At 62.8% G+C, this 421,490-nt stretch carries 392 protein-coding genes, 2 tRNA genes, 2 pseudogenes and 1 riboswitch; of the genes and pseudogenes, 204 read left to right on the forward strand and 192 right to left on the reverse strand.

The features are described 5' to 3' along the window. The coding region (locus PMM47T1_RS29495; RefSeq protein ID WP_008364576.1) for an IS3 family transposase at positions 1-99 on the reverse strand (99 nt) is incomplete at its 3' end. 415 nt (positions 100-514) lie between these two features. Between PMM47T1_RS29495 and PMM47T1_RS00010 the strand changes: the two genes are divergently transcribed. From PMM47T1_RS00010 to PMM47T1_RS00025, 4 genes are all read left to right on the forward strand, one after another. Next, positions 515-1,180: a tetratricopeptide repeat protein gene (locus PMM47T1_RS00010; protein ID WP_157212929.1), complete on the forward strand. Its 666-nt coding sequence runs from the start codon at positions 515-517 to the stop codon at positions 1,178-1,180. A 7-nt stretch (positions 1,181-1,187) separates the two neighbouring features. Next, positions 1,188-1,739 carry a hypothetical protein gene (locus PMM47T1_RS00015; RefSeq protein ID WP_157212930.1) on the forward strand — a complete coding sequence of 184 codons (552 nt, stop codon included), beginning with the start codon at positions 1,188-1,190 and terminating at the stop codon, positions 1,737-1,739. A gap of 176 nt (positions 1,740-1,915) precedes the next feature. Continuing rightward, the gene (locus PMM47T1_RS00020; RefSeq protein ID WP_008364582.1) at positions 1,916-2,809 is read left to right on the forward strand and encodes a tetratricopeptide repeat protein; all 894 of its coding nucleotides are present in this window, start codon (positions 1,916-1,918) and stop codon (positions 2,807-2,809) included. After that, on the forward strand, positions 2,806-4,398 hold the full coding sequence (locus PMM47T1_RS00025) for a tetratricopeptide repeat protein (RefSeq protein WP_008364585.1): 1,593 nt from the start codon (positions 2,806-2,808) through the stop codon (positions 4,396-4,398). The genes PMM47T1_RS00020 and PMM47T1_RS00025 overlap by 4 nt, the downstream gene beginning before the upstream one ends. 132 nt (positions 4,399-4,530) lie before the next feature. Here the strand turns inward: PMM47T1_RS00025 and PMM47T1_RS00030 are convergent, their stop codons facing one another. Next, positions 4,531-4,956, reverse strand: a complete 426-nt coding sequence (locus PMM47T1_RS00030; protein WP_008364587.1) for a DUF2628 domain-containing protein — start codon at positions 4,954-4,956, stop codon at positions 4,531-4,533. Between the two features lie 289 nt (positions 4,957-5,245). Here PMM47T1_RS00030 and PMM47T1_RS00035 point away from each other — a divergent pair, with 289 nt between their 5' ends. The 7 genes from PMM47T1_RS00035 to PMM47T1_RS00065 all read left to right on the forward strand — a co-directional run bounded on the left by PMM47T1_RS00035 (position 5,246) and on the right by PMM47T1_RS00065 (position 12,832). Continuing rightward, entirely contained in the window at positions 5,246-5,947 is a 702-nt protein-coding gene (locus tag PMM47T1_RS00035) for a DUF3053 domain-containing protein (RefSeq protein ID WP_008364589.1), read from the forward strand. Positions 5,948-5,990: 43 nt separating this feature from the next. Next, positions 5,991-6,521 (forward strand): hypothetical protein, encoded by a 531-nt coding sequence (locus PMM47T1_RS28580; RefSeq protein ID WP_008364590.1) that lies wholly within the window; start codon positions 5,991-5,993, stop codon positions 6,519-6,521. 41 nt (positions 6,522-6,562) lie between these two features. Continuing rightward, a complete protein-coding gene (locus PMM47T1_RS00045; protein WP_008364594.1) occupies positions 6,563-7,156 on the forward strand; it encodes a hypothetical protein in 594 nt (197 codons plus the stop codon). Positions 7,157-7,495: 339 nt separating this feature from the next. Next, complete coding sequence (locus PMM47T1_RS00050) at positions 7,496-7,849, forward strand: hypothetical protein (RefSeq protein WP_008364596.1); 354 nt, start codon at positions 7,496-7,498, stop codon at positions 7,847-7,849. A 166-nt stretch (positions 7,850-8,015) separates the two neighbouring features. Beyond that, the gene (locus tag PMM47T1_RS00055) at positions 8,016-9,053 is read left to right on the forward strand and encodes a hypothetical protein (RefSeq protein ID WP_008364598.1); all 1,038 of its coding nucleotides are present in this window, start codon (positions 8,016-8,018) and stop codon (positions 9,051-9,053) included. A 202-nt stretch (positions 9,054-9,255) separates the two neighbouring features. Then, positions 9,256-10,458, forward strand: coding sequence for a DUF3142 domain-containing protein (locus PMM47T1_RS00060; protein ID WP_008364600.1), 1,203 nt, complete (start codon positions 9,256-9,258; stop codon positions 10,456-10,458). Continuing rightward, positions 10,445-12,832, forward strand: coding sequence for a hypothetical protein (locus PMM47T1_RS00065; protein WP_008364602.1), 2,388 nt, complete (start codon positions 10,445-10,447; stop codon positions 12,830-12,832). Before PMM47T1_RS00060 ends, PMM47T1_RS00065 begins: the two co-directional genes overlap by 14 nt. Positions 12,833-13,257: 425 nt before the next feature. Here PMM47T1_RS00065 and PMM47T1_RS00070 read toward each other — a convergent pair. Further along, positions 13,258-13,334: transfer RNA gene (locus PMM47T1_RS00070), tRNA-Arg, on the reverse strand. A 348-nt stretch (positions 13,335-13,682) separates the two neighbouring features. Here PMM47T1_RS00070 and gabD point away from each other — a divergent pair. The 3 genes from gabD (at position 13,683) to PMM47T1_RS00085 (ending at position 17,907) form a co-directional block, all read left to right on the forward strand. Then, the gene (gabD, locus tag PMM47T1_RS00075) at positions 13,683-15,125 is read left to right on the forward strand and encodes an NADP-dependent succinate-semialdehyde dehydrogenase (protein ID WP_008364604.1); all 1,443 of its coding nucleotides are present in this window, start codon (positions 13,683-13,685) and stop codon (positions 15,123-15,125) included. A 181-nt stretch (positions 15,126-15,306) separates the two neighbouring features. After that, a complete protein-coding gene (gene gabT, locus PMM47T1_RS00080) occupies positions 15,307-16,587 on the forward strand; it encodes a 4-aminobutyrate--2-oxoglutarate transaminase (protein ID WP_008364606.1) in 1,281 nt (426 codons plus the stop codon). Positions 16,588-16,698: 111 nt separating this feature from the next. Beyond that, a complete protein-coding gene (locus PMM47T1_RS00085; protein ID WP_043300585.1) occupies positions 16,699-17,907 on the forward strand; it encodes a response regulator in 1,209 nt (402 codons plus the stop codon). 151 nt (positions 17,908-18,058) lie between these two features. Here PMM47T1_RS00085 and PMM47T1_RS00090 read toward each other — a convergent pair whose 3' ends face one another. Next, a complete protein-coding gene (locus PMM47T1_RS00090; RefSeq protein WP_043300609.1) occupies positions 18,059-19,048 on the reverse strand; it encodes a GGDEF domain-containing protein in 990 nt (329 codons plus the stop codon). 151 nt (positions 19,049-19,199) lie between these two features. Continuing rightward, positions 19,200-20,384 carry a delta-9 fatty acid desaturase DesA gene (gene desA / locus PMM47T1_RS00095; protein WP_008364611.1) on the reverse strand — a complete coding sequence of 395 codons (1,185 nt, stop codon included), beginning with the start codon at positions 20,382-20,384 and terminating at the stop codon, positions 19,200-19,202. 148 nt (positions 20,385-20,532) lie between these two features. Between desA and dibA the strand changes: the two genes are divergently transcribed. The 6 genes from dibA to PMM47T1_RS00125 all read left to right on the forward strand — a co-directional run bounded on the left by dibA (position 20,533) and on the right by PMM47T1_RS00125 (position 26,738). Beyond that, positions 20,533-22,428, forward strand: coding sequence for a phosphodiesterase DibA (dibA, locus tag PMM47T1_RS00100; protein WP_043300586.1), 1,896 nt, complete (start codon positions 20,533-20,535; stop codon positions 22,426-22,428). A gap of 222 nt (positions 22,429-22,650) precedes the next feature. Then, positions 22,651-22,833 (forward strand): sulfur starvation response protein OscA, encoded by a 183-nt coding sequence (gene oscA / locus PMM47T1_RS00105; protein ID WP_007945260.1) that lies wholly within the window; start codon positions 22,651-22,653, stop codon positions 22,831-22,833. Between the two features lie 58 nt (positions 22,834-22,891). Then, a complete protein-coding gene (locus PMM47T1_RS00110; protein WP_008364615.1) occupies positions 22,892-23,905 on the forward strand; it encodes a sulfate ABC transporter substrate-binding protein in 1,014 nt (337 codons plus the stop codon). A 135-nt stretch (positions 23,906-24,040) separates the two neighbouring features. Further along, positions 24,041-24,859 carry a sulfate ABC transporter permease subunit CysT gene (cysT, locus tag PMM47T1_RS00115; RefSeq protein WP_008364618.1) on the forward strand — a complete coding sequence of 273 codons (819 nt, stop codon included), beginning with the start codon at positions 24,041-24,043 and terminating at the stop codon, positions 24,857-24,859. A gap of 13 nt (positions 24,860-24,872) precedes the next feature. Beyond that, positions 24,873-25,745 carry a sulfate ABC transporter permease subunit CysW gene (gene cysW / locus PMM47T1_RS00120; protein ID WP_008364620.1) on the forward strand — a complete coding sequence of 291 codons (873 nt, stop codon included), beginning with the start codon at positions 24,873-24,875 and terminating at the stop codon, positions 25,743-25,745. A gap of 3 nt (positions 25,746-25,748) precedes the next feature. Then, positions 25,749-26,738, forward strand: coding sequence for a sulfate/molybdate ABC transporter ATP-binding protein (locus tag PMM47T1_RS00125; protein WP_008364621.1), 990 nt, complete (start codon positions 25,749-25,751; stop codon positions 26,736-26,738). On the opposite strand, the gene PMM47T1_RS00130 is transcribed toward PMM47T1_RS00125, so the two are convergent. Next, entirely contained in the window at positions 26,735-27,265 is a 531-nt protein-coding gene (locus PMM47T1_RS00130; protein WP_008364622.1) for an Mpo1 family 2-hydroxy fatty acid dioxygenase, read from the reverse strand. The genes PMM47T1_RS00125 and PMM47T1_RS00130 overlap by 4 nt on opposite strands. A 92-nt stretch (positions 27,266-27,357) precedes the next feature. On the opposite strand from PMM47T1_RS00130, the gene PMM47T1_RS00135 reads away from it, so the two are divergent. Beyond that, a complete protein-coding gene (locus PMM47T1_RS00135; RefSeq protein ID WP_008364623.1) occupies positions 27,358-28,047 on the forward strand; it encodes a Crp/Fnr family transcriptional regulator in 690 nt (229 codons plus the stop codon). A 143-nt stretch (positions 28,048-28,190) separates the two neighbouring features. Here the strand turns inward: PMM47T1_RS00135 and uraH are convergent, their stop codons facing one another. Beyond that, positions 28,191-28,601, reverse strand: a complete 411-nt coding sequence (gene uraH / locus PMM47T1_RS00140; RefSeq protein WP_043300587.1) for a hydroxyisourate hydrolase — start codon at positions 28,599-28,601, stop codon at positions 28,191-28,193. Positions 28,602-28,603: 2 nt separating this feature from the next. Next, positions 28,604-29,071, reverse strand: coding sequence for a GlcG/HbpS family heme-binding protein (locus tag PMM47T1_RS00145; RefSeq protein ID WP_008364625.1), 468 nt, complete (start codon positions 29,069-29,071; stop codon positions 28,604-28,606). Positions 29,072-29,206: 135 nt separating this feature from the next. On the opposite strand from PMM47T1_RS00145, the gene PMM47T1_RS00150 reads away from it, so the two are divergent. Then, positions 29,207-29,881, forward strand: a complete 675-nt coding sequence (locus PMM47T1_RS00150; RefSeq protein ID WP_008364626.1) for a heavy metal response regulator transcription factor — start codon at positions 29,207-29,209, stop codon at positions 29,879-29,881. Further along, positions 29,874-31,298 (forward strand): heavy metal sensor histidine kinase, encoded by a 1,425-nt coding sequence (locus PMM47T1_RS00155; protein ID WP_008364627.1) that lies wholly within the window; start codon positions 29,874-29,876, stop codon positions 31,296-31,298. The genes PMM47T1_RS00150 and PMM47T1_RS00155 overlap by 8 nt, the downstream gene beginning before the upstream one ends. Here PMM47T1_RS00155 and PMM47T1_RS00160 read toward each other — a convergent pair. Further along, positions 31,246-32,250 carry an AraC family transcriptional regulator gene (locus PMM47T1_RS00160; protein ID WP_008364628.1) on the reverse strand — a complete coding sequence of 335 codons (1,005 nt, stop codon included), beginning with the start codon at positions 32,248-32,250 and terminating at the stop codon, positions 31,246-31,248. The two genes, PMM47T1_RS00155 and PMM47T1_RS00160, sit on opposite strands and share 53 nt — an antisense overlap. A gap of 100 nt (positions 32,251-32,350) precedes the next feature. Between PMM47T1_RS00160 and PMM47T1_RS00165 the strand changes: the two genes are divergently transcribed. Beyond that, positions 32,351-33,430: a fatty acid desaturase gene (locus PMM47T1_RS00165; protein WP_008364629.1), complete on the forward strand. Its 1,080-nt coding sequence runs from the start codon at positions 32,351-32,353 to the stop codon at positions 33,428-33,430. A gap of 85 nt (positions 33,431-33,515) precedes the next feature. Here PMM47T1_RS00165 and PMM47T1_RS00170 read toward each other — a convergent pair whose 3' ends face one another. The 3 genes from PMM47T1_RS00170 to PMM47T1_RS00180 are packed head-to-tail and all read right to left on the reverse strand — an operon-like array spanning position 33,516 to position 37,562. Further along, the gene (locus PMM47T1_RS00170; protein ID WP_008364630.1) at positions 33,516-35,126 is read right to left on the reverse strand and encodes an arylsulfatase; all 1,611 of its coding nucleotides are present in this window, start codon (positions 35,124-35,126) and stop codon (positions 33,516-33,518) included. Between the two features lie 16 nt (positions 35,127-35,142). Beyond that, positions 35,143-35,967, reverse strand: coding sequence for an ABC transporter ATP-binding protein (locus PMM47T1_RS00175; RefSeq protein WP_008364632.1), 825 nt, complete (start codon positions 35,965-35,967; stop codon positions 35,143-35,145). Then, positions 35,964-37,562: an ABC transporter permease gene (locus PMM47T1_RS00180; protein ID WP_043300588.1), complete on the reverse strand. Its 1,599-nt coding sequence runs from the start codon at positions 37,560-37,562 to the stop codon at positions 35,964-35,966. The genes PMM47T1_RS00175 and PMM47T1_RS00180 overlap by 4 nt, the downstream gene beginning before the upstream one ends. A 295-nt stretch (positions 37,563-37,857) precedes the next feature. Here PMM47T1_RS00180 and PMM47T1_RS00185 point away from each other — a divergent pair, with 295 nt between their 5' ends. Further along, the gene (locus PMM47T1_RS00185) at positions 37,858-38,850 is read left to right on the forward strand and encodes an ABC transporter substrate-binding protein (protein ID WP_008364637.1); all 993 of its coding nucleotides are present in this window, start codon (positions 37,858-37,860) and stop codon (positions 38,848-38,850) included. A 48-nt stretch (positions 38,851-38,898) separates the two neighbouring features. Here the strand turns inward: PMM47T1_RS00185 and PMM47T1_RS00190 are convergent, their stop codons facing one another. Continuing rightward, positions 38,899-39,819 (reverse strand): LysR family transcriptional regulator, encoded by a 921-nt coding sequence (locus PMM47T1_RS00190; protein ID WP_008364639.1) that lies wholly within the window; start codon positions 39,817-39,819, stop codon positions 38,899-38,901. A 149-nt stretch (positions 39,820-39,968) separates the two neighbouring features. Between PMM47T1_RS00190 and PMM47T1_RS00195 the strand changes: the two genes are divergently transcribed. Continuing rightward, complete coding sequence (locus PMM47T1_RS00195) at positions 39,969-40,874, forward strand: TauD/TfdA dioxygenase family protein (RefSeq protein WP_008364641.1); 906 nt, start codon at positions 39,969-39,971, stop codon at positions 40,872-40,874. 80 nt (positions 40,875-40,954) lie between these two features. Here PMM47T1_RS00195 and PMM47T1_RS00200 read toward each other — a convergent pair whose 3' ends face one another. The 3 genes from PMM47T1_RS00200 to PMM47T1_RS00210 form a co-directional block, all read right to left on the reverse strand. Then, positions 40,955-42,559 carry an alkaline phosphatase family protein gene (locus PMM47T1_RS00200; RefSeq protein ID WP_008364643.1) on the reverse strand — a complete coding sequence of 535 codons (1,605 nt, stop codon included), beginning with the start codon at positions 42,557-42,559 and terminating at the stop codon, positions 40,955-40,957. Positions 42,560-42,574: 15 nt separating this feature from the next. Continuing rightward, the gene (locus tag PMM47T1_RS00205; RefSeq protein WP_008364644.1) at positions 42,575-43,624 is read right to left on the reverse strand and encodes an ABC transporter substrate-binding protein; all 1,050 of its coding nucleotides are present in this window, start codon (positions 43,622-43,624) and stop codon (positions 42,575-42,577) included. A 243-nt stretch (positions 43,625-43,867) separates the two neighbouring features. Next, the gene (locus PMM47T1_RS00210; RefSeq protein WP_008364646.1) at positions 43,868-44,818 is read right to left on the reverse strand and encodes a LysR family transcriptional regulator; all 951 of its coding nucleotides are present in this window, start codon (positions 44,816-44,818) and stop codon (positions 43,868-43,870) included. A 178-nt stretch (positions 44,819-44,996) separates the two neighbouring features. On the opposite strand from PMM47T1_RS00210, the gene PMM47T1_RS00215 reads away from it, so the two are divergent. The 15 genes from PMM47T1_RS00215 to PMM47T1_RS00285 all read left to right on the forward strand — a co-directional run bounded on the left by PMM47T1_RS00215 (position 44,997) and on the right by PMM47T1_RS00285 (position 62,564). Continuing rightward, on the forward strand, positions 44,997-47,363 hold the full coding sequence (locus PMM47T1_RS00215; protein WP_008364648.1) for a TonB-dependent receptor: 2,367 nt from the start codon (positions 44,997-44,999) through the stop codon (positions 47,361-47,363). 16 nt (positions 47,364-47,379) lie between these two features. Further along, positions 47,380-48,714, forward strand: coding sequence for an aryl-sulfate sulfotransferase (locus PMM47T1_RS00220; RefSeq protein ID WP_008364650.1), 1,335 nt, complete (start codon positions 47,380-47,382; stop codon positions 48,712-48,714). Between the two features lie 227 nt (positions 48,715-48,941). Then, a complete protein-coding gene (locus tag PMM47T1_RS00225; RefSeq protein ID WP_008364652.1) occupies positions 48,942-49,757 on the forward strand; it encodes an energy transducer TonB in 816 nt (271 codons plus the stop codon). Between the two features lie 27 nt (positions 49,758-49,784). Continuing rightward, positions 49,785-50,510 carry a MotA/TolQ/ExbB proton channel family protein gene (locus PMM47T1_RS00230; protein ID WP_008364653.1) on the forward strand — a complete coding sequence of 242 codons (726 nt, stop codon included), beginning with the start codon at positions 49,785-49,787 and terminating at the stop codon, positions 50,508-50,510. 1 nt (position 50,511) lies between these two features. After that, complete coding sequence (locus tag PMM47T1_RS00235; protein ID WP_008364655.1) at positions 50,512-50,913, forward strand: ExbD/TolR family protein; 402 nt, start codon at positions 50,512-50,514, stop codon at positions 50,911-50,913. Between the two features lie 316 nt (positions 50,914-51,229). Then, positions 51,230-51,811 (forward strand): alpha/beta hydrolase, encoded by a 582-nt coding sequence (locus PMM47T1_RS00240; protein WP_008364656.1) that lies wholly within the window; start codon positions 51,230-51,232, stop codon positions 51,809-51,811. 9 nt (positions 51,812-51,820) lie between these two features. Continuing rightward, on the forward strand, positions 51,821-52,771 hold the full coding sequence (locus PMM47T1_RS00245; RefSeq protein ID WP_008364657.1) for a sigma 54-interacting transcriptional regulator: 951 nt from the start codon (positions 51,821-51,823) through the stop codon (positions 52,769-52,771). Positions 52,772-52,930: 159 nt separating this feature from the next. Further along, the gene (locus PMM47T1_RS00250) at positions 52,931-53,713 is read left to right on the forward strand and encodes a MetQ/NlpA family ABC transporter substrate-binding protein (RefSeq protein ID WP_008364658.1); all 783 of its coding nucleotides are present in this window, start codon (positions 52,931-52,933) and stop codon (positions 53,711-53,713) included. Between the two features lie 465 nt (positions 53,714-54,178). Beyond that, positions 54,179-54,844 carry an amino acid ABC transporter permease gene (locus PMM47T1_RS00255; RefSeq protein ID WP_008364659.1) on the forward strand — a complete coding sequence of 222 codons (666 nt, stop codon included), beginning with the start codon at positions 54,179-54,181 and terminating at the stop codon, positions 54,842-54,844. After that, the gene (locus PMM47T1_RS00260; RefSeq protein ID WP_008364660.1) at positions 54,825-55,484 is read left to right on the forward strand and encodes an amino acid ABC transporter permease; all 660 of its coding nucleotides are present in this window, start codon (positions 54,825-54,827) and stop codon (positions 55,482-55,484) included. The genes PMM47T1_RS00255 and PMM47T1_RS00260 overlap by 20 nt, the downstream gene beginning before the upstream one ends. Beyond that, entirely contained in the window at positions 55,481-56,254 is a 774-nt protein-coding gene (locus PMM47T1_RS00265; protein WP_008364661.1) for an amino acid ABC transporter ATP-binding protein, read from the forward strand. Before PMM47T1_RS00260 ends, PMM47T1_RS00265 begins: the two co-directional genes overlap by 4 nt. After that, positions 56,251-57,132, forward strand: coding sequence for a transporter substrate-binding domain-containing protein (locus tag PMM47T1_RS00270; RefSeq protein ID WP_008364663.1), 882 nt, complete (start codon positions 56,251-56,253; stop codon positions 57,130-57,132). Before PMM47T1_RS00265 ends, PMM47T1_RS00270 begins: the two co-directional genes overlap by 4 nt. A gap of 223 nt (positions 57,133-57,355) precedes the next feature. Next, positions 57,356-58,447, forward strand: coding sequence for an efflux RND transporter periplasmic adaptor subunit (locus tag PMM47T1_RS00275; RefSeq protein ID WP_008364665.1), 1,092 nt, complete (start codon positions 57,356-57,358; stop codon positions 58,445-58,447). Then, complete coding sequence (locus PMM47T1_RS00280; protein ID WP_008364667.1) at positions 58,444-59,514, forward strand: efflux RND transporter periplasmic adaptor subunit; 1,071 nt, start codon at positions 58,444-58,446, stop codon at positions 59,512-59,514. Before PMM47T1_RS00275 ends, PMM47T1_RS00280 begins: the two co-directional genes overlap by 4 nt. Next, positions 59,511-62,564: an efflux RND transporter permease subunit gene (locus PMM47T1_RS00285; RefSeq protein WP_008364670.1), complete on the forward strand. Its 3,054-nt coding sequence runs from the start codon at positions 59,511-59,513 to the stop codon at positions 62,562-62,564. Before PMM47T1_RS00280 ends, PMM47T1_RS00285 begins: the two co-directional genes overlap by 4 nt. 139 nt (positions 62,565-62,703) lie before the next feature. Here PMM47T1_RS00285 and PMM47T1_RS00290 read toward each other — a convergent pair whose 3' ends face one another. From PMM47T1_RS00290 to PMM47T1_RS00345, 12 genes are all read right to left on the reverse strand, one after another. Then, positions 62,704-63,330: a class I SAM-dependent methyltransferase gene (locus PMM47T1_RS00290; protein ID WP_008364671.1), complete on the reverse strand. Its 627-nt coding sequence runs from the start codon at positions 63,328-63,330 to the stop codon at positions 62,704-62,706. Positions 63,331-63,369: 39 nt separating this feature from the next. Continuing rightward, the gene (locus PMM47T1_RS00295) at positions 63,370-64,014 is read right to left on the reverse strand and encodes a methionine ABC transporter permease (RefSeq protein WP_008364673.1); all 645 of its coding nucleotides are present in this window, start codon (positions 64,012-64,014) and stop codon (positions 63,370-63,372) included. Continuing rightward, positions 64,004-65,122, reverse strand: coding sequence for a methionine ABC transporter ATP-binding protein (locus tag PMM47T1_RS00300; protein WP_008364676.1), 1,119 nt, complete (start codon positions 65,120-65,122; stop codon positions 64,004-64,006). Before PMM47T1_RS00300 ends, PMM47T1_RS00295 begins: the two co-directional genes overlap by 11 nt. A 2-nt stretch (positions 65,123-65,124) precedes the next feature. Next, positions 65,125-65,916 carry a MetQ/NlpA family ABC transporter substrate-binding protein gene (locus PMM47T1_RS00305; protein WP_008364678.1) on the reverse strand — a complete coding sequence of 264 codons (792 nt, stop codon included), beginning with the start codon at positions 65,914-65,916 and terminating at the stop codon, positions 65,125-65,127. Between the two features lie 52 nt (positions 65,917-65,968). Further along, entirely contained in the window at positions 65,969-67,330 is a 1,362-nt protein-coding gene (locus tag PMM47T1_RS00310; protein WP_008364681.1) for an LLM class flavin-dependent oxidoreductase, read from the reverse strand. Further along, positions 67,330-68,535, reverse strand: coding sequence for an SfnB family sulfur acquisition oxidoreductase (locus PMM47T1_RS00315; protein WP_008364682.1), 1,206 nt, complete (start codon positions 68,533-68,535; stop codon positions 67,330-67,332). Before PMM47T1_RS00315 ends, PMM47T1_RS00310 begins: the two co-directional genes overlap by 1 nt. Positions 68,536-68,555: 20 nt before the next feature. Next, positions 68,556-69,791: an SfnB family sulfur acquisition oxidoreductase gene (locus PMM47T1_RS00320; protein ID WP_008364684.1), complete on the reverse strand. Its 1,236-nt coding sequence runs from the start codon at positions 69,789-69,791 to the stop codon at positions 68,556-68,558. A 102-nt stretch (positions 69,792-69,893) separates the two neighbouring features. Continuing rightward, positions 69,894-70,601, reverse strand: coding sequence for a hypothetical protein (locus PMM47T1_RS00325; protein WP_008364686.1), 708 nt, complete (start codon positions 70,599-70,601; stop codon positions 69,894-69,896). A gap of 189 nt (positions 70,602-70,790) precedes the next feature. Next, positions 70,791-71,534 (reverse strand): L-cystine ABC transporter ATP-binding protein TcyN, encoded by a 744-nt coding sequence (gene tcyN, locus PMM47T1_RS00330; RefSeq protein WP_008364688.1) that lies wholly within the window; start codon positions 71,532-71,534, stop codon positions 70,791-70,793. Between the two features lie 4 nt (positions 71,535-71,538). After that, positions 71,539-72,207 carry a cystine ABC transporter permease gene (tcyL, locus tag PMM47T1_RS00335; protein ID WP_008364690.1) on the reverse strand — a complete coding sequence of 223 codons (669 nt, stop codon included), beginning with the start codon at positions 72,205-72,207 and terminating at the stop codon, positions 71,539-71,541. Then, positions 72,204-73,001, reverse strand: coding sequence for a cystine ABC transporter substrate-binding protein (tcyJ, locus tag PMM47T1_RS00340; protein WP_008364691.1), 798 nt, complete (start codon positions 72,999-73,001; stop codon positions 72,204-72,206). Before tcyJ ends, tcyL begins: the two co-directional genes overlap by 4 nt. 121 nt (positions 73,002-73,122) lie before the next feature. Continuing rightward, positions 73,123-74,121: a D-cysteine desulfhydrase gene (locus PMM47T1_RS00345; protein ID WP_008364693.1), complete on the reverse strand. Its 999-nt coding sequence runs from the start codon at positions 74,119-74,121 to the stop codon at positions 73,123-73,125. A gap of 311 nt (positions 74,122-74,432) precedes the next feature. On the opposite strand from PMM47T1_RS00345, the gene epsC reads away from it, so the two are divergent. Both epsC and betT read left to right on the forward strand, forming a co-directional pair. Beyond that, positions 74,433-75,368 (forward strand): serine O-acetyltransferase EpsC, encoded by a 936-nt coding sequence (gene epsC, locus PMM47T1_RS00350; protein ID WP_008364695.1) that lies wholly within the window; start codon positions 74,433-74,435, stop codon positions 75,366-75,368. Between the two features lie 347 nt (positions 75,369-75,715). Further along, complete coding sequence (betT, locus tag PMM47T1_RS00355) at positions 75,716-77,680, forward strand: choline transporter BetT (protein ID WP_043300589.1); 1,965 nt, start codon at positions 75,716-75,718, stop codon at positions 77,678-77,680. Between the two features lie 150 nt (positions 77,681-77,830). On the opposite strand, the gene PMM47T1_RS00360 is transcribed toward betT, so the two are convergent. Beyond that, complete coding sequence (locus PMM47T1_RS00360; RefSeq protein WP_008364699.1) at positions 77,831-78,856, reverse strand: LacI family DNA-binding transcriptional regulator; 1,026 nt, start codon at positions 78,854-78,856, stop codon at positions 77,831-77,833. 215 nt (positions 78,857-79,071) lie between these two features. Here PMM47T1_RS00360 and PMM47T1_RS00365 point away from each other — a divergent pair, with 215 nt between their 5' ends. From PMM47T1_RS00365 to PMM47T1_RS00385, 5 genes are all read left to right on the forward strand, one after another. Then, positions 79,072-81,315, forward strand: a complete 2,244-nt coding sequence (locus PMM47T1_RS00365; protein ID WP_008364700.1) for a TonB-dependent receptor — start codon at positions 79,072-79,074, stop codon at positions 81,313-81,315. A gap of 3 nt (positions 81,316-81,318) precedes the next feature. Then, complete coding sequence (locus PMM47T1_RS00370; RefSeq protein ID WP_008364702.1) at positions 81,319-82,650, forward strand: LLM class flavin-dependent oxidoreductase; 1,332 nt, start codon at positions 81,319-81,321, stop codon at positions 82,648-82,650. Between the two features lie 112 nt (positions 82,651-82,762). Continuing rightward, the gene (gene mgrA, locus PMM47T1_RS00375; RefSeq protein WP_008364705.1) at positions 82,763-83,800 is read left to right on the forward strand and encodes an L-glyceraldehyde 3-phosphate reductase; all 1,038 of its coding nucleotides are present in this window, start codon (positions 82,763-82,765) and stop codon (positions 83,798-83,800) included. A 53-nt stretch (positions 83,801-83,853) separates the two neighbouring features. Beyond that, positions 83,854-84,780, forward strand: a complete 927-nt coding sequence (locus PMM47T1_RS00380; RefSeq protein ID WP_008364707.1) for a sulfonate ABC transporter substrate-binding protein — start codon at positions 83,854-83,856, stop codon at positions 84,778-84,780. A 362-nt stretch (positions 84,781-85,142) separates the two neighbouring features. Then, positions 85,143-85,385, forward strand: coding sequence for a hypothetical protein (locus PMM47T1_RS00385; protein ID WP_008364708.1), 243 nt, complete (start codon positions 85,143-85,145; stop codon positions 85,383-85,385). Positions 85,386-85,528: 143 nt separating this feature from the next. Here PMM47T1_RS00385 and tauD read toward each other — a convergent pair whose 3' ends face one another. From tauD to PMM47T1_RS00415, 6 genes are all read right to left on the reverse strand, one after another. Then, positions 85,529-86,362 carry a taurine dioxygenase gene (tauD, locus tag PMM47T1_RS00390; RefSeq protein WP_008364710.1) on the reverse strand — a complete coding sequence of 278 codons (834 nt, stop codon included), beginning with the start codon at positions 86,360-86,362 and terminating at the stop codon, positions 85,529-85,531. Positions 86,363-86,392: 30 nt separating this feature from the next. Next, positions 86,393-87,226 (reverse strand): taurine ABC transporter permease TauC, encoded by an 834-nt coding sequence (gene tauC, locus PMM47T1_RS00395; RefSeq protein WP_008364712.1) that lies wholly within the window; start codon positions 87,224-87,226, stop codon positions 86,393-86,395. Then, positions 87,223-88,014 carry a taurine ABC transporter ATP-binding subunit gene (gene tauB / locus PMM47T1_RS00400; RefSeq protein WP_008364713.1) on the reverse strand — a complete coding sequence of 264 codons (792 nt, stop codon included), beginning with the start codon at positions 88,012-88,014 and terminating at the stop codon, positions 87,223-87,225. Before tauB ends, tauC begins: the two co-directional genes overlap by 4 nt. A gap of 152 nt (positions 88,015-88,166) precedes the next feature. Then, positions 88,167-89,141, reverse strand: coding sequence for a taurine ABC transporter substrate-binding protein (gene tauA / locus PMM47T1_RS00405; protein WP_008364715.1), 975 nt, complete (start codon positions 89,139-89,141; stop codon positions 88,167-88,169). A gap of 156 nt (positions 89,142-89,297) precedes the next feature. Then, complete coding sequence (gene tauA / locus PMM47T1_RS00410; RefSeq protein WP_008364717.1) at positions 89,298-90,278, reverse strand: taurine ABC transporter substrate-binding protein; 981 nt, start codon at positions 90,276-90,278, stop codon at positions 89,298-89,300. 32 nt (positions 90,279-90,310) lie between these two features. Further along, on the reverse strand, positions 90,311-91,207 hold the full coding sequence (locus tag PMM47T1_RS00415; RefSeq protein ID WP_008364719.1) for an aliphatic sulfonate ABC transporter substrate-binding protein: 897 nt from the start codon (positions 91,205-91,207) through the stop codon (positions 90,311-90,313). A gap of 450 nt (positions 91,208-91,657) precedes the next feature. Here PMM47T1_RS00415 and PMM47T1_RS00420 point away from each other — a divergent pair, with 450 nt between their 5' ends. The 15 genes from PMM47T1_RS00420 to PMM47T1_RS00490 all read left to right on the forward strand — a co-directional run bounded on the left by PMM47T1_RS00420 (position 91,658) and on the right by PMM47T1_RS00490 (position 104,174). Next, positions 91,658-93,013 carry an OprD family porin gene (locus tag PMM47T1_RS00420; protein ID WP_008364721.1) on the forward strand — a complete coding sequence of 452 codons (1,356 nt, stop codon included), beginning with the start codon at positions 91,658-91,660 and terminating at the stop codon, positions 93,011-93,013. 166 nt (positions 93,014-93,179) lie between these two features. Continuing rightward, the gene (locus tag PMM47T1_RS00425) at positions 93,180-93,818 is read left to right on the forward strand and encodes a peroxiredoxin (protein WP_008364723.1); all 639 of its coding nucleotides are present in this window, start codon (positions 93,180-93,182) and stop codon (positions 93,816-93,818) included. 303 nt (positions 93,819-94,121) lie between these two features. Then, entirely contained in the window at positions 94,122-94,715 is a 594-nt protein-coding gene (ssuE, locus tag PMM47T1_RS00430; RefSeq protein ID WP_008364725.1) for an NADPH-dependent FMN reductase, read from the forward strand. A gap of 149 nt (positions 94,716-94,864) precedes the next feature. Beyond that, entirely contained in the window at positions 94,865-95,830 is a 966-nt protein-coding gene (locus PMM47T1_RS00435; RefSeq protein WP_008364727.1) for a sulfonate ABC transporter substrate-binding protein, read from the forward strand. A gap of 58 nt (positions 95,831-95,888) precedes the next feature. Continuing rightward, entirely contained in the window at positions 95,889-97,037 is a 1,149-nt protein-coding gene (ssuD, locus tag PMM47T1_RS00440; protein WP_008364728.1) for an FMNH2-dependent alkanesulfonate monooxygenase, read from the forward strand. A gap of 9 nt (positions 97,038-97,046) precedes the next feature. Further along, the gene (ssuC, locus tag PMM47T1_RS00445; RefSeq protein ID WP_008364730.1) at positions 97,047-97,829 is read left to right on the forward strand and encodes an aliphatic sulfonate ABC transporter permease SsuC; all 783 of its coding nucleotides are present in this window, start codon (positions 97,047-97,049) and stop codon (positions 97,827-97,829) included. Then, the gene (ssuB, locus tag PMM47T1_RS00450; protein WP_008364731.1) at positions 97,826-98,641 is read left to right on the forward strand and encodes an aliphatic sulfonates ABC transporter ATP-binding protein; all 816 of its coding nucleotides are present in this window, start codon (positions 97,826-97,828) and stop codon (positions 98,639-98,641) included. Before ssuC ends, ssuB begins: the two co-directional genes overlap by 4 nt. Positions 98,642-98,672: 31 nt before the next feature. Next, complete coding sequence (locus PMM47T1_RS00455) at positions 98,673-98,888, forward strand: TOBE domain-containing protein (RefSeq protein WP_008364732.1); 216 nt, start codon at positions 98,673-98,675, stop codon at positions 98,886-98,888. Between the two features lie 193 nt (positions 98,889-99,081). Beyond that, complete coding sequence (locus tag PMM47T1_RS00460; protein WP_008364733.1) at positions 99,082-99,738, forward strand: YjfI family protein; 657 nt, start codon at positions 99,082-99,084, stop codon at positions 99,736-99,738. A gap of 18 nt (positions 99,739-99,756) precedes the next feature. Next, the gene (locus tag PMM47T1_RS00465; protein WP_008364734.1) at positions 99,757-100,461 is read left to right on the forward strand and encodes a PspA/IM30 family protein; all 705 of its coding nucleotides are present in this window, start codon (positions 99,757-99,759) and stop codon (positions 100,459-100,461) included. A gap of 151 nt (positions 100,462-100,612) precedes the next feature. After that, positions 100,613-101,158 carry a rhomboid family intramembrane serine protease gene (locus PMM47T1_RS00470; RefSeq protein WP_008364735.1) on the forward strand — a complete coding sequence of 182 codons (546 nt, stop codon included), beginning with the start codon at positions 100,613-100,615 and terminating at the stop codon, positions 101,156-101,158. A gap of 2 nt (positions 101,159-101,160) precedes the next feature. Further along, on the forward strand, positions 101,161-101,811 hold the full coding sequence (locus PMM47T1_RS00475; protein ID WP_043300591.1) for a DUF2491 family protein: 651 nt from the start codon (positions 101,161-101,163) through the stop codon (positions 101,809-101,811). 19 nt (positions 101,812-101,830) lie between these two features. Then, positions 101,831-102,259, forward strand: a complete 429-nt coding sequence (locus PMM47T1_RS00480; protein WP_008364737.1) for a DUF350 domain-containing protein — start codon at positions 101,831-101,833, stop codon at positions 102,257-102,259. A 15-nt stretch (positions 102,260-102,274) separates the two neighbouring features. Further along, positions 102,275-103,012, forward strand: coding sequence for a DUF1190 domain-containing protein (locus PMM47T1_RS00485; RefSeq protein ID WP_008364738.1), 738 nt, complete (start codon positions 102,275-102,277; stop codon positions 103,010-103,012). A gap of 7 nt (positions 103,013-103,019) precedes the next feature. Further along, positions 103,020-104,174 (forward strand): glutathionylspermidine synthase family protein, encoded by a 1,155-nt coding sequence (locus PMM47T1_RS00490; RefSeq protein ID WP_008364739.1) that lies wholly within the window; start codon positions 103,020-103,022, stop codon positions 104,172-104,174. Positions 104,175-104,198: 24 nt separating this feature from the next. Here PMM47T1_RS00490 and PMM47T1_RS00495 read toward each other — a convergent pair whose 3' ends face one another. Beyond that, positions 104,199-104,825: a TetR/AcrR family transcriptional regulator gene (locus tag PMM47T1_RS00495; protein ID WP_008364740.1), complete on the reverse strand. Its 627-nt coding sequence runs from the start codon at positions 104,823-104,825 to the stop codon at positions 104,199-104,201. A gap of 211 nt (positions 104,826-105,036) precedes the next feature. Next, positions 105,037-106,413, reverse strand: coding sequence for a glutamine synthetase family protein (locus PMM47T1_RS00500; RefSeq protein WP_008364742.1), 1,377 nt, complete (start codon positions 106,411-106,413; stop codon positions 105,037-105,039). A 277-nt stretch (positions 106,414-106,690) separates the two neighbouring features. On the opposite strand from PMM47T1_RS00500, the gene PMM47T1_RS00505 reads away from it, so the two are divergent. From PMM47T1_RS00505 to PMM47T1_RS00535, 7 genes are all read left to right on the forward strand, one after another. Next, complete coding sequence (locus PMM47T1_RS00505; RefSeq protein WP_043300592.1) at positions 106,691-107,464, forward strand: gamma-glutamyl-gamma-aminobutyrate hydrolase family protein; 774 nt, start codon at positions 106,691-106,693, stop codon at positions 107,462-107,464. 42 nt (positions 107,465-107,506) lie between these two features. Then, positions 107,507-108,865: a glutamine synthetase family protein gene (locus tag PMM47T1_RS00510; protein ID WP_008364746.1), complete on the forward strand. Its 1,359-nt coding sequence runs from the start codon at positions 107,507-107,509 to the stop codon at positions 108,863-108,865. Positions 108,866-108,901: 36 nt separating this feature from the next. Further along, on the forward strand, positions 108,902-110,266 hold the full coding sequence (locus tag PMM47T1_RS00515; protein ID WP_008364748.1) for an aspartate aminotransferase family protein: 1,365 nt from the start codon (positions 108,902-108,904) through the stop codon (positions 110,264-110,266). A gap of 150 nt (positions 110,267-110,416) precedes the next feature. Next, positions 110,417-111,514 carry a polyamine ABC transporter substrate-binding protein gene (locus PMM47T1_RS00520; protein WP_008364750.1) on the forward strand — a complete coding sequence of 366 codons (1,098 nt, stop codon included), beginning with the start codon at positions 110,417-110,419 and terminating at the stop codon, positions 111,512-111,514. 347 nt (positions 111,515-111,861) lie between these two features. Next, on the forward strand, positions 111,862-113,004 hold the full coding sequence (gene potA / locus PMM47T1_RS00525; protein ID WP_008364752.1) for a polyamine ABC transporter ATP-binding protein: 1,143 nt from the start codon (positions 111,862-111,864) through the stop codon (positions 113,002-113,004). A gap of 32 nt (positions 113,005-113,036) precedes the next feature. After that, positions 113,037-113,918, forward strand: a complete 882-nt coding sequence (locus tag PMM47T1_RS00530; protein WP_177323352.1) for an ABC transporter permease subunit — start codon at positions 113,037-113,039, stop codon at positions 113,916-113,918. After that, entirely contained in the window at positions 113,915-114,805 is an 891-nt protein-coding gene (locus PMM47T1_RS00535; protein ID WP_008364755.1) for an ABC transporter permease subunit, read from the forward strand. The genes PMM47T1_RS00530 and PMM47T1_RS00535 overlap by 4 nt, the downstream gene beginning before the upstream one ends. Before the next feature lie 104 nt (positions 114,806-114,909). Here the strand turns inward: PMM47T1_RS00535 and PMM47T1_RS00540 are convergent, their stop codons facing one another. Further along, positions 114,910-117,285, reverse strand: coding sequence for a penicillin acylase family protein (locus tag PMM47T1_RS00540; RefSeq protein WP_008364756.1), 2,376 nt, complete (start codon positions 117,283-117,285; stop codon positions 114,910-114,912). Between the two features lie 102 nt (positions 117,286-117,387). Next, positions 117,388-117,960: a DUF6436 domain-containing protein gene (locus PMM47T1_RS00545; protein WP_008364757.1), complete on the reverse strand. Its 573-nt coding sequence runs from the start codon at positions 117,958-117,960 to the stop codon at positions 117,388-117,390. 96 nt (positions 117,961-118,056) lie between these two features. Here PMM47T1_RS00545 and PMM47T1_RS00550 point away from each other — a divergent pair, with 96 nt between their 5' ends. Continuing rightward, positions 118,057-118,980: an alpha/beta hydrolase gene (locus PMM47T1_RS00550; RefSeq protein ID WP_008364759.1), complete on the forward strand. Its 924-nt coding sequence runs from the start codon at positions 118,057-118,059 to the stop codon at positions 118,978-118,980. A gap of 60 nt (positions 118,981-119,040) precedes the next feature. Here the strand turns inward: PMM47T1_RS00550 and PMM47T1_RS00555 are convergent, their stop codons facing one another. Then, positions 119,041-119,796 carry a DUF2059 domain-containing protein gene (locus PMM47T1_RS00555; RefSeq protein ID WP_008364761.1) on the reverse strand — a complete coding sequence of 252 codons (756 nt, stop codon included), beginning with the start codon at positions 119,794-119,796 and terminating at the stop codon, positions 119,041-119,043. A 142-nt stretch (positions 119,797-119,938) separates the two neighbouring features. Here PMM47T1_RS00555 and PMM47T1_RS00560 point away from each other — a divergent pair, with 142 nt between their 5' ends. From PMM47T1_RS00560 to PMM47T1_RS00570, 3 genes are all read left to right on the forward strand, one after another. After that, positions 119,939-120,571 (forward strand): 2OG-Fe(II) oxygenase, encoded by a 633-nt coding sequence (locus tag PMM47T1_RS00560; protein WP_043300593.1) that lies wholly within the window; start codon positions 119,939-119,941, stop codon positions 120,569-120,571. Position 120,572: 1 nt separating this feature from the next. Then, on the forward strand, positions 120,573-121,055 hold the full coding sequence (locus PMM47T1_RS00565; RefSeq protein WP_008364765.1) for a DUF523 domain-containing protein: 483 nt from the start codon (positions 120,573-120,575) through the stop codon (positions 121,053-121,055). Positions 121,056-121,297: 242 nt separating this feature from the next. Continuing rightward, positions 121,298-121,735: a DUF4399 domain-containing protein gene (locus PMM47T1_RS00570; RefSeq protein WP_008364767.1), complete on the forward strand. Its 438-nt coding sequence runs from the start codon at positions 121,298-121,300 to the stop codon at positions 121,733-121,735. A gap of 62 nt (positions 121,736-121,797) precedes the next feature. On the opposite strand, the gene serA is transcribed toward PMM47T1_RS00570, so the two are convergent. Further along, a complete protein-coding gene (gene serA / locus PMM47T1_RS00575; RefSeq protein ID WP_008364769.1) occupies positions 121,798-123,027 on the reverse strand; it encodes a phosphoglycerate dehydrogenase in 1,230 nt (409 codons plus the stop codon). A gap of 172 nt (positions 123,028-123,199) precedes the next feature. Between serA and PMM47T1_RS00580 the strand changes: the two genes are divergently transcribed. The 3 genes from PMM47T1_RS00580 (at position 123,200) to PMM47T1_RS00590 (ending at position 126,359) form a co-directional block, all read left to right on the forward strand. Then, a complete protein-coding gene (locus PMM47T1_RS00580) occupies positions 123,200-124,594 on the forward strand; it encodes an FAD-binding oxidoreductase (protein ID WP_008364770.1) in 1,395 nt (464 codons plus the stop codon). An 18-nt stretch (positions 124,595-124,612) separates the two neighbouring features. After that, entirely contained in the window at positions 124,613-125,281 is a 669-nt protein-coding gene (locus tag PMM47T1_RS00585; RefSeq protein ID WP_008364774.1) for a fumarylacetoacetate hydrolase family protein, read from the forward strand. A gap of 151 nt (positions 125,282-125,432) precedes the next feature. Continuing rightward, positions 125,433-126,359, forward strand: coding sequence for an SdiA-regulated domain-containing protein (locus PMM47T1_RS00590; RefSeq protein ID WP_008364776.1), 927 nt, complete (start codon positions 125,433-125,435; stop codon positions 126,357-126,359). 129 nt (positions 126,360-126,488) lie between these two features. Here PMM47T1_RS00590 and rpiA read toward each other — a convergent pair whose 3' ends face one another. Continuing rightward, entirely contained in the window at positions 126,489-127,160 is a 672-nt protein-coding gene (gene rpiA / locus PMM47T1_RS00595; RefSeq protein WP_008364778.1) for a ribose-5-phosphate isomerase RpiA, read from the reverse strand. A 125-nt stretch (positions 127,161-127,285) separates the two neighbouring features. On the opposite strand from rpiA, the gene ilvA reads away from it, so the two are divergent. Then, the gene (ilvA, locus tag PMM47T1_RS00600; RefSeq protein ID WP_008364780.1) at positions 127,286-128,800 is read left to right on the forward strand and encodes a threonine ammonia-lyase, biosynthetic; all 1,515 of its coding nucleotides are present in this window, start codon (positions 127,286-127,288) and stop codon (positions 128,798-128,800) included. A gap of 43 nt (positions 128,801-128,843) precedes the next feature. Continuing rightward, complete coding sequence (locus PMM47T1_RS00605) at positions 128,844-129,293, forward strand: DUF2269 domain-containing protein (protein ID WP_008364782.1); 450 nt, start codon at positions 128,844-128,846, stop codon at positions 129,291-129,293. Between the two features lie 58 nt (positions 129,294-129,351). On the opposite strand, the gene PMM47T1_RS00610 is transcribed toward PMM47T1_RS00605, so the two are convergent. Continuing rightward, a complete protein-coding gene (locus PMM47T1_RS00610; RefSeq protein ID WP_008364785.1) occupies positions 129,352-130,008 on the reverse strand; it encodes an HAD family hydrolase in 657 nt (218 codons plus the stop codon). Positions 130,009-130,149: 141 nt separating this feature from the next. On the opposite strand from PMM47T1_RS00610, the gene PMM47T1_RS00615 reads away from it, so the two are divergent. Then, positions 130,150-130,629, forward strand: coding sequence for an RNA pyrophosphohydrolase (locus PMM47T1_RS00615; protein ID WP_008364786.1), 480 nt, complete (start codon positions 130,150-130,152; stop codon positions 130,627-130,629). A 22-nt stretch (positions 130,630-130,651) separates the two neighbouring features. Further along, positions 130,652-132,931 carry a phosphoenolpyruvate--protein phosphotransferase gene (gene ptsP / locus PMM47T1_RS00620; protein WP_008364789.1) on the forward strand — a complete coding sequence of 760 codons (2,280 nt, stop codon included), beginning with the start codon at positions 130,652-130,654 and terminating at the stop codon, positions 132,929-132,931. An 86-nt stretch (positions 132,932-133,017) separates the two neighbouring features. Here the strand turns inward: ptsP and PMM47T1_RS00625 are convergent, their stop codons facing one another. Next, a complete protein-coding gene (locus PMM47T1_RS00625; RefSeq protein ID WP_008364790.1) occupies positions 133,018-133,770 on the reverse strand; it encodes an NRDE family protein in 753 nt (250 codons plus the stop codon). 217 nt (positions 133,771-133,987) lie between these two features. Here PMM47T1_RS00625 and lgt point away from each other — a divergent pair, with 217 nt between their 5' ends. Together lgt and PMM47T1_RS00635 are read left to right on the forward strand one after the other, a co-directional pair. Next, positions 133,988-134,800: a prolipoprotein diacylglyceryl transferase gene (gene lgt, locus PMM47T1_RS00630; RefSeq protein ID WP_008364792.1), complete on the forward strand. Its 813-nt coding sequence runs from the start codon at positions 133,988-133,990 to the stop codon at positions 134,798-134,800. 84 nt (positions 134,801-134,884) lie between these two features. After that, positions 134,885-135,718, forward strand: a complete 834-nt coding sequence (locus tag PMM47T1_RS00635) for a thymidylate synthase (RefSeq protein WP_008364795.1) — start codon at positions 134,885-134,887, stop codon at positions 135,716-135,718. A 93-nt stretch (positions 135,719-135,811) separates the two neighbouring features. Here the strand turns inward: PMM47T1_RS00635 and cadR are convergent, their stop codons facing one another. Beyond that, a complete protein-coding gene (cadR, locus tag PMM47T1_RS00640; protein ID WP_008364797.1) occupies positions 135,812-136,261 on the reverse strand; it encodes a Cd(II)/Pb(II)-responsive transcriptional regulator in 450 nt (149 codons plus the stop codon). A gap of 82 nt (positions 136,262-136,343) precedes the next feature. On the opposite strand from cadR, the gene PMM47T1_RS00645 reads away from it, so the two are divergent. The 7 genes from PMM47T1_RS00645 (at position 136,344) to PMM47T1_RS00675 (ending at position 145,273) form a co-directional block, all read left to right on the forward strand. Continuing rightward, positions 136,344-138,599, forward strand: coding sequence for a heavy metal translocating P-type ATPase (locus PMM47T1_RS00645; protein ID WP_008364799.1), 2,256 nt, complete (start codon positions 136,344-136,346; stop codon positions 138,597-138,599). A 10-nt stretch (positions 138,600-138,609) separates the two neighbouring features. Further along, positions 138,610-139,476 (forward strand): LysR substrate-binding domain-containing protein, encoded by an 867-nt coding sequence (locus PMM47T1_RS00650; protein ID WP_008364800.1) that lies wholly within the window; start codon positions 138,610-138,612, stop codon positions 139,474-139,476. A gap of 176 nt (positions 139,477-139,652) precedes the next feature. Next, positions 139,653-140,714 (forward strand): putative 2-aminoethylphosphonate ABC transporter ATP-binding protein, encoded by a 1,062-nt coding sequence (locus PMM47T1_RS00655; RefSeq protein ID WP_008364803.1) that lies wholly within the window; start codon positions 139,653-139,655, stop codon positions 140,712-140,714. A gap of 1 nt (position 140,715) precedes the next feature. Continuing rightward, positions 140,716-142,437 (forward strand): putative 2-aminoethylphosphonate ABC transporter permease subunit, encoded by a 1,722-nt coding sequence (locus PMM47T1_RS00660; protein ID WP_008364804.1) that lies wholly within the window; start codon positions 140,716-140,718, stop codon positions 142,435-142,437. A 48-nt stretch (positions 142,438-142,485) separates the two neighbouring features. Further along, positions 142,486-143,511, forward strand: a complete 1,026-nt coding sequence (locus PMM47T1_RS00665) for a putative 2-aminoethylphosphonate ABC transporter substrate-binding protein (protein ID WP_008364806.1) — start codon at positions 142,486-142,488, stop codon at positions 143,509-143,511. 53 nt (positions 143,512-143,564) lie between these two features. Then, complete coding sequence (locus PMM47T1_RS00670; protein ID WP_008364807.1) at positions 143,565-144,719, forward strand: TIGR03364 family FAD-dependent oxidoreductase; 1,155 nt, start codon at positions 143,565-143,567, stop codon at positions 144,717-144,719. After that, positions 144,716-145,273: a phosphonate degradation HD-domain oxygenase gene (locus PMM47T1_RS00675; RefSeq protein ID WP_008364809.1), complete on the forward strand. Its 558-nt coding sequence runs from the start codon at positions 144,716-144,718 to the stop codon at positions 145,271-145,273. Before PMM47T1_RS00670 ends, PMM47T1_RS00675 begins: the two co-directional genes overlap by 4 nt. On the opposite strand, the gene PMM47T1_RS00680 is transcribed toward PMM47T1_RS00675, so the two are convergent. Both PMM47T1_RS00680 and PMM47T1_RS00685 read right to left on the reverse strand, forming a co-directional pair. Continuing rightward, positions 145,270-146,634, reverse strand: a complete 1,365-nt coding sequence (locus PMM47T1_RS00680; RefSeq protein ID WP_008364811.1) for a DUF3482 domain-containing protein — start codon at positions 146,632-146,634, stop codon at positions 145,270-145,272. The two genes, PMM47T1_RS00675 and PMM47T1_RS00680, sit on opposite strands and share 4 nt — an antisense overlap. Then, positions 146,618-147,991 (reverse strand): DUF2868 domain-containing protein, encoded by a 1,374-nt coding sequence (locus PMM47T1_RS00685; protein WP_043300614.1) that lies wholly within the window; start codon positions 147,989-147,991, stop codon positions 146,618-146,620. The genes PMM47T1_RS00680 and PMM47T1_RS00685 overlap by 17 nt, the downstream gene beginning before the upstream one ends. A gap of 82 nt (positions 147,992-148,073) precedes the next feature. Here PMM47T1_RS00685 and PMM47T1_RS00690 point away from each other — a divergent pair, with 82 nt between their 5' ends. Then, positions 148,074-148,586: a dihydrofolate reductase gene (locus tag PMM47T1_RS00690; protein WP_008364816.1), complete on the forward strand. Its 513-nt coding sequence runs from the start codon at positions 148,074-148,076 to the stop codon at positions 148,584-148,586. A gap of 126 nt (positions 148,587-148,712) precedes the next feature. Here PMM47T1_RS00690 and PMM47T1_RS00695 read toward each other — a convergent pair whose 3' ends face one another. After that, complete coding sequence (locus PMM47T1_RS00695) at positions 148,713-150,104, reverse strand: L-cystine transporter (protein ID WP_008364818.1); 1,392 nt, start codon at positions 150,102-150,104, stop codon at positions 148,713-148,715. A 247-nt stretch (positions 150,105-150,351) separates the two neighbouring features. Between PMM47T1_RS00695 and PMM47T1_RS00700 the strand changes: the two genes are divergently transcribed. After that, positions 150,352-151,407, forward strand: a complete 1,056-nt coding sequence (locus tag PMM47T1_RS00700; RefSeq protein WP_008364820.1) for a phosphorylcholine phosphatase — start codon at positions 150,352-150,354, stop codon at positions 151,405-151,407. A gap of 71 nt (positions 151,408-151,478) precedes the next feature. Here PMM47T1_RS00700 and ilvD read toward each other — a convergent pair whose 3' ends face one another. Next, positions 151,479-153,320 carry a dihydroxy-acid dehydratase gene (ilvD, locus tag PMM47T1_RS00705; protein ID WP_008364821.1) on the reverse strand — a complete coding sequence of 614 codons (1,842 nt, stop codon included), beginning with the start codon at positions 153,318-153,320 and terminating at the stop codon, positions 151,479-151,481. A gap of 448 nt (positions 153,321-153,768) precedes the next feature. Here ilvD and PMM47T1_RS00710 point away from each other — a divergent pair, with 448 nt between their 5' ends. Next, a complete protein-coding gene (locus PMM47T1_RS00710) occupies positions 153,769-154,494 on the forward strand; it encodes a magnesium transporter (RefSeq protein WP_008364824.1) in 726 nt (241 codons plus the stop codon). A gap of 107 nt (positions 154,495-154,601) precedes the next feature. Here the strand turns inward: PMM47T1_RS00710 and PMM47T1_RS00715 are convergent, their stop codons facing one another. From PMM47T1_RS00715 to PMM47T1_RS00720, 3 genes are all read right to left on the reverse strand, one after another. Further along, on the reverse strand, positions 154,602-155,561 hold the full coding sequence (locus PMM47T1_RS00715; RefSeq protein WP_337999153.1) for an MFS transporter: 960 nt from the start codon (positions 155,559-155,561) through the stop codon (positions 154,602-154,604). Then, the gene (locus PMM47T1_RS30240) at positions 155,562-155,768 is read right to left on the reverse strand and encodes a hypothetical protein (RefSeq protein ID WP_238536588.1); all 207 of its coding nucleotides are present in this window, start codon (positions 155,766-155,768) and stop codon (positions 155,562-155,564) included. Between the two features lie 222 nt (positions 155,769-155,990). After that, on the reverse strand, positions 155,991-157,187 hold the full coding sequence (locus PMM47T1_RS00720) for a class I SAM-dependent rRNA methyltransferase (protein ID WP_008364826.1): 1,197 nt from the start codon (positions 157,185-157,187) through the stop codon (positions 155,991-155,993). Between the two features lie 170 nt (positions 157,188-157,357). Between PMM47T1_RS00720 and PMM47T1_RS00725 the strand changes: the two genes are divergently transcribed. The 3 genes from PMM47T1_RS00725 (at position 157,358) to PMM47T1_RS00735 (ending at position 159,522) form a co-directional block, all read left to right on the forward strand. Continuing rightward, complete coding sequence (locus PMM47T1_RS00725; RefSeq protein WP_008364829.1) at positions 157,358-158,224, forward strand: HDOD domain-containing protein; 867 nt, start codon at positions 157,358-157,360, stop codon at positions 158,222-158,224. Between the two features lie 30 nt (positions 158,225-158,254). Further along, positions 158,255-159,067 carry a bifunctional DNA-formamidopyrimidine glycosylase/DNA-(apurinic or apyrimidinic site) lyase gene (mutM, locus tag PMM47T1_RS00730; RefSeq protein WP_008364831.1) on the forward strand — a complete coding sequence of 271 codons (813 nt, stop codon included), beginning with the start codon at positions 158,255-158,257 and terminating at the stop codon, positions 159,065-159,067. A gap of 104 nt (positions 159,068-159,171) precedes the next feature. Then, positions 159,172-159,522, forward strand: a complete 351-nt coding sequence (locus tag PMM47T1_RS00735) for a hypothetical protein (RefSeq protein WP_008364834.1) — start codon at positions 159,172-159,174, stop codon at positions 159,520-159,522. 4 nt (positions 159,523-159,526) lie between these two features. On the opposite strand, the gene ggt is transcribed toward PMM47T1_RS00735, so the two are convergent. From ggt to PMM47T1_RS00765, 6 genes are all read right to left on the reverse strand, one after another. After that, on the reverse strand, positions 159,527-161,209 hold the full coding sequence (ggt, locus tag PMM47T1_RS00740; protein WP_008364836.1) for a gamma-glutamyltransferase: 1,683 nt from the start codon (positions 161,207-161,209) through the stop codon (positions 159,527-159,529). 26 nt (positions 161,210-161,235) lie between these two features. Further along, positions 161,236-161,487 (reverse strand): YfhL family 4Fe-4S dicluster ferredoxin, encoded by a 252-nt coding sequence (locus PMM47T1_RS00745; protein WP_008364838.1) that lies wholly within the window; start codon positions 161,485-161,487, stop codon positions 161,236-161,238. Between the two features lie 105 nt (positions 161,488-161,592). After that, entirely contained in the window at positions 161,593-162,072 is a 480-nt protein-coding gene (gene coaD, locus PMM47T1_RS00750; RefSeq protein WP_008364840.1) for a pantetheine-phosphate adenylyltransferase, read from the reverse strand. A 235-nt stretch (positions 162,073-162,307) separates the two neighbouring features. Further along, a complete protein-coding gene (locus PMM47T1_RS00755; protein WP_008364842.1) occupies positions 162,308-163,903 on the reverse strand; it encodes a GMC family oxidoreductase in 1,596 nt (531 codons plus the stop codon). 21 nt (positions 163,904-163,924) lie between these two features. Then, positions 163,925-164,449 carry a hypothetical protein gene (locus PMM47T1_RS00760; RefSeq protein ID WP_008364843.1) on the reverse strand — a complete coding sequence of 175 codons (525 nt, stop codon included), beginning with the start codon at positions 164,447-164,449 and terminating at the stop codon, positions 163,925-163,927. Between the two features lie 10 nt (positions 164,450-164,459). Continuing rightward, a complete protein-coding gene (locus PMM47T1_RS00765; protein WP_008364845.1) occupies positions 164,460-165,887 on the reverse strand; it encodes a coniferyl aldehyde dehydrogenase in 1,428 nt (475 codons plus the stop codon). A 208-nt stretch (positions 165,888-166,095) separates the two neighbouring features. Here PMM47T1_RS00765 and PMM47T1_RS00770 point away from each other — a divergent pair, with 208 nt between their 5' ends. Then, complete coding sequence (locus tag PMM47T1_RS00770) at positions 166,096-166,767, forward strand: TetR/AcrR family transcriptional regulator (RefSeq protein WP_008364846.1); 672 nt, start codon at positions 166,096-166,098, stop codon at positions 166,765-166,767. 46 nt (positions 166,768-166,813) lie between these two features. Next, positions 166,814-167,686: a sulfurtransferase gene (locus tag PMM47T1_RS00775; RefSeq protein WP_008364848.1), complete on the forward strand. Its 873-nt coding sequence runs from the start codon at positions 166,814-166,816 to the stop codon at positions 167,684-167,686. Here PMM47T1_RS00775 and PMM47T1_RS00780 read toward each other — a convergent pair. The 5 genes from PMM47T1_RS00780 to PMM47T1_RS00800 all read right to left on the reverse strand — a co-directional run bounded on the left by PMM47T1_RS00780 (position 167,641) and on the right by PMM47T1_RS00800 (position 173,168). Continuing rightward, positions 167,641-168,492 (reverse strand): AraC family transcriptional regulator, encoded by an 852-nt coding sequence (locus PMM47T1_RS00780; protein ID WP_043300616.1) that lies wholly within the window; start codon positions 168,490-168,492, stop codon positions 167,641-167,643. The genes PMM47T1_RS00775 and PMM47T1_RS00780 overlap by 46 nt on opposite strands. After that, a complete protein-coding gene (locus PMM47T1_RS00785; RefSeq protein WP_157212936.1) occupies positions 168,492-169,421 on the reverse strand; it encodes a hydrolase in 930 nt (309 codons plus the stop codon). The genes PMM47T1_RS00780 and PMM47T1_RS00785 overlap by 1 nt, the downstream gene beginning before the upstream one ends. Positions 169,422-169,769: 348 nt before the next feature. Continuing rightward, the gene (gene rsmD, locus PMM47T1_RS00790) at positions 169,770-170,360 is read right to left on the reverse strand and encodes a 16S rRNA (guanine(966)-N(2))-methyltransferase RsmD (protein WP_008364853.1); all 591 of its coding nucleotides are present in this window, start codon (positions 170,358-170,360) and stop codon (positions 169,770-169,772) included. Further along, the gene (locus tag PMM47T1_RS00795) at positions 170,360-171,760 is read right to left on the reverse strand and encodes a M16 family metallopeptidase (protein ID WP_425225887.1); all 1,401 of its coding nucleotides are present in this window, start codon (positions 171,758-171,760) and stop codon (positions 170,360-170,362) included. Before PMM47T1_RS00795 ends, rsmD begins: the two co-directional genes overlap by 1 nt. A gap of 52 nt (positions 171,761-171,812) precedes the next feature. After that, positions 171,813-173,168 carry a M16 family metallopeptidase gene (locus PMM47T1_RS00800; RefSeq protein WP_008364857.1) on the reverse strand — a complete coding sequence of 452 codons (1,356 nt, stop codon included), beginning with the start codon at positions 173,166-173,168 and terminating at the stop codon, positions 171,813-171,815. 231 nt (positions 173,169-173,399) lie between these two features. Between PMM47T1_RS00800 and ftsY the strand changes: the two genes are divergently transcribed. From ftsY to rpoH, 4 genes are all read left to right on the forward strand, one after another. Further along, positions 173,400-174,926 (forward strand): signal recognition particle-docking protein FtsY, encoded by a 1,527-nt coding sequence (ftsY, locus tag PMM47T1_RS00805; protein ID WP_008364859.1) that lies wholly within the window; start codon positions 173,400-173,402, stop codon positions 174,924-174,926. Beyond that, positions 174,923-175,600, forward strand: a complete 678-nt coding sequence (gene ftsE / locus PMM47T1_RS00810) for a cell division ATP-binding protein FtsE (RefSeq protein WP_008364862.1) — start codon at positions 174,923-174,925, stop codon at positions 175,598-175,600. Before ftsY ends, ftsE begins: the two co-directional genes overlap by 4 nt. Then, complete coding sequence (gene ftsX, locus PMM47T1_RS00815) at positions 175,597-176,622, forward strand: permease-like cell division protein FtsX (RefSeq protein WP_008364865.1); 1,026 nt, start codon at positions 175,597-175,599, stop codon at positions 176,620-176,622. The genes ftsE and ftsX overlap by 4 nt, the downstream gene beginning before the upstream one ends. 127 nt (positions 176,623-176,749) lie before the next feature. After that, entirely contained in the window at positions 176,750-177,604 is an 855-nt protein-coding gene (gene rpoH, locus PMM47T1_RS00820) for an RNA polymerase sigma factor RpoH (protein ID WP_008364867.1), read from the forward strand. Between the two features lie 111 nt (positions 177,605-177,715). Here the strand turns inward: rpoH and mtgA are convergent, their stop codons facing one another. Beyond that, entirely contained in the window at positions 177,716-178,441 is a 726-nt protein-coding gene (gene mtgA / locus PMM47T1_RS00825) for a monofunctional biosynthetic peptidoglycan transglycosylase (RefSeq protein ID WP_008364869.1), read from the reverse strand. Between the two features lie 69 nt (positions 178,442-178,510). On the opposite strand from mtgA, the gene PMM47T1_RS00830 reads away from it, so the two are divergent. The 4 genes from PMM47T1_RS00830 to trmB all read left to right on the forward strand — a co-directional run bounded on the left by PMM47T1_RS00830 (position 178,511) and on the right by trmB (position 180,764). Continuing rightward, the gene (locus PMM47T1_RS00830) at positions 178,511-178,888 is read left to right on the forward strand and encodes a DUF423 domain-containing protein (protein ID WP_008364872.1); all 378 of its coding nucleotides are present in this window, start codon (positions 178,511-178,513) and stop codon (positions 178,886-178,888) included. Between the two features lie 83 nt (positions 178,889-178,971). Then, complete coding sequence (thiS, locus tag PMM47T1_RS00835; protein ID WP_008364873.1) at positions 178,972-179,172, forward strand: sulfur carrier protein ThiS; 201 nt, start codon at positions 178,972-178,974, stop codon at positions 179,170-179,172. A gap of 48 nt (positions 179,173-179,220) precedes the next feature. Beyond that, the gene (locus PMM47T1_RS00840; protein ID WP_008364874.1) at positions 179,221-180,015 is read left to right on the forward strand and encodes a thiazole synthase; all 795 of its coding nucleotides are present in this window, start codon (positions 179,221-179,223) and stop codon (positions 180,013-180,015) included. A 101-nt stretch (positions 180,016-180,116) separates the two neighbouring features. Then, entirely contained in the window at positions 180,117-180,764 is a 648-nt protein-coding gene (gene trmB / locus PMM47T1_RS00845; protein ID WP_238536592.1) for a tRNA (guanosine(46)-N7)-methyltransferase TrmB, read from the forward strand. 99 nt (positions 180,765-180,863) lie between these two features. Here trmB and PMM47T1_RS00850 read toward each other — a convergent pair whose 3' ends face one another. The 9 genes from PMM47T1_RS00850 to PMM47T1_RS00890 all read right to left on the reverse strand — a co-directional run bounded on the left by PMM47T1_RS00850 (position 180,864) and on the right by PMM47T1_RS00890 (position 187,527). Further along, positions 180,864-181,187 (reverse strand): DUF3392 domain-containing protein, encoded by a 324-nt coding sequence (locus tag PMM47T1_RS00850; RefSeq protein WP_008364877.1) that lies wholly within the window; start codon positions 181,185-181,187, stop codon positions 180,864-180,866. 9 nt (positions 181,188-181,196) lie between these two features. Continuing rightward, entirely contained in the window at positions 181,197-182,399 is a 1,203-nt protein-coding gene (hemW, locus tag PMM47T1_RS00855) for a radical SAM family heme chaperone HemW (RefSeq protein ID WP_008364879.1), read from the reverse strand. Beyond that, positions 182,396-182,989: an RdgB/HAM1 family non-canonical purine NTP pyrophosphatase gene (gene rdgB, locus PMM47T1_RS00860; RefSeq protein ID WP_008364881.1), complete on the reverse strand. Its 594-nt coding sequence runs from the start codon at positions 182,987-182,989 to the stop codon at positions 182,396-182,398. Before rdgB ends, hemW begins: the two co-directional genes overlap by 4 nt. Beyond that, positions 182,986-183,423 (reverse strand): DUF4426 domain-containing protein, encoded by a 438-nt coding sequence (locus tag PMM47T1_RS00865; RefSeq protein WP_008364884.1) that lies wholly within the window; start codon positions 183,421-183,423, stop codon positions 182,986-182,988. The genes rdgB and PMM47T1_RS00865 overlap by 4 nt, the downstream gene beginning before the upstream one ends. 26 nt (positions 183,424-183,449) lie before the next feature. Next, positions 183,450-184,070, reverse strand: a complete 621-nt coding sequence (gene metW, locus PMM47T1_RS00870; RefSeq protein ID WP_008364885.1) for a methionine biosynthesis protein MetW — start codon at positions 184,068-184,070, stop codon at positions 183,450-183,452. A gap of 7 nt (positions 184,071-184,077) precedes the next feature. After that, a complete protein-coding gene (metX, locus tag PMM47T1_RS00875) occupies positions 184,078-185,217 on the reverse strand; it encodes a homoserine O-succinyltransferase MetX (RefSeq protein ID WP_008364887.1) in 1,140 nt (379 codons plus the stop codon). A gap of 167 nt (positions 185,218-185,384) precedes the next feature. Then, positions 185,385-185,975, reverse strand: coding sequence for a YggT family protein (locus PMM47T1_RS00880; RefSeq protein WP_008364889.1), 591 nt, complete (start codon positions 185,973-185,975; stop codon positions 185,385-185,387). A 10-nt stretch (positions 185,976-185,985) separates the two neighbouring features. Beyond that, on the reverse strand, positions 185,986-186,804 hold the full coding sequence (proC, locus tag PMM47T1_RS00885) for a pyrroline-5-carboxylate reductase (RefSeq protein WP_008364892.1): 819 nt from the start codon (positions 186,802-186,804) through the stop codon (positions 185,986-185,988). A gap of 36 nt (positions 186,805-186,840) precedes the next feature. Continuing rightward, positions 186,841-187,527 (reverse strand): YggS family pyridoxal phosphate-dependent enzyme, encoded by a 687-nt coding sequence (locus PMM47T1_RS00890; RefSeq protein WP_008364894.1) that lies wholly within the window; start codon positions 187,525-187,527, stop codon positions 186,841-186,843. A gap of 66 nt (positions 187,528-187,593) precedes the next feature. Here PMM47T1_RS00890 and PMM47T1_RS00895 point away from each other — a divergent pair, with 66 nt between their 5' ends. Together PMM47T1_RS00895 and PMM47T1_RS00900 are read left to right on the forward strand one after the other, a co-directional pair. Continuing rightward, a complete protein-coding gene (locus PMM47T1_RS00895) occupies positions 187,594-188,628 on the forward strand; it encodes a type IV pilus twitching motility protein PilT (protein ID WP_008364895.1) in 1,035 nt (344 codons plus the stop codon). A gap of 53 nt (positions 188,629-188,681) precedes the next feature. Further along, positions 188,682-189,812: a PilT/PilU family type 4a pilus ATPase gene (locus PMM47T1_RS00900; RefSeq protein ID WP_008364897.1), complete on the forward strand. Its 1,131-nt coding sequence runs from the start codon at positions 188,682-188,684 to the stop codon at positions 189,810-189,812. Position 189,813: 1 nt separating this feature from the next. Here PMM47T1_RS00900 and PMM47T1_RS00905 read toward each other — a convergent pair whose 3' ends face one another. Beyond that, entirely contained in the window at positions 189,814-190,497 is a 684-nt protein-coding gene (locus tag PMM47T1_RS00905; RefSeq protein ID WP_043300594.1) for a C40 family peptidase, read from the reverse strand. A gap of 249 nt (positions 190,498-190,746) precedes the next feature. On the opposite strand from PMM47T1_RS00905, the gene PMM47T1_RS00910 reads away from it, so the two are divergent. Then, positions 190,747-191,166 (forward strand): NINE protein, encoded by a 420-nt coding sequence (locus tag PMM47T1_RS00910; protein WP_008364900.1) that lies wholly within the window; start codon positions 190,747-190,749, stop codon positions 191,164-191,166. Between the two features lie 104 nt (positions 191,167-191,270). On the opposite strand, the gene PMM47T1_RS00915 is transcribed toward PMM47T1_RS00910, so the two are convergent. The 7 genes from PMM47T1_RS00915 to gshB form a co-directional block, all read right to left on the reverse strand. Beyond that, complete coding sequence (locus PMM47T1_RS00915) at positions 191,271-192,542, reverse strand: dihydroorotase (protein WP_008364901.1); 1,272 nt, start codon at positions 192,540-192,542, stop codon at positions 191,271-191,273. Beyond that, complete coding sequence (locus PMM47T1_RS00920) at positions 192,539-193,543, reverse strand: aspartate carbamoyltransferase catalytic subunit (protein WP_008364903.1); 1,005 nt, start codon at positions 193,541-193,543, stop codon at positions 192,539-192,541. Before PMM47T1_RS00920 ends, PMM47T1_RS00915 begins: the two co-directional genes overlap by 4 nt. 12 nt (positions 193,544-193,555) lie before the next feature. Next, on the reverse strand, positions 193,556-194,068 hold the full coding sequence (gene pyrR / locus PMM47T1_RS00925) for a bifunctional pyr operon transcriptional regulator/uracil phosphoribosyltransferase PyrR (RefSeq protein ID WP_008364904.1): 513 nt from the start codon (positions 194,066-194,068) through the stop codon (positions 193,556-193,558). A 50-nt stretch (positions 194,069-194,118) separates the two neighbouring features. Then, positions 194,119-194,559, reverse strand: a complete 441-nt coding sequence (gene ruvX, locus PMM47T1_RS00930) for a Holliday junction resolvase RuvX (RefSeq protein WP_008364905.1) — start codon at positions 194,557-194,559, stop codon at positions 194,119-194,121. Continuing rightward, positions 194,559-195,128 carry a YqgE/AlgH family protein gene (locus PMM47T1_RS00935; protein WP_008364907.1) on the reverse strand — a complete coding sequence of 190 codons (570 nt, stop codon included), beginning with the start codon at positions 195,126-195,128 and terminating at the stop codon, positions 194,559-194,561. Before PMM47T1_RS00935 ends, ruvX begins: the two co-directional genes overlap by 1 nt. 64 nt (positions 195,129-195,192) lie before the next feature. Beyond that, positions 195,193-196,098 carry an energy transducer TonB gene (locus PMM47T1_RS00940; RefSeq protein WP_008364910.1) on the reverse strand — a complete coding sequence of 302 codons (906 nt, stop codon included), beginning with the start codon at positions 196,096-196,098 and terminating at the stop codon, positions 195,193-195,195. Between the two features lie 111 nt (positions 196,099-196,209). Then, a complete protein-coding gene (gene gshB / locus PMM47T1_RS00945) occupies positions 196,210-197,163 on the reverse strand; it encodes a glutathione synthase (RefSeq protein WP_008364913.1) in 954 nt (317 codons plus the stop codon). A 187-nt stretch (positions 197,164-197,350) separates the two neighbouring features. Here gshB and pilG point away from each other — a divergent pair, with 187 nt between their 5' ends. The 15 genes and pseudogenes from pilG to madM all read left to right on the forward strand — a co-directional run bounded on the left by pilG (position 197,351) and on the right by madM (position 214,523). Continuing rightward, positions 197,351-197,749: a twitching motility response regulator PilG gene (pilG, locus tag PMM47T1_RS00950; protein ID WP_008364915.1), complete on the forward strand. Its 399-nt coding sequence runs from the start codon at positions 197,351-197,353 to the stop codon at positions 197,747-197,749. 21 nt (positions 197,750-197,770) lie between these two features. Further along, the gene (pilH, locus tag PMM47T1_RS00955; protein WP_008364917.1) at positions 197,771-198,136 is read left to right on the forward strand and encodes a twitching motility response regulator PilH; all 366 of its coding nucleotides are present in this window, start codon (positions 197,771-197,773) and stop codon (positions 198,134-198,136) included. Positions 198,137-198,145: 9 nt separating this feature from the next. Further along, entirely contained in the window at positions 198,146-198,679 is a 534-nt protein-coding gene (locus PMM47T1_RS00960; RefSeq protein ID WP_008364919.1) for a chemotaxis protein CheW, read from the forward strand. A 56-nt stretch (positions 198,680-198,735) separates the two neighbouring features. Next, positions 198,736-200,784: a methyl-accepting chemotaxis protein gene (locus PMM47T1_RS00965; protein WP_008364920.1), complete on the forward strand. Its 2,049-nt coding sequence runs from the start codon at positions 198,736-198,738 to the stop codon at positions 200,782-200,784. A 26-nt stretch (positions 200,785-200,810) separates the two neighbouring features. Continuing rightward, the gene (locus PMM47T1_RS00970; protein ID WP_008364922.1) at positions 200,811-206,666 is read left to right on the forward strand and encodes an Hpt domain-containing protein; all 5,856 of its coding nucleotides are present in this window, start codon (positions 200,811-200,813) and stop codon (positions 206,664-206,666) included. Next, positions 206,659-207,117: a chemotaxis protein CheW gene (locus tag PMM47T1_RS00975; RefSeq protein ID WP_008364924.1), complete on the forward strand. Its 459-nt coding sequence runs from the start codon at positions 206,659-206,661 to the stop codon at positions 207,115-207,117. The genes PMM47T1_RS00970 and PMM47T1_RS00975 overlap by 8 nt, the downstream gene beginning before the upstream one ends. Positions 207,118-207,240: 123 nt before the next feature. Next, the gene (mdcA, locus tag PMM47T1_RS00980; protein WP_008364926.1) at positions 207,241-208,917 is read left to right on the forward strand and encodes a malonate decarboxylase subunit alpha; all 1,677 of its coding nucleotides are present in this window, start codon (positions 207,241-207,243) and stop codon (positions 208,915-208,917) included. Next, a complete protein-coding gene (locus PMM47T1_RS00985) occupies positions 208,917-209,786 on the forward strand; it encodes a triphosphoribosyl-dephospho-CoA synthase (protein WP_008364927.1) in 870 nt (289 codons plus the stop codon). The genes mdcA and PMM47T1_RS00985 overlap by 1 nt, the downstream gene beginning before the upstream one ends. Further along, on the forward strand, positions 209,786-210,085 hold the full coding sequence (locus PMM47T1_RS00990) for a malonate decarboxylase subunit delta (RefSeq protein ID WP_008364929.1): 300 nt from the start codon (positions 209,786-209,788) through the stop codon (positions 210,083-210,085). The genes PMM47T1_RS00985 and PMM47T1_RS00990 overlap by 1 nt, the downstream gene beginning before the upstream one ends. Beyond that, positions 210,078-210,899: pseudogene (locus PMM47T1_RS30180) on the forward strand (biotin-independent malonate decarboxylase subunit beta); the annotation flags it as partial. The gene PMM47T1_RS00990 and the pseudogene PMM47T1_RS30180, both read left to right, overlap by 8 nt. Before the next feature lie 21 nt (positions 210,900-210,920). Next, positions 210,921-211,691: a biotin-independent malonate decarboxylase subunit gamma gene (mdcE, locus tag PMM47T1_RS30185; RefSeq protein WP_425225097.1), complete on the forward strand. Its 771-nt coding sequence runs from the start codon at positions 210,921-210,923 to the stop codon at positions 211,689-211,691. Continuing rightward, the gene (locus PMM47T1_RS01000) at positions 211,682-212,281 is read left to right on the forward strand and encodes a malonate decarboxylase holo-ACP synthase (protein ID WP_008364933.1); all 600 of its coding nucleotides are present in this window, start codon (positions 211,682-211,684) and stop codon (positions 212,279-212,281) included. Before mdcE ends, PMM47T1_RS01000 begins: the two co-directional genes overlap by 10 nt. Next, positions 212,278-213,204, forward strand: a complete 927-nt coding sequence (mdcH, locus tag PMM47T1_RS01005; RefSeq protein WP_008364935.1) for a malonate decarboxylase subunit epsilon — start codon at positions 212,278-212,280, stop codon at positions 213,202-213,204. The genes PMM47T1_RS01000 and mdcH overlap by 4 nt, the downstream gene beginning before the upstream one ends. A 142-nt stretch (positions 213,205-213,346) precedes the next feature. Beyond that, positions 213,347-213,754, forward strand: a complete 408-nt coding sequence (gene madL / locus PMM47T1_RS01010) for a malonate transporter subunit MadL (RefSeq protein ID WP_008364937.1) — start codon at positions 213,347-213,349, stop codon at positions 213,752-213,754. A gap of 1 nt (position 213,755) precedes the next feature. Then, the gene (gene madM, locus PMM47T1_RS01015; protein ID WP_008364938.1) at positions 213,756-214,523 is read left to right on the forward strand and encodes a malonate transporter subunit MadM; all 768 of its coding nucleotides are present in this window, start codon (positions 213,756-213,758) and stop codon (positions 214,521-214,523) included. 124 nt (positions 214,524-214,647) lie between these two features. Here the strand turns inward: madM and PMM47T1_RS01020 are convergent, their stop codons facing one another. Beyond that, positions 214,648-215,565 (reverse strand): LysR family transcriptional regulator, encoded by a 918-nt coding sequence (locus PMM47T1_RS01020; protein ID WP_008364940.1) that lies wholly within the window; start codon positions 215,563-215,565, stop codon positions 214,648-214,650. An 82-nt stretch (positions 215,566-215,647) separates the two neighbouring features. Here PMM47T1_RS01020 and trhA point away from each other — a divergent pair, with 82 nt between their 5' ends. Further along, positions 215,648-216,265, forward strand: coding sequence for a PAQR family membrane homeostasis protein TrhA (gene trhA / locus PMM47T1_RS01025; RefSeq protein ID WP_008364942.1), 618 nt, complete (start codon positions 215,648-215,650; stop codon positions 216,263-216,265). Here the strand turns inward: trhA and PMM47T1_RS01030 are convergent. Continuing rightward, a complete protein-coding gene (locus PMM47T1_RS01030) occupies positions 216,262-216,981 on the reverse strand; it encodes a 16S rRNA (uracil(1498)-N(3))-methyltransferase (protein ID WP_008364944.1) in 720 nt (239 codons plus the stop codon). The two genes, trhA and PMM47T1_RS01030, sit on opposite strands and share 4 nt — an antisense overlap. A 110-nt stretch (positions 216,982-217,091) precedes the next feature. Continuing rightward, positions 217,092-218,498, reverse strand: a complete 1,407-nt coding sequence (locus PMM47T1_RS01035) for an adenosylmethionine--8-amino-7-oxononanoate transaminase (protein ID WP_008364945.1) — start codon at positions 218,496-218,498, stop codon at positions 217,092-217,094. Between the two features lie 237 nt (positions 218,499-218,735). Between PMM47T1_RS01035 and PMM47T1_RS01040 the strand changes: the two genes are divergently transcribed. After that, positions 218,736-219,287: a cytochrome b gene (locus PMM47T1_RS01040; RefSeq protein ID WP_008364947.1), complete on the forward strand. Its 552-nt coding sequence runs from the start codon at positions 218,736-218,738 to the stop codon at positions 219,285-219,287. 29 nt (positions 219,288-219,316) lie between these two features. Further along, complete coding sequence (locus tag PMM47T1_RS01045) at positions 219,317-219,913, forward strand: YceI family protein (RefSeq protein WP_008364949.1); 597 nt, start codon at positions 219,317-219,319, stop codon at positions 219,911-219,913. Between the two features lie 189 nt (positions 219,914-220,102). Here the strand turns inward: PMM47T1_RS01045 and PMM47T1_RS01050 are convergent, their stop codons facing one another. The 4 genes from PMM47T1_RS01050 to ahcY form a co-directional block, all read right to left on the reverse strand. Beyond that, a complete protein-coding gene (locus PMM47T1_RS01050) occupies positions 220,103-222,052 on the reverse strand; it encodes a DEAD/DEAH box helicase (RefSeq protein WP_008364951.1) in 1,950 nt (649 codons plus the stop codon). Positions 222,053-222,272: 220 nt separating this feature from the next. Further along, the gene (locus PMM47T1_RS01055) at positions 222,273-223,055 is read right to left on the reverse strand and encodes a substrate-binding periplasmic protein (protein ID WP_008364953.1); all 783 of its coding nucleotides are present in this window, start codon (positions 223,053-223,055) and stop codon (positions 222,273-222,275) included. Positions 223,056-223,196: 141 nt separating this feature from the next. After that, positions 223,197-224,042: a methylenetetrahydrofolate reductase [NAD(P)H] gene (gene metF / locus PMM47T1_RS01060; RefSeq protein WP_008364955.1), complete on the reverse strand. Its 846-nt coding sequence runs from the start codon at positions 224,040-224,042 to the stop codon at positions 223,197-223,199. 168 nt (positions 224,043-224,210) lie between these two features. Further along, entirely contained in the window at positions 224,211-225,620 is a 1,410-nt protein-coding gene (gene ahcY, locus PMM47T1_RS01065; protein WP_008364956.1) for an adenosylhomocysteinase, read from the reverse strand. Positions 225,621-225,641: 21 nt separating this feature from the next. Next, positions 225,642-225,746: riboswitch (S-adenosyl-L-homocysteine riboswitch) on the reverse strand. 197 nt (positions 225,747-225,943) lie between these two features. On the opposite strand from ahcY, the gene PMM47T1_RS01070 reads away from it, so the two are divergent. After that, on the forward strand, positions 225,944-226,345 hold the full coding sequence (locus tag PMM47T1_RS01070; protein WP_008364958.1) for an acyl-CoA thioesterase: 402 nt from the start codon (positions 225,944-225,946) through the stop codon (positions 226,343-226,345). Between the two features lie 68 nt (positions 226,346-226,413). On the opposite strand, the gene PMM47T1_RS01075 is transcribed toward PMM47T1_RS01070, so the two are convergent. Continuing rightward, a complete protein-coding gene (locus PMM47T1_RS01075; RefSeq protein WP_008364960.1) occupies positions 226,414-227,670 on the reverse strand; it encodes a cation:proton antiporter in 1,257 nt (418 codons plus the stop codon). A 199-nt stretch (positions 227,671-227,869) separates the two neighbouring features. Between PMM47T1_RS01075 and PMM47T1_RS01080 the strand changes: the two genes are divergently transcribed. Both PMM47T1_RS01080 and PMM47T1_RS01085 read left to right on the forward strand, forming a co-directional pair. Then, positions 227,870-228,256, forward strand: coding sequence for an MAPEG family protein (locus PMM47T1_RS01080; protein ID WP_008364961.1), 387 nt, complete (start codon positions 227,870-227,872; stop codon positions 228,254-228,256). Positions 228,257-228,265: 9 nt separating this feature from the next. Next, a complete protein-coding gene (locus tag PMM47T1_RS01085; protein ID WP_008364962.1) occupies positions 228,266-228,715 on the forward strand; it encodes a c-type cytochrome in 450 nt (149 codons plus the stop codon). A gap of 55 nt (positions 228,716-228,770) precedes the next feature. Here the strand turns inward: PMM47T1_RS01085 and PMM47T1_RS01090 are convergent, their stop codons facing one another. The 5 genes from PMM47T1_RS01090 to PMM47T1_RS01110 all read right to left on the reverse strand — a co-directional run bounded on the left by PMM47T1_RS01090 (position 228,771) and on the right by PMM47T1_RS01110 (position 233,601). Next, complete coding sequence (locus PMM47T1_RS01090; RefSeq protein WP_043300595.1) at positions 228,771-229,169, reverse strand: DUF1090 domain-containing protein; 399 nt, start codon at positions 229,167-229,169, stop codon at positions 228,771-228,773. A gap of 113 nt (positions 229,170-229,282) precedes the next feature. Further along, positions 229,283-230,956, reverse strand: a complete 1,674-nt coding sequence (ligB, locus tag PMM47T1_RS01095; protein WP_008364966.1) for an NAD-dependent DNA ligase LigB — start codon at positions 230,954-230,956, stop codon at positions 229,283-229,285. Positions 230,957-231,046: 90 nt separating this feature from the next. Then, complete coding sequence (locus PMM47T1_RS01100) at positions 231,047-231,289, reverse strand: hypothetical protein (RefSeq protein WP_008364967.1); 243 nt, start codon at positions 231,287-231,289, stop codon at positions 231,047-231,049. A 107-nt stretch (positions 231,290-231,396) separates the two neighbouring features. Then, positions 231,397-232,587 (reverse strand): methionine adenosyltransferase, encoded by a 1,191-nt coding sequence (metK, locus tag PMM47T1_RS01105; RefSeq protein WP_008364969.1) that lies wholly within the window; start codon positions 232,585-232,587, stop codon positions 231,397-231,399. Between the two features lie 18 nt (positions 232,588-232,605). Continuing rightward, positions 232,606-233,601 carry an ArsR/SmtB family transcription factor gene (locus PMM47T1_RS01110; RefSeq protein ID WP_008364970.1) on the reverse strand — a complete coding sequence of 332 codons (996 nt, stop codon included), beginning with the start codon at positions 233,599-233,601 and terminating at the stop codon, positions 232,606-232,608. A gap of 259 nt (positions 233,602-233,860) precedes the next feature. Between PMM47T1_RS01110 and tkt the strand changes: the two genes are divergently transcribed. The 7 genes from tkt to PMM47T1_RS01145 all read left to right on the forward strand — a co-directional run bounded on the left by tkt (position 233,861) and on the right by PMM47T1_RS01145 (position 241,368). Continuing rightward, positions 233,861-235,858, forward strand: coding sequence for a transketolase (gene tkt, locus PMM47T1_RS01115; protein WP_008364971.1), 1,998 nt, complete (start codon positions 233,861-233,863; stop codon positions 235,856-235,858). A 174-nt stretch (positions 235,859-236,032) separates the two neighbouring features. Continuing rightward, positions 236,033-237,091 (forward strand): erythrose-4-phosphate dehydrogenase, encoded by a 1,059-nt coding sequence (gene epd / locus PMM47T1_RS01120; protein ID WP_008364973.1) that lies wholly within the window; start codon positions 236,033-236,035, stop codon positions 237,089-237,091. 12 nt (positions 237,092-237,103) lie between these two features. Continuing rightward, positions 237,104-238,267: a phosphoglycerate kinase gene (locus PMM47T1_RS01125; protein ID WP_008364975.1), complete on the forward strand. Its 1,164-nt coding sequence runs from the start codon at positions 237,104-237,106 to the stop codon at positions 238,265-238,267. A 33-nt stretch (positions 238,268-238,300) separates the two neighbouring features. Further along, on the forward strand, positions 238,301-238,525 hold the full coding sequence (locus PMM47T1_RS01130; RefSeq protein ID WP_008364977.1) for a hypothetical protein: 225 nt from the start codon (positions 238,301-238,303) through the stop codon (positions 238,523-238,525). Between the two features lie 99 nt (positions 238,526-238,624). Further along, positions 238,625-238,948, forward strand: a complete 324-nt coding sequence (locus PMM47T1_RS01135) for an MliC family protein (protein WP_008364979.1) — start codon at positions 238,625-238,627, stop codon at positions 238,946-238,948. A gap of 103 nt (positions 238,949-239,051) precedes the next feature. Then, the gene (gene fba / locus PMM47T1_RS01140) at positions 239,052-240,116 is read left to right on the forward strand and encodes a class II fructose-bisphosphate aldolase (protein ID WP_008364981.1); all 1,065 of its coding nucleotides are present in this window, start codon (positions 239,052-239,054) and stop codon (positions 240,114-240,116) included. Between the two features lie 151 nt (positions 240,117-240,267). Beyond that, positions 240,268-241,368: a hypothetical protein gene (locus PMM47T1_RS01145; RefSeq protein WP_008364983.1), complete on the forward strand. Its 1,101-nt coding sequence runs from the start codon at positions 240,268-240,270 to the stop codon at positions 241,366-241,368. Between the two features lie 109 nt (positions 241,369-241,477). Here PMM47T1_RS01145 and PMM47T1_RS01150 read toward each other — a convergent pair whose 3' ends face one another. After that, positions 241,478-242,149: a polysaccharide lyase family 7 protein gene (locus PMM47T1_RS01150; RefSeq protein WP_008364984.1), complete on the reverse strand. Its 672-nt coding sequence runs from the start codon at positions 242,147-242,149 to the stop codon at positions 241,478-241,480. On the opposite strand from PMM47T1_RS01150, the gene PMM47T1_RS29630 reads away from it, so the two are divergent. The 4 genes from PMM47T1_RS29630 to PMM47T1_RS01165 all read left to right on the forward strand — a co-directional run bounded on the left by PMM47T1_RS29630 (position 242,148) and on the right by PMM47T1_RS01165 (position 245,466). Continuing rightward, the gene (locus tag PMM47T1_RS29630) at positions 242,148-242,321 is read left to right on the forward strand and encodes a hypothetical protein (protein WP_157212931.1); all 174 of its coding nucleotides are present in this window, start codon (positions 242,148-242,150) and stop codon (positions 242,319-242,321) included. The two genes, PMM47T1_RS01150 and PMM47T1_RS29630, sit on opposite strands and share 2 nt — an antisense overlap. A 166-nt stretch (positions 242,322-242,487) precedes the next feature. Next, positions 242,488-244,608 (forward strand): putative bifunctional diguanylate cyclase/phosphodiesterase, encoded by a 2,121-nt coding sequence (locus tag PMM47T1_RS01155; protein WP_008364987.1) that lies wholly within the window; start codon positions 242,488-242,490, stop codon positions 244,606-244,608. A gap of 49 nt (positions 244,609-244,657) precedes the next feature. Next, positions 244,658-245,152, forward strand: coding sequence for a YgjP-like metallopeptidase domain-containing protein (locus PMM47T1_RS01160; protein WP_008364988.1), 495 nt, complete (start codon positions 244,658-244,660; stop codon positions 245,150-245,152). A gap of 17 nt (positions 245,153-245,169) precedes the next feature. After that, positions 245,170-245,466, forward strand: coding sequence for a winged helix-turn-helix domain-containing protein (locus PMM47T1_RS01165; protein ID WP_008364990.1), 297 nt, complete (start codon positions 245,170-245,172; stop codon positions 245,464-245,466). A 21-nt stretch (positions 245,467-245,487) separates the two neighbouring features. Here PMM47T1_RS01165 and PMM47T1_RS01170 read toward each other — a convergent pair whose 3' ends face one another. Beyond that, the gene (locus tag PMM47T1_RS01170; RefSeq protein WP_008364991.1) at positions 245,488-245,943 is read right to left on the reverse strand and encodes a GNAT family N-acetyltransferase; all 456 of its coding nucleotides are present in this window, start codon (positions 245,941-245,943) and stop codon (positions 245,488-245,490) included. Between the two features lie 258 nt (positions 245,944-246,201). On the opposite strand from PMM47T1_RS01170, the gene PMM47T1_RS01175 reads away from it, so the two are divergent. Further along, on the forward strand, positions 246,202-246,942 hold the full coding sequence (locus tag PMM47T1_RS01175) for a substrate-binding periplasmic protein (RefSeq protein WP_043300596.1): 741 nt from the start codon (positions 246,202-246,204) through the stop codon (positions 246,940-246,942). Here PMM47T1_RS01175 and yccS read toward each other — a convergent pair whose 3' ends face one another. The 7 genes from yccS to betI form a co-directional block, all read right to left on the reverse strand. Next, positions 246,943-249,141 carry a YccS family putative transporter gene (gene yccS / locus PMM47T1_RS01180; protein WP_043300597.1) on the reverse strand — a complete coding sequence of 733 codons (2,199 nt, stop codon included), beginning with the start codon at positions 249,139-249,141 and terminating at the stop codon, positions 246,943-246,945. A gap of 118 nt (positions 249,142-249,259) precedes the next feature. Then, positions 249,260-250,438 (reverse strand): NAD(P)/FAD-dependent oxidoreductase, encoded by a 1,179-nt coding sequence (locus PMM47T1_RS01185; protein ID WP_008364996.1) that lies wholly within the window; start codon positions 250,436-250,438, stop codon positions 249,260-249,262. A gap of 97 nt (positions 250,439-250,535) precedes the next feature. Beyond that, on the reverse strand, positions 250,536-251,873 hold the full coding sequence (dbpA, locus tag PMM47T1_RS01190) for an ATP-dependent RNA helicase DbpA (protein WP_238536593.1): 1,338 nt from the start codon (positions 251,871-251,873) through the stop codon (positions 250,536-250,538). Between the two features lie 105 nt (positions 251,874-251,978). Next, positions 251,979-253,400 carry a multidrug transporter subunit MdtD gene (mdtD, locus tag PMM47T1_RS01195; protein ID WP_008364998.1) on the reverse strand — a complete coding sequence of 474 codons (1,422 nt, stop codon included), beginning with the start codon at positions 253,398-253,400 and terminating at the stop codon, positions 251,979-251,981. 180 nt (positions 253,401-253,580) lie between these two features. Then, positions 253,581-255,272 carry a choline dehydrogenase gene (gene betA, locus PMM47T1_RS01200; RefSeq protein WP_008364999.1) on the reverse strand — a complete coding sequence of 564 codons (1,692 nt, stop codon included), beginning with the start codon at positions 255,270-255,272 and terminating at the stop codon, positions 253,581-253,583. 160 nt (positions 255,273-255,432) lie between these two features. Next, positions 255,433-256,905, reverse strand: coding sequence for a betaine-aldehyde dehydrogenase (betB, locus tag PMM47T1_RS01205; RefSeq protein ID WP_008365000.1), 1,473 nt, complete (start codon positions 256,903-256,905; stop codon positions 255,433-255,435). Positions 256,906-256,960: 55 nt separating this feature from the next. After that, on the reverse strand, positions 256,961-257,554 hold the full coding sequence (gene betI, locus PMM47T1_RS01210) for a transcriptional regulator BetI (protein WP_008365001.1): 594 nt from the start codon (positions 257,552-257,554) through the stop codon (positions 256,961-256,963). Between the two features lie 334 nt (positions 257,555-257,888). Between betI and PMM47T1_RS01215 the strand changes: the two genes are divergently transcribed. Beyond that, positions 257,889-259,448 (forward strand): BCCT family transporter, encoded by a 1,560-nt coding sequence (locus tag PMM47T1_RS01215; RefSeq protein ID WP_177323353.1) that lies wholly within the window; start codon positions 257,889-257,891, stop codon positions 259,446-259,448. A 90-nt stretch (positions 259,449-259,538) separates the two neighbouring features. Here the strand turns inward: PMM47T1_RS01215 and choV are convergent, their stop codons facing one another. From choV to PMM47T1_RS01230, 3 genes are all read right to left on the reverse strand, one after another. Next, complete coding sequence (gene choV / locus PMM47T1_RS01220; protein WP_008365003.1) at positions 259,539-260,717, reverse strand: choline ABC transporter ATP-binding protein; 1,179 nt, start codon at positions 260,715-260,717, stop codon at positions 259,539-259,541. Beyond that, a complete protein-coding gene (gene choW, locus PMM47T1_RS01225) occupies positions 260,714-261,559 on the reverse strand; it encodes a choline ABC transporter permease subunit (RefSeq protein WP_008365004.1) in 846 nt (281 codons plus the stop codon). Before choW ends, choV begins: the two co-directional genes overlap by 4 nt. A gap of 69 nt (positions 261,560-261,628) precedes the next feature. Continuing rightward, positions 261,629-262,576, reverse strand: coding sequence for a choline ABC transporter substrate-binding protein (locus PMM47T1_RS01230; RefSeq protein WP_008365005.1), 948 nt, complete (start codon positions 262,574-262,576; stop codon positions 261,629-261,631). Between the two features lie 305 nt (positions 262,577-262,881). Here PMM47T1_RS01230 and PMM47T1_RS29635 point away from each other — a divergent pair, with 305 nt between their 5' ends. From PMM47T1_RS29635 to PMM47T1_RS01240, 3 genes are all read left to right on the forward strand, one after another. After that, positions 262,882-263,043, forward strand: coding sequence for a hypothetical protein (locus PMM47T1_RS29635; RefSeq protein WP_157212932.1), 162 nt, complete (start codon positions 262,882-262,884; stop codon positions 263,041-263,043). Next, entirely contained in the window at positions 263,024-264,400 is a 1,377-nt protein-coding gene (locus tag PMM47T1_RS01235) for an L-serine ammonia-lyase (protein WP_008365006.1), read from the forward strand. The genes PMM47T1_RS29635 and PMM47T1_RS01235 overlap by 20 nt, the downstream gene beginning before the upstream one ends. Positions 264,401-264,768: 368 nt before the next feature. Next, positions 264,769-265,872, forward strand: a complete 1,104-nt coding sequence (locus PMM47T1_RS01240) for a GlxA family transcriptional regulator (protein WP_008365008.1) — start codon at positions 264,769-264,771, stop codon at positions 265,870-265,872. A gap of 99 nt (positions 265,873-265,971) precedes the next feature. On the opposite strand, the gene PMM47T1_RS01245 is transcribed toward PMM47T1_RS01240, so the two are convergent. The 9 genes from PMM47T1_RS01245 to choX all read right to left on the reverse strand — a co-directional run bounded on the left by PMM47T1_RS01245 (position 265,972) and on the right by choX (position 273,836). After that, complete coding sequence (locus tag PMM47T1_RS01245; RefSeq protein WP_008365010.1) at positions 265,972-266,802, reverse strand: amidohydrolase family protein; 831 nt, start codon at positions 266,800-266,802, stop codon at positions 265,972-265,974. 7 nt (positions 266,803-266,809) lie between these two features. Further along, positions 266,810-268,174 carry an MFS transporter gene (locus PMM47T1_RS01250; protein WP_008365012.1) on the reverse strand — a complete coding sequence of 455 codons (1,365 nt, stop codon included), beginning with the start codon at positions 268,172-268,174 and terminating at the stop codon, positions 266,810-266,812. A gap of 169 nt (positions 268,175-268,343) precedes the next feature. Further along, positions 268,344-268,604, reverse strand: a complete 261-nt coding sequence (locus tag PMM47T1_RS01255) for a hypothetical protein (RefSeq protein WP_008365014.1) — start codon at positions 268,602-268,604, stop codon at positions 268,344-268,346. Between the two features lie 262 nt (positions 268,605-268,866). Continuing rightward, the gene (locus PMM47T1_RS01260) at positions 268,867-269,385 is read right to left on the reverse strand and encodes a hypothetical protein (RefSeq protein ID WP_238536589.1); all 519 of its coding nucleotides are present in this window, start codon (positions 269,383-269,385) and stop codon (positions 268,867-268,869) included. Between the two features lie 119 nt (positions 269,386-269,504). Next, complete coding sequence (locus PMM47T1_RS01265) at positions 269,505-270,323, reverse strand: hypothetical protein (protein WP_008365017.1); 819 nt, start codon at positions 270,321-270,323, stop codon at positions 269,505-269,507. A gap of 96 nt (positions 270,324-270,419) precedes the next feature. Beyond that, positions 270,420-270,887, reverse strand: coding sequence for a thioesterase family protein (locus PMM47T1_RS01270; protein WP_008365019.1), 468 nt, complete (start codon positions 270,885-270,887; stop codon positions 270,420-270,422). After that, positions 270,884-271,849 (reverse strand): L-carnitine dehydrogenase, encoded by a 966-nt coding sequence (locus PMM47T1_RS01275; RefSeq protein WP_008365021.1) that lies wholly within the window; start codon positions 271,847-271,849, stop codon positions 270,884-270,886. The genes PMM47T1_RS01270 and PMM47T1_RS01275 overlap by 4 nt, the downstream gene beginning before the upstream one ends. A gap of 9 nt (positions 271,850-271,858) precedes the next feature. Continuing rightward, a complete protein-coding gene (locus PMM47T1_RS01280) occupies positions 271,859-272,746 on the reverse strand; it encodes a 3-keto-5-aminohexanoate cleavage protein (RefSeq protein WP_008365023.1) in 888 nt (295 codons plus the stop codon). 145 nt (positions 272,747-272,891) lie between these two features. Beyond that, positions 272,892-273,836 (reverse strand): choline ABC transporter substrate-binding protein, encoded by a 945-nt coding sequence (choX, locus tag PMM47T1_RS01285; protein ID WP_008365025.1) that lies wholly within the window; start codon positions 273,834-273,836, stop codon positions 272,892-272,894. A 165-nt stretch (positions 273,837-274,001) separates the two neighbouring features. Between choX and PMM47T1_RS01290 the strand changes: the two genes are divergently transcribed. Further along, positions 274,002-274,952 (forward strand): GlxA family transcriptional regulator, encoded by a 951-nt coding sequence (locus PMM47T1_RS01290; RefSeq protein ID WP_008365027.1) that lies wholly within the window; start codon positions 274,002-274,004, stop codon positions 274,950-274,952. A 58-nt stretch (positions 274,953-275,010) separates the two neighbouring features. Here the strand turns inward: PMM47T1_RS01290 and PMM47T1_RS01295 are convergent, their stop codons facing one another. The 3 genes from PMM47T1_RS01295 to PMM47T1_RS01305 form a co-directional block, all read right to left on the reverse strand. After that, entirely contained in the window at positions 275,011-275,433 is a 423-nt protein-coding gene (locus tag PMM47T1_RS01295; protein WP_008365029.1) for a DUF3010 family protein, read from the reverse strand. 24 nt (positions 275,434-275,457) lie between these two features. Next, positions 275,458-275,883 carry a lysozyme inhibitor LprI family protein gene (locus PMM47T1_RS01300; protein ID WP_008365031.1) on the reverse strand — a complete coding sequence of 142 codons (426 nt, stop codon included), beginning with the start codon at positions 275,881-275,883 and terminating at the stop codon, positions 275,458-275,460. 102 nt (positions 275,884-275,985) lie between these two features. Further along, positions 275,986-276,738, reverse strand: a complete 753-nt coding sequence (locus PMM47T1_RS01305; RefSeq protein WP_008365032.1) for a hypothetical protein — start codon at positions 276,736-276,738, stop codon at positions 275,986-275,988. A 234-nt stretch (positions 276,739-276,972) separates the two neighbouring features. On the opposite strand from PMM47T1_RS01305, the gene PMM47T1_RS01310 reads away from it, so the two are divergent. From PMM47T1_RS01310 to etfB, 6 genes are all read left to right on the forward strand, one after another. Next, complete coding sequence (locus PMM47T1_RS01310; protein ID WP_008365035.1) at positions 276,973-277,950, forward strand: dipeptidase; 978 nt, start codon at positions 276,973-276,975, stop codon at positions 277,948-277,950. A gap of 74 nt (positions 277,951-278,024) precedes the next feature. Next, a complete protein-coding gene (locus PMM47T1_RS01315) occupies positions 278,025-278,555 on the forward strand; it encodes a DUF5943 domain-containing protein (protein ID WP_008365037.1) in 531 nt (176 codons plus the stop codon). A 15-nt stretch (positions 278,556-278,570) separates the two neighbouring features. Then, complete coding sequence (dgcA, locus tag PMM47T1_RS01320; protein ID WP_008365039.1) at positions 278,571-280,631, forward strand: dimethylglycine demethylation protein DgcA; 2,061 nt, start codon at positions 278,571-278,573, stop codon at positions 280,629-280,631. A 162-nt stretch (positions 280,632-280,793) separates the two neighbouring features. Then, the gene (gene dgcB, locus PMM47T1_RS01325; protein WP_008365041.1) at positions 280,794-282,740 is read left to right on the forward strand and encodes a dimethylglycine demethylation protein DgcB; all 1,947 of its coding nucleotides are present in this window, start codon (positions 280,794-280,796) and stop codon (positions 282,738-282,740) included. Further along, positions 282,740-283,960 (forward strand): electron transfer flavoprotein subunit alpha, encoded by a 1,221-nt coding sequence (gene etfA / locus PMM47T1_RS01330; RefSeq protein ID WP_008365044.1) that lies wholly within the window; start codon positions 282,740-282,742, stop codon positions 283,958-283,960. The genes dgcB and etfA overlap by 1 nt, the downstream gene beginning before the upstream one ends. Positions 283,961-283,967: 7 nt before the next feature. Then, positions 283,968-284,738: an electron transfer flavoprotein subunit beta gene (etfB, locus tag PMM47T1_RS01335; RefSeq protein ID WP_008365045.1), complete on the forward strand. Its 771-nt coding sequence runs from the start codon at positions 283,968-283,970 to the stop codon at positions 284,736-284,738. A gap of 745 nt (positions 284,739-285,483) precedes the next feature. Here the strand turns inward: etfB and gbcA are convergent. Beyond that, the gene (gene gbcA / locus PMM47T1_RS01340; RefSeq protein ID WP_008365048.1) at positions 285,484-286,779 is read right to left on the reverse strand and encodes a glycine-betaine demethylase subunit GbcA; all 1,296 of its coding nucleotides are present in this window, start codon (positions 286,777-286,779) and stop codon (positions 285,484-285,486) included. Between the two features lie 284 nt (positions 286,780-287,063). Here gbcA and gbcB point away from each other — a divergent pair, with 284 nt between their 5' ends. Beyond that, a complete protein-coding gene (gene gbcB, locus PMM47T1_RS01345) occupies positions 287,064-288,164 on the forward strand; it encodes a glycine-betaine demethylase subunit GbcB (RefSeq protein ID WP_008365049.1) in 1,101 nt (366 codons plus the stop codon). 94 nt (positions 288,165-288,258) lie between these two features. Here the strand turns inward: gbcB and PMM47T1_RS01350 are convergent, their stop codons facing one another. Next, the gene (locus tag PMM47T1_RS01350) at positions 288,259-289,911 is read right to left on the reverse strand and encodes a methyl-accepting chemotaxis protein (protein WP_443216075.1); all 1,653 of its coding nucleotides are present in this window, start codon (positions 289,909-289,911) and stop codon (positions 288,259-288,261) included. A gap of 259 nt (positions 289,912-290,170) precedes the next feature. Between PMM47T1_RS01350 and PMM47T1_RS01355 the strand changes: the two genes are divergently transcribed. The 4 genes and pseudogenes from PMM47T1_RS01355 to PMM47T1_RS30755 all read left to right on the forward strand — a co-directional run bounded on the left by PMM47T1_RS01355 (position 290,171) and on the right by PMM47T1_RS30755 (position 292,815). Then, positions 290,171-290,401 carry a hypothetical protein gene (locus PMM47T1_RS01355; RefSeq protein WP_008365053.1) on the forward strand — a complete coding sequence of 77 codons (231 nt, stop codon included), beginning with the start codon at positions 290,171-290,173 and terminating at the stop codon, positions 290,399-290,401. Further along, the gene (locus PMM47T1_RS01360) at positions 290,398-290,700 is read left to right on the forward strand and encodes a cell division protein ZapA (protein ID WP_008365055.1); all 303 of its coding nucleotides are present in this window, start codon (positions 290,398-290,400) and stop codon (positions 290,698-290,700) included. The genes PMM47T1_RS01355 and PMM47T1_RS01360 overlap by 4 nt, the downstream gene beginning before the upstream one ends. Positions 290,701-290,925: 225 nt before the next feature. Beyond that, a pseudogene (locus PMM47T1_RS30750) lies at positions 290,926-291,951 on the forward strand (HAMP domain-containing protein); the annotation flags it as partial. Between the two features lie 135 nt (positions 291,952-292,086). Further along, complete coding sequence (locus PMM47T1_RS30755) at positions 292,087-292,815, forward strand: methyl-accepting chemotaxis protein (RefSeq protein ID WP_443216076.1); 729 nt, start codon at positions 292,087-292,089, stop codon at positions 292,813-292,815. A gap of 71 nt (positions 292,816-292,886) precedes the next feature. Here PMM47T1_RS30755 and PMM47T1_RS01370 read toward each other — a convergent pair whose 3' ends face one another. Continuing rightward, a complete protein-coding gene (locus PMM47T1_RS01370) occupies positions 292,887-293,924 on the reverse strand; it encodes a threonine aldolase family protein (RefSeq protein ID WP_008365059.1) in 1,038 nt (345 codons plus the stop codon). Positions 293,925-294,275: 351 nt separating this feature from the next. Between PMM47T1_RS01370 and glyA the strand changes: the two genes are divergently transcribed. The 7 genes from glyA (at position 294,276) to fdhA (ending at position 303,143) form a co-directional block, all read left to right on the forward strand. Continuing rightward, entirely contained in the window at positions 294,276-295,529 is a 1,254-nt protein-coding gene (glyA, locus tag PMM47T1_RS01375; protein WP_008365061.1) for a serine hydroxymethyltransferase, read from the forward strand. Between the two features lie 16 nt (positions 295,530-295,545). After that, positions 295,546-296,796: a sarcosine oxidase subunit beta family protein gene (locus tag PMM47T1_RS01380; RefSeq protein WP_008365064.1), complete on the forward strand. Its 1,251-nt coding sequence runs from the start codon at positions 295,546-295,548 to the stop codon at positions 296,794-296,796. Positions 296,797-296,814: 18 nt separating this feature from the next. Further along, positions 296,815-297,111 (forward strand): sarcosine oxidase subunit delta, encoded by a 297-nt coding sequence (locus PMM47T1_RS01385; RefSeq protein WP_008365067.1) that lies wholly within the window; start codon positions 296,815-296,817, stop codon positions 297,109-297,111. After that, positions 297,108-300,125, forward strand: coding sequence for a sarcosine oxidase subunit alpha (locus tag PMM47T1_RS01390; protein WP_008365069.1), 3,018 nt, complete (start codon positions 297,108-297,110; stop codon positions 300,123-300,125). Before PMM47T1_RS01385 ends, PMM47T1_RS01390 begins: the two co-directional genes overlap by 4 nt. Positions 300,126-300,197: 72 nt before the next feature. Further along, on the forward strand, positions 300,198-300,830 hold the full coding sequence (locus tag PMM47T1_RS01395; protein WP_008365070.1) for a sarcosine oxidase subunit gamma: 633 nt from the start codon (positions 300,198-300,200) through the stop codon (positions 300,828-300,830). A gap of 114 nt (positions 300,831-300,944) precedes the next feature. Next, a complete protein-coding gene (gene purU, locus PMM47T1_RS01400) occupies positions 300,945-301,802 on the forward strand; it encodes a formyltetrahydrofolate deformylase (protein ID WP_008365072.1) in 858 nt (285 codons plus the stop codon). A 141-nt stretch (positions 301,803-301,943) separates the two neighbouring features. Next, positions 301,944-303,143: a formaldehyde dehydrogenase, glutathione-independent gene (fdhA, locus tag PMM47T1_RS01405; protein ID WP_008365074.1), complete on the forward strand. Its 1,200-nt coding sequence runs from the start codon at positions 301,944-301,946 to the stop codon at positions 303,141-303,143. Positions 303,144-303,197: 54 nt separating this feature from the next. Here fdhA and PMM47T1_RS01410 read toward each other — a convergent pair whose 3' ends face one another. Genes PMM47T1_RS01410 through PMM47T1_RS01420 form a run of 3 tightly spaced genes read right to left on the reverse strand, consistent with a single transcriptional unit; the run spans position 303,198 to position 305,113 of the window. Beyond that, positions 303,198-303,863 (reverse strand): anti-sigma factor, encoded by a 666-nt coding sequence (locus tag PMM47T1_RS01410; protein ID WP_008365076.1) that lies wholly within the window; start codon positions 303,861-303,863, stop codon positions 303,198-303,200. Continuing rightward, positions 303,860-304,522 (reverse strand): sigma-70 family RNA polymerase sigma factor, encoded by a 663-nt coding sequence (locus PMM47T1_RS01415; RefSeq protein WP_081492603.1) that lies wholly within the window; start codon positions 304,520-304,522, stop codon positions 303,860-303,862. Before PMM47T1_RS01415 ends, PMM47T1_RS01410 begins: the two co-directional genes overlap by 4 nt. A gap of 9 nt (positions 304,523-304,531) precedes the next feature. Beyond that, the gene (locus PMM47T1_RS01420) at positions 304,532-305,113 is read right to left on the reverse strand and encodes a fasciclin domain-containing protein (protein WP_008365081.1); all 582 of its coding nucleotides are present in this window, start codon (positions 305,111-305,113) and stop codon (positions 304,532-304,534) included. 195 nt (positions 305,114-305,308) lie between these two features. Here PMM47T1_RS01420 and PMM47T1_RS01425 point away from each other — a divergent pair, with 195 nt between their 5' ends. Then, positions 305,309-305,857, forward strand: a complete 549-nt coding sequence (locus PMM47T1_RS01425) for a DUF2780 domain-containing protein (protein WP_008365084.1) — start codon at positions 305,309-305,311, stop codon at positions 305,855-305,857. Between the two features lie 140 nt (positions 305,858-305,997). On the opposite strand, the gene PMM47T1_RS01430 is transcribed toward PMM47T1_RS01425, so the two are convergent. Then, positions 305,998-306,885, reverse strand: a complete 888-nt coding sequence (locus tag PMM47T1_RS01430; protein ID WP_008365085.1) for an acyltransferase — start codon at positions 306,883-306,885, stop codon at positions 305,998-306,000. Positions 306,886-307,035: 150 nt separating this feature from the next. Here PMM47T1_RS01430 and rloA2 point away from each other — a divergent pair, with 150 nt between their 5' ends. After that, complete coding sequence (gene rloA2, locus PMM47T1_RS01435; RefSeq protein ID WP_008365088.1) at positions 307,036-307,539, forward strand: retropepsin-like aspartic peptidase RloA2; 504 nt, start codon at positions 307,036-307,038, stop codon at positions 307,537-307,539. Between the two features lie 54 nt (positions 307,540-307,593). On the opposite strand, the gene PMM47T1_RS01440 is transcribed toward rloA2, so the two are convergent. The 7 genes from PMM47T1_RS01440 to PMM47T1_RS01470 all read right to left on the reverse strand — a co-directional run bounded on the left by PMM47T1_RS01440 (position 307,594) and on the right by PMM47T1_RS01470 (position 315,808). After that, on the reverse strand, positions 307,594-307,776 hold the full coding sequence (locus PMM47T1_RS01440; RefSeq protein WP_008365090.1) for a hypothetical protein: 183 nt from the start codon (positions 307,774-307,776) through the stop codon (positions 307,594-307,596). Then, complete coding sequence (locus tag PMM47T1_RS01445) at positions 307,773-308,873, reverse strand: PepSY-associated TM helix domain-containing protein (RefSeq protein WP_008365093.1); 1,101 nt, start codon at positions 308,871-308,873, stop codon at positions 307,773-307,775. Before PMM47T1_RS01445 ends, PMM47T1_RS01440 begins: the two co-directional genes overlap by 4 nt. 62 nt (positions 308,874-308,935) lie before the next feature. Further along, on the reverse strand, positions 308,936-311,377 hold the full coding sequence (locus PMM47T1_RS01450) for a TonB-dependent siderophore receptor (RefSeq protein WP_008365095.1): 2,442 nt from the start codon (positions 311,375-311,377) through the stop codon (positions 308,936-308,938). Between the two features lie 98 nt (positions 311,378-311,475). After that, positions 311,476-312,456: a FecR domain-containing protein gene (locus tag PMM47T1_RS01455; RefSeq protein WP_008365098.1), complete on the reverse strand. Its 981-nt coding sequence runs from the start codon at positions 312,454-312,456 to the stop codon at positions 311,476-311,478. Further along, positions 312,453-312,971, reverse strand: a complete 519-nt coding sequence (locus PMM47T1_RS01460) for an RNA polymerase sigma factor (protein WP_008365100.1) — start codon at positions 312,969-312,971, stop codon at positions 312,453-312,455. Before PMM47T1_RS01460 ends, PMM47T1_RS01455 begins: the two co-directional genes overlap by 4 nt. 195 nt (positions 312,972-313,166) lie before the next feature. Further along, positions 313,167-313,874 carry a 3'-5' exonuclease gene (locus PMM47T1_RS01465; RefSeq protein ID WP_008365102.1) on the reverse strand — a complete coding sequence of 236 codons (708 nt, stop codon included), beginning with the start codon at positions 313,872-313,874 and terminating at the stop codon, positions 313,167-313,169. Further along, the gene (locus tag PMM47T1_RS01470) at positions 313,871-315,808 is read right to left on the reverse strand and encodes a putative nucleotidyltransferase substrate binding domain-containing protein (RefSeq protein WP_008365104.1); all 1,938 of its coding nucleotides are present in this window, start codon (positions 315,806-315,808) and stop codon (positions 313,871-313,873) included. The genes PMM47T1_RS01465 and PMM47T1_RS01470 overlap by 4 nt, the downstream gene beginning before the upstream one ends. A 215-nt stretch (positions 315,809-316,023) precedes the next feature. On the opposite strand from PMM47T1_RS01470, the gene PMM47T1_RS01475 reads away from it, so the two are divergent. After that, positions 316,024-316,467, forward strand: a complete 444-nt coding sequence (locus tag PMM47T1_RS01475) for a response regulator (RefSeq protein WP_008365106.1) — start codon at positions 316,024-316,026, stop codon at positions 316,465-316,467. Between the two features lie 90 nt (positions 316,468-316,557). On the opposite strand, the gene PMM47T1_RS01480 is transcribed toward PMM47T1_RS01475, so the two are convergent. Continuing rightward, positions 316,558-318,735, reverse strand: coding sequence for a malate synthase G (locus tag PMM47T1_RS01480; protein ID WP_008365108.1), 2,178 nt, complete (start codon positions 318,733-318,735; stop codon positions 316,558-316,560). Between the two features lie 408 nt (positions 318,736-319,143). On the opposite strand from PMM47T1_RS01480, the gene PMM47T1_RS01485 reads away from it, so the two are divergent. Then, a complete protein-coding gene (locus tag PMM47T1_RS01485) occupies positions 319,144-319,662 on the forward strand; it encodes a glycine cleavage system protein R (RefSeq protein ID WP_008365110.1) in 519 nt (172 codons plus the stop codon). A gap of 213 nt (positions 319,663-319,875) precedes the next feature. Here PMM47T1_RS01485 and rarD read toward each other — a convergent pair whose 3' ends face one another. From rarD to PMM47T1_RS01505, 4 genes are all read right to left on the reverse strand, one after another. Then, a complete protein-coding gene (gene rarD, locus PMM47T1_RS01490) occupies positions 319,876-320,763 on the reverse strand; it encodes an EamA family transporter RarD (RefSeq protein ID WP_008365111.1) in 888 nt (295 codons plus the stop codon). Between the two features lie 18 nt (positions 320,764-320,781). Beyond that, on the reverse strand, positions 320,782-321,756 hold the full coding sequence (locus PMM47T1_RS01495) for a serine/threonine protein kinase (protein WP_008365113.1): 975 nt from the start codon (positions 321,754-321,756) through the stop codon (positions 320,782-320,784). Positions 321,757-321,964: 208 nt separating this feature from the next. Next, on the reverse strand, positions 321,965-322,729 hold the full coding sequence (locus tag PMM47T1_RS01500; protein ID WP_008365116.1) for a TOBE domain-containing protein: 765 nt from the start codon (positions 322,727-322,729) through the stop codon (positions 321,965-321,967). A gap of 63 nt (positions 322,730-322,792) precedes the next feature. After that, on the reverse strand, positions 322,793-323,530 hold the full coding sequence (locus PMM47T1_RS01505) for a ComF family protein (protein ID WP_008365118.1): 738 nt from the start codon (positions 323,528-323,530) through the stop codon (positions 322,793-322,795). Between the two features lie 94 nt (positions 323,531-323,624). On the opposite strand from PMM47T1_RS01505, the gene bioB reads away from it, so the two are divergent. The 10 genes from bioB to PMM47T1_RS28795 all read left to right on the forward strand — a co-directional run bounded on the left by bioB (position 323,625) and on the right by PMM47T1_RS28795 (position 334,734). Beyond that, entirely contained in the window at positions 323,625-324,683 is a 1,059-nt protein-coding gene (gene bioB, locus PMM47T1_RS01510) for a biotin synthase BioB (protein ID WP_008365119.1), read from the forward strand. 6 nt (positions 324,684-324,689) lie between these two features. Then, positions 324,690-325,862 (forward strand): 8-amino-7-oxononanoate synthase, encoded by a 1,173-nt coding sequence (gene bioF / locus PMM47T1_RS01515; protein WP_008365120.1) that lies wholly within the window; start codon positions 324,690-324,692, stop codon positions 325,860-325,862. After that, positions 325,855-326,589 carry an alpha/beta fold hydrolase gene (locus PMM47T1_RS01520; RefSeq protein WP_008365121.1) on the forward strand — a complete coding sequence of 245 codons (735 nt, stop codon included), beginning with the start codon at positions 325,855-325,857 and terminating at the stop codon, positions 326,587-326,589. The genes bioF and PMM47T1_RS01520 overlap by 8 nt, the downstream gene beginning before the upstream one ends. Next, positions 326,582-327,406 carry a malonyl-ACP O-methyltransferase BioC gene (gene bioC, locus PMM47T1_RS01525; protein WP_008365122.1) on the forward strand — a complete coding sequence of 275 codons (825 nt, stop codon included), beginning with the start codon at positions 326,582-326,584 and terminating at the stop codon, positions 327,404-327,406. Before PMM47T1_RS01520 ends, bioC begins: the two co-directional genes overlap by 8 nt. Position 327,407: 1 nt before the next feature. Beyond that, positions 327,408-328,088: a dethiobiotin synthase gene (bioD, locus tag PMM47T1_RS01530; protein WP_008365123.1), complete on the forward strand. Its 681-nt coding sequence runs from the start codon at positions 327,408-327,410 to the stop codon at positions 328,086-328,088. A gap of 108 nt (positions 328,089-328,196) precedes the next feature. Then, entirely contained in the window at positions 328,197-328,493 is a 297-nt protein-coding gene (locus PMM47T1_RS01535) for a hypothetical protein (RefSeq protein WP_008365124.1), read from the forward strand. A gap of 332 nt (positions 328,494-328,825) precedes the next feature. Continuing rightward, positions 328,826-330,631: a phenylacyl-CoA dehydrogenase gene (locus tag PMM47T1_RS01540; protein WP_008365125.1), complete on the forward strand. Its 1,806-nt coding sequence runs from the start codon at positions 328,826-328,828 to the stop codon at positions 330,629-330,631. A gap of 247 nt (positions 330,632-330,878) precedes the next feature. Beyond that, positions 330,879-332,168: a GGDEF domain-containing protein gene (locus PMM47T1_RS01545; RefSeq protein WP_008365126.1), complete on the forward strand. Its 1,290-nt coding sequence runs from the start codon at positions 330,879-330,881 to the stop codon at positions 332,166-332,168. Positions 332,169-332,373: 205 nt separating this feature from the next. Next, on the forward strand, positions 332,374-334,152 hold the full coding sequence (locus PMM47T1_RS01550) for an acyl-CoA dehydrogenase C-terminal domain-containing protein (RefSeq protein ID WP_008365127.1): 1,779 nt from the start codon (positions 332,374-332,376) through the stop codon (positions 334,150-334,152). A 423-nt stretch (positions 334,153-334,575) separates the two neighbouring features. Continuing rightward, positions 334,576-334,734, forward strand: coding sequence for a YqaE/Pmp3 family membrane protein (locus PMM47T1_RS28795; RefSeq protein WP_008365129.1), 159 nt, complete (start codon positions 334,576-334,578; stop codon positions 334,732-334,734). Here the strand turns inward: PMM47T1_RS28795 and PMM47T1_RS01560 are convergent, their stop codons facing one another. The 22 genes from PMM47T1_RS01560 to PMM47T1_RS01660 form a co-directional block, all read right to left on the reverse strand. Then, positions 334,735-336,570: an alpha/beta hydrolase family protein gene (locus PMM47T1_RS01560; protein WP_008365132.1), complete on the reverse strand. Its 1,836-nt coding sequence runs from the start codon at positions 336,568-336,570 to the stop codon at positions 334,735-334,737. It lies immediately after the preceding gene. Beyond that, a complete protein-coding gene (gene pqqE / locus PMM47T1_RS01565) occupies positions 336,536-337,696 on the reverse strand; it encodes a pyrroloquinoline quinone biosynthesis protein PqqE (RefSeq protein WP_043300599.1) in 1,161 nt (386 codons plus the stop codon). The genes PMM47T1_RS01560 and pqqE overlap by 35 nt, the downstream gene beginning before the upstream one ends. Then, on the reverse strand, positions 337,668-337,943 hold the full coding sequence (gene pqqD / locus PMM47T1_RS01570) for a pyrroloquinoline quinone biosynthesis peptide chaperone PqqD (protein ID WP_008365136.1): 276 nt from the start codon (positions 337,941-337,943) through the stop codon (positions 337,668-337,670). The genes pqqE and pqqD overlap by 29 nt, the downstream gene beginning before the upstream one ends. Continuing rightward, the gene (gene pqqC, locus PMM47T1_RS01575) at positions 337,940-338,695 is read right to left on the reverse strand and encodes a pyrroloquinoline-quinone synthase PqqC (protein ID WP_008365137.1); all 756 of its coding nucleotides are present in this window, start codon (positions 338,693-338,695) and stop codon (positions 337,940-337,942) included. Before pqqC ends, pqqD begins: the two co-directional genes overlap by 4 nt. Positions 338,696-338,704: 9 nt before the next feature. Beyond that, entirely contained in the window at positions 338,705-339,616 is a 912-nt protein-coding gene (gene pqqB / locus PMM47T1_RS01580) for a pyrroloquinoline quinone biosynthesis protein PqqB (protein WP_008365139.1), read from the reverse strand. Between the two features lie 84 nt (positions 339,617-339,700). Further along, entirely contained in the window at positions 339,701-339,772 is a 72-nt protein-coding gene (gene pqqA, locus PMM47T1_RS28800) for a pyrroloquinoline quinone precursor peptide PqqA (protein WP_008365141.1), read from the reverse strand. A gap of 172 nt (positions 339,773-339,944) precedes the next feature. Then, positions 339,945-342,398, reverse strand: a complete 2,454-nt coding sequence (gene pqqF, locus PMM47T1_RS01585) for a pyrroloquinoline quinone biosynthesis protein PqqF (RefSeq protein ID WP_008365142.1) — start codon at positions 342,396-342,398, stop codon at positions 339,945-339,947. 147 nt (positions 342,399-342,545) lie between these two features. Next, a complete protein-coding gene (locus PMM47T1_RS01590) occupies positions 342,546-343,622 on the reverse strand; it encodes a polysaccharide biosynthesis/export family protein (RefSeq protein ID WP_008365143.1) in 1,077 nt (358 codons plus the stop codon). Between the two features lie 54 nt (positions 343,623-343,676). Beyond that, positions 343,677-345,089, reverse strand: coding sequence for an undecaprenyl-phosphate glucose phosphotransferase (locus PMM47T1_RS01595; protein WP_008365144.1), 1,413 nt, complete (start codon positions 345,087-345,089; stop codon positions 343,677-343,679). A gap of 15 nt (positions 345,090-345,104) precedes the next feature. Continuing rightward, entirely contained in the window at positions 345,105-346,307 is a 1,203-nt protein-coding gene (locus PMM47T1_RS01600) for a glycosyltransferase family 4 protein (RefSeq protein ID WP_008365146.1), read from the reverse strand. Between the two features lie 42 nt (positions 346,308-346,349). Then, a complete protein-coding gene (locus PMM47T1_RS01605) occupies positions 346,350-347,456 on the reverse strand; it encodes a glycosyltransferase family 4 protein (RefSeq protein WP_008365148.1) in 1,107 nt (368 codons plus the stop codon). Between the two features lie 31 nt (positions 347,457-347,487). Next, the gene (locus PMM47T1_RS01610) at positions 347,488-348,777 is read right to left on the reverse strand and encodes a hypothetical protein (protein ID WP_008365149.1); all 1,290 of its coding nucleotides are present in this window, start codon (positions 348,775-348,777) and stop codon (positions 347,488-347,490) included. Between the two features lie 2 nt (positions 348,778-348,779). Further along, the gene (locus tag PMM47T1_RS01615; protein ID WP_008365151.1) at positions 348,780-350,105 is read right to left on the reverse strand and encodes an O-antigen ligase family protein; all 1,326 of its coding nucleotides are present in this window, start codon (positions 350,103-350,105) and stop codon (positions 348,780-348,782) included. Beyond that, positions 350,074-351,318 carry a glycosyltransferase family 4 protein gene (locus PMM47T1_RS01620; protein WP_008365154.1) on the reverse strand — a complete coding sequence of 415 codons (1,245 nt, stop codon included), beginning with the start codon at positions 351,316-351,318 and terminating at the stop codon, positions 350,074-350,076. The genes PMM47T1_RS01615 and PMM47T1_RS01620 overlap by 32 nt, the downstream gene beginning before the upstream one ends. Beyond that, entirely contained in the window at positions 351,315-352,316 is a 1,002-nt protein-coding gene (locus PMM47T1_RS01625; RefSeq protein WP_008365156.1) for a glycosyltransferase, read from the reverse strand. The genes PMM47T1_RS01620 and PMM47T1_RS01625 overlap by 4 nt, the downstream gene beginning before the upstream one ends. 37 nt (positions 352,317-352,353) lie before the next feature. Then, the gene (gene rfaH, locus PMM47T1_RS01630; protein WP_008365158.1) at positions 352,354-352,866 is read right to left on the reverse strand and encodes a transcription/translation regulatory transformer protein RfaH; all 513 of its coding nucleotides are present in this window, start codon (positions 352,864-352,866) and stop codon (positions 352,354-352,356) included. 66 nt (positions 352,867-352,932) lie between these two features. Then, a complete protein-coding gene (locus tag PMM47T1_RS01635; protein ID WP_008365159.1) occupies positions 352,933-355,143 on the reverse strand; it encodes a polysaccharide biosynthesis tyrosine autokinase in 2,211 nt (736 codons plus the stop codon). Between the two features lie 2 nt (positions 355,144-355,145). After that, complete coding sequence (locus tag PMM47T1_RS01640; protein WP_008365161.1) at positions 355,146-355,592, reverse strand: low molecular weight protein-tyrosine-phosphatase; 447 nt, start codon at positions 355,590-355,592, stop codon at positions 355,146-355,148. 8 nt (positions 355,593-355,600) lie between these two features. Beyond that, on the reverse strand, positions 355,601-356,530 hold the full coding sequence (locus tag PMM47T1_RS01645) for a glycosyltransferase family 2 protein (protein WP_008365163.1): 930 nt from the start codon (positions 356,528-356,530) through the stop codon (positions 355,601-355,603). Next, on the reverse strand, positions 356,527-358,044 hold the full coding sequence (locus PMM47T1_RS01650) for an oligosaccharide flippase family protein (RefSeq protein ID WP_043300600.1): 1,518 nt from the start codon (positions 358,042-358,044) through the stop codon (positions 356,527-356,529). Before PMM47T1_RS01650 ends, PMM47T1_RS01645 begins: the two co-directional genes overlap by 4 nt. 5 nt (positions 358,045-358,049) lie before the next feature. Beyond that, entirely contained in the window at positions 358,050-359,165 is a 1,116-nt protein-coding gene (locus PMM47T1_RS01655) for a DegT/DnrJ/EryC1/StrS family aminotransferase (protein WP_008365166.1), read from the reverse strand. Between the two features lie 43 nt (positions 359,166-359,208). Then, the gene (locus PMM47T1_RS01660; RefSeq protein ID WP_008365168.1) at positions 359,209-359,979 is read right to left on the reverse strand and encodes a hypothetical protein; all 771 of its coding nucleotides are present in this window, start codon (positions 359,977-359,979) and stop codon (positions 359,209-359,211) included. Between the two features lie 273 nt (positions 359,980-360,252). On the opposite strand from PMM47T1_RS01660, the gene PMM47T1_RS29640 reads away from it, so the two are divergent. Next, positions 360,253-360,402: a hypothetical protein gene (locus tag PMM47T1_RS29640; RefSeq protein ID WP_157212933.1), complete on the forward strand. Its 150-nt coding sequence runs from the start codon at positions 360,253-360,255 to the stop codon at positions 360,400-360,402. 231 nt (positions 360,403-360,633) lie between these two features. Here the strand turns inward: PMM47T1_RS29640 and PMM47T1_RS01665 are convergent, their stop codons facing one another. The 10 genes from PMM47T1_RS01665 to rpsU form a co-directional block, all read right to left on the reverse strand. Continuing rightward, a complete protein-coding gene (locus PMM47T1_RS01665; RefSeq protein ID WP_008365169.1) occupies positions 360,634-361,434 on the reverse strand; it encodes a carbon-nitrogen hydrolase family protein in 801 nt (266 codons plus the stop codon). An 11-nt stretch (positions 361,435-361,445) separates the two neighbouring features. Next, positions 361,446-363,128 carry a flavin monoamine oxidase family protein gene (locus PMM47T1_RS01670; protein WP_008365171.1) on the reverse strand — a complete coding sequence of 561 codons (1,683 nt, stop codon included), beginning with the start codon at positions 363,126-363,128 and terminating at the stop codon, positions 361,446-361,448. Between the two features lie 142 nt (positions 363,129-363,270). After that, complete coding sequence (locus PMM47T1_RS01675; protein ID WP_008365174.1) at positions 363,271-363,729, reverse strand: Lrp/AsnC family transcriptional regulator; 459 nt, start codon at positions 363,727-363,729, stop codon at positions 363,271-363,273. Between the two features lie 270 nt (positions 363,730-363,999). After that, entirely contained in the window at positions 364,000-364,728 is a 729-nt protein-coding gene (locus tag PMM47T1_RS01680; RefSeq protein WP_043300601.1) for a CbtA family protein, read from the reverse strand. Positions 364,729-364,747: 19 nt separating this feature from the next. After that, the gene (locus tag PMM47T1_RS01685; RefSeq protein WP_008365178.1) at positions 364,748-364,960 is read right to left on the reverse strand and encodes a CbtB domain-containing protein; all 213 of its coding nucleotides are present in this window, start codon (positions 364,958-364,960) and stop codon (positions 364,748-364,750) included. Positions 364,961-365,210: 250 nt separating this feature from the next. After that, positions 365,211-365,287, reverse strand: a tRNA-Ile gene (locus PMM47T1_RS01690). 15 nt (positions 365,288-365,302) lie between these two features. Further along, entirely contained in the window at positions 365,303-369,037 is a 3,735-nt protein-coding gene (locus tag PMM47T1_RS01695) for a bifunctional diguanylate cyclase/phosphodiesterase (RefSeq protein ID WP_008365181.1), read from the reverse strand. Positions 369,038-369,210: 173 nt separating this feature from the next. Next, the gene (gene rpoD, locus PMM47T1_RS01700; protein ID WP_008365183.1) at positions 369,211-371,058 is read right to left on the reverse strand and encodes an RNA polymerase sigma factor RpoD; all 1,848 of its coding nucleotides are present in this window, start codon (positions 371,056-371,058) and stop codon (positions 369,211-369,213) included. Between the two features lie 67 nt (positions 371,059-371,125). Beyond that, positions 371,126-373,111 (reverse strand): DNA primase, encoded by a 1,986-nt coding sequence (gene dnaG / locus PMM47T1_RS01705; protein ID WP_008365185.1) that lies wholly within the window; start codon positions 373,109-373,111, stop codon positions 371,126-371,128. 385 nt (positions 373,112-373,496) lie between these two features. Then, positions 373,497-373,712, reverse strand: a complete 216-nt coding sequence (gene rpsU, locus PMM47T1_RS01710; RefSeq protein WP_002551877.1) for a 30S ribosomal protein S21 — start codon at positions 373,710-373,712, stop codon at positions 373,497-373,499. A gap of 201 nt (positions 373,713-373,913) precedes the next feature. Here rpsU and tsaD point away from each other — a divergent pair, with 201 nt between their 5' ends. Continuing rightward, the gene (tsaD, locus tag PMM47T1_RS01715) at positions 373,914-374,939 is read left to right on the forward strand and encodes a tRNA (adenosine(37)-N6)-threonylcarbamoyltransferase complex transferase subunit TsaD (protein WP_008365188.1); all 1,026 of its coding nucleotides are present in this window, start codon (positions 373,914-373,916) and stop codon (positions 374,937-374,939) included. 24 nt (positions 374,940-374,963) lie between these two features. Here the strand turns inward: tsaD and plsY are convergent, their stop codons facing one another. Further along, a complete protein-coding gene (gene plsY, locus PMM47T1_RS01720; RefSeq protein ID WP_008365190.1) occupies positions 374,964-375,533 on the reverse strand; it encodes a glycerol-3-phosphate 1-O-acyltransferase PlsY in 570 nt (189 codons plus the stop codon). Positions 375,534-375,608: 75 nt separating this feature from the next. On the opposite strand from plsY, the gene folB reads away from it, so the two are divergent. After that, entirely contained in the window at positions 375,609-375,962 is a 354-nt protein-coding gene (folB, locus tag PMM47T1_RS01725; RefSeq protein WP_008365192.1) for a dihydroneopterin aldolase, read from the forward strand. Beyond that, positions 375,953-376,462: a 2-amino-4-hydroxy-6-hydroxymethyldihydropteridine diphosphokinase gene (gene folK, locus PMM47T1_RS01730; RefSeq protein ID WP_008365194.1), complete on the forward strand. Its 510-nt coding sequence runs from the start codon at positions 375,953-375,955 to the stop codon at positions 376,460-376,462. Before folB ends, folK begins: the two co-directional genes overlap by 10 nt. Before the next feature lie 122 nt (positions 376,463-376,584). Here the strand turns inward: folK and PMM47T1_RS01735 are convergent, their stop codons facing one another. The 11 genes from PMM47T1_RS01735 to PMM47T1_RS01785 all read right to left on the reverse strand — a co-directional run bounded on the left by PMM47T1_RS01735 (position 376,585) and on the right by PMM47T1_RS01785 (position 390,568). Further along, entirely contained in the window at positions 376,585-377,673 is a 1,089-nt protein-coding gene (locus PMM47T1_RS01735) for a hypothetical protein (protein ID WP_008365196.1), read from the reverse strand. Positions 377,674-377,736: 63 nt separating this feature from the next. Continuing rightward, positions 377,737-379,299, reverse strand: coding sequence for a SpoVR family protein (locus PMM47T1_RS01740; RefSeq protein WP_008365198.1), 1,563 nt, complete (start codon positions 379,297-379,299; stop codon positions 377,737-377,739). Continuing rightward, the gene (locus tag PMM47T1_RS01745; protein ID WP_008365200.1) at positions 379,296-380,570 is read right to left on the reverse strand and encodes a YeaH/YhbH family protein; all 1,275 of its coding nucleotides are present in this window, start codon (positions 380,568-380,570) and stop codon (positions 379,296-379,298) included. The genes PMM47T1_RS01740 and PMM47T1_RS01745 overlap by 4 nt, the downstream gene beginning before the upstream one ends. A 136-nt stretch (positions 380,571-380,706) precedes the next feature. Continuing rightward, positions 380,707-382,629, reverse strand: coding sequence for a PrkA family serine protein kinase (locus PMM47T1_RS01750; RefSeq protein WP_008365203.1), 1,923 nt, complete (start codon positions 382,627-382,629; stop codon positions 380,707-380,709). Between the two features lie 279 nt (positions 382,630-382,908). Further along, positions 382,909-383,238, reverse strand: coding sequence for a thiosulfate sulfurtransferase GlpE (gene glpE / locus PMM47T1_RS01755; RefSeq protein WP_008365204.1), 330 nt, complete (start codon positions 383,236-383,238; stop codon positions 382,909-382,911). An 89-nt stretch (positions 383,239-383,327) separates the two neighbouring features. Next, positions 383,328-384,176 (reverse strand): symmetrical bis(5'-nucleosyl)-tetraphosphatase, encoded by an 849-nt coding sequence (locus PMM47T1_RS01760; protein ID WP_008365206.1) that lies wholly within the window; start codon positions 384,174-384,176, stop codon positions 383,328-383,330. After that, entirely contained in the window at positions 384,176-384,556 is a 381-nt protein-coding gene (gene apaG, locus PMM47T1_RS01765) for a Co2+/Mg2+ efflux protein ApaG (RefSeq protein ID WP_008365208.1), read from the reverse strand. The genes PMM47T1_RS01760 and apaG overlap by 1 nt, the downstream gene beginning before the upstream one ends. 115 nt (positions 384,557-384,671) lie before the next feature. Continuing rightward, positions 384,672-385,478, reverse strand: coding sequence for a 16S rRNA (adenine(1518)-N(6)/adenine(1519)-N(6))-dimethyltransferase RsmA (rsmA, locus tag PMM47T1_RS01770; RefSeq protein ID WP_008365211.1), 807 nt, complete (start codon positions 385,476-385,478; stop codon positions 384,672-384,674). Beyond that, positions 385,475-386,464 carry a 4-hydroxythreonine-4-phosphate dehydrogenase PdxA gene (pdxA, locus tag PMM47T1_RS01775; RefSeq protein ID WP_008365213.1) on the reverse strand — a complete coding sequence of 330 codons (990 nt, stop codon included), beginning with the start codon at positions 386,462-386,464 and terminating at the stop codon, positions 385,475-385,477. The genes rsmA and pdxA overlap by 4 nt, the downstream gene beginning before the upstream one ends. Beyond that, on the reverse strand, positions 386,461-387,789 hold the full coding sequence (locus PMM47T1_RS01780) for a peptidylprolyl isomerase (RefSeq protein ID WP_043300602.1): 1,329 nt from the start codon (positions 387,787-387,789) through the stop codon (positions 386,461-386,463). The genes pdxA and PMM47T1_RS01780 overlap by 4 nt, the downstream gene beginning before the upstream one ends. After that, a complete protein-coding gene (locus tag PMM47T1_RS01785; RefSeq protein ID WP_008365224.1) occupies positions 387,770-390,568 on the reverse strand; it encodes an LPS-assembly protein LptD in 2,799 nt (932 codons plus the stop codon). Before PMM47T1_RS01785 ends, PMM47T1_RS01780 begins: the two co-directional genes overlap by 20 nt. 129 nt (positions 390,569-390,697) lie before the next feature. On the opposite strand from PMM47T1_RS01785, the gene PMM47T1_RS01790 reads away from it, so the two are divergent. Genes PMM47T1_RS01790 through PMM47T1_RS01800 form a run of 3 tightly spaced genes read left to right on the forward strand, consistent with a single transcriptional unit; the run spans position 390,698 to position 393,157 of the window. Then, a complete protein-coding gene (locus tag PMM47T1_RS01790) occupies positions 390,698-391,723 on the forward strand; it encodes an aminoglycoside phosphotransferase family protein (protein ID WP_008365225.1) in 1,026 nt (341 codons plus the stop codon). After that, on the forward strand, positions 391,720-392,388 hold the full coding sequence (gene murU / locus PMM47T1_RS01795; protein WP_008365227.1) for an N-acetylmuramate alpha-1-phosphate uridylyltransferase MurU: 669 nt from the start codon (positions 391,720-391,722) through the stop codon (positions 392,386-392,388). The genes PMM47T1_RS01790 and murU overlap by 4 nt, the downstream gene beginning before the upstream one ends. Before the next feature lies 1 nt (position 392,389). Then, entirely contained in the window at positions 392,390-393,157 is a 768-nt protein-coding gene (locus PMM47T1_RS01800) for a TerB family tellurite resistance protein (protein ID WP_008365230.1), read from the forward strand. 78 nt (positions 393,158-393,235) lie between these two features. On the opposite strand, the gene PMM47T1_RS01805 is transcribed toward PMM47T1_RS01800, so the two are convergent. After that, on the reverse strand, positions 393,236-394,216 hold the full coding sequence (locus PMM47T1_RS01805; protein ID WP_008365232.1) for an alpha/beta hydrolase family protein: 981 nt from the start codon (positions 394,214-394,216) through the stop codon (positions 393,236-393,238). Between the two features lie 94 nt (positions 394,217-394,310). Here PMM47T1_RS01805 and PMM47T1_RS01810 point away from each other — a divergent pair, with 94 nt between their 5' ends. The 14 genes from PMM47T1_RS01810 (at position 394,311) to PMM47T1_RS01875 (ending at position 409,649) form a co-directional block, all read left to right on the forward strand. Beyond that, positions 394,311-396,701 carry a PAS domain-containing sensor histidine kinase gene (locus tag PMM47T1_RS01810; protein WP_008365233.1) on the forward strand — a complete coding sequence of 797 codons (2,391 nt, stop codon included), beginning with the start codon at positions 394,311-394,313 and terminating at the stop codon, positions 396,699-396,701. Continuing rightward, entirely contained in the window at positions 396,673-397,344 is a 672-nt protein-coding gene (locus PMM47T1_RS01815; RefSeq protein WP_177323351.1) for a response regulator, read from the forward strand. Before PMM47T1_RS01810 ends, PMM47T1_RS01815 begins: the two co-directional genes overlap by 29 nt. 307 nt (positions 397,345-397,651) lie before the next feature. Then, positions 397,652-398,761 carry an ABC transporter ATP-binding protein gene (locus PMM47T1_RS01820; RefSeq protein ID WP_008365238.1) on the forward strand — a complete coding sequence of 370 codons (1,110 nt, stop codon included), beginning with the start codon at positions 397,652-397,654 and terminating at the stop codon, positions 398,759-398,761. 56 nt (positions 398,762-398,817) lie between these two features. Next, on the forward strand, positions 398,818-399,849 hold the full coding sequence (locus tag PMM47T1_RS01825; protein WP_008365239.1) for an ABC transporter substrate-binding protein: 1,032 nt from the start codon (positions 398,818-398,820) through the stop codon (positions 399,847-399,849). Positions 399,850-399,915: 66 nt separating this feature from the next. Further along, on the forward strand, positions 399,916-401,163 hold the full coding sequence (locus PMM47T1_RS01830; RefSeq protein WP_008365244.1) for an ABC transporter permease: 1,248 nt from the start codon (positions 399,916-399,918) through the stop codon (positions 401,161-401,163). 13 nt (positions 401,164-401,176) lie between these two features. Beyond that, positions 401,177-402,001: an ABC transporter permease gene (locus PMM47T1_RS01835; RefSeq protein WP_008365245.1), complete on the forward strand. Its 825-nt coding sequence runs from the start codon at positions 401,177-401,179 to the stop codon at positions 401,999-402,001. A 91-nt stretch (positions 402,002-402,092) separates the two neighbouring features. Then, positions 402,093-403,241: an iron-containing alcohol dehydrogenase gene (locus PMM47T1_RS01840; protein ID WP_008365254.1), complete on the forward strand. Its 1,149-nt coding sequence runs from the start codon at positions 402,093-402,095 to the stop codon at positions 403,239-403,241. 148 nt (positions 403,242-403,389) lie between these two features. Continuing rightward, positions 403,390-404,064 carry a ribulose-phosphate 3-epimerase gene (gene rpe, locus PMM47T1_RS01845; protein WP_008365255.1) on the forward strand — a complete coding sequence of 225 codons (675 nt, stop codon included), beginning with the start codon at positions 403,390-403,392 and terminating at the stop codon, positions 404,062-404,064. Beyond that, positions 404,061-404,876 carry a phosphoglycolate phosphatase gene (locus tag PMM47T1_RS01850; protein ID WP_008365256.1) on the forward strand — a complete coding sequence of 272 codons (816 nt, stop codon included), beginning with the start codon at positions 404,061-404,063 and terminating at the stop codon, positions 404,874-404,876. The genes rpe and PMM47T1_RS01850 overlap by 4 nt, the downstream gene beginning before the upstream one ends. 72 nt (positions 404,877-404,948) lie before the next feature. After that, complete coding sequence (gene trpE / locus PMM47T1_RS01855) at positions 404,949-406,436, forward strand: anthranilate synthase component I (RefSeq protein ID WP_008365257.1); 1,488 nt, start codon at positions 404,949-404,951, stop codon at positions 406,434-406,436. 11 nt (positions 406,437-406,447) lie between these two features. Beyond that, positions 406,448-407,047 carry an aminodeoxychorismate/anthranilate synthase component II gene (locus PMM47T1_RS01860; protein WP_008365258.1) on the forward strand — a complete coding sequence of 200 codons (600 nt, stop codon included), beginning with the start codon at positions 406,448-406,450 and terminating at the stop codon, positions 407,045-407,047. A gap of 9 nt (positions 407,048-407,056) precedes the next feature. Continuing rightward, positions 407,057-408,106: an anthranilate phosphoribosyltransferase gene (trpD, locus tag PMM47T1_RS01865; protein WP_008365259.1), complete on the forward strand. Its 1,050-nt coding sequence runs from the start codon at positions 407,057-407,059 to the stop codon at positions 408,104-408,106. Beyond that, positions 408,103-408,918 (forward strand): indole-3-glycerol phosphate synthase TrpC, encoded by an 816-nt coding sequence (gene trpC / locus PMM47T1_RS01870; protein WP_008365260.1) that lies wholly within the window; start codon positions 408,103-408,105, stop codon positions 408,916-408,918. The genes trpD and trpC overlap by 4 nt, the downstream gene beginning before the upstream one ends. A gap of 35 nt (positions 408,919-408,953) precedes the next feature. Beyond that, positions 408,954-409,649, forward strand: a complete 696-nt coding sequence (locus PMM47T1_RS01875; RefSeq protein WP_008365261.1) for a lipoate--protein ligase family protein — start codon at positions 408,954-408,956, stop codon at positions 409,647-409,649. On the opposite strand, the gene crp is transcribed toward PMM47T1_RS01875, so the two are convergent. After that, on the reverse strand, positions 409,646-410,284 hold the full coding sequence (gene crp, locus PMM47T1_RS01880) for a cAMP-activated global transcriptional regulator CRP (RefSeq protein WP_008365262.1): 639 nt from the start codon (positions 410,282-410,284) through the stop codon (positions 409,646-409,648). The two genes, PMM47T1_RS01875 and crp, sit on opposite strands and share 4 nt — an antisense overlap. A gap of 209 nt (positions 410,285-410,493) precedes the next feature. Between crp and PMM47T1_RS01885 the strand changes: the two genes are divergently transcribed. Next, entirely contained in the window at positions 410,494-410,916 is a 423-nt protein-coding gene (locus PMM47T1_RS01885; RefSeq protein ID WP_008365263.1) for an OsmC family protein, read from the forward strand. A 51-nt stretch (positions 410,917-410,967) separates the two neighbouring features. Here PMM47T1_RS01885 and coq7 read toward each other — a convergent pair whose 3' ends face one another. The 6 genes from coq7 to hemJ all read right to left on the reverse strand — a co-directional run bounded on the left by coq7 (position 410,968) and on the right by hemJ (position 415,393). After that, a complete protein-coding gene (coq7, locus tag PMM47T1_RS01890; RefSeq protein WP_008365264.1) occupies positions 410,968-411,615 on the reverse strand; it encodes a 2-polyprenyl-3-methyl-6-methoxy-1,4-benzoquinone monooxygenase in 648 nt (215 codons plus the stop codon). Between the two features lie 119 nt (positions 411,616-411,734). Continuing rightward, complete coding sequence (locus tag PMM47T1_RS01895; protein WP_008365266.1) at positions 411,735-412,073, reverse strand: histidine triad nucleotide-binding protein; 339 nt, start codon at positions 412,071-412,073, stop codon at positions 411,735-411,737. 193 nt (positions 412,074-412,266) lie between these two features. Then, entirely contained in the window at positions 412,267-413,040 is a 774-nt protein-coding gene (locus PMM47T1_RS01900; RefSeq protein WP_008365267.1) for an SDR family NAD(P)-dependent oxidoreductase, read from the reverse strand. A gap of 111 nt (positions 413,041-413,151) precedes the next feature. Continuing rightward, on the reverse strand, positions 413,152-413,949 hold the full coding sequence (locus PMM47T1_RS01905; protein ID WP_008365269.1) for a DUF805 domain-containing protein: 798 nt from the start codon (positions 413,947-413,949) through the stop codon (positions 413,152-413,154). A 32-nt stretch (positions 413,950-413,981) separates the two neighbouring features. Further along, the gene (locus PMM47T1_RS01910) at positions 413,982-414,941 is read right to left on the reverse strand and encodes an NAD(P)H-dependent flavin oxidoreductase (RefSeq protein ID WP_008365272.1); all 960 of its coding nucleotides are present in this window, start codon (positions 414,939-414,941) and stop codon (positions 413,982-413,984) included. Between the two features lie 26 nt (positions 414,942-414,967). Then, positions 414,968-415,393, reverse strand: a complete 426-nt coding sequence (hemJ, locus tag PMM47T1_RS01915; RefSeq protein ID WP_008365273.1) for a protoporphyrinogen oxidase HemJ — start codon at positions 415,391-415,393, stop codon at positions 414,968-414,970. Positions 415,394-415,531: 138 nt separating this feature from the next. Between hemJ and argC the strand changes: the two genes are divergently transcribed. Next, positions 415,532-416,566 carry an N-acetyl-gamma-glutamyl-phosphate reductase gene (argC, locus tag PMM47T1_RS01920; protein WP_008365275.1) on the forward strand — a complete coding sequence of 345 codons (1,035 nt, stop codon included), beginning with the start codon at positions 415,532-415,534 and terminating at the stop codon, positions 416,564-416,566. A 116-nt stretch (positions 416,567-416,682) separates the two neighbouring features. After that, positions 416,683-417,033: an iron-sulfur cluster insertion protein ErpA gene (gene erpA / locus PMM47T1_RS01925; protein ID WP_008365277.1), complete on the forward strand. Its 351-nt coding sequence runs from the start codon at positions 416,683-416,685 to the stop codon at positions 417,031-417,033. 54 nt (positions 417,034-417,087) lie between these two features. On the opposite strand, the gene PMM47T1_RS01930 is transcribed toward erpA, so the two are convergent. After that, the gene (locus PMM47T1_RS01930) at positions 417,088-418,179 is read right to left on the reverse strand and encodes an anhydro-N-acetylmuramic acid kinase (RefSeq protein WP_008365278.1); all 1,092 of its coding nucleotides are present in this window, start codon (positions 418,177-418,179) and stop codon (positions 417,088-417,090) included. A 3-nt stretch (positions 418,180-418,182) separates the two neighbouring features. Continuing rightward, the gene (locus PMM47T1_RS01935; RefSeq protein WP_008365280.1) at positions 418,183-419,616 is read right to left on the reverse strand and encodes a peptidoglycan DD-metalloendopeptidase family protein; all 1,434 of its coding nucleotides are present in this window, start codon (positions 419,614-419,616) and stop codon (positions 418,183-418,185) included. Positions 419,617-419,826: 210 nt separating this feature from the next. On the opposite strand from PMM47T1_RS01935, the gene tyrS reads away from it, so the two are divergent. Continuing rightward, positions 419,827-421,026 (forward strand): tyrosine--tRNA ligase, encoded by a 1,200-nt coding sequence (gene tyrS, locus PMM47T1_RS01940; RefSeq protein WP_008365283.1) that lies wholly within the window; start codon positions 419,827-419,829, stop codon positions 421,024-421,026. A gap of 276 nt (positions 421,027-421,302) precedes the next feature. On the opposite strand, the gene PMM47T1_RS30245 is transcribed toward tyrS, so the two are convergent. Further along, on the reverse strand, positions 421,303-421,490 hold a 188-nt coding region (locus PMM47T1_RS30245), incomplete at its 5' end, for a hypothetical protein (protein WP_238536591.1).

The following is a 421,490-nucleotide window of genomic DNA, read 5'->3' on the forward strand; positions in this document are numbered from 1 at the left end:
CGAACGGGCTGCTTCGGTATGGCTGTAGCCTTGGTCGAGCACCAGGCACGCCGCCTCGCGCTTGAACTCAGGGGTAAAGGTACGACGTTGCTTGGTCATCAGACACCTCTCTGTGGCGAGCATTCTCGCCTAAATGGGTGTCCGGTTTCATTAGACCACTACATTGCGGAAGGACGATAGGTGGGGGTGTCGAATCCATGGTGGGCTCAAATGCTTGAAAATTTTGTGTTGCCGGCGACGGTTTCTCTACGGATTTCAGGATGACAGATAACAGATGAAGGGCGGCGGAATGGCAAGGTTAGGCTTGAGTTTTCTGCTGATGAGCATGATCAGCTTGGCTCGTGCAGAGGACCACACTGTCGCACTGGACAGTCACGTGCATGGGCTGAATACCATCACCTTCTCTCGGTACCAGGCACCCGGCGGCCAAGGGGTCAGAGCTGCGCTGTCAGGCCCTGGTGGGGCGGCTTACCAGCTGTCTGGTAGATGTGAGCCGGAAGGCGGGGATCCTGACGTGTTGACCGCGTTCACCTTGAAGGAGCACGGGCAGACTGCTTTGGTTTACGTTTGTACATGGAGGGTGGATCATTCCGGGCTAGGGATCAAAGGCGTCGCTTACCGAGGCTTTGTTTATACAGAGACCAGTGACGGCAAGCTGCACGAAAACCCAGCGTTGGAAAACCTGTTTGCTGGGTACGAAGGATCGACGGAGGCGGGCGCCAGAGACTATTTTTTCTATGGGACGCATGATCTGCTGACACGCCGGGCTAGGGATTCGCTTTCCGGCACGGGCGATGAATCTTTGTCGACGGCCCACAGCGTCGTTTTGCAGCGGTTAGCGGATCTTGATTATGACGGTGTTACCGGCTACCTCACCGCAGATAGGCTAACCGCTTTGCTCCAGCGGGAGCCTTTGGGACGCACCAATGTTGTTTTTTATAATGATATTGGGTATGCGCTCGGCCAAGCAGGTGCGTTTTCCGCCAGTTATAAGCTTTTGAGTCAGGTGGAATCAGTTGTGCCGGATCGTATGGTATTAAAGCTGAATATTGCAGACGCGCTTTGGGGATTACAAGATAAGGAAAAGGCCAGGGATTATTACCGGCAGTATGTGCTTGAAATGACTGGCACGGGAAAAAGGCTGGAAATCCCCGGCGAAGTGCTGATTAGAGCTCAGTAGCCACGTTTTGGGGCTGGGTGATTTTACCGGAGATGGTTTTTCTTCCGAGCAGAGGGAATGTATGCAGGGAGTTTTGAATCGTTTGTGTTTGTTTTTCTGTGGCCTCCTGCCTGCCACTGTTTTGGCGGGCGCCGTTGATGTGTGCTCAGCGCCCGCGCAGAAAAGTTTTTTGTCATCGTGGATGGAGAACGGAAACACTCAGCAGGTCTTGTCGAGTTTGACGGATGCAGGGTGGCTGACAGAGGACGGTGGAGTCGTATATCAAGGTGATTTGAATGGCGATGGAAATGATGATGTGATTTTTGAGGTGTACGCGAGCGCGGGGTCAAGCAAGGAAACCATTCATGAAATTCTCATTCAGTGTAAGGGGTTTCTAGTCAACGTGGGTGGCGACTATTCTTCGGAGGTCTCTATTGGGAAGTTGGCCGCGCCGACTGGTTTCAAACCCATTACTGGCTATGTGTATGTGAAAAATAAGATCAATGGCGCTCCGCTTGATATGAAGCGTCAAACGCTGCAGATGTTGAACTTTAATCCCGCTACCAGAAAGTACGAATAACGCTAATCCGACATGGGCCAATGACGAAGCAGCGCTGTGCGCAGCTGACGAATCGATCTGTTCATTTGCCCGCCACACCGCAGTACTTATGCCCAAAGTGTCGGCGCATCGAGCACCCCCGGCCCCCGCCCTCCGTTATACTGCGCCCCCGCGACAAGGACTTCGTTGCCGTCATCATGACTTCCAGAATTGCTTTTGCCCTGCTTTTTATCTTCAACCTGGCGCCCGCTTTCGCCTCCAACCCACCCGACCAATTCCCTGCGACGATTACCGGCACAGCCGGGCACCGACTCGAGTTCAGCGAGTGGGACGAGCGCTTTGGCGGTTGGCGCAAGCTGGAGTTTCATGGCGCCGGTGCGCCGTTCCGGATGTACTTTCTTGCCGGGGCACCCGGTGACGCGAACGGCGGCACAGTGACTGAAACAGACACGGATTATTTGTCGCCAGACAAAAAAATCGTCCTGATCGAGCGCAAGGAATTCGGCCTGGTTTACCCGCCTGACGAGGCGCCAGTCAATTCCGAACAGAACTACTGCGACGCCGTTTCCATGGAGACGGGGTGCGTGCTGGCTAGCGAATCCAGCAACCAGTGCGACGGCCAGTGGGAAGGAAACCGTTGGAAGGTACGAAATGGCGGCATCTGGAAGTTTGATGGCGAGTACCGCTCGCCAGCGAAATTCGCCGCGCGGGCCCGCACCTATGCCGCGGATAATAGGCGGCTGCAAAGCACGATGGATTTACTGTCCACAGGCGTCGGCTCGTACATGGCCTGCTTCCCCCCTGAAAACAACGTGGCCGCCTACAACGACATCGGTTTCTACCTCGCCCAGGGTGGCCAACATGCCACCGCGCTGGAAATTTATCAGCGGTTGTCCGTCATCGCCCCTGACCGTGTGCCGTTGAAACTGAACATCGCCGACTCGTATTGGGCGGTGGGGCAACAAGGCTTGGCCAAGCGGTTTTACGCCGACTATCGCCAGGCAATGACGCGCAAAGGTGACGCTGGTCGAATCCCTGCCAGGGTCGTCGAACGCCTGGCGGGCGTCGAGGCAGGCGAGCACACGCCATGAGTCGGCTGATCCCCCTGCTTTTGGCGGCCTGCATGGTCACCAGCGCCCACGCCGACAGCGCCTCGAGCACCAGCACCTACACCTACCAGCAGCACGCCGAAACCGACGAGTTGTCACGGCTGACCGTCATCCGCACCGCCACAGGCCAAAGCAGTTCCGGGTTGTTTGCATTCGGTGACGGTGGGCTGGGGCCAGGTTACTTCCCTGACAGCTTCACCTTGATGCTCGACTTCCATGTGCACTTGGCCCAGCAGACTGAATACAGCTTTCGCTGGAACCCGCAGGCGGGCGATTGGGTGCTGTACCGGATCGCCCGTTGGGAAGAGCCGTGGCGTGAACAGGTGCCTGCGGTGCCACATTCAGGCTCGGCCCCACAGCACGTTAACGTCGCCCGTATCGCCTGTTGCACCCGGCTTGCCGACTTCAACACCAACGTCGCCACCCCGCAGAAAATGAGTGCCGCGCAACAGCGTGCCGACATTCTGCGTGACGTCGACACGATACGGGAGGCGCTCAAGCAAGGGGCGTCCAGCGCGCTGTTCTCCCGGCAGGATAACGTTCACGGTCCCGTGACTTTCCCCATGCTTCATGAGTTGGAGGGCGTGCTGGATGACAGCAATGTCCGGGTGCTAAACGACTACGCGTTTTACCTCACCGCCAACGGCAACGCAGGTGCCGCGCGGGTATTGCTGGAAGCCATCCACCGGCGCTACCCGCAGCGGGTTGTGGCCACGCTGAACCTGGCGGATGCCTATTGGGCCACCGGCGAAAAAGCCGCGGCCTGCCCGTTGTATCAGGCCTATGTGGGGCAGATGCAGGCCAGCGGCCGGGCGGCGAAGATTCCGGCCGAGGCATTGCAACGCGCCCAATGCCCGCGTGCAGTCACCATACAAAGCCCGGTTGCCAGCCGCGTCGGCCAGTACTTGTCGATGCCTGATGGCGCCTTGCAAGCGTCCTGGGCCGGAGGTGAGGCACTGGTCAAGGATGTGCTCGGCACACAGGGCGAGAATACCCGCACGCTGGTCAGGTTCAACGGCCGTGCGGCGCTGCACTATGACGCTGTCGCTTCGGGGCACCCCTACGAAGCGTATTTCACGCTGGGTCACGGTCACGCCGGGGTGGTGGTCGATTGTATCTACGCCTCCATCCGCGATGGCATGACGGGTGCGCTGATTGCCAAGGCGGTGTGCGGGCTCGATGCGCCACTGAACGCTGGTTATCCCGACCTGCTGTCAGCGTTCGAGGATCAGTGGCGGCAGCAACTTCAACCTGGTGCCTTTTCAGGGTTTGCCAACGAGCCGGGCAAGCCGATTAGTGTGGTCGATGCGCACCTTGGCGGGGTTGATGTGACACGGGTGTATGCCTCGATGGGTGAACTCACCACCCAATGGCCGGAGACCCGCGCAATTGCTGGCGGGCGCAGCCGCAGTCTGGGCCACGAGCCGATCTATATCGTGCATGACCGAGCGGCGCCCACCACGGCGGTGGCCGTTGAAGTGGCCAGTGGTGATGAGAGCGAGCCGTTCCGGCGCATGGATGGCGATGCGTTGTCGGAGTGGCTGAAGTCCACTACGAGTGCCGGTGATTAGGCGACTATTAGCCATAACAGTTGCTGGAAGCGGGGCACTTGCGGAGCTGTTCTGCCTGTCACTTGGCTGGCACCGTATTCAAGGAAAAGAGCAGTGCAACACCGCACTGCTCGGTTTCGCGTTTACCTGGTGTCAGATCCAGCGCATCCCTTCGAACGGATTCCAGCTTTGCGAACCCTTCACCTTCTTCAGGTAATAGGCGTAGTTGGCAGTAAAACCATACGTCAGCCCGAACGCAATATTGAGCCCATTATCCAGCCACTTCGGCATGTCATGCCCCATGGCATAGAAAGCGAAGTTAATGCCAATCGTGGTACCCAGGACGATGGCAATCAACGTCAGGTTTTTCTTCCACAAGCCCAGCACGAAGAAATAGATCAGACCAAAGAACACAGCAATGATGTTGATGTTGATCAATATCCGTTTGCCCTTGGGCAGTGCCTTGAACGCTTCCTTGAAGCCTGGACTGCTGGGCCCACCGTGTTGCTCGAAGAACGCAAAGCGCTCTTGCCATTTCGGGCTTACGTCGGGGGTGTGCAGTTGCTCGGTAGTGCTCATATTCCACTCCTTGTGGATTTTTCTGATCGAACCATTCGACCGGAGGTGGCGCGGTGCCGCGGTTTAATGCGCACGGCCCGTCAATGCAGGCACGCAACGCTGTAGTGCGTGCGTGGTAGAGAATTCAGCGGGCGCGAAGTTTGAGAGTTTTGAATTGGATCCGCAAGCGCCGTAACACTACAAGCCCGCTGGCCCCGGCATTTGGCGGTGACGTTGAGACGCGATAAGCTTGCGCCCCCGCAGCAGAGCCCCCTGCCACGGCCCCGTTTTTCTCTGGAGATTCTTCGACATGAATGTCACGTTCCGCCCCCACTGGTTACTCGCCCTTGCACTTCCCCTTGCCCTGATCGCCTGCGGCAGCAGCGAGCCCGATCAGCGCGCGGCTTTCAAACAATTCCTGCAGACGCGCGTCGTCGACAAGCCCGGCGTTCGGGTCCCGCATCCTACGGCGGATGAATCGAAGTCCTTCGGCGACTACGCGGCGCAGTACGCCGTGATCACCGACTTCAGTAGCGAAATGGACGCCAGCATCAAGCCCCTTGGCAACCTCGTCCAGAAAACGGCGGTGCGCTCCTTGAACGATGTGATTGCACACCGTGATGACCTCAAGACGGTGCAAAGTGGTTTGAACGATATGGGCGCGCAGCTCAAGCAGTCACAGGCCAAGGCTGACGGTGCCCATACCCAGCTCAAGCAGCCGGAGGATTTGAAGGTGGTGTACGACAAGGCCTACGACAAGGTGGTCAGTGTGCCGGCCACTACCTTCCTGCAGGTGCTGCCACAAATCAACGCGGCCATGGACAGTACCTTGAAGGTGGCGGATTACCTTGATGCCCATAAGGCTCAGATCGAGATCAATGGCCCCGTGGTCAAGGTCCAGGACCCCAAGGTGCAAGCGGAGTTGAACACCCTGCTTCAAGACTTGAACACACAGGCCAAGAACGTTCAGCAGGCCCAGTCGCGCATGCAGGCAGTAATGCTTGGGCGTTGATGCCTGGCCCCGCCACTCCACGACAAGGAATAGTCCAGCCGCCATGCGCCTGCAAACTCTCGAGCGTTTGACCTACACCCTGCTTGCCACGCTATGCCTGTCAGCGGCGGCAAACGCCTCCACCCCACCGTCCAACCTTTGCCTCGACAGCGTCGCCCTGTTCCAGTGTGATACCGCCAGCGGCAAACAGATCGCGCTGTGCGGCAGCTACGATGCCGCCGGCGAGCTCTCGGGTTTGCAATACCGCTATGGTCGCGGCCCCCAGCCAGAGCTGGTCTACCCCGCGCAGCTCAAAGACTCGCTGGCCAAATTCAAGAGCAACCATTATTTCCGTTACCAGACGGATTATTCCCAGATCAGCTTCACCAGCGGGTCCTACGCCTACTCCGTCTACAGCAACTACGACGGTGAAGGCTCGCCGGGCAATCCCAGGACAGCAGGGGTAACGGTAGTGAGCCAGGCAGGTGCACCTGTGGCGGACATTGCCTGCAAGGCTATTGGCAAGGATACCCTCCAGGCGCTTACCGACAAGGTTGCCTGCGATGCAGACCAGGCCTTGGGGTGTAGCCAGTGAGCGTGTACGGGACGGTTGTTCAAAGGGCTTGCGCATCGCTCATGGCGTTGCTGCAACCCGAGTTGCGTGAAGGGCGCGTGGTGGTGGCCCATAAAGTGCTACGCGCTCAAACTCGAAAAATTGGGCCTATTGGGCTCGCAGTCCTTGGGATCGTGACCTGCACGCTGCTGGGTACTCAGGCGTTTGCGGCCACAGGTGAGAAAGCCCTCGCATTCAAGGACTACCCCGTTGCCATCGACCGCACCATAACCAACCACCCCTACGTCGCCACCCAGCCTGACAGCCCAGGAGTGCAGGCAACTCGACGCGCCATGGCCCTGCAGCGGCCCAACCTCGCGGGGCACTATGTAGCCTACGGTGTGGGCTGCGGTGGTGGTGCCATGTGTGGGGAGGTCATCGATGTGCTCAACGGCAAAGTCGTGGCGAGTTTCCCAGACGCTTATCTGGCGGCAGTGGAGGACGAGCAGCAGAGCTTCGACTTCACCACCCGCGCAGACAGTCGAATGATCATCGTTGGTGGTATAGGCCAAGGCGGAGAGGTTGATGAGCACGGCCGCCACCTGCCGGATGGGTTTTACACCCGTTACTACGAGTTCGATGGCCATGTGATGAAGCTCATTCGTCTTGAAAAATAACACGGCGCGTCGAACTGTCTGGCAGATGGGGGCCACCATCCCGTGGGACCGGGCGAAGCTCGGGAAGGGGCCCGTCAGGCCATCCGCGGCACCCCCCTTCCCGAGCTGACGCCCGGTCCCACAAGAATGGGTTCAATTTGAAGTGATGCGCCCGACTGAACGTTTGCCCAAAACCATGGAGTCTCCCTCAGTCTGCATCCCCAACAAGACAGCCGCTGGTACTGGCCTGGCATCGAAGCCACCTGGCAACGGCTGCTACCGCTGGTAGACCAGGCTCGCCTGGCCGGCGCATCGGCGTGGTCCAGACTAATTGATGGCTGGCACCTGCAGGAAGAAACGATGACAGATACCTGGAAAAAACTGCAGCCGTTAAGGGTTGCAAACGGCTGGACGATCAGCCTGAATAATTTTTATGACGTGCAGCCAACGCCTGAAACCATGACGTGGTTCTACGCTTCGTCTCTATTGAGAGGGCATAGCCTGGAGGCGCGGCTTGCGTTCGAGTGTGTATACGAGCCTGAGGGGGATCCGGAAGGTGAGTTCATCGTCAGCTTCGATAGTTTGACCGAGCCGCCCATGGGGGGCATGCCTGAGCTTGATCAAGACCTCGGAAGCATTAGAACCAGAAGTAAAGATCGGGTTTGTGAGGCGGTTGAATATTTTATGTTTGAGAGAAAAATTTTACCGGACTAGCCGGCGCTATCGACGAATCTCATGTTTCAGCGTGGCCAGTGCATTCTGAAAATGACCGACTCGGCCGATGGCTTGCGTAGTGTAATATTTTCGGCCGCACGCTGCCGCGTAGCCGCTGCCGCAGGCTGCGCTGGCCCTCGGTGGCGTGAACAGATAAGGATATCCATTGAAAATCGCCTCATGCCTGAAGAGGCTGTGCCTGGCGCTGCCATGGGCAAGCGCATTGCCACTGGCCGCACACGCCACACCTGCGCAAACCCAATGCCCGTCCCAGGATTTCAACCGGTTCCTGTCCGCTTTTTCCAGCGATGTGTCTCTGCAATCCGCTTTCCAACAACACTTCGTCCGCAAGCTCACTTTGCGCAAGTCGGCGGCCAACGAGTGGGTTCCCTACCAGCCCATGGTGGATTCGCGCGCCCTGCATTTCCCGCTGATGAGGCCTGCAGACGTATCGTTTGCGGCGGTCGACGTTACCCCGGATGGCAAGTCGGCAACCTACACCGACAAGCGCGCCGGCCTCGGTAATATCAAGGTTTACACCTTCAAGCACACTAACAGTTGCTGGCTGCTGTCAGGTATCGAGGACTGGTCCGTGCGTGACGACCAACTGTCGCTGTCCGGCTCGCCTGGCCTATCGGTTGTCGAGCAGCGTTGCATGGCGAGAGCGGGGGTGTATGGCGGGTTGGGTGGCCCCGAGCGTTACCCGTTGACCGCCGAGTTTTATCAGGCCTCGATGGACTACCTGGTTTGCGCGGCAGCCTCCGGTGACCCGCAAATCAGTCTCAGCGCTGCAGGCCTTGGGCTGTCAGGTATGGCCGCGTTCCCCGGCTACGGCAAAACGGAACAGCTGTTTTTGGCTGGGGTAAAAGGTATCCCTGACGCGGCCGTTGGGCTCGCTGAGTTCTACTGTGATGGAGGGGACGCCTCCTACACTGGCGCGTGCCTGGCACCGGACAAGGCCCAGGCGGCGCTGCTGAATTCGGCGAACACCGGCAGTGCGGGCAGCCTGCTGGCGCTCGGGGAGGCTTACCAGACAGGCAAAATATTCCCCAAGGATTTGCCTAGGGCGCTGGCTTGCTCCCGGGCCGCTTTGACGGCGGGTGATACTGATGCGCAACGGGCCATTGATTGGCTGCTGGGCCAAGGCGTGAAGCAGGACGAGGCGTTGAAATGCCTTCCCGCGCAGGCTACGGGAACAAGCTGATGCTCGAGCCCCAGAAGTTTTTCATGGTCATCGGTACTGGCATGATCAGGTAGCGGCTGCCGCAGGCTGCGCTGGCCCTGGAGTCCACTAAAGATCTCCAGCTTAGACAAGGGCCAGCGCAGCCTGTCGGCAGCGGCTGACCTTGCCAGCGGCGCATGGGGTAAACTCCCCACCCCGCGACACGGAATTCGCCTCCCCTCATATGCCCCTATCCCTCGTCCGCCTGGCCCTGGCCACACTGCTGCTGACCATCGCCCAAGATTGCTCACGCCCACCCGTGGTGCTGCCCAACGACGCCTATATCTGGCAACGCCAGTGGACGCCCGCGCTAGTGGCTGCCGTGCAGTCCAACACCGACATCATCAGCCACTGGCGCGTGCTGGCGGCGCAGGCCGATGCCAACGGGCAGTGGCAAACCACGGCACCGGACTGGGCTGCACTGAAGGCCAGCGGCAAACCGATCATCGCCGTCATACGCATCGACGGCCAGCTCGCCAGATTCGATGAAAAGGTCCTGCTGCAACAAGTCGAAAGTACCCTGCAGCCATGGCGCGCCAGCGGCGTCCCCCTGGCCGGGATAGAAATCGACCACGACTGCGCCACCGCCCGGCTCCCTGCCTACGCGCACTGGCTGGCCAGCCTGCGTGCCACTCTGCAAGGCAACGAACATCTGTCGATCACGGCCTTGCCTACCTGGCTGAACAGCAACGCTTTGGACGCCGTACTGGCCCAGGTCGACGAAGCGGTGCTTCAGGTGCACGCCGTGCAGAACCCCAGGGTTGGGCTGTTCGACCCGCAAGCAGCGCGCACCTGGCTCGACACTTTCGCCGCTCATATGCACAAACCCTGGCGCGTGGCGTTGCCCGCTTATGGCAGCCGCGTGGCCTGGGACCGTGACGGCCGTGTGGTCAGCATCGAGAGCGAGCGCGCCATGTTGGTCACCGGCATGGAGGCCCACGAGCTGATGGCCGACCCGCAAAACCTTCAGGATTTCACTCGCCAGCTTGCCGCCGACCCGCCCCGGGGCCTGGCCGGCATCGTCTGGTTTCGTCTGCCCACCGAGCAGGATTCCCGCGCCTGGAGCCCGGCAACCTGGCGGGCGGTGCTGACGCATGCGCCGATTGATCCGGTCATCTCCGCGCAGCTGCGCAGCACCGACGACCCGCAGTTGTTCGATTTGGTGCTGGCCAATACCGGTGTGGGCGACGGCACGCCGCCGGCCACGATAAAAGTCTCAGGGCGTTGCGCAGCAGCGGACGCCATCAATGGTTATTTCATGGAGCGCAATGCCGATGGGTTGGTGTTCCAGGCGCGCGAACCCGGGCTGCTTCGGCCCGGCAGGCAGCGCCCCATCGGCTGGCTTCGTTGTGAACAAGGAAAGGAATCGCTGCATGTGGAATCGTAAAAAGCTGGCGGCGGTCATCGCCGTCGCCCTGTCGACCGGCACCGTGGCGGTGATGGCCTGCGGGCCGTTCTTTGCGCTGCAGGTGCTGGATGATCGTGCGCAGGCGTTGGTGTCGCCGCCGGGCAATTCGTTCGCCTTCGAGGCGGCGCATTGGATTACACCTGCGGACGCGCTCAAGGCGAATGAACGCGACAACAACCCCTATGGCGAACCCGTCACCCCGGACAAGCCTGATCAGGCTTCGTTGCCCGCAGCGCAATGGGCCGCCCTGCAAGCGATGCGTCAGGCCGACAGCGATGGCGGCGCGTACGCCTTGGGCAGCACGCTGCCGCCTGCCTTGCGGCTGTACACCACCGGCGCGGTGGATCTGAAGGCGGCGCAACGCTGTGCGGCAGAGGCGCAAGGTTGCGTGGATGAATTGCAGGCCCTGGCCGCGCAGCGTTTCCAGGCGGTGCTGGACCTGCCTGCGGAGCAGGGCGCGGCCCGTTCGGTGTGGGCAGCGTATGCACTGGGCCGGTTGCACGCCGAGCGTGGCGAGCAAAGCGCCGCAGCGCAGGCCTTCAGGCAGGCCCGAACCCTGGCACTGGCCGGGGCTTCCGACCCTTGGGGCCTGGCCGTCAGTAGCTACGGCGAAGAGGCCAGGCTGTACCTGGTAAACGCCCAGCAACGCTGCGATTACACCGACTTCACCAATGGCACTGAATGCCCCAACCGGATCACACCCGCGAACCTGCAGCGCGCCATCGCGCTGTATGCCGAGCAGGCCGCGCGTGGCTCGGACATCGGCCAGCAGTCGTTGCGCATCCTCGCCGAATGGTTGCTCAGCGATGGCGATACCGCAGCGTCGGTGATTGATGATCCGCTTAGCCAACGGCTGCTGGTGGCCTACGCCATCGGGCGAGCCAGTGATGTGCTGGGTGAAAATGCCGACACCCCCGCCGACTACACCAGCAATGCTGTGCTGAAGACGCTGGTCGAGGCGATCCGCAAAAAAGATCTACAGCAAGTGCAAGGCGCCGACCGCCTGGCCGCGCTGGCCTACCGCGTGGGTGACTACGGCATGGCCCAGGCGCTGGTCGACAAACAGTCCAGCGCCCTGGCCGGCTGGGTACGAGCCAAGCTGGCTTTGCGCCAAGGCAACACGGCCGCCGCCGCGCAGGCCTATGCCCAGGCATCCCAGTCGTTCCCCAGGCTCGACAGCAGTGTGGAGCCGGTGGTGGGCGCGCAGATCAAGGGCGAGCAGGGCGTGCTGACGCTGTCGCGTGGCGACTACGTGCAGGCGCTGGATCAGTTCTACAGGGCGGCGCAGATCGCGGCCGGTGGCAGCCAATACAGCGGCGGTGATTACTACGGCGACATGGCCTACGTGGCCGAGCGCGTGCTGACCGTCGATGAACTCAAGGCTTACGTCGACCAGCATGTGCCTGCATCCGCGGTCCCGGCAACGCCCGCCGGTTTCAAGGATTTCAGCCCGCAGGAATTTTCTGCGTGGAGTACGCAGAACGGCTACCCCCGCTTTACCCAGGGTGACCGCTTGCGTTCACTGTTGGCTCGCCGCCTGGTGCGGGAAGGGCGTATCCAGCAGGCGCTGTCTTACTTCCCCGAGGATAGCGACCCGCGCAACGTGGACACCAGCTATGACCAGACAACCGAAAAGCCTTACCGGGTGACCGCTACCGCTCGTGGCTGGGCCAAGGCCTACGGCGCCGCGCTGGACGATGCCCAGCACGCCTGGCGCGACACCACCCGCGCCCGTGCCTGGTATGCGGCCGCCACGCTGGCGCGGCAGCACGGCATGGAGATCATGGGCTACGAACAGGCCCCGGACTTCGCTGAGTTCGGCGGCGCCTACACCTATGGCGCCGGCCGCTACAGTTATCCTCGCAACGGTGCCGACGGCAAGCCGCTGCCCCGTGACACCGCCGAGCAGCGTGCCCTTTCCGACCTGCCAGGCCCGCTGGTCACCGACGGCGAGCGCCAACGCTATGCCGCTACCGAGCCGCAGCCACAGCGCTTCCACTACCGCTACGTAGCCGTAGAGCAGGCCCTGAAGGCGGCGGACAACGTGCCTGCACGCTCCCAAGCCTTTGCGGCAGTGCTGTGCCAGGCCACGCACTTCGTGCAGAACGACCAGGAACGAGCGGAGAAGGTGTACCTGCGCTACGTCAAAGAAGGCGCAGCTGTGGCCTTTGCCGAGGACTTCGGCCACCAGTGCGTGGAGCCTGACTTCGATGCGGCGGCGCGTTTCCCGTATGTGCATGCGTGGCGGGATGCGCGGTCGTGGTTGCGGCAGTATCGCTATGCCGTGATCGCTGTATTGGTGCTCGGTTGTGCGGGGCTGGTTGCCTGGCGAGTTCGGCGCAGGAAGGCGTGAGATGAAGTTGTTAAAGGGAACACAGGCGCCCAACTGATCCAAAGCGGGCAAACAAGGCTGGCACGTTGCAATAGATGTAGCAGCAACTGTCTTCATGTGGGAGCGGGCTCTGCCCGCGAAGAGGACGCCGTGGTAGTTCAGATACTTCGCGGTGTTCTTTTCGCGGGTAGAACCCGCTCCCACAGGTGGGGGGTGGTGTCAGGATGAATAGCGGTGCCTGCATCGCGACCAAGGTCGGCTCCCACACTGTCCGTGGTAGGAGCCGGCCTTGGCCGCGACGCAGCCTGGCGGCAGCTGCTACAGGTGTGGGAGCTGGCTTGCCAGCGAGCTGTTGAGGCCCGAAAAGTTCGCTGGCAGTAATTGTTTCTAAGCCCGGTCAACGCAAAAAGCCCCGGGGTGCTAACCCCGGGGCTTTTTCTTTTATATGGCGCACTTGGCGGGATTCGAACCCACGACCCCTGCCTTCGGAGGGCAGTACTCTATCCAGCTGAGCTACAAGTGCAAGCGGGCGCCATGATACCCATCTCGGGGGTGGGCGTCTATTGCGCTGATATGTGGACGATTTCGCACGGTGGGTGGTCCAACCCTTGCGCCAGTCAGAAAATGTTGCCGTTGGGGGGAATTTTGTTCTTTTTTCCGAACAGCCTATTGTCCTTTACCCCCATTGCTCCTAGGATTCGTTTGAGATTTCAAACGCTCCCTGCGTGGGGGCTTTGCGGCGTGGGTAAAAACCCAGGCGCAAACACGATACGCCCGGTTACTGAATTCCTGACGGCAGTTCCCCATGGAACGCCCTTTCCAATAATCAACAATCGCTCCGTGTGCGCACGGTGCTGTTAAGGAAGCCGACATGCAGCTTAAAGACGCTCAGTTGTTCCGCCAGCAAGCCTACCTCGACGGTGTATGGGCTGACGCGGACAACGGCCAGACCATCAAGGTCAACAACCCGGCCACGGGAGAGATCCTGGGTACCGTGCCAAAGATGGGCGCCGCTGAAACCCGCCGCGCCATCGAAGCCGCCGACAAGGCGCTGCCGGCCTGGCGTGCACTGACCGCCAAGGAGCGCTCCAACAAGCTGCGCCGCTGGTTCGAACTGATGATCGAAAACCAGGATGACCTGGCCCGCCTGATGACCCTGGAACAAGGCAAGCCATTGGCCGAAGCCAAGGGCGAAATCGGCTACGCCGCCTCGTTCATCGAGTGGTTCGCCGAAGAAGCCAAGCGCGTCTACGGTGACACCATCCCTGGCCATCAGCCAGACAAGCGCCTGATCGTGATCAAGCAGCCCATCGGCGTGACTGCGGCCATCACCCCGTGGAACTTCCCGGCGGCCATGATCACCCGTAAAGCCGGCCCGGCCCTGGCCGCTGGCTGCACCATGGTGCTCAAGCCTGCTTCGCAAACCCCATACTCGGCCCTGGCCCTGGCGGAACTTGCCGAGCGCGCCGGCATTCCGAAAGGCGTGTTCAGTGTGGTTACCGGCAGCGCCGGCGACATCGGCAGCGAGCTGACCGGCAACCCGATCGTGCGCAAACTGTCGTTCACCGGCTCCACCGAAATTGGTCGCCAACTGATGGCCGAGTGCGCCAAGGACATCAAGAAAGTCTCGCTGGAGCTGGGTGGCAACGCCCCGTTCATCGTGTTCGACGACGCAGACCTGGACAAGGCCGTCGAAGGCGCGATCATCTCCAAGTACCGCAACAACGGTCAGACCTGCGTCTGCGCCAACCGCATCTACGTGCAGGACGGCGTGTACGACGCCTTCGCCGAGAAGCTGAAAGTCGCGGTGAACAAGCTGAAGATCGGCAACGGTCTGGAAGAAGGCACCACCACCGGCCCGCTGATCGACGAAAAAGCCGTGGCCAAGGTCAAGGAACACATCGCCGATGCCCTGAGCAAAGGCGCCACCGTGCTGACCGGCGGCAACGCCATGGAAGGCAACTTCTTCGAGCCGACCGTACTGGTCAACGTGCCGAAGAACGCCGCCGTGGCCAAGGAAGAAACCTTCGGCCCGCTGGCGCCACTGTTCCGCTTCAAAGACGAAGCCGAAGTGATCGCCATGTCCAACGACACCGAATTCGGCCTGGCCTCGTACTTCTACGCCCGTGACATGAGCCGTGTGTTCCGTGTTGCCGAAGCGCTGGAGTACGGCATGGTGGGCATCAACACCGGCCTGATCTCCAACGAAGTGGCGCCGTTCGGCGGCATCAAGGCCTCGGGCCTGGGCCGTGAAGGCTCCAAGTACGGCATCGAAGATTACCTGGAAATCAAATACCTCTGCATTTCGATCTGATCCGCAGCGGTATTGCAGCCGCCGGGGCGCGAGAGCGACGTTCCGGCGGCTTTATGTAGCACTCAAACCCTTTTTGGTAGCCGGGAGGCCGCGACAGTCGATCATCGTATGCTGTCGCCGTTGACCCCCGCTGCTTGATCCTTGAACCACGCCGCCCGATGAGCGGCGAATGAGGAAAACCATGAGCAAGACAAACGAATCCTTGATGCAACGCCGCCAGGCAGCCGTTCCACGTGGCGTTGGTCAAATCCACCCGATCTTCGCCGACTCGGCGAAGAACGCTACCGTTACCGACGTTGAAGGTCGTGAGTTCATCGACTTCGCGGGCGGTATCGCGGTACTGAACACCGGTCACGTGCACCCGAAAGTCATCGCTGCCGTTGAAGCCCAACTGCACAAACTGACACACACCTGCTTCCAGGTACTGGCCTACGAGCCGTACGTTGAAGTGTGCGAAAAGATCAACGCGCGCGTGCCAGGCGACTTCGACAAGAAGACCCTGCTGGTGACCACCGGCTCCGAAGCCGTTGAAAACGCCATCAAGATCGCCCGTGCCGCCACCGGCCGTGCCGGCGTGATCGCCTTCACCGGCGCCTACCACGGCCGCACCATGATGACCCTGGGCCTGACCGGTAAAGTCGTGCCTTACTCGGCCGGCATGGGCCTGATGCCAGGCGGCGTGTTCCGCGCCCTGTACCCGTGCGAACTGCACGGCATCAGCGTTGACGATTCCATTGCCAGCATCGAGCGCGTATTCAAGAACGATGCCGAGCCGCGTGATATCGCTGCCATCATTCTGGAACCTGTTCAGGGCGAAGGCGGTTTCTACGTCGCGCCGAAAGAGTTCATGAAGCGCCTGCGTGCCCTGTGCGACCAGCACGGCATCCTGCTGATCGCCGACGAAGTACAGACCGGCGCTGGCCGTACCGGTACTTTCTTCGCCATGGAACAGATGGGCGTCGCGCCTGACCTGACCACCTTCGCCAAATCCATCGCTGGCGGCTTCCCGCTGGCCGGTGTGTGCGGCAAGGCCGAGTACATGGACGCCATCGCTCCAGGCGGCCTGGGCGGCACCTACGCCGGTAGCCCGATCGCCTGCGCCGCGGCCCTGGCCGTAATGGAAGTGTTCGAAGAAGAAAACCTGCTGGACCGCAGCAAGGCAGTGGGCGAGCGCCTGGTAACGGGCCTGAAGGCCATCCAGGCCAAGCACCCGATCATCGGTGACGTGCGTGCCTTGGGCGCCATGATCGCTGTCGAAGTGTTCGAAGGCGCCGACAACCACAAGCCAAACGCCGCGGCCGTGGCCTCGGTGGTTGCCAAAGCTCGCGACAAGGGCTTGATCCTGCTGTCGTGCGGTACCTACGGCAACGTCCTGCGCATCCTGGTTCCGCTGACCGCGCCAGACGAGCAGCTGGACAAGGGCCTGGCCATCATCGAGGCGTGCTTCGCCGAACTGGCGTAAGTGTGACGCGATGAACAAAAAACCCGCTTCGGCGGGTTTTTTTTGCGTTGAACAAAGGCGTGGGGCGTAATGTCTGGATAACCTGTAGGCAATGCCTTCGGAGTGAAAGCCATGAGTGCGCAGGATAGCCCGGCAATTCCACGGGTATTGATTGCCGAAGCCGACCCCTGGACCCGGGACCTGCTGATACAAATGCTGTTGAGCGTGCGCTGCGATGCGCAGCTCGACGTGTGTACCGATGGCCAGGACGCCATTCGGTTGCTGCAACGCAGCCCCGACCTTGTGATTGCCGCGCGCGAACTGCCGGGGGGCGATGGCCTGGACCTGCTGCGCACTGTGCGCCAGAAAGGCTCGCGCCGCACCATCCCCTTCATTCTCATCAGCGACCGCAGCGACGTCGCCAGCGTGCGCGAAGCCGTGCCCTTGAGCCCTACCGCCTACCTCACCAAACCGTTGAACCTGGACTCCCTCAAGGAGCGCCTGCACACCTTGCTGCTGGAGGTTGGCCAGGAAGTGGTGTGCGAGATCCCGGCGCTGACGGCGGGCATGCGCCTGGAGCCTTTTCTGGAAGAACGCCGCCAGCATTCCGATGGCGGCCCGCTGATGGCCGATGTGCAGGTCGCCATCAAGCGCGCCCTGAATCCCCACGGCCTCAACCTGCGACAGTTGGAGGAAGAAGTCCGCGCCGACCCGCAGATCACCGCTGTGCTGATTGCCGCCGCCAATAGCGCTGCCCACCACCGCGATGCCCCGGTGCAGACGTTATTGCAGGCCTTGCAGAAACTGGGTGCGACCCAAAGCATGAACCTGATTCTAGGGTTGGCCCTCAAGCGCAGTGCGCGGCTCTCGGACCCGGGCTTGTCACGCCATGCCGAGCGCTTCTGGAGCCATTCGCTGCACGCAGCGGAATACGCGCGCACCCTGGCACGCAACCTGGACGTGGACCAGGAGCGCTGCTATTGCGCCGGCTTGCTGCATTGCCTGGGTGACTTGGCGCTGCTGCGCGCCCTGCAGGAATGGCAGTTGGCCGGTGGCGCGCTGGAGGAGGGACAGGTGGAAAAAGCCCTTGGCGAATTTGGCGCGGCGTTCGGTTCGGCGCTGCGAACGCGCTGGCGATTGCCGTTGGAGTTGCGCGAGTTGATTGCGGCGATCTACCACCTGGGCGGCGGCGTATACGGCCGCGACACGCTGGCCATGAACCTGGCGGGCCAGTTGGCCCGGTTGGAGCCTGGGGAAAGCCTTGAGCCGATTGCCAATGGCAAGACCGCGAGGTTACTGAAAATGACCTTGCCCGAACTCACCCGCCTGCGCCGTAACTGACCCGAGCTGTGTGCCACCGGATGGTGCTTCACACGATGGGAGCGGGTTCTACCCGCGAAGCAGCCGCCACGGTGTTCCTGTTGAAACGGGAGACCTTCTTCGCGGGCAGACCCCGCACCCACAGAAGACGTGCGCAGTAAAAAAAGCCGTGTCAGCCCATCACAATCTGGTTCTTGCCTTGGCGCTTTGCCTGGTACATCGCGGCATCGGCGCGGGCGAACAGGTTGTCCAGCAACTCATCGTCCTCGTTCAATCCGGTAAGGCCCTGGCTGACGGTAACGCCGTACACCTGGCCGTTGTGGTTGAAGCTCAGGCGCTGAATTTCCCGTTGCAGGCGTTCGGCAATCTGCTGGGCCACTTCCGGGCTGCAGCCGGGGAATACCGCAGCGAATTCCTCGCCACCAATACGCCCGAACAGGTCGCCGCGGCGCAGTACTGCGCGTCCGGCTTCGGCAATGCGTTGCAGCACGATGTCGCCTTCCTGGTGACCATAGGTGTCGTTGATTACCTTGAAGTCATCGATGTCCAGCAACAGGAAAGCAATGTTCGAGCCTTGCAGGCGGGCATGTTCGAACTCGCGGTGAGCGCATTCGAAGAAGTGTCGGCGGTTGCTGCTTTGAGTCAGCACATCGGTGGTGGCCAGGCGCTGCAGTTCGCCTTCCAGGTGCTTCTTTTCGGTGATGTCCTCGGCAATGCCCACCACAATCACCCGTTGGTCCGGGCTGACCTGCTGGCTGATGAAACACTTGTCGCTGAGCCAGCGAATCTGCCCGTCGGCGGCGATGATGCGGTACTCGCGGTCTTCCACCGCGCCTTTTTCCAGCACCTCGGCCAGGCTGCGCTCGGCGTAGTCCAGGTCGTCGGGGTAGATGCTGTCACGCCATTCGTTGTAGTCAGCCAGCAACAAACCGGCGGAGCGGCCAAAAATGCGCTCATAGGCCGGGCTGACGTAGATCATGCGCTGGGCTTCCCAGTCGAAGGCCCACAACACCGCATTGACGCTGACCAGCAACGAACTGAACAGCTGTTCGCGTTCGCTCAACCGCGCCACTTCGCCCTGGGCATGCATCAGCGCCAGCAGCGTCTCGGCCGCGGCAGGCATCTGGGGGTAGGGCGACGACTGCGGTTGTTTGTTGACCATCATCACGAAATCTCGAATGTCACGGTGGGGCCGAGCACTGACGTATGGACGCGTCAGGTCCCGCCGCGTTGGCGATCATTCGTGAGATTAATTTTTCGTAATGAAGTTCCGATCGGCACGCCTTTGGCAGGAGGCGTGCCGATGGACGGTGTCAGGCGAGGGCAGGGCGCAGGGAGTAGGTCTTGAGTTGCGTGGCGAAGTCACGCAGCGACTGGATGCCACTGGCTTCGGCTTCGTGCACCCAGTCTTTCATGGCGGCCAGCATGTCGTGGCCGTTGGAGCTGGTGCGGGCCCAGATCTGTTGCAGCGCCAGGCGTTTCTCGTAGATCACCTTCAGCGCCTGGCTGTGCTCCAGCATGGTCTGGATGTGCAGGTGATGGCGGTCGTCCAGCAGGCTGGTTTCGCGTGACAACAGGCGCTTGGCGCGGCGGAACTGATGGCGAACCGAGGCGTCCACCCGCGCCAGCTCCTGGGTCACCAAGGGCGCGATCACCAGCTTGCGATACTGGGCCATGATCTGGAACCGGTTGTTGAGGATCGCCATGGCGGTGTCCATGTCCAGGTGGCCCTTGCCCTCCACCCGGTGGGCGATGGGCGCAACGCGCTGGACCTTGGCCAGGCGCATGAACGAGAGGATGCGTATCCACATCCAGCCCATGTCGAACTCCCACTTGCGTACCGACAGCTTCGCCGAGTTGGGGTACGTGTGGTGGTTGTTGTGCAGTTCTTCACCGCCAATGATGATGCCCCACGGCACCAGGTTGGTGGCGGCGTCACGGCATTCGAAGTTGCGGTAGCCCACCGCGTGGCCCAGGCCGTTGACCACGCCGGCGGCCCAGAAGGGAATCCACATCATCTGGATGGCCCAGATGGTCAGGCCGATGGCGCCGAAGCAGGCCAGGTTGATGCCCAGCATCAGGAGCACGCCCAGCAGGCGATAGCGCGAGTACAGGTTGCGCTCGATCCAGTCCTCGGGGCAGTTCTTGCCATAGATGCGCAGGGTCTCGGCGTTCTGCGCCTCGGCGCGGTACAGCTCGGCGCCGCGGCTCAATACCGTGCCCAGGCCCTTGATCACGGGGCTGTGCGGGTCGTCCACGGTTTCGCATTTGGCGTGGTGCTTGCGGTGGATGGCGGTCCACTCGCGGGTGTTCTGCGCCGTGGTCAGCCACAGCCAGAAACGGAAAAAGTGCTTGAGCCCGCCGTTGAGTTCCAGCGAACGGTGGGAGGAATAGCGGTGAAGGTAGATAGTGACACTGACAATCGTCACATGGGTCATCAACAGGGTGACTGCCACCAGTTGCCAGGCTGACAGGTCAAGAAAACCGTTGTACCACATAGGCTGTTGGGCCCTCGTCCAGGAAAAAGTAACAACATGTCGCATTATCGGCATGCTGGCAGATAAAACCAGTCCGGGTTTTAGATAAGAGTGGCTGAATGTTTCTGTTTTATAATCCCGATCTTTTAGTGTGGGCTTAGCCGACTATATGCCTGGTTCTTCTCGCGGCGCCTTGCGGGCCGCCTTGCTCTACCTGTTGGCCTCAGCTATCTGGCTGATCATGATTGGTCAAATATTGAGCAGCCTTTTCGATGATTCAGCGCAATCGTTGCGTTGGCAGCTGATCAACGGTTACGCCTGGGTGTTGGCCACGGCAGTGCTGATATTCCTGGCGCGGGCCCGCGTGTTGCGCTGTTTCGGCCTGGGGGACCAGGGTCGCATTGAGCGCGAACGTCTGCGTATGGCGGCCGCGGTGTTCGACAGCACCCTGGAAGGGGTACTGGTGACCAACCGGCTGGGCAACATCGTGCACGTCAACCGCGCGTTCATGGACATCACCGGTTACCACGAGGACGAAGTGCTGGGCCACAACCCCAGCAAGTTCAAGTCCGGGCGCCATGGTAGCGATTTCTACCGGCAAATGTTCCACAGCCTGGACCAGGACGGGCGCTGGAGCGGGGAAATCTGGAACCGTCGCAAGAGCGGCGAAATATACCCCCAGTGGCAGACCATCCGCGCCATCTATAGCGATGCCGGGCACATGACCCATTACGTGGCCGTGTTTTCCGACATCAGCGCCATCAAGCACTCGGAGCTTGAGCGCGCGCACCTCACCCAGCACGACCCCCTCACCGACCTGCCCAACCGCCTGCTGTTTCACGACCGCGCGCAACAGACCCTGGCCGCCGCCCAGGCCAACAAGCGCGGCTGCGCCTTGCTGTTGCTGGACCTGGATCATTTCCAGAGCATCAACGACAGCCTGGGTCACACCATTGGCGATCAGTTGCTCAAGGCCGTGGTCACGCGCCTGCAGGGCCTGCTGGGCAGTGGCGTGACCCTGGCGCGCATGGGCGGCGACGAATTCGCCGTGTTGCTGGAAGACTCGCCCCAGGCAGCCCATGCGGCAACGCTGGCCCAGGCCATCATCGACGGCCTCAAGCAGCCCTTCCTGCTCGAAGGGCACACGTTGTTCATCAGCGCCAGCATTGGCATCAGCCTGTTCCCCAGCGACGCCCTGGGTGCCGAACAACTGCTGCGCAATGCCGACTCGGCGCTGTTCAAGGCCAAGGGCAACGGCCGCGGCGGTTATGCGTTGTACACCGAGGAGCTCACGGCGCATGCCCAGCAGCGGGTGGAAATGACCGCCGAACTGCGCCGTGCCTTGGCCCAGGAAGAGCTGCGGGTGTACTACCAGCCGGTGCACGACCTGGCCAGCGGCCAGCTGGTGGGCGTGGAAGCGCTGGTACGCTGGATGCATCCCGAGCGTGGGCTTGTGCCGCCAGGCGAGTTCGTTCCCATCGCCGAGCGCAGCGGCTTGATTGCCGAAATCGACGCCTGGGTCATGGCCCAGGCCTGCCGGCAGATGTGCGATTGGCAAGCCCAGGGCCGCGAGTTGGACTTTATTGCAGTGAACGTGTCGAGCCGCCTGTTTGGCCGCCTGGACCTGTACCAGCAAGTGGCGCGCATACTGGCCGACACCGGCCTGGACCCGGCGCGGCTGGAGCTGGAAGTGACCGAAAGCGCGGTGATGGAAGACCCGGATTCTGCGCTGGAGCAGATGCACCGGTTGCGCGAGTTGGGCCTGCGCCTGTCCATCGACGATTTTGGCACCGGCTATTCCTCGCTGCTGCGCCTCAAGCGCCTGCCGGTGCAGAAACTCAAAATCGACCAGGGCTTCGTCGCTGGCCTGCCGCTGGACGAAGACGATGCCGCCATCGTGCGGGTGATCATCGCCCTGGGACGCAGCATGGGCATGCAGATCCATGCCGAGGGCATCGAGCAGCCGGAACAGGCGCAGTTCCTGGTGCAACAGCAATGCGAACTGGGCCAGGGCTACTGGTTCGGCCGCCCGATGCCGGCCTCTGACCTCTTCCCCCGAGGCTGACGCAGCCCGTGTAGCCGCTGCCGAAGGCAGCGCTGGCCCTTTAGTACACTGGAGATGTGCTGCCAGGCATCGGGCCAGCGCAGCCTGGCGGCAGCGGCTACAAGATGTGGAACATCCTGATTTGGATTTTGGTTATATGGGCATTCTTAAATAGTATTTTTAAGTATAACCCCGCCTATCTACTATGGCGCTCAAGGCAACTCTCACCCAAGGAGCATGATCATGAGCGCATCTCTGCGTAGCGTCGACGGTCAGGACGAAGCAACCATTCTGCGCGAAATCCAGAGCGCGCTGCGTGACCTGCGCTTTGGCGCGGTGGAAATCACGGTGCACAACGCCCAAGTGGTGCAAATCGAGCGGAAAGAAAAATTCCGCCTGCAGAACCCCAGCAACAAACCCAGCTGACCGGTTCTGCCACAAGAAAAGCCAACATAATAATCAAGAGTCATCCAGGAGCTTCACCATGTCTATCCGTCACTACGCACTGGCGGCGCTCGCCAGTGCGCTGTTCGCAGGCTCTGCGGTCGCCAAGGACTATGAGCTGCTTAACGTTTCCTACGACCCGACGCGCGAGCTGTACCAGGATTACAACGCCGAGTTCGTGAACTTCTGGAAGAAAGCCCACCCGGATGACAAGGTCGACATCAAGCAGTCTCACGGCGGTTCCGGCAAACAGGGCCGCGCCGTGATCGACGGCCTGCGTGCCGACGTGGTAACCCTGGCCCTGGCCGGTGACATCGACGAAATCGCCAAGCTGGGCAAGACGCTGCCGGACAACTGGCAGACCAAATTGCCCGACGCCAGCACACCCTATACCTCGACCATCGTGTTCCTGGTGCGCAAGGGCAACCCCAAGGGCATTCATGACTGGAACGACCTGATCAAGGACGGCGTTTCGGTGATCACCCCGAACCCGAAAACCTCCGGTGGCGCGCGCTGGAACTTCCTGGCGGCCTGGGCCTATGGCCTGAAAGCCAACGGCGGCGATGAAGGCAAGGCCAAGCAGTACGTGCAAACCTTGTTCAAGCACGTGCCCGTGCTGGACACCGGTGCCCGCGGCTCGACCATCACTTTCGTCAACAATGGCCAGGGTGACGTGTTGCTGGCCTGGGAAAACGAAGCCTACCTGGCGCTGAAGGAGGATGGCGGCAAGGACAAGTTCGACATCGTCGTGCCGTCGGTTTCCATCCTCGCTGAGCCGCCGGTGGCGGTGGTGGAGAAGAACGCCGAGAAAAAGGGCAACGAAGTGATTGCCAAGGCGTACCTGGAGCACCTGTACAGCAAGGAAGGCCAGGAAATCGCCGCGAAGAACTTCTACCGTCCACGTGACAAGGAAGTGGCCGCCCAATATTCCAAGCAGTTCCAGGAAGTGAAGAGCCTGGCCACCATCGACAAGGACTTTGGCGGGTGGAAAACCGCGCAGCCCAAGTTCTTCAATGACGGCGGCGTGTTCGACCAGATTTACCAGGCGCAGTAAGGATCTGATAGCTAACTGGCCTCTTCGCGGGCAGAGCCCGCTCCCACAATGGACCCGTGCACAGGATCTGGCGTGGGAGCGGGCTCTGCCCGCGAAGGGGCCAATGACGTTTAAAACCTTGTACCAAGGACACATATGTCGCGTCGTATCTCCCCCGTCATACCCGGCTTCGGGCTGACGCTGGGCTACACCTTGGTGTACCTCAGCCTGATTGTGCTGATCCCGCTGGCGGTGATGTTCGCTCATGCCGCCCAGCTCACCTTTGAACAGTTCTGGGCCATTGTCAGCTCGCCGCGCACCCTGGCGGCCCTCAAGCTGAGCTTCGGTACCGCATTGTGCGCCGCCATCGTCAACGGCATCATTGGCACGCTGCTGGCCTGGGTGCTGGTGCGCTACACCTTCCCGGGGCGCAAGGTCATCGATGCCATGATCGACCTGCCGTTCGCCTTGCCCACCGCCGTGGCCGGTATCGCCCTGACGGCGCTGTACACACCCAACGGCCTGGTTGGCCAGTTCGCCGAGAGCCTGGGCTTCAAGATCGCCTACACCCCGCTGGGCATCACCCTGGCACTGACCTTCGTGACCCTGCCGTTCGTGGTGCGCACGGTGCAGCCGGTGCTGGCCGACATTCCTCGTGAAGTCGAAGAAGCCGCCGCCTGCCTGGGCGCAAAGCCGTTGCAGGTGTTCCGCTACATCCTCGCGCCGGCGCTGCTGCCCGCCTGGTTGACCGGCTTCGCCCTGGCGTTCGCCCGGGGCGTGGGCGAGTACGGTTCGGTGATCTTCATTGCCGGCAACATGCCGATGAAGACCGAGATCCTGCCGCTGCTGATCATGGTCAAGCTCGACCAATACGACTACACCGGTGCTACCGCCATTGGCGTGATGATGCTGGTGGTTTCCTTCGTCCTGTTGCTGCTGATCAACTTGCTGCAGCGGCGCATCGAAACCCCGTGAAGGAGGCTTGAACATGTCTGCATCCACATTGACCGCCGCCTCCAGCGCCAACGCTGCGCGCCGCGGCAGCGCCATTTCCCGGCGTATATTGATTGGCCTGGGCTGGCTGGTGTTCGCCCTGTTTCTATTGCTGCCGTTGTTCATCGTGGTGTCTCAGGGCCTGAGCCAGGGCCTTGGCGCGTTCTTCGCCGCGATCCTTGAGCCTGACGCCTTGTCGGCGCTCAAGCTCACGGTGATCGCCGTGGTGATCTCGGTGCCGCTCAACGTCGTGTTTGGTGTCAGCGCTGCCTGGTGCGTGAGCAAGTACTCGTTCCGCGGCAAAGCCATTCTGGTGACGCTGATCGACCTGCCGTTCTCGGTATCGCCGGTCATCGCCGGCCTGGTCTACGTGCTGATGTTCGGTGCCCAGGGGCTGTTCGGCCCGTGGCTGTCCGACCATGACATCCAGATCGTCTTTGCCCTGCCGGGCATCGTCTTGGCCACCATCTTCGTCACCGTGCCGTTCGTGGCCCGTGAGCTGATCCCATTGATGCAGGAGCAGGGCACCCAGGAAGAAGAAGCCGCGCGCTTGTTGGGCGCCAACGGCTGGCAGATGTTCTGGCACGTCACCGTGCCCAACATCAAGTGGGGGCTGATCTATGGCGTGGTGCTGTGTACCGCCCGGGCCATGGGTGAGTTCGGTGCGGTGTCGGTGGTGTCGGGCCATATTCGTGGCGTCACCAACACCTTGCCGCTGCACGTCGAAATCCTCTACAACGAGTACAACCACGTCGCCGCCTTTGCGGTAGCGAGCCTGTTGCTGATCATGGCGCTCTTCATCCTGCTGCTCAAGCAGTGGAGCGAGAACCGTATTAACCGCCTGCGCACAAACGCAGCGGAGGAATAATTCATGTCGATCGAAGTTCGTAATGTCAGCAAGCGCTTTAACGCCTTCCAGGCCCTGAACTCCATCAATCTGGATATCCAGAGTGGCGAGTTGGTTGCGTTGCTGGGCCCCTCCGGCTGCGGCAAAACTACCCTGCTGCGCATTATTGCCGGCCTGGAAACACCGGATGACGGCAGCATCGTCTTCCACGGCGAGGACGTGTCGGGCACCGACGTGCGCAACCGCAACGTCGGTTTTGTGTTCCAGCACTACGCCCTGTTCCGCCACATGACCGTGTTCGACAACGTAGCCTTCGGCCTGCGCATGAAGCCCAAGGGCGAGCGCCCGAACGAAACGCGCATTGCCGAGAAGGTCCATGAGCTGCTGAACATGGTGCAACTGGACTGGCTGTCCGACCGCTACCCCGAGCAGTTGTCCGGTGGCCAGCGCCAGCGTATCGCCCTGGCCCGTGCGCTGGCGGTGGAACCCAAGGTGCTGCTGCTGGACGAACCGTTCGGCGCGCTGGATGCCAAGGTGCGCAAGGAGCTGCGCCGCTGGCTGGCGCGGTTGCACGAAGACATCAACCTGACCTCGGTCTTTGTCACCCACGACCAGGAAGAAGCCATGGAAGTGGCTGACCGCATCGTGGTGATGAACAAAGGTGTGATCGAGCAGATCGGCTCGCCGGGCGAGGTGTACGAGAACCCGGCCAGCGACTTCGTTTATCACTTCCTGGGTGATTCCAACCGCTTGCACTTGGGTGAAGACCACCACGTGCTGTTCCGCCCGCACGAAGTGTCGCTGTCACGCTCGGAAGTGGAAGGCCATCACGCCGCCGAGGTGCGCGACATTCGCCCGCTGGGCGCTACCACTCGGGTCACCCTGAAAGTGGAAGGCCAGCCAGACCTGATCGAAGCCGAAGTGGTAAAAGACCACGACAGCCTGACCGGCCTGGCCAAGGGCGAGACGCTGTTCTTCAAGCCCAAGGTCTGGCAAAAAACCGCTGCGATCTAACGCTGCTGAATCTGTTTGTGGGGGCGGCCAGCGTCCGCTCCCACATTTGATTCGATCTGCTGTTCGAGTTCGGGACGCAAGCCTGCGAGAAATCCCACCTCCGCCACCACAAACAGCGGTCCCACGATCAGCCCCGTCACGTCATCGACAAACGCCGGTTTGCGCCCTTCCCAATAGTGGCCGACAAACTGGATCGCCCAGCCCACTACGAACAACCCCAACCCGGCGCTCAGCCACACCAGGGTGGCCTGCACCGCCAGCGCCTGCCCGGCCCACAGGCACAGCCCCAGCAATGCCGTCATCAACACGCCAAAGCGGGTATCCAGGCGCAGGTAGAACCAGGCCGAGGCGAGCGCCACGAACAGCGCGGGGCTTACCCACAGGCCGGCCATCCAGCCGCCCGGGCGTGACAACAGCACAGTGACGGCCACCACGATCATGGGAATGCCGATGAAATGGCTGGCGATATTGCGCGGGTCGCGGTGATAGGCTGCGTATTGGCTCAAGTGGTCGACGAGGTTTTTCATTGTTGTGCCCTCTGTGTGGGTGATGATTGATCATGCCCGTTTGCTGGCCCATGCTCTGTCGGCTAGCCGACAAACCCTGCACACGAGGCTTCATGAACGACGTCACTGCCTGGCGCCCGCGCCTGCTGACCGGCCACTGGTTCGCACAGCTGCCACTGTCTCTTCAGGATAGTGTGCTGGCGGCCGCGCGCGTTCGCCGTTTGGCCGCCGGGGCCTGCCTGTTCAAGCGGGGCGATCCGCCTTGCGGCTTGTACGCGGTGGTGGAGGGCGCCATGCGCATTGGGGCGGTGAATGCTTTGGGCAAGGAAGCGCTGCTGGCGCTGGTGGAGCCCCCGCAGTGGTTTGGCGAGATCGCCCTGTTTGACGGGCAGCCGCGTACCCACGATGCCTATGCCGAGGACGACTGCGTACTGATCTGGGTGGGCCAGGGGGCGCTGCTGGCGTTGTTGGCCGCCACGCCGGCGTACTGGCAAGAGTTTGCCTTGCTGATGAGCCAGAAACTGCGTCTGGCCTTCGTCATGCTCGAACAGCAGAGCCTGCTGGCCGCCGCGCCACGCTTGGCCCATCGGTTGCTGTTGATCGCCCAGGGCTATGGCGAGGTGGACGGCGCCCGGCGGGTGATCCGCCTGGGCCAAGAGCAATTGGCAATGATGTTGTCACTGTCGCGGCAAACCACTAACCAGATCCTCAAGGAACTGGAGTTGCAGGGTGTGGTGCGGCTGAGCTACGGCGAAATCGAAATCCTCGACCTGGTTGCCCTGAAACACCGCGCAACCCTGTAGCAGCAGCTGCCTTCTGTGGCAGCCCACGCTTCCCGTGGGAGCGGGTACTACCCGCGAAAAGAACACCGCGGTCCGTCAGTGCCTTCGCGGTGTAGTCTTCGCGGGCAGAGCCCGCTCCCACAAGGGCAAAGCACGGGTTACGATCACGACCCGCGGTAGGTGCTGAAGCCGTACGGGCTCAGCAGCAGCGGAATGTGGTAATGCTGGTCCGTCTGCTTCACCTGGAAAATCACCGGAATCTCCGGGAAGAACGTGTCATGCCCCACGCGCTTGTAATAGTCGCCGGTCTTGAACACCACCCGATACTCACCCTGCACGAACGCATGGTCCGCCGGGAACAGTTCGGCGATACGCCCCTGCTCATTGGTGGTGCCGTGGGCCAGCATCTGCCAGTCCTTGCCCACGTGCTGCTCCAGAGTCACTTCGACGCCCGGTGACGGTACGCCGTTTTCCAGGTTCAGAACATGCACGCTGAGGGGGTTGGCCGCCATGGCCAGGCTGGACAGCGTGCTCAGGCCCAAGGCCAGAATCAGTTTCATCGGTAGCTCCTTCATGTTCAGGGGTGAATGGCCAGGCCCAAGGCACTGGCGGCGGTGATTGCGCATTGTTCGTCCTGCTCGGCACCGCCGGCGCCGGCCACACCCAGTGCGCCGACCAGCTCGCGGCCTTCGAACAGCGGGATGCCGCCGCCCAGCAACAGCAGTTCGGGGAGGGTGTTGAGGTTGGCGGCTTCAGGGCTGTTGCGTGCACGCTCGGCGAACAGGCGGGTAGGTGTTTTGCTCGACAGCGCGGTGTAGGCCTTGCGCCGCGCCGCGTCGGCATTGTGCGGGCCCACGCCGTCGGCGCGCTGCGCCAGGATGGGGTTGCCACCACGGTCCAGCACGGCGATGGCAGCCTTGCACGGGCTGGCATCGACCAGGCGTCTGGCGCTGGCCAGGTCCAGTTCCGGATGTTGCGGCAGGCCGGCCTGGGCCTGTACCGCAGCCAGTGTAGCGGCACAGAAGAGCAGAGGTTTGAGCGCCATGTCAGGCTCCATCAAGGTGATGACGCCAGACTAACCACCGGCCCCCTACAGAACCCCGTCAGCCTGATTACAACTTTGTAATGGGCAAGAGCCACCGACAGGCCTAGCCTATGGGAAGTTAAAATGAGGTGTGCAATGCATTTGCTGGTGGTGGAAGACGAACCCAAGACGGCCCAGTTCCTGGCCAAAGGGCTTGGCGAGTCCGGGTTCAGCGTGGACGTGGCGCTCAATGGCCTGGATGGCCGGTACCTGATCGAGCAGCAGGCCTACGACCTGATCATCCTCGATGTGATGCTGCCCGGGCTCAACGGTTGGCAATTGCTCAAGCTGATCCGCCAGCGCGGCGACACGCCGGTGCTGTTCCTGACGGCCAAGGACGGCATCGAAGATCGAGTCCGCGGCCTGGAACTGGGTGCCGATGATTACCTGGTCAAACCCTTTGCTTTCGTGGAACTGCTGGCGCGAGTGCGTACTTTGCTGCGCCGCGGCCCCACGCGCGAGGTGGAGTGCTACCGCATCGCCGACCTGGAGCTGGACGTGCTGCGCCGCCGGGTCAGCCGGGGCGGCCAGCGGATCAGCCTGACCAACAAGGAATTTGCTTTGCTGCAATTGCTGGCCAGCCGACGCGGCGAGGTTCTTTCGCGCACCCTGATCGCCTCCCAGGTGTGGAACTTGAACTTCGACAGCGACACCAACATGGTGGAAGTGGCGGTGCGCCGCCTGCGCGCCAAGGTCGACGACCCATACATGCCCAAGCTGATCCATACCGTGCGTGGTGTTGGCTACCAGCTGGACGCCCCGGATGAATGATCGGCCACATGGGCCGTCGCTTGCCGCGCGGCTGGCGATGGCGTTTGCCCTGGTGTGTGCGCTGGTGTTGGGTACTGCCGGCCTCTTTCTGTACCGCAGCCTGGAGTCCGAGTTGGTGTACCGCGATAACCAGGCCCTGCTCGGCCGCCTGGAACAAGTGCGGGCCCTGCTGCACGACAGCGACAGCCTGGGCGCCCTGCAGCAGCGCCCACGGCTTTACCAGAACATGCTCGGCAACCTGGACAGTCTATTGCTGGTCAACCGCGCCGACGGCGCAGCGGTAATCGCGATCAACCCGCGTGGGCAACCGGTGCCCAAGGTCGCACCCATCCCCGAACAGCGCAGCCCACGGCCTGAGGACATCCAGACCTGGCAGTCGACCGACAGTGTGCCGTTGCTGATATTGGCCGGCGCAGCCCAGGGGCCCGGCGGCGAGGCCTTGACAGTCATGGTCGGCAAGAGCCTGGCCGAGCGCGAGGTCATGTTGGCCAGCTATCGCCTGCGGGTTTACCTGGCAGCAGGGGTGGGCGCGCTGCTCGCCTTTGCCGTGGGCCTGTTACTGTTGCGCCGCGCCCTGCGGCCCTTGCGGCACATGGCTGATACCGTTGCCAGCATTGACTTGCGCAGCCTGGACCGGCGCCTGCGGCTGCAGGCCGTACCCCGTGAACTTCAGGAGCCGGTACATGCCCTGAATGGGATGCTGGCGCGCCTGGATGATAGCTTTCAGCGCCTGTCGCAGTTTTCTGCCGACCTGGCCCATGAGATCCGTACCCCACTGCACAACCTGCTGGGCAGCAATGGCCTGGCGCTGAGCCAGCCGCGCAGCACCGATGAATACCAGGAATTGCTGGCGTCGAACCTTGAGGAGTTCGAGCGTCTCAACCGCATGGTCGAGAACCTGCTGTTCCTGGCCCGTGCCGACCATGGCGAGCGCTTGCTGAACCTGCAGCGCGTGCACCTGCACGCGCTGGGTGAAGACCTGTGCGCCTACTTCGAAGCCCTGGCAGACGACCGCCAGTTGTGCCTGGATAACCGCTTGGTGGGTGAACTGGATGCCGACCTGCAATTGCTGCAACGAGCCATGGGCAACCTGTTGGCCAATGCCGTGCGCCACGCCGCGCCGGGCAGCACGGTGACCTTGGTCAGCAGTGGCATGCAGCTAAGGGTCTGCAACCAGGGCGATGTCATTGCCCCGCAGCACCTGGGGCGCCTGTTCGACCGTTTCTACCGGGTGGACGCTTCGCGTGCGCAGCCTGGCGATTCCGGCGGCCTGGGCTTGGCAATCGTGCATTCGATCATGCAGTTGCACGCAGGCCAGGTGACGGTCAGCAGTGATCCGCAGGTCACGGTGTTCAGCCTCGACTTCACACCATACGGTCGCGGAACTGCCCCGGCGACAGCCCGGTCCAGCGTTTGAATGCACGGTTGAAGCTGCTGGCATCGGCAAACCCGAGGCGGAAGCCGATCTCGCTCAACGACACTTCCACTTCACGCAGGTAGGTCAGGGCCAGGTTCTGCCGGCATTGGTCCAGCAGCGCGTCATAACGGCAGCCTTCGTCGGCCAGGTGGCGCTGCAGGCTGCGCAGGCTCAGGTGCATGGACTCGGCAATCTGGTCCGCCGACGGCACGCCGTTGGGCAGGTGGGTTTCGATGGCGTTGCGCACGCGCCGCTCCCAGGTCAGTGGGTGCAGCAACTCCAGGGTGCGGTTGAGTACCGCTTCGTTGTGCTCGGCCAGCTCCGGGTTGGCGTCGTCCAGGTGGCACTCGAAATCGGCGCAGGCAAACTCCAGCCAGTTCTGCGCCGCGTTGAAATGGATGGGCGCGCGGAACACCGTGTGCCAGGGCGTCGGGTCGGCCGGGGCGGGGCGGGTCAGCCATACGCCCAGCGGCGAGTAGTCGCGGCCCAGGCGGTTGCGACAGGTGCGCACATAAATGGCGGCAAAGGCATCCATGGCCTCCGGCGCAGGTGCGGGTGAGTCGTCAGGTATTTGCAGGCGAAACACATAGCGGCCATTTTCCCGGCTCAGGTGTGGCACCACCGCGTCGCTCACCACCTGGTGGTAGCGCACGATACGCTCGAATACCTCGCGCAGGTTCTCGCTGGCCACCAGGGCATACCCCAGGGCATGAAAGGTGGTGGGGCTGACGTAGCGCGACACCCGCAGGCCAATGGCCGGGTCGCCGCTGGCTTCCACGGCCAGTTGCCACAGCCGCGTGGTCGCCGACAGCGGGTAACGGGCCTTGGGGTCGTCCATGTGGTGCAGGTCCAGGCCGGCCTTCAGGCACAGCGCGGCGCTGTCCAGGCCCAGGGCGTCCAGTTGCTTGCGCAGCGCGCGGGTCCAGCTGGCAAGTGAAGTCGGTTCAGTCATGGCTAATGGCGCCTGAGGTCAACAGGTTGGCGTCCACGGCTAGCGTCCCTTTGCTGATTCTGGTCCACAGTCGTTCCATCAATAACAAGAGGATGGAAGCATGGACCGCACTTGTGCAAGCCCCGACAGACTGAATGCGCAACAACGCAGCGCCCATATTCGCCAGGTGGTGATGGCCAAGGGCGATGAATTGCGTGCCCGCTACCCGCTGCTCAAGCATCAGGACGCTATCGGTGCAGGCATCCTGGCCTTTTCCCTGGCAGGCATGATCGGCAGCGCGGCGCTCTTTATCGAGGGTTACATGGCATGGTGGGCCTGCCTGCTGATCAACGCTTTCCTGGCGTCGCTGACTCACGAGCTGGAACATGACCTGATTCACAGCATGTACTTCCGCAAACAGCGGGTGCCGCACAACCTGATGCTGGCGCTGGTGTGGCTGGCGCGGCCAAGCACTATCAACCCATGGATCCGTCGCCACTTGCACCTCAACCACCACAAGGTGTCGGGCACCGAGACCGACATGGAGGAGCGCGCCATCACCAACGGCGAGCCTTGGGGTATCGTGCGCCTGCTGATGGTGGGTGACAACGTCATGTCGTCACTCATTCGCATGGTGCGAGCCAAGACCTGGGCGCACAAGTGGAGCATCCTCAAGCGCACCCTGCGCGTGTATGCGCCCCTGGCCCTGCTGAACTGGGGCACCTGGTATGTGTTCTTGGGCTTCCACGCCGCCAATGGCGTGGCCTGGCTGCTGGGCGCGCCCATCGACTGGTCGGCGTCGACCCTGGCTGCCATGGAGGTGGTGAACATTGCTGTGGTGGTGATCGTCGGCCCGAATGTGCTGCGCACGTTCTGCCTGCACTTCATCAGTTCGAACATGCATTACTACGGCGACGTGGAGCTGGGGAACGTGATGCAGCAGACCCAGGTGCTCAACGCCTGGTGGCTGTGGCCTTTGCATGCGTTCTGCTTCAACTTCGGCAGCACCCATGGCATCCACCACTTCGTGGTCAAGGAACCCTTCTACATTCGCCAGATGACCGCGCCGGTGGCGCACAAGGTCATGGCCGAGATGGGGGTGCGGTTCAATGATTTCGGCACGTTCAGCCGTGCCAACCGGTTTACCCCTGTGGCGGCCCCTGTAGGCGCGGACCGTGTCCGCGAACCAGGCACCGCATAATGTCCGGGGACTGCGGCGCGCCCTTCGCGGACACACACGGTCCGCTGCTACAGGACCATGCTGTGCCCGCGATGGGCGCGCTGCCTTAATCCGGTTGGAAGGGGGACTGGCTAAGGACCACGCCGGTTTCTTCCACGTATTTCTGCCACTCGCCAATCAACGTCGCCAGTTTTTCCGGGTGGCTGGCCGCCAGGTCGTGGATTTCGCCGCGGTCCTGGCTCAGGTCATACAGCTGCCAGGTGGCCGGGCCTATCGGCCCAGGAATCCACACGGCTTTCCAGTCGCCCTGGCGAATGGCTCGCTGACCAAACAGCTCCCAGCCGGTGACCGTCTTGTCGTCGTGCACGCTGGCGGTTTCGCCCGACAGGTAACCCAGCCACGAGCGCCCACGCACCGCTGCCACGTCCTTGCCGCGCCAGCGCGTGCCGGGGTGGCGCACGCCGGCCAGGTCGAGGATGGTTGGGGTCACGTCCATTACCGTGCCGAAGCCGTGGCCAATCTGCTTCTGGCGTGCCAGCGGCGGGTAGTGGATCAGCGCCGGCACGCGAATGCCGCCTTCGGTGGTGAACGCCTTGAACAGCTTCGACGGTGCAGTTGCCGCCTGCGCCCAGCCCGGGCCATACCAGACGTACGAGTTGGCGCGGCCGATGTTGTCCAGGCTGTTGTCGTAGTGGGTGTCCAGGTAGGTCATCAGCTGCGGCCCGAACGTGGGGAAGGCTTCCAGCAGCGCGCCCTCGGCACCGTTGTCGGACATGAACAGGATGAAGGTGTTGTCCAACTGCCCTTGTTGGCGCAGGTAGTCGACCACGCGGCCGATGTTCCAGTCCATGCGCTCGACCATGGCGGCGTACACCTCCATGGCCCGCGCGGACGCCTGGCGCTGGCTGTCATCGAGCTTGTTCCACTCGGCGTTGAGCGCCAGCAGGGGGTGCGCCTCCGTGGCTCCGTCGATCAACCCCAGTTCGCGCAGCTTGCCCAGGCGTTCCTGGCGTAGTGCGTGCGGGCCAGCGTCGTAGCGGCCCTTGTACTTGGCCACGATGTCGGCCGGTGCCTGCAACGGCCAGTGCGGGGCAGAGAAGGGCAGGTAGGCGAAAAAGGGACGGCTCTGGTCGCGCTCCTTCAGGTATTGCAGCAGCTTGTCGCCGAACGCGTCGGAGGAATAGAAATCCTTGGGCAGTTCGTCGACGAAGGTATCGTCCTCGATGTACAGCGCCGGGGTGGCCTTGAGCAGGCCTGGGGTGCTGTTGTCGAAAGTGGGCTCGAAACCGTAGTGGTTGGCCGCGCCCGGCAGCAGCGAGAACGAGCGCTCGAAGCCTCGGGCGTGGGGCGCCAGTTCGGCGGTCAGGCCCAGGTGCCACTTGCCGCTCATCAGTGTCTGGTAACCGGCTTCGCGCAGCAACTCCGGCAACGCCACCACGCGGTCGTTGAGATGGCCCTCGTAGCCTGGCTTGCCAATCAGCTCGGGCGTCAGCGCCTCAGCCATGGTGCCGATGCCGGCGATATGGTGGTCGGTGCCGGTCAGCAGCATCGAGCGTGTCGGCGAGCAGGTGGGCGCGGTGTGAAAGTCGGTCAGGCGCAGGCCGGCCAGGGCCAGCGTGTCCAGGTGTGGCGTGGCGATCTCGCTGCCGAAGGCGCCGATGTCGGAGAAGCCGAGGTCGTCGGCCAGGATCACCAGGAAGTTGGGACGTTGGGGCATCGTGCGGGTTCCTTTCTCAGCAAGCGATGAAGGCCGGGTGCAGATCGCGAATCTGCACGGGGTTGGGGGCGACGTAGTGATCGTCGCTGGTCAGTTCGTGCAGCAACTCTTCACGCAACTGGTGAAAATCGAAGCTGCTGCGCTGGCGCGGGTGCGGCAGGTCGATATCGACCACGCGCTTGATGCGCCCCGGGCGCGGTTCCATCACCACCACGCGGTCGGCCAGGAAAATCGCCTCTTCCACGTCGTGGGTCACCAGGATGGTGGTGATGCGCGCGCGTTCGCGAATCGCCAGCAGCTCGTCCTGCATCTGCTGGCGGGTCAGGGCGTCGAGGGCGCCGAAGGGTTCGTCCAGCAACAGGATGCGCGGGCTGGCCACCAGGCCGCGGGCAATGGCCACGCGCTGGGCCATGCCGCCGGACAGCTGGTGCGGGTAGGCACGGGTGAAGTCCTTGAGGCCCACCAGGTCGATGAAGTCGTGCACTCGGCGCTGGCGCTGCTCGTTGCTGAGCGGCTCGTTCACCAGGCCCAGGCCAATGTTTTCTTCCACGGTCAGCCACGGGAACAGCCGGTGTTCCTGGAACACGATGCCGCGTTCGCTGCCGATGCCGGTCACGGGCCTGCCGTCCACCTGAATCTCGCCGCGAAACTCTGTGTCCAGGCCAATCAACAGGCGCAGCAGGGTGGACTTGCCACAGCCGCTGGAGCCGACGATGGCGACGAACTCGCCCTCGGCGATCTGCAGGTTGAATTCGCGGATGGCTTCCAGGCTGCCGCCGTCCACTTCGAACAGTTTGCCCACATGGTTGAAGCTGACAATCGGGGAGGTGAGTGCGTTCATGCGTGTCTCCAGCGCGTGGCGCGCGCTTCAATGCGTTGCCCGAGGGCGTTGAGCAGGGCGCCGGTGATGCCGACCAGGAGCATGCCGCTCATGATCAGGTCCATGCGCATCAGTTGCTGGGCGCCAATCATCAGGCTGGCGATGCCGCCGTTGGACGGCATGAAATACTCGGCGCCAATCGTGCCCAGCCAGGCGTAGATCAAGCTCAGGCGCAGCCCGGCGAAAATCCCCGGTGCCGCACCCGGCAGCACTAGCCGCCGCAGCCGCTGGAAAAGGCTGAGGCGCAAAACCTGGGCGGCCTCGGCCAGTTGCGGTGACAGGTTGGCGACACTGCGGTGGGTGGCGATGAACAGCGGGAAGAACGCGGCCAGGGCCACGAATACCCACTTGGCCGGCTCGCCCAGGCCGAACCAGGCGGTGATCAGCGGTACCCAGGCAAAAATGGCGATCTGGCGCAATGCCGACAGGCTCGGGTTGAGCAGGCGGTTGCAGGTGTCGGACAGGCCCAGCAGCAAGCCCAGCGCAAAACCCAGGCCGCCGCCCAGTATCAGACCGCCCAGCGTGCGGCCCAGGCTCAGGCCCATGGCCGTGAGCAGCGAGCCGTCCGCCAGCCCGGCCCAGGTGGTGTGCACCACGGCCAGGGGCGAGGCGAGGATGTTGGGGTCTACCCACTGCAACTGGCTCGCCAGTTGCCACACCAGCAACAGCGCGGCGGGTAACAGCCACGGCGTCAGTCGGTCCAGGCCGCGGGCATCGGCGGTGCGCGGCAGGGCGGCCGTGGCCGCGTGGGGCCAGTGCACCAGTTTGCGGTCGAGCAGGCCGATGCCCTTGTCCATGGCCAGGCCGATGACACCGATCACCACCACGCAGACAAACACGATGTCGAGCATAAACAGTTGCCGCGCCCATACCATCAGGTAGCCAATGCCTTCGCTGGACGCCAACAGTTCGACGGCCAGCAGCGACGACCAGCCCGCCGCCAGCGCCAGGCGCACGCCGGCCATGAACGAGGGCAGCGCGGCCGGCAGCACCAGGCGCCGGATCAGCAACCGTGGCGGCAAGCGCAGCACGGCTGCTGCTTCGCGCAGCCGTGGCTGGGCATCACGCACGCCTACCAGCGTGTGCAGGGTCACGGGCACGACGATGGCCTTGATCAGTACCACCAGCTTGAGCAGTTCGCCTATGCCGAAAAACACCATGAACAGTGGAATCCACGCCAGCGTCGGGATTTGTGCCAAGGCTGTGAAGGTTGGCAATACCAGGCGTTCGGCCCGGCGGCTGAACCCCAACCAGGCGCCCAGCACGGCGCCGCCGGTGATGCCTGCCAGCAGGCCCCAGAACAGCCGTTGCAAGCTGATCCACAGGTTCACCGGCAGGTCGCCGCCGGCCAGTTCCAGGGTGCTTTGCCACACCAGCGAGGGGGCGGGCAGTATCTGCTCGCTCATCCAGTGGTTGCGGCTAGCCAGCCACCACAAGGCGAAGATCGCCACGGGCAGGTAGAAGGCCTGCAGGCGTTGGCCTACCCCGGCGCCCAAGCGTCGAGGGGACGCCTGGGGTTTTGTCAGGGGCAGGCTGAGGAGTGAATCTCGGGCCATATCAGACCTCCGTTGTCGGCTACTGCAGCGGGCTATTTATATATTCCTATCGGATATAACAGGAATTTTATGTGTGCTATATGGAGATAAGACGGCCATTTAAGGCCTGCACGCCTTCCGCATCCAATGCATTCGAAGAATATTTTCCATGCGCTCAATGCATGGCGTGCTGACAACCTGTCTGAGTCGTGCTTATTCCATAAAGTAACTAAAATGTGAATTTATAGTATTTAATGAAATCAGCTGGATATGTCTGACTGAGCGCCTTCCGAGACTGAGCCAGGAGCACATTCCAATGAAAAAAGCCCTAACCCGCGTGGTCAGCCGTTTCGCTCTGCCTGCCTTGCTGGCCTGCACGCCGCTGTTCAGCCATGCCGATGTAGTGAAGGAAATCCGTATTGCCGTGCCTGACCTCAGCGCGGGTACCGAGCACAGTGGCGGTGGCGTGGTCGACGTGTTGCGCCAGCAACAGCTGCTGGAAAAGGCCTTCGCCGCCGACGGCATCACCGTGCAATGGCAGTTCTTCAAGGGCGCCGGTCCGGTGATCAACGAAGCCTTTGCCAATGGCCAGGTGGACTTCGCCTACCTGGGCGACCTGGCGGCCATCATTGGCAAGTCCAATGGCCTGGACACCCGCTTGCTCAGCGCCACCGCGCGCGGCATCAAGCAGTACCTGGCGGTGCAGCCGGGCTCGGGCATCAAGACCCTGCAAGACTTGAAGGGCAAGCGCGTGGGTATTTTCCGCGGTACCGCCAGCCAGCTTTCATTTGATGCCGCGCTGGCCAGCCAGGGCTTGAGCGAGAAGGACCTGAAGGTGGTGAGCCTGGATTACAGCGCGGCCCAGTCGGCCCTGGCCGCCAAGCAGATTGATGCCACCTGGGGCTTGAACAGCGTGATCGTACTGCAGCAGAAGGGGCTGGCCGAACTGCCGCTGACCACCAAGGACCTGGGCGGCGCCGGCAGCATCCAGAGCGTGCTGGTGGGCAGCGGCGCGTTCGTCGACGCCCACCCCGACATTGTCGCCCGCCTGCTCAAAGCTCAGGGTTCGGCGGTGCAGTGGTTGACCCAGGACGACAACAAGGACGCCTACGTGCAATTGGTGTCACAGGTCGCGAGCTATCCGCCGGCCATCCTGGCCCAGGACTTGAAGGGCGACCGCTTGAGCGAAGTTTTCCCGTCGACCCTGGACCCACAATTCCTCGGCACCCTGCAAGCGTCGGTGGACTTGGCGGCGCAGCAGCGGCTGATCCGCAAGCCGTTCAAGGTTAGCGATTGGCTAGCCCGTTGATGTCGGCAGCTCCGGGCTTCAAGGTGTATGCACCCAGGCGGTGGGGTATCAGCCAGCCTTGACCGCAGGCTGCGTATCGATCTGTACGATGGTGTCGATCATCGCCCGTGCCGCCGGTGACAGCCGGTAGCCCATGCGGCTGACGATGCCGCAGCGGGCACTGAGGCTTTCCAGGTTTTGCGGCAAGTTGCGCCAGTGCAGGCGCACCAGTTGCCGGGCACCGCCATCCTCGTCAAAGCCTTCTTCGGTGCACAGGCCGATGGCGTCCGAGTCGAGCACGATCTTCACCAGCGAAGGCATGTGTTCGGTCTCGATGTGCGGGCTGAAGTCGGTCTTGCCGCTGAGGTTGGCCAGTAGCTTGCGAATGCCCGGTGGAATCAGCGTGGCGGCTAGTGGGTAGTCGAACATGTCGTTGGTGGACAGGCTTTCCTTGGCCAGCAGCGGGTGCCCCGGGCGGCAAAAGAACGCGCCGCGCTTGGGGGTAAGCGGCTGCGTCTGGAAGTTGGGGTCGGCCTCGAAGTGGCGGATGTCGGCGATGAAGAATTCGATCTCCTCGCGGCTCAGCGCCCGGCTCAGTTTTTCCCAATTGTTGACCTCGAAAAAAGTCCGCACCTTCGGGTGGGCGCGAACGAAATTCGACACTGCCTGGGGCACCAAACGTACCGCCGGCGCCGGGCCGCAACCGAAGCGCAACTCGCCGGCGTCGAGCTTGGTCATCTGCGTCACTTCGCTGGCCAGCAGCGCTGCGCCCTGAACCAGGCTCAATGCGTGTTGCAGCACCACCTGGCCTTCCGGCGTGGGCCGCAGATCCTTGTTGGCGCGGTCCACCAGCACGCAGCCGAACTCCTGTTCCAGGCCCTGGATGCTGCGGCTGAACGCCGGCTGGGTGATGCCCATGGCATCGGCGGCACGCACAAAACTGCGGTGTTCGGTGAGGGCGATGAAGTACCGCAGTTGGCGCAGATCCATATGCATTCCCGGCATTTGAAAAATAGGTCGAAGGTATTGGCACAGCGAGTGGGTTGAGGTTTTAAATGCAAGCTCTTATTCCGTCAACGAAGCATTGGTGATTTATCTAGAACCAATACTTATATGCATAGAGAGAAGAGGGTCGAACCATGAGCAATGCCGCACTCGCTACAAACTCCACCGCCGTTGCGTTGGATATTCACCCGGTGGCTGGCCGCATCGGTGCCGAAATCCGCGGGATCAAGCTGGGCGCCGATGTGGATGCCGCTACCGTGGCCGCCATTCAGGCTGCGCTGGTGCAGTACAAGGTGATCTTTTTCCGTGATCAGGGGCACCTGGACGACCAGAGCCAGGAAGCCTTCGCCCACCTGCTCGGCGAGCCGATTGCCCACCCCACCGTGCCGGTGCGCGACGGTACCCGCTACCTGATGCAACTGAGCGGCGCCGATGGCCAGCGTGCCAACTCGTGGCACACCGACGTGACCTTCGTCGACGCCTACCCCAAGGCGTCCATCCTGCGCTCGGTGATTGCCCCGGTGGCCGGGGGCGATACCGTATGGGCCAACACTGCGGCGGCCTACAACGAATTGCCTGCGCCCCTGCAGGAACTGGCCGACAAGCTGTGGGCCGTGCACAGCAACGAATATGACTATGCCTCGGCCAAGCCGGACGTGTCGGCCGAGAAGCTGGAGAACTACCGCAAGGTGTTTACCTCCACCGTATTCGAGACCGAGCACCCGGTAGTGCGTGTGCACCCTGTCAGCGGCGAGAAGACCCTGCTGCTGGGGCATTTCGTGAAGCGTATCAAGGGCTATTCGGCGGCCGATTCGGCGCACCTGTTCGGCATTCTGCAAAGCCACGTGGTACGCCTGGAAAACACCGTGCGCTGGCGCTGGAATACCGGTGATGTGGCCATCTGGGACAACCGCGCTACCCAGCATTACGCAGTGGACGACTACGGCACCCAGGAACGCATCGTGCGCCGGGTGACCTTGCAGGGCGAGGTGCCGGTGGGTGTGGCGGGGCAGCGTAGCGTGACCACCCGCGGGTTGTAGGGGCTGGCGTGGGAGCTGGCTTGCCAGCGAGGTGTTCGGGCCGCAAAAGCTCGCTGGCAAGCCAGCTCCCACAACGTTAATTACCAGACGCCGATAGGCACCAGTTTTTCTTCTTCCGGCTCGCCGTAGCGGAAACGCTGGCCGCGCAGGTCGATCTCGCGGTTGCTGATGGTGGTGCGTCGCTTCAGCCCGCGCAGCCAATCGAACAAATACCCCTGATGCTGCTCACGCACACTGGCGTAACCCGGGTCTGTGCCCAGGTCGTGCAGCTCGTTCGGGTCATTTTCCAGGTCGAACAACTGCGGGCGATAGCCGTCGTAGGCCAGGTATTTGAAGCGTTCACTGCGCACCATGTACATGCGGCAACGGTCAATCGGCTGCGCCAGCCGCTCGCGGGCCGGGGCCTGGAACGCATAATCGTATTCGGCCACCGCGTATTCGCGCCACAGCGGTTGCTGGCCATGCAGCAACGGGATCAGCGAGCGGCCTTCCAGGCGGTGGTCTGCCGGCGGCAAGCCCAGGGCGTCGAGAAATGTGGGCAGCGCGTCGATGGTCTCGGCCAGCCGGTGGTCCACCGTGCCGCGGGTGACATCGGCCTCGGCACGCGGGTCGCGCACAATCAGTGGCACACCCACGGCAGGTTCCAGCAAGAACTCCTTTTCGCCCAGGAAGTGGTCACCCAGATAATCGCCGTGGTCGCTGGTGAATACGATCAGCGTGTCATCCCAACGGCCGTTGCTTTGCAGGAAATCGAACAGCCGCCCCAACTGGTCGTCCACCTGCTTGATCAGGCCCATGTAAGTCGGAATCACGTTCAGGCGCACCTCCTCGCGGGAGAAGTTGCGGCTCTCTTCGTGCTGGCGAAAGGCGTTGTACACCGGGTGGTCGTTCTCTTCGCCCGGGGCCGGGCGCACGGCTGCCAGCACCTGGTGGTGGCCGTACAGCGCGTGGTACGGCGCCGGGGCAATGTAGGGCCAGTGCGGCTTGATATAGGACAGGTGCAGGCACCAGGGTTGCTCGCCCTGTTCGCTGATGAAGTCCATGGCCCGGTCAGTGGTGTAGACCGTTTCCGAGTGCTGCTCGGGCACCCGCGCCGGCAGGTGCGAGTTGCGCATTTTCCAGCCGCTGAGAATCTCGCCATTGTCGCCTTCGGCGGCATTGGCCCAGTCGTGCCAGGGGTTGACGCCGGCGTAGCCGAGCTTGCGCAGGTAATGGGTGTAGGGTGCGCTTTCGCGCTTGCCGTCGAATATAGGGTCGTGGGGGAACAGGCCGTCATGGCGCACGTAGGGCTCGAAGCCCACTTCGTTGAGCTGTTCGGCCCGGGAGCTGTCCGGCGCCATGGCCAGGCGCTGCTGGGCATCGGTGTTGGGCGTGGCGTGAGTCTTGCCTACCAGCGCGGTGCGGATACCGGCCGGGCGCAGGTAGTCGCCGATGGTCAGCTCGTCCAGCGGCAGCGGCACGGCATTCCACGCCACCTGATGGCTGCTGACGTAGCGCCCGGTATAGGCCGACATGCGCGACGGCCCGCAGATGGTGCCCTGGGTATAGGCGCGGCTAAAGCGCACGCCGGCGTCGGCCAGGCGGTCGATGTTGGGCGTGTGCAGGTGCGGGTGGCCGTAGCACGACAGGTAATCGCGACGCAGTTGGTCGCACATGATGTACAGCACGTTCTTGATGGCAGTCATGGTCGGTACCTGGAATCAGAGGGCTTTGCCGGTGGCGTCGAAGGCGGGCCACAGGGTGTCGAGTTTCTGCTGCTGCACGGCGGCGTCGACGAAGCGAGGCTCCACCCAGTCGGCGGCAGTGAAGGGGCGACGAATCAGGCCCAGGGTCTTGGCCTGGTCGATGCTGTTTTGCAGGCTGGCGCGCAGGAATGGGTCTATGCGTGGCGAGTCGCGGAACTTCAGGTCATCGCCTGCGCTTTCTTGCTCAAACAGTTGCGCAGGAATGGCGCTCTGCTCAGCCATCAGCTGGTTGTAGGGCGCCTGGTTTTGCGGCTCGGTGAGGTAGGCCGCGTTCTTGACCAGCACATTGATCAGGCGCTGGGTCAGGTTGGGGTGCTTGTCGATGAAGTCCTGGGTGGCGACCAGGCCGGCCTGGGTAGTGGCCAGGCGTGGCAGCTGCTTGGTGCTGAGCGGGAACTGGATGCACTGCTTGTCCAGAGCCAGGATGCCCATGCCTGACCAAGTGGCGTCGATCTGACCGCTGGCCAGGGCGGCGCGCGAAGCGCTCCAGTCCAGGCTGATGATTTGCAGGTCGCGTTCCTTCAGGCCCTGGCTCTCCAGGGCACGGGCGAACGACAACTGGTCGGCGGTACCTCGGTACACCGCCACGCGCTTGCCTTTGAGGTCGGCAAGGCTGTGGATGTTCGAGGTGGGCGTTACCGCAAGGTAGGTGTTGGCGCCGCGCGCACCCAGCAACAGGCGGGTTTGCAGGCCGCTGGAGCGCCCGATAATGGCTGCCAGATCACCCAGCCAGGCGAAGTCCAATTGCTGATTGGCCAGTGCTTCGTTGACGGCGGGGCCGGCGCCTTTGAAGAAGTGCCACTCCACTTTCACGCCGTCGGCGGCAAACTCGTTTTCCAGCTGCTTCCGGATATGCGCCAGGCCCACCGGGCCGGCAATGAACGGCGTGCTGCCGGCGCCCTGGTCGGGCGAGCCGATGCGAATGGTCACGGGATCGGCTGCCTGAGCCTGGCCCAGCAGGCCGGCCAACACTAAGCCGAGCAGTGGTTTGAAGAACTTTTTCATAGGCCTTCCTGATTGCGCAAGTCACTGAAATAGCGACTATTTCGCGATCAGGTAGGGGTATTCGGCAAGCGCATTCAATGAATACTTTGTATGCATGAAATGCATGCCAGGCACGCGCCTTGTTGATTCTGTGGGAGCGGGTTCTACCCGCGAAGAGCACACCGCGCCGTGACGGCCCAATCGCAGGGCTCTTTTCGCGGGCAGAGCCGGATGTCCGGCGCCCGATCCCACAGGTGCGGGCATCTAAACGGCCAGGTTGTGGATGTTGTAGGTATCCACCGTTTCATCCTGAACATCCACCCGCTTGATCTCCTCGATCATCGCTTCAGCCAGCGGCGACAACCGATACCCTGCGCGGCTGACGATGCCGTAACGGGTGAACAACTCATCGCGCTGTTCATCCAGCCCTTTTATACGCAAGCGCACCAACTCGCCACGGGCTGTTTGCAGGGCGTCACTGTAGGTGCCGCAAATGCCGATGGCGTCCGAGCGCAGCACCACGCTAAGCAACGCATAGCTGCTTTCGCACTCCACATTGGCGCTGAAATCCGGCCGGCCGCTGAGGTCGGCCAGCACCTTGCGCAGGTTCGGCGGGCGCAGGGTGGCGGCCAGCGGGTAGCTAAGCAACTGTTCGGCGTTGACGGTTTGCAGTTGCGCCAACGGGTGCCCCGCGCGGCAGCAGAAATGCCATTTGCGCGGGCGCAGGCGGTGGGTGTGGTAGTCGGGGTCGGCCTCGAACTGGCGGGTGTCGGCGACGAAGAATTCGAACTCCTCGCTGAGCAGGCGCTTGCTCAGGCTGTGCCAGTCATCCACCTGGAACTGCACGCGGGCCTTGGGGTAACGGCTGATGAAGCTGGCAATGGCGCTGGGCACCAACCCCGAGGCGGGCGCCGGGCCGCAGCCGAAACGCAATTCGCCGGCCTCCAGGCCATTGAACTGGCTGATCTCGTTGCTCAGTTGGCGTGCGCCGCTGACCAGCCGGCGTGCATGTTCGAGCACCACCTGGCCCTGCTTGGTGGGCGGCAGTTCCTTGCGGCCACGGTCCACCAATTGGCAGCCCACGCTGTGTTCCAGCGCCTGGATGCTGCGGCTGAAGGCCGATTGCGACAGGTTAACCGCCACTGCGGCAGCGACGAAGCTGCGGTGTTCGGCCAGGGCAATCAGGTGACGAAGTTGGCGCAGGTCTATATGCATTTTTCACATTAAAAGTATCGGGCAAATGCATTTGCTATGCATCCGGTGCACTCCTTATAAAGGCAATCACTTATGCAGTAAATCTCTAGAAAAACATATGTAAATAACAGAAAGGAATATGCGGAGAGAGCGCGCCTTGTTCGTCGCTCCCCCGATTCCTTCACTCAGGAGCCGCGTCATGAGTCGTCCACGTTCTGTAGTCCCCACTTCCGCGAGGCGGCTCAAGCGCCTGCCACTGGCGTTGTTGCTGGCCGGTTGCGCCGGTTTTTCCCTGGCCCATGCGGCGGATGAAACAACGCCCGCCGCCCAGGACACGCCGGCTACCCAGGCCAAGGATGACGGCACCCACCTCAAGACCGTGACCGTGACCGCCCGGCGCCGTGAGGAAAGTGCCCAGGACGTGCCCACGCCGATCAGCACCGTCGACGGAGCCACCCTGGAAAGCCAGCACGTTTACCGCATTCAGGACCTGCAGCAACTGGTACCCAGTGTCAACGTGGCCTTCATGCATGCGCGTCAGTCCAGCGTGTCCATCCGTGGCCTGGGTAACAACCCGGCCAGTGACGGCCTGGAAGGCAGCGTGGGCCTGTACATCGACAACGTCTACCTGGGCCGCCCGGGCATGGCCGTGTTCGACCTGATGGACATCGACCAGCTGGCCGTGCTGCGCGGCCCGCAAGGCACGCTGTTCGGCAAGAACACCACGGCGGGGGTGATCAACATCACCACCCGTGCGCCTAGCTTTACCCCCGAGCGCACCATCGAAAGTTCGGTGGGCGAGCACGGTTACGTGCAGACCAAGGGCACCATTTCCGGCCCCATCACCGACGAACTGGCCGGGCGCCTGTCGGTGTACCGCAGCGACAGCGGCGGCACCATCACCAACGAAGACAATGGCCACAAGCTGGGCGGTGGCGAGCGTGATGGCGTGCGCGGGCAACTGCTGTTCAAGCCCAACGAAGACTTCAGCCTGCGCGCCATCCTCGACTACAACGAGGAAGATTCCAGCTCCGGTACCCGCACGCTGTTCAACACCGGACCCACCGTCAATGGCGTCAACCTTTACGAGACCCGCGCTGCGGCGGCCGGCGCCACGCTGGTGGACCCCGGCTCGCGCAAGGTCAACCTGGACAACAGCCAGCACGTGACCGTGCACCAAGGTGGCGGCTCGGTGGAAGCCAACTGGAAACTGCCGAGCGACTTCACCTTGACGTCCATCAGTTCCTATCGCTTCTGGGATTTCACCCCGCGCAACGATGATGGCTTGAACGTGCCCGCGTCCTATAACGCCGGCGTGTCGGTGGAAGACAAGCAGTGGTCCCAGGAATTTCGCCTGGCATCGCCCACGGGCGGGCCGTTCGACTACGTGCTGGGTGCCTACTATTTCGGCTCCAAAACCGACAACAAGTCCTTCGCCTACTACGGACCGCAGGCGGATGTCTGGAACGGCACGCCCACCGGTGCGCTGGCCAACGTCACCAGCATCGGCTATGGCCACATCGACACCGACAGCTTCGCGCTGTTCGCCCAGGGCACCTGGCACCTCACGCCCAAGCTGGACCTGACCGCCGGTATCCGCGGAACCTATGAAGAGAAGAGCGCCACGGTTGAGCGTGATGCACCCGTGGGCGGCGCCACGGTGACCGGCGCTGCGGCGACGTCGCGCAATGCCCGCGCCGGTGCCTACAACTCTGGCGACCTCAGCCTGTACAGCGCCAGCCCGTCGGGCATGGTCAACCTCAGCTACCACTTCACCGACGACTTGATGGGCTACGCTACCTTGTCCCACGGTGAGAAGTCCGGTGGCGTGAACCTGGCGGTGGGCAGTGCGCCCACTGCCGGTGCCGACTCGCTGCTGATCGGTTCCGAGCGCGCCAACGACGCGGAACTGGGCGTCAAGAGCACCCTGTGGGACCGTCGCCTGCTGCTCAACGCCAACCTGTTCTGGACCACGGTAAACGGTTACCAGGCCAACGCCTATGACGCCACCAACCGCGTGTCCTACCTGACCAACGCCGGTACCGTGCGCTCGCGCGGCCTGGAGTTGGACGGCACGGTTATTCCGGTCAAGGGCCTGACCCTGAACTTCAACGGCTCGTACAACGACGTTCGCTACATGTCCTACAAGGACGCCCCGTGCCCGCCGGAAGTCAGCGAGCAAACCGGAGCACCGGCCTCGTGCAGCCTGTCCGGCCACCAGGTGGCGGGCGCCTCGAAGTACGTGTTCAACACCAACGGCGAATACAAGTGGAACTGGGATAACGGCCTGGAAGAGTACGTCACTGGCAGCTACTCCTACCGCTCCCACGCGGTGGGCACCCTGGAAGATTCCGCTTACGCACAGATCCCCGGCTACAGCCTGGTCAACCTCAGCACCGGCTTTCGCGGCAACCTCGGCCAGGGCCAGTGGGACGTCTCGCTGTGGCTGAAGAACGCCTTCGACAAGACCTATTACACCACCCTGTGGGCCGAGGGTAACGGCGGCTACAGCGGCGTGCTCGGCGACCCGCGCACCCTGGGCGTCACCGCCCGCTATGACTTCTAAAAAAAGGAGCGTGATGATGAAAGCATTCAAGACTGCCTTGCTCGCCAGTGCCGTGTTTGCCTCGGCGGCCCAGGCCGCACCCAGCGTTTACCCCACCGGGGTGACCCGCTACGACCCGGCCAAGGCCTACAACCAATACGTGATCTTCGCCGGTGCCGACAAGCAGACCCACTTGATCGACATGGATGGCAACGAGGTCAAGAACTGGCCGCAAAATGGCTTCCCGTCGGCCATCATCGACCCGAAGCTGGTGGGCGGCGAGCGCGGCCATGTGCTGTTGCAGCTGTCCGACAAGGCCCCCGGGCCACTGGGCGCGGCTGGCAACGGCCTGGCCAACCAGAGCGTCGGCGAGCTGGACTGGAATGGCAAGGTGGTATGGCAGTGGGGCGACAAGGCGCCTGGCGGCGCCGCCCAGCAACACCATGACCAGCGGCGCCTGAGCAACGGCGACACCCTGGTGCTGGCCAACAAGGTGCACAAGGTGGCCGGTTTCAAGGTGCCGCAGTTGATCGATGACGTGGTCTATGAAGTAGACCCTCAGGGCCAGGTGAAATGGCAATGGCTGGCCAGTGACCACCTCACCGAGTTCGGTTTCACGCCCGCGCAGTTGAAGCTGGTGCGGGCCACGGACAACCCGGACTACCTGCACATCAACAACCTCAGCGTGGTGGGCCCCAACAAGTGGTTCGATGGCGGTGACAAGCGCTTCGCCCCCGACAACCTGCTGCTGGATTCACGCAACTCCAACTTCATCGCCATCATCGACAAGGCCAGCGGCAAGGTGGTGTGGCACCTGGGCCCGAACCTGCCGACCATCAACCCGAAAACCGCCCAGCAGGTACCGCGGCCACTGGACCAGTTTGTCGGTCAGCATGACGTGCACATCATTCCTGCCGGTTTGCCGGGCGCCGGCAACCTGTTGGTGTTCGACAATCAAGGTACCGCTGGCTACCCGTCGGCGCCCTTGGGCCTGACGCCAGGCTCACGGGTGCTGGAAGTTGACCCGATCAAACAGCAGGTGGTGTGGCAGTACACCGCTGCCAGCTCCAAACAGCCCTCGTGGGCCTTCTATAGCTCGTTCATCAGCAGCGCCCGGCGCTTGCCCAACGGCAACACCCTGATCGACGAGGGCATGAACGGGCGCTTCTTCCAGGTCACCGACAAGGGTGAGATCGTCTGGGAGTACGTGAGCCCGTACCAAGGCAAGGCGCCAGGCAGTGAGGCCATCAGTAACTGGGTGTACCGCGCCTTGCCGGTGGCCTATGACTGGGTGCCAGAAGGCACGCCCCATGCTGAAACAGCCGTGCTGGCGCCCGATGCCGCACTGAAAAACGCTAGCGTCAGCCGCTGAAATCCATGCCTTGGGGGAATATTTCAAATGCCTTCAAGGCATCGCCTTTCCAGCCCTCTGCTACAGGCCTTGCAGGCCGGGGGGTGGAGCAGGAACGGGGTTCTGAATATTCCATAAAAGAATATGTATAACTTTAAAGATTACTTTAAGAGCTAAGCGTATGGCGTTGATGATTCGCCTCGCGAGGCCTCCCTCGCGTTATCGCTGAAAACCGCAGGAGTACAACAATGGGCAATGTCCAGACCGCAGCCAGTGCACCCCAGGCGTTCGCGCGCCAGGCGCCCGGTGGCGAGTTGGTCGACCTGGGCCGAGCGCACCGTGCGCCGCTGGTCCAGTCGCGTCTGCACACAACCCCCAAGGGTGTACTGAGCCGGCGTGAAGGGATTCTGCTGGGCGTGTTTGCGCTGGTGCTGCATGGCGCGGTGATTTACTGGCTGAGCCAGAAACCGCTGGAAGCGCTGCCGATCAAGCCACCAGAAATCCCGCCAATGACCATCGAGTTTTCTCAACCGGCACCGCCGGTGGTTGAAACGCCTCCACCGCCGCCGCCACCACCGGTGGCGCAGCCCGTGGAGCCGCCACCACCGGTGGAGGACGAACTGGCCACCAAGCCGCCGCCCAAGCCAAAACCCAAACCCAAGCAGGTCGCCAAGCCCCTGCCCAAGCCGGTACCCAAACCGGTAGAGCAGCCACCCGCGCCGCCACAACCGGTCGCCGCACCGACGCCACCCGCGCCGCCTGCGCCACCGGCACCGAAACCGGTGACCCCGGCTTCGGCCAACGCTGGCTACTTGCATAACCCGGCGCCTGAATACCCGGCCCTGGCCATGCGCCGCAACTGGGAAGGCACCGTGCTGTTGCGAGTGCATGTACTGGCCACCGGCAAGCCGGGCGAAATACAGATTCAGAAAAGCAGTGGTCGCGATCAGCTCGATGACGCCGCCCTGGCTGCGGTGAAGCGTTGGAGCTTCGTACCGGCCAAGCAGGGCGATGTTGCCCAGGACGGCTGGGTCAGCGTTCCCATCGACTTCAAGATCCGCTAATTCGCGCTAACAAAAGGAATACACATCATGAGTTCATTGGCTTCCCCATTTGCATCCATCGAAGGCGCGGTGATCTGGCTGCTGATTGTCTTCTCCGTCGCCACCTGGGGCCTGTTCCTGCTCAAGGGCACGCAGTTCGGTCGCCTGAAGAACCAGGACCGCAAGTTCCACAAGCAATTCTGGGCGGCGTCGAGCCTCGACTCGGCGGCCGAACTGACCGTGACCCAGCCTGGCGCCGCCGCTCGCGTCGCCCAGGCCGGCTATGCCGCGATCCAGGTAGGTGAACCCGGCCATGCTGCTGACCTGAGCCAGGCCATCAACCACCAGGACCGCCTGGAACGCGCCCTGCGCCAGCAGATCGTGCGTGAGCGCCGTTCGCTGGAAACCGGCCTGGCCGTGCTAGCCAGTATCGGCTCCACCTCGCCGTTCATCGGCCTGTTCGGCACCGTGTGGGGCATCATGTCTGCCCTCAAGGGTATCAGCGCAGCCGGTTCGGCCAGCCTTGAAACCGTTGCCGGCCCCATCGGTTCGGCGCTGGTTGCCACCGGCGTGGGTATTGCCGTCGCCGTGCCGGCGGTACTGGTCTACAACTTCTTCCTGCGCCGCCTGAAGCTGACCGTCGCCGACCTGGACGACTTCGCCCATGACTTCTATAGCCTGGCCCAGAAGAGTTCGTTCCGCGTACTGCTGCACCCGGCCCTGACCAAGACTGCCCAGGGTACTGGCGGCCAGAAAGTGAAGGAGGCGTCCTGATATGGCCTTCTCTACCCAGGACAGTGATGAGGTACTGAGCGAGATCAACGTGACGCCGCTGGTGGACGTGATGCTGGTACTGCTGGTGGTATTCATCGTCACCGCGCCGCTGCTGACCAACTCCATCCCCATCAACCTGCCCAAGACCGACTCGGTGGCGCCGGTGGAACAGAAGGACCCGCTGGTGGTGAGCATCGACGGTGGCGGCAAGTTCTTCATCAACAAGGACGAAGTGCAGCCCGACTTGCTGGAATCGAATCTGGAAGCCGCCAAGGCCAAGAACCCTGACGTGCGCGTGCAGCTGCAGGCCGATGACGGCGTGGGGTATGGCAAGGTGGCGGGGGCGATGGCTTCGATCGAAAAGGCCGGCATCACCAAGTTGTCGGTCATCACCAAGCGTTAGGCATTGATGTGGTTTTTTCGGGCCGCTCCTCAGGCAGGGGGCGGCCCTTTTTTTTGCATTCAAAACCACCACCACCGGCCGCCGGAAACACTAGGCATTGCCAGTGTCCGCTTTGTTTGCCCACTCTAAAGCGGTGTAGGCCCTGTTTTTTTGGTTGCAGTGTTCGTATATATGAGAATTGTTCTCGAATGCCTCGGCGATGAGCTGAATTAGGCATATCGTTATCAGTTATTAATAAATAGCTTCTTATTCCTTAAAGAATATATGGCCTGCCTTTATACTGAACCCCACGTAAACGATGCAGGAGGCGTATTTCATGCGCAACGAATCGACCCGCTATCTGATTGTGCCGGGCTGGCAAGGTTCGCCAGAGGACCACTGGCAAACCCACTGGCAGGCCAGCCTGCCCAACAGCGCCCGGGTCGAGCAGGATGACTGGCATGCCCCCCAGCGTGAAGCCTGGGTGGGGGCGCTGGAACAGGCCATCGATGCCGACGACACGCCGGTGATTCTGGTTGCCCACAGTCTGGGCTGCATCGCTGTTGCCCATTGGGCCGAGCATGCGCCCCGGGCTTCGCTGCGCAAGGTGCGTGGCGCGTTGCTGGTGGCGCCTGCCGATGTAGAGCGGCCTGCCTGCGCCCCGGCCTTGCGCAATTTCGCCCCCCTCCCGCGTCACCTGTTGCCGTTCCCCAGCCAGATCGTCAGCTCCGACAACGACCCGGCCGTCAGTGTGCCTCGTGCACTGGACATGGCCCGTGACTGGGGCAGCGAGGCCGGTTTCCTCACGGGCGCCGGGCACATCAACGTCAAGTCCGGGCACCAGCGCTGGGAGCAAGGATTCGCTTATCTCTACCGTCTGCAGGGTCGTATCGAGCAACACGCCTTGCGTCGGGCCTAAGGTGTTGTCATGACTCAACCTGAACATTTTGGCCAGCCGTTGCTGACCTTCCCCGAAGTTGACAAAAGCCCGCTGAGCATTCGCGCCAAGGCGCTGGTGTTCGTTGACCCGCGCTCGCGGCAATTGCGTGGGGAACTGGAAAGCCTGGCGCCGCGTAGCCTGCCAGTGCTGATCCACGGCGAGACCGGTACCGGCAAAGAGTTGCTGGCCCGTCATATTCACCGGGCCAGCGACCGTGGTGGGCTGTTCGTGTCGGTCAACTGTGGCGCCATCAGCCCGACCTACGCCGATGCCGAGTTGTTCGGCTACAGTGCCGGCGCCTACAGTGGCTCGGCGGGCAGCCGTGCCGGCTGGTTCGGCTCGGCCAACGGCGGCACCCTTTACCTGGACGAGATCGGCGACTTGCCGCTGCCCATTCAACAGAAGCTGCTGGCGGCCCTGGAAAACCATGAGGTCACCCGGGTAGGTGCGCAGCAGCCCAGCCCGGTGGATGTGCGCCTGGTAGCCGCCACCAGTATCGACCTGGCCCAGGCCGTGGCCGCCGGCAAGTTCAACGAGCGGTTGTTCCATTACCTGAGTGAAGGCCAACTGGCCTTGCCGGCCCTGCGCGAGCGCCCGGGCGATATCCTCTCACTGGCCGAATATTTCGTGGGTATCTACAGCGTGCGCCTGAACCTGGGCGTGCCGTTGATCAGCGAAGCCGCCCAGCAGGTTTTGGAGCGCCACAGCTGGCCGGGCAACACCCGTGAACTGGAAAACGTCATCCACTTTGCGCTGCTGGTAAACAGCGGTGACGAAATCCTCCCCGAGCATTTGAACCTGCCGGTGCAGGCCGACCCGTTGATCGAAATCGCGCAACGCATCCAGGCGCTGTTAGCCGAAGGCTCTGGCTCGGCCCTTCAGGGGCTGCGAGCGTTGCTGGATGACGCGGCATTGCGTGTGGCGCAACGAAACGATTGATCCATGCGTCGGGCGCCTACATGGCCATTTGCCGAGAAATCGCAAAAAGGGCATAAGCATTGAAATAAAAGATATTGTATTGATATAAAAAATATCGGTATCGTCCGCCACCAAGCCGGCCAACTACGCAGCTGGCACCTTATTGATCAAGGACTTTGCATGAAAAAGGCTCTGCTGTTCACTGCCCTGGCCGCCGCCCTGACCATGGGTGTTGCCAACGCCAACGAAAAACTGGTGGTTGCCGCCACCCCGGTCCCGCACGCTGAAATCCTTGAGCTGGTGAAGCCGATCCTGGCCAAGGAAGGTGTGGACCTGGAAATCAAGGTATTCACCGACTACGTGCAGCCAAACGTGCAGGTTGACCAGAAGCGTCTTGACGCCAACTACTTCGAGACCCTGCCCTACCTGAAGAACTTCAACGAAGGCAAGGGCACCAACCTGGTCACTGTGGTCGGCGTTCACGTTGAACCCTTCGGCGGCTACTCGAAGAAAATCAAGTCGCTGTCCGAGCTCAAAGACGGCGCTACCGTTGCCATTCCGAACGAAGGTAGCAACAGCGGCCGCGCCCTGATCCTGCTGCAGAAAGCCGGCCTGATCACCCTGAAAGATCCGAAGAACGCCCTGGCCACGCCGAAAGACATCGCCGAGAACCCTAAGCACCTGAAGTTCAAGGAGCTGGAATCGGCCATGCTGCCACGCGCCCTGGACCAGGTTGACCTGGACATGATCAACACCAACTACGCGCTGGACGCGGGCCTGAACCCGGCCAAGGACGCCCTGGTGATTGAAGGCGCCGACTCGCCGTACGTGAACTACCTGGTTGCCCGCCCGGACAACAAGGACAGCGACGCCATGAAGAAACTGGCCGCCGCCCTGACCAGCCCAGAAGTGAAGGCGTTCATCGAGAAGAAATACAACGGCGCGGTACTGCCGGCGTTCTGATAGCCGCCAGCACTCGCTGACCCAAAAACGCCGACGGCTTGCACAGCGTCGGCGTTTTTTATTGTGTAGTGTGCAAGGCTTGTTCTGTGGGAGCGGGTTCTACCCGCAAACCATCACCGCGCGGTGTCTGAATCACTGCGGCGGACCCTTCGCGGGCAGAGCCCGCTACCACACAATGATTGCCCCCCACTGCCTATCGCGCCGCCTTGACCGCGCGGCGCAGGGCGGCCAGCAGCTTGAGCACTTCCTGTGGGTCGAGCTTCTTCACGGTGTTGTTATTCATTGTGGGTCTTCCTTGCAATGGCTGATTTTTTTCGAGTACGGCCGTGCGAAAAAGATCCATGGCCCAGGCGAAAAAAATCAGTGATATGCATATTCCTTAACGGTATTTAAATTTACTTTTATATACCTTTAAAGTCGCTTCCTGCGCCGTCACCCGACAGCGCGCCAGGAGGCTGCTTTTCCTTGAACCTCGATGTCCCTTTTATCCTCAGCACGCTGCCGGCCTTCCTCAGGGCGGTAGGGGTTACGCTGCAAGTTGGTTTGATCGCCATTGCCACCTCGTTGCTGGTGGCGCTGGTCAATGTCGCGTTGCTCGCATACCGCACCCCTTACCTGCATCGCCTGGTGGCCCTTTACGTGGAGCTGGCGCGCAACACGCCCTTGCTGATCCAGCTGTTTTTCGTCTACTTCGCCCTGCCGGCGCTGGGCGTCAAGGTCTCAGGCTTCACTGCGGCCATCATCACCATGACTTTCCTGGGCGGCGCCTACCTCACCGAGGTGCTGCGCGCCGGCGTGGAGGCGGTGCCTGCCGCGCAGATCGAATCCGGCCGTTCCATTGGGCTCTCCAACACCCAGTTGCTGCGCCACGTGATCCTGCCCCAGGCTGGCATCCTCAGCCTGCCGGCGCTGTTCGCCAATTTCATTTTCCTGCTCAAGGAAACCACCGTGGTCTCGGCCGTGGCCGTGCCGGAAATTCTCTACACCACCAAGAGCTACATCGCCTTGTACTACAAGACCTACGAAATGCTCACGGTGCTGACGCTGATTTGCGTGCTGCTGTTCCTGCCACTGTCGCTGTTGCTCAGCTACCTGGAACGGAGGCTGCAGCATGGCCAGTTCGGGTCTTGAGTTGCTGCTGGTGTCCTCGCCGCAACTGGCCAAGGGCGCCGCGCAGACACTGGCGATTTCGGCGTTGAGCATTGTCTTCAGCAGCCTGGGCGGGTTGCTGTATGGCGTGTTGCGCAGCCTTGGCCTGCGCGGCGTGAACCTGTTGTTGCGGGTGTACCTGGAGCTGTTCCGCGCCATTCCGGTGCTGGTCTGGCTGTACCTGCTGTTCTTCGGTTTGCCGATCTTCCTGGGCCTGAGCATTCCGGCGTTCTGGTGCGCGGTGCTGGTGTTGTCGCTGTGGGGTGCCACCGAGGTAGGCGAGGTGGTGCGCGGTGCACTTCAGTCGCTGCCGCGCGGCCAGCGCGAGGCGGGGCTGTCCATCGGTCTGTCCGGCGTTCAGCTGTACGGCTATGTACTGTTGCCCCAGGCGCTCAAGCGCATGACACCACCCACCATCAACATCTACACGCGCATCATCAAGACCAGCTCGCTGGCGGTGCTGATCGGTGTGGTCGACGTGATCAAAGTGGGCCAGCAGATCATCGAGCGCACCTATGAATCAGTACTGATCTACGGCGCGCTGTTCCTGTTCTTCTTTTTTATCTGCTACCCGCTGTCGGCCGCCTCCCGCGTGCTGGAGCGGCGCTGGACGCAAGCATGAGCGCACTGATCGAGTTCAAGGGTTTCAACAAATACTTCGGCGCCCACCAGGTGCTAGACGGCATCGACCTGGATGTACAGGCCGGTGAGGTGATCGTGGTGCTGGGCCCCAGCGGCTGTGGCAAGAGCACCTTGCTGCGCTGCCTCAATGGCCTGGAAGTGGCCCACAGCGGCAGCCTGCGCCTGGCCGGCGAGGAACTGCTGACCAAGACCACCGACTGGCGCCAGGTGCGTCAGCAAGTGGGCATGGTGTTCCAGAGCTACCACTTGTTCGGGCACATGAGCGTGCTCGACAACATTTTGCTCGGCCCGCTCAAAGTGCAAGGCCGCGAGCGCGGCGAAGCCAGCGCCCAGGCCGAGGCGCTGCTGCGCCGGGTGGGGCTGTGGGACAAGCGCGACGCCTACCCACGCCAGCTTTCCGGAGGCCAGCAGCAGCGCATCGCTATCGTCCGCTCCCTGTGCATGAACCCGCAGGTGATGCTGTTCGACGAGGTCACTGCGGCGCTGGACCCGGAGATGGTCAAGGAAGTGCTGGAAGTGATCCTGGACCTGGCCCGCGGCGGCATGACCATGCTGATAGTCACTCACGAAATGGCCTTCGCTCGCGCGGTGGCCGACCGCATTGTGTTCATGGAAGCCGGGCGCATCCTTGAACAGCAGAATCCCGAGGCTTTCTTTACGAACCCGCAGACCGCACGCGCGCAGCAGTTCCTGGAGAAATTCTCCTATGTCGAAGCCATGCCCAAGTCGCATGCAAAGGAGCTTTCATGAAAACTGCCAAGTCGTCACTGTTGTGGGCGCCCCTGCTGGGGTTGGCCTTGCTGGCCGGTTGCAACAAATCCGAAGCACCCGCCAAGCCGGTGGCCTCCGGCGCCGCGCCGGCTACCACCCGCTATCTGGACACCATCAAGGCGCGGGACAAGCTGATTGTGGGGGTATTCACCGACAAGCCACCGTTTGGCTTCGTCGACGAGAAGGGCCGCTACGTGGGCTTTGATACCGACATCGCCCGCCAATTTGCCAAGGACCTGCTGGGCGATGAAAACAAGGTGGAGTTCGTGGCCGTGGAGCCCGCCAGCCGCATCCCCTTCCTGCAAAGCGACAAGGTCGACCTGATCCTGGCCAATATGACCGTGACCCCCGAGCGTCAGCAAGCCGTGGATTTCACCAACCCCAACCTCAAGGTGGCTGTGCAGGCCTTGGTGCCCCAGGACAGCAGCGTGAAGAACCTGGATGACCTGGCCACCCGTACCACCATCGTCACCACCGGTACCACGGCGGATGTCTGGCTGACCAAGAACCATCCGGACTGGAAACTGCTGAAGTTCGAGAAAAACTCCGAGTCGCTGCAGGCCCTGGCCAATGGCCGTGGCGATGCCTACGCCCAAGATAACCTGGTGCTGTTCAGCTGGGCCAAGCAGAACCCGGGCTACCGCGTGCTGGATGAGAAGCTGGGCGCCGAAGCGCCGATCGCGCCTGCGGTGAAGAAGGGCAATATCGAGTTGCGTGACTGGGTGAACGTTGAACTGGCCAAGCTGGGCGAGCAGAAGTACCTGCTCAAGCTCTACGACCAGTACGTGCGCAAGGAACTGAGCGACGATACCAAGCCTGAGAGCGTGATCGTAGAAGGCGGCAAGTGGCAGGGTTGATCCCTCAGATCCTGTAGCCGCTGCTGCGTTCGTGGGAGCCGGCTTGCCGGCGAGCTTTTCGGGCCTCAACAGCTCGCTGGCATGCCAGCGCCCACAAAAGGCAGTGGTTGCTGAAGGATTGCGGTTTTGCCCAGATCGACGTGATTGTCCACGCGATGAACCCTGAGCTACGCTCACAGTCGCATAGAGTCAGGGCAAAAACAGCGCGCGCAAAGGAGCTTGCATGGCTGCTCGTCGTTTTGGGTTGGTGGTCGGCGTGTGCCTGGCGGCAGCGCTGGCTGGCTGTGGGCAGGGCAAGCCGGTGGAACGTGAGTTACCCCGGGTCAAGGTGCTATCGGTACAGGCCACGGATTTCGCCGCGCCTGTCAGCCTGACTGGCGATGTACAGGCGCGGGTGCAAACCCAGCTGTCCTTCCGCGTCGGCGGCAAGATCATCAAGCGCATGGTCGATGTCGGTGACCGCATCAGTGCCCACCAGGTGCTGGCCCAGTTGGACCCCAAAGATTTGCAGACCAACGTCGACTCGGCCAAGGCTGCGGTGTTTGCTGAACAGGCGCGGGTCACCCAGGCCCAGGCCGCCTTTGTGCGCCAGCAAAAGCTCCTGCCCAAGGGGTACACCAGCCAAAGCGAATTCGACTCTGCCCAGGCCTCCTTGCGCAGCAGCCAGAGCGCCCTGAGCGCCGCCAACGCACAACTGGCCAGCGCCCGCGAGCAGTTGAGCTACACCGACCTGGTGGCCGATGCGGCGGGCATCATTACCGCACGCCAGGCCGAAGTGGGGCAGGTGGTGCAGGCTACCGTACCGATTTTCAGCCTGGCCCGGGACGGCGAGCGCGACGCGGTATTCAATGTCTACGAATCACTGTTCGTCGAGCCGCCTACCGACCAGCCAATCCCTATCAGCCTGGTGGAAGACCCCAAGGTCAAGACCACTGGCAAGGTCCGCGAAGTGACCCCGGCGGTGTCCGCCCAGACCGGTACCTTGCAGGTCAAGGTGGCCCTGGCCAGCCTGCCCGCTGGCATGAACCTGGGTTCGGTGGTAAGCGGTACCTTGAGCGGCCCGGCCAAGCCCAGCATCGAGCTGCCCTGGTCGGCGCTGACCAAGGACGGCAGTGACCCCGCCGTATGGCTGGTGGACGCGCAGGGCAAGGTCAACCTGCAGAAGGTCATTGTCAGCCGCTACCTCACGGGCAAGGTAGTGATCGGCGACGGCCTGCAAAACGGCGAGCGAGTGGTGGTAGCGGGTGTGCAGCTGCTGCACCCGGACATGAACGTGGAAATCGCTACCCAGGAACCTGCCGAGGACAAGCCATGAGCCGCACGCTGGCAATCATGTGCATGGGCTTTGCGCTGTCGGCCTGTTCCAAGCGCGAGCCGCCGCCCGACCCCGTTCGGCCGGTACTGTCGATACAGATCACGCCGCAGAACCTGGAGCAGTTGGGGCGATTCGCCGGCACTATTCAGGCGCGCTATGAAAGCACGGTGGGCTTTCGCGTGGCCGGGCGCATTGCCCGGCGGGCGGTGGACGTGGGCGCCCAGGTGAAGGCCGGCGACCTGCTGGCCACCCTGGACCCTACCGACCTGCAGAACCAGTTGCGCTCAAGCCAGGGTGACCTGGCGCGCATCCAGGCGCAGTGGATCAATGCCCAGGCCGATGCGCGCCGCCAGCAGGAGTTGTTCGACCGCGGCGTGGGCGCCCAGGCGCAACTGGACGTGGCGCAAACCAACCTGAAAACCACCAAGGCCTCGCTGGACCAGGCGCAGGCCTCGGTCAGCCAGGCCAAGGACCAGCTCAACTACAGCGAGCTGCGCGTTGACCACGATGCCGTGGTCACTCACTGGAACGTCGAGGCCGGGCAAGTGGTCAGCGCCGGCCAGGAAGTGGTGACCCTGGCCCGGCCCGATATCAAGGAGGCGGTCATCGACCTGCCGTCCTCGCTGGCCGAGCAGTTGCCGCCGGGGGTCGCTTTCACGGTGGCCGATCAACTTGAACCGAGCATCACCACCGCCGCCAGCGTGCGCGAGCTGGAACCCCAGGCTGACAGTGCCACGCGCACCCGTCGCGCGCGCTTGACCCTGGCCGACACGCCCGCGGCGTTCCGCCTGGGCACCGCCATCAGCGTGACCTTGAGCACGGCCATCGAACCCAAGGTGGAGTTGCCGCTGAGCGCCGTCCAGGAGGCTGAAGGGAAATCGCGTATCTGGGTGATTGACGGGCAAAGCCAGACCGTTTCGCCACGGGACGTGCACGTGCTGAGCCGCGATGACGACTCGGTGGTGGTCAGTGCCGGGGTGAAAGCCGGCGAGCGTGTGGTGAGTGCCGGCGTGAACAGCCTGAAGCCGGGGCAGAAGGTCAAAGTCGACGAGGGCAGTGCGCGATGAAAGGAAGCTTCAACCTGTCCGATTGGGCGCTCAAGCATCAGTCTTTCGTCTGGTACCTGATGTTCGTGGCGCTGTTGATGGGGGTGTTTTCCTACCTCAACCTGGGGCGCGAGGAAGACCCCAGTTTTACCATCAAGACCATGGTCATCCAGACCCGCTGGCCGGGCGCCACCCAGGACGAAACCTTGCTGCAGGTCACCGACCGCATCGAGAAAAAGCTCGAAGAACTGGACTCGCTGGACTACGTGAAAAGCTATACCCGGCCGGGTGAGTCGACGGTGTTCGTGTACCTGCGCGACACCACCAATGGCAAGGCCATTCCGCAGATCTGGTATCAAGTACGCAAGAAGATCGACGACATTCGCGGCAGTTTCCCCCAGGGTATCCAGGGCCCGGCATTCAACGACGAGTTCGGTGACGTCTATGGCTCGATCTACGCCTTTACTGCCGATGGCCTGAGCATGCGCCAACTGCGCGACTACGTGGAGCAGGCGCGCGCCGAGATTCGCCAGGTGCCCGGGCTGGGCAAGGTGGAAATGATCGGCCAGCAGGACGAAGTGCTCTACCTGAACTTCTCCACCCGCAAACTGGCGGCGCTGGGCATTGACCAGCGCCAGGTGGTGCAGGCTCTGCAAGCGCAGAACGCGGTGACCCCCGCCGGCGTGATCGAGGCCGGCCCCGAGCGCATTTCGGTGCGCACCAGCGGCCAGTTCGCGTCCGAGAAGGACCTGGCGGCGGTGAACCTGCGGCTCAACGATCGCTTCTACCGCCTGGCCGACGTTGCCGACATCCAGCGTGGGTACAGCGACCCGCCCGCGCCGATGTTCCGGTTCAACGGCCAGCCCGCCATTGGCCTGGCCATTGCCATGCGCGACGGCGGCAATATCCAGTCCTTCGGCAAGGCGTTGCACCAGCGCATCACCGAGATCACCGCCGACCTGCCGGTGGGCGTAGGCATTCACAACGTGTCCGACCAGGCTCAGGTGGTGGAAGAGGCGGTGGGCGGCTTCACCAGTGCGCTGTTCGAGGCGGTGATCATCGTGCTGGTGGTCAGCTTCATCAGCCTGGGCGTACGCGCTGGGTTGGTGGTGGCCTGCTCGATCCCGCTGGTGCTGGCCATGGTCTTCGTGTTCATGGAGTACAGCGGCATCACCATGCAGCGCATTTCCCTGGGGGCGTTGATCATCGCCCTGGGCCTGCTGGTGGACGACGCGATGATTACCGTGGAGATGATGGTCACACGCCTGGAAATGGGCGAGACCAAGGAACAGGCGGCCACGTTCGCCTACACCTCCACGGCGTTCCCCATGCTCACCGGTACCCTGGTGACGGTGGCCGGTTTCGTGCCCATCGGGCTGAACGCCAGCTCGGCGGGCGAGTACACCTTCACCCTGTTTGCGGTGATTGCCGTGGCCATGCTGGTGTCCTGGGTCGTGGCCGTGCTGTTCGCGCCGGTGCTGGGCGTGCATATCCTCAGTACCAAGGTGAAACCCCATTCCAATGAACCGGGGCGCATCGGCCGGGCCTTTGACGGTGGGCTGCTGTGGGCCATGCGCCACCGCTGGCTGACGGTGATCATCACTGTGGGCCTGTTCCTGCTGTCGGTGTTCTGCATGCGTTTCGTGCAGAATCAGTTCTTTCCCTCCTCGGACCGTCCCGAGGTGCTGGTGGAGCTCAACCTGCCGCAGAACGCCTCCATCAACGAGACGCAAAAGGCCGTGGACAAGCTGGAAGCAACGCTCAAGGACGACCCGGACATCGCCCGCTGGAGTACCTACATAGGCCAGGGCGCGATTCGTTTCTACCTGCCGCTGGACCAGCAACTGGAAAACCCCTACTACGCCCAACTGGTGATTGTCAGCAAGAGCCTGGAGCAGCGCGCCGCGCTGATGGAGCGCTTGCGCAAGCGCCTGCGCCAGGACTTCGTGGGTATCGGCAGCTACGTGCAAACCCTGGAAATGGGCCCGCCCGTGGGGCGGCCTATTCAGTACCGGGTCAGTGGCAAGGATATCGACCAGGTGCGCAAGCACGCCATTGACCTGGCGACCATGCTGGACAAGAACCCGCACATAGGCGAGATCATTTACGACTGGAATGAACCGGGCAAGGTGCTGCGCATCGACATCAATCAGGACAAGGCGCGCCAGTTGGGGCTGTCCTCGGAAGACGTGGCCAAGCTGATGAACAGCATTGTCAGTGGCACTGCGGTCACCCAGGTAAACGATGACATTTACCTGATCAATGTGGTGGGGCGCGCCGAAAATGCTGAGCGTGGCTCGCCGGAGACCTTGCAGAACCTGCAGATCGTCACCCCCAATGGTGTGTCGATTCCGTTGCTGGCCTTCGCCACCGTGCGTTATGAACTGGAGCAACCGCTGGTGTGGCGCCGCGACCGGCGACCCACCATCACTATCAAGGCGGCGGTGCGCGACCAGATCCAGCCCACCGACCTGGTAACCCAGCTCAAGCCCGACATCGAACACTTCGCCGCCAGCCTGCCGGCAGGTTACAAGGTGGCCACCGGCGGAACCGTGGAGGAGAGCGGCAAGGCCCAGGGCCCGATCGCCAAGGTGGTGCCGTTGATGCTGTTCCTGATGGCCACCTTCCTGATGATCCAGTTGCACAGCGTGCAGAAAATGTTCCTGGTGGTCAGCGTCGCGCCCTTGGGCCTGATTGGTGTGGTGGTGGCACTGGTGCCCACCGGCACGCCCATGGGCTTTGTGGCAATATTGGGGATTCTGGCGCTGATCGGCATCATCATTCGCAACTCGGTGATCCTGGTAACCCAGATCGACGCCTTCGAACGCGACGGCTACGCGCCCTGGGATGCTGTGGTGGAAGCCACCCAGCATCGCCGCCGGCCCATCCTGCTGACTGCAGCCGCCGCCAGCCTGGGCATGATCCCCATCGCCCGCGAAGTATTCTGGGGCCCCATGGCCTACGCCATGATCGGCGGCATCATCAGCGCCACCTTGCTGACGCTGCTGTTCCTGCCGGCGCTTTATGTGGCGTGGTACAGGATCAAGGAGCCGAAGAAGGCCACTGCGTAACATACGGACACGTAATTGCGCCGACGGCTAGCCTTGCCATCAATATGCCCCGCCTGTTTGGGACAGGCCAGTTCATCTCTCGGCAGATTTTTCGGATTTTGTCGGACCGGGCGACGCTCGGGAAGCAGACGCCGCGGACTCAAGCCTTGCGCCACACACTCGCCAACCAAGGCTGCTGCTCACGCGGCAGCCCTGCCGGGCGGTAGTAGTGTTCAAGCTCGACAAACCCAGCCTCGGTCAGCACCCGCCGCCAATTCTCGAGGTCGTGATACGCCCCATACCGTGGCCCTTTCCAGCCTTCCTGGTTGTCGCCACGCGGGTTGGAGCTGAACAGCACGCCGCCGGGCTTGAGGGTGGCGTGCAGTTGGCTCAGCACCCGCGGCAATTCCTGGCTGGGGATGTGGAACAGTACGGCGTTGGCGAAGATGCCATCGAAGCGTTCGGCGGGCAGGTCCAGCGCCAGGAAGTTCTGCTGCCACACCTCGCAGCCACTGTCCGCCCGCGCCATTTCGGCAAACCGCTCGCTGCCATCCAGCCCCGTGGCGATATGGCCAAGCCGCGTGAAGGTACGCAGGTCACGCCCCGGCCCGCAGCCGAAATCGAGGATATGCGCGGGCGCCGGCACCTGGATATGGCGCAGCAGGGCCTCGATGTTCTGGCTTACGTCGTGGTCGCGGGTGCCTTCGCGGAAGCTTTCGGCGGTCTGGTTGTAGTTGCCCAGGGTGGTCTGGGTGATCTGTTGCAGGGCCTGGGGGTCGAGTTTCATCGCGGTCGCCAACGGATAGGTGATGACCGCCATGATACCTCAGCGTTTGTTCAACACCTTGGCCAGCCGATCACCGCCAAACTGGATGAACGCCACCAGCACCACCAGCAGCACGATTACAGTCAGCATGATCTGGCTGTCGAAGCGCTGGTAGCCGTAACGGTAGGCGATGTCGCCCAGGCCGCCGGCACCGATGGCGCCGGCCATGGCCGAGGAGTTGATCATCGTCACCAGGGTGATGGTGAAACCGCCGACGATGCCCGGCCGCGCCTCGGGCAGCAGCACGTGCCAGATGATGTGCCAGCGCCGGCAGCCCATGGCCTGGGCGGCCTCGATCAGGCCATGGTCCACCTCGCGCAGGCTGACTTCGGCGATGCGCGCGAAGAACGGCGTGGCGGCGATGGTCAGCGGCACCACGGCCGCCCACACACCATAGGTGGTACCGACGATCAGCCGCGTGAAGGGGATCAGCGCCACCATCAGAATCAGGAACGGCACCGAACGAAACAGATTGACGAAGGCGCCCAGCACCCGGTTGACCACCGGCGCCTCGTAGATGCCGCCCTTGCTGCTGGTGACCAGGATCACTGCCAGCGGAACGCCCAGGATCAGTGCGATAAAGGACGACACACCCACCATCAACAGCGTGTCGACGATGCCTTGCAGCAGCCGCTCAGCCCACATAACCCAGTACCTCCACTCGATGCGCCCACAGGGCCGCACGTTCCACCAGTTGCTGGCGATCCAGCGGCGAATGCGCCACGGCAATCACCAACTGCCCCAGGGCACGGCCCTGGATACGTTCCACCCCGCCTTGCAGCAGGCTGACGCGGCCGCCCAGGCTGTGGAACAGTGCTGACAGGTCCGGCTCGTCGCCGTCGGCACCATTCAGGCGCAGGCCCAGTACCAGGGCCGATGCGCTGGAGTATGGCTCGGGGTGCAAACGTTGCTGCAACTCGGCCGGCAAACCGTGTTGCAAGGGCGCCAGCAAGGTCTTGCTGACCTCATGCTGTGGATCGCCGAACACTTGCCACACCGGGCCTTGCTCCACTAACTGGCCGTTTTCCAGTACCACCACGCGGTCGCAGATATCGCGGATCACCGCCATTTCGTGGGTGATCAGAATCACCGTCAGGCCCAGCCGCTGGTTGATATCGCGCAGCAGGGCCAGGATCGATTCGGTGGTTTCCGGGTCCAGCGCCGAGGTGGCCTCGTCGCACAGCAGTATCGCCGGGTCGTGCACCAACGCGCGAGCGATGCCCACCCGCTGCTTCTGCCCGCCGGACAGTTGCGCCGGGTAGACGTGACGCTTGTCGGCCAGGCCCACCAGGTCCAGCAACTGGCTGACCTTGCGATGCCGCTCGGCCTGGCTCACGCCGGCCACCTTCAGCGGCAGTTCGACGTTCTGCCACACGGTCTTGGCCGACATCAGGTTGAAGTGCTGGAAGATCATGCCGATGCGTCGCCGCAGGGCCACCAGGTGGTCTTCATCGAATTCGCCGATGTCCACCTGATCAATCAGCACGCGGCCGCTGCTGGGTTGCTCCAGGCGGTTGATGGTGCGGATCAGCGACGACTTGCCGGCACCGCTGCGGCCGATGATGCCGAAGATCTCGCCGCGCTGGATGTTCAGGTCAATGCCTTGCAGGGCCTGCACCGGGCCATGCTGGCCCTGGTAGGTCTTGCCCACGCCGATGAAGCGCACGTGGGCATTGGCCAGTTCCGGGTGCAGCTGGGTGCGCTCGGCGCTGATGGCCGTGGCCGTTTCAATCAGGCGTTGGGCGCTGCTCATGTTCAGCTCCCCCAACCGGGCTGGTAGAGCTTGCCGTAGGTCTTGTCCAGGGCGGCGCGTACCACCGGCGAGTGCTGGTAGATGTCGACGAACTTGGCCAAGCGAGGGTCGGCCTTGTTCTTGGGCTGGATGACGAACTGGATCACGTACTCAGGGTGGTCGACGCCGTCGAACAGCAGCGCCGATTCGGCATCGAAGGTCTTCGCCAGGCGGATGTAGGCCGGGTAGCCCTGCACCAGGTCGGCGTCATCGTAGGCACGCACCAATTGCACCGCTTCCACCTGCAGGATCTTCAGGTGCTTGGGGTTGGCGACGATATCGTCTTCGGTGGCCTTGTAGCCCACGCCATCCTTGAGGCTGATCAGCTTGGCCTTGGCCAGCAGTTGCAGGCCGCGACCACTGTTGATGGGGTCGTTGGCGATGGCGACGGTGGCGCCGTCGGGCAGTTCGCTGAAGCTTTTGTACTTCTTGGAGTACAGGCCGACGTTGTTGATGATCCCGGGTGCGTAGGGCGCCAGGTCGAAACCGGCGGCCGCCTTGGCGTTTTCCAGGAAGGGGATGTGCTGGAAGTAGTTCACGTCGATGTCGCCGGCAGCCAGGCTGACGTTGGGGGCAATCCAGTCGGTGAATTCCACCAGTTGCACCTTAAGGCCTTGCTTGTCGGCTTCGGCCACGGCGGCCTCCAGCGGGATGGCGAAGGCGGCGGTGGTGCCGATTTTCAGCGGGGCTTCGGCGGCGTGGGCCAGGGTGGTGGCAAGGCCGAGGGTGAGAAGCAGGGTGGTGAGTATTTTCATGGTGTTCAGTCCACAATTTGTCATGATCATTCGGGCCTCTCGCGGGCACGGTTCAGGCAGCGGAAGTCTTGAATTCGCGGGCGATGTGGTTCTGGGGCAGCCGCGCCCCTTGCTCGAACAGCTTCTCGCGCAAGGTGCCTTCCTCGTAGGCGGTCTTGTACCGGCCGCGCCGTTGCAGTTCCGGCACCACCAGGTCAATGAAGTCCACGTAGCTTTCCGGGGTGACGGTGCGCGCCAGGTTGAAGCCGTCCAGCCCGGTTTCGTCGAGCCAGCCAATCAACTCGTCCGCCACCTGTTCGGGCGAACCGACCAGGGTGATGTAGCGTCCGCCCAGGGCGTGCTGGTCCAGCAGCTTGCGACGGGTCCAGTCGTTGTTCTGCAGGTTCTTGGTGGCTGACTGGATGGCGTTGCTTTTCACGTACTGGATAGGCTCGTCGAGTTCGTACTGGGCAAAGTCGATGCCGGTGGAGCTGGCGAAATGCGCCACGCCGGCTTCCGCGCTGGCGTACTCCAGGTATTCGGCGTGCTTGGCCCGCGCTGCTGCTTCGGTCGGTGCCACGATCACGGTCAGGCCCATGAACACCTTGATGTCCTGCGGTCGACGGCCGGCCGCGGCTGCGCTGGCGCGCACCTTGTCGACCTGGACGCGGGTGGCGGGCTTGGTCTGGCCGCTGATGAATGCGCACTCGGCGTGCCGGCCGGCGAACAGCAGGCCGCGGTCCGAGGCGCCGGCCTGGAACAGCACCGGTGTGCGCTGGGGAGAGGGTTCGCACAGGTGATAGCCCTCCACCTGATAGAACTCGCCCTGGTGGCGGACCTTGTGCACCTTGGTCGGCTCGGCGTACACGCGGCGGGCCGGGTCGTTGACCACGGCGTCGTCTTCCCAGCTGCCTTCCCACAGCTTGTACAGTACTTGCAGGTACTCGTCGGCCTGGTCGTAGCGGCGGTCGTGTTCGGCCTGCTCGCTCAGGCCCATGGCCTTGGCGGCGCTGTCCAGGTAGCCGGTGACGATGTTCCAGCCCACCCGGCCACGGCTCAGGTGGTCGAGGGTGGACATGCGCCGGGCGAACAGGTACGGCGGTTCGTAGGTGAGGTTGGCGGTGAGGCCGAAACCCAGGTGGCGGGTGACGGCCGCCATGGCCGAGACCAGCAGTAACGGGTCGTTGACCGGCAACTGGATGGACTCGCGCAGGGGCACGTCGACGCTGTCCTGATACACGTCGTAGACGCCGACGATATCGGCGATGAACAGCCCGTCGAACAGGCCGCGTTCAAGGGTCTTCGCCAGGTCGGTCCAGTATTCGATGGTCTTGTACTGGGTGGACGTGTCGCGTGGGTGCGTCCACAGGCCGTGATTGATGTGCCCGATGCAGTTCATGTTGAAGGCATTGAGCAGGATCTTTTTATCGCTCATCAGATCGTCCCCCGGCGTGGCGGCTTCTGGTCATTGAGGTAGTAGTTGCCAATGGCGTGGTACTTCCAGCGCACCGGGTCGTGCAGGGTGTGCACCCGGGCGTTGCGCCAGTGACGGTCCAGGCCATGCTCGGCGAGGGTGGCCTGGCTGCCGGCCAGTTCGAACAGGGTGGAGCCTGCCGTGAGCGACACTTCGGTGCTGATGGCGCGGGCCTCGGCCACGGCAATGGAGGCGGCGGCCACGGTGTCGGCGTTGCTGTCCGCCTGGGCCAAGTCCAGGTATTCACCGGCGCGTTCCAGCAGTGCTTCGGTGGCGTGCAGACGGACCGCCAGGTGGCCGATGGATTTCAGGGTCAGAGGGTCGTCCACCGCTTTGTCTATGCCCGAATCGATCCAGGGCCGGGTGCGGGTGCGCACGAAGTGCAGGGCATCTTCGTAGGCGGCGCGGGCGATGCCGGTGTCGATGGCGGCGTGGAGGATCTGCGCCAGGGGGCCGACCGGGGTAGGGCGCTCGAAGGCGCTCTGGAACGCGATCACGTCCTCGGCTGCCACGTAGACGTTATCGAACACCACCGAGCCGCTGCCGGTGGTGCGCTGGCCAAAGCCGCTCCAGTCATCAATCACGTCCAGGCCCTGGCTGTCGCGGGCCACGAAGGCCAGTTGCTGTACGCCATGTTCGTCCACCACCGAGGTAGGGATACGCTGGGCGTACAGGGCGCCGGTGGCGTAGAACTTGCGGCCGTCGATGCGGTAGCCCTCACCGTCACGGGTCAGGCGGGTGGTGCGGTCGTGGGCGGTCTTGGTGCCCAGTTCGGCCAGGGCATTGCCGAAACGCTGGCCGGCCAGCACTTCGGCGTACAGGCGCTGTTGCTGCGCGGGGCTGGCGTTCACGCGCAGCACCTCCAGGGCGTAATAGTGGTTCTGCGGGATCTGCCCCAGGGAGGCGTCGGCCTGGGCGATGATGGCCACCACCTGGGCCAGGGTGACGTTGGACACCCCGGCGCCGCCGAAGGCCTTGGGCACGCTGATGCCCCACAGCCCGGACTGGCTGAACAAGGCCAGTTCGTCATGGGGCAGGCGGCGTTCGCGGTCGCGCACGATGCTGTCCTGGCGCAGGGTGGCGGCCAGGCGGTGGGCGGTCTCAATGGCCTGGGCGTCGGAGCGGATCAGCGCCACCGGGCCGGGCGTGGGGGTGAATGCGTTCATTGCGTTCTCCAGTGGTCTGGTCAAATCCAGGAGTGGCGGGCGGGGAGGTGGCCGTTGAGGTGGTAGTCACCCACGGCGTGGTATTTCCAGCGCACCGGGTCGTGCAGGGTGTGCACGCGGGCATTGCGCCAATGGCGGTCCAGGTTGAACTCGGCCAGGGTGGCGCGGCTGCCGGCCAGTTCCAGCAGCTTCTCGCTGGCCTGCAGCGAGATTTCGGTGGTCAGTACCTTGGCCTCGGCCACGGCAATGGAGGCGCGGGCGGCCGCGGCCTCGTCGATGACGGCGGCGAACACTTCGTCCAGCACCCGCCCAGCCTTGCGCAGCAGCGCCTGGGCGGCGTGCAGCTCCAGGGTCAGGCGGCCGACGTCGGCAATCACGTAGGGGTCGTGGCTGGCGCGTTCGACGTTGGCGTCGATCCACGGCCGCGAACGTTCACGCACGAAGCTGATGGTGTCGGCGATGGCTTCTTCGGCGATGCCGGCATCGATGGCGGCCTGGATCAACTGCGACACGGCGCCCTGGATATTCGGGCGTTCACCGCTGCGCCAGTTGTCCACCACCAGGTCCGCGGCCACGGCCACGTTGTCCAGCAGCACGGTGCCGCTGGCGGTGGTGCGCTGGCCGAAGCCGCTCCAGTCGTCGACGATGCGCAGGCCGGGGGTGCCACGGGGCACGAAAGCCATGACCTGGCGGCCGTCCTCGTTCAGCGCCTTGACCGCCACCCAGTGGGCGAACAGCGCCCCGGTGGAATAGAACTTCTGGCCGTTGAGCACGTAACCATCGCCCTGGCGGGTGATGCGAGCCTTGAGCTCCAGAGTGTTGCGGGTGCCGCGTTCGGGGCCGGCGTTGCCGATCCGTGCGCCTTGCAGCACCGAGGCGAACAGGTGGCGTTGCTGCTGTTCGGTGGCCACGCCAGGCAGCAGGTGCAGCAGACCGAACTGGTTCTGTGGGATCTGCCCCAGCGCCGGGTCGGCGGCCGAGACAATGCGGAACACTTCGGCGATGGTCACGAAGGAAAGCTGCGGCCCGCCGAACTGGCGGGGGATGGAAATGCTGCCCAGGCCACTGGCGGTGAACTGCTCGAGCTGCGCCCAGGGCAATTGTCGCTCGCGGTCACGGGTGGCGGCGCCGTTGCGCGCGGCGGCGGCCAGTTCATGGGCGGCCTGCAGGGCCTCGGCGTCGCTGCCCAGCACCTTGGCGGGCAGCAGCGGTGGCGGGGTGTCCAGATGCGCCTGGATATCGTTGTTGCTGACCATACCGTCCTCACGTCATGAAAAGCGCCGCGTGGCCGCGACGAAAAATACGTTGGTCCGGTGGTCCGGTTTATATACCCTAATCGTGTATAAAGTTTAAATATACTAACCTTTAGGAATATCAATAGAAGTGGGATCGCGGTACACGCACACCTGCCGCGCAGGGGCCCAGCCAGACGGGTTACCCACCCGGTCGAGGATGCAATAGGTGACTTCCAGATGGGCGTCCTGGCCGGCCTCGCGCACCATCGATTTGGGGATGCGGCCCTTGATGGGCTGGCCCGGCTGGCTGGCGTGCAGCGGCGGCAGGTCCAGGCGCAGATCGCCCCAGCGCAGGGTCAGGCTGTCCAGCGCGGCCATGTGGCGCCAGGGCTCGATGCTGAACGGCACGCCGCGTTTCAAGTCGTTCAGGCAAACGGTGTCGGGCATTTGCACGGGCGCCAGGAACTGGTTTTCGCCGTCCTGAAGCAGCGACCCGCCGGGGCAATCGAGTTTCACCGCGACGCTCAGGCCGGGGGATTTCTGTGCGCGATGGCCGACGCGCAGCACGCGGTAATGCAGGTGGGCTTCGCCGCCGAACACGAAGCTGGCTGGGATAGGCAACTGCAGGGCGCGGTCCACTTCATCGGCCTGTATGGGGTGGGCGAGGACGAAGCGGGTGTTCCAGAACAGCTCTACCAGGTCGCCCTGGCTCATGTCGGGGTAGGGCGCGATGCGGGCGGTGAGATGGCTGGCGGCGTGCAGGCCGATGCCGTGGCTGGCGCAGGCGGGCAGGGTGGGTGGCGAGAGTTCAGATCCATTGAACAGGCGCATGGTGGTTCTCCTTGAGGCCGGGCGTCCTTGATAGGTTTTCGCCGATGCGGGGTCAAGGTGGGGGGATTGCCTTTGCGGCTGTTCAGACCCTTCCTACGGCCATCGAAGGTATAACCTTGTGGGGGCTGGCTTGCCAGCGAGCTTTCTGGCCTCAAAAACTCGCTGGCAAGTCGGCTCCCACAGGGCTTTTCAGCCAGCCAGGAACTTGCTGAGGAACTGCTGGGTGCGTTCTTGCCGAGGGTTGGCGAACAAGGCCTTCGCCTCGCCCTGTTCCACGATCACACCCTTGTCGAAGAACACCACACGATTGGCCACGTCACGGGCAAAGGCCATTTCGTGGGTGACGATGATCATGGTGCGTTTCTCTTCAGCCAGGCTGCGAATGGTCGCCAGCACTTCGCCCACCAGTTCCGGGTCCAGCGCCGAGGTAGGTTCGTCGAACAAAATCACCTCCGGCTCCATGGCCAATGCGCGGGCAATGGCCACCCGTTGTTGCTGCCCGCCGGACAGTTTGCGCGGGTAGGCGTCTTCCTTGCCTGCCAGGCCCACCTTGGCCAGCAGCTTGCGGCCCAGGGCCTCGGCTTGCGCGCGTGGGGTCTTCTTGACCACCACCGGGCCTTCGACCACGTTTTGCAGCGCCGTGCGGTGCGGGAACAGGTTGAAGTTCTGGAACACGAAACCCACCTGCTGGCGCAGGCGGCGAATCAGCCCCTGTTGCTGGGCGATGCGGCTGAAGTCGATTTCGATGTCGCCCATGCGGATCCGTCCGCTGTCCGGGGTTTCCAGCAGGTTCAGGCAGCGCAGGAACGTGGTCTTGCCCGAGCCGCTGGGGCCGATGATGGCCACCACTTCGCCGGCGTCTACCTGCAGGTCGATGCCTTTGAGCACCGTGGTGCCGTTGAATTGCTTGGTCAGTTTTTCCACCACGATCATGGCGTCAGGACTCCTGGTCATGGCGGTTCACCCGTGCTTCAAGATGGTTCTGCAGCACTGACAGGGCACTGGCAAGTACCCAGTAGATCAGGGCTGCGGCCAGGTACATGGTGAACACTTCGAAGGTACGTGCGGTGATCAGTTGCGCCTGACGGAACAGTTCCGGCACTTGGATGGTGGCGGCCAGGGCGGTGTCCTTCACCAGTGAAATGAAGCTGTTGCCCAATGGCGGCAGGGCAGTGCGTGCGGCTTGCGGCAGAATAGCCCGGCGCAATGTCTGGCCGCGGGTCATGCCGATACTGGCTGCAGCTTCCCACTGGCCGCGGTCCACCGAGCTGATGGCGGCCCGCAGAATTTCACACACGTAGGCGGCCATGTTCAGCGAAAAGCCGATCAGGGCGGCCGGCAGTGGGTCCAGTTCGATACCGATCTGCGGCAGGCCGTAATAGATAACGAACAACTGCACCAGCAACGGCGTGCCGCGAAAGAACGACACGTACACCCGCGAAATGCCGCGCAACATCATGAAGCGCGACAGCCGCATCAGCGCCAGGCCGAAGCCCAGCAGCAAACCGAAAAACATCCCGCCAAGGCTCAGCAGCACCGTGAACTCGGCACCCTTGAGCAGGAAAGGCGCTGAATCCAGCGCCAGTTTCAGACTGTCTTCGATCATTTTGTCACGTCAGCGCCGAAGTACTTCTGCGACAGTTTGGCCAAGGTGCCATCGGCGCGCAGTTTGTCGATTGCCTTGTTGATGGCGTCCAGCAGTTCCGGTTCGCCCTTGCGCAGGGTCACGCCGGCTTCCTGTTTGGAGAAGGCCGGGCCCGAAACGGCCAGGGTGTCGTTGGTCTTGCTGATCAGTTCGAAGGCGGCCAGGCGGTCGACCAAAATGGCGTCAATGCGGCCAACGCGCAGGTCCTGGTACTTGGTGGGGTCGTCGTCGTAGGTCTTGACGATGGCGCCCGGCACGTTGTCCTTCAGCCACTGCTCGTAGTTGGTGCCCAGGCCTACGCCGACCTTCTTGCCGGTGAGGTCGTTGGCCGAGGCGATCTTGCCGGCGTCTTTCTTCTGGGTCAGGGCCTGGATGCCGGAAACAGTGTAGGGCTCGGAGAAGTCATACTTCTTCTTGCGCTCGTCGGAGATGGTCACCTGGTTGATGGCCACATCCAGGCGCTTGGAGTCCACCGCGGCCAGAATGCCGTCCCACTTGGTTGGCTCCAGCTTGGCTTTCACACCCAGTTCCTTGGCCAGCGCCTGGGCGAACTCGACCTCGAAGCCGCTCAGCTTGCCGCTGTCGTCGACGAAGCTGAAGGGCGGGTAGGTACCTTCCAGGCCGACGCGGATCTCGCCGTTCTTCTTGATGGTATCCAACTCGTCACCGGCCACGGCTTGGCCAATCAGTGCCGAACCCATGACCAGGCCCATGCTGGCGATGAGGAGATTGCGACGCAACGCAGAAAAAGTCATGTGAAGCCCCATGTTGTTGTGAGGGAAGGCAACGCATCCTTGCGTTGGAGGCGCAATTATCGCCGCCTGTCGTTATTGCTGAAAATAATAAAAAGTTTATTTTTAATTTGTTGCGGGTATATCAGTTTGACCAGATGCCCGGGTAGGCGAACAGCGCCGGGGCACCGCCGGTGTGCAGGAAAATCACCGGGCCGTGGCCGAAGCGCTGGCGGCCGATGCCGTCCAGCAGGCCGGCCATGGCCTTGCCGGTGTAGACCGGGTCCAGCAGCAGGCCTTCCTGGTTGGCCACCAGCTTTATCGCCGATAACGTGCCGGCGTTGGGTTCACCATAGCGCGGGCCGAAGAATTCATCCCACAGGGTTACCTTGAAGCGGTCGGGCAGTGGCACGCCCAGCAGCTCGGCAGTGCGTTCGGCGAGGCCTTGCACCTTGGGCGCCTGGGTTTCTTCGGGGCGTGACACGGTGACGCCGATTACGGGCAACTGCGGCAGCGACTCGCTCAGGCCCAGGGCCAAGCCGCTGTGGGTGCCGGCGCTGCCGGAAGCCAGTACCACGGCAGCGAAGTCCAGGCCCGTGGCCTTGATCTGCTCGGCCAGCTCCAGGCCGGCGCGCACGTAGCCCAGGGCGCCCAGCGCGTTGGAGCCGCCGATGGGCACCAGGTACGGCTTGCGGCCGCTGTCGGCCAGGCGCAATGCCAGGGCTTGCAGCTGTGCGTCGGCGTTGTCCAGGTTCTCCACCAGCTCCACCTTGGCGTCGAACAGGTCCAGCAGCAGGCGGTTGCCGTTGCCCAGGTAGTTGCTGTCGTCGGTGGCGATGGGGTTTTCCAGCAGGGCCACGCAGCCCAGGCCCAGCTTGGCGGCGATGGCGGCAGTCTGGCGCACGTGGTTGGACTGGATGGCGCCGGCGGTGACCAGGGTGTCGCAGCCCTGGGCCAGGGCGTCGGCGGCCAGGTATTCGAGTTTGCGCAACTTGTTGCCGCCCATGGCCAGCGGAGTCAGGTCGTCACGCTTGACGTAGATATCGCGGCCAACCCACTGGGACAGTCGCTCGAGTTTTTCCAGTGCGGTGGGCGCACCGAGCAGTTCGAGGCGGGGGAAGCGGGCAAGCGATTGCGTGATCATGGGGATTCCGGTGGGTGGGGGAAACAGGACTATAGGCAGCCGCTGATGGGTGAGCAACCCTGTGCTGTGCTGGGAGCGGGCTCTGCCTGCGGGACCGTGGTGTTCTTTTCGCGGGGAGAACCCGCTCCCACGGGACGGGTGAGCTCCCACCAGGTCGAGGGTTTCCCACAAGAGCCCCTCTGTAAGGAAAGGAACACCCGCCCTGCCTTATGTTCATAACTTCACCATCCATCAGAATCCGTTCTTTTTGCGGTGCGACAATCTACCGTAGAGTGGGCGCCGATCAGGCGGCCCTTTCAGGAGTACCCATTGTGAGCGACAAACCCCAAGGGCCCAACGGCCACTGGCAACTGCAGTCCATCGTTGGCCAGTTACGCGGTGCGCGCGAGCAGTGGCGCAGTGCGAATGGGCGCAGCAGCGGCGAGCAGGGTGGGCGGCAATTGCCTTCGCGCGAGGCGGTGCGCTGCATTCTCGAACAATTGTGCGGCGCGTTGTTCCCCATGCGCCTGGGCCCGGTGGACCTGCGCGAGGAAAGCGAGGACTTCTACGTCGGCCACACCCTGGACGCCGCGCTCAATGCGCTGCTGGCCCAGGCCCGGCTGGAGCTGCGCTACGCCGCCCGCCATCAGCAAGCCCAGGAAGATGTGGACGCCCACGCCCTGGCGCTGATCCAGGGCTTCGCCGCAGCCTTGCCGCAGCTGCGCATTTTGCTGGACACCGACGTGCTGGCGGCCTACCACGGCGACCCGGCGGCGCGCAGCGTGGATGAAGTGCTGCTGTGCTACCCCGGTATCCTCGCCGTCATTCATCACCGCCTGGCGCATCACCTGTACCGTGCTGGCCTGCCATTGCTGGCGCGCATCAGCTCGGAGCTGGCGCATTCGGCCACCGGCATCGACATTCACCCCGGCGCACAGATCGGCCCCAGCTTCTTCATCGACCATGGCACCGGCGTGGTCATCGGCGAGACGGCGATAATTGGCGAACGGGTGCGCATCTACCAGGCCGTGACCCTGGGCGCCAAGCGTTTCCCGGCGGACGAGTCGGGGCAGTTGCAGAAAGGCCACCCGCGTCACCCGATTGTCGAGGACGATGTGGTGATCTATGCCGGGGCGACCATTCTGGGGCGCATCACCATTGGCAAGGGCTCCACCATCGGCGGCAATGTGTGGCTGACGCGCAATGTGGCGGCCGGCAGCAACCTGACCCAGGCCAATCTGCAGCACGATGACGGCACCCAGAAATAACCTCTAATTCCAATTTTGCTGCTGTGGGAGCGGGCTCTGCCCGCGAAGGCCACACTGCGGGTTGACTGATACACCGCAGCGTTCTCTTCGCGGGCAGAGCCCGCTCCCACAGACGCCGCTTCCACATCTCACAGCAGTCGATTTTTAAAGGCGCCGGGGCGCCCGGTTTGGTCTGGAGTGGCCATCTGTGGTTAAATTGAACGGTTGTTCAATTTAAAAGATGTTCGCGTTCCGCGTTCTACAGGAGGTCATCCCTTGCTGAAAACGCTCTATTCAGCTGTTTTCCCGCCTTTCGAGGTGCACTGCCCATGAGTGCCTCGTCTTCTCCCGCCAGCGGCAATGTCCGCATGAACCCTCCGGTGTTCTACTTCGCCGCCAGCTTCATCCTGCTGTTTGGCATTGTCGTCATCGCGTTCCCGCAGCAAGCCGGGGCGTGGCTTAACGCCGCACAGGCCTGGGCCGCCAACACCGTTGGCTGGTATTACATGTTGGCCATGACCCTGTATCTGGTCTTCGTGGTGGTCACCGCCTTGTCTGGCTACGGCAAGATCAAGCTCGGTGCCGACCACGACGAGCCCGAATTCAGTTACCTGTCGTGGGCCGGCATGCTGTTCGCCGCCGGCATCAGCATTACCCTGTTTTTCTTCTGCGTCTCCGAACCCCTGACCCACATGCTTACCCCGCCACAAGGCGAGGGCGGCACGCAGGCGGCTGCGCGCCAGGCCATGCAGTTGCTGTTCCTGCACTGGGGCCTGCACGGTTGGGGTGTGTTCGCCTTCGTGGGGATGGCGCTGGCGTATTTCGCCTACCGGCATAACCTGCCGCTGGCGCTGCGCTCGGCGTTGTTCCCGCTGATCGGCAAGCGCATCAACGGCCCCATCGGCTACGCCGTGGACGGCTTCGGCATCATCGCCACGGTGTTCGGCCTGGGCGCCGACATGGGCTTTGGCGTGCTGCACCTCAATTCCGGCCTGGACATCCTGTTCGGCGTGCCGCACACCCAGTGGGTGCAGGTCATCCTGATCACGCTGATGATGGGCGCGGCGATCATCGTCGCCGTGTCCGGCGTGGACAAGGGCGTGCGGGTGATGTCCGACATCAACATGCTGCTGGCTGTGGCGCTGCTGCTGTTCGTGCTGTTCGCCGGGCCTACCCAGCACCTGCTGACCACGCTGATCCAGAACGTGGGCGACTACCTGGGGGCGCTGCCCACCAAGAGCTTCGATGTCTACGCCTACGACAAACCCAGCGACTGGTTGGGCAACTGGACGGTGTTCTACTGGGCCTGGTGGATAGCCTGGGCGCCATTCGTGGGGCTGTTCATCGCGCGTATTTCCCGTGGCCGCACCATTCGCGAGTTCGTTTTCGGCGTGCTGCTGATCCCGCTGGGCTTTACCCTGGCGTGGATGTCGATCTTCGGGAACAGCGCCATCGACATGGTGCTCAACCACGGTATGACCGCCCTGGGCCAGTCGGCGCTGGCCGACCCGGCCAAGACCCTGTACCTGCTGTTGCAGACCTACCCGTGGAGCCGCGAAGTGATCGCCGTCACGGTGTTCATTAGCTTCGTGTTCTTCGTGACCTCGGCAGACTCCGGCACCGTGGTGCTGTCGACTCTGTCCGCCCGCGGTGGCAACGCCGACGAAGACGGGCCCAAGTGGCTGCGCGTGTTCTGGGGCGTGATGACTGCCGTCATCACCAGTGGCCTGCTGTTCGCGGGCAGCATCGATTCGCTGAAGTCCGCGGTGGTACTGACGTCGCTGCCGTTCTCGCTGATCCTGCTGGCCATGATGTGGGGCCTGCACAAGGCGTTCTACCTGGAGTCCCAGCGCAAGATCGCGCAGATGTACTCCCTGGCACCGGTGGCCACCAACAGCCGTCGCGGGCGAGGCGGCTGGCGTCAGCGCCTGGGCCAGGCCGTGCACTTCCCATCGCGCGACGAGGTGTACCGTTTCATGGACACCCTGGTGCGCCCGGCGATCGAGGAAGTCTCGGCGGTGTTCACCGAGAAGGGCCTCAAGGTCGTCACCCAGGAAGACCTCAGCCACGACCAGGTCAGCCTGGAAATCGGCCACGGCGAAGAGCGCCCGTTCATCTACCAGGTGCAGATGCGCGGCTACTTCACGCCGTCGTTCGCCCGTGGCGGCATGGGCACCAAGGAGTTGAAGAACCGCCGTTACTACCGCGCCGAGGTGCATCTGGCCGAGGGTAGCCAGGACTATGACCTGGTGGGTTACACCCGTGAGCAGGTGATTAACGACATCCTCGATCAATACGAGCGGCACATGCAGTTCCTGCATATGGTGCGCTGACCCAGGAAGATGCTCACGCCCCCTGTGGGACCGGGCGAAGCTCGGGAAGCAGCCACCGCGGTTTTTTCAGGTAGCGCGCGTTGGCCTTTTCCCGAGCTTCACACCCGCCTTTAGCGATGGTGAGAGCCGCCAGGTTGCGGCCCCACATGGCTAGGCGCTTTCGCGTTCTACCAGCCGGCACTCCAGCAGATTCAGGCGCTCAACGTCCACCTCCCCCAGACTCTCCAACACCCGCGTCGCTGCCAACACCCCAATCTCCAGCGCCGGCGGTTTGATGGTGGTCAGGCTCGGCATCAGCATCTCGGCAAACGGATAATCGCCAAACCCCACCACTGCGCAATCCTCAGGGATCTTCACCCCCGCCCGCTGCCCTGCCAGCAACCCACCGGCCGCCAGGTTGTCGTTGGCAAAGATGATCGCCTGGGGCGGCGGCTGGCTGGCCATCAGCGCCTGCATGGCCTGCTTGCCCGCCTCAAACGGTGCAAGCCCTTCCTGCGGGGCATACACCTGCGGTTCAAGGCCCAGTTCAGCCATGGCCGCGCTGTAACCGTCACGTCGCTCCAGGGCACTGAAGTCCCCGGCTGCACTGTTCTGCACGAAGGCGATGCGCCGGTAGCCCTTGCCATGCAGGTACCGCGCGGCTGTGACGCCCACCTGGAAGTGGGAAAAGCCGATCTGGATCGGGCTGCGCTCGGGCCGGTAGTCCCAGGTCTCGATCAGCGGGATGTCCGCCTCGGCGATCATCTTTTCCGTGGCCTCACTGTGAAAGTGGCTGGTCAGCACCAGCGCCGCCGGTGACCAGCCCAGGAAGGCGCGCACGGCGCTTTCTTCCTGGTCCACGGAAAAGTAACTGGACGCCAGCAGCAGTTGGTAACCATGGCGGCTCAGGGTGTCGCTGAAGCCCTGGATGGTGTTGGCGAAGATCGGCCCGGAGATGTTGGGTATCACCATGCCGACGATCTTGCCCCGCGCCGACGCCAGTCCCCCGGCCACCAGGTTGGGCACGTAGCCCAGTTCATTGACGACGGCAGCAATGCGTTCACGGCGCTCGGGCGACACCTGGTCGGGCTGGTTGAAATAGCGCGACACGGTGATGGCTGACACGCCGGCCTGCTTGGCCACGGTGTTCAATGTCACGCGCCCGGCGCCCCGGCGTTTGCGCTTGTCGTCGCTCACGCATTGCTCCTCATAAAACTTAAAAGCATATAAAAGTAATTTTTCAGTATTGGACGGTCTATGTATGCATTGCCGATACTTTCGATGTTAGCGCTAACAAAGTGCTTTGTCTGCTACTCGCTCGAGCGAATGCCCACGACACCTTTCTGCGAAACGACAGACGCAGTGGCCGCAGAGCCACGGCCAGGGCCACAACCTTCGAGCAGGGCATCGACATGCAAAACCGATTTGGGGATCGCTTCAAAACCACCACCTTGGCCCAGGCCTTCGGCTGGACCCTGGCTGCCTGCGCTGCCATGCCGCTGGGCGCTGCCCAGGCAGCGGACGCCACGGCTGCAGCCAGCGACAGCAGCGCCGAGCCAGTGCTCAAGTCGGTGACCGTCACCGCCACCCGCCGCGAAGAGTCGCTGCAGAAGGTGCCCGTGGCCGTGACCGTGCTCGACGGTGAACAGTTGGGCCGGGAAAACCGCACCAGCATCGAAAGCATCGTCCAGCAGATCCCCACGGTGAACTTCCGTACTGGTGCCTCGAACAAGGACACTTCGCTGTTTGTTCGTGGCGTGGGCACTATTTCGACTTCGCCGGGTGTGGAGCCTACCGTGGCCACCGTGGTCGACGGCGTCGTGTATGGCCGCCCCGGCATGGCCACCCTCGACCTGCTGGACCTGGAACGCATCGAAGTACTGCGCGGCCCCCAGGGCACCCTGTTCGGCAAGAATGCCTCGGCCGGGGTGCTCAACATCACCACCAAGGCCCCCACCGACGAGACCCACGGCTACGTGGAGCAGTCCTACTACCAGGGCAACGAAAGCCGCACCCGCTTCGGCATCGGTGGCACGCTGATTCCCGGCACCCTGAAAGGCAACCTCACCGCGCTGGTGAGCGACTACGACGGCAACGTGCACAACAAGACCAACGGCCAGACGCTCAACGGTTACAACCGCAAGGGTGCGCGCGGCAAACTGGAGTTCACCCCCAACGACGACTTCAAGCTGACCTTGTCGGCCGACTACATGAACTCGGCCAGCGACGCGCCCAACGGCGTGATCAGTAGCAGCACCCTGGCCTCGTTCGGCAGTGCGCTGTCGCCGGTAACAGCCAGCTCGCACAACCGTGACATCGCCAGCGACTATCGCACCCACGTCAACGACTACAACAAGGGCCTGTCGGCGCAGGCCGACTGGAACCTGGGCGACTACACCCTGACGTCCATCACCGCCTGGCGTGGCTGGAACAACGACCAGTGGCAAGACGCCGACCACCTGGCGAACATCAGCGCCACCTACCCCGGCATTGATGACCGCGGCACCCTGAATTACGACCAGTACAGCCAGGAGTTCCGCATCGCTTCGCCCAAGGGCGAGTTCATGGAATACGTGGCGGGCCTTTACTACATGCACGCCCGGGACAAGGAGACCTACGAGCGTACATTGATCACCCCAACGGCCACCAACGACGGCATCGCCAACTACGGCACCACCAGCGACAGCGTCGCGGCATTCGGGGAAAACACCTTCAACTTCACCTCTACCTTCCGCGGCATTGCCGGCCTGCGCTGGACCCACGACCGCCTCAGCTACGACCACGAGCGCACGTCCACCTCGGTCGTGGCCGTCAACGGTATCAACCCCAGCACCAGCAGTTCGGGCGACACCGATGCCCATGGCTGGTCCGGGCGCCTGGGCTTCCAGTACGACCTGAGCGACAACGTCACCAGCTACCTGACCTACTCGCGCGGCTACAAGGGCCCGGCCTACAACGTGTTCTTCAACATGCAGCCGCGTGACACCCAGGCCCTGAAGCCGGAAACCTCCAACACCTGGGAACTGGGGGTCAAGGCGTCCAGCTGGAACAACCGCCTGACCACCAACCTGGCGGTGTTCCACAGCGAGTACCAGAACTACCAGGCCAACTTCTACGACACGGTGGCCAACCAGGTGGTGACCCGCCTGATCAACGCCGGCACGGTCAGCACCGAAGGCGTCGAGGGTGACTGGGCCCTGCAGGCTACGCGCAACCTGAAGCTGTCCGGCTCCTTTGCCTACACCCATGCACGCGTCGACGAGTTCAGCTGCCCGGCTGGCGCTGCCGCCAGTTGCAACGTCAATGGCAACGCGTTGCCGTTCAGCCCTGACTGGAAAACCTACGTGCGCGCCGACTACGACATCCCGCTGGACAACGGCATGGATATCGAACTGGGCACCGACTACAACTGGCAGAGCAAAGTGCAGTACGACATCAGCCAGGCGGCCGGCACCACCCAGGGTGCCTATGGCATCTGGAACGGCAGCATCGCCCTGGCCGACTATGGCAGCGGCTGGCGCGTGTCGCTGGAAGGCAAGAACCTGCTCAACAAGTCCTACTCGCCACTGCTGGCGACCGGCACCGGCTACGTCTACCGCGCGGTACCGCGTGATGACCAACGTTACTTCGGCATTCAAGTACGCAAGGACTTCTAAAGCATGAGCCAGGCACCACGACAACTGAAATTGGGCGCGTTCCTGATGGCCACCGGGCACCACGTGGCGGCCTGGCGGCATCCTGATGTGCCGGCCAACGCCGGCCTTGATTTCAAGCACTACAAGCGCCTGGCCCAGGTGGCCGAGCGCGCGCGCTTCGACACCCTGTTCGTGGCCGACAGCGTGGCGGCGGCCACCGGCGACATCGCCAGCCGCATGGCACGCTCGGATCACTTCGAGCCGCTGACCTTGCTGTCGGCGCTGAGCGCAGTCACCGAACACATCGGCCTGATCAGCACCGTCACCACCAGCTACAACGAGCCCTACCATGTGGCGCGCAAGTTCTCCTCGCTGGATCACCTGTCGGGCGGCCGTGCCGGCTGGAACCTGGTGACCTCCGATGCCGCCGCCGAGGCGCAGAACTTCGGCCGCGACGAGCACATTGGCCACGCCGACCGCTACAGCCGTGCCCGCGAGTTTTACCAAGTGGTCACCGGCCTGTGGGACAGCTGGGCCGACGATGCCTTCACCCGCGACAAGGCCGGCGGGCAGTATTACGACCCGGCCAAGCTGCACGTGCTTAACCATGTGGGCGAGCATTTCCGGGTCAAGGGCCCGCTCAACGTCGCCCGTTCGCCCCAAGGCCGGCCGGTGATTGTGCAGGCCGGCTCTTCGGAAACCGGCCGTGAGCTGGCGGCGCAAACCGCCGAAGTGGTCTTTACTGCCCAGACTTCGCTGGCCAACGCCCAGGCGTTCTACGCCGACCTGAAAGGTCGACTGGCCAAGTTCGGCCGCAGCGACGACTCGCTGAAAATCATGCCCGGGGTGTTCGTGGTGGTGGGTGATACCGAGGCCCAGGCGCGCGAGAAGTTCGAAGCCTTCCAGGCACTGGTGGAGCCCGAGGTGGGTGTGGCACTGTTGGGGCGTATGCTGGGTAACTTCGACCTGTCCGGCTACCCGCTGGACGGGCCGTTGCCGGAGCTGCCATTGACCGACAGCGGCCAGCAGAGCCGGCAGAAACTGTTGACCGAACTGGCCGGGCAGGAAAACCTGAGCCTGGCCGAATTGGGCCGCAAGATCGCCGGTGGCCGTGGGCATTACAGCCTGATCGGAACCGCGGTGCAGATTGTCGATCAGTTGCAGGAGTGGTTCGAGCAGGGCGCGGCCGATGGCTTCAACGTGCTGGTGCCACATTTGCCGGGCGGCCTGGAAGATTTCGCTGATTACGTAGTGCCCGAACTGCAGCGCCGCGGGCTGTTCCGAACCGAATACGAAGGCACAACGTTGCGCGAGAACCTGGGGCTGGAAAGGCCTGCGAACCGGTTTCTCTCATGACAGCGACGTGGGAGCGGGCTCTGCCCGCGAAAAGAACACCGCGGTGTTTGCTTTGCGGGCAGAGCCCGCTCCCACGATAAAATACAAAGCAGTTTATAAAAGCGAGGAACCGATGACCTACATCGCTGCGCAAGACCGCTACGAGTCCATCCCTTACCGCCGCGTAGGCCGCAGCGGCCTGGTGCTGCCCGCCCTGTCCCTGGGCCTGTGGCACAACTTTGGCGACAGCACGCCCATCGACACCCAGCGCGCCCTGCTGCGCACCGCCTTCGACCTGGGCATCAACCACTTCGACCTGGCCAACAACTACGGCCCGCCCTACGGCAGCGCCGAGATCAACTTCGGCCGCCTGCTGCGCGAAGACTTCAAGCAGTACCGCGACGAACTGATCATCTCCAGTAAGGCCGGCTGGGACATGTGGCCCGGCCCGTACGGCCAGGGCGGCGGCTCGCGCAAATACATCCTCGCAAGCCTGGACCAGAGCCTGCAGCGCCTGGGCGTCGACTACGTGGATATCTTCTATTCGCACCGCTTCGACCCGGACACCCCGCTGGAAGAAACCGCCGGCGCACTGGCCACCGCCGTGCAGCAAGGCAAGGCGCTGTACATCGGCATCTCCTCCTATTCGGGCGTGAAAACCCGCGAGATCGCCAAGCTGCTGCAGGAATGGAAAGTGCCATTGCTGATCCACCAGCCGGCCTACAACCTGCTTAACCGTTGGGTGGAAAAAGACTTGCTGGACGTCACCGACGAACTGGGCAGCGGCGTCATCGCCTTCACCCCGCTGGCCCAGGGCCTGCTGACCGACAAGTACCTCAACGGCGTGCCCAAGGACGCCCGGGTGAACAAGCCGGGTGGCGGCTCGCTGCTGCAATCGCACCTGTCTGACAGCAACCTGGCGCACATCCGCTCGTTGAACGAAATCGCCCAGCAACGCGGCCAAAGCCTGGCCCAGATGGCCCTGGCCTGGACCCTGCGCGACCCGCGCGTGACCTCCGCGTTGATCGGTGCCAGCCGCCCCGAGCAGATCATCGAAAACGTCGGTGCCCTGAAGAACCTGTCGTTCACCCAGGAAGAACTGGCGGCCATCGACCGTTTCGCCGTCGAAGGCGGCATCAACCTGTGGGAAAAGCCATCGCTGGCTGAGTGACCCTTCCAAGCCGGGGGCTTTTCGGCCCCCGGCCCCGCATTGCGAGAACCCTGATGAAACCACTAGCACGCCTGGCGGCCGGCCTGTCCCTGCTCGCCCTGACCTTCAACGCCCTGGCCGACCCGGCCGCGCTGCGCATTGGCTACCAGAAGGGCTCCATCGCCCTGGTGCTGGCCAAGGAACACGGCCTGCTGGAGAAACAGTTCCCGCACACCAAGGTGCAGTGGATCGAATTCCCCGCCGGCCCGCAGATGCTCGAAGCCCTCAACGTCGGCGCTTTGGACGTAGGCTCCACCGGCGACATCCCGCCGCTGTTTGCCCAAGCGGCAGGCGCGGACCTGGTCTACATCGGCGCCGAACCGTCCAAACCTGCGGCGGAAGTGATCCTGGTGAAAAACGACAGCCCGCTGCACAGCGTGGCCGAACTCAAGGGCAAGAAAGTCGCCTTCCAGAAGGGCTCAAGCTCGCACAACCTGATCCTGCGCGCCCTCAACCAGGCTGGCCTCACCTACAAAGACATCCAGCCCATCTACCTGAGCCCCGCCGACGCCCGCGCCGCCTTCGAGCAAGGTAGCGTTGACGCCTGGGTGATCTGGGACCCGTACTCCTCGCTGGCGCTCAGTGACGGCCACACCCGCAAACTCGCCGATGGCACCGGGCTGGGCCTGTCCGGGCCGCTTTACACTGCGCGCCGGCAGTACGCCGAGCAGAATGGGCCGTTTATCCACAGCGTGCTGGACGAACTAAGCCAAGCTGAAGCGCTGACGCGCAGCCAGCGCGAGGACAGCATCAACGTGCTGGCGGGCAACATGAGCCTGCCCAAGGCGGTGGTGGCGCAGTACATCGACAACCGTCCGCCTTCGCCCATCTCGCCGATTGACGACAAGATCATGGCTGCGCAGCAGGTGACGGCGGATTTGTTTTATCAGAATCGGTTGTTGCCCAAGCGTGTGGACGTTAGTAGCGCGGTGCTGAAGTAAATCCGTGTCGCCTGCTTCCCGAGCCGTGTGGGACCGGGCGAAGCTCGGGAAGCAGGCACCACAAATCTTGGGATTTTTCCCACAGTGTTATCGGAAGTGGCCGGGTAGTGATGCCCCAGGCATCGCCCTATAGTCCTCTGCGTTGCTGAGCATCAGCGACCGGGCGTGCAAGCCTGTCCAGAAACTTAGTCCCGTAAGCGCACAGCAGGCAGTAGAATTGCCTGCTGTGCTCGTTATGGCGGCTATGTGTGGGAGGCCTTCGGGTCTGCCGGCTCTGGACCGGTCTTGCACACCTGCGCATAGCTGCCACCTCATTCGCGTGCAAGCGAAGGTGGCTGTCTCAACTGTCCAGAGTACTTGCCATGACCAACCACGACGCCTCACCCCCCATCTTCCTGATCAACCCCGACTGCCCCGACCTCGACCTCTTCGAGTTCGCCACCCGCCGTTTCCAGACGGTGCGCAACCTGATGGAATCCTTGTCGTGCATGAATTCTTGCTCAATCGAGGGCAAGGACCTGAATGTGGCGGCGGATATTGCTTACCAACTGCTTCAGGAGGGCTGTGAGCTGTTGGAAAGTGTGCAGGGGCGCTTGGGGATGTGATGCAAAAACGATCTGACAGAGGTTGGCAGCTTAGGGTTAAAAATCCTCGCGTTCATGTGGATTTCAGAAATTAACTACCCCGACTGTCAAAAAACCTCATGATCGTGAGGATTACTCTTGAGAAGCCGTTGCTACGGCTTCTTTCAGAACGGCGCATCGCCCAAGATGGTCGCACGCTGCATCACCCGCCGCGCAGGCCGGTAATCATCCACCGCGTAATGCTGCGTGCTGCGGTTGTCCCAGAACGCCACGTCATTCTCCTGCCAGCGCCAGCGCACGAAGAACTCGGGGCGGGTGGCGTGGGCGAACAACAGCTTGAGGATGGCCTCGCTTTCCGCCGGTTCCAGTTCGTTGATGCGAGTGGTGAAGCCATCGCTGACGAACAGCGATTTGCGCCCGCTCACCGGGTGGGTGCGAATCACCGGATGGCTGATCGGCGGGTTCTTGCGGCGGGCTTCTTCCCAGCGCGCCAGGTCTTCAGGGGTGCTGCCGAAGCGCTCCAGCGGGAAGGACTTGGTGAAGTCGTGGGTAGCGGTCAGGCCATCCAACAGGCGCTTGAACGGTTCGGACAGCGCCTCGTAGGCCGCGATGCCGCTGGCCCACAGGGTATCGCCGCCGTAGGGCGGGATCAGCTTGGCGCTGAGCACCGCACCCATCGCCGGGGTGGGCAGGAAGGTCACGTCGGTGTGCCAGATGGCGTTGTCGCGCACGTCGGTGACGGCGGTGTCGAGGATCAGCACTTCGGGCTGTTCCGGCACATTCGGGTAGATGGGGTGGATGTGCAGGTCACCGAACTGCGCGGCAAAACGTGCCTGCTGCTGCGGGGTGACGGGCTGGTCGCGGAAGAAGATTACGTGGTGCTGGAGCAGCGCCTGTTCGATGGCGTCGCGGTGTTCGGCGGCCAGCGGCTGGGCGATGTCGATGCCGCTGATGACGGCGCCGATGGCAGGGCTGATAGGGGTGATGGTCAGGCTCATGGCTATCTCGTTATTCAAGGTAAGCAGCAATCAATGACTTTGGCCGTGCCAGGGCACCAGCTTGCGTTGCAGGGCGCGCAGGCCCATTTCCAGGGCGAAGGCGATGATGGCGATGACCAGGATGCCCAAGATCACCACGTCGGTGACCAGGAACTGCGCGGCCGACTGCACCATGAAACCCAGGCCGCTGGTGGCGGCGATCAGCTCGGCGGCCACCAGGGTGGACCAGCCCACGCCCAGGCCGATGCGCACGCCGGTGAGGATGTCGGGCAGGGCGCTGGGCAGTATCACGTGGCGGATCAGTTGTGCGCGGGTGGCGCCCAGCGACTGCGCGGCGCGCAGCTTGGCCGGGTCCACGGTGCGCACGCCGGTGGCGGTGGCGATGGCAATGGGGGCGAAGATGGCCAGGTAGATCAGCAGCACCTTGGACAGCTCGCCAATGCCGCACCAGATCACGATCAGCGGCAGGTAGGCCAGCGGCGGAATTGGGCGGTAGAACTCAATCAGCGGGTCGAAGATGCCGCGGGCGATGCGGTTGGTGCCGATGGCGATGCCGATAGGGATCGCCGTGAGAACGGCAAAACCCAGCGCCAGGCCAATGCGACCCAGGCTGGCGCCCAGGTGCTGCCACAAGGTGGCGTCCATGTAGCCCTTGGTTGCCAGCAGCCAGCCCTTGCCCAGCACGGCGCCGGGCGAGGGCAGGAACAGCGGCTCGATCAGGCCGGTGGCGGTCACGGCCCACCAGATGGCCAGCAGGGTCAGCAGGGTGATGGTGCTGATGGCGCGCGTGCTCAGCTGGCGCCGCGGCTTCACCGGTTTGATCAACGTGGCCTGGGCGGTGGCGGGGACCTGGTAGCTGCTCATGCCGGCTCCTGTTGCAGTGCGGTACGTTGGGAGAACACCCGCGCCAGCACGTGCTCGCGGGTTTCGATAAAGCGCGGGTCGGACTTGATTGAGCGCGCGGACTCGCCGGCGCTGTAGCGCTGGCCGAAGTCCAGGCTCAGGCGTTCAACGACTTGGCCGGGGTTGGGCGCCAGCAGGATCAGGTCGGTGGCCAGGAATACTGCTTCTTCGATGTCGTGGGTAATCAGGAACACCGGCTTGGCGGTGCGCTTCCACACTTGCAGCAGCAGTTCCTGCATTTGCTCGCGGGTGAAGGCGTCCAGGGCGCCGAAGGGTTCGTCCATCAGCAGCACGCGCGGGTCGGCGGCCAGCGCGCGGGCCAGGCCGACGCGCTGTTTTTGCCCGCCGGACAGTTGCCACACGCGGCGGCTGCCGAAGTCGGCCAGGTCTACCAGGGCCAGCATGTCGCGGGCGCGCAGTTCGCGTTTTTCACGGGGCACGCCAGCCAGCTCCAGGCCGAATGCCACGTTGGCCAGCACGTCCTGCCAGGGCAGCAGGGCATCGTCCTGGAACACCACGCCGCGCTCGGCGCTGGGGCCTTTCACCGGCACGCCGTCGAGGGTGATGCGCCCGGCACTGGGCTCGACGAACCCGGCGATCAGGTTCAGCAGCGAGGTCTTGCCGCTGCCCGAGGGGCCCAGGGCTACCAGCAGTTGCTGCGGGCCCAGGGACAGGTTGATGTCGGCCAGCACCGGCGTCGCGGCGCCAGGGTACTGTGCGCTGATGCGCTCGAGTTGCAGCAGGGCCATGGGGCTGTTCCTTGTGCGGGCTTTACTGCTGTCTTGTGTGGGAACGGGCTCTGCCCGCGAAAAGACCACCTCGGTGTTTCAGGGGTATCGAGGTGAGTGCTTCGCGGGCAGGGCCCGCTCCCACAAGAGCCGAGCAGATGGGGGCCAAAGGGTTATTGAACGAACTGCGCGCTCACGTACGGGGCGTAGTCGGGCAGCACGGCGTCGACCTTGCCTTGTTCTTTCAGGAAGGTGGCGGTGTTGGTGATGGCCTGGGTAGTGGGGGCGCCCAGTGCAGTAACCTGGTCAGCGGCCAGCGGGTAGACGTTGCCCTGCAACAGCAGCGGGATGTCAGCGGCCTTGGCGCCGGACAGCTTCACCAGCTTGTCGACATTGCCCGGGTTGGCCAGCCAGGCTTTCGGGTCTTTGCGGTAGTCGGCGTAGGCGTCCAGGGTCACCTTGGCGAAGGCCTTGACGATCTCCGGGTGCTTGGCGGCGAAGTCCTTGCGCACGATCCAGGCGTCGAAGGTAGGCGCGCCCAGCTTGGCCAGCTCACCCGAAGTGATCAACACCTTGCCGCTTTCCTTGGCCACGCCCAGGGCTGGGTCCCAAACGTAGGTAGCGTCGATGTCACCGCGCTTCCAGGCGGCAATGATGGCCGGTGGATCAAGGTTGAGGATGGTCACTTTAGACGGGTCGATCTTCCACTGCTTCAGCGCCGCCAGCAGGCTGTAGTGCCCGGTGGACACGAATGGCACGGCAATTTTCTTGCCTACCAGGTCTTGCGGGCTGTTGATGCCCGAACCGTTGCGGGCAACGAGCGCTTCGGCAGCGCCGATCTGGGTGGCGATGAGGAAGGTTTCCACTGGCAATTGGCGGGTGGCCGCGGCCGCCAGCGGGCTGGAACCTACGTAGCCGATCTGCACGTCACCGGAAGCCACGGCGGTAATCACCTGGGCGCCGCCGTCGAATTTGCGCCAGTTGATCTTCGCCTGGGTGGCCTTTTCATAGGCACCGTCAGCCTGGGCAACCTTGGCTGGGTCTACGGTGGTCTGGTAGGCAACGGTGAAGTCGGTGGCCTGGGCCATGAACGCGGCGCCTGCCAGGGAAATGGCCGCCAGAAGGCGTAGGGGGTTGAATCGGGACATGGTGCAGCTCCTCGTCAGGCGGCCGGATGGCTGTTGTGACGAGAAGACTAAATGATCTAAGAACCAGTAAATAAATAACCTTTTTGCATTAGCTTAGTGCTGCTTCCCGTAGCAGCACTGTCTTTGTGGGGGCGGGCGTAGCCGCAGGCATTGCGGTTACTGCACGAACCTGGCGCTCACGTAGGGGGAATAGTCCGGCAGCACGCTTTCCACCTTGCCCTGCTCCTTGAGGAACTCAGCCGTCTGCTCGATCGCCTTGGCCGTGCCGCCCTGCAGCAGGGCCGGGGTTTGCTGGGCCTTGGCGTCGGGGAAGGCGGCACCGGCCAGCAATTGGGGGACGTCAGCGGCGTTGGCACCGGTCAATTTGGCTATTTTCTGTACAGGTACCGAATCGGCGGTCCAGCTGTCCTTGTGCGCGGCATAGTCGGCGAACGAGTCCAGGGTCACCTTGGCGAATTGGGCGATCACTTCCGGATGCTTGTCGGCGTAGTCCTTGCGCGCTACCCACACCTCGAACGTCGGCGCGCCCCACTGGCCAACCTGAGCGGCGTCGGTGAGGGTTTTGCCGGTCTTGCGGATTTCGCCCAGCGCCGGCGACCACACGAAGGCGCCATCGATGTCGCCACGCTTCCAGGCCGCGGCGATTTCGGCCGGTTGCAGGTTCACCACCTTGACCTTGCCTTCCAGGCCCCAGTGCTTCAGCGCGCCCAGCAGGCTGTAGTGCGAGGTGGACACGAACGGCGTGGCGATGGTCTTGCCCACCAGGTCTTGCGGGTTGTTGATGCCGCTGCCGTTGCGCACCACCAGCGCCTCGGCGGCGTTGATTTGCGCAGAGACGATGAAGGCCACGATTGGCAACTTGCGCGACGCGGCGGCGGCCAGTGGGCTGGAACCCAGGTTGCCGATCTGTACGTCACCCGAAGCGATGGCGGTGACCACTTCCGGGCCGCTGTTAAAGCGGCGCCAGTCGATTTTCTCGCCAATGGCTTTCTCGTAGACGCCGTCGGCCTGGGGCACTTTGCTGGGGTCGATGCCGGTCTGGTAGCCAATGGTCAGGTTGGCGGCTTGGGCGCCCAGGCCAAACCCGGCAAGGGCGATGGCGGCGAACAGGCGGCGGTGGGGCAGGGTGATAGCCATGGGGGGTGCCTTGTTGTCGGGGGTGTTGGAATTCAGGGGTGCCAGATGCCCACGGCCTCGGTATCTACCGCCTTGGGCAGCAGGCCGGCGGCCAGGAACGCGTTGGCGATGCTTTGCTGTTCGCCCAGTTGGTCACGCTGCACTGGTTGAACCAGGTAGCTGCGGTGCTGGTTGGCGGCCTGCACCGTGGCGCTGTCGAGGTTGCCCCACAACGGGCCGAGGATGGCGGCCGCCTGCTCGGGGTTGGCCTTGGTCCACTGGCCGGCTTTCTGCAGTTCGGCAAACACCAGCTTCAGCACGTCAGGGTGGGCCTGGGCGTAGGCGGTGCTGGTCAAGTAGTAGCGTTTGTACTGGGCCAGGCCGGTGCCAGCGGCCAGCACGCGGGTGGGCAGTTGCCGCTGCACGCTGGTGAGGAAGGGCTCCCAAGTGACCCAGGCATCCACCTTGCCGTTTTCAAAGGCAGCGCGGCCGTCGGCCGGGGTCAGGTAGGCAGGCTGGATATCGCTGAACGTAAGGCCTGCTTTGTTCAGCGCGGCGATCAGCAGGTAATGGGTGCCTGCGGCCTTGGTCACGGCCACCTTCTTGCCTTTCAAGTCGGCGAGCGTCTGCAACGGGCTGTCCTGCCGCACCACGATGGCCTGGGCTTCAGGCGAGGCGGTTTCCTGGGCGAAGTAGGTGAGGTTGGCACCCGCCGCCTGGGCGAACACCGGCACGGTGTCGGCGACGTCGGCGCTGATATCGACATTGCCAATATTGAGCGATTCAAGCAGGGGCAGCCCGCTGGGGAATTCATGCCAGCTGACCTGCACGCCTTTGGCAGCCAGATCCTTTTCCAAGGTGCCTTGCTGCTTGAGCAAGGTGATCAGCGTGGAAGATTTTTGGTAACCAATGCGTAACGTTTCTGTCGCCTGGGCCGATGCATTGAACATGAACAGGCTGAGCGCAGTGAGTAAAAGCTTTTTTATGATGGGACGCCTTCCGGACATGTAGCACCTCTGGCCGCGTAAGCGGGGTAGCGAAGGGGCGATGGGATGTCCGGTGGTCCGGTTTGCTGAAAGCTAAACGATCTAAAAATTAAATTACAAAGACCGTTTAGGAATTAGCTTATGGGCCGATAGAGGCTTTAGGCCATTTGTTTGGGTGAGGCGGTTATTTATTCCAAATCGATCTGAAAAGAGATGAAACAATTCTTTTTGGAGTTATGAAATATTATTTACTCTTGCCCGTCACAAAATGGACATAGACCATCGTCGTAAACCGACCTAGAGCGGTTGACGCGGTGCTCGCCAACAGCGCAAATCGCAACAACCCCAGCGTAATGGACAGAAGATCCAGGATTGGGGACAGACAAGAATTAGAATCATTACAGGAGCAACACAATGTACAAGTCTTCCTTGGCTCTGGCCGTGGCTGTAGGGGTGCTGGCGTCGCATGCGAGCGCTGAAGGGTTTCTCGATGACAGCAAGGCAACGCTGAAGCTGCGTAACTACTACATCAATACGGATAACCGTGATTCGGCAGCGCCGAAGAACTCCAACTACTCTGCTGAATGGGGCCAAGGCTTCCAGGTCGAGTTTCAGTCGGGTTACACCGCCGGCACCGTCGGTTTTGGTGTTGATGCAATTGGCCTTCTGGGCGTGAAGCTGGACTCCACCCGTGCCAAGTCCGGTAACCCTACCGGCTCGCTGGACGGCGGTACCGTATTCCCAACCAATGGCGACGACCCTGCCGACAGCTATTCGAGCCTGGGCCTGACCGCCAAGGCCAAGATCTCCAAGACCGAGTTGAAGATCGGTACCTTGATGCCCAAGCTGCCAGTCATCCAGTACAACGACGGCCGCCTGCTGCCACAGACCTTCCAGGGTGGCCAGATCACCTCGAACGAGATCAAGGACCTGACCCTGATCGCAGGTCAGATCGACCAGGCCAAGGGCCGTAACTCGAGCAACAACGAGAACCTGTCTATCAGCGGCGCCAACGGTAGCGGTAACAGCAACCTCGGCGAGCGCAGCAACAAGTTCTACTACGGCGGTGCGGACTACAAGGTCACCAAAGACCTGTTGCTGCAGTACTACTACGGCGAACTGACCGACTTCTACCAGCAACACTTCCTGGGCCTTACCCACAACTGGGCTATCGGCCCGGGCGTGTTGAAGTCTGATCTGCGCTACTTCCACAGCACCGATGATGGTGCCAACGCCAATGATTCAGCCTACTACACCACTGGTAGCTATCAGAGCAACGGCAGCGGCAAAGGTCCGGTTGATAACAACCTGTACAGCGGCCTGTTCCTGTACACCGTGGCTGGTCATACCTTCGGTGGCGGTTACCAGGTCAGCAACGGCAGCTCGGACTTCCCGTGGCTGAACCAGGGTGATGGCTCCTCCAACGGCACCATCACCGACATGCAAATCCAGAAGTTCGGCCGTGCAGGCGAACGCACCTGGCAGGGCCGTTACTCGTATGACTTCGCGGCCCTGGGCTTCCCAGGCGCAACCGCAGGTCTTGTGTACCTGCGTGGCGACAACATTGATACGCGCTCTACCACTGCAGGCAACGGCGATGGCCGCTCCGAGTGGGAGCGCGACATCACCTTGGCCTACGTCGTACCAACCGGCACCTTCAAGGGTCTAGGCTTCACTTGGAAAAACGCCATGTGGCGCAACGACATTCCAGGTCAGCGCGACCAGGACGAAAACCGTGTGATCCTGAGCTACTCGATCCCACTGCTGTAACCCTGTTGTAAATCAAAGCCCGCCCGGCCCCGTCCCGGCGGGCTTTGTTTCGCCTGACATCTCTTATTCCTTTTTGCACTTAATAAATCGATATTTATTCTTTTTATTTCGTCTACGCTGAGTGCACAGTGGTTCCCATAACGCACTCAACAAGGAGCAAGGCCTCATGAGCATCCGCCTCGGCGACATCGCCCCCGACTTCGAACAAGACTCCAGCGCCGGCAAGATCCGTTTCCATGAATGGCTGGGCAACAGCTGGGGTGTGTTGTTTTCCCACCCGGCTGACTTCACCCCGGTGTGCACCACCGAGCTGGGCTTCACCGCCAAGCTCAAGGACGAGTTCGCCAAGCGCAACGTCAAGGCCATTGCCTTGTCGGTAGACCCGGTGGACTCGCACCACAAGTGGATTGAAGACATCAACGAAACCCAGAACACCATCGTCAACTTCCCGATCCTGGCCGATGCCGATCGCAAGGTGGCGGACCTGTACGACCTGATTCACCCTAACGCCAACGACACCCTCACGGTGCGCTCGCTGTTCGTGATCGACCCGAACAAGAAAGTGCGCCTGACCATCACCTACCCGGCCAGCACCGGCCGCAACTTCCACGAGATTCTGCGGGTAATCGACTCGCTGCAACTGACCGACAACCACAAGGTTGCCACCCCGGCCAACTGGCAGGACGGTGACGAAGTGGTGATCGTGCCGTCGCTCAAGGACGAGGAGGAGATCAAGCAACGCTTTCCCAAAGGCTACCGCGCGGTGAAGCCATACCTGCGCCTGACCCCTCAGCCCAACCGCTGAATACTGATTCATCTTGTGGGGGCGGGCTCTGCCCGCGAACTAAGTACTGCGGTGCCTCTGCAATACGCGGCGTTCTTTTCGCGGGCAGAGCCCGCTCCCACAACCAGCGTTTCATCCGATTCATCCTCCCACGACAGGGTTTCAGGGCCGTTGATCACGGCCCTTTTTTTGTTCGGAATTTTATATTCCTTCATCGAATAACCAAATGAAAAAATATGATTTATAGATATATAAAAGGCCTGTTATGGTCAGTCCCATCTCGCTGATCGCGAGGCCTTTTGGACAACGAAGGAAGTGTCGCAAATGCTGGTTGTATCTCTTGGTGGCAGTCCCAGTGTGCGCTCGCGTTCCGGTGTGTTGCTGGACCAGACAACTGTTTGGCTGCAACGCCATAACGTGGAAGTGGTGACGTTCAAGGTACGCGACTTCGCGGCCGAGGACTTGCTGCACGCGCGCTTCGACAGCCCCAAGGTGCTCGACTTCCTTGAGCTGGTACAAAAGGCCGATGGCTTGATCGTGGCCACGCCGGTGTACAAGGCATCGTTCAGCGGCGCGCTGAAGACATTGCTCGACCTGCTGCCTGAGCGTGCCCTGGCCAACAAGGTGGTATTGCCCATCGCCACCGGTGGCAGCATCGCCCACATGCTGGCGGTGGATTACGCCCTGAAGCCGGTATTGGCCGCGCTCAAGGCTCAGGAAATGCTGCAGGGGATCTTTGCTGACGACAGCCAGATCGCCTACGGCGAAGGCAGCGCCGCAGCGCAGCTGGCACCGGCGCTGGAACAGCGCCTGGCCAATGCCCTGGACGAGTTCCACTACGCGCTGAGCCGCAGGCCCCATGCGCTGGACCCAGGCATTCTCAATGAAAGGCTTTTGAGCGCGCGCTGGAGTATCTAGGTGGGAGCGGGCTCTGCCCGCGAAAAGAACACCGCGGTGTATTGTTCGCGGGCAGAGCCCGCTCCCACAGACTTTAAATTCACTGGCCTTACTCGCCCGCCAACGGGCAAGCAGGTGCAGCCACAACCCAATAGCAAAGGAGCGGCGCTATGCGCACAGTCTTTTTGCGTCGTGGGCTGGTCGCTCTGTTTGTTGCGGCTGTGTCGTTCGGCGCCATTACCCAGGCCCAGGCTGAAACCCTGCGCATCGGCTATCAGAAATACGGCACCTTGGTGCTGCTCAAGGCCCGCGGTTCCCTGGAAAAGCGCCTCGCCGCACAGGGCGTGCAGGTGCAATGGACCGAATTCCCCGGCGGCCCGCAGCTGCTGGAAGGCCTGAACGTAGGCTCCATCGACTTCGGCGTCACCGGCGAAACCCCGCCAGTATTCGCCCAGGCCGCTGGTGCCGATTTGCTTTACGTCGCCCATGAGCCACCTGCGCCGACCAGCGAAGCGATCCTGGTGCCGAAGGACTCGCCGATCAAATCGGTGGCTGACCTGAAGGGCAAGAAGGTGGTGCTCAACAAGGGCTCCAACGTGCATTACCTGCTGGTGCGTGCACTGCAGGATGCCGGCCTGAAATACACCGATATCCAGACCATCTTCCTGGCGCCGGCCGACGCCCGCGCCGCTTTCGAGCGCGGCAGCGTCGATGCCTGGGTGATCTGGGACCCCTATCAGGCGGCAGCCGAGCAGCAGCTGCAAGCGCGCACCCTGCGTGACGGCAAGGGCCTGGTCGACAACAACCAGTTCTACCTGGCCACCAAGCCCTATGCGCAGCAGCACCCCGACGTGATCGCCGCCGTGGTGGACGAAGTGCGCTCGGTGGGCGAGTGGTCCAAGTCCAACCCCGAGCAGGTCACCCAAGAGGTCTCGCCGTTGTTGGGCCTGCCTACCGACATCACCCTGACCTCGGTGAAGCGCCAGGGCTTCGGTGCTCAGTTCATCACCCCGGATGTGGTGGCGGCCCAGCAGAAGATCGCCGACACCTTCTACCAACTGAAACTAATCCCCAAGCCGCTGAGCATCAAGGATGTGATCTGGACGCCACCGGCCAAGGTCGCGACCGCCCCGTGATTTGCCCTGCGGGCTGGCGCGCCGCGCCAGCCCTAGCCACCCTTAGGAGACAACTCCAATGAGCCTCAATATTTTCTGGTTTCTTCCCACCCACGGCGACGGTCATTACCTTGGCACCGCCGAAGGCGCACGCGCCGTGGACCATGGCTACCTGCAACAGATCGCCCAGGCGGCCGACCGCCTGGGGTTTGGTGGCGTGCTGATCCCCACGGGGCGTTCTTGCGAGGATTCCTGGCTGGTGGCCGCGTCACTGATTCCAGTAACCCAGCGCCTGAAGTTTCTGGTGGCGCTGCGCCCGGGCATTATTTCCCCTACCGTGGCGGCGCGCCAGGCGGCCACCCTGGACCGCCTGTCCGGCGGCCGCGCTTTGTTCAACCTGGTGACCGGTGGCGACCCCGAGGAACTGTCCGGTGACGGCTTGTTCCTAAGCCATGAAGAGCGCTACCAGGCCTCGGTGGAATTCACCCGTATCTGGCGCCGCGTGCTGGAAGGCGAGACCGTTGACTACGACGGCCAGCACATCACGGTGAAAGGCGCCAAACTGCTGTACCCACCCGTGCAGCAACCACGCCCGCCGCTGTATTTCGGTGGCTCCTCGGAGGCAGCGCAGGACCTGGCGGCCGAACAGGTGGAAATGTACCTGACCTGGGGCGAGCCGCCGGCTGCCGTGGCCGAAAAAATCGCCGAAGTGCGGGCCAAGGCGACCAAGCTGGGCCGCACCGTGCGCTTTGGCATTCGCCTGCACGTGATTGTGCGCGAAACCAACGCCGAGGCCTGGGCCGCGGCTGATCGTCTGATCTCGCACCTGGACGACGACACCATCACCCGTGCCCAGGCCTCGCTGGCGCGCTTCGACTCGGTGGGCCAGCAGCGCATGGCGGCCCTGCATGGCGGCAACCGCGACAACCTGGAAGTCAGCCCCAACCTGTGGGCCGGCGTGGGCCTGGTGCGCGGCGGGGCCGGCACGGCCCTGGTGGGCGATGGTCCGACCGTGGCGGCACGGGTCAAGGAGTACGCAGACCTGGGCATCGATACTTTTATCTTTTCGGGTTACCCGCACCTGGAAGAGTCCTACCGCGTGGCCGAACTGTTGTTCCCGCACCTGGACGTGCAACGTCCCGAGCAGCCCCAGGGCGCCAATTACGTCAGCCCTTTCGGTGAGATGGTGGCTAACGACATCCTGCCCAAAGCCGCGTCGCAGAGCTGAGGGCAGGTCATGGAAAAGTTGATTCACAGGCTGGCGCCCTGGGCGTTACCGGTATTGCTGCTGGCGGTATGGCAGTTGTCGGTGAGTGTGGGCTGGCTGTCCACGCGCATTCTGCCGGCGCCCAGCGCCGTGGTGGAAGCGGGCGTGGCCCTGGTTCGCAGTGGCGAAATCTGGACGCACCTGGCCATCAGCGGTTGGCGTGCCGGTGTCGGCTTTGTCATCGGCGGTTCGCTGGGGCTGGTGCTGGGCTTCGTCGTCGGGCTGTCGAAATGGGGTGAGCGGTTGCTCGATAGCTCCATGCAGATGATCCGCAACGTGCCGCACCTGGCGTTGATTCCGCTGGTGATCCTGTGGTTCGGGATTGATGAGTCGGCGAAGATTTTCCTGGTGGCCCTGGGCACCTTGTTCCCGATCTACCTGAACACCTACCACGGCATTCGCAACGTCGACCCGGCGCTGGTGGAAATGGCACGCAGCTATGGCCTGAGCGGCTTTGCGTTGTTCCGCCAGGTGATTCTGCCGGGCGCGCTGCCCTCCATCCTGGTGGGCGTGCGCTTTGCCCTCGGGTTCATGTGGCTGACGTTGATCGTGGCGGAAACCATTTCCGCCAGTTCCGGTATCGGCTACCTGGCAATGAACGCCCGCGAGTTCCTGCAGACCGACGTAGTGGTGTTGGCCATCGTGTTGTATGCGGTGCTGGGCAAGCTGGCCGACCTGGCCGCCCGCGGCCTGGAACGCGTGTGGCTGCGCTGGCACCCGGCCTATCAAGTGGCCAAGGGAGGTGCCGCATGACCGCCGTATTGAAAGGGCAGCCGCCCCGCCTGCTGCAAGGCATCCCGTTGGCGCTGGACAAGCTGCAGAAGGCTTTCGGCAGCCGTCAGGTCATCAAGGAGATCGACCTGCATATTCCTGCCGGTCAGTTCGTCGCCGTGGTCGGCCGCAGCGGTTGTGGCAAGAGCACCTTGCTGCGCCTGCTGGCCGGGCTGGACAAACCCAGTGCCGGGCAATTGCTGGCCGGTTCCGCGCCGTTGAGCGAAGCCCGTGACGACACCCGGCTGATGTTCCAGGAGGCGCGGCTGCTGCCGTGGAAAAAGGTCATCGACAACGTGGGCCTGGGCCTCAAGGGTAACTGGCGCCCGCAGGCACTGGAGGCGCTGGAAGCGGTGGGCCTGGCCGAGCGCGCCAATGAATGGCCGGCGGCACTGTCGGGCGGCCAGAAGCAGCGCGTGGCCCTGGCCCGAGCCTTGATTCACAAGCCGCGCCTGCTGTTGCTCGATGAGCCGTTGGGCGCCCTGGATGCGCTGACCCGTATCGAAATGCAGCAACTGATCGAGCGCCTGTGGAAGCAGCATGGCTTCACCGTGCTGCTGGTGACCCACGACGTGGCCGAAGCCGTTGCCGTGGCCGACCGGGTGATTCTGATCGAAGACGGCGAGATCGGCCTGGACCTCACCGTCGACCTGCCACGCCCCAGGGCGCGCGGCTCGCATCGCCTGGCGGCGCTGGAAACCGAAGTCCTCAACCGTGTGCTGGCGCTGCCGGGTACCCCGCCCGAACCCGAGCCCACGGCCCCCTTGCCCACGCAACTGCGCTGGGCACTTTGAACCTCACCCTTGTTTGCACAGGAACCACCTCATGACTATCAAAGCGATCAACGTCCGCAACCAGTTCAAAGGCACTGTGAAGGAGATCATCGAAGGCCCGGTACTGTCGGAAATCGACGTGCAGACCGCGTCCGGCGTCGTCACCTCGGTAATCACCACCCGCTCGGTACGCGAGCTGGAACTGGTGATTGGCAGTGAAGTGATTGCCTTCGTGAAATCCACCGAGGTTTCTATCGCCAAGCTGTAACTGTCGTACAGCACCCTCAACCCCGTCGGGCTAACGCCCTGCGGGGTTTTTTTATCGCCACCGTCCGCCCTGTCTGTTGGGCGCAAGGGCGGTTGGGGGTTTGCGACAAACAGAAACAAATTCATCACGCGTGATGTATTGCGCTCTGCCACAGAAGGCGTATGTTTATCACATGTGATACGGAACAGAGACAATGACAGGCACGCCAGACAGCCCGAAACCGGCAGTGAAAAAGCCCCCCGCGGAGAAGAAAACCTCCAGCTTCTACATGAAGAAAATGCGCGCCGGCCTGGCCGATGCCGGGTATGTGAAACACGAGGCCTGGGTGCTCCCGGAAAATCGCGGGCTGCTCAAACAGGTGGAAAGACAGCTCCGTCAGCCTGTCATGGCTGGCACATTCAAACTGGAGGAACACATGACCACAGCGGAGAAATGGACGCTTGACCGCCTTCACCAGGCCTTCCAGGCACTGGACGAAGTGGCGTCGAAGGAAATAACCCTCACCCTGGTCCAGGGCGCCGAGCAAAGCCTGAAGCTGACGATGAACGAATACGGCGGCCTGCCGATTCACATCGCCGTGGTGGGCGAGCAGATCATCGTCGACACCGTGCTGGTGGACGTGGACTCCATCAAGGATGTTGCCCGCTTCAACGACGCCGTGCTGCGCAGCCGCGAGCTGTTCCCGCTGTCGTCCATCGGCCTTGAGGTGATGCCCAACGGCCAGACCGTCTACAACATGTTCGGCGCGCTGAGTGCCAGTTCGAGCCTGACCAACGTGGTCACCGAAGTGTCCACCCTGGTGGACAACGTACAGCGCGCCACCGAAGCCTTTGAAGGCTTCTTCCACTAATTGCCAAGGAGTAACGACATGAGTAATCAATCCATCTGGAGCAAGTTGTTCACGGCGCTGCGTGGCGGTGCCAGCGAGGCCGGCGAAGCCATCGTCGACCAGCAGGCCCTGCGCATCCTGGATCAGGAGATCCGCGACGCCGACAGCGCGCTGGCCAACGCCAAGCGCGAACTGGTCACCATCATGGCCAAGCACAAACTGGCCACCGACCGCGTGGCCCAGTACGACGCCCGCATCAGCGACCTGGAAAGCAAGGCGCTGGCGGCCATGAAGGCCGAGCGCAATGACCTGGCCCACGAAGTGGCCGAGGCCATCGCCGTGCAGGTCAATGAGCGCGAGACCGAGCACAAGCAAGTGGTCGAGTTCGGCGGCTACGTGGAAAAAATGCGCAAGGACATCACCAAGGCCGAGGCACGCATCAAGAGCCTGCGCCAGCAGGTGGACGTGGCCAAGGCTCGCGAAAGCGTGCAGAAAGCCCAGGTCAGCGCTTCTATCGCCAGTGGCGGTGCCAACGGCAAGCTGGAGACCGCAGTGGGTACCTTGAACCGCCTGCAAGCCAAGCAGGAGCAGCGCGCTGCCGAGTTTGAAGCCCAGGACCAGCTGGCCGAAGCCTCGACCGGCAATGATCTGGAGCGCAAACTCAAGGAAGCGGGCATTGTGCCGGACACCGGCAGCGCCAACGCCATCCTCGAGCGCCTGCGCAAGCAGCAGGCGGGCCAGTAACCGGATGACCCTGCCTTTGTGGGCGCGGGCTCTGCCCGCGAAAGGCACACCGCAGGGTGTCTGATACACCGCGGCGTCTGCTTCGCGCGCAGAGCCCGCTCCCACAGAGGGTGTTGTTTGCCCAGGCGTTGATGTTCGAAAGGAGAGGGTGTTGATCGCTGCCAAGGATTTCAAACCCGTGCTCTGGCTGGCCGGGGTGATGTGCGTGGTGCAGGTGCTCAACCTGCTGTCTGGCTACAGCCTGAACACCTACGGCCTGTTGCCGCGTTCGGCCCAGGGGCTGTTGGGTATCGTCAGCGCGCCGTTCCTGCACGGTTCGGTGTGGCACCTGCTTGGCAACCTGGTGCCCTTCGTGGTGCTGGGCGTGCTGGTGGCCAAGGATGGAGTGGGGCGCTTTCTCGTCGCCAGCGGCCTGATCATTGTGATCGGTGGCCTGTTGGTGTGGCTGTTCGGCCGCGGTTATTACCATGTGGGTGCCAGCGGTTGGGTCTTCGGCCTCTGGGTGTATGTGCTGGCCCGCGCCTGGTTTCAACACAGCTGGGCCAATCTGATCTGTGCCGTGGCGGCCATGCTGTTGTACGGTGGGCTGATCTACGGGTTTCTGCCGCGCTATGGTGTCTCGTTCGAGTCCCATATCGCCGGCGCCGTGGCGGGCTTGATGGCGGCACGGATGCTTTTGCGCAAAGAAGGAGTTTGATGATGGGCTGGTTCAAGCAATTGATGGGGCTGGAGGCGCCTGCCGCCAAGCCGCAGGCAGCGGTAGAGGGTGCGCTGGGCCTGGCCCAGGGGCGTTCGGTGAGTTTCGATGGCACGCTCAAGCTGCTGCTCGACGACCACAGCCGGGTGATCATTCCACCCACCCAGCAGATCTGGAGCGTGGGCACGGTCGACCTGGGCCAGTCCCAGTGGCTTAACCGCTACTACATGGACGATGAAGACTATTGGCTGCAGGTACACACCAGCGGTGACCAGGACGGCCAGGTGGAATCGGTGATCCTGTTCAACTACCTGCGCTACGCCACCATCAGCAGCAACAGCGAGTTGCAGCGCCTGGCCGGGCCCAACAGCGATATCGGCCTGCCTACCTACAACCTCGACGGCGTGCAGTTCACCCGCGAGTGGGGCACCGAGGCCGGGCAGACCGAACTGGCCGACCTCAGTGAGCGCGTGGTGAACCCCAAGGAGTCCTACGTCATCGGCCACCGCTCGATGCTCTACGCACGCGAAACCGGGCTCACCGACCGCCGCGAGTTTTTGCTGTTTTCGGTGGAACAGGACGAGGAAGGGACCGTCAGCCTCAGCGCCTCGCTGGGCATTTCCCTGTACCCCACCGACCTGCACATCCTCTGACCATCCATAGGGACATGCCATGCTAGAAGCACTTTCGATTTCGCTGAACCCCACCGCCGTGTTGGGGTTTCTGCTGTACCTGCTGGGGGCGGCGATCTTCCTCGTGCTGTTCCAGTTCATTTACACGCGCATGACCCCGCACAAGGAGTTCGCCCTGATCCGCGAGGGCAACGTCGCGGCGGCCATCGCCCTGGGCGGTGCCATCATCGGTTTCGCCATTCCGGCCAGCAACGTGATCGCCTATTCGATCAGCCTGCTGGATTTCGTGGTGTGGGCCCTGATCGCTGGTGTGGTGCAGTTGCTTGCCTTCCTGGCCGTAAGCCTGGTGCTCAAGGGCGTTTCGGCGCGCATCCAGCGCGGTGAACTGGCGACGGGTATCTACGTGGCGGCGGTGGCCATCAGCGTCGGCATGCTCAATGCCGCCTGCATGACGCCCAACACAAACTGACCGCCGGAGCCAGGGATGAAACGAAGCAAGTACGTACAACTGTCGCTGGCCGCGTCCGTCGCGCTGGCGGTGGCCGGCTGTGGCGCGCCGGAAAAGACCTACCAGGTCAAAAAGAATTTCAACTTCCAGTCGGTGGCCCAGTGCACCGCCCAGCAGTTCCCCGTGGACGTGTGCTCGGATGCCTATATCGCGGCGCTCAACGAGCACCGCCGCACGGCCCCGGTCTACGACAGCAAGGCTGATTGCGAAGCGGACTTCGTGCCCGATTACTGCCAGGTCGACTCGGATGGCAAGTTCATGCCCCAGCTCGGCGGTTTCGAACTGGATGCCGATGGCACGGTCACCCAGTCGCAGCTCGACGAGGCCAAGGCCCAGGTCGCCAGCTCCGGTGGCGGCGGTGGCTTCAATGGCAGCGGCCTGCTGACCGGGCTGTTGATCGGTCACATGCTCAGCAACCGCACGGGCAACATTGCCGCAGCACCGGTGTATCAATACCGCGATGATCGGGGCAACTACGCAAGCTCCACCTTGGGTCAGCGGGTGAACAATGGCGCCACCTTCTCGCGTTCGCGGCAAAGCGAATACGGTGGTGGCTACAGTGGTGGTGGCAGTGGCTTTGGCGGGCGCTCAAGCATCAACGCCAACCCGGTGTCGGTCCGCCAGGCCACCACCCGTGGTGGTTTCGGCAGCTCGGCCACGGCCCGCAGCGGTTGGGGTGGTTCATCGTCTTCACGCAGCAGTTTCGGCGGATGAGGGCGGCATGAAGAAAATTGCCATCGCCGAACGTCCAGACTGGCAGCATACCGCCGAGCAACTGGGCTTCCTGTTCCACACCATCGACGGCGAGCCCTACTGGGACGAAAGCGCCTACTACCAGTTCAGCCTCAAGCAGATCGAGGACGACCTGGAAGACCCGACCCAGGAACTCCATGACCTGTGCATGGACCTGGTCGGCCAAGTGGTGCACAGCGAAGAACTGCTGGACCGCCTGAGCATCCCGGCGGCCTTCCATGACCTGGTGCGCACGTCGTGGCAGGATGGGCACCCGCATCTTTACGGGCGCATGGACTTTTCCTACGACGGCAGCGGCCCGGCGAAGTTACTTGAGCTGAACTACGACACCCCAACCAGCCTTTACGAGGCGGCGGCCTTCCAATGGGGCTGGCTGGAGCAATGCATCGAGCGCGGAATGCTGCCCGCCGGTGTCGACCAGTTCAACAGCATCGATACGCGATTGCACGAGGCCTTCGCGGCGCTGAGCATTCAGCGGCCGTTTTATTTCGCCTCGATCAAGGGCTCCACCGAGGACAAGGCCACCACCGATTACCTGCGCCTGATTGCCGAGAAAGTCGGCATCGAGTCGCGGCATATCGACCTGGAGGATATCGGCCTGCTGGATGGCCGCTTTGTCGACTTGCAGGATCGCTGGATTCCCCACCTGTTCAAATTGCATGCCTGGGAGTTCATCTTCCACGAGCCGTTTGGCGCAGCCATTGCCCAGTGCGACACGCAGTTCATCGAGCCGGCGTGGAAGGCGGTGCTGTCCAACAAGGGCATCTTGCCGCTGCTGTGGGAGGCGCACAAAGGCCACCCCAACCTGCTGGAGAGCCACCTGGACAGCTCGCCTCGCACGGCAGTGCCGAAAGGTTGGGTGCGCAAGCCGTACTTTTCCCGCGAAGGCGCAAATATCGAGCTGCGTACTACGGACGATAAGCTGCATGTGGTGGAGGGGCCCTACGACGACGCGCCGTATATCCTGCAGCAACTGGCACCGCTGCCGAAGTTCGGCGACAGCTATACGCTGGTGGGTTCATGGGTGATTGGCGACCGCGCGGCCGGAATCGGGATTCGCGAAGATGACAGCCTGATCACCAAGGATACCAGCAGGTTTCTCCCCCATTTGATCCTTGACTAGGTATTTGTTCATTGTGGGAGCTGGTTAGCGCTTGGGCAAAAACGGCGGCAAATACAGCCCCAGGTACGCATCAAACACCCGCATCCCTTCCTCTGCCAACCTTGGGCTGATCTGCCCATGCAACTGCACCGACCGCGCATACACCCGGTCCCCCAGCTCCATAGCCAAGGCAAACACATCCACGTCATCGGGCAGGCTCGGCAGCTGGAAATGGCGGTCGAACACCTGGTGCATCAGTACGCCCAGTTCCAGGTCGTGCTGGCGGTCAGCCTGGGTGACTTCGGCCAGGCCGTGCTGGGCCAGGATCAGCTGGCGGGCGGCGGCGTCTTCGCTGTAGATCACCAGCATGCGCTGTTCCAGCAGGCGCGACAGGTCGTGCCAGTTGCGCAGGTCGGCATGTTCCACCGGTTCCTGCAGGCAGGCGCGGAAAGCGGCATGCACGTCGGCGGTCAGGGCTTCGAGCAGGGCCGGTACGCTGGCAAAGAAGTGGTACACGGAAGAGGGTGGGATTTCGGCGCGCTCGGCCACGCTGTAGATCGACAGGCTGCCCACCCCTTCGCTGGCCAGCAAAACACGCGCCGCCTCGAGAATCGAGTCGATCCGGGCCTGGCTGCGGGCGCGGGGTTTGCGGGGCGTGGCAGTGCGGGTCATGGGCTTCTCCGTGTCAGGCCCGCATTGTAAGCGTAATTCACGATTCTGTAGCAGCGGCCGCTGTGGGAGCGGGTTCTACCCGCGAAAAGAACACCGCCTAGCATCGCAAGCAGCGCGGTGCGTTCTTCGCGGGCAGAGCCGCGCTCCCAGAGGCATAAAAAAACCGCATCACCCCTAGGGTAGATGCGGTCTCTTGTAGAGCTGTCGGCGCTTACACGGTATGCAGATACCAGTTGTACTCAAGGTCGGAGATGGAGTGTTCGAACTCTTCCAACTCGCTTTCCTTGCAGGCCACGAAGATATCGATGTATTTCGGGTCGATATAACGCGCCAGGATTTCGCTGTCATCCAACTCGCGCAGGGCGTCGCGCAGGTTGTTCGGCAGGCTCTGCTCGTTCTGCTCGTACGAGTTGCCTTCCACCGGCTCATTGGGCTCGACCTTGTTGGTCAGGCCATGGTGCACGCCAGCCAGCACGGCAGCCATCAGCAGGTACGGGTTGGCGTCGGCGCCGGCAACGCGGTGTTCGATGCGCACGGCGTCCGGCGTGCCGGTAGGCACGCGCAGGGCCACGGTACGGTTGTCCAGGCCCCAGCACGGCGAGTTTGGCACATAGAACTGAGCACCAAACCGGCGGTACGAGTTGACGTTCGGGCACAGGAACGCCATCGACGCCGGTAGGGTCTCGAGCACACCGCCGATCGCGTGACGCAGCGCGGCGTTCTGCTCGGGATCCTCACTGGTGAAGATGTTCTTGCCGTCCTTGTCCAGGATCGAGATATGCACGTGCAAGCCATTGCCAGCCTGGCCCGGGTAGGGCTTGGCCATGAAGGTGGTGTCCATCTCATGGTCGTAGGCAATGTTCTTGATCAGGCGCTTGAGCAGTACCGCGTAGTCGCATGCCTTGATCGGGTCGGCCACGTGGTGCAGGTTCACTTCGAACTGCGCCGGGGCACTTTCCTTGACGATGGCGTCGGCCGGAATGCCTTGCTCCTTGGCACCTTCCAGAATGTCCTGGAGGCAGTCCACGTATTCGTCCAGGTCGTCGATCAGGTAAACCTGAGTCGAGTGCGGACGTTTACCGGAGATAGGCGAGCGTGGTGGCTGCGGACGGCCGTTCACGTTTTCCTGGTCGATCAGGTAGAACTCCAGTTCGAACGCTGCACAAATGGTCAGGCCCATTTCGTCGAACTTGGCCACCACCTGGCGCAACACTTCGCGGGGGTCGGCAAAGAATGGTTCGCCTTCCAGCTCGTGCATGGTCATCAGCAGTTGCGCGGTGGGGCGTTTCTGCCAGGGTTCGTTGGAGAGGGTATCGGGGATCGGATAGCAGATGCGGTCTGCGTCGCCGATGTCCAGGCCCAGGCCAGTGCTTTCCACTGTCGAGCCATTGATGTCCAGGGCGAAAAGAGAGGCGGGCAGGTTAATGCCTTTCTCGTAAACCTTGTGGAGGCTGGTGCGTTCGATGCGTTTGCCACGCACCACACCATTCATATCTGCAATCAGAAGGTCGACGTACAGAACCTCAGGATGTTCCTTAAGGAATGCGTTCGCTTCGTTGAGCTGAACGGCACGCGGGGGTACCGACATGATGCAACACCTTTGTTGTTAAAAATATCAATCATTGGGCTTCTGCTGTTTCAGTCAATCCGAAAGCCATCATGAAGTCAAGCGAGGCTCGGTTTGCCCTGATTTGGCGCCTTGAAGCTATTTTTGTTGCATTTTGGGGCGTTTTTTCTGTCCTTGAAGGCCCTCAAATGAAATGTTCGGTGGGGCGTGTTGTATTTTTTACGGGGGTGTTGTGAAAAAAAATGAACAACGCTAAGCTCGTTCGCAACCCATAACGCCAATAATACCGGGGGATCACATGTCACGCCTGCCGACAATCGGCGTTACCGCCTGCATAAAACCAGTCGGTCTGCACGCCAGCCATACTTGTGGTGACAAATATGTCCGCGCAGTCGCCGTGGCCGCCGAAGGCTTGCCGATGATCATTCCGGCCCTGGGCGAGCTGTTCGAACCGACCCAAATACTTGACGGTCTGGACGGCATACTCTTTACCGGCTCGCCGTCCAACGTCGAGCCGCGCCACTACGCAGGCTCGGCCAGCGTGCCTGGAACCCCGCACGACCCTGACCGCGATGCTACCACTCTACCGCTGATTCGCGCCGCCGTGGCCGCTGGCGTACCGGTTTTGGGCATTTGCCGCGGTTTTCAGGAACTGAACGTGGCCCTGGGTGGCACCTTGCACCAGCATGTTCACGAAACCGGAACCTTCATGGACCATCGTGAACCCAAGGATCAGCCGGTCGAGGTCCAGTATGGCCTGCGTCATGCCCTGGCTGTCCAGCCCGGTGGCGTGCTGCAGGCCATCGGCCTGCCCGCGCAGTTGCAGGTCAACTCCGTGCATGGCCAGGGCATCGACCGCGTGGCCCCCGGTTTGCGGGTGGAAGCGCTGGCCCCGGACGGCCTGGTAGAAGCGGTGTCGGTGGAGGGGGGCAAGGGTTTTGCACTGGGGGTGCAGTGGCATCCGGAATGGCAGGTGCGCGACAACCCTCACTACCTGGCCATCTTCCAGGCCTTTGGCCGGGCTTGCCGGCAGCGTGCCAGCCAGCGCGGCGCCGCCCCCAGGACTGCCTGAGCGACTAGCCTGTAAAGGCCCTGAAAGCTTCCGAGGTTCACCATGCGTACCAGTCTCGACCAGCTCACCGATTGGCTCAAAGAACACAAGATCACCGAAGTCGAATGCCTGATCGCCGACCTGACCGGCATTACCCGGGGCAAGATCTCGCCAACCAACAAGTTCATCGCCGAAAAAGGCATGCGCTTGCCGGAAAGCGTTTTGTTGCAAACCGTTACCGGCGACTACGTGGAAGACGACATCTACTACGAGCTGCTGGACCCGGCCGACATCGACATGATTTGCCGGCCCGACGAAAGCGCCATGTTCCTGGTGCCGTGGGCCATCGAGCCGACCGCCCAGGTGATCCACGACACCTACGACAAGCAAGGCAACCCCATCGAGCTGTCGCCGCGCAACGTGCTCAAGAAGGTGCTCAAGCTCTACGCCGACAAGGGCTGGCAGCCCATCGTGGCGCCGGAGATGGAGTTTTACCTGACCAAGCGCTGCGAAGACCCGGACTTTCCGCTGCAACCGCCCGTGGGCCGTTCAGGGCGCCCGGAAACCGGCCGCCAGTCGTTCTCCATTGAAGCGGCGAACGAATTCGACCCGCTGTTCGAGGACGTGTATGACTGGTGCGAACTGCAGAACCTGGACCTGGACACCCTTATTCACGAAGACGGCACGGCGCAGATGGAAATCAACTTCCGTCACGGCAACGCCCTGCACCTGGCCGACCAGATCCTGGTGTTCAAGCGCACCATGCGCGAGGCCGCACTCAAGCACAACGTGGCCGCCACCTTCATGGCCAAGCCCATGACCGGCGAGCCTGGCAGTGCCATGCACCTGCACCAGAGCATTGTCGACATCGAGACCGGCAAGAACATTTTCTCCAACGACGACGGCAGCATGAGCACGCTGTTCCTGCACCACGTGGGCGGGCTGCAGAAGTTCATCCCCGAGCTGTTGCCGCTGTTCGCGCCCAACGTCAACTCGTTCCGCCGTTTCCTGCCCGACACCTCGGCGCCGGTGAACGTGGAATGGGGTGAAGAGAACCGCACCGTAGGCCTGCGCGTACCGGATGCCGGCCCGCAGAACCGCCGCGTGGAGAACCGCCTGCCGGGTGCCGATGCCAACCCCTACCTGGCCATCGCCGCCAGCCTGTTGTGCGGCTATATCGGCATGGTCGAGGGCATCGAGCCCAGCGCGCCAGTGCAGGGCCGTGGTTACGAGCGCCGTAACCTGCGCCTGCCGCTGACCATCGAAGACGCCCTGGAACGCATGGAAAACTGCAAGACAGTGGAACAGTACCTGGGCAACAAATTCATCATCGGTTACGTCGCGGTGAAACGCGCCGAACACGAGAACTTCAAGCGCGTCATCAGCTCATGGGAACGTGAATTCCTGCTGTTCGCGGTGTGATCAACACGGGGCGCGCCCCGGATGAGGAGAAGGGTAATGAGCAACAAGAATTCGCAAACCCAAGCGTGGCAGGCCCTGAGCGGCGAACACCACCTGGCACCGTTCAGCGACTATAAGCAGCTCAAGCAAAAAGGCCCGCGCATCATCACCAAGGCCAAGGGCGTGCACCTGTGGGACAGCGAAGGCAACAAGATCCTCGACGGCATGGCCGGCCTGTGGTGCGTGGCCGTGGGCTATGGCCGCGATGAGCTGGCCGACGTGGCGGCGCAGCAGATGCGTGAATTGCCGTACTACAACCTGTTCTTCCAGACCGCCCACCCGCCGGCGCTGGAACTGGCCAAGGTGATTTCCGACGTGGCCCCCGAGGGCATGAGCCACGTGTTCTTCACCGGCTCAGGCTCCGAAGGCAACGACACCGTGCTGCGCATGGTCCGCCACTATTGGGCGCTGAAGGGCAAACCCGAGAAGAAGGTGATCATCAGCCGCATCAACGGCTACCACGGCTCCACCGTTGCCGGTGCCAGCCTGGGCGGCATGGTGGGCATGCACGAACAGGGCGATTTGCCGATCCCGGGCATTGTCCACATTGCCCAGCCTTACTGGTTTGGCGAAGGCGGCGACATGAGCCAGGACGACTTCGGCGTGTGGGCAGCCGAGCAACTGGAAAAGAAAATTCTCGAGCTGGGCGTGGACACCGTCGGTGCCTTCATTGCCGAGCCTATCCAGGGCGCGGGCGGCGTTATCATTCCACCGCAAACCTACTGGCCAAAGGTCAAGGAAATCCTCGCCAAGTACGACATTCTGTTCGTGGCGGACGAAGTGATCTGCGGTTTTGGCCGTACCGGCGAGTGGTTCGGCAGTGATTACTACGACCTCAAGCCTGACCTGATGACCATCGCCAAGGGCCTGACCTCGGGTTACATCCCCATGGGCGGCGTGATTGTGCGTGACGAAGTGGCTCGCACCCTGTCCGAGGGCGGCGATTTCAACCACGGTTTCACCTATTCCGGCCACCCTGTGGCGGCTGCGGTAGGCCTGGAAAACATCCGTATCCTGCGCGATGAAAAAATTATCGAGCGCGTGCGTGAAGAAACGGCACCGTATTTGCAGAAACGTCTACGTGAGCTGAGTGACCACCCATTGGTGGGCGAAGTTCGCGGTCTGGGGTTGCTCGGCGCCATTGAACTGGTGAAGGACAAAACCACACGCCAGCGTTACGAAGGCAAGGGTGTCGGCATGGTTTGCCGCAACTTCTGCTTCGACAATGGCCTGATCATGCGTGCGGTAGGCGACACCATGATCATTGCGCCGTCGCTGGTGATCACTCATGAAGAAATTGATGAGCTGGTCACCAAGGCACGCAAATGCCTGGACCTGACTTTGGAAGCGTTGAACAACTGAGTGCTAGGCTTGCGTTGTTCTGGAGGGGGAGAGGAACAAGGTTGCTGTTTTAATTGAAACAGCGCCCGTGTCCTTGCCAGACTAGGAAGTGTGCGGTTGCCCCCGGCTACTGACACAGACGGAATTAAAAAAAATATTGGAGCCTTACGCATGAAGATATTTGGCAAGACCCTCCTCGCCATGTCCCTTATGGGTGTGATGGCCGGTGCGGCTCACGCGGACGACAAAGTACTGCACGTGTACAACTGGTCCGACTACATCGCACCGAACACCATCGCGGATTTCGAGAAGGAGTCGGGGATCAAGGTCGTCTACGACGTATTCGACAGTAACGAAACCCTGGAAGCCAAGCTGCTGGCGGGCAAGTCGGGCTACGACATCGTCGTGCCTTCGAACAACTTCCTGGCCAAGCAGATCAAGGCTGGCGTTTATCAGGAGCTGGACAAGTCCAAGCTGAGCAACTACGGCAACCTGAACAAGGACCTGCTCAAGGCAGTGTCGGTCAGCGACCCGAACAACGCCCATGCCTTCCCGTATATGTGGGGCACCATCGGTATCGGCTACAACCCGGAGAAGGTCAAGGCTGCCTTGGGCGCCGATGCCCCGGTCAACTCGTGGGACCTGGTGTTCAAGCCTGAAAATGCTGCCAAGCTGAAGGGTTGCGGTATCAGCTTCCTCGACTCGCCAACCGAGATGATCCCGGCCGCACTGCACTACCTGGGCTTCAAGACCGACACCCAGAACAAGGACGAGATCAAGAAAGCCGAGGATCTGTTCCTCAAGATTCGCCCTTCGATCGCCTACTTCCACTCGTCCAAGTACATCTCGGACCTGGCCAACGGCAACATCTGCGTGGCCGTGGGCTACTCGGGTGACGTGAAGCAAGCCGCTTCGCGTGCCAAGGAAGCCGGTGACAAAGTGCACGTGAGCTATAGCATTCCGAAGGAAGGCGCAGGTAGCTTCTATGACATGGTCGCCATCCCTAAAGATGCCGAAAACGTCGAAGGCGCCTATAAGTTCATGAACTTCATCCTGCAACCAAAAGTGATGGCTGAAATCAGCGACGCCGTGGGTTACCCGAACGGCAACGCCGCTGCCACACCATTGGTGGCAAAAGAAATTTCCAGCGACCCGGGCATTTACCCGCCGGCTGACGTACAGGCCAAACTGTACGCCATCGCCGACCTGCCGGCCGCGACTCAGCGCATCCTGACTCGCACCTGGACCACCATCAAGTCGGGCAAATAAGCCGAATTTGATGTTCCTGGGTACTGCGTCGGACTGACCGGCGCAGTATCACAGGCCTCTGATTTTGAAATATTTTTTGCGGCAAAGCGGTATCAACGGTAAGTTGCGCGCCGGTTTTTTCAAACGGTGGGCACACTGCCGCCTGCAGGAAGCGGGAAATAGCAGTTGGCAGTGGTTGTATTTTATTTTGCAAGGCCGTGCCCGCCGGGACTCGACAGAGGCCTGCCGTGCATATTTGTAATGGAGCAGACGTTGTCGGTCGCTTCAACGACCTGAAGGAACAGGCTGCAAGCATCCAAGGCCCGCCTATCCGGGGTGGGCTGTAAAATTTTGTTGGGAGTTTCGTAATGGCAGTTGCCTCCGGTGCCTATAAGAAAGCCCTCGAGGGCGATCAGCAACCTAAACAGGTGCTGGTCAAAATCGACCGGGTCACGAAGAAGTTCGACGAGACGATCGCAGTCGACGACGTGTCGCTGCAAATCAACAAGGGCGAGATTTTTGCTCTGCTCGGCGGCTCCGGCTCGGGTAAGTCCACCTTGCTGCGCATGCTGGCCGGTTTCGAGCGGCCGACCGAGGGGCGTATCTACCTCGATGGCGTGGACATTACCGATATGCCGCCCTACGAGCGGCCGATCAACATGATGTTCCAGTCCTACGCGCTGTTCCCACACATGACCGTGGCCCAGAACATCGCCTTTGGCCTGAAGCAGGACAAGATCCCGTCCTCGGAAATTGACGCCCGCGTGGCCGAGATGCTCAAACTGGTACAGATGAGCCAGTACGCCAAGCGCAAGCCGCACCAGTTGTCCGGTGGCCAGCGTCAGCGCGTGGCCCTGGCCCGCTCGCTGGCCAAGCGTCCGAAACTGCTGCTGCTCGACGAACCCATGGGTGCCCTGGACAAGAAACTGCGTTCGCAGATGCAGCTTGAATTGGTGGAAATCATCGAGCGCGTGGGCGTGACCTGCGTGATGGTGACCCACGACCAGGAAGAGGCCATGACCATGGCCCAGCGCATCGCCATCATGCACCTGGGTTGGATTGCCCAGATCGGCAGCCCGATCGACATCTACGAAACCCCTACCAGCCGCCTGGTGTGCGAGTTCATCGGCAACGTGAACCTGTTCGAAGGCGAAGTGGTGGACGACGCCGAAGGCCACGCGCTGATCCACAGCCCGGAGCTGGAGCGCAATATCTACGTGGGCCACGGCATCAGCACTTCGGTGCAGGACAAGCGCATCACCTACGCCATTCGCCCGGAAAAACTGCTGGTGACCATCGAGCCGCCGGCTGGCGAGTACAACTGGTCGCGTGGCAAAGTCCATGACATCGCCTACCTGGGCGGCCACTCGGTGTTCTACGTGGAGCTGCCGTGCGGCAAGCTGGTCCAGTCGTTCGTGGCCAACGCCGAACGTCGCGGCGCGCGGCCTACCTGGGACGACCAGGTCTACGTATGGTGGGAAGACGACAGCGGCGTGGTACTGCGCTCATGAACAAGAAACTGACCCGTGCCTTGCAACGAATAATTCCCGGTGGCCGCCAGTTCGTGATTGGCGTGCCGTTCCTGTGGCTATTCATGTTCTTCATGCTGCCGTTCTTCATCGTCTTGAAGATCAGTTTTGCTGAAGCGGACGTGGCGATTCCTCCGTATACCCAGATCTATACCTTCGTCGACCAGAAGATCCAGTTGCTGCTCAACCTGGGCAACTACGCAATGCTGGGTGACGATGACCTGTACATCTCGGCATACCTGGGTTCCCTGAAGATGGCCTTCTTCAGCACGCTGTTGTGCCTGGTGATCGGCTATCCGATGGCCTACGCCATTGCCCGCGCCAAGAAAGAAGCGCAGACCGTCCTGTTGCTGCTGATCATGATGCCGACCTGGACCGCGATCCTGATCCGCGTCTATGCCTGGATGGGCATTCTCAGCAACAACGGCCTGCTCAACGCGTTCCTGATGTGGACCGGCCTGATCGACCAGCCGCTGCAGATCCTCAACACCAACCTTGCGGTGTACATCGGCGTGGTCTATTCGTACCTGCCGTTCATGATCCTGCCGCTGTTCGCCAACCTGGTGAAACACGACGAGAGCCTGCTGGAAGCCGCATCGGACCTGGGTTCGAGCACCTTCAACAGCTTTTGGAAAATCACTATTCCGCTGTCCAAGAACGGCATCATCGCCGGCTGCATGCTGGTGTTCATTCCGGTGGTGGGCGAGTTCGTGATTCCCGAACTGCTGGGTGGCCCGGAAACCCTGATGATCGGTCGCGTGCTGTGGCAAGAGTTCTTCAACAACCGTGACTGGCCGGTGGCTTCGGCCCTGGCGGTAGTGATGCTGGCCATCCTGATCGTGCCGATCCTGCTCTTCAACCGTAGCCAGGCCAAAGAGATGGAGGGCAAGGCATGAAGCGTTTCAGTTTTTCCAAGCTAATGCTGGTACTGGGCCTGTTGTTCATCTACATGCCCATGGTCATCCTGGTGATCTACTCGTTCAACGCCTCCAAGCTGGTAACGGTGTGGGGCGGCTGGTCGGTGAAGTGGTACGTGGGCCTGGTGGACAACACCCAGCTGATGGGCTCGGTGGCCCGTTCGCTGGAAATTGCCTGCTACACCGCCATCGCCGCGGTGGCCCTGGGTACCCTGGCAGCGTTCGTGCTGACCCGCGTCACCCGCTTCAAGGGCCGCACGCTGTTCGGCGGCCTTGTTACCGCGCCGCTGGTAATGCCCGAGGTGATCACCGGTCTGTCGCTGCTGTTGCTGTTCGTGGCCATGGCCCAGTCCCTGGGCTGGCCTGAAGAGCGCGGTATTGTCACCATCTGGATCGCCCACACCACGTTCTGCGCCGCGTATGTGGCGGTGGTGGTGTCGGCCCGCCTGCGCGAGCTGGACCTGTCCATCGAAGAGGCGGCCATGGACCTGGGCGCGCGTCCCTGGAAGGTGTTCATGCTGATCACCATCCCGATGATTGCGCCTTCGCTGGCAGCCGGCGGCATGATGTCGTTCGCCCTGTCGCTGGATGACCTGGTACTGGCCAGCTTTGTGTCGGGCCCCGGTTCCACGACCCTGCCGATGGAAGTGTTCTCGGCCGTGCGCCTGGGCGTGAAGCCAGAGATCAACGCGGTGGCCAGCCTGATCCTGCTGTCGGTGTCGATCGTGACCTTCCTGGTCTGGTACTTCACTCGCCGCAACGAAGAGCGCCGCAAGCGCGCCATTCAGACTGCGATCGAAGAAGCCGCGGCCGACGGCTGGAAACAGCCTGATCCGCGTCGGGCGCAGGAGCCGGTGGCTGCGTAACGCCTGACCTTGTGGGAGCGGGCCCTGCCCGCGAAAAGCATACCGCGCGTGTTCAGATACACCGCCGCGTGTTTTTCGCGGGCAGAGCCCGCTCCCACGGTTTTTCAGGGGCCGGGCACCACGTTCAAGGTGCTCACCGTTCCCTTCGCCACATCCCCTTCCTGCATCAGTACCTGCCGGTACTTGCCCTCGATGTAATCCTTCGCCTGGTCGCCGTAATGGGCGTCAAACAGCACGCCGCTTTGCCCTACCGGGTTGATGGTCAGCGCATGCGCCGGGTCGGCGAAATCGATGATGCGCCGGGTCGATGGTCCGTAGCTGACTTTCCACGGGGCCGGGCCCAGCTTCGCCGACTGGTTGTTGGGCACTTCATGGCTGCCTGGGGCGGCAAACGGGCCGACGTTGAACAGCCTGTCCAGCGGTTGCTGCATGCCCAACGGGTGCTCATGGGTGAGGGTGTGGGCCTTGCCCCATTGCCATTGCGCAGGGTCATTGCCCAGTGCGCTCCTGAGGTGTTCAAGGGTGGTACGCCAGGCCATGCGTACGATTTCGGCGCGGCCCTCGTGGGGCGGTGAACTGCGGTCATCCCACCAGGGCGAGTCGGGGTCGGCCGCCAGGCGCGGCAGGGCGCTGTCCAGGTCGCGGGTGGACAGCAGGGTCTCGAACATGGCGTTACCCAGTTCGTCGTGCATGGCCGCGTAGGTCAGGTCGTACAGGAACTCGTTGAACAGCGTGGCGCTGGTGGAGTCCAGCGGGTAGTCGCCTTTCCATTGCGCCAGTTGCTCCACCAAGGCTTTCTCGCCCGGGTCGGTGACCACTTGGCGCAATACCGGCAGTAACGGCGTGAGCACGCGCTGGGCGTAGCCGGTGCGGGTGCCCAGTTGCAGCGCTTGGGTGTTCTGGGCGGTCCACTTCACGCTGGCGTCGTTGAGCTGGCTGAATAGCTGTTGGCCACGGTCAGCCAGGTTGTAATAGCCCGGTATCGCCATGCCGGTGGGCGCCAGTGGCTGGAAGTTGGCCGAGACAATAAACCCGCGAGCCGGGTTCTCTTCGTGGGGGTTGGTGCTGAACGGGTAAAAGCCCAGCTTGTCGGCGTCAGGGCCACTGCCATCGAGAATGAACATCGGCTGTACGCCGTCGGGCCGGATCGGCAACTGAGCCGCCGCCCACCAGCCGATATCGCCGCGGGCGTTGGCCCACACCAGGTTCAGGCCTGGCGACTGTACCTTGGCTGCGGCGTTGCGCATCTTGTCCAGGGTGTCGGCCCGGTTGATCTCGTAGAAGCCTTGCAGGATCGGGTTTTCCGATTCCAGGAACGACCACCACATGGCAATGGGCGTGGAAGGCGCGACCTTGCCCAGCACGTCATTGATGATCGGGCCGTGGGGCGAGCGGCGCAGGGTGAGGGTCACCGGCGGCTCGCCCTTGACGGCGATCTGCTGCGTGGTGGCCTGCATGTCTGCCCACTGGCCGTGGTACCAGACCTGGTTGGGGTTGGCCGGGTTGACCTTCTCGGCTACCAGGTCCAGGTCGTCGTTCTGGAACATGGTCAGGCTCCAGCCGAAATCCATGTTCTGGCCCAGGGCCGCGAACGGGTTAAGCGGCTGGTGGTAGCCATACAGCTGGAAGCCCGGTGCAGACAGTTGCGCCTCGTACCATACCGCCGGGACCGAAAAGCGGATGTGCGGATCGCCCGCCAGGATGGGTTTGCCACTGGCCGTGCGCGCACCAGAAATCACCCAGGCGTTGCTGCCTTCGAACTGCGGCAAGCCAGCCTGCTCAAGCGCATGCTGGCTCAGCCGGGCCACGCTGTTCAGGCTCTTCCAGTCGTCCTCGGCCAGCGGCAGCACGCCTTGGGGGTGCCAGGCGATGTCGAAGATCTTCAGGTAATCGGGGCCCAGTTGGTCGCGTACGTAGGTCAGCAGCGGCTCGGTGCGGAACGCCGCTGCGAAGCTGTAGGCCATGTAGCCGGCGACGCTGAAGGTGTCCTGCGCGGTGAACGGCCGTGGCTTGATGCCCAGCACGTCAAACTCAATAGGACGCGGGTGAGTGGCCTGGTACTGGTTGATGCCGTCCAGGTAGGCCTGCAGAGCCTGCCAGGCGGGGGATTGCTTGTCCTGCCGAGCCACGTATACGTCGGCCTGTTCGCGAATGCGCAGGCTGCGCAACAGCGTATCGGTAGGCACCAGCTTGGGCCCCAGCACCTCGGCCAGTTCGCCACGAGCCAGGCGGCGCATGATTTCCATCTGGAACAGCCGGTCCTGGGCCTGCACGTAGCCCAAGACGCGGTACATGTCCTGCTGGTTGCCGGCCTGGATGTGCGGCACGCCGCGGTCGTCATAGCGAACGCTGACAGGTTGCTGCAGGTGCCCGAGGGTTATTTCGCCGCTGCGCTGGGGCTGCTTGCCGTGGAGGTACCAGGCGCCGCCTGCCGCGGCGGCGGCAATGAGCACGGCGAGGACGGTGAGGCTGCGTTTCATCGGGGGGCCCTGTTGTTCTTTTTCGCGACAGGAACAGTGGCGGACATGCAGGCGTTGGGCAAGTGAAGACTCGATGGCAGAAAGGCCATCGACAGGATTGGATTACTTTTCAGCCCAAGGACAGTAACAGCCCACCGCCAGGGTATGGGTGGCGTCGACTTTGCGGCCGGCCAGCAGCGCATTGAGCACCGGCTCGATAAAGCTGTTGCTCGAGTTGCAGGTGGCGCCTTCGCTGTAAGGGCCGAAATAGGCGAGCTGGCCTTTCTGGTCGAAGATGGCCACGGCCGGGCTGGCCGGGATCTCCTGGCTGCCGACCAGGCTGGCAAGGTGCTTGAAACTGCCCAGGTTGGCGGGCAGTTGGCCGTTGCTGTCGGGTTTTTGCACGGAGTAGAAGCTGACGCCCCGGGCGGTGAAGTTCGCCTCAAGCTCGGACAGGTGCTGCTGGTTGGCCACGTTGCACGGGCAGGCCGGGTCCCAGAAGTGCACCAGGCGAATGGGGCCCGGCCCTGCGAGGGCATCCGGCAGCTTGAGGGCGTCACCCTGGAACAGCGTCGCGTGCTCGCTGAACGCGCGGATATAACGGGACTCGAACCAGTCATATGACAGCCACAGTGTGCCCGCGCAGAAAAACGCCAGCGCACTGAGAAAAACGACTTTGCGGTGCGAAGCAGGCATAAAGGCTCGGTCCGGAACTGGACGCCTAGCTTGCCATGCCCGGCCATACAGAAGAATATCGACGTTGTGTTTATTCGCTTTCGACTGCGAGACTTTATGCCCGCACCATTCAGGCCGGATGCGCTTCGCGCCGGCCTCAAGCCCCTGGCGTCGCGCCAGCCACTGTCTGCAGAGGCCCAGGCCTATCAGCGCTTCTACGCCATTGATCTGCCTTGCCAGACCTGGCTGGGGCGTTTCGAAGCCGTTGGCTACGAGCTGGTCAGCCAGGTGTGGCTGCCGCCTGAGCCAGTGGCCACGCTGTTCCTGCTGCATGGCTTCTACGACCACATGGGCCTGTACCGGCACGTGATTCGATGGGCCCTGGACCACGGTTTTGCAGTGATTTCGGCGGACCTGCCCGGCCATGGCCTGTCCAGCGGCGAGCGCGCGCGCATCGACGACTTCGAGGACTACCAGGCGGCGCTGCATGGCCTGTTCGCCGAAGCGCAGAGCATTGGCCTGCCGCAGCCCTGGCACCTGTTGGGGCAAAGCACAGGTGGGGCGATTGTGCTCGACCACCTGCTTTATCACGGCCTCGACAGCCCGGCCCAAGGCCATTCCATCTTGCTGGCGCCGCTGGTGCGTCCACGCGGCTGGGGCTGGTCGCAGGTCAGCTATCGGCTGCTCAGCCCGTTCGTCAGCGGCATCGCCCGGCGCTTCAGCGAAAACACCAACGACCCGGACTTCATGCCCTTCCTGCAAACCGATCCGCTGCAACCCGTTCGCCTGCCCACCGCCTGGGTGGGCGCGCTGAAGAACTGGATACCGCGCATCGAAGGCGCGCCCCACTGCCCGCGCTCGCCGCTGATCATCCAGGGTGACGACGACATGACCGTGGACTGGGAACACAACCTCAGCGTGCTGCAAAGCAAGTTCCTGGCGCCCCAGGTGCTGATGTTGCCGGGCGCCAGGCACCACCTGGCCAACGAAGTGGAATCGATCCGCGAGCGCTATTTCGCTTTTGTTGATTCCAGGCTGTAATCGCTATCGCCAGGAGCCGCCAGGCTGCGAAGGTCCGTACGGCGGGCCCGCTAGAGGATGTCAGTGACCTTTGAGGCTCGACGTGCTCTGGCCCACCGCCAGGCTGGCGCGCACGGCGGCCAGGGCGGCCTGGTAGTAGGCCTTGCCTTCGGGGGATTCGGCGAAGTTGGCGAATTCTTCCAGCTCAGGGTCAGACAGGTCGCGATAGACGTACAGCAAGGTGTTGTCCATCTCGGTGCCAATCTGGGCCATCAGCCGCTGGCGCTGGCCGTCGAGCATGCCTTGGGCCTGTTCGCTGCCCAGCAGGCCCGGAATCATCTGGCTGAGGCTGTCGGCTGCCACGCCGGCGATGGCCAGGCTGACTTCGGCGCCCGCTTCGCGCGCCGGCAGGGCGCGGGACAGGTGGCCGATGATCAGGGCGCGGGTGTCGCTGGCCTCCATGTGTGGCAGGCCCTGGGCATTCTTTGCCAACTGGTCGCGACGCGTGGCCAGCAGTTCGGCGGCCACCACCTTGTGGCCCAGCGGTGACTGGAAGAAGGCCAGCGCCGGGTTGGGGTCGGCCAGGGTCTGGCGCAGCCGCGCTTCGGCGCGCTGGTCCATGGCCTGCGGGGCGAAACGCTGGTCACTGTTGTTGACCAGGGCCTGGAATACCGCTGGCGGCAGGCTGTTCTGATAGCGTTGCTGGGCTGCTTTCAGTGCGTCGGTAAAATGCGCGCGCTGCTCTGGCCAGCCGGCGACCTTGTACAGCTGGTCGTGACTGTCTGCCCACGCAGGCAGGGCGCAGCACATGATCAAAAGGAAAAACAAACGGCGCATCAGGGACTCCTGTCGGCAGGCCGCCATTGTCCTTGGCAAGGCGGGGCTTTGTCGAGAATTCGTATCAGTGGCCACAAGATAATCGACGTGCTGTCGCCTGCCGACCAAGTGGCTCTGTCCGTTTCCCGGGCACATGGATACTATGCGCGGCATGCAAATATCCTCTGATCATCCTCTGATGTTACGAATTGTCGACGACTTGGCCGAGCGTGGCTGGTCGCAGCAGGACATCTTCCTGCCACAGGCTCTGACCACCGAGCTTGCCGCCGAGTGCCGCCAGCGTGCGGCCCAGGGCGAGCTGGCGCCTGCGGCCGTGGGGCGCGGCCCTGCGCAGGAAATTCGTGAAGGCATACGCGGTGATCGCATCCAGTGGCTGGAGCCTGGCGAGTCAGCGCCATGCGACCAGTACCTGGCGCTGATGGACACCCTTCGTGAAGCGCTCAACCGTGGCTTGTTTCTGGGGCTTGAGGATTTCGAGTGCCATTTCGCGTTGTACCCGCCAGGGGCGTTTTACCTTAAGCATGTGGACCGCTTTCGCGATGACGACAAGCGCATGGTCTCGGCGGTGCTGTACTTGAACGATGGCTGGTTGCCGGAGCACGGCGGCCAACTGCGCATGTACCTTGAACAGGACCGTGAACACGATGTGGCGCCGACCGGTGGCTGCCTGGTGGTGTTCCTGTCTGGCGAGGTGCCTCATGAAGTTCTGCCGGCCATGCGTGATCGCCTGTCGTTGACAGGCTGGTTCCGCCGCCGCGGCAACGAGCCGTTCTGATATGCACAAGATTCTGGTCAGCCGCTGCCTGCTGGGCCACCGCGTACGTTATGACGGCGGCGCCAGTGGCCCTTTCGATCAACTGGACCTGTGGCTGGCCGAAGGCCGCGTGGTGGGCCTTTGCCCGGAAGTGGCCGGTGGCTTGCCTACCCCGCGCCCGGCAGCGGAGATTCCGGGTGGGCAGGGCGTGCAGGTGCTCGAGGGCAAGGCACTGGTGCTGACCGAGGCGGGTGAGGACTTCACCGAGGCCTTTGTGCGCGGAGCCGAGCTTGCGCTGGAGGCCGTGCGTCGCCACGGTATTCGTGTCGCGGTGCTCAAGGCCAACAGCCCGTCGTGCGGCAACCTGTTGACCTATGACGGCACCTTCACCGCCACCAAGGTCACAGGCGAGGGCGTGACGGCGGCGCTACTGCGCCGCGAAGGCGTGCAGGTGTTCAGCGAATTGCAACTCGCCGAAGCCGCCGAAGCCCTGCAAGCCCTTTGACTGCGATTGTCCTGTGTGAGGTTGGTGCGGGCTGCCGCAAGGTTGCGAAAAGGTTCGCAGGGCTTTCGGTGGTTTGATGTCGATCGCAGGCCCGCTCTGCGGGCCTTCGCAGCCTGGCGACAGCTCCAAAGTGAGTGCAGGATGAAAGATGCGCTGCCAGGCGCATTCCAGAGCGCATTGGTCGGGCAAAGTGGTCTAAGGTATCTCCAGACAAAACCAGAAACGTTTCCCTGGAGACCCCGATGAAATCTCTCTTTTCCCGCGCCGCCGTTGCCGGGCTGCTGATGGGCGCCTCGCTGCTGGCAACCGCCGACGACCTGAAAAGCGTCGAAGCGCCCGCCGACGCCAAGGTGTTCATCGTTTCGCCGAAAGACGGCGCCACCGTCGACAAGACCTTCACGGTCAAATTCGGCATCGAGGGCATGAAGCTGGCGCCGGCTGGTGATCCGACCCCCGGCACCGGCCACCACCATTTGCTGGTTGATGTCGACCAACAGCCGCCAGCCGACCAGCCGCTGCCTGTCACCGACCATATCCTGCACTTCGGCAAGGCCCAGACCGAAACCACCCTGACCCTGACGCCCGGCAAGCACACCCTGCAACTGCTGCTGGCCGACCGCTTCCACGTGCCGTTCAAACCGGCGGTTGAATCGAAGAAGATTACCGTCACCGTGAAATAAGCCGTCTGCACAAACGAAAAAGGGAGGCCCGAAGGCCTCCCTTTTTCATTGCGCCAAGCCGCTTAGAACAGCACGCGGCTACGAATGGTGCCGTTGATGGTCTGCAGCTTCTCTTGCGCCAGGTCAGAGTACTCGGCGTCGACGTCGATCACCACATAACCCACTTTCTCGTTGGTCTGCAGGAACTGACCCGAGATGTTGATGCCGTTTTCGGCGAAGACCTTGTTGATCTCGCTCAGCACGCCCGGAATGTTCTCGTGGATGTGCAGCAGGCGGTGCTTGCCTGGGTGAGCCGGCAGGGCCACTTCAGGGAAGTTGACCGACGATACCGAGGTACCGTTGTCGCTGTACTTGACCAGCTTCTCGGCCACTTCCAGGCCGATGTTGGCCTGGGCTTCGGCGGTGGAACCGCCGATGTGCGGGGTCAGGATCACGTTGTCCAGGCCACGCAGCGGGCTTTCGAAGATGTCGTCGTTGGAGCGAGGCTCCACCGGGAACACGTCGATGGCTGCGCCGATCAAGTGCTTGTCCTTGATGGCGGCTGCCAGGTGGTCGAGCTCGACCACGGTGCCACGAGCGGCGTTGATCAGGATGCCGCCTTTCTTGATGGCACGGATTTCCTTCTCGCCCATCATCCACTGGGTGGCGGCGGTTTCTGGCACATGCAGCGAGACGATGTCGGACATGCCCAGCAGCTCGGTCAGGCTGGCCACTTGCGTGGCGTTGCCCAGCGGCAGCTTGGTGATGGTGTCGTAGAAGAACACCTGCATGCCCAGGCCTTCGGCCAGTACCGACAGTTGGGTACCGATCGAGCCGTAGCCGACGATGCCCAGCTTCTTGCCACGGATTTCGAAGGAGTTGGCCGCGCTCTTGATCCAGCCACCACGGTGGCAGGAAGCGTTCTTCTCGGGGATGCCGCGCAGCAGCAGGATGGCCTCGGCCAGCACCAGTTCGGCTACCGAACGGGTGTTGGAGTACGGGGCGTTGAACACGGCGATGCCGCGCTCGCGGGCCGCGTCCAGGTCAACCTGGTTAGTGCCGATGCAGAAGCAACCAACGGCAACCAGCTTTTTCGCGCAGTCGAAGAGCTCTTCGGTCAGCTGGGTGCGGGAGCGGATACCGATGAAGTGTGCATCGGCAATCTTTTCCTTCAGCTCGGCCTCGGGCAGCGCCTTGATGTGGTACTCGATGTTCGAGTAACCGGCGGCCTTGAGGACGTCGACGGCGGATTGGTGGACGCCTTCGAGGAGAAGGAACTTGATCTTGCTCTTATCGAGAGAAGTCTTGCTCATCTGCGTAAACCTGTGTCCCGGAGAAAAAATGGCAGGAAGTGAAGCGGTCGCGGATCGGCCGGAAGCACGATTAGCGGGGGGGCGTATGCTAGCATATCCCCCCCTTGATAAGCCCATCCCTGGGACGTGAAGTGTGCTCAGGGTGACTATGAATAGTTCGAGAGTTCCCGCGATGACCCATTCTGCGCTTCTTGAAGAGCTTCACACCCTGGTTGACCCCGGCAAGGTACTCACCGACGCCGCTTCTCTCGAGGCTTATGGCAAGGACTGGACGAAACAATTCGCCCCGGCCCCCAGTGCAATCGTATTCCCCAAGACCATCGAGCAGGTTCAGGCCATCGTGCGTTGGGCCAATACCCACAAGGTTGCGCTGGTGCCTTCGGGCGGCCGCACCGGCCTGTCGGCAGCGGCCGTGGCTGCCAATGGCGAAGTAGTCGTGTCGTTCGACTACATGAACCGGATCGGCGCCGTGGATACCGTTGATCGGACCGTGGTGTGCCAGCCGGGCGTGGTCACCAGGCAGCTGCAGAACCTGGCCAAGGATCACGACCTGTATTACCCAGTGGATTTCGCGTCCTCCGGTTCCAGCCAGATTGGCGGCAACATCGGTACCAATGCCGGCGGGATCAAGGTGATTCGCTACGGCATGACCCGCAACTGGGTGGCCGGGCTGAAAGTGGTGACCGGCAAGGGCGACGTGCTGGAACTGAACAAAGACCTGATCAAGAACGCCACCGGCTACGATCTGCGCCAGCTGTTCATCGGCGCCGAGGGCACCCTGGGGTTCGTGGTGGAAGCCACCATGCGCCTGGACCGGGCACCCAGGAACCTCACCGCCATGGTGCTGGGTACCCCTGATTTCGATTCCATCATGCCAGTATTGCACGCGTTCCGGGGCAAGCTGGACCTCACGGCCTTCGAATTCTTTTCCGATAAGGCGTTGGCCAAGGTCATGGCCCGTGGCGACGTGCCGCCGCCGTTCGCCACCGACTGCCCGTTTTATGCCCTGTTGGAGTTCGAGGCCACCACTGAGCAGGTGTCCAACCAAGCGTTGGCGACGTTCGAGCACTGCGTGGAGCAGGGCTGGGTGGTGGATGGGGTCATGAGCCAGAGCGAGCAGCAACTGGCCAACCTGTGGAAGTTGCGCGAGTACATCTCCGAAACCATCTCGCACCGCACGCCCTACAAGAACGATATTTCCGTGACCGTGGCACAGGTGCCGGCGTTCCTGAAGGATATTGACGCGATCGTCAGCGAAAGCTACCCGGACTTCGAAGTGGTGTGGTACGGCCACATCGGTGACGGCAACCTGCATTTGAACATCCTCAAGCCCGAGGACCTTAGCAAGGAAGAGTTCTTTGCCCGGTGCGCATCGGTGAACACCTCGGTGTTCGAGACAGTGCAGAAGTACAACGGCTCGATCTCCGCCGAGCACGGCGTGGGCCTGGTCAAGCGCGACTACCTGGACTACAGCCGTTCGCCTGTCGAAATCGAGTACATGAAAGCCATGAAGGCGGTGTTCGACCCCAACGGCATCATGAACCCTGGCAAGATCTTTCCGGTTTGATCACATAAGGAGTCGGTCATGAGCTATCAGCATCAATACGTCGACGGTACCCGCATCCACTTCCCGCTGGGCAAGGTGGTGTGTATCGGCCGCAACTATGCCGAGCACGCCAAGGAGCTGAACAACCCGGTGCCTACCGAACCGCTGCTGTTCATCAAGCCGGGTAGCTGCGTGGTGCCGGTGGAAGGCGGCTTCACGATTCCCACCGACCGTGGTTCGGTGCATTACGAGGCTGAAATCGCGGTGTTGCTGGGCAAACCACTGTCCACCCGCCCCAGCGAGGAAGAGGTGCTGGATGCCATTTCCGGTTTCGCCCCGGCGCTGGACCTGACCTTGCGCGATGTGCAGAGCAAGCTCAAGGAAAAGGGCCTGCCGTGGGAGCTGGCCAAGTCGTTCGATGGCGCGGCGGTGATCGCGCCGTTCGTGGCTCCCGGTACGTTCCCGGACGTGACCGACATCCCCGTGCGCCTGACCATCAACGGCCAGGTGCGGCAGGACGGCAATAGCAACCTGATGCTCAACCCTATCGTGCCGATGATCCAGTACATGGCCGCGCACTTCTCGCTGCAGGCCGGCGATGTGGTCCTGACCGGCACCCCCGCCGGCGTCGGCGCCCTGAACCCGGGTGACGCGCTGGTGCTGGAACTGCCTGGCGCCAGCCGCTTTGAAACCGTGGCAAACGGCTGATTGTCAATCAAGCCCCGGGGCAACTTCATGTTGCTTCGGGTTTTTGCCTGGTTTTTGCCTTTTTTTTCACACGCCATTTGGATAATGCGGCCTAATTGCTTGTTGCGCCGTGAGCGCTCCGGGCTTGCCACATGTTCAGGGAAAAAATCGCATGGCCGTGTCCTCCTCTACCCCTTCGCCAACGCCTCAACGCCAGGCGCGCCTGGTCAGGCGCTGGTACTTCTGGCTGTTCATTGTCGTGGCTGCCTATGCCATCGCCGCCATCATGCATTGGGACGCCAGGGCCAAGCTGTGGGTGGTAGAACGCATGACCCCGCAAGCCCAGCGCGATGCCTCGGTGTGGCTGCCTGACTACCACGCCTTTATTGACGGCAAGGCCATGACTGGCCTGGAAACCGACGAGGCGTCCGACCTGACCTACAACCCGGACACCAAGACCCTGTTCTCGGTGATGGGCAAGCACGCGTTCCTGGTGGAACTGAACCTTGAAGGCGACGTGCTGCGCAAAATGCCGCTCAATGGTTGGGCCAACCCGGAAGGCGTGGCCTACCTGGGCGGCGGGCGCATGGCGATCACCGATGAACGCGAGCACTTGATGACGGTCGTCACGGTGGCCCCGGACACCAAGGCGCTGAATGCGGCCGACTGGCCACAATTCGACCTGGGCCCTTCGGCCAACCAGAACAAGGGTTTCGAGGGCATTGCCTGGGACCCGCGCCGGGGCCAGATTCTGTTGGGCGAAGAGCGCCCGGCGGCGATGTTCACGCTCAAGAGCGATGACCAGGGGAAATGGCAGGGCGACAAGGTCAAGCTGGCCTATACCACCCTGAACCTGCGCAACCTGTCGGCGCTGGATGTGGACCCGCGCACGGGCAACACGCTGGTACTGTCGGCGGATTCGCACATGCTGCTGGAGCTGGACCCCACCGGCAAGCAGGTCAGCTTCATGACCCTGCTGGGCGGTCTGAACGGTCTGAAAGACACCATTCCGCGCGCCGAAGGCGTTGCTATGGATGAAAGCGGGACCATCTATATGGTCAGCGAGCCGAACCTGTTCTACGTGTTCCGCAAGTTCTGAAACCAGCCTCTACCCCTCTAGGCGTAGGCGCGGACCGCGTCTGCGAACCAGACCCCGCGGTGTTTCAGGCACTGCGCGGGGTGGCCTTCGCGGACGCGGTCCGCGCCTGCAGGAATCCAGTGCATCACCTTACTGGGTAAGGGTTTTCACGCCTTCCGGGGTACCCAGCAGCAACAGGTCGGCCGGGCGCGAGGCGAACAGGCCGTTGGTGACCACGCCGACAATGGCGTTGATCTGTGCTTCCAGGGCCACCGGGTCGGTGATCTGCATGTTGTGCACATCAAGGATGATGTTGCCGTTGTCAGTCAACACGCCTTCGCGGTACACCGGGTCGCCGCCCAGCTTCACCAGCTGGCGAGCCACGTGGCTGCGGGCCATGGGAATGACTTCCACCGGCAGCGGGAAAGCGCCCAATACCGGCACCAGCTTGCTGGCGTCGGCGATGCAGATGAAGGTCTTGGCCACGGCTGCGACGATCTTCTCGCGGGTCAGGGCTGCGCCACCGCCCTTGATCAGGTTCAGGTTGGCGTCGCTTTCATCGGCGCCGTCCACGTAGAACTCCAGGTCGCTGACGGTGTTCAGTTCGTACACCGGAATGCCATGGCCCTTCAGGCGCGCGGCGGTGGCTTCGGAGCTGGCAACGGCACCGTCGAAGGCACCCTTGTGCTGGGCCAGGGCGTCGATGAAGCAGTTGGCGGTGGAGCCGGTGCCGACGCCGACGATGCTCTTGTCGTCGAGCTTGGGCAAAATGAAGTCGACAGCAGCCTGGGCGACGGCCTGTTTGAGTTGGTCCTGGGTCATGCGGGCTCCGGAGCGGGCACAAAATAGCGGGGAGGAAGCGCGGCATTATACCCCTTTGCTGTGGTCCTTGGCGGGAACGCTGGGGTAGACTCGCAGGTCTTGCTCAACCGCCAGTGATGCTTCCGATGCTCGAACAGTACGTTAAGAAGATCCTCACCTCGCGCGTCTACGACGTAGCCGTGGAAACCCCCTTGCAGGCCGCCGGCCAGCTGTCCAAACGCCTTGGCAACAGTATTTTGCTCAAGCGCGAAGACCTGCAGCCGGTGTTTTCCTTCAAGATTCGCGGCGCCTACAATAAACTGGCGCAGTTGAGCGACGAAGAGCGTGCGCGCGGCGTGGTCACCGCCTCGGCGGGCAACCATGCCCAAGGGCTGGCGCTGGCCGCCCGGGAAATGGGCGTGAAAGCCACCATCGTGATGCCCAAGACCACCCCCGAAATCAAGATCGAGGGCGTGCGCTCTCGGGGCGGCAAGGTGGTTCTGCATGGTGATTCCTTCCCCGAGGCGCTGGCCTACTCGCTGAAGCTGGTGGACGAGAAGGGTTACGTCTACATCCATCCCTACGATGACCCCCACACCATTGCCGGCCAGGGCACCGTGGCCATGGAGATCCTGCGCCAGCACCCGGGCCAGCTCGACGCCATTTTCGTGCCAGTGGGCGGCGGCGGCCTGATCGCCGGCATCGCCGCCTACGTGAAGTACCTGCGCCCGGACATCAAGGTCATCGGTGTCGAACCGGATGACTCCAACTGCCTGCAGGCGGCCATGGCTGCGGGTGAGCGAGTGGTGCTGCCCACCGTCGGCCTATTCGCCGACGGCGTGGCCGTGGCCCAGATTGGCCAGCACACCTTCGATATCTGCAAAGACTACGTGGATGAAGTGATCACCGTCAGCACGGACGAAATCTGCGCGGCCATCAAGGATATCTACGACGACACCCGTTCGATCACCGAACCGGCCGGCGCCCTCGGCGTGGCGGGCATCAAGAAGTACGTGGAGCTGTACGGCGTGACCGGGCAGACCCTGGTGGCCATCGACTCCGGCGCCAACGTCAACTTCGACCGCCTGCGCCATGTGGCCGAGCGCGCCGAGCTGGGCGAGGGCCGCGAGGCCATCATCGCCGTGACCATCCCCGAGAAGCCGGGCAGCTTCAAGGCGTTCTGCGAGGCCATTGGCAAGCGCCAGATCACCGAGTTCAACTACCGCTATCACACCGGTCGCGAAGCGCACATCTTCGTTGGCGTGCAGACCCACCCCGACACCGACCCGCGCGCGGCCCTGGTGGCCAGCCTGACCGAGCAGGGCTTTCCGGTGCTGGACCTGACCGACAACGAGCTGGCCAAGCTGCACATTCGCCACATGGTCGGCGGCCATGCCGCGCAGGTCAGCGACGAGATGGTCATGCGCTTCGAGTTTCCCGAGCGTCCGGGCGCGCTGTTCAACTTCCTCAACAAGTTGGGCGGGCGCTGGAACATCTCCATGTTCCATTACCGCAACCACGGTGCGGCCGACGGCCGAGTGGTAGCGGGCCTGCAAGTACCTGCCCAGGAGCGTGGAGACGTGGCAGCGGCCTTGACCGAGATCGGCTATCCGTTCTGGGACGAGACCGACAACCCGGCTTACCGCCTCTTCCTGGGCTGACTGCTAGGCTGTAGAGCATCGACACCCGCACAGGAGCTGCCCCATGGAAACCCTGAGCCTGCTGAAAATGCTTCATGGCATTGCCACCGCACTGCTGCTGGGCAGCGTGGCGGCGGTGCTGTTCCAGACCTGGCGTGGCTGGCGCGCGGGCGACCAGTCCGCCTTTGCCAAGACCCTGCAACGCCCATGGCTGTTCGCCTGGATACTCATGGGCATCAGCGTGGCGAGCTTCCCGTTCACCGGCTGGTGGATGATGCACACCGTGGGCTGGCCGCTGGGGCAAACCTGGCTGCTGGGTGGCTCGGTGCTCTACGTGGTGGGCGTGGCGGGATTTCTGCTGCTGGTACGCCGCACCATTCGCTGGCGGCAGGCGGCCGTGGCCTATAACCAGGTGCAGGTGGTGAAGCAGCGCAAGTTCAGCGTGGTGTTCGCGGGGGTGTCGCTGGTGGTGCTGGTGGCCATCCTGGCGCTGATGCTCGCCAAGCCGGTGTGAACAACTCCGGCCCCGTGGAAGCGGGCTCTGCCCGCTCCCACAAAGGTCGAGTCGTATATCAGTCGCGCAGCGACATGATCTTCCAGCCGCGGCGCTGGGCTTCAGCCAGCAGATTGGGGTCAGCATCCACCACCACCGGGTGCGCCACCTTCTCCAGCAACGGCAGGTCGTTCATGGAGTCGCTATAAAAGTAGCTGTCCTCCAGGTCGAAACCATTCTCCTCAAGCCAGCGATTCAAGCGCGTCACCTTGCCTTCGCGGAAGCACGGCACGTCGGTGCTGCGCCCGGTGTAGCGGCCGTCGGCCATTTCGCACTCAGTGGCCAGCAAGGTGTCCACACCCAGGCGCTCGGCGATGGGGCCGGTGACGAAGCGGTTGGTGGCGGTGATGATCATCAGCTTGTCACCCGCGTCGCGGTGCTGCTGCAACAGCGCCAAGGCCTTGGGCAGGATGATCGGTTCCACGCAGTCACGCATGAAGTCGGCATGCCACTCAGCCAGTTGCGCCATGTCGGTGGTGGCCAGAATCTCCAGGCTGAAGTTCAGGTAATCGGTCAAATTCAGCTGCCCGGCCAGGTAGTCCTGGTAGAACGCGTCGTTGCGGTTCTTGTATTCCACCGGGTCAAGGATGCCGCGTTCGCACAGGTAATCGCCCCAGGCGTGATCGCTGTCGCCGCCAAGGAGGGTATTGTCGAGGTCGAATAAAGCCAGGCGCATTGAAATTACTCGTCTAAAAAGCGGAAAAGGCCCACAGAATACGGACTTTTCACAACAGTGCACATAAGGTATGCGGGTGCGTTGCTGCCTTGACGATCTTTGTGGAACAATGCAAAGACATGCGTTTGCGAGGTTGCTGCCGTGATCGACCCCGATGGTTTCCGTCCCAATGTCGGCATTATTCTGACCAATGATGCCGGACAGGTGCTATGGGCTCGTCGTATCAATCAGGATGCCTGGCAGTTTCCACAGGGGGGCATCAACCCTCAGGAGACGCCGGAAGAGGCCTTGTACCGCGAGCTGAATGAAGAAGTGGGGCTGGAGCGACAAGATGTTGAAATTCTTGCCTGCACCCGCGGCTGGTTGCGTTATCGTTTACCCCAACGCCTGGTTCGTACCCACAGCCAACCGCTGTGCATCGGCCAGAAGCAGAAGTGGTTTCTCTTGCGCCTGGTATCCAACGAACAGCGCGTGAGGATGGATTTGACCGGTAAACCGGAGTTCGATGGCTGGCGCTGGGTCAGTTATTGGTACCCGCTTGGCCAGGTGGTGACATTCAAGCGCGAGGTGTATCGCCGCGCTCTCAAAGAGCTTGCCCCGCGCCTGCTGGCGCGCGACTGACGACGGAGTTCGACCCCGAGCCATGCTCAATACGCTGCGCAAGATCGTCCAGGAAGTCAACTCCGCCAAGGATCTCAAGACGGCGTTGGGGATCATTGTGCTGCGCGTCAAAGAGGCCATGGGCAGCCAGGTCTGCTCGGTCTACCTGCTTGATCCGGAAACCAACCGTTTCGTGCTGATGGCAACCGAGGGCTTGAACAAGCGCTCCATCGGCAAGGTCAGCATGGCCCCCAACGAAGGCCTGGTGGGCCTGGTGGGCACGCGCGAAGAACCGCTCAACCTGGAAAACGCCGCCGACCACCCACGCTACCGCTACTTTGCCGAAACCGGGGAAGAACGTTTTGCCTCCTTCCTGGGTGCGCCCATCATTCATCACCGTCGCGTGGTGGGGGTATTGGTCATCCAGCAAAAGGAGCGGCGCCAGTTCGACGAGGGCGAAGAAGCCTTCCTGGTGACCATGAGTGCGCAACTGGCCGGGGTTATCGCCCACGCCGAGGCCACGGGTTCGATCCGGGGCCTGGGCCGCCAGGGCAAGGGCATCCAGGAAGCCAAGTTCGTGGGCGTGCCTGGCTCGCCGGGGGCGGCAGTGGGTACAGCAGTGGTCATGCTGCCGCCAGCCGACCTCGACGTGGTGCCTGACAAGGCCGTCACCGACATTACCGCCGAATTGCAGTTATTCCAGACCGCGCTTGAAGGTGTTCGCAATGACATGCGCACCCTTTCGGCGAAGTTGGCCACGCAATTGCGTCCCGAAGAGCGGGCCTTGTTCGACGTCTACCTGATGATGCTCGACGATGCATCGCTGGGCAGCGAGGTGACCAATGTCATCAAGACCGGCCAATGGGCCCAGGGCGCGCTGCGCCAGGTAGTCACCGAGCACGTCAACCGTTTCGAACTGATGGACGACGCCTACTTGCGCGAGCGGGCCTCGGACGTCAAGGACCTGGGCCGTCGCCTGCTGGCCTACCTGCAGGAAGCCCGGCAACAAACCCTGGTTTACCCCGACAATACCATCCTGATCAGCGAAGAGCTGTCGCCGGCCATGCTTGGCGAGGTGCCGGAAGGTAAGCTGGTGGGCCTGATATCGGTACTGGGTTCGGGCAACTCCCACGTGGCGATCCTGGCGCGCGCCATGGGCATTCCCACGGTGATGGGCCTGGTGGACCTGCCGTATTCCAAGGTCGACGGCATCCAGATGATCGTCGATGGCTACAAGGGCGAGGTCTACACCAACCCCAGTGAAGTGCTGGCCAAGCAATTTGCCGAAGTGGTGGAGGAAGAGCGCCAGCTCGCCCAAGGCCTCGACGCCCTGCGCGAACTGCCCTGCGTGACCTTGGACGGCCACCGCATGCCCCTGTGGGTCAACACCGGCCTTTTGGCCGATGTGGCTCGAGCCCAGCAGCGAGGCGCCGAGGGCGTGGGCCTGTACCGCACCGAAGTGCCGTTCATGATCAACCAGCGTTTCCCCAGCGAGAAGGAACAGCTGGCCATCTACCGCGAGCAACTGGCCGCCTTCCACCCGCTGCCGGTGACCATGCGCAGCCTGGACATCGGCGGTGACAAGGCTTTGTCATACTTCCCCATCAAGGAAGACAACCCGTTCCTGGGCTGGCGCGGCATTCGCGTCACCCTCGACCACCCGGAAATCTTCCTGGTGCAGACCCGTGCCATGCTCAAGGCCAGCGAAGGCCTGAACAACCTGCGCATTCTGCTGCCAATGATTTCCGGCACCCACGAGACCGAAGAGGCGCTGCACCTGATTCACCGCGCCTGGGGTGAAGTGCGCGACGAAGGCACCGACGTGCCGATGCCGCCAGTGGGCGTGATGATCGAGATTCCGGCGGCGGTGTACCTGACCCGCGAGCTGGCGCGCCAGGTGGACTTCCTTTCGGTGGGTTCCAACGACCTTACCCAGTACCTGCTGGCCGTGGACCGCAACAACCCGCGGGTGGCCGACCTCTATGACTACCTGCACCCGGCGGTGTTGCAGGCCTTGCAGCACGTGGTTACCGAGGCCCATGCCGAAGGCAAGCCGGTGAGCATCTGTGGTGAAATGGCCGGTGACCCGGCGGCGGCAGTGCTGTTGATGGCCATGGGCTTCGATAGCCTGTCGATGAACGCCACCAACCTGCCGAAAGTGAAGTGGATGCTGCGCCAGATCAGCCTGGGCAAGGCCAAGGAACTGCTGGCGCAACTGCTGAAAATCGACAACCCGCAGGTTATCCACAGCTCACTGCAACTGGCCCTGAAGAACCTGGGGCTGGCACGCATGATCAACCCGGCGGGGCCCAAGACCCTTTAGTTCGCGGCGCCTGGTTCGCGGATACGGTCCGCTCCTGCACAGGTTCGTGAAAAACCCTGTAGGAGCGGACCGTGTCCAAGAAGGGTTCACCCCCCAACCAGCAGGTCCACCTCCCCCAGCGCACCGCCATACGGCCCAAAGCTGCGCTCCACGATACGCCGCGATCCATCAGCCCCCACTATCAGCGCCGTACTCGCCCGCGTGCCGTAATTGGGGCTGGCAATGAATACGCTGGAAAGCAGTGATTCGGTGGCCAGCCCCACGCCAGTGTCCGGCAGTTCGGCGTCAGCGGCGCGGTCGGCGTTCTTCAGCAGGTTCAGCAGCGTTTCCGGCTGTGGCTTGTGCAAGTGCTCGGCCAGTGCGCCGCGCGCTTTCAGCAACTTCGGCCACGGCGTATCCAGGCCTGCATTGGAAAGCCCGTACACGCCTGTGGATAAATCTTTGCCGTGGCGCTCGCGCTGGTTGAAATAGCACAAGCGCCCCGAGGCGCCCAGCAACAGATTGAACCCCGAATATTCCGAGGCCCGGCTGGCGATATCGTCCAGATAGTCGTCGATGGTCATCGAGCTGGTTAAAAAACGCGCAACCAGGTCGCCGCGCGAGCGTCGCCCCAGCGGCTGGCCCGGGTCGCGGATGTTGGTCAACGCCGCGAAGCGACCGTTCGGCCCCAGCCCCAGCCAAGTTCCGCCTGCCTCCAGGTCACGCCCGGCGTACACGCCTTCGGCCTCTGGCCAGTGCGCCAGAGGCTGGCTGGGGCGGGCATAGAATTCGTCACGGTTGGCCGCCAGGATGAGCGGCACGGCATGCCCGGGGCGCCAGGCAAATACAATCAGACACATAAGGTTGGCCTTGTGTTTTGGTTCACGCTACTCGCACTCCGTCCCGCTACAGTGGAGGCAAATGCCCCCATCCGTTACCATGCGCTCCTGTTTTCACTGACACAAGTTTCATGGCAGGGGGCGAGCGGGCCGGGCATAGTTTCGGTTTTTCCCGCCCTCGTGGCCACTCGGGAACGCCAGGGGCGGTCCTGCCGCCTGTCCACGTCAAGGAGTCGCAATGCTGCCTTACCCGCAGATCAACCCGGTGGCCGTCGCCATCGGACCGCTTCAAATCCACTGGTACGGCCTGATGTACCTGATCGGCATCGGCGCTGCCTGGTTTCTGGCATCGCGCCGGCTGAACCGCTTCGACCCCACCTGGACCAAGGAGAAACTCTCCGACCTGATCTTCTGGTGCGCCATGGGGGTGATCGTCGGTGGGCGGTTGGGCTACGTGCTGTTCTATGACCTGAAGGTGTACCTCGACAACCCCACGCTGATCTTCGAGGTATGGAAAGGGGGGATGGCCTTCCACGGCGGCCTGATCGGCGTGATGCTGGCCACCTGGTGGTTCGGGCGCAAGAACGGCAAGTCGTTCTTCGAACTGATGGACTTCATTGCCCCGATGGTACCGATCGGCCTGGGCGCCGGGCGTATCGGCAATTTCATCAACGGCGAATTGTGGGGCAAGCCTACCGACGTGCCGTGGGCCATGATCTTCCCGCCGCTGAGCGACCCTGCGCAATTGCCGCGTCACCCGTCGCAGCTTTACCAGTTCGCGCTTGAAGGCGTGGCGCTGTTCATTATCCTGTGGCTGTTCTCGCGCAAGCCGCGCCCCACCATGGCGGTGTCCGGCATGTTCGCGTTGTTCTACGGCATCTTCCGCTTCGTGGTGGAATTCGTCCGTGTGCCCGACGCGCAACTGGGCTACCTGGCGTTTGGCTGGGTCACTATGGGCCAGATCCTCTGCATCCCTATGATCCTGGGTGGTCTAGGCTTGATCTGGTGGGCCTACAACCGGCCTGCCGCGCCGAAAAGCGCCGCGGTGTGATTGACGGGCGGGGCGCAGGCCCCGCCTTTTTGTTTCCCTATTCTGTAAACGGTCGCGGCTACTGGCGACCGACTTGAGGCCTCAATGAAAGCGTACCTGGATCTCCTGACCGATGTGATCACCAATGGCGTGACCAAGGGCGATCGCACCGGCACCGGCACCAAGGCCGTCTTCGCGCGCCAGTACCGCCACAACCTGGCCGACGGCTTTCCACTGCTGACCACCAAGAAGCTGCACTTCAAAAGCATTGCCAACGAGCTGATCTGGATGCTCAGTGGCAACACCAACGTGAAGTGGCTGAACGAAAATGGCGTGACCATCTGGGACGAATGGGCCACACAAAGCGGTGACCTGGGCCCGGTCTACGGCGAGCAGTGGACCGCTTGGCCAACCAAGGATGGCAAGACCATCAACCAGATCGACTACATGGTCGACACCCTGAAGAACAACCCCAACAGCCGCCGCATCCTGTTCCACGGCTGGAACGTCGAGTACCTGCCCGACGAGTCCAAGAGCCCGCAGCAGAACGCCGCCGAAGGCCGCCAGGCCCTGCCGCCGTGCCACCTGCTGTACCAGGCCTTCGTCAATGAAGGGCACCTGTCGATGCAGTTGTACATCCGCAGCTCTGACGTGTTCCTGGGCCTGCCGTACAACACCGCGGCCCTGGCCTTGCTGACCCACATGCTGGCCCAGCAGTGCGACCTGATCCCCCACGAGATCATTGTCACCACCGGCGACACCCACGCCTACGCCAACCACATGGAACAGATCCACACCCAACTGGCCCGCGAGCCGCGCAAGCTGCCGACGCTGAACATCAAGCGCAAGCCTGCGTCGATCTACGACTACAGGTTCGAAGACTTCGAAATCGTCGGCTACGAGCCGCACCCAGCGATCAAGGCGCCTGTCGCCATTTGATATCCCCTGGCAGCTGTCGCCAGGCTGTGGCCGGCGGCCAATGCAGTAGGCGAGTTGATCCGCAGCGCCCATGACGCGGCCTTCGGGCCGCTGCTACAGCCCGTGGCTCCTGCCCACATGTGAATGCTCGGCTTCCGGCGCCGTCACCGCGCCGGTGACTTCCAGGCGCTGGAGAATCCCGCACTGGTCGTTCTCTCCCACGGTGCCACAGCGTTGGCGCAATTCCAGCAGCTGCGCCTGCAAGGCCATCAGGCCCTCGATTCGCGCACGTACGTGGTCAATGTGCTCGTCTATCAACGTGTTGACGCTTTCGCACTGGTCCTGGGGGCTGTCGCGCAGGGTCAGCAGGCTGCGGATTTCGTCCAGGGTCATGTCTAGGGTGCGGCAGTTGCGGATGAAGGTCAGCCGCTCCACATGGGCCTGGGTGTACAGCCGGTAATTGCCGTCGCTGCGGGCCGGGGGCGGCAGCAGTTGCTCGCGCTCGTAGTAGCGGATGGTTTCTACCTGGCAGTCGGTGGCCCGGGCCAGTTCGCCGATTTTCATCACTGCGCCCTCCAAAGGTGCTTGACCCTATAGTGGCTACAGGGTGTTCACTTGGCAACAGGCACTTTCACGGACCTGACCAATGAGCCAGCCAACCCATAGCCACAAACACGACCATGATCATGATCATGATCACAAGCATGAGCACGCGGCCATTCGCGGGCATGCCCATGGTGGTTGCTGCGCCAGCGAAGCTCCCGCCACGGTGAACCTGGGCGGCAAGGCCAGCGCCGCCGCGCGCTTGAGCCGTTTCCGCATCGACCAGATGGACTGCCCCACCGAGCAGACGCTGATCCAGAACCGCCTGGGCAAGCTGGCGGGCGTTGAAGCGCTGGAGTTCAACCTGATTAACCGGGTATTGGGCGTACGCCATGTATTGGCCGGCCATGAGCCGATCATCGAGGCCATTGCCGCGCTGGGCATGACGGCCCAGCCACTGGACGAACAGGGTAGCGCCAGCGCCGAAACCGATGCGCCGGCACGCAAGCCCTGGTGGCCGCTGGCGCTGTCCGGGGTGGCGGCAGTGGCGTCGGAAGTCGCGCATTTCAGCGGCCTGGCGCCTACCTGGGTAATAGCCGGGCTGGCCCTGCTGGCGATTGTCAGTGGCGGCCTGGGCACGTACAAAAAAGGCTGGATAGCCCTGAAAAACCTTAACCTGAACATCAACGCACTGATGAGCATCGCCGTGACCGGCGCGCTGCTGATTGGCCAATGGCCGGAAGCGGCCATGGTGATGTTCCTGTTTACCCTGGCCGAACTGATCGAGGCGCGCTCGCTGAGTCGCGCGCGCAACGCCATTGGTGGCCTGCTGCAACTCACCCCTGAACGGGCCACGGTGCAGCAGGCCGACGGCCAGTGGCGCGAGCAGGATGCCAAGGAAATTGCCCTGGGCGCAGTGGTGCGCGTGCGGCCCGGCGAGCGCGTTGCCTTGGACGGCGAGGTCAGCAGTGGCCAATCCAGCGTGGATCAAGCCGCTATCACCGGCGAAAGCCTGCCAGTGGAAAAGGCCATGGGCGACAAGCTGTTCGCCGGCACCATCAACCAGGCCGGCGAACTGGAATACCGGGTGACTGCCCTGGCCGACAACTCGACCCTGGCCCGCATCATCCACGCCGTGGAGCAGGCCCAGGGTGTACGGGCGCCTACCCAGCGCTTTGTGGACAGCTTTTCCCGAATTTACACCCCTGCCGTGTTTGTCCTGGCCCTGGCCGTGGCGGTACTGCCGCCGCTGTTCCTGACCGGTGCCTGGTTTGACTGGATCTACCGGGCGCTGGTGCTGTTGGTGGTGGCATGCCCCTGCGCGCTGGTGATTTCCACCCCGGTGACCATTGTCAGCGGCCTGGCGGCTGCGGCGCGCAAGGGCATCCTGATCAAGGGGGGCGTGTACCTGGAAAGCGGCCACAAACTGGATTTCCTGGCCCTGGACAAGACCGGCACCCTGACCCACGGCAAACCGGTGCAGACCGACTTCGTGCCACTGGACCCGGCCTACGCGAAAACCGCCGAACAGATTGCCGCCAGCCTGGCGGTGCGTTCTGATCACCCGGTGTCGCAAGCCATTGCACGGCCTGCGGTGGAGGCCGGAGAAACCTTGCTTGAGGTGCTGGATTTTCAGGCGCTGGCGGGTCGTGGCGTGCGCGGTAGCGTCAACGGCCAGGTGTATCACCTGGGCAATCATCGCCTGGTGGAAGACTTGGGCCTGTGCTCGCCGACCTTGGAAGCGCAGCTGGATGTGCTTGAGCGCCAGGGCAAAAGCGTGGTGGTATTGCTCGACAGCCACGGCGCGCTGGCCTTCTTCGCCGTGGCCGACACTCTCAAGGACAGCAGCCGCCAGGCCATCGAAGAACTGCATGCGCTGGGCATCAAGACCCTGATGCTGACCGGCGACAACCCGCACACCGCCCAGGCCATCGCCGCCCAGGTAGGCATTGATCAGGCTCGCGGCAACCTGCTGCCGGCCGACAAGTTGCAAGCCATCGAAGACCTGTACGCCCAGGGGCACCGGGTGGGCATGGTGGGCGACGGTATCAACGACGCTCCGGCCTTGGCCCGCGCCGAACTGGGGTTCGCCATGGCGGCCGCCGGTACCGACACGGCCATCGAGACCGCCGACGTGGCGCTGATGGACGATGACTTGCGTAAAATTCCGGCTTTCGTCAGGCTCTCGCGGCAAACCAGGGCGATACTCACGCAGAACATCGTGCTGGCCCTGGTGATCAAGACCGTGTTCCTGGCCATGACCTTCGCCGGGGTGGCGACGATGTGGATGGCGGTGTTCGCCGACATGGGCGTCAGCCTGTTGGTGGTGTTCAATGGGTTGAGGCTGTTGCGCAAATGAAGAGGTAGTGATGCTCAGTGCCGAGCTGAAGGCGTTTTACATGGTGGCCCGGCTGGGCAGCATTACTCTGGCTGCGAAGAAGCTGAGCCTCAGCCAGCCTACGGTGACCACGCAGATTCGCCACCTGGAAAGCCAGTATGCGGTGGAGCTGTTCTTCCGCGGCGGCCGGCGCCTGACGTTGAGCGATGACGGTGCCAAGCTGCTGCCCATGGTAAAAGCGCTGTTGCAGCAGGAAGCCGATATCGAGTTCTTTCTGCGCAACAGTGGCCAGGGCGAAGGGGCCCTGCGCATTGCTGCCACGGCGCCTTATTACATTCTCGACCTGGTGAAGATCTTTCGCGAACGCCTGCCGCAGGTGGAGGTGTCGATGGAGATCGGCAACTCCCAGCAGGTGTTGGAAATGCTGGAGGAGTACCGGGTCGACATTGCAGCCTCGTCGCAATTGTTGGAAGACGCGCGGCTCATCCGCCGGGTGCTCGGTACCGACCCCCTGGTACTGGCGGTGCATCGCAATCACCCGTTGGCCGTGCATAACCAGGTGCCCCTCAGCGCGCTGGCCGGGCAGTGCCTGCTGGTGCGCGAGCGTGGCTCCACCACGCGCAGCCTGACCGAGCAGTGGCTCAAGGACGAACAGGTCCATTACGGCACGCTGTTGGAGATCGGCAGCCGCGAGTCGATTCGCGAAGCGGTGCTGCGCAATATCGGCATCAGCCTGATTGCCCGACATGAAGTGCCGCACAACACGGAGCTCAAGGTGCTGACCATCGACAACGCGCCGGTGATGCACGAATACCTCTACTGCTTGAAAGAGCGCCGCCACGCGCGACTGCCTGCGGCCTTCCTGGGCCTGGCCCAGGAAGTATCGGCCTTGGGCTGACCCGGCGGCGGCAAGCCGATCGCGGGCGTGCGTTGCGCGCCTTCTCAGCTTGCTTTCGGGATCCGTTGTTACAACCCAAATCCACCAATACCACTATCGGCAGCTTTTGCCCCGCTGCCATGCGACGTTCGCAATCGCTGCCTAGGATGAGCCCATCTGCTAGATGAGGTCCGTCCATGAACCATTCTCCTGTCCCCGGCGCGCACATGTCAGTGCACGGCATTCACAAGCGCTTCGGTGCCTTCACTGCGCTCAACGAGGTGTCGCTGGACGTTGCCGCCGGTGAGCTGGTGTGCCTGCTGGGCCCTTCGGGCTGCGGCAAGACCACGCTGTTGCGCTGCATCGCCGGCCTGGAACGTCAGGATCGTGGCCAGCTGTACATCGGCGACCGGGACATCTCGTCGCTACCGCCCCAGGCACGGGACTACGGCATCCTGTTTCAGTCCTACGCACTGTTTCCCAACCTCAGCGTGGAAGCCAATATCGCCTACGGCCTGTCCGGGCAAAGCCGCGACCAGGTGCGCAAGCGCGTCGGCGACATGCTGGAGCTGGTTGGCCTGCTGGGCAGTGAGAAGAAATTCCCCGGCCAGCTCTCGGGCGGCCAGCAACAGCGGGTAGCCCTGGCCCGGGCGTTGGCTCCGGCGCCTTCGTTGCTGCTGCTGGATGAACCGATGTCGGCCCTCGATGCCCGAGTGCGCGAGCACCTGTGCACCGAACTTCGCCAGCTGCAACGCCAACTGGGCATCACCACCCTGATGGTTACCCACAATCAGGACGAGGCCATGCTGATGGCCGACCGCATTGCCGTGATGAACAACGGCCAGGTCGAGCAGTACGCCACCGCCCAGGAAATCTACGACAAACCGGCCACGCCGTTCGTTGCCGAATTCGTCGGCCAGGGCAACTGGCTGCCGTTCCAACGCAGCAGCGACAGCCACGCGCGGGTGGGTGAGATGAATATGCGCCTGGCACCCGACGCCAACCGGGCCAACAGTGGCCGATTGTTTTGCCGCCCCGAGGCCATCAGCGTGAACCCGCCGGTGCATGAAGAAAACCTGTTCCCGGCACGGGTGCGCGAGATCACCTTCCTGGGCAACCGCTGCCGCATGAGCTTCGAGTTCAACCAGTTCCCGGGCCATGCCTTGCTGGCCGAAGTGGCTCCCGAGTCCATGCCGCGCCTGGGCAGCCCGGATATCTGGGTGGCCTTGCCGCCGCGCAGTCTTCAGGTGTTTGCCTGAGATGGCCGTGCAGATGAGTTTGCCGGTGACGAGTGCGAAAGCACCGGCCCAGTCCTCGTCGGCCGCCCTGGGTGACCGTTTGTTCGTGGTAGGCGGCAAACTGCTGTTGCTGGCCTTTCTTGCCGTGGCGGTGTTGATGCCGTTGCTGGCCATCTTCTGGCGTGGCTTCACGCCTGTGGCGGGCGGCGGGCTAGTGGCGGCCCAGGCGCTGGTGGCCAGCGAAAATTTTCACTGGTTGCTGGGCAACAGCCTAAAGGTGTCGTTCAGTGTGGCCGCCATTGTCGTGCCGTTGGCGTACCTGTTCGCCTATGCGCTGCAACGCACTCACATTCCTGGCAAGGCCGTGTGGCGGGGCATTTCCCTGTTGCCGCTGCTGGCACCGTCGATGCTGCCGGGTATTGCCCTGGTCTACCTGTTCGGTAACCAGGGCCTGCTGCGCGGGCTGGTGGCAGACAATATCTACGGTTTCTGGGGCATTGTGCTGGGCGAGGCCATCTACACCTTTCCCCACGCCCTGATGATCCTGTTGTCGGCCCTGTCGCTGGCCGATGCGCGGCTGTTTGATGCCGCCTCCAGCATGGGCGCCAGCCCTTGGCGGGCCTACCGCAGCATCACCTGGCCGGCCACCCGCCAAGCCGTATTCGCCGCGTCCTGCCTGGTGTTCACCCTGACCATCACCGATTTCGGCGTGCCCGTGGTGGTGGGTGGTGACTATCAGGTATTGGCGCTGGAGGCCTACAAGGCCGTGGTCGGTCAGCAGCAGTTCGGCCGCGGGGCGCTGATCGGCATGATCCTGCTGTTGCCCGCGCTGTTCAGCTTCGCGGTGGATGCCTGGTTGCGGCGCCGCCACGGCCAAGGCATGAGCGGCCGCGCCCAGGTGTTCCGTGCCGCGCCATCAAGGCTGCGTGATGCGTGCTACCTGGCGGTGGTAATGCTGATCAGCGCGGCCTTGCTGCTGGTGGTGGGCATGGCGGTGTATTCCTCGCTGGTGAAGTTCTGGCCCTACAACCTGTCGTTGTCCCTGGTGCACTACCAGTTCGACACCACCGCGGGCGGTGGCTGGCTGGCCTACAGCAACAGCGTGAGGATGGCCGTGGGCACGGCACTGGTGGGCAGCGCGGTGATTTTCACCGGCGCCTACCTGATGGAAAAAACCCAGGGCATGCGCCAACTGAACCTGGCGCTGCGCATGCTCAGCTTTGTGCCCATGGCCGTGCCGGGCCTGGTGCTGGGCTTGGGCTACGTGTTCTTTTTCAACCTGGGCGGCAACCCGCTGCATGTGTTCTACGGGACCATGACCCTGCTGATCGTGTGCACCATCGCTCACTACATGACCACCGCGCAGATGACCGCCACCACCGCCTTGCGCCAGCTGGACGGCGAGTTCGAAGCTGCGGCGCTGTCGCTCAAGGCGCCGCTGTACCGCCACTACCTGCGGGTCACCGTACCCATCTGCCTGCCGGCGCTACTGGACATCATTCGCTACCTGTTCGTATCGGCCATGACCACTGTGTCGGCGGCGATTTTCCTCTACAGCCCCGACACCATCCTGGCGGCCGTGGCTGTGCTGAACATGGATGACGCCGGCAACGTCGGCGGGGCCGCAGCCATGTCCACCTTGATTCTGCTGACCTCGGCGGCCGTTTCCCTGCTGCTGGCATGGGCATCGCGCGGCCTGCTGCGCCGGTCCCAGGCCTGGCGCCAGGGCGCCCCGGGCCATTGATTGATTGCTGCACCTCACTCTGACTTCCACTGACTCAGGAACCGCACCATGTTCAAGCCACTTGCACTTGTCGCTGCCATTGTTGCCGCTTTCAGTCTGCAGGCCAGCGCGGCCACCACTGAACTGACCGTGTACACCGCCTTGGAGCCCGAACAGCTGACGGCCTACAAGCAAGCGTTCGAGAAGGTCAACCCGGACATCGAGATCAAGTGGGTGCGCGACTCCACGGGCATCGTCACCGCCAAGCTGCTGGCCGAGAAAGACCGCCCGCAAGCCGACGCCGTGTGGGGCCTGGCGGCGTCCAGCCTGGCGATCCTCGACCAGCAGGGCATGCTGGAAGGCTATGCGCCCAAGGACCTGGCCAAGATTGGCGAACACTATCGCGACCCCGCCAACCCGCCGATGTGGGTAGGCATGGACGTGTGGGCCGCCACCATCTGCTTCAACACCGTGGAGGCCGAGAAGCAAGGGCTGACCAAGCCGGTGAGCTGGCAGGACCTGACCAAGCCTGAGTACAAGGGCAAGATCGTCATGCCTAACCCGGCCTCCTCGGGTACGGGTTTTCTCGACGTGAGCGCCTGGTTGCAGACCTATGGCGAGAAGCAGGGCTGGAAGTACATGGACGATCTGCACCAGAACATCGGTCAATACGTGCACTCCGGTTCCAAGCCGTGCAAGTTGGCCGCGTCGGGTGAATTCCCGATCGGCATCTCGTTCGAGTACCCGGCCGTGCAACTCAAACGCCAGGGCGCGCCGCTGGACATCATCCTGCCCAAGGAAGGCCTGGGCTGGGAAATCGAGGCCACCGCCGTGATCAAGGGCACCCCGCACGCGGATGCGGCGAAGAAGCTGGCTGACTTCTCGGCAAGCCCGGCGGCGATGGAGTTGTACAAGGAAAACTTCGCCGTGCTGGCCCAGCCAGGCATTGCCAAGCCGCAGACCGAACTGCCCGCTGACTACGAGCAGCGCCTGATCAAGAACGACTTTGCCTGGGCGTCGAAGAACCGCGACACCATCCTCACCGAGTGGCGCAAGCGCTACGACGGCAAGTCCGAGAAGCTGGCCAATCAGTAAACCCCCGTCACTCTAGCCGCTGCTGTCAGGCTGCGGCTACGAGAGGTAATTGAATGACTCAACACAGCGACATGCTCATTGTCGGCGCCGGTATTCTGGGCTTGTCCCATGCGTATGCCGCCGCCCAACGCGGGCTCAAGGTTCGCGTATTCGAACGCAGTGCCACGCCGCTGGGCGCCTCGGTGCGCAACTTCGGCCAGGCGCTGGTTACCGGCCAGCCCGTGGGCCAGATGCACGCCCTGGCCAAGGCCAGCCGTAGCCTATGGGCGCACTGGGCCGAACAGGCCGGCTTCGCCCTCAAGCGCAACGGCTCGCTGCTGTTCGCCCGTAACGAGCTGGAACACCAGTTGCTCGAACATTTCTGCGCCGAACGCGCCGTGGAACATGGTTATCGGGTTGAACTGCTGCAAGGCGAGGCCCTGAACCAGCTGTACAACGGCCAGTTCCGCCATCACCACGCGGCGCTGCTAGGCCTGGATGACCAGCAACTGTATTCGCGCGAAGCGATTCCGGCGCTGGTGGAATTCCTGCGCGGCCAAGGCGTGGAGTTTCATTTTTCCACCCTGGTGCGCGACGCCGAGCCAGGCCGGCTGCGTACCACCGCCGGGACCTTTTCCGGCGCGCAGATCGTGGTGTGCTCGGGGCACGACTACCAGACGCTGCTCAGCGACGCCATGGCCGCCCTCGACCCACAGGTCTGCCGCCTGCAAATGCTGCGGGTGCGGCCGCAATTCGACCTGGACCTGCAACAGTCCGTCCTCACCGGCCTGAGCTGCCTGCACTACGGCGCCTTCGCAGGCCTGCCGCAAACCCTGGCCTTGCAGGCGCAGGTGCAGAAGGACAGCCCGCACCTGGTGGCGCAGGGCATTCACCTGCTGGTAAGCCCCACGCCCGATCGCGAGCTGATCATCGGCGATTCCCACCACTACGGCCGCGATGCCTCGCCGTTCAACGCCGAGCAGGTGGACGACTGGATGATCGAGCTGGCCGAGCACACGCTGGGTGGCAAGCTCCAGGTCATCGAGCGCTGGCAGGGCGTCTATGGGGCCAAGGGCAGCCATCCGTTCTCGTTGCTACGCGTGGCGCCGGGCCTCAGTTCGGCCCTAATGCATACCGGCGTGGGCATGAGCGTGGGCCCGGCACTGGCCGAGCGCAACATCGCCGATCTGCTGGGTGAGGCGCCGCATGGCCTGGAGGTGCCGGCATGAGCAGTGCTGAACAAAGGGTGGATGAGGTGTTCGGCCTGTACCGTCGTCACGGCCACAGCGATTACATCGGCGAGCCAGTGTCGCAGGTCGAGCACATGTCCCAGGCCGCGCAGCAGGCCATGGCCGAAGGCTTCGACGATGAAGTGGTATTGGCAGCGTTCTTCCATGACATCGGGCATATCTGCGCCGATGAAGCGGCCAGCATGGGTGGTTATGGCGCGGTCAGCCATGAGCGCCTGGGCGCCGACTACCTGCGCCGCCAGGGCTTCAGTGAACGCTTGGCCAGGCTGGTGGAATACCACGTGCAGGCCAAGCGTTACCTGACCTTGCGCCAGCCCGGCTACTACCAGCGCTTGAGCGAGGCCAGCCGGCGCACCTTGGAGTACCAGGGCGGGGTGATGAGCGCGGCGCAGGCCGATGCCTTCGAGCGCGACCCGCTGTGCCAGGTCAGCCTGCGCATGCGCCACTGGGACGAGGAAGCCAAGCAGGTGGACGTGCCACTGGTTGACCTGGCATTGCTCAGGGCCCGGGCCTTGAGGTTGCTGTCGGCTTAAAGCTGGCGGGCCAACTGTTCGATCTGCTCGTGGCGTTCGGCCTGGTTCAGCCGCGGTTGCGGGTTCAAGGGCGACCATTGCGGGTGCGCACGGGCCTTGCCCAGGGCCTCGGGTAGCTTGCCCTGGCGCCAGCTTTTGTCCTGAGGCGTGGCCACTTCAATGCTGCCCATGGCGGCGTGGCCACGGGCCTCCAGCGCTTGCTGCAGTTGCCGTTGACGCAGGGCCAGCAGGCGCAGAATGTTGTCGTCCACGGTCAGTTCACGCTGGCCCTTGAGCTTGCCCATCAACCGGCTGCCGTAGCCACGCGCAGTCTGCAAGGCGCCGCCGGCGATGGCACCGGCCAATGCCGCCAGGCCCAGGGTGATACCGCCCACCAGCAGGTCGACGCCGGCACCGGCCGCCGCGCCGGCGGCAATGCCGCTGCCCACTTTCACGCCCAGTTGCTTGAGGGTTTCGGGGTTGAACAGGTCATCACCCCAGCGCCCGTCCAGCAACGGCAAATCAGTGGCGGCAGCATCTTCGGGGCGAAATCCGTACAGCTTGAGCAGCGCTTGCACGCATTTCTGTTCGCGCTGGCGTATGGCGTCGTGCAGCCCTCGGATGGCGGCCTCTACGCCCTCGCGATCACCGGCCACGCTGCGCCGGCAGGCCGCACAGTCGATCAACAACTCGGCAATCAGGCGTTGGCCGCTCTGCTGGCGGACCTTGCGCTGTTGCTGCTGGTCTTCCACCAGCCGTTGCAGGCTGGGACGGGCGTGTTCCAGCAGCAGGGCCAGGCTTTCGTACAGGCGTCGCTCGCCATCTTCAGGCGGTGCCACGCTGTCGAAACGCACCAGCGCGTGCAGGCCCAGGCGCGCCAGGGCCTCGCGCCACTGCTCTTCGCGGTGGCCGGGGCTGGCGACGAAGTTGAGCACAGGCAACAGCGGCTTGCCGCAGCCGTTGAGTACTTCCAGTTCATCCCGGTACTTGGCCAGCACTGGTTCGCGGGCATCGATCACGTACAGCCCTGCGTCGCTGGCCAGCAGTTGGCGCAGCACCTTGGCTTCCTGTTCGAAGCGCTGGCGGGCCTCGCTACCGTGCAGAAAACGCTCGGTGCGAGCCGGGCCATCGAGACGCTCGCCGGGGCGGTCCAGGCGTTCCAGATAGTCGAGCAGTGCGATGGCGTCTTCCAGCCCCGGGGTGTCGTAAAGCTCCAGCAGTGCTTCGCCGTCCACCGACAGGCGTGCGCCCTCGACATGGCGGGTGGTGCTGGGCCGGTGCGAGACCTCGCCAAAGCCCACGTCGCGGGTCAGGGTGCGCAGCAGCGAGGTCTTGCCCACATTGGTGTGGCCGACCACCGCCAATTTAAGAGGCTTGGTCATTGCCGGTCTCCAGCCAGGTCAGGGGTGGCTGGTCGACGATGTCCAGGCCCAGCGCGTCCAGAGCCTGGCGCCAGTCGGCCAGGCGGTTGGCGTCCAATTGTTGCCCGCCAGGCGCGGGCAACAGCCACACCCGGGTCTGCCCGGCGCTGCGCGCAAGCTCCGCAATCAGCCCCAGGCTGCCACGGTCGGGCGAGCGCCGTGGGTCGCAGGCAACGGCCAGGCGGGCGGCGGGGTAGCGGGCCAACTGGTCGAGCAGGCGCCGTCGCGATTCGCGGCTGTCGAGGATGCCGCCATCACCGACGCTGGCAGGCATTTGCGGTGGCCAGGGGTGCTGGTCGTCCAGTTCCACGCCTACGAGCAGGGCGCCTTCGGCCCGGTGATGGGCTACCGGGGAGGTGACCTGGTGCAATTGCGCTGGGGCATTGTCATTCACGCCCAGGCGTTCGCTGCTGGGCATTAGGCGTTCCCGCAACTCGGTATAGCCGGGCAGGCCCAGGTCCAGTTGCAAGCGCGCGCGCCCCAGCCGCCATTGCACCCAGCAGCCCAGTGCCAGCAGCAGGCGCGGCACGATGCCGAACACCAGCAGCACGCCCACCAGCCAGCCGGCCCAGGCCTGGCGAGCACTGTCCACGGCCAGGGCGCTGTCGCCGCTGGCGCGGATGGTATCGATATCCGGCACGCTGAAGCCCAGCAGCGCAGGCACGGTGCCGAGGGCGCGGGTCATGGCCACGAAGGTATCGGGCCCCAGGATGGTGGTTTCCCAGATGAAACCGTAGCGCCGGGTGGCCAAGAGTAATAGCAGGAGCACCAGCGCGCTGGTCAGGGCCAGCAGCCACAGGCCATTGACCAGGGTGCCCAGCAGCCAGCGGTTGAGGCGCCGGCGTTGCAGCAGCAGGATCAGCGCCGGCCCCAGGTGCGCGGCATTGGCGTCCCGGGCGAGCTTTGCGCTGAGCCACATCCACAGACGGCCCAGGCTGGCGCTGTGTTCACCGGCCAGCAACAGCCCGCAGGCCCAGCTCAGCAAAAGTACCCAGTTAAGGCCCAGCAGGCTGCCCAGCGCCCAGAAGACGTTGACCGGGCCGGTGCCCAGGGCGGCGAAGGCCAGGCCCGCGCCGCTGATGATCACCAGGACGGCCAGCAGCATCACGCTCAAGCGCGCACCCTGTTTCCAGTGGCGCAGGGCGGGCAGCAGGCCATCGCGTTCGGCGAGCCAGGTGGCCCGGTGTTGAATGCGCGCCGCCAGGTCGCCACCCTGCTGGCGGGCGCGGCGGTTGGCCTCCTGGTCGTCTAGGGGGCCGGTATGTTCTTCGCGCAGGCGAATGGCTTCGGTAAGCCAGAGTGTGTCCAGTGCTGTCACGCCACCATCCATTGATCGAACCAGCCCAAAGCATAACCCAGCCATGGCTGATCAAGGACCCGGGCTCTGATATCCTCGCGGCATGAAAAACACACTCCCCCTCAGCCTGATCGCGGCCCTCGCCGAGAACCGCGTCATCGGCATCGACAACAGCATGCCCTGGCACCTGCCGGGCGATTTCAAATACTTCAAGGCCACCACCCTGGGCAAGCCGATCATCATGGGCCGCAAGACCTGGGATTCCCTGGGCCGCCCCCTGCCGGGGCGCTTGAACATCGTGGTCAGCCGCCAGGCGGGGCTGGTGCTTGAAGGGGCGGAGGTGTATCCGTCGCTGGAAGCGGCTATCCAGCGTGCCGAAGCCTGGGCCCAGGAAAACGGAGCCAGCGAGCTGATGTTGATTGGTGGGGCGCAGTTGTATGCGCAAGGGCTGGAGTTGGCCGACCGTCTGTACCTTACCCGCGTAGCGGCCAGCCCGGCGGGCGATGCGTGGTTCCCCGAATACGATGAGAGTCAGTGGTTGCTGGCCTCCAACACCGAAAACCCGGCCGTGGACGACGCCCCGGCGTATGCCTTCGAAGTCTGGGACCGCCGCTAAAACTTACGATCTCAACTCAAACAACTGTGGGAGCGGGCTCTGCCCGCGAAATCGTCACCTTGAGCAGTCAGGTACTGCGCGGTGCGCTTTTCGCGGGCAGAGCCCGCTCCCACGAAGGTGAATGAATCAGCGGTGCGCCAGCTCCGCGTGCTCGTCGGCGTCCAGCAGCGTGCGGTCGGTCTGTTTCATCACCTGGCTGGTGATGGTGCCGGCCGTCATGGAACCACTGACGTTCAACGCCGTGCGGCCCATGTCGATCAGCGGCTCAACCGAAATCAGCAACGCCACCAGCGATACCGGCAGGCCCATGGCCGGCAACACAATCAGTGCGGCGAACGTTGCGCCGCCGCCCACGCCGGCCACGCCGGCCGAGCTCAGGGTAACGATGGCCACCAGCGTGGTAATCCACATCGGGTCCAGCGGGTTGATGCCTACGGTAGGCGCAACCATCACCGCCAGCATTGCCGGGTAGAGCCCGGCGCAGCCGTTCTGGCCAATGGTGGCGCCGAACGAGGCGGCGAAGCTGGCGATCGATTGCGGGATGCCCAGGCGCTGGGTTTGCGCTTCGATGCTCAGCGGGATGGTAGCCGCGCTGGAGCGGCTGGTGAAGGCAAAGGTCAGCACCGGCCACACCTTGCGCAGGAAGCGCAGCGGGTGGACCCCGGCGATGCTCAGCAGCAGGCCATGCACCATGAACATCAGCGACAGTCCGATGTAGGACACCAGCACGAAGCTGCCCAGCTTGAGGATGTCCTGCAGGTTGGAACTGGCGACCACCTTGGCCATCAGCGCCAGCACGCCGTAGGGCGTGAGCTTCATTACCAGGCGTACCAGGCGCGTTACCCAGGCTTGCAGGGTCTCGATGGCGCTGACCACATTCGCGCCCTTCTCGGCGTCATCCTTGAGCAGCCGCAGCGCGGCCACACCCAGGAAGGCGGCGAAGATCACCACGCTGATGATCGAGGTCGGCTTGGCCCGGGCCAGGTCGGCCACCGGGTTCTGCGGCACGAAGGACAGCAGCAGTTGCGGGATGTTGAGGTCGTTGACCTTGCCCACGTAATCGCTCTGGATTGCCTGCATGCGCGCCAGTTCCTGGGTGCCGGCCACCAGGCCTTCGGCGGTGAGGCCGAACAGGTTGGTCAGGCCCACGCCGATCAGCGCGGCGATGGCGGTGGTGAACAGCAGCACGCCAATGGTCAGGAAGCTGATCTTGCCCAGCGACGAGGCGTTGTGCAGGCGGGCGACGGCGCTGAGGATGGAGGCGAAGATCAGCGGCATCACGATCATTTGCAGCAGTTGCACGTAGCCGTTGCCCACCAGGTCCAGCCAGCCGATGGTGGTCTTGAGCAGCGGGTTGCCCTGGCCGTAGATCAGGTGCAGGGCGCTGCCGAACAGCACGCCCAGCACCAGGCCGATCAACACCTTTTTGGCCAGGCTGAATGAGGTGCGGCTGGTTTGTGCCAGGCCCAGCAGCAACGCCAGGAACACCAGCAGGTTGAGTAACAGGGGCAGGTTCATTGAAGCTCCAGGTGAAAGATTTCCGGGCTACTGCGCCTCTGAGGGGCGCTGGCCAACCACAAACTCTAACATCCTGAATTTTCTGTCATTTATACCAAGATCGAATGTAGATAGTCGTTTTTGGAATAAGTATGTGTCGCTCAGGGATATGCCTGTGGCGTGATCCCGTTCCTGACAGTCGCCCTCAAGCGAGATTTGTCATGAGCATTTGCTACGGTCCATCGGATCTCACTGGGGAGCACCACCGATGAAGCCACTGCATAATCTGCTTGCCGTCACCTTGGGCCTGACGCTGGCCAGCTCGGTCTTCGCCACCGAGCTCAAACACTGGCCGGCGGCACAGGCCAAACAGCTCGACGCGATGATTGCCGCCAATGCCAACAAAGGCAATTACGCGGTGTTCGACATGGACAACACCAGCTACCGCTACGATGTGGAGGAGTCGTTGCTGCCGTACCTGGAGAACAAGGGCATCCTGACCCGCGAGAAGCTCGACCCGTCGCTGAAACTGATCCCGTTCAAGGACACGGCCGGCCACAAGGAAAGCCTGTTCAGCTACTACTATCGCCTGTGCGAAGTGGACGACATGGTCTGCTACCCGTGGGTGGCGCAGGTGTTTTCCGGTTTCACCCTGCAGCAGCTCAAGAGTTATGTCGATGAGATGATGGCGTCAGGGAAACCGATCCCCACCACCTATTTCGAAGGTGATGTGGTCAAGAACATGGACGTGCAGCCGCCGAAGGTCTTCACCGGCCAAGCCGAGCTGTACAACAAGCTGATGGAAAACGGCATCGACGTCTACGTAGTGACCGCCGCTTCCGAGGAGCTGGTGCGCATGATCGCCGCCGACCCCAAGTACGGCTACAACGTGAAACCGCAGAACGTCATCGGCGTGAGCACCTTGCTCAAGGACCCGAAGACCGGCGAGCTGACCACCGCACGCAAGCAGATCGAAGCGGGTAAATATGACCCCAAGGCCAACATGGGCCTGGAAGTGACCCCGTACCTGTGGACCCCGGCCACCTGGATGGCGGGCAAGCAGGCGGCGATCCTGACCTATATCGATCAGTGGAAAAAACCGGTTTTGGTGGGGGGCGACACGCCATCCAGTGACGGCTACATGCTGTTCCACAGCGTGGATGTGGCCAAGGGCGGCGTGCACCTGTGGGTGAACCGCAAGGCCAAGTACATGGACCAGCTGAACGGCATGATCAGCAAGAACGCGGCCGCGCAGGCCAAGGAAGGGTTGCCGGTGACGGCAGACAAGAACTGGGTGATCGTGAAACCGGAAGACATTCAATAAATCCTGGCCGCACCGCAAACGTGTAGGAGCGGCCCGCTCCTACACGTTTGGGGCGCGACCTTGAGGCCGGCTTACAGCCCGTCGAGCATCGCCTTGTTGCGCACAGCGCCTTTGTCGGCGCTGGTCGCCAACAGGGCGTAGGCCTTCAGCGCGGTGGTCACCTTGCGTGGGCGGACTTCGACCGGCTTCCAGCCTTTCTTGTCCTGTTCCACGCGGCGCGCCGCCAGTTCTTCATCGCTGACCAGCAGGTTGATCGAACGGTTGGGAATGTCGATCAGCACCTTGTCACCGTCCTGCACCAGGCCGATGGCGCCGCCAGCAGCGGCTTCCGGCGAAGCGTGGCCGATGGACAGGCCGGAGGTACCGCCCGAGAAACGGCCGTCGGTCAGCAGTGCACAGGCTTTGCCCAGGCCTTTGGACTTCAGGTACGAGGTGGGGTACAGCATTTCCTGCATGCCCGGGCCGCCTTTCGGGCCTTCGTAGCGGATGATGACGATGTCGCCTTCCTTCACTTCGTCGGCGAGGATGCCGCGCACGGCGCTGTCCTGGCTTTCGAAGATCTTGGCGTTGCCTTCGAACACATGGATGGACTCATCCACGCCGGCGGTTTTCACCACGCAGCCGTCCAGGGCGATGTTGCCGTACAGCACGGCCAGGCCGCCCTCTTTCGAATAGGCGTGCTCGAAGCTGCGGATGCAACCGTTCTCGCGATCGTCGTCCAGGCTTTCCCAGCGGGTCGACTGGCTGAACGCCGTCTGGGTCGGGATACCGGCCGGGCCCGCCTTGAAGAAGTGGTGGACCGCTTCGTCGTTGGTCTGGGTGATGTCCCACTTGGCGATGGCTTCTTCCATGCTGCGGCTGTGCACGGTCGGCAGGTCGGTGTGCAGCAGGCCGCCACGGGCCAGCGAACCGAGGATGCTGAAGATGCCGCCAGCACGGTGTACGTCTTCCATGTGGTACTTCTGGATGTTCGGCGCCACTTTGCACAGTTGCGGTACCACACGGGACAGGCGGTCGATGTCGCGCAGGTCGAAGGCGATCTCGGCTTCCTGGGCGGCGGCCAGCAAGTGCAGGATGGTGTTGGTGGAACCGCCCATGGCGATGTCCAGCATCATGGCGTTCTCGAACGCCTTGAAGTTGGCAATGTTGCGCGGCAGTACCGAATCATCGTTTTCGATGTAGTAACGCTGGCACAGCTCGACGATAGTGCGGCCGGCCTGCAGGAACAGCTGTTCGCGGTCGCTGTGGGTGGCCAGGGTCGAACCGTTGCCCGGCAGGGCCAGGCCCAGGGCTTCGGTCAGGCAGTTCATGGAGTTGGCGGTGAACATGCCCGAGCACGAACCGCAGGTAGGGCAGGCGCTACGCTCGTATTCAGCGACTTTCTCGTCAGAAGCGCTGGAATCGGCGGCGATGACCATGGCGTCTACCAGGTCCAGGCCGTGGCTGGCCAGTTTGGTCTTGCCGGCTTCCATCGGGCCGCCGGACACGAAGATCACCGGGATATTCAGGCGCAGGGCGGCCATCAGCATGCCGGGGGTGATCTTGTCGCAGTTGGAAATGCACACGATGGCGTCGGCGCAGTGGGCGTTGACCATGTATTCCACGGAGTCGGCGATGATCTCGCGGCTCGGCAGGGAATACAGCATGCCGTCATGGCCCATGGCGATGCCGTCGTCGACCGCGATGGTGTTGAATTCCTTCGCCACGCCACCGGCGCGTTCGATCTCGCGGGCTACCAACTGGCCCAGGTCCTTCAGGTGCACGTGCCCCGGGACGAACTGGGTGAACGAGTTGGCGATGGCGATGATCGGCTTCTTGAAGTCGGCGTCCTTCATCCCCGTGGCGCGCCACAGGGCGCGGGCGCCGGCCATGTTGCGGCCGTGGGTGGACGTTTTCGAACGATAGTCAGGCATGGAGCACTCCGGGCGGCTAATCAGGTATCAGTAAGGGAGTGAGCTTCTCTTGTCCTTTGCAGCGGCGACAGGTAGCTGCCACTGCGGATGAGGTCGGTGACGCTGCAGGATCGCTGCGCGCTCGACCGGAGCTCATAAACCCGCCGGGGGATGATTGGCGATGAATAAGCCGATTCTACACCGCTGGCGGCGGGATGGAATGGCGAGACCGATCAGCAACGCGCTTGTAGGACATTTCTGAATTTGCGCCGATGGGTGTTCCAGCCTTGTTGGCCTGACTATTATCCCTGCGCCGCATGTGCGGCTGACGAGATGACATCCCCATGGACCTCCCCAGTTTAAGTTCCTCCGAGAACCACATTCTGGCACCGACCGCAGCGGCGGCGGGCCTGCCTGTGAGCTGACGCGTCCGCTCGCCAGGCAGCCCCGCGCCGCCTGGAGACACACAATGACCACTTTTACCCTTGCGCAACACGACGCATCCTTCGCCCACCTGTCCGCCGCCGACATCGCTGCCCACCTGCAGGCATTGCCCGAAGACAAACGCTCCGACGTACTGAGTCGCCTTGAAACGGAGGCCGTAGTGGAGGCCACCGAGGACTTCCACAAAGGCGCGCTGATTTCCACGCCCCTGGGCAACCTTGGCACCGCCACCGTCGGCTTGCTGTACCGCAAGCGCGTGTTGTGGCTGGTGCTGTTGGTGTTCGGCAACCTGTTCTCCGGCGCCGGCATAGCCGCCTTCGAGGACGTTATCGCCGCCAACATCGTGCTGGTGTTCTTCCTGCCGCTGCTGGTGGACAGCGGCGGCAACGCCGGCGCCCAGTCGGCCACCCTGATGGTGCGCGCCCTGGCCACCGGCGAGGTGGTCATGAAAGACTGGTTGCGCTTGCTGTGGCGCGAATGCTTCGTGGCCCTGGCCCTGGGCATCACCATGGCCGTCGCCGTAGCCCTGCTGGGCGCGGCCCGGGGCGGCTGGGACATCTCCATGGTAGTGGCCGGCAGCATGTTGATCATCGTGCTGGTGGGAAGCCTGATCGGCATGAGCCTGCCCTTCCTGTTCAGCCGCCTGAACATGGACCCGGCGGTGGCCAGCGGGCCGTTGATCACCTCGATTGCCGATGCGGCGGGGGTGTTGGTGTACTTCGGGATTGCGTCGGTGGTTTTGCAGCTGTGACCTAGGCGCTGAACCCGAGCGTAGCCGCTGTCGCAGGCTGCGCTGGCCCTGTGCCTCGCTGGAAATTTCCGGTGCAGGATAGGGCCAGCGCAGCCTGGCGGCAGCGGCTACCGTTTTGCGTATAGGCGCGTGACGGTGATGAGACCTGCCAGGCAGAGCACCAGAAAGACCATTCCCAGCACCCATTCAAAATCCCCGGCCACCAAACTGATCGCCGCACTCCCCACCCCACCCGCGGCCAATACCAGCGTATTCAATACCGAGGCCGACGCCCCGGCGCTTGCCGGTACCAACTCCATTGCCCGAGACGTAGCGGCTGGGCGGGCGATGGTGGTGCCGGCGGTGCAGATCATCATGGGCAGCAATACGGTGGCCACGCTGCGCTCGGTGAGGGCGGACAATGCCAGCAACGTGACGCCTGCCAGACCGATTAGGACTAGCCCGGTGTTCAGTTGCAGGCGGTGGCTGACGCTGTGGCTCATGCGGCTGGCGATCAGGCCGCCTGCTACGTAGGCAACGCCGTAGCTGAGCAGGGTCAGGCCGAATTGCAGTTGGGTGAGCTGCATGTGCTCGAGAAAGATCAGCGGTGAGAGGGCGATGAAGGCGAAGTGGCAGGTGAACGCGATAGCGGCGATCAGTGAGAAGCCCATGAAGGCGGGGTGCCAAAGCAGTTCGCGGTAGGCGCCGATCAGCCCTTTGGTCTGACGATTGGCGCCGCGGGTGGGCGGCAGGATGCGGACGGCCTGGATCAGTACCAGCAGGGCGATCAGGGCGAACAGATAGAAGCTGGCCTGCCAGCCGGCCAGATGCTGCAACAGTGCGCCGACCAAGGGCGAAGTGGAGATGAAAACGCCGCCGGCGCTGGTGACCAGGATGCGGGTGCGTTCGCGTTCTTTATCCTGAAACAGGTCTTGCACCAGGGCGTTGAGCAGCACGAAGCAGCCGCAGCCGATGGCTTGCAGGATACGGAAGATCATGAAGGGGATGAACTGTGTGGCGTTGGCGCAACCCACAGCTCCAAGGATGGAAATGGCCAGTCCCAGGACCAGCAGTCCCTTGCGGCCGATTCAGTCGGACAGCGGGCCGAGGAAGAATTGCGAGATGGCGACGCCCAGGGCGAACAGGCTGATGGAGAGGGCTATGTCGCTGGAAGGTGTGGCGAAGTGATTGGACAGGGCGGGGAAGGAAGGGAGGATGACGTCGAGGGGGAAGACGCCGAGCAGGACCATGGCCAGAAGCAGGGTCAGGATGGAGCGTTTTTGCGGGGTGGGCATGAGAAGAGCCTTTTTCGACAAAGGCTACGGGGTTGCGCGATCGGAGGCGATAGCGGCGGGTTAGCGAAATTTCCCAAATGTTTGTAGGGTTTTTCCCTCTTATGCTAGAGGCAGACTCGGCACTGCACCCCGTCAATCGTGTTGCCTGCATCGCGGCCAAGGCCGGCGCCTACCACGGACGGCGTAGGAGCCGACTTTAGTCGCGATGCAGGCGACGCGGTTTTAGCTGTTAGGCAGCAACCGGCACGTAATGCTCTTGATGTAGCGCGTCTCCGGAATAGCCGGGTGCACCGGATGGTCCGGGCCCTGGCCGCCGCGTTCCAGCAGCTGGATGTTGCGGTCCAGGTGGCGGGCGCTGGTCAGCAGGATGTTCTGCAGGTCGTCTTCAGGCAGGTGCATGGAGCACGAAGCGCTGACCAGGATGCCGTCTTTGCTGAGCAGACGCATGGCCTGTTCGTTCAGGCGGCGGTAGGCGCCTTCGCCGTTTTTCAGGTCTTTCTTGCGCTTGATGAAAGCGGGCGGGTCGGCGACGATCACGTCGAAGCGCTCTTCCGAGGCCTTGAGTTGCTTGAGGGCTTCGAACACGTCGCCTTCAACGCAGGTGACTTTCTCGGCGAAGCCGTTCAGCGCGGCGTTGCGCTCCACACCGTCCAGGGCGAAGCCCGAGGCGTCGACGCAGAACACTTCGCTGGCGCCGAAGGCACCGGCTTGCACGCCCCAGCCACCGATGTAGCTGAACAGGTCGAGCACGCGCTTGCCTTTGACGTACGGGGCCAGGCGGGCGCGGTTCATGCGGTGGTCGTAGAACCAGCCGGTCTTCTGGCCTTCCATGACCGGGGCCTGGAATTTCACGCCATTCTCTTCCAGGTCAACCCACTCCGGCACCACGCCGAAGGCGGTCTCCACGTAGCGTTCCAAGCCTTCGGCGTCACGGGCGGCCGAGTCGTTCTTGAACAGGATGCCGCTTGGCTTGATCACCTGGATCAGCGCAGCCATGACGTCGGCCTTGTGCTGTTCCATGGTGGCCGAGGCCAGTTGCACGACCAGGATGTCGCCGAAACGGTCGACCACCAGGCCCGGCAGCAAGTCGGAATCGCCGTATACCAGGCGGTAGAACGGCTTGTCGAAAAGGCGCTCGCGCAGCGACAGGCAGACGTTGAGGCGGTGCACCAGCAGCGACTTGTCCAGCGGCAGCTTGGCGTCGCGCGACAGCAGGCGGGCGCAGATCAGGTTGTTCGGGCTCATGGCCACGATGCCCAGTGGCTTGCCACCGGCGGCTTCGAGCACGGCCTGGTCGCCGGCCTTGAAACCATGCAGGGGCGTGGCGGCTACGTCGATCTCGTTGCTGTAGACCCACAGGTGACCGGCGCGCAGGCGGCGGTCGGCATTGGCTTTGAGGCGAAGGCTGGGCAGGGACATGAAGTCGCTCCGGGGAAAAAAGAGCGGGAGTATAGCGTGTAACGTCAGATGGAGGTTTACCCGAAGATCGACGGCGTAGCCGCTGCCGCTAATCATGAAGAAATAGCTAGCGGTTGTGCCAGCGCCGCCGGGAGGGGTTAAAATCGCCCCTCAGCCCAGAGTAAGTACTTATGTCCCAAGAGTTATCAGAAGAGCAGATCCAGCAGGCCTTGCAAGGGATCAGCGTACCGCCCCAACCGCAGATCATGGTGGACCTGCAGATGGAGCAGTACATGCCCGACCCGGACCTGGAAGTGATTGCCCGGCTGATAGCGCAAGACCCGGGGTTGTCTGGCGCCCTGCTGAAAATCGTCAACTCGCCCTATTACGGCCTGACCAACAAGATTGCTTCGATCCAGCGCGCGGTAAACCTGCTGGGCAGCCGCTCCATTATCAACCTGATCAACGCCCAGTCGATCAAAGGCGAGATGAGCGACGAGACCATCGTCACCCTCAACCGTTTCTGGGACACCGCCCAGGACGTGGCCATGACCTGCCTGACGCTGGCCAAGCGCATCGGCTCCCAGGCCGTGGACGAGGCGTATGCGCTGGGGTTGTTCCACGATTGCGGCATCCCGCTGATGCTCAAGCGCTTCCCCGACTATATGAGCACCCTGGAAAAGGCCTACGCCAATGCCGGGCCGCAATGGCGTATCGTCGACACCGAGAACCAGGTGTACAACACCAATCACTCGGTGGTGGGCTATTACACCGCCAAGTCCTGGCGCCTGCCCGAGCACCTGGGCAACGCTATCGCCAACCATCACAACGCCCTGGCGATCTTCAGCGACGACTCCAACCGCAACAGCCAGTTGAAAAACCTGCTGGCAATCCTGAAGATGGCCGAACACATCTGTTCGTCGTACCGCGTGCTGGGCAACCAGAACGCCGACCACGAATGGGACAGCATCAGCCATCTGGTGCTCGATTACGTGGGCCTTTCGGACTACGACTTCGAGAACCTGAAGGAATCCATCCGCGAGTTGGGCGCCCGCTGATATCGCCCGCCGCCTTGCACAGAGCCGTCCATGCCTGAATTGCCTGAAGTCGAAACGACCCGCCGGGGCATCGCGCCCCATCTGGAAGGGCAGCGCGTAAGCCGCGTGATCGTGCGTGATCGGCGCCTACGTTGGCCTATTCCCGAAGATCTGGACGTTCGCCTGTCGGGCCAGAAGATCATTGGCGTGGAGCGGCGGGCCAAGTACCTGCTGATCAACGCCGAGGTGGGTACGCTGATCAGCCATCTGGGCATGTCTGGCAACCTGCGGTTGGTGGAGGCGGGGTTGCCGGCGCTCAAGCACGAGCACGTGGACATCGAGCTGGAGTCGGGCCTGGCCCTGCGCTACACCGACCCACGACGTTTCGGCGCGATGCTGTGGAGCCTGGACCCGCTCAACCATGAGTTGCTGGTGCGCCTGGGCCCCGAGCCGTTGACAGCCCTGTTCGACGGCGAGCGCCTGTTCCAGCTGTCTCGTGGCAAGAGCATGGCGGTGAAGCCGTTCATCATGGACAACGCCGTGGTGGTGGGGGTGGGCAACATCTACGCCACCGAAGCCCTGTTTGCCGCCGGTATCGACCCGCGTCGCGAAGCCGGCACCATTTCCCGTGCGCGCTACGTGAAGCTGGGCATTGAGATCAAGCGCATCCTGGCCATGGCTATCGAGCGCGGTGGCACCACCTTGCGGGATTTCATCGGCGGCGACGGCCAGCCGGGCTATTTCCAGCAGGAATTGTTTGTGTACGGCCGCGGCGGCGAAATGTGCAAGGTGTGCGGCAGTACCCTGCGCGAGGTGAAGCTGGGCCAGCGCGCCAGCGTGTACTGCCCACGTTGCCAGAAGTAAGCGGTTACGGCACAAGCCTGACAAGCGGCGATAGGCTGATATAGTGAATAATCAGGTGAAAGACCACCACGCCCCAAGTAGCCGCTTCGCTAAAGGACTGTGCCATGAATTGCTTCCGTACCCTCTCGCTCACGTTGACGCTGTGCCTGGGCCTGTACGCCTTGCCCAGCCTGGCTGACGACGGCGGGTTGCAGGAAAGCAGCGGCAGTGGCGACCCGGTCTATCAGGTGCAGAGCCCGCCGGCCTATTCGATGATTGCGGACCTGGTGATCGCCCGCCCCCTGTTGATCGCCGCCACTGCCATCGGCGCGGCCGTGTTTGTGGTATCGCTGCCGTTTACCGCGCTGGGTGGCAACGTCAAGGACGCTGGCAAGGCCTTGGTGGTCGACCCCGGCAAGGCAGCGTTCGTGCGCTGCCTGGGCTGCACCGGCGACGGCTACGGCAAGCACCAGTAACTTCTCAGTTACGCGGCATTACCTCTGAAACGCCCACGCCGCGTGGATCGCTGGCGGCCTCCACCTTGCCGTCATCCTTGTGCCACAGCAGCACTTGCTGGTTGCCGTAGGCACGCCCGGTTTCCTTGAGGCTGTAGCCGCGGGCCTTCAGGTTGGCCAGTTGGGTATCGGTGAATGCGCCGGGCTCATACTCCACCACGTCGGGCAGGTACTGGTGGTGGTAGCGCGGCACGGCGGGCCAGGTCGGTACCGGCTGGCCATCCAGGTATTGCAGCATCGACAGCAGCACCATGCTGGGTATACGGCTGCCACCGGGCGTGCCGAAAGCGGCGAAGTCTTTAGGGCTTTCGATGAAGCTGGGGCTCATGCTCGACAGCGGTCGCTTGCCCGGTGCCACGGCATTAGCCTGGCTGCCGGCCAGCCCGTAGGCGTTGCTGCCGTGAGGGTCGGCGGCGAAGTCGTCCATTTCATCGTTGAGTACCACGCCTGTGCCGGGCGCGGTGAAGGCCGAGCCAAAGGGCAGATTGACCGACAGCGTGGCCGCCACGGCGTTGCCCTGATTGTCGAGCACGGCGAAGTGGGTGGTGTGCTCGCCTTCGCGCCAGGCCGGTGCCGGCGGCAGGTCTGCGCTGGGCGTGGCCTGATGGGCGTCGATGCTGGCCGCCATGGTTTTCAGGTAGTCCCGGGACAGCAGCGCGCTGACGGGGTTGGCGACGAAATCGGGGTCGCCCAACTGGCTGCGATCGCGGTAGGCGCGACGCAGCACTTCCACCACGTAGTGCACGCGCTGGACGGGCTCGGCATCCTGCCACGGCAACTGTTGCAGCATGGCCAATGACTGGGCCAGGGCGATGCCACCGGCGGAAGGCGGCGGCGCACTGATCAGCTCGCGCTGGTTGGCCAGGGCAAAACGCAGCGGGGCCCGGGTGGCCACCTTGTAGTCGGCCAGGTCCTTGAGCGTCCAGATGCCACCGCCTGCTTGCACGGCAGTCACCAGCGCTTGGGCAGTGGGGCCGCTGTAATAACCATCGCGGCCCTGTTCGGCCAGGCGGGTCAGGGTTTGTGCCAATTCTGGCTGGCGCAATTCTTCGCCCAGCGCTGGCACGTCGCCGTTGCGCAGGAACAGGCGGGCCGTTTCCGGGTCGTCACGCATGGCCGCCAGCCGCGCCGTGGCCCAGGCGCGATAGACCCGATCGACGGCGAAGCCTTTGCTGGCCAGGTGAATGGCCGGGGCCAAGGAGCGCTTCAGCGGCAGGGCGCCGTAGTGGCTTGCCAGCTCCACCAAGGCTGCCGGCAGCCCGGGAATGCCGCTGGCCAGTGGGCCGTTGATGGACAGCCCCGGCTGCTCCTTGCCGTCACGCAGGTACATGTCGGCACGGGCCGCCAACGGCGCCTTTTCGCGGGCATCGATGAACTGGTACTGCGCCGGGCTACCGGCCTGGCGCAGCAGGAAGTAGCCGCCACCCCCCAGCCCAGAGGCATAGGGTTCGACCACGGCCAGCGTGGCGCTGATGGCAACCGCTGCGTCGAATGCGTTGCCGCCCTCGGCCAGAACTTTCTGGCCGGCGGCAGTGGCCTGGGGGTGCGGGCTGGCGATGGCCGCCGCTGCCGGCAGGGTTTGCGCCTGGGCAAGGGCGGTGCAACACAGGAGCAGGGTACCAAACAGCAGTGAGCGGGCGTCTGGCATGGTCTGCTCCTCCGTGAGTCGCATGATCAGGCTTTGCCGGTGATCTTGCGATATTTCTCCATCAGTTGCTCTTCGCTTTCCGGGTGCGCTTCATCCAGCGGGATGCAGTCGACCGGGCAGACCTGCTGGCACTGCGGTTCGTCGTAGTGGCCGACGCACTGGGTGCACAGGTTCGGATCGATCACGTAGATCTCTTCGCCCTGGGAAATGGCGGCGTTCGGGCACTCGGGTTCGCAGACGTCGCAGTTGATGCAATCGTCGGTGATGATCAGGGACATGGGTACTCCGGCCGGGGCCTTGGCCCGGGCATATGAACACTAATGTGCGCAATTGTGCCGCATAAGCGCGCGCAGTGCACGCTTATGCGGGGCGGCCGGTGGCTGCTACTTCTTGAAGCGCAGGGTCAGCGCGTCGGCGACGGCGGGGTGCACGAACTTGGTGATATCGCCACCCAGTGCCGCTATTTCCCGGACCAGCGTTGAGGAAATGAACGAATAACGCTCCGATGGCGTCAGGAACAGGCTTTCGACGTCGGGCGCCAATTGCCGGTTCATGTTGGCCAACTGGAACTCGTATTCGAAGTCCGACACTGCGCGCAGGCCGCGCAGGAACACGTTGGCACCTTGCTCCTTGGCAAAGTGGGCCAGCAGCGTGGAGAAGCCGACTACCTCGACATTGGGCAGATGTTTGGTCACCTCGCGCGCCAGTTCTACCCGTTGTTCCAGGGGGAACAGCGGGTTTTTCTTGGGGCTGGCAGCCACGGCAATGACCACGTGGTCGAACAGGCGCGCGGCGCGTTCGACCAGATCGCCGTGACCCTTGGTGATGGGGTCGAAGGTACCTGGGTACAACACTCGGTTCATCGCGTCGTCCTGGCGGGAATCCGTTGGGGATTGGGATGGTATCGCAGCATTCCCGGTCGGCCAAGTCGGCGTGCAGGGTATAAGGGACTATAGACAGCATTGATGCGAGCTGATTGCTAGCTTTGCGCCTCCCTTAGGAACTGCCGCAAGGCTGCGAAAAGGGCCGCAGGACCTTCAGCCGTGTCATGTCGATCGTGGGCCCGCCGCGCGCGCCTTCGCAGCCTGGCGGCGGCTCCTACAACGCTTTCAGGCGCTGGGCGAGCAGGGTGCTCAGTTGTGCGCTCAGGGCGTATACCGATAACTGCGGGTTGGCGCCAATGCTGGTGGGAAACAGCGAGCCGTCATGGATAGACAGGTTTTCCAGCTGATGATGCCGCCCCAGGCTGTCGGTGACCGAGCGGGTAGGGTCCTCGCCCATGGGGCACCCGCCCATCACATGGGCGCTGCCCAGGCGTGTGCGGAACAGCTCCAGGCGCAGGCCGTCGATCATTTGCCGTGCCTCGCCCAGGGAGCTCGCCGCACGGGCATCGTTGTGCAACGGCGTGACGCTGCGCGCGCCGGCGGCGAACTGGATCTCGGCCATGGTCTGGAAGGCTCGGCGCACGCCGTCCCAGGCGTAATCGGACACCGGGTAGTCGAGCACTGGCGAGCCATCGCTGCGCAGCTCCACCGCCCCGCCCTGGCTTTGCGGGTGAAAACCGTCGCGCAGCAGCGCCAGCATCATATGGGTGTGGGGCAGTTGGGCCATGCGCTCGGCGTTTTCCTGGCCGAAGCCGCCCAGCAGGGTACTGGCCAGTGCCGGTTGCAGGGGGGGCACCTCAAGTTTGTAGGACATGCGCCCGGTGGTGCCGTCCAGCCACTGGAAATGGTCAGAATAGATTGACTGCGGGGCCCCGTAGAACGGGTTGATTACCTGGTCGAACAGCCCGGCGGAGAAGTTCACCAAGTGCAGGAACGTGCGTTTGCCCAGCCGGTCATGGGGGTCGGGGGCCTTGGAGCGCATCAGCAGAGCCGGGCTGTTGATGCCGCCGCCGGCCAGCAGGTAATGCCGGGCCTTGAGCGTGATGGTCTTGCCGGTGGGCGCCACGCAGCGTTCGTCCATGGCCGAGCATTGCAGGCCGGTGACCCGTTGGCCATCGGTAAGCAGGCGCTCGGCGCGGGTCAGGTAAAGCAGCTCGGCGCCCTTGTCCAAGGCGGCGGGAATGGTGGTCACCAACATCGATTGCTTGGCATTGGTGGGGCAGCCCATGCCGCAGTAACCCAGGTTCCAGCAGCCGCGCACATTGCGCGGGATGACCTTCCAGTGGTACCCCAGCGCTTCGCAGCCGCGGCTGATGACCTCGTTGTTGGCGTTGGGCGGGATCAGCCACGGCGCCACGCCCAAGCGCTGTTCCATGCGTTCGAACCAGGGTGCCATGTCGTCCACGCCATGGCCCTTCACCGCGTGCTCGCGGGCCCAGTGTTCCAGGGTTTGCGGTGGCGTGCGAAAGCTGGAGGTCCAGTTGACCACCGTGGTGCCGCCCACGGTGCGGCCCTGAAGGATGGTAATGGCGCCGTCCTTGCTCATGCGGCCGATGCCTTCCTGATACAGGTTGGCGTAAGCCTGTGGTTCCAGCATCTTGAAGTCGCTGCTGGTCTTGAGCGGGCCTTCCTCGACAATCAGCACCTTGAGGCCAGCGGCGCTGAGGATCTCGGCACTGGTGCCGCCGCCGGCACCGCTGCCGATGATCACCACATCGGCTTCCAGCGTCAGGTCGTGGTCCAGGCGTGAGCCATCATGGGTTTTCCAGCCGCGGGCCATGCCATCGCGGAACAGGTCGGGTACGGGCATCAGGGGCTCTCTTATTGTTGTTCACACGGTAGGTGGCCCGGGGTAGCCGCAGTGGGCCCAGGCTTGCGGGCGGCCATACCAGGCCATCAATACCAATTGGAGCAAGGACGCGTGACCCTGGCGCAGCAGGTTCAGGCTGCTGTTTTGCCAGCGCCGCAAAAAGTGCTCGACCTGTTCGCTGCTGGCCTGCTGCCAACTGCCCCAGACACCGGTCAGCGGCCCCCGGGTGACGGGCAGGCTCAGTATGTCGAACAGTTGCAGGGTAAGCGTGAGCATGGGCGCGGACAAATGCGCCAGGCTGTCGTCCAGGCTTTGCAACGTGCCGTCCACGGCGCTTGGCAGGCCGCCGGCACTGACGCTGCCCGCCAGCAGCACGGGCAATACGGCGCGCAGCAGCGGCAGGTCGCTGTCGCGCAGTACCGCGAAACCACTGGCCGGGCGCGCGGGTGAACAGCCGCCCAGGCTGCTGGCCAGGCCTGCCGTGGCCAGCACGGCGCTGGCGCCCAGGCCGAACGTGAGCAGGCCGCGCCGGTTAAGGCTATCCATGGCGGCGCCCTCAGCGAATGAACAGTCGGTACACCAGCTTTTGCAGCGCCTTGCCGTAGGGGGGGTAGATCACCCGCGCAGCATTGAAACGCTGCTTGATCAGCACGCCCTTGGCCTTGCTGAACGTCAGGAAGCCCTCATGGCCGTGATAGTGGCCCATGCCCGAGGGGCCGATACCGCCGAACGGCATGTCGTCCTGGGCCACGTGCAACAGGGTGTCGTTCATGCAGGCACCGCCCGAATGGGTGTGGTCCAGTACGCGTTGTTGCTCGGCCTTGTCGTAGCCGAAGTAGTACAGCGCCAGCGGGCGCGGGCGCGCGTTGACGTAGGCCAGGGCCTCGTCGATGTGGTCGTAGGGCACAATCGGCAGCAGCGGGCCGAAGATCTCGTCTTGCATCACCGTCATGTCGTCGTTCACGTCCAGCAGCACCTGGGGTGCCAGGCAGCGGCCGGTGGTCTGCTCGGGCGGGTACAGGGCAATGACCCGCGCGCCCTTGGCCTTGGCGTCTTCGAGGTAATGGTTGAGCCGCGCCAGCTGGCGCGGGTTGATGATCGAGGTGTAGTCGGGGTTGTCCCGCACCTGTGGATAGAAGCCCTGCACGGCCTGGCGGTAGGCGTCGACGAAGGCGTCCAGGCGCGGCCGGGGCACTAGCACGTAGTCGGGGGCCACACACGTCTGGCCGGCGTTGAGGGTCTTGCCGAAGGCGATGCGCTCGGCGGCGTCCTTGAGGGGTACGTCGGGGCCGACGATGGCCGGCGACTTTCCGCCCAGTTCCAGGGTCACCGGGGTCAGATTGTCGGCGGCTGCGCGCATCACCTGGCGGCCGATGCTGGTGGCACCGGTGAACAGCAAATGGTCGAAGGGCAGGCGCGAGAAGGCGATGCCCACGTCCGCCTCGCCCAGCACCACGCAGACCAGGTCTGTGGGGAACACCTGCTCCAGCAGGCGCTGGAGCAGCAAACCGGTAGCGGGCGTGGCTTCGCTGAGCTTGAGCATCACCCGGTTGCCCGCCGACAAGGCCCCCACCAGCGGGCCGATGGCCAGAAACAGCGGGTAGTTCCAGGGCACGATCACCCCCACCACGCCCAGTGGCTGGTACACCACTTTGGCAGACGCGGGCTGGAACGCCACACCCACCTTGCGTCGCGAGGCTTTCATCCAGCTGTTGAGATGACGGCTGGCGTAGTGAATGCTTTGCAGGCTGGGCATCAGTTCGGCCAGCAGGGTTTCATCGGCGCTGCGGTTGCCGAAGTCGGTGCGCAGGGCGTCTATCAGGGCCTGCTGTTCGGTCACCAGCAGCTCGCGCAGGCTTTTGAGCCACTGGCGCCGCTGTGCCGCTGGCGGCATGGGGTTGCTGGCGAAGGCCTGGCGTTGGGCGTGCAGCAACGGTTCGAGCAGGGCGAAGGCGTCGGGCAATTCGTGCAGTTGGGCAGACATGGCAGGCTCCCGGATGAATTATTGTTCTGAGTAGAGCATATACTCTAAAAACCGATTTGTGCAGTCACCCTTTAGTTGACCGTGCGCTGCCGGACAAACCGAATCGCAAGACGCAGCCCTCGGCGGCAGGTGGTTTACGGCTGCCACAGCGGCTGGGTTTGGTCGTACACTGTGGTTAATCATTCAAGACCATGGCCAGGAAACGCGCATGGCTGCCCGCCCCAAGACTCGCGAACGCATCGTCCAGCACAGCCTAGAGCTGTTCAATCAGCAGGGCGAGCGCAGTATCAGCACCAACCATATCGCCGCGCACATGGAAATATCGCCCGGCAATCTCTACTACCACTTCGCCAACAAGCAGGAAATCATCGGTGTGCTGTTCGATCAGTACCAAGCCCTGGTGGACGGTTTCCTGCGCCCGCCGGCAGGGCGCACGCCCACGGTGGAAGACAAGCGCTTCTACCTGCGCGCCGTGCTGGCGGCCATGTGGAACTATCGCTTCCTGCACCGTGACCTGGAGCACCTGCTCGACAGCGACCCTGACCTTGCCGAACGCTACCGGCGCTTTTCCCAGCGCTGCCTGGTGCAGGGGCAACTGATCTACAGGGGCTTTGTCGACGCCGGTATCCTGCAAATGAACGCCGCACAGATCGAAGCGCTTACGCTCAACGCCTGGATTATCCTCAGCTCGTGGGTGCGTTTCCTGTGCACCACGCGTGAAAATGCCTCGCACTTGAGCGAAGAAGCCATCAAGCGCGGTGTCTACCAGGTGTTGGTGCTGGAACTGGGCTACGTGACGCCGCCTTATCAGGCCGCCGTAGACTCGATGTGCCAGGAATTTCACGTGTCGCTGACTCAGGCCCTGGAGCAATCAATCTAAGCTGCCAGGCGTTTGGTATTGTTTTGAACAACCCAGGGAGGCTGCCATGCCCATCGCGCAATTGATCACCCCCCAGCAACTGGCTGCCCGCCTCGAGCAACCGTCGCTGGTGGTTCTGGATTGTCGTTTTGCCCTCGAAGACCCGGACTATGGGCAGCGCAGCTATGCCGAGGGGCATATTGCCGGCGCGCACTTCGCCGACCTTGAGCGCGACCTCAGCGGCCGTGTGGTCAAGGGCGTCACCGGACGCCACCCGTTGCCCGAGCCGGGCCGCTTGCTGGAGCGCCTGCAACACTGGGGCATCAATGCTGACAGCGACGTGGTGCTGTATGACGATGGCCCCGGTGCCTACGCGGCGCGGGCCTGGTGGTTGCTGGCCTGGCTGGGCAAGCGCAGTGGCGTGTCGATCCTGGACGGCGGCCTCAAGGCCTGGCACGCCGCCGGATTGCCGCTGAGCCTGGATGCCGCGCAAAACGCCCCGGGCCACCTGCACGGCAAGCCTGATGCCAGCCTGGTGGTGACCGCCCGGCAACTGCAGGAACGCCTTGGCCAGCCCGAACTGACCTTGCTGGATGCCCGGGCGTTGCCGCGCTTTCGCGGCGAGGTAGAGCCAATCGACCCGGTGGCCGGGCATATTCCCGGCGCCCAGTGCGCAGCCTTCACCGACAACCTGGGTGCAGACGGCCTGTTTCTGCCGGTCGACCTGCTCAGGCAGCGCTTCGAGCAAAAGCTGGGCGGGCGGCCAGTAGAATCGTTGGTGGCCTATTGCGGCTCAGGGGTTACCGCGTGCCACAACCTGTTTGCCCTGTGCCTGGCCGGCTACCCGCTGGCGCCGCTGTATGCGGGCTCCTGGAGCGAGTGGATCACCGATGCTCAGCGGCCCTTGGCCAAAGGCGACTCAGACCCCGCATCGCGGTAGGCGCGAGGGCCTACGCCGTACACTTTCTTGAACTGCCGGCTCAGGTGACTCTGGTCGGCAAAGCCCAATTGCGTGGCCACTGCCAGCGGCAGACAGCCCTCGCGCAGCAGCGCGCGGGCGCGGGAAATGCGCTGCTGCATCAGCCATGCGTGAGGCGGCAGGCCGGTAGCCTTGCGAAAGCAGCGGGCGAAGTGGAACGGCGACAAGTTCACCGACTGGGCCAGTGCTTCCAGCGAGGGCGGCTCGGCCAGGTGAGTCATCAGCAACTCCTTGGCCCTGGCGATGGCCCTTGGCTCGCGGCCCGCTTCAAGCGCCGCACGAACCTTGGCATGACGCGAGAACAGCGCCAGCGTCATTTCCCGCCACAAGGTCTGCTGCTCCAATGCCTGGCCGCCGTTTTCCAGCACCCGGTGCAAGTGGTAGAAGCCGGCCACCAGGTCGTTGTCGCGGTACAGGGTGTCACTGAATGAGGGTGTGGCGCTGGTGACGATGTCCAGTTCCTGCAGCAGGCTCTCGAGTCGCGCGTTCTGTGGATAAAACGCTCGATACAGCCAGCCCTGGTCGTGCCCCTTGCTGCCGGTATGGACCTCGTCGGGGTTGATCAGTACCAGGGTGCCGCTGGGCGCCAGATGGTCGGCGCCGCGGTAACGGTAACGCTGGGCGCCGCTGACGATCATGCCGATGACGAAGCCGTCGTGCACGTGGGGCACGAAACGCTGCTCAATGTAACGGGCCGACAGCAACTCCACGCCCGCCAGGGGCGGGGTTTGCCAGAAATGGATGGACTCGCCCGACCCGCTGCTCATCACGCCAGCCCCGACAGCCATTGCGGGATACGCCGTTCCAGGTAATAGCCGGGTTTGCGCAGGCTACCATCGACAAAGCCCACGTGGCCGCCCTGTTCGTGCAACTCGAAGGTGATGCTCGACGACAGCTCGTTGGCCTGGGGCAGGCTGTGGCGGAACACAAAAGGGTCATCCGCGGCCTGGATGATCAGGGTCGGGGTACGGTTGTCGCCCAGGAAGTAGCGGCTGGACGAGCGGCGATAGTAGTCATGGGCATCGGCGAAGCCATTCAGCGGCGCCGTGACCTTGCCGTCGAAGTCCCAGAAGGTGCGCAGGTTCTTCAGCGGCCCCAGGTTGCTCAACGTGGTCAGGCCGTCGTGCTTGCCTTCGTGCTGGAAGCGGCGTTGCTTGTCCTTCACATACGCCAGCATCTCGCGCATGAAGTGCGCCTGGTACACCTTGGAAAAGCCCATGGCGATACGGTCGGCGCACTGGTCCAGACGGAACGGCACCGACACCGCCACGGCGCCCTGCAACTGGCTGGCGTCGCCTACTTCGCCCAAGTGCTTGAGCAGGATATTGGCGCCCAGCGAATAGCCCGCCGCGAACAGCGGGGCCATGGGCCTACGGCTGCGCAGGTGGTTGATGACCTCGGCCAGGTCTTCGCTGCTGCCGGAGTGGTAACTGCGGGCCAGCAGGTTGGGCTCGCCCGAACAACCGCGCCAATTGAGCGCCACGCTGGCCCAGCCCTGGGCCGCCAGTGCGCGTTGCAGGCCGACCACGTAGGGCGAGTTGGACGACCCGGTGAGGCCGTGCAATACCAGGACCAGCGGGCTATCGGCGCTGTGCGGGCCGTGCCAGTCCAGGTCCATGAAGTCGCCATCGGCCAGCCACAGGCGTTGGCGCTCGCGCACCAGCGGTGGTTGGCGACGCAGAATCGGGCCCCACATGGTTTGCAAATGAGGGTTGGCCAGCCCCCTGGCGGGGCGGAAAGGCGCAGCAACCTGCGCGGTAGACGTGTCCACGGGTGTTTCTTCCTCCAGTAACACCCGCTACGTTGCCACAATCGCTGGCGCCTGTATCGCGTTTATTGGTGAGCCAGTGCGTGGGCGACGGCCAGGAGCGTGCCCAGGGTGATGGTCAACAATGACAGGGTGGATTTTTTCAGGGGGTGGCGGTGCATGGCAGTACCCTCGTAATCGGTGGATGACGAGGGTAGAGGCTGCGGCAAAGTTGGCAGGGCTTGGCGGTAAATATGTAGCAGCAACTGGCTGTTGTGGGCCGCAGCCCTCACACAGTCAGCCGCGCTGCCAGAGGGCGTAGTAGACCTGGCCGGCCTTTTTCTCGCGGTGCAGGCGCCAGTTGGCCGGCAGTTGCAATGTCGATGGCGGCGCTTCGCTTTCGGTGTACACCCAGGCGCGTTCGCTCAGCCAGCCGTGGGACTCGAGCAGGGCGCAGGTTGCCGGCAACAGGTTCTGGTGGAACGGCGGGTCGAGGAACACCAGGTCGAAGGTACTGGCCGTCTGGGTTTCCAGATAGCGCAGTGCATCGCTTTGCAGCAACTGGCCGGTGGCGCAGTTGAGCAGGTCGAGGTTGCTGCGCAGGCTGGCTATGGCCTGGGCATTGCTGTCCAGCGCCAGGCCCATGCTGGCGCCGCGTGACAGGGCTTCCAGGTACAGCGCGCCGCTGCCGCAGAACGGGTCCAGCACCTTGGCGCCGTTGACGTAGGCGGCCAGCCAGTTGAACAGCGTTTCGCGTACGCGGTCTGGCGTGGGGCGCAGGCCCGGGCCGTCAGGGAAGCTCAGCTTGCGGCTGCGCCATTGGCCGCCAATGATGCGCAGCTGGCCCAGGCCGTTGTGCTTTACAGGTTTTGCAGGGGTAGTGGCCATTAATGCTCCGGAACGCCCATGGGTTGTTCCTGGGGTTTGTCAGTAGGGGGAGGCAGCGGCTTCTGAGCCACGGTGGGGCCGGCGGTGACGATCACCAGCTTGTCGGCATCCAGGTGGCGGTTCATCGCGTCCTTGACCTGCTGGGTGGTCAGGGTGCTGGACTGCTGCATGAAGTCTTCAAGGAAGCTCAACGGCAGATTATAGAAGCCAATGGCCCCCAATTGCCCGACGATGCTCGAATTGCTTGCGGTGGACAGCGGGAAACTGCCTGCCAGCTCGCGCTTGGCAGCGTCAAGCTCGTCCTGGGTAGGGCCGTTCTTGAGGTAGTCACGCAGGATATCCTGCACCAGTTTGAGCGTACCCTCGCTCAGTTCGGCGCGGGTCTGCAGGCTGATGGAGAAAGGTCCGCGCGCCTGCATCGGGGTGAAGCCCGAGTAGATGCCATAGGTCAGGCCACGCTTTTCCCGTACTTCGCTCATCAGCCGCGTACCGAAGGTGCCGCCGCCCAGAATCTGATTGCCCATCGACAGAGCGGCATAGTCCGGGTCATTACGGTCGATGCCCAGTTCGGCCAGCAGCATGGTGGTCTGCTTGGACGCGAACTCCAGGTGCGTCAGCCCCGGCTTGGGCGCCTGCGGCTGGGGCATGGCCGCAAGGGCGGGGCCCTTGGGCAGTGCCGAAGAGACCTGCTCGGCAATTTTTTCCGCCTCTGCGCGAGACAAGTCGCCCACCAGCGCGATCACCACGTTGCCGGCCGCATAGGCGCGGTTGTGGAAGGCGCGCAGTTGCTGGGCATTGACAGCGGTGATGGACTTGGCATCGCCATCGCTTGGGTGGGCGTACGGATGGTCCCCGTACAGGCGGCTGAACAGTTCGTTGCCGGCCAGCTTGCCGGGGCTCTGTTTCTGATACTGGAAGCTGGCCAGCAGCTGGTTCTTGATGCGGGTCATGGAGTCGGCGGGGAAGGTCGGCTTGCCCACCACTTCGGCGAAAAGCTTCAGTGCCGGTTCGCGCTTGTCGCCAGCGCTGAGGCTGCGCAGCGAAGCAACGGCCATGTCGCGGTAGGCGCCATTGCCGAAATCGGCACCCAAGCCCTCGAAGCCCTGGGCGATGGCCTCGACGTTCTTGCCGGCCACGCCTTCATTGAGCATGGCGTTGGTCAGCAGGGCGATGCCCGGGTTTTTCTGGTCCTGGCTGCTGCCGGCGGCGAAGGTCAGGCGCAGGTCGAACATGGGCAACTGGTGCGCTTCGACGAACATCACCTTGGAGCCTTCGGCGGTACGCCAGGTCTGGATGTCCATCATGCGGTGGCTGGGCGGCTTGCCGTCCAGTTCCTTGAGGGTCTGCAGGTTGTCCAGCGGCGTCGGCGTCGCGTCGTCCGCCATGGCCTGGCCGGTCATCAGCGCGGCCAGCAGCGCCACGCCCAGCAGGGCGTGGCGGGGTTGAGTGCGCTTATTCATGGGCCGATTCCTCAGGCAAAACGTGACCGATGCTCAGGCGCGACCGGGTGAAATAGGTACGGGCAGCGTTCTGGATGTCCTGGGGGGTGACGCTCTTGATGTCATCCAGTTCGGTGTCCATCAGCTTCCAGGACAGGCCCACGGTTTCCAGCTGGCCGATGGTGGTGGCCTGGCTGGAGATGGAGTCGCGCTCGAAAACCAGCCCGGCGATGACCTGGGCGCGCACGCGTTCGAGTTCCTCGGCGGTGGGTGGCTTGGTCTTGAGGTCGTCCAGCAGGCGCCAGAAGCCCTTCTCGACGTCGGCCAGGGTTTTCTTTTTCTGGGTGTTGGGGGTGGCAGACAACATGAACAGGCTGTCGCCGCGGGTGAACGGGTTGTAGCTGGCCGATGCACCGGTGACCAATTCTTCTCCGCGCTCCAGTTGGGTGGACAGGCGCGCGCTGTAGCCGCCGTCCAGCAACGCCGAGATCAGGCGCAGGGCCTGGGCGTCGCGCGGGTTGGTGGCGGTGGCCAGGCCCGGCACGTTGAAGCCGAAGATCACGCTGGGCAGCTCGGTCTTCACGTGTACGGTGATCTGCCGTTCGCCGGGCTCGGCCAGTTCCAGCGGGATTTTGCTGGGCGGCGTGGCGCGGCGTGGAATGGCGGCGAAGAAGCGCTGGGCCAGGGCCTTGACCTGGTCGGGGGTAACGTCGCCCACCACTACCAGGGTGGCGTTGTTGGGCACGTACCAGGCCTTGTACCAGGCGCGCAGTTCTTCGATCTTCATGCGGTCCAGGTCGGCCATCCAGCCGATGGTGGGCGTGTGGTAACCGCTGGCCGGGTAGGCCATGGCCTTGAACAGCTCGAAGGCCTTGGCGCTGGGCTTGTCGTCGGTGCGCATGCGCCGCTCTTCCTTGATCACCTCGATCTCGCGGCTGAACTCGTCGGCCGGCAGCTTCAGGGTGGCCATGCGGTCGGCCTCAAGCTCCATGGACACCGGCAGGCGGTCCTTGGCCAGCACCTGATAGAAGGCGGTGTAGTCGTCGCTGGTGAAGGCGTTTTCTTCGGCGCCCAGGTCGCGCAGCACTTTGGAGGCCTCGCCGGGCCCCAGTTTCTCGCTACCCTTGAACATCATGTGTTCCAGGGCGTGGGACAGGCCGGTCTGGCCGGGCGTCTCGTAGCTGGAGCCAACCTTGTACCAGATTTGCGAAACCACCACGGGCGCGCGGTGGTCTTCGCGCACCACGACCTTGAGGCCGTTGTCCAGGGTGAACTCGGTGGTGGGTTGAGGATCGGCGGCCAGGGCGGCCAGTGGCAGACAAACCGAGCTGAGTAGCAGGCCGGCGGCACGGCGGGCTAGAGCATTCATTCGTTTTTTAACCTGTCGGACTGCCCGCTTGGTCTTAGCGTCCACGGGCGAGGAGGTGCTAGGATACTGATCCGGTTACCTGGCGACCATGCCTGGTTGCAGAGAAGGCCTGCGGGCTCTCTACAAAATGTTGCGCATGAACGAGCCGGGAAAAATACAGTCTGTTCTGCGTTATTAGAATTTCCTGAGGCGCCGCATTGGCGCGTCGCTACCTTGAGATAGCCGTCCTCCATGTTTGGTTCCAACGACGACAAAAAGTCCCCCGAGAAGAAAGGCCTGTTCGGCTGGCTGCGCAAAAAACCTGCGCAAGAAGCGGTTGAACAGCCCCAAGCCCCTGAATCCGTTGCCCCCGAGACGATTGTCGAGCTGGCGCCGGAGCCTGTACTGGCGCCTGTGGTTGCAGAGCCTGTGGCCGAGGTGGCTGCGGCCCCTGCCGGCCTGGTACTGCCCGTGCCCGAAGAGCCGGTTGCGCTGGTGCCCGACCACTTGGAACCCCATGAGCCGCCGCCCATTGCGCCGTTGCCAGAGGCAGTGGTGCCTGAGCCTGCGGTCGAGCCGGTAGTGGCTCAAGCCGTGGTGGAACCCGTGGTTGTGGTGGAACCGGTGGCGCCAGAGCCAATCGTTTTTGAGCCGCAGCCGCAGCCGCAGCCGCAGCCGGCAGCCGTGCCAGTCAGCGAGCCGGTTGCAGTGGCGGCCCCGACCCCGGCCGTCGAGCCTGAACCTGCCCCGGTCGCAGTAGCCCCGGCAGCTGTGTTGGTTGCTGAGCTGCAACCCGAGCCTGCGCCCGAAGCCGAACCCGAATCCGTCGCCCAGGCCGAAGCGTCCAAGGTCGGCTTCTTCGCCCGCCTCAAGCAAGGGCTGGCCAAGACCAGTGCCAGCCTGGGCGAGGGCATGGCCAGCCTGTTCATGGGCAAGAAGGCCATCGACGATGACCTGCTGGAAGAAATCGAGACCCGCCTGCTGACCGCCGACGTGGGCGTCGAGGCCACCTCGGTGATCGTTCAAAGCCTGACCCAGAAGGTGGCGCGCAAGCAGTTGGCTGACAGCGACGCGCTGTACAAGTCGCTGCAGGGCGAGCTGACCGACCTGCTGCGCCCGGTGGAACAGCCGCTGAAGATCACTTCGCAGAGCAAGCCGTTCGTGATCCTGGTGGTGGGCGTCAACGGCGCCGGCAAGACCACCACCATTGGCAAGCTGGCCAAGAAGCTGCAACTGGAAGGCAAGAAAGTCATGCTGGCTGCCGGCGATACTTTCCGTGCCGCGGCGGTGGAGCAATTGCAGGTGTGGGGCGAGCGCAACAAGATCCCGGTCATCGCCCAGCACACCGGCGCGGACTCGGCCTCGGTCATTTTTGACGCCGTACAGGCCGCCAAGGCCCGTGGCATCGATGTGCTGATCGCCGATACCGCCGGTCGCCTGCACACCAAAGACAACCTGATGGAAGAGTTGAAGAAGGTTCGCCGGGTCATCGGCAAGCTGGACGCCGACGCGCCGCACGAAGTGCTGCTGGTGCTGGACGCCGGCACGGGCCAGAACGCCATCAACCAAGCCAAGCAGTTCAACAACACCGTTGCTCTGACCGGCCTGGCCCTGACCAAACTCGACGGCACCGCCAAGGGCGGCGTCATCTTTGCCCTGGCCAAGCAGTTCGGCCTGCCCATTCGCTATATCGGCGTGGGCGAGGGCATCGATGACCTGCGTACCTTTGAAGCAGAACCCTTTGTACAGGCACTGTTTGCCGAGCGGGAGCGTTCATGATTCGTTTCGAACAGGTCGGTAAGCGCTATCCGAACGGGCACGTCGGCTTGCATGAGCTGAGCTTTCGAGTGCGTCGTGGCGAGTTTCTGTTTGTCACCGGCCACTCCGGTGCCGGTAAAAGCACCCTGTTGCGCTTACTGCTGGCGATGGAGCGGCCCACCTCGGGCAAGCTGCTGCTGGCAGGCCAGGACCTGGGCCAGATCAGCAACGCGCAGATCCCGTTCCTGCGCCGCCAGATTGGCGTGGTGTTCCAGAACCACCAGTTGCTGTTCGATCGCACGGTGTTCAACAATATTGCTTTGCCACTGCAGATCCTCGGGCTATCCAAGCCCGAGATCGCCAAGCGCGTGGACTCGGCACTGGAGCGCGTATCGTTGTCCGACAAGGGCGACCTCTACCCCGGCGACCTTTCCACCGGGCAGCAACAGCGCGTCGGCATTGCCCGCGCCATCGTCCACCGCCCGGCCCTGCTGCTGGCGGACGAGCCCACCGGTAACCTCGACCCACGGCTGGCAGCGGAAATCATGGGTGTATTCGAAGACATCAACCGGCTGGGCACCAGCGTGCTGATTGCCAGCCACGACCTGGCGCTGATCGCGCGCATGCGCCATCGCATGCTGACCTTGCAGCGCGGCCGCCTGATTGGCGATGGTGACGCGGAGGTGGCGCAATGACCTCCACTCGCAGCCCCAAGGTAACCGACCGCGTGGCACCCAAGGCCGCCGAGCCGCCACCGCCGAAGAAAAAGCAGCAACAGGAAGACGACGGCCCGGACTTCGCCACCCTGTTCAAGGCGTGGGTGGAAAGCCACCGCGCCAGCCTGAAGGACAGCCTCAAGCGCCTGGCCAAGCAACCCTTCGGCAGTTTCTTCACCTGCTTGGTGATGGCCGTGGCATTGAGCCTGCCCATGGGCTTGTCGCTGTTGCTCAAGAACGTCGAGCGCCTGGGCGGTTCCTGGCAGCGTGCAGCGCAGATCTCCCTGTACCTGGACATGAATGCCACCAATCGTGATGGCGACGCCCTGGTCACGCAGATCAAGGGTTTGAACGGCGTCGCCGACGCCGAGTTCATCAGCAAGGACAAGGCACTGGGCGAGTTCCAGCAGCAGTCCGGGCTGGGCGAGGCGCTCAAGGAGTTGCCCGACAACCCGCTGCCTGGCGTGGTAGTGGTCACCCCGCTGGAAATCGACAAGGCCGCGCTGGAAGCCCTGCGCTCGCAGCTGGCCGACCTGCCCAAGGTGCAACAGGCCCAGCTTGACCTGGTATGGGTTGAGCGTCTGGCGGCCATCCTCAAGCTGGGTGACCGCTTTGTCTTCGGCCTGACTGTACTGCTGGTGTCGGCACTGTTGCTGGTGGTGGGCAATACCATTCGTCTGCACATCGAGAACCGTCGCACGGAAATCGAGGTCATCAAGTTAGTGGGCGGTACTGACGCCTACGTGCGTAGGCCGTTTCTGTACATGGGGGCGATTTATGGCTTGGGTGGCGGTATTTTTGCGTGGGGCGTGCTGGCTTTTGGTCTGAACTGGCTGAATGACGCGGTTGTAGGGCTTTCCGGGCTGTATGGCAGTGACTTTGCACTGGCCGGTGTTCCGTCGTCCGATGGTCTGTCTCTCTTGCTTGGTGCCCTGCTGTTGGGGTATATCGGTGCGTGGATTGCAGTCGCCCGCCATTTGCGCGAGCTCGCTCCTCGGTAATATTTTGAAATATTTATGTGCCAGCATTGACCTTTGGTGAATTTAACTTTAGGGAACTTGTTTCGCGGTTCCCGGTCTATGCGTCTGTGCTTTAATGCACAAATTCGTGAGTCGGAGGTTTTTTCGTATGACCACTTCTTTGCAACCTGCTTATGCCTTGGTCCCGGGTCAGAACCTGGAAGCCTATGTGCACACGGTGAACAGCATTCCTTTGCTGACGCCGGAGCAGGAGCGTGAACTGGCCGAGAGTCTCTACTATGAGCAGGATCTTGGGGCGGCTCGGCAGATGGTGCTCGCCCACCTGCGTTTTGTCGTGCACATCGCACGCAGCTATTCGGGGTACGGCCTGGCACAGGCCGACCTGATCCAGGAAGGCAACGTCGGCCTGATGAAGGCCGTGAAGCGCTTCAACCCGGAAATGGGCGTACGCCTGGTGTCCTTTGCCGTGCACTGGATCAAGGCGGAAATCCACGAGTTCATCCTGCGCAACTGGCGCATCGTCAAGGTGGCGACCACCAAGGCGCAGCGCAAGCTGTTCTTCAACCTGCGCAGCCAGAAGAAACGTCTGGCCTGGCTGAACAACGAGGAAGTCCATCGCGTGGCCGAAAGCCTGGGCGTGGAGCCGCGTGAAGTGCGTGAGATGGAAAGCCGCCTGACGGGTCAGGACATGGCCTTCGACCCGGCTGCCGAGGCAGACGACGACAGCGCCTTCCAGTCGCCGGCCAATTACCTGGAAGACCACCGTTACGACCCGGCGCGCCAGCTGGAAGACGCTGACTGGAGCGACAGCTCCAACAGCAACCTGCATCAGGCCCTGGAAGTGCTGGACGACCGCAGCCGTGACATCCTCTACCAGCGCTGGCTGGCCGAGGAAAAGGCCACGCTGCACGAGCTTGCCGAGAAGTACAACGTATCGGCCGAGCGCATCCGCCAGCTGGAAAAAAGCGCGATGAACAAGCTGAAGATCTCGATCGCGGCCTGATCCACCCGCTGAACCAAAAAAGCCCCGGCCAAAGTGCCGGGGCTTTTTATTTGCCTTCCGCCTATCACTCGTAGCCGCTGCCGGCGGGCTACGGGGTGTGGGTGGCGGTTGTCACATAGCCCAAGGCGTGGCACTGCGTGAATGGTTAAGGTCAGTCAAATAGGCTGCACCCCCCAATTGCCCCGTCTGGGTGCGAATCCAGCCAGCCCGGCGCGCCACGTAGGTGCTTGGGTGGCTGGCGCTCCATACGCGGGGGTTGGGCAGCACTGCGGCCAGCAGGCTGGCCTGTTGGGCCGACAGGCCGCCTGCACTGGTGCCGAAATGATGCCGCGCGGCCGCTTCGGCGCCGAACACGCCGTCATCCCACTCCACGCTGTTGAGGTACACCTCCAGGATCCGCTGCTTGGACCAGAAGGTTTCGATCAGCGCGGTGAACCAGGCCTCCAGCGCCTTGCGGAAATAACTACGGCCCGACCACAGGAACAGGTTCTTGGCCACTTGCTGGCTGAGGGTGCTGGCGCCGCGGATGGAGCCGCCACGTTCGTTGTGCAGGAAGGCGGCCTGCATGGCCTCGAAGTCAAAGCCCCAGTGCTGGGCGAAGCGCTGGTCTTCGCCGGCGATGACGGCGATTTTCAGCGAATCGGAAATCTCCCCATAAGGCCGCCAGCTACGCTGCAGGTCAATGGGCTCGCCATCGGTCCAGGATTCGACCTTGCGTTCGACCATCAGCATGGTCCCCGGCGGCGGCACGAAGCGCAACAGCACCACCAGCAGAATGCTGCCAACGATGAACCAGAGTGTCACTTTGCGCAGCAGGTTGAAGAAGGAACTCAGCATGGATGACTTGGCCGGACGCATTGAGCGGGCCATTATACAGACCCTGTGCCATCGAACCGGAGTTCCTGGATGCTGCGACAATTTCTCATGCTGGCTGCCTTTTTCGGATTCACCGGGGTAGGCCTTGGCGCGTTCGCCGCCCACGGCCTCAAGGATCGTTTGAGCAGCGAATACCTGGCGGTGTTCCATACCGGGGTGAACTATCAGTTGATTCACGCCCTGGTGCTGCTGGCCATTGCCGTCCTGAGTGTTCAACTGCCCAGCCGGCTCATCAACGCCGCTGGTGTGATGTTCTGCATCGGCATTGTGCTGTTTTCCGGCAGCCTGTATTTGCTTACGCTGACCGGCGTGCGCGTGTTTGGCGTGATCACCCCGTTCGGCGGCCTGGCGTTCCTCACCGGCTGGGCCTGCCTGGGCATGGCCGCCTGGAACCTGGGCAAGGCTTGAGACGAATGGGCTGGGTTTGCCTTGGTCGCAAGCGGCGAACGGGCTAGAATGCTGGCCCCTTTGAAATGATGGCTGCTGCCTGCATGCACATTCAGTTGAACGGTGAACCCTTTGAACTGCCCGACGGCGAGACCGTCGCGGCGCTGTTGACCCGCCTGGAGCTGACTGGCCGCCGGGTGGCAGTGGAACTGAACCTGGATATCGTGCCGCGCAGCCAGCACGAAGCCACTGCCCTGCGCGAAGGCGACCAGGTGGAAGTGGTCCATGCCATCGGTGGCGGTTGACCGCCGAGCAATTGCGCTGCCCCCACTTCACCCCCGAGAGGAACGACGATGAGCAATCCGCGTAGCGACAAGCCCTTCATCCTGGCCGGCCGTACCTTCGAATCGCGTCTGCTGGTCGGTACCGGCAAGTACCGCGACCTAGAAGAAACCCGCCTGGCCATCGAAGCCTCCGGGGCTGAAATCGTCACCGTGGCGGTGCGCCGTACCAACATTGGCCAGAACCCCGGCGAGCCGAACCTGCTCGACGTGTTGCCGCCGGATCGCTACACCATCCTGCCCAACACCGCCGGTTGCTACGACGCCGTGGAAGCCGTGCGCACCTGCCGCCTGGCCCGCGAGCTGCTCGATGGCCATAACCTGGTGAAGCTGGAAGTGCTGGCTGACCAGAAAACCCTGTTCCCCAACGTCATCGAGACCATCAAGGCCGCCGAAGTACTGGTCAAGGATGGATTCGACGTGATGGTGTACACCAGCGATGACCCGATCATTGCCCGCCAGTTGGCCGAAATCGGCTGCATCGCGGTCATGCCGCTGGCTGGCCTGATCGGTACCGGCCTGGGTATCTGCAACCCCTACAACCTGCAGATCATCCTGGAAGAAGCCAAGGTGCCAGTATTGGTCGATGCCGGTGTGGGCACCGCCTCCGACGCCACCATTGCCATGGAACTGGGGTGCCAGGCGGTGCTGATGAACTCGGCCATTGCCCACGCCCAGGACCCGATCATGATGGCCGGTGCCATGAAGCACGCCATCGTCGCTGGCCGCATGGCCTACCTGGCCGGCCGCATGCCGAAAAAACTCTATGCCAGCGCGTCTTCGCCGCTGGATGGTCTGATCAAGTAAGAGCCACCATGACTGAACCGCAAGATACCCCGATCCCTGAAAACGACGACGTGCAGGGCGAGGGCGAGCAGCGCCAGCACCGCGCTATCAAGAGCTTCGTGATGCGTGCCGGGCGCATGACCGAAGGCCAGCAGCGCGGCCTGGACCAGGGCGCGCCGCTGTTCGTGCTGCCGTTGGCGGATGCGCCGGTGGACTACGACCAGGTGTTTGGTCGCAGTGCGCCGCGTACCGTGGAAATCGGTTTCGGCATGGGCCATTCCCTACTGGAAATGGCCGCTGCCGCGCCCGAGCATGACTTCATCGGCATTGAAGTGCACCGCCCGGGTGTGGGCGCGCTGCTCAATGGCGTGCTGACCCAGGGCCTGAAGAACCTGCGTGTGTACGACACCGACGCCATCGAAGTGCTCAAGCGCTGCATCGCCGACAACAGCCTCGATCGCCTGATGCTGTTCTTCCCCGACCCTTGGCACAAGAGCCGCCACCACAAGCGTCGCATCGTGCAGCCGGCCTTCGCCGAGCTGGTACGCAGCAAGCTGAAAGTGGGCGGCGTACTGCACATGGCCACCGACTGGGAACCCTATGCCGAGTACATGCTGGAAGTGATGAACGTGGCGCCGGGTTATCGCAACCAGGCCGAAGACGGCAAATGCGTGCCGCGCCCGGCCGAACGGCCGATCACCAAGTTCGAGCGCCGCGGCGAACGTCTTGGCCACGGCGTGTGGGATCTGAAGTTCGAAAAGGTAGACTGATCCCGGATTGGCTTGAACCCTTCGCGGGCCCGGCCCGCTCCTACAGGATTGCGCACCCCCTGTAGGAGCGGGCCGTGCCCGCGAAGAGGCAATAGAAGCTTACTTGCGGTCAGCGACCACGCCAATCAGCACCAGCACCACCAGCAGCACCGGGGCCAGGCTGTAGTTGTTGAACTGGCTCAGGCCGCGCACCACCCAGGGCGTTGCATAGATCAACGCTGCCCCGCTGCCGATGCAGCACACCAACGCCAGTACCGGTATGCGCAATGCACCGGCAATGCCGCCCAGCCGTTGGTCCAGCCAGCCCTTGATGTCGGCACCGAACAGCACCAGCAGGCACCCCACCAGCGCCAGGGCAATTTCCGAAAGGTTGCCGCGGCTCCAGCGGGAGACGGTCGCGAGCAAGTTCAACACTAATTCCATGGCCAATCCTTAGATCAAGAAGTACTGCAGCAGGTCGTTGAGAAACAACTGGCCCTGAGGCGTGGCAACCAGGCGCGACGGTTCGACCTGCAAAAGGCCTTTTTGTTCGGCCAGGCGGCGCCCTTCGCCCAGGCTTTCCAGGGTAAGCCCAGTGCGCTGCGGGTAAAGGTGGGCGTCCACGCCTGCGGTCAGGCGCAAGGCGTTCATCAGGAACTCGAACGGCAGCTCGTCCAGCGCCAGCAGCTTCTCGCCAGCCTGGAACGGCTTGGCCGGGTTCAGGTAGTCCTTGGGCAGGCGCGTCTTCCAGGTCCGCACAATGCGGCCGTCCGGGTGGCTCAGCTTGCCGTGGGCGCCGGCACCGATGCCTATGAAGTCGCCAAAGCTCCAGTAGTTCAGGTTATGGCGCGCCGCCTTGCCCGGTTGGGCGTAGGCCGATACTTCGTACTGGGCGTAGCCGTGTTCCGCCAACAAGGCCTGGCCGGCTTCCTGAATGTCCCACAGGGTGTCGTCCTCGGGCAGCACGGGCGGCTGATTCCAGAACACCGTGTTGGGCTCCAGCGTCAGTTGGTACCAGGACAGGTGCGTGGGTTTCAGCGCAATCGCCTGGCGCAGGTCGTCCAGTGCTTCTTCCAGGGACTGGTCGGGCAGGCCGTGCATCAGGTCCAGGTTGAAGTTGTCGAACCCGGCCTGGCGCGCCATGTCGGCCGCACGGATGGCCTCGCTGCCATTGTGAATGCGCCCCAGCGCCTCCAGCTTGGCGGATTGGAAGCTCTGGATGCCGATGGACAGGCGGTTGATGCCCAGCGTGCGGTAGGCGCTGAATTTTTCCTGCTCGAAGGTGCCCGGGTTGGCTTCCAGGGTGATCTCGATGTCGGCAGCAAATGGAATGCGCTGCTCCACGCCCTCCAGCAGCCGCCCCAGCGCCTTGGCGCTGAACAGGCTGGGCGTGCCGCCGCCGAAGAAGATCGAGCTCAGGGGGCGGCCGTAGACGGCAGCCAGGTCAATGTCCAGGTCGGCCAGCAGGGCGTCGACATACGCTTCTTCCGGCAGATGGGGGGTGGCGGTGTGGGAGTTGAAGTCACAGTACGGGCATTTACGCACGCACCACGGGATATGGATGTACAGGGCAAGGGGCGGCAGCTCGGGCAGGGGCGCCCGCGGTGCCACCGAGGAAAAACCGTCCTCGCCTGCAAACAACGTGGTGGTGGTCATGCAAGGCCCAGGCGTTGACGCAGGATGGCCATGGCGCGGGCGCGGTGGCTCAGCTGGTTTTTTTCCACCGGGTTCAGTTCGGCGCTGGAGCAGTCACGCTCGGGCACCCAGAACAGCGGGTCGTAGCCAAAACCATGCTCGCCGCTGGCGGCGTGCAGGATACGCCCGTGCCACAGGCCTTCGCAGAGGATCGGCAAGGGATCATCGGCATGGCGCACCAGGGCCAGCACGCAGACGAACTGCGCGCCGCGCTCGGCTTCCGGCACATCCTTCAGGGCGTCCAGCAGCTTGGCGTTGTTGGCGGTATCGCCTTGGCCATCGGCGTAGCGCGCCGAGTAGATGCCCGGGGCACCGCCCAGGAAATCCACAGCCAGGCCCGAGTCATCGGCCAAGGCAGGCAGGCCGGACAGGCGCGAGGCATTGCGGGCCTTGAGAATGGCGTTCTCGACGAACGACAGGCCGGTTTCCTCCGGCTCTACCTGGCTGAATTCGCCCACCGAGCGCAGTTGCACGCTGCCGCCCAGCATGGCCTGGAGTTCCTTGAGTTTGCCAGCGTTATGGCTGGCCAGCACGAGTTGCGTGAAGTTCATGAGTCGCCCGGAAATAGTTCTTGGTCAAAGCTCAGGCGGTTGGTATCACCGGCCGCCTTGATGCTCAGGTCAAAGGTGTAGGTCGCGTCCTGCGGGATCTGGAACTGTGTAACGTAGGAAACCGCGCCCTGTTCGGTAACCTGGGTGAAGGTCAGGCGTTCTTTCTTGCCATCCGGCCCGCTGACGGTGCCGCTGATGGCCGCCGCGTAGGACTTGCCGGCCTTTTCCACCGCCACGTTCAGCACACCCAGGTTCTTGCTGCGCATCAGCCCTGCCGCCTTGGCGATGCCCGGCTGCAGGATGCTGGAGGTGATTGCATTGTAATGCACGGTCAGCTCGCCGAACTGCTCCTGGCGATTCTGCCTGGCGGCTTCGGCCCCCAGCGTTGGCAGGGCCAGGCAACAGGCAAGCAGGAACAAGGCAAGCTGACGCATGATGATTCTCCAGGGTGGACGCAGGGTCACACCGCCAGTCGGTGCTCCTGCAGGCCCGGGCTGTTGACCCGGTAGATGCCGATCTCACCCAATAGATTAGGCCACAGTTTGCTGGCCCAGCCATGCCGATGCTGATGGTCTACCGCCAGACGGTCGAGTACCTGGGCGCTGCGCTCGCGGCACAGTTCCTCGAAGTCCTCGAAGGTGCAGAAGTGGATGTTTGGCGTGTTGTACCAGGTGTACGGCAGGAATTCGGACACCGGCATGCGACCATTGCGCGCCAGGTACCAGCGGCAGCGCCAGTGGCCAAAGTTGGGGAAGGTGATGATGCACTGGCGGCCCACGCGCAGCATTTCGTCGAGGATACGGTCGGGGTATTCCACAGCCTGCAGGGCCTGGGTCATCACCACCACGTCGAAGCTGTTGCTGGCAAAGTTGCCCAGGCCCTTGTCCAGGTCCTGCTCGATGACGTTGATGCCCTTGCGCACGCATTCGTTGATGTTGTCGGCATCGATTTCCAGGCCGTAGCCGGTCACCTGCTTGTTGTCGCGCAACCAGGCCAGCAACTCGCCGTCGCCGCAACCGAGGTCGAGCACCCGGCTGCCGGCCGGAATCCAGTCCTGGATGATTTCAAGATCGGCTCTCATGGCTTCCTCAGATCGCAATTCGGTTCATGTAGCCAGTGAACGCCGCCAGGTACCGAGGGATCGGAATCAGGAAGGCATCGTGGCCTTGCGGCGCGTCGATCTCCAGGTAACAGACGTTCTTCCGGGCGGCCATCAACGCGTCGACGATTTCCCGCGAACGGGCCGGGGAAAAGCGCCAGTCGGTGGTGAAGGACATCACGCAGAAGTCGGCGGTGGCGTTGGCAAAGGTGGCGGACAGGTCATCACCATGGCTGGCGGCCGGGTCGAAATAGTCCAGGGCCTTGGTCATCAGCAAATAGGTGTTGGCGTCGAAGCGCCCGGAGAACTCCTCGCCCTGATAGCGCAGGTAGCTTTCCACTTGGAATTCCACGCTGTGGAAGTCGTAGTTGAGCTTCTCGCTTTTCAGGCCACGGCCAAATTTCTCGCCCATGGAGTCATCCGACAGGTACGTGATGTGGCCCACCATGCGCGCCAGCATCAGGCCGCGCTTGGGAATCACCCCGGCTTCCTGGAACGAACCGCCGTGGAATTCGGGGTCGGTGAGGATGGCCTGGCGCGCCACTTCGTTGAAGGCGATGTTCTGTGCCGACAGCTTGGGGGCCGAGGCAATGGCCACGCAGTGGCGCACGCGCTCGGGGTAGGTGATGGTCCATTGCTGGGCCTGCATGCCGCCCAGGCTGCCGCCGACCACCGCCGCCCACTGGCGGATGCCCAGGGCGTCTGCCAGGCGCGCCTGGCTGTGCACCCAGTCTTCCACGGTGAGTACCGGGAAGTCGGCGCCGAACGGCTTGCCGGTGTCGGGGTTGATGCTGCTGGGGCCCGTGGAGCCATTACAGCCGCCCAGGTTGTTGAGGCTCACCACAAAGAACCGATGGGTGTCGATGGGCTTGCCGGGGCCGATGCAGCTGTCCCACCAGCCGGGCTTGCGGTCGTCGACCGAGTGGTAGCCGGCGGCATGATGGTGGCCCGAAAGCGCATGGCAGATCAGCACCGCGTTGCTGGCGGTGGCATTGAGCTGGCCGTAGGTTTCGTAGATGAGGTCGTAGGCATTCAGCGAGCGGCCGCAGGCCAATGCCAGGGGGTCGCTGAAGTGGGCAATTTGCGGTGTGACTAAACCGACGGAATCTTCGGGGAAGACAGTGGACATCGACCCTGCTCTCGCATAAATGAGGCGTAAGTCTAAAGAGCGGGGGGGCTAGCGGCAAGCAATGGTATCGGATGGTTCGTCGACCTTGCGGGAGCTGGCTCGCCAGCGAGCTTTTCAGGCGCTCAAAAAGCTCGCTCGCAAGGCAGCTCCCACAACATTCAGCTGAGTCAGACCATGCGCCACAGCACTTCAGGCATGCCCGCCAGGATGGCCAGGCGCGGCATGAAGAAGCTCTGCACGACCTGGATGGCCAGGAAGGCGAAAATCGGCGAGATGTCCATGCCACCCAGGTTCGGCACGATACGGCGGAATGGCGCCAGGAACGGCTCGCTGATCTGGTAGGCCAGTTCGGCAGCCGGGTTGTGCGTGCCCGGTGCTACCCACGACACGATGACCATGACGATCATGGCCAGCCAGAAGATCTTCAGGAACAGCGAAAACACGCCGATCAGAGCCCAGATCAGCAAGTGCGGCAGGTCGAGGATGGTGCCGAAGTTGATCATCATCACCGCCGCCATCAGCAGGGTCTGAATGATCAGCGCCAGCAGCAACGACGAGGTGTCCAGGCCGCCGATGCTGGGGATGAGCCGGCGAATGGGCTTGAGCAGCGGCTGAGTGGCGCGCACTGCGAACTGGCTGAGCGGGTTGTAGAAGTCGGCCTTCACCAGCTGCAGCACGAAACGCAGCAGCACGATTGCCAGGTAGAAACTGACCAGCGTTTGCACCACGAAAATGGTGGCGTCAGAAATTGCATTCATGCAGAACTCCTCACTTGCCCAATTGTTCGGCCATCTCGGCCGAGCGGTGTGCAGCAGCGCCAAGCGCCTTTTCCACCAGGGCTTCGAAACCGTTGGCCTGGAACGACTTGATTGCAGCTTCGGTGGTGCCGGCCGGCGAGGTGACCCGGCGGCGCAGCTCGGCGGCGTCGACGTCGCTGGCGACTGCCATGTGCGCGGCGCCCAGGGCGGTCTGCAACGTCAGCTTGGCTGCGGTTTCACGCGGCAGGCCAAGTTTTTCGCCGGCGGCGGTCATGGCTTCGATCAGCAGGAAGAAGTACGCCGGGCCGCTGCCCGACACGGCAGTGACCGCGTCCAGCTGTTGCTCTTCGTCCAGCCACAGGGCCATGCCCACGGCCGACAGCAGGGCTTCTGCCTGGAGGCGTTGCTCACTCGTCACCTGGGCAGTGGCGTACAGGCCGCTGACGCCCTGGCGCAGCAAGGCCGGGGTGTTGGGCATGCAGCGCACGATCGGCTGGTCGCCCAGCCACTGGGTCATGCTGGCGCAGGTGATGCCCGCAGCGATCGATACCACCACTTGCGAGGGCGAAAGGCTGGGGCGCAGGGCTTCGCACACGGCTTTCATGGCCTGGGGCTTGACCGCCAGTACCACCACGTCGGCGCCTTCGATGGCCTGGCCGTTATCGGCGAAGGTGTCGATGCCGTGCTCGGCACTGATTCTGGCGCGGGTGTCGGCGCCCGGGTCGCTGGCGCGGATCTGCGCCGCTTCCAGGCCTTGTGCACGCAGGCCGCCGATCAGGCTGGCAGCCATGTTTCCGGCGCCGATAAAGGCAATACAAGTCTTGCTCATGACAGGTCCTTGAGAGGTTGTGCGGAGGAGCCCGCGCTAGGGTTGGCCATAGTCGCGGGCGCCGAACAGGGCAGTGCCGATACGCACCCAGGTGGCACCTTGTGCAACGGCAGCCTCCAGGTCGTGGCTCATGCCCATGGATAACGTGTCCAGTGGCAGGTTCAGGCTTTCTTGCAAGGTGCGCACGGTGGCTAAGGCCGCGTCTTGTTCGGCGCGGTCCTCGGTAGGTTCGGGGATGGCCATCAGGCCACGCAGCTTCAGCCGTGGCAGCGCGGCAATCGCCGTGGCCAGGGCCGGCAGGTCGGCAGCGGTGCAGCCGGACTTGCTGGTTTCGCCGCTGACATTCACCTGAATGCAGATGTTCAGCGGTGGCAGGTCGGCGGGGCGCTGTTCGGACAGGCGTTGGGCAATCTTGAGGCGATCCACGGAGTGCACCCAGTCAAAGTGCTCGGCAATGGCACGAGTCTTGTTGGACTGAATGGGGCCGATGAAATGCCAAGTCAAGGGCAGGTCGGCCAATTGCTCCTGTTTGCCCAAGGCTTCCTGAAGGTAATTTTCGCCGAATTCACGGATTCCGACGGCGAACGCCTCGCGAACGGCCTCGGCCGGCTTGGTCTTGCTCACGGCCAGCAGGCCAATGCTGGCCGGGTCGCGCTGCACGGCCTTTGCGGCGGCATCGATTCGGGCGCTTACCCGTAAAACGTTGTCTGCTATCGTGGACATTAATTTGTGCCAGCGGGTCTTGGGGTCCGGGGCATTCTACCTGCTTGTCTGTTTTTGGGGAGTCTCATGGACATTACTGAGTTGTTGGCTTTCAGCGCCAAGCAAGGCGCATCGGACCTGCACCTGTCAGCCGGGCTGCCGCCAATGATCCGGGTCGATGGTGATGTACGTAGAATCAATTTGCCACCGCTGGACCACAAACAGGTCCACGAGCTTATCTACGACATCATGAACGACAAGCAGCGCAAGGACTTCGAGGAGTACCTGGAAACCGACTTCTCCTTCGAAGTGCCTGGCGTGGCCCGCTTCCGGGTCAACGCCTTTAACCAGAACCGCGGCGCCGGCGCAGTCTTCCGAACCATCCCCTCCAAGGTCTTGACCATGGAAGACCTGGGCATGGGGGATGTGTTTCGAAAGATTACCGACGTGCCTCGCGGGCTGGTGCTGGTCACCGGGCCGACCGGTTCAGGCAAGTCCACCACCCTGGCGGCGATGATCGATTACCTGAACAACAACAAACATCACCACATCCTCACCATTGAAGACCCGATCGAATTCGTCCACGAGTCCAAGAAGTGCCTGGTCAACCAGCGCGAGGTGCACCGCGACACTTTGGGTTTCTCCAATGCCCTGCGCTCGGCCTTGCGCGAAGACCCGGACATCATCCTGGTGGGCGAGATGCGCGACCTGGAAACCATCCGCCTGGCCCTGACGGCAGCTGAAACCGGCCACCTGGTGTTCGGCACGCTGCACACCACGTCCGCAGCCAAGACCATAGACCGGGTGGTGGACGTGTTCCCCGCCGAAGAAAAGTCCATGGTCCGCTCCATGCTGTCCGAGTCGCTGCAGGCCGTTATTTCCCAGACCTTGCTTAAAAAGATCGGCGGCGGTCGGGTGGCGGCCCACGAAGTCATGATCGGCACCCCGGCCATTCGTAACCTGATCCGCGAGGACAAGGTGGCGCAGATGTACTCGTCCATCCAGACCGGTGGCGCGCTGGGCATGCAAACCCTGGACATGTGCCTCAAGGACCTGGTGGCCCGTGGTGTGATCGGCCGCGATGCCGCGCGGGAGAAGGCCAAGACCCCGGACAACTTCTAGGCACCCAGCGGGTCTGAGCTTTAGGCCAAGGGTTGCGGACACGAGGGCAGGGCATGGAGTTCGAGAAGCTGTTGCGGTTGATGGTGGACAAGGGCGGTTCCGACTTGTTCATCACCCCTGGCCTGCCGCCGTCGCTCAAGGTGCACGGCAAGATCATGCCCGTCACCAAGAGCGCCATGAGCCCCGAGCAGGTGCGCGAGGCCGTTCTGGGCCTGATGACCGAGGTCCAGCGCCAGGAGTTTGCCGAGCACCGTGAGTGCAACTTTGCCATTCACGCCCGCGACATCGGCCGCTTCCGGGTCAGCGCATTCTGCCAGCGCAGCCTGCCGGCCATGGTGCTCAGGCGCATAGAAAGCCGTATTCCCACCTTCGATGACCTCAAGCTGCCCGACACCCTCAAGGGCCTGGCCATGCTCAAGCGTGGGCTGGTACTGGTGGTGGGTGCCACCGGCACCGGCAAGTCGTCCACCCTGGCGGCGATGATCGACCACCGCAGCAGGCACAGCACCGGGCACATTATCACCATCGAAGACCCCATCGAGTTCCTCCACGAGCATCAGCGCTGTATCGTCACCCAGCGTGAGGTGGGTATCGACACCGACTCGTTCGAGGTGGCGCTGCGCAACACCCTGCGCCAGGCGCCGGACGTGATCATGATTGGCGAGGTGCGCAGCCGCGAAACCATGGGCCAGGCGCTCAGCTTTGCCGAAACCGGGCACCTGTGCGTGGCCACGCTGCACGCCTCCAATGCCGACCAGGCGCTGGAGCGGGTGATCAGCTTCTTCCCGGTGGACCGCCATGCGCAGGTGTGGATGGAGTTGTCGCTGAACCTGCGGGCCATCATTGCCCAGCAACTGATTCCCACCCCAGACGGCGCTGGACGCCGTGCGGTGGTGGAAATATTGGTGAACACGCCGCTGGTGGCGGACCGTATCCGCAAGGGCGAGGTGCCCGGGCTGAAAACGCTGATGCGCCGCACCAATGACCAGGGCATGCGTACGCTGGATCAGGCGTTGTATGAGTTGTACCGGGAGAAGGCGATCAGCTACGAGGATGCGCTTGCCTATGCCGACTCGGCCAATGACCTGCGGCTGATGATCAAGCTGGAGTCCAGCGCGGGCGCGGAGCCCAGGGAGGGGTTGAACCTGGCGCCGGAACGAGGGCCGACGCCAGGGTCACGCTGAATCAGCGTTGAACGACGCGCATGGCCTGGTCTTTCGGCAGCACGCGCTTGGCAACAACATAGTGTTCCTGCCAGTAGGGCTTGTTCAGCGTGTCGATGGACACGGCCTTGCCACGACGCGGTGCGTGGATGAACCGATCGTTGCCCAGGTAGATGGCCACGTGGTTGACTCGGCGGCTCTTGATGTTGAAGAACAGCAGGTCGCCCGGCTTCAGGTCCTTCTGGTCTACCTTCTGGCCGTGGCCGGCGGCCATGGCGTTGGACGTGCGTGGCAGGTCTACTGCATGCACGTCGTTGAAGGCATATTTTACCAGTCCGCTGCAATCGAACCCTTTACTTGGGCTGCTGCCGCCCCAACGATAAGGGGTACCGAGCACGTTCACCGCGCGTGACAGCACTTCGCTGCTCTGCTTGGGCGACATCTGTGCGACGGCGCCCAGTGTCTGGCTATTGCCCGTGTGGCGGCTGCCGTGGCGGCTGCGAGCCGACTGCTTCTTGCTGCGGCTGGAGGTTTTGCTGGCAATCACCTCGGGCTGTTCTGCCGGGGCGGGTGAGTGTTCTGCTGCGCCTGTCTTGGCAGCGTGGCCGGTGAAGCCGGCGGGAAGTCTTTGCTCACGATTGGTGGCGTGGGCGGCCAGTGGCAATAATAGGCAGATGGTTAGCCATGTCTTCAAAAATGGACGCATTCGGCAAGGCTCTTGTGGGTAAGCGCGCAACTTTATAACAGCTTTTTGATCAGTTTTTAACCCGCTTGTCGGCAGCGATCCTGATCGAAAAATGATCAATCTACGGCAAATTCTCACAATTTTTGCGTGGAAGTCAGGCAGGGCAAGGGTTTGCCCGACTCACCGGTCACGTGACCACACGTCGGCACGAGACAAAAAAGTCACATAAACGTTTAGAAAATTTAATTATCAGAGGGTACAAGACCGCTCATGAATAGCTATCAGCAAGACAGCCGCTACCAGGATACCCACAGCAAAGTGCTGGGGTACCTGCTGTGGATTTTCGGCTTTACCGGTTCTCATCGCTTCTATTACGGCAAGCCGGTGACAGGCACGATCTGGTTCTTTACCTTTGGCTTGTTCGGTATTGGCTGGCTGATCGACCTGTTCCTGATCCCGTCCATGGACCGTGAAGCCGACATGCGCTTCTTCGCCGGCCCCACCGATTACAACGCAGGCTGGATCCTGCTGACGTTCCTGGGAGTATTCGGCGTGCATCGCATGTACCAGGGCAAGTGGATCAGCGGCCTGATCTACCTGCTGACGGGCGGGCTGTTCCTGATTGGCGTGCTTTACGACTTCTGGACCCTGAACGACCAGATCTCCCTGAAAAACGCACAGAACCGCTGACGTCTGGATATGAGGTGACGCCTTCGCGGGCACGGCCCGCTCCTGCAGGGGTTGCGTAATCCCGCAGGCGCAGGCCGTGTCCGCGAAAGAGGCGCCGCAGTTCGTCAGGCGGTATGGGTGATATGGCCGTCCACCAGCGTGTAGCGCACCGCGCCTGGCAGCACGTGGCCCAGGAAGGGGCAGTTGTCGCCCTTGGACAGCCAGCGCTCGCCCGCCACGGTGGATACGTTGCGGGCAAACAGCACCAGGTCCGCAGGGCCACCCACGGTCAATTCGCCAACGGGCAAGCGCAACGCCTTGGCTGGGCCGCTGCTCAGGCGTGCCAGCAAGGTAGGCAGGTCGAGCAGGCCGTCTTCCACCAGGGTCAGTGCCAGTGGCAGCAGCAGCTCGACACTGCTGATGCCTGGCTCGGTGGCACCGAACGGCGCCAGCTTGGCATCGCGCTCGTGGGGCTGGTGGTGGCTGGCGATGGCCTGGATCACCCCCGACTTCACCCCTTCACGCAATGCGTCACGGTCGGCGCGGGTGCGCAGCGGCGGTTGCACGTGGTACAGGCTGGAGAAGTCGATCAGCGCCTCGTCCGTCAATATCAACTGATACAGGGCAACATCGGCGGTCACCGGCAGGCCGCGCGCTTGGGCCTGGGCAATCAGTTCTACGCCGCGCGCGCTGGTCAGCTGGCTGAAATGGGCACGCACGCCGCTCTGTTCCACCAACAGCAGATCACGGGCCAAGGCCACGGTCTCGGCAGTTTCGGGAATGCCCGACAGGCCCAGGAAGCTGGCGGTCGGGCCTTCATGTGCCAGGCCACCTTGGGCCAGGTCGCGGTCCTGGGAGTGGAAGATCACTGTCAGGTCGAAGGTGGCGGCATATTCCAGTGCCCGGCACAGGGTGCGGGTATTCTGGAAGCTGGTCAGGCCGTTGCCAAACGCCACGCAGCCAGCGTCACGCAGCGCCACCAGCTCAGCCAGTTGCTCGCCTTCCAGGCCCTTGCTCAGGGCGCCGATGGGGAACACCTTGGCGTTGCCGGCTTCGCGGGCACGGTCCAGGATCAGTTCGGCCACGGCCGAGGTGTCCAGTACCGGCTTGGTGCGTGGCGGGCAGCACAGGCTGGTGACGCCGCCAGCGGCAGCGGCACGGGTTTCGCTGGCGATGCTGCCCTTGCGGCTGTAGCCCGGCTCGCGCAGGGCCACGCTCAGGTCTACAAGGCCGGGGGCGACGATCAGGCCGTTGGCTTCCAGCGTCTGGCTGGCAACAAAGCCGGCTGGTGCTGTGCCCAGGGCCAGGATCTTGCCTTCGCTGATATGCAGGTCGGTGGTTTGGTCCAGGCCGGTGGCGGGGTCGATGGCGCGAGCGCCGAGGATACTGAGGCTCACTGGGCGTTCTCCTGGTCGAATTGACGCTGGCCGTTCTGGCCGCTCATGGCCATGGACAGCACGGCCATGCGCACGGCGATGCCGTAGGTGACCTGGTTGAGAATGACCGAGTGGGCCCCATCGGCCACGGCCGACTCGATTTCCACGCCGCGGTTGATCGGCCCCGGGTGCATCACGATGCAATCGGGCTTGGCGCCAGCCAGGCGCGCGGTGGTCAGGCCGAAAAGGCGGTAGAACTCGCCTTCGCTGGGCAGCAGGCCGCCCGCCATGCGTTCACGTTGCAGGCGCAGCATGATCACCACGTCCACATTTTTCAGGCCCTGCTCAAGGTCGGTGTAGACCTTGACGCCGTACTGCTCGACGCCAACCGGCAACAGGGTCTTGGGTGCCACCACGCGAATGTCCGGGCAGCCCAAAGCCTTGAGCGCGATCATGTTCGAGCGCGCCACCCGCGAATGCAGGATATCGCCGACGATCGCCACCGAGAGGTTCTCGAAGCCACCTTTGTGGCGACGGATGGTGAGCATATCGAGCATCCCCTGAGTGGGGTGCGCGTGACGGCCGTCGCCGCCGTTGATGATGGCCACTTCCGGGCACACGTGCTCGGCAATGAAGTGCGCGGCGCCGGAATCGGCGTGGCGCACCACGAACATGTCGGCGGCCATGGCCTCCAGGTTGCGCAGGGTGTCGAACAGCGTCTCGCCCTTGCTGGTGGACGAGGTGGATACGTTCAGGGTGATGACGTCGGCCGACAGCCGCTGAGCGGCCAGTTCGAAGGTGGTACGGGTGCGCGTGGAGTTCTCGAAGAACACGTTGCACACGGTCTTGCCGCGCAGCAGCGGGACCTTCTTGACCGCCCGGGCGCCCACTTCAAGGAACGAGTCGGCAGTGTCGAGGATGTCTGTCAGCAGCTCGCGGGACAACCCGTCGAGCGAAAGAAAATGGCGCAGCTGGCCCTGATCATTGAGCTGCAGCGGGCGCTTGGCATCGATAGGCGTCATCGCGGGGGACTCTTAAAGGGCGCAAGCGAGGTCCTGGCGCTCGAGAGCGAGCGGCGAGGGGCCGGTCAGTTTTACCCGCTCGTGGGGAGCCAGGGACAGGGTGGCGCCCACCACATTGGGGCGTATGGGCAGCTCGCCAGCGTCCAGGTCCAGCAGGCTGACCAGGGTCACGCTGGCCGGGCGGCCGTAGTCGAACAGCTCGTTGAGGGCGGCACGAACGGTGCGGCCGCTCATCAGCACGTCATCCACCAGAATCAGGTGCTGGCCTTCGATTTCAAAGGGCAGGTCCGAAGGGCGCACCTGCGGGTGCAGGCCGTTCTGGCTGAAATCGTCACGGTAGAAGGACACGTCCAGGGTGCCCAGTGGCGCATCATTGCCCAGGGCTTCGAGCAAGGCCCGTGCTACCCAGACACCACCGGTGCGGATGCCGATGAAACGTGGTTCGCTGATGCCGCGCCTGGCCAGGTGGGCCGTGAGGTCGACGGCCATCTGGCTGATCAGTTGGGCGGGGTTTGGCAGGCTCATGACGTGCTCCTTGAAAGGCCGGGCGGCAGGTGCCCGGCTTCGAAACGGGATCAGGAATCGAACTGGCCCGCGTTTTCCTCCAGCCAGCCTTGCAGCAGCAGGGCGGCGGCAATGGCGTCCACTGGGTTGTCGCGGTAGCTGCCTTTCTGGCCGCCACGGTCGCGGCGCTGGCCCTTGGCCTCGAAGGTGGTCAGGCGTTCGTCGTGGGTGTGCACCGGCAGGTTGAAGCGGCCGTTGATGCGGCGGGCGAATTTTTCCGCGCGCTCGCACATTTCGCTGGGGGTGCCATCCATGTTCAGGGGCAGGCCGACGACAATGGCGTCGGGCTTCCACTCCTTGATCAGGGCTTCCACCTGGTTCCAGTCCGGCACGCCATTCTGCGCCTTGAGGGTGCACAGCTCGCGGGCCTGGCCGGTGATGACCTGGCCAACCGCCACGCCAATCTGTTTGGTGCCGTAGTCGAAGCCCAGCAGCAGTCGTATCGCGGCCATCAAGCGTGCCCCGCCTGGTTGGTGAGCAGGCTGAGGTTGACCCCCAGCAAGGCTGCGGCGGCGCCCAGGCGTTGCTCGCTGTCCATGCCGAACAGGATGTCGGCGTCGAACGGGCAGGTCAGCCAGGCATTGTCGGCCAGTTCGGCTTCCAGCTGGCCGGCTTCCCAGCCGGCATAGCCCAGGGTGATCAGGCTTTGCTTGGGGCCCAGGCCATCGGCGATGGCGAACAGCACGTCTTGGGAAGTGGACAGCGAGATGCCGCCCAGTTCCACGGTGGCCTGGTAGGTCGGACCGCTGGGGTGCAGCACGAAGCCACGGTCGGTTTGCACCGGGCCGCCACCATAGATGGGAATCAACTGGCAACGGGCTGGCGGCTCTACGTCGGGGCGCAACTGTTCGAGGATATCGGCCAGGTTCAGTTCCTGGGGCCGGTTGACCACCAGACCCATGGCGCCATTGGCCGTGTGCTCGACAATGTAGGTCAAGGTCTGTGCAAAGTTCGGGTCCGCCATGTGGGGCATGGCGATCAGGAATTGATGCTTGAGGTAACTCGGATCGACGTTCTTCATACCCAGTAGTGTGGCGTCGAGCAGCCGGGCTGACAAGCCGACATTGACGACTGTTTCGTGGCTGTCAGTTGCTGGAAAGACGGTCGCCCTTGGCAAAGCGCCAGGTGCGGATGATTTCCAGGCGATCGACGTCCGACAGGTCGCCGGTGAAGGGCGCGAACGGTGCAGCCAGGCGCACGATGCGCTGGGCGGCCTGGTCCAGCAGTGGTTGCCCGGAGGACTCCAGCACCAGCACGTCGTATAGCGAGCCGTCACTGTTGATGGACACCATCAGGCGCAGGCTGCCGTAGATCTGCTGGCGTCGTGCTTCCTCGGGGTAGTTGAGGTTGCCGATGCGTTCGACCTTCTTGCGCCAGTCGTCTTTGTACCAGGCACCCTTGTCGTGCATGGTCGAGGCCGCTGTCAGACGGTGAATGCGCGGGCGCTTGGCATACAACTGCTGCTCGTGGGCCAGCTCGGCCTCAAGGCTGGAAATTTCGCTGGACAGCTTGGTGCTGTCGAAATCGGGGGTGGGCTGCTTGGGCTGGGCGTCCTGCTTGACCACGTCGTGGCGGGTGTCGACCTTCTGCGGCTTGGGCGCCACGGTGGTCACGGCCTTTTTCACCGGTGCAGTTTCGGGCTTGACCTGGGGCTTGGGCACCGGCGGCGGGGTGACCTTGTTGATCACGTTGTCCTGGAAGGGCGCCACTTCGGTGGTCTTGGGCAACGCCTTCTTGTCCAGGGTACCGCTGCCCTGCTGGTTGTCCTGGGCCAGATAATCGGCTTTCTTCGGTGCCTTGGCGTCCTTGAAGGTCGACAGGGTGATTTCCAGCGTCTGGCGGATTTCCTCAGGTTTGACCACGGTGAAGCTCACCCCCAGGATCAGCGCCAGGTGAACCAGCGCTGCCACGAACAGGGTGAAGCCGAGCCTGTCCGCCGGGCGCACGGAAGCACGGGAATACTTGGCAGGGATGTCGGTTGCGGCAGTCATCGGTTATCCGGCGGTCGTGCAGCGCAGGGGTTGAGCCGGCAGTGCACGCCCAACAGCAAAAAATGGGCGTGCATCATAACGCACTGCGTGGAAAAACCCCTGCCTTGTCGCTCAGCGAGCCTGCAGCTTGCGATCGATGGCATCCATCAGCTGGGCGCCGATATGGGTGCCGAAGGCCGCATCGATCTCGCGGATGCAGGTAGGGCTGGTGACGTTGATTTCGGTCAGGTTCTCGCCAATCACGTCCAGGCCCACGAACAGCAGGCCCTTGGCACGCAGGGTTGGCCCTACCTGCTCGGCGATCCAGCGGTCCTTGTCGGTCAGCGGGCGCGCTTCGCCACGGCCGCCGGCGGCCAGGTTGCCGCGGGTCTCGCCGGCAGCCGGGATACGTGCCAGGCAATAGGGTACCGGCTCGCCGTCGATCATCAGGATGCGCTTGTCGCCGTCCTTGATGGCCGGCAGGTAGGCTTGCGCCATGATCTGCTGGGTGCCATTGGCGGTCAGGGTTTCCAGGATCACCGACAGGTTGGGGTCGCCCGGGCGGTGACGGAAGATCGAGGTACCGCCCATGCCGTCCAGCGGCTTGAGGATCACGTCACCGTGCTCGGCAGCGAACTGGCGCAGGATGTCGGCGCGGCGGCTGACCAGGGTCGGCGGGGTGAGCTGCGGAAACAGCGTGGCGAACATCTTCTCGTTGCAGTCACGCAGCGATTGCGGCTTGTTGACCACCAGTACGCCGTCGTTCTCCGCTTGTTCGAGCAGATACGTCGAATAGACGAATTCCAGATCGAAGGGCGGGTCCTTGCGCATCAGGATCACGTCCAGGTCGGCCAGCGGGGCATCGACCTCGGACTCGAATTCGAACCAGTGCTCGGGGTTGGCGAAGACTTTCAGCGCGCGCATCCGCGCGCGTGCCTTGCCGCCGGCCTGGTAAAGGTCCTGGATTTCCATGTGAAACAGGGTCCAGCCGCGCTCCTGGGCTGCCAGCAACATGGCCAGCGAGCTGTCCTTCTTGTAGGAGATTTCGGCGATGGGGTCCATGACAATGCCGAGGCGTACGCTCATGGGAAGCTCCTTTGGACGGCTAGGGCCGCCGTAGACAGGTCTTGAAAAGTGGCGTCAGGGTGGCGCCGCCAGGCCTCGGGGTCAAGGGGGCTGTTGATGGAATGCACTTCCTGAGTGTGCTAAAAAGACTTGTTATTGTGGGAGCCGGTTCACCGGCGAGTTTTTCAGCCTCCCAAAGCAGATCCCGATGAAACAAGTCCCCACCGCACTCAAGGTCATGGTAATCGACGATTCGAAGACGATTCGCCGCACCGCGCAGATGCTGCTGGAAAACGTGGGCTGCGAAGTGATCACGGCCACTGACGGTTTCGATGCGTTGGCCAAGATTGCCGACAACCATCCGCGTATCATCTTTGTCGATATCATGATGCCGCGCCTGGACGGTTACCAGACCTGCGCATTGATCAAGAACAACAGCGCTTTCAAGGCAACGCCGGTGATCATGCTGTCGTCCCGCGATGGCCTGTTCGACAAGGCCCGCGGGCGCATCGTGGGCTCCGACCAGTTCCTGACCAAGCCTTTCAGCCGTGAAGAACTGCTGGGTGCCATCCGGGCTCACGTACCAGGCTTTGCCGCCGCGCACTAATTAATGAAGATGGGGAACAGCATGGCTCGTATTCTGATCGTCGACGATTCGCCGACCGAAATGTACAAACTGACCAGCATGCTCGAGAAGCATGGTCATGAAGTGCTCAAGGCCGAGAACGGCGCCGACGGCGTGGCCCTGGCCCGCCAGGAAAAGCCCGATGCGGTGCTGATGGACATCGTCATGCCCGGCCTCAATGGCTTCCAGGCCACGCGCCAGTTGCACAAAGACCCGGAAACCGAGCACATCAAGGTAATCATCATCACCACCAAGGACCAGGAAACCGACAAGGTGTGGGGTACCCGCCAGGGCGCCAAGGACTACCTGACCAAGCCGGTGGAAGAGGAAACCCTGATCAAGACGCTGAACGCCGTGCTGGCGGGCTGACCGCCGGCCATGGCGCAGACCGCCTTCGAACTCCTGCTGGACATAGACCAGCGCTGTCGGCAGTTGGCCGCGCAGTTGCCGTCCCAGGAAAGCCGCCTGCAAACCTGGAGCGGTATCGGCTTTCGCCTGGGCGGCCACTGGTACGTGGCGCCCATGGGCGAGGTGGCCGAAGTGCTGCACGAGCCGCGGCTGACCCGCGTGCCCGGGGTCAAGCCCTGGTTGCTGGGGGTGGCCAACGTGCGTGGGCGGCTGCTGCCGGTCATGGACCTGTGCGGCCTGCTCGGCCACGGGCCGTTGGCCGCACATAAGCAGCGGCGCGTGCTGGTGATAGACCGTGACGACCTGTTTGCTGGCCTGCTGGTGGACGAAGTGGGCGGTTTGCAGCACTTTCCGCTGTACAGCCTGGACCTGTCGGTAGCCGCGGACCTGCCCCAGGGCATGGCAGCCTTCGTGCAGGGCCATTTTCAGCGCGACCAGTTGTGGAACGTATTCAGTCCCTTTGCGTTGGTACAGTTACCCGGGTTCATGAATGTGGCACTTTGATACGCCAAACTGCCGGATTCGGGCAATGGATTGGCAGTACAGGCGGGGGCCTGAGAATGAATAAGGCAACAACCGGCAAATCGGTGCAGGCATCACGCAGCAGCGCGCAGATCGCGGGGCTTTTCGTTGCCCTGATTGTGTCGATCATGCTGCTGTTCGCCAACTTCGCCTACCTTAATACCCAGTCCAACTACGACAAGCAGTACATCGGCAACGCAGGCGAACTGCGGGTTCTGTCGCAGAACATCGCCAAGAACGCCACCGAAGCTGCCTCGGGGAAACCCCAGGCGTTCAAGTTGCTGGCCGAGGCGCGCAATGACTTCGACCGGCGCTGGAGCCTGCTCAAGTCCGGTGACACCGGCACAGGCCTGCCCCCGGCACCGGCTGCCGTGCACCAGGAAATGCGCCTGGTACAGCGCGACTGGGAAAGCCTGCGCAAGAACACCGACGCCATTCTCGCCAGCGAGCAGACCGTACTGTCCCTGCACCAGGTGGCGGCAACGCTGGGCGAAACCGTGCCGCAATTGCAGGTCGAGTACGAAAAGGTCGTGGAAATCCTGCTGCAGCGCGGCGCGCCAGCCAGCCAGGTCGCTGTGGCCCAGCGCCAGTCGCTGCTGGCCGAGCGCATCCTGGGGTCGGTGAATACCGTGCTGTCGGGTGACGAGACGGCGGCAGCGGCGGCCGAGTCGTTCGGCCGTGATGCCAACCGCTTCGGGCAGGTGCTCAAAGGCATGCTCGACGGTGACCCGAGCATCCAGATCAGCCAGGTACAGGACAGCGATGCCCGGGCGCGGCTCAAGGAAATTGCCGAGCTGTTCGAGTTCGTCTCCGGCTCGGTGGACGAAATCCTCGAGACTTCGCCGCAGCTGTTCCAGGTGCGCGAGGCCTCGACCACGATTTTTACCCTGTCACAGACCCTGCTCGATGAAGCCTCGCACCTGGCCACCAGTTTCGAACACCTGGCCGGCTCGCGCACCCTGGATACCGTGGGCGGCTATGTACTGGGCCTGCTGGCCCTGGGTTCGATCATTCTGATTGGCCTGGTGATGGTGCGCGAAACCAACCGCCAGTTGCGCGAGACCGCCCTGAAGAATGAGCGTAACCAGGCGGCAATCATGCGCCTGCTCGATGAGATCGAGGACCTGGCCGACGGTGATCTCACGGTTACCGCCTCGGTGACCGAGGAGTTCACCGGCACCATTGCCGACTCCATCAACTACTCCATCGACCAGTTGCGCGACCTGGTGGCCACTATCAACCTCACCGCCGAGGAAGTGGCCGCCGCCGTGCAGGACACCCAGGCCAGCGCTCGCCAGCTGGCGCGTGCCTCGGAGATGCAGGCACAGCAGATCAGCGAGGCGTCCATGGCCATCAGCGACATGGCCGAGTCCATCGACCGCGTGTCCACCAATGCCTGGGAGTCGGCCAAGGTGGCCGAGCGTTCGGTGACCATCGCCAGCAAGGGCAGTGAAGTGGTGCACAACACCATTCGCGGCATGGACAACATTCGCGAACAGATTCAGGACACCTCCAAGCGCATCAAGCGCCTTGGCGAGTCTTCCCAGGAAATCGGCGACATAATAAGCCTGATCGACGACATTGCCGACCAGACCAATATCCTGGCATTGAACGCGGCCATCCAGGCGTCCATGGCCGGCGAGGCCGGACGTGGGTTTGCCGTGGTCGCCGACGAGGTGCAGCGCCTTGCTGAGCGCTCGTCATCGGCCACCCGGCAGATCGAGACCTTGGTGCGGGCGATCCAGGCCGACACTAATGAAGCGGTGATTTCCATGGAGCAGACCACCTTCGAAGTGGTGCGCGGCGCGCGCCTTGCCCATGACGCCGGGGTGGCGCTGGAAGAGATCGAAGGGGTGTCCGAAGACCTCGCGGCGCTGATCCAGACCATTTCCAATGCCGCGCAGCAGCAGACCAGCTCAGCGGGGCAGATTTCCCATACCATGTCGGTTATTCAGCAGATCACCGAGCAGACCTCGTCCGGCACCACCACCACGGCCGAGAGCATCGGCAACCTGGCGAAGATGGCCAGCGAGATGCGCCGCTCGGTGTCCGGGTTCACCTTGCCCGCGGTTCGGGAGCCGAGCTGAGGTGACGCATCACCAGGGGACGCGACATGGCTGACCGGCACGATTACGTAGCGCTGGAATGGGTCAAGGGCGAAATCGTCGAGACCCTCAAGCAGGCGCGCTCGGCACTCGACGCCTTTGTCGCCGAGCCCCATGCCGGCGAGGCCATGGGCCGCTGCCTGGGCTACCTGCACCAGGTTCACGGCAGTCTGCAAATGGTGGAGTTCTACGGCGCCGCGCTGTTTGCCGAGGAAATCGAGCACCTGGGCCGCGCCCTGGCCCACGGCCGCGTCACCCAACAGGCCGAAGCGGTGAAATGGCTGCTGCTGGCCTTCACGCAACTGCCCTTATACCTGGACCAGGTGCACCTGGCCCGGCGCGATCTGCCTCTGGTGGTACTGCCTTTGATTAATGATTTGCGTAACGCACGCGGCGCCTCGCCGTTGGCGGAAACCAGCCTGTTCGGCGTGGAACTGCCCACCCCGGAGGCGCTCGACGTATCCGAACTGGCCCAACTGGATAGCTCGCAATGGCTCGAGCTGCTGCGCAAGCTGCGGCAAAGCCTGCAACAGGCACTGGTGGGGTTGCTGCGCGATCAGGACGTGGCCACCCACCTGGGGCAACTGGCGCGGGTGTTCTCGCGGCTCGAAGAGACCTCCATGGGCGCGCCGTTGAGCCCCTTGTGGCAAGTGGCCCTGGCCCTGGTGGAGGGTTTGCAAAGCGGCGTGGTGACCCACAGCCCGGCGCTGCACAGCCTGCTCAAGGATTGCGACCGCGAGTTACAGCGGGTGTTGGAAGAGGGCGTATCGGGCATCAACCAGCCGGCGCCGGCGCAATTGCTCAAGGGCCTGCTGTTTTATGTGGCCACCGCCAGCGGCCAGTCGCCGCGTTTGCAGAAGCTGCGCGAAGCCTATGAGCTGGGTGATCCTCCGGCGCCAGGGCGCTTTCTGGCCCAGGACCAGGCCCACCTGGTATTGCCCGACCCCGACGCCTTGCGTTCGGTGGTGAGTGCGCTGTGCGAGGAACTGGTGCGGGTCAAGGAACAGCTCGATCACTTCGTGCGCGGCGATCGCCAGCACGTGGCCGAGCTGGATGCCCTGGTACCGCCATTGCGCCAGGTCACCGACACCCTGGCAGTGCTGGGCTTTGGCCAGCCGCGCAAGGTCATTCTCGACCAGATGGCCGTGGTTCATGGCCTGGCCCAGGGCGTTCGCGAGCCCAACGACTCGGTGCTGATGGACGTCGCCGGAGCGCTGCTGTACGTGGAGTCCACCCTGATCGGCATGGTGGGCCCCGATGAGCCGTCCCGGGCTGACGATAGCCGTCTGCCCAGCACCGACCTCACCCAGATCCACCAGTTGGTGATCAAGGAAGCGCGCTTTGGCCTGCAACAGGCCAAGGACATGATCAGCGAATACCTGGACTCGGGCAGCGACCGTGAGCGCTTGCAGCCTTTGCCCGAATTGCTGACCCAGGTACGCGGGGCGCTGGCGATGATTCCGCTGGCCCGTGCCGCCGCGTTACTGGAGGCCTGCAACGACTACATCAAAGCCCATTTGCTGGCCGAGCCGCAACAGCCCGAAGCCCGGCAACTGGACAATTTCGCCGATGCGCTCAGCGCCATCGAATACTACCTGGAACGCCTCAGCGAAGACCCCCAGGCCCCCGGTGAGCGCCTGCTCGATGTGGCCGAGGAAGGCTTGGCAGCGCTGGGCTACCAGCCGGCAGTGTTGGAGGTGCCGGTGCTGGACGACGTGCTCGGGCCCGCCGAAGCGCTGGTGATGCGCGACCTGCAAGCGCTGGACAGCCCGCAGGTGTCGCGCTCGCTGGCCGAGGTGCTGGCCGCCCCGGTGCCTGGGTTCAACCCGCCGGCGCAATCGGCGCCCACCAGCCTGTTGCCGCCGCCCGCAGGCGAAGCGCCGGTGGACGACGAGCTGCGCGAAGTGTTTCTGGAAGAAACCGACGAAGTCCTGCATGTACTGCGTGAGTACTTGCCGCGCTGGGCAGCCGACCATAACGACCAGCGTTCGCTGACCGAGCTGCGTCGCGCCTTTCATACCCTCAAGGGCAGTGGCCGCATGGTGCGCGCGCTGGTGCTGGGGGAGCTGGCCTGGGCATGTGAAAACCTGCTGAACCGCGTGCTGGATAAAAGTGTGGCTGAACCGGCGGTGGTTGCCGGGCTGTTGGCTGAGGTGCTGGATGTGTTGCCCCAGGTGGCCAAGGATTTCGCCGAACAGCACCAGCGCCAGCGCGATGACGTGGACCAGTTGGCGGCCCGCGCTCACCAGCTGGCCAGCGCTGCCGTGGTACCGGCTGGTATCGACCCGCAGTTGCTGGACATCTTTCGCAACGAAGCGTTGGGCCACCTGGCCACCGTCGATCGCTTCCTGGCCTCGGCCGAGCCTGGCCATGCGCTTGTCGACGACGGCCTGCAACGTGCATTGCACACCCTCAAGGGCAGCGCCTACATGGCAGGCGTGCTGCCGATAGCCGAACTGGCCAGTCCGTTCGACGCATTGACCCGCGAGTACAAGGCGCATCAGTGGCCCATGCAAGTCAGTGATCTGGCGCTGTTGACCCACGCCGTAGGGTACTGGCACCAGGGCCTGGCGCAACTCACGCGTAGCCCGCTCGCTGCTATTGCGGGCGCCTCGTCACTGGCCGCCGAGGTAGCCGAGCAGCTTGAACAGCGCCTGCAACCGCTGGGCGACTCACCTGCGGCCACGTGTGATCCGCACTCCACCCAGGTGTTCCTGCACCTGGGTATGGATATTCTCTACGACAGCGAGTCGCTGCTGCGTAGCTGGCGGCAGCAACCAGCCTCTCGGCATGAGTTGGAACGCTTGCTGGATGAGCTGACTCGCCTGGGCGAGGCCGCGCAATTGGCCGACCTGCCTGCGGTGGACGAGCTATGCGAGGCCTTGCTGGATGTGTACGGGGCGGTGGAAGAAAGCAGCCTGAGCGCCAACGAGTCGTTTTTCGACGAAGCCGAGCGCGCCCATGACGCATTGATCGATATGCTCGACCAGATCGCCGCCGGCCAGGCCGTGGCGCTGCAACCGGGGCGCATCCAGGCCCTGCACGGCTTGCTGGAACTAGGGCTGGCGCCCGATGCAATGGGCCGGGTGGGCAGCGACGGCATTACCGAACTGGCGACGCTGACCGGGCAATTGCAACAGCAGGCGCCAACGGCGACCGCAGATGACGACATAATCGCCTTCTTTCTCGATGAAGCCGCCGACATCCTCGACAGCGCCGACCAGGCGCTGCAACGCTGGCTGGCCGACCCCGACAACCTGGCCCCGCTGTCATCGCTGCAGCGCGACCTGCACACCCTTAAGGGTGGCGCGCGCATGGCCGACGTTGGCGCCATCGACGAGTTGGCCGAGCAGCTGGAACGGTTATACGAGGCCCTGGCCAAACGCCGCCAAGTGTTCAGCGAACACTTGGTGAATCTGCTGCTCGACAGCCATGAGCAGCTGGCGACCATGCTGGAACACTTGCAGCGAGGCCAGGCGGCCAGCGCTGCCGATGACCTGGTGCAGGCGCTGGCCGAACTGCGGCAGGGCGGCACCCCGGCAGTGGCGCAGGCACCCGCAGCCCCGGAGGCCACAGGCGATAGCGAACTGCTGGAAGTGTTCCTCGAGGAAGGCTTCGACATTGTCGAAAGCTGCGGGGCGGCCTTGCAGCGTTGGCAGCAGGACCCGCGCAATACCCTGGAAGTCGAAAACCTGCTGCGCGACCTGCATACCCTCAAGGGCGGCGCGCGGATGGTCGAAATCGCGCCCATCGGCGACCTTGCCCATGAACTGGAATTCCTCTACGAAAACCTCTCCGCCGGGGTACTCGCCCCGAGCCCTGCGCTGTTCAGCCTGCTGCAAAATGGCCATGACGCGCTGGCGCACATGCTTGATACCCTGCGTCTGCACCAGCCGGTGCAGGCGGTTACCGGGCTGATCGCGGCCATTCGCGGGTTTGTCAGCCCGGTGCCGGCCACGCCCCTGCCCGAGCGCGCGGTGCTGCTGCCCGAACAGCCTGCGGCGGCGCCAGAACGGGCGCCGGGGGACATGGTCAAGGTTGCCGCCGAACTGTTGGAAGACTTGGGCAACCTGGCGGGCGAAACCTCGATTTTCCGTGGCCGCATCGAACAGCAGGTCAACGATGCGCAGGTTGCCTTGGGCGAGATGGAAACCACCATCGAGCGCATGCGCGAACAGCTTCGCCGCCTGGACACCGAGACCCAGGGGCGCATCCTCAGCCGCCAGCACGCCGACAACGATCGCCAGGGCTATGAGGACTTCGACCCGTTGGAAATGGATCGCCACTCGCAGTTGCAGCAACTGTCGCGCGCCTTGTTCGAGTCAGCCTCCGACCTGCTGGACCTGCAAGAAACCCTGGCCGCGCGCAATCACGAGGCGCACAAGCTGTTGCAGCTGCAGGCCAGGGTCAACACGCAATTGCAGGAAGGCCTGATGCGCACCCGCATGGTGCCGTTCGAGCGCATGGTGCCGCGCTTGCAGCGCCTGGTGCGGCAGGTGGCGGGTGAGTTGGGCAAACAGGTGGAATTCGACGTCGCCAATGCCGAGGGCGAGATGGACCGCAGCGTGCTGGAGCGTATGCTGGCCCCGCTGGAACACATGCTGCGCAACGCCGTCGACCATGGCCTGGAAGCCATCGAGGTGCGCCGTGCCACCGGCAAGCCCGAGCAGGGGCGCATTACCCTGAACCTGCTGCACGAGGGCGGCGACATTGTCATCGAACTCAGCGACGACGGCGCCGGCATCCCGCTGGAGGCGGTGCGGGCCAAGGCCATCAAGCGCGGCCTGATCGAGGCGGGCAGCGTCATCAGCGACCACGACGTGCTGCAATTCATCCTGCAACCGGGCTTTTCCACGGCGGCCAAGGTCACCCAGATCTCGGGTCGCGGGCTGGGCATGGACGTGGTGCACGAAGAGGTCAAGCAGCTGGGCGGCACGATGATCATCGACTCCCGGGCGGGGCAGGGCGCGCGCTTCCAGATCCGCTTGCCATTCAGTGTGTCGGTCAACCGGGCGCTGATGGTGCAGTGTGCCGACGAGGTCTACGCGCTGCCGCTCAATGGCCTGGAAGGCATTGTGCGGGTGATGCCGGCCGAGCTTGAAGACTATTACCAGGTGGACCCGCCGCGCTATCACTACGGCGGGCAGAGCTACGACCTGCGTTACCTCAGCGACCTGCTGTACAACACCCCGCGGCCGCAGTTGCTGGGCCAGACCCAACCCCTGCCGGTCCTGTTGATTCACGGTCAGGACCAGCAGATGGCGGTGCAGGTGGATGCGTTGGCCGGCTCGCGGGAAATCGTGGTCAAGAGCCTGGGGCCGCAGTTCGCCGGGGTGCAGGGCCTGTCCGGCGCGACCATCCTGGGCGATGGCCGGGTGGTGCTGATTCTCGACCTGCTGGCCCAGGTGCGTGCGGCCCATGCCCGGCAGATGCAACAGGCGCCGACCCCTGCGCAGGCACCGCTGCAGCCCGGGGGCGTGGAGCAGAGCCGGCCGCGGCTGGTCATGGTGGTGGATGATTCGGTGACCGTGCGCAAGGTTACCAGCCGGCTGCTGGAGCGCCACGGCATGAACGTGTTGACCGCCAAGGACGGCGTCGATGCCATGGCCCTGTTGCAGGACCACCTGCCCGACGTATTGCTGCTGGACATTGAAATGCCACGCATGGACGGTTTTGAAGTGGCCACCGAAATTCGCCGCGACCCGCGACTCAAGGACCTGCCGATCATCATGATCACCTCTCGCACCGGGCAGAAGCACCGTGAACGGGCAATGGCCATTGGCGTCAATGACTACCTGGGCAAGCCCTACCAGGAATCGGTGCTGCTCGACAGCATCGCGCAATGGAGCCGCAGCCATGCTTGAGCGCGCCATCGGCCGCCGCACCACCCTGACCGCGCTGTTGCTGCCATTGTCCGACCGTACCCTGGTGCTGCCCAATGTGGCCGTGGCCGAACTCATCGGCTACCAGTACGGCCAGCCCGCCCCGGACCGTCCGGCCTGGCACCTTGGGCACATTACCTGGCGCAACCAATTGCTGCCGCTGGTCAGCTTCGAAGCCGCCTGTGGCGCGGCGGCGGTGGTGGGCGAACATGCGCGCATCGTCGTGCTCAATGCCGTGGGCGACAGCCCGCTGCGCTTCATCGCGTTGTTGATCCAGGGCGTGCCCCGCTCGTGCCGGCTGGACAGCCAGCTCAGTTATGTTGACGTACCGCTGGCAGCGCTGGAAGTGGCAGCAGTGCAGATAGGTGAACAGGTGGCGAAGGTGCCGGACCTTGCCGGGATCGAACGCCTGCTGGACGCTGCCGCGCTCTGACAAGACCTCCGGAGCTGCCAACCGACCATTAACTTGAGGGTAATGGTTCGCTCTTCGCCTTGATTGATGCCTGCCCTGCGTAGGCCTATGGTTCCACCACGACATCCCCGCCGTGGAGGCCCCATGACAACGACAATCACCCCCGAGCCACAGTGGACGCGGCGGCGTAGCGAGAAACAGCGGCGTCTGGCGCAAGTGCTCGGCCTGGCCGACGGTGTGGTGTTGCCCACCGACGGCATCGTCGCGGCCCTCGAAGCGCTGCTGATGCCCGGCGACCGGGTGGTGCTGGAGGGCAACAACCAGAAGCAGGCCGATTTCCTTTCGCGCTCCCTGGCCCAGGTTGACCCCGGTACACTGCACGACCTGCACATGATCATGCCCAGCGTGGGCCGGCCGGAGCACCTGGACCTGTTCGAAAAGGGCATTGCGCGCAAACTCGACTTTTCCTTCGCCGGTACCCAGAGCCTGCGCATCAGCCAGTTGCTGGAAGATGGCCTGCTGGAAATCGGCGCCATTCATACCTACATCGAACTGTACTCGCGGCTGGTGGTGGACCTGATCCCCAACGTGGTGCTGTCGGCCGGGTTCATGGCCGACCGCCAGGGCAACATCTACACCGGCGCCAGCACCGAGGACAGCCCGGCGCTCATCGAGCCTGCGGCCTTCAGCGACGGCATCGTGATTGTCCAGGTCAACCAGCTGGTAGACGACGTCAGTGACCTGCCGCGCGTGGACATCCCCGCCTCTTGGGTAGACTTTGTGGTGGTGGCCGACCGGCCGTTTTACATCGAGCCGCTCTTTACCCGTGACCCGCGCCACATCAAACCGGTGCATGTGCTGATGGCGATGATGGCCATTCGCGGCATCTACGAAAAACACAACGTGCAGTCGCTGAACCACGGCATCGGCTTCAATACCGCGGCCATCGAACTGATCCTGCCCACCTATGGCGAGTCCCTGGGCCTGAAGGGCAAGATCTGCCGCAACTGGACGCTCAACCCGCACCCCACCCTGATCCCGGCCATTGAAAGCGGCTGGGTGCAAAGCGTGCACTGCTTCGGCACCGAACTGGGCATGGAAAGCTACATCGCCGCCCGTCCCGACGTGTTCTTCACCGGGCGCGACGGCTCCATGCGCTCCAACCGCATGTTTTGCCAGCTGGCGGGCCAGTACGCCGTTGACTTGTTCATCGGCGCCACGCTGCAAGTGGATGGCGACGGCCATTCATCCACGGTCACGCGAGGCCGCCTGGCCGGTTTCGGTGGCGCCCCCAACATGGGCCATGACCCGCGCGGCCGTCGCCATGGCACCCCCGCCTGGCTGGACATGCGCCGCCCGGGCAGCGACGACGCCCACACCTTGCTGGAGCGTGGGCAGAAGCTGGTGGTGCAAATGGTCGAGACCTTCCAGGAGGGCGGCAAACCGACCTTCGTCGAAACCCTGGACGCCGTTGACGTGGCGAAGAAGACCGGCATGGCCCTGGCGCCGATCATGATCTACGGCGATGACGTCACCCACTTGCTCACCGAAGAAGGCATTGCCTACCTGTACAAGGCCCGCTCGCTGGAAGAGCGCCAGGCCATGATTGCCGCAGTGGCCGGCGTTACCACCATTGGCTTGCGCCACAACCCCAAGGATACCGAGCGCATGCGCCGCGAGGGTTTGATTGCCCTGCCCGAGGACCTGGGCATCCGTCGCACCGATGCTACCCGCGAGTGGCTGGCGGCCAAGAGCATTGCCGACTTGGTGGAGTGGTCGGGCGGCCTCTACAACCCACCTGCCAAATTCAGGAGCTGGTAATGCACGCGCTCATTGCACCACCCAAGGGTGCCACCCTGGCCGAGCGGTTGGCGGACCTGGCGGTAGACGCGCTGATTGACGAGGCCGACCTGTCGCCCAAACCGGCGCTGGTGGACCGGCGTGGCAGCGGTGCCCATAGCGACTTGCACCTGGGCTTGATGCACGCGTCGGCGCTGTCGTTGTGGCCGGCGTTCCAGGCCATGGCCGAGGCCGCGCTGGCGGCGCCCATTGATGTGGCGCTGCGTGAAGCGTTGGGCCAGCACGGGCGTGATGGCGAAGCCGACATGATGCGTACCACCGGCGGGGTAAATACCCATCGCGGGGCTATCTGGGCGCTGGGCCTGCTGGTGGCTGCCGCTGCGCTGGCGCCGGCCGACCTGAGCGCGATTGCGCTGGCCGAACGCGCCGGTGCGCTGGCACGCTTGCCCGACCGTCAGGCGCCGCAACCGTTGAGCCACGGCCGCGTGGTCGAGCAGCGTTACGGTGCCGGTGGCGCCCGCGCCGAAGCCCAGGCCGGGTTTCCGGCCATTATCACCCGTGCCTTGCCGCAACTGCGCGCCAGCCGCCAGGCCGGGCACGGCGAACAGAACGCCCGGCTCGACGCCTTGCTGGCGATCATGGCCACGTTGGCCGACACCTGCGTGCTTTACCGCGCCGGGCCTGATGGCCTGATCGTGATGCAGCAGGGCGCGCAAGCGGTGCTGGATGCCGGTGGCAGCGGCACCCTGGCAGGCCGACGCCGGCTGCACGAACTCGACCAGCAACTGCTGGCGCTCAACGCTTCGCCGGGCGGTGCCGCCGACCTGTTGGCCGCCTGTCTGTTCATCGATCGCCTGGAACGTGGCGAGCATTCACGGAGCCTTGCCTGATGGAAACCCTGTCTTTTCAATTCCCCGCCGGACAACCGGCCCGTGGTCGCGCCCTGGTGGGCTGTGTGGGCTCGGGCGACCTGGAAGTGCTGCTCGAACCCGGCCAGGCCGGCACGCTGGCGATCCAGGTGGTGACCTCGGTCAACGGTGCTTCGCAGCGCTGGGAGCAACTGTTCACGCGCATGTTCAGCGGCCAGCCGATGCCGGCGCTGCGCATCGACATCAATGATTTCGGCGCTACCCCGGGCGTGGTCCGCTTGCGCCTGGAGCAGGCCCTGGAGGAGATCGGCCATGACTGACACCGCACGCCTGTTGCAACGGCACAGCTTCATTGAACTGGGCGCCCGGCAACGGGCCAAGGCGCTGCTGGACGCGGGCAGCTTTCGTGAGCTGATCGACCCCTTCCAGCGAGTCATGTCGCCTTGGCTTGAGCGCCAGGGCGTAGTGCCCCAGTCCGACGATGGCGTGGTAGTTGCCAAGGGCACCATCGGCGGGCGCCCGGTGGTATTGGCGGCCATCGAGGGCGCCTTCCAGGGCGGTAGCCTGGGCGAGGTCGGCGGCGCGAAGATTGCCGGCGCGCTGGAGCTGGCGGCCGCAGACAACCGCAAGGGCACCGCCACGGCCGCTGTACTGCTGCTGGAAACCGGTGGCGTGCGCCTGCAGGAAGCCAACCTGGGCCTGGCGGCCATCGCCGATATCCATGCTGCGATTGTCGACCTGCGTCAGTATCAGCCGGTCATCGGCGTAATTGCGGGCAGCGTCGGTTGCTTTGGCGGCATGTCCATCGCGGCCGGGCTGTGCAGCCAGCTGATTGTCACTCGTGAAGCGCGGCTGGGCCTCAATGGCCCACAGGTGATCGAACAGGAAGCCGGCATTGCCGAATACGATTCCCGTGACCGGCCGTTCATCTGGAGCCTGAGTGGTGGCGAGCAGCGCTTTGCCACGGGGCTGGCCGACGCCTATGTGCAGGATGACGTGGCCGAGATTGCCGCCAGCATCGCCAGCTGCCTGGCGCAGGGCGTGCCAGCATCGCTGCGCAGCCGCCAACATGCCGGGTACCTTGAGCGTCTTGGCCAGGTGGATATTCAGGCGCAGGTCGATAGCCAGCCGGTTGCGCAACCTTCCGTTCGTGGCTTGAACTGGTTCACCGCGTTGACCGCCAATACGCGTCCCGTGCCGGGCTTGCCCGCCTCGGTCATGGCCGCCGACACTGAAACGGCACGCTTTATCGCTGTCATTGCCGACCCCTCCAACCCTTTCCCCCGGGCCCGTCAGGGCGAAGTCGGCCTGCTGGAAGGCTGGGCCCTGGCCAAGGCCGTTGGCCAGGTGGTTGAAGCTGACCGCGATGCGCCCTTCAAGCGTGCGCTGATCGCGATTGTCGATGTGCCGAGCCAGGCCTATGGGCGCCGCGAAGAACAGTGGGGCATTCACCAGGCGCTGGCGGGCGCCGCCGATGCTTACGCCAGTGCCCGTCTGGCCGGCCACCCGGTGGTGGCGTTGCTGGTGGGCAAGGCCATGTCCGGGGCGTTCCTGGCCCACGGTTACCAGGCCAACCGCCTGATTGCCCTGCGTGACCCGGGGGTGCAGGTTCACGCCATGGGCAAGGCCTCGGCGGCGCGGGTTACCCAGCGCACTGTTGAGGCACTGGAAGCCTTGGCCGCCAGCGTGCCGCCCATGGCTTATGACATCGACAGCTATGCCAGCCTGGGCCTGCTGTGGGAAACCTTGTCGGTGGCCCGGATCGAGCAGCCGGACGCCGACGATATCAGTCGCGTGCAAGCCTGCCTGGCGCAGGCCCTGGCCGATATTGCCGAGGGCGGACGTGACCTGTCCGGGCGCCTGGGTGCGGCCAATCGGACGGCGTCGGCGAAGGTGCGTCAACTGCTGCGCGAGCAATGGCAGTGATACGCCCTCATGACCTGCTCTGGGGCATGACCCCGGCGCACCTGGCCAGCGATGCGCCGGCCTGGGTGGCCTGTGCCCTGGCCGACGGCCAGCCGGTAGTGGTACGCCGTGGGCGGGGCGGTCCGGGTCTGGTCGCGGTGGGCGTGCGCGGGGTCAGCCGCGATCAGCGCCATGCCGGCTGCATGCCGTTGGCGGCCGTGAGCCGCCAGGTAAGCCCGGAGCAATTGAGCCACAGCATCGGGCTGCGGGACTGGCCCGCGTTGCAGGCGCTGTACCGGCTGCGTGATCGCCTGGACGATTTCGGCCTGGTGTGGGGCGTGAGTGGCGGTGCCGGCTTCGAGTTGGCCAGCGGTTTCGCCGCCCTGCATGCAGGTAGTGACCTGGACTTGATCATGCGTACCCCCGAGCCGTTGTCTCGCGATGCCGCGCGCCGCCTGCTGGGCATGCTGGAGCCGGCAGTAGACCTGCAATTGCAAGCGCCCGCTGGCGCAGTGGCCTTGCGCGAGTGGGCCGGCCCAAGCCGCAAGGTCTTGCTCAAGGCCGCCGATGGTGCGCGGCTGGTGGATGACCCCTGGGGCGTGGCGGCATGAGCACCTTGCTGGTATTCCCCGGCCAGGGCGCGCAGCAGCCGGGCATGCTGCATGCCTTGCCGGTACATCCTGTGGTGCAGGCTTGCCTGGATGAGGCGAGCGCGGCGTTGGGCCAGTCTGTGCTGGAACTGGACAGCGCCCGGGCGCTGGCGGCCACCCGGGCCGTGCAGCTGTGCCTGCTGGTGGCGGGCGTCGCCTGCGCGCGCGTGTTGTTGCGCGATAGCCCCCCGGCGGACTACGTGGCGGGGCTGTCCATTGGTGCCTATCCCGCCGCGGTGGTGGCGGGCGCGCTGGACTTTGCCGACGCCGTGCGCCTGGTGGCGTTGCGCGGCGAACTGATGCAGGCCGCTTATCCACAAGGCTATGGCATGACCGCCATCGTCGGCGTGGAGCTGGGCCGGATCGAGCAACTGCTGGCCGCCGCCGAGGGCCCCGTATTCCTGGCCAACATCAATGCCGACAACCAGATAGTGATCGCCGGCAGCCAGGACGCGATGGCTGCCGTAGCGCGCCAGGCCAAGGCCCAAGGTGCGGCCCTGGCCAAGCCGCTGGCGGTTAGCGTGCCGTCCCATTGCCCGTTGCTGCAGGCTCCCGCCGCGCAGTTGGCCGAAGCCTTTGCCAACGTGACCGTGCAGCCACCGAAGATTCGCTACCTCAGCGGCACCACCGCGCGCCCCATCGTGCAGCCGGACAAGCTGCGCGATGACCTGGCCTTCAATATGTGCCGCGTCGTCGACTGGCGCGCCCTGGCTCGCACGGCCTTCGAGCGCGGGGTGCGCCTGCAGATCGAGATGCCACCCGGCAGCGTGCTCACCGGCCTGGGCCGTCGCACCTTCACCGACGGCACCGTGATCGCCTGGCAGGGCGCCCGCCTGGACACCCTGCAAACCCTGATGCAGGAGGAAACCCGCCGACCTCAATAACCTTGTGGGAGCGGACTCTGCCCGCGACGACCATACCGCAGGGTGCCTGACACACCGCGGTGGCTTTCGCGGGCAGAGCCCGCTCCCACAGACAGTGCTCCCATGACAAGAACAACAACCATGCAAACCGAGGACAACAATAATGATTATTTACGGTGTGGCATTGCTGGCTATCTGCACGCTGGCAGGGGTGATCACGGGCGACATGCTCGGGGTGCTGCTGGGGGTGAAATCCAACGTGGGCGGGGTCGGGATCGCCATGATCCTGCTGATCTGCGCCCGGCTGTACATGGGCAAGCAAGGCGGCCTGAGCAAGGACTGCGAAATGGGCGTGGGCTTCTGGGGCGCGTTGTACATCCCCGTGGTGGTAGCGATGGCCGCACAGCAGAACGTGGTCACCGCGCTGCATGGTGGCCCGGTGGCGGTGATCGCGGCCATTGGCTCGGTGCTGATCTGCGGCTCGACCATTGCCCTCATCAGCCGCACCCACAAGGGCGAGCCGTTGCCGCCCGAAGTGCCGCCAGCCGTTGAACCGGCGGGGGCGCACTGATATGTGGAACCTTATCGAACATGCGCTGGAAGCCAACGGCCTGGTGACGGCCTTTGCCTTCGTGGGGATAGTGATGTGGGTATCGGTGCAACTGTCACGGCGCCTGACTTTTGGCCGTGTGCACGGCTCGGCGTTTGCCATCGTCATTGGCCTGGTGCTGGCCTGGGTGGGCGGCACCCTGACCGGTGGGCAGAAGGGCCTGGCCGACCTGTCGCTGTTTTCCGGCATTGGCCTGATGGGCGGCGCCATGTTGCGCGACTTCGCCATTGTGGCCACGGCGTTTGAAGTGCAGGCGACCGAGGCGCGCAAGGCGGGCTTCATTGGCGCGTTCTCGCTGCTGCTGGGTACCTTGCTGCCGTTCATTTTGGGTTGCTGCGTGGCCTGGGCCTTTGGTTACCGCGACGCCGTCAGCATGACCACCATTGGCGCGGGGGCGGTGACCTACATCGTCGGCCCGGTGACGGGCGCGGCCATTGGTGCCAGTTCGGATGTGGTCGCTTTGTCGATCGCCACCGGCCTGATCAAGGCCATTCTGGTAATGGTGGGCACACCCATGGCGGCGCGCTGGATGGGCCTGGACAACCCGCGCTCGGCGATGGTGTTCGGCGGCCTGGCCGGCACAGTCAGCGGTGTGACCGCAGGCCTGGCAGCTACGGATCGGCGGTTGGTGCCCTACGGGGCGTTGACCGCGACCTTCCACACCGGCCTTGGCTGCCTGCTGGGCCCTTCAGTGCTGTACTTGGCCGTGCGCGCTGTAATGGGCACCTGAATACCGTAGCAGCGGACTGTGCCCGCGACGGCCTCACCGCGTACCGCCTGGCACACCTCGGCGCCTGATTCGCGGCCACGGGCCGCTCCTACCGTACGGCGGGGCCTGCAGAGGCAGCCGCCTGTCAACGGTCGAGGCGGTTGGTGTACATGCGGCATTCGGCAAGCAGCGCCAGCAGGTTGGGGTCGCGCTCCTTGGCTTTCAGGAACACCACGCCAATGTGCTGCTGCAGGTGATAACGGGCCTGCAGCGGCACCAGGCGCACGCGGTTTTCATAAACGGCGGCCACGCGCCCCGGCAGCAGGGCATAGCCCACGCCGGAGCTGACCATGCTCAGCAAGGTGAAGATGTCATTGACCTGCATGGCCACCTTGGGCTCGAAGCCAGCCTGGCGGAATACCCGCACGCCATCCTGATGGGTGGCGAAGCCCTGGGTAAGGGTGATGAAGGTGCTGTCGCGCAGGTCGGCCAGGTCCACCTCGGCAAGCCCGGCAAAGGGTGAGTCGACCGGGGTGGCCAAAAAGATGTCATCGGAAAACAGCGGCAGTTGCTCGCAGTCCGGGTCGCTGACGGTTTCGTCCAGCGACACCAGGATGGCGTCGGTCTCCATGTTCTTGAGTTTGTACAGCAGGTCGATGTTGGAGCCCAGGATCAGGTCGATGTTCAGCTCGCTGCGCCGCAGTTTCAACCCCATGATCAACTGGGGCACGGTCTTTACCGTCAGCGAGTACAACGAGCCCAGGCGAAAACGCTCGGCCGAGAAGCCGGCCGCCTCGCGGGTCAGGCGCACGGCGCCCAGCACATCCTGCACCAGCTTCTGCGCGTGTTCTTCCAGTACGTAGGCGCTTTCCAGCGGTGTCAGGTTACGCCCCTCGTGCTTGAACAGCGGGCAGCGCAAAGCGCTTTCCAGGGAATGAATGGCGCGGTGCACGCTGACGTTGCTGGTGGACAGCTCAGCCGCCGCCCGGCCCAGATTGCCGGTGCGCATGAAGGCCAGGAAAATTTCCAGTTTCTTCAACGTCAATTCTTCATCGATCAACATGACACTGGCTCTGTTAGGGTAGAGAGGATTGTGCTCGCGAACAGCATGATCGATCCAATCGAAACCAAGGAGGAACGACTGCATGTATCACGGCGAACGGTTCAACGCCTGGACGCACCTGGTCGGCGCAGTACTGGCTTCCATTGGCGCAGTGTGGATGCTGGTGCTGGCAAGTATCCAGGGCGATGTGTGGAAGATCGTCAGCATGGCGATCTATGGGGTAACCCTGGTCATTCTCTACAGCGCCTCGACGGTGTACCACAGCGTGCGCGGACGCGCGAAGGTGATCATGCAGAAGGTCGATCATTTATCGATCTATCTGCTGATTGCCGGTAGCTATACGCCTTTCTGCCTGGTGACCTTGCGCGGGCCGTGGGGCTGGACCCTGTTCGGCATTGTCTGGGGGCTGGGGGTGATCGGCATGCTGCAAGAGATCAAGCCGCGCTCTGAAGCGCGGGTGATGTCCATCGTCATTTACGCGGTGATGGGCTGGATCGTGCTGGTGGCGGTCAAGCCGTTGCTGGCCACCCTGGGCACCGCAGGCTTTGCCTGGCTGGCCACGGGCGGTGTGCTGTACACCGTGGGCATCATCTTCTTTGCCTACGACAGGCGCTTCCGCCACTGGCACGGCATCTGGCACCTGTTCGTGATTGCCGGCAGCCTGCTGCACTTTGTGGCGGTGTTCTTCTACGTCCTCTAGAAATCGCCCCACAGCTGCTGCGCAACGGCCAATGCCACCACCGGTGCAGTCTCGGTACGCAGCACGCGCGGGCCCAGGCGTGCCGAGTGAAAACCGGCCGCCTGGGCCTGGCTGACCTCAGCGTCGGACAGGCCGCCTTCAGGGCCGATCAGAAAGGCCAGGCTGGCCGGTTTTTCATGGCTGACCAGTGGCTCGGCCACGGGGTGCAGCACCAGTTTGAGTTCGGCGTCGCAGGCTTTCAGCCAATCGGCCAGCACCAGCGGTGGGTGAATGACCGGCACGGTTGAGCGCCCGCACTGTTCACAGGCGCTGACAGCGATCTGCTGCCAATGAGCCTGGCGTTTCTCGGCGCGTTCATCCTTGAGGCGCACTTCGCAGCGCTCACTGACAATCGGGGTGATTTCGCTGGCGCCCAGTTCGGTGGCCTTCTGGATGGCCCAGTCCATGCGTTCGCCACGGGACAGGCCCTGGCCCAGGTGAGTCTTGAGCGACGATTCAGGCTGGCCGGCGAAGGCCTCGTCCAGTTGCACGCGCACGCGCTTCTTGCCAACTTCCAGCAAGGCACCGCGGTATTCCTGGCCGGAGCCATCGAACAGCTGCACCGCATCGCCCTCGGCCATGCGCAGCACGCGACCGATGTAGTGGGCCTGGGCTTCAGGCAATTCGTGCTCGCCCAGGCTCAGGGGCGCGTCGATGTAAAAGCGGGAGAGTCTCATGGGGTGTCTCTGAATATTGTGGAGGATTCTTCGCGGGCAGCGCCCGCTCCCACAGGGATTTGAGGTACCTGTGTGGGAGCAGGCTCTGCTCGCGAAGAGGCCATCAAGGTCTAGCCCGGGTCGCGGAAGTCGGGGTGGAAGTCGCTCGGCACGGCCACGCTGATGCTGGTGCGGGTGGCGATGTCGATGCCTTCGCTGGCCACTTCGGCGAGGAAGTCGATCTGCTCCGGGGTGATGATATAGGGGGGCAGGAAGTAAACCACGCTGCCCAGCGGACGCAGTAACGCGCCACGGGTCAGGGCATGGTTGAACACCTGCAGGCCACGCCGCTCCTGCCAGGGGTAGGCGGCCTTGGTGGCCTTGTCCTGGACCATCTCGATGGCCAGTACCATGCCGGTCTGGCGGATCTCCGAGACGTGGGCGTGGTCGGCCAGATGCGCGGTGGCGCTGGCCATGCGCGTGGCCAGGGCCTTGTTGTTCTCGACCACGTTGTCCTGTTCGAAGATGTCCAGGGTCGCCAAGGCCGCCGCGCAGGCCAGCGGGTTGCCGGTGTAGCTGTGCGAGTGCAGGAAGGCGCGCAGGGTGGGGTAGTCGTCGTAGAAGGCGCTGTACACGTCGTCGGTGGTCAAGCACGCCGCAAGGGGCAGGTAGCCACCGGTCAAAGCCTTGGACAGGCACAGGAAGTCCGGGCGGATGCCGGCCTGTTCACAGGCAAACAGGGTGCCGGTGCGGCCAAAGCCCACGGCGATTTCGTCGTGGATCAGGTGCACGCCGTAACGATCACAGGCGTCGCGCAGCAGCTTGAGATACACCGGGTGGTACATGCGCATGCCGCCGGCGCCCTGGATCAGCGGCTCGATGATGACGGCGGCGACGCTGTCGTGATGCTCTGCCAGGGTCTGTTCCATGGCCTGGAACATGTTGCGCGAATGCTCTTCCCAGCCCATGCCTTCGGGGCGCAGGTAGCAGTCGGGGCTCGGCACCTTGATGGTGTCCAGCAGCAACGGCTTGTAGGTTTCGGTGAACAGCGGCACGTCGCCCACGGCCATGGCAGCGATGGTTTCACCGTGATAGCTGTTGGTCAGGGTGACGAAGCGCTTCTTGTTCGGCTGGCCGCAGTTGACCCAGTAGTGGAAGCTCATTTTCAGCGCCACTTCGATGCAGGACGAACCATTGTCGGCGTAGAACACCCGGTTCAGGCCTGCGGGGGTCATCTTCACCAGGCGCTCGGACAACTCGATCACCGGCTGGTGACTGAAGCCGGCCAGGATCACGTGTTCCAGTTGGTCTACCTGGTCCTTGATGCGCTGGTTGATACGCGGGTTGGCATGGCCAAACACGTTGACCCACCAGGAACTGACGGCGTCGAGGTAGCGTTTGCCCTCGAAGTCTTCCAGCCAGATGCCTTCGCCGCGCTTGATCGGGATCAGCGGCAGTTGTTCGTGATCTTTCATTTGGGTGCAGGGGTGCCACAGGACCGCGAGGTCGCGTTGCATCCACTGGTTGTTGAGGCCCATTTCTCTCTCCTGGCAGCGGCGAATTCGCCATGCTCGGCAAACAATCGCGCAAGCCTATGCAATGCCTGCCCCGGGGGCAACCGCCAGGGATGAAACATCGATGGGCGTTAACGCCCCCTTAACGCTTCAGTTCTATGATCTTCTATCGTGTATCTCGATATTTCAAAGCGAAATTTTCCGCTTTAATTCGATAGATAAAAAGCTAGTCTTTGTATCAGAACTTACAGGGTGGCCGTGATGCAGTTACGCAATTCAACTTCTCGCTATGGCGGGGTCAGCATCTTCCTGCACTGGGGCGTGGCCCTGGCCGTATTTGGCCTTTTCGCCCTGGGCTTGTGGATGGTCGACCTGGGTTATTACGACCCCTGGCGCAAGGCGGGGCCCGACCTGCATAAAAGCATTGGCCTGACGTTGTTCTTCTTCATGCTGCTGCGCGTGGTGTGGCGCTTCATCAGCCCACCGCCGCCGCCCCCGCCCACCCAGGGCCGGCTGACGCGAATAGCCGCCAAACTGGGGCATGCCTTCCTTTACCTGGACCTGTTCCTGGTAATGGCGGCCGGTTACCTGATATCCACCGCCGATGGCGTGGGCATCCCGGTATTCGGCTTGTTCGAAGTACCCGCGCTGATCAGCGGCCTGCCCAACCAGGCAGAAACCGCCGGCGACGTGCACCTGTACCTGGCCTGGATCCTGGTGATCTTCGCAGTGCTCCATGGCCTGGCCGCCTTGAAACATCATTTCATCGACCGTGACGCGACCCTGGTACGCATGCTGGGCCGCAAAGGCTGACGCTCAACTCCACTCAAGGAATACCGCACATGTTGAAAAAGACACTGGCCGCTTTGGCTCTGGGTACTGCACTGCTGACGGCCGGCCAGGCCATGGCTGCCGACTACACCATCGACAAGGAAGGCAACCACGCCTTCATCAACTTCAAGATCAGCCACCTGGGCTACAGCTTCATCTACGGTACCTTCAAAGACTGGACCGGTACCTTCAGCTTCGATGCTGCCAAGCCTGAAGACAGCAAGATCAGCATCACCCTGAACACCAAGAGCGTCGACACCAACCACGCCGAACGTGACAAGCACATCCAGAGCAAGGACTTCCTGGAGACCGACAAGTACCCAACCGCTACTTTCGTGTCCACCAGCGTCAAGCCAACCGGCAAGAATGCTGATGGCAAGCTGACTGCCGACGTGACTGGCGACCTTACCCTGCACGGCGTGACCAAGCCAGTCGTGGTCAAGACCACCTTCCTGGGTGAAGGCAAGGATCCATGGGGCGGCTACCGTGCCGGCTTTGAAGGCACCACCACCATCAAGCGTTCTGATTTCGGCAAGATGATGGACCTGGGCCCGCAGTCCGACACCCTGACCCTGGACATCACGTTCGAGGGCGTGCAGAAGAAGTAATTTCTTCGGCGCAAAAAAACCGCAGCCAATGGCTGCGGTTTTTTTATGCCTGTCGCAATTCGCTGCGATCCCTGCCGTGGGAGCCGGTTCTACCCGTGAAGAATACAACCGGGTGCGCCTGATGCACCGCGGGGTGTTCTTAGCGGGCAGAGCCCGCTCCCACAAGGTTCGCAGCCAATAACCGAACCATCAGCCTTCGCGGTTGCGGGTCAGCAGCGCGGGCTTCTCGCCGTTGCGACGGCTCGGCAGCGACTCCAGCTGTTCCAGTTGCTCGGCAGTCGGGAAACGATCGATTTTCGATTCCTTGTGCACGATGCGTGGCTGGTTTTGCGGCGCGCGCGAGTTGCTTACCGCAGGTTCCGAACGCGGTTGCTCGTCACGGGGCGGGCGACGGTTGCGGCCGCCACCGTTGCTGTCGCGACGCGGCTGGCCGTCACGGGCACCGCCACCATTGCTGCGCGGGCCGCTGCTGCGCTTGTCGCCAGCCGGTTTGCCAGCGGCAGGTGCACCGGTGCGCGGGGCAGCCGGGCGACCTTGGCGTGGAGCTGGAGCCGAGGCCGGAGCTGCGCCACCGGCGGCAGCCGGGGCACCCGGGCGACGGTTGCGGCCCTGGTTCTTGTTCTGGTACGGGCTGACGTAGTCGGCGCGGTTACCAAAATTGTCAACTTCGTCATCCAGGAACTCGTCCGGCGCGCGGTTGGCAGAAGCTACCTCAGGCTTTGGAGTGGACTGGGCCTGACGTGGCTTCTGGTCACGGGGTTGGCGTTCAGAACGCGCCCCGGCGGGCTTTTCCTTGCCTTGCTCCTTGCCCTGGTCCTTGCCTGGCTGGGGCGCGGCTGCACGGCGCTCCTTGCCACGGTCCTTGCCTTTGTCCTTGCGGCCGGCACCACCACCATCGGTCTTGGCACCGTCACCGCGCGGAGCGCGGGCGTTGCGCGGGGCGTTGGCCTGAGGGCGCTCACGCACCTCGGGTTTCTCGGCCTCTACTGCGGTGATGTCGAAGCCCATCAGATCGCCGTCCGGGATCTTCTGCTTGGTCATGCGCTCAATGCTCTTGAGCAGCTTTTCCTCGTCCGGGGCGACCAGCGAGATGGCCTCGCCGCTGCGACCAGCACGGCCGGTACGGCCGATACGGTGCACGTAATCTTCATCGACGTTGGGCAGTTCGAAGTTGACCACGTGGGGCAACTGGTCGATGTCCAGGCCGCGGGCGGCGATGTCGGTGGCAACCATGATGCGTACCGAGCCGGCCTTGAAGTCGGCCAGGGCCTTGGTGCGCGCGTTCTGGCTTTTGTTGCCGTGGATGGCCACGGCGCTCAGGCCATGCTTTTCCAGGTACTCGGCCAGGCGGTTGGCGCCATGCTTGGTACGGGTGAACACCAGCACCTGTTCCCAGGCACCCTGGGTGATCAGGTGGGCCAGCAGCGAGCGCTTGTGGCTGGCCGACAGGCGGTAGACCCGTTGCTCGATGCGCTCAACCGTGGTGTTCGGCGGGGTGACTTCGATGCGCTCGGGGTTGTGCAGCAGCCTGCCGGCAAGGTCAGTGATGTCCTTGGAGAAGGTGGCCGAGAACAGCAGGTTCTGGCGCTTGGCTGGCAGGCGTGCCAGCACCTTCTTGACGTCATGGACGAAGCCCATGTCGAGCATGCGGTCGGCTTCGTCAAGCACGAGGATTTCCACGTGCGACAGGTCGACGCTGCCCTGGCCGCACAGGTCGAGCAGGCGGCCTGGGCAGGCCACCAGCACGTCGACGCCGCGGGACATGGCCTGGACCTGTGGGTTCATGCCAACGCCGCCGAAAATGCAGGCGCTGACGAACTTCAGGTCACGGGCGTAGATCTTGAAGCTGTCGTGCACCTGTGCCGCCAGTTCGCGGGTAGGCGTGAGGACCAGCACGCGCGGTTGGCGTGGGCCATGGCGCTGGGATTTGTCCGGATGACCGTTGGGAAACAGCCGTTCCAGGATCGGAAGGGCGAAACCACCGGTTTTACCAGTACCTGTCTGAGCCGCGACCATCAGGTCGCGACCTTGCAACACGGCGGGAATAGCCCGCTGTTGCACCGGAGTAGGCTGGGTATAGCCCGCCGCCTCGATGGCGCGGACTAAAGCCTCGGAGAGACCGAGGGAAGCAAAGGACATGAGTAATCCTGTTCTAGTGAGGGCGTTGCCCAATGGGAATCTTGCCTGGCGCGACGGGTGCATGGGGGCACTATCGCGTCCGGTCCTGCCGGGCCTTCAATGCGCATCCGGACCTGGCTGAGCGGGCGTGTGCCGGGCAGTCGAGCGGGTCGGGATGCCTTTTGCAAGGCCGGGCGTCCGGGCGTAAGCCTGGCGGGAAGGTCGGAGTATAACAGAGCAATCACAGTGCGCCGCTTTCCTGCTGCTCAACGGTTTTATCGGCCGTTGTCGGGCTGGAGTAACGGGCCATCAGTTGAGCATAGGCCGGTTCACGCTTGAACCGGCGCAGCTCAACGGAAAAGCGCAAGGCCAGTTGGTCCATGCCGGCGCCGCGGCGCACGGCCAGATACTGGCGTTCGCGGCTGACCACCAGCGGCAAGGCGCTGACCTGGCCTTCCAGGCCCATGGCCTGCAGGGTGAAATTGCCGACCCGCAGGTCGGTGATGATCAGGTCCACACGGTGGCGTATCAGCTTGCCGAAGTTGGCTTCCTGGCTGGCGGCGGCTTCGCGTTGGAACTCGCTGGCCTGCATGAAGGCATCGCCGTAGTTGTAACCGGCCGATGTGCCCACGGTCAGCCCCTGCAGGTCGGCCAGGCTGGTCACGTCATGAGGTTTGTTCGCGGCCTGGAACAGCACGAACTGTACGTCGGACAGCGGTTCGTCGGGGTAGAGCAGGGTGGCTTCGCGTTCGGGGGTACGGAAAATGTCCAGCACGCCATCGGCCTCGCCTTGCTCGAGCATGGCCAGGCAGCGCTTCCACGGCAGGAACTGCCACTGGATATCCACGCCCAGGCGCTCGAACACCTTGGCTGTCACCTCATAGTCGATGCCCATGCCCTGGCCGTTGCGCTGGTAAGCGTAGGGCGCCCAGGGGTCGGTGACAATGCGCAACTTCTCGGCCTGGGCGTTCAAACTCAGGCAAGCGAGGAACATGGCTGTCAGCAGGGAGAGGTAAGCAGGCATTGCCGGAGAGTACGATGCCGCAAGAGGCCATGCAATCCTCGGCTGCGGGGGCGGGCTCTGCCCGCGAAGAGCTCACCGCGGTCTACCTGAGGATTGCGGTGCATTCTTCGCGGGTAGAACCCGCTCCCACGAAGGGCTGGATCAACGGGGGAGCTTGAGGTTGTTCCACACCGCCAGGCTGGCTTCGGCCTGGTTCAGCGTATAGAAGTGCAGCCCCGGCGCGCCGCCGTCGAGCAGTTGTTCGCACATGCGGGTAATCACCTCTTCGCCAAACGTCTGGATGCTGCCGACGTCATCGCCGTAGGCTTCCAGCTGCTTGCGCACCCAGCGCGGGATCTCGGCGCCACAGGCGTCGGAGAAACGGGCCAGCTTGCTGTAGTTGGTGATCGGCATGATGCCCGGCACGATCGGGATGTTCACGCCCAGTTTCTGCACGCGCTCGACGAAGTAGAAGTAGCTGTCGGCGTTGAAGAAGTATTGGGTGATGGCGCTGTCGGCACCGGCATTGGCCTTGCGCACGAAGTTCTTGATGTCGTCTTCGAAGTTGTGCGCTTGCGGGTGCATTTCCGGGTAGGCGGCGACTTCGATATGGAAGTGGCTGCCGGTTTCGGCACGAATGAACTCCACCAGGTCATTGGCGTGACGCAGTTCGCCGCTGGCCATGCCCATGCCCGAAGGCAGGTCGCCACGCAGTGCCACGATGCGCTTGATGCCGGCATCCTTGTACTGCGCCAGCAAGCCGCGCAGGTCGGCCTTGCTGTCACCCACGCACGACAGGTGCGGAGCGGCCGGGACCTTCACTTCGTTTTCCAGCTGCAGCACGGTGTTGAGCGTGCGGTCGCGGGTAGAACCACCGGCACCGTAGGTGCAGGAGAAGAAATCGGGGTTGTAGCCAGCCAACTGGCGGGCAACGTTCAGCAGTTTTTCATGCCCAGCATCGGTCTTGGTGGGGAAGAACTCGAAGCTGAAGCGGCGTTCCTGAGACATGATTACACCTATCTGGAAACTCGAAAGCCGAAAGGCCCTGAAGCTTGCCTGTGGGACCGGGCTCTGCCCGGGAAAAGGACACTACGGTGCTTGAGTTGCACTGCGGTGTCTGGTTCCCGGGCAGAGCCCGGTCCTACAAAGCTCCAGGTCCCTTTCGGACTGCGCCAATCAGTAGCGGTAGGCGTGAGGCTTGAACGGGCCTTCCACGGTTACGCCAATGTAGTCGGCCTGCTGCTTGGTCAGCTTGGTAACCACGCCGCCGAAGCCGCGTACCATTTCCAGGGCCACTTCTTCGTCGAGTTTCTTCGGCAGTACTTCAACGGTCAGGCGCTCGGCTTTCTTGGCGGGCGACAGGTCGGCGTATTTCTGGTCGAACAGGAAGATCTGCGCCAGTACCTGGTTGGCGAACGAACCGTCCATGATGCGGCTTGGGTGACCAGTGGCGTTACCCAGGTTCACCAGACGGCCTTCGGCCAGCAGAATCAGGTAGTCATCGTTCTGAGCATCGAAGGCGCCCGGGCCGGTACGGTGGATCTTGTGTACCTGTGGCTTCACTTCTTCCCATGCCCAGTTCTTGCGCATGAAAGCGGTGTCGATTTCGTTGTCGAAGTGACCGATGTTGCATACCACGGCGCGCTTCTTCAGGGCCTTGAGCATGTTCGCATCGCAGACGTTGACGTTACCGGTGGTGGTGACGATCAGGTCGATCTTGCCCAGCAGGGCCTTGTCGATGCTGGCTTCGGTACCGTCGTTTTCACCGTCGATGAACGGCGAAACCAGTTCGAAACCGTCCATGCAGGCTTGCATGGCGCAGATCGGGTCAACTTCGGTGACCTTGACGATCATGCCTTCCTGACGCAGGGATTGGGCCGAGCCCTTGCCCACGTCACCGTAGCCGATCACCAGGGCTTGCTTGCCCGACAGCAGGTGGTCGGTGCCGCGCTTGATGGCATCGTTCAGGCTGTGACGGCAGCCGTACTTGTTGTCGTTCTTGCTCTTGGTTACCGAGTCGTTGACGTTGATGGCCGGGATTTTCAGCTCGCCCTTGGCCAGCATGTCCAGCAGGCGGTGTACGCCAGTGGTGGTTTCTTCGGTCACGCCGTGGATGCGATCCAGCATGGCCGGGTATTTCTTGTGGATGATTTCGGTCAGGTCGCCGCCATCGTCCAGGATCATGTTGGCGTCCCAAGGCTGGCCATCCTTCAGGATGGTCTGCTCGATGCACCACTCGTACTCTTCTTCGGTCTCGCCCTTCCAGGCGAACACAGGGATGCCGGCGGCGGCGATGGCGGCAGCGGCCTGGTCCTGGGTGGAGAAAATGTTGCAGGACGACCAGCGAACTTCGGCACCCAGGGCCACCAGGGTTTCGATCAGCACGGCGGTCTGAATGGTCATGTGGATGCAGCCAAGGATCTTCGCGCCCTTGAGCGGTTGCTCACCGGCGTATTTGCGGCGCAGGCCCATCAGTGCAGGCATTTCCGATTCGGCGATGATGGTTTCGCGGCGGCCCCAGGCGGCCAGGGAAATATCGGCAACCTTGAAATCGTTGAAACCTGCAGGCGTAAGTACAGCGCTCATGAAGAGCCTCCATTCGTAATGTGCGAATGGGCGCCGTTGTGCGTTTAGAGCCCGTACGGACCAACCGTGCGGGCAACGCCCCATCCGAGCCTGACAGGAATCCCTGCTGCAGCGCCCCTCGGACAGGTGGCGGGAACGACCGGGAAAGACGATGGCCGTTTTTTTGGAACGGGGGCGATTATATAGAGGAAGGCGGCGCTTCCCAAGGCTTTCCGACAACAACTGCCCGAAGGTTTATCGCCCTCATAGCCATAGTCCAATGGAGGCGTGGGCTAAGGTCTGAGATGATGGGCGCATCAACCGCAACATGGCCTGGAGTGAACATGAACTTCCACACCCGCAAGTGGGTAAAACCCGAAGACCTGAACCCCAACGGCACCCTGTTCGGTGGCAGCCTGCTGCGCTGGATCGACGAAGAGGCGGCGATCTACGCCATCGTGCAGCTTGGCAATCAGCGCGTGGTGACCAAATACATTTCCGAGATCAACTTCGTCAGCGCCTCGCGCCAGGGCGACATCATCGAGCTAGGCATCACGGCCACCGAGTTTGGCCGCACCTCGATCACCCTGATGTGCGAAGTTCGCAACAAGATCACCCGCAAAAGCATCCTCACCGTCGACAAGATGGTCTTCGTCAACCTGGGCGAAGACGGCCTGCCGGCGCCCCATGGCCGCACCGAGATCCGCTACATCAAGGATCAGTTCGAGGGTGAAGGCGTAGAGTGACCTTGGCTATGTGGCAGCGGGCAGAGCCCGCTCCCACAAGAGCAACTGCTCCTTATCAGGATTGCAGGTCAGTGTGCCACTTCCTCTTGCGGGGTATCGCGCGTCACGCTTTTCACCAGCTTGCCGATGCTCAACCCCTGCAGCAGGATCGACGACAGCACCACGATGTAGGTGATGCTCAGTAGCAGGTCGCGTTCCGGGCCCACTGGCAACGCCAGCGCCAGGGCGACCGACACGCCACCGCGCAAGCCTCCCCAGGTGAGAATGCGGATGGTGCCCCGTGGCACGCTGCGCCAGCGGCGCAACAGCAGGATGGCCGGCGCCACGGTCAGCAGGCGCGACAGCAGGATCGCCACCGCCAGCACGCTGGATGCGACAACGTGCATCCAGGAAAACGGCAACAGCAGCAACTCCATGCCGATCAGGGCGAACAGCAAAGCGTTGAGCATGTCATCCAGCAGCTCCCAGAAACCATCCATGTAGCGGCGGGTCATGTCGTTCATGGCTAGCTTGCGGCCCAGGTTGCCGATGATCAAGCCGGCAGTGACCATGGCGATGGGCGCCAAAACGTGCAATTCATAGGCCATGGCCGAGCCACCAATGACCAGCGCCAGGGTCAGCATGACCTCCACCTGGTACTGCTCGATGCTTTTGATCATGCGGTACACCACGTAGCCGATCAGCGCGCCAAACAGCACGCCACCTATGGCTTCGTGAACGAACAGCATCGCGGTTTCACCCATCGTTGGCGTTTCGCCTTGCTGGGCAATGCCCAGCAGTACGGTGAATACCACCACGGCGGTACCGTCGTTGAACAGCGACTCACCGACAATAGTGGTTTTCAATGGTTTGGAAGCGTTGGCCGTGCGCAGCACGCCGAGTACCGCAATGGGGTCGGTGGGCGAAATCAGCGCGCCGAACAGCAGGCAATAGAGAAAGCTCACGTGCCAGCCGAACAGGCCGAAAATCCAGAAGGCCAGGGTGCCAATCACCAGCGTGGCAATCAATACCCCGAAGGTGGCCAGTAGGCCAATCGGCCAGCGGTAGCTGCGCAGGTCGCTGAGGTTCACGTGCAGGGCGCCGGCGAACAGCAGGAACGCCAACATCCAGTTCATCAGCAGGTCGCCGAAATCGATCTGGCCGATAAGGGCCTGCACGCGTGCCTCAAGGCCCGGGTAGCCGAGCACGCTCAAGCCTTGCAGCAGCAGTGAAAACATCAAGGCAGTGACCATCACGCCGATGGTGGGCGGCAGGCCGATAAAGCGAAAATTGACGTAAGTGAGCAGGGTGGTGAGGCAGATAAAGGCGGCGACTAACTCGAGCATCCGGGCTCCCATGGTGGTGTGACAATTAAAGCGCAGCGGCGCCATGTACAAGCTTGGACGGTTCGGTAACCTTTGGTGACACAGGCACGAATGTCGCAGTTGTTACAAACTCTTGCGCAGAGTTGCCTGACTGCCTCGGACACGCGCTAAGATGCCTGCGTACACTTACTCCCTTGCCAGCCATAAGCTAAGGATTGTCATGACTGTTGCCTTCTGGTGTGTGTTGATTGCCATGGTGTTGCCGTTCGTTTGCACCAGTATTGCCAAGTTCAGTGGTGGCAAGTTTGGCCCACGACAAAATCACGACCCGCGCACCTTTCTGGAAAAACTCGAAGGCTTTCCCAGGCGGGCCCACGCAGCCCAGCAGAACAGCTTCGAGGCATTCCCGGCATTTGCTGCCGCGGTGATCATTGCCTATATCTGCCACAACGCCCAGCAGGTGACCATGGACGTATTGGCGGTGATGTTTATTACCAGCCGCCTGCTATACATCATCTGCTACCTGGCCGATTGGGCCATGCTGCGTTCACTGGTGTGGTTTGTTGGCCTGGGGCTGATTGCCAGTTTCTTTTTCGTTTCGGTCTGATCGAACACCATGACAATCAAGACGCTTACCGTGCTAGCCCTTACATGCCTTACGCTGAGCGCCTGCGGCGGCGTTGACCCCAATTCCCCGCTGGGTCAGCGCAAGGCCATTTTCAAGCAAATGTTGCACACCAGCGAAGACATGAATGGCATGTTGCTGGGCCGCCTGCCGTTCGACGGCGCGCAGTTCGCGGCCAGTGCGGTGAAGCTCGATCAGTTGGCGCAGCAGCCCTGGCAGCATTTCCCCAAGGTGCGTGAAGAAGACCATACGGCGGCGAAGGCCGATGTGTGGGAGAAACAGGCGCGGTTCCAGGAACTGGCGCGGGCGCTTGAGGCGTCGACCGCGCAGTTGGTGCTGGCTACGCGAGCCCAGCCGCTGGAGGCCACGGGGCTGGATGGGCCGATGCAGAAGGTGGAAGGCAGTTGCAAGGCGTGCCATCGCGAGTTTCGCGATCATTGATTGCAGATATCGCAGTCGCACCGCCCTTGTAGCGGCTGTCGCAAGGCTACAAGGTTTACTTATCCAATTCGTCCAGCGCCTGCTGCAGTTCCTTGCGCGACTCGGCCAGCTTGTCCTTGCGCGAGTTGATCTTGTCCGAGTCGCCTTTCTTCATGGCCTTGTCCAGGTCGGCCTGGCGCTTGGCAACTTCGTGACGGGCGTCGAGCACCTTGTTCTCGCGCTCTTTCTGCAAGCCGGCGTCCGTGCAGTTGGCCTTGTTTTCGTCCAGCGCCTTGGTCAGGCCAGTCTGCTGGGCGCTGTTGCCCTGGGCGCGGGCCTGGTCGAGCTGGTTGCTGATGGCTAGGCGCTTGGCTTCGCAGCCTTTGATGTCGGCGGTGTCCTGGTCTGCGGCCAGCAAAGGGGCAGACACAGCGCAGCAAAGGGTTAGCGCTGCAAGGAAAGGTAGGGTTTTCATGGTGACTCCGTTCAAGGACCGCGCTATTGGAAACCTTATTGAAGCCATTGTCTGTAGGAAGTTTCCTGGTTGCCTGTAATAAAAACCTCGCGGCAGCGGCTAAAGGTCATCCGCTACAGGAACCCTGCTATGCCGGCGGTGGCCAATTGGTCCGCCAACTGCACCACGGGCGGGTGACGGAAAAACCTGGCCAGTTGCTCGGCCCTGGTTACGCCGATTCCGGGTTGTTCGCGCCATTGCGCGGCGTCGCGCTCGCTTAGCGTTTGCCAGTTGTCAGCAGCGTTCAATTGCACCCCGGCGGGAACCCCGAGGGCGGTGAGCCATTGGCCGAAACTGCGCTGGCGTGCCAGGGCAAAGCTGGCCAGCAGGCGCTCGCGGCTACGTCCGGCCATGCCTGGCATGCCCAGCAGGTCATCATCGGTCAGTGCCAGCCAGTCCAGCAGGCCATTGACATGGCCGTGTTCGACCAGGCGACCCCAGGTGCCGGGGCCCAGGTGCGGCAGGTCCAGCGCACGTTTGTCCGCCAGCCAGGTCAGCCTCGCGCGAAACTGGTCTTCGCACCCGGGTTGAGGCTGCCAACAGCTCAGGGCGTGGTAAAGCGCAGCGTCGGGTGGCTGTATGTCGAGGCGCTCCGGGCTGCGCCATATGACGGTGTCGAGGCGCGGAATGGTCAAACCAGCCAGGTCGATGGCCACCTGATCGCCAGGCCGGATATCCAATGTTTGCCAACGGTTCAGCGAACCAACGCTTACGCGCCGCACCGTGCGATCGTCCAGGCGCACTGGCAACAGTTCGAGAATGGGAGTAATCCGTCCGCTGCGGCCAATACTGAATGTCACCTCGCGAACCTCGGCCAGGGCCTGGGCATAAGGGTATTTCCAGGCGGCTATCCAGTACGGCACTTTGGCCTGCCAGCGTGCGGCGGGCGGGCGAAGGCTTTGGCGCAGGATAAGGCCGTCGCTGGCGAACGGCAGTGGGCTGTTGTACCAGTGGTCACGCCAGTGGCTGGCGTCTTCGACCGATTCAATGGGCTGGCTGTAGTCTGCCGGCTCGGCAAAGCCCAGCTCCTTCAGCCCGGCAAGGCGTTCGGGCAAGGTGGGCGGGCCGTCCGGCCAGTCCCAGGCAAACAGGCCCAAGGCGGCGCCTTCCTCGGCGCTGAGTGACTTGCGCGCCATCAACCCGGCCACCTTGCTGCGCGCATTGTCGCTGCCGGCGGTTGCTTGCACATGGCCGTCATAGCGCCAATACAGCTCGCCCTGCAGCACCAAATCTACAGCCCGTGGCAATGTGGCGGGCAGGGCGGCGATGGCGTGCGCGGCGGCGGTCCAATCATGCCCCTGGGTGCCGTCACCGCGGCTGATCAGCTGTTGCAGGCGCCCCTGGCGATAGACCAGGGTGACGGCCACGCCATCGACCTTGGGTTGCACCCACACATCCTGCTTGCCGGCGAGCCAGGTGGCAACGCTGGCCTGTTCGGCATGCTTGCTGACACCCGTATGGGCGACGGGATGAGGTACTGGGCCTGAGGCCGTGGCAAGGGGGGCGGCAATCGCGCCGGTGACGGCGGGGAAACAGCGGTACCAGTGTTCCAGGCGCAAGCGCGACTGGTCATAGAGCTCGTCGGCGATGGGCGATACGCCCTGGCGATGGTAGTGGTCATCCCACTGGCTGATTTGCGCGTGCAATGCGTAGATCTGGCGCTGGGCGCCGGCGGTGTCCCAGGTTGGGCATTCATTGCCCAGGGCGATGGGTGACAGCAGGGCGAGCAACAGCAGCAGGGCTTTCATTGTCGGCGTCCTTGCGCGACAGCAGGAACCCCTAGCCTAGGAAAGCTTTGTCACTGGCGCCCGGCTGTCTGGTTACCGGGTGCTACGGCTTCAGCGGTTGGCTGGCGCGTCGTGGTGGACCTGGGTGTTGCGAGCCTGGGGCTTGTGCTTGGGCGTTGGCGCCTTCTTCACTACCTGCTTGTGCTGCAACTGCGTGTGCGGAGCCTTGTGCACCTGTACCTGGTTGTTGTGACTGTCGGGAGCATTGGCCATGGTAGCCATGTTGGCGGCCTGGGCGTTGATGGCAAACAGGCCCAGCAGGGCGGCGGCGGGGGCGAACAGCGAAATGCGCATCGGAACCTCAAATTCGGAAATAGACACAGCCCGCAAAGGGCAGGCATATGAGCAAAAAAGCCCCGGCCAGTTTCCCGGCCAGGGCTTTTTATTTAGTGTCGGTCTTGTTACAGGCCGGCAGCGGCACGCAGGGAGGCGGCACGGTCGGTGCGTTCCCAGGTGAAGGTAGTGAAGGTGTCGTCACCCACGGTCACTTGCTCCGGGGTACGGCCGAAGTGGCCGTAGGCCGCGGTGCGCTGGTACATCGGGTGCAGCAGGTCGAGCATGGTGGTGATCGCGTAAGGGCGCAGGTCGAAGTGCTCGCGGACTAGGTTGATGATCTTGTCATCGCTGATCTTGCCGGTGCCGAAGGTGTTGATCGAGATCGAGGTTGGCTGGGCCACGCCGATGGCGTAGGAAACCTGGATCTCGCAACGGTCGGCCAGGCCTGCGGCCACGATGTTCTTGGCCACGTAGCGACCGGCGTAGGCGGCCGAGCGGTCAACCTTGGATGGGTCCTTGCCCGAGAACGCGCCGCCACCGTGGCGAGCCATGCCGCCGTAACTGTCGACAATGATCTTGCGGCCGGTCAGGCCGCAGTCGCCAACCGGGCCGCCGATGATGAAGTTGCCGGTGGGGTTTATGTGGAACTGCGTGTCGCTATGCAGCAGTTCGGCCGGGATCACCTTCTTGACGATCTCTTCCATCACGCCTTCACGCAGGTTGGCGTAGGAGACGTCCGGGTTGTGCTGGGTCGACAGCACGATGGCGTCAATGCCCACCACTTTGCCGCCTTCGTAGCGGCAAGTGACCTGGGACTTGGCGTCCGGGCGCAGCCAAGGCAGCAGGCCCGACTTGCGGGCTTCGGCCTGACGCTCTACCAGACGGTGCGAGAAGCAGATCGGCGCTGGCATCAGCACGTCGGTTTCGTTGCTGGCGTAGCCGAACATCAGGCCCTGGTCGCCGGCGCCCTGATCTTCAGGCTTGCTGCGGTCAACGCCCTGGGCGATGTCCACGGATTGCTTGCCGATGATGTTCATTACCGCGCAGGTGGCGCCGTCGAAGCCGACTTCGGAGCTGTTGTAACCGATGTCGACGATGACCTTGCGGACGATGTCTTCCAGGTCTACCCAGGCCGAAGTGGTCACTTCGCCGGCGATGATGGCCACACCGGTTTTCACCAGGGTTTCGCACGCGACGCGGGCGAACTTGTCTTGGGTAATGATGGCGTCCAGCACCGCATCAGAAATCTGGTCGGCGATCTTGTCCGGGTGCCCTTCAGATACGGACTCGGAGGTGAAAAGTGAATATTCGCTCATCTCGACGGTTTCCTAAATTTACCGATGGTGAGTGTCGCCAGCCGGCCGCTGAAAATGGCGGACCTGAATCTGGAAACCATTACGTAAGCCCACATAGAGGCTTTCCCCGGGAACCAGTCCCGCAGCAGTAGCCCAAAAGGCCAGATCTTCCTGTTCAAAACCTAACCAGAGGTCGCCGCAGGCTTCTTTTGCCCAGCTCTGGTTATGGCTGCACAACTCGGTTACCAGCAGGCTGCCGCCTGGTGTCACCCGCGCAGCCAATTGCTTGAGCGCCGCGGCAGGTTCCGGGAAGTGGTGGAGCACCATGTTCAGGACCACGCAGTGGGCCTGTACGGTGATGTCGCCCAAGGCATCGGCCAGGCGCAGCTGGACGTTGTCCAGTTGTTCGCGTTGGCAGAGCTGGCGGGCCAGTTCAAGCATTTCGGCGCTGTTGTCCAGCGCGGTGACCTGGGCGAAACGACGGGCCAGGTCGGGCAGGAACGCGCCGTCCCCCGGGCCTATCTCCAGGGCGCTGGCGTGCTCGCCGAAGCTGAGCTTGTCCAGCAGCGCCAGGACGCTTTCGCGGTATTGCGCCAGGCCGGCGATCAGGTCCTGCTGTGCACGGAATTTTTCTTCCATGCGCGAGAAAAAGTGTTCGCTGGCGGCAGCGCGCTGGCACTGCACCAGGGCCATGCGTGCCTGGGCATCGGCAGGCAAGTCAAGGTCGTCGACCTCGTCCAGCAGCGCGGCGTGCAGGCGCCCGCCCAATACCGCGGCATCGGGCAGGGCGCGGCGGTAAAAAATCGCGTTGCCTTCGCGGCGGGTAGCCACCAGGTTGGCCTGGGCCAGAACCTTGAGGTGGTGGCTCATGCCCGACTGGCCGATGGCGAAGATCTGCGCCAGTTCCAGCACGCCAAACGAATCGTTGGCCAGCGCGCGCAATACATTAAGCCGCAGCGGGTCGCCGCCGGCCTTGCACAGGGCGGCCAGCTCGTCGCTGTATTCATGGCGGATTGCAGGCGCGGGTAGATTCATAAGTTCGGCAGTCTAGTCAGCGAAATCGCCCTCGGCAATAGCAATATCAAAAAGTTTTGATATTGGTCGATGGGTGGAGTCGATCAGCCGTAAATGCGGTCCACTGCATGTATACGTTGCAGGCCGGTCGGCATTTACCACCCGCCAGGCAGGAAAAACGCTGTGCAATGACTATCTGTCATTGCCCAGAGACGTGGCCTGGGGGAAAATGCCGGTCTTTTCCGAATCCGTACTTTTTACAAAGCCCAGGAGATAAGCGATGCCCAGCCGTCGTGAGCGTGCCAACGCCATTCGTGCCCTCAGCATGGATGCCGTGCAAAAAGCCAACAGCGGCCATCCCGGTGCCCCCATGGGCATGGCGGATATCGCCGAAGTACTTTGGCGTGACTTCTTGAAGCACAACCCGACCAATCCGTCGTTCGCCAACCGCGACCGTTTCGTGATGTCCAATGGTCACGGTTCGATGCTGGTCTACTCGCTGTTGCACCTGACCGGTTACGACCTGTCGATCGACGACCTGAAGAACTTTCGCCAACTGCACAGCCGCACCCCAGGTCACCCGGAATACGGCTACACCCCAGGTGTTGAAACCACCACCGGCCCGTTGGGCCAGGGCCTGGCCAACGCCGTTGGCTTCGCCATCGCCGAGAAAACCCTGGCGGCCCAGTTCAACCGCCCAGGCCACAACGTCGTCGACCACAACACCTACGTTTTCCTGGGTGATGGCTGCATGATGGAAGGCATCTCCCACGAAGTTGCTTCCCTGGCCGGTACCTTGGCCCTGGGCAAGCTGATCGCTTTCTACGACGACAACGGTATCTCCATCGACGGTGAAGTCGAAGGCTGGTTCACCGACGACACGCCGAAGCGTTTCGAAGCCTACAACTGGCAGGTGATCCGCAACGTCGACGGCCATGACGCCGACGAGATCAAGACCGCCATCGAGACCGCTCGCAAGAGCGACCGTCCGACACTGATCTGCTGCAAGACCACCATCGGTTTCGGCTCGCCGAACAAGCAGGGCAAGGAAGAGTCCCACGGTTCGGCCCTGGGCGCCGAAGAAGTGGCGCTGACCCGCGCCGCGCTGAAGTGGAACCACGCCGCCTTCGAAATCCCGGCCGACATCTACGCCGAATGGGACGCCAAGGAAGCCGGCCGCGCACTGGAAGCCGACTGGGACCAGCGTTTCGCTGCCTACGCCGCTGCTCACCCTGAACTGGCCAACGACTTCATCCGCCGCATGGCCGGTGAGCTGCCAGCCGACTTCGCGCAAAAGGCCGATGCCTGGATTGCCGAAGTGGTTGCCAAGGGCGAAACCATTGCCAGCCGCAAGGCCAGCCAGAATGCCCTGAACGCCTTTGGCCCGCTGTTGCCTGAGTTGCTGGGCGGCTCGGCTGACCTGGCCAGCTCCAACCTGACCTTCTGGAAGGGCAGCAAGAGCATCAGCGCCGAAGAGCCAGGTGGCAACTACCTGCACTACGGCGTTCGCGAATTCGGCATGAGCGCCATCATGAACGGTATCGCCCTGCACGGCGGTTTCGTGCCGTACGGCGCTACCTTCCTGATCTTCATGGAATACTGCCGCAACGCGGTGCGCATGTCGGCGCTGATGAAGAAGCGCGTGCTGTACGTGTTCACCCACGACTCCATCGGCCTGGGCGAAGACGGCCCGACTCACCAGCCGATCGAGCAGTTGGCCAGCCTGCGCTGCACGCCGAACCTGGATACCTGGCGCCCAGCCGACGCCGTTGAATCGGCCGTGGCCTGGAAGCATGCCATCCAGCGCAACGATGGTCCTTCGGCGCTGATCTTCTCCCGCCAGAACTTGCAGAACCAGCCGCGTGATGCCGCGCAACTGGCTGACATCGCTCGCGGTGGCTACATCCTCAAGGACTGCGACGGCGAGCCGGAACTGATCCTGATCGCTACCGGTTCCGAAGTTGACCTGGCCGTGAAGGCCCAGGCCACTCTGGCCGAGCAGGGCCGCAAGGTCCGCGTGGTGTCTATGCCGTGCACCAGCGTGTTCGAAGCCCAGGACGCCAGCTACAAGCAGGCCGTGCTGCCACTGGAAGTCAGCGCGCGCATCGCCATCGAGGCCGCGCACGCCGACTACTGGTACAAGTACGTGGGCCTGGAAGGTCGCGTCATCGGCATGACCACCTTCGGCGAGTCGGCCCCTGCGGCCCAACTGTTCGAAGAGTTCGGCTTCACCGTCGAGAACATCGTCGGTACTGCCGAAGAACTGCTGGAAGACTGATGCAAGGCCTGCCCTTCGGGGCAGGCTTATTGAGTAGTGGATCTACCTGTGGGAGCGGGCTCTGCCCGCGAATCGGACGCCGCGGTCTGCCAGACAGTGCGGCGGTGTATGATTCGCGGGCAGAGCCCGCTCCCACAGGAGCTTTATTGGCCACACGTTTTCAGTGAGCACCTCATGCCCCAGCCACGCCCCTACAAAGTTGCACTCAATGGCTACGGCCGCATTGGTCGTTGCGTCATGCGCGCGTTGTACGAGCGCGGCGCCGAAGCGGGCTTCGAGGTGGTTGCCATCAATGACCTGGCCGACATGGCCAGCCTTGAGTACCTGACACGCTTTGACTCCACCCATGGCCGGTTCCCCGGGCAGGTGCGCAGCGAAGGCGATTGTCTGATGATCAATGGCGACTGCGTGAAAGTACTGCGCAGCGCTACCCCCGAGGGCATCGACTGGGCGGCGCTTGACGTCGACTTGGTATTAGAGTGTTCCGGGGCTTGGCATACCCGTGCCGACGGCCAGCGTTTTCTCGACGCCGGCGCCCCACGGGTACTGTTCTCACAGCCCATGGCCAGCGAGACCGATGTCGATGCCACCGTGGTATTCGGCATCAACCAGGAGGTATTGACCGGTACCGAACGCCTGGTGTCCAACGCTTCCTGCACCACCAATTGCAGCGTGCCGTTGCTGCGATTGCTGGATGAGGCCCTGGGCCTTGAGTACATTTCGATCACCACCATCCATTCCGCGATGAATGACCAGCCGGTGATCGATGCCTACCATGCCGAAGACCTGCGCCGCACCCGCTCGGCCTTCCAGTCCATCATCCCGGTGTCCACCGGGCTGGCGCGCGGAATAGAGCGGCTGTTGCCGGAACTCGGTGGCCGAATCCAGGCCAAAGCAGTGCGCGTGCCGACAGTCAACGTGTCTTGCCTGGACATCACCCTGCAGGTAACTCGCGATACCGACGCCGCGGAGGTCAATCGCATCCTCCATGACGCCGCGTTGAGCGGGCCGCTCAAAGGGTTGGTGGCCTACACCGAACTGCCGCACGCCAGCTGTGATTTCAACCATGACCCGCATTCGGCCATCGTCGACGCCAGCCAGACTCGTGTATCAGGCCCGCGCCTGGTCAATATCCTGGCCTGGTTCGACAACGAATGGGGTTTCGCCAATCGGATGCTCGACGTCGCGGACCACTTTCTGTACGTCGTCAACCAACAATTAAAACAGGCTTGAAGGACAGAACACATGACAGTGTTGAAGATGACCGACCTCGATCTGCAGGGTAAGCGCGTGCTGATCCGTGAAGACCTCAACGTCCCTGTGAAGGACGGCGTGGTCACCAGCGACGCGCGTATCCTCGCCTCGCTGCCGACCATCAAGTTGGCGCTGGAGAAGGGCGCGGCCGTAATGGTCTGCTCGCACCTGGGCCGGCCAACCGAAGGCGAGTTCTCGGCCCAGGACAGCCTCAAGCCGGTGGCCGAGTACTTGAGCAAGGCCTTGGGCCGCGACGTGCCGCTGGTGGCTGACTACCTGGGCGGCGTTGACGTCAAGGCGGGCGACCTGGTGCTGTTCGAGAACGTGCGCTTCAACAAGGGTGAGAAAAAGAACGCCGACGAACTGGCGCAGCAATACGCCGCCCTGTGCGACGTGTTCGTCATGGATGCCTTCGGCACCGCCCACCGTGCCGAGGGTTCGACCCACGGCGTGGCCAAGTTCGCCAAAGTGGCCGCCGCGGGCCCGCTGCTGGCCGCCGAGCTGGACGCACTGGGCAAGGCACTGGGCGCCCCGGCCAAGCCGATGGCGGCCATCGTCGCCGGTTCCAAGGTGTCCACCAAGCTGGACGTGCTCAACAGCCTCAGCCAGATCTGCGACCAACTGATCGTCGGCGGCGGCATTGCCAACACCTTCCTGGCCGCGGCTGGCCACAAGGTGGGCAAATCGCTGTACGAACCTGACCTGTTGGATACCGCTCGTGAAATCGCCGCCAAGGTCAGCGTGCCGCTGCCCGTGGACGTGGTGGTTGCCAAGCAGTTCGCCGAAAGCGCCGAAGCCACCGTCAAGCTGATCGCTGACGTGGCCGACGACGACATGATTCTGGACATCGGCCCGCAAACGGCCCAGCAGTTCGCCGAGTTGCTGAAATCGTCCAGGACCATCCTGTGGAACGGGCCGGTGGGCGTGTTCGAATTCGACCAGTTTGGCAACGGCACCAAGGTGCTGGCCAAGGCCATCGCGCAAAGCTCGGCCTTCTCCATTGCTGGCGGCGGCGACACCCTGGCGGCCATTGATAAATATGGCGTTTCCCAGGACATCTCCTACATTTCCACCGGTGGTGGCGCGTTCCTCGAGTTCGTCGAGGGCAAGGTGCTGCCAGCCGTCGAGATGCTGGAGCAGCGGGCCAAGGCCTGATACTTCATGCGCAGTTGGAAAGGGAACGTCCAGATGACCAAGGCATTGCCGTTGTTGCTGTTGGCCGGATTGCTGGCCGGGTGTGCCCACAAGGCAGACACCGCGCCCAAGGTGCCCGAGCAGGTACCTGGCAAGGGTGGTTGCTATCAGGCCGACTGGCAGGCGGAAACGGTGCCGGTCATCAACAAGCGCCTGGGCCCGGATGGCCTGGAGAAATACGACACTGAACAGCAGGCTCCGGGGCACGGTTGCCCCTGAGTTGACCACAGGTCGGAACAACCAGCGGGCTTTTCAGTCCGATGGAATGGAGCGGCAGGCGCAGGCGCCTGCCCTCGCGCTGCAGATCGAGGAAGTACGATGAAAGGCTTTTTGGCCCTGATGGCGTTTGCAGTGCTGGGCGGATGTGCAAGTTTCAACCAGGCCCCGGTGTCCGCAGACTGGACACACTGGACCTGCGACAGCCAGGCAACCGTCGATTGGCGCTTCCTGGATGCTGGCAAAAGCAGCGTGGAAGTGAAGCTGGGTGGCAGTGACCAGGTCTATCGTCTGAAATCGGAGCCCGGAGCCTCGGGTTCGCTCTACAGTGATGGCGTGCTGGCGTTCCACAACAAGGGTAACGAAGGCCTGGTGTACTGGGTTGCTACCAACGATTTGATTGGCCGGGCCTGCAAGGCCCAGTGATGCCGCGGGGTTGGCCAAGGCTTGCCCTGTACTACTTGAATAGCAGCCGCCGCTTCGGCAGGCTTGCACGATTAACGACCCTCGACCGGGAGAGATACACACAATGGCACTCATTAGCATGCGCCAGATGCTGGACCACGCCGCTGAGTTCGGCTACGGCGTCCCAGCTTTCAACGTCAACAACCTTGAGCAGATGCGCGCCATCATGGAAGCCGCTGACAAGACTGACTCCCCGGTAATCGTCCAGGCGTCCGCTGGCGCCCGCAAATACGCTGGTGCGCCCTTCCTGCGCCACCTGATCCTTGCCGCTATCGAAGAATTCCCGCACATCCCGGTGTGCATGCACCAAGACCACGGCACCAGCCCTGACGTGTGCCAGCGCTCCATTCAGCTGGGCTTCAGCTCGGTCATGATGGACGGCTCGCTGGGTGTCGACGGCAAGACCCCTACCGACTACGAGTACAACGTGCGCGTGACCCAGCAGACCGTGGCCATGGCCCACGCCTGTGGTGTGTCGGTAGAAGGCGAGCTGGGTTGCCTGGGTTCGCTGGAAACCGGTATGGCCGGTGAAGAAGACGGTATCGGCGCCGAAGGCGTGCTGGACCACAGCCAGATGCTGACCGACCCGGAAGAGGCCGCCGACTTCGTCAAGAAGACCCAGGTCGATGCCCTGGCCATCGCCATCGGTACCAGCCACGGTGCGTACAAGTTCACCAAGCCACCTACCGGTGACGTGCTGGCCATCGACCGCATCAAGGAAATCCACAAGCGCATCCCCAACACCCACCTGGTGATGCACGGTTCTTCCTCGGTACCGCAAGAGTGGCTGGCGATCATCAACCAGTACGGCGGCGACATCAAGGAAACCTACGGCGTGCCGGTTGAAGAGATCGTCGAAGGCATCAAGCACGGCGTGCGCAAGGTCAACATCGACACCGACCTGCGCCTGGCGTCCACCGGTGCCATGCGTCGCCTGATGGCCACCAACCCGAGCGAATTCGACCCGCGCAAATTCTTCGGTGAAACCGTGAAGGCCATGCGCGACGTGTGCATTGCCCGCTACGAAGCTTTCGGCACCGCCGGCCACGCTTCGAAGATCAAGCCGATCTCCCTGGAAGCGATGTTCCAGCGTTACGCCAAGGGCGAGTTGGCTGCCAAGGTCAACTAAACATTATGCGTCACCCAAAACCCGCCCTTGTGGCGGGTTTTCTATTGCGCTATCAAGCAACTGAACGTTACGGGAAAAGCTTCGGGCTTAACGGGCGCCGTGCAGGTTCTTACAGTGGTCATCGTTAACCAACCACTGTAAGGGACTACCGATGAATGACTTAAATGACAGCGCCCAACCTGATGTCGCCCGCGATGACTTGGCGGCTGATGGGTCGATACTCGCTTATGCTCCGGAGTTTGATGATTTTGAAAACGTAACGGTTGCAGAGCCATTTCATTCCTACGCCGAACCCCTACCTTGCGAAGAACCGCTATCCGGGCTCGAGGGCCTCAATGCTGCTGCGTTCGGCTTGAACCTTGTGGCCGCAAGCAGTGTGTCCGGCGGTATTGCAAAACCCAACAACGTGCGCGAAGACTGGATGAACCGGTACGATGGCGTACGTTCATTACGCATCCAGGACTGCATTTTGCCCGGTACTCACAACTCGGCCTCTGACAAAGAGGCGAAACGGGCGCCGAGCAATGAAACCTGCCAGGACGTATCGCCCCTCAAGCAACTACGTGCGGGCATTCGCGTACTCGACTTGCGCGTGCAGTTCTATGCAGGTTACCCGGCAAACGACCCCCGACGCTTTTCGATTTTTCACCAAGGCAACTCGGGGCGCACTGTGCGCGATGACATACTCGGCGGTTTGGCTCATTTTCGTTCAACGCCCGGGTTCAATACGTCCCGGGAAATGGTCATTCTCGACTTTCACGAATTCAAGGGTTTCAATAAAGCCGCTCATCTTGAATTGGCGAAGCTGATCAAGGGCAGTGTGGGTGTGGAGCGCTTGGTGACCCCGAGTATGGCGACGATGACCATTGGTCAGATCTGGAGCAAGGGGCCGGCCAATACTGTGATCGCCTACAACAGCGGTGAGCGGGACTCGTCATTTTGGAGCGGCGTAAATCAACGTTGGATCGGCAGTAATACGCCTACCGACAACGCTCTGAGAGATTTCATTGCCGCTGTAGGGCGCGAGAAAAAGGGAGCGACCGAACTCAAGGCAGTGCAAGCCGCCAAGTACGCGTTGCCGGGGTTCGTGCCCAATGACAAGTCGGACAAGCTTATGACCTGGTTCGCTTCGGGCGAAGGCAAGCCAATTCTCAACCACTACATCATCAATACAGACTGGTCGCTGCGCCAGCGGTTGGTGGACAATTGCATTCACGGCAACTCCTTAAGGGGCCGGTCAATCCGCTACTGACCGGGCACTGAGCACCTGAAAAAGCGGCCGCCAGGCCGCGTCAAAGGCGCGGCGCAATGCCTGAAGCACCCCGTCGCAAGCCCCACCACGTAGGCGCGGCGGGGGGCGATCAACTGGCGGTATGGGCGATTGCCAGTTTGTAGAAGGTCACCGTGCCGCCTTCGTTGACGTCCCCGGTGTTGTCCTGGGTGTACACGCCCGCCTTGAAGTACAGCTGCGAGGCCTTCCAGGTGGCGCTGATCTTGTCTTCCCAGGTATAGCCGGCCGCGTCAACGCTGAGGGTGCCGCCTGGGCTCAGGTGGATCAGGTAGTTGAATTGCTTGCCCATGGGCACGCCGGTGGCCACCTGGATGACTGTGGGTTCGTCGTCATCGAGGTGGTAACGCACCTTGGCGACGATGTTGCCGGTCTGGGTCTTGGTCTTGTATTGGTATTCCACTTTCAGCAGCGGCTGGTTGCTGCCGTACACGTGGATCTGGCCGATCACCACCTTGCCCGACGACGGCACCTGGTCCACGGCCAGTGTGGCGCGCAGCGTGTTGTCGGCGGCCGAATACAGCCAGTTGCGTACCGAGCCGTCGGCATTGGCTTCGCGCAGTTCGCAACGGGGGTAGATGGCACTGTCGGTGACCGTGCCGGTCACCGGGGCCCAGAAGAACAGCGTACCGGTATCGGAATGGAAGTACCGGTCCTTGAAACCGGATACGAGGGTAGGGGTGCTGATGGTCTGGGCGGGGGTTCCTTCCGGGACGCTCAACATCCAGGTAGAGAGATCGATCATGGCAAAGGCTTCCTTGTTTATCGCGGCGGTCGACTGCCGGGAAAATTCCAATCCTGCCGCTTTGCTTGGGATTGATAGGGCGCTCTTTATAAGGACTGAAAAATACTTTGTTAATGCTGGCACGTCGATTAGTTGGCGTCAGCCTTTCGTCGAAATGCACGTAGCCCTTTGATTCCGGGGGATGTGTAACCTTACCGTTAGTCGGCTAACCGCCCATTGGTGCAATGCTGGCAATTTAACGTCTCCCGCTATGTTGGATCCCGGTCTAAAGTAATCAGCAACATGTATCCGGTCTTTGCTAGCGAGGCCGCTGCCAAATGTCTTGATGAGAAGCATGCATGGAATGCGCGCAACCCCAGTCCAACGATGGCGGCTCGGTATTACTGGTCGTCGATGATTACCCGGAAAACCTGATCAGCATGCGAGCCTTGCTTGAGCGACAGGACTGGCGAGTCGTCACGGCTGCATCCGGGGTAGAAGCCCTGAGCATGCTGCTGGAACATGAGGTCGACCTGGTTCTGCTTGATGTGCAGATGCCGGGCATGGACGGCTTCGAGGTGGCCCGCCTGATGCGCGGCAGCCAGCGTACGCGGCTGACCCCGATCATTTTCCTTACCGCCAATGAACAGAACCAGGCGTCGGTGCTCAAGGGTTATGCCAATGGCGCCGTGGACTACCTGTTCAAGCCCTTCGACCCACAAATCCTGCGGCCCAAGGTTCAAGCCTTGCTGGAACAGCAGCGTAACCGTCGCGACCTGCAACGCCTGAGCCGGGACCTGGAAACGGCCCGGGCCTTTAATGCCTCGGTGCTGGAGAATGCCGCCGAAGGCATTCTGGTGATCGATGAAAAAGGCCGCATCAGTTTCGCCAACCCGGCCATTTCACGGTTGCTCAACGCATCGGTGGCTGAACTGACCGGCGCCGAACTGCTCAAGTTCGTGGCCAAGCCGGCCATGGGCCAGTGGCTGGAGTCCGACTTTTACCGGGCCTACGCCAACCGAGAGACATTCCGCGTGCATGACGCGGTGCTGTGCACCGTGTCGGGCCAGCAGTTGCCGGCCGCGCTGTCGTGCGCGCCGCTGCCCGGCGAGCAGCACGCCATGGTGGTCACGGTACTGGACATGTCGGTGGTGCGTAACCTGCACCAACAGTTGGAATACCAGGCGGTCACCGACCCGCTGACCGGCCTGCTCAACCGCCGGGGCTTCTACCAGACGGTTGAAAGCGCGCTGGTGCGCAATGAGCGCTCGGACAAGACCCAGGCGCTGCTGTACCTGGACCTGGACGGTTTCAAGCGCATCAACGACAACCACGGCCACGATGCAGGCGACAAGGTACTGCGCTGGGTGGCCGAGCAGCTCAAGGATTGCCTGCGCTCCTATGACATTGTCGCGCGCATGGGCGGCGATGAATTCACCGCATTGCTGGACACCCTGGAATACCCGGAGCAGGCGGCCAAGGTCGCGGAAAAGCTCATTGACCGAGTCTCCATGTGCCAGCAGATCGACGGGCTGGACGTGACCCTGGGCGTCAGTATCGGCATCGCCACCTACCCTGAGTGCGGCTCCAACCTGGACAGCCTGCTGCGTGCCGCCGACATAGCCATGTACGCCGCCAAGCAGGCCGGCCGCCAGCAATACCGTTACTACGACCAGGACATGAACGGCCGCGCGCGCTCACGGCTGATGCTGGAAGACAGCGTCAGCAGCGCCATCGAGAAAAAGGATTTCACCCTGGTCTACCAGCCGCAGGTGTCCATCGCTGACGGCCGCCTGCGCGGTTTCGAGGCCTTGCTGCGCTGGCGTCACCCCAGCGTCGGCGACGTGCCGCCGGGGTTGTTCATTCCCTTGCTGGAAGAAGCACGGTTGATCAGCCGCCTCACCAGTTGGATCTACCAGCAGGGCGCCGCCCAGCGTCGGGTATGGCGCGACAGCTTCGACGACCAGTTGATCCTCAGCATCAGCCTGAGCAATGCCCAGTTCGCGATGCCCAACCTGGTGCCGGAATTGCAGCGGGCCATTGCCATGAACGGGCTGCAGGCGCAGCAATTGGAAGTGGAGGTGGTCGAGACTTCGTTGATGCACAATCAGGACGAGGCCATGCAGCAGTTGCACGAGCTGCATAACCTGGGCGTGCGCGTGGCGCTGGATGATTTCGGCACCGGCCACTGCTCAATGAAGCTGCTGCGCGACCTGCCCATCGATACGCTCAAGCTGGACCGTCACCTGGTGGCGCGCTTGCCCGAGTCCACGCGCGACGCGGCATTGGCGCGCAACATTATCGAGCTGTGCCGCGACTTCGGTATCACCGTGATCGCCGAAGGCGTGGAAACCCGCGAGCAATACCTGTGGTTGCAGGCCAATGGCTGCGAGCTGGCCCAGGGCTTTGTGGTGGCCAAGCCGCTGACGTCCGAGGACGCCTCGGCGTTCCCCGGGCATTTCGATTGGGCAACGGTATAGCCATGCAAATTGGGTACACTGGCGGCTGACCTCGTTTTATATCGCCGCCATGAACCCGCTCAAGTACCTGCAAGCCTACCCCCAGCACCTGCAAGACCAGGTGCGCACGCTATTGTCCGAAAACCGCCTGGGCGACTACCTGCACCAGCGCTACCCTGATCGGCACGGCGTGCAGAGTGACAAGGCGCTGTACACCTACGCGCTGGAGCTCAAGCAGGAACACCTGCGCAATGCGCCGAACCTGGACAAAGTGCTTTACGACAACCGCCTGGACCTGACTCACCGGGCGCTGGGGCTGCACACGGCGGTGTCGCGGGTGCAGGGCGGCAAGCTCAAGGCCAAGAAGGAAATTCGCATTGCCTCGCTGTTCAAGGAGGCCGCGCCGCAGTTCCTGAAGATGATCGTGGTGCATGAGCTGGCGCACTTGAAGGAGTCCGACCACAACAAGGCCTTCTACAAGCTCTGCGAATACATGCAGCCGGGTTACCATCAGCTGGAATTCGATCTGCGGATATACCTGACCTGGCGTGACCTTTCGCAATGACTCAGAAGGAAAGCTCGATGGAAGTGAGCAAGACCAAGACCAGCTTCTACCGCCGACTGTACGTGGCCTGGCTGATCGACAGCGGCACGGCCCGCACCGTGCCAGCCATCACAGAGGCCACCGGCATGCCCCGGCGCACAGCACAGGACACACTGCTGGCGCTGGCCGACCTGGACATTGTCTGCGAGTTCGAGCAGGCGCAAGGGGAGCGCAACCATATCGGGCAGTATGTGGTGCGCGACTGGGGCGCCATCGACAAGGCCTGGATCGGCCGGAATCTGTCGGCGATCAAGCGAACCCTGGGCTACCCCTGAGCCAACTCCCACACAAGCAGATCAAAGGGGGCGGCGCATGCCGATATGCGGAATATCATCCTCCAGATATTCCTCCCCCTGTGCCACAAACCCATACTTGCCGTAATACCCCTGCAGGTGCGCCTGCGCCGAGAGATAGATCGGCGCCTGCTGCCACAGCTTGTCCGCGTGCAACAACGCCTGGGTCATCAACTCGTGCCCCAGCCCCTGGCCGCGCGCGAAGGGTGCCGTCACCACGCGGCCGATCACCACGTCGCCTTCGTGGGCCGTCGGGTCCAGCAGCCGCAGGTAGGCGGCCAGCCGATTGCCGTCCCAGCCCATCAAATGGCAAGTGTCACCTTCCAGGTCCAACCCGTCGACTTCCTGGTAAGGACATTTCTGTTCCACCACGAAGACTTCGGTGCGCAATTGAAGAATGCGGTACAGCTGGTCGATACCCAGATCAGCGTGGTGTTTGCAGACCCATTCGATGGTCATGTTGACTCCTGAATAATGTAGTGCCAATTGCCAGCCGCCATCATAAGGATGGAAGCGATGTCGCGGGTAAGGATTGTGCTTCAATTCAATTAAGGGCACATTGCCATTACCGGAATTGTCATCAGTGAGTCATCCAGGCGCAGGACCTGCCTTGGCGATGTTGAGCTAAGGTTAGTGTCGAGAAGGGTGGCATTCGCCACGCAGTTCTTCATGCAGGACCAACACGACGGGCCAGGAGCCCGCTACAGGATCTTGAGCATGCGGCATTTGCTTGGAGTCTGGTATTTGCTTGGATTGCTGATGTTGGCCCAGACGGCTTCAGCGGACAGGCTGCGGCTGGTGGCGGATGCCTGGCCGCCCTTTACCGACGCCACCATGGTCAACGGCGGGCTGGCCACGGAACTGGTGACCACGGCCCTGGCGCGAGCAGGCTACGGCAGCGATTTCGAGCAGGTGCCCTGGGCCCGCGCGTTGCTGGGCGTGGAAGAGGGGCGTTACGACGTGCTGGTCAACGCCTGGTACAACGACGATCGCACGCACATCGGCCAGTTCTCGGGCAGCTACCTGCAAAACAGCATTCTGTTCATCAAACGCAAGGATTCGTCGATTCAGTACAACGGCAACCTTGACGAGTTGCACCCATACCCCATCGCCATTGTGCGCGGCTACGCCTACTCCGGCGCGTTCGATAATGACGACCAGTTGCAGAAAGTACCGGTGCACAACTTCTCCATGGCCGTGCGCATGCTGGCGGCCGACCGGGTGAAATTGACCCTGGAAGACGAGTACGTGGCGCGCTATTACCTGAGCCGGGAGTTACCGCGGGTGCGCAACGGCGTCGAATTCCTGCCCCAGCCCTTGAGCCTCAACCACCTGCATATCCTGGTGAGCTTGAAAAACCCGGACCACGCGAAGATCGTCGCGGCCTTCGACAAGGCCATCGGCCAGATGCAGGCCGATGGCAGCTATGCGCGGTTGCTCAAGCAATACGGGATGTAATCAGGCGGCCGCCGCTTCCTTCTGGTCCTTGTCCTTGATCAGGTGAGCGGCGAGGGTACGCAGCGGGCCCAGTTGGCGGCAGATCAGCGCCAGTTGCGTCTGCACCAGGCGCTGGCCTTCATCGACCTCTTCGGGCATTTGCTCCAGGGCGTTGGCCAGGGCCTCCTCGGCGTCGCTGTGCAGCGCCACTGGGGTCTTGTTGGCCAGGCTGTTGGCGATGTCATCGATACTTGCCACCAGCGTTTGGCCTGTGCCTTCGATCAGCTCCGTGCGCACCGGCTCCGGCAGTTCGGTGGCGCGGTGGGCGCCCAAGCCAGAGAGGTAGCTGAGCAGCGTGTGCGACAGCACCAGGAAGCGGAAGCCCACGTCGGCTTCCTTGCGGAAGTGCCCCGGCTCCATGAGCATGTTCGCCAGGGTGGTGGACAGTGCGGCATCGGCGTTGTGCGCGTTGCGCCGGGCCAGGCGGTAGCTGAGGTCGTCGCGCTTGCCGCGGGCGTACTGTTCGAGGATCTGCCGCAGGTAGATGCTGTTGCACGCCAGGGTATTGGCCAGCACCTTGTTCAGGCGTCGGCCCTGCCAGTCAGGCAGGAACAGGAACACCGCGACGATGGCGATCAGGCTGCCGATCAGGGTGTCGAGCAGGCGCGGCAGGAACAGGCCGTAGCCATCGCCCACCTGGTTGAAGCAGAACAGCACCATCAACGTGATACCGGCCGTGGAGACCGTGTAGCGGGTGGTACGGTTGACGAAGAACACCAGGCCGGCGGCGATGGCGAACATTGACTGGACGAGCGGGCTGGGGAACAGGTTGAACAGCGGCCAACCAATCACCAGGCCAATGGCCGTGCCGATGATGCGCTGGCCCAGTTTGCGCCGCGTGGCGCCATAGCTGGGCTGGCAGACGAACACCGTGGTCAGCATGATCCAGTAGCTCTGGGTGGTGGGGATCAGGTGCACGATGGCGTAGCACACGGTCAGTGCCAAGGGCAGGCGCAGGGCATGGCGGAACAGCAATGAGGTGGGCGTGAGGTTCTGGCGGATGCGGTTCCACACGTCGCCGAGGTTGCGTGGCGAGCGGTCCAGCAGGCTGCTGTCGCTCTCGTCGGCCAGCTTGTCGGGGTTGCTGGCGTCGCTGAGCAGGCGGTCCAGGGTGGCCAGGTTAGCCGCCAGGGCGCGCAGCGAACGCAGCAGGCCGCGCCAGGCGGGGTTGCTTTGGATGCGCAGGTGTTCCAGCGAGGCGTGCAGGTCGCCCAGGGCCTCGGCGAAGCTGTCGTCGTAGATGAACGGCTGGCGCAGTTGGATCGACTCCGACAACCGGCGGCAGGCAGCGCCCTGCTGGCGCAGCAGCCGTTGGCAGCGGAACAGCACGTCACTGTGGAAGAAGGCTTCCGACAGGGCGTTGTAGGGGTAGTGCGAGGAGCTGGCGCGTTCGTGGATGTCCTGGGCCAGGAAGTACAGCTTCAAGTAGCGGCTGATTTTCGAGCCTGGGCGGCCGCCGCCCACGCGGTGCAGGATGATTTCCTTGGTGGCATTGAGCGCCGCCACCACCCGGCCGTTCTGCTTGGCCAGCTCCAGGCGTCGCGCCTCTATGTCAAGGCCGCGGATGGGTTCGAACAGGCTGGCCTTGAGCTTGAGGTAGTAGCCCAGTTCGCGGAACAGCCGCGCCAGGGCCTGCTGCACCGGCTGGTTGGAAAACAGCGCCTGCCACAACACCGACAACACGCCATACCAGGCCGCGCCGGTCACCAGCAGCAGGGGTTCCTGCCAGAAGTTGCTGGTTTCGCCGCCGCGTTGGTCCACGCCGATCATGGTGTACACCGCCACGATCAAGGTGGCATAGGCCACGGCGTTATAGCGCTCGCCCAGGGCGCCGAGCATGGTCAGGGCAAACGCCGCCAGGGCCAGGGCGCCAATGAACAGGTAGGGGTAGGGGAACAGCAGTTCTACCGACAGGGCCGAGCAACTGAAACACACCAGGGTCACGGCCAGGGCCTTGATGCGGCCTTGCCAGTTGTCGTCGGTCTCGGCCAGGGCGCAGGCGATAATCCCGAGGAAGATCGGGATCAGCGAATGCATTTCCTTCTGGTACCAACAGAACGCCATGGACCCGGTCAGGGCAATGAACACCCGCACGCTGTAGCTGAACTTGTCGAGCGCCCACAAGCGGCGCATGGATTGGCGAAACGAGGTCGATGCCATAGAGGGGGGCGAACCTGTTGGGCAGATGAGCTAAATAGAGCCGGTGCGAGCGGCGATTCTCTGTCGCCGCTCCCTTATTACCAGCAAAATTTGTTCCCGGATACTGCCTGCAACGTTATTAAACGAACTGGGCCGCCGCGTAGCCCGAGGCCCACGCCCACTGGAAGTTGAAACCACCCAGGTGGCCACTGACATCCAGTACTTCGCCAACAAAATACAGGCCCGGGCTTTTCAGCGATTCCAGGGTTTTGGACGACACTTCGCGGGTGTCCACGCCGCCCAGGGTAACCTCGGCGGTGCGGTAGCCTTCGGTGCCCGCCGGCACCACTTGCCAGGCGCCGAGCTTTTCGGCCAGCTCGCGCAGTTCGGCCGGGGTGTACTGTTTCATGGGCTTGGAGGCGAACCAGTGGTCGGCCAGCAGGTTGGCCATCTTCTTGGTGAACAGTTCGCCCAGCAAGGTTTTCAGCTCGCTGTTCGGGCGCTCGGCCTGTTGCTGTTGCAGCCAGTCCAGCGCGTCGTGATCGGGCAGCAAGTTGATTTCCACCGCGTCACCGGGGTGCCAGAACGAGGAGATCTGCAGGATCGCCGGGCCGCTGAGGCCACGGTGGGTGAACAGAATGTTCTCGCGAAAGCTCTGGTCGTTGCAGCTGACCAGGCAATCCACCGAGGTGCCCGACAGCTCAGTGCACAGTTCCTTGAGCTGGTCGGTGATGGTGAACGGCACCAGGCCGGCCCGGGTGGCCAGCACTTCGTGGCCGAACTGGCGGGCAATCTGGTAGCCGAAGCCGGTGGCACCCAGGGTCGGGATGGACAGGCCGCCGGTGGCCACTACCACCGACTGGCAGGCGACCTGACCCATGCTGGTATCGAGCAGGTAACCGGCGTCGGTCTTTTCGACGGTTTGCACCGAGGTGTCCAGGCGCAGGTCGACATTCACCTGGCGGCACTCATCCAGCAGCATCTCGAGGATGTCGCTGGACTTGTTGTCGCAGAACAGCTGGCCCAGTTTCTTCTCGTGGTACGGCACGCCATGCTTGGCCACCATGGCGATGAAGTCCCACTGGGTGTAGCGCGCCAGGGCCGACTTGCAGAAATGCGGGTTCTGCGAGAGGAAATTGGCCGGTTCGGCGTACAGGTTGGTGAAGTTGCAGCGCCCGCCGCCGGACATCAGGATCTTCTTGCCGGCCTTGTTGGCGTGATCAATAAGCAGCACCTGGCGGCCGCGGGCGGCAGCGCTGAAGGCGCACATCAGGCCGGCGGCACCTGCGCCAATGATCACAACGTCGGTAGAGCGCACAACATCATCCTCGAAATAAAATAAAAAAATGACTTTTGGCGGAGTTTCAATGTGGGAGCGGGCAGAGCTCGCTCCCACAGACGGTGTTGCCGTTGAATCAGAGGATACGCACGCGCAGCGAGCGGCCCTTGATCTTGCCGTTGTTCAGGCGTTGCAGGGCCTGGTTGGCGATGCCGCGCTCCACGGCCACGTAGGCCTGGAAGTCGAAAATCGCGATCTTGCCCACTTGGGCACCTGGGATGCCGGCATCGCCGGTCAGCGCGCCAAGGATGTCGCCTGGGCGAACCTTGTCTTTGCGGCCGGCAGCAATGCACAGGGTAGCCATGGCCGGCAGCAACGGGCCGCCCGCCTGGGCGGTCAGGCTGTCCAGCGGTTGCCAGTTGAGCGGCGACTTCTGCAGTTGCTCGATGGCCTGGGCGCGCTGCGCTTCGGCCGGGGCCACGAAGCTTATCGCCAGGCCATTCTCGCCAGCACGGCCGGTACGGCCCACGCGGTGAATGTGGATTTCCGAATCACGCGCCAGTTCGACGTTGATCACCATATCCAGGGCATCGATGTCCAGGCCGCGGGCGGCGACGTCGGTGGCCACCAGCACCGAGGTGCTGCGGTTGGCGAACATGGCCAGCACCTGGTCACGGTCGCGCTGCTCAAGGTCACCATTGAGCGCCACGGCGCTGATGCCCTTGGCGGTCAGGTGGTCGACCACTTCCTGGCACTGCTGCTTGGTGTAGCAGAACGCCACGCAGGACTGCGGGCGGAAATGGCCCAGGGCCTTGGTCACCGCGCTCAGGCGCTCTTCCGGGCTGATCTCGTAAAAACGCTGCTCGATCTGGCTGTCGGCGTGCATGGACTCGGCCTTGACGGTCTGCGGGTCGCGCATGAACTTGGAGGCCAACTGCTTGATGCCCACCGGGTAAGTGGCGGAGAACAGCAGGGTCTGGCGGCGAGCCGGGGTCTGCTCGATGATGTCTTCGATGGAATCGTAGAAGCCCATGTCCAGCATGCGGTCGGCTTCGTCGAGCACTAGGGTGTTGAGACCGTCCAGTACCAGCGAGCCCTTGCGCAGGTGCTGCTGGATGCGCCCCGGGGTGCCAACGATGATGTGCGCGCCGTGTTCCAGCGAGGCGATCTGCGGGCCGAAGGACACGCCGCCGCACAGGGTCAGCACCTTGATGTTGTCTTCGGCGCGGGCCAGGCGACGGATTTCCTTGGCCACCTGGTCGGCCAGCTCGCGGGTCGGGCACATGATCAGGGCCTGGCAACCGAAGTAGCGCGGGTTGATCGGGTTCAGCAGGCCGATGCCGAAGGCGGCGGTCTTGCCGCTGCCGGTCTTGGCCTGGGCAATCAGGTCCATGCCCTTGAGGATCACCGGCAAGCTTTGCGCCTGAATCGGCGTCATCTGGGCATACCCGAGGGATTCCAGGTTGGCCAGCATGGCGGCGGACAAAGGCAAAGTATTAAAAGCGGTGGCGATGGTGGTCACGGGACTGGCCTGCAAAACAAAATGTCGCGCAGTGTACCAGCCCCATGGCCTTTGGCCCTAAGCCTCTATCTCCGGTTCCGGACGAACAGCGTTGCTGCTGTCCTTTTTACCGTCGCTGTTGGACAGCTGGACGAAGATGGCAGCCGCCAGCATGGCCATGATGCCGATGGTCAGGAAGGTCAGTTGGAAGGCTTCCAGCACATCGGTGTTGGCCTCGGTGCTGAACCCGCCCAGCAACGCGCCCGCACACGCCACTCCGAGGCTGAGCGACAGCTGGGCAACCACCGACAGCAGGCTGTTGCCGCTGCTGGCGTTGGCGTCGTCCAGGTCAATCAGGGTCACGGTGTTCATGGCCGTGAACTGCAAGGAGTTGATGGCGCCCATGACGCCCAGTTGAATCAGCAGCACGATGTAGGGCGTGTGCGGCGTCACCAGGCCCATGCTCGCCAGCATGATGCCCAGGGCCAAGGTGTTTGCGGTCAGTACGATGCGGTAGCCAAAGCGTTCGATCAACGGCCGGGCCACGGACTTGGCCAGCATCGCCGAGGCTGCCAGCGGGATCATGCTCATGCCGGCCTCGGCCGGCGAGTAGCCCAGCGCAACCTGCAGCAGCAATGGCACCAGAAAGGGCAGGGCGCCGCTGCCCAGTCGGGCGAACAGGTTGCCCAGGATGCCCACCGCGAAGGTGCGGGTGCGAAACAGGGTGGGTGAAAACAGCGGTTCGTCATCGTGGGCGGCACGTACCCAATACGCCGCCAGGCAGGCCATGCCGCCGAACAACAGCAGCATCACCCGCAGGTGCGGCAGGTGCAGTTCGCCCAGGCCTTCCATGGCAATGGTGATCAGCACCATGGCGGCGCCAAACATCAGAAAGCCCTGGGTATCGAAGTGCGTGCGACTGCTGCCGCGCAGGTCCGGCACAATGGTCCACACCGCCCAGCAACCCAGGGCCCCGACGGGCAGGTTGATCAGAAATATCCAGTGCCAGCTCAGGTACTCCACCATCCAGCCGCCCAGGGTGGGGCCCAGCAGCGGGCCCAGCAGGCCAGGAATGGTGACGAAGCCGAGGATGCGCACCAGGTCGGATCGCGGGTAGGCCCGCAGCACCACCAGGCGCCCCACGGGCAGCATCAACGCGCCGCCCAGGCCTTGCAGCACCCTGGAGCACACCAGCACGGTCAGGCTGCCGGACAGCGCACAGGCCAGCGAGCCGATGCTGAACAGGGCGATGGCACTGAAGAACACGCGCTTGGTGCCGAAACGGTCGGCGATCCAGCCGGACGCCGGAATCAGCAACGCCACCGTCAGCATGTAGGCAATGACCACCGACTGCATGCGCAGCGGGTCTTCGGCCAGGTCGCGGGCCATGGCGGGCAGGGCGGTGTTGAGGATAGTGCCGTCCAGGGACTGCATGAAAAAAGCGATGGCCACTACCCAGGGCAGTAGCTTGGCGGTGCGGGGGTCTAGAAGGGTGGGCATGACATCCCTTATGGTTTGGCAGGGGTGAAATGCGTCTAGCTTAGGCGGGTGTGGTGATTTGTCGCAAGGATTGAGATCGGCGTCGTCCTTTTCGCGGGCAGAGCCCGCTCCCACATAGGAATACCTTGGCATGGCATACCTGTGTGGGAGCGGGCTCTGCCCGCGAAGGCCGCGACGCGGTTACTGCACTGCGCGCATAGGTGCTTTACGCACCGGCGCATCCCCCGCTACATAGTAATCAGCCGTGCTACGCGGCAACGGTTGGCGGCCGCGGATTTTGTCAGCGATTTTCTCGGCCATCATGATCGTTGGCGCGTTGAGGTTGCCGGTGGTGATGATCGGCATGATCGAGGCATCCACCACGCGCAAGGCTTGCAGGCCATGCACGCGGCCCTGGGCGTCGACCACGGCCATGTCGTCATTGCCCATCTTGCATGAACACGACGGGTGGAACGCGGTTTCGGCGTGTTCGCGCACGAACTTGTCCAGCTCCTCGTCGCTCTGCACGTCGATGCCCGGGCTGATCTCGCGGCCGCGGAATTCGTCCAGCGCCGGCTGTTGCATGATTTCCCGGGTCAGGCGGATGCCGTCGCGGAATTCCTGCCAGTCCTGCTCGGTGGCCATGTAGTTGAAGAGGATGCTCGGGTATTCGCGCGGGTTCTTCGATTTCAGCTGCACGCGACCACGGCTCGGCGAGCGCATGGACCCTACGTGAGCCTGGAAACCGTGCTCTTTCACGCCGTTGCTGCCGTTGTAGTTAATGGCCACCGGCAGGAAGTGGTACTGAATGTTCGGCCATTCGAATTCCGGGCGCGTGCGGATAAAGCCGCCGGCCTCGAACTGGTTGCTGGCGCCGATGCCGGTGCCGTTGAACATCCACTCGGCGCCAATGGCCGGCTGGTTCCACCACAGCAGCGAGGGATACAGCGATACCGGCTTGGTGCAGGCGTACTGCAGGTACATTTCCAGGTGGTCCTGCAGGTTCTGGCCGACGCCAGGCAGGTCGTGCACCACGGGAATGTCCAAACGCTTGAGCAGATCTTTGGGGCCTACGCCGGAGCGTTGCAGAATCTGCGGCGAGGCAATGGCGCCGCTGCACAGCAGCACTTCTTTCCTGGCGCGGGCTTCGACCGCGGTGCTGCTCTCGCCCACCAGGTACGACACGCCCACAGCGCGCTTGCCGTCGAACAGGATGCGGTCGGTCAGGGCGTGGGTGACGATGGTCAGCGTATCACGCTGCTTGGCGGTATCCAGATAGCCACGGGCGGTGCTGGCGCGACGGCCTTTGGGCGTCACGGTGCGGTCCATGGGGCCGAAGCCTTCCTGCTGATAACCGTTGAGGTCCTCGGTGCGCGGGTAACCGGCCTGCACGCCGGCCTCGACCATGGCGTGGAACAGCGGGTTGTTGCCGGCTTTTGGTGTGGTGACGCTGACCGGGCCTTCGCCACCGTGGTAGTCGTTGGGGCCGATGTCACGGGTTTCCGCCTTGCGAAAATACGGCAGGCAGTCCAGGTAGGTCCAGTCTTCAAGGCCTGGCAGCTTGGCCCAGCCGTCGTAGTCCATGGCGTTGCCGCGGATGTAGCACATGCCGTTGATCAGCGACGAGCCGCCCAGGCCCTTGCCGCGGCCGCATTCCATGCGACGGTTGTCCATGTGCGGTTCTGGATCGGTTTCATAGGCCCAGTTGTAGCGGCGGCCTTGCAGCGGGAACGCCAGGGCGGCGGGCATCTGGGTGCGGAAGTCGGCGCGATAGTCGGGGCCGCCGGCTTCCAGCAGCAGGACGGTGACGCCTTTGTCTTCGGTGAGGCGGGTAGCCAGGGTGTTACCGGCCGAGCCGGCCCCTATGATGATGTAGTCGAATTCTTTGGACATTTCTGCTCCCTGTCAAAGTCGTAGGGTGGGCAAATGCCTGTGGGATGCTGATGCCTGTGGGAGCGGGCTCTGCCCGCGAAAAGGTCGGAGGCGATCCATTCGCGGGCAGAGCCCGCTCCCACAAAGAGCCCAGTCCCGCAGGGGGAATGAGGGCCGGCTCTTAGAACACCGAGGCGTAGTCGCCCAGTTCGACCTGGATCGATTTGATCCGGGTGTACTGGTTCAGCGAGCTGATGCCGTTCTCGCGGCCCACGCCGGACTGCTTGTAGCCGCCCACCGGCATTTTGGCGTCGGACTCGCCCCAGGCGTTGATCCAGCAGATACCGGCTTCCAGCTGATGAATCACGCGGTGAGCGCGGGTCAGGTTCTGGGTGACGATACCGGCGGCCAGGCCGAAGTCGGTGTCGTTGGCACGGCGGATCACTTCTTCCTCGGTGTCGTAGCCGAGGATGGCCATCACCGGGCCGAAGATCTCTTCACGCACGATGGTCATGTCATCGCGGCAGTCGGTGAACACCGTAGGGGCCACGTAGGCGCCCTGAGCGAACTCGCCCTCGGTCAGGCGCTGGCCGCCGCACAGTACGCGGGCGCCTTCTTCCTTGCCCTTGGCGATGTAGCCCAGCACGCTTTCCATGTGGGCGAAGCTCACCAGCGGGCCGAAGTTGGTGTTTTCGTCTTCCGGGTCGCCAACGCGGATGCGCTGCACGCGCTCGGCGATCTTGGCTTCGAACGCAGCCTTCAGGGCGTTGGGCACGAACACGCGGGTGCCGTTGGTGCACACCTGGCCCGAGCTGTAGAAGTTGGCCATCATGGCGATGTCGGCGGCGCGATCAAGGTCGGCGTCGTCGAAAATGATCAGCGGGCTCTTGCCGCCCAGTTCCATGGTCACTTCCTTCAGCGAGCTGCTCGAAGCGCTGGCCATGACCTTCTTGCCGGTGTCGGTGCCGCCGGTGAAGGAGATTTTCTCGATGCGCGGGTGCTCGGTCAGCCAGGTGCCCACTTCGCGGCCGCTGCCGGTCAACACGTTGAACACGCCTGCCGGCAGACCGGCCTCGGTGTAGATCTCGGCCAGTTTCAGGGTGGTCAGCGAGGTGACTTCACTGGGCTTGAAGATCATGGCGTTGCCGGCGGCCAGGGCCGGGGCCGATTTCCACAGGGCGATCTGGATCGGGTAGTTCCAGGCGCCGATGCCCACGGTCACACCCAGCGGCTCGCGGCGGGTGTAGACGAACGAAGTGTCGCGCAGTGGGATCTGCTCGCCTTCGATGGCCGGCACCAGGCCTGCGTAGTATTCCAGCACGTCGGCACCGGTGACGATGTCCACGTAGCGGGTTTCCGAATAGGCCTTGCCGGTGTCCAGGGTTTCCAGGGCTGCCAGTTCGTCGTTGCGCTCACGCAGGATATCCACGGCACGGCGCAGGATGCGCGAGCGCTCCATGGCGGTCATGGCGGCCCAGACTTTCTGGCCCTTTTCGGCGCTGACCACGGCGCGCTCGACGTCGGCTTCGGTAGCCCGTTGCACGTTGGCAAGGACTTCCCCGTTGGCCGGGTTGATGGCGTCGAAGGTGGCATCGCTGGATGCGTCCACGTAACCGCCATCAATGTAGAGTTTTTGCAGTTCGAAACGGGCCATAGTGTCCTCGCAAGTGCTTGTCTGGGTAGCTGAGCAGATGCGAGCGCGTGAAACGCTACATCACCTGCTTTGCCAATTGCTGATCCATGTATTCGTAGGCGATTTGCTGCGCCTGGTCAGTGTCAAAGGCGTCGCCCGAAAGCGCGCCGCGCAACCACAGCCCGTCAATCAGAGCGGCCAGCCCGCGGGCGGCGCTACGTGCCTGTTCCTGCGGCAATACGCGGCGGAACTGGCAGCACAGGTTGGAATACAGGCGGTGATCGTTGATCCGCTGCAACCGGTGCAAAGACGGCTGGTGCATGCTGGCGGCCCAAAAGGCCAGCCAGGTTTTCATTGCCGGGCCGTTGACCTGGCTGGCGTCGAAGTTGCCCTCGATGATCACCTGCAGGTGGGCGCGGGGGCTTTCGTCCCCCAGCACCTGGCGCCGCGCCCTGACGTTGTCGATCAGGGCATTCATCAGGTAGCGCATGGTCGCTGCGATCAGGCCGTTCTTGTCCTGAAAGTAGTGACTGATGATTCCATTCGACACACCCGCCAGGCGGGCGATCAGCGCAATGCTGGCATCTGCCATGCCGACCTGGTCGACCGCAAGCAGGGTGGCTTCGATCAACTGCTGGCGGCGGATAGGCTGCATACCGACCTTGGGCATTGAACACTTCTCCTTTGGCCTTGCGACGGACAGCAAGCCGCCCGTCTCGGCGAAGACCAGTCTATTTTGTTTTGATTGAACGTTCAATCAACAAAGAATAAGCTCTGCGACAATTTGTGCCATTGACATGCTTTGCGGGCGTCCGAGTGGCACAAATGGCACCCCGAAAAAAATCGAGGTGCTTTATATCACTCCTTGGCGTGTGGGCATTGCAGCATTCGCCTAAGGAATGAGTCTTTGTGTGTCTTTCTCTCGCACTGCCTGGAGCATCTGTGCCATGAGTTCTGCCTCCCTGATCAAGAACCCCACCGAAAGGGTTCGGCTCAACCCCGTCGTGTTTTACGCGTCGACGATATTGATACTGCTGCTGACTGCGGTGCTCATCGCCGCCCCCCAACAGGCCGGGCATTTGCTGGGCCAGGCCCAGGATTGGTTGTCCAGGAGTTTTGGCTGGTACTACATGCTGGTCATCGGTGCCTACCTGGTGTTCGTGGTAGGCCTGGCGTTCACCTCGTTCGGCAAACTCAAACTGGGCACCAAGGACGATACCCCCGACTTCAGCTACGGCGCCTGGGCGGGCATGCTGTTCTCTTCGGGCATCGGTATTTCGCTGCTGTATTTCGGCGCATCCGAGCCGCTGGACCACTTTTTCAATCCACCGGAGGGCGTTTCGGCCAGCAACGCTGCCGCTCGTCAGGCCGTGCAACTGACGTTCCTGCACTGGGGCCTGCATGGCTGGGCCATTTATGCGCTGGTGGGGTTGGCGGTGGCCTATTTCGCCTATCGGCATAACCAGCCACTGGCGCTGCGCTCGGCGCTGTACCCGCTGGTGGGCCAGCGCTGGGTCAAGGGCCTGGCCGGCGATGCCGTGGACGGCTTTGGCATGTTCGTGACGCTGTTGGGCCTGGTGACCAACCTGGGCATCGGCGCCATGCAGGTGTCGTCGGGCCTTGAGCACCTGTTCGGCATGGAGCACAACAACACCAACCTGCTGATCGTGATTCTGGTAATGAGCACGGTGGCGACCATCGCCGCCGTGTCGGGCGTGGAAAACGGCATTCGCCGGCTGTCCAATCTCAACATTCTGCTGTTCAGCGGTCTGTTGCTGTTCGTGCTGCTGGCCGGCGACACCCTGCACCTGCTCAACGGCTTCATTCAGAACATCGGTGACTACCTGAACGGCGTGGTGCTGAAAACCTTCGACCTGTACGTGTACACCGGCGACACGGCCAAGTCCGAGCGCTGGCTGGGCCTGTGGACCCTGTTCTACTGGGCGTGGTGGATTTCCTGGGCGCCATTCGTGGGCATGTTCATCGCGCGTATTTCCCGTGGCCGCACGGTGCGTGAACTGATTTTCGGCGTGTTGCTGATCCCCCTGGGCTTTACCCTGGCGTGGCTGTCGGTGTTCGGCAATACCGCCCTGGACCTGGTGATGAACCAGCATGCGGTGGAGTTGGGCAAGACGGCGCTGGAACAGCCGTCCATGGCCATGTACCAGTTGCTGGACCACTACCCGGCGTCGAAGATCGTCATCGGCGTGGCCATCTTTGTCGGCTTCGTGCTGTTCCTCACCCCGGCGGATTCCGGCGCGGTGATGATGGCCAACCTGTCGTGCAAAGGTGGTGACGTGGATGAAGATGCCCCTCACTGGTTGCGTATCCTCTGGTCGGCGATCATCACCCTGGTGACCATCGGCCTGCTGTTCGCAGGCAACTTCGAAGCCATGCAGACCATGGTGGTGCTGGCTGGCCTGCCGTTCTCGGTGGTACTGCTGCTGTTCATGTGGGGCCTGGTCAAGGCCATGAAGCAGGACGCCAAAGTCGAAGAAGACCGCCTGGAACAGATGCAGGCCGAGTTGCTGGCCCTGGGCGGCCGCGAGTACATCCGCCGCTGATCCATCCGGGCGGCATGGCACTGCTTACGGTGGGAGCGGGCAGAGCCCGCTCCCACCCTTGTCTTTTCCAATAGTTGGCTGGACAGGGCTTTACCCCAGGTTTTTACCCAGCAGCGCGTGGTACAGCTCGCTGTCGCCAAGGATCCCCACCACACGGTTGTTGTCGTGCAGCACCAGTTTGTTGCCGGTGTGGTAGCGGATCTGCAGCGCGTCACGCATGCCGATGTCGGCGCCCACCAGCGTCGGCTGGCGGCCCAGGCCTTCCACGGCCTGGCCAGGTACCCAGTTCTGCAGGTCCAGCACGCCCGCGCCCTGGCGCGCACCCTTGATGGTGTTGCCTTCTGCCAGGTCTATCCATGAATCGCCGCCCGGGTCCAGGCACACCGAGCCGTTGATGCGCTTGCAGTTCTCCAGCGTGCGCATCAGGCTGCGGCCGCACAGCACGTTGAGCGGGTTGGTGTGGGCGACGAAGGTACGCACATAGTCGTCGGCCGGGTTCAGCACAATTTCTTCAGGTTTGCTGTACTGGATGATCTTGCCGTCTTTCATGATCGCGATGCGGCTGCCCAGCTTGAGCGCCTCGTCCAGGTCATGGCTGACGAACACGATGGTCTTGCTCAGTTTGTTCTGCAACGCCAGCAACTCGTCCTGCAGGCCCTGGCGGATCAGCGGGTCGAGGGCGGAGAAGGGTTCGTCCATCAGCAGAATGTCGGCGTCCATGGCCAGGGCGCGAGCCAGGCCCACGCGCTGCTGCATGCCGCCGGACAGTTCGTCGGGCTTCTTGTTGCGCCACTGGGTCAGGCCCACCAGCTCCAGCTTTTCGTCCACCAGCTTGCGCCGTTCCTTTTCCGGACGGCCCTGCATTTCCAGGCCAAAGCTGATGTTCTCGCGCACCGTCAGCCAAGGCATCAGGGCGAATTTCTGGAAAACCATGGCGATGCGCTTGGTGCGCATCAGTTTCAGTTCGGCGGGGGTGCAGTTGGCAATGTCGATCTGCGAGCCTTCGTGCTCGATGAACAGGTTGCCGCGGCTCACCGTATTCAGGCCGTTGATGCAGCGTAGCAGGCTGGACTTGCCCGAGCCCGACAGGCCCATCAACACGCAGATCTCGCCCTTGTTGATGTCCAGGCTGGCTTTTTCCACGCCTACCACTTGGCCGGTCTTTTTCAGGATCTGGTCCCGTGACAGGCCCTGGTCCAGCAGGCTCAACGCTTCCTTGGGCTTGTTGGTGAAGACGACGTCCACCTTGTCGAAGCGGATTATGCTCATGCGTCACCCCCTGTTTTTGCATCGGGTTGTTTGCAGATACGGTCGAGCATGATTGCCAGCAGCACGATGGCCAGGCCCGCTTCGAAGCCCAGGGCGATATCGGCGGTGTTCAGTGCGTTGACCACGGGTTTGCCCAAGCCGTCGGCACCCACCAGCGCGGCGATGACCACCATCGACAGCGACAGCATGATGCACTGGGTAATGCCGGCGGCAATGCTCGGCATGGCATGGGGCAGTTCGATTCGCGACAGCAGTTGGCGACGCGAGCATCCGAAGGCCTTGCCGGCGTCGAGTAGCTCGTGGGGCACGTCGCGGATGCCCAGGTAAGTCAGGCGGATGGGTGCGGCAATGGCGAACACCACCGTGGAAATCAGCCCGGGTACTACGCCCAGGCCGAACAGAGTCAGGGTTGGGATCAGGTACACGAAGGTCGGTACGGTCTGCATCAGGTCGAGCACGGGGCGCATCATGGTGTAGAACATGGGCTTGTGCGCCGCGACGATGCCCAGCGGCACGCCGATGGCCACGCACACCAGGGTGGCGAACAGCACCTGGGCCAGGGTTTCCATGGTCTCCTGCCAGTACCCCAGGTTCAGGATCAACAGGAATGACAGCACCACGAAGGCGGTCAGCCCCCATTTTCGCTGGATGAAATGCGCCAGCGCAGCAATCAGGAAGATCAACGCCAGCGGATTGAACCAGGTCAGGCCAAACGTGAGGCCATGGATCATCCCTTCAAGGGTAGAGGAGATGGCATCGAAGGTGCTGGCGCCATGTCGCGTCAACCAGTCAACGAAGCTGGCGATGTATTGGCCCAGCGGGATTTTATGATCAGTCAGCATGGTATTGAACGTCCGCATGCAAGTTGAAAGGACGGCTTGCGGCGGGCGTACCCGCCGCAAGTTCTGCGGTTACTGCGTCAGTTTTGCCTTGGCGGCCTCCAGGCCTGGTTTTCCGTCCACGGTGGTTACGCCCGCCAGCCAGGTGTCGAGCACCTGCGGGTTTTTCTTGATCCACGCCTTGGCAGCGACATCCGGCTTCATCTTGTCGTCGAGGACGTTGCCCATCAGCGAGCTTTCCATCGGCAGGGTGAACGACAGGTTCTTCAGCAACTGGCCCACGTTGCTGCATTCCTGGGTGTAGCCCTTGCGCACGTTGGTGTAGATGGTGGCCTGGCCGAAGTTGGGGCCGAAGTAGTCATCGCCACCGGTCAGGTACTTGATCTTGAAGCGCGTGTTCATCGGGTGCGGTTCCCAGCCCAGGAACACCACGGCGGTGTTACGGCGCTGGGCGCGGTCAACCTGGCTGAGCATGCCGGCCTCGCTCGACTCCACCACCTTGAAGCCGGCGTCTTTCAGGCCGAAGGCGTTCTTGTCGATCATGCTTTGGATCAGGCGGTTGCCGTCGTTGCCCGGTTCGATGCCGTAGATTTTGCCATCCAGTTCCTTCTTGAATTTGGCGATGTCAGCAAAGTCGTGCAGGCCCTTGTCATAAAGTTCCTGGGGCACGGCCAGGGTGTACTTGGCGTTTTCCAGGTTGGCGCGCACGGTTTCCACGGTGCCGGCATCACGGTAAGGCTTGATGTCGTTTTCCATGGTGGGCATCCAGTTGCCCAGGAACACGTCCATGTTCTTGCCGTCGGCCAGTGACTTGTAGGTCACCGGCACCGAAATCATGGTGGTGTTGGTCTTGTAGCCCAGCGACTGCAGTACTGCGCTGGTGACGGCGGTGGTGACGGTGATGTCGGTCCAGCCGACGTCGGAGAAATTGACGGTGTCGCACTGGGCCGGTTCTGCTGCGTGGGCCAGCATCGGCAGACTCAACATGGCGGCCAACAACAACGATGGTGAACCTTTCATGGGGTTGCGCTCCTGGATGTTTTCTTCTCGGGCGGCCTGCTCAGGCTGACCCGCTTTCTGGTCGCGGTTGGGGTGGCAGGCAACGCTGCAAACAGACAGCGTTGGCCGGGTGCCTTGCAATCGAGTCGAGACTGATCATGGACCAGTGAAAAACCCTCGCCTACAGGGGGGGTCGTAACCAGTACATAGAGAGTCGCTTCCAGTGCCGATGACGTCGCTTACAGATTTTTCGAGCCTTGCAAGCGCGGTTTTTCATCGCCGAACGGGCTGAAAACGCCGTTACCCGGGCTTAGGCGCTGCTGGGCATGGGCAAGTCGGTTGCAGACGGCGCGTCGCTGGCCGGAAGGCTGATGATGGTGGCAATCCGGCGCACGCGGCTCAAGCGTAGCAGTTGCGCCAAGGGCCGCAGCGGCGGCCCGGTCTGCCTAATTCAGGAGGTGCGCGGCAATGGCTATCAGTGTGTTTGACCTGTTCAAGATCGGCATCGGGCCGTCCAGTTCACATACGGTGGGGCCTATGCGCGCTGCCGCTTTGTTCGTGCAGGGCCTGTGCGAACGCGGCGAACTGCAGCAGGTGACACGCGTGGAAGTGCGCCTTTATGGCTCGCTGTCGGCCACCGGTGTGGGCCACGGCAGCGACAATGCTGTGATCATGGGCCTGATGGGTGAATGGCCGGACGCGGTGGACCCCAACACCATCGCTCTGCACATTGCCACCCTGCGCGAAACCAACACGCTGAGATTGGCCAACGAGCGACCCATCCCGTTCGTGTGGCAGCGCGACATGCTGCTGCTGGAGGAGAACCTGCCCTATCACCCCAACGCCATGACCCTGATCGCCGAAGGCGCCCAGGGTGAGCTGCATCGCGACACCTACTACTCGGTGGGCGGCGGTTTCGTGGTTGATTCGGCCCAGGCGGCCAGTGGCGTGCTGGATGCCGACACCACTGTGTTGCCCTACGATTTCGACACGGCCGTGGAGCTGCTGGAGCTGTGCGAGCAAAACGACCTGCGCGTGTCGCAATTGATGATGGCCAACGAAAAAGTCTGGCGCAGCGAAGTGGAGATTCGCGCCGGCCTGATGACGCTTTGGCGAGCCATGCAGGACTGCGTGGAACAGGGCCTGAAACACGAAGGCATTCTGCCTGGCGGGCTTAACGTACGGCGCCGCGCGGCGCGCCTGCACCGCAGCCTGCAGGAGCTGAACAAGCCCAACGTCATCGGCTCCACCCTGAGTGCCATGGAGTGGGTGAACTTGTTCGCCCTGGCCGTAAACGAGGAAAATGCTGCGGGTGGGCGCATGGTCACGGCGCCGACCAACGGCGCGGCGGGCATTATCCCGGCCGTACTGCATTACTACATGAAGTTCAGTGACGAGGTCAGCGAGGCCAACGTGGTCGATTACCTGCTGGCGGCAGCAGCCATCGGCATTCTTTGCAAAAAGAATGCATCGATCTCGGGCGCCGAAGTGGGCTGCCAAGGGGAGGTGGGCTCGGCGTGTGCCATGGCGGCAGCGGGACTGGCCGAAATCCTCGGCGCTACCCCGGCACAACTGGAAAACGCGGCCGAGATCGGCCTGGAACATAACCTGGGCCTGACCTGCGACCCGGTGGGCGGGTTGGTGCAGGTGCCCTGCATCGAGCGCAATGCCATTGCCGCGGTGAAGGCCATCAATGCCGCGCAGATGGCGCTGCGCGGCGATGGCCAGCATTTTATCTCGCTGGATCGGGTGATCCGCACCATGCGCGACACCGGCGCCGACATGCACGACAAGTACAAGGAAACCTCGCGCGGTGGCCTTGCGGTAAGCGCTATCGAGTGCTGAACCTTTTTCGCACACAACGTCGTTTTCTCGCGACGTTTTGGCGCGTCCGGCACTCCTCTGCCTGATTGGCCACGGCCAGCCCCTGGCTGTCATTCGCCCGTGCCGTGGGTGACACTCTTTTCATCTTCCCGTCCGTCGCTTCACACAAGTGCTACCGAAGTGCTCACAGCCCTTGCTGGCCGCCGTAAGTGTCATTTTGCCATCTGTGGCAAGTAGCCGCAGAGCGACGTCGTTTTCAGGTTTTATTGAATAGCCATTCAAGTTTAGGCATGGCATTTGCGTTGTCATTGCAAAGCCCTCCCTCGAACAGGGCCATAAGAAGAGCCTCGCCTGAGGCCATCACCCGCTTTGAGTGAGGAGATACCGCGATGACGTCGTTCAACTCCGGGGCCCAACCCCAGACCCGTACGCCTCAATCCATCGGCTTTCTGCTGCTGGATAATTTCACGCTGATTTCCCTGGCGTCCGCAGTGGAACCTCTGCGCATGGCCAACCAGTTGTCCGGCCGTGAGTTGTACCGCTGGACCACCCTGAGCGTGGACGGCGGTCAGGTCTGGGCCAGTGATGGCCTGCAGATCACCCCGGACGCGGCCATGCACAAGGCTCCGGCCATGGACACCGTGATCGTCTGTGGTGGCATTGGCATTCAACGCACGGTGACCCGCGAACACGTGACGTGGCTGCAAAGCCAGGCTCGCCAGTCCAAGCGCCTGGGCGCCGTGTGCACCGGCAGCTGGGCCCTGGCCTGCGCCGGCCTGCTCGACGGTTTTGATTGCAGCGTGCACTGGGAGTGCCTGGCGTCAATGCAAGAAGCGTTTCCGCGCGTTGCCATGAGCACGCGCCTGTTCACCCTCGACCGCAACCGCTTCACCAGTTCTGGCGGCACCGCGCCGCTGGACATGATGCTGCACCTGATCAGCCGTGATCATGGTCGCGAGTTGTCGGCGGCCATTTCGGAAATGTTCGTCTACGAGCGCATCCGCAACGAGCAGGATCACCAGCGCGTGCCGCTCAAGCATATGCTCGGCACCAACCAGCCGAAGCTGCAGGAAATCGTGGCGTTGATGGAAGCCAACCTGGAAGAGCCGATCGACCTGGATGAGCTGGCCGTGTACGTATCGGTGTCGCGCCGGCAGCTGGAGCGGCTGTTCCAGAAATACCTGCATTGCTCTCCGTCGCGCTACTACCTCAAGCTGCGCCTGATTCGTGCCCGGCAACTGCTGAAGCAGACGCCCATGTCGATCATCGAAGTGGCGTCGGTGTGCGGGTTCGTGTCCACGCCGCACTTCTCCAAGTGCTACCGCGAATACTTCGGCATTCCGCCGCGCGACGAGCGCGTGGGCTCCAATACTGCGCAGCAGGTGGCAATGATGCCGATCCCGCAGGCGATCGTGCTGGCGCCCCTGTCGGGGCCGATGTCGGCGCTGAGCCAGGCGCGCAACGAGTCGACCTTCGCCAGCGTGCGCCTCTAGACCGCCCCGCCTCCGGACGCCGCCCCTATCGGGTCTGTTCACCTGTGAGGCTGCAGAGGTCTCCTGTCGCGGCCGAAGGTCGCGTCAGGGCCCTGAAAATCAATCCGCGAAGCCAAACACCCGCTTCGGCGTGGCCCACAGGATCTGTTCGCGCACTTTTTGGTCCGGGAACATCTGCTCCACCAACAGCAACAAGGTGCCGATGTCCATGCGCTCGGTGGCGCGCAGGAATGGCCAGTCCGAACCCCACATGCAGTTCTCGGCGCCGAATGCTTCGAGCAACGCCAACGGGTAGGGCTGCGCATCGGACCACGGGTATGGCTGGTGAGAAAACTTCGACAGCCCCGACAACTTGACGAAGGTGCGATCCTGGCCTGCCAGCGACAGCAGTGCCTTGAAAGCCGGTTGGGCCAGCCCGGCGTCAACGTCCGGGCGGCCGCTATGGTCGATCAGCAGGGGCGTGCTGGTGCGCTTGAGCAATGGCATCAGCTCGGGCAACTGATCATCCAGTACCTGGATCTGGGCGAACAGGTCCAGCTCGCCGAGCCGCCCCATCAACGCATCCACCGCCACGAACGGTGCGGTGCCGAGCATGGCGACGTTGAAGGCAATGCCCACCACGCCCTGTTCCTTGAACGTCGCCAGTTCGTCACTGCTGATGTCCAGCGGCACCACGGCAATGCCCTTCGAGCGTCCCGGGTGTTCAGCCAGTGCCGCCAGCAGGCAGCGGTTGTCGGTGTTGTAGCCCGAGGTGGGGCCCACAATCAGCGAGTGGCGGATGTTGTAGGCCTGCATCACGGCGCCGTACTGCAGCGCCGTGCCCAGTTCGTGCCCCTCCGGGCGGTACGGTGTCTCGGGGATGTAGGGAAACTGCACCGGGTCGAAGATGTGGTGGTGGCAGTCGATCTTGGGTTGGGTCAGTACGCTCATGAATCACTCATTGGGTAGGTGCTTCAAGCAGGCGCCCGGCGCGCTTGAGCGGTGGAGCCACTACGGCGTTGCGGTGGTTGACGATGGCCAGCGCCGCGAACAGGGCTGGAACCGACAACACGATAAAGATACTGGTGGTGCCCGGGAATGCGCCCAGCAGCAGGCCACCCATGGACGAGCTGATGATAGCGCCGCTACGGCCGATGCCATGCATCCAGCTGACGCCCGTGGCGCGCATTTCGGTGGGGTAGAAACTGGGCGAGAATGCCTGCAGCCCGGTCTGCGCACCGTTCACGCACATGCCGCTGACGAACACCAGCATGGCCAGCACGGTGGGGCCGAAACCGAAGACGCCCTCTGCCAGCAGGCAGCACATGCCCATGAGGTAGAACAGGCCGATGACCTTTTTGCGCGCCTGGAAGTGGTCCATCAGGCTGCCCACCAGCAGGCCGCCGAGGGTGCCGCCCAGCTGGAACAGACCGGCGGTTATTGCAGCCTTCTCCAGGCTCAGGCCACCGGCACGCATGATGGTGGGCAGCCAGCCGTTGAGCAGGTAGATCACGAACAGGCCCATGAAATATGTCAGCCAAAGCATCAGGGTGCCTTGGGCATAGCCTTTGGAGAATAGTTTGAATACCTGGGCTTTCCTGTCCAGCGCCGGCGACTTGAGCACGAAGCGCGTGCCCTCGGCAAAGGCACCTCCCATGCGGTGCAGAATCGCACCGATGCTGCCTTGGGCATGGTTGCGCACCACCATGTACAGCGTCGATTCCGGCAACAGCCACACCAGCAGCGGCAGCGCCAGCAACGGGCATACGCCACCTACCAGCAGCACGGCTTTCCAGCCGCCCAGCGGCAATAGGCCGGCGGCAATGAAACCACCTGCGCCGGAGCCAATATTGAAGCCGCAATACATCAGCGTGATCAGCAGGCCGCGTCGACGTTCGGGCATGTACTCCGACACCAGCGTCACGCAGTTGGGCATTACAGCGCCCAGGCCCAGGCCGGTGAGGAAGCGCAGCAGGGCCATTTCATACGGGTTGCGGGCGAAGGTGCAGAGAACGCTGAACAACCCGAAGCTGGCAATGGACACCAGCAGCACGCGCTTGCGGCCCAGGCGGTCGGAATAGGGGCCGGCCACCAGCGCACCCAGGGCCACGCCGAACATGGCTGCGCCCAGGATCAGGCCCATCTGCGCCGGGGCCAGACCCCAGTCCTGGGACAGGGCGGGGGCGATGAAGCCCATCACCGCCGCGTCGTAACCGTCGAACAGGATAATCAGCGAGCACAGTGCAAGCACCAGCCACTGGTAGGGGGAAATGGCTCGGGAGTCGATCCACGCCTTGACGTCAACTGCGGGGCGGTTGTTCATCGGCCTACACTCTCTTTATTTTTATCGCGCCAAGACGCTGTAAAGAGACGGTACGACCAGATGCTGAAGGCGTCTGCCGCGAATCGGTTATGCGGGTATGTGTTTTGTTTATGTGCAGGCCGCTGCCAAGTGTGTGGCCCGCGGGTTGCGGGCCTTCACCAAGTGCGGGTCAGGCGCGGGACTGCTGGTACTGGGCCAGGGCAGGCAGCAGTTGCTTGTCGATGGCCTGGCGCACGGCCGGCAGAATCGTCGCGCTGCCGGTCAGCAACTGTTCCACCATCTTGCGCAGGGCCTTGGCCCGCGCCTCGCTCAAGCCCCGTACGGCACATTCGCAAGCCTGTTCGGCGCTGGCGCCGGCGGGCATGTCAAAGCCCAGGGCCTTGAGTTGGCCGAGCAGGTCATCCTGATCAATCAGATCCACGTGCATCATGAGTCGAGTCCTTTGGTGAGGGGCTTTTGCTCGATTCTGAAAGCGCGAGTGCGGCGCGACAAGGGGCGATTGTCGACATGGCTGCGGTGGGCATGAGCGTGTCGTTTTCGGCTAAATCATCAGCCGTATTGCGGGGCACACTGGCGTCGGCTTCCAGCGTGCAGGTTTGGTCACCTTCGTCACGTTGTACGCAGCACACTGCGCCCCGATCCGGATACGGCTGGATCGGGGCTTTTTTATTCAGGCTCAGAAGGGCCGTTGTTCATGCAGTGAGCGCGTCGCTCAGGTCCTTGAGATGCCGGTTGACGTAATCGCCCACCGACGTGTGCAACTGGTCGTTCCACTGCCAGAACTGAGCGGCAATCCGATATTCGCTAAATGATAACTGCAGCGCTGGCGGCGAGCCGCTCTCGCCTGCCGGGCACGCCAGGGTCATGACGCTGGCCTGGCGAGTGGAGCTGGCGACGACCAATGAGAATGTACCCGCTGGTTTTGCCGTCAACACCGCGGGGAGGCCCGGTAGCCGGGCCACTTTCTCGAACAACCTGCCGGCCACGAGAGCCTGTTGCGCCGGTAGCCGCTGCTTGGCGAAAGCTGACAGCAGCGCTATGGCATCTACAGGTTCGTCGGCATTGCCTGGCTTGTCGAGAAAGCTCTGCCGCTGGGTCGCCCATTCAAGGCTTTGCAGCGCGCTTTCCTGAAAGTGTGCCCAAGGCCTGGAAGGCGATCGAGCGTGCTGCTGGTCAGCACGTACTTGCGCGAATACCAGGGCCTGTATCAAGGGCAATTGCTGTTCGCGAGGTAATGCATACATCAGCCCCGACGCCCTGGAACAGATGAAGCCTTTCGGTAGATTGATGTTCATGGTGCCCCCGAAAAAACATGAAGATGTACCGGTTTTTATTCAGTCTCTTCATCCGGTAATTTGATCGAGGCGAATTGATTCTTGGCGTTCTTTTTCAGCCAGCGGACGACTTCGGTGCGCATTTCGTCATCATAATCCTCACGAATGAACAGTGTTCTTTGTGCGCTGCCAAATATGTTGATCCTGGATTTGTTCCAGGAAACAAACAGTACCTTGCCTCTGTTGAGTGTGCTTTTGTAATAAGAACAGGACAGTAGTACCACGCAGCTGCCATTGGTGCGCTGGGCCGCGGGCATCATTTGAAAATTTGCCCCTGTCTTGCTTGAGCTCTGCTTTTCAAACAGGCCCAGCGCCTGCTGGTCATCCTTGATGGAGGCCAGGGCATCCTTGATACTGGCAACCAGAATTTTGCCGGCCGAACCGGCACCCAACGCAGCGCCGCCCAGCAGTCTGAGCGCGGTCGCGTCGACCTTGACAGACGTGTCGCTGGTGCCCAGTTCTTCAAAGCCGTAGCTTTGCAGCCCCAGGCCGAGTATCGACATCACCCGGGTGTACTCGGCGTACCAGGCGCGCATGTCGGTTTCTTTGCCGCACTTGCGGTTTGCGCAGGCCTCGGCGTAGCGGCCCATATTGTTCAGGTCGCGTTCGTTGGCCAGCGATAGTTCACCCTCAAAGGTGTTGATGGCATTGCCGGCTACCACCCCACGCCTTTCGCTTTCGTTGGGCAAGTAGTTTTCTTCACTTTCGGGGATGATCGCCCTGGTACCGAAACCGGAAGACGCTGTGTCCGGCAACGACAGCTTTTCGAATTCGGACAGTCGGCGAGTAATGGAGGTTTCGTCGTTGATAAGCATCGTGAAGTCCTTTTTCAATGATTGAGCCCAGAAGACTTTTCTTCAGGTGACTTCACGATAAATAATGCTACGCGTCGCAACTACCGGGAAAAGTTCTCATCGGCCTGATGTGGCAGGTGCGAGTCCTATCGTCCTGCCACAATAAGGCGGGGTTGGCAGATGAGATTGTTGCTCACGGATACTGCCGAGCTGCATCACGGTGGCTTCATTGAAAGGGGCTGATTGTGGACCCCGAAGGTTCACGTGCAGGAGCATCTGCTCACTGGCCGCTGCGGTTATACCCTGTCCGCACACCAACAAGTCATGGTAGAGATGCAGCCGCTTTTGATCATGAGCAATAACCTGAGTGCGAACTTCAACGGCAGCGCCACGTTTCACCTCATGCAAGTAGTTGAGATGGCATTCCAGGGTAAACAGCGATTGCTGGTCGCGCTGCGGGTCAATGCCGATGCGCGTCATGAACGCATCGGTGGCATAGCTGAAGATCAACAGGTAAAAGGCATCACGCAGATGCCCGTTGTAGTCCACCCACTCCTCCAGCACCGTGGTTTGGTAGGTGATCATTCACTGAACTCCATGCCATGTTTTGCCTTGGTGGCCCGCACCGCTTCAAGTACGGCCAACAGGCAGTCGTCGCGGTAACGTTCCAGCGCGCTGATGCTGTGCGTGCCCAGTTGCTCGCGGGTACCGTCGACCACGTCATCGATCAGTTTGTCGGTCAATTGCGGCGCTGGCAGGTAGGTCCAGGGCAGTTTCAGCGCCGGGCCGAACTGGCTCATGAAGTGGCGCATGCCAGCATCGCCACCGGCCAGGGTGTAGGTCAGGAAGGTGCCCATGAATGACCAGCGCAGGCCGGCGCCGAAGCGGATGGCGTCGTCGATTTCGCCGGTGGTGGCCACGCCGTCGTTCACCAGGTGCAACGCCTCGCGCCACAAGGCTTCAAGCAAGCGGTCGGCGATGAACCCCGGGACTTCCTTGCGCACGTGCAGGGGGCGCATGCCCAGTGATTCGTAGACCTTGATGGCTGCCTGCACGGCCTCGGGAGCCGTCTGGCGGCCGCCCACCACTTCCACCAGTGGCAGCAGGTAGACCGGGTTGAAAGGGTGGCCCACCACGCACCGTTCGGGGTGGGTAGCGCCTTCGTAGAATTCGCTGGGTAGCAGGCCCGATGTGCTGGAGCCGATCAGGGCGTCGGGCTTGGCGGCTGCGCTGATCCGGGCGTGCAGGTCGAGTTTGAGGTCCAGGCGTTCGGGGGCGCTTTCCTGGATAAAGTCGGCGTGGCGCACGCAGGCTTCAATGGTGTCGACAAATTGCAGCCGCTCTTGCGAAGCGCCAGGTGCCAGGCCCTTTTCCACCAGTGCTGGCCAGGCGTTGGCCACGCGCCTGCGCAAGGCCGCCTCGGCACCGGGTGCCGGGTCCCAGGCCACCACGTCCAGGCCATGGGCCAGGGCGCGGGCTACCCAGCCGCTGCCAATGACACCGCTGCCCAGTGCGGCGAAGGTCTTGATTTCGGTAATGAAGGTCATGGCGGTTCCTTATGCGCGGCGGGTCAGGTTCATTTTGGCGCGGCCTTCGGCCGGGCTCAGGATGCGAGCACCCAGGCGAATAAGGATTTCGCTTACGCGCTCCACCAGTTGGCCGTTGCTGGCCAGCACGCCTTTCTCCAGCCACAGGTTGTCTTCCAGGCCCACCCGCACGTTGCCGCCCAGCAGTACCGCTTGCGCAGCCATGGGCATCTGCATGCGGCCGATGCCGAAACCGGCCCACACCGCGTCAGTTGGCAGGTTGTCGACCATGGCTTTCATGGTGGTGGTGTCAGCCGGCGCGCCCCACGGGATGCCCAGGCACAGCTGGAACAGCGGGTCGTGCAGCAGGCCTTCCTTGATCATTTGCTTGGCGAACCACAGGTGGCCGGTGTCGAAAATCTCCAGTTCGGCCTTCACGCCCAGCTCGGTGATGCGCTTGGCGCCTGCGCGCAATTGCGCCGGGGTGGAAACGTAGATGGTGTCGCCATCGCCAAAGTTGAGCGTGCCGCAATCCAGGGTGCAGATTTCCGGCAGCAACTCTTCAACGTGGGCCAGACGGGTGAGCGGGCCGACCAGGTCGGTGTTTGGGCCGAATTCCATGGGCGATTCGCCGGGGCCGATTTCCAGGTCGCCGCCCATGCCGGCGGTGAGGTTGACGATGATGTCGACGTCGGCCTCACGGATGCGCTCCATCACTTCGCGGTACAGCGCCACGTCGCGGCTGAACTGGCCGGTGTGCGGGTCGCGTACGTGGCAGTGAACCACGGTGGCCCCGGCCTTGGCGGCTTCCACGGCGGCTGCGGCGATCTGCTTGGGGGTGATGGGTACCAGGTGGCTCTTGCCGGTGGTGTCGCCGGCGCCCGTGAGGGCGCAGGTGATGATGACGTCGTGGTTCATGGTTTCTCCTTTATTCCGGGCGCACGCATCCATCGCCTGTGGGAGCGGGCCCTGCCCGCGAAGCGAACACCGCGTTGTTTCAGGTACTGCGCGTTGTTCTTTTCGCGGGCAGAGCCCGCTCCCACGGGGAATGATGAGGATGCGGTCAGGGATTGGTGGTCAGTTGCAGGTTCTGTTCGGCCGGCTTGCCATCGAAGGTGGTGACGCCGCTCAGCCAGCGCTTCTGGTCTTCAGGGTGGGCCTTGAGCCAGGCCTTGGCCGACTCCAGGGCGTCCTTGTGGTCCAGCAGTGGCTGCATCATGCGGCTCTCGTCTTCGGCGCTGAAGGTCAGGTTGGTCAGCAGTTTGTCCACGTTGGGACAGCGGCTGGCGTAGTCCGGTGCGGTCACGGTCCATACGGTAGCCTTGCCCTCGTTAGGGCCCAGCGCGTCCTGGCTGCCGGTGAGGTAGGTCATCTTCAGGTTGACGTTCATCGGGTGCGGCGCCCAGCCGAAAAACACGATGGCTTCGTTGCGCTGAGTGGCACGGCTGACGGCCGAGAGCATGGCGGCCTCGCTGGACTCCACCAGCTGGAAATCGCCCAGGCCGAACTGGTTCTTGGCGATCATGTCCTTGATCTGCTTGTTGGCGCCCGAACCGGGTTCGATGCCATAGATCTTGCCGCCCAGCGCTTGCTTGAACTTGGCGATGTCGCTGAACGACTTCAGGCCCTTGTCTGCCAGGTAAGTCGGCACGGCCAATGTGGCGCGGGCGTCCTTGAGGCTGGGCTCGGCCAGCACTTTCACCTGGTTCTGCTGCACGAACGGGGTGATGGTCTGGGTCATCAGTGGGTTCCAGTAGCCCAGGAACAGGTCCAGGCGCTGGTCGCGGATGCCGGCGAAGATGATTTGCTGGGAGGCGCTGGTCTGCTTGGTGTCGTAGCCCAGGCCGTCGAGCAGTACCTGGGTCATGGCGCTGGTGGCCATCACGTCGGTCCAGTTGACCACGCCCAGGCGCACGTTCTTGCAGCTTTCAGGCTCGGCGGCCTGCACGGTCGACAGCATCGCGGTACCGGTGAGCATCAGCAGACAGCAGCTGATCAGTCTTTTCATGATGGCTCCTCTCGCGGCAGTTTCTAGTTATTGGGGGAGGGTGTCTGCGCACCCTGGACAACAAAGTAGCCTGTCGCGCCCGCAGAAATTCGCACTGCGGCGACCAGCACTTGCACAGCGGCGACCTGCGGCGTATTAACGAGGCTTCATTGCACGAGAGCGGCCATGTCCCAGGACTTCTACTTCCTCCTGCTGCCGGGTTTTTCCGCCATTGGTTTCATCTCGGCGGTCGAGCCCCTGCGTGTCGCCAACCGCTTCCGTGGCGAGTTGTATCGCTGGCATGTATTGAGCCTGGACGGCGGTCCGGTACTTGCCAGTAACGGCATGTCGGTGAACGCCGATGCCGCGCTGGAAGCGCTGGGGCCGGGCGCGACGCTGTTGATTGTTGCCGGTTTCGAACCGCTCAAGGCCGTGACGCCCGCCTTGCAGCAATGGCTGCGGCGGCTGGACCACCATGGCGTGACCCTGGGCGGCATCGACACTGGCGCTTTTGTGCTTGCCCAGGCTGGGTTGCTGGACGGCTACCGGGCCACGCTGCACTGGGAAGCGCTGGAGGCATTCAAGGAAACCTATCCACAGCTGGAGGCCACCCAGGAGCTGTTCGAGATCGACCGGCGGCGCATCACCTCGGCGGGCGGCACTGCATCCATCGACCTGATGCTCGACCTGATTGCCCAGGCCCACGGCAGCGGCCTGGCCATCGAGGTGTCCGAGCAATTCGTGGTGGGCCGTATTCGCCCGCGCAAAGACCACCAGCGCATGCAGATCGCTTCGCGCTTTGGCGTCAGCAACAGGAAACTGGTGCAGGTGATAGGGGAAATGGAGCAGCACATGGAACCGCCCTTGAGCACCCTGGATCTGGCCGCAGGCATCGGCGTCACCCGCCGGCAGCTGGAACGGCTGTTCAAGTTGCACCTGAACGACACGCCCAGCGCGTTCTACCTGGGGTTGCGGCTGGAGAAGGCGCGGCAACTGCTGCGCCAAACCGGCATGAGCGTGCTGGACGTCAGCCTTGCCTGCGGGTTCGAGTCGGCGTCGTATTTCACCCGCAGCTACCGTTCAAGGTTTGCCAGGTGCCCGCGTGAAGAACGGCGCAAGGAAACCCAGCCCACGTAGCCCACACCGCCGAAGGTCCTGTGGACCTTTTTCGCAGCTTTGCGGCAGCGTCTACGGGTTATTTGCCCGTTTTGAGCAACAGCGCGCAGGCGGCCTTGTAGGCGTCGTGCTGATATTTATTCAGCGAGGCGGGCAGTTCGACGTTGTGCTTCTTGGCCTGGGCGTTGATGGTCTGCGGCGACACCAGTTGCACGTCGCAGCCTTCCAGCAGTTGAAGCATGCCTTCGATCTTGAACGTGATCGGCCCACCGGCGAACTCGCCTTTTTTGCTGCGCTTCTTGATCGCCAGGTGGGTAATGCCGTTGGCGCTGACGAACTCGGCCAGCTGGCGGGCGAAGGCTTTTACCTGCGCAGCATCCTCATCATCCTCCAGCGCCAGTTTCTTCAGTGGCAGGGCCTGGTGCTCAAGCACGCCGTTGTCGTGGCTGGCCAGGGCGAAGATGGCTTCGCTGGCCTTGATGTCGATACCGCAGATTTTCATGGGATGCCTTGCTGGAAAAGGGGCTTATTGCTCGGGAACGTCGCCTTCGTCACCCGGGTTGGCCAGGGTCTGCAGGTACTCCGACCGTTCGTCGCTCTTCTGGGCGATGCAGTCATCCTGGGCTGTGGTAAATTCCGGGGTGCCGGGTTTAGCCTCGAAGGTCTCGATGGTGCAGTCGCTGTCGCGGGTTTTTTCCCACTGGGCCTGGGCGGCGGTGATTAGGTCCTTCATCTTGGCCTGTTTGGCCGGTTCGCCGCTGAAGTTGCTCTTGGCGCGGTCTAGCAGGTCCTTGTACGCGTCCTTGAGCTCGCTTTCGGCGGTTTTCTTGTTGTACGCCGAGCAGGCCAGGCTGGCCTTGCTGTCGTCAACGTTGTCGCAGGGGGTAGGGCCGTCTTCTGCCGCGTGGGCGCCAAGGGAAGCCAGAGCCAGTACCAGTAACCAAGATTTCATGTGCGAGATCCCCGCCGAGAGTGCAGAACAGATGGCGGGGATTTTGGCTTACGGCGTGGCTAATGAATAGGGGGCTATGTGTGAAAGACTGACGCCTGGCGTTCAGATACGTATTTCTTCAAATAGCAGCCGCCCCAGCGTCTGGGTTTCCTCGCGGATGACCGGTAGCACTCGCTCCAGGGACTCGAGATCGATGGCCACAGTGCACGCTGTGCCAAAGTTATCGAAATCGCGTCGCCATTCGGCCGGGGGACGACCATTCCCGTGCAGCATTTGAGCCGTGTAATGGGTGAAAAACAGGCCTACGCATAACCTGTCGTCATGGCTTCTGAATACCGGCACCGATTGAAAGGAAAATACCTCCAATTGAGTTGAACTCGCCCTCTTCAGTAACTCGCTGGCTTTTGGAGAACCCGCCTGCCCTTTCATGCTTCGCTCGATCAGCGGCACCATCTGCGCAAACTTGAGTTGCCTGGCCAGGCAGCTTGTGACTGTCGGTATTGTGGGGTTCGGTACCCTGAATCGAGGCGCGCTGCCTCGTCCCTGAAGGCTCCAGCCAAAATCCAGAAACGCGTGTATCCACACTGCGCGGGCTTCGTCGCTTAAAGGATTCAGGTGCTGTGTCTGAATGCGGAGTTGGGCTAGACGGCAAAATTGCGAGAAGGCATCCAGATGGTTGTTCTGCACCCCGGCCTCAACCTGGATCAGGGCTTGATCGGCAATCAGCGCGCCATCGCGCGAGGTGAGGTTGGGGAGCGCCGCTTTCGATTTTTCGAACCGGGCTACGTGGGGCTTTAGTGCTGCGACGGCTATTTTCAGTTTTGCGCGAATTGCATCCGGGTCTATGGAGAGCATGCTCGACTTCCTTTATGTTCTGGGCCTTGGCAGGCGACTGATGTTGAGTGGATCCTAATCTGCGGCCAGGTCTGTCATCAGAATGTAAGCCTTCTCCTCCATCGATCAGGCCTTTGACGCTTTCAGCGATTCCCCTGTCGTTTTTGCATCCGGACGCTTTGCCGCGCAGGCATATGCTGGCCCCAAAGCGCCGGCAGACGATTCGGCGCGTGATTAGCCAAAGGGGACAGCCTGATGAGCCCAGCCGAATTGCACGCCGACAGCATCGTTATCGATGGATTGATCATCGCCAAATGGAACCGCGAGCTGTTCGAGGACATGCGCAAAGGCGGCCTGACCATGGCCAACTGCACCGTTTCGGTGTGGGAAGGCTTCCAGGCCACCATCGACAGCATCTGCAAAAGCCAGAAACTGATGCGCGAGAACAGCGACCTGGTGATGCCGGTGCGCAGCACCGCCGACATTCGCAAGGCGAAAGAGCTGGGCAAGACCGGCATCCTGTTTGGCTTCCAGAACGCCCATGCCTACGAAGACCAGATCGGCTATGTGGAAGTGTTCAAGCAACTGGGCGTGGGCATCGTGCAGATGTGCTACAACACCCAGAACCTGGTGGGCACCGGCTGCTACGAGCGTGACGGCGGCCTGTCGGGCTTCGGCCGTGAGATCGTCGCCGAAATGAACCGTGTGGGCGTGATGTGCGACTTGTCCCACGTAGGCTCCAAAACCTCTGAAGAAGTCATTCTCGAATCCAAGAAGCCGGTGTGCTACTCCCACTGCCTGCCGTCCGGGCTCAAGGAGCACCCGCGCAACAAGTCCGATGAAGAACTGAAGTTCATCGCCGACCACGGCGGTTTCGTCGGCGTGACCATGTTCGCGCCGTTCCTGGCCAAGGGCATCGAGTCCACCATCGACGACTACGCCGAAGCCATTGAATACACCATGAACATCGTCGGCGAAGACTCCATCGGCATCGGCACCGACTTCACCCAGGGCCATGGCCAGGACTTCTTCGAATACCTGACCCACGACAAGGGCTATGCGCGTCGCCTCACCAACTTCGGCAAGATCATCAACCCGCTGGGTATCCGTACCGTGGGCGAGTTCCCGAACCTGACCGAGACGCTGCTCAAGCGCGGCCACAGCGAGCGCGTGGTGCGCAAGATCATGGGCGAAAACTGGGTCAACGTCCTCAAGGACGTTTGGGGCGAATAAGCCGCCACTCTGATTGTCTTCCCCCGGACGCCTGCGCCGGGGGCACTTCCCGCATTTTCTGGAGTTAAGTTTCCATGGCCAAGATCGCCCCGCAATTGCCTATCGAAGTCGACAGCGAAACCGGTGTCTGGACCTCCGACGCCTTGCCAATGCTGTACGTGCCGCGTCATTTCTTCGTTAACAACCACATGGGCATCGAGGATGTGCTGGGCGCCGACGCCTACGCCGAAATCCTCTACAAGGCCGGCTATAAGTCCGCCTGGCACTGGTGCGAGAAGGAAGCCGAATGCCATGGCATCGAAGGCGTGGCGGTATTCGAGCACTACATGAATCGTCTGTCCCAGCGCGGCTGGGGTCTGTTCAAGATCCAGGACATAGACCTGGAGAAGGGCACGGCCAGCGTGAAACTTGAGCACTCCTGCTTTGTGTACGTGTACGGCAAGGTTGGCCGCAAGGTGGACTACATGTTCACCGGCTGGTTCGCCGGCGCCATGGACCAGATCCTGGCTGCCCGTGGCAGCAAAGTCCGCACCGTGGCCGAACAGGTCTACAGCGGCTCGCAAGAAGGCCACGAAGATGGCCTGTTTACCGTCAAGCCGTTGTAAGTCGAGGAAACCGTCATGGCTTTCGAAGCGATGTTCCAGCCGATCCAGATCGGCAAGTTGACGATCCGCAACCGCGTGCTCAGCACCGCGCACGCCGAGGTCTACGCCACTGATGGCGGCATGACCACCGATCGCTATGTCAAATACTACGAAGAGAAAGCCAAGGGCGGTATCGGCCTGGCGATCTGCGGCGGCTCGTCCAGCGTGGCCATCGACAGCCCCCAGGGCTGGTGGAAATCGGTGAACCTGGCCACCGACAAGATCATCCCGCACTTCCAGAACCTGGCCGACGCCATGCACAAGCATGGCGCCAAGATCATGATCCAGATTACCCACATGGGCCGTCGGTCGCGTTGGGATGGCGAGCACTGGCCCACCCTGATGTCGCCGTCGGGCATCCGCGAGCCGGTGCACCGCGCCACCTGCAAGACCATCGAGCCCGAAGAAATCTGGCGCGTGATCGGCAACTACGCCAGCGCTGCGGCGCGGGCCAAGGCCGGTGGCCTGGACGGCGTGGAACTGTCGGCGGTGCACCAGCACATGATCGACCAATTCTGGAGCCCGCGGGTCAACAAACGTACCGACGAGTGGGGCGGCAGCTTTGAGAACCGCATGCGCTTCGGCTTGGAAGTGATCAAGGCTGTGCGCAAGGAAGTGGGCCCCGATTTCTGTGTGGGCCTGCGCATCTGTGGCGACGAATTCCACCCCGACGGCCTCAGCCACGAGGACATGAAGCAGATCGCCAAGTATTACGACGACACCGGCATGATCGATTTCATCGGCGTGGTGGGCTCGGGTTGCGACACCCACAACACCCTGGCCAACGTTATCCCCAACATGAGTTATCCACCGGAGCCATTCCTGCATCTGGCCGCCGGTATCAAGGAAGTAGTGAAGGCGCCGGTACTGCACGCGCAAAACATCAAGGACCCCAACCAAGCCACGCGCATTCTCGAAGGCGGTTACGTGGACATGGTCGGCATGACCCGCGCGCACATTGCCGACCCGCACCTGATCGCCAAGATCAAGATGGGCCAGATAGACCAGATCAAGCAGTGCGTGGGCGCCAACTATTGCATCGACCGCCAGTACCAGGGCCTGGACGTGCTGTGCATCCAGAACGCTGCCACCTCCCGTGAATACATGGGCGTGCCGCACATCATCGAGAAGTCCACCGGGCCGAAACGCAAGGTGGTGATCGTCGGTGCCGGCCCGGCGGGCATGGAAGCGGCGCGGGTGTCGGCCGAGCGTGGCCATGACGTGACGCTGTTCGAGAAAAAAGACTTCATTGGCGGGCAGATCACCACGGCGTCCAAGGCGCCGCAACGTGACCAGATCGCCGGCATCACCCGCTGGTTCCAGCTGGAACTGGCACGCCTGAAGGTTGACCTGCGCCTGGGCACCGCCGCCGACGCGGCGACCATTCGCGACCTGCGCCCCGATGTGGTGGTGCTGGCGGTGGGCGGTCATCCATTCCTGGAGCAGAACGAGCATTGGGGGGCCGAGGAAGGCCTGGTGGTCAGCAGCTGGGATGTATTGGATGGCAAGGTAGCGCCGGGCAAGAACGTGCTGGTGTACGACACCATTTGCGAGTTCACCGGCATGTCGGTGGCCGACTTCCTGGCCGACAAGGGCGCGCAGGTGGAGATCGTCACCGACGACATCAAGCCGGGCGTGGCCATTGGCGGTACGTCGTTCCCCACCTACTACCGCAGCATGTACCCCAAGGAAGTGATCATGACCGGCGACTTGATGCTGGAAAAGGTCTACCGCGAGGGCGACAAGCTGGTGGCGGTGCTGGAAAACGAATACACCGGCGCCAAGGAAGAGCGCGTAGTGGACCAGATCGTCGTGGAAAACGGCGTGCGGCCGGATGAAAAGCTGTATTACGAGCTCAAGCAGGAGTCGCGCAACAAGGGCCAGATGGACATCGAAGCCTTGTTCGCCATCCAGCCGCAGCCTTCGTTGAGACAGGCGGGCGACGGTTATCTGCTGTTCCGCATTGGCGACTGCGTGGCCCAGCGCAACACCCATGCGGCGATCTATGACGCTTTGCGCCTGTGCAAGGATTTCTGACCCAGGGCGACGCTTGAATTCCTGTGGGAATGGATTGTGTGGGAGCGGGCTCTGCCCGCGAAGCAGACACCGCGGTGCCTCGTTCGCGGGCAGAGCCCGCTCCCACAGGGTCTGCGTTGGCATCCCTTTATTTGAGACCTCGGGGTCTTTAGGGGCTTCACCATGTTGAACACTATCCTCCCCATCCTGCTGTTCGCCGCCCTGGCGCTCGGTGTGCTCGGCGCCTTGCGCCGGGTGCGTATGTGGCGCCAGGGCCGCCCGGCCGCTGTGGACCTGCTCGGCGGCCTGCTGGCGATGCCGCGGCGCTACATGGTGGACCTGCACCACGTGGTGGCTCGCGACACATACATTGCCAATACCCACGTGGCCACGGCCGGTGGCGCAGTGCTGTCCATCGTCCTTGCGATTCTGGTGCACGGTTTCGGCCTGCATAACCGTATCCTCGGTTACGCACTGCTGCTGGCCACCGTGATCATGTTCTTCGGCGCCGTGTTCGTTTTCAAACGCCGGCTCAACCCACCTGCGCGCCTGTCGAAAGGCCCGTGGATGCGCCTGCCGAAAAGCCTGCTGGCGTTCTCGGCCAGCTTCTTCCTGCTGACCCTGCCCGTGGCCGGCATCCTGCCTGCCGATTTCGGCGGCTGGGTGTTGGCGGCGATCCTGGCGGTGGGCGTGCTGTGGGGCGTGTCGGAACTGTTCTTCGGCATGACCTGGGGCGGCCCCATGAAGCACGCCTTCGCCGGTGCCCTGCATTTGGCCTGGCACCGCCGCGCCGAGCGCTTTGGCGGTGGCCGCTCCACTGGCCTCAAGCCGCTGAACCTGGCCGACCCCGCCGCGCCACTGGGCGTGGAAAAACCCAAGGACTTCACCTGGAACCAGTTGCTGGGATTCGACGCTTGCGTGCAGTGCGGCAAATGCGAGGCCGCGTGCCCGGCGTTCGCCGCTGGCCAGCCGCTGAACCCCAAGAAGCTGATTCAGGACATGGTGGTGGGCCTGGCCGGTGGCACTGACGCCACGTTTGCCGGCAGTCCCTACCCGGGCAAGCCAGTAGGCGAACATGGCGGCAACCCGCATCAGCCCATCGTCAACGGCCTGGTGGACGCCGAAACCCTGTGGTCGTGCACCACCTGCCGCGCCTGCGTGGAAGAGTGCCCGATGATGATCGAGCACGTGGACGCCATCGTCGACATGCGCCGCCACCTCACCCTGGAAAAGGGCGCTACCCCCAACAAGGGCGCCGAGGTGCTGGACAACCTGATAGCCACTGACAACCCCGGCGGCTTCAACCCTGGCGGCCGCATGAACTGGGCTGCGGACCTGAACCTCACCCTGATGAGCGAAAAGAAAACCACGCAAGTGCTGTTCTGGGTGGGTGACGGTGCCTTCGACATGCGCAACCAGCGCACCCTGCGCGCCTTCGTTAAAGTGCTGCGCGCCGCCCAAGTCGACTTTGCCGTGCTGGGCCTGGAAGAGCGTGACAGCGGCGACGTGGCTCGCCGCCTGGGCGACGAAGCTACCTTCCAGTTGCTGGCCAAACGCAACATCCAGACCCTGAGCAAATACAGCTTCACGCGTATCGTCACCTGCGACCCGCACAGCTTCCACGTGCTGAAAAACGAATACGGCGCCTTTGACGGCAACTATCTGGTGCAGCACCACAGCACCTTCATGGCCGAGCTGGTCACTGGCGGCAAGCTCAACCTGGGACAACACAAGGGCGGTAGTGTTACCTATCACGACCCGTGCTACCTGGGCCGCTACAACGGCGAATACCAAGCGCCGCGCGATGTGCTCAAGGCGCTGGGGATCGAGGTGCGCGAAATGCAGCGCTCCGGCTTCCGTTCCCGCTGCTGCGGTGGCGGTGGCGGCGCGCCGATTACCGACATTCCCGGCAGACAGCGTATCCCCGACATGCGCATGGACGACATCCGCGAAACCCAGGCCGAGCTGGTGGCCGTGGGCTGCCCGCAATGCACGGCCATGCTGGAAGGCGTTGTCGAACCCCGCCCATTGATCAAGGACATCGCCGAACTGGTGGCTGATGCGCTGGTGGAAGAGGTAGTGGCGGCAAAGCCGGCACCGGTTAAACGTATCCCTGCACAGGTGCATTGATGAGCGACATTATCCGCCGCGACCCGCGGGCCGAATGGATCGCCCGCAACCGCCTGCATCCGCTGCACGCGGCCATGCAGCCGGCCCAGACATCGTGGATGGGGCCTGCGGGCGTCATCCGCAAGAACCCCCATGCCATGGGCTTCATCGGCCCCAATGGGGTCAAGCGTATCGACCGCAGCGGCGCGCAACAGGGTGGTGCGAGCAAACGCTCGGCCGTCGTGGAAGTGCTGTTGCCCCTGCATCGGGTCGCAGATCCGGCGTTCTACATTGCGGTGGTGCCCGACATGGTCGGTGGTCGCCTGAGCAGCCACGACCGCGACCTGCTGGGCCTGGCCCATCAGTTGGCCGGCAAGGACGGTGCGGTGCTGGCCATCGTGTTTGGCGAACACAAGGAAAGCGGGTTTTCCACCGCCGGTGTCGACCGCCTGCTGGAAATCGTTGGCAGTGAATATGACGGTTATGCACCAGAGCAACGGATCCAGGGCCTGCGGGCTGTGGATAACCAATTCAGCCCGCGCCACTGGTTGCTGCCCGACAGCCGCAGCGGTGGCGGCGAACTGGGCCGGCGCCTGGGCGCCAGCCTGGGCGAGCGCCCGGCCACGCGGGTATGGCAAATCAAGGACGACCAATGCGTGGGCCGCGCCGGCGCCGGCCAGCAGGACATCAGCCGGGCCCTGCCACGGCTGGTCCTGGCCGCTGCCGAATGCGCCGAGCCGGTGGATGAAACCCGCCATGAAGCCTTGCCCGTGCAGTTATCCACAAGCGTGGCTCGCAGCCTGTCGCGCATCGAAGACATGGGCGCGGTAGCGGTTGACCCCGCCGCCATCCCCATGGCTGAGGCCGAGTTCATCTTTTCCGGTGGCAACGGCGTCAAGGACTGGGAGCTGTTCCACCGCACCGCCGCCGCCCTGGGCGCCACCGAAGGCGCCTCGCGGGTGGCCGTGGACGATGGCTTCATGACCCGCGACCGCCAGGTAGGTGCCAGTGGCACCTGGGTGACCGCGCGCGTTTACGTGGCTGTGGGTATTTCCGGCGCCATCCAGCACCTGCAGGGCATCGGCGCCTGCGACAAGGTGATCGCCATCAACCTGGACCCCGGTTGCGACATGATCAAGCGGGCCGACCTGTCGGTGATCGGCGACAGCGCCGAACTGCTCAAGGCCCTGATCGACGCAGTTGCCGCCTACCGAAACGAAGCCAAGCGCGATGCCGCCTGAGGTGCACATGAACATGAAAGTCGTCAGCCTGGTCTCCATCGGCGCCCACCCCACCTCCGGCCGCAGCCGCCGCGCCGAGCAGGACTCGCGCGCGGTGGAACTGGGTTTGCAACTGGCTGGGGATAACTTGCAGGTGGTGCACGCCGGTGATGTGCACGAGCCGGCGCTGCGCGCCTACCTGGGCATGGGCCTGGCGCACATGGATGTGCTTGAACAACCTGCTGGCAGCGATGTGCTGCCTGCCTTGGCCAGCTACCTGCACGACGTTGGCGCGCAACTGGTGCTGGCCGGCACCCAGGCAGAAACTGGCGAAGGCTCGGGCATGCTGCCCTTCCTGCTGGCTGAAAAGCTGGGCTGGCCGCTGATTACCGGGCTGGCCGAAGTCGAGTCCGTGAACCAGGGCGTAGCCCAGGTATTGCAAGCCTTGCCACGCGGCCAGCGCCGCCGCCTCAAGGTGCGCCTGCCATTGCTGGCCACTGTGGATAACGCCGCGCCCAAGGCCCGGCAAAGCGCCTACGGCCCGGCCCAGCGCGGACAGTTCCAGGTGGACCAGGTGGAAATCGTCGAGGACGAGTTATTCACAGGCGCCGACCTGATCCCCGCCAAGCCACGGCCCAAGCGCTTGAAGGTGATCAAGGCCAAGAGCGGCGCGGATCGGATGAAGGCGGCAACGGCCAAGGCTAGTGGGGGAGGTGGGCAGGTGCTCAAGGGCGTTAGCGCCCAGGAGGGGGCCAAGGCAATTCTCAAGCTGCTGGTGGAGGAGGGTGTGGTCCGCTGACCCGTTACCCGCTGCTGCCAGGCCGCGCTGGCCGTATAACCCACCGTAGATCTCCATTGCACAGTAGGGCCAGCGCAGCCTTCGGCAGCGGCTACGGTCGCGTAGGCCATGGGATATGGCACTTGCCCACAATCGATGTGGGTGTCCATGTGGATAAGTTGTTTGTGCATGCCTGCAAGCCGCGCCCTGCAAGCCTTTCAGCACTATGATCAGAATTTGAACAGCTTAAGTACCTGTTTCCCCGATGAAAAATTCCGGAAGTTGCCCACAATCCTTGTTGGTGCCTCTGTGGATAATCTGTTCGCCTAACGCTACAGGCCACGGCCCGCAAGGCTTGGGTGGGTTTGCCTGTTTTTTGATCAAGTCTGCGTTTATTGGCGTGAAACGCTGATTTTCAAAGGCCTCCAGCGGTTTTCCACAGCCTGGTGCAAGTTGCGCACAAAGTCTGTTGGCGCTTCTGTGGATAAGGTGTTCGCGTTCAGCTACAGGCCACGCTGGCCGTGGCTTTCAGGGTGTTGGGTATTTTTTGACCAGTTGCAGCTGAAAAAGTATTCGCGGGATAAGTCACGGTTTTTTTTGGATTTCTTTCAAAGGCGGGCAGCGCTTGCCCACAATTACTGTGGGCCTGGCTGTGGATAAGATGTTGGTGCAAGGCTGGAGGCCTTGTGAAGTATGGCCTTCAAGCTGGCTGATCAATTATTGACCATATGCGCATAAGCGTGCTCCCACACCACCAATGCATGCACTATTCGTGAACAGCTACGCCTTTGAGATAGGGCGCTGGCGCCGCGCCCAGGTTGCTCAGCATGCGCTCGCTGTACCAGTCGATGAAGTTCACCACGCCAAACTCATAGGTTTTGGAATACGGCCCCGGCTGGTAGGCGGTGGAGTTGATGCCTCGCTGGTTTTCCTCGGCCAGGCGGCGGTCCTGGTCGTTGGTGGCGTCCCATACCTGGCGCATGCGGTCCACGTCGTAGTCCACGCCTTCCACGGCGTCCTTGTGCACCAGCCATTTGGTGGTGACGATGGTTTCCTGGGCGCTGATGGGCCACACGGTGAACACGATGATGTGATCGCCCATGCAGTGGTTCCACGAGTGGGGCAGGTGCAGGATGCGCATGGAGCCCAGGTCGGGGTTCTGGATGCGGCCCATCAGCTTTTTGCAGCCGACCTTGCCGTCCAGGGTCATGGACACGGTGCCCTTGAGCAGCGGCATGCGCACGATGCGGTTGCGCAGGCCGAAGCTGGCGTGGGCGTAGGGGATCTTCTCGGCTTCCCAGGCGGCGGCGCTGGCGGCCACGTGGTCCTTGAAGGCCTGGTCGGCGCGCGGGTCGGTGACGTCGTCCCATTCCAGCAGGGTTTTCAACAATTCGGGGTGCGAGCCGCCGCAGTGGTAGCACTCACGGTTGTTTTCCAGCACCAGCTTCCAGTTGGCTTTCTCCACCAGGGTGGTGGTGATCGCCACCTTGGTGTTTTCCATGTCGTAGGGTTCCATGTAGTGTTCCAGCGTGCGCAGGAACTCGTCGATGGCCGGCGGGTTCTGCGCCAGGCTGATGAAGATGTAGCCCCCGGCTGTCTTCACGTTCACCTGTTTCAGGCCGTACTGCTTCATGTCGAAGTCGCTGCCCATTTCGGTGCCGGCGAACAGCAGGCGGCCGTCCAGCTCGTAGGTCCACTGGTGGTAGTGGCAGACCAGTTTGGCCACCTTGCCTTTCTCGCTGGTGCACAGGCGCGAGCCACGGTGGCGGCACACGTTATGGAAGGCATGGACCACGCCGTCGGCGCCGCGCACCACGATGATCGGGTTCTTGCCGATCTGCAGGGTGATGAAGTTGCCCTTGGTGGGGATTTCGCTGGTCATGCCGGCGATCAGCCATTCCTTCTGAAAGATCTCCTGCATATCGATGTCGAACAGACGCTCGTCGCTATAGAAAGGCTGCGGCAACGAAAACGTGCGCTCCCGGGTCTGGAGCATTTCGGCAGTGGCCTTGCGTGCGGGTTCCAGCGGGTCGCCCAGGCTCAGGGTAGCGGTAACGTCCATCGTGTGTGTCCTCATGGCCATCTGTGTGGCCGCGAAAAGTGGCTGATACGGTTTGCAACGCAAGGCTTGAATACAACAGGTTCATTTGTCGTGGAGTGTGCGTCCGCGCGGGGTAGGAACCTTATCCATGGGCGACATGGCCCAATCCATTCCCGACGCGCCAGCCCCTGTACTGTGGGGCTGGTCGCCATAAGCATGTGAATGTCGCAGATAGGAAAGTGACGGCGTCACGGCCCACGCAGAATCCTTCCTCATGAGGCCGACAGTCGGCCGTGGAGATGAGCATGTCCAACAGCTTCCTGAGCCCGGTAAACACCCAGACATGGGCCAATGGCCGCCATGTGGTCCGTTGCGTCAAGGTCATCCAGGAAACCTGGGACGTGCGCACCTTCTGTTTCATGGCCGACCAGCCGATTCTGTTCTTCTTCAAGCCGGGCCAGTTCGTGACCCTGGAGCTGGAAATCGAAGGCGCGCCGGTGATGCGCTCATACACCATCTCCAGTTCGCCGTCAGTGCCGTACAGCTTCTCCATCACCATCAAACGGGTGCCCGGCGGACGCGTGTCCAACTGGCTGCACGACACCCTGCACGAGGGCCAGGAACTGGCGGTGCACGGGCCGGTGGGGCTGTTCAACGCTATCGACTTCCCGTCGCCCAAGGTCCTGTACCTCAGCGGCGGCGTGGGCATTACCCCGGTGATGTCCATGGCGCGCTGGTTTTACGACACCAACGCCAACGTCGACATGGTGTTCGTGCACAGTGCCCGCTCACCCAAGGACATCATTTACCACCGCGAGCTGGAACACATGGCCTCGCGCATCGACAACTTCAGCCTGCACATCATTTGCGAGAAACACGGGCTGGGCGAGCCGTGGGCCGGCTATCGCGGCTACCTGAACCACAAGCTGCTGGAATTGATTGCATCGGACTTCATGGAGCGCGAGATCTATTGCTGTGGCCCCACGCCGTACATGAACGCGGTCAAGCGCCTGCTGGAAGCGGCGGGCTACGACATGTCTCGCTACCACGAGGAGTCGTTCGGGGCCACGCCGCCGGAAGCGCGCGCCGATGCCGTGGAAAACGCCGAACAGGCCGCCGAGGCGCCGGAGGTGGACGCGTCCGACCTGCATCAGGTGGAGTTCACTGCCGCTGGCAAGAGCATCCGCGTGGCGCCGGGCGAAACCGTGCATGCGGCGGCTGCCAAGCTGGGCCTGATGATTCCCAAGGCCTGTGGCATGGGCATCTGCGGCACCTGCAAGGTAATGAAGCTGGGCGGGGAAGTGGAGATGGAGCACAACGGCGGTATTACCGACGAGGACGTTGCCGATGGCTACATCCTGTCGTGCTGCAGCGTGCCAAAGGGCGATGTGCGGATCGAGTATTGATCCACACGAGTGCAACTACATGTGTGGGAGCGGGCTCTGCCCGCTCCCACATGAGTAGGATATGCATCCAGAGAAACGGTGCAGACCCAAAGAATTACAGACTGAAACGGCCTACCATGCTGTTCAAGTCCACTGCCAGGCGAGACAGCTCGGCGCTGGCCGCGGTGGTCTGGCTGGCGCCGGTAGCCGACTGCACCGACAAATCACGAATGTTCACCAGGTTACGGTCCACTTCTCGGGCCACCTGAGCCTGTTCTTCCGCAGCGCTGGCGATCACCAGGTTGCGCTCGTTGATCTGCACGATGGCACCGTTGATGGTGTCCAGCGCCATGCCGGCGCCCTTGGCGATGTTGAGGGTCGATTCAGCGCGCTCGGTGCTGTTGCGCATCGAGTTCACGGCCTGCTCGGTGCCGCCCTGGATGCTGCCGATCATGCGTTCGATCTCGGCAGTGGACTGCTGTGTACGGTGCGCCAGGGCGCGTACTTCGTCGGCCACCACGGCAAAACCACGCCCTGCCTCACCGGCACGGGCGGCTTCGATGGCGGCGTTCAGGGCCAGCAGGTTGGTCTGGTCGGCCAGGCCGCGGATCACGTCCAGCACTTTGCCAATGTCGCGAGACTCGTTGGCCAGGTTGCCGATCAAATCGGCCGTGCTTTGCACATCGGCGCTCATGCGCTCGATGGCGCCTACGGTTTCCTGCACCAGGTCACGGCCGTCGCTGGCCGAACTGGTGGCATCCTTCGAGGCCTCCGAAGTGCTGACGGCGTTGCGCGCCACTTCTTCCACGGCGCTGGTCATCTCGTTGACGGCAGTGGCGGCCTGTTCGATCTCGTGGTTCTGCTGGGCCAGGCCACGGGCGCCTTCGTCGGTAACGCTGTTCAGCTCTTCGGCGGCAGAGGCCAGTTGGGTGGCGGAACCGGAGATACGCTGCAGGGTGTCGCGCAGCTTGTTCTGCATTTTTTCCATGGCGATCAGCAGGCGTGCGGCTTCGTCGCTGCCTTCCACGTGGATAGGTCGGGTGAGGTTGCCTTCGGCAATCTGCTCGGCGGCTGCCAGGGCCTGGTCGATTGGCACCACGATACTGCGGGTCAGCAGCCAGGCGAACAGGAAGGTCAGTACTGCGGCAATGATCAGCAGGGTCACTACCAGGGTGAACGCCGAGGAGTACTGGGCCGACGCGGCGTTGTTCATGTCGCTGGTCTGCTGGGTGTTGATGGCCACCAGCCGGTCGAGGGCGGCGTTGACCTTGGCGGCGTTGTCCTGCAGATCGCTGTTGACCACCTTGCGCAGGCCGTCCACGTCGTTGGCGCTGTTGGCGGCGCGCATGCGCGATTCCAGTTCATGGTATTCGCTGAGGGCAGAAGTCAGCTCACCATAGGCGGCGCGTTCTTCGCTACCGTTGATCAGCGGTTCGTAGGCCGCCTGGGCCTTGCCGATCAGCTGATTGCGCGAGTCGATCAGTTGCAGCACCTCGGCCTGGGTCTGAGCGTCGCGGTTGGCCAGCAACCGATACGACAGCACGCGCAGGCGCAGGGTCATCTGGGTGATGGTGTCGAGGTTGGCGATGCTGGGCAGGGTGTTTTTTTCAATTTCTTCGCCGGCCTTGCGGATGGACCCCATCTGCGTCAGCGCGAACACGCCGAGGATGATCATCAGCGCGCCGATCAGGGCGAAACCGGACAGCGCGCGAGGCGCGATATTCATGTTGCGTAGGGACATGGCGGGTTCCAGGGTAGGGGACCGCATTCCATGCGGTTTTGACGTTGCTTGCAGTGCCTATCGGTCATGGACACCAAGTCTTTAGGGACCTTTTGTCGCACAGCCCCCGGCGCGCGGGAACCCCAGGGGCATATGCCGGTCCATCAGGGTCTGTTTCAGGCTTGCCCCGAGACTAGGCCAGGAAGGTCGCCGCAGCGGATTTCATGGTCTGGAACCCGATAAACCCTGGCCTGCGCGGCGACTTTTCTTTATCGTTACCGCCCTTTGAAACTGCCGAGAAAAGATCATGTTGGAAACCACCCTGAGTCAACTGGAACAACTGGTCGGCGAACTGGTTGAACAGAACCGCGCCCTGACTGAAAACAACGGTCAACTGACCGCGCAACTGGCTCACGCCAAGGAAGAGAATGAAAGCCTGCAACTGAGCCTGATGGAACAGGAAGAGAAGCAGACCTCCACCGTTTCGCGTATCCAGGCCCTGGTTCAGCGCGCTAGCGCTGGTGCCGTGAGCGCATGAGTACCGGCCAGGAGTCGATCAAGGTCGTTTCGATCCTGGGCAATGACTACTCGCTCAAGGCGCCGCCAGGCGAAGAGCAGAAGCTGCTCGACGCTACTCGCCTGCTCAACGCGTCGTTGGCCGAGACCAAACGCAAGTACCCCTCCCTCATCGGCGACAAGTTGCTGGTGCTGGCGGCGCTGAACCTGTGCTCCAAGCAGCTGGACATGCAACAGCAGCACAGCGAAGCGCTCAACCGTTATCAAGAGCAAGTCAACGCCACGGTTGATGTGATCAAAAACACCATCAGCCACGGCTGATAGTCGGGCCTCGCCAACAGCGGCGGGGCCTTCGCTCGATTCCCTATTCCCCATACGTGTGGGAGCTGGCCCGCCAGCTTCCACCGGTCGTAATATTGTGTAACCGTTCATCTGGGTGATGTATACAATCGGCACGGCTGTTGCACGCCAGTCCATGTAGACATTCAGAGGGTTACACCCATGCAGTTGTGGCGCCGCAGTATTCAATGGCAATTGATCCTCAGCATGGGCACTGCCCTGCTGGTCAGCATCCTGATAGTGGTGGGCATTTACACGGTGGTGGTCAACCGCCTGGCCCAGAGCTACCTGCTGGACACAGCGCTGCCCGCCAGCGTGGAGGCCATGCGCAACGACATCGAACGGATTCTGGTCAAGCCATTGACGGCCGCAAACGACATCGCAAGTAACACTATGGTGCAACAGTGGCTGGCGGAGGGCGAAAGTAGTGCCCAAGTGCCATCATTTGCCCAGTATCTTGAGGGCGTGCGTGGCGAGCACAAAGCATTCAGCGCGCTGATCGCCAGTTCGACCACCAACCACTATTACACCCAGAAAGGCCTGGACCGCACCCTGAGCCGCGGGAACGCTCAGGATGCCTGGTTCTACGAGTTTCTCGACAGCGGCAAGCCGCGCACCCTGAACATCGACAATGACACCAGCACCGGTGCCCTGACGCTGTTCATCGACATGCGCGTGCAGCAGGCCGGCAAGACCCTGGGCATCGCCGGCTTGGGCCTGAGCATGAGCGAGCTGTCGGAGCTGATCCACAACTACAGCTTCGGTGAGCGCGGCAAAGTGTTCCTGGTGCGCAACGACGGCCTGATCCAGGTAGACCCGCAGGCCGACTTGAGCGGCAAGCGCCAGCTGTCTGAACAGATCGGCCCTGAAGCCGCCAAGGCCGTATTGGGCCACACCGGCCTGAGTACCGGTCGCTTCCAGCGTGGTGGCGAAGATTACCTGGCACTGGCGTTGCCGCTGCGTGACCTGAACTGGAGCCTGGTGGCCGAGGTGCCTGAGTCGCAAATCTATGCCCAGGCGCGCCAGGCCATGTGGATGACCAGCCTGATCGGCTTGGGCGTGGCCCTGGTGTGCCTGTTGCTGGTAGTGCTGTTGGCTCGCGGGCTGGTGCGGCCGATTCGCCAAGTGACGGCGGCGCTGGTGGCCATCGGCAGTGGCGGCGGCGACCTGACCCACCGCCTGGACGATTCCCGTGCCGACGAACTGGGCGACCTGGCGCGTGGCTTCAACCGCTTCCTGGGCAGCCAGCGCGACATGATCGCCGACGTGCTGGCCACCAGCGAGCGCTTGCGCAGCACGGTGGGCAACGTAGCCAAGGTGGTGGACAACACCGCCGAACGTGCTGGCCGTCAGCAGGAAATGACCGACATGGTTGCCACTGCGGTGCACGAAATGGGCCTTACGGTGCAGGAAATTGCCCGTAACGCCGGCAGTGCGGCCGAGGCGTCGCAAAGCGCACGAGATGAAGCCTTGCAGGCGCGCGATATCGTCGGCCGTTCCATTGCCCATATCGAAGGCATGTCGGTGGACATCGGCAGTGCTGCCGGGGCCGTCAGCGAACTGGCTGATCAGGTGGGTTCCATTGACCAGGTGCTGGCGGTGATACGTGGCATTTCCGAGCAGACCAACTTGTTGGCGCTGAACGCGGCCATTGAAGCGGCGCGTGCCGGGGAAATGGGCCGGGGTTTTGCCGTGGTGGCCGACGAGGTGCGAACCCTGGCGCAACGCACCCAGGCGTCCACCGACGAGATCCAGAAGATGATTGGCCGCCTGAAGCAGGGCGCCGACACGGCCGTGGCGTCGATGCACACCGGGCAGGCAGCAACCGGCACCGGCGTGGCCTCCAGCCAGCGCACTGGCGCTTCGCTGACCGCGATTACCGATCAGGTGGAGCGCATCAGCGACATGAATCACCAAGTGGCCACGGCTACTGAGGAGCAGACGGCTGTCACCGAAGAGATCAACCGCAATGTGCAGGGCATCTCCGACCTGGCGCGTGCCACGGCGGGTGAGGTGCGCAGCGGGCGTGAGGAGTGTCAGGTGTTGCGCGGCCTGGCCGATGACCTGGCGCGGCAGATGGGTGGTTTCAAGCTGTAATTTGGTGCTGTCACTTTTCACTCTGTGGGAGTGGGCTCTGCCCGCTCCCACGAAAGCAATTGCGATCCGGCTTAGCTCATGACCTGCCGGATATCTGCCGCCAGTTCGCGCACTCGCGCCTCTTGCGTATCCCACGAACACATGAACCGCGCGCCACCGTTGCCGATGAAGGTGTAAAAGCGCCAGCCCTTGCCGCGCAAGGCTTCCAGCGCCGGTTCCGACATCTGCAGGAACACGCCGTTGGCCTCCACCGGGAACATCAGTTCCACGCCGGGAACGTCCGCTACCAGTTGGCTGAGCAGTTGCGCGCAGTGGTTGGCATGGCGAGCGTGCTTGAGCCAGGCGTCGTTTTCCAGCAGGCCCACCCAGGGCGCCGACAGGAAGCGCATCTTCGACGCCAACTGGCCAGCCTGCTTGCAGCGGTAGTCGAAATCCACCGCCAGCTCGTGCTTGAAGAACAGGATGGCCTCGCCCACGGCCATGCCGTTCTTGGTGCCGCCAAAACACAGTACGTCCACGCCCGATTTCCAGGTCAGTTCAGCTGGCGAGCAACCCAGGGTGGCACAGGCGTTGGCGAAACGGGCGCCGTCCATGTGCAGGTTCAGGCCCAGTTCCTTGCAGGTGGCGCTGATGGCCTTCAGCTCTTCGGGGCGGTAGACGCTGCCCACTTCGGTGGCCTGGGTGAGGGTTACCACGCGAGGCTTGGGGTAGTGGATGTCCTGGCGCTTGAGCGCCACTTCGCGGATCGACTCAGGCGTCAACTTGCCGTTCTCGCTGCGCGCGGTCAGTAGCTTGGAGCCATTGGAGAAGAACTCCGGGGCGCCGCATTCGTCGGTCTCGACGTGGGCGGTTTCCGAGCAGATGACGCTGTGGTAGCTCTGGCACAACGACGACAGGGCCAGGGAGTTGGCCGCCGTGCCGTTGAAGGCGAAGAACACCTCGCAGTCGGTTTCGAACAGGCGGCGGAAATGGTCCGCTGCCTTCGCCGTCCACTGGTCGTCGCCATAGGCGCGTTCGTGGCCGTGGTTGGCCTGCTCCATGGCCGCCCAGGCTTCCGGGCAAATGCCCGAATAATTGTCACTGGCAAACTGCTGGCTTTGCTCGTTCATGGCCGGTTCCTTGTGATCGTGTAGCCGGTCACTGTAAACCAGACGCTGCGTGGCGCCTATGGGCACGTTTTGCTGCCCACAACCCATGTGGGAGCGGGCTCTGCCCGCGAAAAGAGCACCGTGAAGATCCTGACTTCGCGGTGTCTGCTTCGCGGGCAGAGCCCGCTCCCATAGGGAATGATCCTTTCAATCAGAGCGCTTTTGCGCGCCATGTCGTTAACGCACCTTTGTGTGGCGCCCGCAGGCATCTGGTCTGCAAGCGCCAGCCCTACCATCGCATTCAAAGGAGCCTGCCCAACGGCAAGCACCGACCAATACACAAGGCGCCACGCCGCCGCCGGGAGAACTGCGATGTTCAGCAAGCAAGACCAGATCCAGGGTTACGACGACGCACTGCTGGCGGCAATGAATGCCGAAGAGCAACGTCAGGAAGATCACATCGAGCTGATCGCTTCGGAAAACTACACCAGCAAGCGCGTGATGCAGGCCCAGGGCAGCGGTTTGACCAACAAGTACGCCGAAGGCTACCCAGGCAAGCGCTACTACGGTGGCTGCGAGCACGTGGATAAAGTCGAGCAACTGGCCATCGACCGCGCCAAGCAACTGTTCGGTGCCGACTACGCCAACGTGCAGCCGCACTCGGGCAGCCAGGCCAACGCCGCGGTGTACCTGGCGCTGCTGTCGGCAGGCGACACCGTGCTGGGCATGAGCCTGGCCCACGGCGGCCACCTGACCCACGGCGCCAAGGTCAGCTTCAGCGGCAAGCTGTACAACGCCGTGCAGTACGGCATCGACACCGACACCGGCCTGATCGACTACGACGAAGTGGAACGCCTGGCCGTCGAACATCAGCCGAAAATGATCATTGCCGGCTTCTCGGCCTACTCCAAGACCCTGGACTTCCCACGCTTCCGTGAAATCGCCGACAAGGTGGGCGCGTACCTGTTCGTCGACATGGCCCACGTGGCCGGCCTGGTTGCCGCAGGCCTGTACCCTAACCCGATGCCGTTCGCTGACGTGGTCACCACCACCACCCACAAGACCCTGCGCGGCCCCCGTGGCGGCCTGATCCTGGCCCGTGCCAACGAAACGCTGGAAAAGAAACTCAACGCCGCGGTGTTCCCCGGTGGCCAGGGCGGCCCGCTGATGCACGTCATCGCCGCCAAGGCTATGTGCTTCAAGGAAGCGCTGGAGCCAGGCTTCAAGGCGTACCAGCAGCAAGTCATCGACAACGCCCAGGCCATGGCTGCGGTGTTCATCGACCGTGGCTATGACGTGGTGTCCGGCGGTACCGACAACCACCTGTTCCTGGTCAGCCTGATTCGCCAGGGCTTGACCGGCAAGGACGCCGACGCCGCCCTGGGCCGCGCCCACGTCACCGTCAACAAAAACGCCGTGCCGAACGACCCGCAGTCGCCGTTCGTCACCTCGGGCCTGCGCATCGGCACCCCGGCCGTCACCAGCCGAGGCTTCAAGGTGGCGCAGTGCACGGCGCTGGCCGGCTGGATCTGCGACATCCTCGACAACCTGGGCGATGCCGACGTGGAAGCCAATGTGGCCACGAACGTTGCCGCCCTGTGCGCCGACTTCCCGGTTTACCGCTGAGCTGGAGTAGAACCCTATGCAACGTTATTCGGGCTTCGGCCTCTTCAAACACTCCCTCAGCCACCACGAAAACTGGCAGCGCATGTGGCGCACGCCTGTCCCGAAAAAGGTCTATGACGTGGTCATCGTTGGCGGTGGCGGGCATGGCCTGGCCACGGCCTACTACTTGGCCAAGGAGCACGGCATCAAGAACGTCGCCGTGGTCGAGAAAGGCTGGCTGGGCGGCGGCAATACCGCGCGCAATACCACCATCGTGCGCTCCAACTACCTGTGGGACGAGTCGGCCCACCTGTACGAACACGCCATGAAACTGTGGGAAGGCCTGTCCCAGGACTTGAATTACAACGTCATGTTCAGCCAGCGCGGTGTGTACAACCTGTGCCACACCCTGCAGGACATGCGTGACTCCGAACGCCGGGTCAGCGCCAACCGCCTCAATGGCGTGGACGGCGAACTGCTGGACGGCAAGCAGGTGGCGGCAGAAATCCCGTATCTGGACTGCTCGAAGAACACCCGCTACCCAATCATCGGCGCTACCGTTCAACGCCGTGGCGGCGTGGCCCGTCACGACGCCGTGGCCTGGGGCTTCGCCCGTGCCGCCGACGCCCTGGGCGTGGACCTGATCCAGCAAACCGAAGTGATCGGCTTCCGCAAGGAAAACGGCGTGTGCATAGGCGTGGAAACCAACAAGGGCTTCATTGGCGCCAAGCGCGTGGGCGTGGTCACTGCCGGTAACTCCGGGCACATGGCCAAGTTGGCCGGCTTCCGCCTGCCGGTGGAATCGCACCCGTTGCAGGCACTGGTTTCCGAACCGATCAAACCCATCATCGACAGCGTGATCATGTCCAACGCGGTGCACGGCTACATCAGCCAGTCCGACAAGGGCGACCTGGTGATCGGCGCCGGTATCGACGGTTGGGTCGGCTACGGTCAGCGCGGTTCGTACCCGGTGATCGAGCACACCATCCAGGCCATCGTCGAGATGTTCCCGGTGCTCTCGCGGGTGCGCATGAACCGCCAGTGGGGCGGCATCGTCGACACCACCCCGGACGCCTGCCCGATCATTTCCAAGACCCCGGTACCGAACATGTTTTTCAACTGCGGTTGGGGCACCGGCGGCTTCAAGGCCACCCCCGGCTCGGGCAACGTATTCGCCACCAGCCTGGCCAAGGGTGAAATGCACCCACTGGCCGCGCCATTTTCCATCGAGCGCTTCCACAACGGCGCGCTGATCGACGAGCACGGCGCTGCCGCGGTCGCCCACTAATTACAGGAGAACCCCTACATGTTGCATATCTTCTGTCCTCATTGTGGCGAATTGCGCTCCGAAGAAGAGTTCCACGCTTCCGGCCAGGCCCACATTCCACGCCCGCTGGACCCTGGCGCCTGCACCGACGCGCAGTGGGGCGACTACATGTTCTTCCGCGACAACCCCCGTGGCCTGCACCATGAACTGTGGATTCACGCCGCCGGTTGCCGTCAGTACTTCAACGCCACTCGCGACACAGTGACGTACGAGATTCTCGAAACCTATCCGATCGGCAGCAAGCCCCAATTCACTGCCGCGGGAGATAAAGCATGAGCCAGGTCAATCGCCTGTCCAGCGGCGGTCGCATCGATCGCAGCAAGAAAGTTACGTTCACCTTCAACGGCCAGACCTACAGTGGCTATGAGGGCGATACCCTGGCCGCCGCGTTGCTGGCCAACGGCGTCGACATTGTGGGCCGCAGCTTCAAGTACTCGCGCCCTCGCGGCATCATCGCCGCCGGTACCGAGGAGCCGAACGCCATCCTGCAGATCGGCGCTACCGAAGCCACCCAGATCCCCAACGTGCGGGCTACCCAGCAGGCGCTGTATCAGGGCTTGGTGGCCACCAGCACCAACGGCTGGCCGAACGTCAACAACGACATGATGGGCATTCTCGGCAAGGTCGGCGGCAAGCTGATGCCGCCGGGCTTCTACTACAAGACCTTCATGTACCCGCAGTCTTTCTGGATGACCTACGAGAAATACATCCGCAAGGCTGCAGGCCTGGGTCGCTCGCCGACCGAGAATGACCCGGACACCTACGACAACTTCAACCAGCACTGTGACGTGCTGGTGGTTGGCGCCGGCCCTGCCGGCCTGGCCGCAGCCCTGGCGGCTGCCCGCAGCGGTGCCCGTGTGATCGTCGCCGACGAGCAGGAAGAGTTCGGCGGCAGCCTGCTCGATACCCGCGAAAGCCTGGACGGCAAGCCGGCCGCCGAGTGGGTGGTGCAGGTGATCAACGAGCTCAAGGGCCTGAGCAACGTCACCCTGTTGCCACGCGCCACCGTCAATGGTTACCACGACCACAACTTCCTCACTATTCACGAGCGCCTGACCGACCACCTGGGTGATCGCGCGCCGATCGGCCAGGTGCGCCAGCGCATCCACCGTGTACGTGCCAAGCGCGTGGTGCTGGCCACCGGCGCCCACGAGCGTCCGCTGGTGTACGGCAACAACGATGTGCCGGGCAACATGCTGGCCGGTGCCATCTCTACCTACGTGCGCCGCTATGGCGTGGCGCCGGGCAAGAAACTGGTGCTGTCCACCAACAACGACTACGCCTACCGCGTGGCCCTGGACTGGTTCGACGCTGGCCTGCAAGTGGTGGCCATCGCCGATGCTCGCCACAACCCGCGCGGCGCACTGGTGGAAGAGGCGCGAGCCAAGGGCATTCGCATCCTGACCTCCAGCGCCGTGATCGAGTCCCGTGGCAGCAAGCACGTTACCGCTGCTCGCGTGGCTGCCATCGACGTGAAAGCGCACAAAGTGACCAGCCCTGGCGAGTGGCTGGACTGCGACCTGATCGGCAGTTCGGGTGGCTACAGCCCCATCGTTCACCTGGCATCGCACCTGGGCGGCAAGCCGGTGTGGCGTGAAGACATTCTCGGCTTTGTACCTGGCGATGCACCGCAGAAGCGCGTGTGCGTGGGTGGCATCAACGGCGTCTACAGCCTGGCCGATGCCTTGTCCGATGGCTTTGAAGGGGGCGCCCGCGCGGCCGCCGAAGCGGGCTTCAAAATTGTCGAGGGCACCTTGCCCAAGGCCTTGAACCGTCAGGAAGAGCCGACCCTGGCGTTGTTCCAGGTGCCGCACGACAAGCCCACTGCCCGTGCGCCGAAGCAGTTCGTCGACCAGCAGAACGACGTGACCGCCGCAGCCATCGAACTGGCAACCCGCGAGGGCTTCGAGTCGGTCGAGCACGTGAAACGCTACACCGCGCTGGGTTTCGGTACCGACCAGGGCAAACTGGGCAACATCAACGGCCTGGCCATCGCAGCCCGTAGCCGTGGCATCTCGATCACCGAGATGGGCACCACCATGTTCCGCCCCAACTACACCCCGATCACTTTCGGCGCCATCGCTGGCCGTCACTGCGGTCACCTGTTCGAACCGGTGCGCTTCACCGCGCTGCACGCCTGGCACGTGAAGAACGGCGCCGAGTTTGAGGACGTTGGCCAGTGGAAACGCCCATGGTATTTCCCCAAGCGTGGCGAGAACATGCACTGCGCCGTGGCCCGCGAATGCAAGGCCGTGCGTGACAGCGTGGGCCTGCTGGACGCCTCCACCCTGGGCAAGATCGACATCCAGGGCCCGGACGCCCGCGAGTTCCTCAACCGTATCTACACCAACGCCTGGACCAAGCTGGACGTGGGCAAGGCCCGCTACGGCCTGATGTGCAAGGAAGACGGGATGGTCTTCGACGACGGCGTCACCGCCTGTCTCGCCGACAACCACTTCCTGATGACCACCACCACCGGCGGCGCCGCCCGTGTGCTGCAGTGGCTGGAAATCTACCAGCAGACCGAATGGCCGGACCTGAAGGTGTACTTCACCTCGGTCACCGACCACTGGGCCACCCTGACCCTGTCGGGCCCCAACAGCCGCAAGCTGCTGAGCCACGTCACCGACATTGACCTGGACAAGGACGCCTTCGCGTTCATGACCTGGAAGGAAGGCAAGGTCGGCGGTGTACCGGCGCGGGTGTTCCGTATCTCGTTCACCGGCGAGCTGTCCTACGAAGTGAACATCCAGGCCGACTATGCCATGGGCGTGCTGGAACAGATCATCGAGGCGGGCAAGCAGTACAACCTGACCCCGTACGGCACCGAGACCATGCACGTGCTGCGGGCCGAGAAAGGTTTCATCATCGTTGGCCAGGACACCGACGGCTCCATGACCCCGGATGACTTGAACATGGGTTGGTGCGTGGGCCGTACCAAGCCGTTCTCGTGGATCGGCTGGCGTGGCATGAACCGCGAAGACTGCGTGCGCGACCAGCGCAAGCAGCTGGTGGGCCTGCGCCCGGTAGACCCGAACAAGGTATTGCCCGAAGGCGCGCAACTGGTGTTCGACACCCAGCAAGCCATCCCCATGAGCATGGTCGGCCACGTGACCTCCAGCTACATGAGCTCGACCATGGGCCACTCGTTTGCCCTGGCCGTGGTCAAGGGCGGCCTCAAGCGCATGGGCGAAAAGGTCTGGGCACCGCTGGTGGATGGCAGCTTCGTCGAAGCCGAGATCTGCAGCTCAGTGTTCTTCGACCCCAAAGGCGAACAACAGAACGTTTGACCCCCAAGGACCTCGCTCCCCCGTGGGAGTAAAGGCTTTAAGGGTTCTATGATTTTTTTGACAGGTGTCCACATGACCACAGTCAACGTATACGAACAACGCCCGGCCTCGGGCGCCAAGGTCGAATCGCCCCTGCATCACGCCGACCTCGCCAGCCTGGTGGGCAAGGGCCGCAAGAACGCCGGCGTGAAGCTGCGCGACAAGAAACTGCTGGGCCACCTGACCCTGCGTGGCAATGGCCACGATCAGGCCTTTGCCGGTGGCGTGTTCAAGGCCCTGGGCCTGGAATTGCCGGGTGCCCTGGCCATGGTCGGCAGCGGCGACACCTCGCTGCAATGGCTGGGCCCGGATGAATGGCTGCTGGTAGTGCCGGCAGGCGAAGAAGTGGCCAGCGAAAACCGCCTGCGCGAGGCGCTGGATGGCCAGCACTTCGCCGTGGTCAACGTCAGCGGCGGCCAGAGCCTGCTGGAACTGAGCGGCCCGAACGTGCGCCAGGTGCTGATGAAGTCCACCAGCTATGACGTGCACCCGGACAACTTCCCGGTGGGCAAGGCCGTGGGCACGGTGTTCGCCAAATCGCAACTGGTGATCCGCCGCCCCAGCGAAGACGTGTGGGAGCTGGTGGTACGCCGCAGCTTCTCCGATTACTGGTGGCTGTGGCTGCAGGATGCGTCGGCCGAGTATGGCCTTGAGATCGTTGGCTGACTTTTAGGTCCTATTCGCGGGCAGAGCCCGCTCCCACAATGGCAGGTGTAGGTAGTCACCTGTGGGAGCGGGCTCTGCCCGCGAAGGCAACACCACCGAACTGGAGTCGTACCCATGAGCCGCGCCCCCGATACCTGGATTCTCACCGCCGATTGCCCCAGCGTGCTCGGCACGGTGGACGCGGTGACCCGCTACCTGTTCGAACAGGGTTGCTACGTCACCGAGCACCATTCGTTCGATGATCGCCTGTCGGCACGTTTTTTCATCCGGGTCGAATTCCGCCAGCCCGACGGTTTCGACGAGGCGTCTTTCCGCGCAGGCCTGGCTGAGCGCGGTGCTGCATTCGGCATGGCGTTCGAACTGACTGCCCCGCACTACCGTCCCAAGGTGGTGATCATGGTCTCCAAGGCCGACCACTGCCTCAACGACCTGCTGTACCGCCAGCGCATCGGCCAGTTGCCCATGGACGTGGTGGCCGTGGTGTCCAACCATCCGGATCTTGAGCCCCTGGCTCGCTGGCACGAGATTCCCTACTACCATTTCCCCCTGGACCCCAACGACAAGCCCGCGCAGGAGCGAAAGGTGCTCAAGGTCATCGAGCAGAAGGGCGCCGAACTGGTGATTCTCGCGCGCTACATGCAGGTGCTGTCCCCTGAATTGTGCCGCCGGCTGGATGGTTGGGCGATCAATATCCACCATTCGCTGCTGCCCGGTTTCAAGGGAGCCAAGCCCTATCATCAGGCCTACAACAAGGGCGTGAAGTTGGTGGGCGCCACGGCGCATTACATCAACAACGACCTGGACGAGGGGCCGATCATTGCCCAGGGCGTCGAGGTCGTGGACCACAGCCACTACGCCGAAGACCTGATTGCCAAGGGTCGCGACATCGAGTGCCAGACCCTGGCGCGCGCGGTGGGCTTCCATATTGAGCGGCGGGTGTTCCTGAACGCCAACCGCACGGTCGTCTTGTAAGGAGCAATAACTGGCGTCGAATCGGTTTTTGTGGGAGCGGGCTCTGCCCGCGAAGCAGGCACCGCAGTGTTGTCTTCGCGGGCAGAGCCCGCTCCCACACGATTGGCGCAATACCAATAAATACAACAATGAGGTGAAAGCATGTCAGGTAATCGCGGTGTGGTGTATCTCGGCGGCGGCAAGGTCGAGGTGCAAACAATTCCTTTCCCGAAAATGCAGGATCCACGCGGAAAACGCATCGAGCATGGCGTTATCCTGCGCGTTGTCTCCACCAACATCTGCGGCTCCGACCAGCACATGGTGCGCGGCCGCACCACAGCCCAGGTAGGCCTGGTACTGGGCCACGAAATCACTGGCGAGGTGCTGGAGGTTGGCAAGGACGTGGAAAACCTCAAGGTCGGTGATCTGGTTTCCGTGCCTTTCAACGTTGCTTGCGGCCGCTGCCGGTCCTGCAAGGAACAACACACTGGCGTGTGCCTGACGGTGAACCCGGCTCGCGCCGGTGGCGCCTACGGTTACGTCGACATGGGCGACTGGGTGGGCGGCCAGGCCGAATTCGTACTGGTGCCCTACGCCGACTTCAACCTGCTGAAACTGGGCGACCGCGACCGGGCCATGGAGAAAATCCGTGACCTGACCTGCCTGTCCGACATCCTGCCCACCGGTTACCACGGCGCTGTCACGGCCGGCGTAGGCCCGGGCAGCACCGTTTACGTGGCAGGCGCCGGCCCGGTCGGCCTGGCGGCGGCAGCTTCGGCCCGCTTGTTGGGCGCGGCGGTGGTGATCGTCGGCGACGTCAACCCGGTACGCCTGGCCCACGCCAAGTCCCAGGGTTTCGAGATTGCCGACCTGTCCAAGGACACCCCGCTGCACGAACAGATCGCCGACCTGCTGGGCGAGCCGGAAGTGGATTGCGCGGTGGACGCAGTGGGCTTCGAAGCCCGTGGCCACGGCCATGCCGGTGCCCAGCATGAAGCCCCGGCCACGGTGCTCAACTCGTTGATGGGTGTGGTGCGGGTGGCCGGCAAAATCGGTATTCCCGGCCTGTACGTTACCGAAGACCCGGGCGCCGCGGACGCGGCGGCAAAAATGGGCAGCCTGAGCATTCGCTTCGGCCTGGGCTGGGCCAAGTCTCACAGCTTCCACACCGGCCAGACCCCGGTGATGAAGTACAACCGCCAACTGATGCAGGCGATCATGTGGGACCGCATCAACATTGCCGAAGTGGTGGGCGTGCAGGTCATCACCCTGGACCAGGCGCCGGAAGGCTATGGTGAATTCGATGCAGGCGTGCCGAAGAAATTCGTCATCGACCCGCACAAGCTCTTTAGCGCTGCCTGATGCCATACCCCTGTGGCAGCGGGTAGAACCCGCTCCCACAGGGGTAGGCAGCAGTTACAGGATTTGCACCTTGCCTTGGTACAGCACCGGCCCGGTCGGTTGGCCGGTCGGTGAACCACCGGCCGGCTCCAGGCTGATAGCCAGGGCAATCGGTTCGCCGAACAACTTGCGCTGGCTTTCATTCAAGCTGATTTTTCCCTTGCCACCCTCGGGCATCAGCCCCAGCGAGATGGGTGTGCCACTGGCCGGAATCGCCCACAACTCCATGCTGCGGTCCGCCGGCGCGCTGGCCAACGCCACCGGTTCCACCTGCAAGTAGTGCTCGTGCGCGACGATGTTCACTGCAGCCTGATCCCCGGCACTCACCAGCGTTGCGCGGTAATGCGCCGGGTCACGGTCGTAGAGCATGCCTATCGCTACCGCCAGCACCACGGCAGCGGCCGCCATGAGCAAGCCGCGACGCCTTGAACGACGCGGCATATGCAGGCGCTGCGGCTCGATGCGCGCGAGGATGTTGTTCCATACCTGCTCCGGCACTGGCTTTTCGACAATGGGTGCGGTCAGGCTGACCAGTGTTTCCTGCCAACGCGCCAACTCCACCTGCAACTCACGGTCATCAGCCATCAACTGCTCAAAGCGTCGACGGGCGGTGGGTGGCATCAGGCCGATAGCATAGTCTGCCGCCAGGGCACGGCGCAGGGTGGGGTTCTGGTAGTTCATGATTCAAGGCACCTGCGCAGGCGCTCCATACCGCGCCTGATCCAGGATTTCACCGAGCCCAGGGGTGCGGACAGTTGCTGGGCCAGGTCGGCGTTGGACAGGCCATGGAAATAAGCCGTCAGAATCGACTGGCGCTGCATGCCTTCAAGGTCTTCCAGGCAGCGGTTCAGGGCCGCCGCTTCGCGGGCCTGGTCAAGTTGCTCATGGGCTGACGGACTGTCATCGGCCAGGGCTTCCATCTGCAGGTCGTCCAATGACACTTCGCGGCGCCGACGCAGCAGGTCGATGGCCAGGTGTCGGGTAATGTTCACCATCCAGGTCATCGGCGCGGCAAGGCTGGCGTCGTAACGCGAGGCACTGTTCCAGATGCGCACAAAACTCTCCTGGACAATCTCTTCGGCCAATTCACGCCGGCCCACGCAGCGCAGCGCCACGCCGTGAAGGCGCGCGCTGCTGGTGCGATAAAGGGTTTCGAAGGCGCGCCGGTTGCCCTGCGCGCAGTCGGCCAGCAATTGCCCCAGTGGATCGGTGTCGATGGTGGAAATGGTCGTTCTCCTGAACAAAACGAATTCGCGCGCCTCGCTGCGGCCGCCAGAAACGCGGTGCATATTGGCCTGGCCGTCTGAGCCTAGTTCACGGGGCGCGCCTGTTCCATTCATGGGGGGTCATCAGCCCTTGGGCATCAACACTTTGTCGATGACGTGAATCACGCCGTTGGACTGCATCACGTCGTAGGTACTGATGTCGGCAACATTGCCTTTTTCATCCTTGATCACGATGTTGTGCGGGCCGTTCATCATCAGCCACAGCTTGCCACCGGCCACCGTGGTCAGTTCGGTCTTGCCGCCACCGGCCTTGATGCGCTTGGCCAGTTCCATCATGTCGAGTTTGCCGGCCACCACGTGGTAGGTGAGGATATGGGTGAGGGTGGCCTTGTTTTCAGGCTTGAGCAGGGTGTCGACGGTACCTGCGGGCAGGGCGGCGAATGCCGAATTCACGGGCGCGAACACGGTAAAGGGCCCTTTGCCCTTGAGGGTATCCACCAGCCCTGCGGCTTTCACTGCAGCCACCAGCGTGGTGTGGTCGGCAGAATTCACTGCGTTGTCGACGATGTCCTTGCTGGGCAGCATGCTCTGGCCGCCGACCATGACGGTGTTGGTGCCCATGTCGGCGGCGCTGGCGAACACCGGCGCAAAGGTGAGGCCCATGGCAAGGGCGAGCAGTGAAGCGTGGATCGAGGTGCGCATCATGATGGTGGTCCTTGTTTGAATGATGCGGGCAGTCGAGCTGTCCGTGCTTGATATACGCGGGCGGGTACAGACTGGATGCACATTTGTACGAATTTATTTCCAGGCTGGAACACAAGGTCCTGATGCCGGTCGAACACCAGGCTTTTGCTGCTCGCCACCCAGTGCCGGCGGCCCAATGATTCAAGGGGAATCCAAATGAACACCATGCGCGCCATTACCCTGGCAACCCTGACCGCCCTGGCGTCCAGCCCGGTCTTTGCCTTTAACCTGAACGATGCGGTGAATGCCGCTTCGACCATCCAGGGTGGCAACCAGGGCAGCAGTACCGCGCCCCAGGCCGCCAATTTGCTCAATACCGTGGGTACCCAACTGAAAGTCACCCCCGAGCAGGCCGTGGGCGGCACCGGCGCCATGCTGGGCCTGGCCAAGAACAAGCTCAGCAGCTCGGATTATTCGCAGTTGGCCAAGCAGGTGCCGGGTATCGACAAGCTGGCCGGTGCCAACGCGGTGAGCGGGCTGGGTGGTTTGCTGGGCCAGTCGGGTGGCGCCGACAAGGGCACCCTGGACAGCGCCCTCGGTAACGTGAAGAACACCAGTGACCTGAACAATGCGTTCGGCAAGCTGGGCATGGACAGCGGCATGGTCGGGCAGTTTGCCCCGGTGATTCTGCAGTACCTGGGCCAACAGGGCGTTGGCGGTACGTTGCTCAAGAGTCTGGGTGGAATCTGGGGCGTAGGCGGCTGACGGGTCACGGTGCCTGTGACACAGCCTTGTGGGAGCGGGTTCCAACCGCGAAAAGAACACTGCGTAACGCCTGATACACCGCGGTGTTCGCTTCGCGGGTAGAGCCCGCTCCCACAGGGGGTAAGTCGCCGCGCGGTGGTTCAGGTGAGGTCGGCGCGCAAGGCTTCGATACGCGCATCCTTCTCGCGCCAGAGGCCGTTCACCCAGTCCTGCACGGTTTGGCGGAAGGCCGGGTCGTTCTCATAGTCGCCGGCCAGCAGTGCCGGGTCGATGTCCCGGGAACGGATATCGACGATCACCTGTTTGACGTCACCGCACAACAGGTTCCAGAAACCGGGAATCTTCCCTTCGGGGTACACCACGGTCACGTCCAGCATGCGATGCAGTTGCTCGCCCATGGCCGCCAGCACAAATGCCACGCCTCCCGCCTTCGGCTTGAGCAGGTTGCGCAGCGGCGATGCCTGTTCGTTGCGCTTGGCCTCGGTGAACCGGGTGCCTTCCAGGTAGTTGACCACGGTGACCGGCTGGCGCTTGAACAGCTCGCAGGCCGCCTTGGTGATCTCCAGGTCCTTGCCCTTGAGGTGTGGGTGCTTGTCCAGGAACGCCTTGCTGTAGCGCTTCATGAACGGGTAGTCCAGCGCCCACCAGGCCAGGCCCAGGAACGGCACCCAGATCAGTTCCTTCTTGAGGAAGAACTTGAAGAACGGCGTGCGTCGGTTCAGCGCCTGGATCAGTGCAGGGATATCCACCCACGACTGATGGTTGCACACCACCAGGTAGGAGTGGTCGCCGCGCAGGCTCTCGGCGCCGCGGATATCCCAACGGGTGGGAATGCACAGGCGGAAGATCAGTTTGTCGATCTGCGCCCAGGTTTCGGCAAACCACATGACCGCCTTCGAGGCGTAGTCACGGGAGCGCCCGGGGGCGATGAGCTTGAGCAGGGCGAACACCATCAAGGGGCCGATCAGCACCAGGGTATTGAGTAAAAGCAGCAGTGTGGTGAAACTGCCGGCGAACAGGCGACGCATAAAACGACTCTTGGAGTAATTGTGGCCAACAATCATAAAGAGGCTGGGGCATAACGCCAAATCAACCTTACCGAATGGTTATGGACAATTGTTTCACCATTTTTTGGGTATGCTGCCCGCAGCCCGTCTCTCAACTGAGGAAACCCGCCGGTGAAATCCGTTCTTGCACTGTTGTCGCTGTTGGCCTTGCCGGCCCTGGCCGCCGAGCCGACCCTGTATGGGCGTTATGAATACATCAAGTTGCCGGAAATTGGCGGCGCCACCTTCAAGGCCAAGATGGACACCGGCGCGCTCACCGCGTCGCTGTCGGCCCGAGATATCCAGCTGTTCCAGCGCGACGGCGAAGACTGGGTGCGCTTCCGCCTGGCCACTCGCGATGCCGACGGCAAAGTGTTCGAGCACAAGGTAGCGCGCATCAGCCGCATCAAGAGCCGCGCCGACGAAGAGGACGAAGGCGAAGGTGCCGAAGTAGCCAAGCGCCCGGTGGTGGAACTGGAAATGTGCCTGGGCGGCACCAAGCGCACCATCGAGGCCAACCTTGTGGACCGCAGCAGCTTCAACTACCCGCTGCTGATCGGCGCCAAGGGCCTGCGCGAATTTGGCGCGGCGGTGAACCCGGCTCGTCGCTACACCGCCGGCGACCCCGAGTGTTGAGAGGGGCCAATAAAGCCAGAGCGATACCGAGGTGGCGACCCTGATCGACCCATCCTATCCGCACTTTTTCAGTAGGGCATGCACGCTGATGACGGCCGGAACCCCCAATCCAATCCACGACAACACGTCCCAGGCGCCATCGCCCAACAGCGCGGCAAACAACCCTGCGGCGCCCACCAGGGCGATCAGCAGCGGAGCGCCGAACACTGCCCCGAAACGCGAACGCCGGCGGCTCATGCTTTCACCTTGCGCCTTACCCACCACAGGTACAGCCCGCTGATCAGCACCACGATGGTCAATACATCCAGCATGGCCCACAGAATCTGCATCGGCCGGCCACCGTAGTCGCCGTAGTGCAATGGCTGTGACAGGCCCAGGGCGTTCATGTACCAGGGGCGCTCGCCCACGGCGGTCACGGCCAGGGTGCTGGCGTCGATCAGCACAGGCGTGAGCAGGTGCGAGGTCAGGTGCGTGGCACCCTTCATGAACACGGCGTAGTGGTGCTCGCTGGAAAAGCGCGTGCCGGGAAATGCGACGAAGTCGGCCTTCATGCCCGGTGCCGCGGCTTCGGCGATGGCCAGCAGGCGGCTGGCGGGAGCCAGTTGGGTCAACGGCAGCGCATCGCGGTAGGGCGCTACCAAGGCCGCCAGGGTGTCGCTGCGCCAGACGTCGATCAGTAGGTCGGCGCAGGCGTTGACCACCCCGGTCACGCCCACCACCAGGGCCCAGGTCAGGGTGACGATGCCAATCAGGTTATGCAGGTCGAGCCAGCGCACCCGGGGTGATTTGCCGTGGCGCACGCTGGCGAACTTCAGCCGGCCCATGAACGGCGCGTACAGCACCACGCCGGAGACGATGGCAGCCACGAACAGCAACCCCATGAACGCCATCAGCAGTTTGCCGGGCAGGCCGGCATACATGTCCACGTGCAGGCGCAGCATCACCATCATGAAGCCGCCATTGGCCGCTGGGGTTTCCACCACTTCGCCGGTGCGGGTGTCGAGGCTGAAGGTGTGCGATGAGTTCGGATCGGTGCCCGCTGTAGCGGCGGTAATGGCGAACATGCCTTCGGGTTGGTCGTCGTCCCAACCGAAGTACTGCACCACTTCCCCGGGACGGTGAGCCAAGGCGGCCGCCACCAGTTGTGCCAGGTCCAGGTGCGGGCTACCTGTGGGCAGTTCGCGATAATGCGGCGTATCGCCCAGCAGCGATTCCATTTCATGGTGGAACACCAGGGGCAGGCCGGTGATGGCGAGCAACAGCAGGAACAGCGTGCAGACCAGGCTGGACCAGGTGTGGACAAAGGACCAGCGCCGAATTGTTTTACTTTTCATTTCACGGATGTCCGAAAAGACAAAGCCGCCCCTGGAGGCGGCTGGTCTGTTGCGTCAGGCCATTACCACTTGTAGGTGGCGCTGGCGACAACACTGCGCTGGTCGCCGTAGTAGCAGTAGTAGCCGTCGCAGGTGGAGATGTAGTCCTTGTTGAACACGTTCTTGGCGGTCAGGCCCAGCGAGGCGCCTTTCAACGAGTTCGACAGCACGCCCAGGTCGTAGTGGGCGGAGGCGTCGAACACGGTGTAGGCGTTGGCCTTGCCCAGCCAGGTGTTGGCCCGGTCGCCGTAGGTGTTGCCGGTGTAGCGGGCGCCGCCGCCGATGCCGAAGCCTTCCAGCAGGCCTTGGTGCCAGGTGTAGTCGGTCCACAGAGAGGCTTGTTGGTTAGGCATCAGAGGCAGGCGGTTGCCTTTGTACAGACCGTCCTGCACATCAGACTTGGCCAAGGTGTAAGAAGCGATCAGCTTGAGGTTGTCGGTCAGGTCGGAAACGGCTTCCAGCTCCAGGCCTTTGACTTTCACTTCGCCCGTCTGGCTGGTGACAGGGATGCCGCCAACGTTGTTAGTGACGGAAACGTTCTTTTGCGTCAGCTCATATATAGCGGCGGTCAGCAGCGTCTTGGAGCCCGGCGGCTGGTACTTGATGCCCAGCTCCCACTGCTTGCCCTGGGTTGGCTTGAACGAGCTCACGGCGGTCATGTCTGCGCCGGTGGTGGGCTGGAAGGATTCGGCGTACGACAGGTAGGGCACGAAGCCCGAGTCGAAAACATAACTGACGGCCGAGTTGAGGCTGAAGTTGCTGTCGCGTTCAGTGTTGGTCGCGTTGTTTTCGTTGTGGAACTTGGTGCCGGTGTGTACCCAGTCCTCGCGGCCACCCAGCGTGAAGCGCCACTGGTCCAGGGCCATCTGGTCCTGCACGTACACGCCAGTCTGAGTGGTTTTCTGATCGTAGTCGTAATACGCATCTGCGCGCGAAGGGCGCGTGATGGTGTCGGTATAGACCGGGTTCACCACGTTGATGTCCGGCACGTTGAAGCCGTAGATCGACAGATAATTGGAGTTGATACGTTGCAGGTCGGTACCGATCAGCACGGTGTGGGTGATATCACCGGTGGCAAAATCAGCCTGGAAGTTGTTGTCCATGGCGAACTGGCTAATGTCTTCGTCGACGTTGGTGCTCAGGCGGCCAACGTTGCCGGCGGCATCAACGGTATAACCGGGCAGCCCGGGGATGTAGCTGTTGACGGTGATGGTCTGAAATTCCAGGTCCGTCTTGGTGTAACGAACATTCTGGTGGAACTGCCATACGTCATTGAAACGATGCTCGAACGCATAGCCCAGCGCGTAGTACGTGCGGTGGTAGTAATCGTAATTCGGGTCGCCCAAGTCTTTGTGATGAGAGATATCACCCAATGGCGAGCTGATCTTGGTGCCCTGGATCGGCAGGAACTGGCTGGTCGCACCCGTTTCGTCGTGGGTGAACTGGCTGAGTAGGGTCAGCTTGGTGTCCGGGTCGATGTTCCAGGTCAGGCTGGGGGCAATGTTGTAGCGCTTGTTGTCGATGTGGTCGATCTCGGTGCCACTGTCTCGCAGCACACCGCTGATGCCATAGAGGAACTTGCCCTCATCATCGATCTTGCCGGTGCTGGCGAAGTCAACCTGGCGCCAGTTGTCGCTGCCATATTGCAGCGATATTTCATGGCTGGCTTCATCGCTTGGGCGACGGCTGACCATGTCCAGCAGGCCGCCAGGCGGCGTCTGGCCATAAAGCGACGAGGCCGGACCGCGCAGCAGGGCAATGCGATCAAGGTCCCAGGTTTCGATTTTCGGCGTGGCGTAGACACCTTTAGGCAGGGGTAAACCATCAAGAAACTGAGTCGGCTCGAAACCGCGCACGCGCAGCCAGTCGTACCGCGTATCGCTGCCATAGCTGGCCGAGACGATGCCGGGCATGTACTTCACCGCGTCTTCCAGGGTCTGTACGCCACGGTCGTCCATCTGCTGGCGGGTGGCCACGGAGATGGAGCGCGGTGCTTCCACCAGCGCAGTATCGGTCTTGGTCCCTGCCGCCGTGCGGGTCGCCAGGTAGCCGCTTACCGGGCCCCAGGCACTTTCGGAGTCGCTGGCCGCATTTACGTTGGTGTCGGGCAGCGCCAGTGTCCCTTCTGGCGTGGCGATCAACGTGAAAGTCCCGGCGCTGGTCTGCACCAGTTGCAGGCCGCTGCCGGCCAATGCCTGGCGCAGGGCGCCGGCAGCATCGAACTGGCCCGTTACCGGCGCGCTGGTCTTGCCCGCCACCAGGCCCGGCTCTACGGCCAGCACCAGGCCGGCACCGCTGGCGATCTGGTTCAGGGTGCTGGCCAGGGGCGCTGCCGCCAGGTTGTAGCTGCGCACCTGGGTGGCCTGTTCGGCGGCCTGTAGCGCAGTACTGATCATGGGGACGGCAAGGGCAATGGCGACAGCCATGAGGCTGGGCCGGAGCAGGGATTCGAACGAGCGGGACATGCGGCACTCCTGACAGGGAATATTTCTCAATTGCCTCTGTGCCGGACGAGATTCGAAAAGTGATAGGGCTGATCGAAAATAATTTAGATTTAGATCCGCTACAGCTTCTGCGTGGTGGCGGGACGCGCTTCCAGGGTGACCCACCAACGGGTGTGTTTTTGGATCTGGATCGGCAGGGTGGGCAGCAGGGCGCGCAGGGCCAGGTCGGTATCGTTGAGCGGGAAGCTGCCGGTGATACGCAGGTCGGCCACCTTGGCGCTGACGCCCAGGTGGCCCGGGCGGTAGCGCGACAGCTCTTGCGCCAAGTCGCCCAGGCGAGCGTTATCCACCACCAGCATGCCGCGGGTCCAGGCGTCAGCGCCGGGGTTCAGGGCCACCGCTTCGCTGAGGGCATCGCGTTGCATCAGCATTTGCTGCCCTTCGTGCAGCACGATCTCGCCGGGGAGTTCACGGGCGTGGGCGGCCACGGCCGACTTCAGCACGCCCAGGCGCGTGCCGTGTTCTTCACGACGCACCAGGAAGCGCGTGCCCAGAGCCCGCAGGCGGCCATCGCGGGTTTCGACGATGAACGGCCGCTGCTCGCCGGCAGGGTGGCCGGTTTGCACCATGATCTCGCCTTCGCGCAGCACAATCAGGCGCTGGTCCTGGTCGAAACGCACGTCGATGGCGCTGTGGGTATTGAGTTCCACCTGGGTGCCGTCGGCCAGGGTCAAGGTGCGCTGTTCGCCGGTGGCGGTGCGCTGGTCAGCCAGCCAGTAGCCCACAGGCAACCACTGCTTCACGCCGAACGAGGCCAGGCCCAGCACCAGCACCACGCTGGCCAGGCCGCTGCCCAGTTTGCGCACGCGCTTGCGCGCCTGTTCGGCACTGCTGAGCAGCGCCTTGCGCCCGGCGGCCGGGGCCACGCGCAAGCGCTGGTCGAGCATGCCCAGTTGCTGCCAGGCACGCGCGTGTTCTTCATCGGCGGCATGCCAGCGGGCGAATTCGTCCTGCTGGGCCGCACTGCTGCCGTCCAATGCCAGTTGCCACTGGATGGCGGCGTCCAGTACCCGTGCGCAAACCGGGCCAGTGGGGCTCATGTCGGCTCCCCGTACAAGGCGATGTAGCACTGGCGGATGCCCTGGGCCAGGTATTGCCGTACCCGCGGCACTGATACACCCAGGCGCTCGGCGATGTCGGCGTGGCCCAGGCCTTCCAGGCGGTTGAGCAGGAAGGCCGAGCGCGCCTTGCTCGACAGCTTGGCGAGCATGTGGTCGATGGCTTGCAGGTCTGCGAGGATCAGTTGCTGTTCTTCGGGGGAAGGTTGTTCGGCTTCCGGGATCAGCATGAGTTCAGCCAGATAGGCCTGTTCCAGTGCGGCGCGGCGGAAATGGTCGAACAGCAGCCCTTTGGCGATGGCGGCCAGAAATGCCCGTGGCTGGCGCGGTGCGCTGAGCTGTTCGCGGCCCAGCAGGCGCACGAAGGTGTCTTGGCTGAGGTCTTCGGCGCGTTGTGCGCAGGCGATGTTGCGCCTCAGCCAGGCAAGCAGCCAGGCGCGGTGGTCGCGGTACAACGCACCCACCAACTCACCATGAGGGCTTTGGGCTGACGACAAGACGTTCCCCGAATGCAAGTGTTCAAACTAACGAGAATTATTCGCGATTGTGTCAGGGATGATGTCGTAGTGCAATTGGCGTTCGTCGGTGGAAATGGTTCGCCTGGCCCGTCTGTGTGGGCGGTATCTCTGGAACACTGCGGTGAGGCCTTCGCGGACACGCTCCGCTCCTACAGCGACGCAGGCGGCGCGGTATTACAGGCCAGGCATGGCCTGCCGTCGCCGCCACTGGCTCAGCCGCTCCAGCAACAGCCCGGGGCTGTCCAGCCCCAGCCGCTGGGCCTGGCTGAACAGAATCAACAGCAGTTGCGCGGTGACAAACGCATCGGCGCTGGCGTTGTGACGTTCGTCCACCTGCAGACCGAACTGGGCAATCCAACCGTCCAGCGAGGCTTCGCGCACGACTTTCTGCGGGTTGAGCAGGGGTGCCAGTTCGGCCACGTCGATAAACTCATGTTGCAAGCGGTACCCCAGGGTGTCCTTCAGGGCACGGCCCAGCATGCGCTGGTCGAACGGCGCGTGGAACGCCAGCACCGGGCTGTCGCCGACAAACTCCATAAAGTCCAGCAGGCCCTCCACCGGGTCGCAGCCGGCGGCGATGGCGTCCGGCCCCAGGCCGTGCAGCAACACACTGGGCCCGGGCTTGTGCCCAGGGCGTTGCAGGGTGCATTCGAACTGCTGGGACAGGTCGATGGCGCCGTCCTCGATCACCACGGCGCCGATGGACAGCACCTGGTCCCGGTTGACATTCAGGCCCGTGGTTTCCAGGTCCAGCACCACCCAACGTTGGGTGCGCAGGCTGCCGGGGGCCAAGGCTGCGGGGCCGCCCAGGCGTTGCAGGGCCAGTTGTTGCGCGGGGTTGAGGGTAGGGCTGGGGGCGCGCAGCCAGGCAAACAGGCTCACAGCTGGTACCTCAGCGTCAGGCTGCCTTGCAGGCGTTGTGCCTGGCGCAGTGATTCGCGCAGGATGCGCCGGTCCAGGTCATTGAGGCTGTCGGGGTCCAGGCGGTTGGACCAGGGCTGGTTGTCGCGGGTCTGACGCTGGTGTTGCTGCATGCGAGTTTGCTGAATGAAGTGATAGGCCTCCTCGTATGCAGCGCCATCCAGCTTGTCGATAACCTCCCTGGCCACCAGTTGGCGCAGGCGTTGCACGGTGTTGGTGGCCTCGACGCCATTGGCCAGGGCCAGCAGTCGTGCACCGTCGACGAAGGGGGTCAGGCCCTGGGCCTTGAGGTCCAGGGTGCCCGCCTTGTCGGTGCCCTTGCGGCTCAGCACGAATTCCCGGAAGCGTCCCACTGGCGGCCGCTGGCGCAGGGCGTTGTCTGCCAGCAAGCGCTGGAACAGACGGTTGTCGGCCACCTGCTCCAGCACCTGGCGGCGCAGTTGTGCGCAGCCCTGTTCGTCGCCCCACACCACGCGCAAGTCGAAATAGATGTTGGAACCCAGCAGGCTTTCCGGCGTGGCCTCGCGCACGAAGGTCGCGAAGCGCCGTGACCACTCGGCACGTGACAGGCACAGCTCGGGGTTGCCGGCCATGATGTTGCCGGTGCAAATGGCAAACCCGCACTGGGCCAGGTTGAGGTTTATCTGGTGGGCAATGGGCAGCAGCTTGCCGCGTATCTCGGCGGCGTGGGCCGCGTCCCGGGCTTCGAACAGAATGCCGTTGTCCTGGTCGGTGAACAGCGTTTGTTCCTGGCGCCCCTCGCTGCCGAAGCACAACCAGCTGAAGGGCACGCCGGGGTCGCCCTTGTCGCGCAGCACCAGCTCGATCACCCGGCACACGGTGTGGTCATTGAGTAGGGTAATGATGTGGGTGATCTGCGTGGACGAGGCGCCATGGGCGAGCATGCGTTCAACCAACTGGCTGATGTCGCCGCGCAGGCTGACCAGTTGCTCCAGGCGCGACGCGTTGCGAATGGTGCGGGCCAGGTGCACCAAATCCACCCGTTGCAGCGAGAACAGGTCGCGCTCGGACACCACGCCGCACAGGCGCCCGTCCCGCACCAGGCAGACGTGGGCGATATGCCGCTCGGTCATGGCAATGGCCGCATCGAAGGCACTGGCGTCGGGGCTGAGGTAGAAGGGCTTGGCAATCATGTGGCGGCCGATGGGCTGATTGAAATCAGCATCGATATTGGCTACCACCTGGCGCAGGTCGCGCAGGGTGAAAATGCCCTGCGGATAACGGTGCTCGTCGACAATCACGATACTGCCTACCTGCTGTTCATGCATCAGGCCCACGGCCTCGCGCAAGGGCATGTCGGCATCGCAGGTGACCGGGTGGCGCATGGCCAATTCGCCCAGGCGGGTATTGAGGGAATACTGAGTGCCCAGGGTTTCGGCTGCGCGGCGTTGCACTTGCAGGTTGACCTGATCGAGCAGGCTGCTGACGCCACGCAAGGCGAAGTCGCGAAAGGGCGCCGACAGGGCAAACAGCTTGATGAAGGCGACCTTGTGCAATTGCAGGCAGAAGGTGTCCTGGGCCGCCAAGTGCTCGGTGCGCGTGGCCCGCTCGCCCAACAGGGCTGCCAGGGGGAAGCATTCGCCGGTGGTGATTTCGAAGGTAGTCTCGGTGCCGCGTTTCGACGTGTGCGCACGCTCGCCCACTACTTGCCCCTGCTTGACCACGTAGAAGTGTTCCACCGGCCCGTCGGCAGGCTTGATGATGCTCTCGCCGGCGGCGTAGAAACGCAGTTGGCATTGCTCTACCAGGTAGGCCAGGTGAGCCTGGTCCATCTGGTTGAAAGGCGCATGGCGCTGCAGGAATTGCAGGGTTCCCTGGATGTTCTGCAGCACTGCTGTCTTGCCCGCCAGGGCATAGGCGTCGGGTTTACTCATGTCCATGACCGCATTGTTCTTATCGTTCAACATGGTCGGCTTCATGGGCGGTGGATCACATTGGACGTAAGTCTAAAAAAAATGCTTCAACTGCGTCGTATTCCTAGACATCATGCTGCTCTTCACGTGATGACCCGACGAAGTGCACAGGTAAAACCACTGGTCTGCGGTCTCAACCAGGTGGTGCATCTGGTTTTCCCTATGATGAGAGGCGTATGTCCGATCACGATATTTTGAGCGATGCCGAGCGCGAGGCACTCAGTGCTGTCATGCAAGTGCCGGATCTGCCCCCACAGCAGGCTTTGATCGTCGACGACGATCAGGCATCGCGTGACCTGCTGGCTGAGATTCTCAGCTTGCAGGGTATCCCCTGCGTTACTGCCGCAAGCGCTGTCGAGGCGTTGAAACTGCTTGCCTCCAATAAATCCATCGGCCTGTTGGTGACGGACCTGCGGATGGCGCCGGACACCGGCCTGGACCTGATTCGCAAGGTGCGTGAATCCGATCGCGCGGCGCTGTCGATCATCATCATGTCGGGGGATGCGGGGGTGAAGGATGCGATTGCCGCCATGCACCTGAGCGTGGTGGATTTCCTGCTCAAGCCCATCGATAGCCAGCACTTGGCCCGGTTGGCCAAGAAGGAGCTCGGCCTGGAGTAAACAACGTGGGAGCTGGCTTGCCAGCGAGCTTTTCAGGGTTGCGGTGCGCCCAAAAACTCGCCGGCAAGCCAGCTCCCACGGTCAGCTTGGTTACAGCCCGTTGCGGGCCTTGAACTCACGACGTTTGCGATGCAATACCGGCTCGGTGTAGCCGTTGGGCTGCTTTGCGCCCTCGATCACCAGTTCCACCGCTGCCTGGAAGGCGATATTGCTATCGAAGTCCGGTGCCAGTGGGCGGTACAGCGGGTCGTTGGCATTCTGGCGATCCACCACCGGTGCCATGCGCTTCAGGCTTTCCAGAACCTGCGCCTGGCTGGCAATGCCATGACGCAGCCAGTTGGCCAGCAGCTGGCTGGAAATGCGCAGGGTGGCGCGGTCTTCCATCAGGCCCACGTCGTGGATGTCCGGCACTTTCGAGCAACCCACGCCCTGGTCTACCCAACGTACCACGTAACCGAGAATGCCTTGGCTGTTGTTGTCCAGTTCGTTCTGGATTTCCTCGGCCGACCAGTTGGTGTGCTTGGCCAGCGGGATGGTCAGGATGTCGTCCACCGATGCAGGAGCACGCTTGGCCAGTTCAGCCTGGCGGGCGAACACGTCCACCTTGTGATAGTGCAGGGCGTGTAGCGCAGCCGCGGTAGGCGACGGCACCCAGGCGGTGTTGGCGCCTGCCAGCGGGTGGGCGATCTTCTGCTCCAGCATGGCGGCCATCAGGTCAGGCATGGCCCACATGCCCTTGCCGATTTGCGCACGACCTTGCAGGCCGGTCTTCAGGCCGATGTCGACGTTGGAGTTCTCGTAGGCACCAATCCATTTTTCGGCTTTCATGACAGCCTTGCGCACTACGGCGCCGGCTTCCATGGACGTGTGGATCTCGTCGCCGGTGCGGTCCAGGAAGCCGGTGTTGATGAACACCACGCGCTCGCTGGCCGCCTTGATGCAGGCCTTGAGGTTCACCGTGGTACGGCGTTCCTCGTCCATGATGCCGACCTTGAGGGTGTTGCGCGGCAGGGCCAGGACTTCTTCGATGCGGCCGAACAGCTCGTTGGTAAACGCGGCTTCTTCGGGGCCGTGCATTTTCGGCTTGACGATGTATACCGAGCCGGTGCGGCTGTTCTTGCGGCTGTTGTTGCCGTTCAGGCTGTGCGTGGCGGCAAGGCTTGTGACCAGGCCGTCGAGAATACCTTCGGGCACTTCGTTGCCCTGGGCATCGACGATGGCATCGATGGTCATCAGGTGGCCCACGTTGCGCACGAACAGCAGCGAACGGCCGTGCAGGCTGACTTCGCCGCCGTCCGCCGCGCTGTAGTGACGGTCGGCGTTCATGGTGCGAGTGAAGGTAGTGCCCGCCTTGGCCACTTCTTCAGCCAGGTCGCCTTTCATCAAGCCCAGCCAGTTGCGGTAGATCACCACCTTGTCGTCGGCGTCCACGGCGGCAACCGAGTCTTCGCAGTCCATGATGGTGGTCAGGGCCGCTTCCATCAGCAGGTCCTTCACACCGGCGGCGTCGGTCTGGCCGACCGGGCTCTGGGCGTCAATCTGGATTTCGAAGTGCAGGCCGTTGTTCTTCAGCAGTACGGAGGTGGGCGCGCTGGCGTCGCCCTGGTAGCCGATCAGCTGGGCATCGTCGCGCAGGCCGGTGTTGCTGCCGCCCTTGAGGGTGATCACCAGCTTGCCGTCGACGATCTTGTAGGCGGTGGAGTCCACGTGAGAGCCGGCAGCCAAAGGCGTGGCTTCATCGAGGAAGGCGCGGGCGAAGGCAATCACCTTGTCGCCACGGACCTTGTTGTAGCCCTTGCCTTTCTCGGCGCCGCCTTCTTCGCTGATGGCGTCGGTGCCGTACAGCGCGTCATACAGCGAGCCCCAGCGGGCGTTGGAGGCGTTGAGGGCAAAGCGGGCGTTCATGACCGGCACCACCAGTTGCGGGCCTGCCATACGAGCAATTTCATCGTCGACGTTTTGCGTCGTGGCCTGGAAGTCCGCCGCTTCTGGCAGCAGATAACCGATTTCCTGCAGGAAGGCCTTGTAAGCCGGGGCGTCGTGCGCCTGGCCCTGGCGTGCCTGGTGCCAGCCATCGATCCTGGCTTGCAGGTCATCACGTTTGGCCAGTAGCGCTTTGTTCTTTGGAGCGAGGTCGTTGATGATCTTTTCCGCCCCGACCCAGAACTGATCGGCGTTGAGGCCGGTTCCGGGAATGGCTTCGTTGTTCACGAAGTCGAACAGGACTTTGGCGACCTGAAGGCCACCGACTTGAACGTGTTCAGTCATTGCTTGCCTCACTCTGCTCAGCTATTCAGCTCTTGTATTAAAGCCTGTAGCGCTTCTCTAAATACGTTGCCAGAACGTGCCCTGACGGGCGGCTGGGCGGGCCCGCAGGCGCATGCCAGCAGGCTTGACGTATTTTCACAGGCGCCTCGGCAGACATCGATCCAACATTATGTAGTCCGCGCTGCGGCATACTACATGATGATTTGCGGTTGTGAAAATCAGACTAAATACGTCGATCTGCGACCGTTTTTGGACTACCGGTCACACTACGAATCGTATGTTCTCAAAACTTTGGGCAATTGTTCCAGATAAATCTAAAAACCGTACACAGCTTTTAGTCTTATCTGCTACCGCACGTCGCGCCGGGGCTGCCTATACTCAATCGACCCACAACGAGAGGTTGGCAGCGTGGACCATTTAGTATTGACGGTTTTTGCCCCGGACAAGCCCGGCCAGGTCGAACGGATCGCCCAGTGCGTGGCCGACCACAATGGCAACTGGCTGGAAAGCCGCATGTCGCGCATGGCCGGGCAGTTTGCCGGGATATTGCGGGTAGCGGTGCCGGCAGAGAATTACGACGAGCTGGTGGATGCCTTGATGGCATTGTCGGCCCGGGGCATTCGTGTGCTGATCGCCGAAACCGGCGTGGAGCAGAGCTGCACCTGGAAGCCCATTGCCATGGAGCTGGTGGGCAATGACCGTCCCGGTATCGTCCGTGACATTACCCGGCTGCTGGCCGAGCAGGGGGTCAACGTCGAGCGACTGGTGACCGAGGTGCGCCCGGCACCCATGAGCAGTGAACCGCTGTTTCATGCCGAAGCGGTGCTGGGGTTGCCGCTGACGTTGTCGATGGATCAGTTGCAAGGGCGGCTTGAGGCCCTGGCCGACGATTTGATGGTAGAGCTGGTGCTGCGCTCGGAGCCATGAAAGTTGTTCATCTTAATCTTGCACCTGCCTGTGGATAAGCTGGGGGAACACAGCGCAAACGCACGCGGGCCGGGCATCTCCGCGATATGGCTAAAAAACGAGCAGTTTCAGAGGCTTGTGCACAAACGGCGGGGATCGAGCTGTGGATAACCTTGGGGTAGTCCTTTGCAGGCCACGAGAACCGTGGCTTGCAAGGATTTGATCGTTTTCTGATCAGTGTTTTCGACGCACATTCACCACCGCATCCAGGCTGTAGATCGCCAGCCCGGCCCATATGAAGCTGAACGCCACCAGCGCATTGGCCGACAGCGGCTCGTGGTATTTGAACACCGCCAGCAGCAGCACCAGGGTTGGCGCCAGGTACTGCAGGAAGCCCAGGGTGGTGTAGGGCAGGTGGCGGGCCGCGGCGTTGAAGCTCACCAGCGGCACCAGTGTGATGGGGCCGGCGGCCAGCAGCCACAGGCCGTCGGTGGTCAGCCAGAAGTCTGGCTGGGCGCTGGGCACGCTCGGATTGCAGGCCAGCCACGCCAGCGCCAGGGGCACCAGCAGCCAGGTTTCCACCACCAACCCGGGCAACGCAGCTACGGGCGCCTGCTTGCGAATAAGCCCGTAGAACCCGAAGGTCAGCGCCAGGGCCAGCGACACCCAGGGCAGGCTGCCCACTTGCCACACCTGCTGGGCTACCCCGGCGGCGGCCAGGCCCACTGCCAGCCATTGCAGGCGTCGCAGCCGCTCGCCCAGCACCAGCATGCCCAATAGCACGTTCACCAGCGGGTTGATGTAGTAGCCCAGGCTGGCTTCCACCATGCGGCCGTTGTTCACGGCCCACACGTAGATCAGCCAGTTGGCCGCGATCAGCGTACCACTGCCTGCCAGAATGGCCAGGCGGCGAGGGTTGTCGCGCAGGTCGCGCCACCAGCCGGGGTGTTTCCATGCAGCCAGCAGTAACGAGCCGAACAACGCAGACCACAGCACCCGGCTGACAATGATTTCCACCGCTGGCACGGCTTCGATGGCTTTGAAGTAGAGCGGGAACAGGCCCCAGCAGATATAGGCGGTCAGGCCCAGCAGATACCCGCGGCGCGGGTTGGCGGCTTGCATGCAGAATCCTTGTTGTTATCAGAACAGCTTCAGCGGTTCTTCGTTGAGCGCCGCCAATTGTTCGCGCAGGGCCAGCACCTGGTCGCCCCAGTAGCGCTCGGTACCGAACCAGGGAAAGCTGCGCGGGAACGCCGGGTCGTCCCAACGGCGTGCCAGCCATGCACTGTAATGCATCAGGCGCAGGGCGCGCAGCGCCTCGATCAGCGCCAGTTCGCGCGGGTCGAAATCGTTGAACTCGCTGTAGCCGTCCATCAGCTCCGACAGCTGGCCCAGGCATTCCTGGCGATCGCCTGCCAGCATCATCCACAGGTCCTGAACGGCTGGGCCCATGCGGCAGTCGTCGAGGTCGACGATGTGGAACATCTCGTCGCGGCACATCATGTTGCCGGGGTGGCAGTCGCCGTGCATGCGGATGTTGGTGTGCGGGGTGTCCCGGTAGATTTCTTCCACGCGCTTGAGCACGTCGCGGGCTACTGACTCGTAGGCGGGCAGCAGGCTGCGCGGCACGAAGTTGCCTTCCAGCAGCGTGGCCAATGAGTCATGGCCGAAGTTTTTCACCCCCAGCGCCTCGCGGTGCTCGAACGGGCGGGTGGCGCCCACGGCGTGCAGGCGGCCCAGCAGCTGGCCCAGGCGGTAAAGCTGGTCGAGGTTGCCCGGCTCCGGCGCACGGCCGCCGCGGCGGGGGAACAGGGTGAAGCGAAAGCCCTGATGTTCAAACAGGGTCTTGCCTTCATGGATCATCGGCGCCACCACCGGAACCTCGCAGTCGGCCAGTTCGGCGGTGAAGCTGTGCTCTTCAAGAATGGCAGCGTCGGTCCAGCGGTCCGGGCGGTAGAACTTGGCGATCAGCGGCTGGCCGTCCTCGATGCCCACCTGGTACACACGGTTTTCATAACTGTTGAGCGCCAGGACGCGTGCGTCGCTCAAGAAACCGATGCTTTCGACAGCATCCAGAACCAGGTCGGGGGTAAGGTTTTCAAACGGATGGGACATGCTGACTCCTGCGTGCGGCAGGCGGCCGCGTCCGGCCACATATGGTATCAGAGCCGGCCCACCTACAGGGGTGGCTGTAGCAGCGCCTGCACGCTGCGGCAGGGGGTCAGGTTTTAGGGTCCTCACTAATGACCAGCATCAGGCCGCCCCCGGAAGCGTGCCTGAACGAGAGATCGCAGGGTATTCCCGTAAATCCGTGAAGAACTTTTTAAAGGGGTGTGCCCAGCAGCACGAAGGTCGGCGCGAACGACACCAGCACGTCCTTGCCCTCGGCCAGGCCCAGATCTTCCACCCGCGCGGCGTCTTCCAATGCACACAGGGTTTGCCCGTTGGCCAGGCCCACGCGTACTTCGGACGGGCCCTGCGGGTCGACGATAACTTGCGCCACACGCCCCACCAGGGCATTGTCGCCCGCCGGCACGGGGCCGGCGGCGTCATGCAGGCGCAGCCAGCCGGCCTTGATCAGGGCCATGACCTGTACGCCGTCTGCCAGTTCCAGGTGCTCGGTGCTCTCGTGGGTGATTTGCGCGCACAGCGACAACCCGGCGCCCAGATCCAGTTCCACCAGGTCATTGCGGCCCTGAGGGGTGATGGTGCAGACGCTGCCCTGCAGCTGATTGCGCGCGCTGGTGCGCAGCATCAGGCGGCTGAGCAGGTCCAGGTCGCGCACATCTTCAGCCACTTCCAGTACCTGCGTTTGTAGTGCTTGCAGGCGCTGGTAGAGGCGCAGCACCCGTTGGCCCTCCTCGGACAGCCGCGCGCCGCCACCGCCCTTGCCGCCCACGGCGCGCTCAACCAAGGGTTTGTCGGCCAGGTTGTTGAGTTCGTCGATGGCATCCCAGGCGCCTTTGTAGCTCATGCCGGCGGCCTTCGCGGCACGAGTGATGGAGCCCTGTTCGGCAATGTGCTGCAACAAGGTGATGCGCTGCGGGCGACGGGCGATGTGTTGGGTGAGCAGGCTGGGCAGGGGCATGGCTGTCTTGGCGCTGTGGCTGTCTTATAGAGCACACGACGTTGAACCCCGACGCCGGGCAAGTCAAGGCGCACCCGGTTTCGGCGTACGCGCCAGGCAGTACACATCGACCCGCGCGGCGCCGGCGCGCAGCAGCAACTGCGCCAGCGCCCGGGCGGTGGCACCGGTGGTCATCACGTCGTCCACCAGCGCCACATGGCGGCCCTGTACCCGCGGGCGCGGGGCCAGGGCAAAGGCCTGTAGCAGGTTGCGCTGGCGCTGGCGCGCGTCCAGGTCCTGCTGCGCGCGGGTTTCAATCGGCCGCAGCAACAACTGCTCGTCCACGGGCAGCGCCAATTGCGGCGCCAGCCAGCGTGCCAACAGCGCCGCCTGGTTGAAGCCGCGCTGGCGCAGGCGCTTACGGCCCATGGGTACCGGCACCAGGCAGTCTGGCCTGGCCAGGCCGTCGTCGAAGCGCGCCAACAGCCACTGCCCCAGCAGTTCGCCCAGCAGGCGGCCCAGCGGCCAGCGGGCGTTGTGCTTGAAGCGGCTGATCAGGCTGTCCACCGGAAAACCATAGTGCCAGGGCGCTTCCACTTGGGTAAACGGCGGCGCCCGGCGCACGCATTGGCCGCATAGCAGGCCGTCCATGGGCATGGGCAGCGCACAACGCCGGCAGCGCTCGATCAGCCACGGCAACTCGGCTTCGCACGCTGCACATAGGGGGTAAGGCTGTTCGGCCGACTCATCGCACAGCAAACAGAATTGGTTGAATTTTAACCAGTTGTAAACCAGCCATCCGTGACTCGGTTGACAGTCCATTCGTCTTCCTTAAATATGCGCATTATCCGTGTCGCGCCTGTGGATATTTCCATTATCCCGGTCGCCAGCCCCAAGCATAACCAAGGAATCGCCCATGAGCGCCAGCACAACTGCAACGCTTCGTCACGACTGGTCCCTGGCAGAGGTCAAGGCCCTGTTTACCCAGCCTTTCAACGACCTGCTGTTCCAGGCCCAAACCGTGCACCGCGCGCATTTCGATGCCAACCGCGTGCAAGTGTCGACCCTGCTGTCGATCAAGACTGGCGCCTGCCCCGAAGACTGCAAGTACTGCCCGCAGTCGGGGCACTACAACACCGGTCTTGAAAAAGAAAAGCTGATGGAAGTGCAGAAGGTGCTGGAAGAGGCCGCACGGGCCAAGGCCATCGGTTCCACGCGCTTCTGCATGGGCGCGGCCTGGAAGCACCCGTCGGCCAAGGACATGCCTTATGTGCTGAAGATGGTCGCAGGCGTCAAGGCCATGGGCCTGGAAACCTGCATGACCCTGGGCAAGCTGGACCAGGAGCAGACCGCCGCCCTGGCCGAGGCCGGCCTGGACTACTACAACCACAACCTGGACACCTCGCCCGAGTTCTACGGCAGCATCATCACTACCCGTACCTACGGCGAGCGCCTGCAGACCCTGGCCTACGTGCGCGATGCCGGCATGAAGATCTGCTCGGGCGGCATCCTGGGCATGGGCGAGTCGCTGGATGACCGCGCCGGCCTGCTGATCCAACTGGCGAACCTGCCGGAGCATCCAGAGTCGGTGCCCATCAACATGCTGGTGAAAGTGGCCGGCACGCCGCTGGAAAACGCCGACGACGTGGACCCGTTCGACTTCATCCGCATGCTGGCCGTGGCGCGTATCCTCATGCCGCAATCCCATGTACGCCTGTCCGCTGGCCGCGAGGCCATGAACGAGCAGATGCAGGCCCTGGCCTTCTTCGCCGGCGCCAACTCGATTTTCTACGGCGACAAACTGCTGACCACCGCCAACCCGCAGGCAGACAAGGACATGGCGTTGTTCGGCCGCCTGGGCATCAAGCCTGAAGCGCGCGAAGAGCATGCCGACGAAGTGCACCAGGCTGCCATCGAGCAGGCCTTGGTAGAACAGAAGAGCGGCGAACTGTTCTACGACGCCGCGTCGGCCTGACCGCCGATGGCCTTCGACCTCAGCGCGCGGCTGGCCGAGCGCCGCGCCGCCGACCTCTACCGGCAGCGGCCATTGCTTGAGAGCCCCCAGGGCCCGCAGGTGGTGGTCGATGGCCAACCGCTGCTGGCGTTCTGCAACAACGACTACCTGGGCCTGGCCAATCACCCCGACGTGGTGGCTGCCTGGCGCGCCGGCGCCGAGCGCTGGGGCGTGGGCGGCGGTGCCTCGCACCTGGTGATCGGTCACAGCGGCCCGCATCACGCGCTTGAACTGGCCCTGGCCGAACTGACCGGGCGCCCGCGGGCACTGCTGTTTTCCACGGGCTACATGGCCAACCTGGGCGCAGTCACGGCGCTGGTGGGGCAGGGCGACACGGTGCTTCAGGATCGTCTCAACCATGCCTCGCTGCTGGATGCCGGCCTGCTCAGTGGTGCGCGCTTTAGCCGTTACCTGCACAACGATCCTGTCAGCCTGGCCAACCGCCTTGAGAAAGCCACCGGCAACACCCTGGTGGTGACCGATGGCGTGTTCAGCATGGACGGTGATATCGCCGACCTGCCCGCGCTGGCCCAGGCCGCCAGGGCCAAGGGTGCATGGCTAATGGTGGACGATGCCCATGGTTTCGGCCCATTGGGTGCCAATGGCGCGGGCATCGTCGAGCATTACGGCCTGGGTATCGACGACGTGCCTGTGCTGGTGGGTACCCTGGGCAAGGCCTTCGGTACCGCGGGTGCCTTCGTGGCCGGCAGTGACGATCTGATCGAAGCCATGGTGCAGTTCGCCCGGCCCTACATCTACACCACTAGCCAGCCACCGGCTCTGGCCTGCGCCACGCTCAAGAGTCTGGAACTGTTGCGCAGCGAGCACTGGCGGCGCGAGCATCTGGGCGCGCTGATTCGTCAGTTCCGCCAGGGCGCCGAGCAGATTGGCCTGCAATTGATGGACAGTTTCACGCCCATCCAGCCCATCCTGATCGGCGATGCCGGCCGTGCCGTGCGCCTGTCGCAGATGCTGCGCGAGCGTGGCCTGATGGTCACCGCCATTCGCCCGCCCACTGTGCCGGCTGGCAGCGCCCGCCTGCGCGTGACCCTGTCGGCGGCCCACAGCGAAACGCAGGTGCAGCTATTGTTGAATGCATTGGCCGACTGCTATCCGTTGCTGGAGCCGAGCAATGCGTGACCAACTGATTCTATTGCCGGGCTGGGGCATGGGCCAAGCGCCCTTGCAGCCGCTGGCCGCAGCCCTGAAAGGGCTGGATGAGCACCTGCACGTGCAGGTGCACGCCTTGCCCGAGCCTGGCAGTAGCGACCTGCACGCCTGGTTGGATGCCCTGGACGCTACCTTGCCCCAGGATTGCTGGCTGGGTGGCTGGTCGCTGGGCGGCATGCTGGCCGCCGAGCTGGCGGCGCGGCGTGGCGATCGTTGCTGTGGCTTGATTACGCTGGCCAGCAACCCATGCTTCGTGGCGCGTGCCGAATGGCCCAATGCGATGCCTGCGCAAATGTTCGACGCCTTTCTTGCCGGCTGCAATGCCAGCCCGCAAAGCACCTTGAAGCGCTTCAGCGTGCTGTGTACCCAGGGCGCTGCCGATGATCCGCGCAGCCTGTCACGACTGCTGGGTGCCGGTGCGCCCCAGGCTCCGGGCGATGCGCTGCGGCATGGGCTGGAGTTACTGGCGCAGTTGGATATCCGCGATGCGTTGCAGCAGTACGGTGGGCCGCAACTGCATCTGTATGGTGGCAACGATGCGCTGGTGCCGGTGGAGGTTGCCGGTGATGTGCTGGCGCTGCTGCCCGATGTTGAAGTTGGCCTCATTGAAGCGGCCAGCCACGCTTTCCCCCTGGAAGACCCCCATGAGTTGGCGGCTGCCATCCAGGCCTTTTTGCATGAGTCCCCCGATGACTGATCTTTCCACGCCCCCGCTGCCCGGCGCCTTGCCGGACAAGCGTCAGGTGGCGGCTTCGTTTTCCCGTGCCGCCGCCAGTTATGACAGCGTTGCCGAACTGCAGCGCGATGTTGGCACGGCGCTGATCAGCCGCTTGCCCCAGGGCCTGCTACCTCGCTGCTGGATGGACCTGGGCAGCGGCACCGGCTATTTCAGCCGCGCCCTGGCCGGCGCCTACCCCGACAGCTTCGGCGTGGCGGTGGACATCGCCGAAGGCATGTTGCAGCACGCACGGCCCCTGGGCGGTGCGCAGGGTTACATCGTGGGTGACGCCGAGCGCCTGCCGGTGTGCTCGGCCAGTGTTGACCTGCTGTTCTCCAGCCTGGCGGTGCAGTGGTGCAGTGACTTCACCGCAGTGCTTGGCGAGGCCTGTCGCAGCTTGCGGCCGGGTGGGGTAATGGCGTTCGCCAGCCTGTGCGTGGGCACCTTGCGCGAGCTGCGCGAAAGCTGGCAGGCCGTGGATGGCCTGGTACACGTCAACCGCTTCCGTGGTTTCGAGGATTACCAGCGCCTGTGTGGCGATAGCGGCTTCAACGTGCTGTGCCTGGAACAGCTGCCCCATGTGTTGTACTACCCTGATGTGCGTGGCTTGACCCATGAGCTCAAGGCATTGGGGGCGCACAACCTCAACCCGGGCCGCCCAGGCGGGCTGACCGGGCGGGCGCGCATGACCGGGCTGCTGCAGGCCTACGAGCAATTCCGCCAGCCGCAAGGCTTGCCGGCCACTTACCAGGTGGTCTACGCGGTGCTGCAAAAACCGCTGGAAGGGGGAAACTGAGATGGGGCCAGCCTATTTTATCGCCGGCACGGATACCGATGTCGGCAAGACCACCATTGCCGCCGGCCTGCTGCATGCCGCGCGGCTCAATGGCCTGAGCACCCTGGGTGCCAAGCCGGTGGCATCGGGTTGCGAGTTGACCCCCAAGGGCCTGCGCAACGCCGACGCGTTGGCGTTGATGGCCGAAAGCTCTATCCAGTTGCCCTACGAACAGGTCAACCCCATTGCCTTCGAACCTGCCATTGCCCCGCACCTGGCGGCTCGAGAGGCCGGCGTGAGCCTGAGTGTGCAGGCGTTGCTGGGGCCCATGCGCGATATCCTCGGCCAGGGCGCCGACTTCACCCTGATCGAGGGCGCCGGTGGCTGGCGAGTGCCGCTGTCGGGGCAAGCCAACCTGTCCGACCTGGCCATTGCCTTGAAACTGCCGGTGATCCTGGTGGTGGGTGTTCGCCTTGGCTGCATCAACCACGCGTTGCTGACGGCCGAGGCCATTGCCCGCGATGGCTTGCAACTGGCGGGTTGGGTGGCCAATGTGATTGATGGCCGCACCTCGCGGCTGGAAGAAAACCTGGCAACCCTGGCCGAGTGTTTGCCTGCGCCTTGCCTGGGGCGAGTACCGCGGCTCAAGGGCATCAGCGCCGCCATGGTGGCCGAGCACCTTCAATTGGACCTGCTGGATTAGTTTTTGGCTATCGGCGGGGCAATGTGCCATTAGTGTTTTTGACGTGTGTTTATTGACGGTGTCTGCTTCAATGGCACCTGTTGAAACTATTTCGTGTGGAGTTCACCGATGCAAATCTCAGGAAGCAGCGCCTACTACGCGGGCCTGAGCACCCTCCAGAGCGGCCTGAACAAGGTTGATCAGGCGGCCAGCCAGATCGCCAGCAATTCCGTCGACCGTCCGGCTGTGGGCAACCAGTCCACTAACCTGCAGGCCCAGCAGGTGCTGTCGGTTGACCGCAGCCAGCAAGACCTGGCTGGCAGCGCCGTGGAACTGACCCAAGGCAAACTTCAGGTCGAAGCCGGTCTGAAAGTGACCCACGCGGCCAACGAAACACTGGGTACGCTGATCGATACCTACGCCTGATACTGCGTTGCCCTGCGCAAGTCCTGTAGGGGCTGGCTGTGCCAGCGAGCGGTTCGACACACTGAACATCTCGCTGGCCAGCCAGCTCGCACAAGAAGCTCAACCTCCCCGACACCATTGATTCCCCATCATTCACCGCACCCATTCAGGGCCTGCGGGGCATACCTGTGCGCGCGCATTTCGTGGCCGTCGGGTGTAGTCTGGTGGAACGATGCTTGACAACTTTTGGGCGTAAACGTATGTTTCAAACAACTGTTTGACAGAACGCCATCAAGCGCTGGCTGGTCTGTTGCGGTCACACATTCCAGTTTCATCAGCAGAGGTTTATCGCTATGCCTGATTACAAGGCCCCCTTGCGTGATATTCGCTTCGTACGTGACGAACTGCTTGGCTACGAAGCGCACTATCAGAGCCTGCCGGCTTGCCAGGACGCTACCCCGGACATGGTCGACGCTATCCTGGAGGAAGGCGCCAAGTTCTGTGAGCAGGTGCTGGCCCCGCTGAACCGGGTGGGTGACACCGAAGGCTGTACCTGGAGCGAGTCGGGCGTGAAAACGCCGACTGGTTTCAAGGAAGCCTACAAACAGTTCGTCGAAGGCGGCTGGCCAAGCCTGGCCCACGACGTTGCCCATGGCGGCCAGGGCCTGCCCGAGTCGCTGGGCCTGGCGGTGAGCGAGATGGTGGGTGAGTCCAACTGGTCGTGGGGCATGTACCCTGGCCTGTCCCATGGCGCCATGAACACCATTTCCGAGCACGGCACCGCTGAACAGCAGGACGCCTACCTGACAAAACTGGTGTCGGGCGAGTGGACCGGCACCATGTGCCTGACCGAGCCGCATTGCGGCACCGACCTGGGCATGCTGCGCACCAAGGCCGAGCCTCAGGCCGACGGTTCGTACAAAGTCACTGGCACCAAGATCTTCATCTCGGCCGGCGAACACGACATGGCCGACAACATCATTCACATCGTGCTGGCTCGCCTGCCCGACGCGCCAGCCGGTACCAAGGGTATCTCGCTGTTCATCGTGCCCAAGTTCGTGCCTAACGCCGATGGCAGCCTGGGCGCACGCAATGCCGTGACCTGTGGCTCCATCGAGCACAAGATGGGCATTCACGGCAACGCCACCTGCGTGATGAACTTCGACGCGGCCACCGGCTTCCTGATCGGCGCGGCGAACAAAGGCCTGAACTGCATGTTCACCTTCATGAACACCGCTCGCCTGGGTACCGCGTTGCAAGGCCTGGCTCACTCCGAAGTGGCGTTCCAGGGTGGTCTGAAATACGCCCGTGATCGCCTGCAGATGCGCTCGCTGACTGGCCCGAAAGCGCCGGACAAGGCCGCTGACCCGATCATCGTGCACCCTGACGTTCGCCGCATGCTGCTGACCATGAAGGCGTTCACCGAAGGCAACCGTGCCATGGTGTACTTCACGGCCAAGCAGGTGGACATCGTCAAGTACGGCACCGACGACGAAGAGAAGAAGAAAGCCGACGCACTGCTGGCCTTCATGACCCCGATCGCCAAGGCCTTCATGACCGAGGTGGGCTTTGAGTCGGCTAACCACGGCGTGCAGATCTACGGCGGCCACGGCTTCATCGCCGAGTGGGGCATGGAGCAGAACGTTCGCGACAGCCGCATCTCCATGCTGTACGAAGGCACCACTGGCATCCAGGCCCTGGACCTGCTGGGCCGTAAAGTGCTGATGACCCAGGGCGAGGCACTGAAGGGCTTCACCAAAATCGTGCACAAGTTCTGCCAGACCAACGAAGGCAACGAGGCTGTCAGCGAGTTCGTGACCCCTCTGGCCCAGTTGAACAAGGAATGGGGCGAGTTGACCATGAAGATCGGCATGGCCGCCATGAAAGACCGCGAGGAAGTGGGTGCCGCTTCGGTGGACTACCTGATGTACTCCGGTTACGCGTGCCTGGCCTACTTCTGGGCCGACATGGCCCGCCTGGCTGCCGCGAAACTGGCTGCCGGCACGTCGGAAGAGGCGTTCTACACCGCCAAGCTGCAGACTGCACGCTTCTACTTCCAGCGCATCCTGCCGCGCACCCGCACTCACGTCGCGGCCATTCTGTCGGGCGCCAACAACCTGATGGACATGAACGAAGAGCACTTTGGCCTGAGCTACTGAGGCCAGTAGTCCAGTTGAACCTGTAGCCGCTGCCGCAAGGCTGCGCGGGCCTTTCGCCTCGCTGAAGATATTCAGTGAGCACAAGGGCCAGCGCAGCCTCGCATCAGCGGCTACAGGTGTTTTTGCGGGTACATTTTTTTGGCTTCAACGTCCTAAAAAATTGTATTGAGCCTTAAATATTCGCGAGCGCAGCCGATACAGGTGAAGGCACAATGCCATAACTTCGCTTTGTATCGGATTTTCCCTTTTGCCGCGTTTATCTGCCGTTCGTTTCAGTCATTTTCTACCGTCGCTGTTGTTATTGCTCGCGGGGCTTGCGGCTGCCTATGTGAGAGACCTGAACGTATTCTTCACCTCCCTGTTCAACGTACTGCCTACCCTGGTGCTGCTGCTGGGCGGTGCTTATTGCGCGGTTTATCGTCGCCAGCGCGAGCTGTTCCTGATGGTCACGGTGTACATCGCCTACTTCCTGCTCGACACCCAAACCGACTTCTACCGGGACAACGGCAAGGTGCGTGAAGACGCGGCCGTGGTCTTCCATTTGTGTTGTTTGCTGTTGCCCGCCCTGTACGGACTGTTTGGCGCCTGGAAGGAGCGCACGCACCTGTTTCAGGACATGGTCGCGCGCTTTGCCGTGTTGCTGGCGGTGGGCAGCACTGCGCTGGGCCTGGAGCAGAGTTTCCCGGTGCCTTTGCTCAACTGGCTGGCGGAAATTCGCTGGCCCGCGCTGCATGGCCAGTGGATGAGCCTGATCCAAATGGCCTACCCGATGTTCTTCCTGGCCTTCGCGCTGCTGGTGGTGCAATACCTGCGTGAACCGCGGCCCTTGCACGCGGCGCAACTGGTGGGGTTGCTCGGCCTGTTCTGGATGTTGCCCAAAACCTTCATCCTGCCCTTCACCCTGAACATTATGTGCAGCCAGGTGATGCTGATGATTGCCGCGGCGGTGGCCCATGAGGCCTATCAGATGGCCTTCCGCGACGAGCTGACAGGCCTGCCCGGCCGGCGTGCGCTCAATGAGCGTATGCAGCGGCTGGGGCGCAATTACGTGTTGGCCATGTCCGACGTCGACCATTTCAAGAAATTCAACGACACCCATGGCCACGACGTCGGTGACCAAGTGTTGCGCCTGGTGGCCAGCAAGCTGTCGAAGGTGACCGGTGGTGGCCGCGCCTACCGCTACGGCGGTGAAGAATTCGCCCTGGTGTTCGCGGCCAAGACCATGGAAGAGTGCATGCCGCACCTGGAGGCGATTCGCGAGGCTATCGCCGCCTACAATATCCAGTTGCGCAACCCGGACAACCGCCCTCAGGACGACAAGCAGGGCCGTCAGCGCCGTCATGGCTCCGGCGCGTCCAGCGTGTCGGTAACCATCAGTATCGGCGTGGCCGAGCGCCTGATCGACCACCGCACCCCGGAAGAAGTGCTCAAGTCAGCAGACGAAGCGCTGTACAGCGCCAAGGGCGCAGGCCGCAACTGCGTGGTCGGCTATGGCCAGAGCCGTCGTGGCGCCGTGCGTACTGCCGCTTCCGCGTAACGGTGTAGCCGCCGCCGCAGGCTGCGCTGGCCCCTGCATTCACTGAAGATTTTCCGTGGGGCAAAGGGCCGGCGCAGCCTGACGGCAGTGGCTATAATTTGTGACTCGCTGTGACCATATGGTCACGTCACGACCCTATGTGTCGCAAAAGTTGTTGGGGTACACTGGATTTATCCACTGTCTCAGTACCGTTTGCGAGGTTGCCATGGCTGACTACAAAGCGCCCCTGCGCGATATGCGCTTCGTCCTCAACGAAGTTTTCGATGTGGCCAGCCTGTGGGCCCAGCTACCTGAGCTGGCTGACACAGTGGACGCGGAAACGGTAGAGGCCATTCTGGAAGAGGCCGGCAAGGTCACCAGCCGCACCGTGGCGCCGCTGAACCGCAGCGCCGACGAAGAAGGCTGCCACTGGAAAGACACCGTGGTCACCACTCCGGCCGGTTTCCCGCAGGCTTACCAGACCTACGCCGAAGGTGGTTGGGTGGGCGTGGGCGGCGATCCGACCTACGGCGGCATGGGCATGCCCAAGGCGGTCTCGGCCCAGGTCGAGGAAATGGTCAACTCTTCCAGCCTGGCGTTCGGCCTGTACCCGATGCTCACGGCGGGCGCCTGCCTATCGATCAATGCCCACGCCAGTGAAGAACTCAAGCAGGTCTACCTGCCGAACATGTACGCCGGCATTTGGGCGGGTTCCATGTGCCTGACCGAGGCCCATGCTGGCACCGACCTTGGCATCATTCGCACCAAGGCCGAGCCCCAGGCCGACGGCAGCTACAAGGTCAGCGGCACCAAGATCTTCATCACCGGCGGCGAACATGACCTGACCGAGAACATCATTCACCTGGTATTGGCCAAGCTGCCCGATGCGCCGGCAGGGCCAAAGGGCATCTCGCTGTTCCTGGTGCCCAAGTTCATGGTCAATGTGGATGGCAGCCTGGGTGAGCGCAACGCCGTGAGCTGCGGTTCCATCGAGCACAAGATGGGTATCCAGGCGTCGGCCACCTGCGTGATGAACTTCGATGGCGCTGTAGGTTATATCGTGGGCGAAGCGAACAAGGGCCTGGCGGCCATGTTCACCATGATGAACTACGAGCGCCTGGGCGTTGGCATCCAGGGCCTTGCTTCGGCCGAGCGCTCTTACCAGAGCGCGGTGGACTATGCCCGCGACCGCCTGCAAAGCCGCTCGCCCACGGGGCCCAAGGCCAAGGACAAGGTGGCGGACCCGATCATCGTCCACCCCGACGTGCGTCGCATGCTGTTGACCATGAAAGCCTTCAACGAAGGCGGCCGGGCGTTTTCCACCTATGTGGCCATGCAGCTCGACACCGCCAAGTTCAGTGAGGAACCGGTCACGCGCAAACGTGCCGAAGACCTGGTGGCCCTGCTGACCCCGGTGGCCAAGGCGTTCCTCACCGACCTGGGCCTGGAGACTACCGTGCTCGGCCAGCAAGTGTTTGGTGGCCACGGCTACATCCGTGAATGGGGCCAGGAGCAACTGGTGCGCGACGTGCGCATTACCCAGATCTACGAAGGCACCAACGGCATCCAGGCACTGGACCTGTTGGGCCGCAAGGTGATCGGCAGTGGCGGTGCGTTCTACCGGTTGTTCGCTGACGAGATCCGCCACTTCATCACCACGGCACAGCCGACGCTGGCCGAGTTCACCCAGCCGCTGAGCGCTGCGCTGGATAACCTCGACGACCTGACTGCCTGGCTGCTGGATCGCGCCAAGAACGACCCCAACGAAATCGGCGCGGCATCCCTGGAATACCTGCACGTGTTTGGCTACACGGCCTATGCCTACATGTGGGCTCTCATGGCCAAGGCGGCGCTGGGCAAGGAAGCGCAGGAAGATTTCTACGTCAGCAAGCTGGGCACGGCGCGTTTCTATTTCGCCCGCCTGCTGCCGCGTATCCATTCGCTCACGGCGTCGGTGAAGGCGGGCAGCGAGTCGCTGTTCCTGTTGGAGGCGGATCAGTTCTAACTGTCGTACAACGCTGTAAGCATATTCCTACGTGCTGTGTTGCTTTTCGGCGATACCGCTTGTTCCGATCCATGGGTAATCTTGCTCCATGGACGTCGCGCAGGAAGCGCCCAGTAGAATACGGACACGTAGGGAACCCGCCACAGGACGGTGGGAGGAAATGGATGTCAGGGATACAGTCTGCGAAACCCCGCCTCGGCGGGGTTTTCTTTTGCGCGCGATTTGTCAGGCCTGCACAGCCTGGCGGCAGCGGCAAGGTCGAATTCGGCTATTGTGGGAGCTGGCTGCCGGCGGGTTGGAGGGGCCCGAAAAGCTCGCTGGCAAGCCAGCTCCCACAAAGTCAGGTTGCAGCAACACCTGGCCCGTTGAACCTTGGGAGCTGCAGTGATGTCAGTTGGTTATCAACCTTCCAGGAGCCGTACCATGGACTTTATCCGCATTATCGTTGCCATTCTGCTGCCCCCGTTGGGCGTATTCCTGCAAGTCGGATTTGGCGGTGCGTTCTGGTTGAACATCCTGCTGACACTGTGCGGCTACATCCCGGGTATCGTGCATGCGGTGTATATCATCGCGAAGCGGTAATCAGCCCTCCATTACCCGCCGATAAAACCCCCACTCCTGCTCCAGCGCATGCGCCAGGTTTGCCGCCTTGCGGAAGCCATGGCGTTCGTCCGGGTAGTAGTGGGCTTCGGCCGGCAGGCCGTTGTCGTGCAGGGCCTTGAGCATGTCGCGGGTTTGCCGCGGTACTACCACCGCATCCAGTTCGCCCTGGAAGAAGATCACCGGCACCTTGATGTTGCCCGCGTGGAACAGCGGTGTGCGGGCGCGATAGCGAGCTTCGTCCTGTTGCGGGTCACCGATTAGCCAGTCCAGGTAGTCGCCTTCGAACTTATGGGTGCTTTTGCCCAGCGCCAGCGGGTCGCTGACGCCGTACAGGCTGGCGCCCGCGCGGAATACGTTGTGAAAGGCCAGAGCGCACAGGGTGGTGTAGCCACCGGCGCTGCCGCCACGGATGAAGGCCTGCCCGGGATTGATCAGGCCGCGGGCAGCCAAATGGCTGACCACCGCGCAAGCATCTTCCACGTCTGCTTCGCCCCAACGCAAATGCAGCGCCTGGCGATAGGCGCGGCCGTAGCTGCTGCTGCCTCGGTAATTGAGGTCGGCCACAGCGAAGCCGCGCTGGGTCCAGTATTGAATGCGTGAATCGAATACCGGGTAGCACGCCGAGGTCGGGCCGCCGTGGATGAACACCACCAGCGGTGGCTGGCTGTCGCCGTTCATGGCCGGGTAAAAGAAGCCGAAGGCCTCGCTGTCGCCACTGGCGTAGCGCAACGGCTGGGGGCGGCTGACCTGGGCGGCGGCCAAGGGCAATACGCCGCCGGTGAGCACGCGCGCCTGGCGGCTGAGCCGGTCAATGGCGATGATCGCCGCAGGGCAGGTGGCCGATGCGGCAATGGCATAGATATGCCCGTCGTCCATGGCCAGGCTGCGGAAGCGGGTGAAGTCAGCGCTGTAGTCTTCGACCAGACCGTCGGGCTGGCCGATGCCCAAGCGGGCGAAGCCATCCTCGAACCAGGTGGCCAGAAAATGGCCAGCGTCCAGCGGCAGCCAGGTGCAGGCGCCCAATTGCCAAGGGGCGCCTGCGTGGTCGGCCGGGCGTGACGGCAGCAATGCCCAGCCGTGTTCGGTTTCTCCCCAAGGCTGCCAGAAGCCGTCCCGGTCTGACAGGCAGTACAGGCGCCCATCGCGGTCAAAGCGTGGCTGTTGCAGGGACTGCTCACCCGCATCGCCTAGCTGTGAGGGTTTGCTCCATTGCCCGGACGGCAAGCGTTCGCAAACCATCAGGCGGGTGACGGTCCAGGGTTGGTGCGGCCGGCTCCATTCGATCCAGGCCAGGCGCTGGCCATCGTCGCTCAAGGTGGGGGATGCGTAGAAGTCAGCACCTTCGGCCAGCACATGGCGGTTGCCGTCGGCCAGCTCGATGCTCACCAGGCGGTGTTCCACCCGATCCGGCTGGTGGCTTTCCTCCACGGCCAGCACTTGGTGGGCTGCCGCTCGTACGTCACCGTAGCGCTGGCTGCCTTGGGTCAGCTGGCGTGGCGCGCCGCCAGCCAGCGCCTGCAGGTAAAGCTGCTGGTCGGCCTCATTGACAAACACCAGGCCCTCGTCAATCAGGCAGAAGGAGCCACCGCCGTATTCATACACGCGGCTGCGTGCACTGAAACCGTCGGGGGTCAGGCAGCGGGCCTGGCCGGCGCGCCAGTGCCAGATGCGACAGGCGGCGTCCTGGGGGCGGAATTCATTCCAGAACAGCCCTGCCGGCCCGACCGCCAGTTCAGCGAAGTCGGTACCGGCGGCGACGGCCTGGGCGGCGCTGAACAGGTCAGGCCTTGGCGATGATTCTCGAGTTTCGTTCATTTCGGAAGGCCAGTTGTTCGATCGTCTGAGTGGCAGTCTCGGACTCCTCACGGGCCTTGAGGATGATCCCGTGGTCCGCCGACTTACTGCACACGGGGTCGGCATTGCTGGCATCGCCGGTCAGCATGAAAGCCTGGCAACGACAGCCACCGAAGTCCTTTTCTTTCTCGTCGCAGGAGCGGCACGGCTCAGGCATCCAATCATAACCACGGAAGCGGTTGAAACCGAATGAGTCATACCAGATGTGTTGCATGCTGTGGTCGCGCACATTGGGGAACTGGATCGGCATCTGCCGCGCGCCGTGGCAGGGCAGGGCGGTGCCGTCCGGGGTTACCGTGAGGAAAATGCTGCCCCAGCCGTTCATGCAGGCTTTGGGGCGTTCCTCATAGTAGTCCGGGGTGACGAATATCAGCTTGCAGGGGTTGCCCTCGGCCGCCAGCTTTTCACGATATTGGTTGGTGATGCGCTCGGCCCGTACCAGCTGTTCCTTGGTGGGCAGCAGGCCCAGGCGGTTGAGTTCGGCCCAGCCGTAGAACTGGCAGGTGGCAAGCTCGACGAAGTCGGCTTCCAGGGCGATGCACAGCTCGATGATGCGGTCGATCTTGTCGATGTTGTGCCGGTGGGTCACGAAGTTCAGCACCATCGGGTAGCCGTGGGCTTTCACCGCGCGAGCCATTTCCAGCTTTTGCTTGAAGGCTTTTTTCGAGCCCGCCAGCAGGTTATTGACCTGCTCGTCGCTGGCCTGGAAGCTGATCTGGATGTGGTCCAGGCCTGCGACCTTGAAGTCGGCGATTTTCTGTTCGGTAAGGCCAATGCCTGAGGTGATCAGGTTGGTATAGAACCCCAGCTGCCGCGCCTCGCGGATCAGCTCGGCGAGGTCCTGGCGCACCAGCGGTTCGCCGCCGGAGAAACCGATCTGTGCAGCGCCCATTTCCCGGGCTTCACGAAATACCTTGAACCATTGCTCGGTGGTCAGCTCCTTGCCCTGGGCCGCGAAGTCCAGGGGGTTGGAGCAGTACGGGCACTGCAATGGGCAGCGGTAGGTCAGCTCGGCCAGCAGCCACAGGGGCAAACCGACTTCGGGCTTGGCCGGCAGCTCAGGCAAGTTCGATCCAGTGCTCTGCACGAGCGACCTCCATGAATTGCTCGATGTCGACACCGAGCTCGGGAACGCCGGGGAATTGCTTGTCCAACTCGGCGATAACAGCGGCGACAGTGCGCTGGCCGTCGATCAGGCCGCCAATGGCGCTGGCACTGTCGTTGAGCTTGATCATCCCTTCAGGATAGAGCAGCACGTGGCCTTTCTGCGCCGGTTCGTACTGGAAGCGATAGCCGGGCCGCCATTTGGGCGTCAGGTTGCGATCAAAACTCATAAGGCTATCCCCTTGTGCCAGACACGCTGGTCGGTAACGCTGTGGTAGGGCGGACGGTTGAGCTCATAGGCCATGGTCATGCTGTCGAGCATGCTCCACAGGATGTCCAGTTTGAACTGCAGGATCTCCAGCATGCGCTGCTGGCCTTCAGCCGTGGTGTAGTGCTGCAGGGTGATGGCCAGGCCATGTTCCACGTCGCGTCGGGCCTGGCCCAGGCGAGTGCGGAAGTATTCGTAGCCGGCCGGGTCGATCCACGGGTAATGCTGTGGCCAGCTGTCCAGGCGCGACTGGTGGATCTGCGGCGCGAACAGCTCGGTCAGCGAGCTGCTGGCGGCTTCCTGCCAACTGGCGCGGCGGGCGAAGTTGACGTAGGCGTCCACGGCAAAGCGCACGCCGGGCAATACCAGCTCCTGGGAGCGCAGCTGGTCCGGGTCCAGGCCCACCGATTGGCCTAGGCGCAGCCAGGCCTCGATGCCGCCGTCTTCACCGGGGGCACCGTCGTGGTCCAGCAGGCGCTGAATCCACTCGCGGCGCACTTCGCGGTCCGGGCAGTTGGCCAGAATCGCGGCATCCTTCATGGGGATGTTGACCTGGTAGTAGAAACGGTTGGCTACCCAGCCCTGGATCTGCTCGCGGGTGGCCCGGCCTTCATACATCGCCACGTGGTAGGGGTGGTAGATGTGATAGTAGGCGCCCTTGGCCCGCAGGGCCTGCTCGAATTCGGCGGGGGACATTGCCTTGGCGTCGGTCATGTTCAACTCCTACAGTTCGATGCTCATGCCATCGAAGGCCACTTCGACTCCACGGCGCGTCACTTCGGCGCGCTCGGGCGAGTCTTCGTCGAGGATTGGGTTGGTGTTGTTGATGTGGATAAGTACCTTGCGCGGCTTGTTCAGACCGTCCAGCACTTCCAGCATGCCGCCGGGGCCGTTCTGGCACAGGTGGCCCATTTCACGACCTGTCCGGGTGCCAACGCCACGACGCTGCATCTCATCGTCGTCCCACAGCGTGCCGTCCACCAGCAGGCAGTCGGCATCGGCCATGTGCCCCAGCAGCGTGTCGTCGACCTGGCCCAGGCCCGGTGCGTAGAACAGCTTGCCGCCGGTGCGCAGGTCTTCCACGCGCAGGCCCAGATTGTCGCCCGGGTGCGGGTCGAAGCGGTGTGGCGAATAGGGCGGCGCGGCGCTGCGCAGTGGGAACGGGGTAAAGCGCAGGTTCGGGCAGGCCGGGATAGTAAAGCTGCCTTCCAGTTCAATGCGGTTCCATTGCAGGCCGCCGTTCCAGTGGCTGAGCATGTTGAACAGCGGGAAACCGGTGGTCAGGTCCTGGTGGACCATGTCGGTGCACCACACCTGGTGCGGGCAGCCTTCGCGCAGGCTGAGCAGGCCAGTGGTGTGGTCGATCTGGCTGTCCAGCAGGATGATGGCATTGATACCGGTGTCGCGCAGGGCGCGGGCCGGTTGCATCGGTGCAAAACCCTGCAGTTGGGCGCGAATGTCTGGCGAGGCGTTGCACAAAACCCAGTGCACGCCGTCATCGGACAGGGCAATGGAGGACTGGGTGCGGGCCTTGGCGTTCAAGGTGCCGTCGCGGTAGCCCTTGCAGTTCACGCAGTTGCAGTTCCACTGGGGGAAACCGCCACCGGCGGCAGAGCCTAGAATCTGGATGTACATGGGAGGCCTGTGGCGTGTGGCTTGAAAATGAATAGCGAAAATAAAAACGCCCCGGCTGACCGAGGCGCTGTACTGCGATAAAAATCAGCGGCTAGCGAAGTACATGGTGACTTCAAAGCCGATGCGCAGGTCGGTGTAGGCTGGTTTGGTCCACATAGGATGACTCCTTCTGGGTGATGGATGGAAGTGGTACTGGTGCAACACATTAGAACCACCTCCGTGGGGAGATGTTCGTATGCTCAAGGCACTATCTTACTAAATTCCACTGTACTGAAACGTTAAATTGCATTAACCCGGCTGAGAAAGCTCGTTACATCCTGCGTAATGATCATTGTGCCACTTGCCATGATTCATCCACTGCCGGGCCGTTGGCCAGGCACAACCAGCCTGCTTGAGCCTCCAGCAGTTGGCTGGCGGCCTGATGCAGCGCATCGCTGCGCAGGCGCCCGAAGGCTTTGCGCAACTGATCGATGAAATCGGATGAGTGGCCACCCAGTCGCGCTTGCCACAGGCTTTCGGCGGCCTGGCTCAATTCCATGTCGGTGAGGCTGGTGCGCGCGGCCAGATCGCGGCACTGGTTGCTGAAAGCGCTGCCAGACTGGGCTCGAATCAGGGCCGGCAGCGTGTTCAGGAAGGCCTGGATATGTTCGAGGATTTGCGCCAGGGGCGTGCTGGGTGACTGCACGCCGAACAGCAGGCCGGGGCGCCCCGCCACCTGGCGGAACCCGCTGAACACTGCGTAGCCCAATTGCAGTTCCACGCGCATGCGCTGGTAGAACGGCGACTGGCACAGTTGCGCCAGCAACTGCCAGGCAGCCTGGTCGATGATCTGCTCGCCAGCCGCGGGGCAAAACAGCAGCAACGCCTGTTCGCTGGAGTCGGTGGTCACCTGGCTCCAGGTGCGGCCATGCAACGGCAGCGGCGGCTGGCACAGGCGCGCATCGGCATGGCCGGGCATTCTCAGCAGCGCCACGCTCAATGCCTGGCTGACCGCCGGGCTCAGGCCCAGGGCCAGGCCGTCCCAGCGGGACTCGCTCCATAAACGTTGCAACAGCGGTGGCTGCAAGTGCTCGTCGCGGCCGCGCAGGGGCGGCTGGTAATACCCCAGGCTGTGTTCGGGCAGGCGCTTGAGCAATTCACGAATCGGGATCAGCGGCGCAGGTGGGCTCAGTTGGCCCACCTGCCGCCACACTTCCGGGGACGGCTGGGTGAGGTTTTCCAGGGCCTGCTCGACCAGCGCCGGCATCGGCTCCTGCACGCCGCACAGGCGCAGTTGCCAGTCGTCGCCCAGGCTGGAAAAGGTCATCTGCACGCCGGCCTGGCTGGCCTCCTCGCGCAGCTTCACCAGGTTGTGATCCAGCATGCGCCAGAAGCTGGCACGCTGGGCGGACTTCACCCGCCAGCGCAGGTACAGGCAACCTTCATGACTGGGCGGTTGCGCCGTGCTGACGATGTCCAGGCAGGCGGGCGTCGGCATCGGCTGGGCCGGCCGACGGCTGGGGCGCAGGAACCGATTCCGCTGGGGCAGGCGCCATTTAACGTCGCTGCCAAGTCCGACGTGCACCAGTGGGCCATGCAGCACGGTGTCGGCACGCAGCTGGCCAAGAATGACGCGCAAGGCTTGCACCGCGTCGTGGCCGATCCGGGTGTCGCCATCCAGGGAAAAATGCTGAATGTCCTGACGGGCCAGGTCCAGCGCGGTGCTGACCAGTTGCCGGCGCTGGCGCAACAATTGGTATTCATCCCGCAGGCTCTGCCAGTCGTCATGGGACTGGAAAAACTCCAGCCAGTCCAGGCACAGCTCGCAAACAAGCCCCCGAGCCGACTGGCCAGCGGCAGTGAGCTTGAACTCGATGTTGAGCACTACCTGGCCGTCGAAGTCATACAGGGGTGCCAGACTCAGGGTTTCGACCAAGCCGCGCCGCTGCACGTCGGCCAGCAGCCCCCCGGGCTGGGCGGAGGCAATCCAGGTAGCCAGGAAATCGACGGCCGCGCAGCTGTCGCCGGGCACTTCCTGGCAGGCAAATACCAGGTTGAGGCGGCTGGGGTCGGCCACTTCCATGGCCGCGCAAGGTTGATCAAGCAAGGGCGGGGAAGGCTGCCGGGGGCTGGCGGTGCCGGCGTGCAGCAGGCTGCCGGCTCTCTCGGCCAGGCCGCGCAGCTCTTCCAGCGCTTGTGGCCCGGCCAGGCTCAAGGTTATCTGGCCGGCCTGATAGAAGCGTTGGTAGAACGCTTGCAGGCTGTGCTGGAAGGCCTCGCGTGGTACTGGCAGGCTGTAGCGGTTACCGGCATGGAACGCGCGCAACGGGTGTGTGGCTGACAGGGGCGCGGTCAGCCACTGCTGATGGCGTGCCTGTGGGTCGCGCGACCAGGCGATGAACTCGGCATGCAGCACCTCACGCTCGCGCAGTTGGTCATCACGGTCCAACCGGGGATGGGCGAGCATTTCGCACAGGCGTTCCAGGGCGCCGGGAAAGGATTCCACCGGCAGCTCGAAGAAATAGTCGGTGGTGCGTTCCCGGGTGCTGGCGTTCAACTGGCCACCGTGGCGCTGGACGAACGGCATCAGGGCGTGATCGCCGCTATAGCGTGTGGTACCGAGGAAAAACAGGTGCTCAAGAAAATGCGCCAGGCCCGGCCAGGCCGGGTCCACGTCATGGCTACCCGCCGCCACGCGCAGCGCCGCGGCGGCACGCTTGAGGCGCGGATCGTGGCGCAACTGCACGCGCAGGCCGTTTTCCAGCACCAGCAAGGCGAATTCGGGGGAGGCTACATCCGGCATGGGCTGTCCGTTGGCAAAGCGATATCAGACTAATGCTAGCGGATCTTTGCCAAGTGATATAACGCAAAAAAGCCCGCCGGGCGGCCGGCGGGCTTTTTTTGGACCTATGTAGACGCAACTGTCTGTGTGGGAGCTGGCGGTAGCAGGTCAGTGGCTGAAGGCGGCGGTAGTGCCCACCACGGTTGCCGACGGCAGTAACTGGCTGATGAAGCGGTTCCAGCGGGTAATGTTGGCCGGGCCGACGAACACCACGTCCGAGGTGCGCAGGTCAAACTGGCGGGCCAGCAGGAAGGACGTGGGTTTCTTGGCGTTGAGGTAGAACACGGTAGGCGGTTGCCCGCTGCCGTTTTGCGCGCCGCGAATCACATAGATAGCCTCGGCATTGGCAGTTTCCTGGCTGATGCCGCCGGCGTTGCCCAACGCCTCCATCAGGTTGAAGGTACTGGTGCCGTAGTTCATCACCTGGGGTTTCTGCACCTCGCCCAATACGTAGATCTTGTTGGCGTGGTCATTGCCCAGGTGCAGTTGGTCGCCGTCTTTCAGGTAAATCTCGTTCAGGTGCGAGTCGGTGCGGTTGAGGGTGTCGATGTCCATGACATATTCATGGCCGTCGCGCTTGAGAATCAGGTTGGCCAGGTTGGCGTCCGGCGTTTCACCCCCGGCCCGGCTGATGGCATCCACCAGGTTGAGCGGTATGTTGTTGAGCGATTGTGGCCCGGGATTCTTCACTGCCCCCGACAGAATCACCTTCTGGCTGTCGTAGCCCTGGATATTCACGTCCACCTGCGCGCCTGTCAGGTATTGGCCCAACGCCTTCTGCAGATTGGCGCGAAACTCGGGCACTGTCAGGCCGCCAGCCTTGATCGAGTTGATGTAGGGGTAATACAGCGTGCCGTCCAGGCGCACCACGCGGGCGCTGGCCTCCACCTGGGTCTGGTTGGAGGGCGAGTTCAGCTCGGCGTGCTCCCACACCGTGATGACCACGTTGTCGCCCGGGCCGATGCGGTAGTCATTGGGCCGGTAACTGAGCAGCGAAGCCGGTATGGGCTGTGGCTTGTAGATCACTTTCTGCTGGTTGACCGTGGCCGAGGTGATCGGCACTACGGTCACAGGGCCACTGTCCTGGTCCTGTACATCATCGGGGGTCATGTGTTGCCCAGGGGCGAAAGCGCAACCCTGGACCAATGCAGTCATCAGCAAAACACCGAGTAACGATCGCTTCATGGCAAAGTCTTCCTTGGAGAAAGCAGGTTTCTCCAGCGTTGGGTCTTATAGGAGTCAAAAGGCGTTCTTGTGGACAAAACCCTTGAACAGGGTAAGTGCGATGATTTTCAGGTCCAGCCAGATGGACCAGTGTTCGATGTAGTCGAGGTCGAATTCGATGCGTTTCTGCATTTTGTCCAAGGTCGTGGTCTCCCCGCGCCATCCATTGACTTGCGCCCAGCCGGTGATGCCGGGCTTGACCTTATGCCGCAACATGTAGCCGTTGACCTGCTTGCGATACTGCTCGTTGTGCGCCACTGCATGGGGGCGCGGCCCTACGATCGACATGTCGCCGCGCAATACGTTGAAAAACTGCGGCAGCTCGTCCAGCGATGTACGCCGCAAAAACGCCCCGAACGGGGTTACGCGACAGTCATTGCGACTGGCTTGTCGTACTTCGCTGCCGTTTTCCTGGACCGTCATGCTGCGAAACTTCCAGACCATGATCGGCCGCCCATCTAAACCATAGCGTGTCTGGCGGAAAAACACGGGGCCGGTGGAGGTGATTTTGATGCCCAGGGCAATCAGCAGCATGGGTACGGCAATGACCGCAAGGATCAGGCTGGTGACCACAATGTCTTCGAAACGCTTGACCAGTTGGCTGGAACCATCCATTGGCGTGTCCACCAGACTGATACTGGTGAGGCCGTTGATGCTTTCACTGCGGGCATGCAGCAGGTCGAACATGAACACGTCGGGAATCAGGTACACCGAGGCTGTGGTGTCGCTCAGGCCCTTCACCAGGCAGCAAAGCGAGGGTTCGCGGCTCATGGCCAGGGTGATGTAGACCTTGTCGATGCGCCCGGCCCGCGCGTCCATCACCAACTGGTCGAGGCCACCCAGCACCGGGATGCGCCTGCTCAGCTCGTCCAGGGCCATCTGCTCGGGCTGATCGTCGTAGAAACCCAGCAGGCGCAGGCCCATCCACGGTGCGGCGGCAATGGAGCAGGCCAGACGCTCGCCGATTTGCCCGGTGCCGACGATGGCCACTGTGCGGGTATTGAAGCCGCGGCGGCGCAGCGCATGCAGCGTGCTGCGGATCAACAGCCGGTAGGCGCTGAGGGAAAACAGCACCAGGGCGAACCAGGTGATGCGGCTTTTATCCAGCACCACCTCGGGCTTGTTCAGCAGGTAGTCGATCAGCAGCAGGCAGCAGAACGTCAGCGCCCAATAATTGAATACCCGCAGCAGTTCGCGCGCCACCCGTTCGCCGCGCCATGAGCCGTAGAGCTGATGGTATTCGCTGAGCCAGCGAAAGATCAGCACGGTCGCCATCAGGCGTACCCAGGTGTCACTGTCGTGCAGCCGGCCCTCCAGCCAGGCGAACCACAGGGTGCAGGCGGCGATGACCGCCACGTCCAGCGCCCGATGGGCCAGCGACAGGGCGGATTGGTGGGCCTGCAGAATGCCTTTCAGCGGTCTTGCCATGACAGACCTCCCGGTTCACTGGTTTTTTGCGCCAACGGCCAATGACGGCGCCAGGCTCAGGCGTGGTGCGCTGGCCAGTATCGGCAGCGCCACGGGTGGATGTTCTTCGTTCCAGCGCGCCTCGACGAACTGGCGCATTTCCCGTTCAAAGCGCTGTTCGGAGAAACGCTCGGCGTTATCGCGGCAGGCCTGGGCAGTGATGCGGTGGGCGTTGGCCTCGAACTCCTGGATACCGCCGATAATCGCCGCCACGGTCTGCTGGTGGTAAAAAACGCCGGTGGGCTGCTCGTGGTCCAGCCCGTGTACCGTCTCCAGGGTGCCGCCACGGCCGAAGGCGATTACCGGTGTACCGCAAGCCTGGGCTTCCACTGGGCTGATGCCGAAGTCTTCTTCGGCGGCGAAGACAAAGCCCTTGGCGTTACGCAGGTACTCGCGCAGCGCGGTAAATGGCTGGAAACCCAGCAGGGTGACGTTGCTGGCGTGCAGGGCCTGGCATTTCTCCATTTCCGGCCCGTCGCCAATCACGATCAGGTGCTTGTCCGGCATGGCGCGGAAAGCTTCGACGATCATGGGCACGCGCTTGTAGGGCACCATGCGCGAAGTAGTCAGGTAAAAGGCCTGCTTGTGCGTTTGCAGGTCGAAGCCCTGAGTGTCCACCGGTGGATAGATCACGGTGGAGGGGCGGCGATAGGCCTTGTCGATCCGCCGGCCGATGAAGTGCGAGTTGGCGATGAACTCATCCACGGCGGCGGCGGTGCGTTGGTCCCACATGCGCATGTAGTGGAGGATCATGCGCGCCACCTTGCTCTTGAGGCCGTGGTTGAGCCCGGCCTCGTTGAGGTACTGGTGTTGCAGGTCCCAGGCGTAGCGGATGGGCGAGTGCACATAGCTGATGTGCAATTGGTCAGGGCCGGTGAGCACGCCCTTGGCCACCGCGTGGCTGCTGGAAATCACCAGGTCGTAGCCCGACAGGTCCAGTTGCTCGATGGCCAGCGGCATCAGTGGCAGGTATTGCTGATAGCGCGTGCGCGCTTTGGGCAGGTGTTGGATGAACGTGGTCTGGGCGCGCTTGCCACCCAGGTGGGCGCGGTCTTCGTCACTGAGGAAGTCGATGACCGAGAACAGGTCGGCTTGCGGCCAGATTTTCAGCAGCGAGGAGAGCACGCGTTCCGCCCCCGCGTAGGTCACCAGCCAGTCATGCACAATTGCAATTTTCATGGTGCCACCATTTGTTGTTATGGCAGGGTCCAGGCCCCGCGATTATTTGGGTACGCCGGCATTCAAAGGCAGGGCAGAGTGGCGTTGGGACTGTTCGGCAAGCAGCGCATCAATGCGTTCGTTGATCAGCCCCGCCGATCGGTCCCAGTCAAAACGTGAGACGTTGTGCAGGCCCAGCGTGCGCAGTTGCTGGCGGATGCATTGGTTGGTGAGCACCAGGTTCATGGCCTGGGCGATGTGCTCGACGTCCAGCGGGTCGAAGTACAGGGCGCTGGACTGCAGCACTTCGGGTATCGATGCGGCGTTTGCCGCCAGCACCGGGCAACCGCATGCCTGAGCTTCCAGGGGAGGGATACCGAACCCCTCGTACAGCGAGGGGAAGACAAAGGCCGCCGCGCCCTGGTACTGGGTAATCAGTTCCTCGTCGCTGAGCCGGCCGAGGAAGCGGATGCGTTTGTCACTGCTGGCCAGGCGTTCCAGGCTGTGGTCGGCAAAGATCCCGCTGGCCGCGCCGACGATGCGCAGTTCCACGCGCTCATGGCCCTTGAGTTGCAGGAACGCATGGATCATGCGGGTAAAGTTCTTGTGCGCGCTGGGTGATGACACCGCCAGCAGGTAGGTCTTGCGCGCGTTGCCGGGAATGCCGGGCTGGAACTCGCTGCCCACGGCGTTGGGCACTACGAGGATGCGTTCCTGGGGGTAGCCGTAGTAGCCGGAAATTTCCCCGCGGGAAAAGTCGCTGACGGTGATCAGGCTTTTCAAATGCCGCAGCAGGATCGGCGTCATCACCCGGTAACTGGTGCGAAACGCCCAGGTGTAGCTTTCCGGGTGTCGCACGTAGGTGATGTCGTGATGGGTGGCGATCTGGTTGCGGTACAGCAGCGGTGCCGTAGCCCCCAGCGACACCAGCAATGGCGAACCCTGGCGGTGCAGGTAGCGTGGCAGGTCCAGTTGCTCCCAGCGGTGGCCACTGTATTTACCCAGGGTTTGCACGTTCAGCTTGCGCGCGGTGTCGTGCATCAAAATGCGGTCGGGGCTGACGAACACCAGGTCCGAGCGCCGCGCCTGCAAGGCCAGGCTCACCTGCTCGGCGAACCGCTGCACGCCGCGCAATTCCTGGGTCAGAAAACGAGCATTGATAACAACCATCGGTCTGTCCTTCAAGGCTGTGGCCTTGTGCTCAGCGAGTAAACAGCCAACTGGCATTGCCCAGGCTGATGATTCGAGGAAAGTCGTCCAGCGTGATCACGGTGGTGCAGTGTTCTTCTTCGGCCTTGGGGCACAGCCATTGTCCGCTGGTGGCCCGGCCACGCTCGGGGTGGCGGGTATCCAGCGATTGCACAGGGCCTTGCTGGCGGCCGTTGGCTTCGATCTTCACCTGACGCGGCCTGCCCACGGCCCAGGCCACCAGCAACTGGTCGTCGCCCTTGGCAAAATTGAGCAGGTAGAGGTTGTCGGCTTGCAGGCTCTTGAGGCTGTCGTAGCGGTATTGCGTGAGGATCGGTGCGATGGCCTTGAGCACTGCATAGGCCGGCTTGGCGGTAAGGTCGGGTTTGAGCAGGCCGAAATTATGTTCGCGCTCCTTGGCATCCGTACCGTCGTTGACCAGGTCGTACCACCACATGCCCTTGATGTTGGGGCGGGTCTTGGCCAGGAAGAAGGCCCGGGCGAGGAATTGCGCCTGGGTAGCCTCGTCCACGCCGCAGGGTTCGTTGGCGCTGGGCCAGCTCATTTCGGTGAGGTACAGCGGCACCGGTTTGCCGGCCAGGCGGGTCAGGCGCTGGTCAATGCTGGACAGCCACTTGATCCAGCTTTCCGGGGTTTTGCCCAAGTCGCCGCGGCAGTGGACGTAGGGGTGCAACGACAAGCCGTCGACCCGCTCGGTGACACCGCCTTCCACCAGGCGATCGGCAAACCCCTTGTCCAGCCCTTCGCTGGTGACTGCGCCCGCGAGTACCCGGGCCTTGGCATCGTTGTGGCGGATCTGGCTGGTGGTGGCCTTCACCAGGGCGATGTAGTCGTCGCTGACCTGGCGGTCGGCAGGGCCGGTCAGGTCCCACTCGTTCCATATCTCGTAAAAGCTCACCTGGCCGGCCAGCGCCCGGGTGACGTAGTCGACGTAGGTGCCGAAGGCGGTCAACAGGTTGGGCGTGCGCGGCAGGGCGTTGTTCTCGTAGTACTGGTTGCCGTAGTCCAGGATCACCACGTTGGCCATGCCGCGCGCGGCCCTGGCCGCGTTGTATTGACGCCAGATGGGCGGGATCTGCAACTGCCCGGGTTGCTGTTCCACCCGCGCCCAGTAGGCGTCTTCACGCACCGAGGTGATCCCGGCCTGGCTGGCCAGTTCGAAGTTCTTTGCCAACAGGGGTGAGCCGTCCATCAGGTGAGTGGCGGTACCCACGATAAACGGCTCATCGGCCGCTGCCATGCCTGCGATCAGCAGGGCGAGGCAAGGTAGCAGTCTGCGCATGATCAATTGATCGTCCGGAAGGGCGTGGCGTACGCCGGTTGCCTGGGTGGGCGGGGTCGGTCATGGCTGCCGGCACTCACCGGCATGGCCTTGCGCCGCAGCACCAGGGCCACGGCCATGCCCAGGAACAGGGTGGCCACCGAGACTTCCGGAATATCGGTGGTCCAGCTGATCAGCGTCAGGCAGAAACAGATGCTGGTCAGGGCCCTGGCCAGGCGCGTGGTCTTGTCGCGCAGGCGCATCATGAGCGGCACCATCATCAGGTACAGGGCCAGGCCGCCGATGCCGAAGGTGGCCCACAGGTACAGTGCGCTGTTGTCGGCAACGATCGGCACGTTGGCAGTCATTACCGGGAACGCCGAGACGCTGCTGCCCACCATCCCGAAGCCGGCTCCCCAGACGCTCCAGCCTTGTACCCACTGGTTGTGGGCCAGGTTGGGCCAGGTGTTGATCAGGCGGTCATAGAACGAGGACAGCGAACCGCTTTGGGCCGTGGCGGCGTTGGGGTCGAAATCCACCCACAGGCCGATGATCGGCAGGGCAATGCCCATGGCCACCACCACACAGAAAATCGCCCGGCAGGTGAGCCGGTTACGCAGCAGCGGCAACAGCGCCAGGGTGCAGGCAAACGCCACCACCGTGGATTTGTTGGTGGTGAGGTAGATGGCCGCAATGCTGATGGCGAACAGCACGGCCATCACCCATCGTGAGCGGGTGAAGGCGCTCAGGTACAGGCTGAAGATGGCGATCATCACTGACAGGCTGGTGGACAGGCGCGTGAAGCCGGCAATGCGATCCACGCCATTCTCCGACCACGACTGGTTAGCGCTGAGCTCGGTGTCGCCAATGTTGTAGCTGTAGCCTTTCCAGGGCACAGCGGTGTACTTGTCCAGGGCAATGCCCACCAGTGACGCCGCCAGGCAGAACAGAATGACCAGTGCCAGCAGACGCTTGCGGTGTTCCAGGTGCACCCCGCACACCACCCCGAACAGGAACGGGCTGTACATGTACAGGGCAAAGCCCACGTTGCCCAGCACCGCGCCATGCAACATGCCCAGCAGGGCGGCTATGGCCAGCAGCAACAGCATGATCCAGAAGCCACGGCCGCCCTTGAAGTTCAGCAATTGCAGGCCGAACAGGCCCAGGCACGCGGCCTTCGGCAGGTAGAGCAATGCCGACAACCCCGCCTGGTCGAAGTAGTAGCGCAGGGCACCGGAAAACGTCTCCACCAGCACCAGGCTAATGGCGACCAGCACCACGATCAGCGACTGGCTGATGGCGATGCGCGGGGGGCGTTTAGAGAGGCTCGGAAGCTGGCTGATTTTCATGATGGGCGCTTCTGTTCTGATGGACCTGGAAAAACAGCTGTTGGTAGCTGTCGAGCATGCGATCGATTTCCAGCAGCGGTGCCACGCTGGCCCTGGCCTGGGCAGCGAGTTGATGGCGCAGTTCCGGCTGGCGGTACAGGCGCACCATGGCCAGGCCCAGGGAGTCAGGCTCATCGGGATTGCACAGCAGGCCGTTAATGCCTTCGCGGATGATTTCCGGCAGCCCGCCGCGATGGCTGGCGATCACCGGCACCGAATGCGCGCAGGCTTCCACGGCAACCATGCCGAACGGCTCGTTCCACAGCGACGGCACCAGCGCCACGTCGATCTGGCGATAGAAGCTTTCCGGCGACTGGTAGCCAACGAAGTGAATGTTCTCGGCGTCGGCCAACTGGCGAATCTCGCGCTCGTAGTCCTGCTGGCCGCGCCCGGCGATCTGCAGGGTGGCGTTGAACGGCAGGCGCTTGAATTGCTCGATCATCCAGCGCACGCCCTTGTGGTCGGACAAGGTGCCGAGAAAGCCGAAACGCAACGGCTCGCTGTGGGCCAGGCGCCCCTGGGGGTAAATGCGTTGCACTTCTTCCACCCGGGGGCTGGCGTTGTAGATTACGTGGGCCGAGGCGTTGCGAAAGAAGCGTGCGTTCTGCAGGCGGTCCAGCAGGAAGTGGCTGACACCGACCACGGCGTCCACCTGCGACGAGCGCTCGGCATGGCCCTGGCGCAAGCTCTGGCACAGGGTGCAGGGGCCATTGCAGCATTGGCGCTTCTTGAACATCAGGCTGCCGGGGCACAGCAGGTACATGTCATGCAGCACTTGCACGATGGGCACCCCGGCCTTGGCGATTTCGTCCCACACCGCCACCGACCAGCCACCCAGGTTATGGCACACCACCAGGTCGATGTTTTCCTTGTCCATGACCTGCCGGACGTAGGCACGCATGCCCATGTTGTAGCGGTCGCGCAGGTGCCAGCCCAGGCGAGCCAGGGCGTTGGGGCGCTGGTCACTAAAGTGCCAGTAGTTATTGAGCAGCCCCGCGCGATAGACCGTCACGCCCTTGACCAGGTCATGGGTCAGGCCGGCATCGGCCCCGGTGGTCAGCACGCACACATTCATGCCACGCCGATGTAACCCTTCGACCGTGCGTTGCAGCACGATTTCAGCTCCGCCGCCAATGTTTGGCGCGTACAGGCTGGAGAGGAAGAGCACGTTCATAGTGGAAACGACTTGTGCAGGCCGAGGCGACCGGACTCGCCGTCGGCAATGGCCTGTTGCAGCAGGTCCAGGCGCTGGCGTGAACCACTGCGCCAGGCCACCACGCGCAGCAAGGTCATGAACACGGCGCGGTTGAGTGTGTACAGCCAGCCCCAGCGGGCCCACACGAACTTGTCGAACCAGGCCTGGTTGCGGGCGGTGTAGTAGGCGCGCAAGTCCGAGTCGCCCAGCAGGAAGGCTTCATAGATGTTGCTGGTGCGCGACTTGATGTTCCACGAGTGCTCAAGGTCTTCGAGCAGCGCGTCGGTGACCAGGAAGATGTGCCCGCCACTGGCGGTGATACGCCGGGTGTATTCGGTGTCGTCGGCGTAGAGGATCATGTCGGTGCGTGGCAAGCCGATGTTTTCATACATGCTGCGATGGCCCAGCAGGCCGCCATAGGTGGCGAAAGGCAGTTGCACCAGGGAATGATGCAGGCTGTCGGCATGGGGCTTGCCCCACGGCGTGCGGCGCCACACTTTGTAGGGCAGTTGGCCGATGTGAAAACCAAAGCAGCTGGAGCGGTGGGGGAAGGCATGGCGCTGCGGCACGCCAGCGGCGATGTCGGCCTGGTGAGTGGGGCGGAAGCCCAGCACGGCCGTTTGTGCACGGCCCATTTTGCGTGAGCACTGGGCGAGGCGCTGGTGCAGCGTGGCGACGGCGCCTTCGGTGGGCGCGTTGTCGTCATCCATCAGCCAGATAAACTCGGCGCCAGCCTTGAGTGCCGCGTCGATACCCACGGCATAGCCGTTCGCCGAACCGGTGTTGGCGGGCAGGTCAATGATGTGCACCTGGGCTGGCCAGCGGCGCAGCAACTGTCCCAGGTCGGCGCGGGCGGCGTTGTTGACCACGATCACCTGGCCAATTTCGGCGCAGGCCAGTGAGCGCTCGATCAGCGCTTGCAGGTAGTGGAGCCGGTTCCCGTAGGTCAGGGTGACCAGGGTGGTAGTCGCAGGCATGGCGCAATCCCCCTTGTTCTTGTTGAGTCGTCGCAGGTCAGCAGGCGGGCATGGCCATGCGCGACAGGCTGCTCTTGGGCAGGCTGATACGTTGTTCGCGTTGCAGCAGGTTGAGCAGGATCACCGCGCGCTCCTGGCCATCGTCGCTGAGGAAGATGGCCTGGATTTCGCTGTTGCCCGTGCGGATCAGCACCGCCTCGCCCTGGTTGAACCGCGGCAGCGGTTCGGGGGCCGCCAGGCGCTGGCGGATCTGTGCGATCAAGCTGTCAGGCACCGGGCTGGGCGCGCCGCCAAAGGCGACGATGCGGCACACGCCCCGGGTGGAGCGGATGGGGTACCAGCTGTCGCCCTGCTCCAGGCGGATGAACAGGTAACCGGGAAACAGCTCCTCCTCGGCCAGCCGGCGCACTTTGCGCGAGCTGTCGTCCGCAGCCTTGAGCGGGCGGAAACACTCGAAGTGCTGGCGGGCCAGGTGTTCTTCGGCGCGGGCTTCCTGGCGCGGCTTGGTCTGGATCAGGTACCAGTTGGAACTGTCGTTGAGGTAGCTCATGGCGTGGCTCTCACGTGCGCCGGGAAACGTGTCGCAGGCCCGGGTGTTGTTGTTTTGTTGTTGTTGTTATTTCTTGCCAGGGCTGTAGTCGTAGGCTGAGCAGTCGTACTCGGCCGTGGACGCCTTGCGTTCGATACCGTTGAAGATGGCGCCCTTGACCAGCACGCCGTTCTGCGCAAGCCGACGCTTGGCACTCTCTACTTCCTTGATCGAGCTTTTGCCGAAGCGCGCCACCAGCAGGGTGGTGCCCGCCTGGCGGCCGACCAGCGCCGCGTCGGTGACGGCCATGATGGGCGGGGTGTCAATGATTACCAGGTCGTACTTGGGCGACAGTTCGCGCAGCAGCTTGTGGAAGTTGTCATGCATCAGCAGTTCCGACGGGTTAGGCGCTGCGAAGCCGCAGGAAATGAAGTGCAGGTTGTCCACCGCGGTGCCGTTTATCACTTCACGGTTGCTCAGGCGCGCGGCCAGGGCGTCGGACAGGCCATGGCGTGGTTGCAGGCCCAGCACCTTGTGCAGGTAACCCTTGCGCATGTCGGCGTCGATCAGCAGCACTTTCTTGCCGGTCTGGGCAATGATCACCGCCAGGTTGGAGCTCACGAACGACTTGCCTACCGCCGGGCTGGGGCTGGAAATCATCAGGATATTGTTGCGCGCCTCCAGCATGGCGAAGTGCAGGCTGGTGCGCAGGCTGCGCAGCGATTCCACGGCCAGCTCCGACGGTTCGGCGATGCTGAGCAGCTTGGCTTCGGTGCCGCCGTTGCGCGATTGCCGGCCTTTGGTCAGGCGGTCTTGCAGGCGCGACAGGGGCACCGAGGCGTACACCGGAATACCCAGGTTTTCGATGTCATCGGGGTTGACGATGCCGCGGTCGAACGCCTGGCGAATGAAGATGATTGCAACGGCCACCAGCGCGCCCAGCAGGATCGAGATGGCCACGATCAGTTTGCGCATGGGCTTGACCGGTTCTTCGACGTTGGCGTCGGCCTTGTCGATGATGCGCACGTTGCCGATGTTGCCGGCGCGGATGATGTCCTGTTCCTGGGTCTTGTTCAGCAACTGGGTGTAGGTCTGGTTGGTGACCTGTTGCTCACGGGTCAGGCGCAGCAATTCCTGTTGGGTTTCAGGCAGGTTGTGGACCTTGGCCTGCATGGTGGCCTTTTGCGCTTCAAGCTGGTTGATCTGGTTGGTCAGGGCCACCTGGGTAGGGTGCTGGCGGGTGTACAGGCGATCCAGGTCCGGGCGTTTGAGCTTGAGCTCGGAGATGGAATTGTCGGCCGCCACCACTTGGTCCAGCAGCGAGCGGGTTTCCTGGCTGATGTCCACTGACTTGCTGCGCATCTGGTAGTCATGCAGGGCGTTTTCGGCCTTGGTCAGCTCGCCACGCACAATGGGCAGTTGCGAGCGCAGGAACTGCAGGCGCTGTTCGGCCTCGGCCGAGCTGCGTTCCACGTTCTGCTGCACGTACAGGCGGCTCACTTCGTTGAGCACGCGGTTGGCGTGGGCCGGGTCCGGGTCTTCCAGCGACAGGTAGACGATGCCCGAGTCCTTGCCGGCCTCGGCCACTTTCAGCTTGGTCTGGTAGTCCAGTTGGGTCACCAGGGAGCGGTTGCGCGCCAGGGTGAACTCGGTGCCGGGGCGGGCCTGCAGGGTATCGACCTTCAGGCTGACGTCGCTGCCGGTCGCCAGTTCGCCGACTTGGCCCTTGAGCAGCAGGTCGCCATCACTGTCCAGCAGGCGGTACTGGCCACCCTCACCGGCTACCAGGGTCATTTTCTTGCCCAGCAGGCTATCAGGCACTTCCAGGGTGGCGACTTCGAATTTCTCGCCGCCCCAGGCATAAGTGTCCAGGCCCATCAGCGGCGCTGCGATCGGCTGGTCGGCGGTGGGCTTGAAGTGACGCGCCATGTACGCACCCAGGCCAGGCAGGTACTTGGGTTGGTGAACCACGTCCAGGTCCAGCTCACTGACCACCTGGCCCAGCACCGAACGCGAGCGAATCAGTTCAATCTCGGCGGTGGCCTGTGACACGGCATTGGGCTTGGTGTTGATTTCCGGGGTGGCGTCCAGGCCCACACGCTTGGGCTCGATCTGGATCATCACGTTGGCCTGGTAAATAGGCGTGGCCAGGATCGCGAAGCCCAGGCCTATCACGGCGAAGAAACCGACCACGCCGGCGATCAGGCGCTTGTGGTCGAACAGGGTTCGCAGGATGGTTGCCAGGTCTAACTGAGTGTCCTGGTAGTACTCCAGTGCAGAGCGGCTCATTGCAGTCATTTTTATTGATCCTCAATACTCAGGTAGGGCAACCAGTCATCGACGCAGCGCGATAAATGCGTGTAGGTCTGTTGAAAGGCGTTCTTCTGGCGACGGTAGGGGTCGGCGATCTGCAGGTCGTTCTGCCACTTGCCGATCAAAAACACCTTGCCTCGAACCTCCGGGGCCAGGCGGACAACTCGTTTCAATTGCTCCTGTTCCATCAGCAGCACCAGGTCGGCCCAGTGCAGCAGCTCTGGGGTGAGCTGGCAGGCGCGGTGGTCACCGCTCTTCACACGGTGCTGCTTGAGCACCGCCTTGGCGTCGGCGTCCATGTGCGCGCCGTTGTGCGCCTGCACCCCCGCCGAGCAGATCTCCAGGCGCCTGCCCCCGCGTTGGCGCAACAGGGCCGCGGCCATGGGGCTGCGGCATACATTGCCGACGCAGACGATCAGCACCCTGCTGAACATGGCCACGCTCAGCCACGCACGGCCGACGCGGTAACGCGCCGGAATAGGTTGACGCTGACGTTGCGTGCTACCAGGGCCAGGGCCAGGAGCTTTTGCAGCGGGGAAATGGCCGACAGCGACAGGCCAAACAGTTGCACCTGGCAGTGTTCGTACAGCGCCTGGTTGCCAATGCGGAAGTAGTAATTGGCCAGGGAGCCGTAGGTGTGCAGGGTCATCTGCAGCTTTTTCTTGTCCGAGCGCATGGAAAACACGCCACCGCTGTGCACGCGGTAGGCGGCGGGGGCGATGTCGCCCTGGTACTTACCCTTGCCGTGGGCGCCCAGCAGGCACCACCACACCAGGTCATTGAGCGGCGCGCCCACCAGCTCCCGAGGCAGCTGGTGCAGCACGTTGCGAAAGCACACGGTCAGCGTCGAGAGGGGGCGGCCCTTCATCAGCTCAAGGCTGGTGGCATCGCTCTGGCCCTTGCCCTGCAACTGGATGCCCAGCATGCCGTGCTCGTTGAACGCCATGGCATCGTGGTAGGTGAGCACGTAGTCCAAGTGGCTTTCGAGGAAGTCCACCTGCTTTTGCAGCTTGGTGGGGTCGGTCCAGTAGTCGTCGCCCTCACAGAAGGCAATGTACTTGCCGCGGCCCATGCGAAACAGGCCGGGGCAAGGGTGGTTGCCTTGCTGGTACTGGTTCTCGGTCTGCAGCTGCGCGCGAATGATGGTGGGGTAATGGCGCGCGTACTCGGCGACGATGGCGGCGGTGCCGTCGGTTGAGCAGTCATCGTTGATGACCACTTCGAATGGGAAATCGGTCTGCTGGGCCAGAAAGCTGTCCAGGGTCTGCGCCACGAAGTGTTCGTGGTTGTAGGTGGGGCAGACGATGCTCAGCAGTGGCTCGCGTGCCGTGCCCCAGTGTTTGGTGATCTCGCTTTCGGGTCTGCTGTTCATCGTTGAGTGCTCATACGGTTGAATATCAGAAGGACGCGTTGCAGCAAGGGGCGGTAGCTGCCGGCCACCAGCAACAGGGTGATCAGGCCGCACAGCGCCAGGGCGAAGAAGGTCTGCAGGCGGTTTTCACCGGTCAATGCCCGCACCAGCGGCAGGGTCAGTGCCAGGCCCAAGGCGCTCATCAGGGTGATGCGCAACACGTCGTGCAGCCATTGGCCGTGGATGCCGGGGGCCAGCCGGTGGTGCACGAACGCCGGCCACAGGGCGAACGCCACCAGGCGCAGCACGAACCAGGCGATGGCCGCGCCTTGGGCGCCCTGCAGGTGCACCGCCAGGGCCAGCACCGGCACGGTGATCAACGCCGATATCAGGCTGTACCACAGGTGCAGGCGCACATTGCCGTGGGCGTATTGCAGGTAGAACTGGAAGCCGCTCAAACTGAGGATGCCGCTGCCCAGGGCGTACCAGAACAGGATGGGCGCCACCCACTGGGCGGCCTGGTGATCCCCGCTCCAGGCGTAGATCAAGGCGCTGCCGTGCACGGCCACCACCGCTGACAGCGGCATGATGAAGGTGGCGACAAAGCGGTGCGCCGACAGGTACAGGCGCTGCATGTCTGCCTCGCGACCTTCCGCCATCAGCGTGGTCATGCGCGGCAACAGGGTTTGCACCAGCGGGTTGATCAACATCACGATGCCGGTGCTGACCAGTGCTACCAGCGAAAAGTACCCGTAGTCCTTGAGGGTCAGCGCGGCCGACAGCAGCACCTTGTCCAGTTGCGTGAGCAGGATCCACAGCACCGAACTCAGGGAAATGCTGGCGGCAAAAGGCAGTACCGGTTTCACCAGCGTCCAGTTGAAGCCGCTGAGCAGTTGCGGGGCCGGCAGGCGGCGCCAGGCCTTGCCGGCGAACACCAGGGCTTCGATCAGCGCCACGGCCACCTGGAACTCGAAGAACACGATGGCGTCTTTCGACACCCAGGCCACCAGGGCCAGGCCGCCGAAATAACGCAGGGTGGCAATGATGACGTTGGCGCTGTTGAGCCAGGCGTGAAGCTCCAGGCCTTGCAGGCCGCTCTTGTACAAAGTGGCATACAGCCGGAACGCTACCAGCAGGCCCATCAGCGCCACGCAATGGGCCAGTGTTTGCGCTGGCAGGTGCTGGGCGTTGAGCCATTGGCTGGCGATCCATGGGCTGGCCAGCCACACGCCCAGCACGCACAACAGCGCAAGGGGCAGGAAGATCAGTTCGAAGGAGCGCAGTAGCCAGCCGGACAGGCGCTGGCTTTGCGGGCAACCTTGATGGTGGGCGATTTCACGCACCAGCGACGGCGACATGCCTACGTCCAGCAGTTGCAGCCAAGCTTGCAGTACTGCGTAGAACCCGATCAGGCCATACACCTCGGCACCCAGGTGGCCGAGGTAGAACGGCATGATCAGGATGCCCACCAGCAACGCATAGGCCTGGCCCAGGTAGCTGATGGTGGTGTTGTGCACCACCGATAGCTTCCTCATGGCCGTTATACCGCGTGGGCCAGCGAAACGTTGCAAGCCGGCGCCTGCTCACGCTGACGCAACAGCGAGGTGATCACCTGGTCCTGCACGGCGCGTTCCAGCCCCGGGTAAATCGGCAGGCACAGAATGCGTTGGCTCAGGCCGCGCGAATGGGGTTGTGCGGCCTGGGGCTGGAGGTAGTCCAGGGTGTCAAGCGACGGGTAGAAGTAGCGGCGCGGGTTGATGCCCTGTTCTTGCAGGGTGTCGCGCACCGCCAGGGCTTCGGCCTGGTTCTGCAGGCCAACCGGGAAGTAGCTGTAGTTGATCTCGTCGCCGGCGTTCACACCTTGCAGGTCGAAGTGGCCGCGCAGGTGCTGTTCGTAGTAATGGCCCATTTCGGCGCGCTGTTCCAGGATGTGCTCAATGTCGTCCAGCACACACAGGCCCATGGCCGAGGAGAACTCGTTGAGCTTGGCGTTGGTACCCAGCCCTTCCACGCGGTCGACGCCGGTGATGCCGAAGTTGCACAGCTTGCGGATCTCGCGTGCCAGGTCGTCATCCTGGGTGACGATGGCGCCACCTTCGATGGTGTGGAACAGCTTGGTGGCGTGGAAGCTCAGGGTGCTGGCGTCGCCCCAGTTGTACACGGACTGGCCGGCGTGGCGCACGCTGAAGGCATGGGCGCCGTCATAGACCACCTTGAGGTTGCGGCGCTTGGCGATGGCATCGATGCGCTCCACCGCGCAAGGGTTGCCGAACACATGGGTGGCGACGATGGCGCTGGTATCGGAGCCGATGCGTGATTCGATCTGGTCGGGGTCGATGTTCCAGGTGTGTGGGTCGATGTCGGCGAACACCGGACGGATGTTCTCCCACTGCAAGGTGCTGCTGGTGGCCACGAAGCTGAAGGGCGTGGTCACTGCGCTGCCGCTCAAACCCAGGGCGCGATAGGCCACTTGCAGGGCCAGGGTGCCGTTGTTGGTCAGGATCAGGTTGCGCACGCCCAGGTATTCTTTCAGGCGTTCTTCCAGCTCGCAGCAGAGCGGGCCGTGGTTGGTCATCCAGTGCGAGGCGTAGATCAGATCCACGTACGCCTTGAACTTGTCGATGTTGCCCAGATAAGACTTGGTCACGTTAATCATGGGATTCTCCCGGCAAAGGCCACAGGGGCGTCAGGGCGTAGGTTCAGGACTGGGGGGCGTCGGTGCGTGCGACAACTTTTCGCGCCCGATGCTGGTTGAGTTTCAATATCAACCGGGTCACCAGGCTACCCGCGTGGGGGTCGCCGAAATGAAACAATGCAGTGGCGCGTCTAAACGCAGGGTCGCACGGCTGGTTGGCATGTAACGAGCGATAGCCCCAGAAGAAATAAACATTGCCGGGAACAATTCTTAGTGTCGTGGGTTTTAATAAACCCCGATCAATACAGGCAGTTATAAGCTTTCTGCAAAGTGCATTCTGGAATAGGAACTTTTCCAGGACGTTCATCACCACCCAGGCGCGAACCTTGCGCAGGTTGGGGAACAGGATCAGGTCGCCGCGCTGCTCGCCTTCCAGTGGGGTGAAGATGGGGATGAGCATCGTCAGTAAGGTGGCGTCGTAGTGGAACGCGTTGGACTCCTTGCGCCCGCTTCCGCCCTGGACGCAGCGCAGCACCGGGAATATTTCGTCGCTGGCTGGCTGGCGGCCAGTGCCCTGGGCGTGCAGGCGCGCCAGCAACAGCTTGAAGTCGGGGGATTTTCCCAGCGTGGCCAAGGAACTGCCGGCCAGCGCCGCATAGCCGTGGTAGGCGAAGTACTGATTGTTATGACGGGCGGCTTGCTGATCGACGTAGGCGCGCAACTCGCTCAGCGCCTCTGTGCCCAGGGCATGTTCCAAGGTGGCGTAACCGTGCTGGTTCATGTCATCGGCCAGGCGTGCCGAGGTGGCTTCATCAATATGAATCAAGGGCGACATGGCAACAGACTCGCTGCGTTTTTTATTGGGAGAGGTCGCGAATGCAGGACATCGACGTTGTTGTTTTTACTTTCGTTGGGCAAAGCTACCGCCAGGTCCGACACTAGCGGACCACACCGGAAAGTTTTGTTCTGGACAAAGCTACCGCCCACTTGTGATAACAAGTTTGTTGCGCGCAGCGTTGTCAAAGCCCATACAAAGGCGCGGAAAAGTCGCGCCGTTAAAATTAAAATAAGTGCTGGCAGACGTTATCAGTTACTTCAGGATTTACGCATGACCGCATTCTTCGATACGGTGCGCCCCACAACTTTTTGGCGGCGGGTAGAGAGATATATCGACTGTCTGCGTCAGGCTGTCAATCGCTTTTGTCAAAAAAAGCGCCTGAACCCGATTTATGGTGGAGGACAAGCGTTAACATATTGATTTATAAAGATGTTGGAAAGTTGGCGCTGGCGTTTTGCTGGCGTTTTTGATGATTCATGGCCAAATGCCTGAATTTTGCCACGGTGCCGAGGCGCCACCCTTGTATTTGCTGGGGGCGCCGCCCTACGGGGGTTTCAGCGCCCTACTGGCGCTGCGGAAGGGACGAATATTTACCGACGTCAAAAAAACGAAGGGCTGGCAGTGAGGGTTTGGTAAATGGCGGTAAATTGACTACTGATCGGAAATCGGACGATACAGTTCGGGGCGGCGATCAAGGCGGTAATCGTTGCTTTTGCGCGCTTCAAGCAATGATTCTCGCGCCAGCACGCTGCTGATCAACGCCGGGCCGCCACCCGCCTGTACGCAACGCGTGCCGTCTGGACCGGCCACGCTGCTCAATCCGCAGTAGTGCACATGCCCCTCGTTACCGCAGTAGTTGGCATACGCCACGAAGCACTGGTTTTCGAAGGCGCGGCTGCGCACTGTCACGTCAGCGATAAACTCAAATGGCAGCATATTGGCGGTGGGCACCACAATCAGCTCTGCGCCGGCTAGAGCCAGTCTTCTGGCGTTTTCCGGGAATTCGATGTCGTAGCAGATCAACAGGCCCACTTGCCAACCGTCCAGTTCCACTACCGGGAAGTGGTCGGCGCCAGGGCTGAACATGGCCCGGTCGAGTTCGCCGAACAAGTGCGTCTTGCGGTAATTGAGGCGGCTGTTGCCTCGGGCATCGAACAACTGCGCGCTGTTGTAGACGCGGCCGTCGGCGGAGCGCTCGGGGTAGCCGTAGGCGATGGCCATGCCGTGAGCCTCGGCAATGCCGGCAATGACATGCGCCGACGGGCCATTGGCCGCTTCGGCCAAGCGCTGCACCGCCGGGGCGCCTATGTTGTAGCCGGTGAGGAACATCTCTGGAAACACCAGCAGCTCAACGCCCTGGGTCTTGGCGAGGCGCACCTGGGCTTGCAGGCGCGCCAGGTTGTCGATGACGTTCAGGGGCTGGGGCGGGCACTGGTAGAGCGCGATATGCACGGGGGCGCTCCTTATTCGGCGAGGGCGATGGGGCCGATGTCGTTGAAGACATCGCCGGGGCCGGGGTTATCCGGATGGCAGCGGCCGCCAAAGTGTTTCATGATCCCCCACACTGCATTCAGCGACGTCTGCACCGCGCCTTCTACCCAGGCCGGGGTCCAGGACACGTCGTCGCCTGCAATGAAAATGCCGCGATGCTCGTCAGCCATGTCGTGCTGCATGAAGTGGGCGTACATACGCTGGTTGTAGCGATAGTGGCCGGGCAGGGCGCCCTTGAAGGCACCGAGGAAATGCGGGTCGGCCTCCCAGGACACGGTGATCGGGTCGCCAATGATGTGGCCGGCGATGTCTACGTCGGGGTAGATCTTCTTCAAGGCGTCCAGTGCCAGCTTCACGCGCTTTTCCACCGGGTGCGGCAGCATTTTCAGGGCATCGCTCATCCACGAATAGGACAGGCAGATCACCCCGGGCTTGTCATCGCCGTTGTCGAACAGGTAAGTGCCCCGGGTCAGCCGGTCTGTGAGGGTCATGCTCATCAGGTCGCGGCCGGTTTCTGGGTGCTTGTCCTTCCAGAACGGGCGGTCGACCATCACGAAGGTCTTGGACGATTGCATGTAGCGCGTGCGGTCCAGGGCCATCCACATCTTTTGTGAGAACAGCGATTCCTCGCACTCGATCTGCGTGGTCAGCAGCCAGCTCTGGCAGGTAGCGAGCACGGCTGCGTAGTGGCGGGTGTCGCCCCAGTTGTCGGTGACCGCGAAGCGACCGTCGGCGGCGCGGGAGATTTTTTTCACCCCACCGCGCGGCGCGCCGTGGTGCAGTGAGCTCAGGCTGGTGCCCGCCGGCCAGTGCGCGCATCGCTGCGGCGAATGGCGCCAGATGCCTTGAGGCACCTGCTCGACACCGCCCACCACCAGGTGCTGGTGGTCGTCGCAGTTGGTCATCACCACGCGGAAAATCTCCAGCATCGAATTGGGGAAGTCCGAGTCCCAGCCTCCGGTGCCGAAGCCCACCTGGCCGAACACTTCACGATGGTGGAAAGACAGTTTGGCGAACGCCTTGGACGTGGCGACAAAATCGTAGAAAGTACGGTCGTCCCACAGCGGTACCAGCGTGTTCCACAGCGCCTTGAGGCGCGGTACGTCACGGTCGCGGATGGCCTGTTGGATCTCGCTGAACCCCGAGCCTGCTTCCAGCGCGTCGGCCCAGGCATCGGCCACTTCCTGGAACAGCGCGGGCAGGTCGGCGATGGAGCGGGCGTAGTGGGTCTGGCCTTCCAGGTCGATGACGGTACTGCCGGATGCAGCGGTCAACGGGTTGGGAAATGGCTTGGTCTGCAGGCCCAATTTGTCCACGTAGTGGTAGAACGCCGTGGACGACACGGGAAAACGCATGCCGCCCAGCTCGGCAACAATGCCGTCGGTGCCCTCGAACGCCTGGGAACGCAAGCGGCCGCCCATTTTCGAAGCTTCGTAAAGCACCGGCTTGAGCCCCAGCTTCATCAACTCATAGGCCGCGACCAGGCCGGCGATACCGGCACCGACAATGGCCACCTCGGCCCCGTGGTTCTCCTCGGGAATCATGCCCAGGCCCGCCGGGTGCTCGATCCAGTCGTCGAAGGCGAACGGAAAGTCCGGGCCGAAAATGGTGATCGGCTTCTTGCCGTCGGCGGGGTGACGATTGTGCTGAGTCATGGCGGTCCTTATGGGCGGCTACTGAGCGAATCTTCAGTATAGAAAAGGGATGCCAGCCATTTTAGGGAGGAGCCATGTCGTAATTAAGATGCAGAATGTTGTCGTAATGACCTAATTCGCTACAAAGTGACGAATATATAGGTCAAAGTGCCTGCCCGCGATCCACTTTGCTGCTGAGGATGATGGAGGTGGTGGTCTTTTCCACGCCCTCTACGCCGCCGATCTGGTCCAGTAGTTGATCCAATTGCTCTGGCGAGTCGGTACGCAGCCAGGCCACGTAGTCGAACTCGCCGCTTACGGCGCACAGCTGCTGGACTTGGCCCATGGCGCTCAGCCGGCGGACCACTTCCTTGCCTGAACGAGGTTGCACGGTAATGCCCACGTAGGCTTGCAGGCCACCGTCCGCCAGGCGCTGGCCCAGGCGCACGCCATAACCGGTGATGACCTTGGCTTTTTCCAGGCGCGCCAGGCGCGAGGTTACCGTTGTGCGCGCGATGCCCAGCTGCCGAGCCAGCACGGCAACGCTCTCGCGGGCGTTGATTTGCAGGGCGGCGATCAGTTGGCGGTCGATTTCGTCGAGGGGCAGGGTACGGTCACTCATGAACGGGGCTCGGTGGCGGCGGGGCATCCCCGGCGAGATTGATGTGGTCGCGGGTGCTGCGTCCGGAACCCGACCGTTGGTGAACCCACGCTCGCCCAGAATGGAGTGGGAGACATCGCAAGGTTCCTCGGGCGAGCCGATTAAGGCAGTTAATCGGCTCACTGTCCAGATCAGGCAATAACTGCGCAGCAGACGTCAGCATGTGTAGCCGCTGCCGCGCCAGGCATAAAAAAACCGCGCCGTGGCGCGGTTTCTTCTCAGCGGGGCGACTCAGGCGTGCGCGAAAGCGTGCCGAGGTTGCAGCAGGCGTTCGGCTACCGGGCCGAACACCAGGCCCAGGGTAGTCCACAGCACCAACTGGATGCCCAGCGACGAGGTGCGGAATTTCCACAGCACGTCAGCCGAGAAGGTCTCGGGCACTTCGTTGATGGTGGGAAACAGCGAGGCCACCACGGCGACGATCACAATGTACAGCGCCGCACCGCTGATCACGCCTGCCCATGGGCCGGCGTTGGCGATGATCTTGCGTGCGGCGTTGATGGCGATCACGGCGGCGACCACTGAAACCAGCAGCATCATGAAGAACACTTTGGTGCGCAGGCCGATGGTGTCCGGGTTGCCCACCGACGGCGGGTTGGCCGGGTATTTGAGCTCCGGCACCACGATCAGCACGAAGAAGGCAGCCAGCGCCAGCAGCGCCGACAGGCCACGCGGGCCGACCTTGCCGATACGGCCCAGGGAGTAGGCGAACACCAGGGCAAAGATACCGCCCAGAGAAACGCTGTACACCACCACGCCAGTCAGCAGGCCGAAGGTGCTTTGCACTTCGCGGCTCACCAGCTCGGGTTCTTCGGCATCACCGTGCATGTGCGCCATGCTTTCTTCGAACGCGATGGCTCGGTCAACCTGAGGCTCACCGAAAATCTTCGCGAAACCGAAAGCGAGGAGGCCGGCCAACAGGCCGACAAGCATACCCCTGACGAGTAAACGACCAGTCATTTGAAGCACCTCGACTCAATCAGTGGCAGGGGAAGCCCAGCAGGTGACGACCATCGTGCACAAACTCGTGAACGTACATGCCCTTGAACAGAGCAGTGGCGCCTTGCTCGGCACCGACGAAGTAAATCGCCAGCATCAGCAACAGGCCGCCAAAAATCGCCCAGGGCAAAATTTCGCCCAGGGGAATGGTCGGGATCGAGACATCGGTTTGCGAAGCAGCGCTATAGGCCATGATTACCTCTGGGGATTACGCGTCCCCGCTACGGTGGAAAGGTCGGGAAAATGTCTGGCTTACGGCGTGGAGCCGACTACAGTGGCGCGACCGCGTCGGTGTTTGACCGACTTATCTTCCCGAAACAACTTGATACGGCCTGGCAAGTGTAACTGCTCGCAGATTATTTGGAGAAACTATCTCCAGTTGCAGCGAGCGGTAGCAAGGTTCAGGCACAAAAAAGCCGCGCAGCGCGCGGCTTTTGGAAGCGTGGTGGGCCCAGCAGGACTCGAACCTGCGACCAAGGGATTATGAGTCCCCTGCTCTAACCAACTGAGCTATAGGCCCCCAGTAGGTCGCGGATTATAGCGATGGTTTCTCTACAGTGCTATCCGAAAAGTCTGAAACCTTCATACGAAGAAACGAGGCGGCGAATTCTTCAGGGGCCAGGGGCACGCTGAAGATGAAGCCCTGGATCTGTTCGCAGCCTTCTTCGGCCAGAAATTGCTGCTGTGCCTGGTTCTCCACGCCTTCGGCAATCACCGTCAATTGCATGCTGCGGCCCAAGGCAATAATGGCACGCACGATGGCGGCGTCGTGGGTGTCTGCCGGCAGGCCACGAACGAACGACTGGTCGATTTTGAGGATATCCAGCGGCAGGCGCTTGAGGTAACTGAGCGAGGAATAGCCGGTGCCGAAGTCGTCGATCGCCAGTTGCACGCCTAGTTGTTTGAGCTGGTGCAGCACTGCCAAGGCTTCCTCGGCCTGGCTCATGATGAAGTTCTCGGTGATTTCCAGTTGCAGGCGGCCCGGTGCCAGGTTGTATTCGTGCAGCAGTTGCTCGATGCGCTTGAGTAGGCTTGGCTGGCGCAATTGGCCGCCAGCGAGGTTGACCGACAGGGGGCCGAAGTCCTGGTAGCGCTGTTGCCATTGGTACATCTGGCGGCAGGCCTGTTCCAGCACCCAGTCGCCGATTTGCAGGATCATGCCGTTTTCTTCGGCCAGTTGGATAAAACGCTCGGGAGGCACTTCGCCAAAAACAGGGTGACTCCAGCGAATCAACGCCTCGGCCCCAACCAGGGCATGGTCGCGCAGGCTGAATTTTGGCTGGTAAGCCAGGCTCAATTCATTGCGTTCAATGGCTCTGCGCAGTTCGTGCTCCAGGGCCACGCGCTCACTGGCCTGGGCGGTGAGGTCGCGGGTATAGGATTCCACCCGGTTGCGGCCCTTGGCCTTGGAGCGATACATCGCCGCGTCGGCATTCTTGATCAGGCTGGCCACATCGCTGCCGTCCTGCGGGTACAAGCTGGTGCCGATGCTGGCGCTGGTGAAGAACTCATGCTCGCCCGCCTGGAAGGGCGCGGCAAAGCAGGCCAGCAATTTGTTGGCGATGTGCTCGGCGTCCATGGCCTGTTGCAGGCCGGGCAGCAGAATGATGAATTCATCGCCGCCCAGGCGTGCCACGGTGTCGATGTCGCGCACTTGTTCCTTGAGACGTTGGGCAATTCCCTTGAGCAGCAGGTCGCCTACCGGGTGCCCGAGGCTGTCATTGATGTGCTTGAAACGGTCCAGGTCCAGGAACAGCACGGCGCCCTGGCCGCTGTCGTCGTGTTCGCGATTCAACGAGGCCTGCAGGCGGCTTTCGAATAGCGTGCGGTTGGGCAGGCCAGTAAGCGGGTCGTGGTGGGCCTGGTAATCCAGGCGCGCCTGGGCGTGCTTCAGACTGGAAATATCGGCAAATACCGCGACGAAATGGGTCAGTGCCTGATCGGCGTTGCGCACGGCGCTGATGGTCAGCCAGCAGGGATACAGTTCACCGTTCTTGCGGCGGTTATGGATTTCTCCCTGCCAGTGCCCTTCGGCCGTCAGGCGGTGCCACATGGCCACGTAAAACGCGCTGTCGTGCTGCCCCGACGCCAGCAGGCTGGGGGTGGCGTCCAGCGCCTCGGCCTCGCTGTAACCGGTGATTTCACTGAAGGCGCGGTTCACGGCAGTGATGCGCTGGCGGGTGTCGGTGATCAGCACGCCCTCGGCGGTGCTCTCGAACACGGTGGCGGCCAGTTGCAGTTTTTCCTGCATCAGCTGGCGGTCGGTCACGTCCCGGGCAATGGTCAGGATGCAGGGCTCTCCGCCGATGGGCAGCGGGCTGGAGGACAGTTCGCACAGGCGAATGGCGCCGTCGTTGCGGCGCAGCAGGCAGATGAAGTCCCGCACCGACCCTTCGCGCGCCAAAATATCGAGCATGCGCTTGCGCTGGTTAAGGTCTACCCACAGGCCCAGGTCCATGGCCGAGTGGTCCAGCGATACTCGACTGGTGTGGCCACTCAGGCGCGTAAAGCCATCGTTGACTTCCAGCAGCATGCCATCGCTCTGTCGGCTAAGTACCATGCCGTCGGGCGATGCATGGAAGGCCTTGGCAAATTTCTCCTCGCTGATCTGCAGCTGCTGGCGCGTTTCCTTGAGCTGTGTGATATCGCGTACCACCACCACCAGGGCCGGCGTGGCGTCCAGATCGAACGGTTCGGCCGACACCAGTCCGGTGAACATCTGGCCATTGCTGCGTCGAAAAGGCATTTCCAGGTTGCGGATGCTGCCACCTTGCACGCGCTGCAACAGCTCGGGGCCAACGCCTTCGATTCCCCATAAATTCAGCTCCGAGGCTGTACGGCCAACCACATCGGTCGCGTACAGGCCAATCTGCTCTTCGAAGGCTTTGTTGACTTCCAGCAGGCAACCGTCGCTGAGGCGGGCTATGACCAGAATATCCGGGCACTGGCGAAATACCGATGCGAACTTCTGTTCGGACTCGCGCAGGGCCTCTTCAGTGCGTTTCATCTCGCTGATGTCGATCATCAGGCCGCGCATCACTGGCTGGTGCCCGTGGCGGATCAGGCTGACGATATCGCGCACCCACAGGTGGCGACCGTCAGCGGTAATCACGCGATAATCAATGATGTGGTCGTGACCGGCCTCGGTCTCGGCGCCGCAATACGCTTGCGCACGGGCGGCATCGTCAGGGTGCAGAATACTGCGCCAAAAGCCTGGTTTGAGCCAGTGAGTCAGCGGGTAGCCCAGCAACGCCTCGGCGTGTGGCGAGACGTAGGTATAGGCGAAATCGCTGGTGCGTGCTTCCCAGGCGATCGCCGACAGGCTTTCTACCAGCCCACGGTAGTGGTATTCGCTGCTGCGCAGTTCCTGTTCCAGCGCAATGCGCCGGGAAATCTCCGAGCTCAGTCGGCGGTTGATGCGCAACACCACGGCCAGCACCGCCAGAATCAACAGCAACGCCGGCAGCCCATAGGTGAGGTAGTCATACCACAGGGTGCGATGGTCAATGACCTGGCCAACCCAGCGCTCCTGGATCTGGTTGACCTGTGCCGGTGTCAGGCTGGCCATGGCCTTGTCGAGGATGCCGGCAAGAATTTTCTGGTCGGCGGGCACGCCCATGGCCAACTGGTAGCGATAGGGCGTCTCGCCGCTGACGTAGATGCCCTGCAGTTTCAGCTGGCGCATGCTCCATACGCTGGAGGCCAGGTCGCCGACCATGGCGTCGACCTGCCCGGTGGCCAGGGCTTCAAGGGCCGAGCTGACATTGGGCAGCGGCTCCAGGTTGAGGTCGGGGTGGTTGCTACGCAGCATTTCGTGGGGCGCATAGTTTTCCACCACGGCAACCTTCAGGCCGTACAGGTCTTCAAGCTTGCGTGGTTGCGCGCCGTCCTTGCGGGCCAGTATGACAATGGGAAAATCCAGGTAGGGGCGGGTAAATGCCATGTAGGCCTGGCGGCCTGGAGTGGACATCACCCCAGGCAGTACGTCGACCCTGCTCTCTCGCGCCAGTTGCAGCACTTGTGACCAGCTGGTGGGCTCGATGGGCCTGAGCTCAACGTCCAGGCTCTGTTGCACCAGGCGAACGTAGTCGGCCGCCAGCCCCTGATAGCGGCCCTCGGCGTCACGAAACTCGAAAGGTGGCCACGACGCGTCCACGCCCAGGCGCAGCTCGTGGTGGTCCTTGAGCCAGGCCCGCTCCTGATCAGTCAGGGTGAGGGCATCGGCCATTGCTGTCCAACCCAGCAGGAGCAGCAAAAGCAGCACGCGCATGTGGGCCTCGTCAGACCGGATAGGATCCTTCGAGTGTAGACGGCCGGTGGGCAAGTGCTCGATTGTGGGGGCTGGCTTGTCAGCGAACTTTTCCCAGGCAAAGAGCTTGCTGGCAAGCCAGCTCCCATAGTCAGCAGAAAGCAAAACCCCCGGCAGGGCCGGGGGTTTTGGTATTACTCGTCGAGGAAGGAGCGCAGATGCTCGCTTCTCGTCGGGTGGCGCAGCTTGCGCAGCGCCTTGGCTTCGATCTGACGAATCCGCTCGCGGGTTACATCGAACTGCTTGCCGACCTCTTCCAGCGTGTGGTCGGTATTCATGTCGATGCCGAAACGCATGCGCAGCACCTTGGCTTCGCGTGCGGTCAGGCCGCCGAGTACTTCGCGGGTGGCTTCCTTCAGACTTTCCACGGTCGCCACGTCGATCGGCGATTGCATGGTGGAGTCTTCGATGAAGTCGCCCAGGTGCGAGTCTTCGTCATCACCGATCGGCGTTTCCATGGAGATCGGCTCTTTGGCGATCTTCAATACCTTGCGGATCTTGTCCTCAGGCATTTCCATGCGCTCGCCAAGCTCTTCCGGGGTCGGTTCGCGACCCATTTCCTGCAGCATCTGCCGGGAAATGCGGTTGAGCTTGTTGATCGTCTCGATCATGTGCACCGGAATACGGATGGTGCGTGCCTGGTCGGCGATCGAACGGGTAATGGCCTGACGGATCCACCAGGTGGCGTACGTCGAGAACTTGTACCCGCGGCGGTATTCGAACTTGTCCACCGCCTTCATCAGGCCGATGTTGCCTTCCTGGATCAGGTCCAGGAACTGCAGGCCACGGTTGGTGTACTTCTTGGCGATCGAGATCACCAGACGCAGGTTGGCTTCAACCATCTCTTTCTTCGCGCGACGGGCCTTGGCCTCGCCGATCGACATGCGACGGTTGATATCCTTGATTTCGACGATGGTCAGACCGGTCTCGGTCTCCAGGTCGACCAGCTTCTGCTGGCAACGCACGATGTCAGCGTTCAGGCGGCCCAGTGCTTCGGCCCACTTGGTGCTGCGCTTGGCCAGGTCACCGGCCCAGGTCATGTCGACTTCGTTGCTCGGGAACAGACGCAGGAAGTCGGCACGCGGCATGCGGGCATCACGCACGCACAGCTGCATGATGGCGCGCTCTTGCTGACGCAAACGGTCCAGGGCACCACGAACGCGCTCTACCAGCACTTCGAACTGCTTTGGCACCAGCTTGATCGGCTGGAACAGTTCGGCCAGGGCCAGCATCTCGGCAATGCCTTGCTTGCTGTCGCGACCGTGCTTTTTCAAGGCCTTGAGGGTGATGTCCAATTGCTCGGACACGGCACCGAAGCGCTGTGCGGCCACGACTGGGTCCGGACCGCTTTCGGTCTCTTCCTCGTCGTCGCTGCTGTCGCTCTCTTCCTCGTCGTCGTCAGACTCGGCCTTGGCCGGCGCCTTCGGGTCGACAGGCGGCGGGACTTCGGCAGGCGGCGCGATGCCGTCGTCCGGGTCGATATAGCCGCTCAGGACGTCGGACAGGCGACCACCTTCGCTGGTGACGCGATCGTATTCGCCGAGGATGTAGTCAACCGTGCCAGGGAAGTGCGCGATTGCGCCCATCACTTCACGGATGCCTTCCTCGATGCGCTTGGCGATTTCGATTTCGCCTTCGCGGGTCAGAAGCTCGACCGTGCCCATTTCACGCATGTACATGCGCACTGGGTCGGTGGTTCGACCAATGTCGGTTTCCACGGCCGCCAACGCTGCGGCGGCTTCTTCAGCTGCTGCTTCGTCGGTGTCGGCTTCGGCCAACAAAAGGGCATCCGCATCCGGAGCACTCTCGAATACGTTGATCCCCATGTCGTTGATCATGCGGATGATGTCTTCCACCTGCTCTGGATCTGAAATATCCTCAGGCAGGTGGTCGTTGACCTCCGCGTAAGTCAGGTAGCCCTGCTCACGACCGCGGGTGATCAACTCTTTGATGCGAGACTGCTGTTGCGCTTTTCCGGACATAACACCCTATCCACTGAAGGTCTTGGCGGGCAAAAAACAAGCCGAGGATTATACCCGAGCTAGGACCTCACGCGCCAGTTGAGGTCGGGGTTTGTGCGTGAACATTGCGAGTTAACAGCTTGAGAAGCTGATTTTTCTCCTCATCGCTCAATTCACCTTGCCTGGCCTTGAGGAGCAGGCGTTCCAGGCGTCGCTCGCGTTGGCGGGCGGTCAGGCTAGTTATGGTGTCGAAAAACTGTTGTTCAAGGTTGTCGGCCTCGATCAGCCATTCTTTCTCGGCCAGTACGCGCAGCAGGCGACCTTGGTCGGTGCCATGCCAGCGCGCAATCAGTTGTAGAGAGCGTAGCTTAGGATTCTTCTGCAAGGCTTCGAGCAGGGCCACCAGCAGCTGCGAGTAGGTATGTTCCTCGTCGGCAAAATGGCTGGTGCTTTCGACTTTCTCGGCCAATTGCGGGTGATGCAGCAGGGTGCGCAAGGCACTGAGCGTCGGTGGCTCGACCGAAGTCGGCACGCGCGGCGGCACCCTGGGCTCGAAATTGCGCCCGCCCTTGCCTTTCCAGTCCTTGTTGCCTTTCCAGTCCTTCTTGCCGCCGCCCTTGTTGGGTGTCCAGGCCTGCTGCTGTTGCGGCTGGAACTCCTGGGGGGCGTGCGGCTGGTGGTAATCACTGTAGTCGGGCGTGTAGTCGGGTACCGAATCGTAGTTGAACCCTGGGTCGTAGCTGGGCGGCGGTGCCTCGGTGGGGGCGCTGTGGGCCAATTGCTTGACCGCTTCGCCGCTCAGCCCGGTAATTTCGCTCAGGCGGTTGCGCATCAGGGTGCGCAGGTTGGCCCCTGGTACCTTGTCGATCAGTGGCGCTGCCAGCGTGGCCATGTGCGCCTTGCCTTCCAGTGACCGTGGGTCGGCTTCTTCGGTCAGTTGCTGGAAGAAGTAGTCGGCCAGCGGTTGGGCATGCTGGTTGATGCGTGCCTTGAAGGCGTCTGTGCCTTCGGCGCGCACCAGGGTGTCCGGGTCTTCACCTTCGGGCAGGAACAGGAAGCGCGCCTTGCGGCCGTCCTGCAGGCTGGGCAGGGCGGCTTCCAGGGCGCGCCAGGCGGCATTGCGGCCGGCCTGGTCGCCGTCGAAGCAGAACAATACGCTGGGAACCACGCGGAACAGGCGCTTGAGGTGCTCCTCGCTGGTGGCCGTGCCCAGGGTTGCCACGGCATTGCGCAGGCCTTGCTGGGCCAGGGCTATGACGTCCATGTAGCCTTCGACCACGATGATTTCGTCGAGGTTGCGGTTGTGCTTGCGCGCCTCGAACAGGCCGTATAGCTCCTGGCCCTTGTGAAATACCGGAGTTTCCGGGGAGTTCAGGTACTTGGGCTTGTCGTCACCCAGCACCCGGCCGCCGAAGGCGATCACCCGGCCGCGGCTGTCGCGGATGGGGAACATCACCCGGTCGCGGAAGCGGTCGTAGCGCTTGCCCGACTCGGCGTTCTCGATGAGCAGGCCGGCGTCGATCATGGCCTTTTGTTGCAGGGTGTCGCTGCTCAGGTGCTTGAACAGGTTGTCCCACCCGGGCGGGGCAAACCCCAGGCCGAAGTCGCGGGCAATTTCCCCGGACAGCCCGCGGCCCTTGAGGTACTCGACGGCGGCGCGGCGTGACGGGTGGGTCTTGAGTGCCTGGCGGTAATAGTCCGCGGCGGCGGTCAGCAGCGGGTACAGCGGCGAATCGGTGGGCTGGCGGGGCTTGCGGTCGCCGCGCCCGTTGTCTTCGCGAGGTACTTCCATGCCGGCCGACTTGGCCAGTTCTTCCACGGCCTGGGGGAAATCCAGGTTGTCGTGGTCCATGATGAAACCAAGGGCGTTGCCACCGGCGCCGCAGCCAAAGCAGTAGTAGAACTGCTTGTCGGGGCTGACGGTGAACGAGGGGGTCTTTTCCTTGTGGAACGGGCAGCAGGCGGAGTAATTCTTGCCGGCCTTTTTCATCTGGATGCGCGAAGTCACCACGTCGACGATGTCGGTGCGGTTCAGAAGGTCATCAATGAAGCCCTGGGGAATCAGCCCGGCCATGGTTCTCTCATCATCAGGCTAGGAAGCGTTGCTGCAGTGTAACTGTGCGTCGACCGTCGTGCTGGCCCACGCCTTCCTGTTTATCTGTCGGAAACGGCGTCGCATCCGATCAGCCGAGGCTGTTATCGAAGCGGGACGTTTGAAGCAGGAAAAAAGGGGGTGTGCTCGTCTGCAGCCCGTGAAGGCTCGTCAGTTCTGACGTGCACTCTGGCGATGAGGCCAGGTCTGACGTTTCAGGCAGGTCGCTTCGGTGCACAAGGCAGCCTAGGCATCCGTTCGGACAAAGCCCGTACGGGGTGTTGCAACAACGGCTCTTGCAACAGCAACAACTGCCGGCAGCCCGGCTGTGGGCCGGGCGAGGCAGAAGCTTGCGACGTAGTCTGTATTAGTACAGACGAACGGCGCGGCGCTGTTCGCGCTGAACTTTCTTGGCGTGACGCTTAACAGCAGCAGCTGCTTTGCGCTTACGCTCGGAAGTCGGCTTCTCGTAAAATTCGCGGCTACGAACTTCAGCCAGTACACCGGCTTTTTCGCAGGAGCGCTTGAAACGACGCAGAGCTACGTCGAAGGGTTCGTTCTCTTTAACTTTGACGGCTGGCATCTAGAGCTACCTTCATTCATTACCGGGATCGACGTGCCAATGGCAAAAACATGCGCTGAAGTACGTCGGTTTTTAAGGGTTGCGGATGTTAACCCTTAGCAGCCCGGAATGCAAAGCCTCTGATCGAAAACCGCTGGCCGGGGCACTGAGTGGCGACTATCATGCGCGCCTTCGAATTCAGCCTCAACAAGGCCATGACCCATGTTAGTACTGGGATTGGAAACATCCTGCGACGAAACCGGCGTCGCCCTCTATGACAGCGAACGTGGCCTTCTGGCCGATGCGCTGTTCAGCCAGATCGACCTGCACCGCGCCTATGGCGGGGTAGTGCCGGAGCTGGCTTCGCGCGACCACGTCAAGCGTATGCTGCCCCTGATTCGCCAGGTGCTGGCCGAGGCCGGCTGCGTGGCCACCGAGATCGACGCCATCGCCTACACCGCAGGTCCCGGCCTGGTCGGGGCGCTGCTGGTAGGCGCTTCCTGCGCCCAGGCGCTGGCCTTTGCCTGGGGTATCCCGGCACTCGGTGTGCACCACATGGAAGGGCATCTCCTGGCGCCCATGCTTGAGGCGCAACCGCCCGAATTCCCGTTCGTCGCTTTGTTGGTGTCCGGTGGCCATACCCAGCTGGTTCGGGTCGATGGCATCGGCCAATACGAGCTGCTGGGCGAGACGCTTGACGATGCGGCGGGCGAAGCGTTCGACAAGACCGCGAAGATGATCGGCCTCAATTATCCCGGTGGCCCGGAGATTGCGCGCATGGCCGCCCAGGGCGTGCCTGGCCGCTTTACCTTCCCGCGGCCCATGACTGACCGCCCCGGCCTTACCTTCAGCTTCAGCGGCCTGAAAACCTCTGCCCTGAACACCTGGCAGCAGTGCCAGGCAGCCGGGGACGACAGCGAGCAGACTCGTTGCGACATCTCGCTGGCCTTCCAGCAGGCGGTGGTGGACACTCTGACCATCAAGTGCCGTCGGGCACTCAAGCAGACCGGCCTCAGCCGCCTGGTGATCGCCGGGGGCGTGAGCGCCAACACCGCGCTGCGCGAGTCGCTGGACAGCATGCTGGGCGAGTTCAAGGGCAAGGTGTTCTACGCGCGTCCGCAATTCTGCACCGACAACGGCGCGATGATTGCCTACGCCGGCTGCCAGCGCCTGCAGGCCGGGCAGCACGAAAGCCTGGCAATCAGTGTGCAGGCACGCTGGCCGATGGAGCAGTTGCCGGCGCTGTGACAGGAGCGGGGCTCATGGCGGTGATTAGAAATGCCGTTCGCGCCCCGCCAGCAGGTCGCGTAGATTGCCGCGGTGGCGCCAGACGATCAGCAGTGTCAGCACGCTCATCGGCAACAGCGCCTGTGGTTCCTGCCACGCCAGCAACGGCAGGGTCAGGGGTGTGGCGATTAGCGAGGCCAGCGAGCTGGTGCGGGTGAGGTAGAAGGTGAGGCCCCAGGCCACCACCGCCAGCAAGGCGGCAGGCGGGTAAAGGGCCAGGATCATGCCGGCTGCTGTGGCCACGCCCTTGCCACCCTGGAAGCGGAAGTACACGGGGAACATGTGGCCGACCACGGCGCCCAGGCCTATCCAGGCCTGGTCTTGCAGGTCCAGGCCGGCCAGGCGTGCGATCAGTACCGGCAGCAGGCCCTTGCACAGGTCGCCAAGCAAGGTGAGGATGGCGAGTTTCCTGCCGGCCAGGCGCAGCATGTTGGTGGCGCCGGCGTTGCCGGAGCCGCTCATGCGCGGGTCGGGGTTACCGGTCACGCGGCTGAGCACAATGGCAAAGGACAGCGAGCCGAGCAGGTAGGCGAGGATCGCCAGTAACCAAAACATGCTAACTATTCCGGGCGAGGACGCCCCTGATTCTAACGGCGCATTGCGCCCTTGTCGTGCTGCGGAGAGAAGTGCTTGGACAGAGTGTTTATCGAGGGTCTGGAAGTCGACACCGTGATTGGTGCCTATGACTGGGAGCGGGGCATCCGTCAGTGCTTGCGCCTGGACCTGAGTTTTGCCTGGGACAACCGCCCGGCCGCCGCAGACGATGACCTGACCTTGGCCCTGGATTACGCCAGCGTGTCGACGCGTATCCTGGCCTTTGCCCAGGACAGTCAGTTCCAGCTGGTCGAGACGTTTGCCGAACGCCTGGCACAGGTGTTGATGGCCGAGTTCAACATTCCCTGGCTGCACCTCAAATTGACCAAGCCCGGTGCCGTTGCGGCCGCCAAGGGTGTAGGCGTGGAGATAGAGCGCGGATGTCGCTGACGCGGATTTACCTTGGCCTGGGCAGCAATATCGATCGTGAGGCCCACTTGTGTGCGGGCCTTGATGCCCTGGCGGCCTTCGTCCAGGACATGCAGTGTTCGGCGGTATTCGAGAGCCAGCCGGTAGGCATCAAGAGCGGGCCGTTTTTCAACCTGGTGGTCAGTGCGCTTACCGACTTGCCATTGATTGAGCTGGACCGCCGCCTGAAGTTCATCGAGGCCGACAACGGCCGCTATGCGCCTGACCGCAAGGGCCTGCCACTGGATATCGACGTACTGTTGTATGGCAACCTGGCGGGTAATTTCGACGGCCTGGTCCTGCCCCGTGCGGAGATCCTCAAGAATGCCTTCGTGTTGTGGCCCTTGGCGTTGATTGCGCCGGAGGTGGTACACCCGGGGGTGGGCAAACCGATGGCGCAGGTGTGGGCCGAGGCGCAGATCGATCAGGTGCTGGCCCCGGCGCCCTTCGAATGGCGCGGCCAGCAACTCACCCGGATTTGAACCCCGTAGGGGCTGCCGTCAGGCTGCGAAGGCTCGCAACGCGTGCCCGCGGTCCACATGACACCGCCGAAGGTCCTGCGGGCCTTTTCGCAGCCTGGCGGCAGCTCGGGGAGCAGTGGCGGTTATGTAGGGTGCTGTGCCGCTTTGTAGGCGTGCAGGGCCTTCAGGCGTTCGGCCTTGAGGGCCTCGCCCAACTGCTGGCCAGTGAAGCCAGCCTCCACTAGCGGCTTTACCGCCACCGCGCGCGCCACATCAGCGGCACCGCGCAGATAGTTCGCTTGCTCGCGCCCCAGCCCCGCCATTTCGCGAGCCTTGACGAACTCTTCGAAACGCTGCGGCCTGCGGTACACGTCGAAGCTCTGTAGCAGCTCCAGCAAGTTCGCCGCCTCCAGCGTCAGGGAGCGATCTGCGTCTTCACTGTATTGCCCCACCAGCATCGCCAGCTCCTGGCAGTCGCGGGGCACCTTGAAGCGTTCGTTGATGGCCTTGCCCAGGCCACCCACGAGGCACGCCCAGCGCACGCTCAGCGGTTGCTCATGGCGGGCGGCCTGGGCCAGTGCATCAACGTTGTGAAGCGAGGCAAGTTCGGGCATCAGTACGTTGAGCGCGCCACAATCATGCAGCACCTGAATGAACACCTCGGGCCGGTTTTCCATCAGGGCGCGTGATATCTCTTTCCAGCTGCGCTCAGGTGTCAGCGCCTCAAGCTCTCCCGATTCGCTCAGCTCGCGCATCAGCTCCAGGGTTTGTGGCGCCACCGAGAAGCCCAGTTCGGCATAGCGGGCGGCGAAGCGGGCGACACGAAGCACTCGCAGGGGATCCTCGGCGAACGCCGGCGAAACATGACGCAATAGGCGCGCTTCCAGGTCTTCCTGGCCGTGGTAGGGATCCACGATCTGGCCGTGATCATCCTCGGCCATGGCGTTGATGGTCAGGTCGCGGCGGATCAAGTCTTCTTCGAGGGTGACGTCGGGGCTGGCGTGAAACACGAAGCCGCCATAGCCTCGTCCGCTCTTGCGTTCGGTGCGCGCCAGGGCATATTCCTCGCCGCTCTTGGGGTGCAGGAACACCGGGAAGTCGGCGCCTACCGGCCGATAGCCCAAGGCGTGCATTTGCTCAGTGCTGGCACCCACTACCACCCAATCGATATCAGTGACCGCGCGGCCCAGAAGACGGTCGCGAACAGCGCCGCCCACTTTGAAAATCTGCATGAAAAAACCTCCGTAGGCCCCACAGGATAACCTGCCTGGGCCTACGGAGGCTGGGTGCCTTGGTCAGAGATGAACGACAGCGAGGTCAAGGCGCCCGTAGTCACCTTCGCTGTGTTCCGTCTTTGGGGGGACGTGGTGGGTTTTCATCACTTGGTCCCCCTGCAGGGTTTCCAGGTGAATGTCGAAGCCCCACAGCCGGTGCAGGTGCTTGAGCACCTCATCGGTGGACTCGCCCAAGGGCTTACGGTCATGTTGCTGGTGGCGCAGTGTCAGCGAGCGATCGCCGCGCCGGTCGATGCTGTAAATCTGCACGTTGGGTTCGCGGTTGCCCAGGTTGTACTGGGCGGCCAGGGTTTCGCGGATGGTGCGGTAGCCGCCTTCGTCGTGAATCGCCGGCACCAGCAGGTCGTCCCGCTGATCGTCGTCCATGATGCTGAACAGCTTCAGATCGCGGATGACTTTGGGTGACAGGTACTGCAGGATGAAGCTTTCGTCCTTGAAGCTGCTCATAGCGAACTTGACGGCAGAAAGCCAATCACTGCCAGCAATGTCGGGGAACCAGTGGCGATCTTCCTCGGTGGGCTCTTCGCACATGCGGCGGATGTCGCGGTACATGGCGAAGCCCAGCGCATAGGGGTTGATGCCATTGTAATAGGGGCTGTCGAAACCCGGCTGGAACACCACGCTGGTGTGCGATTGCAGGAATTCCATCATGAAGCCGTCGGTGACCAGGCCTTCGTCGTACAGGTCGTTCATCAACGTGTAGTGCCAGAACGTGGCCCAGCCCTCGTTCATCACCTGGGTCTGGCGTTGCGGGTAGAAGTACTGGGCAATCTTGCGCACGATGCGTACCACTTCGCGCTGCCAGGGTTCCAGCAGGGGGGCATGCTTCTCGATGAAGTAAAGAATGTTCTCCTGGGGTTCGGCCGGGAACCGCGCGTTGTCGCGCTCGCTGTTCTTGTCGGCGCTCTTGGGGATGGTGCGCCACAGGTCGTTGATCTGCTTTTGCAGGTGCTCTTCCCGGTCCTTCTGGCGCCGCCGTTCTTCCTCCGCGGAGATAGGGTAGGGCCGCTTGTAGCGGTCCACACCGTAGTTCATCAGTGCGTGGCAGGAGTCGAGCAGGTCTTCCACGGCGTCGATGCCGTGGCGCTCCTCGCACTGCATGATGTACTGCTTGGCGAACACCAGGTAGTCGATGATGGAGCTGGCGTCGGTCCAGGTGCGGAACAGGTAGTTGCCCTTGAAGAAGCTGTTATGCCCGTAGCAGGCATGAGCCACCACCAACGCCTGCATGCAGATGGTGTTTTCTTCCATCAGGTAGGCGATGCAGGGGTCGGAGTTGATCACGATTTCGTACGCCAGGCCCATCTGGCCTCGCGTGTAGGACTTTTCGGTGCTCAGGAAGTGTTTGCCATACGACCAGTGATGGTAGCCCAGGGGCATGCCCACGGAGGCGTAGGCGTCCATCATCTGTTCGGCGGTGATCACTTCGATCTGGTTGGGGTAGGTATCCAGCGCATAGCGCTCGGCAATACGGCTGATTTCCCGGTCGTAGGCCTGGATCAGTTCGAAGGTCCACTCGGAGCCCGTGGACAGAGGTTGGCGTTTTTGCTCTCTGGCGGTCATGTGGCTAACCTGCGCTGGAAGAGTTCACGGAAGACCGGGTAGATATCCCCGGCCGACACCAGCTGCTGCTGGGCGAACGTGTCGGCAAAGCTTTCGCCGATGCGTTCGTACTCGAACCACAATGCCTGATGTTCGCGCGGAGTGATCTCCACGTAAGTGTAGTACTGGACGAACGGCATGATCTGTTTGGTCAGGATCTCGCGGCAGATAGGCGAATCGTCGTTCCAGTTATCACCGTCCGAAGCCTGCGCGGCATAGATGTTCCACTCATTGGTGGGGTAGCGCTCGGCCATGATCTCCTGCATCAGCTTCAGGGCGCTGGAGACGATGGTGCCGCCGGTTTCACGGGAATAGAAAAACTCTTCTTCGTCCACTTCGCGCGCACTGGTGTGGTGACGGATGAACACCACTTCGATCTTGTCGTAGTTGCGCTTGAGAAACAGGTACAACAGGATGAAGAACCGCTTGGCGATGTCCTTGGTGGCCTGGGTCATGGACCCGGACACGTCCATCAGGCAGAACATCACCGCCTTGGAGCTGGGGTTGGGGTGCTTCACCAGCAGGTTGTACTTGAGGTCGAAGGTGTCGAGGAACGGCACCCGGTGGATGCGTGCGCTGAGGCGTTGGATTTCCGCCTCCATTTCCTGGATATCGCCGAAATTATCCGGTTCTTCCCGTCGCAGACGCTCCAGTTCCGATTTGGCTTCGCGCAGCTTGGCGCGGCTGCTGCCGGACAGGGCGATGCGCCGCGCATGGGCCGAGCGCAGGGTGCGGATGATGTTGATGCGTGAGGGGTTGCCTTCATTGCTGATGCCGGCCCGCACGGTCTTGAAGGTGTCGGTGCCGCTTAGGTTGCGTTTGACCAGGTTGGGCAGTTCGAGGTCTTCGAACATGAACTCCAGGAATTCTTCCTGGGTGATCTGGAAGACGAACTCGTCCATGCCTTCGCCGGAGTTGCCCGCCTTGCCGGGGCCCTTGCCGCCCCCGCCGCCCCCTTGGGGCCTGGCGATGTGTTCGCCGGCGGTAAATTCCTTGTTGCCGGGGTGGACCACAGTCTGCTTGCCGCCGCGGCCATGATGCAGCACCGGCTCGTCGATATCCCGGCCGGGAATGCTGATCTGTTCACCGTGTTCCATGTCGGTGATGGAGCGACGGCTCACCGCCTCTTCCACCGCCTTCTTGATGTGGTCACGGTAGCGCCGCAGGAATCGCTGGCGGTTTACCGTGCTCTTGTTCTTGCCATTCAGGCGTCGGTCGATCACGTAGCTCATAGGCCCTCCGGGCAGCTGCAAGCCTTAAGCTGCAAGCCGCAAGTCAAAAGCCGTCCAGTGCAAGCCTGGCCGTCGACGCGGGACGTGCGCCCCGCGCCGGCAGCTTGCGGCTTGCAGCTTCAAGCTTACCGCTGCATCACTGCGACTTTCTGACCCGCAGGTACCACTCGGAGAGCAGCCGTACCTGTTTGTCGGTGTACCCGCGTTCGACCATTCGTGTGACGAAGTCGTTGTGTTTCTGCTGGTCTTCTTTGCTGGCCTTGGCATTGAAGCTGATGACCGGAAGCAGGTCCTCGGTGTTGGAGAACATTTTCTTCTCGATGACCACGCGCAGCTTCTCGTAGCTGAGCCAGGTCGGGTTCTTGCCGTTGTTGTTGGCGCGGGCGCGCAACACGAAGTTGACAATCTCGTTGCGGAAATCTTTCGGGTTGCTGATGCCGGCCGGCTTCTCGATTTTCTCCAGCTCTTCGTTGAGGGCCACCCGGTTGAGGATTTCGCCGGTTTCCGGGTCGCGGTATTCCTGGTCCTGAATCCAGAAGTCGGCGTACAGCACATAGCGGTCGAAAATGTTCTGGCCGTACTCGCTGTAGGATTCCAGGTAGGCGGTCTGGATCTCCTTGCCGATGAACTCGATGTAGCGCGGTGCCAGGTACTCTTTCAGGTAGCGCAGGTAGCGTTCGCGCACCTCGGCGGGAAATTGCTCCTGTTCAATCTGCTGTTCCAGCACGTACAGCAGGTGCACGGGGTTGGCCGCGATTTCATGCGGGTCGAAGTTGAACACCTTGGACAGGATCTTGAACGCGAAGCGGGTCGACAGGCCGTTCATGCCTTCGTCCACGCCGGCGCTGTCGCGGTATTCCTGGATCGACTTGGCCTTGGGGTCGGTGTCTTTCAGGTTCTCACCGTCATACACGCGCATCTTCGAGTAGATGTTCGAGTTTTCCGGCTCCTTGAGGCGCGACAGCACGGTGAACTGGGCCAGCATCTTGAGGGTGTCGGGCGCGCAGTGGGCCTTGGACAGCGAGCTGTTGAACAGCAGTTTGTCGTAGATCTTGATCTCATCGCTGACGCGCAGGCAGTACGGCACCTTGACGATGTAGATCCGGTCGATGAACGCCTCGTTGTTCTTGTTGTTGCGGAAGCTGTGCCATTCCGATTCGTTGGAGTGGGCCAGCAAGATACCGGAGTAGGGGATGGCCCCCAACCCTTCGGTGCTGTTGTAGTTGCCTTCCTGGGTGGCGGTGAGCAGTGGGTGCAGCACCTTGATGGGCGCCTTGAACATCTCAACGAATTCCATCAGGCCCTGGTTGGCCCGGCACAGTGCGCCCGAGTAGCTGTAGGCGTCGGCGTCGTTCTGTGGGTATTCCTCGAGTTTGCGGATGTCGACCTTGCCCACCAGGGCGGAAATGTCCTGGTTGTTCTCATCCCCAGGTTCGGTCTTGGCCACGGCGATCTGGTTGAGGATGGACGGGTAGAGTTTCACCACGCGGAACTGGCTGATGTCGCCGCCGAATTCGGCCAGGCGCTTGGTGGCCCATGGCGACATGATGGTATTGAGGTAGCGGCGCGGGATGCCGAAATCCTCTTCCAGGATGGCGCCGTCCTCGGTGGCATTGAATAGCCCCAGGGGTGTCTCGAACACCGGTGAGCCCTTGATGGCGTAGAAGGGCACCTTCTCGATCAGTTGCTTGAGCTTTTCCGCCAGCGAGGACTTGCCGCCCCCGACTGGGCCCAGCAAATAGAGGATCTGTTTCTTTTCTTCCAGACCCTGGGCGGCGTGGCGGAAGTACGAAACGATCTGGTCGATGCACTCCTCCATGCCATGGAAGTCTTCGAAGGCCGGGTAGCGGCGAATCACCTTGTTGGAGAAGATACGCGACAGCCTGGAATTGGTCGACGTGTCGAGCAATTCTGGCTCCCCGATTGCCATCAGAATGCGTTCGGCGGCAGAAGCGTAGGCACTGCGATCCTTTTTGCAGAGCTCCAGATACTCCTGCAGCGAGAGCTCTTCCTGACGAGTGGACTCGAAACGCTGTTGGAAGTGGCTAAAAATACTCATGACGTCACCTCGCTCGATACGTGGAGCCGACGTCGGATCAGTCAGTTGATGCTGGCAGCAGTCGAAACAATCGGCCGCTGTATACCCCCCAGAACACCTCTAAGTCGCTACCGATGACCCGCGCGTCGGTGTACCGGCTCTCCCCTGTTTTGGATGGCCTGATCCTAAGGATAGTTGGGAATCTCAGACTTCAAGGTGCAATGAGCGATATGTTATGGGCTGACCGTTCGTCAGTCCGCGCCAAGCCTTGCAGGGCGGGGGCTTGGCGCCAGAAAAAAATTATTCGGCGATGCCTTGCGCGGTTTGCTCAGGGTAGGTGACCTTCCACAGCTCGAAACCACCATCCAGGCTGTAGACCTCCGAGAAACCCTGGCTGACCAGGTAGGCGGCAGCACTCTGGCTGGAGTTACCGTGGTAGCACACCACTACGGTCGGCTTGTCCAGGTCGGCGCCACGGATGAAATCCTGCACCGAATGATTGTCCAGATGTTGCGCGCTGGGGATGTGGCTGGCGGCGAAGGTCTGAGCGTCGCGCACGTCGACAATGGCGGCGCCGTTGGCGAGCAGCTCATGGGCCGTTTGCGGGGGAATGCGTTTGAATTCGGTCATGGCGGTGCTCCTGAAGGATGATCGGCTACGTAGCCGGTGGGAGCTGGCAAGCCAGCTCCCACCGGCTGTCTATTTGCGATTCTACCGCGTCAGGGTTGGGCTATCGAGCCACGGATGTTTCCGTGTTCGTCGCAGTCGCAGCCAATGCGCTCGCCGGTGTCGACGTTCATCAGGGTCATGCTCCCGCCCCACACGCAGCCCGTGTCCAGGGCAAAGATGCCCGGTACAGTGCATTTGCCTTCCAGCGCCGCCCAGTGGCCGAAGATGATCTTCAGGCCCTTGGTCTTGCGCTCGCGGTAGCTGAACCATGGCGCGTAGCCCGGTGGCGCGGTGTCGGCGCCTTCCTTGCCCTTGAGGTCAAGCTTGCCCTCGGCGGTACAGAAGCGCATGCGAGTGAAGTAGTTGGTGATCACCCGCAGGCGTTCCACGCCCTTGAGGTCATTGCTCCACTTTGTTGGCTCGTTGCCATACATGCCGTCGAGGAAGGGCTGGAACAAGTTGTCGTCGCGCAGGGCCTGCTCTACTTCCTCGGCGCAGCGCAGGGCCTTCTTCAGTGACCACTGCGGCGGGATGCCGGCATGCACCAGGGCCAGGTCCCGTTGGTCGTCGTAGTGCAGCAGCTTCTGCCGGCGCACCCAGTCCAGCAGTTCGGCACCGTCGGGTGCTTCGATGATCTCGCGCAGGGTGTCGCTTTTCTTCAGCCGCTCGATGTTGCGGCCGGCGGCCACCAGGTGCAGGTCATGGTTGCCCAGCACGCACACCAGCGAATCGCGCATGCGGTAGAGAAAACGCAGGGTCTCCAGCGACTCGGGACCACGGTTGACCAAGTCGCCCACCAGCCACAGGCGGTCGTGCGCGGGGTTGAAGTTCACTCGCTCAAGCAGGCGCTTGAGTGGTTGCAGGCAGCCTTGCAGGTCTCCGACCGCATACACCGCCATCAGTGCAGGGAACCGGGAACGGCGAGGCGGAAGGGCGCGATGACGGCGTCGAAGTGTTTGCCGTCCTCGGCCACCATCTGGTAGCTGCCCTGCATGGTGCCAACCTGAGAGGTCATGACCGTGCCGCTGCTGTAGGTGTGGCTTTCGCCGGCCTCGATCAGCGGTTGCTGGCCAACCACGCCGGCGCCGCGTACTTCCTCGACCTTGCCGTCGCCGTCGGTGATCACCCAGTGCCGGGACACCAGTTTGGCCGGCAACTGGCCGTTGTTCTGCACCGTGACGGTATAGGCGAACGCAAACCGCTGGTGTTCAGGTTGGGATTGTTCGGCGAGAAAGCGAGTCACGACGCTGACGTCGATCTGATAGCGGGAGTCGGACATGCAAGGAGCCTTAAATGCAAAAATATGCAAAAACGAAGGGGCATTCTAGGTGCCGGTGCCTTCAGTCTAGGCCATCGTGCGCCAGGACAGTAGCCTGGGCGCACGATGAAGCGGATCAGTTGGCGGCAGGCTGCTCGAACAGCTTGTCGGCCAGGCGCACGAAGGCGGCCAGGTCCAGTTGCTCGGGGCGCAGGCTGCCGTCGACGCCGGCGGCTTCGATGGCTTCGCTGCTGAGCAGGGCCTTGAGGGTGTTGCGCAGGGTCTTGCGGCGCTGGTTGAAGGCTTCGCGCACGACGCGCTCCAGCAGCCGGTGATCCTTGGCCGGGTGGGGCAGGGTGGCGTGCGGTACCAGGCGGACAATCGCCGAGTCGACCTTGGGCGGCGGGTTGAAGGCACCCGGCCCGACGTTGAACAGGTGAACCACGCGGCAATGGTACTGGACCATGATCGACAGACGGCCCCAGTCACCACCGCCAGGCCCTGCGGCCAGGCGCTCGACCACTTCCTTCTGCAGCATGAAGTGCATGTCGCGAATCAGGCTGGCGTTGGACAACAGGTGGAAGATCAGTGGCGTGGAGATGTTGTACGGCAGGTTGCCGACCACACGCAGGCTGCCAGGTTCGGCGCCCAGGGTGTGGAAATCGAACTTCAGGGCATCGCCCTGGTGCAGGCTGAAATTGCCACGACCAGCGAACTGGTTGTTGAGGATCGGCACCAGGTCCTTGTCGAGTTCGACCACGTCCAGTTGCGCGCCGCTGTTGAGCAGGCCCTCGGTCAGGGCGCCCTGGCCCGGACCGATTTCCAGCACGCGGTCGCCTTCGCGCGCGTTGATGGAGCGCAGGATGCGGTCGATGACGCCGGCGTCGTGCAGGAAGTTCTGGCCGAAGCGCTTGCGCGCCCGGTGTTGGTATTGCTCGGTCATATACGGGTCTCGGCCATCTGGTAGGCGGTGTCCAGGGCGACCTTGAGGCTGCCGGTGTCGATCCGGCCGCTGCCGGCCAGGTCCAGGGCGGTGCCGTGGTCTACCGAAGTGCGGATGATCGGCAGGCCCAGGGTGATATTCACTGCGGCGCCAAAGCCCTTGTACTTGAGTACGGGCAGCCCCTGGTCGTGGTACATCGCCAGCACTGCATCGCAGTGCTCCAGATATTTGGGGGTAAACAGAGTATCGGCTGGCAGCGGGCCGCGAAGGTCCATGCCCTCGCTGCGCAGGCGAACAAGTGTCGGTTCGATGATCTCGATCTCTTCACGGCCCAGGTGGCCGCCTTCGCCGGCATGCGGGTTGAGCCCGCACACCAGGATGCGCGGCTGGGCAATGCCGAACTTGTCCTTGAGATCCGCGTGCAGGATGCGGGTGACCCGCTCCAGGCGTTCGTCGGTAATCGCGTCAGCCACGGCTCGCAGCGGCAGGTGAGTGGTCACCAGTGCCACGCGCAGGCCATGGGTGGCGAGCATCATCACTACCTGTTCGGTGTGGGTCAGCTCGGCAAGGAATTCGGTGTGGCCGGAAAACGCGATGCCTGCCTCGTTGATCACGCCCTTGTGCACCGGGGCGGTGATCATGCCGGCGAAGCGCCCGTCCATGCAGCCCTGGCCCGCACGGGTCAGGGTTTCAAGCACGAATGCAGCGTTGGCACGGTCCAGCGTGCCGGTCACGACGGGGGCGGCCAAAGGCGTATCCCATACGTACAGGCTGCCGGCTTCGGCGGGGGTATCGGGCAGGGCGTCGGCGTCGACCGCCAGCAGGTTGACTGCCACGCCCAGCTGCGCGGCCCGCTCTACGAGCAGGTCACGGCTGGTGATGGCAATCAGGGGGTGTGGCTGGCGTTGCGCGGCGAGCAACAGGCACAGGTCTGGACCTATGCCCGCCGGCTCGCCGGGCGTCAGAGCAAAGCGCGAAGGCTTCACTGATCGGCCTGTGCAGCCTGTTCGGCGCCAGGCAGCTTGATCTCGACGTAGGCTTCGTCGCGGATCTGGCGCAGCCAGCTCTGCAGCTCTTCGTCGTACTTGCGGTTGCGCAGCACCATCATCGCTTGCTGTTCACGCGCCTGCTCGGTGTTGTCCGTCGCACGACGGCCCAGCACTTCCAGGATGTGCCAGCCAAACTGGGTCTTGAACGGCTTGGAGACTACGCCTTGCGGGCTGTCGGCCATGACCTGGCGGAACTCGGGTACCAGCGACTGCGGGTCGACCCAGTTCAGGTCACCGCCGTTGAGGGCAGAACCCGGGTCTTCGGAGTAGCTCTTCGCCAGTTCGGCAAAGTCTTCGCCGCCCTTGATGCGCTCGTACAGACGGTCTGCCAGCACCTTGGTTTCGGCATCGCTGCGTACTTCGTTGGGTTTGAGCAGGATGTGGCGTACGTGCACCTCGTCACGGGTAACGTTGCCGCCACCGCGTTTATCCAGCAGCTTCAGGATAATGAAACCACCTGGGGTGCGGGTTGGTTCGGTTACGTCACCGGTGGTCAGCGCGCTGACCTGGGAGTCGAACGGCGGTGGCAGCTGGGCGGCTTTACGCCAGCCCATGTCGCCGCCTTCCAGGGCATTGTCGCTGCCCGAGTTGGCCACGGCCAGTTGACCGAAGTCGGCACCCTGTTTCAGGCGGGTGTACAGCTCACCGGCCTTGTGGGCGGCAGCCTGGATGGCTTCGGGGCTGGCGCTTTCCGGGGTGGCGACGAGGATGTTGGCCAGGTGGAACTCTTCCGACAGCTGAGCCTTGCCCAGGTCCGAGGCCAGGAAGTTCTTCACTTCCTGCTCCGATACCTGGATGCGCTCGGCCACGCGGCGCTGGCGCACACGGCTGATGATCATTTCGCGCTTCACCTGGTCACGGGCGTCCTGATAGGACAGGCCGTCGTGAGCCAGAGCTGCCTGGAACTGCGCCACGCTCATGTTGTTGCGCTGGGCGATGGTGCCGATGGCCTGGTTCAGCTCTTCGTCGGTGATGCGAACGCCAGAGCGATCGCCGATCTGCAGTTGCAGGTTCTCGACGATCAAGCGCTCCAGCACCTGCTTCTCCAGGACGTCGGTAGGCGGCATGTTGGTGCCGCCACGCTTGGCGATGGTCTGTTGAACCTCGTGGACGCGCTGGTCCAGTTGGCTCTTCATGATCACATCGTTGTCGACAATGGCAACAACGCTATCCAGGGGTTGAACGTCGGCATGAACCGCACCACTCAACAACATCGCGCCCAGAAGCAGAGGGCGCAAACAATCAGTTAGCTTGCTCTTCACGTTCTTTATAACCTTGAATGCCCTTGTCGAGGAAAGACTCGACTTTATTGCCCACTACGCCACCGAGCCCTTTGAGCACGATTTGCAGGAAGACACCGTGGTCGCCTTTTTCGTTCTGCGGCAGCGACTGGCTGAACTCGTCGTAATCGACCCAGTAGCGGCTGATGAAGCGCAGTTTCCAACAGCAGTTGTCGTACTCGAAACCAGCGAACGAATCCAGGGTACGGCTGCGGTTGTAGTCATACTCCCAGCGCGCAATCGCGTTCCACTGCGGCACAATTGGCCACATGATCGAGAAGTCGTGCTGCTGGATCTTGTAGTAGTCCTTGATGTAATTAGGCTGCCCCGGCGTGCCGTAGTCACCGCCAAAGCCCCACTGACCGGTGGACGAATCGTAGTGGACGATGTCGTTGCGGTAGCGGTAGCCGGCGTTGATGACCTTGTTCGGGTCGTCTTCAGGCTGGTAGTGGAACATCGCACTGCCCGAGCGGGTGGTGTGGCTGTCCGGATCCCAGTTGAAGTCCGAGTTGAAGCGCCAGTCGCGGTTGAAGTGGTACTCGTATTCCAGGGCGTACGGCGAACGGCTGGCAGTGGCCTCGGCACGGTCCTTGTAATAGATACCTGGCAGTTGGACCTTGCGATCCTGCATGTAGAAGGCTTCACCGAAGCTGAACTTCTGACGTTCGAAACCGTTGTCCTCGATCCAACGAGTGGTGGCGCCCAGCGAAATTTTGTTTTCGTCGCCGATGCGGTCATAGCCGGAGAAGCGGTTGTCCCGCCACAGTGAAGAATAGCTGAACTGGTTTTCCGCAGAGTCGAAGATCGGAATGTCGTTCTGGTTCGTGTATGGAACGTACAGATAGTATGCGCGGGGTTCCAGTGTCTGACGGTAGTTAGTGCCGAACATTGAGGTATTGCGGTCGAAGTACAGGCCGCTGTCTACGCTGTAGATCGGGATCGAGCGGTCCAGATTGCTATGGAACGTTTGCCGAGTAGTCGAAAGCTGGTTGGCGTCGGAAGCAAGGTAGGTCTTGCCTTCGCTGTCCAGGTCCAATTGGTAGTCGGTGTAAATGAACTTAACCGATGGCTTGATGTAACCCCACGATGCAGTTAGCGGCAGGCTCATCTGCGGTGCTAGCGTCAAGCGATCACCGTTTGCACGGGCCATGCCAGTTACATTGGTATCGATACGGTCCGAGACAACACCGTCTTCATCGGTGTAAGTACCGTTCTGCAGGCTGCGCTCGAAACGCACGGCTTCAGTCTGGTAGCTAATGTCCAGGCCACCAGGATGGTACGGCAGCGCACCATTGAAGGTGATCTGCGGCAGACGATCGTACGGCGTGATATCCGCTACGGTGGTCAGCTGGTAGCCCTGAACGTTCAGGCCGGCTGTCCAGTTGTCGCCACGATAGTACGCAGCGGCCTGCTGGTTCAGGTAGTCGTGGTTCTGCACGCCGATCTGGTTGGTTTCCAGATCCTGGAAGTAGTACGGGTCGCTGATCTTGGTGTAGTCGACCTTGTAGGTCAGACGCTGGTCCAGCTGGCCCTTGTGCTGCCAGTTGAGCAGGTAGCGGTCTTTGGAGAAGTCCGACTGCTGGCTACGGTCGTCGTCCTGATCGCTCAGGTACGCCCCACCGAACTGGCCTTCGCTGTTCTTGGTCAGGTAGCGGAACTCGCCCTCGGTCAACATGCCACGCTTGCTCATGTAGTGCGGGTACAACGTGGCGTCGTAGTTGGGCGCCAGGTTGAAGTAGTACGGCGTGACCAGCGAGAAGCCGGTCTTGCTGCCGCTGCCGATGGTTGGCGGCAGGAAGCCGGACTGACGACGGTCGTCGATCGGAAAATAGATGTACGGCGTGTACAGGACCGGAATGTCGTGCACGCGCAGGGTGGCGTTGGTCGCCGTGCCGAAGCCGGTCGCCGGGTTCAGGGTAATGTTGTTACCCTTGATTTCCCAAGCGTTGCTCGACGGCTCGCAGGTGGTATAGGTGCCGTCCTTGAGCCGGATGATGGCGTTTTCGCCGCGCTTGGCGTACAAGGCGCTGCCGCGGATGCCTTGCTTGTGCATCACGTATTCGGCGTTGTCGACCTGGGCGGCACCGGTGTCCAGCTGGATCTCGGCGTGGTCTCCGACCAGCAGTGCACCCTGGTCGCGCAGCTTGACGTTGCCGGTGATTTCGCCGCGGTTCTCGGCCTGGTGCAGGCTGGCTTCGTCACCTTCAGCCTGCAGGCTGCCCTGGCGCATCACCACGTCGCCGGCCAGGGTGGCGGTCTGCGCATCCTGGTCGTAGCGCGATACCTTGGCACCGATGAAGGTCGGCGAGTCTTTCTTCGCCGTCTTGTCATCCATGCCAGGCCGGATCGGCTCGATGTAGGCACCGTCGCAATACGGACCGGTCTCGGCCAACTGGGCAGGCGTGAGCTTGTCCCGGGTAACCCAATCGAGATGGCTGTAGTCGGCGCTGCGGGATTTCAGGCCACGGCCCTTGCTCTGGGTAACGAGCATGGGGCCCTTGGCCTTCTCTTCCTGGGCGCCAGGCTGGGCCTGATCGGCGCTTTCAGGCGCAGACGACGCACTGCCATCATGGACAGGGCGAGGCGGCAAGACACCCACGGCAGACTTGGGTTTGCACTCCCAGGCTCCCGCCGCAGAGACAGTACAGTCATACTGCTCGGCGGCCACCGCGAACGGCACGGCCAGGGGTTGCATCGCCAGCAAACCGCCGGTGACCAGCAACGGGAATTTTTTACGAAACGCGGGGGATTTCAATGCCATCTTATTAGTCCGGGCTTCCTGCGTGCCATCTGCCCGCGGTGGGGCCGCACGCCTCTCGATGGTCTGAAAAAGATGCTGGATAATAAAGCATGACCCGCTTGACGGCTAGCGCCGTCGGAGACCTCTGTAATGCCCGATCAAGATGTACGCCTGCAACAGCTCCAGGTATGGCTCGATGAGCAACTGACGAAACTCTTTGTGGCCGGGGGCTGGGGGCCTGTTCCCCCGTGTTTGTTGACCGCTGCCAGTAGTGATGCAAGCTTCCGGCGATATTTTCGCTGGGAGGGTGAAGGGCGCAGTTTTATCGTGATGGACGCTCCTCCACCCCAGGAAAACTGCAAACCGTTCGTGGATATCGCCGCTTTGCTGGCGACATCGGGCATCAATGTGCCGAAAATTTACGCCCAGGACCTCGAACGCGGCTTTCTTTTGCTCAACGACCTGGGTAACCAGACGTACCTGGACGTGATCAACAGCGACAACGCCGATGCTTTGTTCAAGGACGCCATCGATGCCTTGCTGGCCTATCAGCAGTTGCCGATGGATTCCCCCTTGCCCAGCTACGACGTGGCCTTGCTGCGCCGTGAACTGGAACTGTTTCCCGAGTGGTATGTGGGGCGCGAGCTCAACCATGCCATGGACCCGGCCCAGCAAGCGCTATGGCAGCGTGCCAGCAGCCTGTTGATCGACAGCGCCCTGGCCCAGCCAAACGTCCTGGTGCACCGCGATTTCATGCCGCGCAACTTGATGCGCAGCGAGCCTAACCCCGGCGTGCTGGACTTCCAGGACGCCGTGTATGGCCCGGTGACCTACGACATCACCTGTCTGTTCAAGGATGCCTTCCTCAGCTGGCCCCTGGAGCGGGTTGACGCCTGGCTGCTGGGTTACTGGCAGCAGGCGAATGCCAAGGGCATTGCGGTGCAGGCCGACTTCCAGGACTTCCTGCGCGCCAGTGACCTGATGGGCGTGCAGCGCCACCTGAAAGTCATCGGCATTTTCGCGCGTATCTGCCACCGTGACGGCAAGCCGCGGTACCTCACCGACGTGCCGCGCTTCTTTGCTTATATAGAAGCAGTGCTGGCCCGCCGCCCGGAACTGGCGGACCTGGGTGAACTGCTGGCCAGCCTGCGCGCCGCCACGGAGGCGCCTGCATGAAAGCGATGATTCTGGCGGCGGGCAAGGGCGAGCGCCTGCGCCCCCTGACCTTGCACACCCCCAAGCCGCTGGTGCGCGCCGGTGGCGTGCCATTGATCGAATATCACCTGCGCGCGCTGGCCGCGGCAGGGTTCACCGAGATCGTGATCAACCACGCCTGGCTCGGCCAGCAGATCGAGGACCATCTGGGTGACGGCACTCGCTTCGGCGTGAGCATCCGCTATTCGGCCGAGGGCGAGCCGCTGGAGACCGGCGGCGGGATTTTTCAGGCCCTGCCATTATTGGGCGTCGAGCCTTTCGTGGTGGTGAACGGTGATATCTGGACCGAGTATGACTTTGCCCGCCTGCGCCAACCCTTGAACGGCCTGGCGCACCTGGTGTTGGTGGATAACCCTGCGCACCATCCTGATGGCGACTTTGTGCTGCACGACGGTGATGTCAGTGAATCGGCCGGGGCTGCACGCCTGACGTACAGCGGTATCGCCGTGTTGCACCCGGCGCTGTTTGCCGGCAGTACAGCCGGGGGGTTCAAGCTGGCCCCGCTGCTGCGCGAGGCCATGGCCGGCGGCAAGGTCAGCGGCGAGCACTTCCACGGGCGCTGGGTGGATGTCGGCACCCATGAGCGCCTGGCCGAAGTCGAAGCCCTCGTGCAAGAGCGTCGCTGACATGCTGTGGCCTGGAACGGTGGTCGGCGCGGGTGCTGGGTTCGCCATCGCCAGTATTCCTGGGGCGCTGTTGGGCGCCCTGCTGGGGCAAGCACTGGACCGGCGCATGCAGTTGCATACCTGGGGGCAACTGTTTGACCGGCTGCGTGGCAAGCCTAGGCTGCGTGACGACCAGGTGCTGTTTGTACTGCTGGGGCGCCTGGCCAAGTGCGATGGGCGGGTAGTGGAGAGCCATATCCAGCAGGCGCGTCACGAAATGCGTTCGCTGGGGCTCAACGAGGCCCAGCGGCGGGTGGCCATTGCTGCGTTCAATCGGGGCAAGGATGGCCGCGACCCCTTGCAGCATCATTTGCAGCGCCTTGGCCAGCAACCCAATTCTGCCGAAGGTCTGCTGCGCGCCTGTTGGCGTATGGTGTGGGCCGATGGCCGCGTCAGCCGAGGCGAGCGCGAGTTGATTGTGCAGTGGGGCAAGTGGCTGGGCTGGAGTTCGGTGCAGGTACAGGGTTTGTCGGCCGACTATGAACCGGCCCGCAAGCCTCTGGCCAATAGCGGCGGCGCTTATCAGGAGGCCATTCGCCTGTTGGGCGTGGCGGCCACCACGGAGCCGGCACAGATCAAGCGCGCCTACCGCCGGCTGCTCAGCCGCCACCACCCGGACAAGCTGGCGGGCACTGGTGCCACCCCGGCGCAGGTGCGCGAAGCCACCGAGCGCACGCGCGAGCTGCACAGCGCCTACGCGCTGATTCGTGAACGCCGCGAGTTTCGCTGAACGTTGACTTGTGGGCGCTGGCTGCCGGCGAGCTTTTTTCTTTAAAGGCTCGCTGGCAAGCCAGCTCCCACAGATCGTTTATTCCACCGGTTTGGGGCTGAGCCAGCCGCGCACGCGGCGGAACAGTTGCTCCTGCTCGGCGCTCTTGTCGGCCGGCAGTGCATTCAGGGACACCTGGGTATAGCCGGTATCCTTGAGCCGCTTGCTGGTTTGCAGGCGCACCCGGGCGGCGTCCTGGGCGGCGGTGGTGTCACTGTAATAGATGTCGGCGGTCGGCACCTTCAAGGCCGGTGCCAGTTCCTGCAAGCTCTGGCTGGCGTTGGTCGGCGTCATCGGCGCCACCATCACCAGGCGCTGGGCGTGAGGCTGCGGGCGTTCCTTGAGGTAGCGGGCCGCCCAATAAGCGCCGGTACCATGGCCCAGCAGTACCACGGTCTTGGATTTCTGCTGCTGGGCAAACGTGACGGCGGCGTCGATGCGGGCAAAGATGCGCTCGGCATCAGCCTTGGCCAATTCGTCAGCCGACTGCGCCGGGGCCTTGTCCGGCTCGGTGGCGGTGGCCTGTTCCACGGACGGGTTGGCCGGTGGCGTGGACTTGCTGCCGGCCTCCACTGGCGCCGGCGGCGAGGTTTCTACCCGCGCTTGCGGCGCATCGGTGCTCAGGTCCGGCAGGGTAATGCTCAGGCTGTGCCAGTTGGCGTCAGGCAGCTTGTTGCGAATGGGCGCAACGGCGTTGGGCCAGTCGGCGGTTTCGCCGGTGCCGGGAATGATCACCACGGCGCCGGCCGGATTGCTGCTGTTGGCCGGCTTCCACAACGCCAGGAAGCTGTCGCTGCCTGCCTGTAGCTGTTGCTGTTCGTCCTGCGGCAGTTGCCGCTCCAGTGCCAGGGCATCTTCCTGGCTGCGCTCGAGCAACGGTTGGCGTTCGACTTTCGGTTGTTCGGCCGCTTTCTCGGTGGCTGGTTTTTGCGCCGCGTCATCGGCCATCGCCGGCAGCGCCAGGGGCAGCATCAGCGATAGGCAAAACGCCGGCAGCGTTGTGCGGTAGATTGAAGACATCGGATTTTCCACGCCAGGGTAGTTCTGGCAGCCTAATGGTATTTGTCCCGAACCGCCAAAGGTATAGCGTCGTTCATGGGTGATGAGAGTTGCGATGATTCGACTGTGCTGGCTGCTTATCGGCTGTTTGTGGTTTCCCTTGATCGCCAATGCCGCACCCGTGGTGCTGACGCCTGCGCAGCAGCAATGGCTGGCGCAGCACCGCGAGTTGCGCGTGGGCGTGGTGCTGCAGGCGCCGTTCGCGCAGTACGACCGGCGCCTGCAACAGCTGTCGGGGGTCAACGTCGAGGTGGTGACGTGGCTGGCCAAGAGCCTTCAGCTCGAATTGCACTGGCGCAACTTCCCCGACCAGGCAGCGCTGGAGCAGGCCCTGCGTGACGATGAAATCGACCTGGCCCCCGGCCTGGTGCAAACCCCCGCCGGGCTGCGCCTGTGGTTGTACTCCGACCCGTATATGCGCATCCCCCAGTTGGTGGTGGGCGAGCCCAGCGGCGCAGTGGCGGTGGACCTGGAGAAGCTCGACAGCAAGGATCGGGTAGCAGTACGCATGCCCAGCGCCGTGGCCGATTACCTGCGCAGTACCTATTCCAACCTCAACTTGCAGGGCGTGCCACTGGAACGCCAGGCCTTGCAGTTGCTGTTGAGCCAGCAAGCGCGCTACGCGGTCATCGATGAAGCGCAACTGGGCCGGCTTTCCGGCGAGAGTGACTTTGCCGACTTGGTGGTTGTGGGTGACATCGGCTTGCCGCAACTGCTGCGTCTGGCCTCGCGCCGCGACTGGCCGCTGTTGGCCCAGGTGCTCGAAGCCGGGTTGCAGGCGGTACCGGCCAAGGACCTGGAGCAGTTGCATAGCCGTTGGCTGCAACCGCGCTACCCCCGGCTCACCGAGTCTCCGGGTTTTTGGCAAAACCTGAGCCTGTTGTTCGCGGTGCTGGGTTTGTCGGCCATCGCCATCGTGTTCTGGCAGCGCCGCCAGCAGCACTGGCTGGAAGGCCGGCTGATGGAAGCGCGCGATGATATCGCCCGACGCCAGGCCGGTGAAGAGGCGCTGCGCCTTACGCAGTTTTCCATCGACCAGAGCACCGTGGGCATACTCTGGGTCAACTGGGACAGCCACGTGCGCTACGCCAACCGCGCGGCCGAGGCCATGCTCGGTTATGACGCCGGCGGCGTGCTCAATCGCCCGCTGATCGATTTCGAGCCAGGCTTGCACATGGATCGCTGGCTCGGCCTGTGGAAGCGCGCCAGGGCCAGTGATGGCGAGCCGTTGGGCTTCGAAAGCCAGTGCCTGCGCGCTGATGGCAGCTGGCTCCCGGCTGACGTTTCACTGAGCTTTCTGCGTTTTCACGACGCCGAATACCTGGTGGTGTACCTCACCGATGTCACCGAACGGCGCCGGGCCACGGCAGCCTTGCAGGAAAGCGAGGCGCGCCTGCAAGCCATCGCCGCCAACGTTCCGGGTCTGGTGTTTCGTCTGGAACGCTTGCAGGTCGGTGGCTTGCTGGAGTTCGCCTACATCAGCGAGGGCAGCGAAAGCCTGGTGGGCTACTCGCCGGCCACCTTGCGCCACCCGGACATGGGCCTGCGCAACCTGGTACACCCGCACGACCGCGCCAGTTATCACCGCACCCAGGACCAGGCCCTGGAAACCGACAGTGACTGGTCCTGGCAGGGCCGCATCCTCACCCGCGAAGGCCAGGAGCGCTGGGCCGAGATCAAGGCCATTTCCCGTGGCCTGGGGCAGGGGCGGGTGTGGGATGGGATTGTCTGGGACATCAGTGAGAGCAAGCAGGCCGAGCTGGCCCTGGCCCGCTCGCAAGATCAGTTGCGCGAATTGTCGGCGCACCTGGAGAGCGTTCGCGAAGAGGAGAAGGCGCGCATCGCCCGCGAAGTGCACGATGAGCTGGGGCAAATGCTCACGGTGCTCAAGCTGGAGACGTCCATGTGTGAGCTGGCCTACGCCGGCCTGGATCCCGGCCTGCAGGACCGCCTCAACAGCATGAAGCGCTTGATCGCCCAGCTGTTCCAGCTGGTGCGGGACGTGGCCACGGCCCTGCGCCCGCCGATTCTGGATGCCGGTATCGGTTCGGCGATCGAGTGGCAGGCCCGCCGCTTCGAGGCGCGCACGCAGATCCCGTGCCTGGTGCAGGTGCCGGAAACGGTGCCGGCGCTATCCGATGCCAAGGCCATCGGCCTGTTCCGTATCCTGCAGGAGGCGCTGACCAATGTCATGCGCCACGCCCAGGCGCATACTGTGGACATTGCCCTGGACGTTGAAGAGGATTGGCTGGTACTGAGTATTGGTGACGATGGCCAGGGGTTTGTCGTGGGCAGTGGCCCTTCCACCTCGTTTGGCCTGGTGGGCATGCGCGAGCGCGTGCTGATGCTGGGTGGGGTATTGCAGTTGCAGAGCGAACCGGGGCAAGGCACGACCTTGCAGGTTCGCGTTCCGGTTCATGAACGTTCAGTGGTGGGGTTGCAGTGAAGAGGAAAGTGCAGTGATACGGGTATTGGTAGCCGAAGACCACACCATTGTGCGCGAAGGCATCAAGCAATTGATTGGCCTGGCCAGGGACCTGGTGGTAGTGGGCGAGGCCAGTAATGGCGAGCAGCTGCTGGAAACGCTGCGTCATACGCCGTGCGAAGTGGTGCTGCTGGATATTTCCATGCCCGGGGTCAATGGGCTGGAAGCCATCCCGCGCATCAGGGCTCTGAACAATCCGCCGGCCATCCTGGTGTTGTCCATGCATGATGAAGCGCAGATGGCCGCGCGTGCGCTGAAAGTGGGGGCAGCCGGTTACGCGACCAAGGACAGCGATCCGGCGCTGTTGCTGACTGCGATCCGGCGGGTGGCCAATGGCGGGCGCTATATCGACCCCGACCTTGCCGACCGCATGGTATTTGAAGTCGGCCTTACCGATTCGCGCCCCTTGCACTCGCAACTGTCGGAGCGCGAGTTCTCGGTATTCGAGCGCCTGGCCCAGGGCGCGAACGTCAACGATATCGCCCAACAACTGGCGCTCAGTAGCAAAACCATCAGCACCCATAAGGCGCGGTTGATGCAAAAGCTCAACGTCACCTCCCTGGCTGAGCTGGTCAAATACGCCATGGAACATAAACTGGTGTGACATTGGCTGGTACGCCCCAGTACCTGAAGCACCGCGGCACCCTTTTCGCGGGTAGAGCCCGCTCCCACGTTAGGACAGTTATTGCTGCAGGGCACCGCAGCCGCTGGATTTATCCAGTTGCGACACGGGTAATGGCCTGTTTCCCGGCCTCGCCGCAAAAACATGTCCATCCCCGCCACCCGTGTAGGGCAATCCCTACCCCCAGCCTTCCATCCGGCTGATGTCATTCTCTCCCAGCTCCCGATTTGCGCGGCCTGCAGCCTTCACTAGGCTTAGTGCATTGCAGTCAAAACATAGGGCGTTGGGTATGAGCGAGGCGAATTCGAGCGATGTGCTGGTCAGCTTTCGTGGCGTGCAGAAAAGCTACGACGGTGAAGTGCTGATCGTCAAAGACCTCAACCTGGATATCCGCAAGGGCGAGTTCCTGACCTTGCTCGGCCCATCGGGCTCAGGCAAGACCACCAGCCTGATGATGCTGGCCGGCTTCGAGACGCCTACCGCTGGCGAGATCCTGCTGGCCGGCCGCTCGATCAACAACGTGCCGCCGCACAAGCGTGACATCGGCATGGTGTTCCAGAACTACGCGTTGTTCCCGCACATGACCGTGGCCGAGAACCTGGCCTTCCCGCTGTCGGTGCGCGGCCTGAGCAAGACCGACGTGGGTGAGCGGGTCAAACGCGTGCTGGACATGGTGCAACTGGGCAAGTTTGCCCAGCGCTACCCCGCCCAACTGTCCGGTGGCCAACAGCAGCGTGTGGCTCTGGCCCGGGCGCTGGTGTTCGAACCGCAGTTGGTGTTGATGGACGAACCCTTGGGCGCGCTGGACAAGCAGTTGCGCGAGCACATGCAGATGGAGATCAAGCACCTGCACCAGCGCCTGGGCGTGACCGTGGTCTACGTCACCCACGACCAGGGGGAGGCGCTGACCATGTCCGACCGCGTGGCGGTATTCCATCAGGGTGAAATTCAGCAGATTGCCCCGCCGCGCACGCTCTATGAAGAGCCGAAAAACACCTTCGTGGCCAACTTCATCGGCGAGAACAACCGCCTCAACGGCCGCCTGATCACCCAGAACGGGGACCGCTGCATTGTCGGCCTGGAGCGTGGCGAGAAAATCGAGGCGCTGGCAGTGAATGTCGGTGAGCCGGGCGACCCGGTAACCCTGTCGATTCGCCCGGAACGGGTGTTCCTCAATGGCCATAGCGAGCAATGCAGCAACCGATTCTCTGGCCGGGTTGCCGAGTTCATCTACCTGGGCGACCACGTGCGCGTGCGTCTGGAGGTGTGCGGCAAGTCGGATTTCTTCGTGAAGCAGCCAATTGCCGAGCTGGATCCGGCGTTGGCCGTGGGCGATGTGGTACCGCTCGGCTGGCAGGTCGAGCACGCGCGTGCGCTGGACCCGTTGTTAGTCGACTAGAGGCGAGCCGAATCGCCCATAGCTACACCAACCCTGCACTGTGGAGAGAAGAAGAAATGCTCAAGCACTTGAAGTTCACCGCCCTGGCCCTGGGCCTGATGGGCGCAACCCAGGCCATGGCGGCGGACCTGACCCTGGTTTCCTTTGGCGGCGCCAACAAGGCGGCCCAGGAGAAGGCGTTTTACCAACCGTGGGAAAAGACTGGCCAGGGCAAGATCATCGCTGGCGAATACAACGGCGAGATGGCAAAAGTCAAAGCCATGGTCGACACCAAGAGCGTGTCCTGGGACCTGGTAGAGGTGGAGTCGCCGGAACTGGCCCGTGGCTGTGATGAAGGCATGTTTGAAAAGATCGATCCGGCCCTGTTCGGCAAGAAGTCCGATTATGTGGATGGCGCCATCCAGGAATGCGGCGTGGGCTTCTTCGTATGGTCCACCGTGCTGGCCTACAACGCCGACAAGCTCAAGACCGCGCCCACCAGTTGGGCTGACTTCTGGGACGTGAAGAAATTCCCGGGCAAGCGTGGCCTGCGCAAGGGTGCCAAGTACACCCTGGAATTCGCCCTGATGGCCGACGGCGTCGCGCCCAAGGACGTCTACAAAGTGTTGGGCACCAAGGCCGGCCAGGACCGGGCCTTCAAGAAGCTCGACGAGCTCAAGCCAAGCATCCAGTGGTGGGAAGCCGGCGCCCAGCCGCCGCAGTACCTGGCCTCGGGTGACGTGGTCATGAGCTCGGCCTACAACGGTCGCATCGCCGCCGTGCAGAAAGAGAGCAACCTGAAAGTGGTGTGGAACGGCGGCGTCTACGACTTCGACGCTTGGGCCATTCCCAAGGGCGCGAAGAACGCTGAGGAAGCGAAGAAGTTCATCGCCTACACCCTCCTGCCTGAACAGCAGAAGGTCTTCTCGGAAAACATCGCTTACGGCCCGGCCAACAGCCAGGCGGTACCGTTGTTGGACAAGGGCATTCTCAAGGACATGCCTACCACGCCGGAAAACATTGCCAATCAGGTGCAGATCAATGTCGGCTTCTGGGCTGACAACGGTGAGCAATTGGAACAGCGCTTCAACGCCTGGGCTGCCAAGTAAGCCCACGCAGGTGGCGCGTCATCCGACGGTGGCGCGCCTTCAGTTCAAAGATTCGCGGAGTTGACCATGGCCCTTGCAGTGCCCGTAAAAGAGGTCGCCAGCCTTACCCTGAAACAGCGCCTGGCCCGGGCCGAACGGCTCAACCGCCTTAAAGCGCAGGCCCTGATCGCGCCGCTGGTGCTGTTCCTGCTGTTGGTGTTCCTGGTGCCTATCGCCGTGCTGTTGTACAAGAGCGTCGGCAACCCGGAGGTGGTCCAGGGCCTGCCGCGTACCGTTGTTGCCGTGAAGGCCTGGGATGGCAAGAGCCTGCCCGATGAAGCGACCTACAAGGCACTCAGTGAGGACCTGGTAGAGGCGCGCAAGCAGCAGACCCTGGGCGACCTGTCCAAGCGCCTGAACATGGAACTGGCCGGCTACCGCAGCCTGCTGTCGAAAACCGCCCGGGCGCTGCCGTTCACGCCTGAGCCTGGCTCCTATAAGGAGGCCCTGCAAAACCTCGACGAACGCTGGGGTGACCCCGCCTATTGGCAGGCCATCCGCCGCAACACCAGTAACGTCACTCCCTATTACCTGCTGGCGGCTGTCGACCATCGTATCGACGACCTCGGCGAGGTGGCTCCGGCCACCCCGGACCAGGCCATTTACCTGGATATCTTTGCCCGCACCTTCTGGATGGGCCTGGTAATCACCGTTATCTGCCTGTTGCTGGCTTATCCGCTGGCCTACCTGCTGGCCAACCTGCCGGCCCGCCAGAGCAACCTGCTGATGATCATGGTGCTGCTGCCCTTCTGGACCTCGATCCTGGTGCGGGTGGCCGCCTGGATTGTGCTGCTGCAATCGGGTGGGCTGATCAACAGTGCGTTGATGGCCATGGGCATCATCGACAAGCCGCTGGAGTTGGTGTTCAACCGCACCGGTGTGTACATCTCCATGGTGCATATCCTGCTGCCGTTCATGATCCTGCCCATCTACAGCGTGATGAAGGGCATTTCCCCCACCTACATGCGGGCGGCGATTTCCCTGGGCTGCCACCCGTTCGCCAGTTTCTGGCGGGTGTACTTCCCGCAAACCTATGCGGGCGTAGGCGCTGGCTGCCTGCTGGTTTTCATCCTGGCCATCGGCTACTACATCACCCCGGCGCTGCTCGGCAGCCCCAACGATCAGATGGTCAGCTACTTCGTGGCCTTTTACACCAATACCAGCATCAACTGGGGCATGGCCACCGCGCTGGGCGGCCTGCTGTTGCTGGCCACCGTGCTGCTGTACCTGGTTTACAGCAAACTGGTGGGCGCCAGCCGCCTGCGCCTGAGCTGAGGAGATTCGGAAAATGCTGAGCCCCTACATGTCCCCCATCGAGCGGGTGTGGTTCTACAGCCTGCGCATCCTGTGCGGCCTTATCCTGCTGTTTCTGATTTTGCCGGTGCTGGTCATCATCCCGTTGTCATTCAATGCCGGCAGCTTCCTGGTGTACCCGTTGCAAGGCTTTTCGCTGCACTGGTACCAGGACTTCTTCGGCTCGGCCGAATGGATGCGCGCGCTGCAGAACAGCATCATCGTCGCCCCGGCGGCCACCGTGCTGGCCATGGTGTTCGGCACCCTGGCGGCCATTGGCCTGACGCGTGGCGATTTTCCCGGCAAGTCGCTGGTGATGGCACTGGTGATTTCGCCCATGGTGGTACCGGTGGTGATCATCGGCGTGGCCAGTTACCTGTTCTTTGCGCCGCTGGGGCTGGGCAACAGCTTTACGTCGCTGATTGTGGTGCACGCGGTACTGGGCGTGCCGTTCGTGATTATCACCGTATCGGCGACCTTGCAGGGCTTCAACCATAACCTGGTGCGCGCCGCCGCCAGCCTGGGCGCCTCGCCGCTCATCGCGTTTCGCCGGGTGACCTTGCCGTTGATCGCTCCCGGGGTGATCAGCGGTGCGCTGTTCGCCTTTGCCACTTCGTTCGACGAAGTGGTGGTCACGCTGTTTCTGGCAGGGCCCGAGCAGGCCACGTTGCCGCGGCAGATGTTCAGTGGCATCCGCGAAAACCTCAGCCCTACCATTGCGGCGGCGGCTACCTTGCTGATCGCCTTCTCGGTAGTGCTGTTGCTCACCCTGGAGTGGCTGCGCGGGCGCAGCGAAAAACTGCGCACCGCCCAGGCCTGATCCCTTGGCATCACCCCGGCCAATAATGCTTCTCTGGCCGGAGATGTTGGCTAGTCTGAATGCAGCCCTTGTCTGAAAAAAGGCCGCATTCATGACCCTTTCCGCTTTCAAGATTGCCAACCGCCTGCTCACCGGCGCTGGCGCCATCGAGCAGTTGGACGGCGAGTTGAGCCGTCTGAACGTGCACAATCCACTGATCGTCACCGATGCCATATTGATGGCGTCCGGTACCGTGGCACTGGCGCTGGCGCAGTTGGGCGGCCGCCGCCATGGCATTTTCGACCGCGTGCAGCCAGAGCCGGAGATCGCCATTGTCGAGGACTGCATGCAGGTTTACCGCCAGGGCGGCCACGACGGCCTGATTGGCGTGGGCGGTGGCAGTGCGATTGACATCGCCAAGAGCGTCGCTGCCTATGCAGGCCACGACGGTCCGCTGGCCGCGCTGTTTGGCGTGGATCTGGTACAGCGCAAAGGGCCGCCGCTGATTGCCATTCCGACCACGGCCGGTACCGGTTCGGAAGTTACCAACGTGGCCATCCTGTCGGACAAGGCCGCCCACCTGAAAAAGGGCATCGTCAGCGATTTCCTGCTCCCCGACGTTGCCCTGGTCAGCCCGCAAATGACCCTGACCTGCCCGCGCAGTGTCACGGCGGCCAGCGGCGTGGACGCGCTGGTGCATGCCATCGAATCGTATATATCGGTGAATGCTTCGCCCATCACCGATTCGCTGGCGCTGGGGGCCATCAAGCTGATCGTGCGGGCATTGCCCAAGGCCTACGCCAATCCTGCGAATCTTCAGGCCCGTGAAGACATGGCCACTGCCAGCCTGATGGCCGGCATGGCGTTCGGCAATGCCGGGGTAGGGGCGGTGCATGCCCTGGCGTACCCGCTGGGCGGGCAGTTCAACATTGCCCACGGGGTGAGCAACGCATTGTTGCTGCCTTATGTGATGGCGTGGAACAAGCTGGCGTGCCTGGAGCGCTTTCGCGATATCGCCGTGGCCATGGGCCTGCAAGTGGCGCAGCTGTCCGACCAGGACGCAGCCGATGCCGCCGTTCAGGCCATGGTGCAACTGTGTGCCGCAGTGGAGATTCCCAAAGGCATGCGCAGTTTCGGCGTGCCCGAAGAAGCCATCCCCGAAATGGCCAGGGAAGCGAGTGCCATCGACCGGCTGATGCGCAACAACCCCCGTAAGCTCAGCGCCAGGGACATCGAGCAGATCTACCGCAGCGCCTACTGATCATGAGCTGACCCGGTAGCCGCTGCCCCTCAGCCTCACTGGGGCAGCCTGGCGGCAGCGGCTGCAAGGCGGCCCAGCGGCTGCCCCCCATTGCAGCCGGCTGATGTACAATGCGCGCCACCGTGATTCCAGCCCAGAAAGGTGCGTCATGCAGCCCTTTGCAATTGCTCCGTCCATTCTCTCCGCAGATTTCGCCCGTCTGGGCGAGGAAGTCGACAATGTCCTGGCCGCTGGCGCCGACATCATCCACTTCGATGTCATGGACAACCACTATGTTCCCAACCTGACCATCGGCCCGATGGTGTGTGCCGCCTTGCGCAAGTACGGCATTACCGCACCCATCGACGCGCACCTGATGGTCAGCCCTGTGGACCGCATCATCGGCGACTTCGCCGAAGCCGGTGCCAGCTTCATCACCTTCCATCCAGAAGCCACCCTGCACGTTGATCGCTCCCTGCAACTGATCCGTGACAGCGGCTGCAAGGCCGGCCTGGTGTTCAACCCGGCAACCCCGCTGGACGTGCTCAAGTACGTGATGGACAAGGTCGACATGGTGTTGCTGATGAGCGTCAACCCCGGCTTCGGCGGCCAGAAGTTCATTCCCCACACCCTGGACAAGCTGCGCGAAGCCCGTGCGCTGATCGACGCCAGTGGTCTGGACATTCGCCTGGAAATCGACGGCGGCGTGAACGTGAACAACATCCGTGAAATCGCCGCGGCAGGTGCGGACACCTTCGTGGCCGGCTCGGCGATCTTCAACGCCCCGAACTACAAGGAAGTGATCGACAAAATGCGCTCCGAACTGGCGCTGGCCCGTTCATGAGCGGCTTCGAGCAGCTGTTCGCGGGCAAGCTGCCACGGTTGGTGATGTTCGATCTGGACGGTACCCTGATCGACTCCGTCCCCGACCTGGCCGCAGCCCTGGACAAGACGCTGCTCAAGCTCGGCCACCCTGCGGCAGGCCTTGAAGCGGCCCGCACCTACGTCGGCAACGGCGCCCGGGTGCTGGTACGCCGTGGCCTGGCTGGCGGCCTGGATCACGGCGCGGTGGGCGAAATCGAAACCGACGAGGCGCTGGCGCTGTTCATGGACGCCTATGCCGGCAGCCATGCCCTGACCAAGGTCTACCCCGGCGTGCGCGAAAGCCTCAAGTGGTTGCAAAAGCGCGGTGTGGCAATGGCGCTGATCACCAACAAGCCTGAACAGTTCGTGGCGCCCCTGCTCGATGAGCTGAAATTGGGGCGCTTCTTCAAATGGATTATCGGCGGCGATACCCTGCCCCAGCAGAAGCCTGATCCTGCGGCCCTGCTGTTCGTCATGAAAATGGCCGGGGTGGCGCCGGCCGAGGCATTGTTCGTCGGCGACTCGCGCAATGACGTGCTGGCCGCCAAGGCCGCCAACGTGCAATGCGTGGCCTTGAGCTATGGCTACAACCATGGCCGGCCCATTGCCGAAGAGAGCCCGGCACTGGTTATCGACAATCTGCGCGGTCTGATCAGTTGCTTAGATCCCACAGCTGAGATAACGTTGGGGGCTATCGCATCTCCCCCTCGCAGAGATTCCATCGTGGTGGTCACTCGCAAACTCTGGATGAAAGTCATCAAGGCCCTGGCCCGCTGGCGTTGGCGCGCCTGACTTTTACCTGGCCGGCCCTGCCGGCGCGTTTGCATACCTGACCGTTTTACCCCTCATGCCACGAGGCTGATCATGATCCGCGAAGAATTCCTGCGCTTGGCCGCTGCCGGCTACAACCGTATTCCCCTTGCCCGCGAAACCCTGGCTGACTTCGACACGCCGCTGTCGATCTACCTGAAACTGGCCGACGCGCCCAACTCCTACTTGCTGGAGTCGGTGCAGGGCGGCGAGAAGTGGGGCCGCTACTCGATCATCGGCCTGCCGTGCCGCACCGTGCTGCGCGTGCATGACCACCGGGTGATCATCACCCGTGACGGTGTCGAGGTAGAGCGCCACGAGGTCGAAGACCCGTTGGATTTCGTCGAGAACTTCAAGGCCCGCTACAACGTGCCGACCATCGCCGGCCTGCCGCGCTTCAATGGCGGCCTGGTGGGGTATTTCGGCTACGACTGCGTGCGCTACGTAGAAAAACGCCTGGGCAAGTGCCCGAATCCGGACCCGATCGGCGTGCCCGATATCCTGTTGATGGTATCTGACGCCGTGGTGGTGTTCGACAACCTGGCGGGCAAGATGCACGCCATCGTGCTGGTGGACCCGGCGCAGGCCGATGCCTACGCCCAGGGCCAGGCACAACTCGATGCCCTGATGGAAAAGCTGCGCCAGCCCATCACCCCGCGCCGCGGCCTGGAACTGGATCGCCCGCCTGCCGCCGACCCGGTGTTCCGCTCAAGTTTCACCCAGGGTGACTATGAGCGCGCGGTAGACACCATCAAGGAATACATCCTGGCCGGTGATTGCATGCAAGTGGTGCCGTCCCAGCGCATGTCCATCGACTTCAAGGCGGCGCCCATCGATCTGTATCGGGCGCTGCGCTGCTTCAACCCTACGCCGTACATGTACTTCTTCAACTTCGGCGACTTCCACGTGGTGGGCAGCTCGCCTGAAGTGCTGGTACGGGTGGAAGACAACGAAATCACCGTGCGCCCCATTGCCGGCACCCGTCCTCGCGGCGCCACCGCCGAGGCGGACCTGGCGCTGGAACAGGACCTGCTCAGTGATGACAAGGAACTGGCCGAGCACCTCATGCTGATCGACCTGGGGCGCAACGATACCGGGCGTGTTTCGGAAATTGGCACGGTGAAGCTGACCGAGAAGATGGTCATCGAGCGTTATTCGAACGTGATGCACATCGTTTCCAATGTCACGGGCCAGCTGAAAAGCGGCCTGACCGCCATGGATGCCCTGCGGGCCATTCTGCCGGCGGGTACCTTGTCGGGTGCGCCGAAGATCCGCGCCATGGAAATCATCGACGAACTGGAACCGGTAAAACGCGGTGTCTACGGCGGCGCGGTGGGCTACTTTGCCTGGAACGGCAACATGGACACCGCGATTGCCATTCGCACCGCGGTGATCAAGGACGGCGAGCTGCACGTGCAGGCCGGTGGCGGCATTGTCGCCGACTCGGTGCCGGCCCTTGAGTGGGAGGAAACCCTGAACAAGCGCCGCGCGATGTTCCGCGCTGTTGCGCTGGCCGAACAAACCTCCCCGAAAGACGCCTGAGGAAGCAGACCATGTTGCTGATGATCGACAATTACGACTCTTTTACCTACAACGTCGTGCAGTACCTCGGTGAGCTGGGCGCGGACGTCAAGGTGGTGCGCAACGACGAGGTGACCATCGCCGACATCGAGGCCATGAACCCCGAGCGCATCGTGGTTTCCCCTGGCCCGTGCACGCCAAGCGAGGCGGGCATTTCCATCGAGGCCATCGTGTATTTCGCCGGCAAGCTGCCGATTCTGGGCGTGTGCCTGGGCCACCAGTCCATTGGCCAGGCCTTTGGCGGTGACGTGGTGCGTGCCCGAGTGGCCATGCACGGCAAGACCAGCCCGCTGGTGCACCAGGACCAGGGCGTGTTCGAGGGCCTCAACCACCCGCTGACCGTCACCCGCTACCACTCGCTGGTGGTCAAGCGTGAAACCCTGCCTGACTGCCTTGAGCTGACTGCCTGGACCGCCAACGAAGATGGCTCAGTCGATGAGATCATGGGCCTGCGCCACAAGACGCTGAACGTTGAAGGGGTGCAGTTCCACCCCGAGTCGATTCTTTCCGAGCAGGGCCACGAGCTGTTCGCCAACTTTCTCAAGCAAACCGGCGGCAGCCGTCAGGGCTAAGGAATCATCATGGATATCAAGAGCGCGCTGAACCGTATTGTCGGTCAGCTGGACCTGAGCACCGATGAAATGCGCGATGTGATGCGCGAGATCATGACCGGGCAATGCACCGAGGCGCAGATTGGCGCCTTCCTGATGGGCATGCGCATGAAAAGCGAAAGCATCGACGAAATCGTCGGTGCCGTGTCGGTGATGCGCGAGCTGGCTGACCGGGTGGAACTCAAGACCCTGGATAACGTGGTCGACATCGTTGGTACCGGCGGTGACGGCGCCAACATCTTCAACGTATCCACAGCCTCATCCTTCGTGATTGCGGCTGCCGGCTGCACCGTCGCCAAGCATGGCAACCGTGCGGTGTCGGGCAAGAGCGGTAGCGCCGACCTGCTGGAAGCGGCGGGTGTCTACCTGAACCTCACGCCGGTTCAGGTTGCCCGTTGCATCGACAGCGTAGGCATTGGCTTCATGTTCGCCCAGGCCCATCACGGCGCCATGAAACACGCCGCCGGGCCGCGCCGCGACCTGGGCCTGCGTACCCTGTTCAACATGGTCGGCCCGCTGACCAACCCGGCGGGCGTCAAGCACCAAGTGGTGGGCGTGTTCAATCAGGCCCTGTGCCGGCCATTGGCCGAAGTGCTGCATCGCCTGGGCAGCAAGCACGTACTGGTGGTGCACTCCAAGGACGGCCTGGACGAGTTCAGCCTGGCCGCGCCGACCTTCGTGGCCGAACTGAAGAACGGCGAAATCAGCGAGTATTGGGTCGAGCCTGAAGATCTGGGCATCAAGAGCCAGAGCCTGTACGGCCTGGCGGTTGAAAGCCCGCAGGCCTCGCTTGAACTGATTCGCGATGCCCTGGGCAAGCGCAAGAGCGAGCATGGCCAGAAGGCTGCTGAAATGATCATCCTCAACGCCGGCGCCGCGCTGTACGCCGCCGACCATGCCTCTTCCCTGAAAGAAGGCGTGGCCTTGGCCCACGATGCCCTGCACACCGGGCTGGCTCGTGAGAAACTCGAAGAGCTGGGCGCCTTTACCGCTGTATTCAAGCAGGAGAATCAGGCATGAGTGTGCCGACAGTTCTGGAAAATATTCTGGCGCGCAAGGCTGTGGAAGTTGCCGAACGCTTGCAGCGCGTCAGCTTTGCCGAGCTGGAGCGCCTGGCTGCCGCCGCCGATGCCCCTCGTGGTTTTGCCAAGGCGTTGATCGACCAGGCCGCTACCAAGCACCCGGCGGTGATTGCTGAAATCAAGAAAGCCTCGCCTAGCAAAGGCGTGATTCGCGAGCACTTCGTGCCGGCTGAAATCGCCCAGAGCTACGAGAAGGGCGGGGCGACCTGCCTGTCGGTGCTCACCGATATCGACTATTTCCAGGGGGCCGACGCCTACCTGCAACAGGCCCGTGCGGCGTGCAGCCTGCCGGTGATCCGCAAGGACTTCATGGTCGACCCGTACCAGATCGTCGAGTCGCGCGCCTTGGGCGCCGACTGCGTGCTGCTGATCGTGGCGGCGCTGGACGACGTGAAGATGGCCGAACTGGAAGCCGCAGCCTTTGGCGTGGGCCTGGACGTGCTAGTGGAAGTGCACAACGGCGAAGAGCTGGAGCGCGCGCTCAAGCACCTGAAGTCGCCGCTGTTGGGTGTGAACAACCGCAACCTGCACAATTTCGAAGTCAGCCTGGAAAACACCCTGGACCTGCTGCCACTGATCCCGCGTGATCGCCTGGTGGTGACGGAAAGCGGCATCCTCAACCGTGCCGACGTCGAGCTGATGGAAATCAGCGAGGTCTATTCGTTCCTGGTAGGCGAAGCGTTCATGCGCGCCGAGCATCCCGGCGACGAGCTGCAGCGCCTGTTCTTCCCCGAACGCGTCCAGGCCTAGATGGCAGGCGCGCTGGACTTTGTGTGAGGGTGCCGATGGTGCAACTACCCACTCAAGCCGGCCTTCAGGCCGAGCAGGACCTGCTGGCCGCCGTCTGTCGCGGCGATCAAGCCGACGGCCTGCTGTTCTGGCAGCCCACCGACCGCTCCCTCGTCATGCCCCGTCGCCTCAATCGCCAACCTGGTTTCGAAGCGGCCTGCGCCATTTCGGCTGAAGCCGGCTGGTCAGTGCTGCTGCGCGAAACCGGCGGCGAGCCGGTGCCGCAATCGGCCGCCACCATCAACGTGGCGCTGGTGTATGTGGCGCCACGCAGTGAAGGTGACCAGAACCGCATCGAAACCGCCTACCAGCGTCTGTGCCAGCCGTTGCTCGATGCGGTCACTGCGCTGGGCGGCAACGCATCACTGGGCGAGGTGCCCGGTGCTTTCTGCGACGGCCGCTACAACGTCAACATTGATCGGCGTAAATGGGTGGGCACCGCCCAGCGCTGGCGCCAAGGCCTGAGCGGTACAAGGCCGGTGGTGCTGGTGCATGGCGCAATGCTGATGGATAACGAACGTGAGTCCATGGTCGCGGCAGTAAACCGCTTCAACCAGGCCTGCGACCTGCCTCAGCGCTGCGAAGTGCAAAGCCATATCGGTCTGCATGAGCGCTTTGCTGCACCGCGATTGATTGATGATCTGGCCCAGGCCTACGGCCAACTGCTTGCCGAGATCCGCTGCAAGGATTAGCGCGTGCCGTAGACCACCATGGTCTTGCCCTTGACGTTGACCAGGTTGCGTTCCTCCAGGTCCTTGAGCACCCGCCCTACCATTTCCCGTGAACACCCCACGATCCGGCCGATTTCCTGGCGGGTGATCTTGATCTGCATGCCGTCAGGGTGAGTCATGGCGTCCGGTTGCTTGCACAGTTCCAGCAGGCAACGGGCAACGCGGCCGGTCACGTCAAAGAAGGCCAGGTCGCCCACCTTGCGCGTAGTGTCGCGCAGGCGCTGGGCCATCTGGCAGCCCAGTGCGAACATGATCTCAGGATGCTGCAAAGCCACTTCGCGGAATTTGCCATAGCTGATTTCCGCAACTTCACATTCAGTCTTTGCTCGCACCCAGGCGCTGCGCTCCTGCCCATGGGCGGGAGATTCGAACAGGCCCAGCTCACCAAAGAAGTCCCCGGCGTTGAGGTAGGCAATGATCATTTCCCGGCCATCCTCATCCTCGATCAGGATAGTGACCGAGCCCTTGATGATGTACGACAGGGTTTCGGAGTGGTCGCCGGCACAGATGATGTTGCTCTTGGCCCCATAGCGGCGGCGCTGGCAGTGGGCCAGGAGTTTATCGATGTTCTGTATCGCAGGCGTGAGGGCAACCATGGCTAAATCCTGGGGGCAAGACGATCAACGGCGAATAGATTTTTTGGGTGCCGGCGGGGCGCCAGTCATTTGGCGCCAGCTTATCAGACGCTCGTTTTGTGTATCAGAGAATTTACTAATCAGCTTATCGGCAGCAAACGCAGGGTCTACAGGGCTTCTATATATCGCTGTGCTAAGCTGGCGGCCTTTTTTACAGTGGAGTCCTGGTGATGAAGGCACGTATCCAGTGGGCAGGCGAAGCCATGTTCCTCGGCGAATCCGGTAGCGGTCATGTGGTAGTGATGGACGGTCCGCCCGAGAGCGGTGGTCGTAACCTGGGCGTGCGCCCCATGGAAATGCTGTTGTTGGGCCTGGGTGGCTGCAGCAATTTCGACGTGGTCAGCATCCTGAAGAAGTCGCGCCAGCCGGTAGAAAGCTGTGAAGCCTTCCTGGAAGCCGAGCGCGCTACGGAAGACCCCAAGGTCTTTACCAAGATCCACCTGCATTTCGTGGTGAAGGGGCGTGGCTTGAAAGAAGCCCAGGTCAAGCGGGCAGTGGAATTGTCAGCAGAAAAGTACTGCTCTGCCTCGATCATGCTGGGCCGTGCGGGCGTGGAAATCACCCACGACTACGAAATCATCGAGCTGGGCTGAGCCGCTAACCTGTGAGAGCTGGCTTGCCAGCTCCCACAAGTAACAGACACATCAGAGGCGGTAAGTGCTTTTGGTCATGACCTTGGCCAGCACACTCATGCCGAACCTTACCGGCGCCGGAAAGCGGAAGCCACCAGCGTCCAGTGCCGAATCGGCATGCTGTTCTTCGTCCACGCGCATCTGTTCCAGAATGGCGCGGGACTTATCGTCCTCTACCGGCAACTGTTCCAGGTGTTCGTCCAGGTGCTTGCACACCTGGTGCTCGGTGGCCGCCACGAAGCCCAGGCTGACGCGGTCGCTGATCAGCCCCGCCATGGCGCCAATGCCGAACGACATGCCGTAGAACAGCGGATTGAGCACGCTTGGGTGGCTGCCCAGTTGGCGAATACGTTGTTCGCACCACGCCAAGTGATCCACCTCTTCTTCGGCGGCATGCTCCATGGCCTTGCGCACCTGCGGCAGCTTGGCGGTCAGGGCCTGGCCCTGGTAGAGCGCCTGCGCGCACACTTCACCGGTATGGTTGATGCGCATCAGGCCAGCCACATGGCGGGTTTCGTCATCACTGAGTTTCGGGTCCGGCTGGACAATGGCCGGTGACGGCCGCGACGGCTGGCCGCTGAAAGGCAGCAGCGTGCGCATGGCCGTGTCGGCCTGCAGCAGCAGTCGGTCGAGGGGGGAATAGTGACGTTCGGTAGCCATTGGGCACCTCCGGATAGAATCACGGTGTGCAGTTTAACCCAAAATACCGTGCCAGAGCCTGCGCCACGTCAGCACACATCTGCGGCCGCCACCAGGAGGCGGCGGCTACAGGGTACGGATTAGCCCGGCGGCCAGTGCATCTGGCGCTGACCCAGTACGTGCATATGAATGTGGTAAACCGTCTGGCCGCCCAACTCATTGCAGTTCATGACCACGCGAAAGCCTTCCTCGCAGCCCAGCTCCTTGGCCAGCCGCTGCGCGGTGAACAGAATATGACCAGCCAGGGCCTTGTCTTCCTCGGCGAGGTCGTTAAGGGTGCGAATCGGCTTCTTCGGAATCACCAGAAAGTGCACCGGTGCCTGGGGCGCAATATCGTGGAAGGCCAGTACCTGGTCATCCTCGTAAATGATCTTGGCGGGTATTTCTCTGTTGATGATCTTGGTGAACAGAGTATCCACAGCGGCTTCTCCATGTTTGACGTCGGGCCTGAGTGTACGCAGGGCATAATGCTTAATCCACAATATCACCTGTAGCCGCTGCCGCAGGCTGCGCTGGCCATCTCGTGCACTCTCGATCTGGAGCGCGACCCCGGCCGTTCCTCGCCTGTTTTCGCCTTGCCTGACGTTCGCGGGAATACATTTCATACAGGCCCTAGCGGGGGCGGTAGGCCAGGTTGATGGCGCCGGCGATCTTGCGCACCAGCCACCGCGAGCCGAAGCGGGCGCCATACGTGAGCAGGCGGTTGCGCCGCCCGGGCACGATGACTGCGCGGTTGCGGGCCAGCGCCCGTACGGTGAACAGTGCCACTTCTTCGGGGCTGAGTACCCGCTGGCTGCCGGCCAGGCGTTCGATCTTGCGGTTCGAGGAGCGCACCGGGCCTGGGCACAGTACCGATACCTTGACCCCGGACTGACGCAGTTCTTCGCGCAGGCCTTCGGAAAAGCTCAGGACATAGGCCTTGCTTGCCGCATAGCTGCTCATCCACGGGCCAGGCTGGAAAGCGGCCAGGGAAGCGACGTTGAGAATCTGCCCGCCGCCATGCACGGCCATGGCATTGCCGATCACATGGCACAGGCGCACAAGGGCGAGGATGTTGACCTCAATAAGGTCCTGCTCCTGCATCCAGTCCTGGGCCAGGAAGTGCCCGTAGGAGCGCAGTCCGGCGCAGTTGATCAGCAAGTCGATGTGGCGGCTGCTTTCCTCCAGCTCCATCAACAGCCCCGACAGGCGCAGCGGTTCGCTCAAATCGCAGGCGCGGAACAGCACCTCCACGCCAAAACGCTGGGTCAGTTCGATGGCCACGGCTTCCAGGGCGTCGCGCTGGCGGGCCACCAGGATCAGGTTGCGGCCACGCCGGGCCAGGGCTTCGGCCATCGCCAGGCCCAGCCCTCGGGATGCGCCAGTGATCATGGCGTAACGGGTCATGCAATTCTCCATACGAACGCCCCCGGCCCCGGCTCGTGGTTGAGGCGGGGCACTGGGGGCGTCTACTCAGGGGCGCTAGTCTACCGTGTGGGCGCGGTTATGCCGAATCCCTTAAATGGCCTGCGAGTGGCGGGCAATCGAGGCAAAGCCGCCCAGCAGCCCGCCGATGAACACCAGCGCGAGAAACGCCACCCACAACCAGGCCAGCACCTTCACGGCAGTGCTGTTGGGCGGGGCAGGTGGGCCATACTGGTTGACGCCAGGGTTGCCCGGCACGGCCATGACCACGAAGGGGAACACGCTACCCACGAAGGGCACCAGGTTGAGCAGCCACATCCAGCCGGTCCAGCCGGCGTCATGCAAGCGCTGCACGCTGATCTGCACGTTCATGGTGATGAACGCGGCAGCAGCGATGGCGCCCAGGCCGATGGCCAGCATCTTGGAAACCGCGGCCAGTGCCAGGCAGATGAACATCGCCACACAGGCGCCCAGTACCAAGGCCATGGACCAGCCCAGGTAGCGCACGCGGCCGATACGACCTTGCACGGTCATGACTTTCAGGGGGCCGTATATCGCGACCATCGGGGCGACATCCGATTGCGGCGGTGCGTAAGGCGAGTAAGGCTGCGCGGCGAGGGCTGGAGCGGGCTCGACCTCTTCAAGGCTGAGTTCCACCGGCGCCTCTTCTTCCAGCCGCGCATCGACACCGGCCTTGTGCAGCGCATCCAGATATTTCTGCGCGGTTTCCTGTGGCAGGTTGCGCTTGAGCGCGACCTTGCGCCCGGTGAACAGCTTTTCCACCGACAGCGGATCGCTCTTGAACAGTTGGGCCAGGTTGGCCTTGGCCGTTTCCAGATCGATCCCGGGCAGGGGGCTGCCTTCGAAAACGATTTTGAACAGTGTTGTCATGCTGGCGTCCTTGTCTTTGTAATGAGGGCCACTCAACGCGGCCAATAGTCGGGAAGGCGGGTAGCCAGCACCAGCGCCTTGCGGTACTCGTCATCCAGCCTGGAAATGAGCTCGTCGGCTGTGGGCACATCATTGATGTCGCCAACCCCTTGGCCGGCTGACCAGATGGTCTTCCATGCCTTGGCCTCTTCATCGACCGGTTTAAGCTTTGCTTGAGGGGCCGCGGTAGCCAGTGTGGCCAGGTCGAAACCGGCCTCCTCAAGGCTGGCGCGCATGAAGCTGGCCGGTACGCCCGATACCGCAGGAGTGTGAATGATATCCGCCGCGCGTGACGCCAGCAGCATCTGCTTGTAGGCATCCGGGGCGTGGCTTTCCTGGCAGGCAATGAAGCGCGTGCCCAGGTAGGCCAGGTCGGCGCCCAGCAGTTGCGCGGCGAGAATCTCCCGCCCGTGATTGATGCAGCCAGCCAGCAGCAGGGTCTTGTCGAAGAATTGGCGAATCTCGGCCACCAGCGCAAACGGGCTCCAGGTGCCGGCATGGCCGCCGGCCCCGGCCGCCACGGCAATCAAGCCGTCGACACCGGCCAGGGCCGCTTTTTCGGCATGCCGTCGAGTAGTGACGTCATGGAACACCAGGCCGCCGTAGCTGTGCACGGCGTCCACCACTTCCTTCACCGCGCCCAGGCTGGTGATGACAATCGGCACCTTGTGCTCGATGCAGATGGCCAGGTCGGCTTCCAGGCGCGGGTTGCTGTTGTGCACGATCAGGTTGACTGCATAGGGCGCCGGTTTGTCGAGCAAGGCCAGGCCGGTTTCTATTTCCTCCAGCCAGGCGCGAAAGCCCGCGCTGTCACGCTGGTTTAGCGCCGGAAAGCTGCCGACAATGCCATTGCGGCAGCAGGCCAGCACCAACTGCGGGTTGGAGATCAGGAACATTGGCGCTGCCACCACTGGCAGGCGCAAGCGTTGGTCCAGCAGCGTAGGCAGCGACATAGATGTACTCGCGTGTGTTGTTTGACCTAGAACGGTTTGACCACCACCAGAATTACGATAGCCAGTAAAAACAGCACGGGCACCTCGTTGAACCAGCGGTAGAAGACATGTGAGCGGGTATTCTCGCCACGGGCGAAACGTTTGACCTGGGCGCCGCACATATGATGGTAGCCAATCAGGAAAAACACGAAGGTCAGTTTGGCGTGCAGCCAGCCTTGGCTGAGGTAGCCGGGAATCAGGTACACCAGCCACGCGCCGAACACCAGGGTGGCGATCATCGAGGGGCCCATGATGCCGCGGTACAGCTTGCGTTCCATGACCATGAAACGTTGCTTGCTGATCTCGTCTTCGCTGCTGGCGTGGTAGACGAACAGGCGTGGCAGGTAGAACAGCCCGGCGAACCAGCAGACCAGGCTGATGATGTGCAGGGCTTTGATCCATAGATAGAGCATTTTATTGAGGTTCCAGGTTCACGGTAGGGTGATAGTAGTGCCCCGTACTGCCGCACGTCACCTCAACGGTTGTTACCAGGCGCTCTGGGCCCGTATTATCAGCGGTTTACTAGTCGGTTCGTTGAAAGGGGCAGGTTTATGGTCAAGGTCGGTATTGTCGGCGGCACGGGTTACACCGGGGTCGAGTTGCTGCGTCTGTTGGCATCGCATCCGCAGGCAGAAGTCGCGGTCATCACCTCGCGTTCCGAGGCCGGTGTTCCCGTGGCAGACATGTACCCGAACCTGCGCGGTCATTACGATGGCCTGGCGTTCAGCGTGCCAGACATCAAGACCCTGGGCGCATGCGACGTGGTGTTCTTCGCCACGCCCCACGGTGTTGCTCACTCCCTGGCCGGCGAACTGCTGGCTGCCGGTACCAAGGTGATCGACCTGTCGGCCGACTTCCGTCTGCAGGACGCCGAAGAGTGGGCCAAGTGGTACGGCCAGCCCCACGGCGCGCCTGAGCTGCTGAAGGATGCGGTGTACGGCCTGCCGGAAGTCAACCGCGAGCAGATCCGCAATGCCCGCCTCATTGCCGTGCCAGGTTGCTACCCAACCGCCACCCAGCTGGGGTTCCTGCCGCTGCTGGAAGCCGGCCTGGCCGATGCCTCGCGCCTGATCGCCGACTGCAAGTCCGGTGTCAGTGGCGCGGGCCGTGGCGCTGCGGTGGGCTCACTGTTTTGTGAGTCGGGCGAAAGCATGAAGGCGTATTCGGTGAAGGGCCACCGTCACCTGCCGGAAATCACCCAGGGCCTGCGCCGCGCCGCAGGCAGCGACGTCGGCCTGACCTTCGTACCGCACCTGACGCCGATGATCCGCGGTATCCACTCCACGTTGTACGCCACCGTGGCCGACAAGTCGGTGGACCTGCAGGCGCTGTTCGAAAAGCGCTACGCGGATGAGCCGTTCGTCGACGTCATGCCCGCCGGCAGCCATCCGGAAACCCGCAGCGTGCGCGGCGCCAACGTCTGCCGCATTGCCGTGCATCGCCCACAGGGCGGTGATCTGGTGGTGGTGCTGTCAGTCATCGACAACCTGGTCAAGGGCGCGTCGGGCCAGGCCGTGCAGAACCTCAACATCCTCTTCGGCCTCGACGAGCGCCTGGGCCTCTCCCACGCCGGTATGCTGCCGTAAATGACAGGCCGGCGCCTCGTGCGCCGGCCAGCGCACAATTGTTGACCCTTTTTCTAGGAGAAGCGGATAATGGCGCCATTAAGTTTTATGGCGGCTTACGCCGGGAGAGAGTCAGCATGAGCGTCGAATCCTTCACACCCACGGCTTTGCAATTCACCCATGGTGCCGCGCACAAGGTGAAGACCCTGGTCGATGAGGAAGGCAATGAGCGTCTGAAACTGCGGGTTTTCGTGACCGGCGGTGGTTGCTCGGGTTTCCAGTACGGCTTCACATTTGATGAAGACGTTGCCGAAGATGACACCATCGTCGAGCGCGAAGGTGTGAGCCTGGTGGTTGACCCCATGAGTTTCCAGTACCTGGCTGGTGCCGAAGTGGACTACCAGGAAGGTCTGGAAGGCTCGCGCTTCGTCATCAACAACCCCAACGCGTCCACCACGTGTGGTTGCGGTCAGTCGTTCTCGATCTGACGGTTGCGCAATGAAAAACGCCGCGTTCATACGCGGCGTTTTGCTGTCTGCGGTTCAGGCCGGGTAGACCGCGCCGAGTACGCGCAGGCCGCGTGCCCCGGTGACGCTGGGGCGGTTGGCAGAGATACCTTCCAGGCAGCAGCGCGCCAGCCAGGCGAATGCCATGGCTTCCACCCAGTCCGGGTCCACGCCGTGGCTGGCGGTGCTGTCGACACGAGTCTGTGGCAGCAGCTGGGCCAGGCGCTTCATCAGCGTCTGGTTGTGTACGCCGCCGCCGCATACCAACAGCTCATCGGTCTGTGGCTGTGCCTGCCGCAGGGAGTCAACGATGCTGCGGGCGCTGACCTCCAGCAGGGTGGCCTGTACGTCTTCATCGGCAATGGCCGGCAGGCGCGCCAGGTGTGCCTGCAACCACGGCAGGTTGAACACCTCGCGGCCCGTACTCTTGGGGCCGGTGCCGGCAAAGAACGGGTCGTTCAGCAATGTCGCCAGCAGTGCCGGGTGAACGGTACCGGTGGCCGCCCAGGCGCCATCGCGGTCGTAGTCCAGGCCTTGGCGCAGGTTGATCCAACTGTCCAGCAGCACGTTGCCGGGGCCGCAATCGAAGCCGCTGACCGGCTTGTCCGGCTCAATCAGGCTGAGGTTGCTGAAGCCACCGACGTTCAATACCGCCAGGTGGTGGCCCGGGGTGGTGAACAGTGAGTCGTGGAAGGCCGGGACCAAAGGCGCGCCCTGGCCGCCAGCGGCCACGTCACGACGGCGAAAATCGGCCACGGTGGTGATGTTGGTCAGCTCTGCCAGCAAGGCGGCATTGCCGATCTGAATGGTGAAGCCGCGTGCAGGCTCGTGGCGCACCGTCTGGCCATGGCTACCGACCGCGCGGATGTCGGCGGCGGTGAGGCCTTGCTCCTGCAGCAGCGTATGGATACCTTCGGCGGCCAGCGTAGCCCACTGGTTCTCGGCCAGCGCCGCACGGGCAATCTCATCCGCGCCGCTGGCGCACAGGCTCAGCAGGTCGCTGCGCAGCTTGGGCGGCATCGGTACGTAGTGGCTGGCCACAAGGCGCAATGAAGCGCCTTGTTCCACCAGTGCAATGTCCAGCCCGTCCAGGCTGGTCCCTGACATGACGCCTATATAAAGGGCCATGACTTACTTCTTGCTCGCGACCATGGTGGATTTCTCCTGGTCCATCTGCGCCATCAGTGGCTGGGCGACCTGCATGAAGCGGGCCTTTTCATTCCTGGCAATCGGGTCGGCCATGGGCAATTTCTGGCCCAGCGGATCGACGTGCACGCCATTCACCTGGAACTCGTAATGCACGTGCGGGCCTGTGGACAGGCCAGTAGTACCAATATAGCCGATGACCTGGCCCTGCTTGACAACGGAGCCGGCATGAATGCCCTTGGCGAAGCCCTGCATGTGCCCGTAGAGGGTCTTGTAAGTCTTGCCATGGGCGATGATCACGGTGTTGCCGTAGCCGCCACGGCGCCCCGCCAGTTCCACTTTACCGTCGCCGGTGGCCTTGATCGGGGTGCCGCGAGGAGCAGCATAGTCCACGCCTTGGTGGGCGCGGATCTTGTTCAGAATGGGGTGGAAGCGACCTACCGAGAAGCGCGAGCTGATACGGGCGAAGTCCACTGGCGAGCGCACGAAGGCCTTGCGCATGCTGTTGCCTTCGGCGGTGTAGTAGTTGGTGGAACCTTGTTTGTTGGTGTAGCGCACGGCGGTGTAGGTTTTGCCGCGGTTGGTGAAGCGCGCCGCCAGGATGTTGCCGGTGCCGATCACCTTGCCGTTGAGTACCTTCTGCTCGTACATCACATCGAAGATATCGCCCTGGCGGATGTCCTGAGCGAAGTCCACGTCATAATTGAAGATGTTCACCAGGTCCATCACCTGGTTGTGGGACAGCCCCGCGCGCTGGCCGGACAGTGACAGCGAGTTCTTGATCACGCCATGCGCATAGGCCTCGCGCATGACCGGCTTGATCACGTCGCGGTTGAACGCAAAGCCTTTCGCGCCACGTACCAGGCGGATGCTTTCGGTATTGCTCAGTTTGGTGTGCAGGCTGGTGAGCTGGCCGTCAGGGCTGATTTCGAACTCCAGTACCTGGCCGTTCTTCAACTGCGCGAACTGCTTGGCCTGTTTGTCGCTGGCCAGCACTTCCTGGGCGGCAGAGGCGGGCAGACCGGCTTCGTCGAACAGCTTGGACAGTGTGTCACCCTTGCGCACGGTGACTTCGCGATGGCCAGGGGCTTTCTTGTCGGCGGCGTCAGCCACCGGTTCCGGGGTGGCCGGGGCTTGGGCGGTGTCCTTATCCTGATCATCAGGCTCGTTGTCGATCTGCGCGAAGGGCGCGGGTACTGCCTGTTGCTCACCCAGGTCAGCGGCCGGTGCGTCTTTCTCGGCCTGCTTGAGCTGGTCTGCCGGGGTTTGCAGCTCCAGGGGCGCGGAGGTGCGCTTGGCCTCCACTTCGCTGGAAGGAAATACCAGCAAGGCGAGGCTGAGGAGGGCGGCGATGCCGCTGGCAGCCAGTAAATGGCTCTTCGGATAAAGCGGAGGCGCTTTAGGCGGTTCGCTGGTCATAGGTAATTTGACTTTGAAAAAGATGAAATGGAAAAGATGAATGACATGATAAAGATGAAATAACTGTATAAAATATAACCAAATCCTTTCCAAAGCAAGCAGGCAGACGCCTTGACCCGCCGCTGGGGTCACATGCAAGTCAAAAACTTGTAATTGGTGCCTGATCTTGTATGGTTGTTTCCCTTTGAATCTAAGCCTTGCGGGTTGGTTATGAAGTCGGTTGAAGAGCAGCTAGCGCTGATCAAACGTGGTGCGGAAGAGGTACTGGTCGAGTCCGAACTGGTCGAGAAGCTCAAGCGCGGGCAGCCGCTGCGAATCAAGGCCGGTTTTGACCCTACTGCCCCCGATCTGCACCTGGGGCATACGGTACTTATTAATAAGCTGCGCCAGTTCCAGGAGCTGGGGCATCACGTGATCTTCCTGATCGGTGACTTCACTGGCCTGATCGGTGACCCGAGCGGCAAGAGCGCAACCCGTCCGCCGCTGACGCGCGAGCAGGTCCTGGCCAACGCCGAGACTTATAAGGCACAGGTATTCAAGATTCTTGATCCGGCCAAGACGGAAGTGGCGTTCAACTCCACCTGGATGGACGCGATGAGCCCGGCTGATTTCATTCGGCTGTCGTCGCAGTACACCGTGGCGCGCATGCTCGAGCGCGATGACTTCGACAAGCGCTACAAGTCCAATCAGTCCATCGCTATCCACGAGTTCCTTTATCCGCTGGTGCAGGGTTATGACTCCGTTGCCTTGAAGGCGGACGTGGAGCTGGGCGGTACCGACCAGAAGTTCAACCTGCTGATGGGGCGTGAGCTTCAGCGCGCCTACGGCCAGGAAGCGCAGAACATCGTGACCATGCCGTTGCTCGAAGGCCTGGATGGCGTGAAGAAGATGTCCAAGTCCCTGGGCAACTACGTCGGCATCCAGGAAGCGCCGGGCGTGATGTACAGCAAGCTGGTGTCCATCCCGGATGCACTGATGTGGCGTTACTTCGAGCTGCTGAGCTTCCGCTCGATGGAAGAGATCAATGGCTTCAAGGCTGATGTCGAGGCTGGTGCCAACCCGCGTGATATCAAGATCAAACTGGCGGAAGAGATCGTGGCGCGTTTCCATGGCGAGGAAGCGGCTGCCAGCGCGCACCGTGCTGCCGGTAACCGCATGAAGGAAGGTGAGTTGCCTGAAGACCTGCCAGAGGTCGAGATCGCTGCTGCCGAGGATATGCCTATTGCGGCCATCCTTAATAAGGCGGGCCTGGTAAAGAACTCGGCTGCTGCGCGTGATTTGCTGGCTGCGGGCAGCGTGCGTATAGATGGTGAGGTTGTGGATCGTGGGTTTGTCTTTGCTGTAGGCGCTACGCATGTGTGCCAGGCGGGGAAGAAGGCGTTTGCGCGGATTACGCTGAAGGCTGAGTAGGGTGGTTGAATAGGTATAGAGAGAAGGGCGGGCCGTGGGCCCGCCCTTTTTTGGTTTTTGGGGGGGCGTGGGTGGGGCGCCAGGTGCACGTCGTAAGCATGCATCAAGGCCACCAGGTGCAACACCCATCTCCAGCGAGGCACGTTGCAACCAACGTGGGAGCGGCCTCTGGCCGCGAAGCGCCGCGCGGGCGGCGCTCGATGCTGTGAGGCTTGAAGATCCCCAGGCATGCACCTGATGGCCTTTATAGGGTCCCCTTTGGGATGCTTTTGATCTTTATGACAATTTCCCAAAATCAACCCTTGACGCCCCCTCAAATCTCTCTATAATTCGCCCCACTTCCGGCGCAACCGAAACGGAAAACTCCTTGAGTTTCAAAGAGTTAACCGAAGTAGCCAGCGAGGAAGCGCTTCGATGAAACAGATCGAAAGCGGTGAAAAAGGCAGTTGACAGCAACGTAGGTT

The sequence above is a fragment of the Pseudomonas sp. M47T1 genome (assembly GCF_000263855.1).
GTDB lineage: Bacteria > Pseudomonadota > Gammaproteobacteria > Pseudomonadales > Pseudomonadaceae > Aquipseudomonas.

Bases quoted from the DNA above. Each gene is read 5' to 3' on its own strand.
- PMM47T1_RS01840 (WP_008365254.1), top strand. From the start codon at position 402,093: ATGACCCTTTCCGCTTTCAAGATTGCCAACCGCCTGCTCACCGGCGCT.
- PMM47T1_RS00660 (WP_008364804.1), top strand. From the start codon at position 140,716: ATGGCCGTGCAGATGAGTTTGCCGGTGACGAGTGCGAAAGCACCGGCC.
- tyrS (WP_008365283.1), top strand. From the start codon at position 419,827: ATGAAGTCGGTTGAAGAGCAGCTAGCGCTGATCAAACGTGGTGCGGAA.
- rpe (WP_008365255.1), top strand. From the start codon at position 403,390: ATGCAGCCCTTTGCAATTGCTCCGTCCATTCTCTCCGCAGATTTCGCC.
- PMM47T1_RS01240 (WP_008365008.1), top strand. From the start codon at position 264,769: ATGACGTCGTTCAACTCCGGGGCCCAACCCCAGACCCGTACGCCTCAA.
- PMM47T1_RS00265 (WP_008364661.1), top strand. From the start codon at position 55,481: ATGAGCGCACTGATCGAGTTCAAGGGTTTCAACAAATACTTCGGCGCC.
- PMM47T1_RS00770 (WP_008364846.1), top strand. From the start codon at position 166,096: ATGGCTGCCCGCCCCAAGACTCGCGAACGCATCGTCCAGCACAGCCTA.
- PMM47T1_RS01745 (WP_008365200.1), bottom strand. From the start codon at position 380,570: ATGAGCTACGTGATCGACCGACGCCTGAATGGCAAGAACAAGAGCACG.
- PMM47T1_RS00880 (WP_008364889.1), bottom strand. From the start codon at position 185,975: ATGAATGCAATTTCTGACGCCACCATTTTCGTGGTGCAAACGCTGGTC.
- PMM47T1_RS00735 (WP_008364834.1), top strand. From the start codon at position 159,172: ATGAATTGCTTCCGTACCCTCTCGCTCACGTTGACGCTGTGCCTGGGC.
- PMM47T1_RS01850 (WP_008365256.1), top strand. From the start codon at position 404,061: ATGAGCGGCTTCGAGCAGCTGTTCGCGGGCAAGCTGCCACGGTTGGTG.
- coaD (WP_008364840.1), bottom strand. From the start codon at position 162,072: ATGAACCGAGTGTTGTACCCAGGTACCTTCGACCCCATCACCAAGGGT.
- PMM47T1_RS00840 (WP_008364874.1), top strand. From the start codon at position 179,221: ATGAGCAATCCGCGTAGCGACAAGCCCTTCATCCTGGCCGGCCGTACC.
- ftsY (WP_008364859.1), top strand. From the start codon at position 173,400: ATGTTTGGTTCCAACGACGACAAAAAGTCCCCCGAGAAGAAAGGCCTG.
- PMM47T1_RS00720 (WP_008364826.1), bottom strand. From the start codon at position 157,187: ATGTCCCTGCCCAGCCTTCGCCTCAAAGCCAATGCCGACCGCCGCCTG.
- dnaG (WP_008365185.1), bottom strand. From the start codon at position 373,111: ATGGCCGGGCTGATTCCCCAGGGCTTCATTGATGACCTTCTGAACCGC.
- PMM47T1_RS01800 (WP_008365230.1), top strand. From the start codon at position 392,390: ATGCTGTGGCCTGGAACGGTGGTCGGCGCGGGTGCTGGGTTCGCCATC.
- rsmA (WP_008365211.1), bottom strand. From the start codon at position 385,478: ATGACCGAGCAATACCAACACCGGGCGCGCAAGCGCTTCGGCCAGAAC.
- PMM47T1_RS01150 (WP_008364984.1), bottom strand. From the start codon at position 242,149: ATGATCGATCTCTCTACCTGGATGTTGAGCGTCCCGGAAGGAACCCCC.
- PMM47T1_RS00800 (WP_008364857.1), bottom strand. From the start codon at position 173,168: ATGAATGCTCTAGCCCGCCGTGCCGCCGGCCTGCTACTCAGCTCGGTT.
- PMM47T1_RS00665 (WP_008364806.1), top strand. From the start codon at position 142,486: ATGTTCAAGCCACTTGCACTTGTCGCTGCCATTGTTGCCGCTTTCAGT.
- PMM47T1_RS00505 (WP_043300592.1), top strand. From the start codon at position 106,691: ATGTCACGCCTGCCGACAATCGGCGTTACCGCCTGCATAAAACCAGTC.
- PMM47T1_RS28795 (WP_008365129.1), top strand. From the start codon at position 334,576: ATGGACTTTATCCGCATTATCGTTGCCATTCTGCTGCCCCCGTTGGGC.
- PMM47T1_RS00985 (WP_008364927.1), top strand. From the start codon at position 208,917: ATGCACGCGCTCATTGCACCACCCAAGGGTGCCACCCTGGCCGAGCGG.
- PMM47T1_RS01385 (WP_008365067.1), top strand. From the start codon at position 296,815: ATGTTGCATATCTTCTGTCCTCATTGTGGCGAATTGCGCTCCGAAGAA.
- trhA (WP_008364942.1), top strand. From the start codon at position 215,648: ATGTATCACGGCGAACGGTTCAACGCCTGGACGCACCTGGTCGGCGCA.
- tsaD (WP_008365188.1), top strand. From the start codon at position 373,914: ATGTTAGTACTGGGATTGGAAACATCCTGCGACGAAACCGGCGTCGCC.
- PMM47T1_RS01625 (WP_008365156.1), bottom strand. From the start codon at position 352,316: ATGCCTGCGACTACCACCCTGGTCACCCTGACCTACGGGAACCGGCTC.
- PMM47T1_RS00900 (WP_008364897.1), top strand. From the start codon at position 188,682: ATGGAGTTCGAGAAGCTGTTGCGGTTGATGGTGGACAAGGGCGGTTCC.
- PMM47T1_RS01670 (WP_008365171.1), bottom strand. From the start codon at position 363,128: ATGACTCAGCACAATCGTCACCCCGCCGACGGCAAGAAGCCGATCACC.
- PMM47T1_RS00745 (WP_008364838.1), bottom strand. From the start codon at position 161,487: ATGTCCCTGATCATCACCGACGATTGCATCAACTGCGACGTCTGCGAA.
- PMM47T1_RS01735 (WP_008365196.1), bottom strand. From the start codon at position 377,673: ATGCAGATTTTCAAAGTGGGCGGCGCTGTTCGCGACCGTCTTCTGGGC.
- PMM47T1_RS01355 (WP_008365053.1), top strand. From the start codon at position 290,171: ATGTTGGAAACCACCCTGAGTCAACTGGAACAACTGGTCGGCGAACTG.
- ftsE (WP_008364862.1), top strand. From the start codon at position 174,923: ATGATTCGTTTCGAACAGGTCGGTAAGCGCTATCCGAACGGGCACGTC.
- PMM47T1_RS01495 (WP_008365113.1), bottom strand. From the start codon at position 321,756: ATGTCCCATCCGTTTGAAAACCTTACCCCCGACCTGGTTCTGGATGCT.
- PMM47T1_RS01505 (WP_008365118.1), bottom strand. From the start codon at position 323,530: ATGGACTGTCAACCGAGTCACGGATGGCTGGTTTACAACTGGTTAAAA.
- betT (WP_043300589.1), top strand. From the start codon at position 75,716: ATGAACCCTCCGGTGTTCTACTTCGCCGCCAGCTTCATCCTGCTGTTT.
- PMM47T1_RS00455 (WP_008364732.1), top strand. From the start codon at position 98,673: ATGACTATCAAAGCGATCAACGTCCGCAACCAGTTCAAAGGCACTGTG.
- PMM47T1_RS00940 (WP_008364910.1), bottom strand. From the start codon at position 196,098: ATGACTGCCGCAACCGACATCCCTGCCAAGTATTCCCGTGCTTCCGTG.
- PMM47T1_RS01810 (WP_008365233.1), top strand. From the start codon at position 394,311: ATGATTCGACTGTGCTGGCTGCTTATCGGCTGTTTGTGGTTTCCCTTG.
- PMM47T1_RS01500 (WP_008365116.1), bottom strand. From the start codon at position 322,729: ATGCCCCTGCCCAGCCTGCTCACCCAACACATCGCCCGTCGCCCGCAG.
- PMM47T1_RS01550 (WP_008365127.1), top strand. From the start codon at position 332,374: ATGGCTGACTACAAAGCGCCCCTGCGCGATATGCGCTTCGTCCTCAAC.
- coq7 (WP_008365264.1), bottom strand. From the start codon at position 411,615: ATGGCTACCGAACGTCACTATTCCCCCCTCGACCGACTGCTGCTGCAG.
- PMM47T1_RS00235 (WP_008364655.1), top strand. From the start codon at position 50,512: ATGGCCTTCTCTACCCAGGACAGTGATGAGGTACTGAGCGAGATCAAC.
- PMM47T1_RS01750 (WP_008365203.1), bottom strand. From the start codon at position 382,629: ATGAGTATTTTTAGCCACTTCCAACAGCGTTTCGAGTCCACTCGTCAG.
- desA (WP_008364611.1), bottom strand. From the start codon at position 20,384: ATGTGGTACAACGGTTTTCTTGACCTGTCAGCCTGGCAACTGGTGGCA.
- PMM47T1_RS00830 (WP_008364872.1), top strand. From the start codon at position 178,511: ATGCTGCGACAATTTCTCATGCTGGCTGCCTTTTTCGGATTCACCGGG.
- PMM47T1_RS01885 (WP_008365263.1), top strand. From the start codon at position 410,494: ATGAAGGCACGTATCCAGTGGGCAGGCGAAGCCATGTTCCTCGGCGAA.
- PMM47T1_RS00230 (WP_008364653.1), top strand. From the start codon at position 49,785: ATGAGTTCATTGGCTTCCCCATTTGCATCCATCGAAGGCGCGGTGATC.
- PMM47T1_RS01790 (WP_008365225.1), top strand. From the start codon at position 390,698: ATGCCCGATCAAGATGTACGCCTGCAACAGCTCCAGGTATGGCTCGAT.
- proC (WP_008364892.1), bottom strand. From the start codon at position 186,804: ATGAGCAAGACTTGTATTGCCTTTATCGGCGCCGGAAACATGGCTGCC.
- PMM47T1_RS00345 (WP_008364693.1), bottom strand. From the start codon at position 74,121: ATGATCACGCAATCGCTTGCCCGCTTCCCCCGCCTCGAACTGCTCGGT.
- ggt (WP_008364836.1), bottom strand. From the start codon at position 161,209: ATGCCAGACGCCCGCTCACTGCTGTTTGGTACCCTGCTCCTGTGTTGC.
- PMM47T1_RS00485 (WP_008364738.1), top strand. From the start codon at position 102,275: ATGAAACGAAGCAAGTACGTACAACTGTCGCTGGCCGCGTCCGTCGCG.
- PMM47T1_RS00020 (WP_008364582.1), top strand. From the start codon at position 1,916: ATGACTTCCAGAATTGCTTTTGCCCTGCTTTTTATCTTCAACCTGGCG.
- PMM47T1_RS00065 (WP_008364602.1), top strand. From the start codon at position 10,445: ATGTGGAATCGTAAAAAGCTGGCGGCGGTCATCGCCGTCGCCCTGTCG.
- PMM47T1_RS01175 (WP_043300596.1), top strand. From the start codon at position 246,202: ATGCGGCATTTGCTTGGAGTCTGGTATTTGCTTGGATTGCTGATGTTG.
- PMM47T1_RS00275 (WP_008364665.1), top strand. From the start codon at position 57,356: ATGGCTGCTCGTCGTTTTGGGTTGGTGGTCGGCGTGTGCCTGGCGGCA.
- PMM47T1_RS01930 (WP_008365278.1), bottom strand. From the start codon at position 418,179: ATGGCCCTTTATATAGGCGTCATGTCAGGGACCAGCCTGGACGGGCTG.
- PMM47T1_RS01160 (WP_008364988.1), top strand. From the start codon at position 244,658: ATGAACCCGCTCAAGTACCTGCAAGCCTACCCCCAGCACCTGCAAGAC.
- ilvA (WP_008364780.1), top strand. From the start codon at position 127,286: ATGCTCGAACAGTACGTTAAGAAGATCCTCACCTCGCGCGTCTACGAC.
- PMM47T1_RS00625 (WP_008364790.1), bottom strand. From the start codon at position 133,770: ATGTGTCTGATTGTATTTGCCTGGCGCCCCGGGCATGCCGTGCCGCTC.
- PMM47T1_RS01815 (WP_177323351.1), top strand. From the start codon at position 396,673: ATGAACGTTCAGTGGTGGGGTTGCAGTGAAGAGGAAAGTGCAGTGATA.
- PMM47T1_RS00775 (WP_008364848.1), top strand. From the start codon at position 166,814: ATGCCCATCGCGCAATTGATCACCCCCCAGCAACTGGCTGCCCGCCTC.
- PMM47T1_RS00225 (WP_008364652.1), top strand. From the start codon at position 48,942: ATGGGCAATGTCCAGACCGCAGCCAGTGCACCCCAGGCGTTCGCGCGC.
- PMM47T1_RS00130 (WP_008364622.1), bottom strand. From the start codon at position 27,265: ATGAAAAACCTCGTCGACCACTTGAGCCAATACGCAGCCTATCACCGC.
- PMM47T1_RS01125 (WP_008364975.1), top strand. From the start codon at position 237,104: ATGACAGTGTTGAAGATGACCGACCTCGATCTGCAGGGTAAGCGCGTG.
- PMM47T1_RS00920 (WP_008364903.1), bottom strand. From the start codon at position 193,543: ATGACGCCTATCGATGCCAAGCGCCCGCTGCAGCTCAATGATCAGGGC.
- PMM47T1_RS01030 (WP_008364944.1), bottom strand. From the start codon at position 216,981: ATGAGACTCTCCCGCTTTTACATCGACGCGCCCCTGAGCCTGGGCGAG.
- PMM47T1_RS00895 (WP_008364895.1), top strand. From the start codon at position 187,594: ATGGACATTACTGAGTTGTTGGCTTTCAGCGCCAAGCAAGGCGCATCG.
- PMM47T1_RS01045 (WP_008364949.1), top strand. From the start codon at position 219,317: ATGTTGAAAAAGACACTGGCCGCTTTGGCTCTGGGTACTGCACTGCTG.
- PMM47T1_RS00795 (WP_425225887.1), bottom strand. From the start codon at position 171,760: ATGACCGGCCAGGCCATGGCGGACGACGCGACGCCGACGCCGCTGGAC.
- PMM47T1_RS01380 (WP_008365064.1), top strand. From the start codon at position 295,546: ATGCAACGTTATTCGGGCTTCGGCCTCTTCAAACACTCCCTCAGCCAC.
- PMM47T1_RS01230 (WP_008365005.1), bottom strand. From the start codon at position 262,576: ATGAAAGGTTCACCATCGTTGTTGTTGGCCGCCATGTTGAGTCTGCCG.
- PMM47T1_RS00195 (WP_008364641.1), top strand. From the start codon at position 39,969: ATGAGCAATGCCGCACTCGCTACAAACTCCACCGCCGTTGCGTTGGAT.
- PMM47T1_RS00585 (WP_008364774.1), top strand. From the start codon at position 124,613: ATGAGCTATCAGCATCAATACGTCGACGGTACCCGCATCCACTTCCCG.
- tcyJ (WP_008364691.1), bottom strand. From the start codon at position 73,001: ATGACTTTTTCTGCGTTGCGTCGCAATCTCCTCATCGCCAGCATGGGC.
- madL (WP_008364937.1), top strand. From the start codon at position 213,347: ATGATTATTTACGGTGTGGCATTGCTGGCTATCTGCACGCTGGCAGGG.
- PMM47T1_RS01650 (WP_043300600.1), bottom strand. From the start codon at position 358,044: ATGAGGAAGCTATCGGTGGTGCACAACACCACCATCAGCTACCTGGGC.
- PMM47T1_RS00710 (WP_008364824.1), top strand. From the start codon at position 153,769: ATGACCACTTTTACCCTTGCGCAACACGACGCATCCTTCGCCCACCTG.
- fdhA (WP_008365074.1), top strand. From the start codon at position 301,944: ATGTCAGGTAATCGCGGTGTGGTGTATCTCGGCGGCGGCAAGGTCGAG.
- PMM47T1_RS01420 (WP_008365081.1), bottom strand. From the start codon at position 305,113: ATGATGCGCACCTCGATCCACGCTTCACTGCTCGCCCTTGCCATGGGC.
- ssuB (WP_008364731.1), top strand. From the start codon at position 97,826: ATGACCGCCGTATTGAAAGGGCAGCCGCCCCGCCTGCTGCAAGGCATC.
- PMM47T1_RS00570 (WP_008364767.1), top strand. From the start codon at position 121,298: ATGAAATCTCTCTTTTCCCGCGCCGCCGTTGCCGGGCTGCTGATGGGC.
- PMM47T1_RS00725 (WP_008364829.1), top strand. From the start codon at position 157,358: ATGTCCCAAGAGTTATCAGAAGAGCAGATCCAGCAGGCCTTGCAAGGG.
- PMM47T1_RS00260 (WP_008364660.1), top strand. From the start codon at position 54,825: ATGGCCAGTTCGGGTCTTGAGTTGCTGCTGGTGTCCTCGCCGCAACTG.
- PMM47T1_RS00580 (WP_008364770.1), top strand. From the start codon at position 123,200: ATGACCCATTCTGCGCTTCTTGAAGAGCTTCACACCCTGGTTGACCCC.
- PMM47T1_RS00035 (WP_008364589.1), top strand. From the start codon at position 5,246: ATGAATGTCACGTTCCGCCCCCACTGGTTACTCGCCCTTGCACTTCCC.
- PMM47T1_RS01350 (WP_443216075.1), bottom strand. From the start codon at position 289,911: ATGCGGTCCCCTACCCTGGAACCCGCCATGTCCCTACGCAACATGAAT.
- PMM47T1_RS01645 (WP_008365163.1), bottom strand. From the start codon at position 356,530: ATGAACAGCAGACCCGAAAGCGAGATCACCAAACACTGGGGCACGGCA.
- dibA (WP_043300586.1), top strand. From the start codon at position 20,533: ATGCCTGGTTCTTCTCGCGGCGCCTTGCGGGCCGCCTTGCTCTACCTG.
- PMM47T1_RS00960 (WP_008364919.1), top strand. From the start codon at position 198,146: ATGGCGCAGACCGCCTTCGAACTCCTGCTGGACATAGACCAGCGCTGT.
- tauA (WP_008364717.1), bottom strand. From the start codon at position 90,278: ATGGCTATCACCCTGCCCCACCGCCGCCTGTTCGCCGCCATCGCCCTT.
- PMM47T1_RS01370 (WP_008365059.1), bottom strand. From the start codon at position 293,924: ATGAACGAGCAAAGCCAGCAGTTTGCCAGTGACAATTATTCGGGCATT.
- PMM47T1_RS01390 (WP_008365069.1), top strand. From the start codon at position 297,108: ATGAGCCAGGTCAATCGCCTGTCCAGCGGCGGTCGCATCGATCGCAGC.
- PMM47T1_RS00480 (WP_008364737.1), top strand. From the start codon at position 101,831: ATGCTAGAAGCACTTTCGATTTCGCTGAACCCCACCGCCGTGTTGGGG.
- ssuD (WP_008364728.1), top strand. From the start codon at position 95,889: ATGAGCCTCAATATTTTCTGGTTTCTTCCCACCCACGGCGACGGTCAT.
- PMM47T1_RS00150 (WP_008364626.1), top strand. From the start codon at position 29,207: ATGCATTTGCTGGTGGTGGAAGACGAACCCAAGACGGCCCAGTTCCTG.
- PMM47T1_RS29630 (WP_157212931.1), top strand. From the start codon at position 242,148: ATGGCAAAGGCTTCCTTGTTTATCGCGGCGGTCGACTGCCGGGAAAAT.
- serA (WP_008364769.1), bottom strand. From the start codon at position 123,027: ATGAGCAAGACTTCTCTCGATAAGAGCAAGATCAAGTTCCTTCTCCTC.
- pilH (WP_008364917.1), top strand. From the start codon at position 197,771: ATGGCTCGTATTCTGATCGTCGACGATTCGCCGACCGAAATGTACAAA.
- PMM47T1_RS00610 (WP_008364785.1), bottom strand. From the start codon at position 130,008: ATGCGCCTGGCTTTATTCGACCTCGACAATACCCTCCTTGGCGGCGAC.
- PMM47T1_RS01165 (WP_008364990.1), top strand. From the start codon at position 245,170: ATGGAAGTGAGCAAGACCAAGACCAGCTTCTACCGCCGACTGTACGTG.
- tauC (WP_008364712.1), bottom strand. From the start codon at position 87,226: ATGAGCAGCTACCAGGTCCCCGCCACCGCCCAGGCCACGTTGATCAAA.
- tkt (WP_008364971.1), top strand. From the start codon at position 233,861: ATGCCCAGCCGTCGTGAGCGTGCCAACGCCATTCGTGCCCTCAGCATG.
- etfA (WP_008365044.1), top strand. From the start codon at position 282,740: ATGAGCGACATTATCCGCCGCGACCCGCGGGCCGAATGGATCGCCCGC.
- PMM47T1_RS01000 (WP_008364933.1), top strand. From the start codon at position 211,682: ATGGCAGTGATACGCCCTCATGACCTGCTCTGGGGCATGACCCCGGCG.
- PMM47T1_RS01075 (WP_008364960.1), bottom strand. From the start codon at position 227,670: ATGCTCGAGTTAGTCGCCGCCTTTATCTGCCTCACCACCCTGCTCACT.
- PMM47T1_RS00415 (WP_008364719.1), bottom strand. From the start codon at position 91,207: ATGTTCAATGCATCGGCCCAGGCGACAGAAACGTTACGCATTGGTTAC.
- PMM47T1_RS00145 (WP_008364625.1), bottom strand. From the start codon at position 29,071: ATGGCGCTCAAACCTCTGCTCTTCTGTGCCGCTACACTGGCTGCGGTA.
- PMM47T1_RS00545 (WP_008364757.1), bottom strand. From the start codon at position 117,960: ATGCCTGCTTCGCACCGCAAAGTCGTTTTTCTCAGTGCGCTGGCGTTT.
- PMM47T1_RS01440 (WP_008365090.1), bottom strand. From the start codon at position 307,776: ATGAGCCGCCGGCGTTCGCGTTTCGGGGCAGTGTTCGGCGCTCCGCTG.
- gbcA (WP_008365048.1), bottom strand. From the start codon at position 286,779: ATGGACGTTACCGCTACCCTGAGCCTGGGCGACCCGCTGGAACCCGCA.
- PMM47T1_RS01085 (WP_008364962.1), top strand. From the start codon at position 228,266: ATGACAATCAAGACGCTTACCGTGCTAGCCCTTACATGCCTTACGCTG.
- PMM47T1_RS01430 (WP_008365085.1), bottom strand. From the start codon at position 306,885: ATGCGTCGCCTGTTCGCCGGCAGTTTCACCACACTGCTGCTTTTACTC.
- PMM47T1_RS01910 (WP_008365272.1), bottom strand. From the start codon at position 414,941: ATGTCGCTGCCTACGCTGCTGGACCAACGCTTGCGCCTGCCAGTGGTG.
- PMM47T1_RS00655 (WP_008364803.1), top strand. From the start codon at position 139,653: ATGAACCATTCTCCTGTCCCCGGCGCGCACATGTCAGTGCACGGCATT.
- PMM47T1_RS30755 (WP_443216076.1), top strand. From the start codon at position 292,087: ATGGTTGCCACTGCGGTGCACGAAATGGGCCTTACGGTGCAGGAAATT.
- mdtD (WP_008364998.1), bottom strand. From the start codon at position 253,400: ATGCCCACCCTTCTAGACCCCCGCACCGCCAAGCTACTGCCCTGGGTA.
- PMM47T1_RS01615 (WP_008365151.1), bottom strand. From the start codon at position 350,105: ATGAAAATCAGCCAGCTTCCGAGCCTCTCTAAACGCCCCCCGCGCATC.
- choV (WP_008365003.1), bottom strand. From the start codon at position 260,717: ATGAGCATAATCCGCTTCGACAAGGTGGACGTCGTCTTCACCAACAAG.
- PMM47T1_RS01900 (WP_008365267.1), bottom strand. From the start codon at position 413,040: ATGACCCGTTACGCCATGATCACTGGCGCATCCCGAGGGCTGGGCCTG.
- PMM47T1_RS00905 (WP_043300594.1), bottom strand. From the start codon at position 190,497: ATGCGTCCATTTTTGAAGACATGGCTAACCATCTGCCTATTATTGCCA.
- bioB (WP_008365119.1), top strand. From the start codon at position 323,625: ATGAGCGCCAGCACAACTGCAACGCTTCGTCACGACTGGTCCCTGGCA.
- PMM47T1_RS00200 (WP_008364643.1), bottom strand. From the start codon at position 42,559: ATGACTGCCATCAAGAACGTGCTGTACATCATGTGCGACCAACTGCGT.
- PMM47T1_RS01245 (WP_008365010.1), bottom strand. From the start codon at position 266,802: ATGAGCGTACTGACCCAACCCAAGATCGACTGCCACCACCACATCTTC.
- rarD (WP_008365111.1), bottom strand. From the start codon at position 320,763: ATGCAAGCCGCCAACCCGCGCCGCGGGTATCTGCTGGGCCTGACCGCC.
- rpsU (WP_002551877.1), bottom strand. From the start codon at position 373,712: ATGCCAGCCGTCAAAGTTAAAGAGAACGAACCCTTCGACGTAGCTCTG.
- betI (WP_008365001.1), bottom strand. From the start codon at position 257,554: ATGCCCAAGGTCGGTATGCAGCCTATCCGCCGCCAGCAGTTGATCGAA.
- PMM47T1_RS00935 (WP_008364907.1), bottom strand. From the start codon at position 195,128: ATGAAGAACGTCGATCCGAGTTACCTCAAGCATCAATTCCTGATCGCC.
- PMM47T1_RS00030 (WP_008364587.1), bottom strand. From the start codon at position 4,956: ATGAGCACTACCGAGCAACTGCACACCCCCGACGTAAGCCCGAAATGG.
- argC (WP_008365275.1), top strand. From the start codon at position 415,532: ATGGTCAAGGTCGGTATTGTCGGCGGCACGGGTTACACCGGGGTCGAG.
- PMM47T1_RS00175 (WP_008364632.1), bottom strand. From the start codon at position 35,967: ATGAACGCACTCACCTCCCCGATTGTCAGCTTCAACCATGTGGGCAAA.
- bioF (WP_008365120.1), top strand. From the start codon at position 324,690: ATGGCCTTCGACCTCAGCGCGCGGCTGGCCGAGCGCCGCGCCGCCGAC.
- PMM47T1_RS01275 (WP_008365021.1), bottom strand. From the start codon at position 271,849: ATGACCTTCATTACCGAAATCAAGACCTTCGCCGCACTGGGCAGCGGT.
- PMM47T1_RS01155 (WP_008364987.1), top strand. From the start codon at position 242,488: ATGGAATGCGCGCAACCCCAGTCCAACGATGGCGGCTCGGTATTACTG.
- PMM47T1_RS01265 (WP_008365017.1), bottom strand. From the start codon at position 270,323: ATGCTTATCAACGACGAAACCTCCATTACTCGCCGACTGTCCGAATTC.
- PMM47T1_RS00475 (WP_043300591.1), top strand. From the start codon at position 101,161: ATGGGCTGGTTCAAGCAATTGATGGGGCTGGAGGCGCCTGCCGCCAAG.
- PMM47T1_RS00605 (WP_008364782.1), top strand. From the start codon at position 128,844: ATGGAAACCCTGAGCCTGCTGAAAATGCTTCATGGCATTGCCACCGCA.
- PMM47T1_RS01425 (WP_008365084.1), top strand. From the start codon at position 305,309: ATGAACACCATGCGCGCCATTACCCTGGCAACCCTGACCGCCCTGGCG.
- rpoH (WP_008364867.1), top strand. From the start codon at position 176,750: ATGACCACTTCTTTGCAACCTGCTTATGCCTTGGTCCCGGGTCAGAAC.
- PMM47T1_RS00965 (WP_008364920.1), top strand. From the start codon at position 198,736: ATGAATAAGGCAACAACCGGCAAATCGGTGCAGGCATCACGCAGCAGC.
- PMM47T1_RS01100 (WP_008364967.1), bottom strand. From the start codon at position 231,289: ATGCGCATTTCGCTGTTCGCCCCCGCCGCCGCCCTGCTGGGCCTGTTT.
- PMM47T1_RS29640 (WP_157212933.1), top strand. From the start codon at position 360,253: ATGACCGCATTCTTCGATACGGTGCGCCCCACAACTTTTTGGCGGCGG.
- PMM47T1_RS00280 (WP_008364667.1), top strand. From the start codon at position 58,444: ATGAGCCGCACGCTGGCAATCATGTGCATGGGCTTTGCGCTGTCGGCC.
- PMM47T1_RS01835 (WP_008365245.1), top strand. From the start codon at position 401,177: ATGCTGAGCCCCTACATGTCCCCCATCGAGCGGGTGTGGTTCTACAGC.
- PMM47T1_RS01250 (WP_008365012.1), bottom strand. From the start codon at position 268,174: ATGAACAACCGCCCCGCAGTTGACGTCAAGGCGTGGATCGACTCCCGA.
- PMM47T1_RS00695 (WP_008364818.1), bottom strand. From the start codon at position 150,104: ATGAACCTGCCCCTGTTACTCAACCTGCTGGTGTTCCTGGCGTTGCTG.
- PMM47T1_RS01785 (WP_008365224.1), bottom strand. From the start codon at position 390,568: ATGGCATTGAAATCCCCCGCGTTTCGTAAAAAATTCCCGTTGCTGGTC.
- hemJ (WP_008365273.1), bottom strand. From the start codon at position 415,393: ATGCTCTATCTATGGATCAAAGCCCTGCACATCATCAGCCTGGTCTGC.
- PMM47T1_RS00515 (WP_008364748.1), top strand. From the start codon at position 108,902: ATGAGCAACAAGAATTCGCAAACCCAAGCGTGGCAGGCCCTGAGCGGC.
- PMM47T1_RS00675 (WP_008364809.1), top strand. From the start codon at position 144,716: ATGAGCAGTGCTGAACAAAGGGTGGATGAGGTGTTCGGCCTGTACCGT.
- PMM47T1_RS01520 (WP_008365121.1), top strand. From the start codon at position 325,855: ATGCGTGACCAACTGATTCTATTGCCGGGCTGGGGCATGGGCCAAGCG.
- PMM47T1_RS00495 (WP_008364740.1), bottom strand. From the start codon at position 104,825: ATGACCCGCACTGCCACGCCCCGCAAACCCCGCGCCCGCAGCCAGGCC.
- ahcY (WP_008364956.1), bottom strand. From the start codon at position 225,620: ATGAGCGCTGTACTTACGCCTGCAGGTTTCAACGATTTCAAGGTTGCC.
- lgt (WP_008364792.1), top strand. From the start codon at position 133,988: ATGCTGCCTTACCCGCAGATCAACCCGGTGGCCGTCGCCATCGGACCG.
- PMM47T1_RS00760 (WP_008364843.1), bottom strand. From the start codon at position 164,449: ATGGATAGCCTTAACCGGCGCGGCCTGCTCACGTTCGGCCTGGGCGCC.
- PMM47T1_RS01935 (WP_008365280.1), bottom strand. From the start codon at position 419,616: ATGACCAGCGAACCGCCTAAAGCGCCTCCGCTTTATCCGAAGAGCCAT.
- PMM47T1_RS01020 (WP_008364940.1), bottom strand. From the start codon at position 215,565: ATGTTGATCGATGAAGAATTGACGTTGAAGAAACTGGAAATTTTCCTG.
- PMM47T1_RS00680 (WP_008364811.1), bottom strand. From the start codon at position 146,634: ATGACCAAGCCTCTTAAATTGGCGGTGGTCGGCCACACCAATGTGGGC.
- ruvX (WP_008364905.1), bottom strand. From the start codon at position 194,559: ATGGCCGCGATACGACTGCTGCTGGGCTTCGACTACGGCACCAAACAG.
- metK (WP_008364969.1), bottom strand. From the start codon at position 232,587: ATGAGCGAATATTCACTTTTCACCTCCGAGTCCGTATCTGAAGGGCAC.
- PMM47T1_RS01070 (WP_008364958.1), top strand. From the start codon at position 225,944: ATGAACTTCCACACCCGCAAGTGGGTAAAACCCGAAGACCTGAACCCC.
- PMM47T1_RS01090 (WP_043300595.1), bottom strand. From the start codon at position 229,169: ATGAAAACCCTACCTTTCCTTGCAGCGCTAACCCTTTGCTGCGCTGTG.
- metW (WP_008364885.1), bottom strand. From the start codon at position 184,070: ATGAGAGCCGATCTTGAAATCATCCAGGACTGGATTCCGGCCGGCAGC.
- PMM47T1_RS01110 (WP_008364970.1), bottom strand. From the start codon at position 233,601: ATGAATCTACCCGCGCCTGCAATCCGCCATGAATACAGCGACGAGCTG.
- PMM47T1_RS00550 (WP_008364759.1), top strand. From the start codon at position 118,057: ATGCCCGCACCATTCAGGCCGGATGCGCTTCGCGCCGGCCTCAAGCCC.
- ssuE (WP_008364725.1), top strand. From the start codon at position 94,122: ATGCTGGTTGTATCTCTTGGTGGCAGTCCCAGTGTGCGCTCGCGTTCC.
- PMM47T1_RS01860 (WP_008365258.1), top strand. From the start codon at position 406,448: ATGTTGCTGATGATCGACAATTACGACTCTTTTACCTACAACGTCGTG.
- PMM47T1_RS01620 (WP_008365154.1), bottom strand. From the start codon at position 351,318: ATGAACGTGCTCTTCCTCTCCAGCCTGTACGCGCCAAACATTGGCGGC.
- apaG (WP_008365208.1), bottom strand. From the start codon at position 384,556: ATGTCCGACTCCCGCTATCAGATCGACGTCAGCGTCGTGACTCGCTTT.
- tauA (WP_008364715.1), bottom strand. From the start codon at position 89,141: ATGTCCCGATTCAACCCCCTACGCCTTCTGGCGGCCATTTCCCTGGCA.
- PMM47T1_RS00270 (WP_008364663.1), top strand. From the start codon at position 56,251: ATGAAAACTGCCAAGTCGTCACTGTTGTGGGCGCCCCTGCTGGGGTTG.
- PMM47T1_RS00755 (WP_008364842.1), bottom strand. From the start codon at position 163,903: ATGCCCGTACCCGACCTGTTCCGCGATGGCATGGCCCGCGGCTGGAAA.
- PMM47T1_RS01805 (WP_008365232.1), bottom strand. From the start codon at position 394,216: ATGTCTTCAATCTACCGCACAACGCTGCCGGCGTTTTGCCTATCGCTG.
- PMM47T1_RS30240 (WP_238536588.1), bottom strand. From the start codon at position 155,768: ATGCCCACCCCGCAAAAACGCTCCATCCTGACCCTGCTTCTGGCCATG.
- madM (WP_008364938.1), top strand. From the start codon at position 213,756: ATGTGGAACCTTATCGAACATGCGCTGGAAGCCAACGGCCTGGTGACG.
- PMM47T1_RS01280 (WP_008365023.1), bottom strand. From the start codon at position 272,746: ATGAACCACGACGTCATCATCACCTGCGCCCTCACGGGCGCCGGCGAC.
- mdcH (WP_008364935.1), top strand. From the start codon at position 212,278: ATGAGCACCTTGCTGGTATTCCCCGGCCAGGGCGCGCAGCAGCCGGGC.
- PMM47T1_RS01875 (WP_008365261.1), top strand. From the start codon at position 408,954: ATGGTGCAACTACCCACTCAAGCCGGCCTTCAGGCCGAGCAGGACCTG.
- PMM47T1_RS00155 (WP_008364627.1), top strand. From the start codon at position 29,874: ATGAATGATCGGCCACATGGGCCGTCGCTTGCCGCGCGGCTGGCGATG.
- pilG (WP_008364915.1), top strand. From the start codon at position 197,351: ATGAAACAAGTCCCCACCGCACTCAAGGTCATGGTAATCGACGATTCG.
- PMM47T1_RS00210 (WP_008364646.1), bottom strand. From the start codon at position 44,818: ATGCATATAGACCTGCGCCAACTTCGTCACCTGATTGCCCTGGCCGAA.
- bioC (WP_008365122.1), top strand. From the start codon at position 326,582: ATGACTGATCTTTCCACGCCCCCGCTGCCCGGCGCCTTGCCGGACAAG.
- PMM47T1_RS01695 (WP_008365181.1), bottom strand. From the start codon at position 369,037: ATGCGCGTGCTGCTTTTGCTGCTCCTGCTGGGTTGGACAGCAATGGCC.
- PMM47T1_RS00535 (WP_008364755.1), top strand. From the start codon at position 113,915: ATGAAGCGTTTCAGTTTTTCCAAGCTAATGCTGGTACTGGGCCTGTTG.
- PMM47T1_RS01675 (WP_008365174.1), bottom strand. From the start codon at position 363,729: ATGAGTGACCGTACCCTGCCCCTCGACGAAATCGACCGCCAACTGATC.
- PMM47T1_RS00490 (WP_008364739.1), top strand. From the start codon at position 103,020: ATGAAGAAAATTGCCATCGCCGAACGTCCAGACTGGCAGCATACCGCC.
- trpE (WP_008365257.1), top strand. From the start codon at position 404,949: ATGATCCGCGAAGAATTCCTGCGCTTGGCCGCTGCCGGCTACAACCGT.
- PMM47T1_RS01450 (WP_008365095.1), bottom strand. From the start codon at position 311,377: ATGTCCCGCTCGTTCGAATCCCTGCTCCGGCCCAGCCTCATGGCTGTC.
- hemW (WP_008364879.1), bottom strand. From the start codon at position 182,399: ATGACCACCACCACGTTGTTTGCAGGCGAGGACGGTTTTTCCTCGGTG.
- dbpA (WP_238536593.1), bottom strand. From the start codon at position 251,873: ATGCTGGCCAACCTGGAATCCCTCGGGTATGCCCAGATGACGCCGATT.
- PMM47T1_RS00125 (WP_008364621.1), top strand. From the start codon at position 25,749: ATGTCGATCGAAGTTCGTAATGTCAGCAAGCGCTTTAACGCCTTCCAG.
- PMM47T1_RS00425 (WP_008364723.1), top strand. From the start codon at position 93,180: ATGAGCATCCGCCTCGGCGACATCGCCCCCGACTTCGAACAAGACTCC.
- tcyN (WP_008364688.1), bottom strand. From the start codon at position 71,534: ATGATCGTGGTGGAAAAACTGACCAAGCAATTCAACGGCACCACGGTG.
- PMM47T1_RS01540 (WP_008365125.1), top strand. From the start codon at position 328,826: ATGCCTGATTACAAGGCCCCCTTGCGTGATATTCGCTTCGTACGTGAC.
- PMM47T1_RS01455 (WP_008365098.1), bottom strand. From the start codon at position 312,456: ATGAGCCCCACTGGCCCGGTTTGCGCACGGGTACTGGACGCCGCCATC.
- PMM47T1_RS00420 (WP_008364721.1), top strand. From the start codon at position 91,658: ATGTACAAGTCTTCCTTGGCTCTGGCCGTGGCTGTAGGGGTGCTGGCG.
- PMM47T1_RS00220 (WP_008364650.1), top strand. From the start codon at position 47,380: ATGAAAGCATTCAAGACTGCCTTGCTCGCCAGTGCCGTGTTTGCCTCG.
- PMM47T1_RS00205 (WP_008364644.1), bottom strand. From the start codon at position 43,624: ATGAAAAAGTTCTTCAAACCACTGCTCGGCTTAGTGTTGGCCGGCCTG.
- PMM47T1_RS01760 (WP_008365206.1), bottom strand. From the start codon at position 384,176: ATGGCGGTGTATGCGGTCGGAGACCTGCAAGGCTGCCTGCAACCACTC.
- fba (WP_008364981.1), top strand. From the start codon at position 239,052: ATGGCACTCATTAGCATGCGCCAGATGCTGGACCACGCCGCTGAGTTC.
- pqqB (WP_008365139.1), bottom strand. From the start codon at position 339,616: ATGTACATCCAGATTCTAGGCTCTGCCGCCGGTGGCGGTTTCCCCCAG.
- PMM47T1_RS01600 (WP_008365146.1), bottom strand. From the start codon at position 346,307: ATGAAAATTGCAATTGTGCATGACTGGCTGGTGACCTACGCGGGGGCG.
- PMM47T1_RS00165 (WP_008364629.1), top strand. From the start codon at position 32,351: ATGGACCGCACTTGTGCAAGCCCCGACAGACTGAATGCGCAACAACGC.
- PMM47T1_RS00540 (WP_008364756.1), bottom strand. From the start codon at position 117,285: ATGAAACGCAGCCTCACCGTCCTCGCCGTGCTCATTGCCGCCGCCGCG.
- PMM47T1_RS01290 (WP_008365027.1), top strand. From the start codon at position 274,002: ATGTCCCAGGACTTCTACTTCCTCCTGCTGCCGGGTTTTTCCGCCATT.
- pqqD (WP_008365136.1), bottom strand. From the start codon at position 337,943: ATGAGTTTTGATCGCAACCTGACGCCCAAATGGCGGCCCGGCTATCGC.
- PMM47T1_RS01830 (WP_008365244.1), top strand. From the start codon at position 399,916: ATGGCCCTTGCAGTGCCCGTAAAAGAGGTCGCCAGCCTTACCCTGAAA.
- thiS (WP_008364873.1), top strand. From the start codon at position 178,972: ATGCACATTCAGTTGAACGGTGAACCCTTTGAACTGCCCGACGGCGAG.
- pqqF (WP_008365142.1), bottom strand. From the start codon at position 342,398: ATGCCGGATGTAGCCTCCCCCGAATTCGCCTTGCTGGTGCTGGAAAAC.
- PMM47T1_RS01080 (WP_008364961.1), top strand. From the start codon at position 227,870: ATGACTGTTGCCTTCTGGTGTGTGTTGATTGCCATGGTGTTGCCGTTC.
- uraH (WP_043300587.1), bottom strand. From the start codon at position 28,601: ATGAAGGAGCTACCGATGAAACTGATTCTGGCCTTGGGCCTGAGCACG.
- mtgA (WP_008364869.1), bottom strand. From the start codon at position 178,441: ATGCTGAGTTCCTTCTTCAACCTGCTGCGCAAAGTGACACTCTGGTTC.
- trpD (WP_008365259.1), top strand. From the start codon at position 407,057: ATGGATATCAAGAGCGCGCTGAACCGTATTGTCGGTCAGCTGGACCTG.
- pqqC (WP_008365137.1), bottom strand. From the start codon at position 338,695: ATGACCGACGCCAAGGCAATGTCCCCCGCCGAATTCGAGCAGGCCCTG.
- bioD (WP_008365123.1), top strand. From the start codon at position 327,408: ATGGGGCCAGCCTATTTTATCGCCGGCACGGATACCGATGTCGGCAAG.
- PMM47T1_RS01595 (WP_008365144.1), bottom strand. From the start codon at position 345,089: ATGGCAAGACCGCTGAAAGGCATTCTGCAGGCCCACCAATCCGCCCTG.
- PMM47T1_RS01145 (WP_008364983.1), top strand. From the start codon at position 240,268: ATGAATGACTTAAATGACAGCGCCCAACCTGATGTCGCCCGCGATGAC.
- PMM47T1_RS00050 (WP_008364596.1), top strand. From the start codon at position 7,496: ATGACAGATACCTGGAAAAAACTGCAGCCGTTAAGGGTTGCAAACGGC.
- PMM47T1_RS01395 (WP_008365070.1), top strand. From the start codon at position 300,198: ATGACCACAGTCAACGTATACGAACAACGCCCGGCCTCGGGCGCCAAG.
- betB (WP_008365000.1), bottom strand. From the start codon at position 256,905: ATGGCCCGTTTCGAACTGCAAAAACTCTACATTGATGGCGGTTACGTG.
- PMM47T1_RS01655 (WP_008365166.1), bottom strand. From the start codon at position 359,165: ATGATTAACGTGACCAAGTCTTATCTGGGCAACATCGACAAGTTCAAG.
- PMM47T1_RS01295 (WP_008365029.1), bottom strand. From the start codon at position 275,433: ATGAAAATCTGCGGTATCGACATCAAGGCCAGCGAAGCCATCTTCGCC.
- PMM47T1_RS00520 (WP_008364750.1), top strand. From the start codon at position 110,417: ATGAAGATATTTGGCAAGACCCTCCTCGCCATGTCCCTTATGGGTGTG.
- gbcB (WP_008365049.1), top strand. From the start codon at position 287,064: ATGTCCAACAGCTTCCTGAGCCCGGTAAACACCCAGACATGGGCCAAT.
- PMM47T1_RS00555 (WP_008364761.1), bottom strand. From the start codon at position 119,796: ATGCGCCGTTTGTTTTTCCTTTTGATCATGTGCTGCGCCCTGCCTGCG.
- crp (WP_008365262.1), bottom strand. From the start codon at position 410,284: ATGGTTGCCCTCACGCCTGCGATACAGAACATCGATAAACTCCTGGCC.
- PMM47T1_RS01310 (WP_008365035.1), top strand. From the start codon at position 276,973: ATGAGCCCAGCCGAATTGCACGCCGACAGCATCGTTATCGATGGATTG.
- PMM47T1_RS00635 (WP_008364795.1), top strand. From the start codon at position 134,885: ATGAAAGCGTACCTGGATCTCCTGACCGATGTGATCACCAATGGCGTG.
- PMM47T1_RS29635 (WP_157212932.1), top strand. From the start codon at position 262,882: ATGGGCAAGTCGGTTGCAGACGGCGCGTCGCTGGCCGGAAGGCTGATG.
- PMM47T1_RS00325 (WP_008364686.1), bottom strand. From the start codon at position 70,601: ATGCGCCTGTTCAATGGATCTGAACTCTCGCCACCCACCCTGCCCGCC.
- PMM47T1_RS00890 (WP_008364894.1), bottom strand. From the start codon at position 187,527: ATGTCCACGATAGCAGACAACGTTTTACGGGTAAGCGCCCGAATCGAT.
- gshB (WP_008364913.1), bottom strand. From the start codon at position 197,163: ATGAGCGTACGCCTCGGCATTGTCATGGACCCCATCGCCGAAATCTCC.
- dgcA (WP_008365039.1), top strand. From the start codon at position 278,571: ATGGCTTTCGAAGCGATGTTCCAGCCGATCCAGATCGGCAAGTTGACG.
- PMM47T1_RS01445 (WP_008365093.1), bottom strand. From the start codon at position 308,873: ATGAAAAGTAAAACAATTCGGCGCTGGTCCTTTGTCCACACCTGGTCC.
- PMM47T1_RS01640 (WP_008365161.1), bottom strand. From the start codon at position 355,592: ATGTTCAGCAGGGTGCTGATCGTCTGCGTCGGCAATGTATGCCGCAGC.
- PMM47T1_RS00245 (WP_008364657.1), top strand. From the start codon at position 51,821: ATGACTCAACCTGAACATTTTGGCCAGCCGTTGCTGACCTTCCCCGAA.
- PMM47T1_RS00320 (WP_008364684.1), bottom strand. From the start codon at position 69,791: ATGGTCAGCAACAACGATATCCAGGCGCATCTGGACACCCCGCCACCG.
- PMM47T1_RS00310 (WP_008364681.1), bottom strand. From the start codon at position 67,330: ATGAGCGATAAAAAGATCCTGCTCAATGCCTTCAACATGAACTGCATC.
- ilvD (WP_008364821.1), bottom strand. From the start codon at position 153,320: ATGCCTGACTATCGTTCGAAAACGTCCACCCACGGCCGCAACATGGCC.
- plsY (WP_008365190.1), bottom strand. From the start codon at position 375,533: ATGTTTTGGTTACTGGCGATCCTCGCCTACCTGCTCGGCTCGCTGTCC.
- PMM47T1_RS00510 (WP_008364746.1), top strand. From the start codon at position 107,507: ATGCGTACCAGTCTCGACCAGCTCACCGATTGGCTCAAAGAACACAAG.
- PMM47T1_RS00170 (WP_008364630.1), bottom strand. From the start codon at position 35,126: ATGCCCCAACGTCCCAACTTCCTGGTGATCCTGGCCGACGACCTCGGC.
- potA (WP_008364752.1), top strand. From the start codon at position 111,862: ATGGCAGTTGCCTCCGGTGCCTATAAGAAAGCCCTCGAGGGCGATCAG.
- PMM47T1_RS00670 (WP_008364807.1), top strand. From the start codon at position 143,565: ATGACTCAACACAGCGACATGCTCATTGTCGGCGCCGGTATTCTGGGC.
- PMM47T1_RS00240 (WP_008364656.1), top strand. From the start codon at position 51,230: ATGCGCAACGAATCGACCCGCTATCTGATTGTGCCGGGCTGGCAAGGT.
- PMM47T1_RS01255 (WP_008365014.1), bottom strand. From the start codon at position 268,604: ATGATGCACGTGGATCTGATTGATCAGGATGACCTGCTCGGCCAACTC.
- PMM47T1_RS01680 (WP_043300601.1), bottom strand. From the start codon at position 364,728: ATGACTGGTCGTTTACTCGTCAGGGGTATGCTTGTCGGCCTGTTGGCC.
- pyrR (WP_008364904.1), bottom strand. From the start codon at position 194,068: ATGAGCCTGCCAAACCCCGCCCAACTGATCAGCCAGATGGCCGTCGAC.
- PMM47T1_RS00560 (WP_043300593.1), top strand. From the start codon at position 119,939: ATGCGCGGCATGCAAATATCCTCTGATCATCCTCTGATGTTACGAATT.
- PMM47T1_RS00315 (WP_008364682.1), bottom strand. From the start codon at position 68,535: ATGAACGCATTCACCCCCACGCCCGGCCCGGTGGCGCTGATCCGCTCC.
- PMM47T1_RS01410 (WP_008365076.1), bottom strand. From the start codon at position 303,863: ATGAACTACCAGAACCCCACCCTGCGCCGTGCCCTGGCGGCAGACTAT.
- PMM47T1_RS00785 (WP_157212936.1), bottom strand. From the start codon at position 169,421: ATGTGGGGCCCGATTCTGCGTCGCCAACCACCGCTGGTGCGCGAGCGC.
- PMM47T1_RS00910 (WP_008364900.1), top strand. From the start codon at position 190,747: ATGAATAGCTATCAGCAAGACAGCCGCTACCAGGATACCCACAGCAAA.
- PMM47T1_RS01270 (WP_008365019.1), bottom strand. From the start codon at position 270,887: ATGATCACCTACCAAACCACGGTGCTGGAGGAGTGGGTGGACTACAAC.
- ftsX (WP_008364865.1), top strand. From the start codon at position 175,597: ATGACCTCCACTCGCAGCCCCAAGGTAACCGACCGCGTGGCACCCAAG.
- tauD (WP_008364710.1), bottom strand. From the start codon at position 86,362: ATGAGCCTGACCATCACCCCTATCAGCCCTGCCATCGGCGCCGTCATC.
- PMM47T1_RS00060 (WP_008364600.1), top strand. From the start codon at position 9,256: ATGCCCCTATCCCTCGTCCGCCTGGCCCTGGCCACACTGCTGCTGACC.
- PMM47T1_RS00045 (WP_008364594.1), top strand. From the start codon at position 6,563: ATGGCGTTGCTGCAACCCGAGTTGCGTGAAGGGCGCGTGGTGGTGGCC.
- dgcB (WP_008365041.1), top strand. From the start codon at position 280,794: ATGTTGAACACTATCCTCCCCATCCTGCTGTTCGCCGCCCTGGCGCTC.
- PMM47T1_RS00590 (WP_008364776.1), top strand. From the start codon at position 125,433: ATGGCCGTGTCCTCCTCTACCCCTTCGCCAACGCCTCAACGCCAGGCG.
- PMM47T1_RS00380 (WP_008364707.1), top strand. From the start codon at position 83,854: ATGAAACCACTAGCACGCCTGGCGGCCGGCCTGTCCCTGCTCGCCCTG.
- choX (WP_008365025.1), bottom strand. From the start codon at position 273,836: ATGAAAAGACTGATCAGCTGCTGTCTGCTGATGCTCACCGGTACCGCG.
- rdgB (WP_008364881.1), bottom strand. From the start codon at position 182,989: ATGAACTTCACGCAACTCGTGCTGGCCAGCCATAACGCTGGCAAACTC.
- PMM47T1_RS00975 (WP_008364924.1), top strand. From the start codon at position 206,659: ATGCTTGAGCGCGCCATCGGCCGCCGCACCACCCTGACCGCGCTGTTG.
- PMM47T1_RS00690 (WP_008364816.1), top strand. From the start codon at position 148,074: ATGAAAAACACACTCCCCCTCAGCCTGATCGCGGCCCTCGCCGAGAAC.
- PMM47T1_RS00865 (WP_008364884.1), bottom strand. From the start codon at position 183,423: ATGCGTCAGCTTGCCTTGTTCCTGCTTGCCTGTTGCCTGGCCCTGCCA.
- PMM47T1_RS01480 (WP_008365108.1), bottom strand. From the start codon at position 318,735: ATGACTGAACACGTTCAAGTCGGTGGCCTTCAGGTCGCCAAAGTCCTG.
- PMM47T1_RS00250 (WP_008364658.1), top strand. From the start codon at position 52,931: ATGAAAAAGGCTCTGCTGTTCACTGCCCTGGCCGCCGCCCTGACCATG.
- PMM47T1_RS00305 (WP_008364678.1), bottom strand. From the start codon at position 65,916: ATGAAAATACTCACCACCCTGCTTCTCACCCTCGGCCTTGCCACCACC.
- PMM47T1_RS01905 (WP_008365269.1), bottom strand. From the start codon at position 413,949: ATGACAACACTGTTCAAAATCGTTTTCGAAGGCAGCCCCCTGCCCGGG.
- PMM47T1_RS01050 (WP_008364951.1), bottom strand. From the start codon at position 222,052: ATGTCCTTTGCTTCCCTCGGTCTCTCCGAGGCTTTAGTCCGCGCCATC.
- PMM47T1_RS00190 (WP_008364639.1), bottom strand. From the start codon at position 39,819: ATGGATCTGCGCCAACTGCGGTACTTCATCGCCCTCACCGAACACCGC.
- PMM47T1_RS00110 (WP_008364615.1), top strand. From the start codon at position 22,892: ATGTCTATCCGTCACTACGCACTGGCGGCGCTCGCCAGTGCGCTGTTC.
- PMM47T1_RS00565 (WP_008364765.1), top strand. From the start codon at position 120,573: ATGCACAAGATTCTGGTCAGCCGCTGCCTGCTGGGCCACCGCGTACGT.
- erpA (WP_008365277.1), top strand. From the start codon at position 416,683: ATGAGCGTCGAATCCTTCACACCCACGGCTTTGCAATTCACCCATGGT.
- PMM47T1_RS00435 (WP_008364727.1), top strand. From the start codon at position 94,865: ATGCGCACAGTCTTTTTGCGTCGTGGGCTGGTCGCTCTGTTTGTTGCG.
- rpoD (WP_008365183.1), bottom strand. From the start codon at position 371,058: ATGTCCGGAAAAGCGCAACAGCAGTCTCGCATCAAAGAGTTGATCACC.
- trpC (WP_008365260.1), top strand. From the start codon at position 408,103: ATGAGTGTGCCGACAGTTCTGGAAAATATTCTGGCGCGCAAGGCTGTG.
- rpiA (WP_008364778.1), bottom strand. From the start codon at position 127,160: ATGACCCAGGACCAACTCAAACAGGCCGTCGCCCAGGCTGCTGTCGAC.
- purU (WP_008365072.1), top strand. From the start codon at position 300,945: ATGAGCCGCGCCCCCGATACCTGGATTCTCACCGCCGATTGCCCCAGC.
- PMM47T1_RS00650 (WP_008364800.1), top strand. From the start codon at position 138,610: ATGCTCAGTGCCGAGCTGAAGGCGTTTTACATGGTGGCCCGGCTGGGC.
- PMM47T1_RS01740 (WP_008365198.1), bottom strand. From the start codon at position 379,299: ATGACCGCCAGAGAGCAAAAACGCCAACCTCTGTCCACGGGCTCCGAG.
- PMM47T1_RS00025 (WP_008364585.1), top strand. From the start codon at position 2,806: ATGAGTCGGCTGATCCCCCTGCTTTTGGCGGCCTGCATGGTCACCAGC.
- glpE (WP_008365204.1), bottom strand. From the start codon at position 383,238: ATGACCGAATTCAAACGCATTCCCCCGCAAACGGCCCATGAGCTGCTC.
- PMM47T1_RS00370 (WP_008364702.1), top strand. From the start codon at position 81,319: ATGAGCCAGGCACCACGACAACTGAAATTGGGCGCGTTCCTGATGGCC.
- PMM47T1_RS00645 (WP_008364799.1), top strand. From the start codon at position 136,344: ATGAGCCAGCCAACCCATAGCCACAAACACGACCATGATCATGATCAT.
- cysW (WP_008364620.1), top strand. From the start codon at position 24,873: ATGTCTGCATCCACATTGACCGCCGCCTCCAGCGCCAACGCTGCGCGC.
- metX (WP_008364887.1), bottom strand. From the start codon at position 185,217: ATGTCCACTGTCTTCCCCGAAGATTCCGTCGGTTTAGTCACACCGCAA.
- PMM47T1_RS01130 (WP_008364977.1), top strand. From the start codon at position 238,301: ATGACCAAGGCATTGCCGTTGTTGCTGTTGGCCGGATTGCTGGCCGGG.
- PMM47T1_RS00090 (WP_043300609.1), bottom strand. From the start codon at position 19,048: ATGGTCAACAAACAACCGCAGTCGTCGCCCTACCCCCAGATGCCTGCC.
- PMM47T1_RS00135 (WP_008364623.1), top strand. From the start codon at position 27,358: ATGAACGACGTCACTGCCTGGCGCCCGCGCCTGCTGACCGGCCACTGG.
- PMM47T1_RS01475 (WP_008365106.1), top strand. From the start codon at position 316,024: ATGTCCGATCACGATATTTTGAGCGATGCCGAGCGCGAGGCACTCAGT.
- PMM47T1_RS00185 (WP_008364637.1), top strand. From the start codon at position 37,858: ATGAAAAAAGCCCTAACCCGCGTGGTCAGCCGTTTCGCTCTGCCTGCC.
- oscA (WP_007945260.1), top strand. From the start codon at position 22,651: ATGAGCGCATCTCTGCGTAGCGTCGACGGTCAGGACGAAGCAACCATT.
- choW (WP_008365004.1), bottom strand. From the start codon at position 261,559: ATGCTGACTGATCATAAAATCCCGCTGGGCCAATACATCGCCAGCTTC.
- PMM47T1_RS28580 (WP_008364590.1), top strand. From the start codon at position 5,991: ATGCGCCTGCAAACTCTCGAGCGTTTGACCTACACCCTGCTTGCCACG.
- PMM47T1_RS01605 (WP_008365148.1), bottom strand. From the start codon at position 347,456: ATGGTTGTTATCAATGCTCGTTTTCTGACCCAGGAATTGCGCGGCGTG.
- PMM47T1_RS01235 (WP_008365006.1), top strand. From the start codon at position 263,024: ATGGCTATCAGTGTGTTTGACCTGTTCAAGATCGGCATCGGGCCGTCC.
- rsmD (WP_008364853.1), bottom strand. From the start codon at position 170,360: ATGGCCACTACCCCTGCAAAACCTGTAAAGCACAACGGCCTGGGCCAG.
- cadR (WP_008364797.1), bottom strand. From the start codon at position 136,261: ATGAAAATCGGCGAACTGGCCCGGGCCACCGACTGCCAGGTAGAAACC.
- PMM47T1_RS01135 (WP_008364979.1), top strand. From the start codon at position 238,625: ATGAAAGGCTTTTTGGCCCTGATGGCGTTTGCAGTGCTGGGCGGATGT.
- gabT (WP_008364606.1), top strand. From the start codon at position 15,307: ATGAGCAAGACAAACGAATCCTTGATGCAACGCCGCCAGGCAGCCGTT.
- mutM (WP_008364831.1), top strand. From the start codon at position 158,255: ATGCCTGAATTGCCTGAAGTCGAAACGACCCGCCGGGGCATCGCGCCC.
- PMM47T1_RS01590 (WP_008365143.1), bottom strand. From the start codon at position 343,622: ATGAAGCGATCGTTACTCGGTGTTTTGCTGATGACTGCATTGGTCCAG.
- PMM47T1_RS00300 (WP_008364676.1), bottom strand. From the start codon at position 65,122: ATGAGCAGCGCCCAACGCCTGATTGAAACGGCCACGGCCATCAGCGCC.
- PMM47T1_RS01535 (WP_008365124.1), top strand. From the start codon at position 328,197: ATGCAAATCTCAGGAAGCAGCGCCTACTACGCGGGCCTGAGCACCCTC.
- PMM47T1_RS01305 (WP_008365032.1), bottom strand. From the start codon at position 276,738: ATGCTCTCCATAGACCCGGATGCAATTCGCGCAAAACTGAAAATAGCC.
- trmB (WP_238536592.1), top strand. From the start codon at position 180,117: ATGCGTGCCGGGCGCATGACCGAAGGCCAGCAGCGCGGCCTGGACCAG.
- ligB (WP_008364966.1), bottom strand. From the start codon at position 230,956: ATGAAAGCCCTGCTGCTGTTGCTCGCCCTGCTGTCACCCATCGCCCTG.
- glyA (WP_008365061.1), top strand. From the start codon at position 294,276: ATGTTCAGCAAGCAAGACCAGATCCAGGGTTACGACGACGCACTGCTG.
- PMM47T1_RS00295 (WP_008364673.1), bottom strand. From the start codon at position 64,014: ATGTGGGCTGAGCGGCTGCTGCAAGGCATCGTCGACACGCTGTTGATG.
- ssuC (WP_008364730.1), top strand. From the start codon at position 97,047: ATGGAAAAGTTGATTCACAGGCTGGCGCCCTGGGCGTTACCGGTATTG.
- PMM47T1_RS01610 (WP_008365149.1), bottom strand. From the start codon at position 348,777: ATGCGCAGACTGCTACCTTGCCTCGCCCTGCTGATCGCAGGCATGGCA.
- folK (WP_008365194.1), top strand. From the start codon at position 375,953: ATGTCGCTGACGCGGATTTACCTTGGCCTGGGCAGCAATATCGATCGT.
- PMM47T1_RS00285 (WP_008364670.1), top strand. From the start codon at position 59,511: ATGAAAGGAAGCTTCAACCTGTCCGATTGGGCGCTCAAGCATCAGTCT.
- PMM47T1_RS01820 (WP_008365238.1), top strand. From the start codon at position 397,652: ATGAGCGAGGCGAATTCGAGCGATGTGCTGGTCAGCTTTCGTGGCGTG.
- PMM47T1_RS01825 (WP_008365239.1), top strand. From the start codon at position 398,818: ATGCTCAAGCACTTGAAGTTCACCGCCCTGGCCCTGGGCCTGATGGGC.
- PMM47T1_RS00160 (WP_008364628.1), bottom strand. From the start codon at position 32,250: ATGACTGAACCGACTTCACTTGCCAGCTGGACCCGCGCGCTGCGCAAG.
- gabD (WP_008364604.1), top strand. From the start codon at position 13,683: ATGCAGCTTAAAGACGCTCAGTTGTTCCGCCAGCAAGCCTACCTCGAC.
- PMM47T1_RS00365 (WP_008364700.1), top strand. From the start codon at position 79,072: ATGCAAAACCGATTTGGGGATCGCTTCAAAACCACCACCTTGGCCCAG.
- PMM47T1_RS01660 (WP_008365168.1), bottom strand. From the start codon at position 359,979: ATGTCGCCCTTGATTCATATTGATGAAGCCACCTCGGCACGCCTGGCC.
- PMM47T1_RS00850 (WP_008364877.1), bottom strand. From the start codon at position 181,187: ATGGAATTAGTGTTGAACTTGCTCGCGACCGTCTCCCGCTGGAGCCGC.
- PMM47T1_RS01300 (WP_008365031.1), bottom strand. From the start codon at position 275,883: ATGAAATCTTGGTTACTGGTACTGGCTCTGGCTTCCCTTGGCGCCCAC.
- PMM47T1_RS01560 (WP_008365132.1), bottom strand. From the start codon at position 336,570: ATGAACGAAACTCGAGAATCATCGCCAAGGCCTGACCTGTTCAGCGCC.
- PMM47T1_RS00465 (WP_008364734.1), top strand. From the start codon at position 99,757: ATGAGTAATCAATCCATCTGGAGCAAGTTGTTCACGGCGCTGCGTGGC.
- PMM47T1_RS00970 (WP_008364922.1), top strand. From the start codon at position 200,811: ATGGCTGACCGGCACGATTACGTAGCGCTGGAATGGGTCAAGGGCGAA.
- betA (WP_008364999.1), bottom strand. From the start codon at position 255,272: ATGTCCAAAGAATTCGACTACATCATCATAGGGGCCGGCTCGGCCGGT.
- mdcA (WP_008364926.1), top strand. From the start codon at position 207,241: ATGACAACGACAATCACCCCCGAGCCACAGTGGACGCGGCGGCGTAGC.
- tcyL (WP_008364690.1), bottom strand. From the start codon at position 72,207: ATGATCGAAGACAGTCTGAAACTGGCGCTGGATTCAGCGCCTTTCCTG.
- tauB (WP_008364713.1), bottom strand. From the start codon at position 88,014: ATGGCCCTGCTGCAACTCGAGCGCATCAGCGCACAGTACCCTGGCGCC.
- yccS (WP_043300597.1), bottom strand. From the start codon at position 249,141: ATGGCATCGACCTCGTTTCGCCAATCCATGCGCCGCTTGTGGGCGCTC.
- PMM47T1_RS01635 (WP_008365159.1), bottom strand. From the start codon at position 355,143: ATGACTGCAATGAGCCGCTCTGCACTGGAGTACTACCAGGACACTCAG.
- PMM47T1_RS01685 (WP_008365178.1), bottom strand. From the start codon at position 364,960: ATGGCCTATAGCGCTGCTTCGCAAACCGATGTCTCGATCCCGACCATT.
- PMM47T1_RS00215 (WP_008364648.1), top strand. From the start codon at position 44,997: ATGAGTCGTCCACGTTCTGTAGTCCCCACTTCCGCGAGGCGGCTCAAG.
- PMM47T1_RS01470 (WP_008365104.1), bottom strand. From the start codon at position 315,808: ATGAGTAAACCCGACGCCTATGCCCTGGCGGGCAAGACAGCAGTGCTG.
- PMM47T1_RS00780 (WP_043300616.1), bottom strand. From the start codon at position 168,492: ATGAGCAGCGGGTCGGGCGAGTCCATCCATTTCTGGCAAACCCCGCCC.
- PMM47T1_RS00085 (WP_043300585.1), top strand. From the start codon at position 16,699: ATGAGTGCGCAGGATAGCCCGGCAATTCCACGGGTATTGATTGCCGAA.
- PMM47T1_RS00700 (WP_008364820.1), top strand. From the start codon at position 150,352: ATGAAGCCACTGCATAATCTGCTTGCCGTCACCTTGGGCCTGACGCTG.
- etfB (WP_008365045.1), top strand. From the start codon at position 283,968: ATGAACATGAAAGTCGTCAGCCTGGTCTCCATCGGCGCCCACCCCACC.
- epd (WP_008364973.1), top strand. From the start codon at position 236,033: ATGCCCCAGCCACGCCCCTACAAAGTTGCACTCAATGGCTACGGCCGC.
- PMM47T1_RS00180 (WP_043300588.1), bottom strand. From the start codon at position 37,562: ATGGCCCGAGATTCACTCCTCAGCCTGCCCCTGACAAAACCCCAGGCG.
- metF (WP_008364955.1), bottom strand. From the start codon at position 224,042: ATGTCTCAGGAACGCCGCTTCAGCTTCGAGTTCTTCCCCACCAAGACC.
- PMM47T1_RS00460 (WP_008364733.1), top strand. From the start codon at position 99,082: ATGACAGGCACGCCAGACAGCCCGAAACCGGCAGTGAAAAAGCCCCCC.
- PMM47T1_RS00290 (WP_008364671.1), bottom strand. From the start codon at position 63,330: ATGAAACTCGACCCCCAGGCCCTGCAACAGATCACCCAGACCACCCTG.
- mgrA (WP_008364705.1), top strand. From the start codon at position 82,763: ATGACCTACATCGCTGCGCAAGACCGCTACGAGTCCATCCCTTACCGC.
- PMM47T1_RS00990 (WP_008364929.1), top strand. From the start codon at position 209,786: ATGGAAACCCTGTCTTTTCAATTCCCCGCCGGACAACCGGCCCGTGGT.
- cysT (WP_008364618.1), top strand. From the start codon at position 24,041: ATGTCGCGTCGTATCTCCCCCGTCATACCCGGCTTCGGGCTGACGCTG.
- ptsP (WP_008364789.1), top strand. From the start codon at position 130,652: ATGCTCAATACGCTGCGCAAGATCGTCCAGGAAGTCAACTCCGCCAAG.
- PMM47T1_RS01035 (WP_008364945.1), bottom strand. From the start codon at position 218,498: ATGGGCCTCAACAACCAGTGGATGCAACGCGACCTCGCGGTCCTGTGG.
- PMM47T1_RS00765 (WP_008364845.1), bottom strand. From the start codon at position 165,887: ATGTCTGCCCAACTGCACGAATTGCCCGACGCCTTCGCCCTGCTCGAA.
- murU (WP_008365227.1), top strand. From the start codon at position 391,720: ATGAAAGCGATGATTCTGGCGGCGGGCAAGGGCGAGCGCCTGCGCCCC.
- PMM47T1_RS01360 (WP_008365055.1), top strand. From the start codon at position 290,398: ATGAGTACCGGCCAGGAGTCGATCAAGGTCGTTTCGATCCTGGGCAAT.
- PMM47T1_RS01055 (WP_008364953.1), bottom strand. From the start codon at position 223,055: ATGCCTGCTTACCTCTCCCTGCTGACAGCCATGTTCCTCGCTTGCCTG.
- PMM47T1_RS01315 (WP_008365037.1), top strand. From the start codon at position 278,025: ATGGCCAAGATCGCCCCGCAATTGCCTATCGAAGTCGACAGCGAAACC.
- rfaH (WP_008365158.1), bottom strand. From the start codon at position 352,866: ATGAGCTACCTCAACGACAGTTCCAACTGGTACCTGATCCAGACCAAG.
- PMM47T1_RS01170 (WP_008364991.1), bottom strand. From the start codon at position 245,943: ATGACCATCGAATGGGTCTGCAAACACCACGCTGATCTGGGTATCGAC.
- PMM47T1_RS00385 (WP_008364708.1), top strand. From the start codon at position 85,143: ATGACCAACCACGACGCCTCACCCCCCATCTTCCTGATCAACCCCGAC.
- PMM47T1_RS00500 (WP_008364742.1), bottom strand. From the start codon at position 106,413: ATGTCGGTACCCCCGCGTGCCGTTCAGCTCAACGAAGCGAACGCATTC.
- PMM47T1_RS01040 (WP_008364947.1), top strand. From the start codon at position 218,736: ATGCAGTTACGCAATTCAACTTCTCGCTATGGCGGGGTCAGCATCTTC.
- PMM47T1_RS01415 (WP_081492603.1), bottom strand. From the start codon at position 304,522: ATGAATGGAACAGGCGCGCCCCGTGAACTAGGCTCAGACGGCCAGGCC.